This window comes from Pseudomonas sp. MAG733B, from assembly GCF_036884845.1.
Lineage (GTDB): Bacteria > Pseudomonadota > Gammaproteobacteria > Pseudomonadales > Pseudomonadaceae > Aquipseudomonas.
Genome location: NZ_CP145732.1, coordinates 3,138,574 through 3,597,122 on the forward strand (window position 1 = coordinate 3,138,574; position 458,549 = coordinate 3,597,122).

The following is a 458,549-nucleotide window of genomic DNA, read 5'->3' on the forward strand; positions in this document are numbered from 1 at the left end:
AGCTTGATAACAAAATCGTTATTTTTATTGCTTTCATCATCAAATAACAACTGACCATATTGGAATAGGGTTGCCAAGTTAACATCAGAATCTACAGCAACTGCTGCATAGTCGAAATCAATGGCGGTATTGAGTACTCTTTCCATTGTTTTAACCTTGGCCGACCAATCTTTTATCACACCAAAGGTTTTGTCATCCACTAGGCAAGCCAGTAATGAGCGAGAAGCGTTAATCTTTGGTCGGCTTTGCGAGAGACGTATTTTTTTTTGGCCCGCTCCTGCTTCATCGAAGACAGATTGCCACCCGCGTAGCCCAAAGTAGCGGTAGATGTCATGATCTTGTCGTTTTCCAGACTGTTTTACGCTATTTTCGCTATCAATTGGAAAGCGTTCAAACGGGCTGTATGAAACAACAACCACTTGATTGATATTAGGTGAATCGCTGAATCCAACATCCTCATCACTTTCAATGCTCAAGTCCAACCAGTGCTCGACAATCTGCATTAGCGTTTGAGATTTTCCAACGCCATTAGGTCCAATTAATACATGAATATCATGTGGTAGTAGTCTGCCTTCAGAGTCAAAATCCAAGTTCAATTTCTGTTTCCCTCCCAGAGGGTCGAGAAATCGAAATTGCAAATCTCCCACATTTATGCTGGCTGCACTGAGAAGCTTCCAGACACTGTGATAAGCCGTTTGTGCTCCGCGTTCACGTAGCAGCGAATACCGGAAGCCATCGGATTCGATCAATACAAGGCTATCTGGGTCTTCGTCAATCCACCGCTTCAAGCTTGCATCATTTAGAAGACGAGCAACTTCAAAAGTGGAGGCACTATCAAGGCATCCATCAATTTTTTCGTAGAAGGTCGTGTTAGCGGGTACTGAGATGTAGATTATGCCCGGAACTGGGAACTCGCCGTCCCATCCCTCAGCCACCAATTTGTCTAGAAATTGATAGGAGACTTTCTCTTCGCTGAACAGGATCTTGATGGCGCCTAAGTGAACATCTTCGCCTTCAATACGGCACTGCACGGGAAAAGAGGTTTTGTAGTCGTAATCATCCCACCTATCAAAGCCGAGGAGTATTAGATCTCCTTTTCGTTTTAGGAGTGCTTGGCGCTTTTCAGCGTCTTGGCCAACATAAAATATACGCACGAAAACCTCTTTCCCTAGTCCCAAACACACCAGCAAGGCTGGGTCGTTTATGAAACGTATCTTAAGCAAAACGCAACGGATACGGAAACCAATATGATGTCCAAACGCCTACGCAAGCGCTAAAAGCCCCGGAAGTCGGGGGAGTGTCAAAACACGTTTATCCCATCCAAACGAGCAGTTCGGAATCTGCTTTCGGCCCAGAGTATGTAAAAACGCTCCGCCAAAATTGAAGTATGCGCGTCTACGTTAAATCTGAAATTTATCGACACGTCATCAGATGTGGGTTTTGGGTAGAAGAACGATTTCCAGTCCGATTTTGAGTATCTGTCGCGCTCAAAAACGTTTTTACAAAGCCTCGGTCAGTAGTGGCCTTGCGCTGACCGTCTGCTTTTGGCCGTATTCCGCCTGTTTCCAAAGCTTGGCGTGCTCATTAAACATCGCCGAAGAGCCCTTGTTTAAAAGCACTGAAGGAAACTTCATGCAAGCTACAAGACCTTGCGCCATTGCCTACGCGTACGCCAGAATCCGCCGGCTTGTGTGCCTTGAGGGCCATCGGTAACTTGGTTCGCGTCACTGCCCATCAGTGATCGGGTTTAGTAGCCCGGCCAAGGTATAGCGGTCGCATGAGCATCATCAATCAGGTATCTGTCTGCGCTTGATGGTAGCTGTGCGCATGGCGTCCTCGGACGCGCCGGTTTTTGCTTTCCCTTGCCGGTCTACTAACTTGCGCACAGCTGCCACCCTATCGTTTAGTAGCGAGATGGTTGCGGCCCTTCTTAACAAGGGAGCATCTATGTTCAAGGTAACGCCAAACCCGCCGGAAACCGATCCGGCATCCCCGTACGAACCCGATTCAAAAAAGCTCAACGAAGCCGCCGAACGCGCCCTCGACTTTCACTTCCCCTCAACCGCCGATATCAAAGCCACACCGCGCACCGTCAGCACCCTCTTCACCGTCGACCCTGAGGTGACGCTCGAAACCCTGGCCGTTTATTTAGTCGAGACCCTGGCCTCAGTCGATGTGATGGTCCATCAATTGGTCGATCATCTCGACGGTGAATCGCGCAATGCGCTGCTGGGCATTTCCAATAGTGTGATGCTGGCGGAGATCACGGCGAATCGGGTGCTGGATCAGATTGATCCGCCCGAGTAGCCGAGCAGTGAATTGCACAGCGGCCCGACAATGAGGCCGCTGCGCATCGTCATCCACTTCAAATCAGAGCTGCTACGCTTGTAACGACTTCGGTAACCCGTTTGTTTCCGCGTGCCCAGGCGAGTCGGTTTCATTGGGCGAGGGAGTGGACATGACCCCGCGTAAAAGCAAGCCTGCCAAGGCTAAGACCCGCAAATCCGCCGTCGCCATCGAGGAAGCGGTCTTTCGTTCGCGCAAGGAGCGCATGAGTGCGGGTGAGCGATTACGCGAGAGCGTGCCGCACTCGCTGCACGCCACCTGGAAACCGCCACGAAAACACCGCGATCCGATTGATCTGCTGGAAGAGTCCAACCGTTATCGGCTGCCCAATCTGGTTCCCGTGCGTTACGGGCGCATGTTGCGCAGCCCATTCACTTTTTTGCGCGGCTCGGCGGGGTTGATGGCCCACGACCTGGCCAAGACGCCAACCACAGGGATCGAGGTGCAGGCCTGCGGCGACTGTCACCTGTTGAATTTCGGGTTGTTCGCCACGCCCGAGCGCAATCTGATTTTTGACATCAATGACTTCGACGAAACCCTGCCCGCGCCTTGGGAATGGGATGTAAAACGCCTGGCGATCAGTTTTGTGGTGGCGGCGCGGGACAACCGGATCAGCGACAAAGCGGCAGCGGCCACCGCCATGGAATGCGTGCGTGCTTACCGCGAACGCCTGCGCAAGTTGTCCAAGTTGAGCCCGCTGGAGGTCTGGTATGAACGCCTGGATGCCCAGACAATCATCGACATGGCGCCCAACGCCGAAGTCAAAAAATTTCGCGAGCAAGTGATGGCCAAGGCCCGGCTGCGAGTCGGCGATTACCTCTATCCCAAGATCAGCAGCGAAGTGGCGGGGCGTCGCCGATTGATCGACCAGCCACCGATTCTTTATCACGTGGATGAACAGAACTTTGTGCAGCGCGCCCGTGAGGCGCTGCAGGATTATCGACTGTCGTTACCCCATGAACGGCGTGTGCTGTTCGATCGTTATCGTCTTGAGGACATTGCGGTCAAAGCGGTCGGGATCGGCAGTGTCGGGACCTATTGTTTTGTCGGTCTGTTCTTCTCTGCGGAAAACCATCCGTTGCTTCTGCAATTCAAAGAGGCTTGTCCTTCGGTGCTGGCGCCTTACGCGGGCAAGAGCGAATTCGATAATCAGGGACAGCGCGTGGTCACCGGGCAACGGTTGATGCAGTCCTCAAGCGACATTTTTCTGGGCTGGACACGCGGCCAGAATGGCCGGCACTTTTTTGTTCGCCAGTTGCGCGACATGAAAATGTCGGCACCCATCGAAGGCATTACGGCGGCGCGCTTGAAGCGCTACGCCGAATGGTGCGGCCAGACGTTGGCCCGTGCCCATGCCAAGTCCGGGGATGCGGCGCTCATCAGCGGTTATCTGGGGAAAACGGATTCGTTCGACCAGGCCATCGGCAAGTTTGCCGTGGCCTATGCCGATCAGAATGCCAAGGACTATGCAGCGCTGTTGGCCGCGGAACGATCCGGGCGGATCACAGCGCTGATGGAAGAGGAATGAGGAACGCTTAGCGGCCGTGAGCCGCGTCTGCCAGTTGACTGGTATCGACCCGGACAAACACCGAGTCGCCGACCGCCGTCAGCACGTCCCCGGCGAACACCTCGCAGATGACGCGGGTCTTGCGCCCGACTTCGCCTTCGACTTTCGCCCGCAGGACCAACGGAATACCCATGGGCGTCGGTTTGATGAACTTGATGCCAAGGTTGCCGGTGACGCAGTTGATGCGCGGCAGGCTGGCGACTTCGCGATTTTCCGCCCGGTAGTGATAGGCCATCGCCGCCCAGTTGGAATGGCAGTCGACCAGCATCGCGATCAAGCCGCCATAGACCAGATCCGGCCAGCCGCAGTACATGGGATCGGGCACGTGCTCGGCGACGACGTGCACGCCGTCCTCATGCCAATGGCTCTTGATGTGCAGCCCGTGGGGATTGCTGCTGCCGCAGCCGTAGCAAACGCCATCGGGGGCGGCGGTGTCTTGCAGGGAGGTTTGGAGATTGGACATGTCTTGATGATCCGGAAAAATGTAAGTCTGGTGTAATACCTGTAGGAGCGAGCCTGCTCGCGATGTCGGAGTGTCAGTCGCCATCGATGCTGGATGTGCTGGCCTCATCGCTAGCAGGCTAGCTCCCACAAGGGTTTTGTGGTGAGCCTAAATCCGTGCCAATGCCTGCGCCAGATCTGCGCGCAGGTCTTCGACATCCTCCACTCCGACAGACAACCGCACCAACGCATCGCCGATGCCCAGTTCTGCGCGGGTGTCGGCGGGGATGGTGGCGTGGGTCATGATGGCCGGGTGTTCGATCAGGCTTTCCACGCCGCCGAGGCTTTCGGCCAGGGCGAAGATCTGCACGTTTTCAAGGAAGCGTCTGGAGCCGGCCAGGTCGGTGTTGAGGTCGACCGAGATCATCCCGCCGAAGCCGCGCATTTGCTTGCGCGCCAATTCGTGCTGCGGGTGCGAGGGCAGGCCCGGGTAGTAGACGCGCGCCACTTGCGGCTGACGTTCCAGCCATTGCGCGAGGTCCAGCGCGTTGCTGCAATGGCGCTCCATGCGCAGTGCGAGGGTCTTCACGCCGCGCAGGGTGAGGAAGGCGTCGAACGGCCCGGCAATGGCGCCCACCGCGTTTTGAAGGAAGCCCAGGCGCTCGGCCAGTTCCGCGTTCTGGCCGACCACGGCGATGCCGCCGATCACGTCGGAGTGGCCGTTCAGGTACTTGGTGGTCGAGTGCAGCACGATATCGAAACCCAGCTCCAGTGGACGCTGAATCCATGGGCTGGCAAAGGTATTGTCAGCCACACAGATGATGCCGCGGTCGCGGCAAGTGCGGGCGATGGCGGCGAGGTCGGTGAGGCGCAGCAAGGGATTGCTCGGCGTTTCGACCATGACCATGCGGGTGTCGTCCTGCAACGCCGTTTCGAAGGCGGCCGGGTCGGTCAGGTCGACGAAACTGAAACGGTGTCCGGCGCTGCGCTGACGCACCTTGTCGAACAGGCGGAAGGTGCCGCCATATAGATCATTGCCCGAAACGATGTGCGAGCCGGCGTCGAGCAGTTCGAGCACGGTGGAGATCGTCGCCAGTCCCGAGGCGAAGGCAAAGGCCTGGGTGCCGCCTTCGAGATCCGCCACGCAGCGCTCCAGCGCCCAGCGTGTCGGGTTGTGCGAGCGCCCGTAGTCGAGGCCTTTGTGCACGCCGGGGCTCTGTTGCAAATAGGTCGAGTTGGCATAGATCGGCGGCATCAGCGCGCCGGTGGAAGGGTCTGGCGTTTGTCCCGCGTGGATCACCCGGGTTGCGAAGCCGTGTGGCGCGGCATTTTTATCGTGCTGGCTCATGCAAGAGATCTCCGTAAATGGTTGAGCATGTCGACCCGGGTAATCAGGCCGTGGAAGCCGGAGGCGTCTTTGATGATCGCCACCAGCCCGAGGTCGAGCACCGCTTCCAGTTGCGCCAGGCTGGCGTCGGGCGGCAGGGTTTGCAGTTTGTCGGTCATCGCGCTGGTGACCGTCATGCGGAAGTGCGAAGCGCCTTTCTGCACGCCCAGCAGGATGTCGGATTCGTCGATCACACCCACCAGTTGCTGCCCGTTCACCAGTACCGGCAGTTGCGACACGTCCGCCAGGCGCATGCGCTGGAACGCGGTGAGCAGGGTGTCGTCGGGGCCGACGCTGATCACCCGGCCATCCTCGAAACGTCGTGCGATCAGGTCGCGCAAATCGCCATAACGCTTGCTTTGCAGCAGGCCCTGATCGCTCATCCACTGATCGTTGTAGACCTTCGACAGGTAACGGGTGCCGGTGTCGCAGACGAAGCTGACCACCCGTTTCGGCTCGGTTTGTTCGCGGCAATAACGCAGCGCGGCGGCGAGCAGGGTGCCGGTCGACGAGCCGCCGAGAATGCCTTCGGCGCGTAATAACTGGCGGGCGTGATCGAAGCTTTCTTCGTCGCTGATGGAGTAGGCGTGGCGCACGCTCGACAGGTCGGCGATCGACGGAATGAAGTCTTCGCCGATGCCTTCAACCGCCCAGGAACCGGGCGTACCAAGGGCGCCGCTGCGGCTGTATTCAGCCATCATCGAGCCGACCGGGTCGGCCAGCACCATTTCCAGGTTTGGTTGCACGCGTTTGAAGAAACGGGTCAACCCGGTCAGCGTGCCGGCCGAGCCGACGCCGACGACAATAGCGTCCACATCGTGTTGGGTCTGCGCCCAGATCTCCGGCGCGGTGCTGCATTCGTGGGCCAGCGGGTTGGCCGGATTGTTGAACTGGTCGGCGAAGAAGGCGTCGGGAATTTCAGCGGCCAGACGCGCTGCGACGTCCTGGTAATAATCCGGATGGCCCTTGCCGACATCGGAGCGGGTGATGTGCACTTCGGCGCCCATGGCCTTGAGGTGCAGGACTTTTTCCGTGGACATTTTGTCCGGCACCACCAGCACCACACGGTAGCCCTTGGCACGGCCGACCAGCGCCAGGCCCAGGCCGGTGTTGCCGGCAGTGGCTTCGACGATGGTGCCGCCGGGCTTGAGGCGACCATCGCGCTCGGCCTCGTCGATCATCGCCAGGCCGATGCGGTCCTTGATCGAACCGCCGGGGTTCTGTGATTCGAGCTTGAGAAACAGGGTACAGGGGCCGGTATCGAAACGGCTGACACGCACCAGTGGCGTATTGCCGATCAGTTCGAGCACGGCAGGGCGGGAGTCGTTCGGCATGTCGTCACCTCGCTGCGTGGATCCTCGGTGGGTGGCCAGTAACCGGCGATGAGTTGTTGTGCCGGTCGCGGCAATGCATCGTCTGGACCATAGGCCTTGATCGCCGCACTCGCAACCATCCGCGCGAAAGTACCCCCGACATTGGGGAAATTCCCTGTGAATGGTTGGCTTTATGGGGAGTGTTGCGGGTGAAAGATGTGCCTAGAGAGTGGCCATGATCATGGCCAGATTGACCTGTTGCATAAGCTCGGTGATGGTCGACAGGCTCCCGGCTTGCAGGGTGGCCATGAGCATGGCCTGGGGCGGCGTGAGGGCCAGGGCCGCAAGGGGTTGGATATCCGGCATGACCCGTTCTGCAATGCCGATGGCGGTGAGCGTGGCTGCGGTCACCATCGCCGCCGCTACCGCCGCCGATACCGCCACCATGACGATCACGATGGCTGCCAGCGCAGCCATCAAAACTGTCAGCGTTGTTTCCCCCGCCATGACCACCTCCGTCGCCGATTGCGCCACTGGGGATGCGTGTGAACATCCCCGGCGAGTTCAGCCAAAGCAAGGCGCGGGCCAACAGTCGGCAGCGTCGATAACGCGGCTAGCGAAACCGCTCCGGGATGGCCTCGGCATACGGATAGAAAGAAAACCACGGTTTGGCTTCGTCGATGACGCGTTGCACCGACGGACGTTGGGTCAAACGTTCGAAGTACGCGCTCAAGTGCCGGCAATCGTCGGGGAACGGCACGAGGGTACTGGCATAAAACAGCGCCGGAGTGGCGGCACAATCGGCCAGGCTGAAGTCCGGGCTGGCTACCCAGGTTCGCGAGGCTAGCTGGCGGTCGAGCATGCCGTAGGCGGTCAACAGGCTGGCGCGTTGTTTGCTCAGGTCGCCGTTGGTGGCGAATAAGCGATCAGCGACGATCTGTTGCATCGGCGTCTGGACGTGCAGGTCGAAAAACCGGTCCCACAGACGAACCTGCAACGCCGTGTCCCAATCACTGGGCAGCAGGCAATGTTGTCCGGCGTAAAAGCGGTCCAGGTATTCGATGATGATGCTCGACTCTGCCAGGCCCTGCGGGTTTCGCTGGTCACGGATGACCGGGAACTTGCAGAGCGGCCACAGCGCTTGCAGTTCTGCGCGGTCAGCTTCATTGGAGAGATCGATGATCCTGGGTTCGAATTCGATGGCGTATTCGTAAAGCGCGACCAGCACTTTGTGGCAGTACGACGACAGCGGATGGTAGTACAGAGTCAGAGGCATTTTTATCTCCTCGGTACAGGGGGTGGAATGCAGTATCGACCATCATTCGGCCCCCCGCGATGTTCGAGACGAGAGGCAAAATCGATGAAAACCCGCAGGGTGGATTTTCAAATACCGCGCTTGGCCGTACCTCTGTGCGACAACCCTTATCCCTGCACGAAAACTACTTTCACCTCGTTTGATAATCGCGCCTCGAAATGTTTTAAGAGTTTCACGATTCATTCGACGTGACCCTTTCGAGTGGCGCTGGCCGCTCTGATTTTCCACCCGCCGCTTCGACGTTCTGATGCTGATGGTCATCCATCGGGCGGGTGATTTTGCGCGCCTGTGAATGGGCGGCAGTACCTAAAAAAACAAGAATTCACCCAGGAGCACCGTATGTTCAACCGAGCAATCCCCACCGCAATCCTCATGGCCACCAGTTCCTTATGTGCGCAGGCCGCCGACAGCCACGGTTTTCTCGAGGACGGTAAAGCCACACTGTCGATGCGCACCTTGTACTTCAACAGCGACAACCGCGACGGAGCAGCAGACCCTTCGAAAACCGAAGAGACCGCACAGGGTTTCGTGCTGCGCTACGAGTCCGGCTTTACCCAAGGCACGGTCGGTTTCGGGCTCGATGCCCAGGCATTGCTCGGGGTGACGCTGGACAGCGGACGCGGGCGCCACGTCGGCAGCGGCATGATCCCGAGTGACGGCGACGATGCGGCTGATTCCTGGAGCAGTTTCGGCCCGACCGCGAAAATGCGCCTGGGTAAAACCGAGTTGCGCTACGGCACATTGCTGCCAAAACTGCCAATCCTGATCTCCAACGATGCCCGTGTGTTGCCGCAATCTTTTACCGGCACCCAGATCACTTCGAAAGACATCGATGGCCTGACCCTGACCAGCGGTTTGCTCGAGCAGGCCGTGGGGCGCGCCTCGACGGATCGCACCGGATTGTCGGTCGCAGGTGCCACTCGTGACAGCAACAAATTCTATTTCGCCGGGGGCGACTACGAGGTCACTAAAACCCTCAAGGCCCAGTATTACTTCGCGCAGCTGGAGGATTTCTATAACCAGAACTTCTTCGGCCTGACTCACTTGCTGCCGATCGACAGCGCCAGTTCGATCACCACCGACCTGCGTTATTTCCGCACCACATCGACCGGCGCCAACAGCTCCGCCGCTGGCCGTGCGCAGGGCTATCGAGCGTCGGGTTACACCGAAGACAACAACGGTGAAATCGACAACAACACCTGGGCCGCGATGATCACTTATGCCAATGGCGGCCACGCGGTAGCGCTTGGGTATCAACAGGTCGGCGATGGCAGCAACTTCGTCCAACCCAACCAGGGCAGCCTGCCGGATAAAGGCGCCGGTGGCGGCAGCGTCTACCTGCCCACCGACCGCATGATCCAGAGCTTCACCCGCGCCGGAGAGCAGACACGTTTCGGTCAGTACACCTACGACTTCGCCGCACTGGGCGTACCGGGGCTGAAAGCGTCGATCGTGTACCTGAAGGGCACCGACATCAAAGTGCAGAACGCCGGGGATCAGTCCGAATGGGAACGCGACATGACCCTGGACTACGTGATTCAGTCGGGCACGTTCAAGAACGTCGGTTTCTCGCTGCGTAACGGCCAGTCGAACACCGACGCGGGGCGTGATGTGGATCAGAGCCGCTTCATCATCAACTATGCGATTCCGTTGTTGTAATAAACACTGGCGCCCCCACACTGGATTTGTGCCGACCACAAATGCCGTGACCACCGCAAACCCTGTAGGAGCCGAGCTTGCTCGCGATGAGGCCAGCACATCAAGCATCGATGGTGACTGACACACTGCCATCGCTAGCAGGCTAGCTCCCACATTGGATTTGTGCTGACCACAAACACCGCAATCACCACAAACCCCTGTAGGAGCCGAGCTTGCTCGCGATGAGGCCATCACATCCAACATCGATGCATGCTGACACACCGCCATCGCTAGCAGGCTAGCTCCCACACTGGATTTGTGCCAACGACAAAGCTTGCTCGCGATGAGGCCATCACATCCAACATCAATGTCGGCTGACACACCGCCATCGCGAGCAAGCTCGGCTCCTACAGTGGATTTGTGCGGACCACAAATGCCGTGACCACCACAAAACCTGTGGGAGCTAGCCTGCTGGCGATGAGGCCATCACATCCAACATCGCTGGCAATTGATGCACCGCGATCGTCGGAACGCCGCCCGGAGCAGGCTCGCTCCCACAGGTTTACGCTATCAATCCTTGTAAGAAGGCGTATCCGCAGGTGACTTTTTCAGGCGATACGCCAGCGCCGGGCGGGTCATGCCCAGCAGGCGGGCCGCTTCCGAGACGTTCTGTTGGCTGCGCTCCATGGCTGCGTGAATCAGCGCGTCTTCCACCGAATCCAGCGCGATACCGCTGTCGATGATCGTGTCGATCCAGTTCTGGCCGGGCGTGGGCGTCGATTTCACCAACCGTCCGTCACTGGCCAAACCAATGCTTTCGGCCATCTGCGGCGAATGCGGGAAGAGGGCGTCGACGGTGATGCTCTGGTTCTCGTCGGTGATGATCACGCCGCGTTCCATCAGGTTTTCCAGCTCGCGGATGTTGCCGGGCCAGTCATAGTTCAGGCAGATCTGCAAGGCTCGATCAGACAGGCCGAGGGTCTTTTTCCGGTAGCTGGCGTGCAGTTTTTCCAGGAAGTGTTCGATCAGCAACGGGATGTCTTCACGACGCTCACGCAATGCCGGAATACGTACCGGAAACACGTTCAGGCGATAGAACAGGTCGGCGCGAAAACGTCCTTGCTTGACGGCATTTTCCAGGTCTTCATGGGTCGCCGTAATGACCCGCACATCGACTTTGCGGGTCTGCGAATCACCGACGCGTTCCAACTCCTGCTCCTGCAAAACCCGCAGCAGCGAGGCTTGCGCGCGCGGGGTCAATTCGACGATTTCATCGAGAAACAACGAGCCGCCGTTGGCCCGCTCAAAGCGGCCCATGCGCGACTGCTGGGCGCCGGTGTAGGCGCCTTTTTCCACGCCGAACAACTCGGCTTCGATCAGGTCCGGCGGGATGGCGGCGCAGTTCAGCGCGATGAAAGGTCCACCGGCCCGCTCACTGCGCAAATGCAGGCTGCGGGCGATGACTTCCTTGCCCACGCCGGTTTCGCCCAGCAGCAGCACCGAAGCCTTGCCCAGGGCCACTTTGTCGATCAGCGAGCAGGTTCGGCGGTAGATCGCCGACTGGCCGATGCCGTAGAACTTGCCGGCCTCGATCTGCAGGCGCTGGCGCATGTTGGCCACTTGCACTTGTAGCGCTTGCAGTTCATCGATGATCGGGTCGCTCTGGAAGTAACGCATGATCTCTTCGGCATCGTCCCATTGCTCGGCGGGCTTGCCGATGATCCGGCACTGGGCATCGCCGCAACCGCGGCAGCTAACCTCCTTGTAGATGATCTGCCGACCGAGGAAAAACGAGCTGTAGCTGATGGCATAGCCGAGCAGCATCCAGCACACCGGTTGCTCGGAATGCAGGTTTTCGGTCTGGCAGTTTTCCACCTCGAAAGAGTCCTGCCACTCGATGTCCGCGTAGAACTGCCCGTTCGCCAGATCGATGTCGATCGCCTGCGGTCGCACGTTGACCATGCCCTTGAGCGAATGCAGTTGCGGCCCTGTGAAAAACATCTCCAGGTCGCTGCCCTGGGGCCGCAGTTTGCGCGCCAGTTCGGCGTCCTTGAGCCCGGACTGATAACCCAGGCGCATGAAAAACCCTTTGGCGCGTTCGACGCCAAGCATTTCGATCAGCTCGTGTCTGCACGACGCCATCATCGACACCTGGATCAACAACATGCGTTGTTCGTCCAGCCAGATTTTGCCCTCGGTCCCGTGAAAGCGAACCTGGTCGCTCAGGTCCTTGAGCGAGGGCGGGTGCTGGGAAGCCTTGTACGTGGTGATCATTCAGTGCGCCCCGATTGTAGTTATGTTGGGGATGGAGATGCGTTCCGCTCAGGCTATGGCGGTTTGTTTACGCATCCTGGTGACCGGTGTTTTTCAGGCAAGGCAAGGTCGGTTTTCCTTTTTCTAAGCGGCCTGAAACCGAGCGAAATGTCAATCGCCGAATGATTGGTCATTTGCTCAAAGGGCTTGAAGACGATTGAGCAAATGATCAATTGGCCGGTCCCCTGGACGGTCTGCCAACGCTGTCCTGGTCGCTCGGCTGCAACGAATAAAATCAGTTAACTATCTGTTTTTATACGAATAAAAAAATCATTCCGAGCGTTTTTGCAGCGCTGGCACCCTTGTTGCTCCGTACCCCGAACATAACAAGGGAGTACCCGAGCATGAGCCAGCCCGCCAACCCATTCGATCAGATGCCGCGCTACATCCGCGTCCGCAGCGGACCTGACGACACCTTCGTCGAATTCGATTTCGCCATCGGCTTTCCCGACCTGTTTGTCGAGCTGGTTTTGCCGCGTCAGGCATTCAGCCAGTTCTGCGAAAACAACCGGGTGCAGCACATGGACGCGCAGATGTGCGCGGCCCTCGACGCCGATGCGCGCAAGTGGCGCTACGGCGAAACCCGCGACGCCGACCAGGCCGATCAACAGCCGACAGAACAATAACCACAGGAGTCCACTCCATGAGTGTCGAGATCAAGACGACCACCGTCGAGACGATCCGCAATACCTTCAGCCACACCCGTCGCCGGTTTGGCGACAAGGTGGCCAGCCGTTATCAGGAAGCCAGTTTCGACCTGGAGTCGGCGACCAATTTTCATTACCGGCCGCTGTGGCAGCCGGACAAACTGCTCAACGATGCCACCCGCACCGCGGTGGTCATGGCCGACTGGTACGCGGTCAGCGACCCGCGCCAGTACTACTACGGCGCCTACGTCCAGGCCCGGGCCAAGATGCAGGAAAACGCCGAGCATGATTACGCCTTCTGCGAGAAGCGCGACATGCTTGCCGGCCTGTCTGCGGCGAATGTCCAACTGATCAGCAAGTTGTTGTTGCCCCTGCGCCACGCCGAAATGGGCGCCAACATGAACAACAGCAACATCGCCGCCGACGGCTTCGGCACCAGCGTCACGCAGATGCACATGTTCCAGGCCATGGACCGCCTCGGCATCGCCCAGTACCTGTCGCGGATCGGCCTGATGCTCGATGACGGCGACGTGTTGCTGCTGGCCCAGGCCAAACAGCAGTGGCTCAACGATGCGGCGTGGCAAGGCATGCGTCGCTATGTCGAGGACACGCTGGTGGTGCGTGACTGGTTCGAATTGACCGTGGCGCAGAACCTGGTCAGCGATGGCCTGGTGTACCCGTTGCTGTTCCACAAACTCGACGAACAACTGTCGGCCAACGGCGCCGGCCAGGTCGGCATGCTGACCGAATTCATGCGCCTGTGGTTTGCCGAAAGCCAGCGCTGGGTCGATGCGCTGCTCAAAACAGTGGTCAACGAAAGCCCGGCCAACAAGGCACGGGTGCAAGGCTGGGTCGATCACTGGAGTGTCCGTTCCATCGAGGCGCTGCGGCCCTTGGCGGCGATGGGCCTCGAAGCGTCCGCACTGGATGGCGTCTGCACCGAGTTCAGCGCACGCCTGAAGAAACTTGGCTTGGCAGGAGAACGCGCATGACTTCTCTCGTTTACATGAACCTGCAGGACACCGACTACGCGCGTTCGATCGTCGACGCGATTGTCCAGGACAACCCCCACGCCGAGATCCAGCACCAGCCATCGATGATCCGCATCGAGGCCGAGGGCCGTCTCGACATCCGCCGCGAAACGGTCGAGCAACTCACCGGCAGCGTCTGGGACATCCAGGAAATGCTGATGTACGTGATCACCCTGGGCGGCAACGTCGTGGAAGAGGACGACAGCTTTTCCCTGTACTGGAACAGCTGATCGGAACCGACCGCCGTTCGATCCATAACAAGAATTCGGGAGCGCCATCATGGCCGTGAAAAAACGCCTCAATGCCAAAGACAAATACCGCTGCATGACTCGTGACCTCGACTGGGAACCCAGCTACCAGACCCACGAGGACATCTATCCGCACGAGCGCTTCGAAGGGATCAAGATCACCGACTGGGACAAGTGGGAAGACCCGTTCCGCCTGACCATGGACACCTACTGGAAGTACCAGGCCGAGAAAGAGAAAAAACTCTACGCGATCTTCGATGCGTTCTCGCAAAACAACGGCCATACCACGCTGTCGGACGCCCGCTATGTCAACGCGCTGAAGCTGTTCCTGTCCGGTGTCACGCCGCTGGAGTATCAGGCCTACCAAGGTTTCGCCCGGGTTGGCCGGCAGTTCAGCGGCGCCGGTGCGCGCATTGCCTGCCAGATGCAGGCCATCGACGAACTGCGTCACGTGCAGACCCAGATTCACGCGATGAGTCACTACAACAAGCACTTCAACGGCCTGCATGATTTCGCGCATATGCACGACCGCGTGTGGTTCCTCTCGGTGCCCAAGTCGTTCTTCGAGGATGCACGCACGGCGGGACCGTTCGAGTTCCTCACGGCAATCTCGTTCTCGTTCGAGTACGTGCTGACCAACCTGTTGTTCGTGCCGTTCATGTCCGGAGCGGCGTTCAACGGCGACATGGCCACGGTCACCTTTGGCTTCTCGGCACAATCCGACGAAGCGCGACACATGACCCTGGGCCTGGAAGTGATCAAGTTTCTGCTGGAGCAGCACGAAGACAACGTGCCGATCATCCAGCGCTGGATCGACAAGTGGTTCTGGCGCGGCTACCGCCTGCTGACGCTGGTGGGAATGATGATGGACTACATGTTGCCGAACAAAGTCATGTCCTGGTCCGAAGCCTGGGGCGTGTATTTCGAAGAGGCGGGCGGGGCGCTGTTCAAGGATCTGGAGCGCTACGGCATCCGTCCGCCCAAGCACGTCGAAGAGGCGAACATCGCCAAGGATCACGTCAGCCACCAGGCCTGGTCGATCTTCTACCAATACAGCCAGGCGACTAACTTCCATACCTGGATGCCCACCGACGAGGAGCTGGACTGGCTGTCGTCCAAATATCCCGACACCTTCGACAAGATCTACCGCCCGCGCTTCGAGCACTGGCGTGCGCTGCAAGAGAAGGGCGAGCGTTTCTACAACCCGACCCTGCCGATGCTCTGCCAGATCTGCCAGATCCCGCTGTCGTTCGGCGAACCGGACGACCAGACCACCCTCAGCCATCGCAGCGCCGAGCACGAAGGCGAGCGCTATCACTTCTGCTCCCAGGGCTGCTGCGACATTTTCGAGTACGAGCCAACCAAGTACATCCAGGCCTGGCTGCCGGTGCACCAGATCCTGCAGGGCAACTGCGGTGGCGGCGATGTCGAGTCGGTGGTGCGCGACTACTACAACATCAACCCCGGCCAGGACAACTTCGAATACCTCGGCTCCACCGAGCACCGCCGCTGGCAGGACTGGCACCCGAACGATCGCAACAGCGCGCCGGTGGCACCCGTTGATCCTGACCTGCTCAAGGCCGGTTGAGCACTGCTGCCAATGTGGGAGCGGGCTTGCTCGCGAATGCAATGTCACATCCGACATGTGCGGGTCTGACACACCGCTTCGCGAGCAAGCCCGCTCCCACCTCCCAACTGACAATAAGAAGGAAAACCATCATGCCCGTGACCGCCATCGGCGCCTACGACGCCCAACCCCTGGACCGCCAGGAGAATTTCCATGGCCTGCAACTGGTGTACCTGTGCTGGGAAAAACACCTGATGTTCTGCGCGCCGTTCACCTTTCCACTGCCACCGGCCATGCCGTTCGGCGACTTCATCGAACAAGTGGTCAAGCCTTCGATTGCCCGGCACCCGGATGCGCCGCGAGTCGATTTCAGCCAGGCACTGTGGCGCCTTAACGGTCAGCCCTTCACCCCGGACAACACAGCGAGCCTGATCGCCAACGGCATCGATCACAAGAGCATGCTGCACCTCAACACCCCTGGCTTGAACGGCATTGCCGGCAGCTTCAACTGAGGACACGGCGATGAGCTACCAAGTCACCATTGAACCCACTGGCGAGCAGATCGAAGTGGAAGAAGGGCAGACCATTCTTCAGGCCGCATTGCGCCAGGGCGTCTGGTTGCCGTTTGCCTGCGGCCACGGCACTTGCGCCACCTGCAAGGTCCAGGTTTTGGAGGGTGAAGCCGACCTGGGCGCCGCCTCATCCTTCGCGCTGATGGACATGGAGCGCGATGAAGGCAAGGTGTTGGCCTGCTGTGCGATCCCGCAAAGCGACATGGTGATCGAGGCCGATATCGATGCCGACCCGGACTTCCTCGGCCATCCGGTGGAGGACTACCGGGCGGTGGTCAGCGCGTTGGTCGACCTGTCGCCGTCCATCAAGGGCGTGCACCTCAAGCTCGACCGGACGATGGCGTTTCAGGCAGGGCAGTACATCAATCTGCAATTGCCCGGAATTGAAGGCACGCGGGCGTTCTCGCTGGCGAATCCACCGAGCCGTGCCGATGAAGTCGAACTGCACGTGCGGCGGGTCGACGGCGGGCTGGCCACCGGCAAGATTCATGATGATTTGAAGGTCGGCGATACGGTGGAATTGTCTGGGCCGTACGGGCAGTTTTTTGTTCGCGGTTCGCAGAGCGGCGACTTGATTTTTATCGCTGGCGGCTCCGGGTTGTCGAGCCCGCAGTCGATGATTCTCGACTTGCTGGAGGCCGGCGATAACCGGCAGATCGTGCTGTTCCAGGGCGCGCGTAACCGTGGCGAACTGTACAACCGCGAACTGTTCGAAGCGCTGGCCCGGGACCACGCCAACTTCACCTACGTGCCGGCCCTCAGTCAGGCGGTCGAGGACCCTGAATGGACCGGGTTCAAGGGCTATGTGCATGACGCCGCGAAACAGCATTTCGACGGCCGCTTCAGCAACCGCAAGGCCTATTTGTGCGGGCCGCCGGTGATGATCGATTCGGCCATCACCTGCCTGATGCAAGGGCGGTTGTTTGAGCGCGACATCTTCATGGAGCGCTTCTACAGCGCCGCCGACGGTGGTGAAAGCACCCAGCGTTCCGCGTTGTTCAAACGCATCTGATTGACCTGTAAACCCGCCTTCTCGATCTGCCGAGAGGGCGAGGTGTGCCCGACCAATAACAACAATAAAGGTTGAACTGAATGATTCGTCGACTGCAAAACCTGCTCGTGATCGCTACTGCTGTTACCACGTCGTTGTCCGTGCATGCCACCGAAGGCGGCGGCACGTCCTATCCGCTGGGCGCGGAAAACTACATGTCCGGGGCGATGCCGCCGCCGGGGTTTTACGGTCAACTGTTCGTCACCCATTACGAAGCCGACAACCTGCGCGGCAACGACGGCAAGAAACTCCCGGTGGATTTTCGCGTGCGCGCCAACGCCATCACTCCGCGACTGATCTGGGTCAGCGATTACACCTTGTTCGGTGCCAGCGTGGCACTTCACGCGATCGTGCCATTGGTGGACCTCAAGGTTGAACTCAACGGCCAGTCGCAAAACAAACAAGGCCTGGGTGACGTGATCTTCGGCTCGGCGCTGGGCTTCCACCACAGCGAAAAATTCCACAGCATCCTCTCCCTCGACATGATCGCCCCGACCGGTCGTTACGACCGTGGCGACCTGGCCAACACCGGGCGCAATTACTGGGTGATCGAACCGGTCTACGCCATCACCTACGTCGACCCGAACGGGCTCAACGTCGATGCGAAGATCATGTACGACTTCAACCGCGAAAACCCGGCGACCGACTACCGTTCGGGCCAGGAATTTCATGTCGACTATGCCGTCGGCTGGGGGTTGGGAAATGGTTGGGTGTTGGGTGTCGGCGGTTACTACTACCGACAAACCACCGACGACCGCCAGAACGGCGAGACCATCGAAGACAACAAGGGACGGGCGCTGGCCATCGGGCCGTCGATCAAATACACCAGCAAGAACGGCTGGTTCGTCACCGGCAAATGGGAGCAGGAAACCGAAGTGCGCAACCGGGCGCAGGGGAATGCGTACTGGATGAAACTGACCGTGCCGTTCTGACACCCAAAACCGTGTAGGAGCCGAGCTTGCTCGCGATGAGGCCGGCACATCCAGCATCGATGCAGGCTGATACACCGCCTTCGCGAGCAAGCCCGCTCCCACATTGGATTTTTGTCACCCACAAACTCTGTGGGAACTGCAAAAAAACTGTGGGAGCGGGCTTGCTCGCGAAGGGGTCATCATATCCAGCATCAATGTCGGCTGACAGTCACCGCTATTACTTGCCAGCCAACGGCGGAGTACGCAGCGGAATCAATCGCTTGCTCCCCGTCGCCTCGAACGCCGCGGCAAAACGCAGCAGCGCCGAGTCGTCATAGGCGCGGCCGGCGAAGGTCAGGCCGACCGGCATGCCGATGTCCGCCATGATGCCCATGGGTACCGTGACTGTCGGCACGCCCAGGTGGCGGATGGCGAGGTTGCCGTTGGCCACCCAGACCCCATTGCTCCAGGCGATGTCCGCAGACGCCGGATTGACATCGGCATCCGCCGGGCCAACGTCGGCGACGGTCGGGAACAGCACCGCGTTCAGGCCGAGCCGATCCATCCAGTCTTCCAGATCGAGCTTGCGTGTTTGCTCAAGCCCACGCAGACCATCGGGCACCGTGCTGATCTGGTCCCACGGCGTGATGCCGCGTTCGGCCATCTTCACGTACTCGTCCATGCCGGCAGCCAGATCGCCTTCGCGGTTGGGCAGCGTGCCCGGGTCGTGAGGGAAAATCAGCGGGCCGTCGACGTCGACCAGACGGTTCAGTTTCGGATCGCCGTTGGCCTGCAGGAAATCATCGAACGCCCACGCGGTCAGGTCCCACAACTCGTGATGGAGGAATTCCTTGGAGACGATCCCGCGATTGAACACGGTCGGCGCACCGGGACGATCGCCTTCGCAATTGGACACCAGCGGGAAATCCACTTCGATCACTTCGGCGCCGGCAGCTTCGAGAGCCTTGCGCGCTTGTTTCCAAAGGTCGATCACCGAGGGACGCGTGTTGATGCGTTGCCCCGTCGGGCCACCGATACCTGGTGCATCCGACGTGCCCGCCTCGGCGTCGGCGTTGATGTACATGCGAGGCACGCCGAGGCGTTTACCGGCCAGGGCATCGGGTTTTGCCGCCAGCTCTAAATAGGAAGCGGGGCGCACCGAGGCGACGCTCGGAATCGGCACCCAGGGTTGCAGGCGCCACAGATCGCCTCGCGTATCGGAATCTTCAGCGACCACCACATCCAGCACTTCGAGCAGGTCGGCCATGGTCCGGGCAAACGGCACCACCACGTCCATGGTCGGCGTCAGCGGCCAGTTGCCGCGCACCGAGATCACCCCGCGCGAAGGCGTGTAGGCGCACAAACCATTGTTCGACGCCGGGCCGCGACCGCTCGACCAGGTTTCCTCGGCCAGACCGAACGCTGCGAAACTGGCCGCGGTGGCCGTTCCTGCACCGTTGGATGAACCCGAGGCGAACGGCGCGGTGAGGTAACTGGCGTTGTACGGGCTCTCGGCGCGGCCGTAGACCCCGCGCTGCATGCCGCCGTTGGCCATGGGCGGCATGTTGGTCTTGCCCAGGCAAATGGCGCCGGCACCACGCAGCCGTTCGATGGTGAATGCATCGCGGTAGGCAATCAGGTCTTTGAAAGCGGGACTGCCCGAAGCGGCGGTCAGGCCCTTGACCAGGTAACTGTCCTTGGCCGTGTAAGGGATGCCATCGAGCGGCCCCAGCGTCTCGCCCTTGGCCCGACGGGCATCGCAGGCCTGCGCTTCCTTGAGCGCATCCGGGTTGCGCACCACCACTGCATTCAAGGCGGTCGGGGTGTCGGCGCCGTCGTAGGCGTCGATCCGCGCGAGGTAGGCCTGGACCAGCTCTACCGATGTGGTCTGGCCGGATTCGAGCGCGGCGCGCAGTTGGGCAATGGAAACTTCGGTGACTTCAATCATGCGGTTACCACCGGCTCTCTCAAAAATGGATTTCATAACGGTACTCGTTGCACAGCCTTGCGCGACGGAATTCGGATTTCAACCTTGGCTGCGTATTTTGCACTAAGGCGGAGCAGGGCGCCGCCCTTGCCGATACATCCGGACACGGATAATGGCCATATCGATCCCCTTTTGGCCGATCACACGCTGGGAACCGTCTAGCCTGTCAGCAAGAATCGAAACTGGATTGCTGATTTGTCAGCACCGACCGAATCCAAAACCAGATCTTTGCTTCCTTGCCCTGGCCGTTTCCAGGGCCACTGCCGTGTACAGACACTAAAAAAAACCAAAGAGCTGACATTGGGGAACTGATCCATGGACACTATGAAACGCATTCTGGGCGCCACGGTTTGTGGGCTGACGCTGCTGGCCAGCGCGGTGCACGCCGAACAGCGCGAACTGAGGGTCTACAACTGGGCGGACTACATCCTGCCGTCCGTGCCCAAGGACTTCGCCACGCAAACCGGCATCAAAGTGACCTGGGATACCTTCGACACCAATGAATCGCTGGAAGCCAAGCTGCTGACCGGCAACTCGGGTTACGACCTGGTGGTGCCATCGAATCAGTTCATCGAAACCCAGATCAAGGCCGGTGTATTCCAGAAACTCGACAAGTCCAAGCTGCCTAACTGGAAGCATCAGGACCCGGCGCTGCTCAAGTTGCTCGACGCCAACGACCCCGGTAACCAGTACGGCGTGCCTTACATGTACGGCACCGTGCTGATCGGTTTCAACCCGGCGAAGGTCAAGGCAGCGTTAGGCGAGAATGCACCGGTGGACAGTTGGGACCTGGTGTTCAAGCCCGAGAACATGGAAAAGCTCAAATCCTGCGGCGTGGCGATGCTCGACTCGCCTTCGGAAATCCTGCCGCTGGCCCTGCATTACCTGGGGCTGGACCCGAACAGCCAGAACCCGGATGACTACGAAAAAGCCAAGGCATTGATGCTGAAGATTCGGCCTTATGTCACCTACTTCAACTCCGCCAAGTACATGACCGACATCGCCAACGGCGATATCTGCGTGGCCATCGGTTACTCCGGCAGCTTCTACCAGTTCGGCAACCGCGCCAAAGAAGCCGGCAACGGCGTGGTCGTCGACTGGCGTTTGCCAAAGGAGGGTGCGCCGATCTGGTTCGACACGTTCGCCATTCCGAAAAGCGCGAAGAACGTCGAAGAGGCCAACGAGTTCCTCAACAACTTGATGGACCCGAAAGTGATCGCGCCGATCAGCGACTTCCTCGGCTATCCGAATGCCAACAAGGACTCGCTGTCGTTGATCAACAAGGACATCACCGGCAACCCCAACCTGACGCCGACCAGTGAGGCACTGGCCACCCTTTATGTGGTGCAGCCGTTGCCACAGAAGCTTGAACGGGTGCGGACGCGGGTGTGGACGGCGATCAAATCGGATAAATAAATCTCCAACTCCACAAAACCCTTGTGGGAGCGGGCTTGCTCGCGAAGGCGGAGTGTCAGTCACGGTGAAGTCGACTGATACTCCGCCTTCGCGAGCAAGCCCGCTCCCACATTGGATCTGCGTTTAACCTGTCGAGCCCAGTATCAAAACTCCGGCGTGTACTTCACGCTGAACATCAAATTGCGCGGGTCGCCGAAGTTGTTGTTGCCGTCGAGCTGGTTGTATCCCGCCGTGTAGTAATGCTTGTCGAACAGGTTGTTGGCGTTCAGTGCCAGGCCGATTTCCGGCGTGAGCTGGTAGCCGACCCGCGCATTCCACACGGTGTAACCCGGTACCTCGAAGGTGTGCTCGTAACCCAGCGTATGGCTTTGAGTGGTGAAGCCCAAGCCGGTGCTGACGCGACTCCAGTCGCCGCTGAACTGGTAATCGCTCCAGACCCGCAGCATGTGCTTGGGCGTCCAGGTGCTGAAGACTTTGCCTTCGTTGACCGGGTCATCCAGGTACTTGGTGGTGTTGTAGGTGTAGCCGGCGAACAGTTGCAGACCGGTGAGCACTTCGCCGCTGATTTCAGCATCGATCCCCTGGCTGCGAACCTTGCCCGAGGCCGTCGAGCAGTACGAACCGTCGCAGGCAAAACCCGAAGCCAGGTCGTTGACCGCGCGGTTCTCCTGGTCGTAACGGAACACCGCCAGGGACGTGTTGACCCGGCCATCCATCAGCTCACCCTTGAGGCCGATTTCGTAGTTGCTGCCGATCACCGGTTTGAGCACCGAGCCGCTCGAGTCGCGCACTGTTTGTGGTTCGAACACGTCGGTGTAGCTGGCATACACCGCCCACTCACGGTTCAGGTCGTAGACGATCCCGGCGTAGGGCGTGACTTCTCCGGTTTCGTTGGCGGTGCTTTTCGGATTGGCGGTGGCAATGTCGCTGAACGCGGCCTGGGTCCATGACTTGTAACTGTAGTCGTACCAGCTTACCCGCGAGCCGAGCACCAGAGTCAACGGCTCGATCGGCTTGACTCGCCAACTGCCGTACAGGCCTTTTTGGCGGATATCGTATTTACTCGGCGTACCACGACCACCGGCGGTATTGATCAAACTGTCGTAGCTGATTTCCGGGCGGTTGTGGTTGATGCCGAAGATCGTGTCATTGCTGTTGTTGAAGGTCCGGGCGAAGCGGTCGTCCGAGGTGTATTTGGAATAGTTACCGCCCAGCATCACTTCATGCTGCATGGATAAGGCGTCGAAGTGGCCGACGAGGTTCATGTCCAGGCCAAGCTTGGTCGAATCGAAGTCAGTCACGAAGTCGGCGTATTGCACGCCGCTGCCATCGGCTTCCAGGCCATCGCCGGCACTTTGCACGCGCTGGTTTTTTGCCTTGTTGTCTTCGGTCATGCGCACGGCGCCGACCTTGAAAGCCCAGTCGTCGTTGAAGCGGTGTTCGAGATCGGCATAGACCGTGTTGACATCGATGTCCGAATGGTTCCAGCGTGCGCCGGTGTAAGTTGAACGCGACACATCCACTGGCGAACCGTCGGCATAGCGAGGCAGACCGCGGATCATCGGGCGCGATTCGCCGTTGGATTGACTGACCGCCAGGCCCAGGGTGGTGTCTTCACGAAGATCGATGTCCAGTGCTCCGTACAACGAGTGTGTCTTGCTCCATTCGTAGTCGATGAAGGATTGGCTCTGGTCCTCGTCGGCAACGAAGCGGCCACGCACGGTTCCGGTCTGGTTCAGCGGGCCACCGGCATCCACTTGCAGGCCGTAGTGATCCCAGGAACCGGCCTTGCCGGTGACGGTCACGGTCGGGGCGTTCTGGCCGCGCTTGCGTACCAGGTTGATCGCGCCGCCGGGGCTGCCGGTGCCTTGAAGCAGGCCGGACGCACCGCGCAGCACTTCCATGCGATCGAAGAAAATCAGGTCCTGTGTGGCCCAGTTACCCAACGCATAGGTGTTGCGCGGGATCGGCACGCCGTCGTACTGCCAGTCATCGATCTGGAAACCGCGCGAGGTCACGATCAGGCCTTTGCCGACGCCCTGAACGCCGACCAGGCCGGTGGTCTGGTTGACCGCATCTTTGAGATCGACCAGGTTCTGGTCGTCCATCTGTTTGCGCGTCATCACCGTGACCGACTGCGGAATTTCCTTGAGGGTATGGGTGCCCTTGCCGATCGTCACCGCTTTGGCCGCGTAAGAACCCGAGCCTTCGGTGGTGGCGTCGGCGCTGTTTTCGATGATGTTGGTCGCGCCCAGTTGCAGCGCAGCGGTGTTGGTCGTGGCCGGCTCGACGCTGAAGTTGCCCTGTTCGGTCACTCGCAGTTGCAGGCCGCTGCCGCTCAGCGCTTTTTGCATGGCTTCTTCAGGGGACAACTGGCCGATGACCGCCGGTGCCTGTTTGCCCTGTACCAGCGAAGGCTCCAGCGAGACGATGTGCCCGCTCTGGCTGGCGATGGCATTCAGCGTGCTGGCGAGCGGGCCGGCGGGCAGGTTGAAGGGCAGGGTTTGCGCCTGCGCCAGGGTAGGGCCGGCCAGGGCTGCCAGGGCAACGGCGACGGAAAGCGAGTGGGACCACGGGTTGAACACAGCATTCTCCTGAAGGTGTAAGTGTCAGGAGATAGGTGGGATGAGAAATGAAAACCGGACACAAATAAGAGTCATTTTCAAAAAAAATTATTGTTTGGGTGTTTTTGCCCGGATCAACGTCAGCCACGGACTGTAGTGATCGACCCGGATCGGCAGGGTTTCCGCCAGCGCCGCGAAAGTCCGGGCGGGGTCATTGAGGGGAAATACGCCCTGGACCCGCAAGTCGCGGACTTCAGGGGATACGCGCACAAATCCACGGCTGTAGGGACGCAAGGCTTGCACGACATTTTCCAGCGGTTCGTCCAACACGTTGAGACGGCCGCTGAGCCAGTCGGCGCGATGTTGCTGATCGCCGCTGACAGGTTCGATGCGCCGCGCGTAGAGCAGGGCCGATTGGCCTTCCTGCAAGACACGTTGAGTGCCATCAAAGAGCCTGGCCTCGACGGAATGTTCCAGCACCACCACGCGACTGGCGTCTTGCTCCTGGGACACCAGAAAACGCGTACCCAATGCGCGCACTTCGCCCTGGGCGGTGCGCACGCGCAGGGGGCGTCGGGGATCGGGCGCCACCTGAATGACCAACTCGCCCCGACGCAGGATGACCAGCCTTTGCTGGTCGTCGAAATGCAGATCCACCGCGCTGTCGGCATTCAGGCTCAGGCGGCTGCCGTCGGCCAGATTGAAACTTTCGCGTTGCCCGCGCCCGGTGTGCAGATCAGCAAGCAACGAGTCGCCCAGCGGGCTGCGCGCACCAATCCACATACCGCCTCCAAGCAGACCAAGACCGGCGATCACCCGCAGCGCATCACGCCGCGAAGCGTGAGGCTGCAAGAGAATCTGCCGTGCGTGCTCGCTCTGGCCCGGCAAGCGTCGATCGAGGGCACGAACCGTATTGAACGAACCACCGAGGCGTTCCTGCAAACGTGCCCAAGCCTGGACGTGCGCAGGGTCCATGGCCAGCCAGGCATTAAAACGTTCCTGCATCGCGGCGGTGGGCGTACCGGCGCGCAGACGCACCATCCAGTCGATGGCCTGCTCGCTGACAGGGTCCAGGCGCGGCGTGCTCATGGCGCCATCTCGCTCAGATAGCACTGGCGCAACGCTTGTTTCATGTAGCGGCTGACCGTGCGTTCCGACAGGCCCAGTTTGCCGGCGATGGCCACGTAACTCATGCCGTCCAGTTGGCTGTAGAGGAAGGTCGCCTTGACCACCATCGGCAAACCATCCAGCGCCCGGTCAATGGCCACCAGCGCCTCGATCAGTTGCAATTGCTCTTCCGGCGAAGGCGCCACCATTTCGGACAAGGTAGACAGGCGTTCCAGATACGCCAACTCCAGTTTTCGCCGACGATGCCGGTCGAAGATGAGCCGACGGGCGATGGTCGAGAGGTAAGCTCGAGGTTGTTCGATGCTGTCGGGATCGACCCGGGCCATCAGCATCTGGCAGAACGTATCGGCGGCAGTGTCCTCGGCATCCGCATGATTGCGCAGCCGTCGCTGGATATGCTGCAGCAGCCAACGGTGGTGATCGCTGAAAAAGAAACTCAGCTTGCTGGTCGAGGGAGGTTGCACCGGTTGTCTTTCCAGATGTTAGTGAGAGTCGTTCTCAATACTACCTTTGGGATGACGGGTGCTGCAATCTCCGGTTTCGTTTGCTGCTGCGCGAAAGACTTTTCGCCTGTTCCTTGTTTATCAAGGCGTTAGTTTCAGCGGGCAGAAATTCAGCAGGGAAACTGTGATTGATCCGCCATTTTCGACCTGACCGGAGTGGCGGATGCACGGGCCGTCCACTAGCCTCCCCACGCTTTGTTGGAAGAAGTCTGGATCTCGCGCCAAGTGGTCGAGCAACGCAGTTGTGCTCCGTAGTCCATATCGAGCGGGTACTGACGCATGAGCCTCGCCGGCTTGCCCGGCACTATCGGAGATACAACTGTGAACGAATCACTCGATCCAAAAAACCTCGCGCCACTGGCTGCACCTGTGGGCACTGTTTCCCGCCAGGACCAACCTGATCTGAAAAGCACCAGCGCGTGGGGCAACCCTTTCAAGATCAAGATCAGCCTGCCGGGCAAGGACATCGGCGGCCAGTGGTTGTGCCGCAACGGTGGCGACGCAATGGCTTACCAGAACTACTGCGTACCCGGGTCGAGGGCGGCGGTTCTCAAGCCTTACACCCACACCGACGGCAAAATCTATTTACAGGATGAGCAGGGCGACTGGGTGTCCTACGAGAGTCTTTGGAACCTGCTCTACATGTCGTACTGGAATTACGCCGTCGCCTGGAAATTTGAGGGCAATCGCTTGGTTCGCGATTCGGACGGCGCCGTCCTGACCTGGTTTTACAACGCTCGTTGGCCACTGGCTGACCGGAAGAACTGGTTGTCGGCCAGCGCCCCTTCTGTGGATGCCTTGACCGTGGAAAAGGTCGATGCCTGAGTCTTTCACCAGATAAGGTTCGCAACGCAGAGCAGTAAAAAGCCCCGAGCCGTTAAGGCTCGGGGCTTGTTTTTTTACGGTTGGATAACTGTTTTCAACGTCAGGATGACGCTCGGCTCCGGGCGCTGGCGGGACGCGTCACACCTGATGGGGAGGCGGCCTTGCGGTACGTCAGCAGCACGATACCGGTCACCACGATCACACCTCCCATTACCTGACCGGCGCTGAGCATCTGGTCGAGCACGAGCCAGCCCATCAGCAGCGTGGCCAGCGGTTCGATGTTCATCACCGGGGCGTTGCGTGGCATGTCCAGGCGCGGCACGGAAATGAACAGCACGATAAAACCAGTGCCGTACAGGACGACCAGCGTCGCCAGTGCCAGCCAGCCGGTTTGGGTCGCTGGCAGGTTCAAGCCGCCGGGAATGGCGCCGGTCATGCCGGCGAGGTTGATGCTGCTGAACACGATGAAGATCGTCAGCAAGCTGCGGACCGAGCCACGTACCTCAGACAGTTTGTGATCGGTAATCCACAGCGCACAGGCAAACACACTGGCGGCGCAGAAGGCCAGGGTCACGCCCAGCCACCATTGCGGTCCGACGCTGGCGTTGTCTGCGAGGCGGCCCGGAACATCCAGTACAAACACCAGCCCCAGCAGAATCAGGCCCATCAATGCGGCAGTGCGTGCAGTGGGTCGCGCGCCGCCCAGTGCCCAGGTGAGCAACGCCAACAGGATGGGGAACACGTTGGCCACCAGCAGCGCCAGTGCCACCGGCACTCGGGCAACAGCCGAGTACAGGCACAGGCTTTGGGTGGCGATCAGCAAGCCCAACAGCAACTGCCAACGCCAGGCGCCCGACGGCAGGCGCAGAGACTGGCGTTGCCAAAGGACCAACGCGGCCAATACCAATAACGTCCCGCCCGAACGCATCAGAATCGCCAGCAACACGCCGGCGCCGTCATCGAACGCCACTCGCGCCGCCACATGGTTACCGGCGAAGGCGCAGCCCATGCACAACAAAATCAGTACGGCGAGGTGGCGAGGGAAGGGCGCGTGCGCTTCTTGCCGAGAGGTCGGTTGGGTCATGGCAGAGTCTCAAATCCAAGTGCGCCACCCTAAAGCATGGCGGTGAGTTTTTATTATGTTGTCGTACAACTAGGTAGGGTTTTAGCGCATTTGGCGAGGATGGACAAGGTTGAAGGCTTCATTTAAGGGCTTGTCGCAAGCGGTGCTCGATGAAGATACGTTAAGAGATCGTATGACTTAGCGTGGATTGTCCACCCAGGCGATACAACTCCTGCTGCACAAAATCCGCAAACAGTTTGATCCGGATCGGCGTCAATGCGCCAAAGGCATGCAGCGAATGAATCGCCAGCGAAGGCAGCCGATGATCGGCAAGCACTTGCACCAACGCCCCTGAATCCAGGTCTTGTTGCACCGTACATTTCATCAGGTAGGCGACACCCATGTGGCCAAGCGCGGCGGCACGCAGGCCGAATCCCGAGTCGAGGCCGATGCGGCCACGGGGCACCAGGGTTTCACCGTCGGCAAAGACGATGGGCAAGGTTCGACCCTTCAGTTGATAGCGCGCGAAGGGCAGAGCGCGCAGTTCCTCGATTGTGCTTGGGGTGCCCCATTCGCCGAGGAATGCCGGGGACGCGACCAGCGCCATGTCGAGCTGCGCGAGTGTGCGGCTTTTCAAGTCGCTGTCGGTGAGGCTGCCGCCGCGAAAAATCACGTCGTAGCCTTCACGAATCAGGTCCACGTGGTGATCGACCAAGGTCAGGTCCAGCTCCACGTCCGGATGATCGGTGAGGAACACCGAATGGATCCTCGGCATCAGCAATCGTCCGAGGTCGCTGGGCATGCTGACTCGCAGGTGACCGCGCGCGCCACCGGTGTGGCGCAGCGCATCGGCGGAGTCATCGATCGCCTGCAGCAGCGGCGCTACGCGCTCGAAAAATGCCTGACCCTCGGGCGTGAGGCTGAGCATCCGCGTGGAGCGGCGAAACAGCTTGGCGTTCAGCTCCGTTTCCAGTCGGGCGATGCTTTTGGAAATCGCCGAAGGCGTGGTCCCGGCGTTGCGCGCCGCGGCACTGAACGACCCGGCTTCCACCGCGCGGATAAAGGCAATCAGGCTGGCCGACTGGTTCAACAGGCTGGGCATCTTGTGACTCCGAAGCACAACAGATGTGCCTTTTTCTGGACTGGTTGGCGCTGGGACGCGCGACATAATACTGCGCTCCTTCAACAAGCGGAGTCAGCAAATGCAACGTCTTCAAGGAAAGGTCGCGGTGATCACCGGCGGCAACAGCGGCATTGGCCTGGCCGCGGCGTGCCTGTTCGCCAAAGAGGGGGCGCAGGTGATTATCACGGCGCGTCGGCAAGAGGTGCTGGACGAAGCCGTGCGCTACATCGGCCACGGCGCGATTGGCATCAAGGGCGATGTCGCCAGCCTCGAGCATCATGCCGAGGTTGCCGAGCAAGTTCGGGAGCGTTTCGGTGTGTTGGACATCTACATGGCGAATGCCGGGGTCATCACGCTGACGCCCTCACATCAAGTGACGCCAGAGGAGTTCGACGCGCAATTCAACATCAACACCCGTGGTGTGTTCTTCGGTGTGCAGTCGATCGTGCCGTTGCTGCGCGATGGGGCCAGCATCATCCTGACCAGTTCCCTGGCCGCGACCAAAGTGCTCGACGGGCATGCGGTGTACGCCGGCTCAAAAGCGGCCATCGCCGCATTTGCGCGCAATTGGGCGCTGGAACTGCGCGCGCGGCGCATACGCGTCAACGTACTGAGCCCCGGCCCGGTGGATACCGCAATCATCGGCAAACTCGGCGTTTCAGAAGCAGATCGCCCCGGCTTTGAGCAAATGATGGCGGACATGATTCCTGCCGGTCGACTGGGCGAGGCCGATGAACTGGCGCAAGCGGCGCTGTACCTGGCATCCAGCGACAGTTCGTTCGTCAACGGCATCGAAATGCACGTGGACGGCGGCATGTCGCTGGTCTGATCCCAGCCTCAGAACGTGCAGACTGCATCGGTGAACACCACCCGGCCGAACTGCGCATCGGCGTCTAGCGGCGTGATGGCCAGCAGTTGATCCAGACGGATCTCCTGTTCGCCATCAGCCGTTTCAAGGCTGAGGAATTCTTCCTTGTCGGCGGAGGTCCGCGTGGTCAGCGCCTTGGCCTCCAGACGAGCGCCGTCCTTCAGTTCGATATCCAGTCGATAACCGCGCATGCAGGCGATCTCAAGATAGTCGTACAGGTCGCAGTTCATGGGCTGGTAGGTGTTCATGGCGTTACTCCTGGCTTGGGAGGTGTTCGATTAGGCAATATCTTCCTTCTGAGCGTGTTTTGCATCCACGAACCGACGGCGCATTGCTGGTCAATAGTCGTGAATTAGACTAAACACGGGTATCAAATCGAAGGAGTGCACTCCATGGCAGGACTGCGATGGACTCGCTGATCACCGCCGCCGCTCAGGCGCTGGCGGCCGGTGATCCGCTCGGCGCGCTGGACCGGGTCGCCTTGCGCGACGATGCGCCGGCGCTGGCACTGCGCGGTATCGCCATGGCGCAACTGGGTGATCTGGTGCGGGCCAAGGCGTTGGTTCGTCGCGCGGCGCGGGCGTTCGGGCCGAAAGAAACGGTCGCGCGGGCACGCTGCATCGTCGCCGAAGCGGAGATCGCATTGGCTTCACGAGACCTCGGCTGGCCGGTGAAAGCGCTCGACGCGGCGCGGATCACACTGGAGGCTCACGGCGATTGGGCGAACGCGGCCCATGCGCGGTATCTGGATATCCGCCGCCTGTTGCTGATCGGGCACCTCGATCAGGCGCAGGAAAAACTCGCTCAACTTGACCCGGCCACATTACCTGCGCCACTGCGCGCGACCCATGAACTGGTGGCGGCCGGCATCGCCATGCGTCACCTGCAATCGCAAGCGGCGCGGGCCGCCCTCGCCAGAGCCGAACTTGCCGCGCAGCAATCCGGCATTCCCGCGCTGGTAGCGGAAGTGGAAAGCGCAGTGCAGATGCTCAATAGCCCCGCCGCACACTTGATGAGCAATGGAGAATCGCGACCCTTATTGCTCGATGAAGTGGAAGCGTTGCTGGCCTCGACGTCGCTGGTGGTCGATGCCTGTCGATACGTCGTGCGTGGTGCGGGCATGTCGGTCTCCCTGTCGAAGCGTCCGGTTTTATTCACCCTCGCGCGGACCTTGGCCGAAGCCTGGCCAGCCGATGTGCCGAGGGAAACCCTCATCGCCAGGGCCTTTCGTTTGAAGCTCAGCGACGAGTCCCATCGCGCCCGGCTTCGGGTGGAAATCGGCCGATTGCGCGCGGCACTCAAACCCTTGGCCAATGTGATCGCAACCAAGCGCGGGTTTGCGCTGGTCACGCAGGTTTCACCCGAAGTTGTGCTGCTGACGCCACCGGTCGAAGAAAAATTTGCCTCGGTGTTTGCCATGCTCGGCGACGGTGAGTCGTGGTCGAGCTCGGCGCTCGCGCTGGCGCTGGGTAACAGCCAGCGCAGCGTGCAACGGGCGCTCGAAATGCTGGCAGCCAAAGGCAAGGTGCAGTCGTTCGGGCATGGCCGGGCACGGCGCTGGATGACGCCGCCGGTGCCCGGTTTCGCGACGACCTTGTTACTCCCGGTTCCGCTGCCCGGTGGCTAGGATGAACGCCACCAACCCCTTTCGAGGAACACCAAGATGAAACAGTCAGCCGCTGAAATTCTCCGTGAGTATGGGCCTTTTGAAGGTGTCGACACTGTGCACGGCCTGACTTGGGACGGTCAGCAGGTGTGGTTTGCCAGTGGCGAAAAACTCAATGCCCTCGATCCGGAAAGCGGAAAGACATTGCGCTTCATCGATGTCGCCGCCCATGCCGGCACCGCCTTCGATGGCAAGCATCTGTTCCAGATCGCCGAAGACCGCATCCAGAAAATCGACCCGCAGACGGGGCGCGTAATGTCCACGATTCCGGCCCCAGGTGGGGGCAACGACTCGGGGATGACATGGGCGGAAGGCTCGTTGTGGGTGGGGCAGTATCGCGAGCGGAAGATTCACCAGATCGATCCGGAGAACGGCAAGATCCTGCGAACGATTGAATCGAACCGCTTTGTCACGGGCGTGACCTTCGTCGAAGGCTCGCTGTGGCATGGCACGGGGGAGGGCGATGAGAGCGAACTGCGCCGCATCGACGCGCAAACCGGCGAAGTGCTGGAAAGTCTCAAACTGCCAGCCGGTATTGGCGTGTCGGGGCTTGAGTCCGACGGCGGCGAGCGGTTTTTCTGTGGCGGAGGCAGTAGCGGGCGGGTGAGGTCGGTGCGTCGGCCCTGAATGACTCAGTCCGTTTGTGGATGTCGATCTTCAATCGCGTACCAACTCGCTTTCGAGCCGACGCAGCCATGTTTTTGCTTTTTCGGCGAGAACGGTGAGTCCAGCGTAGCGATGGCAATCGACATCCACTGCGAATACGATCCCTTTGCGTCAGACCAGAACAGCGAAGAACCGCAGTTGCAACAGAACTGACGCAAGACACCTTCCGACGACTCATAACCCTTGAGCATCTGCGCACCGGCCACGATGGAAACCGCCGACGCCGGAGCACTCGCATAGGTTGCGAACGCTGCACCATGGCTTTTTCGGCACATGCTGCAATGGCAGTGAGTGACGGCTTTCAGTTCGGTCGATACGCAGTATTTGACCGTGCCGCAAAGGCAACTGCCCTGATGTAACTCATCCATGCTTGGAAATTCCTTGAAGTGTGTCGCTACTGTAGCGGCTAGTGTCAGGTAGAAGAAATACGCACGCTCAGACTTGGGTTGCTACCGGGTACTTCGGTGGTATCTTTCGCAAAGAGCGTGAGAACAGCACCTGAATGAGCCCCATGAACACAAATCGTGATCAATTTCCCTTGCCCGAAGACCTCAAGGTTTTCCTCACCGTCGTGCGTAAAAATGGCTTCGCCAGCGCCGCTGAAGAGCTGGGCTACTCGCCGGCTTACATCAGCAAACGCATTTCGGTGCTGGAAACCACGCTGTCGACCCGGTTGTTGCACCGCACCACACGCCGCATCGCGCTAACCGACGACGGTGAGCGGGTGCGGGTGTGGGCCGAGAAGTTGTTGGGCGATTTCGATGATTTTGTCGGTGAGATTTCCGAAGCACGCCAGCAGCCCATGGGCTCGTTGCACATTTGTAGCAGCTTCGGTTTCGGCCGCAATCATGTGGCGCCGGCGATCTGCAAACTGTCGCAGACCTACCCGAAACTCGAGATTCGTCTGGACGTTTTTGATCGCGTGGTGGATATCGTCGGCGAAGGCTTCGATCTGGAGATTCGGGTGGGCGATGACCTGCCGGGTCAGCATCTGGGTCGCAAACTGGTGAGTAACCGTCGCGTGCTGTGTGCAACGCCGGAGTACCTGGCGCGGCGCGGCACGCCGCGATCGCTGGCTGATTTGAAAGACCATGATTGTTTGGTGCTGAAAGAACGCAACAACGCTTTTGGCGTGTGGAACCTGACCCGTGATGGGCAGGAGGAATCGGTGCGCGTCAGTGGCCCGTTGTCTTCCAACAGCGGCGAGATTGTTCTGGAGTGGGCGTTGAGCGGCGGCGGGATTCTGTTGCGTTCGATGTGGGACGTTCGACCGATGCTGGAGCAAGGGCGACTGGTGCAAGTGCTGCACGACTACACCGAGAGTGCCAATGTCTGGGCGGTCTATCCGACTCGCCTCAGTCAGTCGGCGAAACTGCGGGTGTGCGTCGAGTTTCTGGAAGAGTACTTTCGCGGTCTCTCGGTTGAATGACGAACTCGTGTAGGCGCTGCCGCAGGCTGCGATCTTTTGATCTTGTTTTTAAGAAGCAATATCAAAAGATCGCAGCCTGCGGCAGCTCCTACAGGTAAAGCATTTTACAACCAGGGATTCTCCGCCAGATGCTTTGCTTCAAACTGGCGAATCTGCTCCGCACGTTGCAGCGTGGTGCCGATGGCATCGAGCCCCAGCAACAGCGATTGCTTGCGCAGTTGATCGATTTCGAACGGGATCACGCTGCCGTCCGCCAGTTCGAGGGTTTGCTCCGGTAGATTGACGCTGATCTGTGCCGTCGTTGCGACGCTGACCACATCGGCAATCTGCTTGAGCTGAGCTTCGGACAGCTGAATCGCCAACACCCCGTTACGCTGGCAGTTGTCGTAAAAGATCCCGGCAAAACTGGTGCCGATCAAGGCTCTGATCCCCACTTGCTTGAGACCCCACACCGCATGCTCACGACTTGACCCGCAACCAAAGTTCGGACCGACAACCAGAAAAGCGGCGTCGTTCCAGGCCGGTTGGTTGAGGATGAAATCCGGGTTGGGCTCGCCTGATTGCAGAAACCGCACATCGAAGAACAATCCGCGATCCAGTCCCTTGCGATCAATGCCCTTGAGAAACTGCTTGGGCATGATCACATCGGTGTCGATGTTGCCTGCGAGAAGTGGGGCGGCGCTGCCGCTGACGTTAGTGAAAGGTTGCATGCTCAAGCCTCCAGAGCGAACGAGCGGACGTCAGTCAAATGCCCGGTGATCGCCGCAGCCGCGACCATGGCCGGGCTCATCAGATGGGTGCGCGCACCGGCGCCTTGTCGACCTTCAAAGTTGCGATTGGTACTCGAAGCGCAACGATCGCCGGGGGCGAGCACGTCGTCGTTCATCGCCAGGCACATCGAGCAACCCGATTGCCGCCACTCGAAACCGGCATCCAGGAAAATCTGCGCCAGCCCCTCGCTTTCAGCTTGATTGCGCACCAGCGTCGAACCCGGAACGATCATCGCCCGTACGTGGGATGCAACGCGTTTGCCGCGCACGACGCGGGCAACGTCACGCAAGTCTTCGATGCGCGCATTGGTGCAGGAACCGATGAAGGCATGGCTGATCACCACATCACTCAGCGGCATGCCGGGCGTCAGGCCCATGTAGTCGAGGGCACGCTGCATCCCTTGGCGCAGGATGAGGTCGGGCTGGCTTGCCGGGTCCGGCACGTGACTGCCCACCGGCGCGGCCTGATCGGGACTGGTGCCCCAAGTGACCATGGGTTCCAGGTCCGCGACATCGAGGATGACTTCGCGATCAAACACGGCGCCTTCATCGCTGTGCAGTGCCTGCCATTTAGCGACTGCCCGGGTCCACAACTCACCTTTGGGCGCGCGCGGTTTGTCTTGCAGATAGGCAAAAACCTTGGCATCCGGCGCCATGAACGCGCCCCTGGCGCCAGCCTCCACGGCCATGTTGCAAATGGTCATGCGCGCCTCGACGCTGAGGTCGGTGATCGCCGGGCCGGTGAACTCAATCGCATAACCGGTGGCGCCCGAGGCACCGATTTTCTCGATCAGGGCCATGATGATGTCCTTGGACGTCACGCCGCTGCCGAGCAAACCGTTGACGGTCACGCGCATGGTTTTCAGGCGTTTGTAGACCAGGGTTTGCGAGGCCAGCAGATGCTCGATTTCCGACGTGCCGATGCCGAACCCAAAAGCCCCGAGGGCACCGTAAGTGGTGGTGTGGCTGTCACCGGCGGCCACCACCATGCCGGGCAGGATAAAGCCCTGTTCGGGGGCGACGACGTGTTCGATCCCCTGGCGTTTATCCAGCACATCGAACAGCTCGATGCCGAAATCGCGGCAGTTCTCTTCGAAGTAAGACACCTGACGGGCGCCACCGGCATCCGGCATCGTGGCGATGCGATTGGGAGCGGTTGGATTGACATGGTCGACCACGGCCAGCGTCGCACTCGGACGCCAGACTTTTCGTCCCGATTCGCGCAGGCCGCTGAAGGCTTGCGGGCTGGTGTATTCGTTGGCGACCTGGCGATCGATGTACAGCAGCACATGGCCCTGATCGTCGAGCGCGCAAACGGTGTGGCTGTCGATGTGCTTTTGGTAGAGCGTTCTTGGGCGGGTCATGGAGTGGGCTCTTTATTCGTCTTGTGCGAGATCACGGGTACAACGTACCAACAGCATATTCGTCGCGAATATCGCATCAAGCGTCATTAAGTGAAGGCATTGCCCACGATTTGTGAATAGTCAGAAAGGTCAGCGCCCATCGATAAAGAAATTACCTAGCGCACGGCTGTTCCTCTCAATATCTCGACCCCGAACGCTGGCATAGGCTGTGCCCGAGCTGATAATTGCCGGAGTCTTTATGCGTTTTTTTGAACTGATTACCTTGACGGTGCGTGTGCGAACCGTCGCCGATGCGCTGGTGCGAATCGAGGCTGCGCTGGATAGCCCGGATGTCGGCGGCACGTTGATGGGGTGCTGGGCTTCGGAGCTCGGGCAGTTGAACCAGATTGCCGTGTTGCGCGGCTATGAAGATGAACGTACCAGGCAAGCCGAGCGCGAGCGCTTTCTGTTGAGCGGCGAGGCGTTCGGCATCAACGAGTTCATCACCGATCTGCGCATCGAAAATTACACACTGTTTCCCTTTCTTGAGCCTTTGAGTGCAGGCAAACATGGCCCGTACTACGAGCTGCGCGTCTACGATCTGATCAGCAGCGGCTTGCAACCCACCCTCGACGGCTGGAACAAAGCCATCGGGCCGCGAACCGCCGAGCAGTATTCGCCGGTATATGCCGCGTTCTACGCCACCGACGGTTCACTGCCGCGCTATCTGCATATCTGGCCGTGGGCTTCATTGGAACAGCGCCAACGAGTGCGCGCCGAGGCGGTGACCGATGGCGTCTGGCCGCCGGAAAACTCCGGCCCGCAACTGCGCGACATGCGCTCGACGATCTGCTTGCCCGCGCCGTTTTCGCCTTTGCAATGATTGGGTGCTGAACGCCTTAGCCTACTGTCGATGGAAGACCCACTTGCTCACGGGTTTCAACAGGCGTAAACAGAGCACGCGCGCCCAGCATCCGCAGGCGCGTGTTTTTTTGACGCGTAATAAGGCGTTGAATCACACCCCATCAACACGACCAAGCGAGGCGAGCGTTGGTAGAGCGACGTCAGTTCAGCGGTGCCATGAAGGGTAAAAACCTTCGCTACCTCAATGAACATGAAGGCCAATCAGTAAAGGCCCGGGCAGGGTTCTTGCTGCTGGAGCATTTCTCGTTGCCGGCGTTTACCCAGGCACTCGATACGATTATCACCGCCAATCTGCTGCGGCCTGAGCTGTTTTCCACGAAGACCTTCGGGTTGACTGAAGGGGAAGTGATCAGCGACTTGGGCCTGGTCATTCGTCCCGATGCCTGCCTCAGTCAGGCCGCGATTCAAGACCTGGACTTGTTGGTTGTTTGCGGTGGTTACCGCACGGCCCTCAAGGCCGACGATACGCTGATCAGTCTCTTGATCAGTGCCGCCGAACTGGGTGTCAAGTTGGCTGGCGTGTGGAATGGCGCCTGGTTCCTCGGGCGAGCTGGTTTGCTCGACGGCTATCGTTGCGCGGTTCACCCGGAACACCGTCCCGCGCTGGCGGAAATCGCCAAACTGGCCCAGGTCACCAGTGAAACCTTTGTGGTCGATCGCGACCGCCTGACGGCGTCCAGCCCAAACGGCGCGTTTTATATGGCGCTGGAGTGGATCAAGGGCTTGCACGACAAAGCGCTGACTGACGGCATCGAAGACATTCTGGCGTTTGAAGCTTCGCGTTACCGGCGCATCAAACCCACGCTCAATGTGTCGGTTTGTGGTCCGCTGAGGGAAGTGGTCAACCTGATGGATGCCAATCTGGAGGAGCCGCTGGAGATGGACGCCCTCTGTCTCTACGCCGGTCGGTCGCGCCGGCAGATCGAGCGTCTGTTCAAAGAGCAGCTGGGGACGACACCCCAGCGCTATTACATGGACTTGCGGATCACCGAAGCCCGCCGACTGCTGCAGCACACCACGTTGACCATCGTTGAAGTCTCGGTTGCCTGTGGTTTCGTTTCACCGAGCCATTTCAGCAAGTGCTACAGCGCCTATTTCGGCTATCGGCCGTCCAAGGAAACCCGACTGGTCAAGTAGCCGCCTGATGAGGTGTCGCGAATCAGGCCAATCATTTCGCCCCGAACAACATCGTCCAGTAAACCCCTTCGTCGCTGCGCGCCTCGGTCGCATAACCTGCACCGACCTGGGTGAACATCGGATTCATCAGGTTGGCGCAATGTCCGGGACTAGCGAGCCATCCGGCCATCGCCTTATTCGGTGAACCCTGGCCGGCGGCGATGTTTTCACCGATCTGCCGGCCACGGTAACCAGCCGCTCTTGCCCGGTCGGCCGCGGTGTCGCCATCGGGATCGCGGTGAGCGAAATAGTTGCCGTAGGCCATCGCTTTACTGTGCCCTTGTGCGGCAGCGCCAAGGCTCGCGTTCCAGGCCAAGGGCCGAGCGGCGGCGAAGCGCTGGCGACCGCACATTCGCGGTTTGGCGCGGGCGGCGTTGACCTGTGCCAGCAAGGTTTTGCCGACGCTGCGTGTGTCGCCCATCTGTCGGTCGAGCACCGGCTGCGCCAACACAACTTGCCACTCACCGCGACTGCGACTGACGCCAATGTCGGCGTACTGGCTATCGAGCAACGCGGCACAATGGTCGTCCAGCAGCAGGTCGAAAGCCTCTTCGGCATCCTGCGCACCCACCACGCGGATAGAGCGCACGGCCACCGCCTGATACCCCGAATCTTTCAAACGCTCCCGCAAACCGCCGCCATAACCGATCGGCAGCGCTAAATTGGACTTCAGTGCCAGCGGCGACAGGCGTTGGGCGGGACGCCGCGAACAGTTTTCCGGGTGGGCTCGATAATCGTTGATGGCTTCCACCAGTTCTCGCTCCGCGCCGGCGTGGGCTGGGCTGGCGAAAAGAGGGATCGAGGTCAACAGGCACAGCGAAGTGAAGCGCAAGGCGAGGGCGGTTTGGCGCATGGTGCGGACAGCTCTGATGAGATGACAACGATAGGGGGGAGAAATATTCGCCGCTCTATGACTAACGCCCCGGAACAAGGTTCACGGGGCGCGAGGGCTTATTTGCTCATGAGGCCCGCTGTCCGACGGACGTATCAGTGGCCCATCAGACTTTGCGCATGTCGTTGAACAATATGCGCTGCACATCCTCTTTCAACAGGTAGATGGATACCGCGAGCAGAACGACGTCCTTCATAAGGAACGGAATGTTGCCGACCATCGCAGGAAAGCCGCCAGCCGATTCAGCCCATCCGTCAGGCATGAATGGAATGATCGTCACGGTGCCCAGGAAGGTGATGATCGAACCGAATGCACCAAGTGCTCCGAGCTTCCTGCTCCAGAAACCGGCGAACAGCAACGCGCCGAACGTCCACTCCGCCACGCCGAGAAACCAGCTTGCGCCACGCACACCGAAGGCCGGGTACATCCAGGAAACCAATGGGCCGTTGCTGATATAGGGAATCAGTACATCGGCTTCGTACTGGAACCATTTCTGGTAACCAAAGAACAGGAAGATGATCACCATCGAGGCTCGCACCAGATGAAAGTCCAGGTCTCGTTTGAGCAGGCCGGAATTGGCGAGGGTGTTGAATAAAGCGTTCATGACTGACTGATTCCTTGGTTCACTTAAAAGAATGTTCTTGATGTCAGTGCGTGATTTGGCTGATCGCAATGACCAGCCCACTTTACGATGGGTAATTGAAATTATCGGGATCGTGAATTCTCAAATAGATGCTCTATCGTCTCAAACTGGATTACGCCGATTTGACCGCCGCCACTCACCGGGCGTCATGCCCATGTGCTGGCTGAAGGCGCGCCTGAACGCGGCCACCGATTGGTAACCCACCGTCTCCGCGACGGCTTCGGTCGATGCATTGGGGTTCTTCAATTCGTTGGCGGCCAGCGTCATGCGAATCCCGGTCAAGAGATCGTTGGCCGATCGCCCGACCTTTTCCTGAAAGTGGCGGACCAGCGTTGCGCGCGACATGTTGCAGAGCCCCGCCAGTTCCGGAAGTGTCCAGGGGTGCGCCGGGTCATTGAACATGGCCGTCAGTGCGGGAGCCAGGCGGGGGTGCCCGACCAAAGCCAGTAATCCGATTGGGGCCTCATCCGACTCGCTCGCCATGCGCAACGTCAGGGTAAAGAGCGCTGCCGAAAGCGCATTCAACATTGCATGGCCGCCCAGTTGGCTGGTGTTGGACTCGGCACGCATCAACGCCAGCAAACCCGCCAGTTGAGTGGAGGTTTCACTGCGTCGCGAATCGTCTCTCGAGGTCCTGACGACGAGCCGCGTAGGCAAGTAATCACGAATGAAACGATCATGCGGTGGCGCGAGGATGAAGCGTCCGCAGAGCATGTCCAGACGTTCGCCTGTCCCCGTATTCTCGCTGTATGTCAGATTGAGGTCGCCAAGGTAATGTGCCGGGGCAGGGGATACACCACTGCCGTCATGCAGAACATGCCCCGAGCCATGAGGAAACATCACGATGTCACCCGCACCGAGTTGCTGCGCTCGCCCGGTACCCGGACTCTCCAGTAATGCAGTTCCACTGAGGACGACGTGGTAGGGCATTTCACCTGCATTCGATTCGTCGTAGACCACTTCCCACGGTGCGCCGTAGGAGCAGCGCAGCTCCAGCTGACCCCGGACCGTCATCATGCTTATCAGGCGACTGAGCCAATCTGATTGAGGATTCATATTCGTTCATCATTGAGACGTTAGAGCACTATATTGATAATTATGAGACTGAACAAGCTCAAAAACTTGTCCTAAAGTGGCGACTCCTAACCACTGCTGAAGGATTCCCACCATGAGCCGTATCACTGTTCCAGCTGTTGCCTCCGCTACCGGTGCAACCGCCGTTGCCTATGCCGAAGTCAAGAAAATCGCAGGCGGCACCGTGCCTAATTTGTTCGCAGCAATCGGTCATCTGAACCCGGCTCTTTTGACGGCAGTGCTGAATGCCGAAGCAACACTCGCGTCCGGCAGCCTGAGCAAACAGGACCTGGAAACCATCAAGTTGTTGATCAGCGAGCGGACCGGTTGCGACTACTGTGTGGCGGCGCACGTCATGCTGGGCAAGATGGTGGGTTTGACGACAGACACCCTCAAGAAAATCCGTCTGGGTCAAAGCACCGGCGACGCCAAGCGTGATGCGCTGGTGCACTTCGTGCTGAATCTGCATGAGACTAACGGGACGATCAAGGATCAGGAGTACAACGTTATTCGCGCCGCGGGCTACACCGAGGGGCAACTGCTCGAGATCTCCCTGGCGGTTGCGATGACCATCTTCACCAACACCTTCAACCGTATCAATGACACCGATATCGATTTTCCTTCGGTGAATTGATTCGGGGTTGCAGGCGGATGCACCCTCGCATCCGCCTGACCTTTCACTTACACAACGTCGCCAAGCTCTTCGATGATGCGCTTGGCGATGTAATCGACATGCGTCTCCAGCGCAAAGTGCCCGGTATCCAGCAATTCAACGATGGCGTTGGGGTTATCGCGTTTGAACGCCTCGGCGCCCGGCGGGATGAAAAACGGATCGTGTTTGCCCCAGATCGCCAGCGTCGGAATTTGCCGCTCGCGGAAAAAACGCTGGAATTGCGGGTAGCGTTCGAGGTTGTTCGCGTAATCGAGGAACAGATCGAGTTGAATGTCCTTGTTGCCGGGCCGTTCCAGCAGCAAGGCGTCGAGGGTGTAGGACTCGGGGGCGATAGCTTCCGGCGTGCTGACACCGTGTTCGTACTGCCAGCGAGTACCGGCCAAATGCAGGACCGCATCGGCAATCGCCTGACGATTTTCGGCTGACGGCTCTGCCCAGTAGGCCTTGATCGGCGCCCACGCATCGCCCAGTCCCTCAAGGTAGGCATTGCCATTTTGTGAGACGAGACCGGTCATTCGTTCGGGATGCTTCACCGCCAGCCTCAGGCCGGTCGGTGCGCCGTAGTCGAATACATACATGGCATAGCGCGTCAGGCCCAGGGCGTCGACGAAATGCTCCAGCGTTTGCGCCAGTGCATCGAAGTTGTACACGTACTGACGCTGATCGGGCACTTCGGTGAAACCAAAACCCGGCAGGTCCGGCGCGACGATATGGAAGTGTTCGGACAGCAGGGGAATGAGCTGGCGAAACTGGTGGGATGAACTTGGAAAGCCATGCAACAGCAACAGGGTTGGATTGGCCCGGTCGCCCGCTTCCCGGTAGAAGACGCGGACGCCGTCAACGTCGGCAAATGTGTAGCTGATGGATGCAATGCCTGGAGTCATGTTGGCCATGATGGATTACCTCGTAACCGCTTTGGTGGTGTTTAAGTGGTTTGCAAGGATGACTTTTGCACGCGAATAAATAACCCGTCAAGTGTATTTTGACGGGTTACTATTTTTTGAGGGAGAGGGGATGGATTTGGCGTATCAGGAGCCGGATGCGTTTTTCTGCCGCTCGCGGTGCGCGGCCGCTTTGGCTCTGTTGCCGCAGACAGCCATGCTGCACCAGCGACGTTTTCTACCACGGGTGTGGTCAACGAACATCAGCGTGCAACTGGGGCCTTCGCAGCATTTCACATCGGAAAAGTCTTCGGTGCAGACAAACTCCGCGAGGACTTCGCCTAGGGGCAGCAGCAGGGAGTCCGGGCCACGCCAACGTCGTTGGAACTGCCATGCGAGCTTGGGCGAGTCGCCGTCCTGCAGGGCGATCCGGGTAAATTTCTCGTCCCGTTCGAGCAGGCGATTCAAGGGCTCCAGCTCCGCGAGGGCCGAAGCGTCCAGCGGTTTGCCTTTGTATTTGACGACGAAGCCACGAAACCATTCCCGCAGCGACCGGGCCTGTGTCGCGACCATTTCCAGCTCGCCCGGCATGGCCTGCGCTTGCATCCGCTGGAGAATTTCGGGCTCTACCCAGCCGGCCTGTTTCAGCCATTCCAGCCAGCCGGCGCCATCGTCGATCCAGTCCACCGGCTCATCGATGGGCGTCGCGATCGAGTTCAGGTAGTCCAGGGCGGCGGCATCGGCCAGGAACATCGCCGGGCCACGGGGTGTGCTGCTCATGAGAGTGTCCCTTGAAGGGGTGATTGGATACCGGTCAGCGTAACCACTCTAATGTGTGTTGACAAGTTATTGCCTTGCTCGTAACCTCTAAATCGTGTTCGGTATGGTTACTTATCAGCTCGACTTGGGACAGACATCATGAAAGCAATCGTTCTGGAAAAATTCGGCGGCATTGATAGCCTTGTCTACAAAGACATCCCTGAGCCCGAAGCGATGGCGGGCCATGTGGTGATCGAAATCAAGGCCTTCGGTATCAACCATGCGGAAATGCACATGCGCCGCGGGGAATGGGCTGAAGCTGCACCGGTTTCAGGTATCGAATGCGTTGGACTGGTCAAGTCATGCCCGGGTGGCGAGTTTCCGGTCGGTGCCAAAGTCGCTGCTCTGATGGGTGGTTTGGGCCGGACGATCAACGGCAGCTACGCGCAATACACTCGGGCCCCAGTGTCGAATGTGGCGTTGATCGAGGCCGATTTGCCATGGTCAGAACTGGCCGCCATTCCGGAAACCTATGCGACCGCCTGGACCTGCCTGTTTCGTAATCTTGAGCTGGCGCCAGGGCAAAAATTGCTGATCAGAGGCGCAACCTCTTCTTTCGGTCAGGCAGCGGTGAAACTGGCCGTCAACGCCGGTGCACACGTGGTCGCGACATCGCGTAACGCTGAGCGCTTTGCCATGCTCGAAGCGTTGGGCGCCGTGCGCGTGGAGCTGGAGGGCGCCGGGTTGTCCGGTCGAATTGTCGACTCGGGACAGTTCGACGCGGTACTGGATCTGGTCGGCAACAGCACAGTGATCGATTCATTGTCGATCGTGCGCCGGGGCGGCAAAGTGTGCCTGGCGGGATGGTTGGGTGGGCTGGCACCGATCGCTGAGTTCAATCCACTGCTACAAATGGCGAGCGGGGTCTACCTCACCTTTTTCGGCAGTTTCGTGTTCGGCACCGCCGGGTTCCCACTGGCGGACGTGCCCTTGCAGGCCATCGCCCAGGACGTGGCGGCAGGGCGCCTGGATGTCAAACCATCGCGGGTCTTCCGGTTTGAAGAGATCCATGAGGCGCATCGCGTGATGGAAGCGAACGAGGCGGGCGGGAAAATGGTGGTCGTGCACGCTTGAGCGTCATCCAGCCAATGAAAATCCCTCAGGGTTATTGAACCCTGAGGGATTTTTTGTTTTTTCGGTCGGCCATCGAAGCTGTTCAGAATGTCCCTTTAAGATCTCATGATGTCTGGTATTGATCTTTGAATCCGCCAGATTCTCGCTAGTATCGCCTCGTGAAAAAACAGTCGATGAAGGTTTGGCAGCGTCAATCAACGACGCCTGGCCAACGCGAAGTTGCGCCTGGAAAAAGGCCATCGACGGTCCTGGCAACACCTGCAAGCTCCCAATAAAAATAAAAGAGAGTCCCCCATGCGATATTGCGCCCTGATCAATACGAAGACTGTTTCGACGTCGTTGAAGCTTCTGGCACTCAGTGGTTCGTTAACCAGTCTTCCTGCTTTTGCGGAAGGCATTTTTGAAGATGCCCACGTCAACGCCAACCTGCGCAACTACTACATCAACCGCAACTTTACCGAGAGCGCCTATCCTCAGGCCAAGGCCGAGGAGTGGACGCAAAGTGTGATCCTCGATGCCCGCTCGGGGTTTACCTCGGGCACGGTCGGCTTTGGCCTTGATGCGCTGGGGCTGTATTCGCAAAAACTCGATGGCGGGAAAGGCACCACCAATACGCAACTGCTGCCCGTGCATGATGACGGCCGGCCAGCGGACGATTTCGGGCGCCTGGCGGTGGCGGCGAAAGTACGTTTTGCCAAAACCCAGGCGAAGATTGGTGAGTGGGTCGTTGCATTGCCGGTGATTCGCTCCGATGACGGTCGCTCACTGCCGCAAACGTTTCGCGGTGCGCAAATCACTTCAAAAGACCTGGACAACTTCACGTTCTACGGCGGTCAGTTTCGCGGTAACAGCCCGCGTAACGATGCGAGCATGGAGCGGATGTCGATGTTCAATCGTCCGGGCGTGACATCCGACCGTTTCAACTTTTCCGGTGTGGAATACGCCTTCAATGACAATCAAAGTCAGGTCGGCGCGTGGTATGCGCAACTGGAAGACATCTACCACCAGCGCTATTTCAATTTCACCCATAGCCAGAAAGCAGGCGATTGGGTATTGGGGGCGAACCTGGGGTTTTTCAGCGGCGAGGATGACGGGAAAAAACTTGCCGGCGAACTGGATAACAAAACCTATTCGGCGTTGCTGTCGGCACGTTTTCAGGCCAGCACTTTTTATCTCGGGCTGCAAAAGGTCGATGGCGATAACTGGATGCGCTTGAACGGGACGAGCGGGGCGACGCTGGCCAACGACAGCTTCAGCAACAGCTATGACTTCGCTGACGAGCGCTCCTGGCAATTGCGCCACGACTTCGATTTCGTCGCGCTGGGCGTACCGGGCCTGACCTTGATGAACCGCTACATCAGCGGCTCGAATGTTCACTCCGGTGGCGTTACCGATGGCAAGGAGTGGGGGCGCGAGTCCGAGCTGACCTATGTCTTGCAAAGCGGCGCGCTGAAAAACCTGTCCCTGCGCTGGCGCAACTCGGTGATCAAGCGTGATTTCAGCCTGGCGGACTTCAACGAAAACCGCTTGATCGTCAGTTACCCGGTGTCGATTTTCTAAGCTGCCAAACCCACGTCAGGGATGAAGCATGACTTCAGCCCTGGCGATATTCCTTTGTGGTTTTCCCGGTCCAGCGCTTGAAGGCTCGTCGAAAGTTCGTAGGCTCTGAGAAGCCCAGCAACAGGGCGATATCGTCGGTGCTCATGATCGTTGTCTTGAGATATTCCATGGCCAGCGAGCAACGCACGTCATCGGTAATCGCCACGAACGAGGTGTCTTCTTCCTGGAGTTTGCGGCGCAGGCTGCGGGTGGTCATGTGCAGCTTGTCAGCCACCGCTTCCATGCTCGGGAATTCGCCGGGCGTCTGCATCATCATCTGGTACACCTCGCCGGAAATCCCCGAAGACACCTTCGCCTGACCAATCAACCGGTCGCAGGTCTCTTGCAGCACCGTCGCGGTAAGGCGGTGGGCCAGATGTGGTTTTTGATCGAGGATCGAGCTGTCGTAATGCAGCTCGCACTGATCATGATCGAAAATGCACGGGCATCCCAGGTATTGCGGATAGATGTCTGCGTGGGCCGGCGCGGGATAGGAAAAACAGGCTTTGGTCGGCGGGCAACTCTGGCCGAACACATCCTGCAGATGAGTCACGTGCTGGGTGAACTGCTGCTCGATCAGGAACTGTTTGATCTCCCGCGAAGGGCTCGGGTTGGACGCATCCGGGAACGTCCACACGGCCTCGTCTTCGTACTCGTGCCATTCGATGGTCAGCGTGGGCGTGGCCAGCGAGTGGTACTTCACGCCGAGCCGGAAATAGTCGCGCAGCGACAGGCATGACATCAGCGCATAGCCATACATGCCGTAAGCGGACAGATGCAGGCGCGACCCGGTCTTGAACGGCGTGGCCGGATCTTTGGACAGCGACAGCGCATTGCCGCACACCGTCGCGTATTGGCGCACCGAGGTCAGCGCCGTGGCGTCGTAGATTTTGTCCTCGTCGACACCGCTGCCTCTCAAACTGTCTGCAGGCGCGATGCCCTGTTCGCTGAGCACTTCCACCAGCGCGGCAATCTTGTAAGGGGCGTAGATGCGTTCATTGAACAACGGCATTTTCGGTGGCATGGGGGCTCCTGACGCTGTCCCTTAGGGATCTATAGGTGTCCGATAATGATCTTACCTGAGCGCTGAAAATTCAATAAGCTTCATCCCACAAGCAGTGGCTGCGAATCTCTTCGATCTTCATCGCACTTGCCAAATCCAATAACAAGACAGGTCACCTACATGAGTCAGCCGAGCCGCAAAGTCATCATTTCCTGCGCGATCACAGGTGCGACGCACACACCATCGATGTCCGAATATCTTCCGCTGACGCCGGCCGACATCGAGCAGCAATCCATTGAGGCCGCTGAAGCCGGCGCGGCGATCCTGCACCTGCATGCACGCGATCCTCTGGATGGTCGACCGACCCCGGACCCGGCGGTATTCAGCCAGTTCGTTCCGGCCATCGCCCAGGCCACCGATGCGATCATCAACATCACTACCGGTGGCAGCACGCGCATGACCCTGGCGCAGCGTCTTGCCTATCCGCTGATCGCCAAACCGGAACTGTGTTCGCTGAACATGGGCTCGATGAACTTTTCGATCCACCCGATCGCCCGCAAGATTTCCACCTGGAACCATGATTGGGAGCAGGAGCACATCGAAGGCATGGAAGACGTGGTGTTCAAGAACACCTTCAAGGACATCAAGGCGATCATGCTGGAGCTCGGTGAGTACGGCACCCGATTCGAGTTTGAATGCTACGACGTCGGCCATCTCTACAACCTGGCCTATTTCGTCGAGCAAGGCCTGGTCAAGCCGCCGCTGTTCATCCAGTCATGCTTCGGCATCCTCGGCGGCCTCGGCGCCGACCCGGAAAACCTGGCAATCATGCGCACCACGGCGGACCGCTTGTTCGGTCGCCAGAACTACGAATTTTCGATCCTCGGCGCGGGCCGGCATCAACTGCCGTTCGTGACCATGGGCGCGATCATGGGCGGTAACGTGCGCGTCGGTCTCGAAGACAGCATCTACCTCGCCAAAGGCGTGAAGGCCAAGACCAACGCCGAGCAGGTGCGCAAGATCCGCCACATTCTCGAAGAGCTGTCCTATGAAATCGCCACGCCCGACGAAGCCCGGCAGATGCTCGGCCTGAAGGGCAAACACAACGTTCACCTGTAAGTGTTCTGCCAGAACCCAAAAAAATAACAAAAAGAGGTTTCACCATGACGATCATGCTCAGTACCGCTGAGACCCATTGGCTTGCCACTCGGCGGGCGATGGCTCGACTCATCCCGCTGATGTGCGCCATCTACTTCATGTCGTATCTGGACCGCACCAACGTTGCGCTGGCCAAAGCGGCACTGAACGCCGACCTTGGCATCAGCGCCGCTGCCTACGGGCTGGGCGCGGGGATTTTCTTTCTTGGCTACGCGTTGCTGGAAGTGCCGAGCAACCTGTTGGCCCACCGTATCGGGCCGCGGCGCTGGATCGCACGGATCGCCGTGACCTGGGGAACATTGTCTTCGGCGATGATGTTCGTCCAGGGTGAGTGGTCGTTCTACCTGCTGCGGGTGTTGCTGGGTATCGCCGAGGCCGGTCTGTTTCCTGCGCTGATGTACATGGTCACTTTGTGGTTTGCGCCCAAGGACCGAGCCATCGCCATTGGCTGGATCTACCTCGCGCCAGCGCTGGCACTGGTCATCGGCAATCCCATCGGCGGTGCGCTGATGAAAATGGACGGCATCGGCGGCTTGCACGGTTGGCAATGGATGTTTTTGCTTGAAGGGCTGCCGAGCATCATTGTCGGGGTGATCCTTTGGTTCAAGCTCCCGGAGCGTCCGCGTGATGCCCGCTGGTTGACCAAGGCCGAGGCCGATTCCCTTGAAGCCCATGCGCTGCTGCCGGGCCATGCCAACTCCCATGAATACTCGGGCCATTGGGTCAAGGCGCTGAAGCGCCCGACAACGATCCTGATCGGCTTGATCTATTTCCTCAACCAGGTCGCGTTCGTGGGGCTGGTGTTCTTCACGCCGTCGATCATCCAGCAGATGCAGATTACTTCGCCGCTGACCGTCGGCCTGCTGTCCAGCAGCGTCGGAATCGGTTTCCTGGCCGGGGTGTTGGTGCTGCCGAGGATTCATCGCAAGATCGCCCGCGACTGCTACTGCCTGGGGCTGTTCACCTGCGGTCTGATCGCCAGTTCCGTGGCATTCACCCTGATTGATGACGCCTCGGCGCGCATTGCGCTGTTCACCGCCACCGCGTTCTTCGCCGGTGGAGTTTTGCCGATCTACTGGGCCATTGCCATGAAGCGCCTGCAGGGCATTCAGGCGGCGGCAGGTTTGGCGTTCATCAATACCATCGGTTTGCTCGGTGGCTTTGCCGGACCTTACCTGTTCGGACTGGCGGAAAAGGCTTCGGGCTTGAGTTCATCAGGTTTCTACGTGATCGTGGGCGCCGCGATTCTGGGGCTGCTGCTGGTGCCGTTGCTGGCCAAAGCGATCAATGCCGAACCGGTTCTGGTGGCGCAGCCGGTGACTGAATAAGAGGAGAGCATCATGAAGATTGTTGATTTGCTGACACCGCCGCCGGGTCTGAAGGTGGTGATCACCGGGGGCGCAGCCGGCATCGGTGCGGTCATCGCCAAGGCGTTTCATGAAGTCGGTGCGCGGGTCTACATCTGCGACATCAACGCCAGCGCCGTTGACCGCATGAAGCTTGAATTCCCCGGCATGCACGGTGGTGTGGTGGATGTCGGCATCAAGCAACACGTCGACCGGATCATGGACGAGGCGATATCACTGCTCGGCGGCCTCGACATCCTGGTCAACAACGCCGGAATTGCAGGGCCCACCGGAAACATCGAGGCGCTGGATGCAGAGGCGTGGGAACAGACGATTTCCACCAATCTGAACAGCCAGTATTACTTCCTCAGTAAGGCGGTGCCGTATCTGAAGCAGTCCGGTCAGAACCCGCACATCATTGCCATGTCCTCGGTGGCCGGTCGGTTGGGTTATCCGTTCAGAACGCCCTATGCCTCGACCAAATGGGCGATTGTCGGGTTGATGAAGTCGCTGGCGGGCGAACTGGGGCCGCACAACATTCGGGTCAACGCCATCCTGCCCGGCGTGGTCGCGGGGGAGCGCATGGATCGGGTGATCGATGCGCGGGCCAAGACGCTGGACATCAGTTTCGAGTCCATGCGCGATCAGTACCTGGAAAAAATCTCGCTGCGCCGGATGGTCACGATGGAAGACGTGGCGGCGATGACGCTGTTCCTGTCTTCCCCGGCGGCAGGGAATATCACGGGTCAGGCGATCAGTGTCGACGGGAACGTCGAGTACCTCTGACTCGATACAACCCCTGTAGGAGCGAGCCTGCTCGCGATGGCCTATCAGTCGACACCGATGCGATTGACACACCTTCGCAAGCAGGCCCGCCGCCCCAGGTTTTCAGTAGACATCCCGCAAATAGCGCTTCTGCTCACTCAACTGGCGCCAGTAATCCGCAGCGCCTTCCGTGCACAGCCCACCGTGATCCTGCGCGACCCGGCGCAAGGCCTGATCGACATCCTTGGCCATGCAACTGGCATCGCCGCAGATGTACAACTGCGCACCCTCCTGCAGCCAATGCCACAACTCGGCACCTTGTTCGCGGATGCGGTCCTGCACGTAGATTTTCTGCGCCTGATCGCGGGAGAACGCCAGGCTGAGTTCCGTCAGCAGGCCATCGCGCTGCATGCCTTGCAGTTCGTCGCGATAGTAGAAATCGCTGGCCGCGTGTTGTTCGCCGAAGAACAGCCAGTTCTTGCCCGCGTCACCCCGTGCGCGGCGTTCTTGCAGGAAGGCGCGAAAGGGCGCCACGCCAGTGCCGGGGCCGATCATGATCATCGGCAGGTTGCCATCGGCCGGTGGGCGAAAGTACTTCGACGGCTGGACGAACACCGGCACGTCTGTGCTCTGCGCACGGTCGGCGAGGAAGGTCGAGGACACGCCTTTGCGTTTGCCGTAGCGCACGGCGGCCACGGTGAGATGGACTTCCTGCGGGTGTGCCTTGGGGCTGGAGGCAATCGAATACAGCCGCGGTTGCAGGCGCTTGAGGGTGCCGAGCAATTCACTGGCCGAGCAGTCGACCGGAAACTCCTGCAACACGTCCGCCAGTTGCCGGCCCCAGAGCCAGTCTTTCAGTTCAGCCTTGTGCTCACCGCCCAGCAACTGTTTCAACGCCGGGTTGCGGCTGCGTTCAGCGATGAACGCCAGGGTGTCGCTGTTGGGTCGGGCGATCTCGAAATGCTCGGTCAATGCCTGACGCAAAGGCAGTTCACCGACCTTGTCGACCTTGACCAGCGTGTCGGCGCCAAGGCTCGTCAGCTGCAGCATTTCACCGACCAGTTCCGGGCAGTTGCGAGGCAATACACCCAAGGCATCGCCCGCCTCATAGCTCAACCCGGAGTCGCCTAGCGCCAGGGAAAACATGCGGGTTTCCTTGTTCGCGCTCTGCTGGTTCAGGTGCAGGTTGTTCAGTAATCGAGAGGCAAAAGGTTTGGCCTTGCACGGCGTCGAAACAGGGCTGACGACAACGTTCGGAGTCGGTTCGACCGCGACCGGTTGCAGGGTTTTCTGGAGTTCCGCCAACCACTGGTCCGCACGCGCTTCGAATTCGGTATCGCAATCGACCCGTTCCAGCAGCCGCGTGGCGCCCAACTCCTGGAGACGCTGATCGAGTTTTTTTCCGTGCTGGCAGAACTGGTCGTAGTTGGGATCACCCAGCGCCAGCACTGCATAACGCAGGGACTCCAAGCGGGTTTCTGTGCGGTTCAAGGTCTGCCAGAAACCTTCACCGTTGTCCGGCGCATCGCCGTCGCCGAAGGTGCTGCTGATCAGCGCCAGGGTTTGCGTATTGGCGAGTTTGCTCGCGGGGAAATCGGCCATCGCGCTCAGTTCGACAGCGATTCCACTTTCGCGCAAACGTGCGGCAAAACGCTCGGCCAACGCTTCCGCATTGCCTGTTTGCGAGGCCCACAACAGTGTCAGGGTCGGTTGGCTGTCGATCACTGAGAGTGTCGCGTCAGTGCTATCCATCCGGCTGAACAAGCCACCCAACACACCGTCCAGCCAAAGCCGGGTGTCGGCCGCCAGCGGCGCGTTGGCAGGCAGCACCGGAACGCCCAACGCCTGCCGGCCCGCCGTCGATTGCAGGCCACTGACAAAACCAGCCAGATAAAGACGCTCACGATCATTGAGCGCAGGAGAGGGCAGGCGACTGATGCCGGCGATATCGGCAAAGGCTTCGATACTCGACATGACGGGCTCCTCGGGTAAGGGGGAAAGGTTGTCGGCGACAGGTTCCGGGATTTCGAGAAACTGATGCTCGATCAGCTCGACCCGTTGCAGGGCGACCGCGCAAAACTTGAATTCAGGCTGCAGCGAAATTGGGTCGACCGCGTCATGGGTCACCGCGTTGATCGCCAGGTTTTCCCCGAACACATCGTTCCAGTGGAAAGGCGCAAAGCAGTTGCCCTGGCGCACCCGGTCGGTGACCACGGCCGGCAATACGGCGCGGCCACGTTGAGAGCGCACCTCCACGTGGTCGTTGTCGCGAATGCCGAGGCTGGCGGCGTCTTCCGGATGGATCTCGACGAAGGGGCCGGGGTTGAGCTTGTTCAGGGTCGCGACCTTGCCGGTCTTGGTTAGCGTGTGCCACTGGTGCTGCAAGCGCCCGGTGTTGAGGACAAAGGGGAACGCTTCATCCGGCATTTCCGCAGGCGGCATGTGCGGGCGGGCGAGGAATATGCCCTTGCCGCGCTCGGTGGCGAAAACGATGGCGGAACGGCTGCCATCGGCCTCGACCTTGAGTGACTGACTCACGCCGTTGTTCAGGTAGCGAATTGGATGGCGATCCTCGGCATCGTTTTCCGCGCACGGCCATTGCAGCGGTTTTTCCCGCAGGCGCGTGTAACTCGCGCCACGGATGTCATAGCCGGTCTTGGGATTCCAGGCCTGTTTGATCTCTTCGAACACCTCGGAGGCGCAGCTGTAGGTGAACGCCTCGGCGAAGCCCATTTCACAAGCGACCCGGGCGATGATCTGCCAGTCGGCGAGCGCCTCGCCGGGCGGCTCCACGGCTTTTTGCATCAGCGTCAGGTTGCGCTCGGAGTTGATCATCACCCCTTCTGCTTCGGCCCAGAGGGAGCCGGGCAGGAGGATGTCGGCGTAGCGGTTGGTCTCGGTGTCGAGGTAGGCGTCCTGGGTGATGACCAGTTCGGCAGCCTGCAAGCCTTCGATCACTTTGCGCCGGTTAGGCACCGACGCCACGGGGTTGGTGCAGATGATCCAGCAGGCCTTGATCCGGCCGGCGGCCATTTGCTCGAACATGTCGACGGTGCCAGCGCCCACCGTGCGCGGTAGGCTGTCGGCGGGGATGCTCCACATGTTCTCGATGAACGCCCGATCTCCCTCGACCAGCACCGAACGCTGACCGGGCAGGCCTGGGCCCATATAGCCCATTTCCCGTCCGCCCATGGCGTTCGGTTGCCCGGTCAGGGAGAACGGACCGCTGCCCGGCCGGCAGATCGCGCCGGTAGCCAAGTGCAAGTTGCACAGGGCATTGGTGTTCCAGGTGCCGTGGGTGCTTTGGTTGAGCCCCATCGTCCAGCAACTCATCCACTCGGCCGCTTCACCGATCCATTGCGCCGTTTGGCGAATGTCGGCTTCGGCGAGACCGGTAAGGGCGGCGACCTTGTCCGGTGCGTAGTCTTCGAGGAACTCGGGCATCACCTCCCAGCCTTCGGTGAACGAGGCGATGAAGTCCGGGTCGGTATGGCCGTTTTTCACCAGCAGGTGCAGCAAGCCATTGAGCAGCGCCAGATCGGTGCCGGGGCGGATTTGCAGGAACAGGCCGGCCTTGTCTGCCGTGGCGCTGCGCCGTGGATCGACCACGATCAGTTTTGCCCCGGCCTTGACCCGGTCCATCATGCGCAGGAACAGGATCGGGTGACAGTCGGCCATGTTCGCACCGATCACGAAGAACAGGTCCGCGCGGTCGAAGTCTTCGTAGGAACCGGGTGGCCCGTCGGAACCCAGCGAGAGCTTGTAGCCGCTGCCTGCGCTGGCCATGCACAGGCGCGAGTTGGACTCAATGTTGTTGGTGCGGACGAAACCCTTGGCCAGTTTGTTGATCAGGTATTGCGCTTCCAGCGACATCTGTCCCGACACATAAAAGGCCAACGCATCCGGCCCGTGGAGGTCGAGCATGTCGCGCAGTCTGCTGGCGGTTTCGCTGATGGCCTGGTCCATGGCAACCCGCACCGGGTCGCGGTCACGCGCCTGGCGCAAGTAAGCGTTTTCCATCCGGCCGGAGTCGGCAATCGCTTGCCCGCAGGTCGTACCCTTGGTGCAGAGTCGGCCAAAGTTCGTCGGGTGCGTCTTGTCTCCGGAGACCTTGACCACCCGATTACCTTCGACCTGCATGACAATGCCGCAGCCCACACCACAATAGGGGCACACGCTGCGTACGGTTTTGTCGGCCATCCTCGTCCCTCGAAACTTTGCCAGCTGATCGGCCCGGAAACGCAAAAGGCGCCATGCGGCCCTCCGTCGAAACGGGGGCTACACGGCGCCTTTGTCGTATAGGGTGCAATCTGCGTTGACTGCGTAACGGGTGTTTGCAAGCAGCGGGCCAGAACGGGGGAGGCCTTGCTGTCGGGGCTTTCGAGATGGCGAGTGGTTACGGAACAACCGCGATGTGCACTTTTTTATTGCGAGGTTCAGTCTCGGTGCACCAGCCCAAGGCGAGACTCAAACTACGATCCCCACCCCTCACGCACCGCCCGCCGAATCCCTTCCAGCAACATGGCGAACGCCGGGTTGTCGTTGTTCTCGCGCCAGATCAGGTGCAGTTCGCTTTGCACGCCTTCACCCAGGTCGATATCGCGGAACACCACATTCTTGAACACCACACTGGTCGCGCAGCGCGGCACCAGGGCCAGGCCCATGGCGGCGTTGACCAGCGCGAGGATGGTCAGGGAGGAACCTAGCCACTGCACGTAATCCGGGGCGACGCGGGCCGAGCGCAGCATGCCGGTCAGCAATTCGTTGAACGGCGGGTAGGCGGCGTGGGAATACATCAGGAACGGTTGGCCGTCGAGGTCCTGGACCCACACGCTGGCGGCCGTTGCCAGAGGGTGGGTGCTGGGCACCGCCAACACGAACGGTTCACGCACCAGGCATTCGGTGGAGTATCCGGGCTCCAGCAACGGTGCGCGAGCGATACCCAAATCGATGCGGCGGGCGCGCAGGGCTTCATGTTGCTGGTAGGTGTTCATCTCCGACAGGTCGATCTTGACGTGCGGCTGCGTCAGACGCGCCTCGGCAATCACCTTGGGCAGGAACTCATACACCGCGCTGCCGACAAAACTGATATTGACCGAACCAATGTCGCCCTCGGCGAACCGTCGGGCAGTGACTGCCGCCTGCTGAGCGCGCTCCAGCAGGTTCTGCGCTTCGATGAAGAACGCCCGGCCGGCAGCGGTGAGGGCGACGCTGCGAGTACTGCGGGTTAACAGCGCGACGCCGAGGTGATGTTCGAGCAATTGAATCTGCCGACTGAGCGGCGGCTGGGTCATGTTCAACCGTTCGGCGGCGCGGCGAAAATTCAGTTCAGTGGCGACGGTGGTGAAGCAGCGCAGTTGAGTCAGCTCGAACATTGATCTAATCCAGGTATCAATCGAATGCCAAGTTAGATTAGACGGGATCAATGTCGGCGTCCATGATCGGCCCACGCCTCAAGCAATCCCTATAAAAACAAATGATCGGGAGTCGCCCCTTGAAAACCCTGCAGAGTCCACCCGACCCGAATGTGCTGGCCCGCGCGGCGGCCAAAGTCAAACGCCACGTGTTGCCGCTGTTCGTGGTGATGTTCATCGTCAACTACATCGACCGGGTCAACATCGGTTTCGTCCGTAGCCACATGGAAACCGACCTCGGTATTGGCGCTGCCGCTTATGGCTTGGGTGCCGGGCTGTTCTTCGTCGGTTACGCGATCTTCGAAGTGCCGTCCAACATGCTGCTGCAACGCTACGGCGCACGGGCCTGGCTGACCCGAATCATGTTCACCTGGGGCGCGGCGGCGATGGCGATGGCCTTCGTGCGCGGTGAAACCAGCTTCTATGTACTGCGCTTCATCCTCGGCGCCGCCGAAGCCGGCTTCTTTCCCGGCATCATTTACTACTTCACCCAATGGCTGCCATCGACCGAACGCGGCAAGGCCATGGCGATTTTCCTCAGCGGTTCGGCCATCGCCTCGGTGATCTCCGGCCCGGTGTCCGGCGCGTTGCTGCACATCAACGGCTTGAGCCTGCACGGCTGGCAGTGGATGTTCCTCATCGAAGGCTTTGCGTCGATCGTGCTCTGCGGTTTTGTCTGGTTCTGGCTGCAATCCCATCCCCGTGAAGCGAAATGGTTGAGCGATGAAGAAAAGACTGCGCTGACCACCGCCATCGCGCAGGAGCAACAGGCCCGCGAAGCCACGCAGACGGTCAAACCGTCGATGTTCAAGTTGCTGGCCGACAAGCAGATCGCGCTGTTCTGCTTCATCTATTTCTCCATCGCCCTGACCATCTACGGCGCCACGTTCTGGCTGCCGAGCATGATCAAGAAAATGGGCAACCTCGGTGACTTCCAGGTCGGCCTGTTCAACTCGATCCCGTGGATCATCTCGATCATCGCGATGTACGGCTTCGCTGCGATGGCCAGCAAGTGGAAATACCAGCAGGCGTGGGTCGCGGTGACGCTGGTGATCGCTGCGTTCGGCATGTTCATGTCCACCACCGGCGGGCCGGTGTTCGCCTTCGTCGCCATCTGTTTTGCCGCGATCGGTTTCAAGGCTGCGTCGGCATTGTTCTGGCCGATCCCGCAAGGCTATCTGGATGCACGCATCGCGGCGGCGGTGATCGCCTTGATCAACTCCATCGGCAACCTCGGCGGCTTCGTCGCGCCAACCGCGTTCGGTTTCCTCGAGCAGACCACCGGCTCCATCGAAGGTGGTTTGTATGGCCTGGCCGCGACATCGCTGGTGGCCGCCGTGGTGATCTTCTTCGCCCGAACCGCACCTCGCGGCGACAGCCTCCTTGCGTTGACCGGCGCATCGCCAGAAGGCGTCGCCGCAAAAAAGCCAGTCAGTCATCAAGCCCTGAAATCTGATCCAACGGGAGCAGCCTCTTGAAAATCAAACGAGTCACCGTCACCCCCATCGCCTTCCGTGATCCGCCATTGCTCAACGCCAGCGGCATTCACGAACCCTTTGCGCTGCGCTCGATCATCGAGGTCGAAAGCGACAATGGCTTCATTGGTCTGGGTGAGAGTTACGGCGACGCTCCGGCGCTGGCGATCCAGCAACAGCTGCAAAGCCAGCTGATTGGCCTTGACCCGTTCAACCTCAATCAACTGCGCGCCATCGTTCAGGCGACTGTGGCGGCGAACAAACCGGTGAGCCTTGCCGGCGCGGAACTGGCCCCCGGTTCCCATGCGAGCAAAGCGGTGAGCAACGCTTACTCGGCGTTCGAAGTGGCGTTCCTCGATTTGCAGGCGCATTCGTTGAACGTGCCGTTGGTGGACTTGCTGGGCGGGGCGATTCGCGACGAGATTCCGTTCAGCGCTTACCTGTTTTTCAAATACGCGCAGCACGTCGACTCACCCTACAAACCAGACAGTTGGGGCGAGGCGCTGAACGAAGAGCAGATCGTTGCCCAGGCGCGGCGGATGATCGAGGCCTACGGTTTCAAGAGCATCAAGCTCAAGGCCGGCACGCTGCCGCCGGAGCATGAAGTGTCGTGCATCAAGGCGCTGAAAAAAGCCTTCCCGGGCTACCCGCTGCGCATCGATCCGAACGGCAACTGGTCGCTGGAGACTTCGATCCGCATGGCCGAATTGCTCGGCGATGACCTGCAATATTACGAAGACCCGACGCCAGGCCTGGACGGCATGGCCGAACTGCACAAACGCACCGGGCTGCCATTGGCGACCAACATGGTGGTCACCGACTTCGACGAGTTCCGCCGCAGCGTGGCGCAGAACAGCGTGCAGATCGTGCTCGCAGACCACCACTACTGGGGTGGTCTGCGCGACACCCAGGCGCTGGCGAAAATGTGCCAGACCTTTGGCCTCGGCGTGTCGATGCATTCCAACTCGCACCTGGGCATCAGCCTGATGGCCATGGCCCATGTCGCCGCTTCGGTGCCGAACCTCGATTACGCTTGCGACACCCATTACCCATGGCAGGAACCGGACGAAGAGGTGATCAAGGGCGGCAAACTTCCGATCGTCGATGGCTGCGTGAAGATTACCCGGGCTCCGGGATTGGGCCTGGAATTGGATCACGATCAACTGGGCAAGCTGCATGACCAATACCTGACCTGCGGCATTCGCCAGCGCGATGATGTGAAGCAGATGCAGCGTTACAAGCCGGAATGGAAAGCGGTTAAACCGAGATTCTGATTGCGTGTTGTCCTTTGGTCCGGGAAGCGTGGGCGCGCTTGCCCGGACCGTTTTTTTGTCGCTACAACCCATCCCCCAGCGCCTTGAAATACTCAGGGCTGTCACTGATCGAATTGTGTCCCGTGCCCTTGATCACCTGCATAGATGCCATGCCCTTGGCGAAATGGCCGTACAGCCGCTGCGTGCTTGAACCCGGAATCACCTCGTCATGTTCGGCAGCAATCAGCCGCGTCGGCACCGTGATGTGCGAGGCGTAGCGCCAGGATTCGAATTTGTCTTTCAACAACCATTGCACCGGAAACCAGCGAAACTGGCGGGCGGCGAGTTCTTCGAGGCTGTTGTAAGGCGTGACCAGCAACAGTCGCGTGGCCGGACGGGAACTGGCCAGACGCACGGCAACTCCCGAACCCAGGCTGCGGCCGACCACGGTAATTTGCGGATGATCGGCGTAGACCTTGTCGAACAAGGTCATGGCATCACGGGCAATCGCCTCCTCGGAGGGCGAGCCGCTGCTACCGCCATAGCCTCGGTAATGCATGAAGTACAGCGCATGATCAGGAAAGGCTTCGGCGAACCCCGGCAGGCTCCGCGAGACGTCCTCGGCATTGCCGCCAAAGTAAATCAGCGCCTTGGGGCCATCGTACGGTCTGACTGAAACCAGCACTTGCGCGTCATCGACGGGCAGCGTGAGCAGCGTTTCGGCTGAGCCGATGGCGCGGGGTTGCGGGTAGTAAATGAGCGAACGCTGAAAGACGAACAGCGCAACACAAAGCGCCACGTAAACCGCTGCGGGGATGACGACGAGTAACACCAGGGTTCGAGACATTCGGCTAACGTTAGTGGGCGGCATTGACGGCTCCGGGTGCTGTCAGAGTGTAGCTGCCGCTAGAGGAGGGCGCCGATGCCCATCGGTCTCAAGTGGCTCAATGTATTGCCATCGGAAAGAGCGGCCCTGGCCTTGGGTTTCGCCTTTCATTTCTGTGTGCTCGCCAGCTACTACCTGGTGCGCCCGTTGCGCGATGCCCTGGGTCTTGAAGGTGGCGCCGACAAGTTGCAGTGGCTGTTTACCGCCACCTTCGTGGTGATGCTGCTGATGGTGCCGGTGTTCGGTGCGTTGGCCTCGCGGCTGCCGGCCACGCGATTCGTGCCGTTGATCTACCGCGTGATTGCCGCGTCGATGCTGGTGTTCGGCGTGCTGATCGCCAACCACGTCGCGCCGGTGATGGTCGGTCGGGTGTTCTTCGTCTGGATCAGTATCTACAACCTGTTCATCGTCTCGATTTTCTGGAGTGTGCTGGTCGACCGTTTTTCTAGCGAACAGGGGCGGCGGCTGTTCGGTTGCATCGCGGCGGGTGGCACCCTCGGCACGTTTATCGGGCCGTTGCTGGCGGCGACCATGGCCACCCGGCTAGGCCCGGTGGCATTGACCGTCGCCGCAGCACTGTTGCTGGAAATCGCCGTGCGTTGCTATCGGGCGTTATTGCTGCGTACGCAATCGCAGTCGGGCAATCCACTACTCGACGAACGGCGCCTGGGCGGCGGCATGCTCGCCGGCATCACCCTGATCCTGCGCTCTCCGTACCTGTTGGGGCTGGTGCTGTTCATGCTGCTGCACACCAGCGCCGCGACCTTGTTGTATTTCGAGCAGGGTCGGATCGTCGCTGGCAGCTACGCTGATACGGGCAGCCGGACGCAATTTTTCGCCGTCGTCGATTTGATCGTGTCGGCACTGACCTTGACGCTGCAACTGCTGCTGACGGCGCCGTTGATCCGTTTTGTGGGCATTGGCGGAGCCCTGATTGCGATGCCACTGGCGACCATCGTCGCGTTTGCCGCCATGGCACTGGCGCCGGTGCCGGCCACTGTGGCGCTGGCCCAAGGGCTGCGCCGCGCGGTGGAATTCGCCATCGTGCGCCCGGCGCGGGAAGTGTTGTGGACGGTGGTCAGCCGCGAAGAGAAATACAAGGCCAAGAACGTGATCGAGACCCTGGTCTATCGCGGTGGCGATGCCGCCAGTGGCTGGTTGTCCGCCGGTTTGACGACGATGGGCGCAGGGTTCGGCCTGGTGGCGCTGTTCATCGTGCCGTTTGCCGGGCTATGGGCCGGGTTATGTCTGTGGCTGGCCCGGCGACAGGCGCAACAAGTCGAAACCTGATTGGCGGGCGAGGGACGATTTATGAGCCATCCTGTGGGTTACACCCGTAGAGAAATACTCACGCTGGCTGCCGGTGTTTCGGCGGTCTTCACGTTCGGTCCGACCGGCGCGCAAACCCCGCCGTCGACGGGAACAGGAGGCAAGACCATGCAGACCCGCGTCATTCCTTCCAGCAAAGAGTCGCTGCCCATCGTCGGGCTGGGCACCTATCGCGGTTTTGATGTGGCCCCCGAAGATCCGGCCTACAAACAACTGCCCGCCGTGCTGCACGCGTTGTTCGAGAAGGGCGGGACGGTGATCGACAGCTCACCGATGTACGGCCGTGCCGAACAGACCACCGGTGAACTGCTGTCGATCCACGAGCCGCGCTCGCCGGCGTTCCTGGCGACCAAGGTGTGGACCCGGGGCCGCGAAGAAGGCATCGCGCAGATGGAAGAGTCCTTCAGGCTGTTGCAGACCGACCGCATCGACCTGATGCAGATTCACAACCTGCTGGACTGGCAAATCCATTTGCCGACCTTGCGTCACTGGAAGGAAGAGGGCCGAGTCCGCTACATCGGCATCACTCATTACACCGCGTCGGCGTATGAAGAAGTGGAAGCGGTGCTCAAGGCCGAGCCGCTGGATTTCCTGCAAATCAACTATGCGCTGGATGATCGCGGTGTCGAGAAACGCATCCTGCCGCTGTGCCGCGAGCGCGGCGTGGCGGTGATCTGCAACCGGCCATTCGGCGGCGGTGGCTTGCTCGGTCGATTGAAAGACAAACCGCTGCCGGGCTGGGCCGCGCAAGTCGGGGTCAAGAGCTGGCCGCAACTGGCGCTTAAATTCCTCTTGTCGCATTCGGCGGTGACTTGCGTCATTCCCGGCACTGGCAACCCGCGCTACATGGCGGAAAACGCCGGGGCCGGTTTCGGCCCGATGCTCACCGATGCCCAGCGGCATCAGTTGATCGCATTGGTGGAATAGCCAACGAATCCGGGGCTTTCATGCTGATTTCGCCGTTCGCCGGCGTGTCATGAAAGCTCTCCTATACTGTTTCGCGAAGATCAGTTCCTGACTGTCCGCAGCATGGCGCGGGCGCCCCTGTTCACTACTGCAAGGAGATCGATTATGGCAATTCGTATTGGCGACGAAGCTCCGGATTTCACTGCTGACACCACCGAAGGCACGCTGAATTTTCACCAGTGGATCGGTGACGGCTGGGCCATCCTGTTTTCCCATCCGAAGGATTTCACTCCGGTTTGCACCACTGAACTGGGCTATCTGGCCAAACTCAAGCCAGAGTTCGACAAGCGCAACACCAAGATCCTCGGGCTGAGCATCGACCCGGTCAGCGACCACAACAAGTGGGTCGGTGACATCGAGGAAACCCAGGGCAACGCCGTCAACTATCCGCTGATCGGCGATGAAAACCTGGTGGTGGCCAAGCTCTACGACATGATTCACCCGAACGCCAGCGGCGGCTCGCGCACTGCCGTGGACAATGCCACGGTGCGTTCGGTGTTCCTGGTCGGCCCGGACAAGAAGATCAAGGCGATGCTGATCTACCCGATGAGCGCCGGGCGCAACTTCGATGAAGTGCTGCGTTTGCTTGACTCGCTGCAACTCAATGCCAAGCACACCGTGGCCACGCCGGTGAACTGGCGTCCGGGCGAAGACGTGATTATTCCGACGTCGGTGTCTGACGAGGATGCGAAGAAGAAATATCCGGATGGGTTCAAGACTCACAAACCGTATCTGCGGACTGTGGCGCAACCGAAATAGATTGGTAAATCTTGATGCCGCCATCGCGAGCAAGCTCGCTCCCACAAGGTTCAACTCGATACCTGTGGGAGCGGGCTTGCCCGCGATGAGGCCGGCCCTGCCGACCGATCAAACCAGATACTTGCGAAACCACTCCACCGTCCGATCCCACGCCAGTTTCGCCGCCGCCTCGTCATAACGCGGTGTCGAATCATTATGAAAACCATGATTGGCGCCGGGGTAGATAAAGGCCTCATAGGTCTTGCCTCCAGCTTTCAACGCCTGCTCATAGGCCGGCCAGCCTTCGTTGATGCGCGTGTCCAGTTCGCCGTAGTGCAGCATCACCGGTGCCTTGATTCGCGGCACATCCTTGGCTTCTGGCTGACGCCCATAAAACGACACCGCTGCACCCAGTTCCGGGTAGGCCACGGCGGCCGCATTGGTGACACCGCCGCCGTAGCAGAACCCGGTGATGCCCACTTTGCCGCTGCCAGCGGGGTGTTTCATCATGAATTCGACGGCGGCGAAGAAGTCATTCATGAGCTTTTCCGGGTCGACTTTTTCCTGAAGCGCGCGGCCCTTGTCGTCGTTTCCGGGATAGCCGCCGACCGAACTCAGCCCGTCCGGGGCGAGAGCGATGAAACCAGCCTTGGCCACGCGCCGGGCGACATCTTCGATGTATGGATTGAGCCCGCGATTTTCATGCACGACCACCACCGAGGCGACTTTGCCGGTGGCCTTGGCCGGACGAACCAGATAGGCGCGAACCTCGCCGTGGCCCTTGGGCGAAGGGTAGGTGATGTACTCGGCGATGATGTCCGGGTCGGTGAACTCGACCTGCTCGGCGAGGGCATAGTTCGGGCTCAGGGAGGCCAATAGCGCACTGGCCGTCAACCCGCCGAGGGTGAACAACGCCGCCCGGTCGAGAAACTCGCGCCGGTTGATCAGGCCATGGGCGTAATAGTCGTAGAGCTCCAGCAATTCGGGGGCAAAGTCTTTCGCAGTGAGACGGGGCATCTGTGCGTTTCCTTTTCGGCTGGTTTGACGCGGACCTTGTGGGAGCGGGCTTGCCCGCGATGACGGAGTATCAGACACATGGATGCTGGATGTGCCGCCGCCTTCGCGGGCAAGCCCGCTCCCACAGGGATCTATGGTGGAGGATAGATTTGCATTCTGCTCACTTTAGACACTGCGCCCCGGCTTTCGCCACTTGCGCATCCTGCTCGGCCTTGACTCCGGACACCCCGACCGCGCCAATCACCTGGCCGTCGACGATGATCGGTACGCCGCCTTCAAGCGACGTCAGCAACGGCGCCGAGACAAAAGCAGTGCGCCCGCCGTTGATCATGTCTTCGTAGCCTTTCGACTCGCGTCGTCCGAGGGCTGAGGTGCGGGCCTTTTCGGTGGCGATGTAGGCGCTGATGGGCGCGGCGCCGTCGAGGCGTTCGAGGGCCAGCGGGTGGCCGCCGTCATCGACGATCGCGATGGTCACCGGCCATTGATTGTTTTGCGCTTCGGTCCGCGCCGCAGCGAGGATTCGGGTCACTTCGGTCTGGCTCAGCACGGCTTTGCTTTTCATGGGCGTTCTCCAGGGCGCTATTGCGACAATGCGGCTTCGACCACTTCGATCCAGTGCCGGACCGGCGTGCGGCCCGCGCCGTCGAGGTGGGACTGACAGCCGATATTGGCCGTGACGATGACTTCGGGGTAACCGCTTTCCAGGGCATTCATCTTGTTGTCGCGCAGTTGCCGGGACAGTTCCGGCTGGGTCAGCGAGTAGGTGCCCGCCGAGCCACAGCACAGATGGCCGTCGGGCACGAAGGTCAGGTTGAAGCCCAGACGCTCCAACACCGTCTCCACCGCGCCACCGAGTTTTTGCGCGTGCTGCAAGGTGCAGGGGCAGTGGAAGGCCAGACGCTGGGCACTGTGGATGCCGAGCTGTTCCAGGGGTTCAGCGCGCAACACTTCAACCAGATCCCTGGCCAGCGCACTGACTTTCTTGGCCTTCTCTGCGTAAGCCGGATCGCGCTCCAACAGATGTCCATAATCCTTGATAAACGCCCCACAACCACTGGCCGTCTGCACGATGGCTTCGGCGCCTTGTTCGATGCTCGGCCACCAGACATCGATGTTGTGGCGGGCGCGATCAAGGCCGGCGGCCTGGGCGTCCAGGTGATAATCCACGGCACCGCAGCAACCGGCTTCGCGGGCCGGGGTGACGCTGATCCCGAGGCGATCCAGCACCCGCGCGGCGGCTACGTTGGTATTGGGCGACAGGCCCGGTTGCACGCAGCCTTCAAGCATCAACACGTGCCGCGCATGGCGGGTGGCGGGGCGCGGCTTGGTCTGTGCTGCGCGGCGCGGCAGTTTGCTTTGCAGTGCATCGGGCAGCAGCGCGCGGAATATCTGACCGCTGTTGACCAGGCCTTTGAACAGGTCCGGATGGGGGACTAGCGTACGCAAGCCTTCGCGCAACAAACGCTGGCCGATTGGCCGCGGTACCGCCGCATCGACCACCGCGCGGCCGATATCCAGCAAGTTGTGATAGTCGACGCCGGACGGGCAGGTGGTTTCGCAGTTGCGGCATGACAGGCAGCGGTCCAGATGCTGCTGGGTCTTTTGTGTGACCTCGTTGCCTTCCAGCACTTGCTTGATCAGGTAGATGCGCCCGCGCGGGCCATCCAGCTCATCGCCGAGCAACTGATAGGTCGGGCACGTGGCGTTGCAGAAACCGCAGTGCACGCAGGTGCGCAGGATGCTGTCGGCTTCTTCGGCGCGGGGTAATCGGCGGGCGCTTTCGCTCAAGGTGGTTTGCATGGTTCAAAGCTCCGCGTACAGGCGACCGGGGTTGAAGATGCCCCGGGGATCGAGTTGTTGCTTGAGGCTTTGGTGATAGCGCAGCAACGGGCCGGGCAACGGCTGGAAAGGGCAGTCGATCAGGCCGTGGCTGTAGCAGGTCACGTGGCCGCCGACTTCCTCGACCACCTGGCGAATGAACGTCGCTTCGGCGTCGGATTTGAGCCAGCGCTGGGCGCCGCCCCAGTCGATCAGTTGCAGACCGGGCAGGGACAGTTTAGGTGTGTTGTGCGGCAAGGACAGACGCCATAGAGGCTGATCCTCATCGAAGAAACTCAAGCGCTGCTCGTTGAGGTCGGCCCAGTAGGCGTTGTCCAGCCATTGACCGCCCAAACGATCCTGGGCCGCCGACACCGAACCTCTGCCACCTTCAAGACGCAGGTGCAGGTTCTCTCCGTCGTGACAGGCGGCGCTGATCGGCAAGGGTTGCTGGCCCCACTGCGCCAGATGCTGCAAGGCGCGCTCGCTGTTCATCTCCAGGCTGATGCTCAACGATTGCCGGGGTTTGGGCAGGACCTTGAGCGAGACTTCCGTGATCAGCCCCAGCGTCCCGTAGCTGCCGGCCATCAGGCGCGACACATCGTAGCCGGCGACGTTTTTCATCACCTCGCCGCCGAATCGCAAATGCTTGCCGAGACCGGTGATCACCCGAGTGCCGAGGACAAAGTCGCGCACCGACCCCGACCACGGCCGTCGTGGTCCCGACAGCCCGCAGGCAATCATGCCGCCCACGGTGGCGCCATCGCCGAATGACGGCGGTTCGCAGGGCAGCATCTGTTGCGCGGCGTCCAGCACTTGCATCAGTTCGGCTAGCGGCGTGCCGCAGCGCACGGTGACCACCAGTTCCGTCGGGTCATAGCTGACGATGCCGCGATGCGAACGGGTATCGAGTATTTCCCCCGCAGTCACCCGGCCAAGAAACGCCTTGCTGTTGGAGCCCTGGATGCGCAACGGCGTGGCGTTTTCCAACGCCTGATTGACTTGCTCCAGCAGCGCGCCGCTTTCATCGAAATCGCCTGTGCCGTGCATCAGAAACGCTCCAGGTCAGGGAAGGGCAACTGTCCGGCGTGTACATGCATCGCGCCGAATTCGGCACAGCGGTGCAGGGTCGGAATGTTCTTGCCGGGGTTGAGCAGGCCGCTCGGATCGAATGCCGCTTTGACCGCATGAAACAGGGTCAGCTCGTCACTGTTGAACTGCGCACACATCTGATTGATCTTCTCGCGGCCCACGCCGTGTTCGCCGGTAATGCTGCCACCGACCTTCACGCACAATTCCAGGATCTTGCCGCCCAGGGTTTCGGCGCGCTCAAGTTCGCCCGGCGTATTGGCGTCGAACAGAATCAGCGGGTGCATGTTGCCGTCACCGGCGTGGAACACGTTGGCCACCCGCAGGCCGTATTCGGCCGACAACTCTTTGATGGCGTGCAGTACGCCGGGCAAGGCGCGGCGTGGAATGGTGCCGTCCATGCAGTAATAGTCCGGCGACAAACGGCCAACGGCCGGGAACGCATTCTTGCGCCCGGCCCAGAAACGCACGCGCTCGGCCTCATCTTTGGCCAAGCGTACTTCCGTGGCGCCGGCCTGTTCCAGTACTTGGCGCACACAGTCGCAATCGTCATCAACGTCAGCTTCGACGCCATCGAGTTCGCACAGCAAAATGGCTTCGGCGTCCACCGGGTAACCGGCGTGGATAAAGTCCTCGGCGGCGCGGATCGCCAGGTTGTCCATCATTTCCAGGCCACCGGGGATGATGCCGGCGGCAATGATGTCGCCGACCGCGCGACCGGCCTTTTCCACGGAGTCGAACGCCGCCAGCAGCACTTTGGCGGACTGCGGTTTGGGCAGCAATTTGACCGTGACTTCGGTGATTACCCCGAGCATGCCTTCGGAGCCGGTGAACAAGGCCAGCAGATCGAGGCCGGGTGAATCGAGGGCGTTGGAGCCAAGCGTCAGGTGTTCGCCGTCGACGGTGAGAATGTCCACCTTGAGCACGTTGTGCACGGTCAGGCCGTACTTCAGGCAATGCACGCCGCCGGCGTTTTCCGCGACGTTGCCGCCGATGGAACAGGCGATTTGCGACGACGGGTCGGGCGCGTAGTACAAACCATGCGGCGCGGCGGCCTGGGAAATCGCCAGGTTGCGCACTCCCGGCTGGACCCGTGCGGTGCGGGCGGCGGGGTCGATGTGCAGAATCTGGTTGAAACGCGCCATCACCAGCAGCACGCCTTTTTCCAGAGGCAGGGCGCCACCGGACAATCCGGTGCCGGCACCCCGGGCAACCACCGGCACTTGCCGCTCATGACACAGGCGCAGCACGCCTTGAACCTGCGCGATGTCCCGAGGCAGCACCACCAGCATCGGCGTGGTGCGATACGCCGACAGGCCATCGCATTCGTAAGGCTTGAGTTCTTCCTGCTGATGCAGGATTTCCAGCTCCGGCATCTGCGTTTGCAGGGCTTGCAGCAACGCGTTTTTGTCGACGTCAGGCAGGGCGCCGTCAACGCGTTCATCGTAGAGAATGTTCATTGGCGCTCGACCCTCGCTTTGTTGTTATGTGAGGTCTGTTTTCGCGATCCACTGTCTTAATCATTGGCCCGCCAGGCTCAGCTGTCCATGGGATCTTTGTCTGCTCGATGGACGATTCATTCAATAAAACCATCAGCCATGTATAACGCCACGCCCGGGCAATGAGCCCGGGCGTGGATAAGATTTATGCAAGAAAGCGCTGTGCTGGAATCAATGGCCGCCCACCACCATATGGCTGAAGGGCGCGACATACGCCTGCAACGTCACCAGCCCACCGACCAGGATCGCCAGGATGATCGAGTGGAAGAACACGTAGCGCAGGATTTCCCCTTCGTGGCCGTACCAGCGCGTAGCGGTGGAGGCGACCACGATGGATTGGGCATCGACCATCTTGCCCATGACCCCGCCAGAACTGTTGGCAGCGGCCATCAGCACCGGGCTCAGGCCCAATTGCTCGGCGGTGACCCGTTGCAAGCCGCCGAACAGCACGTTGGACGCGGTGTCGGAGCCGGTCAGCGCTACGCCGAGCCACCCAAGTAACGTGCCGAACATGGGGTAGAAAATCCCCGTCGCGGCAAAGGCCAGCCCCATGGTCGCATCCAGCCCCGAGTAACGCGTGAGGAACCCGAGGGCGAGCATCGCGGTGATGGTAATCAAGGAGTAACGCACCACCCACAATGTCCGCAGATACTGATGGATCAGTTGCGGGATGGAGTAACCCATCAGCAATCCGCCGACAATCGCTGCCAGCAGGATGCCGCTGCCGGTGGCGGTGAACCAGGTGAATTTGTACACCGCTTCTTCGACTTTTGGTGCAGGCACTACCGGCGGCACTTTCTCGATCTGCTGGTGAATGGTGGTGAAGGTCAGCACGGGGGCGAACACCGGGTTGGCTTCGCGCATTGGCTTGCCCTGCGGGTCGAGCTTGGCCGAATTGGTGGCCGGATCAATCGCCGGGCGGGTGTCGAACATGTTTTTGAAGCCCTGGGTGCCCCAGGCGAATACGAACACGGTGAGGATGATCCACGGCATCCACGCGCGCATCACAGCCTTTTTCGAGTCGCCGGAAAAGGCCGCGGTGGGCTCGGTTTTCGATTCATATTCAGCGTCGATTTTCGAATCGTCGACCCGACCGGTCAGGGCCGCGGAGGTATGTATGGTGGCCGGTTTCCACACTTTCAGGAAACCGGTCAGGCAAGCCATGGAAATCAGCGCGGCGATCACGTCCACCAGCATTGGCCCGTGATAGTTGGAAACGAGGAATTGCGGGATGGCAAAACTGACCCCAGCGACGAGGATTGCCGGCCAGATCTCCAGCATCTTGCGCCAACCCGCAAACGCCCAGATCAGCCAGAACGGCACGATTACCGAGAAGAACGGCAGTTGCCGACCGACCATCATCGATAGCTCCATTTCATCCAGCCCGGTGACTTTGGCCAGGGTAATGATCGGCGTGCCCAGCGCGCCAAAAGCCACCGGCGCGGTGTTGGCGATCAGCGCCAGGCCCGAAGCGGCCAGCGGGGAGAAGCCCAGACCGATCAGAATCGCCCCGGTCACTGCCACCGGCGTACCGAAGCCGGCCGCGCCCTCGAAGAAGGCGCCGAAGCAGAAGGCGATCAGCAAAAGTTGCAGGCGCCGGTCGTCGGTGATCCGCGCCAGGGAATCCTGCAGCACTTTGAACGAACCGTTCTCGGTGGTGAGACGGTGCAGAAAAATGATGTTCAACACAATCCAGCCAATCGGCAGCAGGCCGTTGGCGGCGCCATAAAGCGCAGCGGAACCGGCCATGTTGGCGGGCATGCCGAACGCGAAGATGGCGATCACCAGCGCCGAGGCCAGGGCGAGCAGCGCCGCCAGGTGTGCCTTGACATGGAAGAACGCCAGCGCGGCCAGCATCACCACTACCGGCACGGCGGCCATGAGGGTGGATATGACCGGGTTACTGAACGGATCGTAGATTTGCTGCCAAACCATGTTCCACCTCTGCTTTTTATTGTTGGATATGCAGACCCCGGAGGGGCGGTGGCTTCTAGTATAGGTGGCATTTCGCCGCTGTCAGGTTGAGTGGTCAGACCTGCGAACCAGCGCAATTTCGCGGCTGAGCTAGCATTGCCAGTAAGGTCGAAAATCCTGCGACGGAAGGAAAATTGCCATGACTGAGCGCCATCTGGAGCACAAGGAGACGCTGTCGAACGGATGCAGCATTCGGGTCAAAGCCGAAATATTGAAGGACGGTTCGCTGGGGATGTTTATCGGTGTCTACTGGCCGGACGGCACGCCAATCGACGAAAACCACGATCCAAAACCGCACATGCTGGACATGGAGGCGGCGATGGATTGGGGCATTGATATCGCCAAGGGCATCGGCAATAGTCAGCGAACGTTGTAGCGCAAGGCTGGGGATTTGAAGTGACGCCATCGCTGGCAAGCCAGCTCCCACAGGGATTGCGGTGATCATGTGGGAGCTGGCTTGCCAGCGATGCTCTTCTTAGTGTTTGAACATCACATGCCTTACGACGGTGTAATCCTCGAGTCCATACATGGACATGTCCTTGCCATACCCGGACAGTTTCTGACCGCCGTGCGGCATTTCGCTGACGAGCATGAAGTGTGTGTTCACCCAAGTGCAGCCGTATTGCAACCGCGCCGACAGGCGATGGGCGCGGCCGACGTCGGCGGTCCACACGGAAGATGCGAGGCCGTAGTCCGAATCGTTGGCCCAACCCAGCACCTGCGCTTCGTCGCTGAACTTGGTCACTGACACCACCGGCCCGAAGACCTCGCGACGGACGATTTCGTCGTCCTGCTGCGCGTCGGCCAGCACGGTCGGTTCGAAGAAGAAACCATTGCCCTCAACCGCTTTGCCGCCAGTAATCAAGCGGATGTGCGGCTGCGCCACGGCGCGCTCGACGAAACCGGCCACGCGGTCGCGGTGTTGCGCGGTGATCAACGGGCCGAGTTCGGTGGCCGGATCCTCCTGCAAACCGTACTTGATGCTGCTGACCGCCGCGCCGAGCTTCTCGACGAATTTGTCGTAGATACCTTCCTGCGTGTAGATGCGGCAGGCAGCGGTGCAGTCCTGCCCGGCGTTGTAGAAGCCGAAGGTGCGAATACCTTCGACGGCGGCATCAATGTCGGCGTCGTCGAAGATGATCACCGGGGCCTTGCCACCGAGTTCCATGTGCATGCGTTTGACGGTGTCGGCGGTGCTGGAAATGATGTTCGAACCGGTGGCGATCGAACCGGTCAGCGACACCATGCGCACTTTCGGGTGAGTGACCAGCGGACTACCCACGGATGGACCACGACCAAACACCAGATTGAGTACGCCGGCCGGGAAAATCTCCGACGCCAATTGCGCCAGGCGCAGGGCGGTCAGCGGGGTTTGTTCCGACGGCTTGAGCACGACCGTGTTGCCGGCGGCGAGGGCCGGGGCGATTTTCCAGGCGACCATCATCAGCGGGTAGTTCCACGGCGCGATGGAAGCGATCACGCCCACGGGATCGCGGCGGATCATCGAAGTGTGGCCCGGCAGGTATTCGCCACCGGCCGACCCGCTCATGCAACGGCTGGCGCCGGCGAAGAAGCGGAACACATCGGCAATCGCCGGGATCTCGTCGTTCAGCGCGGCGCTGTAGGGTTTGCCGCAGTTGTCTGATTCCAGTTTGGCCAGCTCTTCGCCGTGGGCTTCGATGGCGTCAGCGAGTTTGAGCAGCAACAGCGAACGTTCTTTCGGCGGGGTTTGCGACCAGCCGTCGAACGCGGCATCGGCGGCACGCACAGCGGCATCGACCTGGGCTTCGCTGGCTTCGTTGATTTCCACCAGCACACGGCCCAGCGCCGGGTTGAATACCGGTTGGGCGGGGCCCTCGCCGTCGAGCAGTTGGCCGTTGATCAGGAGCTTGGTTTGCATGGTTCTGTCCTCTTCGGAACTGTTGTTTTTTCTCTGGGGAAACCGGGCCCTGTAGGAGCTGCCGAAGGCTGCGATCTTTTGATCTTTATCTTCAAAAAAAATCAAAAGATCGCAGCCTGCGGCAGCTCCTACAGGGGTAATGAGTTGTCAGTTACCGACCACGACTCTTTGCGACGCTTTGCTCTGCGGCTTGGAAAACTTCCACGCATCACCCGCCGGTGCCGTGCCTTTGTCGTAAGGCTTGCCCAGCAGCATGTAGACCAGGCCTGCACCCATCACCACCAGAGTGGTCAGAATCATTGAGTAGTTGATGTACCACGGCGCATCCGGCGAGCGCGGCCAGACCATGTTGATGATGGCGCACACGCCGTAAATCAGCGCCGCCAGGTTGATCCACAGACCCCAGGCACCTAGGGTGAATTGACCGTTCGGGCGCCAGCCCTTGGCGCGGGCGATCAACGCGGCGACTACGATCAGCTGGAACGCCACGTAAATACCAATGGCCGCAAAGCCGACGATGGTGGCCACCGCGTCGGCCATGAACATGCCGAGGCAGACAATCGCCGCCGGAACCAGACCACTGACCAACAGCGCGAACGATGGCACATGGTTTGCCGATAGACGCTTGAACAGCGAACTGCCGACGATCATTTCGTCCCGGGCATAGGCGAACAGCAACCGGCTGGCGGCCGCTTGCAGGCTCAACACGCAAGAAATGAACGAGACCATCACCACCGCCATTACCAGGCGCGAACCCACGGGGCCAAACGCGTTGGCCAGGATGGTGGCAACCGGGTCGGTGTCTTCGCCGGCCAGGACCTTGGCCATGTCCGGCACCGAAAGGATCAGCGCCAGGCACGCGAACATCGCCGCAGCGCCGCCAATGTAAATGGTCATGCGCATGGCTTTGGGAATGCGCTTGCCCGGGTTCGGGGTTTCTTCGGCGACATCGCCGCACGCCTCGAAGCCGTAGTACTGGAACAGACCGGCCAGGGACGCCGCGAGGAACGCCGGCAAGTACGAGCCATTGACCTCAAGGTTGAAGGTGTCAAACAGTACACTGATCGGCTGATGACGCTCGAAGATCAGCAGATAGCCACCGACGAGGATCGCCCCGACCAGTTCGCAGAGAAAGCCGAACATCGCCACCCGCGCCAGCAACTTGGTGCCCACCAGGTTCAACGCGGTGGACAGCAGGATGATTGCCAGGGCGATGTAGATGTTTGCCTCGGGACCGGGGCTGAAGCCCATCATGATCGCCAGATACGGCCCGGCACCCACCGCGACACCGGCGATGGTGGCGCACAGGGCCCAGGCATACACCCAGCCGACCATCCACGCCCAGCGCTTACCCACCAGGCGACGGGCCCAAGGGTAAACACCACCGGAAATCGGGAACTGCGAAACCACTTCACCAAAAATCAGGCACACCAGCATTTGCCCGGCGCCGATCAACAGGTAAGACCAGAACATCGGCGGGCCGCCGGCAGCCAGGCACAAACCGAACAGGGTGTAGACGCCGACGACCGGCGACAAGTAGGTAAAGCCCAGGGAAAAGTTCTCCCACAGGCTCATGCTGCGATTGAAATCGGAGCTGTAGCCGAGGGCGCGCAGTTGTTCCGCATCCTGGTCGGCGCTGGTGCTTGCACGCGTGTCAGATGAGCCACTCATGTTATTTCCTCATTATCAATGGCAGTGGATTAGTGCTGGCGGGTTGGCCCGCCGATGCCCGGTTTGGGCTTGTTGTTTTTTAGAAAACCGGTTGCGACCTGAAGCCATGTGCCGTCCTGTGGCGAGCGAGCTTGCTCGCGCTTGAGTGCGCAGCACTCACAAAAATGCCGGGGCCGCTTCGCAGCCCAGCGCGAGCAAGCTCGCTCGCCACATAAGCCCGGGCAGGTTCACGCCTGCTTTTTTGCCTCGTTATCTCGCCCATCGTCGTACTGCGAAAGCCACTCCACAGCCGCATCGCGGTAACGGCTGAAACCCTTGTAGTCGACCAGTTGCTGGTTCAAGTCGCGCAACACGCGGTGCATGCGCCGAGCCCACGCCGGGTTGGTGGCGATATCTTCAAGGCTCAACAGGTAGGTGCGAATCGGAAAGACGATGGCGTTGCTGCGTGGCAGGCGATGCAGCGGTTGCAGTTCGATGCGCAGGTACACCAGCTTGCCGGCGTTTTCGGCGGTGACGATGGTCCGGTCCGGTGCCCATTCCGGCAGGCTTTCGGCCGACACTTCGAGGCGCGGGTTGACCGTCAGCGACCAGTTCAGACGCCGCACCGGGTGGCCGATCCGCAGACGCAGCAGGAACTTCAGGGCACGGTCGAGCATGCCGATTTCTTTCACCAGCGGTACCGGGCCGTGGAATTCTTCCCAGCTCATGCCGAGGTTGAAGCGCAGCGAGTAGTCCGCACGCTGAGTGGCGATGCCTGCACCCCAGTACAACGTTCCGTCGCGTTCTTCCTGCAAGACCCAGTCGCCCTGAGCCTGACGGGTCACATATTCCATCGGCTCATAGGGCAGAGTGGTCGGGTCGCCAAAGGTGAAACGGTCGTCGATGCCCAGTAGCCGGTTGGTCCAGTGCCATTGGCGACCGTCCCGCTCCAGGCTGAAGTATTGCGGGTAATCCCGGGCATAGGATTCCATGATCAATTCCAGCAGGTCCCATTGCGCCTCCATCATGTGCGGTGCCGAGACGTAGTGCATGCCCGGGTCTTTCTCCAGGGTGATGGCGCGATCGCGGCACTCGCTGATGTAGTGCTCGTCGATATCGAACGCGGCGCGGAACGCACCGTCGCCCACCGGGACATGAGGTTCGAGGTTCATCGAATACATGTAGTCATCATCGGGAAACGGGAAGGGCGCGCGGGCAATCGTTTCCGGGCTGTTGGCGAAGGTGTAGTCGTCGCGGTAGGTTTCGTCGGGATTGAATTTTATGTTCATTGTTTTTTCTCCGTCGATCAGAGGTCGATGACCAGGCGATTGCATTTGGCGCGGGATACGCAGGGCATGATTTTCTTGCGGCTGGTCTTGTCGTCGTCGGACAGCCAGTCGTCGCTGTGCAGCAGCTCGCCGTCGAGTTCCAGCACTTGGGTTTCGCAATGACCACAGGCACCGCCACGACACAGGTAAGGCATGCTGAAGCCTGCGGCTTCGACCGCTTCGAGCATGGTCTGGTCGGGTGAGACTTCGATGGTTGCGCCGCTGCGGCCGAGGGTGAAGCTGAAGGCTTCGCCGCCGCTGCTTTGCTCCAGAAAGCGTTCGAAGTGCACATGACTGTCGGTCCAGCCAAGGTCGTGAGCGCACGCCAGGGTGGCATCGATCATGCTATCCGGGCCGCACACGTAGACGTGACTCCCCAGCGCGCGGTCGGCCAGAATCTTGCCGATTTCCATGCGCGATTCGACACCCTTGCGGTAGAGATGAACCTGCTGGCCATAGATGGCCTGCAACTCTTCGCCCAATTGCGCATGTTCTTCGCCACGCACTGCGTAATGCAGCTCGAACGGCACCTTGCTCAGGCGCAGTTCTTCCAATTGCGAAATCACCGGCGTAATGCCGACACCGCCGGCGATAAACAAATGCAGGCGCGCCTGTTTGATCAACGGGAAGAGGTTGACCGGCGGTGTAATCTCGATCAGGTCCCCTTCGTTGACCGAGTCGTGCAGCGCAACCGAACCGCCGCGACCGCTTTCTACCCGGCGCACGGCAATCTGGTAGCTGCTGGTGTCGTAGGGCGAGCTCAGGAGCGAGTAGGGGTTGCGCAAGGTGTTGCTTTGATTGGCGATCAACACCACGACGTGACTGCCGCCGGAGAACGCCGGCAAGTGTGCGCCGGTCGGCGAGACCAGGGTGAAGCGCTTGATTTCCGGGGTCACCGCTTCGATCCGGGCCACGCGCAGATTCATCGTCCCATTGTTCTGGCTCATGTATCGAGCTCCTCGGCAGGGGGTAATTCGCCCGGGACTTCGGCGTCGGCCTTGACCGCCTGAAACGCCGCCAGGCGCCGGGAATAGTGATCGCGCACCACGAGCGTCACGCCACAGCCGGGGCAGTCGTAGACGCGTTGGGTGACGTTCTCGGTGTAGGTGTCGCAGTGCACGCACCAGACCCGGCGCACGAGGGTGCCGGAGTGCTCGCGCAGGACTTCGTCGCGGTTCAGGTCGAAATGCGTGGCCACTTGCATGGCGCTGCCGAGGAAACTTTCGGAACCGGCCAGATAGAGGCGGGTGCCCATGCGGGCATCTGCGAGCAGCACCTTGAGCGCGTCGATCAACGCCTGATTCGTCTCAACGACCTGCAATGGCAGGTTGGGGTGTTGCTGCTGCAATGGTGCGAGGAAATCCTGCCCGGAAAAGGATTCGCGGGAATACAGCAAGGTGATGGGGCAATCCAGCCCCTCCATCTCGTCCAGCAAACGCAACATGGCACGACCGCCGCTGCCTTGCCCGGCAACGATGTGTCGCCTGCCTCCCGGCAGTGGTTGCAACCGGTCATAAACCGGTCGGCTTTTGATCCCGGTGATCAACATTCTTATTATTCCTCCTGGCTAGCGAGCCGGCGGATGGAAGCCGGCTCCGATGCAAAGCCCAACGATGGTGGGTTGCAGATAGCAGGAGCATAGGTCGTGCCAAGTATTTAACTTGTTGAATTATAAGAAAATAGTATTTGTGATGGTCTGTGATGCAGGCAAAAGTAAACAAATGTGTAGGCGTTTTTGCAGCGCCTGGTTTGTTTCCGGTTAGCGCACAATCCCCTGTGCAACCGCCTGTCGGCGGTTAATCGCGCTGCAACTTGCGAATCAGCGTGCCGATGTCGATGCCCAGGTGCTGCGCAGCCTTGCGCTTGCTGCCGCACAGGTCCACGGCCTGGAGGATCACTTGGCGTTCGAACTGTTGAACCTGAAGTTTGAGGTTTTGCTCCGGGTTGTCTTGCGGCTCGTCCTCCACGATGGAAGGTCTCGAGTGCGGCGGCGAGCGCTGCGGCTCTAGCAGTTCGGCCGGCAAGTGATGCTCCTGCGCTTCATCGTCGGCAAGCACCGCCAGCCGCTCGAAGATGTTCACCAGTTCCCGAATATTGCCCGGAAAGTCATAGCTCATCAGACGCTTGCGGCAGCCGGTCGACAGGCTCAGCGACGGCTCGCGGTCGCCATTGATGCGGCTCAGGAGAATATCGATCAGAAACGGCAAATCATCCCGGTGCTGGCGCAGCGGCGGAATTTCAACGGGCAGCACGGCGAGGCGATAGTAAAGGTCGGCACGAAACTCGCCGGTGCTCACCAAGTGGCGCAGGTCTTTGTTGGTGGCGGCGATGACCTGCACCTGTACGGTCTTGCTCAGGGGCGAGCCGACTGACTGGATGGTGCTGTCTTCGAGAAACTTCAATAACTTGGCCTGGACATGCAGGGGGATTTCGCCGATTTCGTCGAGAAACAATGTCCCGCCCGAGGCCGCCTCGATATAGCCTTGCTTGCCGCCCTGCAAGGCGCCGGTGAACGCGCCGCGCTCGTAGCCGAACATCTCCGATTCGAAAAGGCTCTCGGGAATGCTCCCGCAATTGACGTGAATGAACGGCCGGTCACCCCAACCGGCCGCCCGATGAATATGCCGGGCGATGGCGGTCTTGCCGACCCCCGGTTCACCCAGCAGCAACAACCGCGCGCGCCGGCGAAAAGCACGCACGCCGGTATCGGCGATGCTCGACAGTTGCGGGGAAAGATGCAGGGCATTGTCCTGAGGATCACGCAGGCCCTGGGGTTCCACCGGTCGGCTGCCAAGGGAGGTTCGACGCTGTGGCTGGCTGCCGTCGAAGTCTTTCTGGGTCAACATGCGGAACGGTTTTTCGTAAGCACCCGTGGGAATCGCATGCGTGCTGCTGAGCAGGACGCGACCTTCCCGCGAGCGGGTCAACGCGCTGTTGCCACCGCGATTCAACGCAGCCAGCAGATCATCGTAATTCAAGGCCGAACGCTGGAAAAAATCACTTTCCGACAGCCCGACGGCTTGCTGTTTGGAGAGCCGGTTGACACGTTCGGCGGCCAGATTGAGAAAGCGCACCTGGCCTTCGCCGTCCGTCACGATCAACGCTTCGCTGAAGCTGTCGAGCAAGGCGTGCAGCGCTGGAGTTTGCAGCAGTGCACCCAGCACTTCAGTGCTGACATTGACCGAAGAACGCATGCCCATCTGCATGGTTGGGGGCAGGTTGGTATCTTTCATGGGTGCAACTCTTCGGTGCGGCGAACGCCCTGGCTTTGGCGGAACACCGCAACCCGCCAGGCCACGCCTTCACGGATCAGGATGCGCGAACAATGCACATTGAACTGCCGTTCGCGCCCGCCAAGGCCCGGCAGGGGCAGGCTTTGCCAGGTGCGTTCGGGCAGTGCGTTGTCCAGCAACAGTCGAGCGATGCCTGCACCTTGGGTGATACCAAAGGTTTCTTCGAAGGCTGCGTTGCGCCATTGCGGTTGCAGGTGTTCATCGATCACCAGCACCGCGTCAGGCACTGCATCGAACACCCGGCGCAGGGCATCGATGCGTTGCTCGGCGTCGTGCTGCATGCGCAGTTCCTGGCTGACGTCGCGAATGCTGCCCCACATCCGCAACAACTGGCCGTTAACGATGGTCGCCCGTACGTCGTTTTCCACGTAGGCGGGCGAACCGTCATGGCGACGGTCCACCGACAGTGCGCAATCGACGCTGAACCCGGCTTCGATCAACCGCCGCACGAACTCTTCGTTGGCCGGGCTGCGCGGCCAGTACAGTCGCACGGGTTGCTGGTTGAAATCGACATCGGACGGCATCTCGTAGACATCGGCCATAGCACGGTTGCACAGGCGCCAGTGGGAGTCGTTTTCGAATACCTGGCGGACGATTTCATCCGGTGAATTGTTGATGTCCACCGCCTCGGCGAACTCGATGCACCAGTAGGCGACCTTGGCGCTCTGCAGCATCTGGCTCATCACCTCATTGGCGTTGTGCATTTCCCGTAGCCGATGACCCAGAACCCCAAGCGGGATTTTCAATAGATGAAGACGTGCCGGTTGCACTGTCCGCCATTCCAGCAAGCCACTGGCAATCACGTGCAACAGCCCGCCGTTGTGGCGAATCAGGGTCAATTCCAGGCTGTGGATCTGTTCATCGGCAGGTGGGTTGGCAAACAGCGATTGCACAGTACGCATCGAGTCGACGCTGAAGATGCGTTCGATCGGCTGGTCGAGCAGTTCGTCGGGTGCATAACCCAATTGATCGCTCAGGCTGGCGGAAAGGTTGAGCAGGTGCCCGTCGGCACTCAGGGTACTGGCCAGAGGCTGGGCTTTTCTGGCCAGCAAATTCAGGATATCCATCGTTGGGTTGGCTCAATCTGGTTTATTGGGTTCCTGGATGAAAACCACAGGCAATAAAAAGCGGGCATTTCGCATGCCAACTCAAAAGCCTGTGAACAGGGAGCAACGCAAGACAGGCGCTTCGTTGAGTGCTGTGATATTGCAGCGAAATGTGCATTTATGCAGCGCATGAGTCGAGCTTAATGCCCGTGAACTGGAGGCGGTTGGCATTCCGATGAGTGACTTGATGCGCATAGCATTTTTCAATCCAGCGGTATTTGCGACAGGATGAAATCGGTCTAAAAACAGCGGCCCACACCCCGGGTGTTTTGCTACTCTGAAGGTGTAGGTGAAAACGCAGACTGATGCGCAAGCGGATAGCGAGGACGCGTGGGGCGCGCTCCGAAGGGTACACGGTTAGAAAGATCTCCGCGCTGAGATCCAGCCCTTATGCCGTGTGAAGCAGGACAGTGCATATAGCTGTTTCTGTGAGAGTCCTGATAAACCTCGTAAGCCAGAGACCAGCGCTGGCCACCTACTAGGCTCTCGAAGCCTGCTTGTGCAGCTGTGCAATTTCAGCTCGCCAAGATCAAATGCCCCGCCTGCCGGGGCATTTGTTTGTCCGCGCTATGCCATCAAACCAGATTGATCGTCACGTCGATGTTGCCACGGGTAGCCTTGGAATACGGGCAGGTCTGGTGAGCGGCGTCCACCAGCGTGCGCGCCAGCACCGGGTCCACGCCCGGCAGGCTGACGTTCAGACGCGCCTGGAGGAAAAACGCATTGTCGGTCTTGCCCAGGTCTATCTCGGTTGCAACGCTGGTATCAGCCGGCAAACTGACTTTCAACGCGACCGCTGCCTTGCCCAGCGCACCGATGAAACAGGCCGACCAACCGGCACCCAGCAGTTGCTCGGGATTGGTGCCGCTGCCGGCAGAACCAGGCGGGGACAGCTTGATTTCCAGACGCCCGTCATCACTGCGCGATTCGCCCTGACGGCCGCCAGTGGTGACGGTCTTGCCGGTGTACAGCACGGTTTCGATTTGATTGATCATGAATGGCTCCTGCAAAGGTTGAACTTCGACCCGCGCACTTTTCCACCTTCATGTACGCCGTATGTGTCTTGAACCGTCGGTTGTGTATCGCCGTGTAAGCGCGCCTGTCGTGAATACACAGCGATACAAATCATCAGCTGTTCACACAACGCCTGAGAGGCTTTTGTTAGGCTGCTGAGCCCGTTATTCAGCAGGCCAAAACCCATGTTCAATATCCGTGTGATGACCCAGGACGACTACGATGCGGTCATCGATCTCATGCGCAGCACGCCGGGCATCTCATTGCGCGATGCCGACTCCCGCGAATCGACTGCGCGATATCTGCAACGCAATCCCGGCATGAGCTTCGTGGCTGAAGTCGACGGCACATTTTGCGGCTGCGTGATGTGCGGGCATGACGGTCGTCGGGGTTATCTCCAGCATTTGCTGGTGCTTCCCGAATTTCGTCGGCAGGGCGTCGCCAACGCACTGGTTGAGCGTTGCCTGTCGAGCCTTGAGCGCGAAGGCATCTTCAAATGTCACCTTGACGTGTTCAAGACCAACGAGGCAGCAGCCCGGTATTGGCAGGGGCAGGGGTGGCAGTTGCGCACGGATATTGATCGGTATTCGTTTATCCGTTCGGGGAATGCAAATGCGTAATGAGTTAGGTGCTCAAGCGCGTCACCAGTATTGCGTCAACGCGCCATCCACACCCTCCACCGGATCCTGTTCGGGAAACGGCAGTTTCGCGATGTTCGCCAGTTGTTCAGCGCTCGGCGCTTCTCGGCAAATATCAGGACGCTGGCCCGGCGGGTAAGCCCCAACCACTAGAAAATCATCGCTCGCGCCCAGGTTGCAGTGACCGGTGCCGGCAGGCAGCAACACCACATCACCCGGACCGACTTCCAGCACGTGTCCCTCCGGGCCACCGAGCATCAACCGTGCATGACCGCTGGCGATGCCCAGCACTTCATGACCCTCGGTGTGATAGTGGTGATAGCTGTAAACCCCGTCCCGCCACTGCGGCGGCCAGCCATTGGCGCTGAAGGTTTTCTCGAACAGCGCCGCCGGGTCGCTGCCTTCAATGACAATGGCCTTCGGGTAAACCAGCACCGGCAGGCGTGGGTTGTTGGGCACCCAGCCGTTGCGTTCAAGCAGCAAGATTTGAGCAGTCATGAGCGACCTCCTGAGCCTGGTGCATGTCTCGGGTTATTGCCGGGCCTGCGCCGACTGCGGGTTGTTCGCGATGTGCTTCGGCCCGGCCAAGGCCCAGGCGATCAACCCCAGCAACGGCACGAACACGATCACCACCATCCAGACGCCTCGGGTGCTCGCCTTGCCGTCGCTCTTGCGCAGCCGATTGATCGCCCACAATTCAATCAGTAGAAGAACAGCCGCGAGCACGATCCACGTTGTTTCAAATTGCATGTGTCACCTCCTGATGGTCATTCAGTTAGGTGAGTGTGGGCGCGCAGGGTTCATTAAATTTGCGGATTGCTGTGGCCGATCATGTCCTTACGACCGGCGTAGCAAACCCTTAGAAATCCACCGTCGCCGACAATTTCAGCGTCCGTGGTTCGCCCTGGGTCAGGTAATTGTTGGACGTAGAGGCCGAAGACCAGTACGCCTTGTTTGCCACGTTTTCGACGTTGGCGCGCAGGGTGATGTATTTGTCGTCGGCCTTGAAGCCGTAGCGGGCGCCGAGGTCGACGCGGGTCCAGGCCGGGATGCTCAGGCTGTTGGCGGCGTTCACGTATTCGCCGCCGGTGCGCAGCATGCGTCCGCTGAGGGCCGCGCCCTGGATGCCCGGCACGTCCCAGTCGGCGCCGAGGTTGTACTGGAAGCGCGGCACGCCTGCGGCGCGGTTGCCGTCGTTGAGGCCGTTGGAGGTTTTCTTCTGTTCGGTGTCCATCCAGGTCGCCCCGGCCAGCACACGCAGACCATCGAGCGGCTCGCCGAACACGTTCAGCTCAACGCCTTTGTTTATTTGCTCGCCGTCGACGCTGAAGGTCGGCAAGCGGTTGCCGGTGACGGTCGAGGTCGAGCTGTTCGGCATCTCGATGCGGTACACACCCAGCGTCGCGCCGAAGCTGTTCCAGTCCAGTTTTACCCCGGCCTCGGTCTGTTTGCTGCGGTTGGGGGCGAACACTTCGTTGGGGTTGGTGATGCCGGTGGACGGCGAGGTCGGGCCTTGTTGCAGGCCTTCGATGCGGTTGGCGTAGAAAGACACATGCTCCCACGGCTTGATCACCAAACCGTAGACCGGTGTGGTGATCGACTCTTCGTAGTTGGCGGTACGTGCACCGCTGGTGGTGTTCCACGCATCGGCTTCGATGGTCTGGCGGCGCACGCCGAGGGTCAGCAGGACGCGGTCGTCGATGAAGCCCAGGGTGTCGGAAACGGCGGCACTCTTGACTCGGGTTTTGCCGACGATGCGCGGGTCATGGATATCGCTGCCGAAATAGGTATTGGTCGGGCGCGGCACCTGGACCGGGTTGTACAAATTTCCGTTGACGCGGTTGGCCACCAGGATCGCTTCGAATGCCGAGCGCTGTTCACCCCAAGTGCCGGACAAACCGAAGTTCATCTGGTGCGTGACCGGGCCGGTATTGAAATGACCGTTCAAACCGGCGATCGCACTTTTGTTGTCTTCGTCGTGGGGCGAGTAGAGGAAGCCGACTTTGCCGCTGCCGTCGTTGGCGACGTACAGCGACGAATACTGGCCGTTTTCCCGGGTGTGCTTGGCGCCACCGCCAGCGTAGGCGGTCCAGTTGTCGTTGAGGTCGTACTCGGCGTTGACCATGCCGTAGGTGTCTTCGAGCTCCGACCAGGTCCAGTCCTGGGCGTAGTTGTCCTTGGCTGACGGTGCGTGCGGGACTTTGGTGCCGGTGGGGTAGACCACTGAGCGACCGTTGTTGATGCGTTGTTTTTGGTAGCCGAGGTCGGTGGAGACGCGCAGGCGCTCACCGCGATAATCCAGGCCGACAGCGATCAGCTGTGAGTGTTCGCTTTCATCATCCACGGCAGTATCGCCACCGTGCTGGGCGAGGTTGACCCGCGCGCCGAAGCGGTTGTCTTCACCGAAGCGCTGGCCGAGATCGATGTGCCCGCCGACCTGACTGTCACTGGCGTAATCGAGGGTCACGCTGCGGGTCGGGATGTCCTGCGCGCGCTTGGGCACCAGGTCGACGCTACCGCCGATACCGCTGCCGCCCGGCGCGACACCGTTGATGAACGCGTTCGGGCCCTTGAACAGCTCGACCCGCTCCAACGCTTCGGTGGTGATGATCTGCCGTGGCAGCACGCCGTACAGGCCATTGAACGAAATGTCGTCGGTGGTCAACGGCAGACCGCGGATGGTGAACACCTGTGAGAAGTTGCCGAAGCCCGCGGACTGGCGCACCGACGAGTCGTTGAGCAACACATCACCGACGGTTCGCGCCTGCTGATCCTCGATGGTCTTGGCGGTGTAGCTGACCACGCTGAACGGCACGTCTTTGATATCGCGATTGCCCAGCACGCCCAGGCGCGCCGAACGGGCCACCTGACCACCGGCGTAGGTATCGGCTTCGGTGGCGATGCCACTGACCGTGGTGGCGCCCAGCTCCAGCGCCGCGCCGCTGTTGACCTGGGGCGCCACGGTGTAGCTGTCGGCGCCGGTGGCGATCAGCGAATAGCCGCTGCCTTGCAGCAACCGGGCGAAACCGGACTGCACGGTGAAATTGCCTTGCAGGCCCTGGCTGTTTTGATCCTTCAGCAAACCTGCATCGAAAGACAACAACACGCCTGACTGCGCCGCGAACTGCGCCAATACGCTGGACAGCGAACCGGCGCCGATGGCGTAAGTGCGCGAAGCAGCGCTTTGGCTGGCTTCGGCGGCCCAGACGCCATGCGCGGGGGCCATAGCGGACAGGGCGATGGCCAGGCTCAGCGCATTCATGGGGATGCGGGCCGGACGGAGTTTGCTGCGGTTCGGGAGCGATCGGGAAGTCATTCGGCAATGCCTGTGGGTACAAAGGAAAAAGGAGAATTTCCCTACACACCGAACGACCGCGAAAAAGGTATCAGCAAAAGTTGAAAATATTATCGAGCGTCGCTCACCGGCCCGTGTATCTGAACGTATCTCCCTTGCCAACCGCTACTTGCGCATACAAAACAGCCCCGGGAGGACACGAACGTGATACACGCCGGCCGCGTAATGGGGCTGCCGCACAACGGCATCCCGCGCATTTTTTTACCCCGCGCTCATTGGAGAATTGCGATGTCCCGAAATAACAAAACCAACGCCGCCAGCCTGCTCGGCGTCGCCATCGTCGCCGCGGCACTCACCGCTTTCGCTGGTTTGTCTCAGGCCCAAGAGACCAAACCAGCCGCCGACGCCGGCCAGGCTCCCGCCAAGAGTTGGCAGACCGGCATCAAGCGTACCGATCTGGTGCGTCATGACCTCGATGTAGAAGGTCGGGAAGTGATTCAGGTGCTGGTCGATTTCGATCCGGGTGTCGCGTCGCCGAAGCACTCGCACCCGGGTGTCGAAGTCGCCCACGTGATTTCCGGGACCTTCGAGTACGAACTTGAAGGTCAGCCGAACGTGACGCTCAAGGCCGGCGACTCGTTGTACATCCCGGCCGGCACCGTGCACAAGGCGAAGAACGTCGGCACCGTCAAGGCTTCGGAGCTGGCCACCTACATCGTCAAGAAAGACACGCCGCTGTTGAAAATCGAGCAGTAAGCGCTCGGGACTGCTTAGCGCTGATCACGCCCCGTGGTCAGCGCATGGCTGCCCACCGCGATCAGGCAGGCAATGCCAATCAACCCCAGCGCGACGGTAAACGTCAGGCGCATGCCACTGGCAATCGCGTCGGGTTGTGCGGTACTCAGGTCGACCGTTGCCGAAGCCATGGCGAACACCGCGCCCAACACCGAAGCTCCGGTAATCAACCCCAGATTGCGTGACAGGTTGAGCAGTCCGGATACCACGCCCCGTTGCTCCGGCTGGACATCGGCCATGACCGCCGTGTTGTTGGCGGTCTGGAACACTGCATAGCCCAACGTGATCACCACTATCGGCGCGATGTAGCCGCCAATGCCGTAGCTGCTCGGTAGCACCGACAACAGGAAACAGCCGAGTGCGATGGCGATCAGGCCAGCGAAGGTCATGCGTCGTGCGCCGAAACGGTCGGCAATGCGTCCGGCAGGTACGCCGGTCAGCGCGGCAACCAATGGCCCGACGGACATCACCAGCCCGACCCCGATGGCGTTCAACCCAAGCGCCTGGGACAAATAGAACGGCCCGACCACCAGGGTCGTCATCAATACCGTTGTCACCAACAGGCTCATGACCAGGCTGCCACTGAGTTGCGGATCGCGGAACATTGCCAGGCGAATCAACGGGGCGGCCACGCGATCTTCAACCCACACAAACACACCGACGCCGACGCAAGCTGCCAACAGCAGGGCGATATTCAGCGCGCCGAAATGACCGCGTCCGAGGGTCATGGCCAGCGCGTAGGCACCGAGCGTCAGGGCCAGCACCAAAGTGCCCAGCGGATCGAAAACGGCGCGTTTTGCTGTCTGCCGATCAACGGGCAAGTAGCGGTGGGCGAGCAGCAGGGTCAGCAGGCCCAAGGGCACGGTGATCAGGAAAATCGCCTGCCAGCCGAATGTGGCAATCAGCACACCTCCGAGCGATGGCCCCATCGCCGTACCGATGGCCGACATGGTGCCGAGCAGGCCCATGGCGCTGCCGGTCTTTTCTTTGCTCACGGTCTCACCGACGAACGCCAGCGTCAGCGCCATCATGATCGCCGCGCCGAGGCCTTGCAGCGCCCGGGCGCCGATCAGTAGATCAAGGGTCGGCGCCAGACCGCACAGGGCTGAAGCGAGCGTGAACAAACCGATCCCGGACAACAGCAGGCGACGCCGTCCGATGAGATCACCGAGGCGACCGACGCTGACGATCAGGGTGGTAATGGCCAGCAAGTAGGCGAGGACGATCCACTGCACCTGCTGAAAAGACGCATCGAACACCTCGGCCAGTGTCGGCAAACCCACGTTGGCGATACTGGTGCCGAGCGATGACAGCAGCATCGACAGTGACAGGCTGAGCAGTGCCCATCTGACTGACAGCGCAGGTGTGACGGCTGTTGTGGATTGCATGCGGACTCTCTTTTGTGGCCACTCCCGATTGGAGCTACCGCAAATCTACGCCCGGGCCTAACATGGCGGAAGGCGCACTGATTGCACTTAATACGTGCGTAAAACGCCACTTCACCCAAGCACGGTGCGATCCATGTCCGCTCCCGATTTCAACTTGTTGATTACCCTGGATGTATTGCTGACCGAAGGCAGCGTGGCGCGGGCCGCCAAGCGCTTGCGCCTCAGTCCGTCAGCGATGAGTCGGGCGCTGGCGCGTCTGCGCGAAACCATGGGCGATCCGCTGCTGGTCCGGGCCGGGCGCGGCCTGGTGCCGACGCCGCGAGCACTGGAGCTGCGTGAGCGTGTCAGTCAACTGGTACAAGAAGCAGAGGCGGTGCTGCGCCCGGCCGAGCAACCCGACCTCATGCACCTGGAACGCACCTTCACCATGCGCACCAGCGAAGGCTTCGTCGAAAACTTCGGTGCTGCGCTGATCGCCCTCGTCGCTGCACAGGCACCAGGCGTGCGCCTGCGTTTCGTGCACAAACCCGACAAGGACAGCACGTCACTGCGCGACGGTACGGTCGATCTGGAAACCGGTGTAGTCGGGAAGGCCGCCAGCCCGGAGCTGCGCACTCAAGGCTTGTTCCGCGACCGTTTCATCGGCGTGGTGCGCCTGGGACATTCGCTGGGTGATGACGCGATCACGCCCGCGCGTTATGCGGCGGGCAGCCATATCAGTGTGTCACGACGGGGATTGGAAAAAGGGCCGATTGATGAGGCACTGGAGCCGCTCGGATTGAAGCGTCAGATCGCGACGATCGTCGGCGGTTTTTCGACGGCGCTGGCATTGGCTCGCGGCAGTGACCTGATCGCCAGCGTGCCCGAACGCCATACCGCCAATCTGCGCACCGGCATGCACAGCTTTGCGCTACCGCTGGACCTGCCGGAATTTACCGTGGCGATGCTCTGGCATCCGCGGCTGGATGCTGACCCGGTGCATCGCTGGTTGCGGGGCTGCTTGCGTGAAGTGTGCGGGCAAGCAGCAAACGGGGCGCTCTAGAAGGTGAACGAACGTGCCGAGCGTGGGGCGTTCTGGGCCATCTCGATTTCCAGCAAATGCTCGGCCAGCACATCATTCAAAAACCGGAACTGATCGTTGAGCCCGACCACTTCGTTGTTGAAGTGATGACCGGCTGACGGAATCAGCAACGCTTCGAATTTTTCGTCGAACATCAGGGTCAACACCTTACGAGACTCGAATTGCTGCGAGTAGTAGTTGTTGCCGAATACCGGGAAGCTCACGGACAGGGTGACTTCAGTGATCATGACGTGCGCTCCTCGGACAGGAGGAACCAGGCAAATGCGCTCAACGTGAAGGCCGTCAGGGCCAGGCAGGTCAGGAGATGGATCAGCATGGTTCGACCCTCCGCTACAGGGTTTCGTGTTGGGTTGAAATTGATCCTACGCTGACGGTTTTGGAGCGGAAGGCATTCGTGGCGATGGTGAATATCGATGGGAGTGATGGTCGGGTTTTGTGCTGTTCTCACGGGCCTCATCGCTCGCAAGCCAGCTCCCACAATGGACCGGGTTGGCCAATAACCTGTGGGAGCGGGCTTGCCCGCGATGGCGGCATCAGGGACACCATCAATTTCCAGCAGGCAAGGACCGCCACCTATACTCAAATCAGGGCCTTTTGAGCGCCGGGCACTCGGTTCGGCGCAGACTTTTGGGAACCGCGATCTTGAACCTGCGTTCGCTGATCGTCGCCGTGCTCTTGGTGTTGGCGGGATGCGTCACGGCACCGCGCGCGCCGGTGGAAGTGCCGCAGGTGATGATATCGCCGAGCACCTGGCAGCAAGTCGATCGGGAAATTGTCTCAGCTTCGCAATCGGCCACCGAGCAGACCAAAATCTACGCCCGCGGCGCCATGGATTACTGGCGCACCCGGGTCTATCAATTGACCGAAGAGAACTTCATCCCATGGTTCAGCAGCTACTGGACCCAGGAATGGCTGTCGATGAAAGTCAGTTGGTACACCATCAGCGCCAAGGGCGAACAGGACACCTCGGAAAAACGCCTGGCTGCTTATCTGCTGGAGCAATATCAGGAGAGGGTGCTGGCACCGGTGGCGGTTGAGATTGATCCGGACGCAATACTCAGCCTGGCGGCCGCGTTCTACGTGGACATTCTCAAAGAAGAACTGCAGAAAATCTCGCAACGCCACGGCGTGCCGATGGCCCAGCTCAACGGCCGCATCCAGAAAGTCCCGGCCATCGCCCTCGGACCACCCTCGGCGCGGAATGCTTCGCTGTACACGGTCGTCCACGCCGAGCCGCTGAACTCGTTACCGGCATACGCCGCGTTGGTCGATAAAGTGCACAAGGCCGGTGGCGAGAAAGGCGTCGACTCCACCGACACCGCGATGGCTCCCGTGGCCAGGCGCGCCAGCCAACGCATGGAAGCCGAAATGGCCCCGCGCGGGGCGGCCAGTGCGGTGGCAGCAGCAGCGGGCAAACTGGCCGGGGGATTGATTACCGTGGGGGTCGCGGGCATTCGTGCATTGATTCAGGCCGCTGATCGCCCGGACAGCGAGGCGTTGATCCGCAGCAGCCTGGGCAATACCTTCGACAAGGCCTGGACGAAGCTGGTGCAGAACCCGACCAGCGGCGTGATGGCCGGTACGTTGTACATGGCGGCGCAGATCGAAGGCAGCCTGGCCGGTAGTGCGCAACCGCCGGTCGGCCAGGATGTCGGCAATGTCGAATGGAGCCCCAGTCAATCGACTAACCAGCAGATCAACCCATGAAAAGGAGAACACTCATGTCTTATGTCGATGGCTTTGTTGCTGCTGTACCCACCGCCAACCGCGAAAAGTTCAAGAAGCACGCCGAGATGGCCGCTGCCATTTTCATCGAGAACGGCGCGCTCAGCCTCGCCGAGTGCTGGGGCGACGATGTCCCCGACGGCAAGGTGACCTCGCTGCCCATGGCGGTGAAACTCAAAGAGGACGAAACCGTGGTGTTTTCCTGGATTGTCTGGCCGGACAAGCCTACCCGTGATGCCGGGATGGCGAAGTTGATGACCGATCCGAGGGTCCAGCCAGACGTCAATCCAATGCCGTTCGATGGTCAAAGGATGATTTTCGGCGGTTTTGAAATGATCGTGAAAGCTTGAACCGAAATCGCAGGATCACTCCGCCGCCGGGGTGATTCTGCAACTCTTGCGGTCGCGGATTTCGTTATCCGTCGGCCGCTCGCGGATGAACTCGAAACGCGGTTCGCCTTCGCTGTAATGCACCAGCCAACCCCATTCCAGCTCGAACTCGTCCTGCCCGGGCTTGGGCGGGGCGGCCCACCACGGCTCTTTGCTGAGGATCTGGCGCATGGTCACCTCCGGTTGATTGGTTTGCTTGAACTATAACGCGCATGCCGCAAGGCGCCAGAAACGCCTTGTCGGTTGTAGACTCAAGTGATCCGGCAAGAGATCCCCCGCATGACTGACGAATCCCGTGAACCGTTCAAACGACTGTTCTTCGCCCTGGACTGCGCCCCGGCGCAACGCAAGGCCATCGCCCAATGGCGCAGCGCGTTGCAGCTGAGGAGTGGGCGCCCGGTGCCGGCGGAGAATTTTCACCTGACCCTGAAGTTTCTGGGGTCGGTCGCCATAGCGCAGATTGCTGATATCTGTGATGCGGCTGCGTCTGTGCGCACATCGGGCGAACGTTTGACCGTGTTGCTCGATCGATTGGATGTCTGGCGCAGGGCCGGGGCGTTGGTCCTGGCGCCGGAGCAGGCACCACCAGCGTTATTGCGGCTGGTGTATGACCTGGAACAGGTGTTGTTGCCGTTTGCACTGGAGGATGCGCCACGGGAGTTTCGACCGCACCTGACGCTGGCCCGCGACTATCGCGCGCCGGTCCCGGAATCCGCCATGCCGCCGGAATTTTTCCTGCGCGCCGATCGCTTCATCCTGTTCGAATCGCACAAGGGCCGTTATCGGGCGCTGGCCGAATGGCCGCTGGGCAACGGATAAAAGCCCAAACAAAAAAAGGCGCCCGAGGGCGCCAAACTTCACCTTAACCGAGGAGCCAGGTGAGTGATGCAGCGGTGGTAAGGCGCTGCATGATTGGAAATCTTGAGTCTTGCACTATCTCCTGTGGGAGCGGGCTTGCTCGCGAAGGCGGTGGGTCAGACGACATCAATGTTGACTGTGCCGCCGCCTTCGCGAGCAAGCCCGCTCCCACATGGGATCTATGTGTTGATTACTTACCCAACTTCACCTTGGTCCAACCCCGAGTCATGATCCGCTGCACGCCAATCGGCTGATCAGGAATGGCATACAACGTTGCCATCACCGCTTCTGGCGGATACGAACCCGGATCGTTGCGAATCGCTTCATCCACCAGTGGCGTCGCCGCCGAGTTGGCGTTGCTGTAGCCGATGTTGTTGGTGATCTCGGCGATGATGTCCGGGCGCATCAGGAAGTTCATGAACAGGTAAGCGTTCTCGACGTTTGCTGCATCACGCGGGATGGCAACCATGTCGTAGAAACTGCCGGCGCCTTCTTTCGGGATGCTGTAGTCGATCTTCACCTTGTCGCCGGCTTCCTCGGCGCGGGCCTTGGCTTGCAGCACGTCGCCGGAATAACCGACGGCCACGCAGATGTTGCCGTTGGCCAGATCGGAGATGTACTTCGACGAATGGAAGTACGACACCGACGGACGAATCTTCATGAACAACGCTTCGGCTTCGGCGATGTGCGCTTTGTCCTGATCGTTCACCGGGTAGCCCAAGTAGTGCAGGGCGGCCGGGATCATTTCAGTCGGCGAATCGAGGAAGCTGATACCGCAGGCTTTGAGTTTTTCCGCGTTTTCCGGTTTGAACAGCAAGTCCTAGGAATTGGTCGGGGCGTTGGCGCCGAGCACTTCCTTGACCTTCTCTGGGTTGAAACCGATGCCGATCGAGCCCCACATGTACGGGAAGGCATGAGCGTTATCCGGGTCGCTGGCAGAGGCGTTTTTCAACAGTACCGGATTGAGGTTTTTCCAGTTCGACAGCTTCGACTTGTCCAGTTCCTGATAGACGCCAGCCTTGACCTGCTTGGCCAGGAAACTGTTGGACGGCACGACGATGTCGTAGCCGGACTTGCCCGCCAGCAGGCGCGCTTCCAGGGTTTCATTACTGTCGAAGACATCGTAGGTCACTTGGATCCCGGTCTCGTCTTCGAACTTCTTGACGGTGTCCGGGGCAATGTAATCCGACCAGTTGTAGACGCGCAGAACCTTGTCATTGGCCTGGGCGCCCGAGGCGATCGCGCCCAATAAGGACAGTGTCAGCAGAGTCCTGCCAAACATTTTCATCGGTACAACTCCATTTCTTTTTTATTCAAATACGCAAAACAGTGAACACAAAACCTGTGGCGAGCGAGCTTGCTCGCGCTGGACTGCGTAGCAGTCCCTTCTTTTGGGGCCGCTCCGCGACCCAGCGGGAGCAAGCTCCCTCGCCACAGTTAACTGAGCAACGACGACTAGGCCGTCGCTTCTACCATTTGCTTTTTAGGTTGTTGCCACGATTCGCTGGCGGTCTGGTCCATCGCTTCCTGGATCGCGCGTTTACGGCTGGCTTCGGCGCGGCGGCTGAAGTACCAGACCATGAAGGTCACGATCGATACGGCCAACAGGATCAGGCTGGCCACGGCGTTGATCTCGGGCTTCACGCCCAGACGTACCGCCGAGAACACTTCCATCGGCAAGGTCGTGGAGCCTGGGCCCGACACGAAGCTCGCCAACACCAGGTCATCCAGCGACAGGGCAAACGACATCATGCCGCCCGCTGCCAGTGACGGCGCGATCATTGGAATGGTGATCAGGAAAAACACCTTGAAGGGCTTCGCACCGAGGTCCATGGCCGCTTCTTCGATGGACAGGTCCAGCTCGCGAAGGCGGGCGGAGACTACCACTGCGACGTAAGCGGCACAAAACGTGGTGTGGGCGATCCAGATCGTGACGATGCCACGCTCCATCGGCCAGCCGATCAGCTGCGCCATGGCCACGAACAGCAGCAACAGCGACAGCCCAGTGATCACCTCAGGCATTACCAACGGCGCGGTCACCAGGCCACCGAACAGCGTGCGACCCTTGAAACGGGTGACGCGGGTCAGGACGAACGCGGCTAACGTCCCTAGTGCGACTGCTGCAATCGCCGTGTAGCAGGCGATTTCCAGCGAGCGCACCACCGAACCCATCAGCTGCGAGTTGTCGAGCAGGCCGGCGTACCACTTGAACGACCAGCCACCCCACACCGTTACCAGCTTCGAGGCGTTGAACGAGTAGATCACCAGAATCAGCATCGGCAGGTAGATGAACGACAGGCCGAAAATCAGCATGAACTTTGAAAATCCGAAGCGTTTCATCCCCGTGCCTCCATCTCTTTGGCCTGGCTGCGGTTGAACAGCAGAATCGGCACAATCAGGATCAACAGCATCACCACCGCCAGGGCGGATGCCACCGGCCAGTCGCGGTTATTGAAGAACTCTTGCCACAGCACGCGACCGATCATCAGGGTCTCCGGGCCGCCCAGCAATTCCGGAATCACGAACTCACCCACCACCGGAATGAACACCAGCATGCAGCCGGCGATGATGCCGTTCTTGGCCAGCGGCACGGTGATTTTCCAGAAGCTGTTGAAGGTGCTCGAACCCAGGTCCGACGCGGCTTCCAGCAGGCTCTGATCGTGCTTAACAAGGTTGGCGTAGAGCGGCAGGATCATGAACGGCAGATAGGCATACACCACACCGATATACACGGCCGTGTTGGTGTTGAGGATCTCGATCGGGTGCGAAGTCAGGCCGGTCCACATCAGGAAACCGTTGAGCAAACCGTTGTTGCTGAGGATGCCCATCCACGCATAAACGCGAATCAGGATCGCGGTCCAGGTCGGCATCATGATCAGCAGCATCAGGACGTTTTGCGCTTCCTTGCTCGCCTTGGTAATGGCGTAGGCCATCGGGAAACCGACCACCAGGCATGCCAGCGTGCTGAACAACGCAACCTTCAACGAACCAAGATAAGCCGAGAGATACAGCTCATCTTCGCCCAACAACGTGTAGTTGCCGATGTTGAGCAGCAGATTGAATTTCTGCTCGGCGAAAGTGTAAATCTCCGAGTAGGGCGGAATGGCCAGCGCGGCTTCCGAAAAGCTGATCTTCATCACCAGGAAGAACGGCAGCATGAAGAACAGGCACAGCCATATGAACGGAATGCCGATGACCAGGTTTCGCCCACTGGGCACCAGGCGCAGGAATTGCTGATTGAAGGTTCTCATGCGCGCAGTACCACGCCGCTGTCATCTTCCCACCACACGTAGACCTGATCGTCCCAGGTCGGACGCGCGCCACGACGTTCGGCGTTGGCCATGAACGACTGCACGACTTTGCCGCCAGGCAGTTCGACATAGAACACCGAATGGCCGCCGAGGTAAGCGATGTCATGCACCTTGCCGCTGGACCAGTTGTAGCGGGCATCCGGCTTGGTGGTGCTGACCAGCAGTTTTTCCGGGCGGATCGCGTAGGTGATCGACTTGTCCTGCACCGAAGTGCTGACACCGTGACCGACGTAGATCTTCTGTTCCAGGTCCGGGCTGTGGATGATCGCGTGACCTTCCAAGTCTTCCACCACGGTGCCGTCGAAGGCGTTCACGTTGCCGATGAATTCGCAGACCATGCGGCTGACCGGTGCTTCATAGATGTCGACCGGGCTGCCGATCTGGGCGATCCAGCCCAGGTGCATGATCGCGATGCGCTCCGCCATGGTCATGGCCTCTTCCTGGTCGTGGGTCACCATGACGCAGGTTACGCCGACGCGCTCGATGATCTCGACCAGCTCCAGTTGCATTTGCGAGCGCAGTTTTTTATCCAGCGCACCCATCGGTTCATCGAGCAACAGCAGCTTCGGCCGCTTGGCCAGGGAGCGGGCCAACGCCACACGCTGACGCTGACCACCGGACAACTGGTGGGGTTTGCGCTTGGCGTATTGGGTCATGTGCACAAGACGCAGCATCTCTTCGACGCGGGCGTCGATTTCGCTGTTGGACAAACGATCCTGCTTGAGGCCGAAGGCGATGTTCTGTGCCACGGTCATGTGCGGGAACAAGGCGTACGACTGGAACATCATGTTGATCGGACGTTCGTACGGCGGCATGTCGGTGATGTCGACACCGTCGAGCAGGATCCGGCCTTCGGTCGGGCGTTCGAAGCCGGCGAGCATGCGCAGCAGCGTCGATTTACCGGAACCGGAACCACCGAGCAGGGCAAAGATTTCGCCCTGATGGATTTCCAGGGACACATCGTCCACAGCGGTGGTTTCGTCGAATTTCTTGGTGACGCGGTCGACTTTCACCAACACCTTTTTCGGTGCCTGGTGACCTTCAAGAGCCTTCCTGTAGATGCTGGAGGCGTTTGCCATGTGAAACTCCCAACAGGTTTCAGTCGTCGGGCCAACGCGGCCTAACTTAATAGTTGATTACAAACCCGGTATGGCTCTTGTGGGAGCAAAGCTTGCTCGCGATGGCGTCAAATCAATCAACATTGATGTCGTCTGATACACCGCCATCGCGAGCAAGCTTTGCTCCTACAGGGTTATCCATACATTTCAGGTTTATTCGGCGCCGCCATCCTGGCTGCCTGGTAGTACTTGTTGTTATTGCAGTGTGTTGTTGTCGTGAACGGCGGGCGCGCAAAGACACGCCCGTCTTGTTCACGGGGGCAGTAAATCGAGTGCTAGTGGTTTGAGTCAGCGCAAATTACGCAACGCCGCCCGTTGCCGGCACGCTTCGCCGAACGCCTGGAAAATCCCCAGGTAAGGAGGGTTGTCCAGCACTTGCCATTCCGGGTGCCATTGCACGCCGAGGGCGAAGGCTTTGCTGTGTTCGACCGAGATCGCTTCGATCAAGCCATCGGGTGCGACGGCTTCGGCACGCAGGCCCGGAGCGAGGCGGTCGATGCCCTGGCTGTGAATCGAGTTGACCTGGAACACCGCAGGCAGATCCAGCGCTTCGAACATACCGCCGGGTTGCACATTCACCGCATGGGCCGGGGCGTATTGCACCGCCAGGTCCGGATGATTGGCTTCGCGATGATCAAGGAAGCCGGGGAGCTCATGGACTTTCTGATGCAGGCTGCCACCGAACGCCACGTTCATCTCCTGAAAGCCGCGGCAGATGCCAAGCACCGGCACGCCAGCGGCAATCGCCGCGCGAATCAGGGGAAGGGTGGTGCGATCCCGCTGGGGATCATGTTCTGTGCCGGGGGCGCTGTCGGGGCCTTGATAGTGGAAGGGTTCCACGTTCGATGGCGAGCCGGTCAGCAACAGACCGTCGAGCTGCGGCAGCAGGTCCTCGATTTCGGTCAGTTCAGCCAGGGAAGGAATGACGACGGGCAGCCCCAGCGCCGCAACGCTGACAGCACGCAAGTACTTGTCGCCGCTGACATGGTAGGGGTGCAGGCCAATCTGTTTGACGCATGCAGTAACGCCGATCAATGGCTTGAATGCCATTTTTATCACCTCGAAGTTTCACACTTGAACGAGCTTTTCTGGAGCTTAGCCTTGTTGATTTTAATTAACAACTCCCATGTAAAAAATTCTAAACGCCGCACGTCCGATCCTCAGGATTTACGTGTGTTTCAAGGCTGATCTGGCACTCTCGTCCCTCTGAGAGGCCCGAAAATAAACGTTCAAAGGCTGAGTGTTCGCTATTGACTTCACTTTGCCTTTCGGATTGACTGGGCTCGTGAAAGGGCAGTGAACATAATAATTAACAGCTAAATAGGTGCAACATGTCGGTCCCTCTGCGTACCGTTCAACTCAACGAAGCAAACGCATTCCTTAAGAAATATCCTGAGGTTTTGTACGTCGACCTTCTGATTGCGGATATGAACGGTGTGGTGCGCGGCAAGCGCATCGAGCGCACCAGTCTTCATAAGGTTTACGAGAAAGGCATTAACCTGCCGGCGTCACTCTTTGCTCTGGACATCAATGGCTCCACGGTGGAAAGCACCGGCCTGGGTCTGGACATCGGCGACTCCGACCGGATCTGCTACCCGATCCCCGGAACCCTGAGCATCGAGCCATGGCAAAAGCGCCCGACCGCGCAACTGCTGATGACCATGCACGAACTCGAAGGCCAGCCATTCTTCGCCGACCCGCGTGAAGTGCTGGCCAATGTCGTGCGCAAGTTCGACGACATGGGCCTGACCATCTGCGCCGCGTTCGAGCTGGAGTTCTACCTGATCGACCAGGACAACGTGAACGGTCGTCCGCAATCGCCACGTTCGCCGGTATCCGGCAAGCGTCCGATGTCGACCCAGGTTTACCTGATCGACGACCTCGACGAATACGTCGACTGCCTGCAAGACATCCTCGAAGGCGCGAAAGAGCAGGGCATCCCGGCTGACGCCATCGTCAAGGAAAGCGCCCCGGCGCAATTCGAAGTCAACCTGCATCACGTGGCCGACCCTATAAAGGCTTGCGACTACGCGGTCCTGCTCAAGCGTCTGGTGAAGAACATCGCCTACGACCACGAGATGGACACCACCTTCATGGCCAAGCCGTATCCGGGCCAGGCGGGCAACGGTCTGCACGTGCACATTTCGATTCTCGACAAAGAAGGCAACAACATCTTTGCCAGCGAGGATCCCGAGCAGAACGCCGCGCTGCGTCACGCGATCGGCGGTGTGCTCGAGACCCTGCCGGCGCAGATGGCTTTCCTCTGCCCGAACGTCAACTCGTACCGTCGTTTCGGCGCACAGTTCTACGTGCCGAACTCGCCGAGCTGGGGCATCGACAACCGTACCGTAGCGGTACGCGTGCCGACCGGTTCGCCAGACTCGGTGCGCATCGAACACCGCGTAGCGGGTGCCGATGCCAACCCGTACCTGCTGATGGCGTCGGTACTGGCCGGTGTTCACCACGGCCTGACCAACCAGATCGAGCCGGGCGCCCCGGTGGAAGGCAACAGCTACGAGCAGAACGAGCAAAGCCTGCCGAACAACCTGCGCGATGCACTGCGCGAGCTGGACGACAGCGAAGTCATGGCCAAGTACATCGACCCGCTGTACATCGACGTATTCGTGGCGTGCAAGGAAAGCGAGCTGGCCGAGTTCGAGAACTCCATCTCGGACCTTGAGTACAACTGGTACTTGCATACCGTCTAACGGAGCCGACACCCGACTTGTGGCGAGGGAGCTTGCTCCCGCTGGGGCGCGTAGCGGCCCCCAAAAGATGGGACTGCTGCGCAGTCCAGCGGGAGCAAGCTCCCTCGCCACAAGTTACTCACAACGCGCTCCGTCTGTTCACACGATCACTCATTCCCCTGCGTCGAGTCACAACCATGACAATCACCCGCAGCGATTGGGAGCAACGCTTCCAGTCCCTAATCATCGAAAGCCGTGCGTTCATCGACGGTCAATACTGCGCAGCCGCCAGCGGCGCGACGTTTGAATGCATCAGCCCGGTAGATGGCCGTTTCCTCGCGAACGTCGCCAGTACCGATGAAGCCGATGCCAACGCCGCCGTCGCCGTCGCACGCCGCGCTTTCGAATCCGGCGTCTGGGCCAATCTGGCCCCGGCTGAGCGCAAGCGCATCCTGATTCGCTTCGCCGATCTGATCCTGGCCAACCAGGAAGAACTGGCGCTGCTCGAAACCCTCGACATGGGCAAGCCGATCAGCGACGCCATGAGCATCGACATTCCGGCGGCCGCCAACGCGATCCGCTGGACCGCTGAAGCCATCGACAAGATCTACGACGAAGTCGCCGCCACGCCGCACGATCAACTGGGCCTGGTGACGCGCGAAGCGGCCGGCGTGGTGGCGGCCATCGTGCCGTGGAACTTCCCGCTGATCATGGCCAGCTGGAAATTCGCCCCTGCGCTGGCGATGGGCAACTCGTTCATTCTCAAGCCTTCGGAAAAATCGCCGTTGACCGCGATCCGCGTCGCACAACTGGCGCTGGACGCGGGCATTCCGAAAGGCGTGTTCAACGTTCTGCCGGGCTTCGGTCACACCGTCGGCAAGGCGCTGGCGCTGCACATGGACGTAGACGTGCTGGCCTTCACCGGCTCCACGGCGATTGCCAAGCAACTGATGATCTACGCCGGGCAAAGCAACATGAAACGCGTGTGGGCTGAGGCGGGCGGCAAGAGCGCCAACGTGGTGTTCGCCGATGCGCCGGACTTGCGTGCCGCTGCACAAGCCGCGGCCGGTGCCATTGCCTTCAACCAGGGCGAAGTATGCACCGCCGGCTCGCGTCTGCTGGTGGAGCGCTCGATCCGCGAGCAGTTCATTCCGCTGTTGGTGGAAGCGTTGCAAGCGTGGAAACCAGGTCATGCGCTCGATCCTGCGACCACGGTCGGCGCGGTCGTCGACCAGCGTCAACTGGACAACGTGCTGCGCTATATCGGGATCGGCAAAGAGCAGGGCGCTCAGTTGATCGCCGGTGGCAGCCGCACCCTCGAAAACACCGGTGGCCAGTACGTGGAACCGACGATTTTCGATGGCGTGACCAATGCCATGACCATCGCCCAGGAAGAAATTTTCGGCCCGGTGCTTTCGGTCATTACCTTCGATAGCGCTGAAGAAGCCTTGGCGATTGCCAACGACAGCATCTACGGCCTGGCCGCCGGTGTATGGACCGGCAACCTGAGCAAGGCCCACACCTTCGCCCGCGGCCTGCGTGCCGGCAGCGTCTGGGTCAACCAGTACGACGGCGGCGACATGACTGCGCCGTTCGGCGGGTTCAAGCAGTCGGGTAACGGTCGCGACAAATCGCTGCACGCGTTCGACAAGTACACCGAACTCAAAGCGACCTGGATCAAGCTCTAACAACAATAAAGCGGCGGTCGCTTGCGTTCTGCGGCGGCCATCGGAGAAACGTATGAAACAGAACTCTTCAACCCAACAGCATGTAAACAGCTACTACGCCGCCACTCGCAACTTCACCGGCGACTTTCCGGTACTGGAAGGCGCAGTGGACTGCGACGTCTGCGTGATCGGTGCCGGTTACACCGGCCTGTCTTCGGCGCTGTTCCTCGCCGAGGCGGGCTACAGCGTGACCGTGCTCGAAGCGGCCAGAGTCGGCTTCGGCGCCAGCGGTCGCAACGGCGGCCAACTGGTCAACTCCTATAGCCGCGACGTCGACGTGATCGAAGAGCGCTATGGCGACAAGACTGCCGAAGTGCTCGGCAGCATGATTTTCGAAGGCGCCGACATCATCCGTCAGCGCATACAGCACTACGACATCCAGTGCGACTACCGCCCGGGCGGTATTTTCGCGGCGATGAACAAGAAGCAACTCAAAGGCCTGGCCGAGCAGAAGAAGAGCTGGGAACGCTACGGCAACAAAAACCTGACGCTGCTCGGCGAAGCCGAGATCAAGCGTGAAGTCGGTTCCGATGCCTACGTCGGCGGCTTGCTGGACATGCAGGGCGGCCACATTCACCCGCTGAACCTGGCCCTCGGCGAAGCCTCGGCGATCATCGGCCTGGGCGGCAAGATCTACGAACAATCGGCGGCGGTGGAAATCACTTACGGCGAACCGATCACCGTGCGCACCGCAAAAGGCGTGGTGAAGGCCAAGTACCTGCTCATCGCCGGTAACGCCTACCTGCCGCAAGGTCTCGACAACCGCGTGACCAGCAAGAGCATGCCGTGCGGTTCGCAAATCGTCGTCACCGAGCCATTGTCGGAGCAGCAAGCGCGCAGCCTGATCAAGAACAACTACTGCGTCGAAGACTGCAACTACCTGCTCGACTATTATCGCCTGACTGCCGACAACCGTTTGCTGTACGGAGGCGGCGTGGTCTACGGCGCCCGTGAACCGGACGACATCGAGCAACTGATCAAGCCGAAAATCCTCAAGACCTTCCCGCAACTGAAGGACGTGAACATCGACTACCGCTGGACCGGCAACTTCCTGCTGACCATGTCACGCATGCCGCAATTCGGTCGCATCGAGAAAAACGCCTACTACATGCAGGGCTACAGTGGCCACGGCGTGACCTGTTCGCACCTGGCCGGCAAATTGATCTCGGAAATGATCCGCGGCGACGCCGAGCGTTTCGACGCGTTTGCATCGTTGCCGCACATGCCGATGATCGGCGGGCGCACCTTCTCGGCGCCGCTCACCGCCATGGGCGCCGTGTACTACTCGCTGCGCGACCGTTTCGGCATCTAAGCGTTACCTCACCGGTGGTGGCCTTTAAAAGGTACCGCCGGTCTTTTATTTTTCGGCTCGCCGCAGCCCAATTGTAGGAGCGAGGCTTGCCCGCGATAGCGTCAGATCAGGTAGCATCAGGTCGCCTGATACACCCCCATCGCGAGCAAGCTTTGCTCCTACAGCAACACCCACAAACGTGATTTAATACCCGCCTTTCACGTTTCCGGGACCGGAAAACGGCGTGATCCGCGCCTGCTCTCCACCCCCATTACCCTTAAGTACCAAACACATAAGGCTGTCATGGACACGGGCTCACGACTCAAATTAGTACGCGAAAGCTACAAAATGTCCCAGCGCGAGCTGGCCCGGCGTAGCGGCGTCACCAATGCCACCATTTCCCTGATCGAACAGAATCGCGTCAGTCCTTCCGTCAGCTCCCTGAAAAAGCTGCTCGAAGGCATCCCCATGTCCCTGGCCGACTTCTTCACTTTCGACCAGCCTCCGCGCGAACACCAATACGTTTTCCGCGCCAGTGAACAACCGGACCTCGGCCGCCACGGTCTGCGCCTCTTGCTGATCGGCGCCTCCGTACCGAGCCGGCAGATGCGTTTGCTGCGCGAGCAATACGCACCGGGCGCCAGCTCCGGGGAAGAGCCGATCGTGCATTCCGAAGGCGAGGAGTGCGGGTTGGTGACGCGGGGTACGGTTGAGCTGACTGTCGATGGGCAGATCAGTGTGTTGAATGCCGGGGATGGCTATTACTTCCCGACGACACTGCCACACCGGTTTCGCAATATCGGCGCGGATGAGGCGGAAATCATCAGTGCGAATACGCCGGCGAATTTCTGATTTCGCTTGCTGACGGACACTGTAATTACCATGGTTGATAAGAAATCCGATGCCCTTTCAGGCATCGGATTTTTTATGCGTCTCGTTCTGAAGAGTGCAACACAACGACCTGTGTCGTTGTGGCTCGAACCGGTCCCGGAACTTTTTCAAAGGTTGATGTCAATTTGATAGCGTGTCGCGACGCTCATTAAAACCGGATCAAGCAGTGCCAGGCTGTTTCCTGGTAAGCCCAAGGAAGTGTGTGATGAGACTAGTGCTTGCGATGTTGTTGATGTTTGGTATTGGCGGACATGCCTTTGCCAATGGTTGCGGCGCCATAGACGATCAAGATCAGCGCAGGTATTGCGAAGCCAAGTCCGGCAGTGGCAGTTGCGGCGGCATCGACAATCAGGATCTGCGCAGAATGTGCGAGGCAGAGACGGGAAGCGGAAGTTGCGGGGGGATCGATAATCAGGATCAGCGCAGGTACTGCGAAGCCAAGACCGGTAGTGGCAGCTGTGGCGGTATCGACAATCAGGATCTGCGCAGAATGTGCGAGGCGGAAACAGGCAGCGGAAGTTGCGGTGGCATCGATAATCAGGACCAGCGCAGGTTCTGCGAAGCCAAGACCGGCAGTGGCAGTTGCGGGGGAATCGATAACCAGGACCTGCGAAATCAGTGTGAAGCCATGAAGCATTGATTGAACTGTTTAGCGCTGACGACAAATGGGGACGCCAATCGGTGTCCCTTTTTTTGGGTGTAAAAAAGTGAGTTTGCGGTACTCACGACATCACTTCTCAATAAATCCGCGAATCGCAGCAATGGTCTGCGTCGGCGCTTCCTCCATCAACCAATGCCCGGCCCCGGGAATCACTACTTCCGTGACCTTGTCTGCAGCATTGCGCATCACGATCGCTTCATTGGCGCCGAAGGATTTTTCCCCGCCGATGGCCAGCACCGGCATGTTCAGTTTCTTTGCCATCGACGCTTCGTTATCCACGGCATCCTGACGAATGCTGCGGAACTGCGCGAAGGCGGCGCGCATGTTGCCGGGGCGGGCGTAGAGTTTGGCGTAGTGCTGGCGGATCTCTTCATCGACCTTGGCGGGGTTGCCGGCGAATTCGTTCCAGAAGCGATCCAGGTAGATGCGCTCACGCCCGGCCACCAGGCGCTCCATGTCCGGCCCGCCGAAGTCGAAGTGCCACAGCATTGGCGAACGAACGATGTCGTTCCACGGTGGAATGCCCGGCACCGGCGCGTCCATCACCACCAGGCGGTCGGTCAGTTGCGGATAGCGCGAGGCATAAGCGAAAGCGACCATGGTGCCGATGTCGTGGCCGATCACCACTGAATGCTCGATGCCCAACGCGGCCAATACCCCGCGAATGTCACCGGCCTGGGTTTTCTTGTCATAACCGCCCTCGGGAATCGACGACAAACCCATGCCGCGCAAGTCCGGCACCACGACCGTGTGATCGCGCGCCAAGTCCGCAGCCAGCGGCGCCCACATGTCGCCGGTATCACCAAAACCATGCAACAGCACCACGGCCGGGCCTTTGCCACCCACACGAACGTGCATCGTGACGCCATCGACGGCGATGTCCTGAATGCGGAAGGCTTCGGGGAACGGCATGACGGCGGCATGTGCCGGCAGGTTCAGGGCAAGCAACGTGAAAGCGGTGAGCAGGGTGCGAATCATGGCACTGTCTCCAGACAGGGTCGTGGAAATGCTGAGCGTAGCCGCTTTCGCAGCGGATGATCGAATGGAACCAACTTCCTCAACAGCGTCTAAATTTCAGGGAATACTCCCGGCGCGAAGGAACGACTCATGATCAGGTCTCGATCGTTGATTGCGGCGGTTACAAGCGTGGCGTTGGTTTACGGTTCGGTGACTGCTCTGGCCGACCCCGGTAACGGTAAGGGGCAGGGCAACGGCAAGGGCAATTCGCAAAATGCCCAGGACCATGGCAACCAGGGCGGGCAAGGCAACAAAGGTAAAAAATCCGGCGGCAGCGATTGGGACAATGGCCCGAGCATCAATCGCTCAAGCGTCATCGGTATTGTTGATGGCTACCGCGATTACTGGAGCCCCGGACCTTCATTGCCACCGGGTATCCAAAAAAACCTTGCTCGCGGCAAGCCGCTTCCGCCCGGCATTGCGAAGAAACTCGATGGCCGGTTGATTGGTAGACTGCCGCATTACGACGGGTATGAGTGGCAGCAAGTCGGCACGGATTTGATCCTGGTTGCGTTGGCCACCGGGCTTATCTATGAGGTGCTAAATGGGGTGTTTGATTAACGTTTGCGCGAAAACCCGCAGTGATGCGGGTTTTTTTCGTCTTGAGTTTGGTCACTGGCCCTTCGGCACCTCAAACCCCCGTTGCTCAATCACCGCAAACACATCGCGCACATCCTGAAGCAGAATCCGCGAAATGTTGGTGACGGTGTTGATGTCGTTTTCGGCGTAGTCGGGGAGGCTGGTGCAGGCCATGAGGTTGAGGTATTGGAGGACGGCGTTGAGGCGTTCGCTGACGCAGTTGTGGAGTTCGCGGATGGGGGCCTGGTTGTCGATCAGGAGGACGGGGAAGTCGGTGGCGAATTGTTTCAAGGGGATGAAGCGGCGGGGTGGAGTGTTCATTGTCATTTAGATAGTTCTCTCTAAAAGATATGGAAGAGCCACCTTTTCGCTGCGAATCAATTGGGTGGCAGCTGCACGTGGGTTCGCAGACCGGAGCCACACCCAAACCCGGCAGACCCGAAGGTCTCCCACGCACAACCGCCATAAAACGTAACGCTGGCGAATTCTGCCAGAATTGTTATTTGACGGTGTCAGGTTGTTTGCTCTTGGGCTGCGAAACCCAATCGCTAACTGCGGTCAGCGACGAGGCTCACAATAAGCGGCGATTTTGATGCCTTCAACCGGGTCACCACCGGGCTGTAGGACCGCACCAGGGTATTGTGGCGAGGGAGCTTGCTCCCGCTCGGCGGCGTAGCCGTCGTAAAACCGGGCACTCCGACAAGTCTTAGGAAATGAGCTAGTAGGGACTAGGGCCGCTTCGCATCCCAGCGGGAGCAAGCTCCCTCGCCACAAAAGGAAGTTTCCTACAGCTTTTACAGACCTAAAATCTAACGTTCGTCGGATGTCACGTTGCTATCACCGCATTCGCCAGCCCATTTCAGTACGGCTGCTAAGCTTCGTCGTTGCAACGCCCGAGGCCGTTTTGGCTCACGTTGCGCGTGTACCCACGGAGTACGACTTCTATTCCTGTCGACAACCTGCACGGAGGCAGGCGATGGTGATCAAACGCATGGAATCAAGTGCGGACGGGGTTCCCGAGCCGCTTGATCGAGAAGAAATGGAGCGGGTGCTGGTGTCGTTGCTGGCCAGTCCGTTGTTTGCCAAGTCGCGGCGCATGGGCAGTTTGTTGCGCTTTCTGGTCGAGCACGACCTGCAATCCTCGAACACACCCCTTACCGAGCACGCCATTGGCATCGCGGTGTTTCGTCGCGACCCGGCGGTGTATTGCACGGGCGATGATCCGGTGGTGCGGGTGCAGGTGGGCCGGTTGCGCCGCAAGCTTGCCGCGCATTACGCCAGCAATGGCCAACAGGATCCGGTGCGGCTGTGCATTCCGCCGGGTAGTTATCGACTGGTTTATCAGCGCCAGCGACATAAAAGCATCGGCGCGCGCCATCCGGTGTTGCAGATCCAGCCGTTCACCTGCATCACCCGTGACGGCGATGACTTTGCCCGGGGGTTGTGCGAAGAGTTGAGCTGTCGCTTGTTCGAGTCATTTGAACAGGCGCAGACCGGGGCCAATCATGTGTTGATGAAGGTGCCGCGCAGCAGTGTCAAAGCCCCGGAAATCGGGCGCGGCGGGCGCTATTGTTATTGCCTGGAGGGCAGCGTGCGGGTCGAACCGGCGCGGGTGCGGGCGTCGTTGCGACTGGTGGATGTGGCGCAGGGGCGGATTCGCTGGTCGGCGCAGTTTGATCGCAACCAGCCTTATGGCATCGCCACCCAGGAGGATTTGGCGGAGTCGATCTGTCTGTCGCTGACGGGGTATTTTGCCAACGGCGCCATGGACGAATAAAAGGGGCAACCGCGAGGTTGCCCCGGTACGACGGTTAAACGGTTTTCCATTCACCGCCTTCGTAAAGGCGACCGGCGGTGTTATCGAACGTCAGGTCGATTTCGATCGCCTTGGAGCGTGAAGTACTGAACATGGTACTCGTCTGCACGTTTTGTTCGAACCACACGAGGATGGTTTCGACGGGGGTCAATACAGTGTTGCCGGTGACCACCTGGTTAACGGCCACGTAGATCGGCGTGCTGACCTGGTTGCCGTCGATGCCGGTGGACAACTGGTTGATACCCGGATGGATGGGTGCATAACTGTTCACAAAGGTCATGGAAACAGCCGGACCACCTGTTACCGCAGGGCTCAGCAGACCGTTTACATCGAGTGTCGAGGTTTGCCCCAAACCAATATTGACGATGTTGGTCGAGACTTTGACTTGCACGTTTTCCTTGAACACGTTGGAGGCGAACAGTTGGTATTGCGGCGTCCAGCTGAATTCGTTGTTGCTCAGGTAAGCGTCATAGGACTGCCAGACCACGTTGTAGTCTTCGTCACCCACTTTTTTGGCAAAGCACAGCTTGTAGCCGGACTTCTTGAGCAGAGTCAGGTCGCCGGGGGCGATTTCGATGGTGACGACTTTTTGTGAAGCCGCCAGGGCCGACCTCAATACCCTGCCGTAGTCCTCAGTCTTCAGTTGCGTTGCACCCATGATCGATTTGACGGCTTCTTGCACATCATTGTGAAGCTGCTGGCTTTGTTGGCTGACAGCAATTGATTTGCTCATGGTTTCCCTCTTCCTTGGTGGTGTGTTGGGCAATCAATGGGCGGCGGGCAGTGATCCCGGTCAGTCCATTGAGGGCTTCACTCTAGGTTCGTGGGGCTGGGCGGCTAAGTGTCTTGGCGTTACAGGCGGGTAACGGGGTTGTATCAAAAACAGCGGGGCGACCGTCCGGCCGCCCCACCGTATCTTCAGGCGGCCTGCGCGTCGGCCCAGACGAAGTTCCAGCTGGTGCGTTTGCCCTTGGCCACCTCGATCAGCTTGTTCTCATACACCGTGTGGTTGACCACGCCGGTGTAGGTCAGGGTCCGGGCAGCGTTGGTACCGGAGCACTCACCGGGGGTGCCGCCAGCCTCGGTCATGGCTTTTTTCATGTCGGCTTCCGACGGGGCGCTGCTCTGGTTTTTTTCGACTTTTACGAAACTCATGATTTCACCTCTTCCGTGATGGGGGATCGGTGCGGGGCAGGGCCGACAGGCTGCTAACCCCGAATACTCACCGAAGGCCATACTCTATTGGCCCGCCCTGCGGTGCAGAAGTGACAACTGCGGCGCTAAGGTAACAACCGGGAAACAGTGGAACAGGGTGATGTATCCGAGACGTATCAACTCAGGGAGAACGAGATGACTCAAACACTGGAACGCGCCATCGCCATCGCAGCCGGCGCTCATGAGGGGCAAGTGGATAAGGGCGGGGCGCCGTACATCCTGCATGCGCTGAGGGTGATGCTTAAAGTCAGCACGCTGGAGGAACGGATCGTCGCGGTGCTGCACGATGTGGTCGAGGACTGTGACATCAGCCTTGATGAGTTACGTGCCGAAGGCTTCAGTGAAACGGTATTGGCCGCCATCAAATCGGTGACCAAGGTGCCGGGTGAAGCCTATGAAGATTTCATCGCCCGCGCGGCGCAGAACCCGATTGGCCGCGTGGTGAAGCTGGCGGATCTGGAAGAAAACAGCGACCTGTCGCGCATCGCCCAGCCGAGTTGGGACGATCTTGAGCGGATTGAAAAGTATCGGCGGGCGATTGGGGCGTTGCGCTAGCTGCGCAGCTGCCGGACCTTCTGCGTCAACTGTTCCCGAGCTGCATCCAGTGAGGCGGCGTTGGTCTTGACGGACAATGCGGCCTTCTCCTTGCGCCCCAGGAAGTAGCTGATGCGCTCGGCATTGGCGCCGGAGGGGTGTGGCAAACCGTTCAATACCTGCTCTGGACGCAATAGACCACGGCCCAACAAGTAATCGAACACTTCACCGACTTTCGGGCCAAGCGGTACGTACACGCAATGCGGCGGCAGCTGGCGAATCTCTTCGCTCAGGTGATTTTCGATCTGATGCCGCAGGCTGTCGCGACTCAACAATCCGGGGTTGCCGCTGTAATTTTCGCCATTGAGGAACACCGGATAACGCAACGCCGAGGTGTAATGCGCCCAGTGCCGGTGTGAGTTGAACAGTTGCTCGCAGCTATCGATGCCCAGATAACCCTGCACACCGATGTGATCAAGCATGGCAATCAGGTTCGGTCGCATCGGTCCCGAGAAGCTCGCGGTTTCCTTGGCGGCCTGCTTGGCTTCGGCCACCGAAGCGCCTTTGATCAACTGACGACGGGCTTCATTGAGTGCATTCATGGCTTGCTGCAAGCCGGGGGTAATGCCGCAGATGACAATACGTGCCTGCGCATTGATATGGTCGAAAGGCGCATAGAAGGTTTGCAGACTGCCTTCGCAGGATAGAAGCAGGTCTTCATGCAGCGGCTTGCCGGCCAGGTTGAACGCCGCGTCGGCCATCAGGTGTTGGTAGTTTTCGAACAGGCTCAAATTGCGCTCTCCCAGTGGATGCTTCGCTACTGGCATTAAAAGTAGCGGATTTATCCAGGAACGATGGCCACGATCGCTTCATAGCTATCATTCATTTGCTCGATACCCATCATTAAAGAATGCAAGTTCTGTTTTTCTGTCATCAGAGGAGGATAGCGTTATACCGATCTCGCCTTTGAAGGAATCAGCGCGATGAGAATCTCGACCTTGCTGGCTTTTGTTGCCGTGTTCAGCGGCAGCGTCGCTGTTGCTGTTCCGGCCGTTGCCGCCGATCCGTCCTGCCGTTTCCTGCCGATTGCCGACAGCGCTGCCAGTTTGCAGCAGGCGAAAACCGTGGCGGTGCTGTACAGCGAAAACACCCTCAATACCCAGGAATACCTCGAGCGCTATCACGCCGTGGCGGTGAACGGGGCGAAGAATCCCGAGCTGGACTCGCGGATCAGCAAGGCGTTCGTCGACAGCTCCGATCCGCAACGGGCCATCAACTGGTTAATGGGTTCGTTGCAGAAAGAGTTTGCTTCGGTAACGGTCTACGACAACCTCGATGCGGCGGTGCAGGCGCATCCGGATGTGGTGGTGATGCTCGACACCTACAGCCGTCTGGTCTCCAAGCGCAACAGCCAGGTCGAAGCGCGGTTCGTGGCCAAGTTCTACGATGCGAACCTGCAATACATCGGCCAAGCCGAAGGCTCCCGTGCCCAGCAAATGCCATCGGTGTGGGTGCACGGCAAAGCCGCGCCACAGATTGCCGCGCAGATCGATAAGCAGACCGATCTCCAGGTGAATGCGCTGAAGCAATTCGATGCCTCGTTGAAGGCGCTGGTGACGTCCGGCACTGCGGGTCACGTCGCCAGTAACTGATCTGTAAAAAAGCCACCCGACCTTGCAGGCGGGTGGCTTTTTTTCGCCTTAAAAACGGCCTGGGTTGGCCGATTCAAACGTGAACTACACTCACTCTTCTGAGCACACGAGGCTGCGCAAGGAAGAAATCATGCTCGATTACATCGCGTTGGGTCTGTTGATCTTTGTCGGATTGGTCTTGTTCTACGGCATCATCGTGTTGCACGACATTCCCTATGAAATTGCCGTGCACCGCAATCACCCACACCAGGACGCGATCCACGCCACCGGTTGGGTGAGCCTGTTCACGCTGCATGCGCTGTGGCCATTTTTGTGGATCTGGGCGATGTCCTATCGCGAGGATCGGGGCTGGGGCTTTGGCGATGGCAAGTCGGCGACCAGCCATATCGTTCATCTTGAAGAGCAGGTGCGCGAACTTCAGCTGCGTATCGCACGCATTGAAGGGGCCAACGGGATTCCCGATGCGCCTGTGCCCACCGAACCGGGCAAAGGTCATTGAGCCATGGATCTCCTGCTCGTTCTGACCTATGCCGCCTTCTGCATTGCCCTGTTCAAGATCTTCCGGATACCGCTGAATAAATGGACGGTGCCCACGGCGGTGCTCGGCGGGATTGTGTTGATCGGCTCGCTGATCTTCACCATGAACTACAACCACCCATACTCGGAGGTTGCGCGCTCATATTTCGTCTCGGTTCCGATTATCCCCATCGTCAGCGGTCAAGTGATCGACGTGCCGGTCAAGTCCAACCAGCTACTGGAGAAGGGTGATGTGCTCTTCCGGATCGACCCCACGCCGTTCGAGAACCGGATCAAGTCGCTCAAGGCGCAGCTGGTGTCGGCCAAAGGCGATCTTTTTCGAATCACCGAGCTGATGAAACGTAATTTCGGCACCCAGCGTGAACTGGATATCGCCGTTGCGCGAAGCGACGATTTGCAGGCGCAGTTGGCCAACGCCCAGTACGAACTCGACAACACGACCATCCGTGCGCCGAGCAAAGGCTTCGTGACTCACGTTTCCTTGCGCCCGGGCATGATGGCAACCAAGTTACCGTTGCGCCCGTCCATGGTGTTCATTCCCGATGAGGGCAAATACTTCGCGGCGTGGATGCGGCAGAACAGCCTGTTGCGCTTGTCCGAGGGCGATGAAGCCGAGGTGGCTTTCGACGGTATTCCGGGCAAGGTTTTCCAAGGCAAGGTCAAGAGTGTCTACGGCGTGATTGGAGAAGGGCAGGTCCAGCCTTCCGGTACGCTGATCAGCTTCACCGGCTCGCCGCCGGCCGGTCGCGTGCCGGTCATCATCGAAATCACCGACCCGGCGTTCGCTCCGTACAAAGACAAGATGCCGGGCGGCGCTTACGGTCAGGCCGCGCTGTACAGCCATCACTTTCATCACATCGCAGCCATGCGCAAGATTCTGCTGCGCATGGCCGCCTGGATGAACTACATCTTCCCGTTCCATTGAGGCACGGTTATCACGCCTTGATCGCATAGCCGTAAGCGCGAATGCGTCCGGCGTCTTCTTTCAGGTACACGCCCTGCAATTCCGGAGTAAACCCGGGCAGGGCGTTGATACCTTCTTCCAGCGCGAGGAAGTACTTCAGCACCGCGCCACCCCAGATTTCACCCGGCACCACGCAGAGGACGCCGGGCGGATACGGCAGCGCGCCTTCGGCGGCGATGCGTCCGTCGGCGTCGGCCAGCGCCACCAGTTCGACGTTGCCGCGGATGTACTCGAATTGCGCTTGCTGCGGGTTCATGGCTTTTTTCGGGAAGTGCTCTTTGCGGAACATCGCCTTCTGCAACTGCTGGACGTTGTGATTGCGGTAGAGGTCGTGCATCTCCTGACAGAGCTGGCGAATGGTGTAGTTGCGATAGCGTTCCTGATGCTGCGCGTAGATCGCCGGCAACACCCGGCTCATCGGCGCGTCATCGCTGATGAAGCGTTCGAAGCGGGCGATCTGTGAGGCGAGGTGGGTCATCTTCGCCCAGTCTTCGGCCGGGGTGAGCAGGAACAGGATCGAATTGAGGTCGCATTTCTCCGGCACGATGCCGTTCTCGCGCAGGAAGTTGGCGAGGATGCCCGCGTGAATGCCGAAGTCGGTGTAACTGCCGTCCACCGGGTCGATGCCCGGCGTGGTGAACAGCAATTTGCACGGGTCGATGAAGTATTGCTTGTCGGCGTAACCACTGAAGGCGTGCCAGCGATCCTTGGGGTGGAATTCGAAGAAGCGCACGTCGGCGGCAATTTCTTCGGTGGGGTAGTCCTCCCACTGGCGTCCGTCGATGGTGTCCGGCACGAACGGACGAATCATGGTGCAGGCTTCGAGGATCAACTTGCGCGCATCGATGCCGAATTTCACGCAGTCTTCCCACAGGCGCAGGCCGCTGCGCCCGGAGTGTATCCGCGCGTTGACGTCCAGTGAGGCGAAGAGCGGATAAAACGGGCTGGTCGAGGCTTGGGCCATGAACGCGTTATTCAGCCGGTGATGGTTGCAGTAACGGGCCTGGCCCTTGATGTGCCGATCCTTTTTGTGGACCTGCGAGGCCTGGGAAAACCCTGCCTGCTGTTTGTGCACTGATTGGGTGACAAAGATGCCGGGGTCGTTTTCGTTGAGGTCCAGCAACAGCGGCGAGCAGTCTTTCATCATCGGGATGAACTGCTCGTAACCGACCCACGCCGAGTCGAACAGGATGTAGTCGCACAGCTTGCCGATGCGATCGACTACTTGCCGGGCGTTGTACACGGTGCCGTCGTAAGTACCCAGTTGAATGATCGCCAGACGGAAAGGCCGGGGCAGCTCGGCCTTGTCCGGCGCGACTTCGCTGATCAGTTCGCGCAGGTATTTTTCTTCGAAGCAATGAGCGTCGATCCCGCCGATAAAGCCGTAAGGGTTGCGTGCGGTCTCCAGGTACACCGGCGTGGCGCCAGCCTGGATCAACGCGCCCTGATGGTTGGATTTATGGTTGTTGCGGTCGAACAGCACCAGGTCGCCGGGGGTGAGCAGGGCGTTGGTGACGACTTTGTTCGAGGCCGAGGTGCCGTTGAGCACGAAGTAGGTCTTGTCGGCGTTGAACACCTTGGCCGCGTGTTTTTGCGCCAAAAGCGCCGGGCCTTCGTGGATCAGCAGGTCGCCGAGTTTGACGTCGGCGTTGCACATGTCGGCGCGAAACAGCGTCTCGCCGAAGAAGTCGAAAAACTGCCGGCCCGCCGGATGCTTGCGGAAGAACTGCCCGCCCTGGTGACCGGGGCAGGCGAAGGTGGCGTTGGCCGATTCGGTGTAGTGCTTGAGCGAGTCGAAGAAGGGCGGCAGCAGGCTTTCTTCATAGGCCTTGGCTGCGGTTTCCAGCTGATGACCATGGTATTGGGCGTTGTTGCTGGACGGGTCGAAAATGCCGTTGACCTGCAGCAGCACATCTTCCAGATGCTTGTACACATCGCGGGCGCGAGTGCCGGTGCCAGGGGCGGTGACCAGGAAAATCGGGATGTCGAAGCCGGTGCGTTGCAAGGCTTCCAGGGCGCCGGCCATCACATCCTCGACTGAGAACACGGCAACGGCGACGTCGGTGTAGTCGGTCCGGGTGATCGGGATGACTTCGCGGGTGGTCTGGAAACTGTCGTGTACGGTGTCGCTCGCGGCTATTTTCAATGCGTTCATGCGGGTGAATCTCCAGGCAGACATCCATGGGTCCACCGCTGTTCAAGAGATCAACTGCCTTGGAGGCGCCTTCCAGCGCCTTGGCCCAAAACATGCCAGCATTAGTTATAGATCATGTACCGCAAGTTTTTATTGGCGCAGGTCAAGCATGGACCAGCGCGATGGTAAAAGAGACGACGATCATGCACGCAAAAGCAAAATTGATATTCATGAAGTTTCCATCCAGAACATGAGTGACGGCGCCATTCTGAACAGGCGGGGGGAAAATAAAAAATTCGGCTTCGTGATTTGAAAGATCGAAACAATTGATACCTGGCGCTTTTGCCTGACTCGGCGGTTTGTGTTTGTTCTGCGGTTTGGCTAATCTCGCACAAACACGCAGAAACAGGCATAACCATGCACGATCATTCCGCAGCCGAACTCCCTCATCTACGCCGACAAAAAATCCTGCTGATCCTCGAGCGGGACGGCAAGGTCATGGCCTCGGAGTTAAGCCAGCATTTCGCCGTGTCCGAAGACACCATTCGCCGCGATCTGTCGGAGCTGGCCACGGCCGGCCTGGTGCAGCGGGTGCACGGCGGAGCGCTGCCGCGACCCAAGGACACCGGCAAGGATTACTTCACCCGCATCAGCGAAACCGACGAGGTGAAAACCGAATTGGCGCAGATGGCGGCCAGTCGGGTCGAGAACAGGCAGATCGTGATGTTCGACTCCGGCACCACCACGTTGCAGATCGCGCGTTCGTTGCCGGCGGATATCTGCATAACGGCGGTCACTGCGTCGCCGATGACAGCGATCACCTTGTCCGAGTACAAGGGCATCAAGGTGATTCTGGCGGGCGGTCAGCTCAACCCGGCGACGATGTCGGCCAGCGGGCATGAAACCCTCCGCTTGCTGGGAGGCATCAAGGCTGATTTGTTGTTCACCGGAGTGTGTGCGATTCACCCGGAAGTCGGCATCAGCTCGCTGCATTTTGATGAAGTGCCGGTGAAGCAGGCGATGCTCGATGGGGCGTCTCATGTGATTGCGGTGACTACGGCGGACAAGCTCGGTGCGGTGGAGCCGTTTGTGGTGGCGCCGTGTTCGCGGTTGCACACGTTGTTTACCGAACGGCATGTGGCGTCTGGGAGTGTTGAGGATTACCGGGCACTGGGGATTGAGGTGGTGCAGGCTGATTGATTGTTTTGCCGGCAGGTTTGTTGACTGCACCGGCCTCATCGCCAGCAGGCTGGCTCCCACAATTGATTTTCAGTGAACGCCAAACCTGTGGGAGCCAGCCTGCTGGCGATGGGGCCATCACAAACAACATCAATCTATCAGCGCAACCGCTCCAGCATCTGGTAATACCACATCCCCGCCGCCAGCATCGGGTTGCCGAGCAGATCACCCATCGGTACACGGATGTGCTGGCACGCCGCAAAGGTGTCGTACTGCTCAAGCTGCCCAGTGATCGCACGACCCATGATTTCGCCCATGATGTGGGTAGTCGCGATGCCGTGGCCGGAGTAGCCCTGGCAATACCAGACGTTGTCCGAAAGCTTGCCCAGTTGCGGAATGCGGTTGATCACGATGCCCATCGCGCAGCTCCACTGATAATCAATGGCCACGCCTTTGAGCGCCGGGAACGTCTGCTCGATGCACGGACGCAGTTCAGCAGCGATGTCGCGTGAATCCTTGCCACTGTAGTTGGCGCCGCCACCGAACAGCAGGCGTCCATCGGCCGTCAGGCGGTAGTAATCGAGCACGAAACGGCAGTCGTACACGGCGAGGTCTTCGGGGTTGATTTGCTTCGCCAGTTCACCCAGCGGCGCGGTGGTAACGATGCCGCCCATGGCCGGGAAGATCTTGCCCTTGAGCTTGCCCGGTTCCAGTTTGTGATAGACGTCGCCGGCCAGCAGCACCTGATTGGCGTCGATGCGGCCATGGGCGGTGCGCACCCCAGGCGTGTCGCCATGGATGATCTCCAGCACTTCGCTGTTTTCGAAGATCAACGCACCGAGACTTTCCGCCGCCCGCGCTTCGCCGATGCACAGGTTGAGCGGGTGCAGGTGTATGTTGCGGGTGTTCTTGATCGCACCGTGATAGAGGTCGCTTTGCAGCAGGTCGCGCACCTGGCTGCGGTCGAGCAGGCTGACCTCATCGCCCATGCCGCGCCGCACGGCTTCGTCGTAATCCTTGCGCAAGCCCTCCATGTGGCTCGGCTTGTACGCAGCATGCAGGTGACCGTGCTTGAGGTCGCAGGCAATGCCGTATTTCTCGACCCGCTGCTTGATGATCTGGTGCCCGCGCCAGCGCAGGTGCCAGATGAAATCGTCGACTTCCTCGCCAATGGTGCGGCGCATCTGTTTGCGCATCGCTTCATCGCCAGAGAGACTACCGGTGACCTGGCCACCGTTGCGCCCGGTGGCGCCCCAGCCGATTTTATTGCTTTCGACGATGGCGACTTTCAGGCCTTTTTCCGCCAGCTCGACGGCGGTGGCGACGCCGGTGAAACCGCCGCCGATTATCACCACGTCAACCCGATGCTGGCCTTGCAGTGTCGGGTAATCGGTGTCGTGGTTGAGGGTGGCGGTGTAGTAGGAATTGCAGCGTTGTTGGGTCATGGTTTTGTCCAGGCGAAAATTGGGAGAAACTCAGTGCCAGTCAGCCGAACGCAGTACGTGTGGGAGCGGGCTTGCTCGCGAATGCGGTGTATCAGTCACTACAAGTGCTGATTGTGCCGACGCCTTCGCGAGCAAGCCCGCTCCCACAGGGATTGTGTTCAGCCAACGGGAGTGGGACTGGCTCACGCCTCAGTCAAATACCAACGCCAATCCTGCTCACCCACTTCCGCCATGAACTGCCGATACTCGGCACGCTTGACCGCCAGATACACCCCAAGAAAATCCTGCCCCAACGCATCCCGCGCCCACACCGAGTTTTCCAGTGCCGTCAGCGACGTCAGCCAGTCAGTCGGCAGCAATTGCGTTGCTTGTGCGTAGCCGTTGCCTTCCACCGGTTCGCCCGGATCGAGGTTTTCGCTGATGCCGCGATGAATGCCCGCGAGGATCGCCGCCGCCGCCAGATACGGGTTGGCGTCGGCACCGCAGATGCGATGTTCGATGTGGCGACTGTTGGCCGGGCCGCCCGGAACACGTAGGCTGACGGTACGGTTGTCGACACCCCAGGTCGGGGCCAACGGCGCGTAGCTGTTGGCCTGGAAACGCCGGTAGGAGTTGGCGTTGGGGCAGAACAACAACAGCGAATCGAGCAGGGAAGCGAGCATGCCACCGATGGCCGTGCGCAGCAGCGGCGTGCCCGCCGGGTCTTCGGACGCAAACAGGTTGCGACCTTCGGCATCGGCGATGCTGACGTGCATGTGCATGCCGGTGCCCGCCAGATGATCGAAGGGTTTGGCCATGAATGTCGCCTGCATGCCGTGCTTGTGGGCGACGGCTTTCACCAGGCGTTTGTAGCGTACAGCCTGGTCCATCGCCTGCAACGCATCGCCGTGTTCCAACGTGATTTCCACCTGGCCGGGCGCGTATTCGGAGATCGCCGTGCGTGCGGGAATGTTGTGGAGTTTGCACGCCGCATACAGGTCGGCGAGGAACGGTTCGATCTGCTCCAGTTCACGCAGGCCATAGACCTGCGTGTGTCGCGGTCGGCCGCCGTCAGCGTCCAGCGCCGGTTGCGGACGACCGTGGTGATCGCGCTTGGCGTCGAGCAAATAGAACTCCAGCTCGCAGGCCATTACCGGGTGGAAACCCTCGGCTTTCAGGCGGTCGATCACGCTGATCAGCAGGTGACGCGGGTCGGCGATGCTGGCGGGCATGCCTTCTTGCGGGTGCATGCTGACTTGCACCGCGGCGGTCGGAATCTGCCGCCACGGCAAACGCACCAGACTGCCTTCGAGCGGGTAGGCGCGGCAGTCGATATCGCCCACATCCCAGACTAGCCCGGAGTTCTCGACGTCATCGCCCTGCAAGGTCAGGCCGAGGATGGTGCTGGGCAGCGGGCGACCGCTTTCATACACCGCCAACAGTTCTTCGCGATGCAGCAGCTTGCCGCGCGGCACGCCGTTGGCATCGAGGATGAACAGCTCGATCATGTCGATATCAGGGTTGTTTGCCAGAAAAGTCTGGGCGTCTTCAAGGGCTGCGAATTTCATGGTTCGTCACTCACGTTGGCGTCCTGCGGACGCACGGATTCAGGCCTCGGCACGACGACGGATACAAAGACCCGGGGCATGCAGGCAAAGGATTAGCGAGGGAGGGGGCTCTACGCGTTTGGGGCGCGATCAGGCGAGCAGGGTGCTATCCGGCGGACGTGCGGAGTGACGGAGTTTGGAACGGCTCAAGGCCATGGGCAGGTTGACAATGCGGTTCATAACGGATGTTTCCGGCATTGGAAATCGTCGGTGGCAGGCGTGACCTGCCATCCGGGCGTGACTGGATACTAGGGGTGAATTCAGCGCGTGTAAATGTTTCATTCAGCGCATCAGGTGCACACCCAGGCCGATCAGCCCACAACCGATCAACACTTCGATCACGCCACGCTTGAAGCGAAACAGGGCAACGGCCGCCGCGATCGCGATCAGCAGCGAGGGCCAGTCGAGAGGGTTGTCGAAGCCTTTGGGCCAGAGTACGTGGTAGCCGAAGAAGCACGCCAGATTGAGAATTACCCCGACCACTGCTGCGGTAATCGCCGTTAGCGGCGCGGTGAACTTGAGTTCGTTGTGCGTCGATTCCACCAGCGGCCCGCCGGCGAGGATGAACAGGAACGAAGGCAGGAAGGTGAACCAGGTGACCAGTGTCGCGGCAACGGCGCCGGCGACAAAAGCCTGATCCGGGCCGAACACCTGAAGCACATAACCACCGATAAACCCGACGAACGCCACCACCATGATCAATGGGCCGGGGGTGGTTTCACCGAGCGCTAAGCCGTCGATCATCTGCGTCGGGGTCAACCAGCCGTAATGACCGACCGCGCCCTGATACACATACGGCAGCACGGCGTAGGCGCCGCCGAACGTGAGCAGCGCAGCCTTGGTGAAGAACCAGGCCATTTGCGTCAGCGTGCCGTCCCAGCCAAACAGCGCGGTGAGTATGGCCATGGGCAGTGCCCACAAAATTGCCCCGATAGCGGCCAGACGCGCCAGTTTCCATCCGCTGAAACGGGCGTGTTCAGGCGTCGGTGTGTCATCGTCGATCACGGCCGGGCCGAAGGAATTTTTCGCAGCGCCATGGCCGCCGGTCCTGAATTTTTCCTGTGCCAGTCGTCCGCCGAAATAACCGATCACCGCCGCGCCCAGCACGATCAACGGAAACGGCACGTTCAGCGCAAAGATCGCCACGAATGACGCCGCCGCAATCGCCCACATCCAGCCATTCTTCAACGCCCGCGAGCCGATCCGGTGAGCGGCCTGCACCACGATGGCCGTCACCGCAGGCTTGATCCCGTAGAACAAACCGGCCACCACCGGCACATCACCGAAGGCGATATACATCCAGGACAACGCGATCAGGATGAACAGCGACGGCAGCACAAACAGCACGCCGGCAATCACGCCGCCCCAGGTGCGGTGCATCAGCCAGCCGATGTAGGTCGCCAGTTGTTGCGCCTCGGGGCCGGGCAGCAACATGCAGTAGTTCAGCGCGTGCAGGAAACGTCGCTCGGAGATCCAGCGTCGGCGCTCGACCAGCTCCTGGTGCATGATCGAAATCTGTCCCGCCGGCCCGCCGAAACTGATGAAGCCGAGCTTGAGCCAGAAAGCAAAGGCTTCGCGCAGGCTGACGGCTTCAGGCTTGGTTTGTTCCGGTTCCGGTGAGACGCTCAAGCCTGTGCTCCTTGTGCAGATGCCTTGAGCCGATGACAGTAGCCATGCCCGATTGATTTGGATAGCCGGCGTCGCGTTTTACCCCCCGGTCACCGGAGGAAAAAAGGCGATTTCGTCGAAGTCTTCGATCGGTTGATCCGTTTGGCTTACACAGTTTTGATCTTCAGTGAATGCGAATTCTGTGGCCGGTCACAACACCCTGTAGGAGCGAGCCTGCTCGCGATGGCGTCGGCAAATCCAGCATAGAAGCTGGCTGACAGACCGCTATCGCGAGCAAGACCGCTCCCACAGGTTTTTAATTCAGGACAAAATCCACCGGCTCAAGCTGTGGCGGCAGTTCTGTCACGCCCAGTGCATCCAGAATGTCGCGCTCGATGTTGCGCACGATGGCGTCGGTGGGCAGGTCGTTTTCGTCGCGGCCGAACGGGTCTTCCAGTTCATCGGCAATCGCGTCCAGGCCAAAAAAGGTGTAGCTGACAATGGCGGTGAAAACCGGTGTCAGCCAGCCCAGCGGTTCGGCCATGGCGAAAGGCAGCAGGATGCAGAACAGGTAGATGGTCCGGTGCAGCAACAGGGTGTAGGGGAAGGGCAGCGGGGTATTTTTGATCCTTTCACAAACGGCTTGCGAGCGGGTCAGGTTGGCCAGATGGTTGGCCATGATCGTGTAGCGCCAGTCGCTGATGGTTGCGGATTCGTTGAGTGTCGAGCACTGTTGACCGACGTTCAGCAGGATTTGCCCGGTGACGTCCGAGGTGCTGCCCTTGGGCATCGGTTGCAGCCAGTCGCCGCTGGCGGCCAATTCGTTTTCCTTGCGCAACCGCGCGTTGAGCGCGTGGGCGAATCCGCACAGGTTGCTGAGGATCTGATGCCGCACACTGGCGTCCTGGATGATGAGCGTTTCGCGAATCATCGAACGGGTCTCAACGATCACATCGCCCCACGCCTTGCGCGCTTCATACCAGCGGTCATAGCAGGCGTTGTTGCGAAAGCTCATGAAGATCGACAACGACAGACCGAGCAGGGTGAAGGGCGTGGCACTGACCTTGGAAAAATAGCTCGGGTGCAACGTCTCGATCAGCACGATCGCCGAGGCGAGCAGCGTCACCATCAGGCTGCGCCGGGCAATACGCTTGGCGATCGAACCCTTGAGGGAAGTCAGTACGCCGATCAGGTTGGGTTTGGGTCTGACGATCATGGTGTTCAGCCACCGGTCATGTTCATGAAGCGAACAACCTGGACATCGTCGTTCACTTCGAAATTGTGTCGATAAGGCTTGAGCTTCATGGCCTCGATGATGGCTTTCTCCAGGCGTTCGGGCTGCCCCGGATGGCCGCGCAATACGGCCTTCAGATCCACGGAATGCTCATTGCCCAGGCACAGCAGCAGGCGACCTTCCACGGTCAGCCGCACCCGGTTGCAGGTGCCGCAGAAGTTGTGGCTGTGGGGCGAAATGAACCCCAGGCGAATTTGCGGCGCTTCGGCCAGGCGCCAGTAGCGCGACGGACCCTGGGTCGACTCGGCGGAATCAATCAAAGTGTAGCGTTCGGCGATCCTTTCACGGACCTCGGCGCTGGAATAAAACGATTCGGCGCGGCTGTGTTCGTGAATCGTGCCCAAGGGCATTTCTTCGATGAAGGAAATGTCGAGGTTGCGGTCGATGGCAAAGCTCACCAGATCGTTGATCTCGTGATCGTTGCGGCCCTTCATCACTACGCAATTGAGCTTGGTATTGCGGAAACCGGCCTGGTTGGCAGCGTCGATGCCCTTGATGACCTGCGCCAGATCACCGGTGCGGGTCAGCTCGCGAAAGCGTTGTGGGTCGAGGCAGTCGAGGCTGATGTTGAGGCGCTTGACCCCGGCGTCGAACAAGGGCTGCGCCAGTTTGGCCAACTGCGAGCCGTTGGTGGTCATGCACAGTTCCCGCAGGCCGGGCAGGGAGGCGACCTTTTCGCACAACTGCACCACGCCGGGACGGATCAGCGGTTCGCCGCCGGTCAGGCGAATCTTGCGCGTGCCCAGGGCGACGAAGCTTTGTGCGACTTGGTAAATCTCTTCCAGGGTCAGTACCCGTTGACGCGGCAGAAACTGCATGTCTTCAGCCATGCAATACACGCAGCGGAAATCGCAGCGGTCGGTGACCGACATCCGCAGATAGTCCACGCGCCGGGAGAATCCATCGATCAAGACTCGTTCTGACATGACACCCTCGCTTGGCGCTTTTTGTATGAATATTCCGTCTTTAACGGACTTGTTGAGCGCAGGCTAAGAGCAACTTGTCGGGGCGTCCAATCACTATTAATAACCGGCTGATCGACCGGGTCTATGAGGTCATTAATAGCGTTTACACAATATTTATTCGCCGTTCATATTCTTTCTCCGTCATCGAACAAACACCTGAATCAGGTCAACGCCTGTGTGCATTGTCACGAAGAAGTATTGCGCCTTGGGTGGCTGGTGATGATCTGGCTGGGCAGTGTGGTTACGTTGGGTGTGGTGGCGGGGGCATTGCGGATGTTGATGCGGGCGGCCGGGATGAGTTCGCACTGACAACGGTGAACCTGTAGGAGCACGGCTTGCCGGCGATAGCGACTTCAAGTGCCCCATCGCCGGCAAGCCGTGCTCCTACGAAAAGCAATCAACCCGGAGCCCCATGACAGGGCTCCGGGTTTTTGTGTTTTTACTGAGCGCCAAACATCGCCGTCCAGTAAATCCCCGCATCACTCTTCGGGTCAACCGCATACGCCGCACCCAAATCGCGGAACTGCGGGTTCATCAGATTCGCGCAGTGGCCGGGGCTGGCCAGCCAGCCGTCGACCACTTTGCGTACGCTGTCCTGGCCGGCGGCGATGTTTTCGCCGATCTGCTGGAAGTCGTAGCCTGCCAGCTCCGCGCGGTCGCCCGGCGTGCGGCCATCACGGTCCTTGTGATCGAAATAGTTGTTGTTGGCCATGCTGCGCGACTGGGTTTCGGCGGCGGTCGCCAGCGTGGCGTTCCAGGTCAGCGGTGTGGTCGCGTTGAAGGCTTGAGTGCCGCACTGGCGTGGTTTGCTTCGTGCGGCGTTCAGCTCGATCAATAGCTTCTGGCCTTCAGCCTGCCAATCGCCCAGGCGTGCGCTCAGCAGTGGCCGGGCCACCACGATGCGCCATTGGTTGTCCTGACGGCTGACGCCGACATCGACGAATTGCGGGTCGAGCACGATCTGGCAAAAACTCTCCTGAATCGCTTTCATCGCCGACGGCGCATCGCGCGGTCCGGCCAGGCTGATCGCTTGCACGTTCTTCATCGGATAACCGGCGGTGGCCATGGCCTGCTGCAGATTGCCGATGCTGGCGGCGGACAGAACCAGTCGTGGGTCGGCCGCCAGCGGTGGCAGCTCCGACGAGACCTGGCCGGCGCAGCGTTGCAACTGGCTGCGGTAGACGTTGATCGATTCGATCAGTTGCGACTCGTCGCTGGCCAGTGCGGTGGCGGCGAACGACAAACCCAATGACAACCCGGCAAGGCGCAGAGTGGATGACAGGAAATGCATGGAAATCCTCCTTGAGCTGACTGCGCCCATGATGCTTGAAATTACCCCCTCGAAGGCAATGCATTTTTACGGGACGCGGCACCGTGTGTGCAATCATTTCACTACTACACTGAAGCAACACTGCCCATTGAGTTATCCGACCATGCGCTGCAACTGGATAGCAACCTGCCTCGCCCTGACACTCCTCGCCGTTCCGGCATTCGCCACCGACCAGGAACAAAAACAGAAAGTCGCTGAAGACAAAGCCGAGGTGCTGGAGCAAAAGGCTGCGCAAAACAGCAGCCCCGCACCGGCGCTCAAGTCTGAGGCCATCACCCAACCTGAAGTCCAGGCCGTGGACCCGGCGGGCAAAGCGCCGCTGGATGACGCCATCACTTGCCTCGCCCGTTCGATTTACTGGGAAGCCAAAGGCAAGGATTCGGCCGACATGGAAGCGGTGGCCAACGTGGTCATGAACCGTCTCGGTCACGAGGGTTTTCCCGACACCGTCTGCGGTGTGGTCAAGCAAGGTTCGGAAACCAAGAGTTGCCAGTTTTCCTGGTGGTGCGATGGTCGTCCCGACTCAGTGCAGGAAGAAGTGCAGTATTCAATGGCCAAGGAAATTGCCCGCAAGGCGCTGAACAAGCAATTGCCGGATCGTACGAAAGGTGCGCTGTATTTCCATGATCGTACGGTGAAACCGGATTGGGCCAAGGAGTACACCAATACGGCAAACATCGGCTTGTTCAAGTTCTACAAGCCGATAGGCGGGGATGCGAAGTAGTCGCTGTTATGCGAGAAAATCCTGGGTGATTTATCCAGACCACCGAAACTGCAATATTTCTGTTCTACAAGCTTCATGACGCAGCAAGGGTCAGCAACGTCATGAGCGGAAACAGAACATGAAGCAGGCGTGGTTTTTCAACAGCAACACGGCACCTCTTGGTGCGTCCTCCAGGCTGAACGCCCCGTGACGGTTCTCGTCACCGGCGCCGCCGGTTTCATCGGCTTTCATACGGCCAAGCGCTTGTGCCTGGACGGTCATGATGTGGTCGGGATCGACAATCTCAACGATTACTACGACGTCGTGCTCAAGCAGGCACGGCTCAAGGAGCTTGCGTCCTTGCCGGGTTTTCGCTTCCTGAAAATGGACATCGTCGATAAACCGGCATTGCTGGAATTGTTCCGCGAACAGCGCTTTACCGAGGTAGTTCATCTGGCGGCCCAGGCGGGCGTGCGTTACTCGCTGGACCACCCGGATGTCTATGGCCAATCGAACCTGGTGGGTTTCCTCAATGTGCTGGAAGCCTGTCGGCATCATCGTCCCGAGCATTTGATCTACGCCTCCAGCAGTTCGGTGTACGGCAGCAACAGCAAAATGCCGTTCAGCGTCGAAGACCCTGTCGATCACCCGGTTTCGCTGTACGCGGCCACCAAGCGCGCCAATGAATTGCTGGCCCACAGTTATTGCCATCTGTACGGCCTCAAGGCCAGTGGCCTGCGTTTTTTTACCGTTTACGGGCCGTGGGGGCGACCGGACATGGCGCCGTTCAAATTCACCGAGGCCATCCTCAAAGGCCTGCCGATTGATGTCTACAACCAGGGCGAAATGGCGCGGGACTTCACCTACATCGACGACATCGTCGAAAGCATCGCTCGCCTGCGCGCACGTGCGCCTGGCGCGGGCGTCAACCAACTATTCAACATCGGTCGCGGTGAGCCCATAGCGCTGCTGGATTTTATCGAGTGCCTCGAATCGGCATTGGGCAGACAAGCCCTGCGTAACTTCATGCCGTTGCAGGACGGCGATGTGGTCAAGACCTGGGCCGATATTTCGGCACTGCAAGCGTGGGTCGGTTTCCGCCCGCAGGTATCGGTGGAAACCGGCGTCGGGGAGTTTGTGAAGTGGTATCGGCAGTTTTATCAGGCATGAAGCGTTCGCCTCTGAAAACGCAACAACCAAAAGGCGAGGGGGACTCCATGCGCCAGGACATTTTTGTATCGGTACTGATTCCAGCAAAAAACGAAGCGAACAACCTCAAGCCATTGCTTGAGGAAATCCGCGTGGCATTGGCCGACGAGGCCTACGAGATCATCGTCGTCGACGACGGCAGCACCGATGCGACCTTGCATGAGTTGCGGCAGATCAGAAACAACGGCCTGACTGCCTTGCGCATCCTGCATCACGAGCGTTCGCTGGGGCAGAGCACCTCGCTCTATCACGCGGCACGCGAAGCCCGCGGACAATGGTTGGCCACGCTCGACGGCGACGGACAAAACGATCCGGCGGACATTCCCGGCATGCTGGCGCTGGTGCGCAGCGAACGCGCAAGCGCCGATGTGCAATTGGTGGCCGGCCACCGCACCAACCGCCGCGATACCGCGAGCAAGCGCTGGGCCTCGCGTTTCGCCAACGGTCTGCGCAGCCGCTTGCTCAAGGACGCCACGCCGGATACCGGCTGCGGCTTGAAACTGATCGAGCGCGCCGCCTTCTTGCGCCTGCCGTACTTCGACCACATGCACCGCTACATTCCGGCATTGATCCAGCGCCACAACGGCCGAATGATCGTCCACCCGGTCAACCATCGACCACGCACGGCGGGGGTGTCCAAGTACGGCAACCTCGACCGGGCGTTGGTGGGCATTCTCGACCTGGTCGGCGTCTGGTGGCTGATCAAGCGCACGCGCCTGAACACCCACGCCCAGGAGCTCGAAGGATGATCATGACCCGCGAAGCCTTGTGGCTGGTGATCGGTTTTGCCGGACAGATCGCGTTCACCGGTCGATTCGTCTTGCAGTGGCTGTACAGCGAATACAAAAAACGCAGCGTGATTCCGGTGAGCTTCTGGTACTTGAGCATTGTCGGCAGCACGTTGCTGTTCGCCTACGCCATTTACCGCCAGGACCCGGTGTTCATTGCCGGGCAGGCGTTTGGCTCCATCGTCTATTTGCGCAACCTGCAGTTGATCAAAAAAAGCAAAGACCTCAAGGAATAAGTCATGCGCAGATCGCTGTCGCCCAAGGTCGAATGCCTGGGCCTGATGCTGCTTGCTTTACTGTTGATCGGCGCAGGGCTGGGCTTGCGTTCGGCGCAGAACGTCGATGAAGAACGCTTCCTCGGCGTGGCGCTGGAAATGCTGCACAACGGTTCGTGGCTGATTCCGCATCGCGCCGGGGAAATCTACGGCGACAAGCCGCCGATCTTCATGTGGACCGTGGCGTTTTTCGTCTGGCTGACCGGCAGGCCCAACATCGCGCTCTACATTCCGGGGCTGTTTTCGGCGGTGACGGTCACGGCGATGGTCTACGACCTGGGTCGCAGGTTATGGAATCAACGCATCGGCCGCATTGCAGCGCTGCTGTACCTGGCGACTTACCATACCTACAGCATCCTGCGCACCGGGCAGATCGACAGCTTTTTGATTCTGTTCACCACGCTGGGCCTTTACGGATTGGCGCGTCATCTGCTGGTCGGACCGGCCTGGCGCTGGTTCTATGTGGGATGCGCGGCGATGGGCATCGGCGTGATCACCAAAGGCGTGGGTTTTCTTCCGGCGTTGATGCTGATTCCGTATGCCTACGCGGTGCGCAAGGGCTGGCCCGGTGTGGTCGCGATGCCGGGCGAGACACGCAAGTGGCTGCTCGGATTTGTGGTCATGCTGGCCGCCATTGCGATCTGGCTGTTGCCCCTGGCCTTGTCCATCGCCTTGAATGGCACGGCAGATGAAATCGCCTATGCCCGGGAAATCCTCCTGCGTCAGACGGCCGGACGCTATGCCGCCGCATGGCACCATCGCGAGCCGTTCTGGTACTTCTTCACCAATGTCATTCCGCAATATTGGCTGCCGTTGGTGCTGGTGCTGCCGTGGCTGGTGCCGGCCTGGCGCCGACAGCTGCAAAAACGCGACGGCCGTGTGCTGGTACTGCTCGGTTGGGTGGCGTTGGTGGTGCTGTTTTTCTGCATCAGCAGCGGCAAGCGCAAGTTGTACATCTACCCGGCGCTGCCAGGATTAGTGCTGGTGGCCGCACCGCTGGTGCCGTGGTTGCTGCAACGCTGGTTTCATCAGCGACCGCGTTTTCGGCGCGTGTTTCCTGCACTGGTCATCACTTGGTTCGTGCTGTGGTTTGCCCGGGGTTTTGTCGAACCGGTCAGAGACGGTATCAACCCCAATCAAACGCTTATGGCGCAAGCCAAAACCATGACTCACGGCGCTGATCTGGTGCTGGTCAACTGGAGCGAAGGGCATTGGTTATTTGCTCGGCAGCCGATCGTGCATTTCGGCATGCTTGATTCCACCGTTGAGCGGGCGGCGCAATGGTTGCGGGAGCATCCGAAGGATTACGCGTTGGTGCCGGATGAGGTGATGAGTCGGTGTTTCAAGCCAGAGGCGGCGCGCGAACTCGGGGAGAACTCGCGGGCGCAGTGGTCGATTGTTGGGGGGGATGCGGATAATGGGCTGTGTCATCCGGCATCGACATCGATGGTTTACCGGTTTGCATGGAGCTTTTAGCGCTTTAGCCGCCTGTAGGAGCAAAGCTTGCTCGCGATGGCGTAAAGTCAGCCGACAGCAATGTTGAATATGCCTGCCTCATCGCGGGCAAGCCTTGCTCCTACGGGATTTGCAACCATCATGCACCACATCGGCCTCATCGTTTACCCCGGTTTCCAGGTCCTGGGCCTGGCCATGTGCGCCACGTTTGAACTGGCCAACACTGCCGCTGACGAGCCGGTGTACACGATTGAATTGCTCTCCGAAACCGGCGGCATGGTGCAAACTTCCGCCGGTTTTGCCGTGCAAACCACCGCGTTCGACCAGCGTCCGTTCGATACGCTGCTGGTCATGGGCGACAACCTGATCCGCCCGGTCTCGGCGGGCATGGTGGAGTTTTTGCGTGGTGCCAGTCAGGGCACCCGGCGCCTGGGATCGATCTGCACCGGCGCTATTGCCCTGGCTGAAGCCGGGTTACTCGATGGCCGACGGGCGACCACTCACTGGTGTCATGCCGCGTCGTTGCAGCGGGATTATCCAAAGGTGAAGGTCGAGGAGGATCGGATTTTCATCAACGATGGCAATATCTGGACGGCCGCCGGTATGAGCGCCTGTGTCGACCTTGCGCTGGCGCTGGTGGAAATGGATCTGGGCGCCGAGGTCGCGCGGCGGGTGGCGCGACAGTTGGTGGTGTATCACCGTCGGGCGGGAGGGCAGTCGCAGTTTTCGGTGATGCTGGAGCTGGAACCCAAGACCGACCGCATTCAGGCGGCACTGACCTACGCCAAGCAAAACCTCAAGTCGGCGTTGTCGGTGGAGGAGTTGGCCAACGCGGCGAATCTCAGTCCGCGCCAGTTCAGTCGGGTGTTCCATGCCGAAACCGGTCAATCGCCGGCCAAGGCCATTGAAAGCCTGCGGGTAGAGTCCGCGAGGTTGATGATGGAAACCGGTCGTCACTCCATCGATGTGGTGGCAACCGACACCGGTTTTGGTGATCGGGAACGTATGCGCCGGGCGTTTATCCGCGCATTCGGGCAGCCGCCGCAGGTGATCCAGCGCGCCAATCGAGGGTGATGTCCTAAAAGGTGGTGTATACGACATTTAAGCCTAAATATTATTGCCGTAATCTTGATTTCGTTGAAGCCCATTTCCTCAATGAGATCGCCGCCATGACCTTCGTAAAAGCCGCCGCCGTCCAAATCAGCCCCGTGCTCTACAGCCGTGAAGGCACCGTCAATAAAGTCGTGGAAAAGATCCTCGAACTCGGCGAACAAGGTGTGCAGTTCGCCGTGTTTCCGGAAACCATCGTGCCGTACTACCCGTATTTCTCGTTCGTGCAGTCGCCGTTCGAAATGGGCGCCGAGCACTACAAGTTGCTGGATCAGGCGGTGACCGTGCCGTCGGACGCCACTGATGCCATCGGTGCCGCCGCCAAACAGGCCGGCATGGTCGTGTCCATCGGCGTCAACGAACGCGATGGCGGCACGCTGTACAACGCGCAGTTGTTGTTCGATGCCGACGGCACCCTGATCCAGCATCGCCGCAAGATTTCCCCGACTTACCACGAACGCATGATCTGGGGCATGGGCGACGGTTCGGGCCTGCGCGCCACCGACAGCGCGGTAGGGCGCATCGGGCAACTGGCGTGCTGGGAGCATTACAACCCGCTGGCCCGTTACGCGTTAATGGCCGATGGCGAACAGATCCACGCCTCGATGTATCCGGGTTCGTTCGCCGGTCCGCTGTTCACCTCGCAAATGGAAGTCAGCATTCGCCAACACGCGCTGGAAGCCGCGTGCTTCGTGGTCAACTCCACCGCCTGGCTCAACCCTGAGCAACAGGCGCAGATCATGGCCGACACCGGTTGCCCGATCGGCCCGATCTCCGGCGGTTGCTATACCGCGATCATCAGCCCCGATGGCGTGGTACTGGGCGCGTTAACCGAAGGTGAAGGCGAGGTGGTCGTCGACCTCGACATGGGCCTGATCGACAAGCGCAAGCGCATGATGGATTCGCGCGGTCACTACAGCCGTCCAGAATTGCTGAGCCTGCTGATCGATCGCACGCCGCATTCTCATGTGCATGAACGTGGTGCGCATCCGAAGTTGAAGGCAGTCGAGTCGATGGACGAAGTTAACGGCTGATACGGAAGAGGCGGGGCCCGGTGTCAGATCGGGCCCCCATTTCAGAGGCGTAATTGTCAGTTAATATTTCCACAGCTAGACTCTCGCTTCATGAAACGCTACCTGCGGTTTTGCCTCATTTTCCTGATCAGTCTCGCGCTTCCCCTCAGCGGAATGGCGGGCGTTCAGGCACCTGCGCAACCGTGCCCGATGAAAACCATGGGCATGTCGATGATGGGTGATATGGGCGAGGACTGCTGCCAGGACATGAGCACACCGTCCGACCACGGCAAACCGTGCAAACCCGGTCAGGAGTGCAAGACCGGTGGCATGTTGCAAGTCTCCATCGCCAAACCTCCCGTGACCTTGTTCAGCCCGATCGTCGCCACCTTCTTTGTCGATGTAATGCCTGTCCCGACCCCGTCCGGGGTATGGCGACCCCCTCGCACCTGATTCCTGTCCCTCTTTGAGCCCCGTTCCGCCTTCGCGGAATGGCGTTGCTGCGCGCTTGTAAAAGCGCGCGGTGGATCATTACAGGAATTTCAGAGATGAACTCCACGTGCTTTCGCACGGGGTGGCCGCTGATGGCTGCCCTGGCGGCGAGCGTATTGGCCTTGCCGTGCGTTGCTGCCCCGTTGACCCTTGATGAAGCCTTGCGCCTGGCGGATGACAGTGCGCCGTCATTGACCGCCCAGGCGGAAAAACTCGAGGCGGCCAGAAGCGCCGCGATACCTGCCGGTGAGTTGCCCGATCCGAAACTGTTGTTGGGCGTGCAGAACTTTCCGGTGGGAGGTCCTGATCGAGGAACGCTGGATCACGATTTCATGACCATGCAGATGGTCGGCGTGATGCAGGAAATGCCCAATGGCGACAAGCGTCGGGCGCGTACCGAAGTGGCCGACGCCGCCGTCGATCTGGCTGCCGCGCAAGGCCGCGTCGAACGCTTGAATGTACGGCAATCCACGGCGCTGGCCTGGATCGGCAGCTATTCAGTGGCGCTGAAACAGGCGCTGTTCCAGGAGTTTTACCGCGAGAACAGCTTGCTGGCCGCGACCGTTCGCGCGCAGATCGCCAGCGGTCGTGCGCAGCCCGCCGACGCAGTCACGCCGAAACAGGAAGCGGCGCAACTGGACGAGCAACAGGACCAATTGATCCTTCAGCGCACCCAGGCCCGAGCCGCGCTCAAGCGCTGGATCGGTCCTGTCGCCAACGAGCAACCCACCGGTAACTGGCCACAATGGCCGATCGATACATCGGGTTATGCGCACAAACTTGAGCACCATCCGCAGTTGGCGGCGTTTGCGCCGATGACCCGCGAAGCGCAGGCCAGGATCCGTGAAGCCGAAGCCGATAAAAAATCCGATTGGAGTTGGGAACTCGATTATCAAAAACGCGGGCGTGAGTTTGGCGACATGGTCAGCGTGCAATTCACCTTTGACCTGCCGTTGTTCCCCGAGACCCGGCAAAACCCGAAGATCGCCGCCAGGCGCTCCGAGCTCAATCAATTAGAGGCCGAGCGCGAGGCGTTGGTGCGCGAGCACACCGAGCAACTGGAAGCGCAATTGGCCGACTACCAGCGGCTGGAACGGGCAGTGATTCGCACCCAAGAGAGCCTGTTGCCGCTCGCCAAGGAAAAGGCCGAGTTGACCCTGGCCAGCTACCGCGCGGGCAAAAGTGAAGTGTCGGCGGTCATCGCCGCCCGGCGCGAATGGATCGAAGCGCGCCTGAAACAGATAGACGTCAACGAACAGAAAGCACTGACCGGCGCCCGGTTGTATTTCGCCTATGGGGAGGCTGGCCAATGAGTATTTTCAAGCGTGTGCTTACGGTCGTGTGCTTGCTGGCAGTGGGCGGCTTTGGCGGTTACTGGGTCGCCCGCGCGCCGGCATCTGTCGATCAAAGCGTCAAGGCCAGCGACGAACGCAAAGTGTTGTACTGGTACGACCCGATGGTCCCGCAACAGAAGTTCGACAAACCCGGCAAATCGCCTTTCATGGAGATGGAACTGGTGCCGCGCTACGCCGATGGGGGCGCGGAAACTGCCTCGGTTCAGATCGATCCGGGCATGACGCAGAACATTGGGCTCAGGCTGGCGACGGTCACTCGGGGATCACTGGCTTCGAGCCTCGATGCGGTGGGCCTGCTGGCCTACAACGAGCGGGATATTGCGCTCGTTCAGACGCGCACGGCGGGTTTCGTCGAACGGGTCTATGACCGTGCACCGGACGATGTGCTCAAGGCCGGTTCACCCTTGGCGGACATATTGGTGCCTGAATGGGCGGCGGCTCAGGAGGAGTTCCTGGCGCTCAAACGCATCGGCGATGCGGGTTTGCTGGACGCGGCACGCCAACGCCTGCGTTTGACCGGCATGCCCGAGGCCATCATCGGCCGGGTCGAACGCACGGGCAAAGTACAGCTCAATCAGATCATCACCACCCCCATTGCCGGTGCCTTGCAGGTGTTGAATGTGCGGGCCGGCATGACCCTGGCCGCCGGTGAAACCCTGGCGCGGGTCAATGGGCTCGACAGTGTCTGGCTGAGTGTCGCGGTGCCGGAAGCGGTGGCCGGTTCGATCCGGCTCGGGCAAACCGTCGAGGCCCGGCTCGTGACGACGCCGGACGCAGTCCTTCACGGCACGATCAGTGCGATTCTGCCGCAGACCAATCCCGACAGCCGTACGGTCAGCGTGCGGGTTGAATTGCTTAATCCTGATGGACGCTTGCGCCCTGGCCTTACGGCGCAGGTGCGGCTGGAGAGTCGTGCTGAGCAAAGCGTGTTGCAGGTGCCGAGCGAGGCGTTGATTCGCACCGGCAAACGGGTGTTGGTGATGTTGGCCGAAGAGGGTGGGCGCTACCGTCCGGTCGAGGTGCAGGCCGGGGCGGAAAACTCTGGCCGGACCGCTGTGTTGAAGGGACTGGAGGAGGGGCAGCAGGTCGTCACGTCCGGGCAGTTCTTGCTCGACTCTGAAGCCAGCCTCAAAGGTATCGTCGCCCAGCCTCTGGAAATCTCCGGAGGCCGGCCATGATTGCCGCATTGATTCGCTGGTCCGTGGGCAATCGCTTTCTGGTGCTGCTGGCGACGCTGTTCGTCACGGCATGGGGCATTTGGTCGGTGCAGGGCACGCCGGTCGATGCGCTGCCGGATCTTTCGGATGTGCAGGTGATCATTCGCACACCCTATGCCGGCCAGGCACCGCAGATTGTCGAAAACCAGGTGACCTATCCATTGGCGACCACCATGTTGTCGGTGCCAGGCGCGAAAACCGTGCGCGGTTATTCCTTCTTTGGCGACAGCTTTGTGTACGTGCTGTTCGAGGATGGCACCGATGTGTATTGGGCGCGCTCGCGGGTGCTGGAATACCTGAGCCAGGTCCAGAGTCGCTTGCCCGCCAGTGCCAAACCGGCGCTGGGGCCGGATGCCACGGGAGTGGGCTGGATCTTCCAGTACGCGCTGGTGGATCGCAGCGGAAGGCATGACCTGGCGCAACTGCGAGCCTTGCAGGACTGGTTTCTCAAATTCGAACTCAAGACCCTGCCCAACGTCGCGGAAGTGGCCACCGTCGGCGGCATGGTCAAGCAGTATCAGGTCCAGCCTGACCCGCTGAAACTGGCCAGTCTGGGAATCACTCAGGCTCAGATCACTGAAGCGATCAGCAAGGCCAATCAGGAAACCGGCGGCGCGGTGCTGGAAATGGCCGAGACAGAGTACATCGTGCGCGCTTCCGGCTACTTGAAGACCCTTGATGATTTCCGCGCCATTCCTCTGAAGCTGGGTGTTGGCAATGTGCCCGTGACCCTCGGTGATGTGGCGACCATTCAGCAGGGACCGGAAATGCGCCGCGGCCTCGCTGAACTCGACGGTGAGGGCGAGGCTGTTGGCGGTGTGGTGATCCTGCGCAGTGGCAAGAATGCCCGGCAAACCATTGCAGCGGTGAAGGCCCGGCTCGATGAGATCAAAAGCAGCCTGCCGGCCGGGGTCGAGATCGTCACCACGTACGATCGCAGCAAACTGATCGATCGCGCCGTGGAAAACCTCAGCCATAAACTGATCGAAGAGTTCATCGTCGTTGCGCTGGTCTGCGGGATCTTTCTCTGGCACCTGCGTTCGGCGCTGGTGGCGATTATTTCGCTGCCGATCGGCGTTTTGATCGCATTTATTGTGATGCGCCATCAGGGGATCAACGCCAACATCATGTCTCTGGGCGGGATCGCGATTGCGATTGGCGCGATGGTCGATGCCGCTGTAGTGATGATCGAGAACGCGCACAAAAAAATCGAAGCCTGGCACGCCACGCATCCTGGCGAAGTGCTAAAGGGTGAGAAGCACTGGCAAGTCATGATCGATGCCGCAATCGAGGTGGGGCCTGCGCTGTTTTTCTGCCTGTTGATCATCACCCTGTCGTTCATCCCGGTGTTCACCCTGGAGGCACAGGAGGGACGGCTGTTCGGTCCGCTGGCGTTCACCAAGACCTATGCCATGGCGGCTGCGGCGGGGTTGTCGGTGACGTTGGTGCCGGTGCTGATGGGCTACTGGATTCGCGGCCGGATTCCCGATGAACAACGCAATCCGTTGAATCGCGGTTTGATCAGGCTGTATCGCCCGGCGCTGGATGCGGTATTGCGTCGGCCGAAAATCACCTTGTTAGCAGCATTGCTGGTGTTTCTCAGCGCGGGTTTTCCGATGTCGCGGCTGGGGGGTGAGTTTCTGCCGCCGCTGGACGAAGGCGATCTGCTCTACATGCCCTCGGCGCTGCCGGGGCTGTCGGTACAGAAAGCTGCGCAGTTGCTGCAACAGACCGACCGGCTGATCAAAACGGTGCCGGAAGTCGAGCACGTGTTCGGCAAGGCCGGCCGCGCCGAAACCGCGACCGACCCGGCACCGCTGGAGATGTTTGAAACCACCATCCAATTCAAACCCCACGACCTGTGGCGCCCGGGAATGACCCCGGAAAAACTCGTGGAAGAACTGGATCGGGTGGTCCGCGTGCCGGGCTTGACCAACATCTGGATTCCGCCAATCCGCAATCGCATCGACATGCTCGCCACGGGCATCAAAAGCCCGATTGGGGTGAAGGTCGCAGGAAGTGATCTGGCGCAGATCGACGCTGTTACTCAAGGCGTCGAACGCGTCGCCAAAGGTGTACCGGGCGTGAGTTCGGCACTGGCCGAACGCTTGACGGGCGGGCGCTACATCGATGTGGACATCGACCGTCAGGCCGCTGCCCGCTATGGGCTGAACATCGCCGATGTGCAGTCGATCGTGGCCGGTGCGATCGGCGGTGAAACCGTGGGTGAAACCATCGAAGGCCGCGCACGATTCCCTATCAATGTGCGTTATCCGCGGGAGTGGCGTGACTCGCTCGGCGGGCTGGAACAACTGCCGATCTACACCCCGCGAGGAAGTCAGATCACCCTGGGTACGGTGGCGAAAGTCAGGGTTGCGGATGGCCCGCCGATGCTCAAGAGCGAAAATGCACGTCCGTCCGGCTGGGTGTACATCGACGTGCGGGGGCGGGACATCGCGTCGGTGGTCGCGGACTTGCGTCAGGCCGTGAGCGAGCAGGTCCAGTTGCAACCCGGCATGAGCCTGAGTTACTCCGGCCAGTTCGAGTTTCTGGAACGGGCCAATGCGCGCCTCAAGCTGGTAGTGCCTGCCACGCTGCTGATTATTTTTGTGCTGCTGTACCTGACGTTCGCCCGTTTTGATGAAGCCTTGCTGATCATGGCGACGCTGCCGTTCGCCCTCGCTGGAGGCGCGTGGTTTCTTTACTGGCTCGGGTACAACCTGTCGGTGGCTACCGGCGTCGGCTTCATTGCGCTGGCGGGGGTGTCCGCCGAGTTTGGCGTGATCATGCTGTTGTATCTGAAAAACGCCTGGACCGAGCGCATCGAGGCTGGCGACTCCACCGAGTCCGACCTGATGGCGGCGATTAGTGAAGGCGCAGTGCAGCGTGTTCGCCCCAAAGCCATGACCGTGGCGGTGATCATTGCCGGCCTGTTGCCCATTCTGCTGGGCAGCGGCACCGGTAGCGAAGTCATGAGCCGCATCGCCGCGCCCATGGTCGGCGGCATGATCACCGCGCCGTTGCTCTCGCTGTTTGTCATTCCGGCGGCGTATCGCTTGATGCGCCGCCGCCAATTCTCTACACCCACCTCAAACACCCAAGGAATCGCCCAATGAAACTGACTCTGATCGCACTCACCAGCAGCCTGATTGCACTGTCTTTCGTCGCTCAGGCTGAAGAGATGCCCGGCATGAAAATGGACGCAATGACCATGGACGCCAAACCGATAGAACAGCCATCGGCAACGGCGCTTGTGGCCGATGCTTCGGGAACCATCAAGGCCATCGACAGCAGCCGGCAAAAGGTCACCATCGCCCACGGCGCCGTGCCTGCGCTGCAGTGGCCGCCGATGACCATGGGGTTCAGGGCAACAGAGGCTCAGTTGGCCGCGTTGAAGGTGGGGGATAAGGTGAACTTCAAGTTTCAGCAGGAGGGAGCGGCGTCGACGATCGTATCGATTGATGTAGCGAAGTAGAAAAAACGGCGGTGCGAATTGACTTCGCACCGCCGTTGTCTTGCCATCTCGGTCAGGTGTTTCAGCTGTGACTGCGACGCCAGAAGAACCGCGCCAGCAACGCATCAAGACTAAATTTGCCAGGTCCCGCGAACACCAGTGGAACCAGCGCGGCAAGGTAAATCAGCGGCAGCTTGAAGTTGCCGTAGCCCTTGTTGGTGATCGAGTAGCCCTGGGCCAGTTCGCTCAAGCTCGACCAGTCGGCCGGCCAGTGCACGGCGGCGGTGGCGACGATGGTGACCACGATCAGGCTGATCGCCGAAAACCGCGTGGCCAGGCCCACCAAAATGAAGAGGGCGCAGATCAGCTCCACCCACATCGACAGTTCCCAGTTCAACGTGGCCGGCAGGTGGTTGAACGGAAACAGGAAGCGATCCTGAATGTCGGCGAACCAGTTTTCGCCGTTGAATTTCTCCAGGCCTGACTCGAAGAATTCCCAAGCGAGAAAGATCCGCAAGGTCAGTGGCGCGATCCAGTTGCCGGCGCGGTCAAGGTTCAGGTGCAGGCCTTTGACGGCCGTTGAAATGGAAGTGCTCATGGACGTTGGTCTCCTTCAAGTCAGGGATGTCGGGCAGCGGGGTGCCCGTTTAGCGACAAGTGAATTTCATCAGGCGGGTGTATCTGCGATGTGTCGCCAATGGCGGGGATTGAAGGCCGGTTGTGTCAGGGGCAGGGCTGTACACACTTTGATACGTAGCGATCTGAGGCCACCGCAGTTGCCCTGTAGGTTGTTTGGTGTGTGGTTAATTCGTCGAATTGGATCTTTTACCCGGGCTCGCTCATTCGTATCTTCCGCGCTTTGGCGCATTTGCGTCTGGGGCTGGGGAACGGGAATGAATTTCACATGGCGCAGGAAAACCGTCGAACACACCATCGAGCAGCCAGCGCCGGCGCCGGTGATCGTCAACAGCGTGAATGACGCCCAACTGGCCGCACGCAAGACCGAGCTGCGCGACCGTGATTTTTTCCGCGGCCTGGCCCAGCACCTTCTCACTTGCGGTAACTCGCTGGCGCCGGTCAGTGAGTCGTTCTCGATGCTCAACCAGCGCCTCAAGCTCAACCATCAGCGGGCGGAAACCGTGGCCAGCTCGGCCATCAGCAATCGCGAGCAGGTCAGTCATTTGCAGGAGCAATCGCGGGTCATGGCCGCCGGGCTGGAGGCGCTGGAAGAGGTGATCACGCACCTGGTAGGCCGCGCCAGTGAGATCGACCGCATCGTCGACCTGATCAGCGACATCGCACGCAAGACCAACTTGCTGGCGCTCAACGCCGCCATCGAAGCGGCGCGTGCCGGTGACACCGGGCGCGGCTTCGCAGTGGTGGCCGGTGAAGTGCGGCTGCTGGCGGAAAAAACCGCTGAGGCTACCCGGGAAATCGTCAAGGAAACCTCGGCCATCCAGCAGGAAATCAGCCAGGCCAAACAGGCGATTTCGCAACAGAGCCAGGTCTCCAATGCTTTTGGCGCGGTGATCGACAAAACCGCCGAGGCCATGGCCGGCATGTACGGCGAGGCACAGCAGATGCAGCGGGAAATCGATCAGTCGCACCTGCTGTCCAACGTTGAGCTGGCCAACCTGCAAGAGCTGACGCTCAAGGTGGCGGTCTATGATCGCTTACTCAACCCCAAGCCGCATTCACCGCTGATCCTGCCGGATGAAACCGAGTGCCTGTTCGGCCAGTGGTACTACGGCGAGCAGAACCAGACCCAACAACGCGACGCGGATTTCCGGCGCATGGAAGTGCCTCATCAAATGGTTCACAGCAGCGGTCAGGCCGCGCTGGAGGCCCATGCGCGGGGTGAGTTGGAAGAAGCATTGAAGCAGGTCGGGCAGATGGAGGAGGCGAATGCCGCCGTGATGCGCACGGTCAAGGGGCTGCTGCATTCGCGCCTGCAATCGGCGGTTTGAACCGGGGATGCCTTGGAGGCGGATGACGCTCGCGGACTTTTGCTATACATTTTCTGCCCGCCCATTGCATGGTGAAACCGCTTCATGTCTCTCGCGCTCGAACGTCTAGTCGCTGGCACGCCGATCCCTTTCGCCGGTAATCGTGTCACTGTGGTCAGCCCCGAACTGGCGGCACGCTTCCAGCCCGGAGACCACCTGCTGGTGGCACAGGTCAGCGGCGAATTGTTGCTGATTCCGGTGGCCGACCAGCAGGCGGCCGCAGTGGCCATCGAGCGGGCGGAAGCTGCGTTTACGGCAATGTCGTCGGTGTCGGATCAGGCGATCAGCCATTTCTTCGATCTGTTCGCCCAACGCCTGGAAACTGCGGACTGCTGGGCCTTGATCGAAGCGGCCAACCAGGCCGACATCGAACGAGCCAAGGCCCGAGGCCGTTCGACCACGCGGTTGCTGGCCGATGAGCGCATGCGCCGTGACATGATCGCCGGCCTGCGCGCCTGGCGCGACGCGTCTGCCTCGCGTGGCAAGGTGATCAGTTGCGTCGAGCACGACGGCTGGAAAGTCGAGCAAGTGGTGTCGCCACTGGGAATTGTCGCGTTTGTCTTTGAAGGCCGGCCGAATGTCTTCGCCGATGCCGCTGGCGTGTTGCGCACCGGTAATACGGCCGTGCTGCGTATCGGCAGCGATGCGTTGGGCACCGCCCAAGCCATTGTCAGCCATGCACTGAACCCGGCGCTCGCCGCTGCCGGATTGCCGAATGGCGCGGTGTCGCTGGTGGAAAGCGTCAACCATGCCGCCGGTTGGGCGATGTTCGCTGATCGGCGTCTGTCGCTGGCCGTGGCCCGTGGTTCGGGTCGCGCCGTCAGCCAGTTGGGCAGCATCGCGCAACAGGCCGGCACCGCGGTCAGCCTGCATGGCACCGGTGGCGCCTGGCTGGTCGCTGATACCGACGCCGATGCCACGCGCTTCGCCAACGTGGTGCGCAACTCCCTCGACCGCAAAGTCTGCAACACCCTGAACGTCTGCCTGATCCACCGTGATCGCGCAGCGGAATTGGTGCCGCTGTTTCTCGATGCACTGCAACAGGCCGGCAAGGCGCGCGACCAGGGCTGCAAGTTGCACATCGTTGAAGGCAGCGAGTCGTTCCTGCCCGCCGATTGGCAAAACGCAACCGTCGAGGTGTACCGCGCCGAAGGCTGCCAGACCGAAGCTCTGGCCGAACCGCTGCCAGAAGATCAACTGGGTCGCGAGTGGGAATGGGAAGAAACCCCGGAAGTCAGCCTGAATATCGTCGACGACCTGGACAGCGCCATCACCTTGTTCAATCGCTACAGTCCGCAGTTCACCGTGTCGCTGATCAGCGAAGACGCGGCGACCCAGGAGCGCTTCTATAACGCAGTCAACGCACCTTTTGTCGGCAACGGCATTACCCGTTGGGTCGACGGCCAGTACGCACTCAACAAGCCGGAACTGGGCCTGTCGAACTGGGAGAGCGGGCGCCTGTTCGCGCGTAGCGCAATTCTCTCGGGTGATGGCGTGTTCACCATCCGCAGCCGCATGACCCAGATCGATCTGGGAATCAAACGCTAGGCCTTCCTCACGCGGCATCGACCGCTTGGCCGAACACGGCGCAAGTGGTCGGATGCTCGACCAGCGATACGAAACTGCGGCTGCTGCCATCAAGAGCATCGATCGAACCGGTTTCGATGTCGTACACCCAGCCATGCAAATTCAGTAGGCCTTTTTCCTGGGCCAGGCGCACGCTCGGGTGAGTCTGGATGTTCGCCAGTTGCGCGATCACATTCTCACGCACCATCGAGCTGACTTTCGCTGCTTCATTGGCATGGGACCGCGACTCGTTGATGACTTTTGCCGACTCGGCGTGTTGCAGCCAGCCGCTGACGGCGGGCAGGTGATCCATGCAGGTGCACTTGGCGACAGCGGTCATGGCGCCGCAATCCGAATGGCCGCAGATCACGATATCGGTGACGCCGAGCACGGCGACGGCATACTCGACGGTGGCCGATACGCCACCAGGATGGGGGCTGTAGGAGGGCACGATGTTGCCAGCGTTACGGACCACGAACAGCTCGCCGGGTTCTTGTTGGGTCAGCAGTTCCGGCACTACACGGCTGTCGGAGCAGGTGATGAACAAGGTGCCTGGATGTTGCGTGGTGGCCAGGTGTTTGAACAGATCGGTGCGTTGCGGAAAGGCTTCTTTCTGGAATTTCAGAAAGCCTTCGATGAGCGTTTTCATGGATGCGTCCTCATGGATGATCGGGATTGGCCTGGATCGTTCTAGGCGTGGGACTGTTGCATGGTGGTTCTCCTGTTGCAGTGGGGATGTGCTTGGGTGTGACGCCATCTTCTGCCGATCAACAAATAGCGTCCAAGACCGATATGCAATGCAACGCATAAGCACTGCCTATAGATGGTGAGCCCCATGTTCCTGCCTCATCTGCGTTACTTGCCGCGCAGCCGCACTGCTTCGGCGCAAGAACAACTACCACAGTGCGGCGTCGTTGGCGTTTATGGATCTGGTGTTGGGGACCGATTTTTCATGACCACCACAGTCCCCTGTAGGAGCTGAGCTTGCTCGCGATAGCGGCGTCACATTCAACATTGATGCCGGCTGATATACCGCCATCGCGAGCAAGCTCAGCTCCTACAGTTCAGGGTTACCCACAATATTTCAGGCATAAAAAAAGGCCTGCTCTTATTAGGAGCAGGCCCTTTGATCAATAAGTCATTAACGACTCATTTCAATTAGTAGAACCGATCAATCACCCGAACTTCGTTGTTGTTCTGCATCGAGCCCCACGCCTGTTTCAGCGTTTGCAGAACATTACCGATGAAGTCCTTGTCGGCCGCGGCTTTCTTGCCGACGTAGCCGTGGCCGCGACGGTACATCTTCAGTCGGGCCAGCAGGTTCTGGTGGTTCTGGTCGAACTCCGCTTCATGGGCATGCGGCGACAGGCAGTCGATATGAACCTGGCCCGACTTGCTGATCCACAGGATATGGCTGTCGTGGCTGTCTTTTTGCGCCGCGAACATACGAGCCAGTTCTTCGATAGTAGGTTGATTGTTCAGATTCATGATAAAGCCCCCTTGACCATTTGGTGATCTTTCAAAGTTGATTCGCTAATACAAGTAGCCCATCGGTTAGTTGATCCCTGGCACCGAAACCAGGACGTCAGCAGTCGTCCGTCGAAATCGACGAGTCCCGCGTCTGTTGCATGTAGTCGTGTTGAATAACTGCTACGCAATAGCGTCACAACGAAGAGAAGCGGCGATAACCTGTTGGCCCCTGCCGACGTTTTCAGGGTCGGCCACAAGCTTCATGAGGATGGATCGCCAGCGCTTCTCGCCCTTGTACTGGACGTTCAGGCCAGGTCAGCTTCTTCAATCTGCCTTGTGGGCAGCGTGTATCCGGAAAAAACAGCTCGGCGGTCAGACGAGCTTGCTCAAGCGTGTTGCGTGTACTCCCGATCGGGGAGACATCTGCATCATGCAAGGGCAAATCGAAGGCGTCAACGGTTTTGTAGTGATTATTTTCAGGCACTACATATTGTCTGACAAAGCTGTCTGGAATTAAGAAAAGGGGCGGAAAGCGCCGGTCAGGACGACAGTGGCGAAACCTCAAAGCGGTAGAGCGTGCAGGGATAACCCTTGATTTTCTGCTGATGCAAGGTGAATCCGCTCGGGTTGAGCCCCGGCATCACGGTGGCCCAGAACAGCCGCGCTGGCGTGTTCGCATCAAGATGGAAAATCTGCCATTGACCGGGGAATTGGCTCAAGAGGGTGGAAACGACAAATTTTGCGACACCTTGGCCACGAAAGCATCGACTCACAAACAAGTAGCCCATGTTGAATTGGGCACCGGGCAGATGAGTGTCGTCATCCACAGTCACGAAACCGGCCAATTCGCCGTCGACCCGGATCAAAAAAGCCTGGGTCGAGGGATTTCGCCAATAGTCGGTCAGAGGCTGAATGTTGAAAAAACCATGTTCGCCCAGTTTCAGTGGCAACCACTCACTAAAGTCATAGGTATAGAACTGCATCAGGCTTTCGATGGTTTCCAGTTCATCGCGCTGGGCGGCGTGCAGCTCAATCAAGGCCATGCTGGCTGGCTCCTGTTTTGGTGCACGGTCAGTATGGTCGATCAGCCCTTGCTCGCGGGTTTTGCGCTGCGCTTGGCGCCGGTGGGTGCTTTGCGTTTGGCGGGCTTGCGTTTGTTTTTCCACGGCGTGGCACCACGTCCGGCGGGGCTCGCCGGGCCGCTGATGGTCAGGTTCAGCCCGGCGCAGCGGCTGACCTGCTTGCTCATCCAGGCAGCCTGTTTGGTGACGAATTCGTCGAGGCTCATTTCCCCGCTCTGCACCATGTCCAGCGCCTGCTCCCAGATTGCCGTGGTGCCTGGATCGGCAATCGCCCGGGGCACGGCATCGATCAGGCTGAAGGCGGCCGGGGTGGCAGAAAGTGCCTTGCCGTTCTTGATCAGATAACCACGGTCGAGCAGCCCCTGGATGATCGAGGCGCGGGTCGCTTCGGTGCCGATGCCGGTGGTGTCCTTGAGCTTCTGCTTGAGCAGTGGGTCTTCCACCAGTTTGGCGACGTTCTTCATCGCCTTGATCAAATCGCCTTCGGTGAAGGGTTTGGGCGGTTGAGTCCAGAGGTCCTTGAGTTGCACGTTGGCTACCGCACAATCAATCCCCTCTTTGAGGTTGGGTAGGGTTTGCGGCGCCGGAGCTTCGCGACCCTTGGCTGGAGCGAGCGCTTCGGGCAGGGCGCGCTTCCAGCCAGGTTCGATGATCTGCTTACCGACTGCGCGCAAGCTTTCACCGGCGCAATCAAAGTCAGCCTGGGTGCGATCGTATTCATGATTGGGCAGGAACTGCGCCAGATACCGTGCGCGGATCAGGGTGTAGACCGCACGGTGTTTGCCGGTCAGGCGCTCGAGGTTCTTCGCCGCAGCGGTGGGGATGATGCCGTGGTGGGCGCTGACTTTGGCATCGTTCCAGGCCCGTGAGCGTCGTTGGGGTTCAAGGTGATCGTGCAAGGCGTTCAGCGCCGGATCGGCCTGGCGCAACGCCGCCAGAATGCCCGGCGCTTCGCTGTGCTGGCTGACAGGCAGATAGCCGCAGTCGCTGCGCGGGTAGGTGATGACCTTGTAGGTTTCGTACAGTGCCTGCGCAACGTCGAGGGTTTCCTGGGCGCCGAGCCCGAGCTTCTTCGAGCAGACTTCCTGCAACGTGCCCAAATCGAACGGCAGCGGTGCAACTTCGCGCATCCGTTCGGTACGGAGCTTGATCACCCGGGCACTCGCTGCGCCCATCATCGCCGCGGCTGCCTGCTGGGCCAGCGCCTGATTCAGGCAGCGATCCTGGTCGTCGCAAACTTCGGAAGCCGCACGCCATTGCGCGGTGAACGCGGTGCCTTCATGCAGCAGTTGCACGTCGATGGCCCAGTAAGCGACCGGTACGAAATCGGCAATGAGGCGGTCACGATCCACCACCAGGCGTAGCGTTGGAGTTTGCACCCGACCCACCGGCAACACACCTTGATATCCAGATTGACGCCCGAGCAGTGTGAACAGCCGGCTCATGTTCATCCCGATCAACCAATCGGCGCGGCTGCGGCCTAGCGCGGAATGGTAAAGGCTGAAGGTTTCCGCCCCCGGTTTGAGTGCCGCGAGGGCCTTGCGGATCGAAGCGTCGTCCAGTGCCGACAGCCACAAACGCTGGATCGGCCCGCGATAGCGGCAATGCTCCACCAGTTCCCGAGCGATCATCTCGCCCTCACGGTCGGCGTCCGTGGCGATGATCAGTTCCGATGCCTCGCCGAGCAGGCGTTTGACGGCTTTGTACTGACTGGCCGTGCGCGGCTTGACCGTCATCTTCCATTTGTCCGGAATGATCGGCAGGTCTGCCAGTACCCAGCGCTTGTAGCGCGCGTCGTACGCGTCCGGCGGTGCGGTTTCCAGCAGATGGCCGATGCACCAGGTGACCGTGACGTCTGTTCCCAGCCAGCAGCCGTCACCGCGGCGTTTTGCGCCGAGCACGGCCGCAATGTCTTTGGCCTGGGAGGGTTTTTCACAGAGGTACAGCCGCATAACCACCATCGTCGATCAGTGTCCGGGAGGTGCACAGAATGGCGGGTGATGAACGCCGGAGCAATCTTTATCTGTATGGATGTACAGTTTCAGCGTTGCATATGATTTCAGGGATTTGGGAATCCGTTCGGCTGCAAGGCCGTCATGATCAGCAAACTTGCGTTATACCTGATGAATCGTGGTCTCAGGTTTTGGGGCTGCTGCGCAGCCCATCGCGGGCAAGCCTTGCTCCTACTGGTTCATCACCGTCATGAGGAACGTATTCCATGAAAAGCTCAGGTCCCAGCCCTGTCATCACCATCGCCGAGCAGCCTGGCTGCCTGTTGGTGAAATTTCACGGTATCCAGGTGGCCGCATCCTCCCGCGCGCTGGTGTTGCTGGAGGCCAATTACCCGCCGGTGTACTACGTGCCGCGCGAGGACATCGACGAGAAGTACTACGCCCGCACCGATCACACCAGTTATTGCCCGTACAAGGGCGATGCCAGCTATTTCAGCCTGCAAGTGCCGGGGCATGAAGGCGCCAATGCGGTATGGAGTTACGAGGACCCCAAGGTGTCGGTGGACCAGATTCGCGGATACCTGGCGTTTTATCCGGATCAGGTGAAGTTCGAGGTCGTTGAACTCGACGAGTGATTGACCTCCACAGCAGCAGGGAAGCATCGCAGGCTGCGCCAGCTCCTACTCGTTGGAGTTGGCGCATCAAAGTTAGTGCGAACTGAGATCGACCAGCGTTGATTCATCAATCTGACCAATCGACGTCACCCCGGTCAACGTCATCGCCACGCGCATTTCCTTGGCAAAGATATCCAGCATGTTCTCCACCCCGCGTTGGCCGTCGGCGGCCAACGCGTACGCCATCGAACGCCCCAGCAACACGCCTTTGGCCCCGAGCGCCAGCATACGCACAACGTCCAGCCCCGAGCGGATGCCTGAGTCGACCAGCACTGTCAGGTCATCACCGATGGCTTGTTTGATCGGCGGCAAGGCCTTGGTGGTGGAAAGCACGCCGTCCAGCTGCCGGCCGCCATGGTTCGACACGACAATGCCATCGGCGCCGAAACTCACTGCGTCCTTGGCATCCTGCGGATCGAGAATGCCTTTGATGATCATCGGGCCTTTCCAGAAATCACGAATCCATTCCAGGTCGCTCCAGCTGATCGACGGATCAAAGTTGTTGGCCAGCCAGCCCATGTAGTCTTCGAGCGTCACAGCTTTGCCGAGGTATTTGGAGATGTTCCCCAGGTCATGCGGGCGGCCCATGAGGCCGACGTTGAACGCCCAGTCGGGCCGGGTCATGGCCTGAAGCATGCGCCGCGAAGACGCAAACGGCCCGGACATGCCCGAGTGCGCGTCGCGATAGCGGGCGCCGGGCGTGGGCATGTCGACGGTGAACACCAGATTCTTCACCCCGGCAGCCTTCGCCCGCTCCAGGGCATTGCGCATGAAGCCCCGGTCTTTCAATACGTACAGCTGAAACCAGATGGCTTGTTCGCTTTGCGCCACGACTTCTTCGATCGAACACACCGAAACGGTGGACAGGCACAGAGGGATGCCTTTGTTTTGCGCCGCTCTGACGGCCTGCACCTCACCACGGCGAGCGAACATGCCCGTCAGGCCCACAGGCGCGAGGATGATCGGCATTGCAAGCGGTTGATCGAAGAGGGTGGTTTCAAGGCTCAGGCTTTCGACGTTTTTCAGAATGCGCTGGCGCAGACTGATGCCCGTGAGGTCGGCACTGTTGGCTCGCAGCGTATGTTCTGCGTAGGCGCCGCCATCAATGTAATCGAACAAAAAACGCGGGAGTTTGCGACGAGCTGCCTCGCGATAGTCGGATGCAGAAGAAATGATCATGCCGGTGCCTCGGTCGGGTGAGTGCCGTTGAGCCTTTGGATCAGATTAACCAAAACGCCCCGCTTATGCGGGGCGTTTTTTTCGGCTGGCTGTCAGTTCTTGTCCAGATCCACATTGCGCGTCTCAGGCAAACAGATCATCCCCACCACCAGGCTGACCCCGGTGATCAGCACCGGATACCACAGCCCGTAGAAGATGTCCCCGGTGTATACCACCAAAGCGAACGACACGGTCGGAAGGAAACCGCCAAACCAGCCGTTGCCGATGTGGTACGGCAGCGACATCGAGGTGTAGCGGATGCGGGTCGGGAACAGTTCGACCATCAGCGCCGCCAGCGGGCCGTAGCACATGGCGGAGATGATGATCAGCGCGACGATCAGCGCCACGATCATCGGCTTGTTGATCTGCTGCATGTCAGCCTGTTGCGGGTAACCGCCGAGGGTCACCGCGCCGCGCAGGGCGGCTTCGTCGAAACCGTCGATCTTCACGTCGCCAACGCTGACCTGCACGCCGCTGCCGGCCGGGGCTGCCGCGCTCTGATATGGCAGGCCCTGCTTGACCAGGAAGGTCTTGACCTTGTCGCACGGGCTATCAAATTTCGCCTTGCCCACCGGGTCGAACTGGAAAGTGCAAGTGGCCGGGTCGGCCAGTACCGTGATCGGTGCCTGTCGGCTGGCCAGGTCGATGGCCGGGTTGGCGTAGTGGGCCAGGGTCTTGAAGATCGGGAAGTACAGAACCGTGGCCAGCAACAGGCCGAGCATCAGCACCGGTTTGCGCCCGACCTTGTCCGACAGCCAGCCGAAGAAAATGAAGAACGGCGCGCCAATGGTCACGCTGACGATCAGCAGGCCGTTGGCCACGGCCGGGTCCATTTTCAGGAACTGGGTAAGGAAAAACAGCACGTAGAACTGCGCCGCATAGAAGGTTACGGCTTGGCCGGCGTTGATGCTGAACAGGGCGATCAGCACGACCTTGAGGTTTTCCCATTTGCCGAAGGAATCGCGGATCGGCGATTTGCAGAGCTTGCCTTCCTCTTTCATTTTCACGAAGGCGGGGGACTCATGCAGGCTCAGGCGAATCCAGGTCGAGATGCCCAGCAGAATGATGGAAAACAGGAACGGAATGCGCCAGCCCCAGACTTCGAACTGATCGCCAGTGAAGTAGCGGCAGCCGAGTACCACCAGCAACGACAGCAACAGGCCGAGGGTGGCGGTGGACTGAATCCAGCTGGTGTGGAAGCCGCGTTTGCCAATCGGCGCGTGTTCTGCCACGTAAGTCGCAGCACCGCCGTACTCGCCGCCCAGGGCCAGGCCCTGAAGCATGCGCAGCACCACGAGGATGATCGGCGCGGCGATGCCGATGCTGGCGTAGGTCGGCAACAAGCCGACGCAGAAGGTCGCCAGGCCCATGAGGACAATGGTCGCGAGGAAGGTGTATTTACGCCCGATCATGTCCCCCAACCGACCGAACACCAGCGCACCAAACGGCCTCACGATGAAACCGGCGGCGAAGGCCATCAGGGCAAAGATGAACGCCGTGGTGTCGTTGACCCCGGCGAAAAACTGCTTGCTGATCACCGCCGCGAGGGCGCCATAAAGGAAAAAGTCATACCACTCGAACACCGTGCCGAGTGATGAAGCGAAGATGACTTTCTGCGTTTCCTGGCTGGTGCCCGCGCTGCGCACGGCTTCCAGGGGCTGAACATGTTCTGACATATCGGTATCCCTCACAGTGATTGTTTTTGTTGTTCCACTGATGTTGCGTATTCCTTGCAGGGGTGATGCTCGATGTCCGTGGATCTAAGGCCAACTCTGTGGGAGCGAGCCTGCTCGCGATAGCGGTGGATCAGGCAACATTGATGTTGAATGTCATTCCGTCATCGCGAGCAGGCTCGCTCCCACATCTATGGATACCCCCATTTCTGCAATACTGTTTTTGATGTGTGTTTGGCTTGCTTTCATCTATCCGGCGTCTGGGGGACGACCCTGCGCCTCGATGAGAATCGCGCCTGACGGCCCTTCATAGGGAGAAGGCTTTTTCAGCCTTGTGGGAGCCCAGGGTAGTCGTCAGGCCGGTTGGCCGTTCACGTCATCTGTTATCCAGCATCGCAAAACCAGGTGGGTGGTGCTCGGGTGGCAGCGGGGTCAAGCGTTCATCGCGCTTGACCCCGCCTTGAATTCATCATGGTGAGCGGCGATCGACCAGGCGATTCTTGCCAGTTTGTTGGCCAGGGCGCAGACCACACGGTTGGAATGATGGCGAGCCAGTAGCTGGCGAACCCAATCGGCTAGCGCTCCTGTCTGTCGTTCCAGCCCCATCAGATACACACGGGCGCATTGAATGAGCAGTCGCCTTTGATTTCGGTCACCGCGTTTGCTGATACCCAAAAGTACGGTCTTGCCACCGGTGGAATGTTGTTTGGGCACCAGCCCAATCGAGGCTGAATAGTCTCGACCGCACTTGAACTGCTGGCCGTTGCCCAACTCCGCAGCCAGGACGCTGGAGGTGATCGGGCCTACGCAAGGTATCGTCATCAGGCGAGAAGCCAGATCATCTTCAGCGGCTTGGCGTTCAACCTGCTTGTCCAGCGCCTTGACCTGCCCGTCCAGGTAGTTGAAGTGCGCATGCAGTCCCAGCAGGATTTGTTTGATCAGCGCAGAAAATGAGCATTCCTCCAGCAGCGCTGGCAGTTCTTTGATGGAGTGAAAGCCTGGGGACAGGCTGATACCGACCTCCAACAGGCCGGCGTGAATCCGATTGACCGTAGCGGTGCGCTCCTTGATGTAGGACTCGCGCACTGAGTTGAGCATGGCCAGCGCTTGTTGCGCTTCGGTTTTCGGGGACACAAAACGCATGGTCGGGCGGCTCGCCGCCTCGCAAATCGCCATGGCATCGGCGAAGTCGTTCTTGTTGCTTTTTACATAAGGACGCACGAGATGAGGCGCTATGAGCCTGGGCATATGCCCCCATTTTGCTGCTTCTCGTGCCATATAGTGGGCGCCGCCACAGGCTTCCATCACCACCGTGCACGGTTCAAGGTTGGCCAAGTGCCTGGCCAGTCCCGCGCGATTGAATTTCTTGTGGTAGAGCTCATGACCGCGATCATCTTGAGCATGCAGATGGAAGGTATGTTTCCCTAGATCGATAGCGACAATAGTTACGTTGTTCATGGCAATGGCCTCCGAAAGACACCCTGTGAAAGCTTAGAGAGCAATCACAGGGTGTGAGGGGGTAGCCATTTCATTAGGGATTGTGTTTGCAACTGAACTCAGAATGAGCTGCGCCGCCTTTTCGGCGATCATCAGCGTAGGTGAACAGGTGTTGCCCGAGGTGATGCGCGGCATGATCGAGGCGTCGGCGATGCGCAGGCCGGGAATGCCGTGCACGCGCAGTTCGGCGTCGACCACGGCATCGGCGTCGTTACCCATCCGGCAGGTGCCGACCGGATGGAAAATCGTCGTGCCGATACGTGCGGCGGCTTCGTGCAAGTCTTCTTCGCTTTGCAGGCTGTCACCGGGCAGGTACTCGACCGGTTTGAACGCCTTCAGGGCGGGCGCGGCGACAATGCGCCGGGTCAGGCGGATCGCATCGGCGGCGACGCGCAAGTCCTCCGGATGACTCAGGTAATTGGGTTGAATCAACGGCGCTTCCTGCGGATTGGCCGAGCGGATTTCCACCCGGCCACGGCTTTGCGGACGCAAGTCGCAGACCGACGCAGTGAACGCCGGAAACGCGTGCAACGGTTCGCCGAAGCGCTCCAGCGACAGGGGTTGCACGTGGTATTCGAGATTGGCTGAGGTCTGCTCCGGCCCGGAGCGGGCGAACGCACCGAGCTGACTCGGCGCCATCGACAGCGGGCCGCTGCGGTCGTACAGATAACGCAAGCCCATGCCCATCTTGCCCCACACGCTGCCAGCGATCTGATTGAGCGTGCGTGCGTTTTCCAGTTTGTAGATCAGGCGCAGTTGCAGGTGATCCTGCAAGTTAGCGCCGACGCCGGACAATTCATGGACGACGCCGATGCCCAGGCGTTGCAGCAGTGGGCGAGGGCCGATGCCGGAGCGTTGCAGAATGCTCGGTGAACCCACGGAACCGGCGCAGAGGACGATTTCCTTGCGTGCCTTGAAGGTCTTCGCCTGATTTTGCCAGCGGGCGCTGACCGCTGACGCGCGGCCGTTTTCCAGCAATACGCGGTCGACTTCGACGCCGGTCAACACAGTCAGATTGGGGCGATTGCGCACAGGTTTGAGAAACGCTTTCGCCGCGTTCCAGCGAATGCCGGCCTTCTGGTTGACCTGGAAGTAACCGCAACCCTCGTTGTCGCCCTGATTGAAGTCGTCGATGCTGGCAATGCCGCTTTGCTCGGCGGCGCTGCGGAAGGCATCGAGAATCGGCCAGGACAGGCGCTGGCGTTCGACCCGCCAGTCGCCGCTGGCGCCGTGGAACTCCGAGTCGCCGGCAAAGTGGTTTTCGCTTTTCTTGAACAGCGGCAGCACATCCTGCCAGCGCCAGCCGGGATTGCCGTCGGCGGCCCAGCCGTCGTAATCGCCAGCCTGGCCGCGCATGTAGATCATGCCGTTGATCGACGAGCAGCCGCCCAGTACTTTGCCGCGCGGGTAACTTAGGGTGCGGCCTTGCAGGCCGGGTTGCGCTTCGGTCTTGAAGCACCAGTCGGTGCGCGGGTTGCCGATGCAGAACAGGTAACCGACGGGGATGTGAATCCACGCGTAGTTATCGCGGCCACCGGCTTCGAGCAGCAGCACCCGGTGTTGCGGGTTGGCCGACAGTCGATTGGCCAGCAAACAACCGGCCGGCCCGGCGCCGACCACGATGTAGTCGTATTCATCAAGGGAAGACTGCATCCCTGACCTCGTCTTGTTGTTCTTGTTGTCGGTCATCTTAGTTGTTAGCTTTCGTCAAAAGAATGTTAGTTTTTGCGCAGCTGCTGTGCGTTTTTAAACAACGACGACCTAAGGATGGACGATGTTCGACTGGAATGACCTGCGGTTTTTTCTCGAACTACAGCGTAGCGGGCGTTTGCTGACCGCTGCTCGCCGTTTGAACACCACTCACGCCACCGTGGCGCGGCATATCGAGGCCGTTGAAAAGAGCCTCGGCACCGCGCTGTTCGTGCAGCATGCCCAAGGTTATGAACTGACCCCGGCCGGCGAAGCGCTGCTCAAACACGCCGAGGCTATGGAAAACGTCGCGTTGCTGGCCCAGGAAGAAATCACCCAGTCCACGGCGCCACTCGGCAAGATTCGCGTTGGTGTCACGGAAGGGTTGGGCATCATGTTTCTTGCCAGTCGCATGAACGGTTTGTTCGAGCGCTATCCGGGACTGGAGGTGGAACTGGTCGCGGTGCCGCGCTTTGTCAGCATTCTCAATCGCGAAGCGGAAATCAGCATTCACCTCGAACGCCCGTCCGCCGACATGCTGGTGACGCGCAAACTCACTGACTATCGCCTGGCGCTATACGCCAGCCAGGACTACCTCGACCGCGCGCCAGCGCTGGGCAGTCGCGAGGACCTGGGGCGACACGCGTGGATCGGCTACGTCGACGACTTGCTGTTCAGTCAGGAATTGATGTTCCTCAACAGTTTCTGCCGCAACCCACAAGTGGTCTTTCACAGCACCAGTGTGATTGCCCAGCAGCAGGCTGCGCGCGCGGGTTTGGGGATTGCGGTGTTGCCGTGCTACATGGCCAGCGCCGATCCCGGTCTGGTGCCGTTGTTTCCCGATGAAAGCATTCTGCGCAGTTACTGGATCAGCACCCGGCGTGAGTTGCACAAGTCAGTGCGGTTGCGGGTGATGTGGGATTACGTGGTGGAGTTGTGTGAGCGCGAGCAAGGCCTACTGCTAGGTCCCAATCCCTCGTAGGAGCACAGCTTGCTCGCGATGAACGATAACTCGGTGGGCCAGATTTGACGCCATCGCGAGCAAGCTTTGCTCCTACATGTGCGGTGGTCTAGTCACGGATTTCAAACGCCGTACTGGCCAGCCGCTCGCCATTGACCATCACATGCACCACATGCTTTCCCGCATAGTGCTTGCGAGTGGTCAGCTCCTTGATGTGCTGCCCACGGCTCAGACGTTCAGTGCCATTGCCCGGCAGCGTCAGGCCCTTGAGCTTGAACACCTTCGCCGAAGTGCTGCCGTTGGCTTTCACGTAATCGATGGCGTAATCAATCACCAGCCGCTGGCTGTCTGCGACCGTGGATTTGACGGCAAAGGACAGGGTGATTTTTTCTCCGAGGCCAATCACCGGCGGGTGGACCCGCACATCGATGATCTCGACTTCAGGCTTGCCCCCCGCACCAATGATCGCCAACGCCCGCTGGTTGCCCTGTTTGATCAGGCTGCGCAGCGCATGTTTGGCGATCCACGTGGTGTGTTTGTTGTCCAGCGACCAGCCCTCGATCAAGTCCAAGACCCACTCGGGATGATCCTTGGTGATGTCGTTGAGGTGGTTGGCTACGGATTTGCGTACATAAAGGCTGGGGTCGGCCTTGAGGTTGTCGAGGATGCTCGCGGCCAGATTCGGGTCGGCCTGGACCTGTTCCAGGCGAAACGACCACGGCAGGCGCGGGCGGCAACCTTCGCTGGCCAGGCGCCGGACGTGTTCGTTGTCGTCCAGCGACCAGTCGTGCATCAGCTTCAATGAGCGCTCGATGTCGCTGCGCAGGAAATGGCGAATGGCGAATTCCGAAGAACCGAACGCGGTGAAGTACTTGAGCGCGTCCATCGACACGTCGAAGCGATCGGCCCCGTAAGCCGCCACGTATTGCGGCAGGCACATACTGACAAAGCCGCTGTTGAGACGCGGGGCGAGGGCGCGCAATACCTCAAGCGATGCTTCAAAATCCAGCGGCAGTACCGCGTGCAGGCATTCGCTGACGCGGGCCATGCGCTGCATCACCGAGAGATCCGCCAGGCCGGTCTTGGCCAGTTTCAGAAAAGCCTTGGCGTCGAATGCGGGATAGACCGCCGTCACCTCGGTGGCGATGTGCTGGAGGCGCTCGGCGTTGAAGATTTCCTTGAGGGCGGGGGCGGATTGGTCGTCGGACATTGTGGGTTCCTTGAGATTTGTTATTGATCCGGTACACCGCGTTATCGTTCATCGCGGGCAAGCCTTGCTCCTACAGATTGATGTGTTTTTAGTAATGGACACATAACCTGTAGGAGCAAGGCTTGCCCGCGATGGGGGCCGCATGGCCGCCTCATTTATTGGCGGTTTGCTCTTCCAACTGATCCGACTCAAACAACCTCGCCAGTTCCGCCCGCGCTTCCTGCGCCGTCTGCTTGACCTTCACCGCGTCGTCATAAATCGCATGCTGGGCTTCGAGCACCTGTTCGTCGTGATGCTTGAAGCGCTTGATCCGCGCATCGGCCTGGGCCTGGGTCAATCCCAGGCCGATCAGCGTCTGCCGGCTCATTTCCAGGCTGGAATAAAAGGTCTCGCGCACCGCGTGGGCGCCCACGTCCATCAGCCGATGCACATGCTGGCGGTTACGCGCGCGGGCGATGATCTTGATGTGCGGGTAGAGCTTGTGCACCAGTTCGGCGGTCTTGATGTTGGTGTCCGGATCGTCGGTGGCGATGACGAAGAATTCGGCTTCGCCAACCTTGGCCGCGCTGAGGATTTCCGGGCGCATCGGGTCGCCGTAGAACACCGGCACGCCGCCGAAGCTGCGGGACAGTTCGATGGTTTCCACCGAGGTGTCGAGGGCGACGAACTTGATGTTCTGCGCCCGCAGGATACGGGCGACGATCTGGCCCATGCGACCCATGCCAGCGATCACCACGCGAGGTTCGTCGGTATCGATGTCGCGGAATTTCTCCGGTACGACCACCGGTTGCACCTTGGGGCTGACCAGGCGCGCGCAGACCAGCAGCAACAAGGGTGTGAGGGCCATGGACAAGGTGATTGCCAGGACCAGCAAGTCATACAGGCGCGGCTCGAACAGGCTGTGATCACGGCCGATCTTGAACACCACGAAGGCAAACTCACCGCCGGCCGCCAGCACGATGCCGAGGCGAATAGCACTGACCTTGCTCAAGCCGCCGGCCAGGCGTCCGACGATAAACAGCAGCGGCAACTTGACGGCGATCAGCAGCACCGTCAGCCCCAATACCACGATGGGCTCGCGCAGCAGCAGACTGAGGTTCGCGCCCATGCCGACGCTCATGAAAAACAGTCCCAGCAGCAGCCCCTTGAACGGTTCGATCTGCGCTTCCAGTTCGTGCCGGTATTCGGAGTCCGCCAGCAGCAGACCGGCAAGGAATGCGCCGAGGGCCATGGAAATGCCGGCCAGATCCATCAACCATGCGGTGCCCATGACCACCAGCAACGCGGTCGCGGTGGACACTTCCGGCAAACCGCTTTTGGTGACGATGCGGAACACCGGGCGCAGCAGATAGCGTCCGCCGACCACCACAATCGCAATGCTGACCAGCACCCGCAGACCCTGGTTCACATCGTCAGCCGCACTTAGGTTTTGATCGCTGCCTGCCAGCAGCGGCACCATGGCGATCAACGGGATCGCGGCGATGTCCTGGAACAACAGGATCGCGAACGCCAGACGCCCGTGGGGGCTGGTCAGTTCCTTGCGTTCGGCCAGGCTTTGCAGGCCAAACGCGGTGGACGACAGGGCCAGACCTAGACCCAGCACGATCGCACTGTTCAACGGTTGTCCGAATACAAACAACGCCAGCACGCCGAGCACTGTTCCCGTCAGCAGCACCTGCGCCAGGCCCACGCCGAACACCGCCTTGCGCATCACCCACAACCGTCGTGGCGACAACTCTAGACCAATGATGAACAGCAGCAACACCACGCCGAGTTCCGAGATGTGCGCGACGCTTTCCGGGTTGCCGATCAGGCCGAGTACCGACGGGCCAATGATCACCCCGGCAAACAGATAACCGAGCACCGCCCCCAGTTGCAGACGCTTGGCCAGGGGAACGGTGAGCACGGCCGCGAGCAGAAAAACGACTGCGGCTTGCAACAGACTGCCTTCATGGGGCATGGCGAAAACTCCATCAACTCGGTACGGCGGGGGCGACAAGGATAAAGGCTCGATCCGGTCGCGTCAGCATAGCGCTGGAACTTAGTTGTTACATTTTGCATTAATTGGTTACATTCATAGAATAAGCGGATCAATCTGATCCGAGCGCTGAGTTCACCCCATGGCCATCAATTTCGACCTCAACGATCTGCAAGCTTTTCGCGCCGTGGTGGAGCAGGGCAGCTTTCGCAAGGCTGCCGACACGGTACGCATCTCCCAGCCAGCCCTGAGCCGGCGCATCGAAAAGCTCGAAGACGCGCTCGGTGTCAGGTTGTTCGAACGCACCACCCGCAAGGTCAGCCTGACCCAGGCCGGGCGCGGTTTCATGCCCAGCGTAGAACGCTTGCTAGACGATCTGGACGTGGCGCTGCTGGGCATCAGCGAAGTCGCTTCGACCCGACTTGGCCACGTCACTGTCGCCTGCGTGCCGTCGGCGGCGTACTACTTCATGCCGCGAGTCGTCGCGCACTATCACCGGCAATTTCCGCGGATCAAGGTCAAGGTGCTGGATTCCAGCGCCCATGAAGTGTTGAGCGCGGTGGTCAATGGCGAAGCCGATTTCGGCCTGAGCTTCATGGGCACGCTGGAGGCCGAAGTCGATTCCGAGCCGCTGGTGCAGGAAAGCTACGTGGTGGCCTGTCGGCGCGATCACCCATTGGCCGGACGCAGCAGCGTGACCTGGGACGAGTTTTATCAGCAGGATTACATCTCGCTGGACAAGACCTCGGGCAACCGGTTTTTGCTCGATCAGGCTTTGACCGGTGTGGTGCCGCAGCGGCCAAGCATCTGCGAAACCCGGCATGTGACGACGATGATCGGACTGGTGGAGGCGGGGTTGGGCGTCGCGGCGGTGCCATTGATGGCGATGCCGGCAGCGGATCACCCGATTCTGACGCGGGTGCCACTGACTGATCCGCAAGTGATGCGCAGCGTCGGTCTGATCAAGCGCCGGGGGCGAACCCTGACCCCGGCAGCCCTTGAACTGGAACGGTTGGTGGTGGAAATGAAAGTCCGTGAGCCTGCGGTCAGCGGCTGACTGAATCCAGGCCGGTGGCTTTTACGTCCGGTTGCGCCTGGGCCGATGCCATGTACTCAAGCAATGCCTTGGCCTCGGCGGGGTGTTGTGCGCCCACCGGAATACCGGCGGCAAACCGGGTGACCGACTGCACCGACTCCGGAATCTTCGCCACAAAACTCACGCCCGGCACCGGCAGCAATTCGCTGACCTGCTGGAAGCCCAATTGATAGTCGCCCGTGGCAACCACTGAGCCCACGGGGATTTTCGGCACCATGGTCGACTTGGCTTTGAGCTGATCCTCGATACCCAGGCGTTTGAACAACTGCTGCTCGATGTACACGCCACTGGCGCTGTCGGAATAGGCCACGGATTTGGCGTCCAGCAGCGTCTTTTTCAGGCTGTCAACCGAGCTGATGTCCGGTTTCGGTGCACCTTCGCGCACCACCAGACCAATCCGCGAATCGGCCAGTTCAACCCGAGAGGCCGGGTCGACTTTGCCTTGCTTGATCAGATCGTCCAGCGCGTAGCCGACCATGATCACCACGTCGGCTTTCTCTCCGCGCGCCAGGCGATTGGGGATCGCTTCCGGGGCCTTGCCCATCGATGGGCCGAGTGCGGTGTCGAGGCTGTTGCCGGTGGACGCCGCGAATTTCGGGCCGAGGATTTTGTAAGCCGCGGTGAAGCCGCCGGAGGTCATCACACGGATTTCTTCGGCCTGCGCCGCAGCACTGAAGGCCAGGCTGACGAGCAAGCCAAGGGCCGCAACATTGAATAGCTTTTTCATTGGCGATTTCTCTGAGAGGGCTGATTCACGAAAGGGCGGGTTGCAGGCGCCCGCCGGTGCGGCGATAGAGGTACAGCGTTGCGCACAACGCACAGAGCGCAGCGATACTCATCCAGTAACCGGGTGCCGCCTTGTCGCCGGTGTACTGGATCAGGAAGGTCGACATCGCCGGGGTGAACCCGCCAAACACTGCGGTGGCCAGGCTGTAAGCCAGAGAGAAACCGGCCACTCGGACTTGCACCGGCATGATTTCCGTCAGCGCCGGAATCATCGCGCCGTTGTACAAGCCATAAATGAACGACAGCCACAGCAGCACCAACAGCATGTTGATGAAGCTCGGTGCCTGCACCAGGTACGACAGCGCCGGATAGGTCGAGGCCAGCGCCAGCAGAGCCATGGCGATCAACACCGGGCGACGGCCGATACGGTCGGAGAGTGCGCCACCAATCGGCAACCAGAAGAAATTCGACACACCCACCAGCAAGGTCACCAGTAGCGCATCGGAGGTGCTCAGGTGCAGCACGGTTTTGCCGAAAGTCGGCGCATACACGGTGATCAGGTAAAACGCGGTGGTGGTCAGGGCGACCATCATCATCCCGGCGAACACGATCACCCAGTTCTGCGCCAGCGTGCGGAACACCTCGCCCATGCTCGGGCGATGCTTGCGGGCGGCGAACTCTTCGGACTCTTCCAGGTTACGGCGCAGGAAGAAAATGAACGGCACGATCATGCAGCCAATGAAGAACGGAATCCGCCAACCCCAGTCGGCAATCATCGCCGGCGCCATCCATTGGTTCAGGCCATAGCCCAACGCTGCGGCGACGATGATCGCCACTTGCTGGCTGCCCGACTGCCAACTGGTGAAAAAGCCTTTATTGCCTGGCGTGGCGATCTCCGAGAGATACACCGAGACACCACCCAATTCCGCGCCTGCCGAGAAGCCTTGCAGCAATCGGCCAATCAACACGAGGGCCGGGGCGAACAGGCCGATGGTTTCATAACCGGGGACCAGCACAATCAAAATCGTGCCGCTGGCCATGATCGAGAGCGTAACGATCAGCCCTTTGCGCCGACCGACATCATCGATGTAGGCACCCAACACCACGGCCCCGAGCGGGCGCATCAAGAACCCTGCGCCGAACACGGCAAAGGTCATCATCAGCGAGGCGAATTCGCTGCTGGCGGGGAAGAACACTGCAGCGATCTGCGTGGCGTAGAAGCCGAAAAGGAAGAAGTCGAACTGTTCGAGGAAGTTGCCCGAGGTGACCCGGAAAATGGCGCTGGCGCGAGAGCGTCCGCGCGGGATTGAGGCTGTCATCGATAAATACTCCACCGCTTTTATGACGTGCGCTGCCTGGACGCGGCGCACGGTTCTTATTGGGGCGGATAGTGGAGCAGGGGGATCGATATGTTAATTGCATAGTTGGCATGTATTGATGTGTGAAGTGGATCAATGCTGTGGGCGGCGCAGATCCAGCCATTCACTCAGCCCGGCTGACCACCTGCTCTCCCAACCGATACTGATTGTTCCCACTACGCTTGGCCTCATACATCGCCAGGTCGGCAATATGGATCAGCCGGTCCATGCTCGGCGCATGATCCGGGAACACGGCGACCCCGAGGCTGGTGCCGATGTGGCGCTGGTCGTTGCCGATACTCATGGGCGGGGAGAGTTCGACAAAGATTTTCTGGCAGATACTGCGGGCTTCGTCTTGCAGGCTGCCTCCTTGGGGCAGGTTCTGGAAGATGACCACGAACTCGTCGCCGCCGATGCGGGCGACGGTGTCGGTGGCGCGGAGGATTTTTTTCAGTCGTGTGGCGGTGGTGATCAGGACTCGATCGCCGGCCGCGTGTCCGTAATGGTCGTTGATCGCCTTGAAGCCATTGAGGTCGACGAACACCAGCGCCACCCGGGTTGCGCTGACCCGCGCCTGTTCCAGTGCCTCGGATAATCGCTCTTCGAGAACCAGCCTGTTGGGTAACCCGGTCAGCGGGTCAAAATGGGCCAGGTGTCGCAGGTAAGTGGCGGAAGCTTTTTCCTCGGTGATATCGCGCACCACGCCCATCATCTTGATCGTTTCATCGTGGTTGTTCTTCACCACGTTGCCGGTTTCCCGCAACCAGCGGATGGTGCCGTCGGGCCAGACCACGCGGTATTCCTCGTCGTGATTTTCGCCGGTGGCCAGGCAGCGCAATTCGCCGGCGCGAACCCTGGCCCGATCGTCCGGGTGCACGCAGGAACAGAACAGTGCGTAGGAGGGCGTCACTTCGCCGATCTTGAAACCGAACATGCCGTAGATCGCCTCGGACCAGTAGAGTTTGTCGGTGTCGACATCCCAGTCCCAAGTGCCGATGCGGGCAAAGTATTGGCTGCGTTTAAAGCGCTCGACGTCGCCGTCCTGACGAATGTTCTGGCCTTCGGCGAGGCTGTTGATGATGTCGCGATACTCGGCCAATTGCCTGCGCAACTTGCGCTCGCGGCAGATCAGCACGACGATCAGAACAAGCATTACCGAGCCGACGGCGGCGCTGGTCCAGAGCAGGGTCATTCAGGGATGGCCATCATGGCGTCATAAACCCCAGGTGTTGGTGATGGTTAGCTTAGTTCAGGGTAACTTCGGCAAACAGCCGCAAACGGTGGTCAAGCGAGGGCAAAGGTTGCCAATCGACAGCAAATCTGGGAAAACGGCGCCCATCGGCCCTTGGGCGAACGAGCATACGAGTGAAATTAATGAATGACGAGCTTCAGGTAATCGATCTACAGGTGGGTGACGGTAAAGCCGCCATCAAAGGCGCATTGATCACCACCCAATACCGTGGCTGGCTGGAAGACGGGACTGAATTCGATTCTTCCTACAGCCGGGGCAAGCCTTTCCAGTGTGTGATTGGCACCGGTCGGGTGATTAAAGGTTGGGATCAAGGCCTGATGGGCATGCAAGTCGGTGGCAAGCGCAAGTTGCTGGTGCCGGCGCATCTGGCCTATGGCGAGCGCACGATGGGCAAGATCACGCCGAATTCGAATCTGGTTTTTGAGATTGAGTTGCTGGAAGTGCTGACGCGGGATGATTGAGGGTGATAGCTGAGCTGTTGTGGTGGGCGGTAAGTCCCACCACAGTGTCCTGTATTTGAACGCTCGCCGGGTCAGGTAAATGCGTCCATATCATCGAGCGTATCCGCGATGATTCCTTCCAGCGAAGGATATTTTTGCTTTACGGTTTCGAGTGCCGGAAGGACCACTTCCTTGTCCAGTTTTCCGTGCCTGCGAGCTATATGACCAAGCGCGGTGACGGCGGATGCTGCAACCGATTCAGTTCCATTCTCGAGATGCTTCAGGCAAACGATCTGAGCCCAAACTCTGTCTTGTTCATTCAAACCTATTGAAATCAAAGCGGTGACAATGTCCGTTTCTAAGTCGCTATCAAGAAGACTGACCGCTTCGTCGTGACTAATTGATGGATCCTGATAGAGAAAACTCACTTTTTAGCTCCCCGGAATTTTTGCGCTAGCCCTAGGCGCAGTGTTTTCTACTCTCGTAGCCCATGAAAAGATCCAGTTCAACAGGCATCTGCTCTTTGAGAATTGAAGAGATTTGCCGGACCTGCTCGTCGGATAGCAGCCATTCTCCATCCGCGCTTTCGCTTGGACTTTTCCAGCCGAGAACAGTCATGACAAGGGCATCAAGCTCTGGTTGAACGGTCAGCTCGTTTTTTAATGAGTCATCCTCGGCATCACCTTTTAAGAAGCCGCTAATCCATAAAACCATAACTGTCCTATCAATCTATTCTGCAATGCTCGGTTCTGCGGGCCATGAGCGTCCTTGTTTCATTTTCTGATAGCGATGCGGACGCTAAATCAGGCTGCACTTTATAGATGTAAGGTGTTTCTGAAGCATCTGTGGGAGAGAGCCTGCTCGCGATGAGCGATGACGCTGACCGTCCTTGGTCGCAAGGAGATCAGCGCGCGGTTTGGGTTGCAGGTGCCGATGTCAGAAGCGCGCTCGGCAATAGCCTTTAAAAAACATCATGTTTGTGCTTCTATATATTGATATTTATAGAGTTATTAGCGAATCGTATATCCGCTATCGACCACCCAATCCTGCCCGATGACATTGCGGGCGCCGTTGCCAAGCTGGAACAGAATCACGTCGGCGACGGCTCCGGCTTCCAGGAACTGGCCGTCCAACAGCCGCAGGTTGACTGCATTGGCCACGTCGCTCAGCTCTTCGCTCTTCAAGCCCAGGGTGGACCAGATCGGCGTGGCGGTAGGGCCGGGCGACACGGTGTTGATGCGGATGCCGTGCGGCGCCAATTCAACCGCCAAGGTGCGGGCATGATGGATCAACGCAGCTTTGGAGGCGATGTAGGCGGCCAACCCAGGGAAGGTTACTTGCGCCAGGAAGGTGCCGATGAACACCACCGAGGCGGATGCCGCCAGTTGCCCGCGCAGGCAGGCCAGGGTGTTCAGCGCGCCGGCGCCATTGACCGCCCATTGCCGGTCGAACGCGGTCAGGTCCAGGCCATCGGCCAACTCTGCAATGCCAGCGTTCGGCACCAGATAACTCACCGGGCCCATGGTTGCAGCCTGTTTCGCCAGCCGCGTCAGATCATCGGGTTGCGTGACATCGCCGGCGACCCATGACAGCTGAGTCGTGAAGCGCTCCGCCAATTCACCGAGTCCGCCGATCTGGCGGGACATTGCCAACACGCGGGCACCTTGAGCCAGTAGCCGCTCGGCGACGGCCAGACCGATTCCCGAACTGGCACCGGTGACGACGGCGAGGCGATCCTGAAATGTATTGTTCATAAACGATGTTCCTTTGGTCAGTGAGCGTTCACAGGTCACGTACCAAAAATCAGGCCAATGTGAAGAGGCTTGAAGCGCGGGCGTTTGTGGCGGGTGAGGGTTATTTTGACTCGATGTGCATGTTGTCATTAAGACCGCTTCTGGTCTTTTTGACTGAGTAAAAAACTCAGGATTTACAGCGGCTTACAGCGAGCTTCAAATCCGTGATCTGACTAAAAAAATCGAAACTGGGTCTGTTTTTTATCGTGATCTTTCAGTAGCGTCGGTGCGATTCAACTCTCATCAGCAGGAAACCCATGTCGTCATTCAATGAATTCCGGGAGATGGTTCAACAGCTGGATGCTGCTTACCGACACTGGACCGGCGAACGCCTGCCGGCACCGGATTCGCTGAGCGAAGACGAGCGCCTGGCCTGGTTGCATGCCCGGGCACCCTACGCCTTGCTGGCCCATGGCACTGAAGCCGATCCGCTGTTCTATTACGCCAACGAGCAGGCGCTCGCCAGTTTCCAATATCCGCGCGAGCAGTTCATCGGTATGCCTTCGCGTTTCAGCGCATCACCGCTGGACCGGGAAATGCGCCAGACCCTACTTGAGCAAGTCACGGCCAAGGGCATTGCCCACGGCTACAGCGGCTATCGGGTGGACCGCATGGGGCAAGCCTTCATGATTCATGAAGGCAGTGTCTGGACGCTGCTGGACGAGCAGGGCGTTCGCTGTGGCCAGGCCGCGTTGTTCTGGCCGGACCCGGAGCGCGTGGGGCAACTCGGCTAGATCGGCCGTGCGATCGGGCAAAAAAATCGCCGCCTTCGAGTACCGAGGGCGGCGATTTTTTATTGCGGATGGGCGTCAGGTCAAACCTTGACGATCCAGCCCGCTGGCGCTTCGATGTCGCCGGTCTGCACGCCGGTCAGCTCTTTGTAGAGCTTCTGGGTGATCGGGCCGACTTCGGTTTCGCTGTGGAACACGTGCAGGTGATCGTTGTAGTCGATGCCGCCAATCGGCGTGATCACGGCAGCAGTGCCGCAAGCACCGGCTTCCTTGAAGTCCGACAGCTTGTCGATCAGCACGTCACCTTCAACCACTTCCAGGCCCAGACGGGACTTGGCCAGCTCGATCAGCGACAGGCGGGTGATGCCCGGCAGTACCGACGGCGAGTTCGGGGTCACGAACTTGTTGTCGTGGGTGATCCCGAAGAAGTTGGCCGAACCGACTTCCTCGATCTTGGTGTGGGTCATCGGATCCAGGTAGATGGCGTCGGCGAAGTTGGCTTTCTTGGCCTTGGAGCCCGGCATCAGGCTGGCGGCGTAGTTGCCACCGACCTTGGCGGCGCCGGTGCCTTGTGGTGCGGCACGGTCGTAGCTGGAGATCTGGAAGTTGTGCGGGGTCAGGCCGCCCTTGAAGTAGGCGCCGACCGGGATGCAGAAGATCGAGAAGATGAACTCGGGTGCGGTGCGCACGCCGATGTTGTCACCCACGCCGATCACGAACGGACGCAGGTACAGCGCGCCGCCGGTGCCGTAAGGCGGGATGAAGCGCTCGTTTGCGCGAACCACTTCTTTACAGGCTTCGATGAACTGCTCGGTGTCGACTGTCGGCATCAACAGGCGCGCGCAGCTGCGTTGCATGCGCAGGGCGTTCTGGTCCGGGCGGAACAGGTTGATCGAGCCGTCTTTGCAACGATAGGCCTTCATGCCTTCGAAGCACTGCTGGCCATAGTGAAGAGCAGTCGAGCCTTCGCTGATGTGCAGCACGTTATCTTCGGTCAGGGTGCCTTTGTCCCACTCGCCATTGCGAAAGTACGACAGATAGCGCTTGTCGGTCTTGATGTAGTCAAAACCCAGCTTGTCCCAATTGATGCTTTCGTTACCCATGACACCCTCTATCACTGAACAACCGTCGAAACGGTTCAAGGCTTCTGACGTTTTTTTGGATGGGGACAACAATACTTCATTCCGGGCCTGTTTCGCAGCCCGGACTATCGGATGACAGACAGATAAATCACGCAGGCCTCAAGAAATCGCTAGCAGGCTAGCTCCCACAGGGGAACGCATTCCAAATGTGGGAGCCAGCCTGCTGGCGATGGGGCCATCCCTGCCAACCTCAGTTACAGGTGCAGCGCATGACCTAGTGCCCGCAACGCCGCTTCCTGCACCGCTTCACCCAGCGTCGGATGCGCATGAACGGTGCCGCCGATGTCTTCCAGCCGTGCGCCCATTTCCAGGCTTTGCGCGAACGCCGTGGACAGTTCGGACACCCCGACACCCACCGCCTGCCAGCCGACAATCAGATGATTGTCCCGACGGGCGACCACACGCACGAAGCCGCTTTTCGATTCCAGTGTCATCGCCCGGCCATTGGCGGCGAACGGGAAACTGGAAACGATGCAATCCAGGCCGGCAGCCTTGGCTTCATCCGGGGTCTTGCCGACCACCACCAGTTCCGGGTCGGTGAAGCACACGGCGGCGATGGCGGTAGGGTTGAACTCGCGGGACTTCCCGCTGATCAGCTCGGCAACCATCTCGCCTTGGGCCATGGCCCGGTGGGCGAGCATCGGTTCGCCGCTGAGGTCGCCGATGGCGTAGACGTTGCGCATGCTGGTCTGGCAGCGGTTGTCGATCTTGATCGACGAACCGTTCATGTCCAGGTTCAGCGCTTCGAGGTTCCAGCCCTGAGTGTTCGGTTTACGGCCCACGGCCACCAGCACCTGATCGGTTTCCAGGTTCAGGGTGTCGCCGCTCGGTTCCAGAACTTGCAAGGTATTACTAGAAGAATCAAATCCTTGCACGCTGTGTTTCAAGTAAAGCTTCACGCCGAGTTTTTTCAGTTCGTCTTGCACCGGTTGGGTCAGCTCAGCATCGTAGGCCGGCAGGATGCGATCCTGCGCTTCCACCACGCTAACGTCCGCACCGAGCTTGCGATAGGCAATGCCCAGTTCCAGACCGATGTAGCCGCCACCGACCACGATCAGCCGCTTGGGAACCGAACTCGGTGCCAACGCTTCGGTGGAGGAGATGATCGGACCACCAATCGGCAGCATCGGCAGGTTCACGCTCTTGGAACCGGTGGCCAGCACCAGGTGTTCGCATTGAATGCGCGTGTCGCCGACGTCGACGGTTTTACCGTCAACCACCTTGGCCCAACCTTGCACTACCTGGACCTTGTTCTTTTTCAGCAATGCCGCAACGCCGGTGGTCAGGCGATCAACGATGCCGTCCTTCCACTCGACGCTCTTGGTGATGTCGAGGGTTGGTGCCGAAACGCTGATACCCAGAGCCGAATGCTGGCTGTGGTATTGCGTCTGGTGAAACTGCTCGGCGACGTGAATCAACGCCTTGGACGGAATGCAGCCGATGTTCAGGCAAGTGCCGCCCAGGGATCCGCCTTCCACCAGAATGGTCGGGATGCCCAACTGACCAGCACGGATCGCCGTTACATAACCGCCAGGGCCGCCGCCGATGATCAGCAGCTTGGTGTTCAAAGTTTGCATTCGTTACTCCACAAACAAGGTGGCGGGTTGTTCGAGCAAGCCACGGATGGCCTGGATGAAGAGCGCCGCGTCCATGCCGTCGACCACGCGGTGATCGAAGGAGCTGGAGAGGTTCATCATCTTGCGGATCACGATCTGGCCCTTGATGACCATTGGCCGTTCGACGATTTTGTTCACGCCAATGATTGCCACTTCCGGCAGGTTCAGCACCGGTGTGCTGACGATGCCGCCCAACGCGCCGAGGCTGGTCAGGGTGATGGTCGAGCCGGACAATTCATCGCGGCTGGCCTTGCCGTTGCGCGCAGCGGTGGCCAAGCGAGAGATTTCTGTCGCGCTGTCCCACAGGCTGCGGGCTTCGGCGTGACGTACCACCGGCACCATCAAACCGATGTCGGCCTGGGTGGCGATACCCACATGCACCGCGCCGAGGCGGGTGATGACCTGGGCTTCGTCGTCGTAACGGGCGTTGATCTGCGGGAAATCGCGCAGCGCGACGACCATTGCGCGGACCAGGAACGGCAGCAAAGTCAGCTTGCCGCGAGTGGCACCGTGTTTTTCGTTGAGGTGTGCGCGCAGCTCTTCCACGGCGGTGACGTCGATTTCTTCGACATAACTGAAATGGGCGGCACGCTGGGTGGCGTCCTGCATGCGCTGGGCGATCTTGCGGCGCATGCCGATCACCGGGATTTGTTCTTCGTCAGTGCGCTGGGTGTAGGCACTGTTGACCGTCGATGCATTGGACTGCCCCTGCGCCAGGTAGGCGTCGAGGTCTTCATGCAACACGCGACCGGCCGGGCCGGTGCCGCGCACCAGGCGCAGTTGAATGCCCAAGTCCAGCGCATGCTTGCGCACGGCTGGGGAGGCCAGCGGACGTTCATCCGCTTCACGAGCGACCATCGGACCCTGGCAAACGGCAGCTTTCGGCGCTGCGGCAGCCACCGGTTTGCGTTCCACTACGGCTTCGACTTTCGGTGCTGCGACCGGCGCTTCTTTTACAGGTGCCGGTTGCGCCGACTCCTTAACGTTGCCCGCGCCTTCGACTTCAATGCTGATCAGCACACTGCCGACCGCCATGACTTCGCCCGGCTGACCGCCGAGGGCGATGACCTTGCCATGCACCGGCGAAGGAATATCCACCATCGCTTTATCGGTCATGACATCGGCCAGCACCTGATCTTCGACGACCATGTCGCCGACCTTGACGTGCCACACCGACAATTCAACTTCTGCAATGCCTTCACCAATGTCCGGCATCTTAATAACGTGCGTGCCCATTCAGACCTCCATGACCCGTTTCAGAGCCGCGCCCACACGGGACGGGCCAGGGAAATACGCCCACTCTTGCGCGTGCGGGTAGGGAGTGTCCCAACCAGTGACGCGTTCGATCGGCGCTTCCAGGTGGTGGAAGCAGTGCTCTTGCACCAACGACACCAGTTCAGCGCCGAAACCGCAGGTGCGGGTGGCTTCATGGACTACCACGCAGCGGCCGGTTTTCTTCACCGACTTGACGATGGTTTCCAGGTCCAGCGGCCACAGGCTGCGCAGGTCGATGACTTCGGCGTCGATGCCGGTTTCTTCAGCGGCGACCTGCGACACGTACACGGTGGTGCCGTAAGTCAGGATGGTCACGTCCTTACCCGGACGGGTAATGGCGGCGACGTCCAGCGGCACGGTGTAGTAGCCGTCCGGCACTTGCGCGGCAGGGTGTTTCGACCACGGGGTTACCGGGCGGTCGTGATGGCCGTCGAACGGGCCGTTGTACAGGCGCTTTGGCTCCAGGAAGATCACCGGGTCATCGTTTTCGATGGAAGCGATCAGCAGGCCCTTGGCGTCATACGGGTTGGATGGCATGACGGTGCGCAGACCGCACACCTGCGTGAACATCGCCTCGATGCTCTGGCTGTGAGTCTGGCCACCATAGATGCCGCCGCCGCAGGGCATGCGCAGGGTCATCGGTGCGGTGAACTCACCGGCCGAGCGATAACGCAGGCGGGCGGCTTCGGAGATGATCTGGTCGGACGCCGGGTACACATAGTCGGCGAACTGGATCTCGGCCACCGGGCGCAGACCGTAGGCGCCCATGCCAACGGCGACGCCAACGATGCCGCTCTCGGAGATCGGCGCGTCGAACACGCGGGAGGTGCCGTATTTGTTCTGCAGGCCTTCGGTGCAGCGGAACACGCCGCCGAAGTAGCCGACGTCCTGGCCGAACACCACGACGTTGTCGTCACGCTCAAGCATCACATCCATGGCCGAGCGCAGGGCCTGGATCATGGTCATGGTGGTCGTGGTCATGGCGGTGTCCAACTGGATATTGTTGTTGTGATCGTTCATGTCAGATCCCCAGCTCTTGACGCTGGCGCTTCAAGTGCTCCGGCATCTCTTTGTAGACGTCTTCGAACATGGTCGCGGCGCTTGGAATCTGGCCACCGGCCAAGGTGCCGAATTTCTCGGCTTCTTTCTGCGCGGCGATGACTTCGGCTTCCAGTTCGGCGCTGACGGCGGTGTGTTCCTCTTCGGACCACTGGCCGACCTTGATCAGGTGCTGCTTGAGGCGCGCGATCGGATCGCCCAACGGGAAGTGGCTCCAGTCATCGGCCGGACGGTATTTCGATGGATCATCGGAAGTGGAGTGCGGGCCGGCGCGGTAGGTGACCCATTCGATCATGGTCGGGCCGAGGTTGCGGCGGGCGCGTTCGGCAGCCCAGGCCGAGGCGGCGTAGACCGCGTAGAAATCGTTGCCGTCGACCCGCAGCGAGGCGATGCCGCAACCGACGCCACGACCGGCGAACGTGGTGGCTTCCCCACCGGCAATCGCCTGGAAGGTGGAGATCGCCCACTGGTTGTTGACCACGTTGAGGATCACCGGCGCACGGTATACGTGGGCGAAAGTCAGGGCGGTGTGGAAGTCAGATTCAGCAGTGGCGCCGTCGCCGATCCAGGCCGAAGCGATTTTGGTGTCGCCCTTGATCGCCGAGGCCATGCCCCAGCCCACAGCCTGGATGAATTGGGTCGCGAGGTTGCCGGAAATGGTGAAGAAGCCGGACTCTTTCACCGAATACATGATCGGCAACTGACGTCCCTTGAGCGGATCGCGCTCGTTGGACAGCAGTTGGCAGATCAGGTCCACCAGCGGTACGTCGCGGGCCATCAGGATGCTTTGCTGACGGTAGGTCGGGAAGCACATGTCGTCGATGTTCAAGGCCAAGGCCTGAGCGCTGCCGATGGCTTCTTCGCCAAGGCTCTGCATGTAGAACGACATTTTCTTCTGACGCTGGGCGACCACCATGCGGTTGTCGTAGATCCGCGTCTTGAGCATGGCGCGCATGCCTTTGCGCAGGATCTCGGTGGGTACGCCTTCGGCCCACGGACCCAAGGCGTTGCCCTTATCGTCGAGCACGCGAATCAGGCCGCGGGCCAGATCGGCCGTTTCGGCGGGTTCAACGTCGATTGGGGGTTTGCGCACCGTGCCGGCATCGGTCAGATGCAGGTAGGAGAAGTCGGTTTTGCAGCCGGGACGGCCCGAAGGTTCAGGGACGTGCAGGCGCAGCGGTTCGTACGCTTGGGTCATGGCTTCTACGCTCGATCTTGTGAATTTCTTGTAGTGAGCTGACAGATTTCGTTCGTTGGAAGAAATCTTGTCCTACAACAATCATAGGCCCGGCCAAGAAGAATATTTCTCTCTGTTTCATTGCGCTAATGATCATTTGCAGATAAAAAATCTGCATAAACATAAAAAGCAGGTGGTTTTGTCTCATGCGCAAACTGGACCGTACCGATATCGGCATTCTCAACAGCCTTCAGGAGAACGCCCGGATCACCAACGCCGACCTTGCACGCTCGGTCAACCTGTCGCCGACACCGTGCTTCAATCGGGTCAAGGCGATGGAAGAACTGGGCCTGATTCGCGAGCAGGTAACGCTGCTGGACGCCGACCTGCTGGGGCTGCACGTGAACGTGTTCATCCACGTCAGCCTGGAGAAGCAGGTGGAGGAAGCGTTGCAGCATTTCGAGGAAGCGATTTCCGATCGCCCGGAAGTGATGGAGTGCTACCTGATGGCCGGCGACCCGGATTACTTGATCCGCGTGCTGGTGCCGACCATTCAGTCGCTGGAGCGCTTCATGATGGATTTTCTGACCAAGGTGCCGGGGGTGGCGAACATTCGGTCGAGTTTTGCGCTGAAGCAGGTGCGCTATAAGACGGCGCTGCCGTTGCCGGCGAATGGCCTGACGTTGGGCGCGTGAAGCGACCTCAAATCCGTAGGAGCAAAGCTTGCTCGCGATGGCGATCTCAAGGGCGCTATCGCGAGCAAGCTTTGCTCCTACAGGTCAGAATTTATTGATCGGGATTTTCAGGTAGGTCACGCCATTGTCTTCCGCCGGCGGCAGATTCCCCGCCCGCACATTCACCTGAATCGCCGGCAACAACAGCGTCGGCATGCCCAAACCCTCATCGCGCTGGGTGCGCATGGCAACGAAGGCCGCTTCGTCGATGCCGTCGCGCACGTGGATGTTGCTTTTGCGCTGCTCCCCGACGGTGGTCATGCACTGCGGTTCGCGGCCCTCGGGCGGGTAATCGTGGCAGACGTAAAGGCGCACGTTGGCGGGGAAGGCCAGCAATTTGTGGATCGAGGCGAACATCTGGTTGGCATTGCCGCCGGGAAAGTCGCAGCGTGCGGTGCCGACGTCCGGCATGAACATTGTGTCGCCGACCAGAATCACTTCGTTGCCGATCAGGTACGCCATGTCCGCCGGGGTATGGCCGGGCACATGCAGCGCCGTGGCTTGGATGTTGCCAATGTGGAAAGTTTCGTCGGGGGCGAACAGGTGATCGAACTGCGAGCCATCGATGCAAAATTCCGGTTCAAGGTTGAACAGGGTCTTGAACACGTTCTGCACCTTGCAGATCGACTGGCCGATGGCGATCCGGCCGCCCAGTTCCCGGCGCAGGTACGGCGCGGCGGACAGGTGATCGGCATGGGCGTGGGTTTCCAGCAGCCATTGCACCTGCAAGCGGTGCTCGCGCACGAACGCGCTGATGCGGTCCGCCTGCACGGTGGTGGTTCGACCGGCAGCAGGGTTGTAGTCGAGCACCGGGTCGACGATCGCACACTGCCCGCCATCCGCTTCGTAGATCACGTAGCTGTAGGTGGACGAGGCATCGTCGAAAAAGGCTTCAATCAGGGCAGGCATGAGGGTTGTTTCTTCGTGGACAAGTCATGAGGTTAGTTTCATTTTCCCTGCGCTGACCAGCCCCCGCGTCAATTCTGTTAACGAAAAATCCGGGTGGGCTCTATCCTGTCACTCTATCGATACCGGGCGTTCCCGGCCTTTGTCATGGATTACGAGCGTTTTATGTTGCTGGCGAGTTTTTTTGGTGTGGTCATGGGATTGGTGCTGGGTTTGACCGGGGCCGGCGGCGGCATTCTGGCCGTACCGGCGTTGGTGCTGGGCCTGGGATGGAGCATGACCACGGCGGCGCCCGTTGCGCTGTTCGCGGTGGGCAGCGCGGCGGCGGTGGGGGCCATCGATGGTTTGCGGCATGGCCTTGTGCGCTATCGCGCGGCATTGTTGATCGCGGCGCTCGGCGCGGTGTTTTCGCCGGTGGGCATCTACTTCGCCCATCAGTTGCCGGAAAAAATCCTGATGATCCTGTTCAGCCTGCTGATGGTCATGGTCGCTGCGCGGATGCTGCGCCGTGAGCGCAAGGACGAGGGGCCGAGCGATCACGGGCATGCCAACTGGGGCCAGAAGAACTGCATGCTCGATCAGCACACCGGGCGCTTTTCCTGGACCGCCAAATGTACCGCGACCCTCGCCGCGCTGGGGGCGGTGACCGGTGTCGTGTCAGGGTTGCTGGGGGTTGGCGGCGGGTTTTTGATTGTGCCTGCGTTCAAGCAACTGACCGATGTGCAGATGCGTGGAATCATCGCCACCTCGCTGATGGTGATCAGCCTGATCTCGGCCATCGGCGTGATCGGTGCATTGCATGCCGGGGTGCGCATCGATGGGCTGGGTGTTGCCTTCATCGTCTCCAGCATTGTCGGCATGGTCATTGGCCGAAAGCTTTGTGCCCAGGTGCCGGCGCGGGCGTTGCAGGTGGGGTTTGCCAGCATCTGTCTGGTGGTCGCCGTCTACATGCTGGTGCGCGCCTTATAAGGCTCGGTATTGCAGGCTGAAACCCAGTTCAGCGGTTTGTCCCTGTTCCAGCAAACGTAACCCCGGGCGACCGGGCAGGTGATGGGCGTTGACCGGATGACTTACCGGTTCGATGCAGAAAAACTCCAGGCCAACCGGGCAGTAGAGCAGGTAGTAATCGCTGCCGGTGGCTTGGCATTCCAGTTCATAACCTAGATCCGGTTGCTGGATCAGGCACCGGCCGTTCCATTCGCAGAAGCCGTTGTCGACCAGTGATTCGGGGAGCGGCTTGAGTGACTGGAAATTCCAGTCGGCGGGCAGGCTGTCGAGCTGTGTCGGCAGTTTGGTGCTGTCGCACAACCAGACCTGGCGGGCTGGTGCGTGCAAGCGGGTGTTGGCGGTGCGCGGCAGATACGGATGCAGTCCCAGACCATGCCAGGCGGCTTGCTCGGCTTGATGGGTCACACTCAATTCGATGCTCAGTTTGCCTTCGCTCAGATGGAAGCGTTGGCGGGCGCAGTAAGCGAAAGGACAGGGGCTATCGAGTTGCAGCACCACTTCATGCGCGGTGGATGACACCACTTGCCACGCTTGCTGCCAGGCGCTGCCGTGAATCGGTAGTGGATCGGTGAGGCTGTTAGGCGTCAGTGCCAGCCAGCCATCGGGGCAGTCGAAGCCGCCTTCTGCGATGCGGTTGGACCAAGGCACCAAGGGAAAGCAGCCAAGCTTGCCGGGCAAACCGGTGTTGAGGGCGTGGGCATCGGCGTGGCGCAACAAGGGTTGGCCAGTGCTGCGCACGGTCCAGTTGACGATGCTGCCGCCGAGTTCCGGGGCGAGGGTGAGGCGGGTGAATTCGTCTTCGAGTTCGAGCAGTGTTGGCGACATATTGACCAGCAATAGAAACGTTGAGTGGGATATGAATGAAATCCCCTGTAGGAGCACGGCTTGCCGGCGATGGCGTACGTGAGATCGCTATCGCCGGCAAGCCGTGCTCCTACAGGACAAGGATTACAACACCAAATGCGGCAACCACAGCGAAATTGCCGGAATGTAGGTCACGGCCATCAGCACCAGGAACAGCACGGCATAGAACGGCAGCAGGGCCTTCACGGTTTTTTCGATACTGACTTTACCCACGGCCGACCCCACAAAGAGTACCGCGCCCACCGGCGGCGTTATCAAACCAATCCCCAGGTTCACCAGCATGATCATGCCGAACTGCACCGGGTCCACGCCAATGCCCAGAATCACCGGCATCAGGATCGGCGTCAGGATCAGGATCAGCGGCGCCATGTCCATCACGGTGCCGAGCAACAGCAGCATGACGTTGATGCACATCAGGATCACGTAACGGTTGTCCGACAGCGTCAGGAACATCGTGGTGATCTTCGCCGGGATCTGCATCAGCGTCATGATGTAGCCGAAGCTTGCAGCGAAACCGATCAGGATCATCACAATCGAAATCGTCCGCACCGTACGGTGCATCAGTTTCGGCAGTTCGCTCCACTTGTAGTCGCGGTAGATGAACATGGTCACGAAGAACGACCACAGCACGGCAATGGCCGCCGATTCGGTCGCAGTGAAAATCCCCGAAAGAATACCGCCGAGGATGATGACCATCGCCATCAGGCCCCACAACGCTTCACCGCAAATCTTCAGCGCTTCGCGCATCGGAATGACTTCGCCTTTCGGATAGTCGCGCTTCTTGGCGAAGATCAGGCACAGCACCATCAGGCACGCGCTCATCATCAGGCCCGGCACCACGCCGGCCATGAACAGCGAGGCAATCGACACCGTGCCGCCCGCCGCCAGCGAGTACAGTACCGAGTTGTGGCTTGGAGGGGTCAGCAGGGCTTGCACCGAACCGCTGACCGTCACCGCAGTGGCGAACTCCCGCGGATAGCCGCGACGTTCCATCTCAGGAATCAGTACCGAACCCACCGAAGCGGTATCCGCCACCGAAGAACCGGAGATCGCACCGAAGAAGGTCGAGGCCATGATGTTGACCAGCGACAAGCCGCCGCGCACGAAACCCACCAGCACCCCGGCAAATGCCACCAGGCGCCGGGACATCCCGCCCTCGGCCATGATCGCGCCGGCCAGGACGAAGAACGGAATCGCCAGCAGGGAGAATTTGTTCACGCCGCCAGCGACCTGAATCATCAGCGCCTGGAACGGAATGTCGATCCAGAACGCACCGATCAGCGCGGAAAGCCCCAGCGCGTAAGCGACAGGCATGCCGATCAGGATCAACGCGATAAAACTGCCCAACAGAATAAAAGCGTCCATTCAGGCAGCCCCTTCGTTTTCTTCAACGATGTCGAAACGCACGACCCGACGGTTGCTCTGGTCACCGAGCAAGAGTTTTTCCAAAACAAAAATCAGCGTCAGCACGCCGCCCACCGGAATCGGCATGTAGGTGATGCCTACGCGGAGGGTCGGCAGGGCGCTCATGAACTGGTTCCACGTCGACAGGCACAGCTTGGTGCCCCAGATCGCCATGAACAGGCTGATAGTCGCCATCAGCAATTGTGCGAACACACTCATGGCTTTGCGCAGATTCGGTTGCATGCGGTCGGTGAGCATTGCCACCGCCATGTGCGAGCCGGAACGATAGCTGGCGGCGGCGCCGATGAAGGTGAACACCATCATCAGCAGGATTGCAGTGGGCTCGGGCCAGCTGGAGCCGGTACCGAGTACATAACGGGCAAATACGCCCCAAGGGATGATCAGCGCAATGGCCAATACGGAGAGCCCGGCGACCCAGATACAGGTCATGTAGAGCTTGTCATTGAAACGTAGCAGCAGATTCTTCATCGGGTTCCACCGTAACCGGGCGCGCACGGACATACAGCTGCGTCAGTGGCGCCGGGCCTTTCTTGAATGCAGGGAGAGTTACTGAACGGCTTCGATGCGCTTGATCAGATCGGCGTAAGGTGCGCCGTACTTCTCGCGGATCGAGGCGGTCGCTTCATAGAAAGGTTTTTTGTCGACGGTGATGAACTCGACGCCCGCAGCCTTGAGCTTCTCTTCGCTGCTGGCCGATTTCGCATCCCACAAGGTGCGTTCCTGGGCCTGTGCGGCTTTGGCGGTTTTCTTCACGAGCGCCTGCTGCTCAGGGGTGAGTTTGTTCCAGGTGATCTTCGACATCACGATCGGCTCAGGCAGGATCAGGTGGCCGGTCAGGCTGTAGAACTTGGCGTTCTGGTAGTGGTTGTGTTCAAGCATGGTCGGCGGATTGTTTTCCGCACCGTCGATCACGCCGGTCTGCAAGGCACTGAAGATTTCGCCGGTGTCCATCGCAATGCCGTTGCCGCCCATGGCGTTGATGGTTTCGATGAACATCGGGTTGCCTTGTACGCGGATCTTCATGCCCTTGAGGTCTTCGAGGGTGCGTACCGGTTTCTTGGTGTAGAGGTTGCGCGTGCCGCCGTCCATCCAGGCCAGGGCGACCAGGTTGAATTCGGAATTGGTGATCTTGTCGAGGATCTCGTCGCCGACTTCACCGTCAATGACTTTGCGCATGTGCGCCTGGTCACGGAACACGAACGGCATGTTGAACACGTTCACGTCCGGCACTACCGGGCCGACGATGCCGAGGCTGACGCGGGCCATCTGAATGGCGCCGACCTGAGCCTGTTCGACTACTTCCTTTTCCGAACCGAGCACGCCACCGGCGAACATCTTGAAGGTCAGTTTGCCGTCGCTGTCGGCCACCAGGGTTTTACCCAGTTGCTCTTCAGCCACCACCGTCGGATAACCGGCGGGATGGATGTCGGCGAATTTGATTTCCAGCGCATGGGCGGCGCTGCTGAGCGAGAAGGCGAGCGGGAGTGCTGCGGCGAGCAAGGTGCGTTTGAAGTCCATGTTTGTGTCTCCGGTTTTATTGTTTTTTTGTTCAAGGCACAGCGGTGTAGCAGAGGGGGTTAAGGCAAATCGTTGAATAGCGGTTCCGGCAAGCCATTGACGCCGGGTTTGAGGGCGAACACGCCACCGGCCAGCGACTGTTCGTCGTGGTCGTCACCGGGACGAATCGAGGTCACGAACAACGTGTCCAGTCGACTGCCGCCGAAGGCGCACATGGTTGGTTTTTTCACCGGTACGGCGAGTGAGCGATCCAGTCGGCCGTCGGGGGTAAAGCGGTGAATCAATCCGGCGTCGTTGGCGCAGATCCAGTAGCAGCCTTCGGCATCCACCGCCGCACCGTCGGGGCGACCGCAGTAGTCATTCATGTCGACAAATACGCGGCGATTGGAGGGGGTGCCGCTGTCGATGTCGTAGTCGAAGGCCCAGATCAGTTGCACGTTGGGGTGCGAGTCCGACAGGTACATGGTCTTGCCGTCCGGGCTGAAACCCAGGCCATTGGGCACGATGAAGCCGCCCAGTTGCGCAGCGAGCGGCCCGCGTTGCCCGGCGCTGTAGCGATAAAGCGTACCGTCAGCAGCATTGGCGCCCATGTTCAGCACCATGCTGCCGGCCCAGAAACGCCCTTGGCGGTCGCAGCGACCATCGTTGAGGCGCATGTCGGTGCGGGCGTGATCAACGTGTGCGAGCAAGTCGCTGTCGAGGCTGCCATCGCTATGCGCGTGCAGATGAAAGAACCCGCTTTCCATTCCCGCGACCCAGCCACCGTCACGGTGCCGGGTGATGCACGCGAGCATTTCCGGCGTCTTCCAGGCGTGGACATGCCCGGTTTCGGCGCTCCAGCGCTGCAGGCCCCCGGCGGGAATATCGACCCAGTACAGGGCGTTTTCCTCAGGGACCCAGACCGGGCTCTCACCGACGGCGTTACGGGCATCGACAATCAATTCAGCTTGCATGGCAACTCATTCCCTTGGGTTTTTGTTGTGGGATCAAGTGGGAAGCGTTGGATGTTTCAGTCGCCGAACGGGCCGGCCGCGCAGAACCCGCCACCCTGGTAGACCCGCGCCGGGTCATCGGCAGCCGGCATCGGCTGCGCTTCAACCTTTTCGCGGAACACTTCGGAAGTGTCGTTCGGTGAATAGCCCAGGTTCGTGGCGTAGCGGTTGTCCCACCAGATGTCCTTGTTGTCGGACATGCCGTAGACCACGGTGTGGCCGACGTTCGGGGTGTACAACGCGCGTTCGAGCAATTGGGTCAGGTCGCCAAAGCTCAGCCAGGTGCTCATCATCCGGCGGTTCTGAGGTTCCGGGAACGACGAGCCGATGCGCACGCTGACGGTCTCGATGCCGTAGCGGTCGAAGTAGAACGTGGCCATGTCTTCGCCGTAGGCTTTGGACAGACCGTAATAGCTGTCAGGACGGTGAGGGGAGTGGGCGTCGATCACTTCGTCCTGCTTATAGAAGCCGATGACGTGGTTGGAGCTGGCGAAGATCACGCGCTTGACGCCATGTCGGCGCGCCGCTTCGTAAATGTGGAACACACCGCAGATGTTGGCGCCGAGGATCTGTTCGAACGAATGCTCGGTCGACACGCCACCGAAGTGCAGGATCGCGTCCACGCCTTCGACCAATTGATGTACGGCTTGCTTGTCGGCGAGGTCGCAGGGCACGACTTCTTCGCGGTCATCGATGGCCGGGGCGATATCGGCGATGTCCGACAGGCGAATGACGTTGGCATACGGGCGCAGGCTTTCGCGCAAGACTTTGCCCAGGCCACCGGCGGCGCCGGTCAGCAGCAGGCGATTGAAGGGAGTGCGGGCGGTTGCAGTGGTCGTCATGGGAATCCCTGGACAAGCGGTTGTTGTTATTGGTTCGTTGTAGGTTGTCGTACGACTATGGCGAAGTATCGTTAGGCTATCCGGTTCTTGTCAACGCGACTTTGGTGGAAATGGACGGAGGGTCGTGTCCTGAAAGCCTGCGGTAATTCTTCAAGGCCTCGCGCACCTTGTAGGAGTGAGCCTGCTCGCGATTGGCGGCCTGACATTCAACATCAAAGTCGACTGAAATGCCGCCATCGCGAGCAGGCTCGCTCCTACATTGGTTTTGTGTTTACAGCAGGCTGATCGGGTAGCTGATAAACAACCGGTTCTCATCGAACTCGTTGGTGCTGAAGTTCTTGCGGATGCTCGCGTTACGCCATTTGACGTTGAGATTTTTCAGCGGACCGCTCTGCACGGTGTAGGCCAGTTCCGATTCGCGGCCCCATTCCTTGCCGTCGGTGATGGTCCCGGTGTGCACGTTGTCGCCGCTGATGTAGCGGTTCATCAGGGTCAGGCCAGGAACGCCGAGAGCGACGAAGTTGTAGTCATGACGCACCTGCCAGGATTTTTCCTTGGCGTTGTCATAGCTGGAGTTGTAGCTGTCGTTGGCCAGGGTGCCGCCGCTGGTGCCGTTGACGCGCATCCAGACATCGTCGCCGCTGAGTTTCTGCAAGCCGACGTAGAAGGTGTTGCCGCCGTACTTGGCAGAGAGGAGGGCGAACGCGGTTTTGTTGTCGAGGTCGCCGGCCAGGGCGCTGCCGTCTTCCTTGCCGATGAAGTAGCCGAGGTTGGCGCCGAGGGTCCAGTCGCCGATCGGCTGGCTGTGGCTCAGGTTGAAGTACTGCTGCTGATAGATGTCGCTGAGTTCGGCGTACCACACGCCAACCTGAGTGCGTTTTTCGTTGAAGGCGTATTCGCCGCCGCCGAAGTTGAAACGGTCGGAGCTGAAGGCCGCCGATTTGCCGTTCATGAACATGTCTTCCATGCTCGCATCGTTGCGCGGGCTGTTCTGACGGAACTGACCGCCGTAGAGCGTCAGACCACTGATTTCGGTGGAAGTCACCTGGCCGCCCTGGAAGGTTTGCGGCAGCGAACGGCCGTCATCGGAGCGCAGGATCGGCAGCACCGGCATCCATTCGCCGACCTTTAATTCAGTCTTGGAAATCTTGCCTTTGAGCGCGACACCCAGGCGCCCGAAGTTGTCGGCCGGGCGACCATCACCATGGATCGGCAGCAGTTGCGTGCCGCCAGTGCCTTTACCGCCATCGAGTTTTTGCGAGTACAACCCCAGCACATCCACACCGAAGCCGACCGGGCCTTGGGTGAAGCCGGACTTGGCGTCGAGGATGAAGTTCTGTGTCCACTCTTCCGCCTTGCCCTGCGGGTAAGCCGGGTTGGTGTAGTTGCGGTTGAAGTAGGCGTTGCGCAGGTTCAGCGTGGCTTTGGCGTCATCGGTGAAACCTTCGGCCTGGCTGGTCATAGGCAGGGCGAGGGCCAAGGTGCTGCAACCGATCAGGCTCAGGGTGTGGCGACGGGCGAAGGTGGGACGTGGACTACGGACGGAAAAATTGCGGGCGAATTTGCTCACTGTAACGCTCCCTTTTCTTTTTTGTTTTTATTGTTTGTCATACGTCGTCGTACAACATTGGGGCGAATATTTGCGGGATTTTTGCGGGTTGTCAATCGGAAGTTATACGATGACTTGCGAGGTGTTTAGGATTTTGTGGGAGCGGGCTTGCTCGCGAATGCAATGGGTCAGGCAATACAGGTGTTGAATGTAAGGCTGTTTTCGCGAGCAAGCCCGCTCCCACATGAGGATGTGTATTCAGCTAGAAATCATCGGCGCCAGGGTTCCGAGCAGCGAAACCGCCGCTACCGCGCCAAGCCCCAACAACCACTCCAGCATCACGCTGTTGCGCAACGTCGCCAGACGCCGTTCGCAATCATTGATCCGCAGCCGATTGAATAACGCCAACCCCAGCATCGCGGCAACCAGCGACACCTTGATCAATAGAATCAGGGCAAAACCCGACAGCAACGGCGTCGGCCACCAGGCTCCGGTGAGCGCCCGCACGTTGATCAATCCGCTGACTGTCAGCCCAGCCACCAAGACATAACCAACGCCGCTGAATCGCTGCAACAGCGTGCGGATGGCATGTTCGTCAGGGCGGCGCAGGATCATGACCAGCAGCATCAAGCCGCCGAGCCAGGTACCGACGCAGGTCAGGTGAATGAGTTGATTGAGGATCAGTAATTGCCCTGCGGCGCCATCGAGCATGGCGCCGTGGCCGATGGGGGCGAGGGTCGCCAATGCCAGGCCGCTGAGGATGACTTGCAAGGGCAGATTGTTACGCAGGGGCGTCAGCAGCAACGCCACCAGCAAGCCATTGAGCAGCAGGTGCCACGTCCAGATTCGACCGAAAAAGGTATGTGTCAGCACTCGCTGCAAGGTCGACGATTCAAACGCCGCCTGCCACGTGCCAGCCATGCTCGCGGTGACCAGCAGCAACCAGCCAATGCCGCTGAGCAGTGCCAGTGTTGCGAGCCAACGACAGACGCGCGCCAGCGACTGATCCAGCGTTGTCTCGCTGCGCAAAAGCAGCGGTTTGAATACCCACGCTCCGAACAGCATCAGCACCACGGTGAAATGCAGGAAACGGCACAGCACCATCGCGTTGGTCATGTGTTATTGGTCGACCTCGAACGCGTACGCGCCTTCGCTCTTGTGAGTATCGACCGACACGACATGCCACTCGACCTTGTAGTCACCCGCAGTCAACGGCACAGCCGGGGTGACGATCAGGGTCTTCTTATCTGGGCCTTGGGTGACCAGGCTTTTCACCAGCACATCGGCACCGTCGTGGGTGATCGTGACTTTGCAGAAGTCGGCTTCGACGCCTTCGGAAAACACCAGGCTCAGTTCCGCCGGGGCTTTCACGGTGCTGTCGGCGGCGGGTGTCTGGCTTTGCAAATGGGCGTGGGCAAACGCAGTTGAAGCGGCAAACAGCGAGCCGAGCAGGGCGACGGCGGTCAGGGTTTTCTTCAAACGCATGGTGAGTCCCTCAGCGGTGGGTTCGGGGCAGTTTAGTCGGGCGATGCGGGTTGTACGAAGTTTGCTTTTCCCCTGTCGCCGCAAGCTAGAGCGGATGCTAGTCTTGTTTAACGCTGTTGTCAGGGAGCCCTCATGGGCAATCACAAGATCGAGATTCGCCGCAGTAACGTCGAGAAAATTCTGCTGGGGGCCGAGAAGGTCTTCGCTGAAAAAGGTTTCGGCAGCACCGCCATGGCCGACATCGCCGCCGAAGTGCAACTGCCGCGCTCCAACCTGCATTACTACTTCAGCACCAAGACCGAACTGTACAGCGCCGTGCTGTTCGACCTGCTGGAAGTGTGGAAACAGGACGCGCTGTGCTTCGAAATGTTCGACGACCCGCGCGTGGTGCTCAGCAGCTACATCCGCGCCAAAATGAACCACTCCCGCAGCCGGCCACATGGTTCGAAAGTCTGGGCCAACGAAATCATCCACGGCGCGCCGACCCTGGGCACGGCGCTGGACGCGAGCCTGTACGACTGGGCCAAGATGAAAGAAGCGAAGATCCGCCAGTGGGTGGAAGATGGACGCATCCTGCCGGTGGAACCGTCGAGCCTGCTGTACATGATCTGGGCCTCGACCCAGCACTACGCTGACTTCGATCATCAGGTGAACATTCTCAATGACCATCAACCCCTGTCGGACATGCAGTTCGAGCGGGCGGTGCAGACGGTGACGAGTGTGATTTTGCGGGGGATTGGGTTGGAGCCCTGAGATATACGGCGAAGCTGCCGACGCCATCGCGGGCAAGCCTTGCTCCTACAGGTTTTGCGTCAGATTACGATCCAATGATCGACGCTTAATCTGTAGGAGCAAGGCTTGCCCGCGATGAGGCCAGCTCAGACGCCGTACATCTCAAGGACTAACATGAAACGGATTCCTCGAATCATGATTCCAGTCCAGAAACGGCTTGCCGTTCTCCATCGGCACCATCTCGATGCAGTCCTCGACCGGGCAGGTGATCTGGCACAGGTTGCAGCCCACGCATTCCTCGTCGATCACTTCATAGCTGTGCGTACCGTCGGCTTTTTTCAGGCTGGCCACGGCCTGGTGCGAAGTGTCCTCGCAAGCGATATGACAGCGACCACAACCGATGCACGCCTCCTGGTCGATTTTCGCGATCACCTGATAGTTGATGTCCAGGTACTTCCAGTCCGTGGTGTTGGTCACTGCGCGCCCGGAAAACTCGGCGATGCTGGCGTAGCCTTGGCTGTCCATCCAGCGTGAGAGGCCGTCCTTCATCTCCTCGACGATCCGGAAACCGTGGAGCATCGCCGCCGTGCACACCTGCACCGAGCCGCTGCCCAGCGCGATGAATTCCGCCGCGTCGCGCCAGTTGCCGATACCGCCAATACCGCTGATGGGCAGGCCTTGGGTCTGCGGATCGCGGGCGATTTCGGCGACCATGTTCAAGGCAATCGGCTTGACCGCCGAACCGCAATAACCGCCGTGGGTGCTTTGGCTGCCGACCATGGGATTGGCAACCATGCGCTCCAGGTTGACGCTGGTGATCGAGTTGATCGTGTTGATCAGCGACACCGCATCCGCACCCCCACGATGAGCCGCGCGAGCCGCCACGCGGATGTCGGTGATGTTCGGCGTGAGCTTGACGATCACCGGCAGCGAGCAATACGTCTTGCACCAGCGCGTGACCTGTTCGACATACTCCGGCACCTGACCCACCGCCGCGCCCATGCCACGTTCCGGCATGCCGTGAGGGCAACCGAAGTTCAGTTCGATACCGTCGGCACCGGTGGCTTCCACCAGCGGCAGGATGTGTTTCCAGGATTCCTCGACGCAAGGCACCATCAACGAAACGATCAGCGCGCGGTCCGGCCAGTCCTTTTTCACCTGGGTGATTTCCCGCAGGTTGATCTCCAGCGAGCGGTCGGTGATCAGTTCGATGTTGTTAAATCCGAGAACCTCTCTGTTGGCCCCGAAGTGCGCCGAATAACGCGAAGACACGTTCACCGCCGCCGGGTCTTCACCCAGGGTTTTCCAGACCACGCCACCCCAGCCCGCTTCAAAGGCGCGGACCACGTTGTAGGCCTTGTCGGTCGGCGGCGCGGAGGCCAGCCAGAACGGATTCGGAGATTTGATGCCGGCGAAGACAATCGACAGATCGGCCATTTACGCAGCCTCCACGTTGAGCATCAGTTGAGCGTTGATCGCCTCGGCGGCGCGCTTGCCGTGTTGCACCGCTTGCACGGTGAGGTCCTGATCGAGGCTGGTGCAGTCGCCACCGGCATACACGCCGGGAATGCTGGTACGCAGGTTTTCGTCCACTTCAATGCGCTCGCCCTGACGCTTGAGTTCGCGGGCCAGCGGATCGGCGAGGGCGCTGCCGTCGAAGGCCTGGCCGATGGCCTTGAAGATCGCGTCAGCCGCCAGTTCGAAAGTTTCACCCGTGGTTTGCAGGCGCCCCTCAACCAGATGCGTACGAGCGAAACGCATGCCGCGCACTTGCCCTTGGTCATCGAGCAACACTTCCTCGGGTTGCGCCCAGGTCAACAGGCGCACTTGATTGGCTTTGGCGATGTCTTGTTCGTGATGCGTGGCGCCCATGTCCTCGACGCCACGGCGGTACACCAGATTCACGTCGTGAGCACCGAGGCGGGCCATTTGCACGGCCATGTCGATGGCGGTGTTGCCGGCGCCGAGCACGATGCAGTGGTCGGCCAGCGGTAACTCGGTCAGGTCATCGGCCTGGCGCAATTCGCGGATGTAGTCGGTGGCAGCGAGCAGGCCGGGCGCGTCTTCGTGGGGCAGCCCCAATTGTTTGCTGGCGGCCAGGCCGAGGCCGAGGAACACCGCGTCGAACTGTTGATGCAGGTCGCTGAGGCTCAGGTTCTCTCCGAGTTTTTGTCCGTGACGGATTTCGATACCGCCAATGTCCAACAGGAAATCGAGTTCCTTTTGTGCGTAGTCGTCCACCAGTTTGTACTTGGCGATGCCGTATTCATTCAGGCCACCGGCCTTTTCCCTGGCTTCAAAAATCACCACGTCATGCCCGTGCATGGCGCTGCGGTGGGCGCAGGACAACCCGGCCGGGCCGGCACCGACTACGGCGATGCGTTTGCCGGTGGCGGCGGCGCGGCGGAAGGGGTGTTCGCTGAAATGCGCATTGTCTACGGCGTAGCGCTGCAAAAGGCCGATCAGCACCGGCGCGCATTCGTGGCTGTTGTTGCGCACACAGGCTTGCTGGCAAAGGATTTCCGTCGGACAGACCCGGGCGCAACTGCCGCCGAGGATGTTGGCCGAGAGGATTTTCTGCGCGGCGCCTTGCACGTTGTCCTGATGAATATTGCGGATGAACGAGGGAATATCGATCTCGCTCGGGCAGGCGTTCACGCACGGCGCGTCGTAGCAATACAGGCAGCGCGAGGCTTCCAGATGCGCCTGACGCTCATTGAGCGGCGGCGCCAGATCGGTGAAATGGCCAGCGAGGACGGCCGCGTTCTCGTAAGGATGCGGGAGGTGGGTCAGGGTCTTGATCACGGTTTTGGCCTCACGGTAAATTGAGGTGCTGCCTCTGATGGGCATTGTTTTTTTTCTTCACCCTGTGGCGAGGGAGCTTGCTCCCGTTGGACTGCGCAGCGGGCCCAAAACCAGTCGACTCGGAGTGTCATAAGCACCGGGTTGACAGAGTTTGGGGCGGCTTCGCCACCCAGCGGGAGCAAGCTCCCTCGCCACAGGGTTTGTCAGCGTTTCACAGCCGTCGGCTTGTGCTGCTCAGCCCGCTTGCTCAGCAAATCAAACACCGCCGGATACGCCGGCCGTTCGATGTACCGTCCGGCACCACGTTCGGCGCGCAAGTCGCCATCGGCCCAGACCACGCGGCCCTGGCTGATGGTATGGCTCGGCACGCCGCGCACGGTCTTGCCTTCGAAGATGTTGAAGTCGACTTGCTGGTGATGGGTCTTGGCGGAAATCGTCCGCGTGCCCTGCGGGTCCCACAGCACCAGATCGGCATCGGAACCAACGCGGATCGCACCTTTGCGCGGGTAGAGGTTGAAGATTTTCGCGGTATTGGTGGAGGTAAGAGCAACGAATTGCTGCATCGAAAAACGCCCGGTGTTCACCCCTTCTTCCCAGAGCACGGCCATGCGGTCTTCAATACCGGCGGTGCCATTGGGGATTTTGCTGAAGTCGTCCTTGCCGGCGGCTTTTTGCTCGGCGCAGAAGCAGCAGTGGTCGGTGGCGGTGGTGTGCAGGTTGCCCGCTTGCAGGCCATGCCACAGTGCTTCCTGATGACCGCGCGGACGGAACGGCGGGCTCATCACGTAACCGGCAGCGGTCTGCCAGTCCGGGTGCTGGTAGACGCTGTCGTCCAGCAGCAGATGCCCGGCCAGCACTTCTCCGTAGACCGGTTGGCCTTTGCTGCGGGCATAGGTGATTTCGTCCAGCGCTTCTTTGGTCGACACGTGTACCAGATACAGCGGCGTGCCCAGGGTTTCGGCAATCCGGATCGCCCGGCTCGCGGCTTCGCCTTCAACCTGCGACGGACGTGACAGCGGATGCGCTTCCGGCCCGGTCATGCCCTGGGCCATCAGCTTGCGTTGCAGGTGATAGACCAGTTCACCGTTTTCCGCGTGGACAGTGGGAACAGCACCCAATTCCAGGCAGCGTTCGAAGCTCGCCACCAACGTGTCGTCGGCGGCCATGATCGCGTTTTTGTACGCCATGAAATGCTTGAAGCTGTTCACCCCGTGCTGGCTGACCAGCTCGGCCATGTCTTCGCGAACCTGCTCGCTCCACCAGGTGATGGCGACGTGGAAGCCGTAATCGGACGCCGATTTCTCGGCCCAGCCGCGCCACTGATGAAAGGCTTCCATCAACGATTGCTGCGGGTTGGGAATCACGAAGTCGATGATCGAAGTCGTGCCACCGGCAAGACCCGCCGCCGTGCCGCTGAAAAAGTCTTCGCTGGCCACGGTGCCCATGAAGGGCAGTTGCATGTGAGTGTGTGGATCAATGCCGCCCGGCATCAGGTATTGGCCGCTGCCGTCGAGTATTTCGGCACCTGCGGGAATATCGAGGTTTTCGCCAATGGCCTTGATCACGCCGTCTGCGCAATACACATCGGCGCGATAACTTTCATCATGGGTAACAACGGTAGCGCCACGGATCAACAGAGACATTCCGGATTCCTCGCAGGCAATGACCGACTGATGCCGGTTCTAAATGTTTTATATGAAGCAAGTGCAAACAGGGTTATTCCTGTCAATGCTGTCAGGATTAAACGCTAGCCGCAGTTTATGGAATCAGCAAGAATATTTTTTATAAGCTTATTTCTGTTTTAACTGTTTGATAAATAACGATTAAAAACAGAAATCCCCAAAATGGTGAGGCCTCTCACCATTTTGACGCACTTGACAGGATCGAAAAATGGTCAAGATTTCTTATGTGAAATCAGCTGTTTGAGTATGGTCTATGGTTGATGCGCGACTTTGAAAAAAAGATCAACGCACCAGATTGAGTCCTGACTGTTCGGACAACTTGCCTGGCATTCGGCCTGAGTGGCGCGGCAAATAGTCGGGTCGGTGAATAAAACTGATAAACATCAGTTAGTTGCAAAGTGTTTATGGAACTGCCCGATGCGCAATCGGGGTGTCCGGCACGGTTATTGATGGCGCCAGCCCCTGATGAGCAAAAATAATCAAAAGAACAGTGGAGCGGCCATGCAACAGATCAGATCGCAAGTGACCGAGCGCGACGGCTTGTTTGAGCTTGAAGCCGGCAGCGATGTCCTCGACAGTCCCCGGTATAACCACGACATCGCACCAACCAAAGTGCGCGAACGTACCTGGAATAAATGGCACATCACGGCGTTGTGGGTCGGCATGGCGATTTGCGTACCGACCTATACCCTCGGCGGCGTGTTGACCGCGTATTTCGGCCTGAGCGTTGGCGAAGCGCTGCTGGCGATTCTGTTTGCCAACATCATCGTGCTGATTCCCCTGACCCTGAACGCCTTCCCCGGCACCAAGTACGGGATTCCGTTTCCGGTGTTGCTGCGCTCGTCTTTCGGCGTCCTCGGTTCGAACATCCCGTGTCTGATCCGGGCGTTGGTGGCATGCGGCTGGTTCGGCATTCAAACCATGTTCGGCGGCCTGGCGATTCACCTGTTTCTGGGCTCGGTGTTCGAGGGCTGGAAATCCCTCGGCGGCACGGGTGAGGTGATTGGCTTCATGGTGTTCTGGGCGCTGAACCTGTGGGTGGTGATTCGCGGCGCCGAGTCGATCAAATGGCTGGAAACCCTGTCCGCACCGCTGTTGGTGCTGGTGGGCGCAGGGCTGCTGGTCTGGGCCATGCCGAATGTGTCGATGACCGAATTGCTGGCGATCCCGGCCAAGCGTCCCGAAGGCGCCGGCGTGGCCAGTTACTTCGCTGCCGGCCTGACGGCGATGGTCGGGTTCTGGGCCACGTTGTCACTGAACATTCCGGACTTCAGCCGCTACGCAAAAAGCCAGAAGGATCAGATTGTCGGGCAGATCATCGGCTTGCCGCTGACCATGTTCCTGTTTGCCTCCCTCGGCGTGGTGATGACCGCTGCCTCGGTGAAACTGGTGGGCGTGACAGTGTCCGATCCGGTGACGCTGATCGGTCATATCCAGAGTCCGGTGTGGGTTGCCATTGCCATGGCGCTGATCATCATCGCCACGCTGTCGACCAACACGGCGGCCAACATCGTGTCGCCGACCAACGACTTCCAGAACCTTGCGCCCAAGGTGATCAACCGGACTAAAGCGGTGATCCTCACCGGGTTGGTGGGGCTGGGGTTGATGGCCCATGAGTTGCTGAAAAAGCTTGGCCTGATCGTTTCGGACGTCAGCCTGGAGTCGGTCTATTCCAACTGGCTGCTCGGCTATTCCAGTTTGCTCGGACCCATTGCCGGGATCATGGTGGTGGACTATTTCCTGATCAAGAAACAGCAACTTGACCTTGCCGGGCTCTATCGCGATGACGTGTACCCGGCGTGGAACTGGAACGGGTTTATCGCATTTGGCGTGCCGGTGGTGCTGACGTTGTTGTCGTTGGGCAGCGATGCGTTCAGCTGGTTCTACAGCTATGGCTGGTTTACCGGTTCGGCGCTGGGCGGGGTGATTTATTACGGGTTGTGTGCGATGCGGCCCAGTCACTCTGTTGCGAAATCTGCGGTGTGAGATGGGGCCTCATCGCTGGCAAGCCAGCTCCCACAGGTGTCTCGGGTGTCCATAAAACCTGTGGGAGCGAGCCTGCTCGCGATAGCGGTGGCACAAGCACCAACAAATTGCCTGAAGAAATCCATAAGAACAGCCTGAGGAGATCATCATGAACGCGGCCGTAGACGTTCTGCAGTCCACCCATCAGCACATCAATCGCGATCGCTTGTGGCAGTCGCTCATGGAACTGGCCAAGCTCGGCGCCACGGTCAAGGGCGGCGTCTGTCGCCTGGCCCTGACCGATCTCGACCGCCAGGCGCGGGACATCTTCGTCAACTGGTGTGAGGAGGCCGGATGCACCGTCAGCATCGACGCCGTGGGCAACATTTTCGCCCGCCGTCCTGGCCGCAATCCGAACCTGCCACCGGTCATGACCGGCAGCCACATCGACACCCAACCCACGGGCGGCAAGTTCGATGGCTGTTTCGGCGTGCTCGCTGGCGTCGAAGTGCTGCGCACGCTCAATGACCTGAACATCGAAACCGAAGCACCGCTGGAAGTGGTGGTGTGGACAAACGAAGAAGGCTCGCGATTCGCTCCGTGCATGATGGGTTCCGGCGTGTTCGCGGAAAAATTCACCCTTGAAGAAACCCTGGCCAAGGTCGACGCCGAGGGTGTGACCGTCGGTGAAGCGCTCAACGCCATCGGTTACGCCGGGCCACGCAAAGTCAGCGGCCACGCCGTGGGCGCCTACTTCGAAGCCCACATCGAACAAGGCCCGATCCTCGAAGACGAACGCAAAACCATCGGCGTGGTGATGGGCGCACTCGGGCAGAAATGGTTCGACCTGAAACTGCGCGGCGTCGAAGCCCATGCCGGCCCGACGCCGATGCACCTGCGCAAAGATGCATTGGTCGGCGCCGCCGTGATCGTCGGCGCGGTCAATCGCGCCGCTCTCGGTCATCAACCGCACGCCTGCGGCACCGTCGGTTGCCTGCAAGCGTACCCTGGCTCACGCAACGTCATACCCGGCGAAGTGCGCATGACCCTCGATTTCCGTCACCTGGAACCGGCGCGCCTGGATTCGATGATCGCCGAAGTGCGCGAAGTCATCGAAACCACCTGCGAAGAACACGGCCTGACCTTCGAACTCACGCCAACCGCCGACTTCCCGCCGTTGTACTTCGACAAAGGCTGCGTCGAAGCGGTACGCGGTGCCGCGCAGGGACTGGGTCTATCGCATATGGACATCGTCAGCGGAGCGGGGCACGACGCAATCTTCCTCGCCGAACTCGGGCCGGCCGGGATGATCTTCGTCCCCTGCGAAGGCGGCATCAGCCACAACGAAATCGAAAACGCCGCGCCGGATGATCTGGCGGCGGGGTGTGCGGTGTTGTTGCGGGCGATGCTCGCCGCATCAGCCGCTGTCGCAAAAGGAGAACTGGCTGCCTGAGGCGCTCAACAACGGATCACCGTGGCGAGGGAGCTTGCTCCCGCTGGCCTGCGCAGCAGGCCCAAAACCCGCCAACTCAGAGTGTCAGGAACACTTGGTTGGCCGGGATTGGGGTGGCTTCGCCACCCAGCGGGAGCAAGCTCCCTCGCCACAGGCTCGCTCCTACAGAGTTCTTCGCACGAACGCAAAGCCGGGCGGTCGTAACTTCACAAGCCCTTCGCCCGTGTGGAGTTGTAATGAGCCAGGACGTCCTGACCACCGAAACCAATCGCCGCCAGTTGCAGCAGATCATCGCCGGTCTGTCCGACGGGGTGATTGTGCTCGACCCCGACCAGAGCATTCTCTGGGCCAATGACGCGGCGCTGGCCATGCACGGCGTCGAGCAGGTCAGCGATCTGGGCGCAGATGCCAAGGCCTATGCCAAGCGCTTTGCCCTGCGCTATCGCAATAATCATGTGGTGCCAGCCGATAGCTATCCCGTCAATCGAGTCGCGCGGGGCGAGACCTTCAGTGACGTGTTGGTGCAGGTCACCTCCTTGGCAGGTGAAGACGAGCGCACCTGGTTCCATCGGGTGCGCAGCCTGGTGTTGGCCGACAGCCGAGATGAGCCGGAATCCCTGGTGCTGATCATGGACGACGTCACCGATTGGGCCAGCGCCGAGCAGCGTTTCGAGAAAACCTTCGCCGCCAATCCGGCGCCGGCGGTGATCTGTCGCCTCAGTGATTTGCGCTACATCAAGGTCAATCCCGGCTTCCTGGAAATGACCGGTTATGCCCGCGATCAGGTGATCGGCACGTCCACCTATGAACTGGACGTGCTGGAACAGGCCGAAAACAAGGACCTGGCCAAGCAACGCTTGCGCGAGGGCGCGACCATCCCGCAGATGCAGGCCGAGTTACGCATGGCCGACGGTGGTAGCAAGCAGGTGATCGTTGCCGGTCAGCCGCTGGAACTCAACGACGAGGCTTGCATGCTGTTTTCCTTCGTCGACATGGAACCCCGGCACAAGGCCGAAATGGCTTTGCGCCAAAGCGAGGAACGCTTTGCCAAGGCGTTCCGCCTGTCGCCTGTGCCGATTCTGGTTTGCGGGGCGGGCGATCAGTTGGTGCTGGATGTCAATGAAGCGTTCCTCGATACCCTCGGTTATCCCAGCGAAGAGGTCCTCGGCGAAAGCATCGCGCAGATCGATTTTATCGATGACAAAGGTGCCAGAACCCGGCTGTTCGCGGCGCTCGAGAAGACCGGAAGCCTGGATCGCATCGATGTGCGGGTGCGCAAAAAGGACGCAGGGTTGATCGATTGCGCCGTGTCGGCGGACACGGTGAATATTCAGGATAATCCCTGCTACCTACTGGTGTTGATGGACATCACCGAGCGCAAGCGAACCGAGCTGGAACTGGTGTCGGCAATTGAAGAGGTGATGAAAGACGCCTCGTGGTTCAGTCGCACGCTGATCGAAAAGCTCGCCAACGTGAAAAACGTCAATTCACCGCAATTGCCCAGCGTGTCTTTCACCGATTTGACGGCCCGGGAGCGCGATGTACTGGGCCTGATCTGCGAAGGCCTGGCCGACAAGGAAATCGCCGCACGGCTCAAACTGGCTCCGAACACAGTTCGCAATCACGTGGCGACGGTGTATTCCAAGCTCGATGTGCACAGCCGCAGCGAGGCGATTGTCTGGGCGCGGGAGCGCGGTCTGTTTTCCGGCACAGGGCGATCCAAGGGCCAGCGGTAAGGTGCAAATGCACTAATGATCGGGGTGCAATTTAGTGTGTTGCTCTGGTGGGGCGGTTCTTAGGCTGGAACGGTGCGACAGGTATCTGCGGATCGCCTGAATGCCCTACGAAACCGCTGAAGGAACTGCCTGATGAATGTGCAATACGGTGTTTCACGCCGCCGGGGTCAATCGCAATGATGACGCTGGCACAGCTGCGAATGCTGATCGAAAGCAGTTTTTCACCTCGAGCCTGTGACTGCAGCATCACCGGCGATCATTCGTTGACCGTGAAGCTCTACCACCCGGTGTCGGGGCAGGTGGATCTGGTGGTCAGTGGCTTGAACATGGCGAAGCTGCAGTCAGCGGACGCGGCGGCTGCGCTGATTGAAGAACTGCGCTATGAGCTGGAGAGCAATACTTTGCATCGCCCTGATCCGGTGATGTAAGAACTGCCAGATTTTCAGGGCGTTGCTCAATGATTTCGCTATAAGTGATCCTTCAATATTTTTTTTATGACAGGTGTGAGGATTTTGCACGCCGGTTCTGTTGTCACAAAAAATGTGTCGTTCACTTATCGCGGGTCAACCTATGAAAACTCTTGGGAAACGCGTTTGTACACCTTTGTCGCTGGCATTCTGCGTGGCGATTCTCGGTGGCTGTGCCAGTCCGCCGCCGCCACCTCCCGCCGCGCCGCCGCCACCTCCCGTGCGCACCTGCCAGGACCCTATGGATAAAACCGATGTGATGGGGGATGTGCGTGGCGAAAACGGCGAGGTGACGCGAGTCACTACCACTACGCGCTGTGTGACGCAGTAACGCGGGAAACTGGACAATATCCCTGTAGGAGCTGCCGCAGGCTGCGATCTTTTGAATTTGTTTTCAAGATCAAAAGATCGCAGCCTGCGGTAGCTCCTACAAGGGAGGGATCAGGAAAGGAAGCCGCCATCCACGTTCAGCGAAACGCCGGTGGTGTAGCTGGAGGCATCGCTGGCCAGGTACAACACGGCGCCGGCCATTTCGCTTGGGTCCGCTACACGCTTGAGCGGGATCTGTTGCAGCGCGGTGTTCAGGATGGCTTCGTTTTTCACCAGTGCCGAAGCGAACTTGGTGTCGGTCAGGCCCGGCAGCAGGGCGTTGCAGCGGATGCCGAACTGCGCGCATTCCTTGGCGAAGACCTTGGTCATGTTGATCACGGCGGCCTTGGTCACCGAATAGATGCCCTGGAAAATCCCCGGCGAAACGCCGTTGATCGAAGCGACGTTGATGATGCTGCCGCCCCCGTTTTCGCGCATCAGCTTGCCGGCTTCCACCGACATGAAGAAGTAGCCGCGAATGTTCACGTCGACGGTTTTCTGGAAGGCGCTGAGGTCGGTGTCCAGCACGTTGCAGAACTGTGGGTTGGTCGCGGCGTTGTTGACCAGGATGTCCAGGCGCCCGAACTGTTCCTTGATGCCGGCGAAGACCTGGCTGATCTGTTCCATTTCACCGATGTGGCATGCGATGGCAGTGGCTTTGCCGCCGGCGGCGATGATCGCGTCGGCCACGTGCTGGCAGCCATCGAGCTTGCGGCTCGACACGATCACATGGGCGCCTTGCTGGGCCAGCAGTTTGGCGATGGCTTCACCGATGCCGCGGCTGGCGCCGGAAACGAAAGCGATCTTGCCGTCGAGGTCGAACAACTGAGTCTTGGACATGGGTTTTCCTTGTTATCGAGTCGGTAGGGGCGCGGTGTCAGGTCAGTGGCTGCGCATTATCGTTTGCGACCTTCGCGAGCAGGCTCGCTCCTACAGGGAGCCGCATTTCAATCAGAGGCTGGATTTCTGGATGACCTGCAGGCTCATCTGCTCCAGCAGTTTGTTCATGTGAATGAACTGCGCGAAGCGTTTGTCCTGGGTCTGACCATGGTAGAAGCGGTAGTAGATCTGCTGCACGATGCCGGCCAGACGGAACAGGCCGTAGGTGTAGTAGAAATCGAAGTTGTCGATCTGGATGCCGGAACGTTGAGCGTAGTAATCGACGAACTCGCGGCGGGTGAGCATGCCCGGTGCGTGGCTCGGCTGGCGGCGCATCAGTTGCACTGGCGCCGGGTCGCCGGCTTCGATCCAGTAGGCGAGGGTGTTGCCCAGGTCCATCAGCGGATCGCCGAGGGTCGTGAGTTCCCAGTCGAGCACGCCGATGATCTGCATTGGGTTGTTCGGGTCGAGGATCACGTTGTCGAAGCGATAGTCGTTATGCACGATGCTGGAGGTCGGGTGATCAGCCGGCATCTTGTCGTTGAGCCAGGCTTTGACCACGTCCCACTGCGGCGCGTCGGGTGTCAGGGCTTTCTCGTAGCGATCGCTCCAGCCTTTGATCTGCCGCGCCACATAACCTTCCGGTTTGCCAAGGTCGCCCAGGCCATAGGCGTTGTAGTCGACCCGGTGCAGTTCGACGAACTTGTCGATGAAGCTCTTGCACAGGGCTTCGGTTTTCGCTGAATCCAGGCCCAGTTCCGCTGGCAATTCCGAACGCAGGATGATGCCGTTGACCCGCTCCATCACATAGAACTCGGCACCGATCACCGATTCGTCGGTGCAGTGCACGTAGGCTTTCGGGCAATACGGAAAGCCGTCGCGCAATTGATTGAGGATGCGGAATTCGCGCCCCATGTCATGGGCGGACTTGGCCTTGTGACCGAAGGGCGGCCGACGCAGGACGAACTCCTGTTCGGGGTACTCGAGCAAATAGGTAAGGTTGGAGGCGCCGCCCGGGAATTGGCTGATCTGCGGCATTCCGCTGAGCCCTGGAATGTGCGCCTTGAGGTAAGGATCGATCAGGCTGGCATCGAGTTCTTCGCCGGAGCGGATATGGGTGGACTGGTCAGTAAGCGCCATGCTTATCCCTTCTGCTTATTCTGGAGGCCTGAAACTATTGGCTAATCTAATGCGCACACCCGGCACCCACAACCACGAACGGCCCTTATAGGTGATCGTGTTGCCGGGCAATCATTGCTTTTGATACAGCTGTTTGAATTGTCCTACACAACCGCGCTGCTGACGCCCTTCGGCAACTCGATGGGGGTCAGTACGGGTTGGCCGGAAAAGAACGCCACGAGGTTGCGGCCCACCAACTCGACGGTGCCTTGGGTGGCTTCCGGTGACAATCCGGCGACATGCGGGGTCAGGACCGCGTTGGGCAGGGATTTCAGCGCGTCCGGCACCTGAGGTTCGTCATCGAATACATCGAGTGCGGCACCGGCGATACGCCGTTGCTCAAGCGCGGTGATCAGGTCGGCGGTGACCACCACACTGGCGCGGGCGATGTTGACGAGAAAACCCTTGGGGCCGAGCGCGTCGAGTACCTGGCGGTTGATCAGGTGTTTGGTGCCGAGGCCGCCGGGAGTGGCGATGACCAGGAAGTCCGAGGCGCGCGCCAGTTCGGTGGGGGTCGAGCAGAACTCGTAGGGCACGTCGCTGCGATGCTGGCGATTGTGGTAGCACACGCTCATGTCGAAACCTGCGGCCGCGCGCTTGGCGATGGCCATGCCGACGGCACCGAGGCCGAGAATGCCCAGGCGTTTTCCCGCGAGGGACGGGCGCATGATTTTCGGCCACTCGCCCCGGCGCACAGCGGCGTCGCAGCGAGGAATATCCCGCACCAGCGACAGCAGCAAGGCCATGGCGTGGTCGGCGACGGACGAGGCATTGACCCCGGCGCCATTGGTGACGGTAATGCCCCGGTCGGCGGCGGTTTGCAGGTCGACCATTTCGTAGCCGGCGCCGATCACGCAGATGATCTTCAGGTTGGGCAGGGCGGCAATTTCATTGCCATACAGGCCCAGCGGGCCGCGGGTCAGGACTGCGTCGATCTGGCCGCTGTGGCGGCTGATGGCTTCGGCACGCTCGGCGGGCGTCGGGGCCAGAATCAGATGGAACCCCTGATGTTCGAGGATAGGCAGGTAATCATTGATGGTTTCAACCAGTACCAGAACGGTCGCGGGCATGCGTGGCTCCTGTGGGCATCGAATATCGGGCTCGAACGTCGCTTGAGATTGCTGGCTCCGCGACGTTTTGGCAATGATCAAAGCCAAGCGTTTCTGGAACCGCGCTACACAGTGTAGGAGCTGGCGAAGCCTGCGATATGTTCTCTCGATACCGAATATTCAGCAGGAAGCAGGGGATTCAGGCTTTTCGTCTGTCAGAAAACGGCGGGTGGCCTCGAGGATTTCATCCGACAGGGCTTCGCCGCGAGTGGCCCGGGCCAGCGTCAGCGCGCCGACCATCATTGAGTACTGCACCAGCGCTTGCTGGCGGTTTTCCTCTGGATCGTCCGAGTCCATCAGTTTGCCGAAGGAGTCGAGCAGCCGGTTGAGTCCCGCCATGAACGGTTCACGCAAGCCGCTATCGGCACTTTCGTGGCACATGTCGCCAGCGAAGGCCACCACCGGGCAGCTCTCACCGGGATTGTCGCGGCTGTGGGTGGACAAGTAAGGATCGATCAATGCCTTGCGTGCATCTGCTTTATCTTCACCTGTGGCAGCCCGTTCCCGCCAGCGCTCGCCCACCTGCTTGAACGCCCGCTCGCTGGCCTCCCTGGCCAGTGCTTCCTTGGACTCGAAATGACCATAGAAGCCGCCATGGGTCAGGCCGGCCGCAGCCATCACATCGACGACGCTGATGCCGTGCAGGCCGCGCTCTCGGAACAGCCGTGTGGCGGCGTCGACGATGATTTCGCGGTTGAGGTCGGCTTGCTTGCGGGAAACTCGGGGCATTGGCGGCTCACAGGTATCAAAGTTGAAAATCAGAGGGCGTACTGGGCAATGCCATTGCCGAACGACCAATTCTCTTTCTTCACTTCCACCAGATTAATGAAAACATCCTCCGGACGCACTGCCAGTTGCTCATTAAGGCCATCGACGATGGTTTTGTAGAGCAGTTTCTTCTTCTCCAGGGTCCGGCCTTCGCTCAGGGTGATCTGGATGATCACCAGGTTGTCGGTGCGCTGGATGCCCAGGTACTGCGGGTCAAAGATGAAATGCTGCTCATCGTGCTCGTTGAGAATCTGGAAATTATCGTTTTCCGGCACATCAATGGCGCTGCGCAGGGCGGCGTAGATCAACTGCCCGACGCGTTTGGCGTAGGTGGGGTCCTGCTGTTTCTTGAGATCGACGCGAACCAGTGGCATGTGAAGACTCCAGAAGGGTGTGGGTGTATTCAAAATACATGACGGGAAACCTTTATCAAGCATCAATTACGGTTTGGCGATGAAACGCAGGGGTGATATTGCGAATCAACCTGTAGGAGCCGAGCTTGCTCGCGATAGCGGAATCACATTCAACATTGATGTCAGCAAATACATCGCCATCGCGAGCAAGCTCGGCTCCTACAAGGGATTGTGTCGATCAATCCCCTCAACTTGGCACCACCGTTCCTCACCTAAGTCTTTGCTTCTGTTCACTAATACTCCAGAATCGCGCCCCTGTTTCGGCCAGGGCGCTGCCTGTCGGGTACTCCGACGTGTTCTGGCCGGGTGGCAAGTGACCGGAATGTGGAGATCCCACCGGATGAATGATCAGGCCAATAGCGTTAACGAACGCTATGTAGACGCGACACCAGCGACCCTTTCGAGCTGGAATCGCCAAGACACCACCTGGATGCTGGGCCTGTTTGGCACGGCGATTGGTGCGGGCACCCTGTTTTTGCCGATCAACGCGGGTCTGGGCGGTTTCTGGCCGCTGCTGATCCTGGCATTGCTGGCATTCCCGATGACCTTCTACGCACACCGCGGCCTGACCCGCTTCGTGTTGTCCGGCCGTGAAGGCGCGGACATCACCGAAGTGGTGGAAGAGCATTTCGGCATCAGGGCCGGCGCGCTGATCACCTTGCTGTACTTCTTTGCGATCTTCCCGATCCTGCTGATCTACAGCGTGGCGCTGACCAACACTGTCGGCAGCTTCCTCGAACATCAACTGCACATCATGCCGCCACCGCGCGCCGTGCTGTCGCTGGTGCTGATTCTCGGCCTGCTGGCCGTGGTGCGTTGCGGTGAGCAACTGATCGTCAAGGCCATGAGCCTGATGGTGTATCCGTTTATTGTCGCGCTGCTGTTCCTGGCGGTGTTTCTGATTCCGCACTGGAACGGCGGCATCCTGACCACCGCCACCACGCTGCCTGAGCCGTCGGCGTTGCTGCATACCCTGTGGCTGGCGATTCCGGTGATGGTGTTCTCGTTCAACCACTCGCCGATCATCTCGGCATTTGCGGTGGACCAGAAGCGTCGTTATGGCGAACACGCCGAACAGCGCAGCTCGCAGATCCTGTCCCGCGCCCACGCCTTGATGGTGGTGATGGTGTTGTTCTTCGTCTTCAGTTGCGTGCTGACCCTGTCGCCGGCGCAACTGGCTGAAGCGAAAGCGCAGAACCTGTCGATCCTGTCGTACCTGGCCAACCACTTCAGCAACCCGACCATCGCCTTCGCGGCGCCGTTGATTGCCTTCGTGGCCATTTCCAAGTCGTTCCTGGGACACTACATCGGTGCCAGCGAAGGTCTCAAGGGGCTGATCGTCAAGAGCGGCAAGCGTCCGTCGGCCAAAACCCTGGACCGTATCGTGGCGGCGTTCATGCTGGTGGTGTGCTGGATCGTCGCCACGCTGAACCCGAGCATCCTGCGCATGATCGAAGCCTTCGGTGGCCCGGTGATCGCAGCGATCCTGTTCCTGATGCCGATGTACGCGATCCGCAAGGTGCCGGCCATGGCCCGTTATCGTGGTCAGGCGTCGAACGTGTTTGTGGTGGCGGTTGGTTTGGTGGCGATTTCGGCGTTGATCTATTCGCTGAGTGCCTGAGTAGGGAGGTTTCAGAAACGCTGAAACCCTGTGGGAGCGGGCTTGCTCGCGAAGGCGTCGTGTCAGGCGGAACCAATGGCGACTGACATGACGCCTTCGCGAGCAAGCCCGCTCCCACATTTGATCCGAATCAGGCATTTAATAATGTTCAGGGCATAAAAAAACGCCGCTCATCTCACGATGGGCGGCGTTTTTTATTGCTGTGTAACGTTAGGCTTGAACGACCGGGATATTGGCGTTCGCTGCAGCTTCACGGAACTCGGCGATCTGGTCGAAGGACAGATAGCGGTAAACATCGGCCGCCATGCTGTCGATCTTGCCAGCGTATTCCATGTATTCCTCAACGGTCGGCAGGCGACCCATGATGGAAGCCACGGACGCCAGCTCAGCCGAAGCCAGGTAGACGTTTGCGCCGTCACCCAGACGGTTCGGGAAGTTACGGGTCGAAGTCGACACAACAGTCGAGTTCGGCTCTACACGTGCCTGGTTACCCATGCACAGCGAGCAGCCCGGCATTTCCATGCGCGCGCCAGCCTTGCCGTAGATGCCGTAGTAGCCTTCTTCGGTCAGTTGGTGAGCGTCCATCTTGGTCGGCGGCGACAGCCACAGACGGGTTGGCAGCTGACCCTTGACCTGTTCCAGCAGTTTACCGGCAGCGCGGAAGTGACCGATGTTGGTCATGCACGAACCGATGAACACTTCGTCGATCTTCTCGCCAGCAACGCTGGAGAGCAGGCGAGCGTCGTCCGGATCGTTCGGCGCGCAGAGCACAGGCTCGTTGATGTCGGCCAGATCGATTTCGATGATTTCAGCGTATTCGGCGTCGGCATCGGCTTCCATCAGTTCAGGGTTGGCAACCCAGGCTTCCATCGCTTGTGCACGGCGTTCCAGGGTGCGCGCATCGCCGTAGCCTTCGCCGATCATCCAGCGCAGCAGGGTGATGTTGGAGTTCAGGTACTCGGTGATCGACTCTTTCGACAGCTTGATGGTGCAACCGGCAGCCGAACGTTCGGCCGAGGCGTCGGACAGCTCGAAAGCTTGCTCCAGCGTCAGACCTTCCAGGCCTTCGATTTCCAGGATGCGGCCGGAGAAGGCGTTTTTCTTGCCTTTCTTCTCGACAGTCAGCAGACCGTTCTGGATGGCGAAGTAAGGAATGGCATGAACCAGGTCACGCAGGGTGATGCCAGGTTTCATTTTGCCTTTGAAGCGCACCAGGATCGATTCCGGCATGTCCAGCGGCATAACCCCGGTGGCAGCGGCGAACGCGACCAGACCGGAACCGGCCGGGAACGAAATGCCCATCGGGAAACGGGTGTGCGAGTCACCACCGGTGCCGACAGTGTCTGGCAGCAGCATACGGTTCAGCCACGAGTGGATGATGCCGTCGCCCGGACGCAGGGAAACACCGCCGCGGGTCATGATGAAGTCAGGCAGGGTGTGGTGGGTGGTCACGTCGATCGGCTTTGGATAAGCCGCGGTGTGGCAGAACGACTGCATCACCAGATCAGCGGAGAAGCCCAGGCACGCCAGGTCTTTCAGTTCGTCACGGGTCATTGGACCGGTGGTGTCCTGAGAACCTACGGTGGTCATCTTCGGTTCGCAGTAGGTGCCAGGACGAACGCCTTGGCCTTCTGCCAGACCGCAAGCCTTGCCGACCATTTTCTGCGCCAGGGTGAAACCCTTGGTGCTTTCAGCTGGAGCTTCAGGCTTCTTGAACAGGTCGAACGCTGGCAGACCCAGTTCGGCGCGAGCCTTCTCGGTCAGGCCACGGCCGATGATCAGCGGGATACGGCCGCCGGCGCGAACTTCGTCCAACAGGACCGGAGTCTTCATTTCGAAGGTGGTCAGGACTTCGTCGGTGCCGTGCTTGCAGACTTTGCCAGCATGCGGGTACAGGTCGATCACGTCGCCCATGTGCATGTTGGAAACGTCGAATTCGATTGGCAGTGCGCCGGCATCTTCCATGGTGTTGTAGAAGATCGGAGCGATTTTGCTGCCGAAGCAGAAACCGCCGGCACGCTTGTTCGGTACATAAGGAACGTCGTCGCCGAAGAACCACAGTACGGAGTTGGTTGCCGATTTACGCGAAGAACCGGTACCGACCACGTCACCGACGTAGGCGATTGGGAAACCGGCGTTGCGCATTTCTTCGATCTGCTTCATCGGACCGGTGACGCCTTGTGCGTCAGGCACGATGCCGTCGCGAGCCATTTTCAGCATGGCCAGGGCGTGCAGCGGGATGTCCGGGCGGGACCAGGCATCAGGAGCAGGGGACAGGTCGTCGGTGTTGGTTTCGCCAGTCACCTTGAACACGCGCAGGCTGATCTTGTCGGCCAGGGTAGGGCGGTTCTTGAACCACTCGCCGTCAGCCCAGGATTGCAGCACGCCTTGAGCGTGAGCATTGCCTTTCTTGGCGCGTTCAGCGACGTCGTGGAACGCATCGAACATCAGCAGGGTGTGCTTGAGTTCTTTGGCCGCTACTGGAGCCAGTTCGGCGTCGTCCAGCAGGTTAACCAGAGTCACGATGTTATAGCCGCCCTGCATGGTGCCGAGCAGTTCAACAGCGCGCTTCTTGTCGATCAGGGGGGATTTGGCTTCGCCTTTGGCGATGGCGGACAGGAAGCCGGCCTTGACATAGGCTGCTTCGTCCACTCCAGGCGGAACGCGATTGGTGATCAGGTCAACGAGGAATGCTTCTTCGCCAGCCGGGGGATTTTTCAGCAGCTCGACCAGGCCTGCAGTTTGTTCGGCGTTAAGCGGCTGGGGAACGATACCCAGTGCTGCACGCTCTTCGATATGTTTGCGGTAGGCTTCAAGCACAGTTATTACCCTCATCAGTGGTCCCAAATGGGTGTCCGGGACGCTCATCCCGAAATTGCCGTACTCATGCGCTGCATGGCGTTGTGAGCCACTTAGCCAGAATTACCGACAATTCCTTACAGAAGCTGCTTTCAAAGTTTTACGCCTGCAGAACGGGAGCTGATGAGGGTTGGCGTTGGGCTTTTCCCCGCTGGAAAAACCCCTCGCCAACACCGCTCTGAAGGAACGACTGTGCTCGTGACGCTTTGAAAACAGCTTCTAACGGACATTGGCGCCTAAAAAGGCAGGCTGATTCTACGGCAAAAAAAAATTAAAGGTAAGTCAGTGTTTATTGGACTTTGGTGGTGGCGCTCAGCACGGGTCCATTGACCATAACCCCTTAACTTTGAGGGGTGATGAATATCGGACAAAGGGCTAACATGCCGGCCTGTTTTGCTTTTTCGCGTTCTGCCTACCTATGCCCAATCAGACCATCAAGACCCCCTGCGTCGGCCTTTGCTCCACTGTTTACGGTGACCTGGTGTGCCGTGGCTGCAAGCGTTTCCACCATGAAGTGATTCACTGGAACGGCTACAACGAGGAAGAAAAACGCGCGGTGTGGCTGCGTCTTGAGCAACTGTTGTCCCAGGTAATGGCGGCCAAGGTGGAGATTTTCGACCCGGCCCTGCTCAGAACGCAGCTCGAACAACGCAAGATTCGCTTTGTGCCGCATCAGTCCGAGTATTGCTGGGCCTACCAGTTGATCGCGCGGGGCGCGCGGGTGATCAACAATCTGGAAGCCTACGGGATGGTGCTGCTACCGGAGTTCCGCGACTGGAACCTGCCGGAGTTGCGTGATGCCATTGATCGGGAGTTTTTCCTGCTCTCCGAGGCGCATTACCAGCGCTATATTGCGCCGGGGTTTCTGAAAGACGTCTTCGGCGGCTGACCTCCGATTTCTGTGGCGAGGGAGCTTGCTCCCGCTCGGCGGCGCAGCCGTCGCAAATCGAGCTGGCATTGTGCATCTGACAGAACGCAGGGGGTCGCTTCGCAACCCAACGGGAGCAAGCTCCCTCGCCACAAAGGTTGGCACTCTTCAATGCTTACCCGCAATCTCCTCCAGATGATCCTCGATCTCCTGCGGCTTAAGCACCAGCACATCGCTCTCCACCGCATCGAGCACCACTTCCGCCGTATTGCCGATCAACGTCCCTGAAAACCCGCTGCGCGCCACGGTGCCGATCACCGTCACCGCCGCCTGCAGCTTGTGCACCATGAACGGAATCAGCACATCGGCCGGGCCTTCCTCGATATGCAGGTGCTCATCGTCGATATCAAATTCCGCCTGGAACGCCTTGCACTGTTCGCGATAGCGCGCCGCGATGGTGTCGCTGAGCTGAAACGTCGGGTCGGCCGACGACAGCATCGGTGAAGGATGGGCGCTGATCACGTGCAAGTGAGCCTTGGCCAGGGTGGCGATGTCATAGCCGTGATCGATGATGGTGTTGTGCAGGTGGCGGTGTTCGGGGTCAGAGTTGCCGACATCGACAGCCGCCAGTATCACTTTGTCCTTCCACGAACCTGCGGTTTTCACCAGCAGCACCGGAGTCGGGCAATGGCGCAGCAACTTCCAGTCTGCGGGAGTCAACAGGGCTCTTTTCAGCGCACTGTCGGGGAAGTGCTGCTTGACCACCAGTCCGCAGCCTTCGGCCTGCTGCACATCGACGATGGTTTCATGCAGGCTCTCGTTCCAGGCCTGTTCGGTGGTCACACTGTAACCGTCCTCCAGCAATGCGGCCTTGAGCACACCGAGCATGCCGCTGTGATCATGTTTCGGATCGCACACCAGCAGGTGCAAATGCGCCTGGGTCACACCGGCAATCAACTTGGCCCGTTTGAGCGCCAGGCTTTCCGCGTGTTCGGGCTCGATGACCACCAGAATGCTGCGTATGGCTTGCATGATCGGGATCTCCTGAAAATGAAAAAGCACGGCGTTGCACAACTATAGTTGCTGCCCACAGGCCTGGGTGTTGATACATATCAACGGTCGGCGACTGGTGGTCTGCCCGCAGGCCGGTATAATCGGCGCCCTTCGTTTTGAACCTTTTATCCCGTGGGCCCCATGATCCTTCCCGAAATTCACGAATTCCTTGGCTGTCGCACCCCCGACGGCTGGGTCCAGGCTGCGCTGGCCGATCAGGAAACCCTGCTGATCGACCACAAGAATTGCGAATTCAAGGCTGCCAGCACCGCGCTGAGCCTCATTGCTAAATATCACTCCCACGTCGACCTGATCAACATGATGTCGCGCCTGGCCCGGGAAGAGCTGGTGCACCATGAACAAGTCATGCGCCTGATGAAAAAGCGCAAGATCGAGCTGCGCCAGTTGTCTGCCGGGCGTTACGCCTCGGGTTTGCGCAAAGTGGTGCGCAGTCACGAACCGGTGAAACTGGTGGATACGCTGGTGGTCGGCGCGTTCATCGAAGCCCGCAGCTGCGAGCGTTTCGAGGCTCTGGTGCCGCACCTGGACGAAGAACTGGGCAAGTTTTATTTCGGCCTGCTCAAAAGCGAAGCGCGGCATTTCCAGGGTTATCTGAAACTGGCTTACCAGTACGGCGACGTGAAGGACATTGCCCAGGTGATCGACAAGGTCCGTGCCGCCGAGCAGGAACTGATCGAGACGCCGGATGTGGAGTTCCGTTTTCACAGCGGTATACCTGCTGCGGCGTAAGCGGCGAAAAGTACCCGGGAAAAAATCGGCCATCCAGGCCGATTTTTTTTGCCATCAAAGAGGGGATCAGGTCACCGAGTGAGACACCTTTCTTTCAAGGATACTTACGATGAACGTTATTTTTGAGCGTTCATGGGTGTTGGCAAGATAAATATAAGGTGAGCCTTTTACAGTAAGTCCGCCTACATACTTTTTGTCTTCAGTCATTAGAGAGATGGGAGTATGAACAGTGCGCAAGTCTTTCAAGGTGACGGACTTGTTGTGCTGATCCATAAGTGTGAAAACTGTCGGCTCGTCATCTTCTGAGTCCACCGTGCCGAGCACTTCCAGCCAACGTTCGCTGACTTTCTTGTTGTAGTGTTCTCCTTCGTTCCTTATGGAAAGCACGTAGCCTGCGGTGGTGTGGAGAAAGTGCAGCTTCAACGGTTGCACCGGTCCGGACTGGGCATTTGGGCGGATGCCTAACAGACTCGAGTGATCACGTGTCTGGGGTTTTCCGGTAAAGAACCCGCCGCTGAACAAATTGACGGTGGCCAGTGCGGGCTTGCCATGAAGTTGTTCAAGTAAATTAACTTTGTGATCGAACATATTAAGTGTCGCGACAAACGATTGTTCAATGTCGATGTTCATTTTGCTATCCATGCTTATGATTTGATTTAGGGTTGTGCTGAACTCCTAGATTAAGCAGTTTTGTTTTTTGGCGTTAAGTAACGTGTATTGCAAAAGGTTTTGGAAGCTGATGCCCGGTGTTATTTACTCAATCCCAGTCGTTCATGCCATTGCGCAATCGACTCTTCGGGATAAACATCAAATTGTTTATCTCCCGGCCGCACCTTGGCCTCGACCCAAGGCGCCCTGGAGCTGAGCATCAAATGCGTATGCTCCGGCGGCACCGGCAACGGGGTATCGATGGCCGATGCGAAGGGGTGGATCAACTCCGGCCATTCCGGGCTGAACAGCCATAACCCCGAACCGCAAACCGAGCAGAAATGTCGCTCGGCACTGCTGCGGTGGGCACGTTGCTCACCTTCGCCCTTGAGCAGCGCATGGTATATCGCGATGTTTTTGCGCCCGCGTACTTTCAGGCTGTTGGCGTCGCCGGCAATGTTGATTGCATAACCGCCACCTCCCTGGGTCTTGCGGCAGATCGAGCAATAGCAGCGTTGATAGGGGTAGGGGTGGGCGCTGGCCAGACTGAACGACACTGCGCCGCAATGGCAGGAGCCTTCGAGTTGCATGGCGACCTCCGGCAGGTCTTGGGATTTATCCCATCAGCCTAGACCGGTACCAGAATCGCATCGCCGGTTGCGACCAATTTCAGTTGATCTCCCGTTTGCGCGAACAGCTCGGCGCGGGCAAAGACCTGCTTTTTTCCGGCCTTGACGACCTTGCCCCGAGCGATGAAAACCTCACCGACAGCGGGCGCCAGGCAGTTGACCGTGAAGTGTGAAGCCAGGACATTGCCGGCGACCGTTCCAGCGGCGAAACCGCACGCCGTGTCGAGCATTGCTCCGATCAGGCCGGCATGCAGGAACCCGGCATATTGCGCCATGTCCTCTTCACGAAACGCCAGGCTGAGTTCGGCTTCACCGCTCTCCGCGCGGGTGACTTCGAAGCCAGCCCAGCGGTTGAAGGCTGAGGTTGAGTTGATTTGCTTGAGTGTGTTGAGCATGTCGAATCCCTCCGGTTGAGAGAGCAACATGCGCCGGGATGGTGGCGGTGTCATCGTTGATCAGGAACGGTGATAGTCAGCCGGGATTGTGGTGAATGGGCCGGCCTCATCGCCAGCAGGGCTAGCTCCCACATTGGATCTGTGGCCTTCACAAATTCCCTGTGGGAGCTAGCCCTGCTGGCGATGAACGATAACGCGGACCCACTGGACGACCATGGTCCATCAGGTCAGCATGAACACCCCCGAATCCCGGACCTGACCCGATGCGACGCTTACCCTCCCTGGCAGCCCTCAGAACCTTCGAATGCGCCGCCCGTCATGCCCATTTCGGCCGGGCGGCGGCGGAGTTGTGTGTCACCGACAGCGCGGTCAGCCATCAGATCCGCCAACTGGAAGAACAGCTCGGCGTGTCGCTGTTTGTCCGCGAAGGCCGGCAGATTCGCCCGACCATGGCCGCCGGGCGCCTCATGCAAAGCCTGCAGCAAGCCTTCGAACTGATCGGCGAGGCCTGCGACGAATTGCGCGATCCGTCATCCCTCGCCGTGTTGCGCCTGGCCGTGACCGCCGAGCTGGCGCAGAAGTGGCTGATGAGCCGCCTCACGGATTTCTACGCGCGTTATCCGCACATCACCCTGCATCTCTACGAACAACCGATCGACGCCACGGCGCCGGGGGAGGACATCGACCTGGCGATCACCTACGGCACCGGGCCGGTAGACAGCAGCGCGTATTTCGTCCGGCCATTGCCTGCGTTGCAGTTCTTCCCGGTGTGCAGCCCCGGCCTGTTCAACCAGGGCACGCTGAAAACCCCAAAGGATCTCGCGCGCCATTGCCTGCTGCACGACGACCAGGACGGCAAGACCTGGACCGCGTGGCTCACCAGCCATGCCGGCGACCAACGCCCCGAACGACAACTGTATTTCGCCCACGCCGGGTTGGCACTGGAAGCGGCGGCGCAGGGGCAGGGTGTGGCCATGGGCGACAACCTGACGGCGCAGGAAGACTTGCTCAGCGGTCGACTGGTGCGGCCATTCACGTCAAGCATGACCGCGTTGGGCCAATATGCGCTGGTGTGCGAACGCGTACGGCTGGAGCGGCCGGCAGTGGCGCAGATGCTGGAATGGTTCAACGATCAGCTGATCGATTGATGAGTTTAATTCAAGTGTTCCGAAATAATCATCGTTGGCGAGGAGGGCGCCGGCGACTTTAGCCTGTGGTCATTCCAATCCCCGCTGATGAGGTTTGCCCATGGCACGTTTGCTCGATTCCACTCCCAAACTCGACGGTTTCCGCCTGCCCGGTGAATTCGAAACCAAGTCCGGTTGCTGGCTCGGCTGGCCGGAGCGCACCGACGTGTGGCGCAACGGCGCCAAGCCTGCGCAGAAAGTCTGGGTGCAGATCGTCACGGCGATTTCCATGAGCGAACCGGTGACCGTGTGTGCCTCCGCCGCGCAATTCGCCACTGCGCGTCGACAGCTGCCTCCGCAAGTGCGAGTGGTGGAAATGACCTGCAACGACACCTGGTTCCGCGACAGCGGCCCGTGCTTCGTAGTCAACGACCAAAGCGGCGAAGTACGCGGTGTCGACTTCGAATTCAACGCTTATGGCGGTCTCGACGGGGGCTTGTACTACCCGTGGGACAAGGACGATCAGATCGCCAGCAAGATCCTTGAAATCGAACGCTTCGACCGTTATCGCGCACCGTTGATTGCCGAGCTCGGCGGCATTCAGAGCGACGGCCAGGGCAGCATCCTCACCACCGAGCAATGCCTGCTCAACCGCAATCGCAACCAGCATCTGGGCAAGGATGAAGTCACTCGCCGGCTGACCGATTACCTCGGCGCCGAGCAAGTGATCTGGCTGCCTCGCGGCTGCAAGTTCGACGAAACCGATGGCCACGTCGACGACCTCGCCTGTTTCGTTCGTCCCGGTGAAGTGGTGCTGCAATGGACTGACAATCGCGATGACCCACAGTGGGAAATCTATCAGGAGGCCTACGACATCCTGCGCAGCACCCGCGACAGCCGTGGCCGCGAGTTGACCGTGCACAAACTGCCGCAACCGGATGTGCTGGAGTGGACCGCCGAAGAGGCCGAAGGCCTGGATCAGCAGGACAGCACCCATACCCGTCAGGCGGGAACGAAAATCTGCGCGTCGTACATCAACTATTACGCCGGCAACAGCTCGATCGTGGTACCGCTGTTCGGTGATCGTAACGACAAAGTGGCAATGGCGACCCTCGCCGAACTGTTCCCGCAGCACAACATCGTCGGCATCGAGAACTCTCGGGAAATTCTCCTCGGCGGCGGCAACGTCGCGTGCATCACCATGCCGCAATACGCCGGCACCGCCAGCAACAAAAAGGGAGCGTAAATCATGGGCCTGCACAAACTGACTCAAGCGTTAATGCTGGTGCTTGCACCCCTGTGTGTGCAGGCCGCTGACACCGCCAAACCGGTGGTCAATCTTTACATCTGGGGCGAGTACCTGGCCCCGGACACCCTGAAGAATTTCGAGGCGAAAACCGGCATCCATGTGGTGGTCGATCACTTCGATTCCCTGGAAACCGTCGAGACCAAACTGCTCACCGGTCGCAGCGGCTATGACCTGGTACTGACGGCGGGGCAGCATCTGTCCCGAGCGATTCAGAGCGGCGCGATCCAGACCGTGGACAAGCAGCAACTGCCGCACTTTGCCGGGGTCGGCGAGGAGTTTCGCCAACACATGGCGGTGTTCGATCCGGGCAATCGCTACGCCGGGATCTACGCTTGGGGCACCACCGGCGTGGGCTTCCAGCAGGAAGCCGTCAAGCAGCGTCTGCCCGATGCGCCCACGGACAGTTGGGCGATGCTGTTCGACCCGGCCGTGGTATCGAAATTCGCCGATTGCGGGGTCAGCCTGCTCAACGATCCCAACGAAGTATTCGCCGCCGTCATGAAGTACATGGGCCTGGACATCAATCGCCAGAGTCTCGACGACCTGAAACTGGCCGAGCAGCAACTGGCGAAGTTCCGCCCGTACATCCGCTATTTCGACAACGACCTGAATATCAGCGATCTGGCCAACGGCAACACCTGTGTGGCGATGTCGTGGAACGGCAACGTGGCTATCGCCGCGGGTCAGGCGCAAGCGGCGAACAAGCCGTACGCATTGAAATACCGGATTCCGAAGGAGGGCACGTTGATCTGGTTCGACGCCATGGTCATTCCCAAGGACGCGCCGCACCCTCAGGCTGGACTGGCATTGATGGACTACCTGATGACCCCTGAAGTGATCGCACCGATCACCGACACCATCCACTACGCCAATGCGATCACGGCGGCGGATGGCTTGATCGACCCGGCGATTCGCGCCGATCCGGGGACCTATCCGGCGCAGGCGGTGCGTGCGTCGTTGTACAGCAAGAATGACAATGGCAAGGCGTTCAACCGGGCACTGATCCGGGCGTTCAGCCGTTTGAAATCGGGGTTGTGATTGGCTTTGATTGATGTATTGACTGGACTGTCGCCTTCGCGAGCAAGCCCGCTCCCACATTCGACCGCATTCCTATAGGAGTACTCGGTCAAATGTGGGAGCGGGCTTGCTCGCGAAGAACGATGATGCGGTCTACTTGCCCGCCACCCGCCACAAATACCACGCAGCCACAGTCCGATAAGGGCTCCACGCCAACCCGATCTCAATCATCTGCTTGCGCGTCGGCTGCACGTCCAGCCCCTTCAGCCGTCGATACCCCTCACGCACGCCAAAGTCATCGGCCGGCAGAATGTCCGGCCGTTCCAGGCTGTAGATCAACAGCATCTCGACGGTCCAGCGACCCACACCGCGCAACGTGTTCAGGCGCTCGATCAGCGCTTCATCGTCCATGGCCAGCGCCGTGGCGTAATCCGGCACCACGCCATCCAGCGCCGCCTGGGCGATGCCCTGGATGGTCGCGATCTTGCTGGCGGAAAAGCCGCAACTGCGCAGTCGGTCGAAATCAGTGGCGACGATTTGCTCCGGTCGCGGGAACGCGCTCGATGGAAACAACGCCAGCAGCCGACCGACAATCGCATTCCCGGCCTTGGCGTGCAGTTGTTGATAGGCAATCGCCCGCACCAGCGACTCATAGGGATCACGAGCCGCGTGGGGTTGATGCAGGCACGGGCCTACGGTGGCGATATGCCGACGCCAATCGTCATCGATAGACGCCAGGAATTTCGTCGCGGGCAAATAAAGGTCGGACATCAAGCATCCTTGAGTGCTGACGAGGATCAGAGTGCGAGTTGTTCAGTGATCTGCACCGCCGCGTTTTCCAGCCTGAGCAGAAACGCCTTGCGCGGCTGGCCTCCAGCGTAGCCCGTCAACGAGCCGTCGGCACCGATCACCCGATGGCAGGGCACGACAATCGAGAGGCGGTTGTGTCCGTTGGCCAGCCCCACGGCGCGACTGGCACCAGGCTTGCCGAGCGTCGCTGCGATAGCGCCGTAGGTGGTGGTTCGGCCGTATGGGATTTTTGCCAGCTCGGCCCAGACCTGGCGGGAGAACTCGCTGCCGGGCATGTGCAGGGCCACGCTGAATTCAGTGCGGTGACCGGCAAAGTACGCGGCCAGTTGCTCTTCGATTTGCTGCAAATGCCCGTTGTGCCCCGGTGCCACGGCGTAGCCATAGCGATTCTGTAGTGCATCCACTTCGCGGGTCAGCGAAGGCTGGTCGAGAAACTCCAGCAGCACCAGTCCACGACGCTCGGCCATGGCGATCATCGGCCCCAGCGGCGTGGTCAGCCGGGTGAACAGCAAGGGCTCACTGTTGGCGGCGCGGCCCGGTGTTATGTGGAAAGACTTTTGGAAGGCATCGCGAAACCCGCTCAGGGATTCGTAGCCTGAGTCGAACGCCGCGCTGTCGATCGAATCGCCCTGTTTGATCCCACCCAACGCCATGCCCAGCCGTCGGGTGCGCAGCCAGGCATGAAAGGTCATGCCGAAATGCTGCTTGAACCAGCGGCGCAATTTCAGCGGTTCGATACCTTCGGCCTGCAACTGCGCATCGGTCCAGCGCAGCTCGGGATCAATGTCTACCGATCTGAGCAGCTTCTGCACCCAGTCCGGCGCGATCGCAGCAGCGTCCATGGGTTTGCAACGCAGGCACGCGCGGTAGCCCGCCGCCAGGCATTCATCGGCGTGGGCGAAGAACTCGACATTCTCCGGTTTCGGGCTGCGTGCGGTGCAGCCTGGTCGGCAGAAGATCCCGGTGGTCTTGACCGCCGTGAAGAACACCCCCTCGTAGGCGGTGTCTCGTTCGAGCATGGCGCGAACCATCTCGGCGTGGGGCGGCAACAGCGTGTTTTGTAGGTTCATGGGCGCAGCATAGAACGCGTCATGGCCGGCTTCCACCGGAAAATCGACAGGGAATTCAGGCCCGCCGCGCCATCAGCAACACCGAGGCCGCGGCCGACAACAACCCCGCGCAGCAACGGTTGAATATCCGCTTGCCCGACGGCTTGGCGAACCAGCGACGCATGTGCAAACCCATGTAGGCGTAGGCTGCGATGGCGATCCATTCCAGTACCAGGAACATTGCGCCCAACACCGCAAATTGCGGGGTGATGGCGCGGGTCGGGTCGACGAATTGCGGCAGGAACGCGGTGAAGATCAGGATCGCCTTGGGATTGCCCGCCGCCACCAGAAACTCCTGTCGGGCCAGCGCCAGCAATCCGGCTTTTGCGCCGGTCGATACGTTTTCTACACCGGGGTCAGCCCGCCACAGTTGCCAGGCGAGGTAGAACAGGTACGCGGCACCCAGAATCTTGATTCCGTAGAACAACAGCTCAGAGGTTTGCAGCACCACCGCCAGGCCCGCCGAGGCGAGGGCGATCATCCCGGCGAACGCCAGCAAGCGGCCGACGCCGGCCACACACGCGGTGCGGTAGCCGTAGCGGGTCGAGTTGCTGACCGACAGCAGGTTGTTCGGCCCCGGCGCCATGTTCAGGGCGAAGCAGGCCGGCAGAAAGAGTGTGAGGGTGGCGAGGTCCATGGGGGGGCGGCTCCTGTAGCGAGAACCGTATTTTTATCACGACTTTCGGGGTGCCCGACCCATACAGTCACGGGAAGAAATCGCCGTACAAGGGGCTGTTTCCCAGCGCCTGTGCTGTCCTTGTGAGGCCGGCGGTCTCGTACTATCGTCAATCAGCCGACGTCGGTTCGCGCGGCCCAGTCCTAAGACGAGGGTAGTGCACATGAAACAGGTTCTCGCGTATTTCACCAAACGGGTGATCGCTGGTCTGCTGGTGATCATCCCGATCTACCTGGCCATTCTGGTGTTGCTCAAGGGCATGAAATCCCTCGGGCAACTGGTGCGGCCCTTCACCAAAATCCTTCCGGAGTGGCTGCCTGCCGAACAATTCTTGTCGTTGATCCTGGTGTTGTTGATCTGCTTCCTGATCGGCGCAGGCCTGCGTACGCGATTGGGTAGAGCGGCCCGGGAACGAGCGGAAAAGGGTTTGTTCGAACGCATTCCCGGCTACGGACTGTTCCGCAGCCTGACGCAGCAGGTGGCGGGAGACAGCCACCAAACGGTGTGGAGACCCGCGCTGGTCGAGATCGAAGAGGCGCTGGTCCCGGCCTTCATCATCGAGGTGTTCGAGGATGGTCGCTACACCATTTTCGTGCCGTCGGTGCCGACGCCATTGGCTGGAGCGATCTACATCCTCGAAGCCAGCCGCGTGCATCCGCTGGACGTCTCCTTCACCGACGCCTTCAAGGTCATTTCGAAATGGGGCTCGGGCGCCAAGGATCTGGTGGCGGCCATGGAAAACGCCCGGCGGGACCCTGCAGTGACGACGCACAAGGTCGACACGTTGCCTTGAATGTCATTTGGCGAATCGCTTCGCTCCGGCGACGCAGAGGATCACTGCGAGCGTGACGCCAAGCATGCCAATGCTGACGTGTTCGTGCAGCAAGGTGGCCGCCAGTGCCAAGCCAAAAAACGGTTGCAGCAGTTGCAGTTGGCCGACGGCGGCAATCCCGCCTTGGGCGAGCCCGCGATACCAGAACACGAAACCGATCAGCATGCTGAACAGCGACACGTACGCCAGGCTGAACCACGCTGGCGTGCTGATCCCGTTGAACGACGCCGGCATCCGCCACCACGTCAGCACCGCCATCACCGGCAACGCCAGCACCAGCGCCCAGGAAATCACCTGCCAACCGCCGAGCGTGCGCGACAACTTCGCGCCTTCGGCATAACCGAGGCCGCAGGCCAGGATCGCCAACAGCATCAGGATGTCGCCCTGCGGTGAGGCGGTCAGGCCTTGGGAGGCGGCGAACCCGACCACCAGCAGACTGCCCAGGACCGAGAAAATCCAGAACACCGGCCGTGGGCGCTCGCCGCCGCGCAGTACACCGAACACCGCCGTCGCGAGTGGCAGCAGGCCGACGAAGACGATGGAGTGCGCCGAGGTCACGTACTGCAAGGCCAGCGCGGTCAGCAGGGGAAAGCCGACCACCACGCCCATAGCCACGATGATCAGCGGCACGATTTGGCTGCGCGCAGGGCGTTTTTCCTTGAACAACAGCAGCAGGCACAGCGCCAGAGTCGCCGCGATGGTGGCGCGGGCCACGGTCAGGAATACCGGGTCAAATTCGAGCACCGCCAGCCGGGTCGCCGGCAGCGAACCGCTGAAGATCACCACACCGATCAGGCCATTGATCCAGCCACTGGCATTGCTGTCCAGCGTCCGGTTTTGCAGGTTCGAAGTCCGTTCCATCTGGCTTACGCTCACTTATTGATTGCACGAAAGCCATCGTATGGCTGAGTATCAATACAATCAAAAAATTGTCATGGATACATCTCGACATGCCTCGTTCCCGCTACAAAACCCTGGTTGACGCCTTTGCCGCCGACATTCGCTCGGGGCAACTGCCGCCCGGTACGCGCCTGCCGACGCACCGGCAACTAGCCACCGAGCACGGCCTGGCGCTGGTCACCGCCAGCCGGGTGTATGCCGAGCTTGAAAGCATGGGCCTGGTCAGCGGCGAAACCGGGCGCGGGACGTTTGTCAGGGAAACTTCGCTGCCGCCGGGGCAGGGCATTTCGCAGTCCGTGGTGGCCGCGGGAATGATCGATCTGAACTTCAACTATCCGTCATTGCCCGGACAAGCTGACCTGTTGCGCAACGCGCTGCGTCAGCTCGCGTTGTCCGGCGATCTCGAAGCCCTTCTGCGCTACCAGCCCCACGCCGGACGCCTGCACGAACGCGCTTCAGTCGCGCGGCATTTGGGCGAGCGGGGTTTGAGTGTGCCGGCTGAACAGGTGTTGATCGTCAGCGGCGCCCAGCATGGCCTGGCGGTGGTGATGATGACGCTGCTCAAGCCCGGCGACGTGATCGCCGCTGACGCGTTGACCTATCCGGGTTTCAAGACGCTGGCCGAGACACTGCACCTTGAAGTCTTGCCCATTCCCGTGACGGAAAACGGGCCTGATTTGGCCGCGCTGGAGAAACTCTGTCGCAGCCGTCCGGTACGCGCCGTGTACTCGATGCCGACTTTGCACAATCCGCTGGGCTGGGTGATGGATGTCGAGCAGCGCGAACGGTTGGTGGCGATTGCGCGCCAGCATGACCTGACGATCATCGAGGACGCGGCCTACGCGTTTCTTGCCGAAAACGTTCCGCCACCGCTGGCTGAAATGGCGCCCGAGCGAACCGTGTACGTCAGCGGTTTATCCAAGAACATCGCCACCGGTTTGCGCGTCGGCTTTATCGCCGCGCCAGCGCAATGGATCGCCGGGTTTGAACGCACGATCATGGCGACCACCTGGAATACGCCGGGCGTGATGACGGCGATTGCCACGGCCTGGCTCGACGACGGCACCGTGCTCAAACTGGAAGCGCAAAAACGTGCGGACGCTCAGGCCCGGCAAGCGCTGGCGCGCGAGGTGCTGGCGGGGCTCAGGACCATCAGCCATCCGTCGTCGTATTTCATCTGGCTGCCGTTGGCCGAAGACGCCCGTGCCGACCAGATCGCCATGGCGTTGATGCGCGAGCAGGTGTCGGTGTCGCCCGCCGAACCCTTTGCCATCACCACCCATGTGCCGCACGCGATTCGCCTGGCGCTGGGCTCGGTGGACATGGACTCGCTGCGCCAGGCGTTGGTGAAAGTGAAGAGGGTGGTTGGCTATTACTCATAGCGGATGCTCTCAGGGTAGTTTTCTTCAATACGTGCACTAGTGGGCTCTTTACCTTGGGGCCTGGTTCAATTGACTGAGAGTAGGTGTGCGATGAGTTTGATCATGTCCATGGCCGCGTTTGCGCTGGCCGCTTCAATCACGCCGGGGCCGGTGAACATCGTGGCATTGAGTTCGGGGGCGCGTTTCGGCTTCAAGGCCAGTCAGCGGCATGTGGCCGGGGCGACCCTGGGATTTGTGTTGCTGCTGGTGCTGATGGGGCTCGGCTTGCATGAGTTGTTGCAGATTTGGCCGGCCATGACCCAGGTTGTGCAATGGGCCGGTGTGGCGTTCCTGTTGTACATGGCGTTCAAACTGGCGGCCGACAACGGGCAACTGGAGGCGAAGGACTCGGGCCGCGCGCCGTCGATGCTGTATGGCGCGGTCATGCAATGGCTCAATCCGAAGGCGTGGCTGGCCTGCGTGGCCGGCATGGGCGCATTCGTTGCCGATGGCGAGGCGCGTTTAGTCTGGCAATTCGCGGCGGTGTATCTGGTGATTTGCTATGTGTCGGTCGGGTGCTGGGCCTATGCAGGGACGTTCTTGCGCGGCTATCTGAACAACCCGGCGGGCATGCGCTGGTTCAACCGGGTCATGGCGTTGTTGCTGGCGGTGAGTGCGGTGTATCTGCTGTTGCCTTGATCAGCCGCGATACTGTCCCGGCGTCGCCGCCAGATGCTGTTTGAACGCCCGTTGAAAATGCGCCTGATCGGCAAATCCTGCTTCGAGTGCAACATCGGCGATCAGCTTGCCGCTGCGCAATTGATCCCGGGCGAACTGGATGCGCCGGTTGACCAGGAAGGCGTGGGGCGTCATGCCGTAATGCTGCTTGAACGCGCGGATCAGGTACGACGGCGACAACTGCGCCGCCTCGCAAATGTCTTCGAGCTTGAGCATCTGCGTGCAGTGTTCGCGGATGAAATCGGCGGCGCGTTCCAGTTTGAAATTCGGCTCGCGCAACGGCTGATCGATCGGGTTCAGCCGTAGCTGCACTTCGCTGAAAAACTCCACCGCCGCGCTGTGTTTGCGCAGCACATCCTGCTGCGGATCGACCAGCACTTCATACAAAGCTTCAAGACCCGCAAGCAGATCAACGTCAGCAGTATGAGTGATCGCAAATCGGCGAAACGCCAGGTCATCGCTGAATCCAAGTTGATGCTGCAAGTCAGTGAGCCACGCGGTATCGACGTACAGCATCAGGTACGACCAGGGCTGGTCGTCGATCGGATTGCAGGCATGCACATCACCGGGATTCATCAGCACCACGGTGCCGGCGCTGACCTCGAACTGTGATTGCTCGTGGACATAAGTGCTGCGCCCGGCGGTGATCGCACCGATGGAAAAGTGCTCGTGGGCGTGCCGGGTGTAGCAGACCTCGCGCCCATCGGCGATGGCGCGCGCCTCGATGAAGGGCAGGGCGTCATCGCGCCAGAAACGCGGGGCCTTGTCGGTGTCCTTGGGCTTGGAGAGCTTCATGGTCAGTCCTTGGCAGATCAGCGGCGGAGTGTATTAGCTCTCGCCGTTAAAGGCTCGTTGCAGCTCGGCGATATTCAGTTTTTTCATTTGCATCATCGCCGCCATGGCGCGCTGGGATTTGGTTGTGTCAGGGTCTTTGAGCATCTCCATCATCGCCACCGGCACGATCTGCCACGACACGCCGTATTTATCCTTGAGCCAGCCGCACTGCTGCGCCTCAACCGGCCCGCCAGCGGACAACCGTCCCCAGAAGTGGTCAACTTCTTCCTGGGTCTGGCAGTTGACCTGGAACGAGATCGCTTCGTTGAACTTGAAGTTCGGACCACCGTTGAGGCCGGTGAACGTCTGTCCATCGAGTTCGAAACTGACCGTCAGTACCGAACCCTCGGCGTGACCGTGAACCTCTTGTCCAGCCTTGCCGTAATGCGTGATGGCGGTGATTTTTGCGTGATCGAAGATCGCACAATAGAAATTCGCAGCCTCTTCGGCCTGGCCATCGAACCACAGGCAGGGCGTGAGTTTTTGAGCGTGGAGCATGGCGGGTCTCCTTGGCAGGTTTTTGCATGCTGGACTATCAGCGTAGCCAGCCTCGGCTTGTCTGGTTGTGCCGTAGATCGCCAAGTGTGTTGGGAGATGTGTAAAAAGGAGTCAAATTGACCTCTTTAATTGTCGATAAGACTATTTATGGGTGGAGTCGATATGACTCATGTTTTATCAAGTAACTGATTTATAAGGCTTCAAAATCTGGCACGAGACTTGATACACCGTACGTACAACTGAACTGCGACAGGAGTACGGAAAATGTTCCATTTCTTCAGCAATCCTCAGAATGTTCTGCAACTCTCAAGCCGTGTACTCGGCGTTGGCCTGGCGATGCTGCTGGCCGGGATCTACGGCGCTTACCTTTACGAAGGTCACCTGTCGATCATCGCGCTGGTGTCGTTGCACGCAATGACCATCGTCGGTCCGACCTTGCTGAAAATCGGTTATGTGATGCGCCTGCTGTCCCAGCACCGGTTGAGCAAGCCTCTGAAAGTGGCGCTGGCCTGATGCGCAAACTGGCCGGCGCCCCAGTCTTCAGTCTCGGCTTTCGTCCGTTCTTCCTGGCGGGCGCCGCGTTCGCCGCACTGGCGGTAGCGATCTGGGCGCTGTGGCTGTACGGCCGATTACCCGGCGCGCAACCGGTGGGCGGCATGCTTGCGTGGCACCGGCATGAAATGCCGTTCGGGTTCGCCGTGGCGATCATCGCCGGGTTCCTGCTGACGGCGGTGCCGAACTGGACGGGTCGACCAGGGCTCAAGGGCTGGCCGTTGATCGGGCTGGTGCTGGTTTGGCTGCTGGCACGGATCGTCTGGTTGTTGCCGGTTTCCCCTGCGGTGTTGCTGTTGCTGCAAGTACCTTTCCTGCCGCTGTTGGCCGGGGTGCTGGGCCGCGATCTGGTGGCTGCACGCAAGCGTGACAATTATCCGATTCTGTTGATGGTCGCGTTGCTGGCCGGGTGTCAGGCCATGACGCTGTGGGGCCTCTGGATCGACGACGTCGGCCTGCAACGGCGTGGTGCGTTGGCCGCGCTGTGGCTGGTGGCTGCGCTGATGAGTGTGATTGGCGGGCGGGTGATTCCGTTCTTTATCCAGCGTGGTTTGAATCGTCCGGCTTCACCGATTGCCAATCCATGGCCGACGCGGGTCCTGATGGTGAGTGGTTTTTTTGTTGCGCTGACATTTGCCCTTGGCTTGCACGACGTGCCCAGGCTTTGGCTGGCGGCGGTATTTTTGTTGATGGGTGTTTTGCACGTGTTTCGTCTGTGGCGATGGCATGACCGCGGCATGTGGGGTGTGCCGTTGTTGTGGTCGTTGTATCTGTCTTATGTGTGGCTGGTGGTGGCGGTTTTTGCCATGGCGTTGTGGCACCTGGGCGTGATGCCGCAGCAGAGTCTGGCGACTCACTCGCTGGCGGTGGGTGGCGTGGGTGGGTTGATTCTGGCGATGATTGCTCGGGTTAGTCTGGGGCATACGGGGCGCGCTTTGGTGCCTTCGAAAGCGATTGTTGCGGGGTTTGTTCTGGTGTTGTTTGCGGGGGTTTTGCGGGTGGTGTTGGTGCCGTTTTCCGGGTTGGGGCTGGGGTTGTCGGCGTTGCTTTGGTGTTTGGGGTTTGGGGTGTTTTTGGTGCGTTATAGCGGGGTTTTGTTTGGGCCTAGGGTTTGATTTTTTTGATTTGAGTACATATCCGTTGCTGCGGTAACGGCGGCTTATGGTTTCGCCCTTACGGCGACTCCCTTTGGCAAACGCCGGAGTGCCGGCCCAGCCCAAAGGAAGCAAAGGTCTCGCCCCTTACGTACGGCTCCTCGCTAAGGCTCGGTGTTCCTTCGCTCCGGCATTCATCCGGGGGCATCGCCTCCGGTCTGCTTCGCGACGACCTCCTCTCGATGTGTGCGGCTTCGCCGCACGGCGCTACGCGCCCACCCCCGGATGAACGCCTCCACTCAGCCTCCCGATGGGGCGGGTGGATCAAAAGCGGCAGGCGAGCTAACGCTCGGCCTGTTGAGTGGTGAAGAGCTTGGGTGTACGCCGATCCACTGTGGGAGCCAGCCTGCTGGCGATGGCGGCCTGACAGCCGACCTGATTTTGTGCTGTATCACGCCCAATGTAGGAGCAGCCTCGTTGCACTCGACAGCTCCTACAGGGAAATGTGCACGAACTAATGACCAGGCCGGCCGGTAGGCCGCCTCGCGGTGCCGTAAGGGCGGAACCCTAAGTCGCCGTTACAAAAACAACGGATATGTACACCCGAACCAACACAACTTGCGTGACCGGTGGTCGATACACCCCAGCCACCGGATCAATTTGCGCTTAGCTGTAGAGATAACCCGAGGCGCGCGTAGGTTCCAGATCACCACAGCGACGCCCCCCTTCAGAACACCGTGAGTCTGAGGACCTTCGCAATGTTGACCCTGAACATCAATGGTCAGGACCAGGAGCTGGATGTCCCTGCGGACATGCCGTTGCTCTGGGTCTTGCGCGATGTCGCGCACCTGACCGGGACCAAATTCGGCTGCGGCATGGCCCAATGCGGCGCCTGCACCGTGCACGTCGATGGCGCTCCACTACGCTCCTGCATCACCCCCGCCACGGCCGTGGCCCACGGGCAAAAAATCCTCACCATCGAAGGCCTGTCCACCGACGGCTCGCACCCGGTGCAACAAGCCTGGGCTGAGCTCGACGTGGTGCAGTGCGGTTACTGCCAGTCCGGGCAGATCATGTCGGCGGCGGCGTTGCTGGCGAAGATTCCGCAACCGACCGACAGCGACATCGATCAGGCGCTGTCGGGCAACATCTGCCGTTGCGGCACCTATCCAAGAATCCGCGCCGCGGTCAAACGCGCCGCCGAGTTGGGTTGAGGTGGCCATGAACAGTCTCAACCCGTTATCACGTCGCGGTTTTCTCAAGGGTTCTGCCGTGCTGGGCGGTGGGCTGGTGGTGGCGTTTGTCATTCCCGGTGCCCATCGTTTTGCCGCGGCGGCCGAGAATCAGGGCAATGTGTTCGCACCCAACGCCTTTCTGCGCATCGGCAACGACAACAGCGTCACGGTATTGCTCGGCCATTCGGAAATGGGCCAGGGCATCTGGACCGGCCTGACCATGCTGATCGCCGAAGAGCTGGACGCCGACTGGTCGAAAATAAAGGTCGAACATTCACCAGCCTCAGCCGCCGATTATGGTCTGGCCGGTTTCGGCGGGATGCAGATTACCGGTGGCTCGACCTCGACCTGGATGGAGTTCGATCGCTATCGCCAGGCGGGTGCGGCAGCGCGATTGATGTTGATCGAGGCGGCGGCGAAGCGCTTCAACGTGGCGCCTTCGCAGATTCGCACCGAATCGGGCGTGGTGATTGCCAGCGACCAGCGCGCTACTTACGGCGAACTGGCTGATGACGCCGGCAAGCTCCCGGTGCCGGACCCTGCGTCGATCAAACTCAAAGATGCCAAGGACTGGAAACTCATCGGCAAACCCACCAAGCGCCTGGACACGCCGGAGAAAATCACCGGGCGTGCAAAATTCGGCATGGATGTGCAGTTCGATGGCCTGATGACTGCCATGGTCGCCCGTTCGCCGGTGTTTGGCGGCAGCGTAAAATCCTTCGAAGGCGCGGAAGCGCTGGCGGTGCCCGGCGTGCACAAAGTGGTGCAGGTGCCGACCGGCGTGGCAGTGATCGCCGATCACTATTGGGCGGCGAAGCTGGGGCGCGATGCGCTGCACGTCGAGTGGGACCTGGGGCCGAACACCGGTCTCGACAGTCAGAAACTGCTGGAGGACTTTCGCAAACTCGCCGCCACTCCCGGTCTGCCGGCCAGTCAGGCGGGAGATACCAAGGCTGCGCTGGCAACAGCGGCAAAGAAAATCGATGTCGAGTACAGCGTGCCGTACCTGGCCCACGCACCGATGGAGCCGCTCAACTGCACCGTGAAAATCAGCAAAGACAAATGCGAAATCTGGACTGGCACGCAGTTCCAGACTCTGGACCAAATGGTCGCCGGGAAAATCACCGGGCTCAAACCCGAGCAGGTCGAGATCCACACCGAGTTTCTTGGCGGCGGTTTCGGTCGGCGAGCCAATCCGACGTCGGACTTTGTCGCCGAAGCGGTGTACGTCGCCAAAGCGGCTGGTGGACCGGTAAAAACCGTTTGGGCGCGCGAGGACGATATCCGCGGCGGCTACTACCGCTCGGCTTTCCTGCATCAGGCGCAGGTCGGTTTGGGAGCCGATGGCATGCCGGTGGCGTGGAAGCATGTGATGGTCGGGCAGTCGATCATGGCCGGCACCATGCTAGAAGCGGCCATGGTCAAGGATGGTATCGACAAGACCTCGGTCGAAGGTGTGGCGGACAGTCCCTACCTTGAGGGGATGGCCAACCATCAGGTTGAACTGCACTCACCGAAAACCGGCATCAGTGTGCTGTGGTTGCGGTCGGTGGGGCACAGTCATACGGCGTTTGTCATGGAATCGTTGATCGATGAACTGGCCAGCGCGGCGGGCAAAGACCCGGTGGAGTACCGGCGGACACTGCTCAAGGAACATCCGCGACACCTGGGCGTGTTGAACCTTGCGGTGGAAAAAGCCAATCGGAAAGCGCCGCTGCCGGACGGCCATGCCTTGGGCGTGGCGGTGCATGAGTCGTTTGGTAGTTATGTGGCGCAGGTCGCCGAGGTGTCCCAGGACAACCTGGCGATCCGCGTGCATCGGGTGGTGTGTGCGGTGGATTGCGGGATTGCGGTGAATCCGCAGAGCATCGCGGCGCAAATGGAATCGTGTATCGCCTTTGGCCTGGGTTTTACCTTGCACAGTCACCTGACGTTCAAGGGCGGCCAAGTGGTGCAATCCAACTACCACGACTATCAAGTGCTGCGGCTCAACGAGATGCCGGTGGTTGAAGTGCACATCGTGCCCAGCAGCGATAAACCCGGTGGCATCGGCGAGGCCGGCGTGCCGCCGACGGCGCCGGCGGTGGCCAACGCGGTGTTCGCCCTGACCGGACAACGCCTGCGTGAGCTGCCGTTGCAGCTGTCGGGGGTGTGAGATGAAACGACATCATTGGTTGCTCGGTTCGGTGCTGCTGCTTTGCCTTTTTATCTATGCAACGGAGCTGTTCGCAGATGACAAGGAGGCGCTGAAAGCCTTCGACACCGTGCAACAGGTCTTCCAGAACCCGCGCTGCCAGAACTGCCACATTCCCGGCGACTCGCCGTTGCAATTCGATGCCGGAACGCCCCATGCGATGAACGTCGTGCGCGGCATGGACGGCAAAGGCGCGGCCGGTTTGCCCTGCGCCAGTTGCCACGCCGAAGCCAATCCACCGGCCAGTTACGGACCCAAGGCGCCGCCAGGTGCGCCACATTGGAGCCTGCCGCCAGCGGCGCACAAAATGGCCTGGATCGGCCTGCCAGCGGACAAACTGTGCAGCATGATCAAGGATCGCAAGGCCAACGGTGACCGGGATGTCGCCGCGCTGATCAAGCATGTCAGCGAAGACAAACTGGTGCTGTGGGGCTGGAATCCGGGCGGTAAACGCGCGCCGGTGCCGGTGCCGCACGATATTTTCGTCACGCAATTCAAGCTCTGGGCGGATGCCGGTGGGCCGTGTCCGGTGGTGGGTAGCTGACCAACGGCCCGTAAACAGGGAGTCAAACCCGGTATCGAGGGCTCTAAAGAACATACCCACACTGGAGTATGTGATGCTGATTTCAGGCAAGCCGCACAAAAAAGGCGTAGTTGCAGACCCATTGCGCACGCCGTTACAGGAGCGCGAACTGCTACGCGACCTGGCCCGCAAGGCTGAAAAAGAGCTGACGGGCGTGCAGATGGCAAGCATGGATGAGCTGACGCTGTTACCCAATCGCCACGGCTTCATTGCACTGGCCCATATGGGGCTGGAGGCCTGCGCACACTTGGAGCGGCCGGCGACGCTGCTGTTTTTCAACCTCGATGAGTTCAAGCGCATCAACTACCTGTTTGGCCGCGCCGAGGGTGACGACGCCCTGAAAACTTTCGCCGATGTGCTGCGCATTGGTTTCAGGGAAAGCGATGTGATCGGCCGCCTGGAAGGCGCGACCTTTGTCGCGTTGCTGACCGGCTCCGGCAGTATGGATCTCACGGCGATCAAGGCTCGGCTTGAAGAGATGCTCGATGAACGCAATGCCACCGTGCATCGCGGGTTTGATATTCGTTTCAGCATTGGGCAGATCGAGTTTGATCCGACGTTGCATGGTTCGATGGAAGAGCTTTTGGCTGAGGCTGAAAGGGTGATGGGCCGGTAGCCCACATTTGGAATGCATCCCCCTGTGGGAGCCAGCGCATCCTCCTGCTATTTGGCAAACAACTGCCCAATATCCTTGAACGCCTTGAACTCCAGCGCATTCCCGCAAGGATCGAACAAAAACATCGTCGCCTGTTCGCCCACCAACCCCTGAAAACGAATCCCCGGCTCAATCACGAAGTGCGTCCCCAGCGACTGCAAGCGCTCGGCCAGTGCTTCCCATTCCGCCATCCCCAACACCACACCAAAGTGCGGCACCGGCACGTCATGGCCGTCGACGGCGTTGGTGTGCGCGGCTTCCTGTGACGCGTTTTTCGGCGCCAGGTGAATCACCAGTTGATGACCGAAAAAGTTGAAATCGACCCAATGATCGCTGGAGCGACCTTCTTCCAGGCCAAAAATCGAACCATAAAAGTGCCGCGCGGCAGCCAGGTCGTAGACAGGAATGGCCAGGTGAAAAGGAGAGAGTTGCATCAGGCGAGCCTCGATCATGGGAAGTTGAGTCGAGTTTAGCCCTGTGCATTTTGATTGAAAGACGATAGTTTTTGCGCCGAGCTCAAATTATTTCGATCAATCGAGGTAGCGCCATGCTGCGCGAGTTGAAGACCTTTATCGCCGTGGCACGCTACGGCACGTTTGCGGCGGCGGGTATGCACATCGGATTGACGCAGTCGGCGGTCAGCGCGCAGATCCGCAATCTGGAACAGGCCCTCGGCATTCGTCTATTCGATCGAACCGGGCGTCAGGCGCTGCTCAATGCGGCGGGGCAGCGCGCGTTGCCGATGGCCAGGGAAATGCTCGAGACCTTCAGCCGCATGGCAGTCAGCGATGACGTCAGCGAGTACCGTGGCGAACTGAAAATCGGCGCAGTCGCGACGGTGCAAACCGGGTTGCTGCCCCAGACTCTGCTGCGATTGCGCCAGCAAGCACCATTGCTGGAACCGAAACTTGTGCCCGGTGTGTCGCTCAATTTGTTGAGTCAGGTGGACACGGGCGAAGTGGACCTGGCGATCATGATCAAACCGCCATTCGAATTGCCCAAGGAATTGTCGGCGCAAGTGATCCGCCGCGAGCCCTTCGTGCTGATCGTGCCCGCGGACCTCGAAGGCGACGACCCGTTGCAGTTACTCGCCGAACACCCCCATGTACGCTACGACCGCAACTCGTTCGGCGGACGGCTGGTTACGCGGTTTCTGCGTGAACAACAGATTGATGTGCACGTTGCCCTGGAACTGGATGAGCTGGAAGCCATTGTGAAAATGGTTGAGTGCGGTTTGGGTATTTCGCTGCTACCCGAGGCCGGGTTGTGGCTTGAACATGGGGCAAAGGTGAGGGTAATTCGCTTGGGCGAATTGACCTTTTATCGGGAGATCGTCTTGTTGCAGCGCTACAGCCAGCGACAACAGCCGATTCAGCAGTTGTTTGCGCGGTGCCTGACGCAACACTAAACCTGTGGGAGCGGGCTTGCTCGCGAAAGCGTCGTGTCAGTCAACATCGACGTTTAATGACCCACCGCTTTCGCGAGCAAGCCCGCTCCCACATTTTATCGTGTTGAACGTGAAATCCCAGGCAAAAAAACCCGCCAAAACAGGCGGGTTTTTTATTGGCTAACCGAAGATCACTCTTCGATGTTGCCCATGGCCGTGGTGTTGAAACCACCGTCCACGTACATGATTTCGCCGCTGATGCCGGAAGCCAGGTCCGAGCACAGGAAGGCGCCGGCGTTGCCGACTTCGTCGATGGTGACGTTGCGACGCAGCGGGGTTTGCGCTTCGTTGGCGGCCAGCATCTTGCGGAAGTTCTTGATGCCGGAAGCGGCGAGGGTGCGGATCGGGCCGGCCGATACGCAGTTTACGCGGGTGCCGTCCGGGCCCAGGGAGCCGGCCAGGTAACGGACGCCGGCTTCCAGGGAAGCCTTGGCCATGCCCATTACGTTGTAGTTCGGCATGGTGCGCTCGGCGCCCAGGTACGACAGGGTCAGCAGGCTGCCGTTGCGGCCTTTCATCATTTCGCGGCCAGCCTTGGCCAAGGCCACGAAGCTGTAGGCGCTGATGTCGTGAGCGATGCGGAAACCTTCACGGGTGGTGGCTTCGGTGAAGTCGCCGTCCAGTTGGTCGCCCGGGGCGAAGCCGACGGAGTGCACGATGCAGTCCAGGCCGTCCCACTTCTTGCTCAGTTCCTCGAAGACCTTGGCGATTTCTGCATCGCTGGCCACGTCGCACGGGAAGCACAGCTCAGGGCTCGAACCCCAGCCTTGTGCGAACTCTTCGACACGACCCTTGAGTTTGTCGTTCTGATAAGTGAAGGCAAGCTCAGCGCCCTCGCGATGCATGGCGGCAGCGATGCCGGATGCGATGGACAGCTTGCTGGCGACACCGACGATCAGTACGCGCTTACCGGCGAGAAAACCCATGTGTTGCTCCTCTTTTCAGGTTATTGCGCAGTGGCTGGTGCCAAAAAAGCGGCTTCCAGCAACTGCTGTGTATACGGATGTTGGGGGGCGGCAAAAATGCTTTGCGCGTCTCCCTGTTCGACCACTTGGCCATGCTTGACCACCATCAGCTGGTGGCTCAGCGCTTTCACCACAGCCAGGTCATGGCTGATAAACAGATACGTCAGGTTGTACTTGCTTTGCAGTGAACGCAAAAGCTCCACCACTTGGCGTTGCACGGTGCGGTCGAGGGCCGAAGTCGGCTCGTCCAGCAGAATCAACGCCGGTTTTAGCACTAATGCCCGGGCAATGGCGATTCTCTGCCGTTGCCCGCCGGAAAATTCGTGGGGGTAGCGGTTCCGGGTTTCCGGGTCCAGACCTACCTCCTTGAGTGCCGCAATGATTGCTTGCTCCTGTTCCGCCTCGGTGCCGATCTTGTGGATCCGCAGGCCTTCGCCAACGATCTGGCTCACGCACATCCGCGGGCTCAGGCTGCCAAACGGGTCCTGAAACACCACCTGCATCTCTCGACGCAGCGGCCTGACCTGTTGCTGCGTCAGGCAGTCTAGCTGTTTGCCTTCAAAACGGATCGCGCCTTTGCTGCCGATCAACCGCAAGATCGCCAGCCCCAGCGTCGACTTGCCGGAACCGCTTTCACCCACAATCCCCAACGTCTGGCCCTGGGGCAGGCTGAAATTGATGCCGTCCACCGCTTTGACGTAATCCACCGTGCGCTTGAGCAGGCCTTTCTTGATCGGGAACCAGACTTTCAGGTCCTCGACTGCCAGCAGTGGCGGGCCGATTTCATTGGTCGCCGGCGTCCCGCTGGGCTCCGCTGCCAGCAGGATCCGAGTGTACGGATGCTGCGGCGCGCGGAACAACTCTTCGCACGATGCCTGTTCGACGATGCAACCGCGCTGCATGACACATACGCGATGCGCAATTCTTTTCACCAGGTTCAAATCGTGACTGATCAGTAGCAGCGCCATGCCCAGGCGGGCCTGCAATTCCTTGAGCAATTCGAGGATTTTCAGCTGAACGGTCACGTCCAGCGCGGTGGTCGGCTCGTCGGCGATCAGCAGCTCCGGCTCGTTGGCCAGGGCCATGGCGATCATCACGCGTTGGCGCTGACCGCCGGACAACTCATGAGGCAGGGCCTTCAGGCGTTTTTCCGGCTCGGGGATGCCGACCATCTCCAGCAGCTCCAAAGTACGCTTGGTCGCGACTTTGCCGACCAGGCCTTTGTGGATGCCCAGCACCTCGTTGATCTGCTTCTCGATCGAGTGCAGCGGGTTGAGCGAGGTCATCGGCTCCTGAAAGATCATCGCAATCCGGTTACCGCGGATGTGGCGGATGGTTTTTTCTTTCAGGTTCAGCAGGTTTTGTCCGGCGTACTCAATGGTGCCGGACGGATGCCGGGCGAGCGGGTAGGGCAGTAAACGCAGGATCGAGTGCGCAGTCACCGATTTGCCGGAACCGCTTTCGCCCACCAGCGCCAGGGTTTCACCGCGCTTGATGTCGAAACTGACGCCTTCAACCACGCGCTGACTGTGATCACCGACGACAAATTCGACGGCGAGGTCGCGCACTTCGATCAGATTGTCCTGATTCATTTCACTTCCTCGGGTCGAAGGCATCGCGAGCGGACTCGCCGATGAACACCAGCAAACTCAACATCAATGCCAGCACGGCAAACGCGCTCATGCCGAGCCACGGCGCCTGCAGGTTGGATTTGCCCTGGGCCACCAGTTCGCCCAGCGACGGGCTGCCGGCCGGCAAGCCGAAGCCGAGGAAGTCCAGGGCGGTCAGCGTACCGATGGCGCCGGTCAGGATGAACGGCATGAAGGTCATGGTCGAGACCATGGCGTTGGGCAGGATGTGGCGGAACATAATCGCGCCATTCTGCATGCCCAGCGCCCGGGCGGCACGCACGTATTCCAGGTTACGCCCGCGCAGGAACTCGGCGCGCACCACGTCCACCAGGCTCATCCAGGAAAACAGCAGCATGATCCCCAGCAGCCACCAGAAATTCGGCTGGACGAAACTGGCGAGGATGATCAGCAGGTACAGCACCGGCAACCCGGACCAGATCTCCAGGAAACGCTGCCCGGCCAGATCGACCCAGCCGCCGTAGAAGCCCTGCAACGCACCGGCAATCACGCCGATGATCGAGCTGAGTACGGTCAGCGTCAGGGCGAACAGCACCGAAACGCGGAAACCGTAGATCACTCGGGCCAGCACGTCGCGGCCCTGGTCGTCGGTGCCCAGCAGGTTGTCCGCCGAGGGCGGCGCGGGCGCCGGGACTTTCAGGTCATAGTTGATGCTCTGGTAGCTGAACGGAATCGGCGCCCACAACACCCAGGCATCCTTGGCCTTGAGCAGTTCGCGGATGTACGGGCTCTTGTAGTTGGCTTCCAGCGGAAACTCGCCGCCGAAGGTGGTTTCCGGGTAACGCTTGAGTGCCGGGAAGTACCAGCCGTTGTCGTAATGCACCACCAGCGGCTTGTCGTTGGCGATCAGCTCGGCGCCGAGGCTGGCGCCGAACAGGACCAAAAACAGCCACAGCGACCACCAGCCGCGCTTGTTGGCCTTGAACAGTTCGAAGCGGCGGCGATTGAGAGGGGACAGGTTCATCTCAATGCTCCCGGCTTTCAAAGTCGATGCGCGGATCGACAAAGGTGTAGGTGAGGTCGCCGATCAATTTCACCACCAGCCCCAGCAAGGTGAAGATGAAAAGCGTGCCGAACACTACCGGGTAATCACGGTTTATCGCGGCTTCAAAGCTCATCAGGCCGAGACCGTCGAGGGAGAAGATCACTTCCACCAGTAGCGAACCGGTGAAGAAAATCCCGATGAACGCCGACGGGAAACCGGCGATCACCAGCAGCATCGCGTTGCGGAATACGTGGCCGTAGAGCACGCGGTGATTGGTCAGGCCCTTGGCCTTGGCGGTGACCACGTACTGCTTGTTGATTTCATCGAGGAAGCTGTTTTTGGTCAGCAGGGTCATGGTCGCGAAGTTGCCGATCACCAACGCGGTCACCGGCAATGCCAAGTGCCAGAAGTAATCGAGGATCTTGCCGCCCATGCTCAGTTCATCGAAGTTGTTCGAGGTCAGCCCGCGCAACGGGAACCAGTCCAGATAACTGCCGCCGGCGAACACCACGATCAGCAGGATCGCGAACAGAAACGCCGGGATCGCATAGCCGACGATGATCGCCGAACTGGTCCAGACGTCGAAGTGGCTGCCGTGTCGCGTGGCCTTGGCGATCCCCAGCGGGATCGACACCAGGTACATGATCAGCGTGCTCCACAACCCGAGCGAGATCGACACCGGCATCTTTTCCTTGATCAGGTCGATGACTTTTGCGTCGCGGAAGAAACTGTCGCCGAAATCCAGCGAGGCATAGTTCTTGACCATGATCCACAAACGTTCCGGCGCCGATTTGTCGAAGCCGTACATGTGCTCGATTTCCTTGATCAGCGCCGGGTCCAGGCCTTGGGCGCCGCGATAGGCGGAACCGGCCACCGACACTTCGGCACCGCCGCCGGCAATGCGGCTGGTGGCGCCTTCAAAGCCTTCGAGCTTGGCGATCATCTGCTCCACCGGCCCCCCGGGGGCGGCCTGGATGATCACGAAGTTGATCAGCAAAATGCCGAACAAGGTCGGAATGATCAGCAGCAGTCGCCGAAAAATATACGCCAGCATCTGATTACTCCGTGCCCGCAGGGTCGGCTTGCAATTTGGTTTCGATCTCTATCGCCGGTTTGGCATCGGGCTTGACCCACCAAGTGGCCGTGCCGATGTCATATTTAGGCGAGACCTTCGGGTGGCCGATGTGGTTCCAGTACGCCACGCGCCAGGTCTTGATGTGCCAGTTGGGGATCACGTAATAACCCCATTGCAGCACGCGGTCCAGTGCACGGGCGTGGGCCACCAGGCTTTTACGCGAATCGGCGTTGATCAGTTGCTCGACCAGTTGGTCCACCACCGGGTCTTTCAGGCCCATGGAATTACGGCTGCCGGGTTTGTCGGCGGCTGCCGTCATCCAGAATTCACGCTGTTCGTTGCCCGGCGAGTTGGACTGCGGGAAGCTGCCGACAATCATATCGAAGTCCCGCGAGCGCACGCGGTTGACGTACTGCGAGACGTCGACCCGGCGGATCACCAGTTCGATGCCCAGGTCGCTCAGGTTGCGCTTGAACGGCAGCAGCACCCGTTCGAACTCAGTCTGGGCCAGCAGGAATTCGATGCTCACCGGTTTGCCGGTGGCGTCGACCATCTTGTCGTCGACGATGCGCCAGCCGGCCTCTTGCAGCAACTGATAGGCCTTGCGTTGCTGGGTGCGGATCATGCCGCTGCCGTCGGTGACCGGGTTCTGGAACGCCTCGGTGAACACCTGCTCGGGGATCTTGCCGCGGAACGGGTCAAGAATCGCCAGCTGATCGGCGTCCGGCAATCCGGTGGCGGCCATTTCCGAGTTCTCGAAATAACTGCGGGTGCGCGCGTAGGCGCCGTTGAACAACTGTTTGTTGGTCCATTCGAAGTCCAGCAGCAAGGTCAGGGCCTGGCGCACGCGCACGTCCTGGAACACCGGGCGGCGCAAGTTGAAGACGAAGCCTTGCATGCCGGTGGGGTTGCCGTTGGGGATCTGTTCCTTGATCAGCCGGCCCTCGGTGACCGCCGGAATGTTGTAGGCGTTGGCCCAGTTCTTCGCGGTCATCTCCAGCCAGTAATCGAACTGCCCGGCCTTGAGGCCTTCGAGCGCCACGGTGTTGTCGCGGTAATAGTCGGTGGTCATCACATCGAAGTTGTAGAAACCGCGATTGATCGGCAGGTCCTTGCCCCAATAGTCCTTGACCCGCTCATAGCGCACCGAGCGCCCGGCCTTCACTTCGGCGACCTTGTAGGGTCCGCTGCCCAGTGGCATCTCCAGGTTGCCCTTGTTGAAATCACGGGTCGCCCACCAGTGTTTGGGCAGCACCGGCAACTGGCCGAGGATCAACGGCAACTCGCGGTTGTTTTTATGCTTGAACCTGAACAGCACGGTCAGCGGATCTTCGGCAACCACATCCTCGACATCGTTGTAGTAGCCGCGGTACATCGGCGCGCCATCCTTGATCAGCGTCTGGAAGCTGAACACCACGTCTTCGGCGCGCACCGGATGGCCGTCATGGAAACGCGCTTCGGGCCGCAGATAGAAACGCACCCAGTCGTTGTCCGGGGCCTTTTCGATCTTGCCGGCGATCAGGCCGTATTCGGTGAAGGGTTCGTCCAGGCTCTGCCTGGCCAGGGTGTCGTAGATCAGGTCGATGTCGTTGGCCGACACGCCTTTGCTGATGAACGGATTGAGGCTGTCGAAGCCGCCGAAACCGGCCTGGCGGAAGATGCCGCCCTTGGGCGCGTCCGGGTTGACGTAATCGAAGTGCTTGAAGTTGGCCGGATACTTCGGCGGTTCGTTGTACAGGGTCAACGCATGTTGCGGGGCGGCACTGGCCAGCCCGGCGAACAACAGGGCGCTGGCCTGCAAGAGCAGGGCGCTGATGGGTTTCATCGATCTTTCTCCGAAGACTTCAACCACCACGCGCTCAGGCCCAGGGTGTAGGGCGGCGTGGTGACGAAGGCGAACCGGTTGCGGTACGCCAGGCGGTGATAATTGAGATACCAGTTGGGAATGATGTAGTGCTGCCACAGCAGCACCCGGTCGAGGGCCTTGCCGGCGGCGACTTGCTCATCGCGGGTCTTGGCCGCGAGCAGTTGTTCGAGCAGGTGATCGACCACCGGATTGGCAATGCCCGCGTAGTTCTTGCTGCCCTTGACCCCGACCTGGCTGGAGTGAAAGTACTGCCACTGTTCCAGGCCGGGGCTGAGCGTCTGGTTGAGGGTCATCAGGATCATGTCGAAGTCGAACTGGTCGAGGCGCTGTTTGTACTGGGCGCGATCGACCGTGCGCAACCGGGCGTCGATACCGATGCTGGCGAGGTTCTCGACGTAAGGCTGAAGGATGCGTTCCAGGTTCGGATTGACCAGCAAGATCTCCAGGCGCAACGGCTGCCCGGCCGCGTTCTGCAAGCGCTGGCCGTTGAGCTTCCAGCCCGCCTCGGCGAGCAGGCTCAAGGCCTTGCGCATGGTTTCGCGAGGAATGCCCTGGCCTTGGGTTTGCGGCAGGCTGAACGGTTCGGTGAGCAATCGGGCGGGGAGCTGATCGCGGTACGGCTTGAGCAATAGCCATTCATGGCCGACCGGCAGGCCGGTGGCGGAGAACTCGCTGTTGGGGTAGTAACTCATGGCGCGTTTGTAGGCGCCGCTGAACAGCGTGCGGTTGGTCCACTCGAAGTCGAACATCAACCCCAACGCTTCGCGAACGCTCGCCCCGGCAAACGTCGCGCGGCGGCTGTTCATGAACAGGCCTTGCGTCTGAGTCGGGATCTGGTGCGGGATTTGCGCCTTGATCACCTCGCCACGGCGTATCGCCGGGAAGCCATAACCGTTGGCCCAGTTCTTCGCCTGATGTTCGATGTAGATGTCGAACTCGCCGGCCTTGAACGCTTCGAACGCGACGTCGCTGTCTCGGTAGAACTCGACTTCCATGCGGTCGACGTTGTACTTGCCACGGTTGACCGAAAGATCCTTGCCCCAGTAATCCTTGACCCGCTCGAAGACGATCTGCCGGCCCGGCGTCACCGAGGTAATGCGATATGGCCCGCTGCCCAGCGGCGGTTCAAAGGTAGTCGCCTTGAAGTCGCGACCTTTCCAGTAGTGCTGCGACAGCACCGGCAACTCGCCTAGACGCAGGATCAGCAAAGGATTGCCGGCGCGCTTGAATACGAACCGAATGCGCTGCGGGTTGAGAATGTCGACCCGCAATACTTCCTGAAGATTGGTGCGGTACTGCGGATGGCCTTCCTTGAGCAGCAAACGGTAGGAGAACGCCACGTCGTACGCGGTGATCGGCGTGCCATCGTGGAAGCGCGCTTCGGGGCGCAGGTTGAACACCACCCAGCTGCGATCCTCGCTGTACTCCACCGATTGGGCAATCAGGCCATAACTGGAGGTGGGCTCGTCGCCCGACGGTGCGTACTGGCCGGTGCCGACCATCAACGGTTCGTTGAGCTCGTTGATGCCGTATTGCAGGAAGTTCGGTGTGGCAACCGGGCTGGTGCCCTTGAAAGTGTACGGGTTGAGTGTGTCGAACGTGCCAAACGCCATTACCCGCAACGTACCGCCCTTGGGCGCTTGCGGGTTGACCCAGTCGAAGTGGGTGAATCTGGCCGGATACTTGAGCGTGCCGAACTGCGCATAACCATGGCTTTCGCTGATCGTCGCGCTTGCGGTGGAACTCAAGGCCAGGCTGATCAGGAGCAGGAGCAGGGGACGCTTCAAATAAGAAATCCGATCCGGGCGGCTTGGGCTTGGTGGCCCGTACAGTAACAGCTTGTATGGACAGGAAAAAGACAAGAACTTTATTGAGCGCCGCAGTCCGTGTAGGAGCCGAGCTTGCTCGCGATGGCGGCATCACATTCAACATTGATGTTGACCGAAACACCGCTATCGCGAGCAAGCTCGGCTCCTACAGGAGCAAAAAAAAGCCCCTGAAGTCAGGGGCTCATTTTTTAGTGCGGATTGGACACCGTCAACATCTGACCCGGCTTCAGCGCCTGGCCGACACGAGGATTCCAGCGCTTGAGATGCTGCATTTCAACGTTGAAGCGCTTGGCCACGATGTACAGCGAATCGCCTTGCTGAACCTTGTACTGCGATTGCGACTTCTTGGCTTTGGTCTTGGAATTGGCCGCGACCACGGTATTGACGCGGCCCGGGCTGCGCTTGCTGGTGTCCTGCAAGACCAGGGTCTGACCGGGCTTGAGGTTCTTGCCCGACAGCTTGTTCCAGCGCTGAATATCCTTGACGTCGACATTGTTGGCCTTGGCGATGGAGCCAAGGTTGTCGCCGCGTTTGACCCGGTAATTGCGTTTGGCACTGGCCACTGCCGTGTTGTCTGCACCATCGAACACAGGCTTGAGCGGCTTCTTGCTGATCAGCTCTTCCGGACGCATGGTTTGCAGGCTGGTGGTCAGCAACTGCGCCTTGGACGTCGGCACCAGCAAATGCTGGGGGCCGTCGATGGTGGTGCGCTGCTTGAAGGCCGGGTTGAGCTGGAACAGTTCGTCTTCGTCGATGTTGGCCACCGCGGCAACCTTGGACAGGTCCATGCGCTGGTTGATTTCGACGACCTGGAAATACGGTTCGTTGGCGATCGGGTTGAGGTTCACCCCGTAGGCTTCCGGCGCCAGTACCACTTGCGAGAGGGCCAGCAGCTTCGGCACATAGGCCTGGGTTTCGGCTGGCAGCGGCAGGTTCCAGTAGTCGGTCGGCAAGCCAAGCTTTTCGTTACGCTCGATGGCGCGGCTGACCGTGCCTTCACCGGCGTTGTAGGCAGCCAGGGCCAACAGCCAGTCGCCGTTGAACATGTCGTGCAGACGGGTCAGGTAATCCATCGCCGCGGTGGTCGACGCGGTAATGTCGCGACGGCCGTCATAAAAGCGGGTTTGACGCAGGTTGAAGTAACGCCCGGTGGACGGAATGAACTGCCACAAACCCACCGCATCGGCCCGGGAATAGGCCATCGGGTTGTAGGCGCTTTCAATCACCGGCAGCAGCGCCAGTTCCAGCGGCATGTTGCGTTCTTCAAGGCGTTCGACAATGTAGTGAATGTAGAGGCTGCCGCGTTCCCCGGCGTTCTCGAGGAATGACGGATTGCTGGCGAACCACAGGCGCTGTTGCTCGATGCGCGGGTTGACGCCCACGTTGTCCTGCAACTGGAAGCCTTGGCGCATGCGCTCCCAGACGTCCTGCGGGATCTGCGGGCTCGGCTTTTCGCTGAGCCAGACAGGCTTCTGCTTGGCGCGGGCAGCAATGTTCGGCGTATGTGTCGCTTCAGTCTGCGGAGCATGGCTGGAACAACCCGCCAGAGTGGCGGACACAGCCACCGCTATGGCTTGAGCCAAGCGGGTCAATGCGTCTGAATTGATGGACTTACGTATGGATGACGACATTGGCTGGAAGTAAGTTCCGGGCAAAAATGTCGGGCGATTCTAGAAAGCGCACCCTCTGCGGTCAACCTTTCAGCGTTTTAGGACCATCGTGCAAGCTGTTTAGAACGTGTCTTTCCAAGCCCGTAAAGCAGCAAATACCATATCGGGCGCGGAGTTATCGGTGCCGGTCCGTTCATCCGCTTTTTCTTTAACGGATGTTTCACCGGTGCGCAAAAACGGATTTGTGCGCTTTTCCAGGGCCACCGTGGAAGGCAGCGTGATGATGCCGGCTTCCCGTTGTCGGGTGACGGTGGCCAGGCGTTCGAGGGTGTCTGGATTACCCGGCTCGACAGCAGCGGCGAAGCGCAGATTGCTCAGGGTGTATTCATGGGTGCAGTACACCCGCGTATCCTCGGGAAGGGCCGCGAGACGGGACAACGATGTGTACATTTGCTGGGGCGTGCCCTCGAACAAACGGCCGCAACCGGCGGCGAACAAGGTGTCACCACAGAACAGCAGGCCGGGGTGATGATAGGCAATGTGTCCCAGGGTGTGACCGGGGACGGCGATGACATCGAAGTCATGGCCGAGCACGTTGATGCGATCGTTGTCCTTGAGGGCCACGTCCCGCGCCGGGATGTTTTCGCTGGCCGGGCCATAGACTTTTGCGTCCGTCGCTTTCTTCAGTTCCTGGACGCCGCCGACATGGTCATGATGGTGGTGAGTGATCAGAATATCACTGAGTACCCACGTCGGATTTGCCGCGAGCCAGGCGCGTACGGGCGCGGCATCGCCCGGATCGACCACCGCGCAGCGCCGGGTGTCGGGGTCTTGTAACAACCAGATGTAGTTGTCGGTGAAGGCGGGCAGGGCAGTGATCTGTATCATCGTCGGATTCGCCAAGCTGAAAACAATGGCGCATCTTAGAACTTCCTGGCGCGTTGGAGAATGCAATGACCGATAAAGCGTTCGCTCAGGCCGATCCTGACTGGCTGGAATTGATCAGCGAGGCCCGCGAGTGGCTGTCCGGTCCGATCGGGCAATTTTTGCTGGATGAAGAACGGCGCATGCTTGAAGAAGAGCTCGGACGCTTTTTCGGCGGCTATCTGGTGCATTACGGCCCGTCGGCGCAAACCCCGCCGTCGGCACCGCAAGTCCAGCGCAATGTACGCCTCGGCGCACCGTTGCCGGGGGTCGAGATTGTCTGCGAAGAGCAGGCCTGGCCATTGAGCGAGCATGCCGCCGATGTGGTGGTGTTGCAGCACGGTCTGGATTTCTGCCTGTCGCCCCACGGTTTGCTGCGTGAAGCCGCGAGCAGCGTACGGCCCGGCGGGCATCTGTTGATTATCGGCATCAATCCCTGGAGCACTTGGGGCCTGCGTCATGTGTTTGCTCATGACGGGTTGGGCAAGGCGCGCTGTATTTCTCCGTCACGGGTGGCTGACTGGCTGAACCTGCTGGGCTTCGCGCTGGAGAAACGCCGCTTCGGGTGCTATCGTCCGCCGCTTGCTTCGCCTGCCTGGCAGACCCGTCTGGCCGGCTGGGAACGCAAGGCCGGTGACTGGCAATTGTCCGGCGGCGGCTTCTATTTGTTGGTCGCGCGCAAGATTGTCGTAGGGCTGCGACCGGTCCGCCAGGAACGCCGCGAACCGATGGGCAAGCTGATTCCGTTGCCGATGGCCAAGGTCAACCGGCGCAATATCGAACCGTAATACCCAATTTCAATTTCCGACCGGGGTTGCCCCGGTCTCGGGCGTTGTCGATCAGCGATCGGCGAGCCACCGCATTTTCTGGATAGATTGGCATGAGCGATAGCGTAGAACTGTTCACTGATGGCGCCTGCAAAGGCAATCCCGGTCCTGGTGGCTGGGGCGCGTTGCTGGTGTGCAAGGGCGTTGAAAAAGAACTCTGGGGCGGCGAAGCCAATACCACCAACAACCGCATGGAGTTGATGGGCGCGATTCGTGGCCTGGAAGAGCTCAAGCGTTCGTGCGATGTGTTGCTGGTGACCGACTCCCAATACGTCATGAAAGGCATCAACGAGTGGATGGACAACTGGAAAAAACGCGGCTGGAAAACTGCTGCGAAAGAGCCGGTGAAAAACGCTGACCTGTGGAAGCTGCTCGACGAACAGGTCAACCGCCACAACGTCACCTGGAAATGGGTGCGCGGGCACATTGGCCATCATGGCAACGAACGGGCCGACCAATTGGCCAACCGTGGCGTGGATGAAGTGCGCGGTTTCAAGCAAGTCTGATTTTTGATCCTGTAGGAGCATGTTAATATCCGCGTTTTTTGCACGATTGACCCGTTGAGAGCTGAGCACTGATGGCCACCAGATCCGTTGTACTCGATACCGAAACCACCGGCATGCCGGTGACCGACGGCCACCGGATTATCGAGATCGGTTGTGTCGAGTTGATCGGTCGGCGCCTGACCGGCCGGCATTTTCACGTTTACCTGCAACCGGACCGCGAAAGTGATGAAGGCGCCATCGGCGTCCACGGCATCACCAACGAATTCCTGGTGGGCAAGCCGCGTTTCGCCGAGGTGGCCGAAGAGTTCTTCGAGTTCATCAAGGGCGCGCAGCTGATCATCCATAACGCGGCGTTCGACGTTGGCTTCATCAACAACGAATTTGCCCTGATGGGCCAGCACGAACGTGCGGACATCACGCAACACTGCTCGATCCTCGATACCTTGATGATGGCCCGGGAACGTCACCCGGGGCAGCGCAACAGCCTCGATGCGTTGTGCAAACGTTATGGCGTCGACAACTCGGGCCGTGAACTCCACGGCGCCTTGCTCGACTCCGAGATTCTCGCCGACGTCTACCTGACCATGACCGGCGGCCAGACCAGCTTGTCCCTGGCCGGTAACGCGTCCGACGGCAATGGCTCCGGTGAAGGCGCGGACAACTCCGCCACTGAAATCCGTCGTCTGCCGGCCGATCGCAAGCCGGCCCTCATCATTCGCGCCAGTGAAGACGATCTGGCGCAACACGCGACGCGTCTGGAAATCATCAGCAAATCCGCCGGCGCCCCGGCCTTGTGGTTGCAACTGGCCGAGGCGGAAGCGCAGGCCTGATGTGCGCTTATCTGTAGGAGCAAAGCTTGCTCGCGATGGCGTTTGAGAGATCGCTATCGCGGGCAAGCCTTGCTCCTACAAAAGAAATTTCCGCTACAAAATAGTGCAGCACCGGTACCGCTTTAGGGCATCACGCTCGCCACATCCGCTTCAACCCTCTACCCTGAGGTGATTGGCAGGCTCTGGTCTGCCGCCTCGGGACACTGAGCCTCATGTACAAAGACCTGAAATTCCCGGTGCTGATCGTCCATCGCGACATCAAGGCCGACACTGTCGCCGGCGACCGCGTGCGAGGTATCGCCCGGGAGCTGGAACAGGAAGGTTTCAGCATCGTCTCGGCGATGGATTACACCGAAGGGCGGCTGGTCGCGTCGACGCACCACGGTCTCTCGTGCATGCTGATCGCGGCGGAAGACGCCAGCGCCCATTCTCATTTATTACACAATATGGCCGAGTTGATCGGACTGGCGCGTGTGCGTGCGCCGGATTTGCCGATCTTCGCCCTGGGCGAACAAGTGACCCTGGAAAACGCGCCCGCCGACGCCATGGCCGAGCTCAATCAGCTGCGCGGGATTCTCTACCTGTTCGAAGACACCGTGCCTTTTCTCGCCCGGCAAGTGGCGCGGGCAGCGCGCAAGTACCTGGACGGGCTGCTGCCACCGTTCTTCAAGGCGCTGGTGCAGCACACCGCCGATTCCAATTATTCCTGGCATACCCCCGGCCATGGCGGCGGCGTGGCCTATCACAAGAGCCCCGTGGGGCAGGCGTTTCACCAGTTTTTCGGGGAAAACACCCTGCGTTCGGATCTGTCGGTCTCGGTGCCGGAGCTCGGCTCGTTGCTGGATCACACCGGGCCACTGGCGGAAGCCGAGGCCCGGGCGGCACGCAACTTCGGCGCCGACCATACCTTCTTCGTCATCAACGGCACCTCGACCGCCAACAAGATCGTCTGGCATTCCATGGTGGCGCGCGATGACCTGGTGCTGGTGGATCGCAACTGCCATAAATCGGTGCTGCACTCGATCATCATGACCGGCGCCATTCCGTTGTACCTGTGCCCGGAGCGTAACGAGTTGGGCATCATCGGCCCGATTCCCCTGAGCGAATTCAGTCCGCAGGCGATCAAGGCCAAGATCGATGCCAGCCCGCTGACCAAGGGCCGAGCACCCAAGGTCAAGCTCGCGGTAGTGACCAATTCGACCTATGACGGCCTCTGTTACAACGCCGAGCTGATCAAGCAGCAACTGGGCAACAGCGTCGAGGTGCTGCATTTCGATGAGGCCTGGTACGCCTACGCGGCGTTCCATGAGTTTTTCGCCGGGCGTTACGGCATGGGCACGTCCCGCAGTGACGATGGCCCGTTGGTGTTCACCACCCATTCCACCCACAAATTGCTCGCGGCGTTCAGCCAGGCGTCGATGATTCACGTGCAGGACGGTGGCGCTCGGCAACTGGATCGTGACCGTTTCAACGAAGCATTCATGATGCATATCTCCACCTCGCCGCAGTACGGCATCATCGCTTCGCTGGACGTTGCGTCGGCGATGATGGAGGGCGGGGCCGGGCGTTCGCTGTTGCAGGAAATGTTCGACGAAGCGCTGAGCTTTCGCCGGGCGCTGGCCAATCTGCGTCAGCACATCGCGGCGGATGACTGGTGGTTTTCGATCTGGCAGCCGCCGTCGGTGGAAGGCATCGACCGAGTGGTGACCGAAGACTGGCTGCTGCAGCCGGAGGATGACTGGCACGGCTTCGGCGACGTGACCGACGATTACGTGTTGCTTGATCCGATCAAAGTCACCCTGGTGATGCCGGGCCTGACCGCGGGCGGCGCACTGAGTGAACGCGGGATTCCGGCGGCGGTGGTCAGCAAGTTCCTTTGGGAGCGCGGGTTGGTGGTGGAGAAGACCGGGCTGTATTCGTTCCTGGTGCTGTTCTCGATGGGCATCACCAAGGGCAAATGGAGCACGCTGCTCACCGAGTTGCTGGAGTTCAAGCGCAGTTATGACGCCAACGTCAGCCTCGCGAACTGCCTGCCGTGTGTGGCGCAACAGAATGTCGCGCGCTATCAGGGCATGGGGCTGCGCGATCTGTGCGATCAACTGCACGCCTGCTATCGCAGCAATGCCACGGCCAAACACCTCAAGCGCATGTACACGGTACTGCCGGAAATCGCCATGAAGCCGGCGGACGCCTATGATTACCTGGTGCGCGGCGAAGTCGAAGCGGTGTCGATCGATGCTCTGGAAGGGCGGATCGCTGCCGTAATGCTGGTGCCGTATCCCCCGGGAATTCCGTTGATCATGCCGGGTGAGCGTTTTACCGAGTCAGCCCGCTCGATCATCGACTACCTGGCGTTTGCTCGCACATTCGATAGCAGTTTCCCGGGGTTCGTCGCCGATGTGCACGGATTGCAACATGAAGACGAGGGCAATGGGCGGCACTATACCGTCGATTGCATCAAGGAATGAGGACCTTTCCCAGTATGCAACCGGTCATGAATCCAAATCATCCAGGGCTGTCGGTGCGGGTTGCCGACGAAGGTTTTGCCGCTTACATCTGGGGCAGTGATTTCAGTTTTGAAGTCGCTGTCTACGGTGCGCCTGAAATAGGCCAGCCAGTGGAGCAATGGACAGTCACGCCGATTACGCCGTACCGCAAATGCTATGGCATCGATCCTGAAGAGTTCAGCAGTTTCCGCGACGCCGCCGACAGTGCGATTTTCATGGCCTATCTGGACGACGAGCCCGTCGGCCATCTGGTGATCAGCACTAACTGGAATGGTTTTGCCCACATCGACGAACTGGCCGTGCATGCCCCGGCACGACGCCATGGCGTGGCCAAGGCATTGCTGGATGTGGCGCAGTTCTGGAGTCGCAAGAAAAAACTGCCGGGCATCATGCTCGAAACCCAGAACAACAATCTCGGCGCGTGCCGGTTGTATGAGCGGTGCGGCTATGTGATCGGCGGCATTGACCACATGCGCTATCGCGGCATCGACCCCAATACCGCCGAGGTGGCGCTGTTCTGGTATCGCGTGTTCGATAACCCGCTGGAAAACCCGATCAGTTCCCCAGCATCGCCGCGGCTTGTTCCGTGATGATCGCCAGCAAGGTCTGGACGGCGGGCGAAGGCTCGCCATTCTTCAAGGTCAAGGCGTAGAGGCTGATCGGAACGGCGGGGGCCAGCGGGCAGGCATCGAGCCCGGCGGATTTGGCGCCGAGGGCGGTGAAGGGGTCGACGATGGCCAGGCCTTCACCGGCCTCGACCATGCTGCGCATCATTTGATGGGTCTGGACCCGGGTCTGAATCACCGGCGCCGGGCGCAGCGCGTGCAGTTTGTGCTCAAGGGCCGGGCTGAGCGGGTCATGACCTTCCAGCCCCACCATCGCCTGACCGGCGAGATCCTGCAGCGAGATGTATTTCTGTTTCTGTTGCAGCCATCCGTGCGGCGCGAGCAATTGCAATTTGCCTTGGGCAATCACCTGACAATCAATCTCGACACGGTCCGGGTCATGCAGGCTCAGGCCCAGATCGCTTTCGCGCAGCAATAAGCTTTTGACGATGTCGCGGGTGGGTTGGCTGAGAAGGGTGCAAGGCGCATCGGGCACGCGTCGACGCAGCGCTGCAATGCTTTGCGGGAGCAATTGCTGGGCCAGCGGCGGGGTGCAGATGATACGTAGTGGGGGGGCGAGGTATTGCTTGAGGCTATTGGCCAGACGCTGCACCGGTTCGAGCGCCTCGTAGACATGGGCGATTTCAACCTGCAACTCCCGCGCCTCGCGCGTCGCCTGCAAGCGACCGCGCACGCTGGAGAACAGCATGAAGCCCAACTGATCCTCGGCGTCGCGCAAAATGCGCTCGACCTCGGTCACCGGCAACTGCAGCCATTCGGCGGCGGTGCCCAGGTGACCGGTCTGCAGGAGCGCCTGGATCACTTCGATATGGCGTAAGCGCATGCGTGAAGTCCATGTTCAGCAGGTGAAGGAGTCAGTGGCTGAATCCTAACCCAAGTCCGCGCATATGACTTCTGCTCATAACATCGAGTTATGAAACGGCATTCGTTTCCGGTTCACGGGTCAGGGTGACGCCGGTTTGCACCAGTTGAAACTCGTTTTCATCGAGTTTGTTTACGCGATCGCCAATGGCCAGCTTGTAGGTGGTAACAGGCGTCGAACCTGTCGCCGGGGTGGAGTCCTGGAACTCATGCACGGAATAAATGCGGCCTTCCGCGTCTCTTGCATGGAACTGACCGACGAGTACTGCTGCCATCTGCTTAGAACCTCTGGAGATAAAACGCTTGATTTGCGGCTTTGTAGACCGCCATCGAGCACGGTAAGTTTTCCTACATAAAAAAAATAATCAGGACGCAGATATACCTGTGTTCACTGGTTGAACTGTCGTCCGATCATCTATAACTACAGGCTCCCCCCACGGACAATCGAGAGTCTTCCATGAGCAATGTCTATAACGTCGCCGTAGTGGTCGGCAGCCTGCGCAAAGCATCGATCAACCGCAAGATTGCGCTGGCCCTGGCTGATCTGGCGCCGGCCAACCTCAAACTCACTATCGTCGAAATCGGCGATTTGCCGCTCTACAACGAAGACATCGATGGTGATTCACCGCCGGCAGCCTACAGCACTTTCCGACAACAAGTGAGTTCATCCGACGCGGTGCTGTTCGTGACCCCGGAATACAACCGTTCGGTGCCGGCGCCGATGAAGAATGCTATTGACGTGGGCTCGCGCCCTTATGGCAAGAGCGCCTGGAATGGCAAGCCGGGTGCGGTGATCAGTGTATCGCCGGGTGCGATTGGCGGATTTGGCGCCAACCACAACTTGCGCCAGTCCATGGTGTTTCTCAACGTGCCGTTGATGCAGCAGCCGGAAGCCTATCTGGGCGGTGCCGGTTCGGCGTTCGATGAGGCAGGCAAACTGTCGGAATCGGTCAAGCCGTTCCTGCAAAGTTTCATTAATGCCTTCGGGCAGTGGGTCGAGCAACACAAAAAGATGTGACAAATACCCTGAACCTGTAGGAGCAAATCTTGCTCGCGAAGAATGTCTGGGCGCCGCGATCATTCAGGCAGCCTGCGTCATCGTTGACGTCCATCGCGAGCAAGATTTGCTCCTACGGAGGCTCAGGCGAGGTCTGGAGTCTTGCGCAGATCATCGTTTCCATTTCCGACAGCCAGGCGGTGGTTTGTGCCGCCGCCGGTTGTGCGGTAACGCAATAACGTCGGCCACCCCAGGCCATGATCACCCAGGCATCGATGGTCGCTGGCGAGGGTTGCGCTGGCAGGTCGTCGCAGGCCGCGAAGGCCTCACGCCATTTCTGTGCCAGCTCATCGAACACTCTTCGGTGATGTTTAGGTTCGGCGATCTGGTGTTCGATGAGCAGCACGGCGTGATTGAAAAGGGGTTGGCCCTCATCGTCGGGGTCGCAGGTCAGGCGAATCAGGCGCTTGATTCGGGTTGGCCAGTCCTGGTCGTTGGCTTGTACGACAGATTCATCCAGTTCCTGTAGCAGGATATCCAGACGATGACGGATGTAACCGGATAGCAAGGCCTCCTTGCTCGGGAAGTAGTCGTAGAGCGTGCCGATTGCAACACCTGCTTCCAGTGCCACCTCGCGGGTGGTCAGGCCTGACCAGCCGTCTCGCTGCCAAATCCGAACAAATGCCTCATAAATCGCATCGACGGTGAAAATCGCCCGGGCCTGAGTCGGTCGTTTCAGCGGTTTTGCGCGGGGATTGACGGTGGGCAACCGGCCCTTGCTGTTTCCGAACCCGTTCTTCATTGGCGGCCACTACGCTGGTGCTACCCGCCACTGTGTCGCAGCAGGAGATTGAAGGATGCAAATCACAAGCACGGTAACACGACTGATTACCCGTAAAGATGCCCTCGATCAAAGCCGCATCGAGCAGGTTTCGCGCAGTTTCGTTCCCGCCGCGGGGGAAGTCATTCTGAAGATTGACCGTTGCGCGCTGACCACCAACAACATTACCTACGCCGCTTATGGCAACTCGATGAACTACTGGGGCTTCTTTCCTACCGGATTGGCGGAATGGGGCCACGTACCGGCCTGGGGTTTTGCTGATGTCATCGCGTCGGATGTCGCAGGCATCAAGGTCGGAGAGCGCTTCTACGGGTATTTCCCGATTGCCAGCCACCTGTGGATGCGCCCGGAACGGGTTACCGAGCGCGGTTTCTACGACGGCGCCGAACACCGGCAAGGTTTGACTTCGGCCTATAACCAGTACACCCGCTGTAGTTGGGACGCTTACTACAGCCCCGATACCGAAAACCTGCAGATTTTGCTCAAGCCGCTGTTCTTGACGTCTTCGATGCTCGCCGACTTCCTGCAAGACAAGCAGTTTTTCGGTTCGACTCGCCTGGTGTTCTCCAGCGCATCAAGCAAAACCGCCTATGGCACTGCCGTCTGCCTGGGAAATCATCCTGGTCTGGAAAGAGTGGGGTTGACCTCGGCCGGCAACAAAGCCTTTGTCGAGCGTCTGGATTGTTACGAACGTACGGGTTCGTACGAGGAACTGGCAAACCTGCCCAACGACCGTCCAACGGTGTACGTGGATTTTTCCGGCGACCTTGATTTACGCGATCGTGTGCATCAGCATTTTGCCGGGCAGTTGATTTACAGTTGCTTCGCCGGTTCTGCGCAAAGCACTCATGAGGCTCGGCTGACTGCAATCGAGGGGCCGCAGCCCGTATTCTTTTTTGCACCGGTCCAGATTCGCAAGCGCAATGCCGATTGGGGGCCGGAAGGGGTCAGTCAGCATATCGGTGAGGGCTTGCTGCAGTTTTTCAAGAAGGTGACGGCCAATGAACATCCGTTGCTTGAGGTGAAAGAGAGCCACGGTTATGAAGCGGCGCAAGCCGTTGTTTCGCGCTTGTTTCATGGGCAGGTCCCGCCAATCGAGGGGCATGTGATTCGGTTGTGACCGGTCAATGCTGCGAGGTCCAGGGGCGGCCCGTTTTCCGGTTTTTTCAAGGTTGCCCTGAATGTTCGTTGCGTCACTGATTTTCCTGCTGACAATTACCCTGGTGATCTGGCAACCCAAAGGGCTGGGCGTCGGCTGGAGTGCGGTGTTCGGCGCAGTGCTTGCGCTGATTTTCGGTGTGGTGCACCTGACTGACATCCCGTTGGTGTGGCAGATCATCTGGAACGCCACCGGCACCTTTGTCGCGTTGATCATCATCAGCCTGTTGCTGGACGAGGCCGGTTTTTTTGCCTGGGCCGCGCTGCACGTAGCCCGGTGGGGGCGAGGCAACGGGCGCAAGTTGTTTGCCTACATGGTGCTGCTCGGTGCGCTGGTCTCGGCGTTGTTCGCCAACGACGGCGCGGCACTGATTCTCACGCCCATCGTGATCTCCATGCTGTTGGCGTTGCGTTTCTCCAAGGCGACAACCCTGGCGTTCGTCATGGGCGCCGGTTTCATCGCCGACACCGCGAGCCTGCCGCTGGTGGTGTCGAACCTGGTGAACATCGTGTCCGCAGACTTCTTCAACATCGGCTTCAACCGTTATGCGGCGGTGATGATCCCGGTCAACCTGGTGAGCGTGGCCGCGACCCTGGCGATGCTGATGTGGTTTTTCCGGCGCGACATTCCCAAGGCTTACGATCCCGAACAACTGGAGCACCCGGAAACCGCGATCCACGACAAGGCGACGTTCTATGCCGGTTGGGCGGTGCTGGTGATCCTGCTGCTCGGTTGTTTCGCGCTGGAACCGTTGGGCATTCCCATCAGCGCGATTTCAGCGGTGTGCGCTGCCTTGCTGCTGGCCATCGCGGCCCGTGGCCACAAGATTTCCACGCGCAAAGTGATGAAAGAAGCGCCGTGGCATATCGTGATTTTCTCGTTGGGCATGTACCTGGTGGTCTACGGCCTGCGCAATGCCGGGCTTACCGGGTATCTGGCGGGTTGGCTCAATGGCCTTGCCGAGTACGGCGTCTGGGGCGCGGCGATGGGCACTGGCGTATTGACCGCGTTGCTGTCCTCGATCATGAACAACTTGCCGACGGTGCTGATCGGGTTGTTGTCCATTGATGCCAGCCAGGCGAGCGGTGTAGTGAAAGAGGCGATGATCTACGCCAACGTCATCGGCAGTGACCTGGGGCCGAAAATCACCCCGATCGGCAGCCTGGCGACATTGCTGTGGCTGCATGTGCTGGAGCGCAAGAATATTCAGATTGGCTGGGGGTATTACTTCAAGGTGGGGATCGTGTTGACGGTGCCGGTGTTGCTGGTGACGTTGGCGGCGTTGGCTGTGCGGTTGTCCCTCTAGATTGTTGAAGAGCAAGATCAAAAGATCGCAGCCTTCGGCAGCTCCTACATTGGAATGCTTACACCTGTAGGAGCTGCCGCAGGCTGCGATCTTTTCGCTACACCTACAAAGTCCGGATCAACCTTGCCCCGGCACATTCGGCCAAAGATCCGCCACCAGAAACAACCGCTCGGCCTCTTCCCAATCGCCCTTGGCGTTTTCCGTCAGTCGAACCAGCAATTGCGCCGGCGCCAGCGGGTCGAGGTCAGTCATCCATGCCTTCAGTTGTTCGGCGCCCCAGGTGTGCTCCGCCGTGTAATGCGCCGGCGCCAGCCAGGCGTGGCGGGGCAGGGGTTGCCAGCGACCGGGCGGGCTTTGCGCGACAAATTCCGGCCAGTCCTTTTGATGCAGCCAGCGACCGCGCAAATGCTGCGGATGTGCGCCACGCGGAGACGCCGCCGGCCCCGGCCATGGATAAAGCAAGTAACCACCCAGCCACAAATGCGCGCTGAACTGGCGGATATCCAGTGCCGCCAGCACTTCGCGGCTCTCCGGGCGCGCCGAAATCGGCAATTGATGCTCGCTCAGATGGGCCAGTTTGCGGTCCAGCCGATCATGGCAGCCGGGACCGAGCCATTGCTCGGCGTCGTGGCCGTCGCCCTGTTGCGGGCCGAGATACAGCTTGATCGCCAGTTCCAGGTGATGCACGCCGTCGCGATCGCGCAGCAGCATGTCCAGTTCGCCCAGCGTGTGGCCTTCGCGGCGGATCGGCATGTTGGCGGCGATCAGTTCGATGCCGGGCGCGTGCTGCACGGCAAACTGCCAAAGGCGTTCGTAATACAGGCCAAGTCGCCGGGTGCGGGCCTGGGCCAGCCAGTGCAGCAGGCCGTAGCTGTCCTGATCCAGTCGACGCAGCCAGTGTTCCAGGTGCTCCGGTGCCTGCACCCAGTCGCTACCGGCCAGCGGATGGCGTTGCGGCCACGGCGTGTCGGCGAGCATCGGCGGCGCGAGGATGACCCACGCCAGGTCGCGCACCTCGGGGTGGCGCAACTGGTGGGGCAACTGCAGCAAATCTGGAAATAGGATCATCTTGCGAGCATAGCCTCAAACAGGAGTACATCCTTGGCGCTGAAAGGATTTTGTCTATCCGCCGCTTTCACCCATAATCGTGTTTTTCGTCGTCGCACAGATTCCCAGCAGGAGCCCCATGGAGCAATTTCGCAATATCGGCATCATCGGACGCCTCGGCAGTTCTCAAGTGCTGGATACCGTCCGCCGACTGAAACGCTTTCTGCTCGATCGTCACCTGCACGTGATCCTCGAAGACACCATCGCCGAAGTCCTGCCGGGCCACGGCCTGCAAACGTCTTCGCGCAAGATGCTCGGCGAAGTCTGTGACATGGTGATTGTGGTCGGCGGGGACGGCAGCCTGCTGGGCGCCGCCCGGGCCTTGGCCAAACACAATATTCCGGTGCTGGGCATCAACCGTGGCAGCCTCGGGTTCCTGACCGATATTCGCCCCGACGAGCTGGAAATCAAAGTCGCCGAAGTGCTCGACGGCCATTATCTGGTGGAAAACCGCTTCCTGCTGCAGGCTGAAGTCCGTCGCCACGCCGAGGCCATCGGTCAGGGCGATGCGCTGAACGATGTGGTGCTGCACCCCGGCAAATCGACGCGGATGATCGAGTTCGAGCTGTATATCGACGGCCAGTTCGTCTGCAGCCAGAAGGCCGACGGCCTGATCGTTGCCACACCGACCGGTTCGACTGCGTATGCACTGTCCGCCGGTGGCCCGATCATGCATCCCAAGCTCGACGCCATTGTAATTGTGCCGATGTACCCCCATACCTTGTCGGGCAGGCCGATTGTGGTCGATGGCAACAGTGAGCTGAAAATCGTCGTGTCCAAGGATATGCAGATTTACCCGCAAGTCTCGTGTGACGGGCAGAACCACTTTACCTGTGCGCCCGGCGACACCATCACCGTCAGCAAAAAAGCGCAGAAATTGCGGCTGATCCATCCGCTCGACCACAACTACTACGAAGTCTGCCGGACCAAACTCGGCTGGGGCAGCAAGTTGGGTGGTGGAGGCGACTGATGCTCGATCCCGCGCGTAGCTACGACCTGATCGGTGACGTGCACGGTTGCGCTCTGACCCTTGAGCATTTGCTCGACCGGCTCGGTTATCACAAACAAGGTGGCGTCTGGCGTCATGCCTCGCGCATGGCGGTGTTCGTCGGCGACATCATCGACCGCGGCCCGCGGATTCGCGAGGCGCTGCACATCGTCCACGACATGGTCGAGGCCGGTCAGGCGCTGTGCATCATGGGCAACCATGAATTCAACGCACTGGGCTGGGGCACGCCGGCGCTGCCTGGCAGCGGCAAGCAGTTCGTGCGCGAACACACGCCGCGTCATGCCCGCTTGCTGCATGAAACCCTGACCCAGTTCGAACATCATCCTGGCGATTGGCATGACTTTCAGCAGTGGTTCTATGAACTGCCACTGTTCCTCGATGCCGGGCGTTTCCGCGTGGTGCATGCCTGCTGGGATGCCGGCCTGATCGAACCGCTGCGGGCGTTGTTCCCCAACGGTTGCATCGACGAGCATTTCCTCCAGACCTCGGCCGAGTCAGGCTCCTTTGCCTGTACCGTGTTCGACCGTCTGCTGCGCGGCACCGACATGCGCCTGCCCCATGGCTTGACCATGACCAGCGGCGATGGCCTGGTGCGTTCGTTCTTCCGCACCAAGTTCTGGGAAGACGACCCGAAAACCTACGGGGATATCGTGTTTCAGCCAGACGCCTTGCCTGAACCCGTGGCCCAGACGCCACTGACATCCACTGAAAAAAACAACCTGTTGCGCTACGGCGTCGACGAACCGTTGCTGTTCGTTGGCCATTATTGGCGCAGCGGCAAACCGGCGCCGATCCGGCCGAACCTTGCCTGCCTGGACTACAGCGCCGTGCTCTACGGCAAACTGGTCGCCTATCGCCTGGATCAGGAAACGCGGCTCGATCCGCATAAATTTGTCTGGGTCGATGTTGAGCGACCGGAGGTTTTGCAATGAGTTCTGTGGCGGTATTGCGTCTGCCGCTGGCGGTGGACCTGAGCGGCTTCGTCAAATTGCTGCAACGCATGCAGGTGCCGCATCGGGTCAGCGAAGAGGCGGGCGAACAGGTGTTGTGGGTGCCGGACAACATCAGCGAGGACGTTCGCGCCTTGTACGAACGTTTTCCGGCGGGCGATCCCGACCAGCAACTGGACATTCCGGTGGCGCAAACCAGGAAGCGCCCGGGTTTCGTCGAGCAGGTGCGTTATGCCAAGGCAACCGCCGCGATACTGCTGCTGAGCGTGCTGGTCGGTGCGCTGACGATGCTCGGCGACAACCTCAACACCATGCGCTGGCTGACCTTCCTCGATTTTCGCATCGTCGGCGAATACATCCACTTCACGCCACTGGCCGACAGCCTGGCGGCGGGGCAGTGGTGGCGACTGGTCACACCGATGCTGATCCACTTCGGCATCCTGCACCTGGCCATGAACGGCATGTGGTACTGGGAGCTGGGGCGGCGCATCGAATCGCGCCAGGGCAGCATCAACCTGGTCGGCTTGACCTTGCTGTTCAGCCTGGTTTCGAACTACACCCAATACGTTTTCAGTGGCCCGAGCCTGTTCGGCGGGTTGTCCGGCGTGCTGTACGGCTTGCTCGGACACTGCTGGATCTTCCAGCTGCTGGCGCCGAACCCCGCCTATCGCCTGCCCCGTGGGGTGCTGGTGATGATGCTGGTGTGGCTGTTGCTGTGCCTGTCCGGGCTGGTCTCGATGATCGGCTTCGGCGAAATCGCCAACGCGGCCCATGTCAGCGGGTTACTCATCGGATGCTTCACCGGTTTGTTGGGTGGTTTGTACAACCGCCGTAAACTGGCCGCCTAATTTCAGAACATGCAACAAAGAGACGGAGACCCAATGTCCTCTTTTAACGAAATGATCAAGAACATCACCCCGGACATCTACCAGAACCTGAAACTGGCGGTGGAAATCGGTAAATGGGCCGACGGTGGCAAACTCACCGCCGAGCAACGCGAACTGTCGTTGCAAGCGATGATCGCCTGGGAAATCCAGAACCTGCCCGAGGAAGAGCGTACTGGCTACATGGGCCCACAGGAATGCAGCTCCAAATCGATCCAGGTGCCAAATATCCTGTTCAAGTCGGATGCCATCCATTGATCGAGATTGGCCGCGGTGCAATCAGCAAAATGTCGGCGCGCCTGGACGGGCCGAACGTGCAGTACGCATTTCGTCTGGGCGAAACCGAGGTTCCGGTCAATCCGTTGATCGGCACCACGGTGGGCCTGGAATACCTGGGTGCGATCCACTGCACCCATTGCGGGCGCAAGACCAAAACCAGTTTCAGCCAGGGTTACTGCTACCCGTGCATGACCAAACTGGCCCAGTGTGACGTGTGCATCATGAGCCCGGAACGCTGCCATTTCGACGCCGGCACCTGCCGAGAACCGGAGTGGGGCGAGAAGTTCTGCATGACCGATCACATCGTCTACCTGTCGAATTCATCCGGGGTGAAAGTCGGGATCACCCGTGCCACCCAGCTGCCGACGCGCTGGATCGATCAGGGCGCCAGTCAGGCGTTGCCGATCATGCGCGTCTCCACCCGCCAGCAGTCGGGCTTCGTCGAGGACCTGTTCCGCAGTCAGGTGGCCGACAAGACCAACTGGCGCGCCCTGCTCAAGGGCGATGCGGTGTCGGTGGATCTGCCGCAGGTGCGCGACCAGTTGTTCGACAGCTGCGCCGAAGGCCTGCAAGGTTTGCAGGAACGATTCGGCCTACAGGCGATTCAGACTATTGCTGACGTCGAACCGCTCGAAATCCGCTTTCCGGTCGAACAGTATCCGGCGAAAATTGTCAGCTTCAACCTGGACAAGAATCCGATTGCCGAAGGCACGCTGATGGGGATCAAAGGCCAATACCTGATCTTCGACACCGGCGTGATCAATATTCGTAAGTACACGGCCTACCAGCTCGCCGTGCATAGTTAAGGACTCCAGCATGCGCACCGAACAACCGAAGATGATCTACCTCAAGGACTATCAGGCCCCCGAGTACCTGATTGATGAAACACACCTGACCTTCGAGTTGTTCGAGGACCACAGCCTGGTCCACGCGCAACTGGTGATGCGCCGCAATCCCGAGCGTGGCCCGGGCCTGCCGCCGCTGGTACTGGATGGACAGCAACTCGACCTGCTGTCGGTGACCCTGGCCGACCGCGAGCTGAGCGAAGCTGACTACCAACTGACCGAAAACCACCTGACGCTGCACCCGACCAGCACCACGTTCACGGTCGACACCAGCGTGCGCATCCACCCGGAAACCAACACGGCGCTGGAAGGCCTGTACAAGTCCGGCACGATGTTCTGCACCCAGTGCGAGGCCGAAGGTTTCCGCAAGATCACTTATTACCTCGACCGCCCGGACGTGATGAGCAAGTTCACCACCACCGTGGTGGCCGAGCAGCATAGCTACCCGGTGTTGCTGTCGAACGGCAATCCGATTGCCAGCGGTCCCGGTGAAGATGGCCGGCACTGGGCGACCTGGGAAGACCCGTTCATGAAGCCGGCGTACCTGTTCGCGCTGGTGGCCGGTGATTTGTGGTGCGTTGAAGACACCTTCACCACCATGACCGATCGCACTGTAGCGCTGCGCATTTATGTCGAGCCGGAAAACATCGACAAGTGCCAGCACGCCATGAACAGCCTGAAGAAATCCATGCGTTGGGACGAAGAGGTCTACGGTCGCGAGTACGATCTGGACATCTTCATGATCGTCGCCGTGAACGACTTCAACATGGGCGCCATGGAGAACAAGGGCCTCAACATCTTCAACTCCAGCGCCGTGCTGGCCCGCGCCGAAACCGCCACCGACGCCGCGCACCAGCGGGTCGAGGCAATCGTCGCCCACGAGTACTTCCACAACTGGTCGGGCAACCGCGTGACCTGCCGCGACTGGTTCCAGCTGTCGCTCAAGGAAGGCTTTACCGTATTCCGCGATTCGCATTTCTCCGCCGACATGAACTCGGCCACGGTCAAGCGCATCCAGGACGTGGCCTACCTGCGCACCCACCAGTTCGCCGAAGACGCCGGCCCCATGGCCCATGCCGTGCGCCCGGACAGCTTCATCGAGATTTCCAACTTCTACACCCTGACCGTGTACGAAAAGGGCTCGGAAGTGGTCGGCATGATCCACACCTTGCTCGGCGCCGAAGGCTTCCGTAAGGGCAGCGATCTGTACTTCGAACGCCACGACGGCCAGGCCGTGACCTGCGATGACTTCATCAAGGCTATGGAAGATGCCAACGGTGTCGACCTGACCCAGTTCAAGCGCTGGTATAGCCAGGCCGGTACGCCACGTTTGGCAGTCAGCGAGTCCTACGACGCGGCGGCAAAAACCTACAGCCTGACCTTCCGTCAAAGCTGCCCGCAAACCCCGGACAAGGTAGAAAAACTGCCATTCGTGATTCCGGTTGAACTGGGCCTGCTCGACAGCAAGGGTAACGAGATTGCCCTGCGTCTGGCCGGTGAAGCTGCGGCTCAAGGCACGACCCGGGTGATTTCGGTGACCGAAGCCGAGCAGACATTCACGTTCGTCGACATCGCCGAACAACCACTGCCGTCGTTGCTGCGTGGCTTCTCCGCGCCGGTGAAACTGAGCTTCCCGTACAACCGCGACCAGTTGATGTTCCTGATGCAGCACGACAGCGATGGTTTCAATCGCTGGGATGCCGGTCAGCAATTGTCGGTGCAGGTCCTGCAAGAGTTGATCGCCCAGCAGCAGAAGGGCGAAGCGCTGGTGCTGGATCAGCGTCTGGTTTCGGCCTTGCGCACCGTGCTGTCCGATGAGTCGCTGGACCAGGCGATGGTCGCCGAAATGCTCTCGCTGCCAAGCGAAGCGTACCTGACCGAGATCAGCGAAGTGGCGGATGTCGACGCCATCCACACCGCCCGCGAGTTTGCCCGCAAACAACTGGCGGATGCGCTGTTCGAAGGTTTGTGGCTGCGTTATCAGGCCAACCGCGACTTGTCCAAGCAAACCCCGTACGTGGCCGAGGCCGAGCATTTTGCCCGCCGCGCCTTGCAGAACATTGCGCTGTCGTACCTGATGCTTAGCGGCAAACCGGAAGTTTTGGCCGCGACGCTGGAACAGTTCGACGCGTGCGACAACATGACCGAACGCCTGACCGCGCTGGCCGTGTTGATCAACTCGCCGTTCGAAGAGCAGAAGGCCACGGCACTGGCCAGTTTTGCCGAGCACTTCAAGGACAACCCGCTGGTCATGGACCAGTGGTTCAGCGTCCAGGCCGGCAGCGTGTTGCCGGGTGGACTTGAACGGGTCAAGGCGTTGATGCAGCATCCGGCGTTCAACATCAAGAACCCGAACAAGGTGCGTGCGCTGGTCGGTGCATTTGCCGGGCAGAACCTGATCAACTTCCATGCGGCGGATGGCTCCGGGTATCGCTTCCTGGCGGATCTGGTGATCGAGCTGAACGGGTTCAATCCGCAGATTGCTTCTCGTCAGTTGGCGCCTTTGACTCGCTGGCGCAAGTATGACGCTGCGCGTCAGGCGTTGATGAAAGGGGAGCTGGAGCGGATTCGGGCTTCGGGGCAGTTGTCCAGTGATGTGTTTGAGGTGGTTAGCAAGAGTTTGGCTTGAGTCTGCTTGCTGTTGACCTTGGCGGCCTTTGGGCCGACCAGGGCCTTGGCTGGTTGAGTACATATCCGTTGCTGCGGTAACGGCGGCTTATGGTTTCGCCCTTACGGCGACTCACTTTTTTGACAAACGCCTCAAAAAAGTAAGCAAAAAAAACGCTCGCCCCGAGCGTCCGGCCCCTCGCTAGGGCTCGGCGTTCCTTCGCTCCGGCATCCATCCGGGGGCATCGCCTCCGGTTGGCTTCGCTTCAACCTCCTCTCGATGTATGCGGCTTCGCCGCACGGCGCTGCGCGCCTCCCCCCGGATGAACGCCTCCACTCAGCCTCCCGAAGGGGCGGGTGGATCAAGGTCAAAAGCGGTAGGCGAGCTAACGCTCGGCCTGTTGAGTGGTGAAGAGCTTGGGTGTACGCCGATCCCCTAATGAAATGGCTACCCCCTCACACCCTGTGATTGCTCTCTAAGCTTTCACAGGGTGTCTTTCGGAGGCCATTGCCATGAACAACGTAACTATTGTCGCTATCGATCTAGGGAAACATACCTTCCATCTGCATGCTCAAGATGATCGCGGTCATGAGCTCTACCACAAGAAATTCAATCGCGCGGGACTGGCCAGGCACTTGGCCAACCTTGAACCGTGCACGGTGGTGATGGAAGCCTGTGGCGGCGCCCACTATATGGCGCGAGAAGCAGCAAAATGGGGGCATATGCCCAGGCTCATAGCGCCTCATCTCGTGCGTCCTTATGTAAAAAGCAACAAGAACGACTTCGCCGATGCCATGGCGATTTGCGAGGCGGCGAGCCGCCCGACCATGCGTTTTGTGTCCCCGAAAACCGAAGCGCAACAAGCGCTGGCCATGCTCAACTCAGTGCGCGAGTCCTACATCAAGGAGCGCACCGCTACGGTCAATCGGATTCACGCCGGCCTGTTGGAGGTCGGTATCAGCCTGTCCCCAGGCTTTCACTCCATCAAAGAACTGCCAGCGCTGCTGGAGGAATGCTCATTTTCTGCGCTGATCAAACAAATCCTGCTGGGACTGCATGCGCACTTCAACTACCTGGACGGGCAGGTCAAGGCGCTGGACAAGCAGGTTGAACGCCAAGCCGCTGAAGATGATCTGGCTTCTCGCCTGATGACGATACCTTGCGTAGGCCCGATCACCTCCAGCGTCCTGGCTGCGGAGTTGGGCAACGGCCAGCAGTTCAAGTGCGGTCGAGACTATTCAGCCTCGATTGGGCTGGTGCCCAAACAACATTCCACCGGTGGCAAGACCGTACTTTTGGGTATCAGCAAACGCGGTGACCGAAATCAAAGGCGACTGCTCATTCAATGCGCCCGTGTGTATCTGATGGGGCTGGAACGACAGACAGGAGCGCTAGCCGATTGGGTTCGCCAGCTACTGGCTCGCCATCATTCCAACCGTGTGGTCTGCGCCCTGGCCAACAAACTGGCAAGAATCGCCTGGTCGATCGCCGCTCACCATGATGAATTCAAGGCGGGGTCAAGCGCGATGAACGCTTGACCCCGCTGCCACCCGAGCACCACCCACCTGGTTTTGCGATGCTGGATAACAGATGACGTGAACGGCCAACCGGCCTGACGACTACCCTGGGCTCCCACAAGGCTGAAAAAGCCTTCTCCCTATGAAGGGCCGTCAGGCGCGATTCTCATCGAGGCGCAGGGTCGTCCCCCAGACGCCGGATAGATGAAAGCAAGCCAAACACACATCAAAAACAGTATTGCAGAAATGGGGGTATCCATAGATGTGGGAGCCAGCCTGCTGGCGATGGCGGCCTGACAGCCGACCCGATTTTGTGCTGTATCACGTCAAACGTAGGAGCTGCCGCAGGCTGCGATCTTTTGATCTCGCTTGTAAAAAACAAAATCAAAAGATCGCAGCCTCGTTGCACTCGACAGCTCCTACAGAGAAACGCGCACGAACTAACGATCAGGCCGGCCGGTAGGCCGCCTCGCTTTTGCTTTGGCTTTGGCTTTTGATCTTTTGCCCCTTCGGCAGGCCGAGTGGAGGTGTTCATCAGGGGGTTAGGCGCGCAGCGCCGTGCGGCGAAGCCGCACACATCGAGAGGAGGTCGTCGCGCAGCAGACCGTAGGCGATGCCCCCTGATGGACACCGTAGCGAGGGAACACCGAGCCCCAGCGAGGTGCCGTACGCCGGGGCAAAGCCTTTTGCTTACTTTTTGGCGTTTGAAAAAGTGAGTCGCTGTAAGAGCGAAACCGCCAGCGGCCGTTACCGAAGAAACGGATATGTACCCCGACCAAACCAAAACCCAAAACCTCAAATCACCCAACCTAATACCCAACCATTCAGAAAAACCAAACATCCCCCCGGTTAACAAAACATAACGTGCCATCGATTGTCAGCCCTTCAAAAACACCGATAGGATAAGCCAGCTTCCGAAGGGGCTCTGGATTGCGGGTTTCAGGACTATGCTCTGAAACAGGTGATCCCGGTCAGCACCCTAGCGGCGCCCAGAAAGGTTGAACGACCTAACAATAATAATGGGGGAAGGTCTATGAGTGAGCCTGTCATGGGTGTGGGTATCTGCCGCCCGCCGGCATTACGCAAATTCGCGTTGCTGGCTACAGCGCTCTCGCTGTTGGGCTCTGCCATGCTGTCAGCACCTGCGCTGGCCGCGGCTGCGCCGGCATCCGACGTTGTTTATTCGATTGAATCGGCCAAGGCCAGCAAAAGCCTGATGCTCGATGTCGTCCACGCAGGCAAGCGCCTGGTGGCGGTCGGGGATCGTGGGCACATTCTGTATTCCGATGACCAGGGCACAACCTGGACTCAAGCCAAGGTGCCGACCCGGGCACTGCTGACCTCAGTGTTTTTTGTCGATGACAAACACGGCTGGGCCGTCGGTCATGACGCACAGATCCTCGCCAGCGAGGACGGCGGCGTCACCTGGACCAAGCAATTCGAAGATCTGAAACGCGAATCGCCGCTGCTCGATGTCTGGTTCCAGGACGTCAACAGCGGCTTTGCCGTGGGCGCTTACGGTGCTTTGATGACCACCACCGATGGTGGGAAAAACTGGGAAGATGTCAGCGACCGGCTGGACAACGAAGACCAGTTCCACCTCAACGCCATCGCGGCGGTCAAGGACTCCGGTCTGTTCATCGTTGGCGAGCAGGGCAGCATGTTCCGCTCCGCCGATTGGGGCCAGACCTGGGAAAAACTCGAAGGCCCGTACGAAGGTTCGCTGTTTGGCGTGATCGGCACCGCACAACCTTCTACGCTGTTGGCTTATGGCCTGCGCGGCAATCTGTATCGCTCCACCGATTTCGGTAGCAACTGGGAACAAGTCGAACTCAAGGCCGAACGCGGTGACCTGGAGTTTGGCCTGTCCGGTGGCACGCTGCTCGAAGATGGTTCCATCGTGATCGTCGGTAATGGCGGTTCGGTGATTCGCAGCAGCGACGACGGCGCTACCTTCGAAGTGGTCAACCGTAAGGATCGCATTTCCGTCTCGGCGGTCACGGCGGCAGGCAATGGCAATCTGGTTCTGGCAGGACAGGGCGGCGTTCGCGTCACTTCGCCGAACGGCACCGAGTCGGGCAAATGAGCCGGGTTAATAATAAGAAGGCGCAGCTATGACTTCCTTGAGTACTCATCACCAGGAAAAGGCGACACTCCTAGAGCGCCTGATCTTCAACAACCGCCCGGCAGTGATTGTCATCTGCCTGTTGGTCAGTATTTTCCTGTTTTGGCAGGCGACGCTGATCCGGCCGTCCACCAGTTTCGAAAAAATGATCCCGCTGGAGCATCCCTTCATCCAGAAGATGATGGAGCACCGCAACGATCTGGCGAACCTGGGCAACACCGTGCGGATTTCGGTGGAAGCCACCGACGGCGACATCTTCTCCAAGGAATACATGGAGACCCTGCGCCAGATCAACGACGAGGTGTTCTACATCTCCGGCGTCGACCGTTCCGGCCTCAAGTCGCTGTGGAGTCCGAGCGTTCGCTGGACCGAAGTGACCGAGGAGGGCTTCGCCGGTGGTGAAGTGATCCCGCAGAGTTACAACGGCTCCCAGGCCAGCCTCGACCTGCTGCGCAACAACGTACTCAAATCCGGTCAGGTCGGGCGTCTGGTGGCCAACGACTTCAAGTCGAGCATTGTCGATATCCCGCTGCTGGAGTCCTATCCGGACCCGCAGGACCAGGGCAAGTTGCTCGCGCTGGACTACCGCAAGTTCTCCCATGAACTCGAAGACAAGATCCGCAACAAGTTCGAAGCGCAGAACCCCAACGTCAAGATCCACATCGTCGGTTTCGCCAAGAAGGTCGGCGACCTGATCGATGGCCTGGTGATGGTGGTGATGTTCTTCGGCATCGCCTTCGTCATTACCCTGATCCTGTTGCTGTGGTTCACCAACTGCCTGCGCAGCACCGTGGCGGTGTTGAGCACGACGCTGGTCGCGGTGATCTGGCAGCTCGGGTTGATGCACTTCTTCGGTTTCGGACTTGATCCGTATTCGATGCTGGTGCCGTTCCTGATTTTCGCCATCGGTATTTCCCACGGTGTGCAAAAGATCAACGGTATTGCCCTGCAATCCAGTGAGGCCGACAACGCCCTGACCGCGGCGCGCCGCACCTTCCGCCAGTTGTTCCTGCCGGGGATGATCGCGATCCTCGCCGATGCCGTGGGCTTCATCACGCTGCTGATCATCGACATCGGCGTGATTCGTGAACTGGCCATCGGCGCGTCCATCGGCGTGGCGGTGATCGTGTTCACCAACCTGATCCTGCTGCCGGTAGCGATTTCCTACGTCGGCATCAGCAAACGTGCCGTGGCCCGCAGCAAGAAAGACGCGACCCGCGAACATCCTTTCTGGCGCCTGCTGTCGAATTTCGCCAGCGCGAAAGTCGCACCGGTCTCGATCCTGCTGGCGCTGATCGCCTTCGGTGGCGGCCTCTGGTACAGCCAGAACCTGAAGATCGGCGACCTTGACCAAGGCGCACCGGAACTGCGTCCGGACTCGCGCTACAACAAGGACAACAACTTCATCATCAGCAATTACTCCACCAGCTCCGATGTATTGGTGGTGATGGTCAAGACCAAGTCTGAAGGTTGCTCGCGCTACGAAGCGATGGCGCCGATCGACGAGCTGATGTGGAAGATGCAGAACACCGAGGGCGTGCAGTCGGCGATTTCCCTGGTGACCGTGTCCAAGCAAATGATCAAGGGCATGAACGAGGGCAACCTGAAATGGGAAACCCTGTCGCGCAACCCGGACGTGCTGAACAACTCGATTGCCCGTGCCGATGGCCTGTACAACAACAGTTGCTCGCTGGCACCGGTGCTGGTGTTCCTCAACGATCACAAGGCTGAAACACTGGATCGCGCGGTGCATGCCGTGCAGGCCTTCGCCAAGGAACACAACACCGAAAACCTGGAGTTCATCCTGGCGGCCGGTAACGCAGGGATCGAAGCGGCCACCAACGAAGTGATCAAGAAGTCCGAGCTGACCATCCTGATCCTGGTGTACATCTGCGTGGCGGTCATGTGCATGATCACCTTCCGCTCCTGGGCGGCGACCTTGTGCATCGTGTTGCCGCTGGTGCTGACCTCGGTACTCGGCAACGCCCTGATGGCCTTCATGGGCATCGGCGTGAAAGTCGCGACCTTGCCGGTCGTGGCGCTCGGGGTCGGGATTGGCGTGGACTACGGCATCTACATCTACAGCCGTCTGGAAAGCTTCCTGCGTGCCGGCCTGCCGTTGCAAGAGGCGTATTACCAGACCCTGAAGTCCACCGGTAAAGCGGTATTGTTCACCGGTCTGTGCCTGGCCATCGGCGTGTGCACCTGGATCTTCTCGGCTATCAAGTTCCAGGCTGACATGGGCCTGATGCTGACCTTCATGCTGCTGTGGAACATGTTCGGTGCGCTGTGGCTGTTGCCGGCACTGGCACGGTTCCTGATCAAGCCGGAGAAACTGGCAGGGCAGAAGGGCAACTCGCTGTTCGCTCACTGATCCCGGCGTAAAACAGAAAAGCCGCAACCCAGGTTGCGGCTTTTTTATGGGTCGCATGGCTGGTCCGGGCTTACTTGCTCATGGCCTGGCGGTATTGCCGGGTGCGCCGGGCGATGTGCAAACGATCGAGAATCAACGCCCAAACCGCTGACACCTGCGGCCGTGTCGTACGTCCGCGACTCAGCCGAGCCAGCTGGAATTTCACCACTGCCATGTTCGCCAGTGATGCCAGTGCTTTGCGTTTCCAGCGAATCGGCGGTAGCTGCGGATGGCTGTTCTGGCCTTCGCGCCAGTGTTTGACCAGCAGCGGTTCAACGGCCAGCGCGGTGCCAATACCGGCCATCGCGATGCCGCTGTCGAGCACCTGTTCAACGATTGCCAAGCGGCGGATTCCACCCGTGACCATCACCGGCATCCGCGCCACGCTGGCCAGTTCGCCAGCCATTTCCAGAAAGTAGGCTTCCCGCGCCAACGTGCGGCCGTCGCGAGCTTCGCCTTGCATCGCCGGTGCTTCGTAGCTGCCGCCAGAGAGTTCCAGCAGGTCGATCTGCTGTTCGTTGAGCCACTGGATCACTTGCCGGGCGTCGTCGGCGTCGAAGCCGCCGCGCTGGAAATCTGCCGAGTTGAGTTTCACCGAAACACAAAACTGCGGCGATACGGCTTTACGCACCGCGCTGACCACGGCCAACAGCAATCGAGCACGATTCTCCAGCGATCCGCCCCAGTGATCGGTCCGGCGATTGGTCAGCGGCGAAAGGAACTGGCTGATCAGGTAACCGTGCGCGGCATGGATCTGCACACCGGTAAAACCGGCCTTTTCCGCCAATGTGGCGCTGGTGGCGAAGCGCTGGATCACCTCTTCAATGTCGGCTTCGTCCATCGGTTTCGGTTCGGCGAACATCTTCGAAAACGACCCGAGATCCAGCGCCACCGCCGACGGTGCCAAGGCTTGTTGACCGAGGTTCGCCATGGTCTGGCGGCCGGGATGATTGAGTTGCACCCAGAACTGCGCACCACCGGCCCGGCCAATGTCTGCCCATTGCCGAAAGCGCTCAAGGTGCCGCTCATCCTCCAGCACCACGCCGCCGGGGCCGGTCATGGCGCGGCGGTCGATCATTATGTTGCCGGTCAACAACAGACCGGTCCTGCCCTCGGCCCAGGCCTGGTACAAGCGAAACAACGCGTGGTCGGGCGCCTGATCAAGGTCGGCCAGGTTTTCCTCCATCGCGGCTTTGGCGATGCGATTGCCGATGGTCTGGCCGTTGGGCAAATTCAACGCTTGGAAGGGCGACATGCTTGACTCCTCATCAGTGATGAGTAGAGGCTAAGCTTAAAGTTAACTTTAATGTCAAGCAGACAAACGAGGGCACGATGAAGATTGGTGAACTGGCGCAGGTGAGCGGACTAACCGCTTCGCGCATCCGCTTTTATGAGGCCCAGGGCTTGATCCAACAGGTGCAGCGCTCGGCCAACGGCTATCGGCGCTATCCGCAGCAGGTTCTGCAAACCTTGCAGATCATCCAGTGCGCCCAGCAGGCCGGGTTCAGCCTGGAAGAACTCAAGAATCTGTTACCGGACAATGTAACGGGCGCGTTCAAGCACGATGAACTGATGGTCAGCCTGCAACGCAAGATCGAGCAGATCGAAGCGATGCAACTGCACCTTGCTCAGAGCAAAGCGCAGTTGCTGGGCTTGATCGAGAACATCCAGGCACGCCCCGAAGGCATGGCCTGCGATGCCAACGCCGAGCGGGTGCTGGCGTCATTCAAGCACTAGGGACCGTTGGGGCGCAGGAATCGGATTGCGCATCAGCGTGCCCACCACCAACGCACCCAGCAATGCCGCGAGCCCGGCGACCCACAGCAACAGACTGAAACCTGCGACAAAAGCCTGCCGGGCCAAAGGTTCGACCAGCGTTCGCGCGGCTTCGGGCAGCAGGCTCATTGCCGCGCTCATGTCACCGGCCACCACCCGCGAGGCGACATCCTTGGATTGTTCGAGCAGCGCCGGAGCCTGACTCGACAGGCCAGTGTGCAACTGTTGTTCGGTGTGGCCGGCGAGCAGGGCGCCATACACGCCGATGGCCAGCATCACCGCACTGAAGCGCATGGTGGTGCTCATGCCCGAAGCCATCCCGGTGCGCTCCCGCGGCACGCAGGCCATGATGTTTTTCTGCGTGTCACCGTTGAGCAGACCGGCACCGGCGCCGGTCACGGCAATTGCCAGGGCGAAGAGCGGGTAACCACCGCTGTTGACCGCCCAGGCGCTGAGCAGGTTACCGCTGCCCACCAGCATCAAGCCGATCGCCATCATGTTTGCCGGGGTTACGCGGCCTGTCAGGCGTGCGCCAATGCGCGGGAAGATCAGCATGGTCACCGCAAACGGCAACATGCCCAGCCCCGCCGAAATCGCGGTAAAACCCAAACCGTTCTGCAGATAAAACGGCAGCATCGTCATCATCACCTGGGCGCACGCGGCGTAGGAGAACATCCCGAGCAAGGCGCCGATAAAGCGTGGGTGGCGGAACAATTGCAGGTCGATCATCGGCCGCTGCTGCATCCGCTCGATTACCACGAACAGTCCCAACAGTACTGCGCCGCCGATCAGGCGCGCATATGTCGCCGGGTTGTTCCAGCCGATGCGGTTGGCTTCGATCAGGCCCCAGATCAGGCATAACAGACTGGCGCTGAACGCGAGACTACCCCAAGGGTCGAGGCGTGCGGCCTGGGCGTCGCGGGATTCCGGCACCGCGCGCCAGACCATGTACATCAGGAACAGGCCGACCGGCAGGTTGAGGTAGAAAATCCAGCGCCAACCCACGTATTCGGTGATCAATCCGCCCAAGGTCGGCGCCGCTGTCATCGCCACACCCATGCAGCCGCCCCAGAACGCCCAGGCCTTGGCCCGTTCCACTTCATCGTGAAAGGTGTGGCCAATGGACGCGAGCGCAGAGGTCAGCAGCAGTGCGGCGCCGACGCCCTTGATGGCGCGGGCGATATCGAGAAACAGTGCATTCGGCGCGGCACCGCAACCCAGCGACGCGAGAATGAAAATGCCGAGCCCCCACATCAGGGTTTTCTGTCGGCCAAAACGGTCGGCCAGGCTGCCGGCAGGCAACAGCAACGCGGCGAAGGCCAGCATGTAAGCACTGACCACCCATTCGATGTCCGCGAAATTCGCCCCCAGATCCCGAGCGATGCTGGGCAAGGTAACGGCGACGATGTTGGTGTCGAGCACGATCAACGAGCACACGGCGGATGCGGTGAGCAAGGTCAGGCGTGGGCTTACCTTGGGTTTGACGGACATGGCAGGGGTTCTCTACTGTGGCGGTTCGTGCAGCTTATCGCTCGCTGAAGATGTCTTTGTTAGGCGCGCTTCATCACTTCATTACCTTTGAGCTAATGTAAAAATGGACATCCGCCACTTCCGCTACTTCCTGGCCGTCGCCCGGCAGCGCAATTTCACCCGTGCCGCCGAGCAACTGGGCATTGCACCGCCAACGCTGACCCGGCAGATCCAGGACATGGAAACAGAACTGGGCACGCGGCTGTTTTTGCGTCAGGTGCGGGACGTCAGCCTGACCGAGGCTGGCGCAGCGCTGCTGATCGAGGCCGAAGCCACGGTGCGGCAATTCGAATCGGCGCAGCGCAATGCCCAACGTGCCGGTCGCGGTGATATCGGCCATATCGAACTGGGTTACGTCGCCTCGGCGGTGTACTCGGGGATATTGCAAAAACAGGTGCAGGGTTTTGCCAGCGAGTACCCGGATGTCAGCCTCAACGTGCGGGAAAGCCCCATGGCCAGCCTGCCGAACATGATCCTCGAAGGGCGCTTCGACCTGGGTTACATCCGCTGCCCGATGGCCTTGCCCGAGGGCGTCGAAGGCGTGCGCCTCAATGATGAGGGCTTTGTCCTGGCGCTACCGGTCGACTCGTGGCTGACTCGCTTGCCGGTGATCACTTCGGCACATCTGCAAAATGAGAACTTCATTCTTCCGGAGCAAGTGATTGGCACTTTGCAAGTGGCCGCGCAGGGTGAGTTCGTCCCGAAGCTGGGCGCGCAACCGGGTGGGTTGGTGGCGGTGATTGCGCTGGTGTCGCTGGGGCAGGGCGTTGCGGTGGTGCCGGAGTCGGTGGTCGGGCATGTCAGTTTGCCGAATGTGGTGTATCGGCAGGTTTCGGACTGCAATACGTCATCGTGGCTGGCGTTGGTTCATCGGCGGTTTGAGAAATCGCCCGCTGTGGTGCGTTACATCGAGCGTGTCAGGAAGAGTTGAAAGGCAAAAGCTTCGCGAGCAAGCCCGCTCCCACATTAGACGGCGTTTATCCAGATGACGTCGATCAGTTGTGGGAGCGGGCTTGCTCGCGAAAGCGGCCTTCAGAACACCTCGATTACAATGGCTACAGATCTTGAAATGATTTCCGGCTGTAGGATTTGTCGCTATCACCTGTACGATTCAAGTCCTTTTTTCCTTTCAGGACTTGCATGAACACCCTCACGGAGCCTCCCAGTTATCCTTCCTTCTCGCGCCAACGCGCGGTCTTGACGCACGCGAAACATCCGGTCTTTCGGCTTCTGAACACCCATGACATTGCAGCTCCACGGCCTCTGCGCCGCGCCTTGCCGTGCCCGGCATTCTGAATTCACTGAAGAGATCGAGACGTTTTTATGGAATGGTTAGCTGACCCCACCGCATGGCTGGGCTTGTTGACGCTGATTGTGCTGGAACTGGTGCTGGGCATCGACAACCTGGTGTTTATCGCGATCCTGGCGGACAAGTTGCCGCAGCATCAGCGCGACCGTGCGCGGATCATTGGTTTGTCCCTGGCGTTGTTGATGCGTTTGGGCCTGCTGGCAAGTATTTCCTGGCTGGTAACCCTGACCCAGCCGCTGTTCGAGGTGTTCGACAAGAGCTTCTCCGGGCGAGACCTGATCATGCTGTTCGGCGGTGTGTTCCTGTTGTTCAAGGCCACCATGGAATTGCACGAACGGCTCGAAGGCCATGTCGGCGAACGTTCGTCCAATTCGGCCTACGCGCTGTTCTGGCCCATCGTGGCGCAGATCGTGGTGCTGGATGCGGTGTTCTCCCTCGATGCGGTGATTACCGCCGTGGGCATGGTCGATGAACTGGCGGTGATGATGATCGCGGTGATCATTTCCATCGGCCTGATGATCGTCGCCAGCAAGCCGCTGACCCGTTTCGTCAACGCGCACCCGACGGTGATCATGCTGTGTCTGGGCTTCTTGATGATGATCGGCTTTGCGCTGACCGCCGAAGGCCTGGGCTTCCACATTCCCAAGGGCTATCTATATGCGGCTATCGGGTTCTCGATCCTGATCGAGGTGTTCAACCAGATCGCCCGGGCCCGGCGCAAGCGTTCGATGCAGGGCCTGCGACCGATGCGCGAACGGACCGCCCACGCGGTGATGCGCTTGCTCGGCGGGCGCAAGATGGCGGTTGAAGAGGTGGGTGAAGAAATCGCCGACATGCTCGACAACGGCGAGGCACCGAACGAAGAACTGTTCGATCGCCGTGAGCGGGTGATGATCAGCGGCGTCCTGCAATTGGCGGAACGGCCGATCCGCACGTTGATGACCGTACGCGCCGATGTCGATCACATTGACCTGGCCGATGACGCCGAGGCGATTCGTACGCGGCTGATGCATTCGTCCTACTCACGCTTGCCGCTGATTCGCGACGGCGCGGTGGATGAGCCGTTGGGCTTCGTGCACAAGAAGGAACTGCTCAAGGAGTTCCTGGCCGGCAACGAACCCGATCTGGCGCATCTGGCGCGCCAGACGATCAATTTGCTGGAGAGCTATTCGATCCTCAATGCCCTGGAGCAGATGCGCAAGGCGTCGACGCACATTGCGTTCGTGGTCAACGAGTTCGGTGATTTCGTCGGTGTGTTGACCATGACCGACATCCTTGAGTCGATTGCCGGTGAGCTACCCGATGCCAGCGAAATCGAAGGCCCGGACGTGATCGAAGAGAAGGGCGGCTTCGTGGTCAGCGGCGCATTGAACCTGGCGCGGGTTCGACAGCACACCGGATTTGCCGCAGAACCAACCGATGACTATCAAACTTTGGCCGGGTTGGTCGTGAGTCTGCTGGATCGGTTGCCAATGATCGGTGACAGCCATGAGTGGGAAGGCTGGCGCTTGACGGTCACGTCGGTGGAAGAGCGACGGGTGAAGAGGGTGCTACTGGTGCGCATCGGCAGTTAACGGATTGCGCCGTGCGCTGTGGACATGTCAAGGATGGGAGGACTGACGTGATGTCAGCCTCCCACGTTCATTCAGTGCAACTTACGGACGAACAACGAACGTCGCCGTTTGTGCCCAATCAGACACCGCATCGTTGAGCGTTTGGTTGGCCGTCATGGGAAACTGGCCCGAGCGCAGTTTTTCAGTCACCTGGACACGCCATTCACCATTGTTGTCTACCACGCCACTGCCGTGGACGACTCCGCCGTAGCCCGCTTCATAGAGTTTTATCGTGGCACCGGGATAACCGCGGCCAAAAACCAGCGGCTTGTCTGTGGAGACCTGCGAGGGCGGATGAATAATCGGCTTCTCAAGGCCCATGACTTTATCGCCCGACCAGGCCCAGGCACTTCTGGTTTGCCACTCGGCATAGTCGATACGGAAGTAGAATTTGGTACCGGGTGCAATGAGGTTGCTCGGGACTTGATAACTGAATGGGCCACGCGCTTGATTGTAACTGTGGATCAACGTCGGGCCGGTGTAGATCTCCAATCGCCACGCCGCCGCCTCGCGAGCCCGTGCCTCGATCAAAAAGCCTGGCGTGAGATAAGCCCCTGGCAAGGGCTGCGTGATGGACGGGCCACCAAATACACCCGCCATCGCCGCTTCGGCCTCATCTTTACGGATTTCCATATCCATTTGTTTACTGCTCCATTGGGGGGACAAATGTTGTCCCGCTGGAGCAAATTTTTAGCAGCTTTGCGCCGGAAAAACTCCTTGGGATAGTTAACCGTTTGTAACCTCCGCAGCAGTTTTCATGTGGGTGATTGATTCAATTCGACAGATGAAAGGTATACCGATCCTTCCCCGTATGTTTTGACTCATACAGCGCCGCATCGGCCTTGATCAGCGCCTGATTCAAGGTGTCGTCATCCAGCACCCGGGCCAGGCCGATACTGATGGTCACCGGATGTTGTGTCGGTTGCTCGCGCACCACCCGGCAAAGCTCCCCGGCCAACGCCTCGACCTCTTCCCGGCGTACCCCGGCCAGATAAATCGCAAACTCCTCACCGCCCAGGCGCGCGTATTCGTGGTGGCTCATTACCGCTTTGATGTCCTGCGCGATGCGCTTGAGCACTTCATCGCCGATGTCGTGGCCGTAGACATCGTTGACCTTCTTGAAGTTGTCGATATCGATCATTGCCAGGTAGTGATCGTGTTCACGTGGCGTGGCGTGCAATTGCTTGTCGGCGCGGGTCATGAACGAACGCCGATTGGGGATTTCGGTCAGCGTGTCGATATACGCTTGATCCAGCAGCAACTTGGACATGATGAAGTTGTAGAGTTTGGCCTTGCGCAAGGTTAGGAAGCTGTAGATGGTCAGTGCGCAAATGAACGTCGTGTAACTGAGCGCCATCACACCCCTGAGTTCTTGCGTTTCGATACCGGTGTCGTAGAAGGGATTGAGAAACGCCCACGTGATGATTTGGGCGGCAAAGAATGCCCAGCGACTCAGGGGCAGCACCGACGCGGTGAACAACGTGGTCGATGCCGCCAACAGCAGCCAGGCCGGTTGGTGGTCTTCGGGTACCCCTTCGATCAACAAGCGCGTGCCCAAAGCGATGGTGAAGATGAACAACAGGTTCAGCTTCTGGAAATGCCGAGCGTCGCGGGTGAACAGCAGAATGATCACCAGGATCGTGAAGACGCCGACAAACACCACTGAGCGCCACGTGAAGCTCTGGTCGCCGACAAAGCTGAGAACCAGGTCATAGGTAATCCACACCGCGATACTGGCGATGTAAATCAATACGCAGAATTTGTGCAGGCGGTCGAACTCATGCTGGAGAAACTCGGCTTTCATCGCTGCTGGCGCGGTTTTTTTCAGCACTTCATCTTCAATGGTTTTGTACATCGCTGCCCTTGGTCTTGTGTTGGTTGTCGAGAATCACCTTGCCCCATGGCCGGTAACGCAGCGAAAAAACCGCTGTGGGGTGGCAACCTGGCGATGTTTGCAAATTGGCTGGCTCGGCGCGGAAGGGTTGCCCGGCAGCGCTGATCTGGCGGAACGCTTCCTGGACGATGCCGATGGAGCAGGGCAAGGCATTGGCGTAGCCGTTGCGCACCAGTGCCGGCAAACGCCCGGTGCCAACCCCGTCCTGCCACCAGACTTGAATCCTTGCACTCGCCAATTCCCCCAGCCACTGGCCATTCACCTGCGGCGCCAGTTTGCCGGCGCTGAAGACGCTGACATGCAGCGGCGCATCGAGTTTGCCGGCGAAGTCCTTGAGTTGGCGCTGCAGGGTCTGCCTGCGATCAGGCGCCAGAAAGTGCAGGTCATCCAGCTCCATCGGCAGATACCAGCCGTTGACCGGCAGCTTCCAGTCTTTGCGCAACTTCTGCTGCTGGGCCAGCGATTGCCCCAATTGTGCCTGCCAGTAACTCGCCAATCCGGCGCTGTCGAGTTCATTGATGCGTTGGTAATAGGCTGGGTCCATACTCAAGCCCAGTACCAGGTTCAGGCCTTGCTCGCGGGCGAGTTTCAGGCTGTTGGCCAACCAGCCTGTGGCGCTGCCGAAGTCTGAATCGCCATAAGCGGTCCATTGCACGATCAGCGTGTGGGCACCTTGTTTGGCGGTGTCTCGCCAGATCGTGCGCCATTGGTTTTCGCTGAGGCTCGCGTCGACGTTTAGCGGTTGATAGAAAATCCGCTCGTCAGCTTGGGCCGCGGCTCCGCCCAGCAACAGGCACATGATCAGTAAAAATCGCCTCATCAGAAATTCAACTCCACGCCCAGCAGCACGCCGTTGCCGCCTTCATACAAATTGCCGCCCAACGACTGTTGATACTCGGTGCGAACCGACAGGTGAGCGCGGTAGGCATTGTAGATATCGTCGTCGAACCACCATTGCCAACGCAGGCCGATACCGGTGCGCAGGTCTTGGCGCCAGTCGTTGCTCGGGTCCTGACTGGCGAACTCGACAAACCCGTAGGGCATGAGGGTTTGCGCACCGTTGAACGGCAGCTTCCAGGCATGACCTTGCTGGAAGCGCGAAAGCCATTGATGGTCGCCAGCCTTGGTCCACCACGCCGCATCGAGGTAGAGGAAACGCTCCTCCCAATCGCTTTCGTCGACCCGCCAATCGTTGCGGAATCGCCCCTGATCAAGAAACGAAGCGGTGGCGCGCAGCAGGTAATCGGTAGTGGTGTGGCCGTCCTTGCGGTGATCTTCGACCTGATCCCCGAGTTTTTCCGGAACCAGCATTTGGCCCAGGCTCAAGCCGTGGTTGTCCTGATCATCGAACTGACTCTGCTTGTAGATTTCGCCATAGAAGTTGATGTTCGCCGTGCCCCAAGGCTTGTAGCGCAGGCCCACGCCGGTGCCGAGGGATTCGGCGTAGCTTGAGCGGCCGACGCCACCGAGCAACACGCGCCCGTAGACTGACAGCGTGCTGCCGGCGCGACTGGGTTCCTCGCCGAGTGCGTGGTCCCACATGGCCAGTTGCACGTTTTGCGAGGTCGAACGGCGTCTGGAACCGGTGGTGTCGTCCGGCAGCAGGAAGTCGTTGGTCGAGACGCCGGCCGGTGACCAAGTGCTGGCGATGGTGCGCGTGTCACGACGGGACAGGGTTTCGTGGGCACGGCGCTGGCGGTAGCGGCGGGCCTCCATGCTGCCGTCCTCGTCGTCGGCGGCTACCGGGTGCTGTTCCAGATCGATTACGCGGCGCAATTCCTTGCGGGCCGAGGCGCTGTCTTCGGCTTCGTCGTAGCGCCAGGCCAGGGTTTCGCCGAGGCGATAGTCTTCCGGAAAGTCTTTGGTCGCGCTTTGCAGATAGGGGATGGCGCGGGCGCGTTCTTCCCGGGTGTCTGCACCGGCCAGGCGCATGCCGTAATCGGCGCGATAACGCGGGTTATCCGGTTCAAGGCGCACGGCTTCGGCCAGCCACGCGGTGCTCTGGTGCAGGTCGCCGGCCTTTTGCGCGGTGACCGATGCGGCGTAGAAGTGTCCGGCGTCCGCTGACTGTTGCAGAGCGGAGCGCTGGCGCTGCAAGGCGAGGGCGTGATCGCCCCGGGCATCGGCAATCGCCGCGCCCAAAGCCCATTCATTGGCGCCACGGCTGCGGCTTTGCTGCCAGTAGCGTTCGGCGGTCTGCGCGTCGCCGGCATTGAGTGCGCTGCGGCTGGCGGTGAGTCGTGCGTTGTCGCTCAGTTCGGACGCCGGGATGCTTCGCCAAATAGCCAAGGCACCGGGTGAATCCCCGGCGGCTTCCAGCGCGTAGGCCAACGGCAGGCGACTGCCACGGTCGCCGAGTTTTTCTGCGCTTTGGTAATACACCACCGCTTCGCCGGGACGCTCCGGCATCGCACAACGACCCAGGGCACGGTAGTCGCCCGCGCTTTGCGGATGATCGCCGATCGCCTGTCGCACCGCCGTGCACTGGCCATTTTCCGCGAGTTGCGCCAGCAGTTGGCCGCGAGTCGAGGGGTCGACGCGATTGAGCAGCGACACCATGCGTTGCTTTTGCGCCGGGGTCGGTGTCGACGAGGCATACAATCCGGCCAGGCGTTGCAGCAGGGTGGCTGGCAGCTTGCCGTTGTGGCGGTCGTACGCGTTTTCGAGCAGTTGTTGTGCATGCTCACGCTGCCCGGCATTCAGTGCCAGATAGGTCGCCTGATCGAGAGACCTCAGGTTGCCGGTTTGCTGGTAATGCCGCTCCCAGAGTTGTTGCGCCTCTGCATTGCGACCCAATGCCTGCACCAGCTCGGCCCGGCGCTTGACCACGTCGGCGGTCTGCGGTTGACCGGCGAGCCAGGCCATGACCTTGTCGCTGCGGCCCTGTTGTTGCCAGACGTTGAGCAATTGCGCTTGTCGACGGCTATCCCACGGCTCCGGCAAGCGCGTGCTTTGCAACAGATCGGTGGCTTGCAGGCGCTGAGCGAGGACCAGCCAGGCCTGCGGGTCTTCGTCGGGCCGGCATTTGCGCAGTTGCGTCAGCGCGGCTGGCGGATCACGCCGGGATAGCCATTCGGCCGTCTCCAGGCATGGCCGCTGCAATTCGTCACTCAGGCGCTGGACCCTTGCGCTGTCACCGGTTTCCCGCGCCAGTTCCCACAAGCGCTGGCGCTGGGCTGGATCGGCAAGGTCTTCGGGCGGTAGCGACTGCATCCAGCGCTGTGCCTGCTGGGTATGCCCCATGGCAATCGCCCGGTCGACCATGGCCAATCGAGCCTTGCGTGCAGCTTCCGGGCTGGGCGCTTGTTGCAGCAATTGTTCCAAGGGTCGATCGTCGAGGCGTTGCACGTAGGCGTTGGCCAGCCGTTGCCAGCCTTGGGCGTCCAGTTGATTGCTCGCGGCCAGGGGCGCCAGTTCCTTGATGGTGCCGTCCCAGTCGCGCAACTGTTCGGACCAATTGGCGCGGGCCATTTGCAGGATTCGTTGATCACCCTTGGGCGCCAGTTGTGCCAGCCAGTCGTGGGCTCGCGCCGCGCCGCCGAACTTGGCCAGGCTCAAGCTATAGGCCTGCCAAAGGCGAATGCGCTGGGTCATGTTGCTGGTGGCGATCCACTGTTCGACCTGTTCACTGCCAGGCGGGTCCTGTTCGATCCAAGTCAGGCGCAGGTTGAGCAGGGCATCGCTGTTTTGCGGGTTGTCCGGCAGCGCTTGCACGGCGTCCTTGTAGCGCCGCTGTTTGGCCAGCGCTTCCACCAGCAAGGCGCGCGCTTCATCGTTTTTCGGCACGATGCCGAGCAGGTGACGCATCAACCGTTCGACTTCGGCCCAGTTGCCTTTTTTCGCTTCGCGATAGCTGCGGTCCATGTAAGGGAAACTGCGGAACTGATCAAAGTCGGTCAACGGTTCGGCCTGCACCCACGTTGCGGTGCAAAGGCTCAGCAGCAGGCTGCCGACAAGCAGGGCGTGACGCTTGCCTGGCTTCATTCGACCTCCCGGGCAATGCCGAAGGCGGCTTGCTGTTCGGCGGCCTGATCCTCTAGCGCCTGTTCCAGCACTTGTTGGGTAATGATGCCGCGCGAGATCAGGTGTTCGCCCAGCGACATGCGCTCGGCATCAAAGTCGATCAAGGCCTGATTGAACAGCGACGGCGGGACCATTCCTCGCACTTGCAGCAAATTCCCCAGCAACACTTGATGGTGGCTGACACGCTCAAGCAAGGCTTCGTCGTCCTGATGACGTTCAAGCACTTCGAGCATGTGATGCACGTCTGCGCTTTGCCGGGCGCTCGGGTACCAGAATCGGATCCCCAATGTCACCCGGCCCTGAGGCGCGAGACGGCAGCGAACCGGGCGTTTCAGCTGACGGCTGATGGCGCCCAGCGATACCTGGCTGACCGGGCCTTCGGAGGCCAGCACCAAGGTATCGCCCTCTTCGGCGGCGGGCAGCACGCCGTAGTGCGTGGCGACCTTGCGCGGAACGGCGTCGATCAGGCGTTTGTCGAGTTTGAACGGATTGAGCGGCGCCCATTCCATGTCGAGTTGTTCGGCCAGGGTCTGCACCAGTTGCGTGGTGTCGATGTGGCCGCGCAGCAGCAGTTCGTGGCCGAGGCGCCGACGCACCGGGTTGGTGATCGCCGCGTCCAGTTGTTCTTCGCTGAGCAAGCCTTTTTCAACCAGTCGATGGCCCAGCGGGGTGCGTTGCGCCTGGGCCAGGGCCGGGAATTCGTGGGTGGTCTTGTCCCACGCAACGCGGCGCGAATCGCCCATTTCCATGACTTGCCGCAAGGCCCGCAGGTTGGCGAAGAAATTGACGAAATTACTCCACATCATCCGCGGCGCCGACAGCAGGCCTTCAACGATTCCGTAATAACGGGTGACGAACCAGCCGCGCTGGAACAACCGGTTGAGCAGCATCAGACCGTTGAGCCAAAGCAGCGTCGTGAGCAGAGTGCTGTCGGTGAGGATCGACGGGTAACGCCAGGCTTCGGGGAAAATAACCGTCACCAGCCACATCGCCAGCAAGACCAGCAACAGCAGGTTGACCAGGAAGCTCAGCAGGTACGCGATCAGTCCGCGACGATCGCGCCACAGGAAATAATTGAGCAGGCCGGTGGGGCTCCAGCCGAGGTTCTTGGTGCCCTGGAACACGATGCCGACGATCCAGCGGGATTTCTGCCGGATCGCGTGCTGCAAGTCGCGGGGGAAGTGTTCGCGTACGCAGATCACCTGGGAAAAGGCGCGGTTCATGCCGAACACCCAAGGCTGTTGGAGTGCCAGTTTCGGGTCGCTCACTGAGTAGCGGGCGAAGATGCACTTCATGCCTTTCTGCTTGAGACGAAAGCCGATGTCGTAGTCCTCGGTGAGGCTCTGCACATCGAAGGCAATGCCATCGCCATCCTCGAGCAAGGCGCTGATGGCCTTGCGGCTGAAGCAGGTGCCAACCCCGGCACTGGGGACCTGGCCGGTCAGCGCCTCGCGGACAATGACATCCTTGCCGTGATTTTCGGCGAACTCGTCGACGTAATGACCTGCGGTGAAACCTCTCCATTCGGGGGCGTAGGGATAGACCGGAATCTGGATCAGGTCCTTGTTCGGCAGCAGGTAGTTGAAGAGGCGTAGCTCCATCGGCGAGATCACATCTTCGGCATCGTGCAGGATGAAACCGGCAAACTGGATTTTCGCATCGCTTTCAAAACGCAGGATGGCGTCGATGATGTTGTTCAGGCAGTCAGCCTTGCTGGTGGGGCCGGGACGGGCGCAGATCACCTTGTGCACATTCGGGTAGTGCTGGCAGACCGCGTCGACGTCGGCCTGGGTCTCGGCATCGTTGGGGTAGGTGCCGACGAAAATCTGATAGTTCTCGTAATCGATGGTCGAGGCCGCCAGGCGCGCCATTTCACCGACTACACCGACTTCATTCCACGCCGGGACCATGATCGCCAGCGGCTTTTCGCTGATGGTGTAGAGCCGCTGTTCATCGGCGCGCTTGAATTTCTCATAGTAGCGCCAGCGGCGGATCAGCTTGCGGGTCCAGTAGACGACGTCGATGAACAAGTCATCGAGGCCCAGCACGAACATCAACAGCGCCAAGGCAATTGCGAGGTATTTGAGGCCGAAGAGCACATAGGCGAAGAAATCGACCAGGCCCAGACTCATGCTCCTTTACCCGCTACGGCGCGGTGTTTGAGCCACACACCTAGCCGATTGGCGATCCGTTCGCTGGCATGGCCGTCGCCGTAGGGGCTGTGGATGCGGCTCATGCGCTGGAAGGTTGCGTCGTCATCGAGCAACAGGCTGGCTTCCTTGACGATACGGTCGGTGTCGGTGCCCACCAGCAACACCGTGCCGCCTTCGAGCACCGACGGCCGTTCGGTGACATCGCGCAGCACCAGCAACGGTTTGCCGATGGCCGGAGCTTCTTCCTGGATGCCGCCGGAGTCGGTGAGGATGAAATGCGCGCGGTCCATCAACCAGACGAAGTGCTGGTAATCCTGCGGCGCCACCAGATAGATGTTGGGTTTGTTGGACAGCACGCTGTACACGGCATTTTGCACCTGCGGGTTGAGGTGCACCGGATAGACGAATTGCACATCCGGGTAACGCTCGGCGAGGGTGGCCAAGGCCAGACAGATGTTGCGAAAGCCGCCGCCGAAGTTCTCGCGGCGATGGCCCGTGATCAGCACCATGCGCCGCTTGTCGTCGAGCACCGCCAGTGGAGAATCGGCCGCCGGATGCCACTGGATCTGCTGTTGATGGGTGCGCATCCACACCAGTGCATCGATCACCGTGTTGCCGGTGACTTCGATGTTGGCCTTGGGTACGCCTTCGCGCAGCAGGTTGTCTTCGCTCTTGGTGGTCGGCGCGAAATGCAGGTCGGCGATGACCCCGGTCAGGTGCCGATTGGCTTCCTCCGGCCACGGCGCGCGCAAGTTGCCGGTACGCAATCCGGCCTCGACATGGCCGATGGGCAATTGGCGATTGAAGGCGGCGAGGGCGGCAATGAAGCTGGTGGTGGTGTCACCATGGACCAGCACGATATCCGGCTTCACCCGCTCGTAGGCTTTGTCCAGATGTTCCAGCAACTGCTCGGACAGACCATTGAGGGTCTGGCCCTGCGTCATCACTTGCAGGTCTTCGTCGACCACCAACTCGAAGGAGTCGAGCACCTGCTTGAGCATCTCCCGGTGCTGGCCGGTCGAGCAGATGTTCAGTTCGATACCGGGCCAGTTACGCAAGACCCGCGCAAGGGGTGCCATCTTGATGGCTTCCGGCCGTGTTCCGAACACCATCATGACTTTGAAGGACATGAACCCTCCCTGGACAACACACGCCAACACGCGTCGCCACTGTTAAGACTGTTTATCACTTGTAGATTGAATAAAGCAGTCGGATGGGGGGTTGTCCAACTCGGATATTTCTGACGGTTTTTGACGGCGAGCCTCACAACAAGCTCGGAAATGTGGAATGCCATGACGTGATAATTTTTGTGCAGACGTCATGAGCTACCGCAAACGAGGGGTTTCAACCATGAGTAAAACTAGAAATTTTGCCCTTGGAGATCTCACCAAGGTGCCTTTTGGAGTGCTATTTTGAGTGTCTCTAAAAGCATCCCAAGGAATTGTTTCATGACACATATCGTGCTTTCTCAGGTCGTGGCGAGCATCTCGGAACTGAAAAGAAACCCGATGGGTACAGTTGCTGCGGGAGGCGGTTCGTCTGTTGCGATTCTCAACCGTAACGAACCTGCTTTTTATTGTGTCCCTGCAAAAGCGTATGAAGCCATGATGAACCGTTTGGAGGACCTGGAACTGATTGCCTTATGCAAGGAGCGGGAAAACGATCCAACCATAAAGGTTTCAATTGATGACCTATGAGCTGGAGTTTTCCGAAAAAGCCTGGAAAGAATGGAAGAAGCTGGGAGAAACCCTGAAGGCCCAATTCAAGAAAAAACTTCAGGAACGATTGATCAATCCGCACGTTCCCGCAGATCGACTCAGCGGTCTTGGCAACGCCTACAAGATCAAGTTACGCAGCGCGGGATATCGAATGGTTTACCGCGTGAAAGACGAAGTACTCATCGTGACCGTGATAGCTGTTGGGAAAAGAGAGCGCGACGATGTCTACAAGGATGCAAAAGCGCGCTGACGATCGCGCTGATTTGATGCACCTAACTGGGTCATCCAAACCCTGTTGTGAACCAGATACCCGCTCTCTGTAGCCATCGGTAGCGGTTACTTTCCCCGAGCGTTTCGTAACGTTTTTCCACGTGCGTACGCATCCCCCTGATTCAAAACACTTTTCAATCCCCTGTACATTCCCCCCACAACCTGTGGCACACTTTCTGCTGTCTATTCCGTTGTTACATACCTAGTTCCGGTATAGCGGAATAAACATCACCCTGGAGTGCTTGCCATGCATCGCCGACCTTCCTTGTTCAAAGCATGTGTTTTTCTATTCGCAGCGTCTGCTGCTGCCATGGGCGTGGCCCAGGCGGCGGACAGCAAGCTCGATAGCGTTCTGGCCCGTGGCAAATTGATTGTAGGCACCGGCAGCACCAATGCGCCGTGGCACTTCCAGGGCGCCGATGGCAAGTTGCAGGGTTTTGATATCGATATTGCGCGCATCGTGGCCAAAGGCTTGTTCAACGATCCGAGCAAGGTCGAGTTCGTGGTGCAGTCCTCCGATGCGCGGATTCCCAACCTGCTGACCGACAAGGTCGACATGAGTTGCCAGTTCATTACCGTGACCGCCAGCCGTGCCCAGCAAGTGGCGTTCACCCTGCCGTACTACCGCGAAGGCGTCGGCCTGCTGTTGCCGGCCAACAGCAAGTACAAGGAAATCGAGGACATGAAAGCCGCCGGCGATGGCTTGACCGTGGCGGTGCTGCAAAACGTCTATGCCGAAGAGCTGGTGCATCAGGCACTGCCCAAGGCCAAGGTCGATCAGTACGACAGCGTTGACCTGATGTATCAGGCCGTGAACTCCGGACGCGCCGATGCGGCAGCCACCGATCAGTCGTCGGTGAAATACCTGATGGTGCAGAACGCCGGCCGCTATCGCAGCCCGGCCTACGCCTGGAGCCCGCAGACCTATGCGTGCGCAGTCAAGCGTGGCGATCAGGACTGGCTGAACTTCGTCAACACCGCCCTGCATGAAGCCATGACCGGCGTTGAGTTCCCGACTTACGCGGCGTCGTTCAAGCAGTGGTTCGGCGTAGACCTGCCGTCCCCAGCCATCGGTTTCCCAGTCGAATTCAAATGATCCCGTGAGAGCGGGGCGGTGTGAATCGCCCCGCTCAAGGTACTGCCGACCATGAACTATCAGTTGAACTTTGCCGCCGTGTGGCGCGATTTCGACACCTTGCTGGCGGGGCTCGGTCTGGGTCTTGAACTGGCGCTGGTATCGATCGCCATCGGCTGCGTGATCGGCCTGCTGATGGCGTTTGCTTTGTTGTCGAAGCACCGCGCGTTGCGGGTGCTGGCATCGGTGTATGTGACGGTGATCCGTAACACGCCGATTCTGGTGTTGATTCTGTTGATTTACTTTGCGTTGCCGAGCCTGGGGATTCGTCTGGACAAGATCCCGTCGTTCATCATCACCCTGTCGCTGTATGCCGGGGCGTACCTGACCGAAGTGTTCCGTGGTGGGTTGTTGAGCATTCCCAAGGGGCAGCGTGAAGCCGGGTTGGCCATTGGCTTGGGCGAGTGGCAGGTCAAGGCCTACGTCACCGTGCCGGTGATGCTGCGCAATGTGCTGCCGGCGCTGTCGAACAACTTCATTTCGCTGTTCAAGGACACCTCGCTGGCGGCGGCGATTGCCGTGCCGGAGCTGACCTATTACGCGCGCAAGATCAACGTCGAGAGCTACCGGGTGATTGAAACCTGGCTGGTGACCACGGCGTTGTATGTCGCGGCCTGCTACCTCATTGCCATGATGCTGCGTTACCTCGAGCAGCGTCTGGCGATCCGCCGATAGGAGGCCCCATGTACGAATCCCCCAGTTGGTTGCACGAGTTGTGGGTCGCGCGCGAGCCGTTGATGCAAGGTTTTTTGACCAGTGTGCAGGCGTCGGCACTGGCGATTTTGTTCGGCACGGTGATCGGTGTTTTCGCCGGGCTGGTGCTGACCTACGGCAAGTTCTGGATGCGCGCGCCGTTTCGTTTTTACGTCGATGTGATTCGGGGTACGCCGGTGTTTGTGCTGGTGCTGGCCTGCTTCTACATGGCGCCGGCGCTGGGCTGGCAGATCAGCGCGTTCCAGGCCGGCGCCTTGGGCCTGACGCTGTTTTGCGGCTCCCACGTCGCCGAGATCGTGCGCGGTGCCTTGCAGGCATTGCCGCGCGGACAGATGGAAGCGAGCAAGGCCATCGGCCTGACGTTCTGCCAGTCGCTCGGCTACGTGTTGTTGCCTCAGGCATTGCGGCAGATTCTGCCGACCTGGGTCAACTCGTCCACCGAGATCGTCAAGGCCTCGACGCTGTTGTCGGTGATCGGCGTGGCCGAGCTGCTGCTCAGCACCCAGCAGATCATCGCCCGGACGTTCATGACCCTGGAGTTTTACCTGTTCGCCGGTTTTCTGTTCTTCGTCATCAACTACGGCATCGAATTACTCGGCCGGCACATTGAAAAGCGGGTGGCCTTGCCATGACTCAGACTCAAACCAATCCCCAGAACGGCCAACCGCTGCTGGACATTCGCGGCCTGCACAAACGCTACGACCAGCTTGAAGTGCTCAAGGGCGTCGACCTGACCATGCAGCGCGGCAACGTGGTGACGTTGATCGGTTCCAGCGGCTCGGGCAAGACCACGCTGCTGCGCTGCGTGAACATGCTCGAAGAATTCCAGGGCGGGCAGATCCTGCTCGACGGCGAATCCATCGGCTACGACGAGGTCAACGGCAAGCGCATCCGCCACCCGGAAAAAGTCATCGCCCGCCATCGCGCCATGACCGGCATGGCGTTCCAGCAGTTCAACCTGTTCCCGCACCTGACGGCGTTGCAAAACGTGACCCTCGGTTTGCTCAAGGTGAAAAAGCTGCACAAGGACGAGGCCGTGGCCCTCGCGGAGAAATGGCTGGAGCGTGTCGGTCTGCTGGAGCGCCGCGATCACTTTCCCGGCCAACTGTCCGGCGGTCAGCAACAGCGCGTGGCGATTGCCCGGGCGATCGCAATGAACCCGAGCCTGATGCTGTTCGACGAAGTCACTTCGGCCCTGGACCCAGAGCTGGTCAGCGAGGTGCTGAATGTGATCAAGGGCCTGGCGGATGACGGCATGACCATGTTGCTGGTGACCCACGAAATGCGCTTTGCCTTCGAGGTCTCGGACAAGATCGTTTTCATGAATCAGGGTCGCATCGAAGAGCAGGGTCCGCCCAAGGACCTGTTCGAGCGTCCGCAATCGCCGCGTCTGGCTGAGTTTCTTAAAAGCACGCGGTTTTAAACACTCGATTTTCAATCAGGAGAAACACTCATGAGCATTACGCGTTACGGCACCGGCAGCGCCGCTGCAGGCGGCACGCCTCGTCCTTTCGCCCGCGCCGTTGAGGCTGATGGCTGGCTGCACGTTTCCGGGCAGGTGCCGGCGGTGGACGGCGAGATCATCACGGGTGGCATCGTCGAGCAGACGCACCAGACCATGAAGAACCTGGTCGCCATTCTCCAAGAGGCCGGTTATGGCCTGGAAGACGTGGTACGTGTTGGTGTGTGGCTGGAAGATCCGCGGGATTTCACCAGTTTCAACAAGGTTTTCTCCGAGTACTTCAAACCCGAACACGCCCCGGCGCGGGCCTGTGTGCAGGCGAACATGATGGTCGACTGCAAGGTTGAGATCGACTGCATTGCGTACAGGAAAAAGGCCTGAACCGAGGTGGCTTCATCGCCAGCAGGCTGGCTCCCACAGGGAAATGCATTCCAAATGTGGGAGCTAGCCTGCTAGCGATGGCGACCTAACGGTCGCCGCCGCACTCTCGGTAAACTCCCGGCATTATGAATGGGAACCACTGAAATGACCGAAGACACCATCAAGCGCCGGGCACGCGGTCTGGACCGGGCGTTCGATATCCTCGATTTCCTCAAGGAAGTCGGCCAGCCCCTGCGCCCGAACGACATCGCCAACGGCATCGGCAGCCCGAAATCCACGGTCTACGAGCTGGTGGCTTCGCTGCTGGAACGACGCATTCTGGAGCCGGTCGGCAAGGACGGTCACGTTTATCTCGGCCGCCAGCTGTACTTCCTCGGGCAGGCGCATTTGCGTCATTTCGACCTGACCCGCGAGGCCGATCAGGCCTTGCAGGAAATCGTCAGCCAGACCCATGAAACCGCGCAGATGTGCCTGCTCAACGGGCGCAAATACACCGTGGCGCTGATGAAAGAGGGCGAGCGGCATTTCCGCATTTCCTCGGACATCGGCGAGAATGCACCGATCCCGTGGACCGCTTCCGGGCGCCTGCTGCTGGCGCACCTCAGCGACCAGGAAATCGTCGACCTGATCGACCACGACGACTTCATCCTGCCCGACGGCGAGCGTTTGCCGCTGGAGCAGTTCCTGAAGGAAATCCGTCAGGCCGGTATCGACGGATTCTTCTCGTTCGATAGCGTTGCCGACACCTTTACCCATTGCTTCGCCGCCCCGGTCAAAGACCCCAACGGCGTGGCCATTGCGACCCTGTGCATCGTCGCCCCCCGGGCCGATGCCAAGAACAATTACAACGACTACCGCCGGGTGCTGATCGATAGTGCGAACAGCCTGGCCCGTCGCATCAACGAATAACCGCGGCCGTTTGCGGCCGCGAAAGTGAGGAATTCGACCATGTCTACTGCCCCCAATACTGCCAACGTGGATAAAGGCGCAGCCCGGATTGGCGCAAGCCTGGTGCGTGACGTCAGCCTGCCGGCGCTGGTGCTGCACCGTGAAGCGCTGGAACACAACATTCGCTGGATGCAGGCATTCGTCAGCAACAGCGGCGCGGAACTGGCGCCCCATGGCAAAACCAGCATGACCCCCGCGCTGTTTCGTCGGCAACTGGACGCCGGCGCCTGGGGCATCACCCTGGCCAGCGCCACGCAAACCCGTGCGGCCTATGCCCACGGCGTGCGCCGGGTGTTGATGGCCAACCAACTGGTGGGCACGCCGAACATGGCGTTGATTGCCGATTTGTTAGCCGACCCGACGTTCGACTTCTATTGCATGGTCGATCACCCGGACAACGTCGCCGATCTCGGTGCCTATTTCGCCTCGCGCGGTGTGCGCCTGAACGTGATGATCGAGTACGGCGTGGTCGGCGGGCGTTGCGGTTGCCGCAGCGAACAGGAAGTGCTGGACCTGGCCAAGGCCATCGCTGCGCAACCGGCGCTGGCATTGACCGGGATCGAAGGCTACGAGGGTGTGATTCATGGTGATCACGCTGTCAGCGGGATCCGTGCGTTCGCCGGCTCTTTGGTGCGATTGGCGGTGCAGTTGCAGGACAGCGGCGCGTTCGCCATCGCCAAACCGGTCATTACCGCTTCCGGCTCGGCCTGGTATGACCTGATTGCCGAGGAGTTCGAAGCGCAAAACGCTGCCGGGCGTTTCCTCAGCGTGTTGCGTCCAGGCAGTTATGTGGCCCACGATCACGGCATTTACAAAGAGGCGCAATGCTGCGTCCTTGATCGCCGCAGCGATTTGCAAGAAGGCCTGCGTCCGGCGCTGGAAGTCTGGGCGCACGTGCAGTCGTTGCCGGAGCCGGGCTTCGCGGTGATTGCCCTGGGTAAGCGCGACGTGGCCTATGACGCCGGTCTGCCGGTGCCGTTGCAGCGTTACAAGGCTGGCGTGGTACCGGCCAAGGGCGACGATGTCGGCGCCTGCAAGGTGACGGCGGTGATGGACCAGCATGCATTCATGACCGTGGCGCCGGGGGTTGAGTTGCGCGTGGGCGACATCATTTCGTTCGGCACTTCGCACCCGTGCCTGACGTTCGACAAATGGCGCACGGGGTGTCTGGTGGATGAGCAGTTGAACGTCATCGAGAACATGGAAACCTGTTTCTAAGGCTCAGGACCGAGGCGCGGCCTTCGCGAGCAAGCCCGCTCCCACATTGGAATGCATTCCCCTGTGGGAGCGGGCTTGCTCGCGAAGACGGCCTGTCAGACACCGCAGATGCATCGGACAGATCGAGAACTACCCATGAACACCATCAACACCCTCGGCCCCAACACCCCGCGCATCGCCCTGATCGGCGAATGCATGATCGAGCTACAGCATCGCGCCGACGGCAGCCTGCAACAAAGCTTCGGCGGCGATACCTTGAACACGGCGGTCTATCTGTCCCGGGAACTGGGCGCGGCCGGCTCGGTGGACTACGTTACCGCCCTGGGTGATGACAGTTTCAGCGATGCCATGTGCCAGAGCTGGGCTGAAGAGAATATCGGCCTGGGCATGGTCCAGCGCTTGCCCGGACGTTTGCCGGGTTTGTATTGCATCCAGACCGACGCGGCCGGCGAGCGGCGTTTCCTGTATTGGCGCAACGAAGCAGCGGTGCGTGATTGCCTCACCACCCCGGCCGCCGAGCCGATCCTGGCGGCGTTGCCGGATTATGACGTGCTGTATTTCAGTGGCATCACCCTGGCGGTGCTGGGCGTGCAAGGCCGGGAAAAACTACTGCTCACCCTGATCGAAGCCCGGCAGCGTGATGCGCGGATCGTCTTCGACAACAACTACCGGCCACGGCTCTGGGCTTCGGTGGAAGAAGCGCGGGCAGCTTATCGCAGTGTCTTGCCGTACATCGACCTCGCATTGCTGACTGTCGATGACGAGCAGGCGCTGTTCCATTTTGCCGATGATGCAGCGGTGTTTGCCGCGTACGAGCAGATCGGCACGCCGGAAGTGGTGCTCAAGCGCGGTGCCGAGGCGTGTTTGATTCGTTGTGCTGGCGAGTCATTCGAGGTGCCGGCGCAGAAGGTCGAGCGAGTGGTGGACACCACGGCGGCGGGGGATTCGTTCAGCGCGGCGTATCTGGCCTCGCGGCTCAAGGGCGGAAGTCCGGCGGAGGCTGCCGAGGCGGGGCATCGGTTGGCGAGTCGGGTGATTCAGGTGTCGGGGGCTTTGATTCCCAGGTAATCGGAGGATGGCCGATGGCTGCGCCATCGGATCGCTAGCAGGCTAGCTCCCACAGGGATTTGCAGGTTGGCATAAATTTCAGCCACACCACTGTGGGAGCTAGCCTGCTAGCGATGAGGCCCGAAAGCCAACCACTCAATCCCGGTAAAACACCTGCACCAGGTGATAGCCAAATTTGCTCTTGATCGGCCCATGCACCACCCGCAGTGGTTTCTTGAAGATCACCGCATCGATCGCACCGACCATCTGCCCCGGCCGCACTTCACCCAAATCACCGCCGCGCTTGCCGGACGGGCAGGTCGAGTACTTCTTGGCCAGCACATCAAAGGCTTCGCCCTTGGCGATGCGTTGCTTGAGTTGCTCGGCTTCTTCCGAGGTTTTCACCAGGATATGGCGGGCTTGAGCTTTCATGGGGCGAATACCTTGTAACGGTGGTGACAATGCTGGTGAGAAAGAGGGCGCGCGCGATTATGCCTTAACTCACTCGGAACGGCCGATCATCGTGCGAATCTTGTTGGCCAGCAGATCAATGGAAAACGGTTTGGCCACCATGTCCATGCCTTCCTCAAGGAAACCCTGGCGCTCGGCAGCCATCTGCGCATAACCGGTCATGAACAGCACTTTCAGTTGCGGGCGATGCTGGCGCGCGATCTCCGCCAGTTGCCGGCCGTTCATTCCCGGCAGGCCGACATCGGTGACCAGCAGATCGACCCGCAGATCGGATTCGAGCAAGGGCAGGGCGGCCTTCGCATCTTCGGCTTCGTGGGCGTGATAACCCAGTTCCTTGAGCAGGTCGAGCACCAGCATGCGCACCGCCGGGTCGTCTTCCACCAACACCACAGTTTCCCCGGCAATCGCCGGCGGCGCCTGGCTGATGACCGGTGACAGCACGTCTTCCTGTTCAACCGCATGCAGGCGTGGCAGATACAAACGCACGCTGGTGCCCTGGCCCGGCAGGCTGAACAGGCTGACGTGGCCGCCCGACTGTTGGGCAAAGCCATAAATCATCGACAAGCCGAGCCCGGTGCCCTGGCCGATCGGCTTGGTGGTGAAGAATGGGTCGAACGCCTTGGCCAGGACTTTGGCTGTCATGCCGGTGCCGTTGTCGCTGACGGCGATCATCAGGTAGTCGCCGGCCTTGACCGGCTCCAGGGTGTTGATGTCGCTGCTGTCGAGGTAGACGTTGGCCGTTTCGATGCGCAATTCACCGCCATCGGGCATGGCGTCCCGGGCGTTGATGACCAGGTTGAGCAGGGCGTTTTCCAGTTGACTGACATCGGTGCTGACCGGCCAGACGTCTTCGGCCAGTTGCAGCTTGAGTTCGATATGGTCGCCCTTGGTCCGGCGCAGCAGGTCTTCCAGGGAATGGATAAGGTCGTTGGCATTCAGCGGCCTGCGATCCAGCGACTGACGCCGGGAGAACGCCAGCAGGCGATGGGTCAGCGCGGCAGCGCGGTTGGCCGAGGACACGGCGGCCTCGGTGAAACGGCCGATTTCTTCGGTGCGCCCATCGGCGATGTAGCGCTGCATCAGGTCGAGGCTGCCGATGATCCCGGTGAGCATGTTGTTGAAGTCATGGGCGATGCCGCCGGTGAGTTGCCCCACGGCTTCCATTTTCTGCGCATGGCGCAAGGCGTCTTCCGCACGCTCGCGCTCGAACATCTCGTTTTGCAGGCGCTGGTTGGTCTCGGCCAGTTGCTGGGTGCGGGCGGCGACCCGTTCTTCAAGGGTTTCGTTGAGATTGCGCAACGCTTCTTCGGTCTGTTTGCGCTCGGTTTCGTCGATCACGAAGATGTAGAAACCGTTCACCGCGCCGTCCGCACCGTGGCGCGGCAAGTAGTTCATCAGCGCATGCCGGATGCTGCCGTCGCGGTGCGGCGTGTTGATGCTGAAGCAGCACGATTTGCCGGTCAGCGCCTGGGCGATGTGCTCGGCGCGCAAGGCATAGGCCTCATCCCCCAGCACCTCGCGAACTGTCCGGCCGAAGAGTTCCTGAGGCGTGAGGCCGTACCAGTCCAGATACGCCGCGTTGTTCAGCCGAAAGCGTTCTTCGCGATCCACATAACTGATCAGGATTGGCATGGCATTGATGATCAGCTGCAATTCGGTCTGGCTCTGGCGCAGGGCCTGTTCGGTGTTTTTGCGATCGGTCAGGTCCAGCGCGGCGCCGAGGAAGCGGATTGGCCGGCCGTGATGGTCCTTGTAGCAACGCCCGCGGGCAAATACCCAGCGCAGCTGACCGTCGGCTTGCAACAAGCGATATTCCTCGGCGTATTCGGTGCCGTGGGTGATGCAATGCTTGATGCTGCGGGCGATCAAGGCGCGGTCTTCGGGGTGAACGCCGTGCAAGTAGGCGCTGATCGGCAATTGGCCGGCCATGACCGGATCGATGCCGTGCAACTGGGCGAAATGCGCGTCGGCGATGAAACGGTCCTCGCTGATGTCCCAATCCCAGGTGCCCACCGCGTCGGTGGCGGCGAGGGCCAGTTGCAAGCGTTCCTCGGTTTCCTGCTGTGCCTTGAGGCTCGCGGCCGAGCGCTGTTCCAGTTCCAGGGCGATGCGTCGACGCTCGTTGGTTTCGATGGCGGTGACCAGAATTCCCGCGACTTCCGCATTTTCGTCACGGATCGGGCTGTAAGTCAGGTCGAGCCAGAAGTCGGAATCCTTACCTTCACGTTGCAGGGTAAAACGCTGCTCGCTGTAGGTCCGTACCTGGCCTTGTAGGACGGCGCTGTAAATCGGGTCGGTAAAGTCTTTGAGTTCTGGCCAGATCTGGTGGGTCGGCTGTCCGAAAGCGTGCGGATGCTTGCTGCCGGCCAGCAGGGCGAAGCCGTCGTTGTAGATCTGCGTCAGCTGCGGGCCCCAGAGCAACAGCATCGGCATCGGTGAATGGATCACGATGTCCACGGCGGTGCGCAGGCTCTGCGGCCAGGTACTGGCGGCGCCCAACGGACTGTTCGCCCAGTCCAGTCGGGCAATCAAGGCCTGGGCATCGCTGCCGGTGGGTGATGCGTTCATCAAGGTGTCCTGCACATGAGTCGGTGAGGCGGCATCTACTATTCTTGGTTGACGCTGAATGCCCCGATTCGGGTCATTTTTTTTCATTGAATGCTTCGCAGGTGCTTTTTGCCATGGAAATCGATGCGTTGTTAAAACGTCTGGCCAGCCAGGATGGCTCCGACCTTTACCTGTCCACCGGCGCGCCGCCCTGTGCGCGTTTCGACGGGGTTCTTGCGCCCCTGACCGATCAGCCGTTCAAACCGGGGGACATCGCGGCGATTGCCGGGTCCATCATGGACGCCGAACAGCGTCTGGAGTTCGATCGTGAACTGGAGATGAACCTGGCAATCTCTTTGATCGGTATCGGGCGCTTTCGGGTCAATATTTTCAAGCAGCGTAACGATGTGTCGATGGTCGTGCGCAACGTCAAACTCGACATTCCGCGCTTCGAAGACCTCAAATTGCCGCTGGTGTTGCTGGAAACGGTAATGCTCAAGCAAGGCTTGATACTGTTCGTCGGCGCCACCGACTCGGGCAAGTCTACCTCGCTGGCGGCGCTCATCGACCACCGCAATCGCCATACTCGCGGGCATATCGTCACCATCGAAGACCCGATCGAGTACATCCACCGGCATAAAAAATCGATCATCAATCAGCGCGAGGTCGGCGTCGATACGCGCAGTTTCCATGCTGCGTTGAAAAACACCCTGCGTCAGGCGCCGGACGTGGTGCTGATCGGCGAGATCCGCGATCGCGAAACCATGGAACATGCCCTGGCCTTCGCCGACACCGGGCATCTGGTGATCTCCACGCTGCATGCTCACAACGCCCATCAGGCGCTGGACCGCATCATCAACTTCTTCCCCGAAGAGCGCCGGAGTCAACTGCTCAATGATCTGGGGAATAACCTCAAGGCCTGCGTTTCCCAACGGCTGGTGCGTAGCCGCGATGGGCAACGGCGGGTGGCGGTGGAGGTGATGCTGGGGACGCCAACGGTTGGCGATCTGATTCGGCTCAATCAGTTTTCCGAGCTCAAGGGTGTGATGGAGAAGTCAGCGGCGCAGGGGATGCAGACGTTTGACGGCGCGCTTTATGCTTTGGTCGTAGAGGGCGTGATTGATGAGGAAGAAGCGTTGAAGCATGCCGATTCGGTGAACAATCTGCGGTTGCGGTTGAAGTTGCACACGGAGTCCACTCCTGGCGATTGGGGGCTCATGGACTGACGCAAATCCCCGTAGAAGCTGCCGCAGGCTGCGATTTTTTGACTTTAAAGATCAAAAGATCGCAGCCTGCGGCAGCTCCTACATAGGGCGCATTTTAACTCTGCAGCTCTGGCCGGTCGCGAAACTGCTCTAATGCCTCGGGATTGGCCAGCGCATCGGTGTTCTTCACCTTCTGCCCATGCACCACATTGCGCACCGCCAACTCGACGATTTTGCCGCTGATGGTCCGGGGAATATCCGTCACCGCGACAATCTTCGCCGGCACATGGCGCGGTGTGGTGTTGGCGCGGATGACGTGGCGAATCTCTCGCTCCAGCGTTTCATCCAGCTTGACGCCATCGCGCAAACGCACGAACAGCACAACCCGCACGTCGTCCTGCCATTGCTGACCGATGGCCACGCTGTCCAGCACCTGCGGGACTTTCTCCACCTGTCGGTAGATTTCCGCCGTGCCGATGCGCACGCCGCCGGGGTTGAGCACCGCGTCGGAACGGCCGTGGATCATCATCCCGCCGTTCGGCAATTGCTCGGCGTAATCGCCTTGGGCCCAGACACCGGGAAACTGGCTGAAATACGACGCCTTGAGCTTTTCGCCGTCCGGGTCGTGCCACAGACCGATGGGCATCGCCGGAAAGTGCCGGGTGCAGACCAGTTCACCCTTTTCACCAATCACCGGTTGACCGTCGTCGTTCCATACCTCGACGGCCATGCCCAGGCTTTTGCCCTGCATTTCGCCACGACGCACCGGTTGCAACGGATTGCCGTTGGCAAAGCAAGAAACGATATCGGTGCCACCCGACATCGAAGCCAGGCACACATCAGCCTTGAGGTCTCGATAAACGTAATCGTAGCTTTGTGGTGATAGCGCCGAACCGGTGCAAAGCAGGGTTTTCAGACTGCCCAGATCATGGCTGTGCATGGGCTTCACGCCGCTGCTTTCCAGGGTTGCGAGGAATTTCGGGCTGGTGCCGAAGACACTGATGCGCTCGTCGTCGATCAGATCAATCAGGCGCTCGGGGTCAGGCTGAAACGGCGAGCCGTCGTACAGCACAACGGCGCTGCCCACGGCGAGGGCCGAGACCAGCCAGTTCCACATCATCCAGCCGCAAGTGGTGTAGTAGAACAGGCGTTCGCCGGGGCCGAGGTCGCAATGCAGGCCATGTTCCTTGACGTGTTGCAGCAACACGCCGCCGGTGCTGTGGATGATGCATTTCGGCACGCCGGTGGTGCCGCTCGAATAGAGAATGTACAGCGGATGGGCGAAGGGCACGGGGATGAAATCCGGCTCGCCGCCGGGGAAGTAGAAGTCGTCCCACAGCGTCACGTTCGCCGCTGTGTGGAAGTCTTCGATGCGCGCTTCTGGCCGTGCGTAAGGGACGATGACCAATTGCTGCAACGACGGCAGGCGTTCGAGGATTTCGTTGACCTTGACGGTCTGGTCGATCTCTTTGCCGGCGTAGCGATAGCCGGCGCAGGTCACCAGCACTTTCGGTTCGATCTGGCCGAAGCGGTCGATCACTCCCTGCGTGCCGAAGTCCGGCGAAGAGCAGGACCAGATCGCGCCGAGGCTGGTGGTGGCGAGCATGGCCACCAGCGTCTGCCAGGTGTTGGGCATACACGCCGCCACCCGATCGCCCAAGCCGACGCCGGCGGCGATCAAACCGCTTTGAAAGCCGGCGACATGCTCCGCCAGTTCGGCCCAGGTCAACTGTTCGCGCTGGCCGTTTTCCGCCACAGCCACCACCGCTACGGCGTCGTCGCGACGGCGCAACAAGTGTTCGGCGAAGTTCAGCGTGGCGCCGGGAAACCACTGGGCGCTGGGCATTTGCGCGCCTTCGAGCAGTACCGCGTCGGGTTGCTCATGGAAGCGGATATCGAAGAAGTCGACGATGGCTTGCCAGAAATCCTGACGCTGATCGATGGACCACTGGTGCAGGGCAGGGTAGTCGTCGATGTGCAGGTGATGCCGCTGATTGATGAAACGCCGAAAGGCTTCCATGCGGGTCTTGCCGATGCGCTCGGCGCTGGGTTGCCACAGGATCTCGGACATGGTTTGCCTCGCATTCATTCGTTTTTTGTGGCGAGGGAGCTTGCTCCCGGTGGGTAGCGAAGCCGCCCCAAAAAGAGTGCGACCGCTGCGCAGCCGAGCGGGAGCAAGCTCCCTTGCCACAGGGTCCAGCGGCTGCTTACTGCGCCAACCACCCACCATCAATATTCCAAGCCGCACCCCGCACCTGAGCCCCGGCCTCGCTGCACAAAAACAGCACCAGCTCGCCCAGTTGCGGCGGGGTCACGAATTCCAGCGACGGCTGTTTCTCAGCCAGCAAATCATGTTGCGCCTGCTGCGGGTCAATCCCGGTCGCGGCGCGATCATCGATCTGTTTCTGCACCAGCGGTGTCAGCACCCAACCCGGGCAAATCGCGTTGCAGGTGACGTTGCTGGTCGCGGTTTCCAGGGCGACCACTTTGGTCAGCCCGATCACGCCGTGTTTGGCTGCAACATACGCGGCCTTGCCCGTCGAACCGACCAGGCCATGCACCGAAGCAATGTTGATCACTCGGCCCCAACCCTTGGCGCGCATGCCCGGCAAACTCAGGCGAGTGCTGTGAAACACCGACGACAGGTTGATCGCGATGATCGAATCCCAGCGCTCCACCGGGAACTCGTCCACCGGCGCCACGTGCTGGATGCCGGCGTTGTTGACCAGGATATCGACGCCGCCAAACTCACGCTCGGCGTAGGCAATCATGTCGGCGATCTGCGCCGGGTCGCTGACGTCGGCCGGGTGATGGCCGACTTTGCCGCCGAACTGCTCGACCTCGGCGATCACTTTGGTTGCATCGCCAAAACCGTTGAGGATCAGGTTGGCGCCGGCCTTGGCCAGGCTCAGGGCAATGCCCAGGCCGATGCCGCTGGTGGAACCGGTGACCAGTGCGGTCTTGCCCGAAAGAGTCGTCATGAATACCTCACACAATGCCAGTGGCGTAGAAAGTACCGATCACCACGAAAACCGCCAGGGTCTTGATCAGCGTAATACAGAAAATGTCTTTGTAAGCCTCGCGGTGGGTCAGGCCGGTGACCGCGAGCAAGGTAATCACTGCGCCGTTATGCGGCAGGGTATCCATGCCGCCACTGGCCATTGCCGCTACGCGGTGCATGACTTCCAGCGGGATGTTCGCGGCGTGGGCGGCGGCGATGAACTGCTCGGACATGGCTGCCAGGGCGATGCTCATACCGCCCGACGCGGAACCGGTGATACCGGCCAGCAAGGTCACGGTAATTGCTTCATTGACCAGCGGATTGGGAATGCCCTTGAGCCAGTCGGCCAGCACCAGGAAGCCCGGCAGGGAAGCGATCACCGCACCGAAACCGTATTCCGAGGCAGTGTTCATCGCCGCGAGCAACGCACCGCTGACTGCGCTTTTGCTGCCTTCGGCGAGCTTGCTGCTGATCGCTTTGTAGCCGAACGCCAACACCATGAGGATGCCCACCAGCAACGCGGCCTGTACGGCCCAAATTGCGGTGAGCTTGGCGATTTCGGTGGTCACCGGTGCGGCCATGCCCGGCAGCGCCAGGCTGTGGGTCTTGCCGTACCACTGCGGAATCCACTGGGTGAACAGCAGGTTCATGATGCCCACCGCCAACAGCGGCGACAGGGCGATCCACGGGTTGGGCAGTTTGATGTCGGCGGCGGTTTCCGGCTCGTTGCGCAGGTCTGTGCCATAGCCTTCACCGGAACGCTGGGCCTTGTTGCGTTGGCGCTGGAGGAACAGCATGCCGGCGCAGAAGACGAAAATCGTCCCGATCACACCCAGCCACGGTGCCGCCCAGGCAGTGGTGTTGAAGAAGGTGCTGGGGATGATGTTCTGGATCTGCGGGGTGCCGGGCAGGGCGTCCATGGTGAACGAGAAGGCGCCGAGGGCGATGGTCGCCGGGATCAGACGCTTGGGGATGTTGCTCTGGCGGAACATTTCAGCGGCAAACGGATAGACCGCGAACACCACCACAAACAGCGACACGCCGCCGTAAGTGAGCAAGGCGCAAACCAGCACGATCACCAACATCGCCTGACGGGTGCCGAGTAAGCGGATGGCGGCGGCGACGATGGAGCGCGAAAAGCCGGACAGTTCGATCAGCTTGCCGAACACCGCGCCGAGCAGGAACACCGGGAAATACAGTTTGATGAAGCCGACCATTTTCTCCATGAACACGCCGGTGAAGGCGGGTGCAACGGCGGAAGGGTCAGTCAAAAGGACAGCGCCGAGGGCGGCAATCGGGGCAAAAAGGATAACGCTGTAGCCACGGTAAGCAGCCAGCATCAGCAGCGCGAGGGCTGCCAAGGCAATGATCACACTCATGGTGTGTCTCCTGGGATTGTTATTTTTGTAGATGAAGCATTGGGTAGGAGAGAGCGTTAGCGAGTTTCGTGCCAGATGATTAAGTTATTGAAATATAAGGATATATTTTAGATTTTTATGTTGTGCTTGAGTGATTCGTCTCTCATTGGAGACTTTTGTCCGTTGGGGTGGCCTCATCGCGAGCAGGCTCGCTCCCACAGTGGACCGCGTTCTCATGAAGAAAACCGTCTCCCTGTGGGAGCGAGCCTGCTCGCGATGGTCTTTCTAACAATGGAGATTCATGTCTCGTTAAAGAGATTCTGCAATTCCCAACGCCACCATCTTCTTGTACAACGTCGACCGCCCAAGCCCCAGCCGCGCCGCCGCGTCGATCACCTTGCCCCCGCATTGCGCCAGGGTCGCTTCGATCAATTGTCGGTCGAAACGCTCCCGCGCCGCACTGAACGTCTCGTGTTCCAGCGGTTCGATGGTCAACGGCGCCACGCGCTCAACCGGGGTGAACGTGCCGATCGCCGCGCGGATGTCCGTTGCTGAAAGGCGCAGGTCATCACTGAGCAGTGCGGCCCGTTCCAGCACATTGCGCAGTTCGCGGATGTTCCCCGGCCAGGCATGTTGACCCAGAAGCGCCAGTGCTTCGCTGTGGAGCTCGTGCTGGCTGCGCAGCTCTTCAAGGATGGCTTCGCTGAGGGCGGGCAGGTCGTCGAGTCGGTCGCGCAACGGCGGAACGTGGATCGGCAGGACGTTGAGGCGGTAATACAAATCGGCACGAAACTCGCCGCGTTTGATCGCCGCTTCCAGATCGGTCGAAGTGGCGGCGATGACCCGCACATCGCTCTGGATCACGTCGTTGGAGCCGACCGGTTCGAATTCCTTTTCCTGCAATACCCGCAGCAGTTTGCTTTGCAGCGGCAGCGGCATGTCACCGATTTCATCGAGGAACAGCGTACCGCCCTGAGCGATCTGCAATTTACCGGCGCGACCCTTGCGATCGGCGCCGGTAAAGGCGCCGGGCGCGGTGCCGAAAAATTCGGCTTCCAGCAATGATTCCGGGATCGCCGCGCTGTTGATGCTGACAAATGCCTTGTGCGCGCGCGGCGAGGCATTGTGGATCGCCTGCGCCAGCAACTCCTTGCCGGTGCCGGTTTCACCGAGTAGCAACACCGGCGATTCGGTGCTGGCGCTGCGCCGGGCGCGACGTTTGACTTCCAGGCTGGCGGCGCTGGTGCCGATGAAGTGGGCGAAGTTGTACTTGGTCTGCCTTGCCCGCAACAGTGAGCGGGTCGACGCCAGTTCTTCCTGCATGCTCATGTAGCGCTTGAGCATCGGCGACAGGCTGCGCAACTCATCGAACAGGGCAAAACCGATGGCGCCAATCACTTCGCCGGCGTCGTCATGAATCGGCAGGCGCATGACCACCAGCGGCTCTTTGGGGGTGTCTTGCATGTCGAGCAGAATCGGTCTTCCGGTGCGCACCACTTCACGCAACAGACTGCCGGGGATCACGCTTTCGCAGGCCTTGCCGATAGCCCCCTCGGCCGATTGCAGGCCGAAACGCCGGGCATAACGCTCGTTCATCCAGACGATGTTGGCGTCGCGGTCGACGATCACCGTGCCTTCGCTCGACTGCTCGATGATCTCGAACAACGAACGGATCGCCAGCAGGCGAACGCGCTGGTAGTCCTTGAGGCTTTCGGTGGTGTTCATGGGTGCTGATCCTGATTTTTTATTGCCTGGCCCGGCCTCTTCGCGAGCAAGCCCGCTCCCACATTGGATCTGTGTTGTTCACAATTCCCCTGTGGGAGCGGGCTTGCTCGCGAAGGCCGCGCCGCGGTCTGACTTCATGACACCGATTATGCCTGCCCCACATGCGCCGCCGCCAACAGCTCCTTGGTATACGGATGCTGCGGCGAATCGAACACGTCGTGGCTGGCGCCGCTTTCCACGACTTTGCCGTCCTTGACCACGATCATGTCGTGGGCCAGGGCGCGCACCACCGCCAGGTCGTGGCTGATGAACAGATAGGTCAAACCGTGTTTTTCCTGAAGCTGGCGGAGCAGGGCGACCACCTGTTTTTGCACGGTGCGGTCCAGCGCCGAGGTCGGTTCGTCCAGCAGGATCAGCGCCGGTTTCAACACCAGAGCGCGGGCGATCGCGATGCGCTGGCGTTGGCCACCGGAAAATTCGTGGGGATAGCGATGGCGGCTTTGCGGGTCCAGACCGACCTCTTTCAATGCACGAATCACTTCGGCGTTGCATTCCTCGGTGCTCAACTCGCTGTGCACCTCCAGGCCTTCGCAGATGATCTGTTCAACCGACATCCGTGGGCTGAGGCTGCCGAAGGGGTCCTGGAACACCACCTGCATTTTCTTGCGCCACGGCCGCAATTGTTTCTGCGTCAAACCGTCCAGTGATTCGCCCTGAAAGCGAATGCCTCCCTCGGAGTCGAGCAGGCGCAGGATCGCTTGGCCGAGGGTGGATTTGCCGGAACCGGACTCGCCGACAATGCCCAGTGTCTTGCCGCGCTGGATGCTCAAACTGATGCCGTCCACGGCTTTCAGATACGTCTTGCGCTGGAACAGTCCGCCGCCCACGGCAAACTGCACGCGCAGATTGTCCACTTCCAGCACGTTTTCGCGCTCGTCTCGAGGCAGCGCTTCGCCTTCCGGTTCGGCGTTGAGCAGTACGCAGCTGTACGGGTGTTTCGGCTCGGTAAACAGGGTTTCGCAGGTGGCCTGTTCGACAATTTCGCCGGCCTTCATCACGCAGACGCGTTGGGCGATGCTGCGCACCAGATTGAGGTCATGGCTGATCAGCAGCAGCGACATGCCGAGACGCCGTTGCAGCGACTTGAGCAGCAACAGAATCTTGCGCTGCACGGTGACGTCGAGTGCGGTGGTGGGTTCGTCGGCGATCAACAGTTCCGGCTCGCAGGCCAGGGCCATCGCGATCATCACCCGCTGACGCTGGCCACCGGACAATTGATGCGGGTAGGCCTTGAGTCGTTCCTTGGGTTTCTGGATGCCCACCAGGTGCAGCAACTCAAGAATCCGCGCCTGCGCCGCTTTGCCGGCCATGCCTCTGTGCACCAGCAAGGTTTCGCCGATCTGCTTTTCGATGCTGTGCAGCGGATTGAGCGAGGTCATCGGCTCCTGGAAAATCATCGCGATGCGGTTACCGCGCAATTCACGCAATTTGCGGGCATCGGCGCCGACCAGTTCCTTGCCGCGATAGCGGATGCTGCCGGTGGTTTCAGTGCCACATTCGGGCAGCAATTGCAGGATCGAATGGGCGGTCACCGATTTGCCTGAACCCGATTCGCCCACCAGTGCCAGGCATTCGCCGCGGCGGATATCCAGGCACAGATTGCGCACCACGGTCTGGCCACTGAAGGCCACGCTGAGGTCACGGATTTCGATCAGGTTGTCACTCATATCAACAGTCCGCGTCAGGCTCTTGGATCAAGAGCGGGGGTCAAAGGCATCGCGCAACGCTTCGCCGATGAACACCAGTAAAGAAAGAATCAACGCCAGGGTGAAAAACGCCGTCAGGCCCAGCCACGGCGCTTGCAGGTTCTGCTTACCCTGACCGATCAACTCGCCCAGGGAAGCACTGCCGGCGGGCATGCCGAAACCCAAAAAATCCAGCGCGGTGAGCGTCGAAATGGCCCCGGTCAGAATGAACGGCAGGTAACTCAAGGTCGCGTTCATGGCGTTGGGCAGAATGTGCCGCACGATGACTTTGCGATCGGTCAGGCCCAATGCGCGGGCGGCTTTCACGTATTCCAGATTGCGTCCGCGCAGGAACTCGGCACGCACCACGTCCACCAGCGCCAGCCAGGAAAACAGCGCCATGATCCCCAGCAACCACCAGAAATTCGGCTCGACGAAGCCCGAGAGAATGATCAGCAGGTACAACACCGGCAACCCGGACCAGACCTCCAGCAGCCGCTGACCGAGCAAGTCGACCCAGCCACCGTAATAGCCTTGCAGCGCACCTGCGGCAATGCCGATCAACGCACTGACGAAGGTCAGCATCAAGGCAAACAGAATCGACACCCGCGCGCCGAAAATCACTCGGGCCAACACATCCCGCGCCTGATCGTCGGTGCCCAGCCAGTTCACATTCGTCGGCGGGCTCGGGGCGGGTTTATTGAGGTCGTAGTTCGGCGTGTCATCGCTGAATGGAATCGGCGGGAACAGCAGCCAGCCGCCGTCCTTCTTGATCAGATTCTGCACGTAGTCGCTGCGGTAATCGGCCTGGAACGGCAGTTGTCCGCCGAACTCCTGCTCGGTGTAGCGTTTGAGCGCAGGGAAGTACAGCGAACCTTGATAGCTGACCATCAGCGGCTTGTCGTTGGCGATCAACTCGCCGCCGAGGGTCAACAGGAACAGGCCGACAAACAGCCACAACGACCACCAGCCACGGCGGTTTTTCTTGAAGCGTTCAAAACGACGACGGCCCAGCGGCGAAAGCTTGAACATCAGGCGTTCCTCGCGGCGAAGTCGATACGCGGGTCGACCAGGGTGTAGCACAGGTCGCCGACCAGTTTTATCAGGAGGCCGAACAGGGTGAAGATGAACAGCGAGCCGAACACCACCGGATAATCCCGAGAAACCGCCGCTTCATAGCTCATGCGGCCCAGGCCATCGAGGGAGAAGATCACCTCGATCAACAGTGAGCCGGCGAAGAACACGCTGATGAACGCCTGCGGAATCCCCGATACCACCAGCAACATGGCATTACGGAACACGTGGCCGTACAGCACGCGACGCTCGCTCAAACCCTTGGCGCGAGCGGTGACCACATACTGCCGGGTGATTTCATTGAGGAACGAGTTTTTGGTGAGGATGGTCAGGGTCGCGAAACCGCCGATCACCAGCGCCGTCACCGGCAGCACCAAGTGCCAGAAGTAATCGGTGATTTTGCCCAGGGTCGACAGCGACTCGAAATTGTCCGACACCAGGCCGCGCACCGGGAACCAGTTCAGCGAAGTGCCACCGGCGAAGACGACGATCAGGAACATCGCAAACAGGAACGCCGGCATGGCGTAGCCGATGATGATCGCGGTGCTGGTCCAGATATCGAAATGACTGCCGTGGTGTACTGCCTTGCGGATGCCCAGTGGAATCGACACAAGGTAAGTGATCAGCGTCGCCCAGAGCCCGAGGGAAATGGTCACCGGCATTTTTTGCAGGATCAGGTCGGTGACGGTGGCGCCACGGAAGAAGCTCTTGCCGAAATCCAGCTGAGCGTAACTGGTCAGCATCAGCCAGAGACGCTCATGTGCCGGCTTATCGAAACCGTACTGCTTTTCGATGTCCTTGATCAGCTGCGGATCGAGGCCACGGCTGGCGCGGGAGGTCGGCATTGCCTCGCTCGAACTGCCGCCGACACTGGCACCGCCAATACCTTGCAGGTGCGCGATCGCCTGTTCCACCGGCCCGCCCGGCGCGGCCTGCACGATGACGAAGTTGACCAGCAGGATGATCACCAGCGTCGGAATGATCAGCAGCAGACGCCGCAGTATGTAAGCCCACATCAATGCGGCCCTCCGGGTCTGCCACGGCGAATGCGCTCGGCGGTCATTTCCTGGTTGGTCAGTGGCGTGGTGCTCACTTCCCACCAGCTCTCGATGGCTTCGTCATTGCTGGCTTGCACGTCGGGAATGCCGAAGCGGTTCCACCACACGGTGGATGTTCCCGGCGGGTAATAGTTGGGGATCCAGTAGTAGTTCCATTGCAGCACCCGGTCCAGCGCACGGGCGTAGCGCAGCATGTCCTGTTGGGTGTTGGCGCGCACCAGACCGTTGATCAAGGTGTCCACCGCTGGATTTTTCAGCACCATGTAATTGTTGGAGCCAGGATCGTTGGCTGCGGCCGAGCCGAAGTAGTTGAACAGCTCGCCGCCCGGAGAGGTGGTGACCGGGTAACCAGTGACGATCATGTCGTAGTCGCGGCTCATCAGGCGGTTAACGTACTGGGACGAGTCGATGCGACGGATGTTCAGGTCGATGCCGATCTGTTTCAGGGTGCGTTTGTACGGCAGCAATAAGCGGTCCATGCCGTTCTGACTGACCAGGAAAGTGAAGCTCAGCGGCTCACCGTCGGCGTTGACCAGTTGATCACCCTTGGGTTTCCAGCCGGCCTGTTCGAGCAGCTCCAGGGCTTGGAGCTGCTTGTCGCGAATCAAGCCGCTGCCATCGGTTTTCGGCGCTTCGAACACCTTGGTGAAGACTTCGTCGGGGATCTGCCCGCGCAAAGGTTCGAGAATCGCCAGCTCACCGGCATCCGGCAGTTTCCGGGCGGCGAGGTCGGTGTTGGAAAAGAAGCTCTGCTGGCGGATGTACATGTTGCGCATCATCTGCCGGTTACTCCATTCGAAATCCCAAAGCATGACCAGTGCCTGGCGTACCCGGCGGTCCTGGAACATCGGATTCTGCAGGTTGAACACAAAGCCCTGGCTTGGTTGCGGGGCTTCTGTGGCCAGGTGGGATTTTTGCAGGCGACCATCGCTCAGGGCCGGGCTTTCGTAACCGATGGAATAACCGGTGGCGGAAAACTCGCGGTTGTAATCGTAGGCGCCACCGCGCAGGACCTGGCGGGCCACGTCGGTATCGCCGAAGTACTCGATGCTGAAATGATCGAAGTTGTACAAGCCGCGACTGACCGGCAAGTCCTTGCCCCACCAGTCGGCGTTGCGCTCAAAGGTGATGCTGCGCCCGGAGTCGACCTTGCCTACTTTATAAGGACCACTGCCAAGCGGCGGCTCGTAACCGCCGCCACCGGCGAAATCGCGGCTCTTCCACCAATGCTCGGGAAACACCGGCAGGGTAGCGATGTCCAGCGGCAAGGTACGGTTTTCGTTGGTCTTGAAGTCGAAGCGCACGATCAGCGGTGACTCGACTTCGACGCCTTTGACGTCGGCGAATTGCGTGCGATAACGCAGGCTGCCCTGGGTCATCAACAGATCGAAGGTGTAGCGCACGTCTTCGGCGGTGATGGGCTTGCCATCGGCAAAGCGTGCCTTGGGATTGATATAGAAGCGCAGGGACAGTCCGTCATCGGAGCGTTCCATCTGCTGAGCCACCAGGCCATAAACGGTGTAAGGCTCGTCGAGTGAACGCTGGGCCAGAGGCGAGTAGAGCAAGCCATCAATCTGCGTGACGCCAATGCCTTTGTCGATGTATGGCAACACATGGTCAAAGTGGCCGATCTCGATCGCCGAGCGACGCATCGTGCCGCCCTTGGGGGCCTGCGCGTTGGTGTAGGCGAAATGACTGAAGCCGGCAGGATATTTGGCCGGTTCACCGTATACGGTCAGCGCGTGTTGCGGTGCAGCATTCACACCGGTGGCGTCCAACAGCAGGGCCACGGCAGTGAAGAACACAGTAGGGAAAGCCAGTCGCATTGTCAGCCTTAGAGCCGGGTGTCGTTATCAACAATTTGTACGCTAGCGGCGCGTCCCTCGCCAGCCGAATTACGTATATGAAATACAACGGCCCACCAGAAGGCGGGCCGTTGTGGAGCAAAGTCAGGCGTCGATCAGTCCTGACGGCTGGTCACTTCCAGCAGGTGATAGCCGAACTGGGTCTTGACCGGGCCTTGCACGACGTTGATCGGTGCGCTGAAGACCACGGTGTCGAATTCCTTGACCATCTGGCCCGGACCGAACGAACCCAGGTCGCCGCCCTGACGGCTGGAAGGGCAAGTGGAGTTGGCCTTGGCGACTTCGGCGAAGTCTGCGCCAGCCTCGATTTGGGCCTTGAGTTCGTTGCACTTGGCTTCGCTGGCTACGAGGATGTGGCGGGCAGTGGCTTTAGCCATGGGAAAATACTCCTTTCAATGTTCGGTAAAATGTCGAGCCTACCGGATTCAGGGCGCTATTTCTTCTCAAAATTCCGTGCACTGCGCCCTGGGCTGCCGCCTTTCGTTAAAGACCGGCTTTTTTCAGGCGTTCGGCGTGCTCCACGTACAGGGTAATCGGGTCGATGCTGTTCGCGTTCGCAATGCCTGTCTGGCGGAGGGTGCCCAGATGGTCGAGGGGATAGTCGGAGCGGATGACGGTTCCCAGATGAGAGCTGCAGCGACCGACCATGCCATCGTTCTGATCGGCTTCGGTGATGAAGTAACGGGAAAAGGCCCGTAAAAATCCGTGCAGCGGGTCAAGGGCATAGACGCCTTCATCCAGTGGGTTTGCCGACAGGATGCCGCTCCAGGAGTAATAACGGACGCCGTTGACTCGCTCGCAACCATTGCCGCCCCAGGTTTTTGGCAGTCCTTGCGGGTACTTGTCGTTGAATGCGCCCACACCCTCTGTGGTCAATGCGTTCAGTGCCGCGACAGCGTCTTGCGGCAGGCGACGGTTGCCACTGAGTAACGACAGAAAGTCTGCAAACAGGGTCGCGACCGCCTCGGCGATCTGCTCCGGCAGGCGTCCGGGCGTCAGGGCCTTGCGCAGGAAGTCGGCCAGCTCCGAGCCATGATTTGGGCCACTGACTGAAGTGACCGAAGCTATCGACGTTGGCGCAACCGCGGCCGCATAGCGAGCAGCGAGTGCGCCCTGGCTGTGACCTATGAGGTTGACTTTTTTTGCGCCGGTGCCTTCCAGAACCCGCTCGATCTGCCAAAGCAACTGCTCGCCGCGAGCTTCGTTGCTGTGGGTTGCCGACAGATGCGGCACGAACACTCTTGCCCCAGCGCTTCTAAGCGCCTGTTTGACGTCATGAAACAGCTCGAAGGAGCCGATCCGGTCGAAGCCGAAAAGTCCGTGAACCAGCAGCACTGGATGAAGCGTGCTTGCATTCCTTTGCATGTTTTTTTCCTTTTTCAGCGGTCAGGGAGTTGCCTTGGGCCTCACTCTAAAGCACTCGGACATGCGCGCGATGTATGAAAAAGCCGCTGTAACCTGAGGAAAACGGAATAGAAAAGTGGCGAAAAGTCAGATGTGCCTGAGGGCTTAGTCGGAATGTGTCGCCATCTTTTCAGCGAGTCGGAGACGCTTTTGATCTTTGACCTACCTCGTTGACGTCATTTATCCGTGCTGCGTGAAGCGTTCTCCCGACATCGTCTTTGACGCTGATGGAGTTCAATAGGCTTCGCTTTGATGCCCACTCGCACAGGGCATCTATTCCAAGGACTGGAGCCTCTAAATGAACACGTATGAAACCGATTTGAACTTGCCAATACCGGTGTTGGAGCAGGCTGAAAATGCCATGCTCGATCCCTCCGATAGAAAAGCCGTCATCAAGGTGGGGCCTTATCTCGGCATGGCCTGTGGAGACAAGCTGGTGTTGTTCTGGACTGGACTGGATTTCGAAGGACTGGTCTACAAACATGAAGTGACGCGTTTTGTCAGCGATGGACAGGCAGGCATGGACATTGTCTTTGTCGTATCTGCTACGCATATCGCGGCACTCGATGGCGGTTCGGTCGAGGTTTACTACACACTTGAAAGCGCACAACGGCCTCAACCTGTGCAATCCCGGCGCTTGCAGTTGAGTGTCGGCGATGCCCGGCAAGACCTGCTGCCAGTAATCGCGAATGATTCAGTGGGTAGCACCCTTGACCCCGATCGAGTCGTGGAGGGGACACTGGTGACCATCAAGCCTTATGCACGGATGACCATGGGAGACCAGGTTTTGCTGACTTGGGCAGGAGTCTCGGCCCAAGCCAGCTCCAATGACATGCTGAGAGTCGAGTCGTTTGCGGTGGGCGGTGAACTGTCGTTCTGGATCAACCCGGAGTACATCGGCCCCAACCTGGGCACCAGCGTGACGCTCAGTTACTGCGTCCTGCAAGAGGGACAGGTCGCTCGTTACTCGGAAACGACTCAATTGCTGATCGGACCGCTGACGCGTCAGCCACTTTCCGCACCTGAAGTACTGGAGGCCGACGAAGGTTTGCTGGACCTGCAAGATGCGATGGATGGCATTACTGTCGTGATCAATGACGCGCGGACAGAAGAGGGCGAACTGGTCTACCTGAGATGTGATGGTGACTATTTCAATCACCGGGATGATCGCGAGATATCGAAGGAAACGGCCGGGCAGCCATTGGTGTTTATCGTTCCCTACCGGTTTTGGCGGGAGCATCGAGATTCGACCATCCGTGTCTCCTATTCGGTCGAGCGCCTTGATGATGTCAGCCAGTTGTCAGATGTGACCTTGGTGAAGGTGCAGTCCTAGGGTAACGGTCGCCAACCAGTCTTTTCTGAAGACTGGTTGGCTAACGAGGTCATGCCGGTTGTTGAATGTCGCGTTGAGCGCGCAGTAGGTTCGCCGCCTGCCGCAACAGGTGCTCGGTGCCATTCCAGCCCAGGCAGCCATCGGTGACCGACATGCCGTATTTCAGGGAGGGAGTCAGTGGCTGACAACCTTCGAATAGATGACTCTCGATCATCATGCCGATCAGCGAGCGATCGCCTTGCAGGCGTTGCTCAAGAACATCATTGAACACCGCTGGCTGACGCAGCGGATCTTTCCCGCTGTTGGCGTGGCTGCAGTCGACCATGATCCGGGCCGGAATCTTCAGCTTGGTCAAGTCGCTGTGCACCTTGGCAACGCTGGCGCGATCGTAGTTCGGTCCGTTATGACCGCCGCGCAGCACCAGGTGGGTGTCTTCATTGCCCGGGGTCTGGATGATCGCCGGGTGTCCCTGGCTGTCGACGCCGAAGTGGCGATGCGGATGGGCCGCCGAACGCATGGCATCGCTGGCGACGGCGACACCACCATCGGTGCCGTTCTTGAAGCCGACCGGCATGCTGAGACCACTGGCCATCTCACGGTGGATTTGTGATTCGGTAGTACGGGCACCAATAGCCACCCAACTAAGCAGATCGTCGAAGTAGCCGGCGGCCATGGGTTGCAGCAATTCGGTCGCGACCGGCAAGCCCATCAGCAACATTTCGCGCATCAGTTCGCGAGACAGCGTCAGGCCAGCGGACATGTCGTCGCTGCCATCAAGATGCGGATCGTAGGCCAGGCCTTTCCAGCCGACGGTGGTGCGGGGTTTTTCGACGTAGGCGCGCATCACCAGGAGCATTTCATCGCTGACGTCAGCGGCCAGGCGGGCCAGATTGCTTGCGTATTCGAGCGCGGATTTCGGGTCATGAATCGAGCAGGGGCCGACGATGACCAGCATACGGGAGTCTTCACCGTTGAGGATCGCGCGGACCGCTTGGCGGTGGGCGGCGACTTGCTGGGTCAGAACATTGGTGAGCGGCAGTTGCTGTTTGAGTTGCAATGAGCTTGGCAGACGCAGGGTCAGCGCTTCATTGGCAGGGCTCAGGGTGGATAGTGGCAGAGCAGAGACGGACGAGTTCATGTTCAGGCTTCCTGGGCTGGCGGCGGGTTCGTTCCCGCGCGCTCGGCCCTAGTGGGGTGTTCGACAATTGGCCGGATTGGCTGCGTGTGTGTGCTTGCCACCTGCGGGTGACCGATCGGAGGCGGCAGGCTGTCCCGAGCGGAGGGTGGTAAATCGCCAGGCGGTAAAACTGTCGTAACGGTAATAAGTGGCGTAGTTCATTTTCTTGATCCTCTGAATGTCTGGTGTGTCGCTAAAAAATATTTGGGGCTGAAAAAACAAAACCCCCGGTCGGGAGGCCGACCGGGGGTTGAGAATTCTCTGGTGGCGACCCGTTTAAAGTGGGCGCCGTGTGGGTATCAGGCGCGCCAGTGGCTAAACCAATACCCAAAATAAAAGCTTGCCGGAGCGCAAACGTCGTTCACCCGGGCAGCCGCAACCGAGCGCAGGGCGCTGGCGGAAGAAAGCTGTGAGAGGGCGTTGAACATGGTCTGTCTCCGATGGATGCACCGAGCTTACTAGAGGCCGGTGCGTGGATTCAATCAGAAAATGCTATCGGACACAGAAGGCGCTTTCTATTACGTGAGTGCCCCGGAGGTTGTGACACACTTCGTGATCCCGCAATAACACGACATCATCAACGGCCCTGGAGTCCAGATGGAATTTGAATGGCGTCCGGCGACGGATCACGACCTCGGTTTTGCCCGCGAATTGACCTGCCGGAACATGCTGCGTTATTACATTCAGCACGATCTGTTGTGGCAGGACGAAGCCTTTGATGTGGCCTGGGCGGGACGCGATAACCGATTGATCGTGTGCGGCGAAAGTCCGGTGGGGTACGTCAGCCTGAGCCGGGACGCCAGGGCTCTCTATATTCGTGAATTACAAGTCGTCGAAGCGTCTCGAGGGCAGGGCGCAGGTTCCTGGGCAATCGATCAGGTGTTTGCCTTGGCATGCAGCGAGCATCGCCCGGCATTGCGCTTGACGGTGTTTGAAAACAACCCGGCGCGGGCGTTGTATGAAAGAAAAGGACTACAGGTGGTCGGTACGGACGAGTGTTTCCTGAGAATGCAACGCGACGTTGAAGGCACGCATGGCTGAAACACGCTTGGCACAGGGCTTTCAAGATAAGTTGAAACTTTTTATATGACGCTTTCCGCTAGGTCTGCCAGTTGCTTTTTTGCTAAGGTGTCGGCAACCCAATAAGACCATATCGCGAGGTGTCTGCTTGATTAGGGTGCTAGTAGTCGATGACCATGATCTCGTTCGTACAGGCATTACACGAATGCTGGCTGACATCGATGGCCTGCAAGTGGTCGGCCAGGCTGAATCGGGGGAAGAATCCCTGCTCAAGGCGCGTGAACTCAAGCCCGACGTGGTATTGATGGACGTCAAGATGCCAGGAATTGGTGGTCTTGAAGCCACTCGCAAATTGTTGCGCAGTCATCCGGACATCAAGGTCGTCGCGGTGACCGTGTGCGAGGAAGATCCGTTTCCTACACGACTGTTGCAAGCGGGTGCCGCAGGCTACCTGACCAAGGGCGCCGGTTTGCCGGAAATGGTCCAGGCAATCCGCCTCGTCTTCGCCGGGCAGCGCTACATCAGTCCGCAAATCGCCCAACAACTGGCGATCAAATCTTTCCAGCCAACCAACGATTCGCCGTTCGACGCTTTGTCCGAACGGGAAATCCAGATCGCATTGATGATCGTCGGTTGCCAGAAGGTCCAGATCATTTCCGACAAGTTGTGCCTCTCGCCGAAAACCGTGAACACCTACCGTTACCGCATATTCGAAAAGCTTTCGATCAGCAGTGATGTCGAGTTGACGCTGTTGGCGGTTCGTCACGGCATGGTTGATGCCAGCCTCTGAAAATGACTGAGACCTTTGATCCAAGCGCCTTCCTGTCGACCGTCAGTGGGCGTCCCGGTGTGTACCGCATGTTCGACAGCGAGGCGCGCCTGCTCTATGTCGGCAAGGCCAAGAACCTCAAGAATCGCCTGTCCAGCTATTTTCGGAAAACCGGCCTTGCACCGAAAACTGCCGCGCTCGTTGCACGAATCGCGCAGGTCGAGACGACCATCACGGCCAACGAAACCGAAGCCTTGTTGCTTGAGCAGACGCTGATCAAGGAATGGCGTCCGCCGTACAACATCCTGTTGCGCGACGACAAATCCTATCCGTATGTTTTTCTATCCGACGGTGCGTTCCCGCGTCTGAGCATCCATCGCGGTGCGAAAAAGGCCAAGGGCAAATACTTCGGTCCGTATCCCAGCGCCGGTGCTATTCGCGAAAGCCTGAGCTTGCTGCAAAAGGCATTTTTCGTTCGCCAGTGTGAAGACAGCTATTACAAGAACCGTACGCGTCCTTGCCTGCAATACCAGATCAAGCGCTGCAAGGCACCTTGTGTCGGGCTGGTTGAGCCCGAGGTGTATGCCGAAGATGTACGGCACTCGGTGATGTTCCTTGAAGGTCGCAGCAATGCGCTGGCAGACGAGTTGTCCGCCGGCATGGAAGAGGCGGCGATCAACCTGGAGTTCGAGCGTGCCGCCGAGTTGCGCGACCAGATCTCGCTGCTGCGCCGGGTTCAGGACCAGCAGAGCATGGAAGGCGGGACGGGTGATGTCGATGTAATCGCTGCGTTCGTCAACCCTGGTGGTGCCTGTGTGCACCTGATCAGCGTGCGCGGCGGGCGAGTGTTGGGCAGCAAGAACTTCTTCCCGCAAGTCGGTATTGAAGAAGATGTTTCCGAAGTCATGGCGGCGTTTCTTGGCCAGTACTTCGTCAGCAGTCCTGAGCGCGACTTGCCGAGTGAGTTGATCGTCAACGTGGTTCATGAGGATTTTCCGACACTGATCGCGGCCATCGACGAGCTGCGTGGTCGCGAACTGACCATCAGTCACCGGGTGCGCGGTACGCGAGCGCGCTGGCAGCAACTGGCGGTGACCAACGCCGAACAGGCCTTGAGCGCGCGCCTGGCGAATCGTCAGCACATCACGGCACGCTTCGATGCACTGGCGGAAGTGCTGAAGCTGGACGAGCCGCCGCAGCGTCTCGAGTGCTACGACATCAGTCACTCCAGCGGCGAAGCGACCGTGGCGTCCTGTGTGGTGTTCGGCCCTGAAGGCCCGATCAAGTCTGACTACCGTCGCTATAACATCGAAGGCGTTACGGCCGGGGATGACTACGCCGCAATGCACCAGGCGCTGACCCGACGCTTCAGCAAACTGAAGGACGGGGAGGGCAAGCTGCCGGACATTCTGCTGGTGGATGGCGGCAAGGGGCAGCTCTCCATGGCCCGTGACGTGCTCAATGAGCTGGCGGTGCCCGACCTGATTCTCCTCGGTGTGGCCAAGGGCGCGACGCGAAAGGCCGGTTTCGAAACCTTGTACCTCAATGATGCCGCCCATGAATTCACATTGCGCGGTGATTCCCCCGCGCTGCATTTGATCCAGCAGATTCGTGACGAGGCTCACCGCTTTGCCATTACCGGGCACCGCGCCCGTCGTGGCAAAACCCGCCGGACGTCTACACTCGAAGGCGTCGCCGGTGTCGGACCGACCCGTCGGCGCGATTTGTTGAAACATTTTGGTGGATTGCAGGAGCTGTCTCGTGCCAGCATCGACGAGATTGCCAAAGCCCCCGGGATCAGTAAAAAGCTCGCAGAGTTGATTTATGCAAATCTGCACAGCGAGTAGAATGCCCCCTCACCTCGTAGCCAGTTGTGCCGATGAATATCCCTAATCTGATTACCGTTCTACGCGTCCTGCTCATACCGATTTTCATTTTGCTGTTCTATCTGCCTTACCAATGGAGTTTCGTGGCCTCCGCCTCGGTCTTCGCATTTGCTGCCGCTACAGACTGGCTGGACGGGTATCTGGCCCGCCGTCTGGAGCAAAGCACGCCGTTCGGGGCTTTCCTCGATCCCGTTGCCGACAAGCTGATGGTTGCGGTTGCATTGGTGTTGCTCGTACAAGAACACGGCAACCTGTGGCTCACGCTGCCGGCCGCCGTGATCATCGGTCGCGAGATCGTCGTCTCGGCACTTCGTGAGTGGATGGCCGAACTCGGCGCTCGTGCTCACGTCGCCGTATCGAACCTGGGCAAATGGAAAACCGCCGCACAGATGTTGGCGCTGGTGATCCTGCTGGCGAATCCGTCCGACTTCAGCTTCTGGGTCTTGCTGGGTTATGCCTTGCTGATGGTGTCTGCCGGCCTGACATTGTGGTCGATGGTCCAATACTTGCGAGCTGCCTGGCCGCATCTGAAGACCGACGTTGAAAAGAAATAAAACTTTTTTGAATCAAGGGGTTGACGGGGCTTCTGGATTCTATAGAATGCGCCACACCAAGACGCGGGAATAGCTCAGTTGGTAGAGCACGACCTTGCCAAGGTCGGGGTCGCGAGTTCGAGTCTCGTTTCCCGCTCCAATTTGTACGCATTTGATGTCGCGCTACTGACACCAAATGTTTTGAGGCCGAGTAGCAAAATGGTTATGCAGCGGATTGCAAATCCGCCTACGCCGGTTCGATTCCGACCTCGGCCTCCACTAATAAACAACCCCGTAGATTAACGTCTACGGGGTTTTTTATTGCCCTCGGGAAAGTGATGTGTTCCGCAATTGTTTGGCTATGCTCCGCAACCCATCGTTTGTTCAAGCTTGAGCGGGGGCATATCCGACTGATAGCATCTGGCTATCAATCTCGATGCTCATTTAGGAAGGGAATCCATGTCAAAGAACATTTTTGCTGCAGCGCTGGCCGCCATGGGTTTTTTTACCGGCGTGCAGAATGCGATGGCGGAAGACAACCTGTTCAAAAATTATGCTTATGACGCGCCGATTGCGAAATACACCGAAGCTGCAGGCTACTACGACTGTTCGGCCGACGTAGGTGCTACCGCAAGATGCATAGATGATGTGGATTTTCTCGATCAGAAATTCACAGCGGGCCTGGTGTTCAGTGGTGACAAACTGATGTTGGTTTCGCTATTTGCACCCTATGATCGCGATCTGTTTGGCCGCGCCATAGGCGCTCTTGCGAAGACATTTACGCTTGTAGCGCTCACTGACGGGAAATCCGTGCTGGATCTCGTTGAGCTCGCGGGTAAGGCAAAAAACAAGGATGAATACACAGCCAAACTCACGAACTACGAGAGCCTTGCTCTGAGCGCCAACGATTTGACCTACTCCTTTGTTGAAGGGCTCACCCCGCTCAAAGGGGCGTCCAACGTCCATAGCTTGATGGCCTCCGCGCCTGCCAACATTCGGGGCGCTGATTTGATCGTCTCTGGCGAGGGCGACGAGTCCAGTATCATCATTAAGTTTTCTTTCCCGAGACTCGACGAAAACAAGATTGCTCAGCAAGCCAAAAAGCCTGTCGAGTCGTTCTGATCTCGTTCTTCTATGCAGGTCCGATTCCGACCTCGGCCTCCACTAATAAACAACTTCGTAGATTGACGTCTGCGGGGTTTTTCGTTGCCCATAGGAAAGTGTCGGGAGCAGCACTTGTCCGCTTTTGGCGACACCTTCAAGAAAAAGCGCCCATAAACGGCAGTCATTCGTAGATCCATGATTTACGGAGCTTTTTTTATTTCGACGTTAGTAAGATTTAGTCTCGAAAATCGCACATGCAACCTTGCTTCACCGGAGCTGGGTGTATATATTTCCCCCCTCTGATTCACCGCGCTACCGCCCGAATGGCGAAACTGGTAGACGCATGGGACTTAAAATCCCCCGCTCGTAAGGGCGTGCCGGTTCGATTCCGGCTTCGGGCACCATGAATATCAAGGGCTTGCGTGAGATACCTCATGCAAGCCCTTATTTTTTGCCCCGCAGAAACCAACGGCTGCTTCGCAATCGTATTGTCGGGACTGTCATTCACACGCAGTGCTGACTGCCTTTTCCGCACGCTGGATTTCCTGTTTGACGTCGGTGGTTATCCGCTGCTCTTTGAGCTGTTGTCCGAGGAATGGTTGATCGCCGCGCGATTTCACTTCTGCGTCTGTTGCGGCCACCTGTGCTTCGACCGTGGCGGAGTGCTCCGTTATGACGGCTTCCGCTTCTTCTTTGTTCTTGGCGTTATCCAGGGCGTGGATGAGTTTGCCCACTTCGGCCTTTTCCGCCTCGGCGTAGCCTTCGACAGACAGCCCGACCGCCATGGCCCGAGCCTGGATTTCAATCGTCTTCAGATGTTCCTGCGCGACCTTGCACAGTTCATCCTGTCGCTGGTTTTTGCTGGCTTCCCAGGTGCTTAGCCCGTAGGCCAGGACGCCCACTACGACCACGACCACAGTTGCGCCAATCAATCTGCCTTTCACTTTTTACGTACCCACAAAAGACCAGGGAAAGTGGAGTGATCGTTCGATTCCATTTTAGAGTTGAAAGACTAGCCCAGTATGCGCGGGGACGATTGCCGATTGAGTCGGTTGCAAAGAAAAGCCCGCGACGGGAGGCGCGGGCTGGGTGTAGCAGCCTGGTTTTCAGCCGCCGGAATCGACACCACCCTGTTTTTTCTCGACGTCCTTCGGCTTGCTCGAAGAAGCTGCTTCTTTCTCTAGAGTTTTCGAGTCAGCCCCGGAGTTTGAGCCCGACGCTTCTTCGCCTTTCTTGTCGGCCTTGTCCTCATTGGATTCAGCGCCTTGAGCCTGATTGATTCCGGGCAGGGCGGTCGGCGGAAGGGCGGATCCTTGCTTGGTCGTCTCCGCGGCCAATGCGTAGAGCGATCCGCTCGACAACAGGCCGGCGAGCGTGAGAACAGCCAGATTTCTGTTCATCATTTTTAGTCTTCCGCACAAAGGGGTGTACAGCGTTGGAAGATCGATACAGGGGAAGGTGCGGAGCGCCTGACGAATGGCAAAAATCAACAAGCCCGGCATGGGGCCGGGCTTGTGAGTGTCTGCCGTTTACTGCGGTCGACTCAACCGCCAGTGCGCGGTTCAGCCTTGCGTCGATCACTGCCGTCAGGGTTGCCGCTGTTGATCAGCCTTCTTTCCAGCAGAATGTTTTGCAGCGCCTGACGATCTGACGGGTCTAGCTGATGCTCTCGCTCCTTGAGTTCGAGCAGGATCGGGCTGGACCACTGGCGATAGGTGTGTTCGGCACTACGAATGGATGACATCGTTTCCTCCTTGATCAGGCTCCTGCCAATTAAGGCACCGCAGTTCGATACGAAAGACACCCTAGTCGAGGAAGCCGATTGCCGCCAATGCAGCACGTCGGCGCTTAACCCTCATGGGTCCAGATACCGGTTGCCGCCGTGCGCCGAACGTAGTCGGAAAAGTCTCGCGCCGGTCGCCCCAGTGCACGCTGTACGCCATCAGTAACCGGCGTGTTGCGGCCATCGAGGACGGTGGTGAACAGGTACAAGACCAGGTCGATCAGCTCGGCCGGCAATTGCGCCTGCTCCAGCGCATGGCGATAGGCGTCCGGCGGCACCGCGACAAAACTTATATCGCGATGTGTCGCCCGGGCGATCTCGGCAACGGCCTCGGCAAAGGTCAGCGCCAGAGGGCCGGTGAGTTCGTAGAGTTGTCCCGCATGGCCGGGTTGGGTCAGTGCGGCGACGGCGACTTCGGCGATGTCTTCCACGTCGATAAAAGGCTCGGCGATGTTGCCGACAGGAAGCGCCAAGTCGCCTTGCTGGAGCGGTTCGAGAAAGTGCGCTTCGCTGAAATTCTGGCAGAACCAGCTGGCACGCAGGATGGTCCAGTCAGCGCCACTGTTCTGCACCACGCGTTCGGCTTGTTCTGCTTCAACCTCGCCGCGCCCCGACAGCAGCACCAGTTTGCTGACCCCGCTTTTGACGGCCAGGTCGGTGAACGCCTGAATGCTCTCCAGTGCGCCAGGCACCGCGAGGTCCGGTTGAAAGGAGATATAGGCTGCGTGAACACCATCAAGGGTGGCGCCCCAAGTCGATCGATCTTCCCAGTCGAAGGGCGGAGTTTCTCTGCGTGAACCACGGCGCACGGACTGGCCGCCGGCTTCGAGCTGTTTTGCAATTCGCCGTCCGGTCTTGCCCGTGGCGCCGAGAATCAGGATGGTCTGTTGGCGGGTGTTCATCGCGTTCATCTCCCTCGATAATGTGAGTGATACTCACGTTTAAAAGATGATAAACCCTCATGTTCCATCGTCAACAAAGCTAGATCTGAAACCGACGTATGGTCGCGACTCTTTGGGTGCATCGCAGGGCGGTGCTAAGGTGAGTCAATGTCATGTTTATCGATGGGGAAGTGCGGCCGTGCGCAAGAAGACCAGCGAAGTGCTCGAACAACCTGCTTCAGAGCCGGTTCGACGCAATCCCACGCAGCAACGCAGCCGCGAACGTCAGGAACGCATTCTTGCTGTGGCAACGCAATTGATCGCGTCCAAGGGCAGCGATCAGTTGAAAATGAGTGAGATTGCCGAGCGTTCCGAGATTTCCATCGGCTCGCTTTATCAATATTTCCCCGATAAAAGCTCAATCATTCGCACGCTCGCCGAGCGCTACAACGCCGAAAGCCGTCGCTGTATCGATGAGGCGCTAAAGGCTGTCGAAGATGGACCTGGGCTGCAAGCGGCGTATTCGGGGTTGCTCGATCTGTATTACGAGATCGTATTGGCGACGCCGGCGATGCGCGACATCTGGTCCGGCATGCAGGCCGACAAGCACCTGCTGGCATTGGAACTGGAGGAGAGTCGCGTTGCCGGCGAGTTGTTGGCTGAGGCAATACTGCGGGTGTATCCGGACAGTGATGCGCGGCAGGTACGGGAGTCGGCATTTCTGATCTGGCATCTGGGCGAATCGACCATGCGCCTGGCCATCGATTGCGCGCCGCAAGAAGGGCGCGCACTGGTCGAGGCGTTCAAGCGCATGTCGTTGCGCGAAATCATGCAGCCAGCGATTGAGTGATTCGTTGCGCTACTTGGCTTTCCAGCTGCCACCACCGGTTTCGCAATCGATTTTGGCCTGGGCCAGGTTTTCCGCGTTGTAGTAATACGTCGAAATCTGCGCGTTGGCCGGAATGTTGAGTGCCTTGCTGTCCTTGTTCTTGCTCGTGGATTGAGGATTGGCTAATGACTCCGGCGTCACGGTGCCCAGGCATGTGGCCTGATAGTGGTCGCTGCATTGGGCGATCTTTTTCTTGGTGCTGCTGAGCATTTCCTTGCTCTCGTTGCTGCATGACCAATCGATCGCGCCCACCGGCATATTTTCGTATTCGTAGCAGCTGTGGGATTCGATCACCGGGACAGAAGGGCTCTGTGAGCGCGTGATCACATCACAGCCTTCAGCGATTGCCAGGGCGGGGCTCAGGCTGGCGATCAGAAGCAGAATTCTACCGTTCATGCCGATTTCCTCTCCTATAGCGCCCGGTGGATTGATGTTCGGGCCTACAAGGTTGGAAAAACAATCGCCTGTCTCGTTCAATCGATTTTCGGATTAACAAGTATCAGATGGCCGCGCCGAATCCGGTCGGCCCGGCCGCCGAAGCTGTCGATTAAACGAAAGGCTGGTCGGTGAAGCCGCGGGGCAGTCTTTGCAGCCCGGGCAGGGCGGTCAGGCGTTCGGTCCAATCCTGGCGCCAGTCAGTCGCTGTAGGGGTAACGTTGGCTTTGCGAGATGCGCGCCGGGCAGCGTTACGCTGGTCTTTGCGCGCTTCTTTATACGCGTCGGTATTTCGACAGCTTCTGCATTTGACCCGGTTGAGTTCGCGGGTGGAAGTGAGGTTGTTGCCTTTGTGACCGCAGGCCAGATGCCCGCTGACTTTGAAGTGAGTAACCATCAGAACGTCTCCTCGTGACGTGTGATCGTTGGACCACCCGTGCGCGGTGACGTTCGCTGCTTTAACGGCACAAAAAAATCCCAGCGCCTGGCTGGGTTGGGGGAGGGCAAGCACAGAACTGACAGACAAGGACACACGCGGTGACGAAACTGTCGCCGATCATCTGTCTCGCGTCAGGCGGTAGAGCGCATTGCTTGCCCGGATCAAATCATCTGAACCGTGGCAGCGGTGGCTCGACAGGTTTGAGCGCAGACAAGGTATTGCGGATCAGCGGCGTGTCCTTTTCGATGTCGTTCAGACGATCGCGAATTCTAAGGGCAGTCGGATGTCCGCCTTGATGATCGACCCAATCGGCGATTTCCTTGCACGCGGCAGCCAAGCGAACCTGGCGGGAGTCAAGCAGGGTGAGCAGGGTGGTGATGGACTCTTTTTCGGACATGGGAAACACCTCCGTTGAAGACACCTGGCAGGGCAGTAAAAAGCCCGCTGGGAGCGAGCTATCTACCGATGGGACACTGATCCTTCAGCTCTCATCAGTATAGACCCGTTAAAGGCGCGTGCAGGCTCATCAGCCTTGGCGGGCCGTGACTTGTGATCTGGCATTCAACTGCCGGCAAACATGCCGTGCGTCGTCTTCAAGATCGTAGCCGTCACCGATGAAACCGTTGGTGCGAGTATCGGCGATGCGATACCAGACGGCGGCGTCAGGCGGTTGATGAGCAGATTCTCCGGCCCGGCGACCATGAATGATGATCTTGTTGCAGCGCTTCACGACGAATATGTCTTCCATGGCTTCACCGCAGCTGATTCGTGTACAGATCAACTATAGAAGTCATTTGTAATCGTGCAAAAAATAGGCAGGTCAATTCGTCGGTTCAGACGCCAGTTTCTCCAGCAACATGGCCAGGCCGACTTCTTCGGCGCGCAGGCCTTTGCGCGTTCTCGGCCTGGGTAGTTCGGCCAGTGCGCCCAGCAGAAACCCTTCGAGCACACCCGGATGGATGTAGCACTTGCGGCATACCGCGGGGGTGTTGCCCAGTTGCTTGGCGACGTTTTTCACCATCTCCACCACGTGCCGTTTGGCTTCCGACTCCGGTTGCCATTGCAACTTGCGCAACACCGCCAGCGCCAGGGCGCTGCCGGCCCAGGTGCGGTAGTCCTTGGCGGTGAAGTCGGCACCGGTCAAGGTTTGCAGGTAGGCGTTTACGTCGGCGGAGGTGATGGTGTGTCGCTCGCCGTTTTCATCGAAGTATTGAAAGAGGTTTTGCCCGGGGATTTCCTGGCAGCGTTTGATGATCCTCGCCAGTCGCCGGTCTTTCACGGTGATTTGATGTTCGATGCCGCTTTTGCCGCGAAACTGAAACAGGATCGCACTGCCGTTGATCTCCACGTGGCGGCTGCGCAAAGTGGTCAGGCCATAGGAGCGGTTGTCCCGGGCGTACTGAGTGTTGCCGACCCGGATCAACGTTGCATCGAGCAAGGTGATGACGGTGGCCATGACCTTTTCGCGGCTGAAGCCTGGCGCGGCCAACAACGCTTCCAGTTGCTTGCGCAGTTTCGGCAGGGCCAGGCCGAAATCCCGCAGGCGCGAGTACTTGTCGCTGTCACGCACTTCGCGCCAACGCGGGTGATAGCGGTATTGCTTGCGACCGCGAGCGTCACGGCCGGTGGCTTGCAAATGTCCACGCGGATCCGTACAGATCCACACGTCGGTGTAGGCCGGCGGCACGGCGAGGGCGTTGATGCGCTGGATTTCGTCCGGCTCGGTAATGCGTTGACCTGCCGGATCGAAATAGCAGAATTTGCCGCGCAGTTTTTTGCGGGTGATGCCCGGCTGGGTGTCATCGACGTAGTGCAGGTCGGAAGGCAGCGCATCGGGCATGGCGATAGTCCTTGGCGTGGGATCAGGGGCCGTTACAGCCATTGACCCCACGCCGCGGCAGTCGTGCCAGCAAAGTTAGGCGAGTACGGCCACGGCTTTGATCTGCGCCCAGAGTTGCTGGCCCGGATGCACGTTCAACTGATCGCGGGAGAATCGCGTGATCCGCGCCAGCAGTGGCGTGCCCGCCGCATCCAGGCGCACCAGCACATGGGCGGCGTTGTCGGCGCCCATCTCACTGACCACGGTGACGGGCAAGCGGTTGAGGATGCTGCTGTGTTCGGCGCTATTCAGGCTCAGGCTGACATCCCGTGCCTGAATCTTGCAGCGCAACGTTTGGCCGGGCGCCATCGGCGTGTGAGTCACGCGAATATTCAGGGCCGTGTCTGGCACTTGCAGGGTGAGCAATTGGTAGTCGGCGTCATAGGCGCTAACGCGACCTTCGATCACTACGCCGGCGTCATCGCCCAGCGCCAGGGGCAAGTCGAGACGCGCCAGTGTCTGGCCGATCGGGCCGCTGGCCAGCGCTTTGCCCTCGCTGAGCAATACGATGTGGTCGGCCAGTTGCGCCACTTCATCCTGGGAATGGCTGACGTACAGCACCGGAATATCCAGCTCATCGTGCAGCCGTTGCAGGTAAGGCAGGATTTCGCTTTTGCGCTTGGAGTCCAGTGCCGCCAGCGGTTCATCCAACAGCAACAGTTTGGGACTGGTGAGCAGGGCGCGAGCGATACCGACACGTTGTCGCTCTCCGCCTGAAAGATGTTGCGGATGGCGATCCAGTAGATGGCCGATTCCCAGCAGTTCAGTGGCGTGGGCCATGTCGACCCGGCGCTGTTGTTTCGGGATGCGCTTGAGGCCGAACTGCAGGTTGGCCAACACTGAAAGATGTGGAAACAGACTGGCTTCCTGAAACACGTAACCCAGGGCACGTTTGTGCGGCGCGACGAAAATCTTCTTGTCGCTGTCCTGCCAGACTTCATCGTTGACCTGGATAAATCCCTGATCGGCCCGCTCCAGCCCCGCGATGCAACGCAGGCATGTGGTCTTGCCCGAGCCGGAGTGACCGTACAGCGCCGTGACGCCGCGACCGGGCAACTCAAGGTCGACATCAAGGGCGAATCCCGAGTAACTCAACTTCAAACGCGCATGAATCATCGATCAGCTCCAGCCCGCTTTGGTTTTACGGCTGGAGTACAGCGCCAGCAATACCGCAAAAGAGAACACCAGCATCACCCCGGCCAGCCAGTGAGCCTGGGCGTATTCCATGGCTTCGACATGATCGTAGATCTGCACCGAGACCACGCGGGTCTTGTCGGGAATGTTGCCGCCAATCATCAGCACCACGCCGAACTCACCGACGGTATGGGCGAAACCGAGGATGGCGGCGGTGATGAAACCGGGGCGCGCCAGCGGTAGCGTTACGCTGAAAAAAGTGTCCCAGGGATTGGCGCGTAAAGTCGCGGCCACTTCCAGCGGCCGAGTGCCAATGGCGGAAAAAGCGTTTTGCAGAGGCTGGACCACGAACGGCATCGAGTACAGCACCGAGCCGATCACCAACCCCGCAAAACTGAAAGTGAGGGTGCCGAGCCCCAGTGATTGGGTGAATTGGCCGACAAACCCGTGAGGGCCGAGCGCCAGCAACAGATAAAAACCGATCACTGTGGGCGGCAGCACCAGGGGCAGGGCGACAATCGCCCCGACCGGGCCGCGCAACCAGGATTGGGTGCGCGAGAGCCATAACGCCAGCGGAGTGCCCACTATCAACAGGATGACGGTCGTCAGGGACGCCAGTTTCAGGGTCAGCCAGATGGCAGAAAAATCGGCACTCGATAGCGACATTTAGATTTGGTAACCGTAGGACTTGATGACAGCCGCCGCTTTTGGCCCCTTGAGGTAGTCAACCAGTGCCTTGGCGGCCGGGTTGTCCTTGCCCTTGTTGAGGATGACCGCGTCTTGTTTGATTGGGTCGTGCAGCTCAGCCGGAACGATCCAAGCCGAACCGCTGGTGATTTTGCCATCTTTGTAGATTTGCGACAGGGCAACGAAGCCCAATTCGGCATTACCGGTGGACACGAATTGGAAGGCCTGGGTGATGTTCTGGCCTTCAACGATCTTGTCCTTGACCTTGTCGGTCAAGCCTTGTTTGGCCAGGACTTGAGTCGCCGCCAGGCCATAAGGCGCGGCTTTCGGGTTGGCGATGGACAGATGCTGATACTGGTTGTCGGCCAGCACTTTGCCCTTGGCATCGACGTAGCCTTCTTTGGCCGACCACAGCGCCAGGGTGCCGACGGCGTAGGTGAAGCGCGAGCCCTTGACGGTGTCGCCTTCTTTTTCCAGTTTCTCCGGGGTGGTGTCGTCCGCCGAGAGGAACACTTCGAACGGCGCGCCGTTCTTGATCTGGGTGTAGAACTGACCGGTCGCACCAAACGAGGTCACCAGTTTGTGGCCGGTGTCTTTTTCGAAGTCGGCGGCGATTGCCTGGATCGGCGCGGTGAAGTTGGCTGCTACCGCCACCTGGACTTCATCCGCGTGGGCTGCGCCGAAAGCGAAAGTAGCGATCAGGGCTGCCAGGCAAGTGGGGGCAAAACGTGAGGCACGAATGGTCATGTAACGGCTCCGTGGTAGGCAAGTACAGCAAGGGGGTAAGCGCTATGTATAGAAATATATAGCGAAATGCCTGCAAACGGAATGCGGGAGTTTTTGTAGCAGCTGCCGAAGGCGGCGTTCGGCAGCTGCTACACGAGGTTAGCGGCGGAGCAGTTTTGCCAAGCCTTCCTCAGCCAGGCGCCGGGTCAGTTCTGCGGTGGTCAAGTCGACCCCCAACGTAAAGGCCTGCCCGGCCCAGAGATTGCTGAAGTCGGCTTCATCCTTGGCGCGCAACGGCATCAGCGCGCCACCCGCGAGCGGGAAAGTGGGTGCCCTGGAACTCATCGGTCCGAGCTCGCGCATCACCCGATTGAGGATCCCCCGCGCCGGGCGACCGGTGAAAATGTTGGTGACGGCCGTCTCGCTTTCCTTGGCGGTACGCAACGCCTTGTGATGCGAAGCGCTGACCTTGGCCTCCGGGGTGAACAGATACGCCGTACCCACTTGCACCGCCGAAGCTCCCAGCATGAACGCCGCCGCGACTCCCCGCGCATCGGCGATACCACCCGCGGCAATCACCGGCACTTTCACCGCATCGACAACCTGCGGCACCAGCGCGAACGTCCCGACCTGACTGCTCAGGTCATCACTGAGAAACATCCCGCGATGACCGCCCGCTTCGTAGCCCATGGCGATGATCGCGTCGCAGCCATGCTGTTCGAGCCAGATGGCTTCTTCAACCGTGGTGGCCGAGGACAACACTTTGGCCCCGGTCGCTTTCACCCGATCGAGCAGGGATTTTTCCGGCAGGCCAAAGTGGAAACTCACGACTTGCGGGCGAAACTCTTCGATCACTTCGCAACCCGCGACGTCGAATGGCGCGCGATTGGACACCGGCGTCGGCGCATCGAAGTCGACGCCCAGTTCTCGATAGTAGGGTTCCAGCAGGTTTTTCCAGTCTTGCGCGCGTTGCTCGTCAACTGGCGGCGGTTGATGGCAGAAGAAATTGACGTTGATCGGCCGCTGGCACTGTTGGCGAATGGTCTTCAGTTCTTCGCGCAACTGCTCGATGCTCAGCATGGCCGCCGGCATGGAACCGAGGCCACCGGCGTTGCTCGCCGCGATGACCATCGAAGAGTTGGTGGCACCGGCCATGGGGCCCTGGATGATCGGCAGTTCGATCCCGAGCAGGTCAAGAATGCGGGTGTCTGGCCATTGGCTCATTTTAGGTGTTCTCCGACGTTGAAACCGGGCAGGGCGGCAGGAGCGGATTTGTAGCAGCAATGACTGACCAAAGGCCAGTCATGTTTGCCCCGATGTTGCCCGTCAGCGTCGATGCAATCCACCGCCGCCGAACGAGCGATTCATCACCTGGGAAGAGTTGTGGTAGTTGTTGAATCGGTCATTGCCGAACGAACGCGCCGCTGATTCCCGGTCGAGATTCTGCACCTGTGCAGTATTCGCCGGATTGCTCCGATTCGCACCACCGACCATCGATTGCCAGCCGTCGTCGGTCTTCTTGTAAACGTTGCCATCGTGCCCGGCATAAACGTTGTCGCCGATTTGCGCGGCGCTACCGTCCCGACCGCGTACGCTCCTGTAGCCAGTCGTGTTACCGGTGTTGGGGTTGTAGACGGCTCCCCGATTGGCAGTGACTTGCGCGCCGCTGCGCGCGTTGCCCGCTGTTACATGTTGACCGGCAATCGCCGCGCCACCGGGGCCGACCGCCACGCCACTGCGCCCGGCCGCATAGTTGCCGCTATAGACGTTATGGACGGCGCCGCGCTGGCCTGCTGCCGCAACGCCGGTGCGCGAGTTGTAGGAGGCGCCGACCTGGCCGGCCCAGCGGTTGCCGGTCCAGGCGTTGTAACCGGCGCCGTAGCGGCTGACCGATGCACGATCACCCCACTGGCGGTAGATGTTGCCGGTGGTGCCGGCCCAGCCGCCCGGCCCCCAGGCAACCGCGCCACCGTGATAGCCGTAGGCGGCGCCACCCCAAGGCATCGGCGCCGGATACAGACGCGGCCCCCAGGCGTAGCCCCAACCATAATTGCCCCACCACGGGTATGCGCCCCAGCCCCAGCCGATCGCTACCGTACTGCCGCCCCAACTCCAGCCGAAACCGAAGCCGAACGTCCAGCCTGTCCACGGCGTATAGCGGATCGCCACGCCGAAACCATAGGTCACTGGCGGCCCGTACCAGACGCTACCGACCCACGGCGTGTAGGGATAACCGGTGCCGTAAACCACCACGCCGCTGTCGGGGTCCAGCGTGGAGCCCTGATACCCCGGCGTATAGCCCACAACGACCGTGTCGCCGGTAGATTCATAGACTTTGACGTAGGTGATGTAGTGCATCGGCGAACTGGGTGGAATCGAATAGATCACTGCCGGCACTGAAGTGGCGACCAGCCAAGGGCCTTGCACCGACGTGGCCACGAACCACACACCATTCTCTACCGCGTACCAGTTCTGGGCGTCGACCATGATGATGGGCGTCGGGCTGTTCACCACATACTGCAATGGCGTGCTCTTGATGGCCTTGAGTTGCGGTTCGCCGTCGAATTGCGGCGCGGTCATTTTCAGTTGGCTTTTCTTGACGGCCGACGTCTGCGGAATGCTGGCCGCAATCGCCGCTTCTTTGGCTTGCGGCGTTCCCGCAACCGAAGCCTTGACGTTCTCTTTGGCGCTGTCGTCGGGAATGTTGGCAAAGTCCGCCGGCAGTTTGTCTGCCTGGGTAAACGTCCACGGCCCCTGCATGTCGCTGGCGCGGAACCAGCGTCCGGAGATCAGCACATAGCTGTTCTGGTCGCCAATTTCCTTGAAGATATGCCCGGTGGTGTTGGTCACGTAGAGCAGTTGGGTGCCCTGGATCGGCTGCCATTGCGCGGCGCCGTCGGTGACGATCAACTCGGTAGGCGTCGTGGCGATGTGGATCTGCGGGATCGGTGGTTTGGCCAGGGTCGGGATTTTGTCTTTCGGATCGCTCTGGCCGGTCAGCAGATCGACCTGGCGGCTCTGGATCGCGTCCTTTTTGGCTTTCTCCAACTCCGCCGTGGGTGAGGGCAGAGGTGCATACGGTCCGTTCAGTTCATTCGCCACCATCCAACCGTCAAACACATGCAGATAGTGCTTGCCTTGCGCGTCCTTGAGCAGCAGCGGCCGCGTGTTGATGACCCGTTGCAGCGCGGTGCCATCGACCGGGCGATATACCGGTTCGCCATCGATGTACACCAACAATGCCGGGACCTCAGAGCTGATGATGGTCGGCGGGGTGTTTTCTATCGGCTCGCTGCTGGATTTTTGCTCGGCGGCCATCACGCCCATAGCCGCCTCCAGTTGATCGAGGGAAATGGTTTTCTTGCGTTTCGCCGCATCCTCTTTCAGCGTGGCGATCCAGCTGTCGGCCTTGGTCGCCGTTGAAGGGAAGTCTGCTTTTGTCACGGTGTACTGATCGAGCGCGACCCAGCGCGTGGCTTTGTCGACCAGTGTGTGCGCGCTGAACTGCACGATGCCGTAAGTGGATTTGCCATCGGCTCCCGTGGCCTCGACCGCTGCGCGACCGAGCAGGGTGTAACCGTCCCAGTTGTCGAGTTGCGGTTGATAGATTGTCAGCTTCGTATCGCCGCTGGTCAGCACCTGCGGCCAGCTCGGGGCCGCAGGCGCCTGCTCGGCTGGCGTCTTCGCAGGTTGTGCCGGTGCGGCCGCGACCTGGACATTGGGCAAAGCCAGCAGACAGAGCATCAGCAAAGGGGCAAATACGCGCAGGTAATACATCGTCAACTCCATCGACAGGACCGTTCTGGCGGCATTTCAGGGCCGCGAAAAAAAGCATAGCCGCAGGTCATGGAAAAACCCGGCGGATCGGCGAATTGGCTTAAAGTCGAGTACGGTAATTTTTTGCGATGTGGTATTTAATTCAAACCACAACGGGTGATCCCACCAGGAGGCAGCAATGTTCCAAGGTATTTTGATCGACAAAGACGAAAGCGGTTACCGGGCCACACTGCAACAGATCAATGAAGATCAATTGCCCGAGGGCGATGTGACGGTGCGAGTGGCGTACAGCACGTTGAACTTCAAGGATGGCCTGGCAATCACTGGCAGCAGCCCGGTGGTGCGAAAATTCCCGATGGTGCCGGGGATCGATCTGGCAGGGACTGTGGAAGTCAGCGGGCATCCGGACTACAAGGTCGGTGACAAAGTCCTGCTCAATGGTTGGGGTGTCGGTGAAGGGCATTGGGGTGGTTTGGCGCAGAAAGCCCGCCTCAATGGCGATTGGCTGATTCCATTGCCCGATGCATTCACCGCTGCGCAAGCCATGGCCATCGGCACCGCAGGTTACACGGCGATGCTGTGCATTCTGGCGCTGGAGCACAACGGCGTGACGCCCGAGCAAGGCGAAATCCTGGTCACCGGCGCCAATGGTGGCGTCGGCAGTTTTGCCATCGCGCTGTTGAGCCGGTTGGGTTACCGAGTGGTTGCGTCCACCGGCCGCACCTCGGAGCACGACTACCTCAAGCAATTGGGCGCCAGCGAAATCATCGATCGCGCCACGCTTTCCGAACCGGGCAAGCCGCTGGCGAAGGAGCGTTGGGCGGCGGTCATCGATTCTGTTGGCAGCCACACCTTGGCCAATGCCTGTGCCAGCACCAAGGCCAACGGCACTGTCGCTGCTTGCGGTCTGGCCCAGGGCATGGACTTTCCGGCGTCCGTTGCACCGTTCATTCTGCGCGGCGTGACTCTGGCCGGCATTAACAGCGTGACCCAACCGAAGGCCAAACGCGTAGAAGCGTGGAGTCGTTTGGCTCAGGATCTGGATTTCAATCTGCTGCCGTTGATCAGCCACGAAATCGGTTTGAGCGAAGCGATCGAAGCCGCTCCGCGCTTGCTGGCCGGGCAATTGCGCGGGCGGGTTGTGGTGGATGTGAATCGCTGATTATTGGGACTCGCGCTCCAGCAACTGCCGTTTGCGCTCCACTCCCCAGCGATACCCCGAAAGATTGCCATCGCTGCGCACCACGCGATGGCAAGGGATCGCCACCGCCAGACTGTTCGCGCCACAGGCTTGTGCCACGGCGCGAACGGCTTTCGGCGAACCGATGCGCTGGGCGATATCGGCGTAGCTGGCGGTGCTGCCCACAGGAATCTCTTTTAGCGCTTGCCAGACCCGCTCTTGAAACGCCGTGCCGCGCACATCCAGCGGCAAGTCCAGGCCGAGGGCCGGGGCTTCGATGAAGCCGACAACCTGTGCGATCAGTTGCTCAAAGTCTTGATCGGCGCCAATCAGATTCGCTCGGCGAAACTTGTCCTGAAGGTCGCAGACCAGTTGCTGCGGATCATCACCCAACAGGATCGCGCACACCCCGCGTTCGCTTTGCGCCACCAGAATCGCCCCAAGGGAACACTGACCGACGGCGAATCGAATGTCGTTGTTCTGCCCGGCAGCACGGTAATCAGCGGGTTTCATGCCCAGCACCTGATCCGCTGCTTCGTAGAAACGACTGTTGGAGTTGAAACCCGCATCGTACAACGCGTCCGTCACCGAACTGCCGTCCGCCAGCCGCTCGCGCACCCGGCGTGAGCGATGGGCGGCGGCGTAGCCTTTGGGCGTCAGGCCGGTGACAGCCTTGAACACCCGATGAAAGTGAAAGCTGCTCAGGCCTGCGACTTCAGCGAGTTCGTTCAGCGCGGGCAACGCCTCGGCGGTTTCGATCTGGCGGCACGCGGCGGCCACGGTGGCCGCATGTTGCGCGGCGATGTCGCTTTGATCTTTTGCCGTGCGTTTGCTTGGCCGATAACCCGCCGCTTGGGCAAGCTCGGCGCTGTCGAAGAATTCGACATTCTGCGGTTTCGGCAAGCGCGACAGGCTGCTGGGGTTGCAGTAGACCCCGGTGGTTTTCACCGCATACACAAACTGCCCGTCCGCCTGCGGATCGCGGGCGACGACGGCGGCCCAGCGTGGATCGTTTTCGGTGGTGATTTTTGTCGATTGGCTTGTCATGGCTTTACATCCGTTGACCCGTTTGCCGCAGATTAACCATCGCCAAGTACTCCCACACTCCGGCGCTTGCGGTCAAACTCCTGGGCTTCATCGCGCAGTACGAAAGGTGAAGTTGATCCGCTGTTCGCCCAGCTTCGGGTGCTGGCCATCCTTGATTGGCAAAACGCCGTGATAGCGCAGGCGATCCACGCCGCCCCAGACCACGATGTCGCCATGCAGCAACGACACTCGCTGGCTTTTATCACTGCGTTCAAAGCCGCCGAACAAGAACATCGCCGGCAAGCCCAGCGACACCGAAACGATCGGCGCTGCGTAGGATTTTTCGTCTTTGTCCTGATGCAAAGACATTTTCGCGCCCGGGACATAGCGGTTGATCAGGCAGGAATCCGGAACGAAATCGCTGAATCCGGCCTCTCGCGCTGCCGCTTGGGCCAACTCGAAGAAGACGTTGGGCATTGGCGGCCAGGGCAGGCCGGTCTGCGGATCGTTGCCGCTGTAGCGATAACCGCTGCGGTCGGTGGTCCAGCCCCAGGTGCCGCAACTGCTCAGGGCCACCGACATGGTGAAACCGCCGGGCGTGATCATCTGCCGAAACGGTGCGGCGGCCAGTACCGCCTCCAGCGCGGGCAGCAAGCGCTCCAGCCACGGCAGGGCAAAGCCTCGCAAAACGTAGGATTGTTCGCCGATTTGCTCGCGCCGGGGCTGTTGCTCAGGCTCTGCATCGGCAAAAAGGTCGAAGGTTGTCGGATTCATGGTGCTCATGACGCGTCGTGAAAGATGATGCCAAGGGTATGCCGTTTTCCGCTGTGCAGGCGACTGACGCCGTGGCGCAGGGTCACACGATAGTAGCCGCGCACTCCTTTGACCGGGCGCTGGTTGACCGCGAAGATCAAGCCGTCACCTTTCTTCAGACCGATGACCTGCGGGCGCGACTGCATTCGCGGGCGTTGCTCGGTCAACACGAACTCGCCACCGGTGAAATCTTCACCCGGCTCTGACAGAAGAATCGCCACTTGCAGCGGGAATACGTGTTCGCCGTACAGATCCTGATGCAGGCAGTTGTAGTCCTGCGGGCCATATTGCAGCAGCAACGGTGTCGGGCGCTGTTGGCCGGCAGCATGGCAGCGTTCGAGGAAATCTTGATGGCTTTCAGGGAAACGGACTGGCAGGTCCATCTGCTCTTGCCAGCGATTGGCAATTGGCACCAGTCGCGGGTAGAGCGCGCTGCGCAGGCGGTCGACGAGACTCGGCAAGGGGTACTTGAAGTACTTGTACTCGCCGCGACCAAAACCGTGGCGGGCCATGATCACTTGCGATCGAAAGGGCTCTGATTGGGCATACAAGGCGCTGATTTCATCGCAGGCCTTGTGGCTCAACAGTGACGGGATGATCGCGCAGCCGTCCTGATCGAGTTGCTGTTCCAGCAGGGGCCAGTCCAGTCTGTCCAGATATTGCTCACTCATTGCCGGGCCTCACGTTGTTGAGGTGGCGAGTCTAGGAGGCCTTGAGAGGGCGAACACTCCGACACTTGCGGTCGAATTTTCCCTGGGAGCAGACGTCCATGTTGTCGCTCCGGGCGGATGTTACAGCGCTTTGCTGACGCTGATTTCGCTGATCACGTCGTCCTGCCCATGAATGGCGTCGAGTGCTGCCTTGGCTTCTTCGGCAGTGCCGTTTTCGAGCCGGGCGAACTCGAAACGGCGTTCGCCGTTGAGTTTGTATTTGATGACGTACTTGGTCGTTTGAGCCACGGTCATACCTGTCTGTCTGCGTGTGGGGGCGTTACTCAGCTGAGTTTCGTGCTGGAGCGACGGATAATCTTGATCGAGTGGGTCAGGGTTGGCTTGCGGGTCACGCTGATCGCACGGCGGTTGACCGTGTCGATGGTGATGTTCCAGAAACCGGTGCTCGGCGCGGTAATGCGGGCCGGGAACGTGTCGAACGCGCCGCCGTGGTAAGTGTGGCGGCCGCCATTTTTGAAGCTGCGGAAGTTGGCGTCGTTCATCAAACGGATGTTGCACATTTGCGAGCATTGAATGACGACGATGTCGTCTTCGTTGAGGTGCTCGCGCTGGTGAATAAATTTCATGGGCGCCTCCAGAAGGGCTTTTTCTACAAAATCAAAACGATAGCAATGGGCGATGGGGCGCAGTTTATCAGCCTCGGCACGTTATTATCCGGCTGCGGTGAGGCGGTTTGACAATAAAAACCAATTATTCGGCATTCGAAGCGCGATAAATGTGCTCGTCTTTGGAGAAAAACCGCAATGGCGCTGTCGGAGGGTCTTTATCGGAGGTTTCGTATGAAGTGGGGTGTGTGGGTCCTGCCAGTGGCGTTGGCGACAAGTGGTTGCGCAAGTGTCTCGGAGATCAACCAGTCGTTGCCGACCATGAACGTGATTTCCGGCAAGAAACCCCTTGAGTACGCGCAATGCCTGAGCGATAAACTCGCCGACAGTCGCGGCGCCCTGCAAATCGAGTCGCAGAAAGATGGCGTTCGGGTGATCGTGCCGCAGAAGCTGTCATCAGGGCCGGCCGCCGTGTTCGATATCGAAGAGCGCTCCGGCGGCAGCGCCATCAAGCTCCATGAACGCATCTCCAATGTGCCGCTGCGCCCTTGGGATGTACGCAATGCCGCGACTGCGTGCATTTCCGGCTGATAGACTAGCGATATTCAACACACATGCCGTCAAAGCGCTGCTTTGGCGGCATTGTCATTTCTGGAGTCGGGCATGAAGCGAGAGCGGGTACGGGAGTGCCATGCAGAGGGTCAAATCTGCACCACCCATGTGATTCAGAATCCGGCGAGTCCCGGGGAATGGATCGTGTTTTTCAAGAAAAGCGCCGGTCGAAGTTTTTTCCTGGTGGATGACAACGACGAGGTCGAATCCTTCACGAGCGTCGACGAATTGATCGAAACCGTGCGCGGCCTTGGGATCAAATTCGCCGAAATCCACATGTAGGGCAGGGCGCCTTACTTGCAGACCACCACCACGCTGCGGTTCTTGTAGTTGCCGACATCGACCCCCAAGGTCTTGTCGCTTTCCGCGGGCGCCGGGCTGCCATCGGTACCTACGATGCGATAACCGGTGCCGGCACACGAGGCATCGGCTTTTTCGTAGCAGGTCGCCCAGGAGTTGGCTTCTCCGGAGCAATCGATGGCCAGGCCTTGCTCGCCGTTGTTCAAGTACGTGGTTTCGGACGTCGCGCAGCCACTCAGGGCCAGAACCGCAATCAGTGGCAAAAATCTAGTCATGTGTTTGTCGTCGTCATAGTGGTGGGCAAAGCCTGTGACAGCGCCGCGGGCAAAAGGTTATAGCCAAAGGCCACTTCCTGCACGTATTCGCAAAAAAAGCCCTGCGCAATGGCAGGGCTGTGGGCGCGTCGGCTGACGATCAGTTCTTGTCCTTGCCGCGGCGCTTGGGCTCCGGGTGTTCAAGTTGCAACACCGATGCCACTTCGACCGCCATGGCTTCAGAAGGGAAAGGCCCGGCGATATTCTCGCCGCCGACGCTGTCTACCCACCATTGGCCGTCTTTCGCCTTGTTGATCAGGTACCCGTTGACGCTTTTTGCTGCCGACATCTATCTGCCTCGTTGGCTGGTTCAAGTGCGCCATGATAGCGCCAAACGCACATGTCCGGTGCCGATGGGTGTAGGGTGGTGCGATTGTTGACAATTGATAACCGTGCAAGTCTGCCGGTCTCTGCTATCAATAAGGTGCCGCGCAGCGATCTGCGCTGGCCCGTGCGGAACTATCCGCGAGAATATTTCTCTATGTTGACATCGGTTAGCCAGCGCGGGGCATTGTAAGGTGCACGCCGCCTGATTAGACTGCGCCGAAACTCGTACACACAGCCCTTTCAAGGACTTATATGATCAAGAAATGCTTGTTCCCAGCAGCCGGTTACGGTACTCGCTTCCTGCCAGCGACTAAAGCCATGCCCAAAGAAATGCTGCCGGTGGTAAACAAGCCACTGATCCAGTACGGCGTCGAAGAAGCACTGGATGCCGGTTTGACCGAAATCTCCATCGTCACCGGTCGCGGCAAGCGCGCCCTGGAAGACCACTTCGACATCAGCTACGAGCTGGAAAACCAGATCAAAGGCACCGACAAGGAAAAATACCTGGTCGGCATCCGCAAGCTGCTGGACGAGTGCTCGTTCTCCTACACCCGCCAGACCGAAATGAAAGGCCTGGGCCACGCAATCCTGACCGGCCGTCCGCTGATCGGCGACGAACCTTTCGCCGTAGTGCTGGCGGACGACTTGTGCGTCAACCTCGAAGGCGACGGCGTACTGACCCAGATGGTCAAGCTGTACAAGCAGTTCCGCTGCTCGATCGTTGCCATCCAGGAAGTCGATCCGCAAGAGACTCACAAGTACGGTGTAATCGCCGGCGAGATGATCCGCGACGACATCTACCGCGTACACAGCATGGTTGAAAAGCCAAAGCCGGAAGATGCACCGTCGAACCTGGCCATCATCGGCCGCTACATCCTGACCCCGGACATCTTCGACCTGATCGAACAGACCGAGCCAGGCAAGGGCGGCGAAATCCAGATCACCGACGCCCTGATGAAACAAGCCCAGAACGGCTGCGTAATGGCCTACAAGTTCAAAGGCAAGCGTTTCGACTGCGGCGGCGCCGAAGGCTACATCGACGCAACCAACTTCTGCTTTGAGAACTTCTACAAGACGGGTAAGGCTTACTGATAGCCTGAGTTGCTCGTGTTGGAAATCAAACTTCGCTCTGTGTAAAAAACACAGGCGAGAGATCAAGAAAACGCCCCGACTTTGTTCGGGGCGTTTTCTTTTGTGCGGGTTCAGTTACGCAGAGGAATGAAGGGTGGGAATCGTCTGACATCCATTTGGCAGGACTTGCGAATGAAAATCCTGATTTGTTAATTGTCAGCACAAATGATGATTGTTGCGGCTAGAAACCTCTGTGTTAAATGAAATATGTAAGGGCCGGTTTGTTCGGCGTGACTAATGTCGCGTCAAGGGCGCGTAAGTCGCTGAGGTTTACGAGGACATGGAGTTTCGCGAATGGCGTTAACAGGGAGCGTGACCGTAAAACGGTGGTTGGCTCTGAGCGTGCTGATGCTACCGGTACTGCTGGTAACAATTGACAATACGGTACTTGGATTCGCGTTGCCAAAGATCGCTGAGGCCCTACGTCCGAGCGCCAGCCAGCAGTTGTGGATGATCGATGCGTATTCGTTGGTCTTGGCGGGGTTGCTGGTGTCGATGGGTAGTCTGGGAGATCGAGTCGGTCATCGTAAGTTGTTGCTGGCCGGGTCCTTGGGTTTTGCGATGGTGTCGGTGCTAACCGCGTTTTCCGATACCGCCACACAACTGATTGCCGGGCGAGCTTGTATGGGCGTTTTCGGTGCAATGCTGATGCCCTCAACGTTGGCATTGATACGTTCGGTGTTCGAGGACCGAGAAGAACGCAGGTTGGCAGTCGCGATCTGGGCAACGACATTGACAGTAGGTTCGGCACTCGGTCCTTTGGTGGGCGGTGTATTGCTGGAGTTTTTCAGTTGGGGGGCGATTTTCCTGCTGGCGGTGCCCGTGTTGGTGCCACTGCTGATATTGGGCCCAATGTTGTTGCCCGAATCCGAGCGAGATGCTTCAGGGCCGCTGGATCCACTTAGCATCCTGCAATCGATGGTTGCCCTTGGTGCCATCGTCTATGGCATTAAACACAGCGCAAGTAATGGTCTCGACTGGATGACGCTGACAGCGTCTGTAGTAGGCGCAGTTGCGGGCTGGATGTTTGTGCGTCGACAGTTACGTCTGCCAGTGCCGCTGATGGACCTGACTCTGTTCCGCAGTGGCACCTTTAGCGGCTCTGTCGCGATCAATTTGATGAGTCTCGCGTTTCTCGTCGGCTTCGTATTCTTTACCACTCAGTTCCTGCAGATCGTTCTTCAGATGTCGCCCTTGAGTGCTAGCCTCGCGTTGATTCCTGGTCAGGTCATGGCGATTGTAGTGGGGATGGCGGTGGTGCCTGTCGCGCAGCGATTACAGGTGCATGTGCTGATACCGATTTTGATGGCGTTTGCTGGTGCTGCTTTTTTGCTGGTCGCCAGCATGGGCAGTAGCCTGACCGTTCTAGTGGTGGCTTTTGCCTTGCTGAACATTGGCGTGGGTGCGATCGCGACGGTGTCCAATGATGTGATTTTGTCGGCCGCACCGCCGGCAAAGGCGGGTGCCGCGTCTGCGATTAGCGAAACGGCCTATGAAGTGGGTGTGGTTTTGGGGACGACAGTGCTCGGCGGTGTCGTCACTGCCTATTATCGCGGTGCATTGCAGCTACCGGGGTTCCTGAGCGATGTGCAGATGATGCTGGCGAGTGAGACGCTGTCTGGCGCCTATCAGGTGGCGGCAGACTTATCTGGTGATCAAGCAAGGGAATTGATGGCGCAGGCGGGAAGGGCGTTCGAAGGTGGAATCGGTTTGGTTTCGTGGGTGACGTTCGGTTTGGCACTCATGGCGATTTTGATTGCTTGGCGCACTCTGCGGACATCGAAAACGCAATTTGCAGAGGGGCATTGATCGAAAACGAAGATTGGGCAACGCATTTCAGCACAATGCTTGCTCAGCGGCCGTCCGCAGGTATGCTGTTGGCCTGCCGAGGAGATTGAAAATGGCCTACGATTTTGACCTTTATGTGATTGGTGCCGGTTCTGGTGGTGTGCGGGCTGCGCGGTTTGCGGCGGGGTTCGGGGCGAAAGTGGCCGTGGCCGAGAGTCGCTATCTGGGCGGGACCTGTGTGAACGTCGGCTGTGTGCCGAAAAAACTGCTGGTCTACGGTGCGCACTTTGCCGAGGATTTCGAGCAGGCTTCGGGTTTCGGCTGGACTCTGGACGAGGCGCAGTTTGATTGGCCGACGCTGATCGCCAACAAGGATCGCGAGATCAATCGCCTGAATGGCATCTACCGCAACCTGCTGGTCAACAGCGGCGTGACCTTGCATGAAGGCCACGCCAAGATCGTCGACCCGCATACGGTCGAGATCAATGGCGAGCGTTTCACTGCGGAAAACATCCTGATTGCTACTGGCGGCTGGCCGCAGATTCCGGAGATTCCGGGGCATGAACACGCGATCAGTTCCAACCAGGCATTCTTCCTCAAAGAGCTGCCCAAGCGTGTGCTGGTAGTGGGCGGTGGTTACATCGCCGTCGAGTTCGCCGGGATTTTCCATGGCCTGGGCGCGCAGACCACGCTGCTGTATCGCGGTGAGTTGTTCCTGCGCGGTTTCGACGGCGCGGTGCGCAAGCATTTGCAGGAAGAGCTGACGAAGCGCGGTATGGACCTGCAATTCAATGCCGACATTGAACGCATCGACAAGCAGGCCGACGGCAGTCTGAAAGTCACGCTCAAGGATGGTCGTCAGCTCGAGGCCGATTGCGTGTTCTACGCCACCGGTCGCCGTCCGATGCTGGACAACCTTGGGCTGGAAAACACCGGGGTCAAGCTCGACAAGAAAGGCTTTGTCGAAGTGGATGAGTTGTACCAGACCGCCGAACCGTCGATCCTCGCCCTCGGTGATGTGATCGGTCGCGTGCAGCTGACGCCGGTGGCGCTGGCCGAAGGCATGGCAGTGGCACGACGTTTGTTCAAGCCTGAGCAATATCGTCCGGTGGATTACAAGATGATTCCGACGGCGGTGTTCAGCTTGCCGAACATCGGCACCGTTGGCTTGACTGAAGAAGAGGCGCGCGAAGCCGGCCATGAAGTGCAGGTCTACGAAAGCCGCTTCCGGCCGATGAAGCTGACCTTGACTGAATGCCAGGAACGCACGCTGATGAAGCTGGTGGTGGATGCCAAGACCGACAAGGTGTTGGGTTGCCACATGGTCGGTCCGGATGCCGGTGAAATTGTTCAGGGCCTGGCGATCGCCTTGAAGGCTGGCGCTACCAAGCGCCACTTCGACGAAACCATCGGCGTGCACCCGACGGCCGCCGAAGAGTTCGTCACCATGCGCACGCCTGTCGCCGGTTAATCGTCACTCGTTGCGTCTGGCTGTGACAGCAGACGCAACGCCTGCCTTACTGTAGGAGCGAGCTTGCTCGCGAGAAAACCACAGGCGCCGCTGGGTATCAGGTTTTACGTGTCATCGTTCACGTCTTTCGCGAGCAGGCTCGCTCCTACAAGGGCCTCCCGGGTCTTGGTCAATTCGATTTCCAAAGACTTGTTGATCTGCACCTGCTCGTCGATGTTCTGTTTCAGCGCCTGACTTTCCAGCAACGCAACGCGCAGGCGTTCCTGGAGGAGGGTGCGTTCGCCATCGACTCGGGTGGCTTGTTCCAGCAGCTGATCCTGGCGGCTGTTGCTCTGCTTGAGTTGTTCTTGCATCAGGCTCAACTCGCGCAGCGTGCCACGGTTTTCGGTCAGCAGGCGCTCGTTGTCGCGGTGCAGTTGGGTGACTTCATCCTGGCGCACCAATGCGCTTTGTTGCGCCTGACGCAACTCCATCTGCAACTGCTGCACCTGACCTTCATGGCGACTGTGTTCCTGCTCGCGCTGCTCCTTGACGGCGTTGCGATAGTGCTCAAGTGCATCGCGGGCATGCAGGTGTTTCTCTTCCAGCGAGCGGATCTGCTCGTCCTTGTCTTGCAAGCGTAATTCGAAATCGGCCAGTGCCTGATTCAGCCCGGCGTTACGGGTTTGTTCGGTTTGCAGACTGGCGCGGGTTTCGTGCAGTGCCTCCGATTCCTGGGTCAGCGCCAGGCTCTGAATCTCGTATTGCTGGTGCAGTTCGGTGTTGGCTTCCTCGGCTTGCGCCAACTGCGTTTCCAGTGCTTTGCGTTGCTGCTCGAACTGTTCGCGGGCCTGATCGATCGGCTCCTGCGCTTGTTCCTTCAAGCGTTGCGCCAGTCGTGAAACCAGCGCAGTCAGTTCGTCATCGATAGGTTCTGCGGGCTCTGCTTCAGTGCGCGGAGTGCTGTCATCCAACTCTTTCAGGTAACGATGAATCGTGGTTTTCGAGCCGGTATTGCCCATTTCGATCCGTACTGCATCGATGGTCGGGTTTTCGCCGCGGGCGAGGATTGCCATTCGTGCAGCTTGAACCACTGCTTTGTTTACACCGCCACGGGCCATGATTACTCCTACGATTTCGTGATGTGGTACGTATTACGCGAATACACATTGTACCATTCAAATTTAAAAGATAAATACGACACCGTATTAACACGGGATATACTGGTATTACCCCGTGTGATACGCCAAAAATCCACTTCTACCGGTAAAAGCAGTACGCATTCGAGAGTTGGACCCATGACTGAGCTGGATCGTTACCTGCAGGCCGCGACGCGCGACAACACCCGTCGCAGCTATCGCGCGGCCATCGAGCATTTCGAGGTGACGTGGGGTGGTTTTCTGCCGGCCACCAGTGACAGCGTTGCGCGCTATCTGGTCGCGCACGCGGGCGTGCTGTCGATCAATACCTTGAAGCTGCGCTTGTCCGCGTTGGCGCAATGGCACAACAGCCAGGGTTTTGCCGACCCGACCAAGGCACCGGTGGTGCGCAAAGTGTTCAAGGGCATTCGTGCGCTGCATCCGGCTCAAGAGAAGCAGGCTCAGCCGTTGCAGCTTCAACAACTGGAGAAAGTCATTGCCTGGCTGGAACAGGAAGCGCAAACCGCCAGGGCTCAAGGCGATCGGCCCGGTTTGCTTAGAGCGACGCGTGACACTGCGCTGATTCTGCTGGGCTTCTGGCGCGGTTTTCGTAGCGACGAGCTGTGTCGATTGCAGGTCGACCATGTGCAAGCCCACGCCGGCTCCGGCATCACCTTGTACCTGCCTCGCAGCAAGAGCGATCGCGAAAATCTCGGCAAGACTTACCAAACGCCGGCCTTGCAGCGCTTGTGCCCGGTGCAGGCCTACATCGACTGGATCAGCGAAGCTGCTTTGGTGCGCGGGCCGGTTTTTCGCGGCATCGATCGCTGGGGGCATTTGAGTGAAGAGGGCCTGCACGCCAACAGCGTGATTCCACTGTTGCGCCAGGCGCTCGGGCGCGCGGGCATCGCCGCGGAGCACTACACCAGCCATTCCTTGCGCCGGGGGTTTGCCTCGTGGGCGCATCAGGCTGGCTGGGATTTGAAGTCGTTGATGAGCTACGTCGGCTGGAAGGACATGAAGTCCGCCATGCGCTACATCGAAGCCAGCCCGTTTCTGGGTATGACTCGCGTCGAGGAAAAACCGCTGGCAAGCTAAATTCGGTTTTCTTCTATTAATACAGTTGGCTAATAGCGAAAGCCAATCAGCAGCATCAGGTTTGCCAATGAGCTATCGAGCGTTTGGATAGGTAAAGTTCTTTCCATCAACTTCTTAACCCCTGACGGAGAGTCAACGATGCCTATCATCAACAGCCAAGTAAAACCGTTCAAAGCTGACGCATTCAAAAACGGCGACTTCGTAAAAGTCTCGGACGCTGACCTGAAAGGCAAATGGTCTGTCGTTTTCTTCTACCCAGCAGACTTCACCTTCGTATGCCCAACCGAGCTGGAAGACCTGGCTGACAACTACGACGCATTCCAGAAACTGGGCGTCGAGATCTACAGCGTTTCCACCGACACTCACTTTGCCCACGCTGCCTGGCACAACACTTCGCCAGCCATCGGCAAGATCCAGTACACCATGATCGGCGACCCAACCCACGCCATCTCCCGCAACTTCGACGTGCTGATCGAAGAAGCTGGTCTGGCTGACCGCGGCACCTTCGTGATCAACCCTGAAGGCCAGATCAAAATCGTTGAACTGAACGATGGCGGTGTAGGCCGTGACGCTTCCGAGCTGCTGCGCAAAATCAAGGCTGCTCAATACGTCGCTGCTCACCCAGGCCAGGTTTGCCCAGCCAAGTGGAAAGAAGGCGAGGCCACTCTGGCTCCGTCCCTGGACCTGGTCGGCAAGATCTAAGTCTGTGACGCGCTTCATCAGGGCGGACTTCCGCACCTTCTAAGCAAGCTGCACCGCCCAATAAAAACGCCCGGGCGAGATTCGCTCGGGCGTTTTTTTGTCTCAAAAATTCAAGGAAATCGCCCGTATGTTGGACACCAATCTTAAAGCCCAGTTGAAATCGTACCTGGAACGGGTCACCCAGCCGATCGAGATCGTTGCTTCTCTCGACGACGGTGCGAAATCCCAGGAAATGCTTGAACTGCTGAAAGACGTTGCCAGTCTTTCCAGCCAAATTACCTTGATCGACAACGGTGACGATGCACGCAAGCCGTCGTTCTCGATCAATCGCCCGGGTGCCGATATCAGCCTGCGTTTCGCCGGCATCCCGATGGGCCACGAATTCACGTCCTTGGTGCTGGCCCTGCTGCAAGTCGGCGGCCACCCTTCGAAGGCCAGTGCCGAAGTCATTGAACAGATCCGTTCGCTCAAAGGCGAGTTCAACTTCGAGACTTACTTCTCGCTGTCCTGCCAGAACTGCCCGGACGTGGTCCAGGCGCTGAACCTGATGGCGGTGCTGAACCCGAACGTCCGCCACGTCGCTATCGACGGCGCGCTGTTCCAGGCCGAAGTAGATGAGCGTCAGGTCATGGCGGTGCCGAGCATCTACCTTAACGGCGTGAACTTCGGCCAGGGTCGCATGGGCCTGGAAGAAATCCTCGCCAAGCTCGACACCAGTGGTATCGAACGCCAGGCCGAGAAGATCAGCGCCAAAGAAGCCTTTGACGTGCTGGTGGTTGGCGGTGGCCCGGCGGGTGCAGCGGCGGCAATCTACGCCGCTCGTAAAGGTATTCGTACCGGTGTCGCGGCTGAGCGTTTTGGTGGCCAGGTGCTGGATACCATGGCGATCGAAAACTTCATTTCGGTTCAGGAAACCGAAGGGCCGAAACTGGCCAGCGCTCTCGAAGAACACGTCAAGCAATACGACGTCGACATCATGAACCTGCAACGTGCCACCGCGCTGATTCCGGCGAAGAATCCTGGCGAGTTGCACGAAGTCCGCTTCGAAAGCGGCGCCACCCTGAAAACCAAGGCGCTGATCCTCGCCACCGGCGCACGCTGGCGCGAAATGGGTGTGCCGGGCGAGCAGGAATACAAAGCAAAAGGCGTGTGTTTCTGCCCGCACTGTGACGGCCCGCTGTTCAAGGGCAAGCGTGTAGCGGTCATCGGCGGCGGTAACTCCGGCGTTGAAGCGGCAATCGATCTGGCGGGCATTGTCAGCCACGTCACGCTGCTGGAGTTCGACAGCAAGCTGCGCGCCGATGCGGTGCTGCAACGCAAACTGTTCAGCCTGCCGAACGTCGATGTCATCACCAGCGCACTGACCAGTGAAGTGAAGGGTGATGGGCAGAAGGTCAACGGTCTGGTCTATAAGGATCGCGATTCAGGTGAGTTCAGCACGATCAACCTCGAAGGCATCTTCGTGCAGATCGGTTTGCTGCCGAATACCGACTGGCTCAAGGGCACCGTCGAGTTGTCGCCGCGCGGCGAGATCATCGTCGATGCGCGTGGCGAGACATCGCTGCCGGGCGTGTTCGCCGCTGGCGACGTGACCACCGTGCCGTACAAGCAGATCGTGATTGCGGTGGGCGAGGGCGCGAAGGCTTCGCTCAGTGCATTCGATCACCTGATCCGGACGTCAGCCCCGGCGTAAACCGGGACGCTGAAAACACAAAACCCCATGAGTGATCATGGGGTTTTTTTGTAGATCAAAAGATCGCAGCCTGCGGCAGCTCCTACACCAATCTATGTAGGAGCTGCCGTAGGCTGCGATCTTTTGATTTTGTTTTACAGCGGCGCTGGCTGAATGATCTCAACCCAGTAGGCGTCCGGGTCCTTGATGAACGCCAGGCTCTTCATGCGGCCATCGGTCAAGCGCTTCTGGAAGTCGCAACCCAGTGCTTCAAAACGCTCGCACGCAGCAACAATGTCCGGCACCGAAATGCAGATGTGACCGAAGCCACGCGGGTCGGTGTTGCCGTTGTGATAAGCGAAGTCCGGGTCGTTCTCGGTGCCGTGGTTGTGGGTCAGTTCGAGAATGCCGGGGATCGATTTCATCCATTCGGTGCGCGCGGCGGGATCGGCAGGGATCTGGTTTTTATCGACCAGCGCGAGGAAGTACAGGCTGAACTCGGCATCCGGGAAGTCGCGTTTTTCCACCAGCGAGAAACCCAGGATGCGCGTGTAGAAGTCCAGGGACTTGGTGATGTCCTTGACCCGCAGCATGGTGTGGTTGAAGACAAACTTCTGGGTCGCGGTGTCAGGTTGTGCGGTAACGCCGGGGAAGGTGTTCAATTCTTGCAGGCTCATGGGCCCTCCGGAAAATAAGTGGGGCTGACGAATGGTGACAATGATACGCAAGGGTTCCGACATCGCCAAACCCAAAGCGTCGGCTATTGCCTGACAGCCGGTCGAGGCTCAGACTTCACGGCTCAAATCGTGAGTGTTCATTGCAATGATTCGATTCGGTAAATCGCTGTTCATCCTGCTCGGCGTGCTGTTTGTGGTTGCCGGCGCGCATGCCGAAGCGCCGGTCATGACCTGGCCCGCCGGTTGGCAGGTCGAAGAGATCGAAGGTGATGCGGCCTCTAACGTGTCTCGCCAGCGTGCGGTGAAAAACGATCAGGGTGGCACGCCGGTCATGGTGATGGAGCTGACCATGACGCAGGTGGAAAGCGGTCACCAGGTGAATCTGGAAGGCGTTTTACTGGAGATGCGCAAGTCGGTGCAGAAAGACTTCTTTCAGGGCGGATATCAAAGTGTCTGCAACCGGATTCATCCGACTACCTTAAGCCGTTTATCGGCGCTGGAAACCACCTGCACCATCACGCAAAACGGGCGTCATGTGCTCTCTCAAACATTGGTCGCCGCAGTGGATGCCGATAAAGCCTACGTACTTTCCTACGCGGGGCAGGCGGAGGCTTATAAGGCGAGTCAGGAAGAAATAGAGGCAGCTCGTAACGCCTTGAAACTTTAATCGAAGACTTTAGTGACTGCAGGCTTTGCGCCATTTCTGAAATTTTTAGATACCTGAACGGATTAAGCACAAAGTTAATCGGCAAGTAGCGAGTTGGTCGGCCAATATCGTTGCATTTAGATGGTATTCATGAAAAAGCCCTGCATCGGCAGGGCTTTTGTTCACAGCGCGAGAGCTTAGCCACGCAGCCAGGAATCAACGGTGGCGGCACCGTATTGTTCCTTCCAGGCTTTCAGGCCGCGATGGTTGCCGCCCTTGGTTTCAATCAGTTCACCGGTGTGCGGGTTCTGATAAACCTTGACCACGCGAGCGCGGCGGGTTTTCGGCGCTGCGGCCTGTTGCAGGCCGGATTTTGCCGGGTTCGGATCGAGAATGGCGATGATGTCGCGCAAGCTCTTGCCGTAAGTTTTCATCAGCCCCTGGAGCTTTTCTTCGAATTCGATTTCTTTCTTGAGCCCGGCATCGTTCTTCAGGGATTCAAGCTGCTTGAGCTGTTCTTGAAGGGCCTTTTCAGCTGCACGAAATTCAGCGAGTCTGGACAATATCTTTACTCCAATAGTGTGTTTGGCTGATACCAACCGCAAACAAAGCTATAAGCCAAGAGCCTTGAAGCGACTCGGTGATAAATGGCTCACCTGCCAGATTTCTGCAGGCATGAAAAATTGTAGTAGTTAATTGACCAAGAGTAAATCATGTCTTTTTCTTCATGTAACGAGAGTAGTGTTTTGATTCAAATTGGTGCGGTAAATCGTTGTCTCGTCGCTTAAAGCCGCTAGTTAATGGTCACTTAATGCACTAATGAACTCCGCGCCAGGCAACGGCCGGCCGAACAGATAGCCTTGCTGGAAGTTCACGTGGTGGGCGGTCAGGTAATCACTTTGCGCCTGGGTTTCCACACCTTCTGCAACCATTGCCAGATCGAGCTTGGTCGCAAGTTCGATGATGCTGTCCAGAATGTGGCTCGACAGTGTGTCGATGCCGATCATGGCGACGAAACTCTGGTCGATTTTCAGAAAGTCGACATTGAACTGGCGCAGATAGCCGAGGCTGGAATGACCGGTTCCGAAATCGTCGATGGCGATCTTCACGCCAAGCTCGTGCAGTTGCTCGAACAGTTGGTGGGTAATGGCCGTGGGTTCGATCAGCTCGCGTTCGGTCAACTCCAGCACCAAGTGGATGGAGCCGGGAGCGAAAGCGGTGAGGAATTCGCGGCAATCTTCGACCAGTTCCAGGTCCTGGCAGTGGCTAGCGGTGATGTTGATGCCGATATGAAACGGCTCTTTGAACGACGCCGACAGTGGCCCGAGCAAGGTGGCAGTCTGTTGCATCAGTGACCGCGTCATCGGCACGATCAAACCGGAATATTCGGCAAACGGAATGAACAAATCAGGCCGCACCAGTCCCTCTTTCGGGTGATTCCAGCGCATCAGTACTTCGATGCCCGAGACTTGTTTACTGTCGCCGTGCACAACGGCCTGGAAGTACGGAACGAACTCCGCAGCGTCCAGCGCCCGCTTCATTTCATGAGTCGGTGACGATGAGCGCTTCTGCAGAACATGCCCGATAAGGCCCGATACAACACCGAAAAAGATCAGCAGGCTGAACAGTGGCGGATACTGACTGCTCATGTAGCGCCAGGTTTCGCCTTCGGGGAAACCGGCTGCCACACTGAACTCATAACGAGATGAGGTCAGCATGCTTTGCGCGACGGGAAAGTCGGGCAGGGCGCCGTCGTGAAACCGGCCGTCGGCGGTCAACCAGTTGGGACCTACTTGCAGTACCAGTATCGTCTGACGGCCGATCAAGCGCAGCACGTTACTCAAGTGGTAGCCGTCCAGCGTGCTCATCGCGCCGCGTTTACCGTCGCTGAGTCGATACACCAACAATGCCGTGTCAGGCGTGACCGGGTTGCCCTTCATCAATAACAAGCGGCCACCGCTGTAGTCTCCGGACGAAATTTTTTCGTGATAGTCACCAAACAGAGAGCTGCAATAAATGGTGTCGTCCCACACCAGATTGGTCGAACGCACAAACGGGCGCCGGGTAACTTGTTCGCGCAAGGCGAGGTTGACGTCGAGGCAACTTTGTCCGGCCAGCGGCAACAAATCGCGTGCAGCCTGGGCCGTATTGTCGAGCATCAGTTCGAACTGGCGAATGGCTTCTTCAGCGGTTTGTTGGGCGCTTTGTTGCAGTGCTCGCTCAGCCTGCATATAGAGGATGCCAAAACCCAATACTACCGGGAGCAATCCACTGGCGAGGGTGATCGCAATCTTGGTGCTTCGTTTGCGGCTCTTGGCGTTTAGTGGCATTCGCGAAACCTGTGACGATGTAATAGGGCTCTCAAATGCTGGTCGGACGTAAAGCCCTCCAAAAAGAGTTCAGGTAGAAGCCATGATAGTTGGCGCTTGGCAAATATTCCGCTCATCGGTAGTTCAAAGACTGGGCGAGTTTGATAAAGGCAAATGCAGCAGGTGATGCCTGGCGTTGATCGAGTACGGCCAGGCCGACTTGTCGTGTCACCACTGGCGACAGTGGTTTTTTTACATAGCGGCTGTCGTTGTGTTCGGGCAGCGAACCTTCGGCGACCACGGTCAATGCATCACCACGGCCCACCGTATTCAGCGTACTGAGCAGCTGCGAGCAGCGAAAGCGGATATTGGGTGTCAGTCGGGCGGCACTGAACAGTCGTGAAACCAGTTCTGATGAGCCCGCCTCGGTCAAGACGAAAGGGTCGTTGCACAAGTCCTTCAAGCTCACGCTGTCGCGAGCCGCCAATGGGTGATCGACTGGCAGCAGCGCGACCATTTGGTCTTCCATCAGCGCCACCGTGTCGAAGCGTTCGTCGGGCAGCACCACAAAACCGATATCGATGCGCCGTTCCTCCAGCCACTGCACCACCTGGCGGTCCGGCCCTTCATCGATGTGGACTTCGATGCCCGGATGGGCCGCGCGGTAGTGCTGCAGAATCAGCGGCAGCAGCCTGATCGACGACGTCGGCCCGAACGAGCCGATGCGAAGGGTACCGCGCTTCATGCCGCGGGCATCCGCTGCTTCCTGGCGCAAAGTGTTGGCCAACCCCAGCATGGCCCGCGCGCGCAATAGAAGCAGCTGACCAATATCGCTCAGTTCTACCTGCGATTGATGGCGCCGCAGTAACTCGACGCCTAATTCTCGCTCCAGCGATTTCAAGGCATGGGAGATCGCGGACTGACTGACCCCCAAGCGATTGGCAGCCGCCGTGAAGCCTTGGAGTTCGGCGACGAGGGAGAAGATTTCCAATTGGGTGAGGGTCATGAGTGTTTACTCATTTTACGATGACTGGGTATTAGTTGAATGATACGTCATCCAAGCAATCTTCAGTTCGGAAGACTTATGACCACGTGTGAGCAAAGCCTGACCCAAACCTCCGATGTGCCGGTTTATCTGAAGCTGGCGGCGGTCACCATGATTTGGGGCGGTACTTTTGTCGCAGGGCGGTTTTTGGCCGATAGCCTCAGCCCGTTGTTTGCCGCCAGCCTGCGGTTTCTGTTGGCCAGCGCAGCGTTGTTGCTGTTTTTACTGTTGACCCGCGTGCCGCTGGCGCGGCCCAGCTTCAGGCAATGGCTGCAACTGGCGCTGTTGGGATTTTTCGGAATCTTCTTCTACAACATCTGTTTCTTTTATGGCCTGCATTACATCAACGCCTCGCGAGCGTCGTTGATCGTGGCGCTCAATCCCGCCGTGATCGGCCTGGCATCGTGGTGGCTGTTCAAGGAGCGATTGAGTCGGGCCAAAGTCGTCGGTATCGCGATTTGCATTGCCGGGGCGAGCCTGGTGATCGTCAGCCGGAACCCGCAGTTGTTGGCCGGCAATGCCGATGCCTGGATTGGCGACCTGCTGATTCTCGGCTGTGTGCTCGGCTGGGGCGTTTATTCGTTGTGCTCCAGGGAACTGAATCACAGCCTCGGGCCGGTGCAGACCGTTACCTATTCGATTTTGCTGGGAACACTGATGCTGTGGCTGACCAGCGCCGTGCGCGGGGAACTGAGTTTCACCGCGCTCATGAGCCTTGGCCCGCAGCAGTGGCTGAGCCTGATGTACCTCGGCGTGTTGGGCTCGGCGCTGGCCTACATCGGCTATTACGACGGCATCCGCAAAATCGGTGCGACGCGCTCGGGCGTGTTTATCGCCCTGAACCCGCTGACCGCGGTGATCCTCGGCGCGTTGCTGCTGGGCGAACAATTGACGCTGGCGATGTATCTGGGGGGAGGGCTGATTCTGCTGGGGATCTTCCTCTGCAACAAACCCCTTGCACGCAGGTGAAAAAGGGGGATTTTATACAGAGGGCGGACAAACTGATTTACGCTGTGTAGAATCAGGTTACGCATACAAGAATAATCGTCTTCTGGCAGCAGAAGCCTCGCCCGCAATAGCCTTGGGTCGACAATGAAGATATTTGGGTTTCAATTGATCTACGGTGATTTCCTTGCACGCAGCGTGCGGGGCATCTCCTGCGCGCCACCCGCCGGTCTCAGCATTGCTAGCAACTAACTTTTGTTAATTCTAAAAAGCATGATGAGGCGCCAACCATGGCAGATTTATACGAAAACCCAATGGGCCTGATGGGCTTTGAGTTCATCGAATTCGCATCGCCAACCCCGAACACCCTGGAGCCGATCTTCCAGATCATGGGCTTCACCAAAGTCGCGACCCACCGTTCCAAAGACGTGCACCTGTATCGCCAGGGCGCGATCAACCTGATCCTCAACAACGAACCCAACAGCGTCGCTTCGTACTTCGCGGCCGAGCATGGCCCGTCGGTGTGCGGCATGGCGTTCCGCGTCAAGGATTCGCAAAAAGCCTACAAGCGCGCCCTGGAACTCGGCGCCCAGCCGATCCACATCGAAACTGGCCCGATGGAACTGCACTTGCCAGCGATCAAAGGCATCGGCGGCGCGCCGCTGTACCTGATCGACCGTTTTGGTGAAGGCAGCTCGATCTACGACATCGACTTCGTGTACCTCGAAGGCGTCGAACGCAACCCGGTCGGTGCCGGCCTGAAGATCATCGACCACCTGACCCACAACGTGTATCGCGGTCGCATGGCTTACTGGGCGAACTTCTACGAGAAGCTGTTCAACTTCCGCGAAATCCGCTATTTCGACATCAAGGGCGAATACACCGGCCTGACCTCGAAGGCCATGACCGCGCCGGACGGCATGATCCGCATCCCGTTGAACGAAGAATCGTCCAAGGGCGCCGGGCAGATCGAAGAGTTCCTGATGCAGTTCAACGGCGAAGGCATCCAGCACGTTGCGTTCCTGGCCGACGACCTGATCAAGACCTGGGATCACCTGAAAAGCATCGGCATGCGCTTCATGACCGCGCCGCCGGACACCTACTACGAAATGCTCGAAGGTCGCTTGCCAAACCACGGCGAGCCAGTCGGCGAACTGCAAGCGCGGGGCATTTTGCTGGACGGTTCGTCCGAGTCGGGTGACAAGCGTCTGCTGTTGCAGATCTTCTCGGAAACCCTGATGGGCCCGGTGTTCTTCGAGTTTATCCAGCGCAAGGGCGATGACGGCTTCGGCGAAGGCAACTTCAAGGCGCTGTTCGAATCGATCGAGCGTGACCAGGTGCGTCGTGGCGTTCTCTCCACCGACTAAACCATTACACCGATAAAAACTGTGGGAGCTAGCCTGCTAGCGATAGCGGAGTGTCAGCCAGCATTGTTGTTGCTGGTACACCGCCATCGCTAGCAGGCTAGCTCCCACATTTGTTTTGTGTTGGGTTTAAGGCCTGCGCTGTCGCATCAAATGCTTGAACCCTTCAAACACCAGCACCAGCACCGCCATCCAGATCGGAATGTACGTCAGCCATTCAGTCGGCTTGATGCTTTCCCCCAGCAATAACGCCACACCGAGCAACAGCACCGGCTCCACATAACTCAACAAGCCAAACAGGCTGAACGGCAGCAAGCGACTGGCGATGATGTAGACGACCAGTGCCGACGCACTGATCAGACCGAGCAGCGGGATCAGCCAGGACAGCGCCGGGTACTGATCGAATACGCCGAAGCCTTGCTCGCCACCGTGCACGAACCAGTAGGCAATCGGCAGCATCAGGGTCATGTCCAGCCAGAGCCCGCCGAGGTTGTCGGTCATCAGCCATTTGCGCAGCACGAAGTACAGCGGATAACCGATGACCACCACCAGCGTGGCCCAGGAAAAACCGCCGACCTGATACAACTCATTGATCACGCCAAGGCTGGCGAAAAACACCGCGACTTTTTGCAGGTACGACAGGCGTTCGCCGTAGGCGATGCGCCCGGTCAGCACCATGGCCAGCGGCAACAGGAAATAGCCCAGCGACACATCGAGGCTGTAGCCGTTGAGCGGCGCCCACATGAACAGCCAGAGTTGCACGCCCAGCAGCGCCGACGAGAGCAATAAACCAGCGATCAACTTTGGTTGCGCGCCGATCCGGCGCAGCAGGTCGAGCACACGCCGCCATTCCCCGGACACCAACATGAACACGGTCATGCACGGCACCGTCAGCAGCATGCGCCAGCCAAAAATTTCCACGCCGCTCAAAGGGGTGAGCAGCGAGGTGTAGTAATACATGACGGCAAACAGCACTGAGGCTGAAACCGATAGAGCGATACCTTTAGACAAGCTGTCCTCGCGAGGTTGAAGGTGAAACAAGGGGGGCGGAGGATACGTGGTTTTCGAGCCGAATATTGACCAATCAATCAACACCGTCCAACTGTGGGGGCTAGCCTGCTAGCGATAGCGATCTTCCGGTCAACATCTCTGTTGAATGCAGTACCGCTATCGCTAGCAGGCTAGCTCCCACAGGGGCAGGAGTGATCAGTTAGAGCGCGGTTTACGGCCCGACACAAAATGGCTCACATCATTGAACCCCGGTGTCGACGCATGCCCCGGTGTCACCAGCGAATCAATGAACGCCTCGTCTTCAGCCGTGATCTTCACCACCTGCGCCTTAGTGTAGGCATCCCACTGCGCTTCGGTGCGCGGGCCAACGATGGCCGAGGTGACGGCGCTGTTGTTCAGCACCCAGGCAATGGCGAATTCGACAATGCCCACGCCGCGTTGCTCGGTGTATTGCTGGATTTGCTGGGCGATGCGCAGCGACTCGACGCGCCATTCGGTTTCGAGGATGCGTTTGTCCTGGCGCCCGGCGCGGCTGTTGGCGTCCGGTTTCGCGTCTGGTGCGTACTTGCCGCTCAGCACACCACGGGCCAAAGGACTATATGGCACGACACCGAGGCCGTAGTTTTGCGCGGCGGTGATCTGCTCGGTTTCCGCCTGGCGGTTGACGATGTTGTACAACGGCTGGCTGATCACCGGCCGATCGACCCCGAGATTGTCGGCGATACGAATCACTTCGGCGATGCGCCAGCCACGGTAATTCGACAGCCCCCAATAGCGAATCTTGCCCTGGCGAATCAAATCGCCGATGGCCGATACCGTCACCTCAAGCGGGGTGTTGTGGTCTTCGCGGTGCAGGTAATAGATGTCGAGGTAGTCGGTGCCCAAGCGCGTCAGGCTGGCTTCGAGACCGTTGAAAATGTGCTTGCGACTCAAGCCGCTGCGGTTCGGCACGCCGTCCACCGGGCCGAAGCCGACCTTGGTGGCGAGCACCCATTCATGGCGGCGACTGGCGATGGCCTCGCCGACGATTTCTTCGGAGCGGCCATTGGTGTAGACGTCGGCGGTGTCGATGAAATTGATGCCCTGGTCCCAAGCCTTGTCGATGATTCGCAGGGAATCTTCGGTGCTGGTCTGTTCGCCGAACATCATCGTGCCCAGGGTCAGGGTAGAAACTTGCAGGCCCGAATGACCCAGTGTGCGGTAGCTCATGAGGAAATCCTTTTGCCGGAGGGAAAGGCTCAATCAAATACCAGAACTGTGACCGGGAGCAAACGCAAATCTCAAACACACGCACGAAACAACTGTGGGAGCTAGCCTGCTAGCGATGGCGGTGTGTCAGCAACATCAATGCCGACTGACAATCAGCCATCGCTAGCAGGCTAGCTCCCACAGGGGATTTGCGGTGTTTAGGCGCGCAGCGTGCGGGTCATACGCAACGCCAGCAAACTACCGCAGACAATCACGCCCGCCAGCAGATACAACGCCGCATCGGTCGAGCCGGTGCTGTCCTTGACCCAACCCACCAGGTACGGGCTGAGGAAACCGGCCATCTGGCCCATGGAGTTGATCAGCGCCAAGCCACCCGCCGCAGCACCCGCGCTGAGCAGGGCGGTCGGCACTGGCCAGAACATCGGTAGGCCGGTGAGGGCGCCCATGGTGGCGATGGTCAGGCCGAGGATGGCGATGGCCGGATTGGCGGCGAAGTTCACCGCGATCAGCAAACCCAGCGCGCCCATCAGCATCGGCACCACCAAGTGCCAGCGGCGTTCTTTGCGCAGGTCAGCCGAGCGGCCGACCATCAACATGAAAACGGCGGCTAGCAGATACGGAATCGCGCTCAACCAACCAATCACCAGGTTATCGCTGAAGCCCAGGTTCTTGATGATCGACGGCAGCCAGAAGTTGATCGCGTACACGCCGCTCTGGATGCAGAAGTAGATCAGGCCGAACGCCCAGATCGCCGGGTTCTTGAACACCGCCAGCAACGAATCAGTGGTGGTTTTAGGTTTGTTGGCCAGGTCTTCGGCGTGGTCGGCTTCCAGCACCGAACGCTCGAATGGGGTCAGCCATTTGGCATTGGCGTAGCTGTCGCTGAGCAGGAAGTAAGCCAGTGCGCCAAGCACAACAGTCGGCACGCCTTGCAGCAGAAACATCCACTGCCAACCGGCCAAACCGCCTTGCCCGGCCGCGAAGTGGTTGAGAATCCAGCCAGAGAACGGGCTGCCAAGCAGGCCCGACACCGGGATCGCCGACATGAACAGCGCCATGATGCGGCCACGGCGGAAGGTCGGGAACCATTGCGAGAGGTACAACACCACGCCCGGGAAGAACCCGGCTTCGGCGGCGCCGGTGAACAGGCGCAAGGTGTAGAACTCGGTCGGCGTGGTGACGAACAGCAGGCAGGTCGACAGCGTGCCCCAGGTGATCATCATCAGCGCGATCCAGCGTCGCGGGCCGAATTTGGTCAACGCCAGGTTGCTCGGCACGCCGCACAGCACGTAGCCGATGAAGAAGATCCCGGCGCCGAGGCCGTACACGGTTTCGCTGAATTTCAGTGCGTCGAGCATCTGCAGTTTGGCAAATCCAACGTTCACCCGGTCGAGGTAGTTGAACAGGTAGCAGATGAAAATGAAGGGGATCAAACGCAGGGTAATGCGTTTGTAGACGGCGTTTTTCTCGTCAACGATGGCCTGGGTAGCGGCGGCGCTCTGTGACATGGCGGCTCTCTCTTTATTATGATTTTTTGCGATGCAAAGGGTAACGTTGATCGCCCAGAGAGTCTCGACCACCCTCGGGGCTGCTGTCTTTGTGCCTGAGCACAGGGTTTGTCACCAAGCCCTGTGCGGGTGAACAACCACGCTTTCAAGGATCCCCGTTATGTTCGAACTCGATCACGACCTGGCCCAGGACATCGTCGACCGCGCGATGGCGATCCTCCCGTACAACGTCAACGTCATGGACAGTCAGGGTTTGATCCTCGGCAGCGGCGAACCGGAGCGGGTCAACACCCGGCATGAAGGCGCGCAACTGGTGTTGGCCAACGGTCGCGTGGTGGAGATCGATGCGCAAACCGCGGTCCACCTCAAAGGCGTGCAGCCGGGGATCAACCTGCCGCTGATGCTCGATCAGCGCTTGATCGGCGTGCTGGGCATCACCGGCGAACCCGAACAACTGCGCACCTACGCCGAGCTTGTGCGGATGACTGCCGAGATGCTGGTGGGCCAGCGCAACCAGCAAGCTGAGCAACAATGGCGGCGTCAGCGTTGCGATGATCTGCTGGCATTGCTGCTCAGCGACGCCGGCAGTTCGCCGCGCTTGATTGACGAAGCACAACAACTGGGACTCAAGCCGCAGATGACGCGGGTGCCGTACCTGTTCGAACTGGGCATGGAACACGGGCCGGGGCAAACCGTCGAGGCGCTCAGTGCGTGGCTGACCTCGCGCTATCCCGATAGCTGGTGCGTCAGTTCGGCGAAGTCCTCGTTGCTGTGGTGTCGGCCGGCCAACCAGACTGTCGAGAATGATCGCTTGCTGGAAAAACTCGACGGCCTGGGCTGGAACATTCTGCGCCTGGCCGTGGGCGGGCAGGCCGATGGGTTGACCGGGTTGCGCCGCTGCTATCGTCGGGTCGGTGACTTACTGGCGTACGGACGTGATGTGTTGCCCGGTTCCCGTTTGCTGACGCTCAACCGCTATCGATTGCCGGTGATGCTCTGGCGGCATCGCAACGACGATGCGCTGGACGAATTGCTTAACCCGCTGCGCAAGGTCATCGCCAAGGACAACAACGGTCAGCTGCTGGCAACCCTGCGCAGTTGGTGCGAACACGACGGCCAAAGCCAGGCGTGCGCCGAGGCGTTGGGGATTCATCGCAACAGTTTGCGTTATCGGATGGAGCGGATTGCTGAACTAAGCGGCGTTGATCCGTTGAAGCTCGATGGCATGCTGGCGCTATACCTTGGCGTGCAACTGCTTCCCCAAACCGATACCAACCTGTAATCCACACAATTCCCCCTGTGGGAGCTAGCCTGCTAGCGATAGCTGAGTGTCAGCGACATCAATGCTGGCTGACACACCGCCATCGCTAGCAGGCTAGCTCCCACAGGGTTTTTTGTGGAAATGAACAATAATCCACATCACCGCTTGTGCAGCGGACCGGCGTTATTGTTCATGGCGGCTGGCAGCATGTGGGCATTGGAACTGGAGAATTCCCATGAAAATCGTGATCGCCCCCGATTCGTTCAAAGACAGCCTCAGCGCGCAAGGCGTGGCCGATGCCATTGCTCTTGGGCTGGCCGAAGTCTGGCCTGATGCGCAGTTGATCAAATGCCCGATGGCCGACGGCGGGGAAGGGACCGTCGAGTCGATTCTGGCGGCGTGCGATGGCGAATTGCGCCGCAACGAAGTGCGCGGGCCGTTGGGCGCCACGGTGCATGCCGCGTGGGGCTGGTTGCCCGACAGCCACACCGCGATCATCGAAATGGCCGAAGCCAGTGGTTTGCAGTTGGTGCCGCTGGCTCAGCGGGATGCTTGCGTCAGCAGCACCTTCGGCACCGGCGAGTTGATTCGCGCAGCGCTGGATGCCGGCGCGCAACGGGTGATTCTGGCCATCGGCGGCAGTGCGACCAACGATGGTGGCGCCGGGGCCATGCAAGCCTTGGGTGTGAAGCTGCTCGACGCTCAGGGCCAGTCGCTCGCGCCGGGTGGTTTGGCACTGGAGCAATTAGCGCACATCGACCTCAGCGACATCGACCCGCGTTTGGACGATGTGCGTTTCGACATCGCCGCCGACGTCAACAATCCCCTGTGCGGTCCCCACGGTGCCTCGGCGATTTTTGGTCCGCAAAAAGGTGCGTCGCCTGAGCAGGTCGAGCAACTGGATCGCGCCCTCGGACACTTTGCCGAGCACTGCGCCAACGTTCTGGAAAATGACGTGCGCGACGAGCCGGGCAGTGGCGCGGCGGGTGGTTTGGGGTTTGCGGCCAAGGCGTTTTTGGGCGCGCAATTCAAGGCCGGTGTCGAGGTGGTGGCCGAACTGGTGGGCCTGGCTGATGCGGTTAAAAATGCCGATCTGGTGATCACCGGCGAAGGGCGTTTCGACGCGCAAACCCTGCGCGGCAAGACACCGTTTGGCGTGGCACGCATTGCCCGGCAGCACGGCGTGCCGGTCATCGTTATCGCCGGTACGCTGGGCGAGGGTTATCAGGCGCTGTACGAACATGGCATCGACGCCGCGTTCGCTTTGGCGAGCGGGCCGATGACGCTGGAGCAGGCCTGTGCCCAGGCGCCGCGTTTGTTGCAGGAGCGGGCGAGCGATGTGGCACGGGTTTGGCGGGTGGCCAGGCGCTAATCTAAAACACGCCAAAATCCCTGTGGGAGCTAGCCTGCTAGCGATTGCGAAGTGTCAGCGACATTAATGCTGGCTGACACACCGCTATCGCTAGCAGGCTAGCTCCCACAGGGGGAAATGTGTTTGACCGACTACTCCGGTGGATCAATCTGATCCAGCACCCGGTTCGCCGTGATCTCGGCCAGCATCACGCTGTTGGAAATGCCCAGCAACGCATTGCGCGATTCACCGTCCAGGTGATCCACCAACTGATGGACCATCACATCCACCGAGGCCAGTGTCTCGACTAAATAAACGGCCAGGGTTTCGAGCGTCACCTCAGGGTCGACGGTGAAGAGGGTGCTGACGGTGCGCGGTGTGGCTTTGATATCGGCGGTCGAGGGGAAGTGAAAGTCGAGGGCGCGTTCAGCGGCTTCGTTGAGTTTTTTGGAATCGGGTTCGTACGGGGAGGCTGGATCGGTGTCCGGCGGATTGGGCGAATGCTTTTTCATGGTCAGAGTTTCCTAATGGTTGCCAACCCTCCTTGCTGCTAAACGAAGAGGGGAGGCAGCTGCACGCAGGTTAGCAGACCGGCAAACCCAGAAATCCGGCGCACCCGAGGGCGCCCTACGTACAGCTACCATCGAGTGCAGGCAACGAATTACCTGCATGACAGATGCATGCACAACCGGAGTTTTTTGCCAGGCTGCTAAACCCGATCACTGATGAGCAGTGACACGAATCAAGTTACCGATGGCCTCCAAAGCGCACAAGCCGGCGGATTCTGGCGTACCCGTAGGCAACGGCGCAAGGTCTTGTAGCTTGCAGGAAGTATCCTTAAACGCTATTAAACAAGGGCTTGCGGGGTGGCGCGTTTGGCGATTTGAGATAGGGTTGAGGCATGGAACACGCGCGACAGGAGAACCGCATGCGCTACTCAGCCTTGACCCAACGAATCGCCGGTGACGGAGCGGCGGCCTGGCAGATTCACGATCGAGCGCTTGAGTTGCGCGAGCAGGGTGTCGATGTCCTGCTGCTGTCGATTGGCGACCCGGATTTCGACACGCCCATACCCATCGTCCACGCGGCCATCGATAGCCTGTTGGCCGGCGACACGCACTACCCGGCGGTGCGTGGCAGCCAAGGCTTGCGCGGCAGCATCGCCCGACGCCATCACCAACGCAGCGGTCAAGCAGTGGACGCCGAGCATGTGATCGTCTTCCCCGGCGCGCAGTGCGCGGTGTATTCGGTGGTGCAATGCCTGCTCGACCCCGGCGACGAAGTACTGGTCGCCGAACCGATGTACGTCACCTACGAAGGCGTGTTCGGCGCCTGCGGGGCGAAAGTGGTGCCGGTGCCAGTGCGTTCGCAGAATGGTTTTCGCGTCGACCCGGCGGATGTCGCGGCACTGATCACACCGAAGACCCGCGCCCTGTTGCTCAATAGTCCAAACAACCCATCCGGCGCCAGCCTGCCATTGATGACCTGGAAATCCTTGGCCGCATTGTGCATTCGTCATGACCTGTGGCTGATCAGCGACGAGGTCTACAGCGAGCTGCTGTTCGAGGGCGAGCACATCAGCCCGGCGAGTTTGCCGGGCATGGCTGAGCGCACCGCGACCATCAACAGCCTGTCCAAATCCCACGCCATGAGCGGCTGGCGGGTGGGCTGGGTGATCGGGCCAAAACCCTTGTGTGAACACTTGGTGAATCTGTCGCTGTGCATGCTGTTCGGCATTCCGGATTTCATCCAGAACGCCGCGCAACTGGCCCTCGATGAAAACCTGCCGGAAGTGGCGCTGATGCGAGAGGAATATCGCCTGCGTCGCGACCTGGTGTGCGCCAGCCTGAATCATTGCCCGGGCATCCGCGCGATTCGCCCCGACGGCGGCATGTTCGTGATGGTCGACGTGCGCCCCACTGGGCTTTCGGCCCAGCATTTTGCCGAGCGGCTGCTGGAAGGTTATGGCGTGTCAGTGCTCGCCGGCGAAGCATTCGGACCAAGTGCGGCGGGGCATATTCGCATCGGTCTGGTGGTGGATCGGCCGAAACTGGCGGACGCCTGCCGGCGGATTGCGCTGTGTGCGACGGATTTGCTGGAAGCTCGCCGGGCCTGAAGTCATAGGTCGTCTGTGCTGGCCCCATCGCGAGCAAGCTCGCTCCCACAAGTTACGTGGTCTACACAAATGTTGTGTTCAACACCGATCACTGTGGGAGCGGGCTTGCCCGCGATGGCTGCCTGACAGGCGCAGAAATTCTCAGGCCTTCCACGCCTGCCCATTGACCAGATTCCCCGGCCGCTCACCCGCCAGCGCAGCCAACAGATTATCCACCGCACACTTGGCCATGGCTTCCCGCGTTTCATGGGTCGCTGACCCTATGTGCGGCGTCGCCACCACGTTGTCCAACTGCAACAACGGCGAATCAAGATTCAAAGGCTCACGCTCGAACACATCCAGCCCCGCCGCGCGAATCTGCCCCGTACGCAAGGCTTCGATCAGCGCCGCTTCATCCACCACTTTGCCCCGTGAAATGTTGATGAAGATGCTGTCCGGGCGCATCAATGCAAATTCCTCAGCACCGATCAGCCCTTCGGTTTCGGCAGTCAGCGGCAACGTCAGGCAAATGAAATCCGCCTGCTGCAACAGCTCGGTGAGGCCACGGTATTGCGCGTTGAACCGTTGCTCAACCGCCGGTTTCGGCGAGTGACTGTGATAGATCACCGGCATGCCGAAACCGAAGTGCCCGCGTTGGGCCAAGGCTTCGCCGATGCGGCCCATGCCGATGATGCCCAGGGTTTTACCGTGTACGTCGCTGCCGAAATGCGCGGGGCCGATGTTGCGGGTCCACTTGCCTTCGCGAATCATGTTCGCCAGTTCCACCACGCGGCGGGCAGTGGCCAGGATCAGCGCGAAGCCAGTGTCGGCGGTGGTTTCAGTGAGCACATCCGGCGTGTTGCTCAGCAGGATGCGCCGCTCGGTCAGGTAGTCGATGTCGTAGTTGTCGACGCCCACCGAGACGCTGGCGATGGCTTCAAGGTTTGGCGCCAGATCGAGCAGTTCGGCATCGAGTTTCAGGCTTGCGCCGAGCAAGCCGTGGGCACGGGGCAGGGCGTCGCGCAGTTTGCCGAGGCCTTCGGCATCGAGGCTGTCGATCAGTGTCACGTCGGTCTGCTCATGCAGACGAGCCATGAGCTGCAGCGAGAGTTTCTTGTACAGGACGACCTGTTTTTTCATCTTCATGATCTCAACTTCAATTCAGGAATGGGCTGTGAGGGGACGCGCTACCGTGGGCCGCTCACGGTCGCTGGCACCGGGCTTGAGGAATACCGTGAGCACCACCGAAAGCATCAGCGCGCCGCTCATCAACAGGTACGACGCGCCGGGCGAACCGGTGGAACTGTTCAGGTAGCCGACCAGATAGGAGCCGCCAAACGAACCAAGCGCACCCATGCTGTTGATCAACGCCATGGCGCCGCCCGCAACGTTGGCCGGAAGGATTTCCGGGATGATCGCGAAGAACGGGCCGTACGGCGCGTACATGCAGGCACCGGCAATCACCAGCAAGGTGTAGGACCACCAGAAATGTTCGGCACCCAACGCGTAGGAACCGTAGAAGGCGAAGGAAGCGATCAGCAGCGGCGGCCAGACGAAACGCTTACGTTTTTGCAGTTTGTCGGAGCCCCAGGACACCAACAGCATGCCGATCACCGCCGCGAGATAAGGCAGCGCCGACAACCAACCGGCCTCGACCATGTCCATTTGCGCACCGGCCTTGAGGATCGACGGCAGCCACAGCACGAAGCCGTAGACACCGATGCTCCAGCAGAAAAACTGCAAGGCCAGGATGATCACTTTCGGTGAGCGGAACGCTTCGGCGTAGTTTTTTACCGCTTTGATTCCCACCTGTTCTGCGGCCAAGGCGCTTTCCAGATCCTGCTTTTCCTGGTCGCTGAGCCACTTGGCCTGGGACGGACGATCATCGGCCAGACGCCACCAGATGAATGCCCAGAGTACTGCCGGCAAACCTTCGATGATGAACATCCAGCGCCAGCTGTAGTGCTGCACCAGATAGCCCGAGACCACCGACATCCACAGCATGGTCACCGGGTTGCCGAGGATCAGGAAGGTGTTTGCCCGCGAGCGTTCGGCACGGGTGAACCAGTGGCACAGGTAGATCAGCATCGCCGGCATCACCGCGGCTTCGACCACGCCGAGCATGAAGCGGATGACGATCAGCCAGTAGGCGTTGGAGACAATCCCGGTCAACGTCGCGAGGCTGCCCCAGAGGATGAGGCTGACGAAAATCAGCTTCTTCACGCTGTGTTTCTGCGCGTAAATCGCCCCCGGCACCTGGAAGAAAAAGTAGCCGAGGAAGAACAGCGCACCGAGCATCGACGACAGGCCCGGCGTGATCATCAGGTCGGCGGCCATCCCGGAAGCGGCGGCGAACCCGTAGTTGGCGCGATCCAGATACGCCAGGCTGTAGGTGATGAACACGATGGGCATGATGTACCACCAGCGGCGGGTGGCGAGCGTTGCGGTTTTCATGGGTGGTGCTCCTGAGCTTGTTGTTTTTGTTGCAGCAGGTGTTTGGATCTTCATTGACGGTGCTGGCCTCATCGCGGGCAAGCCAATGCTCCTACAGGAGCATCGCGTTTCCTTGTAGGAGCAAAGCTTGCTCGCGATTGGCGGCCTCAAACTCAACGGACATTTCGGACCGGGTAGGCAACCCCTCCATGTCCCCGCGACTCTGCACCGCCCGGCTGCCAATCCAGTTGGCCCGCTTCACGGCGTCGGCAAAGCTGTGGTTTTCCAGCAGCGCGCTGATCATGCCGACGGCAAATCCATCACCGGCACCGACCGTATCCACCACTGTTTCCACCGGCACGCCAGCGACAAAACCGGCATCCAGATGCGTGCGGTAGTAGGCACCGTGCGGCCCAAGCTTGATCGCCACGGCTTCAGCGCCCTGATCGAGGTAGAACGCGGCGATGTCGGCCGGGTCTTCGAAACCGGTCAGCAAGCGACCTTCACTCAACCCCGGCAGCACCCAATGGGCGAGGGCGGCGAGGCGGTTGATCTCGGTGATCATCTGTTGCTCGCTGGCCCACAGGCTCGGGCGCAGATTGGGGTCAAAGGACACGCTGCGCCCGGCTTCGCGCATGCGCGTCATCAATTCGAACGACATCTGCCGCGCCGTTTCCGACAACGCCGGTGGAATGCCGGTTGCGTGCAGGTGCCGAGCCTTGAGCAAGTCGGGAACGATCGAATGCGGCGACAAGTGACTGGCCGCTGAGCCGCGACGGAAGTATTCGACGACAGGATCGCTGCCATCGTCAGTGCGCGACTTGAGCTGAAAGCCCGTGGGGTGCGCGGGGTCGATGTCGACGTGTCGGCAATCCAGACCTTCCTTCTCCAGCGTGTCGATCACGAAGCGGCCCAGAGAGTCGGCACCGACGCGGCTTAGCCACGCCACCTTGAAACCCAGTCGGGACAAGCCAATGGCGACATTGCTGTCAGCGCCGGCAATGCGTTTGTGGAAAGCGCCGACGCTGGCCAGTTCGCCAGGCTGCTCGGCAACGAACATCGCCATGGTCTCGCCGAACGACAGGATATCGATCTCAGACATGAGCGCTCTCCAATTGCGATTGGCCGAGGTGGGCGAGGGCGGCGACGTGTTCTGTGGTCAGTTGCACCAGGTCATCACCTTGCAGCGGATATTCCGCTGCCCGCATAACGCCTTGGGCCATGTGCCGCAGCAGGTGTTCCCATTCCTGCAAATCACTGGCGGCGGGCGGGATGGCGACGAGTTTGCCGTCGGTGCGGCGCGTGACCGCTTTGCAGTGCACGTAACCGACGTGACGACCGAGTAACCGCGCGGCGCTGGCGGCGGACTGATCCTGCCAATGCCAGTTGCCGATATCGAAGGTCATTTTGATCGGCAGATTGTGTTGCTCGACTTCTGCGAAGAAACGCTGGAAGGGTTCGATGCGGCCACCGTGCAAAGTCTGGTCGTTTTCCACCAGCAACTGCACCGCGCTATCGCCAAGCATTCGGGCAAGGGTTTGCAGGTCGCTGTTGTCGGTGAAGTAACCCAATGAGACTTTCAGCCACTTGGCGCCGAACGCCTGGGCGCGTTGCAGCGCGGTGGTCAGTTCGGGATTGGGTTTGGATTGACCGGCAAGCCACAATTCCATCGGCGAGGAATACACGCTTTCCAGACCTTCGGCCTGAGTCGCGTCAGCCAGGTGTGCGGGGTTTTCAAAGGTCAGCAGCTCTTCACGCCATTCGATGCGCGTGGCGCCGGCGGCGGCCAGTACTGCGATGAAACTGCCCTGACCGCGTTGGCGTACCAGGTCGGCGCCGTAGCTGGACAGGCTGATGGAGACGGCGGGTTTGTTCATGGTTTTTCTACCTCTGAAACCGGTTTCATTTTTGTTCAAAAAATTTTCGTGGTGTTGCTTAGGGCCCCATCGCGAGCAGGCTCGCTCCTACAGTGGATTTTTGAACACAGGTCCATTGTGGGAGCGAGCCTGCTCGCGATGGGGCCATAACATTCAACGCAAATTCCCAAGGGTCGAACCCCGAGCCACCAGCCGCGCCGAAAAATCCACCGTCCGCGTCGGACTGTCATCCCCCCGCAACCGCTTCAGCAAACACTCAAACGCACTCGCGCCAATCTCGGTGGTCGGCTGTGCGAGGGCAGTGATTCCGCTACCCACCAACGGATACCAATCCAGATCATCAAGGGCGATCAAACCCACGTCTTCAAACAGATTGCACTCAAGCTCACGCAACGCATGAGTACCGGCCAGCGCCGCAATCCCGTTCGCGCAGAACAGTGCTTTCGGGCCGGGGCCGGGTGTGTCGAGAAAGATCTTCAACTGCGCGGTGAGTTCAGTTCCTGTTTCGATCAACGTGCCGCGAAGCTCCGGACGCCGTTCAATTTGTGCCTTGAAACTGCTGACCCGTTCGATCCGCGAACTGGTGCCGTCAAATGGTTCGGTCACCAACAGCACATCTCGATAGCCGCGCTCTTCAATATGCGCCAAGGCCATTTCCACGGCCGTTGGGTTATCCAGCCCAACCATGTCACTTTCGAGATGTTCGACTTTGCGATCCACCAGCACCAGGGGCATTTCCCGATGCAGTTCATGCAACTCATCACGGTGATGGCCGAGGGTGTTCACGATCAGGCCTTCGATGTTGTACGAGCGCAGCAGGGCCAGGTGCTGGCGTTCCTGCTCGTCGTCGCGGTCGGTGTTGCACACCACCAGGCTGTAACCGTGCTGACGGCAAGCGGTTTCCACCCCGTGCATCACGGCGATTGAATAAGGGTTGCGGATATCGGCCACCAGCATGCCGATCAGGCGAGTGCGGCCGCGTTTGAGACCGCGGGCCATCTGGTTCGGGCGATAACCCAGTTCGGCAATCGACTGCTCGATGCGTTGGGCAATCGCATCGGAGAGCAATGCTCGGTCGTCGCCGATGAACCGCGAAACGCTGGCCTTGGACACCTTGGCGTGTTCGGCCACGTCGAGCATGGTCACGCGGCTGCGTTGGGCGGCGGAGAAATCGTTCACGGTCTGAAACCTTCTTATTGGATTTATAAGGCTGAGCGCATGGCGCTGAAACCGGTTTCAGAAGACACCAGAAATGAATCTGCCGTCAAGTGTTCGATGAATCGGCGTGCAACAAAAACCGACCAATGGAGATCAGGCCAACACGCTCAACCACGCCGAACCCAACAGCAGCAGGCCCATGCAGCGATTGAAACGCTGCATCGCGCGGGGCGAGCGCAACCAGCGACTGGAGCCGGCGCCGAGCAACGCCCACACCCCGAGACATGGCAGCGAGATCAGGAAAAACGCCAGCGACAAATACATCACATGCGCAAACCGGTCTTCGCCCACCCCGGCAAACACACTGACCACCGCCAGCGCCATCATCCAGGTTTTCGGATTGATCCATTGCAGGCTGGCGGCACCGAGCAAACCGAGGCGCTCTTCGGCTTTCTGAGTGTTCACGGCCACGGCGGGGGCACGAAAGATTTGCCAGGCGAGATAAGTCAGCCATGCCACACCAACCCATTGCATGAGCGTTTGCAGCAGCGGCCATTGAGTCAAAGAAGAACCGGCGCCCGTGCCCACCAGCAACACGAGCAACGCAGCGCTGGCGCAAGCGCCGACAATGATCGGAACGGCAGCGGGCAAGCCGAATCGGGCACTGTTGCTCAACACCAGAATGTTGGTCGGGCCGGGGGTAATCGAGGCGACAAAGGCAAACAGCAGGAAGGGCAACAACGTCGGAAATGAGGACAGCATCGCAGGCAAACTCCAGTGAAGATCATTGAAGTCGATCTTCACAAACCGGGCGTTTATCTGTCTGGAAGATTTGAGCAGCGCTTGCGGTACAGCGCCGGTGTCATGCCGTAGGCGCGCACGAACCAGCGGCCCAGATGGCTCTGATCGGCGAAGCCCAACGTCATCGCCACCGCTGCTGGTTGTTCGCCACGGGCCAGCATTCGCCGCGCCGTAGCCAGCCGCAGTTGCACCAGATACGCGTGGGGCGCCATGCCGTAAGCGGCCTTGAACGCGCGAGTCAGGCGGAAGCGGTCGACGCCAGTGACGGCGGCGAGTTGATCGAGACCGATATCGTACTGCGCGTTGGCGTGCAGGTATTCCCGGGCCTTTTGCGCGACCAAGGGCAGGCGCGGGTCTTCGCCATAGCGAGTGCGCCAGTGCAGGTGGCTGGTCAGGCGTTCGAGCAGTGCGTCGAGGGCCGTCTGGCGGACGATTTTCAGTTCACCGCGATGCAGGGTCTCAAACGCCAGGCTGGTGGCGTGTGCCAGACGCGAATCGCTGGCCAGGGTGTTGGCGAAACTCAAATCGCTGTTGTCCGGCGCGTTGTCGAACACTGCGCCTAACTCGCGCTGCAACCACTGCGGGTCGAGGTACAACATGCGATAGGTGAAACCGTCCTCGGTCGGCGCTTCGCCGTCGTGGATGTCGCCCGGTTCCAGCAAAAATACCTTGCCCGGCGTGCTCTGGTGTCTCGCCCGTCGACAATTGAACTGTTGAACGCCTTGCTCGGTGACGCCCACCAGGTAGCTGTCATGCCAGTGCGGGTCGTAGGCGTGACCTTCGAAATGCGCGCGCAGGGTCTCGATGCCGGTGTCGGCGTCCTGGGCCAGATCGAGCCAGTTGTTCGGGGGCATACGACACCTGTGTACGGTTGATTACCGGTTTATTTAACGCCCACGCCGGGTTCAATGGCTAGAACGTTTGTGCAAAGGCAATGGGCTACCTGTCAACTTTGACAGTATCGCGTTTCTAAAAACCAGCGCTTAATTCGCTCAGGTCTGATGACCGGGCAGAACGACAGATTGCTTTGCAGTGATTGGGCCATGCGTTGGGCTGCCAGAAAAGTTTTGAAGACCATGAGTGCGTTCATGGCCAAATTAAAACGGTTTTGGAGAGAAAGGCATGGCCAGTTCTTATGAAAAAAAACTTACGCCTGAGCAAGTTCGGGCTAGTTATCGTGAGCGGTTCTTTGTCGTGGACCTATTACCCCCAATCCTCGTAGATCGCCTTAACGCCCAAGGTTTGATCCACAGCGAAAAGGCTAAAGTTGCAATAAGAGTCGATATTCCGTTGTGGGATGAACGTCCTCCTTTTGCGGGGCCGGTCAACGTGTTGACTTTGGAATGGCTGCCTTCCAGTTCAAGCGAATGGCAGCGTGTTGCTCCTTCGGAAGACATTCCCGACGACTCAACGCTTCCTGGTTCCGATTTCCCTCTGGAAAGATCTATCCCTCTTGATATTTTCAGTACGTATGAAGGGCTTTTTAAATTTCGTTACACCGTCAGCAACTGGAATGGCGGGGGTGAAAGAATATCTCCGACGATCAACGTGATCATCGACAGGACCGGGCCGAAATGGGTGGACCCGGAGAGCGCGATGATCAGCGTTGCTGAACCTGTCATCACCGATGCTGTTTTAGCTCGCGATGGCGGTGTCAAATGCGTGATACCGGAGTTTCTTGAAGAAAATGATAAGGACGAGACGATGGTTGCCGTCGCCTGGTTGGACAGGATGCCGGCGGAGGGGGAGGACATCAATAAGTTTATCGTGCTCTATCGGGCGCTTCCTACGAACCGAGAGGTGTTGGTGCCTGCTGACAAGGTCACGATTTACGGTTCGAAAACCCATTACGCTATTGCTCTCTTGATCGACAAGGCAGGTAACCGTGGTGAACTGTCACTACCGGCAACGGTTCAGGTAGCACTCGGTACGCTGCCCAGCGGCTTGAAAGACTGCACGGTGCCGTTGGCTGACGATGGTTTGATTGATCGGCCCGACGCCGCGTTTCCGACAAAGGTGCATATCGAGTCATACACCGGATACGACAGCAATGACGGCATCGTGGTGAAGTGGGGCAAAACGACACTCGCCCGGACGTCCGTCGGTGCGCATCTGCCATTTCCGCTGAAGATCACAGTGCCCTGGCTGCTTATGGTGCAAGAGTACGATTTTGCCTCGGCCACACATGTGCAACCTGTCGATGTGGACTACCAGGTACTCAGGGGCGATTACCCCTTCTCGCCGCCAGGCGGTATTACCGTCGATACAGACTTGTCTATCCCGAAACCTGGGCATCCGGACCCTGATCCGATTGATCCGACGCTGAATCTGATTGAGTTCTTGAGTTCGGAAGGCAGCGACAGCGAATTGACGGAGGACGATATCGGCGAGGATGCGACAGCGTCTGTCGAACTGTTTGATAACCCCAATGACGGCGATACGCTCACGCTTTACTACAACGGCGTTATCGTCGATTCGCCGGATAACCCTTATGTCGTGGACGGCAGTGAAACGCCCAAACAGGTCATCGACTTCGTCATACCGTGGAAAGTTATCGAGCTCACGCCGGTAATGGATGACTTACCGCTGTACTACACCCTGACGCACGCGGATTTCGGCAACCCGCTGGAGTCAAATCGTACAACCATTGATGTTCTCGTTGAAAAGGTCGACCTGCCTGAGCCGGAATTTCCGGGTGATGATGTGATTAATTGCGATGACCTGAGGGAGAAAGCTGCGGGTAGCGGAGAGTGGGGGATCTTCATTCATATACCAACATCAACTCACCTGAAAGAAGGTGCCGAAGTAACACCGGAATGGCAGACCTACGAACTTGACGGCACTACGCTATTACCCGGCACCGAGCATTCTGAAGACCTGATTGTTTCTCTCGAGCAAGAGCAAAACGGCATTGACTGGTTTGTACCCTATACCAAATGTTTGAAGCCCACTTACAGGCCACCTATTTCTGCCGGTATGGGCAAGATGGAGTACTCCATCACTGTCCGTGGTAATCCGGTGCCGTCTGGCACTATCGAACTTTATGTCGCTGTATTCGAAACCGACGGCGGCTCGGGCAACGACCACTGCGTAATCCCCAGACCTTGATCATTCGACGCCTGGCAGCAGGAGGCGTGTGCCTTCCTGCTGCCTGCCAGTGAAAGTTTGGAGCTTAGGATTAGTCCTACAGACGCATCCTTGTGATCTGAGTAATTTTGCCGCCCCGAGTGCTACTTCGACGGTGTGCTGAAGCTCAACCGTTTCGAGAACGAGTCCGATGTACGGCTCAGCGACGGCAGCAAAACCAAGGGCAGTTACAACAATAACGGTGTCGGTGGGTCCCTGGAGTTCGGGCGGCATATCAAGTTGGCCGATGACTACTTCGTCGAGCCGTACACGCAATTGTCGGGCGTGGTGATCCAGGGCCAGAGTTATGACCTGGACAATGGCCTGGCTGCTGACGGTGACCGTACTCGCTCTTTGCTCGGCAAGTTGGGCGTAACCGCCGGACGCAATTTCAATCTGGGCGTGGGCAAGGTTGTACAGCCTTATGTCCGTGCCGCTTATGTGCATGAGTTCGCCAAGAACAACGAAGTCGAAGTCAATAACAATGTATTCAACAACGACCTGTCGGGCTCCCGTGGCGAGTTGGGTGCCGGGATCGCGATGACCCTCACGGACAAGGTTTCGCTGCACGCTGATGCTGATTACAGCAATGGCCACAGAATCAAGCAGCCGTGGGGCTTTAACTTCGGCGCTCGTTATAACTGGTAATCACTACGAAAGATAATTGCGGGGGAAGTGACAACTTTCCCCGGTTTTATGGCTTCAACGCCTGGCTTTTTGTGGCGTGTGTACAGGTAAGAACATGATGCTGCTTTTTTAAAAACCTGCCGGAACTCCTCCAGGGTAATCGTTTCGGCGTGCACTGAATGAGGGAATTATCATGCCCACGTATTTTGCATCTTCCAATGAGCCGAAAATCAACTTGCCTCCTCCTGATGTTATCGGGGTTCTTCCAGCAGCTCCGGGCGGCGAAGAGAATCTGTTGCCCAAAGACGGGTGGCTTCGTCCATTACGTGTTGAATTCAGGTGGTGGAGCGATCCAGCGCCAGAATCAAGGTTCATCGATACAGTGCAACTTATCTGGGATGGCGACGAAAATAATCCCGTTGCCGAAAGACAATATGATGGCAGCAACTTTCCAAATCCCCCTCCAGATCTGTGGCTGGAAGTACCGACTACCAAGCTGGAAGAAGGGATTCATACCTTGCGTTACCGGCTTTTACCCTGGAATGGCTCAACCGCACAGGACTCGCAAACGGTAAACATCACCATCGATAAAACGCCGCCCATACTCGCAACGCCCAGTACGTTGAATTTCCCCGCCGAAGTCCTTCGGTGACTGGTCAGTTGGGGTACAACGGGGAGCGGCGTGAGGAAGCAACCGGTTGTTATGTTTTGGGCAATGGTTATCGGGTGTTTAGTCCCGGATTGATGCGGTTCTTTAGTCCGGATAGTGAGAGTCCGTTTGCGAAGGGAGGTCTCAATCCGTATGCGTATTGTGAGTGGAGCCCGGCTAATTATGTGGACCCGACGGGGAAGTGGCGTTTTTTCCCGATGACGTGGCTGACAAGGATGATCGGCGGTCTTTTCGGAAAAACGGCGAGCGCGAGTACAAAAGGGGCTAGCACTGGGGCGAAGTCAGCCAAAGCAGCAAGCTCTAATATGACCGCCGCGAAAGGCACAAGCGCGACTGCCAAAACAGTTAAATCAGTGGCCAAAGAAACTTTTGACGGTGGAAAAATTTCGCGAAAAGGAGCTGTTTCGAATGGGAGAGTCAAAGGCGGTTTTTGGGACAGCCTGGAGAATGGAGAAATCGAGCTGAATTTAAATCGCGGCTCGACGAATGTGCCCGAGCTCGCCGACGTTACAGGACCAAAAATGATAGATGGCCTGGGAAATCCTAGCACTGGGTATCAGCAATTAATGACCAAAGTTAAATCACCGGACTCTATGTTTCAGAGCATGGTGAATGGTGTGAATAAAAATTGGAGTCAAGCAGCAGAGGCTATGGAATCAGTCCGCAAATAGTTAGCTTACCAATTGGACCTGTCCATGTTCGATACAATCGGGCATGGACCAGGTTCCTGGATAAATGGTTGCTCTTCAATCTCTCCGTACTGGTGAAGCTGGGCGTAAAAAACTTACCTCAATGCAACTGAATCAACCCCAACTCCAACGCCATCATCACCGCCGCCCACCTCGAGCTGACACCAAATTTGCGTCGGATATTACTGAAGTGATAATTCACCCCGGCCTCGGTGCAATTGAAAATCCGGCTGATTTCCCACGACGATTTGCCTTTGGCACTCCACAACAGCGCTTCTTTTTCCCTGGTGGTAAGGGCGATGCGGGGTTGCTGTTCGGTGTTTGGCACTGAAAATCCAGACTGGACGGTAGGGGCACGAGCGGGGATCGGGGTCTGATGGTTCATGGCAGGCATTTCCCATGTTCATTCATTGAGGCGGGCGCGGCGGTTCCTTCCTGAGGCGGGCATGGTCCCTGCGTCCAGCGTGAAGCTTCAGCCCCGTTATAGCGTGCTTGCGGCGTCTTGAAACCTGTAAAAAGTACCAGGTCTGCCTGGCGAAAGAGACGTTCTGAATCACACTGAAAGCCTGGAATCTTCAGTGGTTACAGGCAGTTGGAAGGGGTGGAAGCGATGCAACCGTTTTGAAGCGGGGAATTGTTCCGTTTGTCGTTTTTTTTAACTCGCCTGTCATTTCTGTCAGGTTGACATTGCCCGTATCAACCGAAGAGCCCCGCCGCAATGTTGATCGAGAAACCGAGAATGGCGGTGTTGAACAGGAACCCGATCAAAGATTGCGCCAGCACAATCTTGCGCAACTCCCGCGTGGCGACACCCACATCAGAGGTTTGCACGGCCACGCCAATGGTGAAAGAGAAGTACAGAAAATCCCAGTAATTGGGCGTCGTCAAACCTTCGGCAAATCGCAGCGCCGGCTCCTTGCCTTCCCAGGTGTAGAACAACCGTGCGTAGTGCACGCTGAAAATCACCCCGATCAGCAGCCATGAACCAATCACCGTCAGTGCGGTGAAGCCGTAATGCATCAGTTTGCGGGTGGCTTCCAGGTCTTTGCTGCCGGCCAGTTCAACGGTGATGGTGGCCAGGCTCGCCAGTGCCGCTATGCAAACCAGCATCAACACCAGCCCGGCGTTTTCGTCTTCCATCTCGGCGATGCGTTTCACGTCCGTAGCTTTTGCGCGTGCGGTGAGCCAGAGCATCAGCACCAGATAGGTCCAGACCCCGGTGTTCCAGCCGATGAGGATTTTGTTGACGATCGAGTCGGCCGGCGCCAGCAGACCTACCGCGATGCCGAACAGGATGGCCGCAGATAGACGAGGGTGGGTGTGAGTGACAAAGGACATGGAGGCTCGATGGGCTGGGGCTTTGCAGACACCTTAGCTCAGGTGCCTGCGATCTTGAAACCACCGAGGTCCCCTTGTGGGAGCGGGCTTGCTCGCGAAGACGGAGTGTCAGTCGACAAGATTGATATCTGACACACCGCCTTCGCGAGCAAGCCCGCTCCCACAGGGTTACGTAGTGTTGGCTAGTGTGGTTTGTGGCGCTTGCTGACCAGTTTCATCACCACCACAAAAAACACCGGCACAAACACCACCGCCAACGTCGCCGTGATCATCCCGCCAATCACTCCGGTACCGATGGCTTGCTGGCTTGCCGAGCTGGCGCCGGTGGCAATCGCCAAGGGCACTACACCAAGGATGAACGCCAGCGAGGTCATGACAATCGGCCGCAACCGCAGGCGCGCGGCTTGCAGGGTGGCGTCGATCAGGTCGTGGCCTTCGTCGTACAGGCTCTTGGCGAACTCGATGATCAGGATCGCGTTCTTCGCCGACAGGCCGATGATGGTGATCAGCCCGACCTTGAAGAACACATCGTTGGGCATCCCGCGCAAGGTCACGGCCAGCACCGCGCCGAGTACACCCAGCGGCACCACCAGCAGCACCGAGGTCGGGATCGACCAGCTCTCGTACAACGCCGCCAGGCACAGGAACACGATCAGCAACGACAACCCGAGCAGGATCGGCGCCTGACTGCCGGACAAGCGTTCCTGCAATGACAGGCCAGTCCATTCCTGGCCCAATCCCGCTGGCCCCATCGCCACCAGCCGTTCGATTTCCGCGATGGCTTCGCCGGTGCTGTGGCCGGGTGTCGGTTCGCCGGAAATACTGATCGCCGGATAGCCGTTGTAGCGAGTCAGTTGCGCCGGGCCTTGAATCCATTTGGCCTGGACGAACGCCGACAGCGGCACCATTTTCCCGTTGTTGTTGCGTACGTGCATTTTCAGCAGATCATCAACCTGACTGCGCTGATCGCCTTCAGCCTGCACCACAACGCGCTGCATCCGCCCCTGATTGGGGAAGTCGTTGATGTAGGCCGAACCGACGGCGGTGGACAGCACGCTGCCGATGTCGGCAAAGGACACGCCCAAGGCATTGGCCTGTTTGCGGTCGACGATCAATTGCACCTGCGGTGCTTCGGCCAGGGCGCTTTCGCGCACGTTCATCAGGATCGGACTTTTTTCGGCGGCCGCCAGCAACTCGGTGCGCGCCTGCATCAACGTGGCATGGCCGAGGCCACCGCGGTCCTGCAAGCGGAACTCGAAACCGCTGGACGTGCCGAGACCATCCACTGGTGGCGGCAGCACGGCGAAGGCCATGGCGTCCTTGATCTGACTCAAGGCGATGTTGGCGCGGTCGGCAATCGAACTCGCAGAGTCATCGCTGCCACGCTTCGACCAGTCGGTGAGCGTCGAGAACGCCAGCGCCGCATTCTGCCCGCTGCCGGAGAAGCTGAAGCCGAGAATCACCACGCTGTCACCGACACCCGGTTCGCCGGCGTTGTGCGCCTCGATCAGTTCGGCCACTTGCACCGTACGATTTTTAGTCGCGCCCGGCGGCAACTGAATGTCGGTGATGGTGTAGCCCTGATCTTCCGTCGGCAAAAACGAAGAGGGCAGGCGTGCGAAGCACAGCCCCAAGCCAACCAGCAGCACGCCGTAGATCAGCAGATAACGGCCAGTGCGCTTGAGCGCGTAGGCAACCCAGCCCTGATAGCGCTCGGTCAGTTGCTCGAAGCGACGGTTGAACCAGCCAAAGAAACCGGTTTTTTCATGATGCTCGCCCTTGGCAATCGGCTTGAGCAAGGTCGCGCACAGCGCCGGGGTCAAGGTCAGGGCGAGGAATGCAGAGAACAGGATCGAGGTGGCCATCGACAGCGAAAACTGTCGGTAAATCACTCCGACCGAACCTTGCATGAACGCCATCGGGATGAACACCGCCACCAGCACCAGGGTGATGCCGATGATCGCCCCGGTGATCTGCTTCATCGCCTTGCGCGTGGCTTCCTTGGGCGACAGGCCTTCGGTGGCCATGATCCGTTCGACGTTTTCAACCACCACAATCGCGTCATCCACCAGGATGCCGATGGCCAGCACCATGCCGAACATGGTCAGCACGTTGATCGAAAAACCCAGGGCCAGCATGGTCGCGAAAGTGCCCATCAGCGCCACCGGCACTACCAGCGTCGGGATCAGCGTGTAGCGGATGTTTTGCAGGAACAAAAACATCACCGCAAACACCAGCAACATGGCTTCGCCGAGGGTGTAGACCACTTTGGTGATCGAGACTTTGACGAAGGGCGAGGTGTCGTACGGGATCTTGTACTCGACGTTCGCCGGGAAGTAGCGCGACAGTTCATCCATCTTCGCTCGCACCAATGTTGCGGTGTTCAGCGCATTGGCTCCCGGCGACAGTTGCACGCCGACGGCAGTCGACGGCTTGCCGTTCAGGCGTGTGGAAAACTGATATTCCTGGCTGCCGATTTCGACCCTTGCGACATCGCCGATGCGCACGGTGGAACCGTCAGGGTTGGCCTTGAGCACGATGTCGGCGAACTCTTCAGGGGTCGACAGCTGACCTTTCACCAGAATGGTCGCGGTGATTTCCTGAGTGGTGCGACTTGGCAAGTCGCCGATGCTGCCAGCCGAGACCTGGGCGTTTTGCGCGACGATGGCGGCGTTGACGTCAGCGGGCGTGAGGTTGAAACCGATCAGCTTCTGCGGGTCGATCCAGATGCGCATCGCCCGTTCGGCGCCGTACAGCTGCGCTTTGCCGACACCGTCCAGACGCTTGATCTCGTTCATCACGTTGCGCGCCAGATAGTCGCTGAGCGCCACGTCGTCGAGCTTGCCGTCGCTGGAGGTCAGGGTGATCAGCAGCAGGAAACCGGCGGAGACTTTCTCCACCTGCAAGCCTTGTTGGTTCACTGCTTGCGGCAGGCGCGACTCCACGACTTTCAGGCGGTTTTGAACATCGACCTGAGCCATTTCCGGATCGGTGCCCGGCTGAAAAGTCGCCTTGATCGTGGCGCTGCCGAGGCTGCTTTGCGATTCGAAATACAGCAGGTGATCAGCGCCGTTGAGCTCTTCCTCGATCAGGCTGACCACGCTCTCGTCCACGGTCTGCGCCGAAGCGCCGGGGTACACGGCGTAGATTTCGATTTGCGGCGGCGCGACGTCGGGGTACTGCGCCACCGGCAACTGCGGAATGGCCAGGGCACCGGCCAGCAGGATGAACAGGGCGACTACCCAGGCAAACACCGGGCGGTCGATAAAGAACTGCGGCATAAACAAGCGTCCTGCTTACTGGCCAGAAACCTGGGCAAGTGGGAGAGGGGAGTCATCGATCTGCACTTTCTCGCCGGGGCGAGCGTGCTGCAGGCCTTCGGTGACGATGCGGTCGCCGGGTTTGAGGCCGCTGGTCACGACCCAGCGGTCGTTCTGCACCGGGCCCAGGTCGACCGGTTGCTGACGGATGCGCTGCTCGGCATCCAGCAGTAGCACTTGCGCAATGCCGGCGCTGTCACGCTGGATCGCCCGCTGCGGCACGCTGATGCCTTGCTGATTGACCGCTTGCTCCAGGCGCACACGCACGAAACTGCCGGGCAGCAAGTCGAGGTCCGGGTTGGGAAATTCGCTACGCAGAATGATCTGGCCAGTGCCCGGATCGACAGTGATGTCGGTGAACAGCAGCTTGCCGGGCAGCGGGTAGAGGCTGCCATCGTCCTGAATCAGCGTGGCTTTGGCCTGTCCTTGACCGACTTCTTTCAGCTGACCGGAACGGAACGCCCGGCGCAGGTCGTTGAGTTCGCGGGTCGATTGGGTCAGGTCGGCGTGAATCGGGTTCAGTTGCTGGATCAGCGCCAATGGCGTGGTCTCGTTCTGCCCGACCAATGCGCCCTCGGTGACCAGCGCACGACCGATGCGCCCGGAAATCGGTGCGGTGACGGTGGCGTAGCCGAGGTTGAGTTTCGCTCGTTCCACCGCAGCTTTGTTGGCGGCAACATCGGCGGCAGTCTGGCGCACCATGGCCCGGGCGTTGTCGTAGTCCTGGGCGCTGATGGCTTTGTCATCGATCAACTGGGCGTAGCGCTGCTCTTGCAGTTTTGCCTGGAACGCATTGGCCTCGGCCTTGCGCAACGCTGCTTCGGCGCTGTCGAGGTCAGCCTTGAATGGCGCCGGGTCGATGCGGAATAAAACGTCGCCCTTTTTCACGTCAGTGCCTTCGCGGAAGGTGCGCTGCAAGACCACACCAGCGACACGGGCGCGCACTTCGGCGATGCGTGGCGCGGCGATGCGCCCGCTCAATTCGCTGCTGATCGACAGCGGTCGGGCTTCGATGGTTTCGACGCGAACGCTGGCCAATGGAGGCTGTTCTTCGGCGATCGAGGACTTGTCGCACGCGCTGAGCGTCAACGCCAGTGCCACAAGGCTGAGCCTGGCAAGCAGATTCTTTGACATGAATTACCCCAATAATGACCCCCAGCATCCTACCGGGCGTCGGCGAGGGTAGCGGTGAAGCTTTGTAGGTGCTGTGTGAAATTGTGTAAGGGTTTTGCTCAGGTGTGTGCGTGGGCGTATATCCTTGAATTTTTTAGGCCAATACACCGCCATCGCGGGCAAGCCTTGCTCCTACGGATTTGCGTCGTTCGCGGATGATGCGGTCAACTAAAACCTGTAGGAGCAAGGCTTGCCCGCGATAGCAATCGAATGGTCACCAACGCATTATCTGGAAACACCCCATGCCCAACATCCTCCTGGTCGAAGACGACACCGCCCTCGCCGAACTGATCGCCAGCTATCTTGAGCGCAACGGCTACTCCGTCAGCGTGATCGGTCGTGGCGATCATGTGCGCGAGCGGGCGCGGCTCAATCCTCCGGACCTGGTGATCCTCGACCTGATGCTGCCCGGCCTCGATGGCCTGCAAGTCTGCCGCTTGCTGCGAGCCGATTCGGCGACGCTGCCGATCCTGATGCTCACCGCCCGCGACGACAGCCACGATCAAGTGCTCGGCCTGGAAATGGGCGCCGACGATTACGTCACCAAACCCTGTGAGCCGCGCGTCTTGCTGGCGCGGGTGCGTACTTTGTTGCGGCGCAGCAGCCTCAGCGAACCGCAAACCGCCAATGACCGCATTCTGATGGGCAACCTCTGTATCGATCTGTCGGAGCGCACCGTGACCTGGCGCGGTCAACTGGTTGAACTATCCAGCGGCGAATACAACCTGCTGGTGGTGCTCGCCCGGCATGCCGGCGAAGTATTGAGCCGCGACCAGATCCTGCAACGCCTGCGCGGCATCGAGTTCAACGGCACCGACCGCTCGGTGGACGTGGCGATTTCCAAGCTGCGGCGCAAATTCGACGACCATGCCGGCGAGGCGCGCAAGATCAAGACCGTGTGGGGCAAGGGTTACCTGTTCAGCCGTTCCGAGTGGGAATGCTGAGCCGATGTTCAGAATCCTCTTTCGCCTGTACCTGGTGACCATCGTCTCGTTCAGCGCAGCGATTTATTTAGTGCCGGACCTGGTGATCAAGGTCTTCCACGAGCGCTTTATCACCTACAACCTCGATTATTCCCGGGGCCTGCAAACGCTCATCGTCAAGCAGTTCAAAGCCGTGCCGAGCGAGCAATGGCCGGCGCTGGCGGCGGACATGGACAAGGAGTTTGATCCGCTGCACATCGTGCTCAGCGACAATGACGATCCCGGTCTGTCGCCTGATGAGCAGCAGCGATTGCAGCGCGGTGAGAATGTGGTCCGCGTCGGTGATTGGGGCTGGCGCACGTTGGCGGTGGCGCCGCTGAACGAGCAGACCGTGGTGCAAATGGTGGTGCCGCCGGACCCGATGGATGTCAGCCTGTTGTACTGGAGCATCAACGTGCTGATCGGCGCGACGATGCTCGCATGCCTGTTGCTGTGGCTGCGTCCGCACTGGCGTGATCTGGAACGCCTGAAAAGCGCGGCCGAGCGCTTCGGCAAGGGCCACTTGGGCGAACGCACACAGATCGCGCCGAGTTCAAACATCGGCAGCCTGGCCAACGTTTTCGACACGATGGCCGGCGATATCGAAAACCTGCTGAACCAGCAGCGGGATCTGCTGAACGCGGTTTCCCATGAGCTGCGCACGCCGCTGACCCGCTTGGACTTCGGCCTGGCGCTGGCCCTGTCCGACGACTTGCCGGCCACCAGCCGCGAGCGTCTGCAAGGCTTGGTCGATCACATTCGCGAACTCGATGAGCTGGTGCTGGAGCTGTTGTCCTACAGTCGCCTGCAAAACCCGGCGCGGGTGCCGGAACAGGTCGAAGTGTCGCTGGACGAATTCATCGACAGCATTCTGGGCAGCGTCGATGACGAGCAATCGCCGGACATCGTCATCGACGTGCTGCTCCACGGCCAGCTCGAACGCTTCACCCTCGACCCACGGTTGACCGCTCGCGCCCTGCAAAACCTGCTGCGCAACGCCATGCGCTACTGCGAAAAGCGCATCCAGATCGGCGTGCAGGTGTGCCCCAAAGGCTGTGAAATCTGGGTCGACGATGACGGCATCGGCATTCCGGACGACGAGCGTGAGCGGATTTTCGAACCGTTCTATCGGCTGGACCGCAGTCGTGATCGGGCGACGGGCGGGTTTGGTTTGGGGCTGGCGATCAGTCGCCGGGCGCTGGAGGCTCAGGGCGGTACGTTGACGGTGGAAGCGTCGCCGTTGGGTGGCGCACGCTTCAGGTTGTGGTTGCCGACGCCATCCTGACGTGCGCTTACACGTTCAATCGACCACGCAACACCTTGGCCATGCCTTCCAGATCCGGCATTGAGTTATGCCCGATCAACATCCACGCATGCTCCATGTCTGCCCAATAGACAATGTTCATCCCGCGCCGCCGTTCCTGGGCGAAATGCCGGGTGCCGCTGTCGGAGCGGGTGATGCACAGGGCCATGGGGCCATGGACCGGATCGAGGTAGCTGATCTGGGCGATGGGGACGCCGTCGTATTCAAGGATTTGCGCGCGCCTGAGTTCGGCACGTGGCAGAGTCAGTTGTGCGGGGGTGAGGTTCACGCCAAGCAACGTATCGATCGTGCGCAGTTGGCTGCGCTGGGCGGCTTCGTCGCCGGGTAAATGGTCGAGGGTTTGCGGCACGTAAAGCACCATGTAGTCGGCCACCAATTGCCGCCAGTTTTCTTTCTCCTGGCTCGCTTGCCAACCGAGGAACAGACGATCCGACAGCACACCGCCCATGACCAGTCCGGCAGCCGCAGCGAGAAACCAGCGACGACTGAGCGGCGGGCGGGCCGGCGAGGGCAGGGCGTCGAGCATGCCTTGCAGGCGATCCATCGGAGCTTGTCGACTCACTTCGTCGTAGGCGGCCTTGAACGGCAGGCTGCTGCGGTTCAGCCATTGCAGGCGCAGGCCGAGCATCGGGTCTTCGGCAATGGCGGCGTCGATGCGCTGGCGCTGTTCGGTGTCGAGCTGGTCATCGAGGTACGCCACCAGTTGCTCGTCCGAGAGTTTCGCGTTCATCGATGTTCTCCGCTGGAAGGGTTCGGCACGGACTGCAACGGCGGGTGCTCGGCCAGTTTGCTCCGGGCGGCGGCCAGGCGACTCATCACGGTGCCGATGGGCACCTGCAGCACTTCGGCGACTTCGCGATAACTCAAGCCTTCGACATAGGCCAGAAACACCGTTTCCCTCTGGGTTTCAGGCAGCGCATCGACGCGGCGGATGACTTGCGCCGCCATGACATGGGTTTGCGCTACGTACTCACCGTCGAACGACAACACGTCTTCACCCTCTATCGTGCCCTGCCCGTGACGCACCCGACGCGCTCGCACTTCGTTGAGCCAGATCGAATGCAGAATACTCATCAGCCAATGGTCCATTCGCGTACCGGGCGCAAATTGCGCGGCCCGTTCCAGCGCCCGCACGCAGGTGGCCTGCACGAGGTCTTCCGCGACATGCCGTTGCCGGGACAACAGCAGGCCGTAGCGCCACAAACGCGCCAAGTGCTGGCCCAGTTCTGTTCGTATTGCCTGATCGCTGGCGATAACGACCTCCGTCTGTTCGCGGTGTCAGGTTTTCGATGAATCGTTGATGGCTTCGGCCAGGTCCTGGTACTCCTCGCAGGTGGTGTTGCCGCAAATCGATTTGATCTTCTGCAACTGTTCCTGGGCGAGATCCAGCTGACCCTTTATCACATAAGCTTCGCCAAGATACTCGCGAACCTGCGCGTACTGCGGATCCAGTTTGACCGATTGCAGGTAAAAACCGATGCCTTCATCGGTGCGCCCCAGTTTACGCGTAGCGTAGCCGCGATAGTTCAAGGCTTTGGCGGTGTTGGGCTCGTTGAGCGTATCGAGCAGCGCCAGGGCTTCTTCGTAGCGACCGTCCTTGGCCAACTGATAGGCGTAATCGGTGCGATCGGCGTCCGATACGTGCTTGCTGGTCTGCTTGACGCATTTCTGCGCCTTGGTGTCGAACACCTGATCCCTGGGGCACTGCGGCTTGGCGGGCGTGTCTTCCTCACCGTTGGCCCATGCCTGCGAGCCGGACAGTACGACAGCAAGCATCAAGGGTGCCGTGAAAATCGAGAAGCGGTTGTTCATGGGTAAAGCTCCACGGATATCAGGGTTGGGACGTCAAACAGGTCGTAAAATTTGAGTGCTGGTGACTGTCGAAACATGAACACCACAGCGTGAACAATTATTCATTTTTTTGTGACGTTCTCTGCAAGGAAAGCTCAATTTGACGGGTTATGCTCGTTGATACCCTTCATCGACCTGGAGTTCTGCCATGAAAGATCAGGTTCACCATACGGCGGCCGCCGGTTACAAGGTTGGCGCTGATACTTATGTGCGCGGGCGCCCGGATTATCCGCCGCAAATAGCTGACTGGCTAACGGACACTCTCGGGCTGAACGCGGATAAAACGGTGATCGATCTTGGCGCCGGCACCGGCAAGTTCACCGGCCGACTCGTGGCGACCGGGGCGCAGGTAATTGCCGTGGAACCGGTGGTGCAGATGCTGGAAAAACTGTCCGAAGCCTATCCTGAAGTATTGGCTGTGAACGCCATTGCCACAGACTTGCCGTTGCCGGATGCCTCGGTGGATGTGGTGGTCTGCGCCCAGGCGTTCCACTGGTTTGCCAGCAAAGAGGCGCTCGACGAAATCGCCCGTGTACTCAAGCCCGGCGGCCGGTTGGGGCTGGTGTGGAATCTGCGTGACATCCGTGTCAGCTGGATGCCGAAGCTGGAAGCAATCGTCAGTGCGCGGGAGGGCGATACGCCGCGCTACTACACCGGGGCCTGGCGCCGGGTGTTTCCGCATCCGGCATTCGGGATGCTGCAAGCGCGGCATTTCAGCCATGGGCATACCGGATCGCCGGAAGATGTGATTTTCAATCGGGTGCGCTCAACCAGTTTCATTTCTGCGCTGCCGGAAGCTGAGCGGGCGAAAGTCGATGAGCAGATCAGGGCGATGATCGCGGGCGAGCCTGAGTTGCGGGGGCGGGATGTGGTGACGGTGCCTTATGAAACGGCGGTGTTTGTGGCGGTGAAGGGGCGGTAGATTGGTGGTGGGCCTATCGCCAGCAGGCTGGCTCCCACATTGGACTTGCGGTGCATACAAAACTCCTGTGGGAGCAGCTAGCCTGCTAGCGATAAGGCCCGTCCAGACTCCGACAATCAAAAGCAGTCCCGCATTTGGCCGAACCACTGCCTTACTGCCTGCCTCGATGCCTTGTTATAGTTCGGGCCTCTTTTTTGCCCGGTAAAGGATCACTAGCATGTCTCAATACACCGCGTTCAGCGTCGAACTGGTCGATAAAATCGCTCATGTGCAGATCAATCGTCCGGAAAAGATCAACTCGATGAACGCCGCGTTCTGGAGCGAGATCGTCGAGATTTTCCAGTGGATCGACGACACCGACGAAGTGCGCGTGGTGGTGCTGAGCGGTGCCGGCAAGCATTTCTCTTCGGGCATCGACCTGATGATGCTGGCCGGCGTAGCCAATGAAATGGGCAAGGACGTCGGGCGCAACGCGCGCCTGCTGCGACGCAAGATCCTGACCCTGCAAGCGTCGTTCAACGCCGTCGACAACTGCCGCAAACCGGTGCTCGCGGCCATTCAGGGTTATTGCCTGGGCGGTGCCATCGATCTGATCGCCGCGTGCGACATGCGTTACGCCGCCGAAGACGCGCAATTCTCGATCAAGGAAATCGACATCGGCATGGCCGCCGACGTCGGCACGCTGCAACGCTTGCCGCGGATCATCGGTGACGGCATGCTGCGTGAACTGGCTTACACTGGTCGCACCTTCGGCGCCGAAGAAGCGCGTGGCATGGGCCTGGTCAATCGCGTCTACAGCGACACCGCCAGCCTGCTCGACGGCGTCATGGGTATTGCCCGGGAGATCGCGAGCAAGTCGCCGATTGCCGTCACCGGCACCAAGGAGATGATCAGCTACATGCGTGATCACCGCATTGATGACGGCCTCGAATACGTCGCCACCTGGAACGCCGCCATGTTGCAATCCACTGATTTGCGCGTGGCCATGGCCGCCCATATGAGCAAACAGAAACCCGAATTTCTGGATTGATTGAAAAATGACTTCACGCTGGACCACTGCAGTACTGGACACTGACCAACCCGGCGGCTGGGCCGTGGCGCGTAGCCCGGAAGGCTTCTTGTTCGATGACAATGGCGCGCTGTTTCCCCGCGAATGGCTCAAGCGCCAGGACCTGTCGGTTCTCGCCGAACATGGCATCGGCCACCTCGACGGTGAGCCGGTGTACCTGCTGGAGTTGCGCAGTCACAGCGAAGTGCCGGGCTGCAACTGGAAAGGCCTGCGGGCGTTCATGCTCGAAGGCGATCACACGCTGTACAAGGTCCTTGGTTACGCCGCGCAAATCGGCACCTGGGCCCGTGAACACCGTTTTTGCGGTAACTGCGGTCAGGCCATGACTCAGGTGCCGCGCGAACGGGCGATGTATTGCCAGCCGTGCGATATGCGAAGCTATCCGCGGATTTCACCGAGCATGATCGTGCTGGTGACCCGTGGCGATGAAGTGCTGCTGGCGCGCTCGCCGCGCTTCGTCACCGGTGTCTACAGCACGTTGGCGGGGTTCGCCGAACCGGGTGAGTCGGCTGAGGATTGCCTGATTCGCGAGGTGCGCGAAGAAGTGCGAATCGAGGTCAAGAACATCCAGTACCTGGGCAGCCAGTGCTGGCCGTTCCCGCATTCGATGATGCTCGGCTTCCATGCCGAATACGCCGGTGGCGAGATTGTCTGTCAGGAAGACGAGATCGAAGACGCCCAGTGGTTCAACGTGCACGAGCTGCCGCCGTTGCCAGCGTCTCGCTCGATTGCCCGTTACCTGATCGACGTCTACGTGGCCCGGCGTTTAGGCCACGCTGAACCAGTGTTGCCAGGCTAGCCGCACGGTCAGCCCCAGCACGACGGTGATGAACACCGGACGAATGAATTTCGCGCCGCCGCTGATGGCGGTGCGAGCACCGAAGAAAGCCCCGACCATCACCGACAGGCCCATGCACAGGCCGATGATCCAGTCCACTTGCCCGGAAAACACGAACACCGACAGCGCTGCAATGTTGCTGACGAAGTTCATGCTGCGCGCCACACCGCTGGCCTTGACCAGATCGATGGGATAGAGCAACAGGCTGCTGACGGTCCAGAACGCGCCAGTGCCGGGCCCGGCCACACCATCGTAGAAACCCAGGCTGAAACCTTGGGTCGATTGCCACTTTTTCTTGATCGGTGCATCGCTGTCCAGCGGCGCTTTCGGCGTACCGCCAAACAGCAGGTAGAGACCGCAGCCAAACACGATCACTGGCAACATCTTGTTCAGCCATTCCGCCGGCAGGTAGTGCGCGACCACCGCACCGGTCAGTGCGCCGATCAGCGTGCCGACAATGGCGTTCATCCACTGCTTGGGATGGAACAGCTTGCGTCGGTAGAAGGTGAAACTGGCCGTGGCCGAGCCGAAAGTCGAACTGAGCTTGTTGGTGCCCAGCACCAGATGCGGCGGCAGGCCGGCGGTGAGCAGGGCCGGGGTGGTCAACAGACCGCCACCGCCGGCAATGGCATCGATGAAACCGGCAATGAAAGCGACAATGGCCAGGATGGCCAGGGTGGTGAGGTCAACGCTGAGTTCGAAAGGCATGGAATCGGCTTAATCGGCGGGTGCAGCAAAGGGCTGCGGGGAAGGGGCGCTATCTTACCCATATCCGACCTTTGCGGCGACCGATCCGACATGATCCCCAACGGGATCGGGTGAACTCTTAAATTTTGGACTGCGGTCCATTGCCGATCTGCCACACAAACGGAGGTTCCGTGCCGTTGACCACCCAATCCCCGACAATCCGCGCCTTGTAGATCACCGGGTTGTGCGAGGACACGGTGCGCGCATTGCGCCAATGCCGGTCCAGCGCCTTGCCCTGGCGAATGTCCGAAGCACCCAGCGCATTGAACAAGTGCGTGGTCGCGCGCTGGATCAGCTCCGTGACCACCACTTGCGCTTTCGCCGATTCGATTTCCGCTGAAACGTTGGCTGCGCGTTCCCATGCTTCGTCGCCCGAGAAGCGCGCCACATAGGCCTGCTGCGCCGGATGCGCCGCCCTCAAGGCACTGGCCTCGGCGGCATACACCCAGGCGGCAATGTCACCGACCACATGCTGAACTTGAGCGTCGTCGCTGACTCGCTGGGCATTGCCATGGCTGTAGATGCGTTGGCGTTCGCGTACGTGACGGGCGACATCGCGCAACGCTGCGCGGCCAATCCCGGCCAGAGTCGCAAGCAGCACCAATTGATAGAAGGCGGTCTGGTATTTGAAGCGGGTGGCGAAGTCGAGGACGTTCTCGGCTTCAACTTCCGCGTCGACAAAGCGAGACGTGCCGCTGCCTGTGGTGCGTTGGCCGAACCCATCCCAATCATCGCTCTGCACGATCCCGGGCTGATGGGTGCGCACCGCAGCAATCACGTCGCCGCCAGTGTCGCTGCGTTGGGCGTAGACATCGATCCAGTCGGAAAACAGGCTGCCGGTGCTGTAGAACTTCTCGCCGTTGAGCCGCCACCTATCGCCATCAGGTGAGACTTTGGTGACCACGTCGCCGATGGCCACGTTACCGATTTCGGTCCAGGCGCAGCCGACGATGTCACCGTCGACGAAGCGTTTGAACCAGACATCCCGTGCCGTACCCGCTGGCGAATTCAGGCGATCCTCGGCAAAGGCAAAGTGGCCGCGCAGCGCTTGGGGAACATTCGAGTCGGCCTCGGCCAGTTCGATCAGCAGTTCAAACAGCTGCGGCACCGAAGCGCCGCCACCGCCATATTCAACCGGCACCCGCACGGCGCCAAACCCGGCTTCTTTCAGCCATTGGATTGGCTCATGCGGCAGCGTGCGCGACTGTTCACGCTCCACGGCCCCGGCGGCGATGCGCTGGAAAATCGGCCGGAATCGCGTTGCCAGTGTTTCGTAGTCAGTACCCACGGACAGCGGATTGATTATCTGGTGTTCGGTCATGGAACAGTTCCTTGAGTTGGCAGTGGATGCCAGGGGTATTGCACGGTCCATGCCGAATGAATGCAGCCAGGCTTTGCGGGGGGATTCGGGTTTCGAGGCGGTCCGAACTGTTGCTGCATCAACAGCGCAACAGCAATTTGCCCCTGACACACCCGAATCATTGTGGGAGCGGGCTTGCTCGCGAAGGCGGTTGGACATTCAACATCCATGTTGCCTGACAGGTCGCATTCGCGAGCAAGCCCGCTCCCACAGGGTTTGTCGCATGGCTTAGGTTAGCGAGGTCGCAAGCCCTGTTTCCGCACTGGCACGCTTGCTGCTCTGGTCCAGAAACTCCCTAACGTCCCGAGGACATGCCAATGAGTCAGCAAGCCGTCAAATTTGCCTACTGGGTGCCGAACGTCAGCGGTGGGCTGGTGGTCAGCAAGATCGAGCAACGGACCGATTGGGGCATCGACTACAACCGCAAGCTGGCGCAACTGGCTGAAGCGGCCGGGTTTGAATATGCCCTGACGCAGATTCGTTTTACTGCGGGTTACGGCGCGGAGTTTCAGCACGAGTCGGTGGCTTTCAGTCATGCGCTGCTGGCGGCGACGACGAACCTGAAAGTCATTGCCGCGATCCTGCCGGGCCCGTGGCAACCAGCGCTGGCAGCCAAGCAACTGGCGACCATCGATCAACTCACCAACGGCCGCATCGCCGTGAACATCGTTAGTGGCTGGTTCAAGGGCGAGTTTCAGGCGATCGGCGAACATTGGCTGGAACACGACGAGCGCTATCGCCGTTCCGAGGAGTTCATCCGTTCGCTCAAAGGTATCTGGACCCAGGACAACTTCACCTTCCGCGGCGACTTCTACCGTTTCGACAATTACAGCCTCAAACCCAAACCGTTCGGTCAGCCGGAAATCTTCCAGGGTGGCAGTTCCCGTGCGGCGCGGGACATGGCGGCGCGGGTGTCGGATTGGTATTTCACCAACGGCAATACCCCGGAAGGCATCAAGGCTCAGGTCGATGACATTCGCACCAAGGCTGCAGCGAACGGTCATTCGGTGAAGGTCGGCGTGAATGCGTTTGTGATCGCCCGTGATACCGAAGAGGAAGCCCGTGCGGTGCTGGCGCAAATCATCGATCAGGCCGACCCGGAAGCGGTGAATGCCTTCGGCGATGCGGCAAAACAGGCGGGCAGGGCGTCACCGGAAGGTGAGGGTAACTGGGCGAAATCGACCTTCGAGGATCTGGTGCAATACAACGACGGCTTCAAGACCAACCTGATCGGCACGCCGCAGCAAATCGCCGAGCGCATCGTGGCACTCAAAGCGGTGGGTGTGGATTTGGTGCTGGCGGGGTTCCTGCACTTTCAGGAGGAAGTAGAGTATTTCGGCAAGCGGGTGTTGCCGTTGGTGCGCGAGTTAGAAGCTGAAGCGCAGCTCAAAGTCGCCTGACCAAACCGGTACCCTGTAGGAGCAGCCTGCGGCAGCTCCTACAGGGGGATTAGTGGTTACAGGCCAAGATCCGACAAACCCGGATGATCATCCGGACGACGACCCAGCGGCCAGTGAAACTTGCGCTCGCTTTCCTTGATCGGCATGTCGTTGATGCAGGCAAACCGATTGGCCATCAAACCGTTCTCGTCGAACTCCCAGTTCTCGTTGCCGTAGGAGCGGAACCAGTTGCCCGAATCGTCGTGCCATTCATAGGCGTATCGCACGGCTATGCGGTTGCCGGTAAATGCCCAGATCTCCTTGATCAGGCGATAGTCCAGTTCCTTGGCCCACTTGCGCGTCAGGAAGCCCTTGGCTTCTTCGCGGTTGTAGGCGAACTCGGCGCGGTTACGCCACTTGGTGTCCAGGGTGTAGGCCAGCGACACACGTTCCGGGTCGCGGGAGTTCCAGCCATCTTCGGCCAGGCGAATTTTTTCGATGGCCGATTCACGGGTGAACGGCGGCAATGGCGGACGAACTTCGGCATTGGACATTTCAGATCTCCGAATCAATTTAAAGTTGTAGACACGTTGTCGAGCTTGATTAAGTTGCTACAGGTCCAATAACTTCCGCGCCATGCATTGCGCATTATCGGCGGCACTGTGATCACCCATTACAAGCGCCACGGTAATGGCACCATCGATCAGGATCAGCAGCTGTTTGGCCAGCAACTGCGGATCCTCGGCACCATGTTCGGTACACAGCTCGCACACGTAGTCGAGCAGCTTCTGTTTGTGGTCCTTGGCGACCAGGCGAACGGGGTCTTGCGGGTCACCGGTTTCGCCGCTGGTGTTGATGAACGCGCAGCCGCGAAAGCCTTCGGAGGCGAACCAGGACTTGAGCACGGTAAACAGGTTGAGCAGGCGATCGGCCGGGGTTTCGGCCTGTCCGACTTCGCTTCTGTACCAGAGCATCCAGCGTTGGTCGCGGCGTTGCAGGGCGGCGACGGTCAGCTCCTCCTTGTTGGCGAAGTAGCGGTAGATGCTTTTTCGGGAGACGCCGGCGGTCTTCACCAGAAGATCCATGCCCGTGGCGGCGATGCCACTTTTGTAGATCAACTTTTCGGTGACATCCAGAATTATGTCGCGTGTGTCGTAGCTAGTGATTTCGTTCATGCTGCAAACAGTAGAACGATCGTTCTTCTTGGTCAAGCGGTAATTTATATCGCCTGTGCTGCCCCATCGCCGGCAGCTGGCTCCCATATGTGAAATGCATTCCAATGTGGGAGCTGGCTGCTCCCACAGAGGTTCGTATGTCAGTGAGAGTGGCGCGGCACTTCAGCGCCGCGGCAGCCGACCAGGAAGTCGAAGTCGCAGCCTTGGTCCGCTTGCAGCACATGGTCGATGTACAGCTGACGATAACCGCCCACCAGCAATTGCTGCGGTGGTTGCAGGTCAGCCATGCGTGCCGCCAGTTCAGCGTCCGGAATGTCCAGGTGCAAACGGCCAGTGGCGCAATCGAGTTCGATCCAGTCGCCTTCCTTCACTGTCGCCAATGGCCCGCCAGCCGCCGCTTCCGGAGCCACGTGCAGCACAACGGTGCCGTACGCGGTGCCGCTCATGCGCGCATCGGAAATGCGCACCATGTCGGTCACGCCCTGGGCCAGCAGTTTGGCCGGCAGGCCCATGTTGCCGACTTCGGCCATGCCCGGATAACCCTTTGGCCCGCAGTTTTTCATCACCAGGATCGAGTTTGCATCCACATCCAGTTCCGGATCGTTGATCCGCGCCTTGTACATGTCGAAGTTCTCGAACACCACCGCACGGCCGCGATGCTGCATCAGTTCAGGCGTGGCGGCGGACGGCTTGAGCACGGCACCGAGTGGCGCCAGGTTACCGCGCAACACGCAGATCCCGCCGTCAGCACGAATCGGATTGTCGAGGGTGCGGATCACTTCGTCTTCGCCATAGATCGGCGCGTCTTTGGTGTTCTCGCCGATGGACTTGCCATTGACGGTCAAGGCGTTCGGGTTCGGAATCAGATTGGCTTCGCCGAGGCGACGCAACACCGCTGGCAAACCACCGGCGTAGTAAAACTCTTCCATCAGGAAACGCCCGGAAGGTTGAAGGTCGACGATGGTCGGCATGCCACGACCGATGCGGGTCCAGTCGTCCAGATCCAGCTCCACGCCGATGCGCCCGGCGATGGCTTTCAAGTGGATCACGGCGTTGGTCGAACCGCCGATGGCAGCGTTGACGCGAATGGCGTTTTCGAAGGCTTCCTTGGTCAGGATCTTCGACAGCTTCAGGTCTTCGCGGACCATCTCCACGGCACGCATGCCAGACATGTGCGCCAACACATAACGCCGTGCATCGACCGCTGGAATCGCCGCGTTGTGGGGCAGGGAAGTGCCGAGTGCTTCAGCCATGCAGGCCATGGTCGACGCCGTGCCCATGGTGTTGCAGGTGCCCGCCGAACGCGACATGCCGCCTTCGGCTGCGAGGAAATCATCGATGGTGATGGTGCCGGCCTTGACCTGCTCGCTGAGCTGCCAGACCACGGTGCCGGAGCCGATGTCCTTGCCTTTGTGCTTGCCGTTGAGCATCGGCCCGCCGGTGACGACGATGGCCGGCACGTCGCAACTGGCCGCACCCATCAACAAGGCCGGGGTGGTTTTGTCGCAGCCGGTCAGCAGCACAACACCGTCAATCGGGTTGCCGCGAATGGCTTCTTCCACGTCCATGCTTGCCAGGTTACGGGTGAGCATGGCGGTCGGGCGCAGGTTCGATTCGCCGTTGGAGAACACCGGGAATTCCACCGGAAAACCACCGGCCTCGATCACGCCGCGTTTGACGTGTTCCGCGATCTGGCGGAAATGCGCGTTGCACGGGGTCAGTTCCGACCAAGTGTTGCAAATGCCGATGATCGGCTTGCCGTGGAACTGGTGGTCGGCGATGCCCTGATTCTTCATCCAGCTGCGATACATGAAGCCGTTCTTGTCGGCGGTGCCAAACCATTGGGCGGAGCGCAGGGTGGGTTTTTTATCAGACATGATCGATTCTCTTATTGTATGACTATATTGTTCGAGCTGAGGCGTAACATAAGCTCAAATTCGGCGGTTTGGAAGTGTTGTTGGATAATTAGTATTACTATATAGTCGTTTTCAGCGGAGAGATGGCCCTAACGGTTTACCGTGAGAGGCGTCTCCCGAGGTTCTATAAAAACAACAATCGGAGACCGATCTCATGAGCCAGGAACTGCGGCTTATTCGTCGCATCACGTTGAAACTGATTCCCTTCCTGATCCTGCTGTACCTGATCGCCTACGTGGATCGCTCCGCAGTGGGCTTCGCCAAATTGCACATGGGCGCCGACATCGGCCTCGGCGATGCGGCGTACGGTCTCGGCGCCGGGTTGTTCTTCATTGGCTACTTCCTGCTGGAAATCCCCAGCAACCTGATGCTCGACCGCTTCGGTGCGCGACGCTGGTTCGCGCGGATCATGGTCACCTGGGGCGCCATCACCATCGGCATGGCCTTCGTCCAGGGTCCGAACAGCTTCTATCTGATGCGCTTTCTGCTCGGCGCGGCGGAAGCCGGGTTCTTCCCGGGCGTTCTGTACTACATCACCCAATGGTTCCCGGTTCGCCATCGCGGCAAGATCCTCGGCCTATTCATCCTGTCTCAACCGATCGCCATGATGATCACCGGCCCGGTGTCCGGTGGCTTGTTGGGCATGGACGGCGTGCTCGGGCTGCACGGTTGGCAGTGGCTGTTCATCGTCATCGGCACCCCGGCGATCCTGCTGACCTGGCCGACGTTGCGTTACCTGCCGGACGGACCGCAACAAGTGAAATGGATGGATCAGACGGAGAAGGACTGGCTTGCCGGCGAGCTGAAAAAAGACCTGGAACAGTACGGCCAGACCCGTCACGGCAACCCGCTGCACGCCCTCAAGGACAAGCGCGTTTTGCTGCTGGCGTTGTTCTACCTGCCGGTGACCCTGAGCATCTATGGCCTGGGCCTGTGGTTGCCGACGCTGATCAAGCAGTTCGGCGGCAGCGACCTGGTAACCGGGTTCGTGTCATCGGTGCCGTACATCTTCGGGATCATCGGCCTGCTGATCATCCCGCGTAGTTCCGACCGTTTGAATGATCGCTACGGCCATCTGGCGGTGCTTTATGTACTGGGCGCCATCGGCCTGTTCCTCAGCGCCTGGCTGACCGTGCCGGTGTTGCAACTGGCGGCGTTGTGCCTGGTGGCGTTCTCGCTGTTCTCCTGCACGGCGGTGTTCTGGACCTTGCCCGGTCGCTTCTTTGCCGGTGCCAGTGCGGCGGCGGGGATTGCCCTGATCAACTCGGTCGGCAACCTCGGCGGCTACATCGGCCCGTTCGTGATCGGCGCGCTCAAGGAATACACCGGCAATCTGGCTTCGGGGCTGTATTTCCTGTCTTGCGTGATGTTGTTCGGGCTGATTTTGACTGGCGTGGTTTACCGGCTGCTGGAGCGCAAGCATGTGTTGCCGGCGGATGAATTTGCGGCGAGTGCGCGTGGGGCGACTCGTACTCAGGCTGAGGGTTAACCCCAATCAACTGTGGGAGCGAGCCTGCTCGCGATTGCAATCGGACATTCAACATTGATGTTGGCTGACACGCCGCTATCGCGAGCAGGCTCGCTCCCACAGGGGACCTGCGGTGATTTCAAATTTTGCTTAAAGGAGAAAATCCATGCGTTTGGTTCAATTCGAATTGAGTAACGGCGAACGCCGCGTTGGCGTCGTCGAAGAGGGTCTGGTGCGTGAAGTGCAGGACGCACGCACCGTGCGCGATCTGGCCCTGGCGGCAATCGAAGCGGGCGTCGGTCTTGACCAGCAAGTCAAAGCCCTGGGCCTGGGCATCAGCCACGACTACGCTGATCTGCTGGCGCAATTGCGCATCCTGCCACCGCTGGATCATCCGGACCCGGCGCACATGCTGGTCAGCGGCACCGGTTTGACCCACTTGGGCAGCGCCTCGGCCCGGGACAAAATGCATCAGCAGGCCGGCGACGAAGCGGCCATGACCGACACCATGCGCATCTTCAAATGGGGCGTGGAGGGCGGCAAACCGGCAGCGGGTCAGGCGGGTGTGCAACCGGAGTGGTTCTACAAGGGCGACGGCAGCATCGTCGTGCGTCCCGGCCAGCCGTTCCCGTTGCCGCCGTTTGCTGAGGACGCAGGGGAGGAGCCAGAGCTCAGCGGACTGTACGTGATTGGCCATGACGGCAAACCGTATCGCCTCGGTTTTGCCGTGGGCAACGAGTTTTCCGACCACGTCATGGAGCGCAAGAACTACCTGTATCTGGCCCACTCGAAACTGCGCAGTTGCAGCTACGGTCCGGAACTGCGCGTTGGTGAATTGCCGCAGCACCTGGCCGGCACCAGCCGCATTCTTCGCGACGGTGAAGTGCTGTGGCAGAACGAATTCCTCAGCGGCGAGGCCAACATGTGCCACAGCCTGGCGAATCTGGAATTCCACCACTTCAAATACAGCCAGTTCCTGCGTCCGGGGGATGTGCACATTCACTTCTTCGGCACCGCGACCCTGTCGTTTGCCGATGGTATCCGCACGCAACCAGGCGATGTATTCGAGATCAGTCAGGCCGAATTCGGCGCGCCGTTGATCAATGGCATCAAGCCTGTGGAAGCCGCGTTCGAGCCTGGCACCGTCGGTACACTTTGAGGAGAAATGCATGACCCTGATTCTTGGCCACAACTACATCGGCGGCCAGCGCAGTGCGTTGGGCAGCGTCAAGCTCCAAAGCGTTGATGCTGAAACCGGCGAGGCATTGCCCCATGATTTCATCCAGGCCACCCCGGAGGAGGTGGACGCCGCCGCCAAGGCTGCCGCTGCAGCATTTCCGGCTTATCGCAGCCTGAGCGCTGAACGTCGGGCGCAGTTTCTCGACGCGATTGCCGCTGAGCTGGATGCGTTGGGTGATGATTTCGTTTCGTTGGTCTGCCGCGAAACCGCGCTGCCAGCGGCGCGGATCATTGGTGAGCGCGGGCGCACCAGTGGCCAGATGCGTTTGTTCGCCAACGTACTGCGTCGCGGCGATTTCTACGGTGCGCGCATCGATCAGGCATTGCCCGACCGCCAGCCGTTGCCGCGTCCTGATCTGCGCCAATACCGCATCGGTCTCGGGCCGGTAGCCGTGTTCGGTGCCAGCAATTTTCCCCTGGCATTTTCTACCGCGGGTGGCGACACCGCTGCGGCCCTGGCCGCCGGTTGCCCGGTGGTGTTCAAGGCCCACAGCGGCCACATGGCGACCGCCGAACAAGTGGCCGATGCGATCATCCGCGCTGCGGAAAAAACCGCGATGCCGGCCGGTGTGTTCAACATGATCTACGGCGGCGGTGTCGGCGAAGCGCTGGTCAAGCACCCGGCGATTCAAGCGGTCGGGTTCACCGGTTCGCTCAAAGGTGGCAGGGCGCTGTGCGACATGGCTGCCGCACGTCCGCAACCGATTCCGGTGTTCGCCGAGATGTCGAGCATCAACCCGGTGATCGTGCTGCCGCAGGCGCTGCAAGACCGCACGGAAACCATTGCCCGTGGCCTGTCGGCTTCGGTGGTTCAAGGCTGCGGTCAGTTCTGCACCAACCCCGGTTTGGTGATTGGCATCCGTTCGCCGCAGTTCAGCGCGTTCCTCACGCTGCTGGCCGACATGATGGCTGATCAACCGGCGCAAACCATGCTCAATACCGGGACTTTGAGCAGCTACGGCAAAGGTCTGCAAAAGCTCATCGATCATCCGGGCATCGAGCATCTGGCGGGCAATGCGCAGCAAGGTCGTCAGGCGCAGCCGCAATTGTTCAAGGCTGATGTCAGCCTGTTGATCAATGGCGATGAAGTGCTGCAAGAGGAAGTGTTCGGGCCGACCACCGTCGTCGTTGAAGTGGCGGATCAGGCGCAACTGAGCGCTGCGTTGAACGGTCTGCACGGTCAATTGACGGCGACGATCATCGGCGAGCAGGCGGACTTCCAACAGTTCAGCGAACTGACGGCGTTGCTGGAACAGAAGGTCGGGCGAATCCTGCTCAATGGTTATCCGACCGGTGTCGAAGTGTGTGATTCGATGGTGCATGGCGGGCCGTATCCGGCGACGTCGGATGCGCGCGGCACGTCGGTGGGCACCTTGGCCATCGACCGCTTCCTGCGCCCGGTGTGCTTCCAGAACTACCCGGACAGCCTGCTGCCGGAAGCGTTGAAGAACGGTAATCCGTTGCGCATTCAGCGGCTGGTGGATGGCAAGCCGACGCGCGAGGCCCTCTAGCAGTTGCACACAACCCCCTGTGGGAGCGGGCTTGCTCGCGAATGCGGTTTTTCAGTCAGCACATGCGTCGACTGATCCACCGCCTTCGCGAGCAAGCCCGCTCCCACATTTTGTTCCGCATCCTTCTTGAGTGTTGTGAGCGGCAATGATGCGCTGTCACATTGAGCTATCATTGCGTCTTTCCCATTCAAAGATTGACTGCCATGACTGCCCCAACCGACACCTTGCTCAACGCCCTCGAACACTGCGGAATGGTGGAAATCGACGGGCTGCATGCCTTCGAATTCGCCCTCGATGAGTTCGATAACCTGCACATTGAATGCATGGATGGCCGTGCGGCAAAACACTGGGAATTCACCCCGGCGCAGATCCAGGCCGCTACCTTCGACACAACTCTACAAAGCTGGTTGATCACCGGTGATTCAGGCGAACACCGACTGGTGTGCCTGGCCGACGTGATCAGCGGCGACAACGAAGATGATGACCAGGACGATGCGTAATCTCTGGCCGCTGCTAATGGCCAGCAGCATCGGTGCAATGGGCGTCCAAAGCGCTTATGCCGAAGACTTTCAATTGCTCGTTGGCTCTTACACCGCCGGGCAAAGCCAAGGCATCTATCGGCTGAACTTCGACAGCGCCGCCGGGCAGATCAACGCCAAGCCCCTGCAAGTGATCAAAAGCGAAAACCCGTCCTGGCTGACCCTTTCCAAAGATCAGCGACAGCTGTTCGTGGTCAACGAAAACGGCCCGGGCCAGACCGATCCGGTAGGGCGCGTCAGCAGCTACGCCATCGACCCCAAGACCCATGAACTGACCCTGATCAATCAAGTGCAGAGCCTGGGCAACGAGCCGACGCATTCAAGCCTCAGCCTCGACGCCAGCTATTTGTTCGTCAGCAATTACTCGGTGGCCGAAGATCCGGGAGGCACCCTGGCGGTGCTGCCGATCGGCGCCGATGGCGCGCTCAAACCGGTGGTGCAGATGAGCAGCCATCCGGCCAGCCGGGTCAATCCCGAGCGGCAGATGTCGGCGCATGTGCATTCGACGGTCCCTTCGCCGGATGGCAAGTTCGTATTCTCCAACGACCTGGGGGCGGACAAGGTGTTTGTCTACCGTTTCGACCCCAAGGCCAACCCCGATCTGCCGCTGACTCCCGCCACATCGGCATTTGTCCAGTTGCCACCCGGCAGCGGTCCGCGCCATCTGCTGTTCAGCGCCGATGGCAAGCACGCCTGGCTGACCATGGAAATGAGCGCCCAGGTGGCCGTTTTCGATTACCGCGACGGCAAGCTTGAGCAAACGCAAATGGTCGAATTGGCTGCCGGCCAGCCCGTGTCCGACAAAGCGGCTGCCGCGTTGCACACGTCAGCTGACGGCAAATTCCTGTACGTGAGCAACCGTGGCACCGCCAATCAGCTGCTGGTATTCGCCATCGATCCGGCGACGGGTCATCTCAAGGAGCTGCAACGCAGAGCGGTGGAGGGCGATCATCCGCGTGAGTTCAGCCTCGATCCGAGTGGCAAGTTCGTGTTGATCGCCAACCAGAAAAGCAACCAGATTGTCGTCGTCGAGCGCGATGCCAAGGCGGGTCTGCTGGGCAAAACCGTGCAAAAACTGACGATGGATGCGCCGAGCGACTTGAAGTTTCTGCTGCGACAATAGACCGCAGGCCCCGGTTTGCGGGGCCTGCGCCTTTCTATCAATGAGGCTGATATTTGGTAATGCTACAAAGCATTTCAAGGCTTCGTTCCTCGAAGGTTAAGTTTGCTTCACGGCCCCACCGGGCAAGCAAGCCAACTGACTTCGAGGAATACCCGCATGAACTTCAATCTCTTCTCCGTAATCGCCGCTTCCGCCATCTCGGCCACTGTTGCATTGCCAGCCAGTGCCAACGTTGAAATCAGCGACAAAAAATCCCACACCCAGAGCTACACCCAGAAATACTTGCAACAAAGCGCCAACTTCTACGCTGCGCTGGATCACAAAGCCCAACACTGAAAGTTACTCCCTGCACCCTTTATGCAGGAGCGAAGTCACTTGCCGATCGAGTCTTGATGTCTCGCAAAGCGTTGAAGTGATGTCGCTCCTGCATAACGTGTTTGCGACACCATCAAATTGCCATCAAGGTATTGCTTGATATCACATGGCCACCGGTTTAAATTTGACGCGGATTTATTGACTCCTTCTCAAGAAAAGGATCGACAATATGGCGATGCGTCTGGCCGTGGTGCTGCTGTTCCTCTATTCCACTCCAATCCTGTCGGCTGCAGAGCCAATTTCCGGCGAACCTGACGCTGCCCGCGAGCGCATGATTAGTTTTATTGAAGACTGAAATAGTCTCGCTCAATGATCAACGAAGTTGATATTCGCTATAGATGAGACTCGTTGGTTCTCGGGGCTGTTTTGAATGATTCTGTGGACTCTGAAACATGTCCACGGAGTTCATCATGGCCCATGCAATCATCACTTCTGCCAAACGCGGCGCCTATGTGGCTATCGGTCTTTACCTGGTCATGGTGCTGGTCATCAGTCTTTCGCCGCAGTCGCAACAAACCTTCGAAGCGCCGATTCAAGTCGCCCATCCTGGCATTCAGTTTGAACACCGCGCCCAACAGGCGATGGTCGATCAGGCTGATCTCGCAGGAGTTGGCGGAGCATGAACAGATGCAAACTTTTGGTGATCGCCTTCCTGGCATTCATCACCAATGGATTTTCCTTGCTGGGGATCGGTCAGGGTTCGATAGGTGGGGTGGCACGAGCCATCGAGGCCAACCACAACATTGCGCGCAGCATCGAGACCGGCAAGGCCATGGGGATGCTGGCCGGTAACCCGCCGGTCGAACCTGAAAGCGGGTTTTTCGGGCCGTTCGAAGTGGACTGCTCGGTGATTGGAATGTGTGAAGTGTTGGCGTGAGAATCAGCGAAGTAAATTGTGGCGAGGGAGCTTGCTCCCGTCCGGCTGCGAAGCAGTCGTAAATGGGGCTGCTCCGCAGCCCAGCGGGAGCAAGCTCCCTCGCCACAATGCCAGTGCTGTCATTTTTTCATGATGGCGGTAAATAACTCTGAATCCAGAAACCGCTGCAACCATGCCTGTAAACGCCGATGGGGCGTCTGCGCGAACCACTCGCGATCGACATGGGCGAACTGGCGTATGAACGGCATCAGCGCCACATCGGCCAGGCTTGGATGGTCGGCCAGCAAGTAGTCACGTCCTTGCAGTAACTCATCGAGCTTGCGCAAGAACACTTCGCCCTCGGCGCGATAAGCCTCCATGGGTTGCTCCGGATAGCGTTCGGCGTACTTGTAGCGGTTCAAATGCACCTTGAAGGCCTGATCGTTCTCTCCGATCAGCGCGGTGATTTGTGCTTGTCCTTGCGGATCATCCTTGAGCAACCAGTCCTGCGGATCGTTCTGCGCCACGGCCCAGCGCATGATTTCCAGGCTTTCATCGATGACCTGATCACCAGTATTCAGCACCGGCACCGTGCCCTTGCTCGACAACGCGAGCATCTCGGCGGGCTTGGCCTTCAGACTGACTTCAACAATGTCCACGCCAACCTCCGCGTAACGCAGGGCCATGCGCGCCCGCATGGCGTACGGGCAGCGGCGAAACGAGTACAGCGTGATCATTTCACCTCCAGCGTGCTCAGGCCGTTGCCCTGGCGACGAACCTGAATCTGCACCGGAATCCGCTCGTGCATTTCCTGTACGTGGGAAATCACCGCGACCTTGCGCCCCTGCGCCTGCAAGCCGTCGAGGGCGTCCATCGCCAGTTGCAGCGATTCCGGGTCGAGGCTGCCGAAGCCTTCGTCGATGAACAGCGATTCGATTTTCAGCGTGCTCGACGCCATCGACGCCAGGCCCAGCGCCAGCGCCAGCGACACCAGGAAGGTTTCGCCACCGGACAGCGAATGCACTGAACGCAGTTCGTCACCCATCTCGGTGTCCATTACCAGCAATCCGAGCATGCTGCCGCCACGCTTGAGGCGATAGCGCCGCACCAGTTGCCGCAACTGGACGTTGGCGTGGTGCACCAACAGGTCGAGGTTGTAGGCCTGGGCGATCTTGCGGAAGGTGTCGCCGGTGGCGGAACCGATCAACGCATTCAGGCGCGCCCAGCGCTGGAACTCGGCGTAGGCGTCGGCAATTTGTTGCGCCAGGGCCTGATTGGCATTCTGTCGACGCTGGTCTTCGGCCTGTTCAGCGCGCAGTTCGGCACAAAGATGTTCACTGACGGCGTACTGGTTTTGCAATTCGGCGAGAGCGCTGTCGAGTTGTTCGGCGTCGAGATTGCCGTTGTGCTGCGCTTGATGATCGAGCAAAACCTTGTCGCGCTCCTGCACCAGGACGCTGGTCTGTTCGACGGCTTTTTCGGCGTGCTGCAAGCGTTGGCGCAGCTCGCTGACGTGAGCATCGTCGACCCGCAGCAGGTCTTCGAGGCCACCGTCATCCAGTTCCGGATGGCGGGCGCGCCAGTCAGCGATTTTGCCGACAAGATCACGTTCCTCGTTTTGCAGTGCTTGCAACCGTTCTTGCTGCGCCTTGAGTTCGGCGGCGATTTGCACCTGTTGCGTGAGGACGCTTTGCAGCGTCTGGGCGGTCGTGGCTTCTGTGCCGCGTGAGGTTTCCACGGCTTGTTCCAGTTGCTGCTGCCAATGCTCGGCGCTGCTGTGTGAACCGAGTAACTGCGCAAGTGTTTGCTGGCTCGCCTGCTGTTGTTCAGCGAGTGCGTTGAACTGTTGCTCGGCGACTTGCAGTTGCTGCACGCGGGTTTGTTGCCGGTCCTGTTCCTTCTCGAGGATTTGCTGGCGCTGTTGCTGTTCGGCCAGCTCTTCCTTCTGCTGATCGAGTTGTGCCAGACGCTCGGCGATCTGGCGGTCGAGCTGCATGAAGGTCGCAGCCGGCTCGATGCGCAATGCCTCCAGCGTCTCGGCGGGCAGCAGGCTGGCGAATGCGTTGAGTTCGTCGTCCAGACGCGCACGGTCGCTAGCGAGTTCGCGCTGCTGATTGTCCAGGTGCCGGGCCGCTTGCTGGTGCGCGGTTTCGGCGTGGCGCAGTTGCTGAGTCAGGCGCGCCGCATCCTGTTGCAGGGTGAGCAGGGCGGTTTGTCGTTGCTCATCCTGGCTGATGCTTTGGTTCAGCTGGCTGTTTTGCTGGGCGAGCCAGGCGTCACGTTTGGAGGCGTCCTGATTCAGCAGTGCGGCGGACAACGGGTGCGCTTCAAGGCTTGGCGCCAGGGCTTGTTGCTGGGTCGCCAGTTGCTCCTGCTGTTGCAGCAACTCCTTTTGCTGGGCGATCAAACCACCGACTTCAGCACGCAGGTCCGTGAGCTTTTCCTTGAGCAGGTCGACGGCTTTCTGCGCGTTGGCCTGTTCGCTTTCATCATGGCGGCCAAGGCTTTGCAACAGCGCCTCGGGCTGATGATACGGATGCTCGTTGCTGCCGCAGACCGGGCACGGCTGATCATCCTGCAACTGCGCGCGCAACTCCTCGACACTGGCACTGCGCGCCAGCCGTTGGCGTTCCAGCAGTTCGCGGGTGACGCTGAGGGTTTGCTCGGCGACGCTCAGTTCAGACTTGGTTTTTACCCCGTCCTGAGTCAGCCGCTCGCGTTCCTGTTGCGCGTTGAGTTGACGCTGTTGCAACTCGGCGCCGCGCTTGTCCAGTTCCTGCTGGCTGGCCCACAACCGCGTCAGGTCTTCGATGGCGCGCAGTTGCTTGCGGTTGTCCTGCAACAGGCTGCCGAGAATGCCGATCTGCTCGGCGACGGCATCCGGTTCGGCGCCGGCTTCCTTGAACAACACTTCCAGCTGCTGTTTCTGCGCAGAGAGTTCCTGTGCCGTGCGCGTGGCGTTTTGTTCGAGGCTGGCCAGTTCGGCCTGGCCTTTATTCAGTCGGTTGCCGATCAACATCAGCTGTTGCAGGCGATCGCGGTAGGCGTTCCAGGCATCGCTCAACGGTGCCAGATGGACACTTTGCTCCAGTTCGGTGGCGATGCGCTGCAAGTGCCCGGCGACCTGGGTTTGCTGATTGAGCAGGTTTTGAATCGTGCTCTGGCCTTGGGCGCAGGCCTGCTCAGCACTTTGCTTTGCCTCGGCGCTGAGGGCGGTGTCTTTGGCCAGACGGGCGAGGGTGCTTTGTGCTTCGAAGGCCTGACGCAACAGCGGTGCACTGTCGGTCTGCTGCTGTTGCGCTTCATTCAAGGCGATGCGCGCAGCGCCGATCTGTTGCTCCAGTTCGGTCTGACGCTGGCCAAGTTCGCCCTGTTGCCGGGATTGCTCGGAAATCAGTATCGCCAACGGTGCGAGCAGCGCATCGACCTCGGCCTTGCGGGCGAACTGATGCCGTTGCGGCGCCAGTTGCTCCAGACGGGTCAGCTTCAAGCGCTCGCCGTCGAGGCTTTGCCAATGGGTCTGTGCCGATTGCAATTGCTCGGTGGCGCTGTGTTGCGCGTCCTGTAGCTGGCGCAATTCCTTGAGCCAGGTGTGCTGCAATTCCAGCTGCTTGAGTTGCGCCTGCTGGAGTTTCAGCTGTTGTTGCGCCGCATTGAAGCGCTCATCCAGTTCCGCCCGGGCTTCGGGCGCCAACGGCGTGACACCGCTGGCCTGATCCTGCAACAGCTTGTGGGCTTCGCGAGCTTCTTTGGTCTTGTCGAAGGCGCGACGGCCGAGACGGGTGTAGAGCGCGGTGTCGGTGAGTTTTTCCAGCAGTTCGCTGCGGTCGTTGTCATCGGCCTTGAGGAACGCGCTGAACTCGCTTTGCGCCAGCAGCACGGCACGGGTGAATTGTTCGAAGTTCAGTCCCAGCGCGGCTTCGAGCTGAGCCTTGTATTCACCTTTCTGGCTGGCCAGCAGTTGATCCTGATCGATATCGCGCAAGCTCTGGCGACTGGCTTGCAGCTTGCCGCCGGCCTTTTCCCGGGCGCGATTGGCTTCCCAGCGCGCGCGATAACGGCGACCGTCGACGCCGACGAAATCGACTTCGGCATAGCCTTCGCCGGTGCCGCGACGCAGCAGGGTGCGCGGGTCGCCGGTGCCGATTTCGCCATCGGCGTCCGGCACCTTGGCGTCGCGCCCGGTGTTGTTCAGTCGCGGTACGGCGCCGAACAACGCCAGGCACAAGGCGTCGAGCAGGGTGCTTTTACCGGCGCCCGTGGGGCCGGTGATGGCGAACAGTCCGGCGCTGGCCAGCGGTTCGGCGGTGAAGTCGATTTCAAAAGGCCCGGCCAGCGAGGCGAGGTTTTTAAGGCGGATCGCGAGAATTTTCATGGCTGTTCGCTCTCCAGCTGTACGTCTTGCAGCAGCTCGGCAAAGTCCTTGAGGGTTTGCTCATCGACCTCGCTGCCGTAATTGTCCTGCCAGGCGCGGCTAAACAGTTCCTGGGGCGTGAGCTGGTCCAGTTCGATCAACGCGACACCGTCCTCGGCACCTTCACGACTGCCGTTGCCGGCGTATTCGGCGGCGATACGCACCAGGCGCACGGCCTTGCCTTGCAGGGCGGTTTCCACTTGATTGCGCAGGTCGGGTTGCGGTTCGTCGAGGCGTACCCGCACTTCCAGCCAGGGCTGGCGCTGGTAGTCGGCCAACAGGTCGATGTTTGGCAAGTCGGCCAGTTGCAGCAGGATCTCAGCCAAAGGTGCCGGGCCGATGCGTTGCAGATTGACTGCGCGCGGGATCAGTTTTGGCTCGACGCTGACCAGGGTTTCGCCATCGAGCTTGATGTCGAGAATCTGGTGTTGATAGCCGATCTCGGAGAACGACAGCGGAATGGGCGAGCCGCTGTAGCGGATGCGCTCTTCGCCGTTGACCTTCTGCGGTTTGTGCAAGTGGCCGAGGGCGACGTAGCTGATGCTCGGCCCGAACAGGCTGGCGGGCAGGGCTTCGGCGTTACCGATGATCAGGCTGCGTTCCGAGTCTTCCGACACCGAACCGCCGGCCATGTGCGCATGGCTGATGGCGATCAGCGCCTGGCCCTTCTTGCGTTTGGCGTTGGCCGCCTCGATCAGCCACTCGTGAACCTGGCCAATGCCGCGCAGGTAGTTGTCGCCCAAGTGCGCACCCGTGACTTCGGCCGGGCGCAGGAATGGCAACGCCAGGCACCAGGCGACGGTTTTACCTTTTGCGTTTGGCAGCGGTAACAGCAAGCGTTCGGCGTCGAGTTGCCCGTCGTCCAGCCACAACACCCGGCCCAACGCATGGGTGCGCAAGCGGCGCATCAACGGCGCGGGCAGTTCAATCCGCGAGCCGGAATCGTGGTTGCCGGCAATCATCACGATGGTGAGCAACGGTTGCTGCTCGTGGGCGCTGACGATGAAGTCGTACAGGCGTTCCTGGGCTTTGACCGGCGGGTTGACCGTGTCGAAGATATCGCCGGCGATCAGCAGCACATCGGGCTGATCCAGCTTGAGCTGACGCAGCAGCCAGTCGAGAAAACAACCGTGCTCGAAATCGCGATCCTGGCCGTGCAGGTTCTGCCCGAGGTGCCAGTCGGAGGTGTGAAACAGACGCAAGGCGAACTCCGTAGGAAAAAGGTAATGGCCGTAAGGAAATGGCGGCGGCGAAAGGTGGGAGAGTTTACTGGCAAATGCTTTGGGTTGCTGAAGGGCTTATTGCAAATCGCGGTGGAGCAAAACCGACGAACGACGCACCGAACTGTTATTTCTGACAGTGTGCATGGCGCCGGGCTGAGCGTTTACTGGTTGTCGAGGGCACGGATCCCTTGCAGCGAGTAAACAACCTTGGAGAAGCACCATGTCACAGCGTAATTCGAACGTAATCAGTCAACGCAACACACCGCGTCACGGTCATGTCTTTTCTCCCGCCTCACGAGCCTATTTTGCCTGGCAGGATGGCGACCTGGATGAAGGGGCGTTGAACCAGCGAGAGGCTGGTAAATTTTTCCCGGCAATCACTGGCGGCTTGAATGATCCTTTTGCTCCGGATGATGAGGTCAGCGCCGAGCCACCACCGGACGGGAAGATTGCCAGCGCGGGTCAACTGGTCGGCGCATTTCTCGATCAGCCCGGAGACCATTGGAGAAAACACGAAGTGCTGAGTGGCGAATCATTGCTCGTCTCATGGAACTTTACTGCAAACCACCCCGCCAGACGCTGGGACTATTTCATAACCGAAGAAAATTGGGACTCCAGCAAGCCCCTGGCGCGCAATCAGTTCGGCGCAACGCCGTTCCATACGGTGCAAAACCATTGGCAACCATACTGACAGTATCGAAATGAATTGGAGCCACCGTCCCCCACCACACATCAAGTGCCGCTACCCAAGCGCGAGGGTTACCACGTGATGTTGGCGGCGTACGTCGTTGCCGATACCGGGATGGCGTTCTATCAAGTCATTGATCTGGATTTCGGTCCGCCCGACGGGGGAGGCGAGCGCCCCGAGACGCCAACAGGGCTGACAGCCAGCGATGTTACAGACAGGCAGGTGGTGCTGACCTGGAACGAGGCGACCGGTGCAAATCCCATAGCCTTTTACCGAATTACGCGTAACGGGATCTCCTCGGTCGATGTTGAGGCACCGCTGCTGACCTGGACCGACCATGGCGTGGCCCCTGGTACCCTTTACAACTATTTTGTTTGCGCAATCGACACGCTCGGGAGCATTTCTCGACCAAGTCCTTCCATTGAAGTGCGCACGTTGTCGGAGGATGGGGCGCCCAGTGCCCCATTGAATCTGCACAGCATGAGCCAGACAGAGGCCAGCATCAGTCTCATGTGGGGAGCATCCTCTGGTCCGAAGCCGATCAAGAACTATCTGGTTTTTCGCAACGATCGAGAGGTGAAACGCGTAGGTGCGGATGAGACTTCGTTTGAAGACGCGGGCCTGAAGCCAGGTACTGAATACAGTTACTTTGTAAAAGCCCTCGATTCGGACTGCAAACTGTCGGCGTCCAGTAATGTCCTGAGTGTCAGGACCCAAGGTGGTGGTGAGTATCCGGCGTGGAAGCTGAATACTCAGTACGCAAAAAATGACGTTGTGAGCCACGCCGGACTGAACTGGTCCTGCACTCAGGCACATACGTCATATGTACCGGATTGGGCGCCTGGGGTAGGCGACAATGTGCTTTGGACAGAACACGCCTGAGCTGCTGACGGGCTCATCTTGAAGGGCTGACAGATGTTAAAGATCGCAGCTTTCGGCAGCTCAGAGGTATGCCGAAGGCTGCGATCTTTTGACTTATTTGGGATAAAGCGGCGGCAAGCCACTGTCGCCGACCGGGTCCTGGACGCGTTCGGCGATCGGGATCGTGCGGATCGCCCGCCACAGCTCTTCACCTTGCCAGTGCTGGCCGGTTTCGCTGTACAGCGCGCCGTTCAAGCCATCGAGGGCGTCGGACAGCGGGACGAAGCGGGCGGCCATGTCGGCCAGGGTTTCCGGTTGTTGCCGGGCCCAGGCGTCGAGGGCCTGGCGCGTGGCGTGGGAGTCGTTGGCCTGGCAGGCGCGTTTGAGTTCGTCGAGCACGGTGCGCGGGCTCGGGCCGGTTTGCGCGGCGCGCAGGATTGCCGGTTGCCAGCGTGCTCGCCACCACAGGCCGAAGCCCAGCAGGGTGGTGCACGCCAGGATCAGCGTGCTGAGCTTCCAGCGCCAAAGCGTTTCGCTGTCGGCGGCGGCGTTGAGTTGTGAGGTCCCGGCCGGTGTATCGACCATCAGGCTCGGATTGGCCGCCACTTGCAGGGTTCTGGCGGGCAGGCTGCTGTGTTCCAGATGGTCTTCGAAAGTGTTCCACCAGACCACTTCGACCGACGGCAATTCGATTGAGCCGCTTCGGGAAGGCACCAACGCTTCGCGATCTTCGCGGCTGCCGACCAGGCCACGTTCGCTGTTCTGATTACCCAGCACCGGTTGATCCGGATAGCGGCGCAAGCCACTGGCTTCGGTGCCGGGCAGCGGCGGCAGTTGCGTACTGGCTAGGCCCTCGGCCTGCACCGTCAGGCTGCGGGTCAGTGAATCACCGACCTGAACGTGCTCCGGTTCCGGATTCCAGGTCTCGCTGAGCGTCAGGCTGCGCGCCGGTAGCCAAGGCAGGTCAGCGGGGTAAGTGATGGGTTTGGGCTTGACCGTCAGCAGCAGTTCGCCGGAGCTGACACGCATCAGCTTGCCGGACTTCGGCGCCTGCGATGCGCTGTCCTGCGCGGGTTGTGCGTCCACCAGCGCGGCATTGAAGATCTGCCCCGGAATGATAAGTTCACCGCTGTGTTGCGGGTAGATGGCGTAGCGCATTTCGATTACGCCATGCCGCACGCCATTGATGTCTTTTTCGTAGGTGCGTGAGTCGCCCAGTTGTTCGATGCGTGCGTCGGGGATTTGCAGCGGTGGCAGGCTGCTGTCGTCGTACAGCGACACCGAATGGTAGATGCGCAGGGTCAGGATGGCCTGGGCCTGTACGTACACGCTGGTTTGATCGAGGCTGGCGTCGATGAACACCGCGGCCTGTTTGTTGGGGTTTTCCTGGGTTTCGCTCTCCACCACTTGCACGGTGATCGGCTGGCTCTGGATATCGCCCAGTTTCAGCGACGGGATCACCACGCTGCCGTTGTGCAGCGGCAGCAGGGTGACGATCCAGCGGGTGGTGGCGCGGTTGTCGCCGTTCAGCGTGTTCAACTGGTTGACCTGGCGGGTGCCACGGACTTCGAACAGTGGCTCCAGCGGCGCCAGGTCAGGCTTGCCGAACTGCGTCACGTCGTTGGATTCCAGGGTCAGTTCGATCGTCTCGCCGGAGTTCAGGCGCGTGCGGTCGACACTGGCGACCAGCTCCGCAGCGTGGACCTGGAAGGTGCACAGCAATGTGGCGAACATGAAGGCGGTGAAGCGGGTCATCGAGTTTTTCCCTGATCCTGATGTTGTTGCTGTTCGTACCAGAATTTGCGTCGGAGCAATTCTCCCGGATCATCCGGAATCTGCCGCAGCCATTGCTCCAGTGCCTGCTGCTGCTCGCCCTCGATGCTGTCGCCGACCGGGCGCATGGGGGGCGTGGTGTGTTGTTCGTCGCCCAGTTCGCTGCCCGGGACTTCATTGGCGCCGGGGCGCGGCGGGGTTGTCGACGGTTCGCCAACTTCGTGGCTGGCCTGTTGGTCGGCGGCTTTCGGTTCACCGGCAGTCGACGGTTGCGCCGCATCGCCCGGCGGTGGTTCCTGTTCTGAGGGCTTGGTGGTTTCGTCGGCGGTCTTGTCCGGTTCGGTGGCGGGTGGCGCAGTTTTCTGCTTGAGCAGATTTTCCACCAGTGCCTTGTTGGTCAACGCCGGGCGCAAGTCCGGTTGACGTTCAAGTGCCTGTTCGTACGCATCCAGCGCGGCCTCCAGCTCACCACTTTTGGCCAGGGCGTTGCCACGATTGTAGTGGGCGTGGGCATCGTTGCCTTCGGCGAACCGCTGGGCGGCAGCGCTGTAATCGCCGGCCTCGTACAGGGCCACGCCTTGCCACTGATGATCCTCGAAGTGCTGCGCGGCTTCGGCCGGGCGGTCCTGTTTGAGCAGGTGCAAGCCTTGTTGGTCGGGGCGCAGCCACAGGTCCTGGAATTCGAAGGCATAGCTCGGTTGCGGCAGCGCCAGCAGCAGCGGCAGGCACAGTAACCAGCCGCGACGACCGGCGCAGGCCGCCAGCAACAACAGCGGCAATAGCAGCCAATAACCCTGGTCGGCCCAGGTGTCGAGGCGCAGGGTCTGACCGTCGTTGCGCAGATGGCGCGGGCCGTCGAGCAGGCCGAGGCCGCGCAGATCGCTGTCGGTCAGGCGCGCGTGGCGATAGCGTCCATCCAGATCATTGGCGAAGGCTTTGAGGCCGGGCTCGTCCAGATGCGGCACCAGAATCGCGCCCTGTTCATCCTTGAGGAAGCTGCCGTCCTCCTGAGTGATCGGCGAGCCTTCGGCGGTGCCGATGCCGAGCATCAGGAACTGGGTGGATGTGCTGCTCAGCGCGCGACGAATGCCCTGGCGTTCCTGGTCCGTCAGCGACGATCCGATCAGCAGGATCCGCCCGTCGCCCAGTGCCGCTTGCTCCAGCAAGGCCAGGGCCTTGATCACCGCCAGATCGGCGCGATGACCGGCTTCGGGCATCAGCGACGGCTTGAGTGCATCGAGCAGATTGCGGCTGGTGGCCAAGTCGTCCGACAGTGGCACCAAGGTGTGGGCGCTGCCGGCATAGACCACGATCGCGGTCTGCGCATCGCTGCGAATTTGCAGCAAGTCGAAGAGTTTGCGTCGGGCCTGTTCCAGTCGATTGGGCTGAACGTCGGTGGCGAGCATTTCCGGGGTCAGCTCCAGAATGACCACCAAAGGGTCGGCTGGCTTCTGGCTGATTTGCTCGACACGCTCCCAACTCGGCCCCAGCAACGCAAATATGGTCAGCAGCCACGCCACACCCAGCGCCACCCAAGGCAGTTTGCTGTCACGACCGCTGCCACCGCGCAGCAGCGTCGCATGAAAGGCCGGCGGCAGAATCATCTGCCAGCGCCCGGCGCGTTTCTGCCGATGCCAGAGTTGCCACAGCAACCAGCCCAGCAACGGCAACAACAGCAGCCAAAAAGGGCGGAACCAGAAGGGCCAGAGCTCGCTCATCGGCGTCTCCGCAGACGCAGGCGCTTGAGGCGCTCGCGCCAGTCAGGCATTTGCGATTGCAAAAACAGATCCTTGGTAAACAGACGCTGCAATGGGTTGTCCGGCCAGAGCACGCGGGCGACCAGCAACATGCTCAGTAATAGCGCCATCGCCAGTGGCCAGTGATACAACGCCTGGGCCGGACGGGCCTGGGTCGGTTGCTGAGTCACGGGTTCCAGCTGGTCAAGGGTGTCCTTGATCGCTTGCAGTTCCTTGCCGTCGCGCGCGCGGAAATACTGGCCGCCAGTGGCGTCAGCGATTGCCTGCAAGGCCGGTTCCTCGAGGTCCAGGCTTGGATTGATGCCAAGAAAACCCAGAGAGCCGGTTTGCTCCGGATCGGCACCAATGCCGATCGGGTAGATTTTCACGCCTTCCTTGGCCGCCAGGCGCGCGGCGGTCAGCGGGTCGATTTCGCCACCGTTGTTGGCCCCGTCGGTCACCAGAATCAGCACGCGACTCTGCGCCGGGCGCTGTCGCAGGCGTTTGAGGCCCAGGCCAATAGCGTCGCCAATCGCGGTGTTCTTGCCGGCGATGCCGATGCGCGCTTCATCGAGCCAGACGCGCACGGTGTGCCGGTCGAAGGTCAGCGGCGCTTGAAGGTAGGCCTGGCTGCCGAACAGGATCAAGCCGACCCGATCACCCTCGCGGCTTTCGAGGAAATCACCGAGCAGATTCTGCACCAGCGCCAGGCGGCTGACGTCTTCGCCTTGCCACTGCATGTCGGGGAAATCCATCGAACCGGACACGTCCACTGCCACCAGCAGATCGCGGCCACTGGCGGCAATCGGCAACGGTTCGCCGAGCCATTGCGGGCGTGCGGCGGCAGTCAGCAGCATCAGCCACAGCAGCAGGTACGGAGCCTGTTGGCGCCAGGCCGGGAGGTTGGCCCGAGCGCGGCGTCGGGCCAGGCCTTCGAGGTCGCTGAGGAAACTGACCTTGAGCGCCGGTTCGCCACTGTCGGCCACCGGCAGCACGAGGCGCATCAGCCACGGCAACGGCAACAAGACGAAGATCCACGGCCAGGCGAACTCAAACATGTTTGCGAATCCAGGTATCGACTGCCTGGGTCAGGCCGGCAATCGCCTTGTCGTCGAGTTTGCATTCGGGTTTGTAGGCGCCTTCCACCAGCACCATCCAGCGCGTCAGGCCGGCTGCCGGGCAGCGGTTGTCGAGGAAGGCCAGCCATTTGCGTCCGTTGAGGGTGTGGCTCTGGCTGTACGGGTAATGGTTGCGGCACAGGCGCTTGAGCAGGCCGTTGAGTTGCTGCAGCCAGGCGCCGGCGGGGGCGCCGTCGTAGGGCTTGGGCATCAGCGCCAGCTCCGCCAGCGCAGCGACGCGCGCCGGGTCCAGCGGTTGTTCGGCGCGCACGATACGGTGTTTCTGCGGGATGAAACGCCGCAATTTCCACAGGCCGAAGCCAATGACAGGCAGTAGCAACAGCAGCAACCACCAGCCCGGCGCCGGTGGCCAGAAGGCGATCGGAGGCGGGGAGATCAGCGGTTGCAATTGCTCGAGGCCGCTCATCGAGCTTTCCCCGGTTTCTGCGGGTTCAGGTAGTCGCGCAATTGCTCGACCATCTCGCTCTGGGTGCTCAAGGGAATCAGCAACACCCGCAGCTTCTGTGCGAGCAATTCCCAACGGGCGACCCGAGCTTCAGCCTGGGCGCGATAAGTCTGGCGCAGGTCGTAATTGAGCGTGTCGAGTTCCAGTTGCGCACCGCGCTCGGCGAAGCGCAGCAAACCGGCAGCGGGCAGGGCGTGATCGAGCGGGTCGGACACCGGCAACAGCAGCAGGTCGCAATGCCGTGACAGCAGGCTCAACTGTTGCTCGGCACTTTCCGTGAGGGCGCGTTCGTCGCAGATCACAAACACCAGGCTGCCCGGTCGCGACACTTCCCGGGCGCGACGCAGGGCGATACCGAAGGCGTCGCGGTCCGGCTCGCTTTCGCTGTGCAGCGACTGATTGACCCGCACCAGACGGTTGAGCAATTGCAACAGGCTCTGTTTGCTGCGCCGGGGTTTGATTTCGTAGTGCTCGTTGTCGCCGAACACCAGCCCGCCGACCCGATCGTTATGCCCGAGCGCAGCCCAACCGATCAGGCTCGCGGCCTGGGCGGCCAGCACCGATTTGAACATCAGCCCCGAACCGAAAAACAGCCGACGGCTTTGCTCGACCATGATGAAAATCGGTCGTTCGCGTTCTTCATGGAACAGCTTGGTGTGCGGCTCCTGGGTCCGCGCGGTGACGCGCCAGTCAATGGTGCGCACGTCGTCGCCAGCCTGATAGACCCGCACCTGATCGAAATCCACACCCCGGCCACGCAGTTTGGAGTGGTGCAGGCCGATCAGCGGGCTGCGCTGGCTCGGTGTGGAAAACAGCTGCACTTCACGCACGCGGTGGCGCATCTCGATCAGCTCGGCGAGCGTGATACGGATACCCGGTTCGGGCGGCAGATTGGCGTTCATCGGACTCAAGCGACGGCTACGACGTCGAGAATCCGCTGGACCACCCGGTCCTGATCGATGCCGGCGGCTTCGGCTTCAAAGGAAAGAATGATGCGATGGCGCAACACGTCGAACAGCACGGCTTGAATGTCTTCCGGGCTGACGAAGTCGCGCCCGGCGAGCCAGGCGTGGGCACGGGCGCAGCGGTCGAGGGCAATGGAGCCGCGAGGGCTGGCGCCGTAGGCGATCCACTCGGCCATTTCCGGGTCGAACTTGGCCGGCGTGCGCGTGGCCATGACCAGTTGCACCAGGTATTCCTCCACGGCATCGGCCATGTACAAACCGAGGATTTCCTTGCGTGCGGCAAAAATCGCCTGTTGGCTGACCCGGCGCTCGGGCTTGGTTTCGCCATTCAGCGCTTCGCCACGGGCCTGTTGCAGGATGCGGCGTTCGACAGCGGCGTCGGGGAAACCAATTTTTACGTGCATCAAAAAGCGGTCGAGCTGCGCTTCTGGCAGCGGATAGGTGCCTTCCTGCTCGATGGGGTTTTGCGTGGCCATCACCAGAAACAGCGGCGACAACTCGTAGGTGCTACGACCGACGCTGACCTGACGCTCGGCCATGGCTTCAAGCAGTGCTGACTGAACCTTGGCCGGGGCGCGGTTGATTTCGTCCGCCAGCACCAGGTTGTGGAAGATCGGACCTTGCTGGAACACGAAACTGCCGGTTTCCGGACGATAGATTTCCGTACCGGTGATGTCGGCAGGCAAAAGGTCGGGGGTGAACTGGATGCGATGGAACTGGGCTTCGATGCCTTCGGCGAGTTCTTTGATGGCCTTGGTCTTGGCCAGACCAGGAGCGCCCTCGACCAGCATGTGGCCGTCGGCAAGCAGGGCGATGAGCAAGCGCTCGATGAGTTTTTCCTGGCCGAGAATCTGCGTTGAAAGAAAGGTTCGCAGCGCTAGCAGCGCTTCACGATGTTCCATCGATGACTGTTCCTGCAAAAGGGTGGCCAAGGGCGTGCGTAATACGCCAGGGCTGGGGGCGTTACTTTAATCCATCGCGGGGGGCGGCGACTAACGGCATTTTGTGCAAAGTGCGGGAAAGGGTCGGGAGATTGGTCGGATTTTTTGTTGAGCAACAGTCTTGAAGTGACCGCCAGGGCCCCATCGCTGGCAGGCCAGCTCCCACAGGTATTGGCGGTGTACATGATATCTGTGCGACACATCGGTCACTGTGGGAGCTGGCCTGCCAGCGATGAGGCCAATTCAGACACCTTCAAATCTGGCTGATGAAGGTCCCGGTACCTTTAAGAATGTTCTGCAAGGTTTCCTCAACTTCCGCCATATCCACCATGTCCGGGTTGAAGGTGATCTCCAGCACATCATCCCCATTCAGCGCATCGGCATCCGCCGCTGCAATTTCAATCTTCAACAGGGTAGGGCTCAACGTGACCTTCACGCCGTCCAGCGTCGAAGGCTCGCCATCCAGGGTGATCTCCAGCTCGTCTTCGTCCGGATAGCGGCTCATCAGGAACATCTCGCCCTTTTCGCTATGGCAGCAGAGCATGGCCATGTTGTCTTCCTCGTCGTCGCACGGGTTGACGATCAAGAGGGCGGTGGTCATTTGCATGGGAAATTCCTGGCTCGACGAGCATTGTGAAGACGAACAAAGGGCGATTCTGCCAGCCCACGCACATTTATGCTCGTCCGAGTGTCAGAGGATGTGTCGTGAACGGCAGAAGTGTTGCTGGTCATTTCTGGTACGGATGTGCCGGAAATTCGGGCATAAATCGGCCAAAACTGCATACGGCTGCTAGTGTTATCCGATGCGCCGCCGCCACGCTGCGTACCGTTGACCGAATATGTCGCAGCACCGCAAGCACGGGCCTTGCCGCACTCGTTAAGCTGCGCAACGGATGAGCACCCGTAAAGACATTGCGCTGCACGCAGCCCAGTCGTTTTTGCAGATGCCCATTCACGGAAGGTGAATGTGACCCGAGTGTCTCGTCCAGCTTCACCCACCTGTCACCCTGTTTCCTCTGCCCGAGAATCAGGAACCGGGTGACGGGTAGCTTTGAAACATAGCCCCGAAAGGGGTGTTTCGCGCGACGCTTCCATCAATAACAAGCCCAAGCGGAGTACCACAGATGGCGTTCTTCACCGCAGCCAGCAAAGCCGACTTCCAGCACCAACTGCAAGCGGCACTGGCGCAGCACATCAGTGAACAGGCACTGCCACAAGTGGCGCTGTTCGCTGAACAATTCTTCGGCATCATTTCCCTGGATGAACTGACCCAACGTCGGTTGTCCGACCTCGCTGGCTGTACCCTTTCTGCGTGGCGCCTGCTTGAGCGCTTCGATCACGCGCAACCGCAAGTGCGCGTCTACAACCCCGATTACGAACGCCACGGCTGGCAGTCGACCCACACCGCGGTCGAAGTGCTGCACCACGATCTGCCATTCCTGGTGGACTCGGTGCGCACCGAGCTGAACCGTCGCGGCTACAGCATCCACACCCTGCAAACCACTGTGCTGAGCGTTCGTCGCGGCAGCAAGGGCGAGTTGCTGGAAATCCTGCCCAAAGGCACCCAGGCCGACGACGTGCTGCAAGAGTCGTTGATGTACCTGGAAATCGACCGTTGCGCCAACACCGCTGAACTGAACGTACTGACCAAAGAGCTGGAGCAAGTGCTCGCCGAAGTACGCGTCGCGGTTGGCGATTTCGAACCGATGAAAGCCAAGGTCCAGGAAATCCTGACCAACCTGGACAACAGTCGTTTCGCCGTCGATGCCGACGAGAAGAACGAAATCAAGAGCTTCCTGGAATGGCTGGTGGGTAACCACTTCACCTTTCTCGGCTACGAAGAGTTCGTGGTCAGCGATGAAGCCGATGGTGGCCACATCGCCTACGACAAGGATTCCTTCCTTGGCCTGACCAAACTGCTGCGCGCCGGCCTGACCTACGATGACCTGCGCATCGAAGACTACGCCGTGAACTACCTGCGCGAACCGACCCTGCTGTCGTTCGCCAAGGCCGCGCACCCAAGCCGTGTACACCGTCCGGCTTACCCGGATTACGTGTCGATCCGTGAAATCGATGCCGACGGCAAGGTCATCAAGGAATGCCGTTTCATGGGCCTGTACACCTCGTCGGTGTATGGCGAGAGCGTGCGGGTCATCCCGTACATCCGCCGCAAGGTCGCGGAAATCGAGCGGCGCTCCGGCTTCCAGGCCAAGGCTCACCTGGGCAAGGAACTGGCACAGGTACTGGAAGTGCTGCCGCGCGACGATCTGTTCCAGACTCCGGTGGACGAGCTGTTCAGCACCGTGATGTCGATCGTGCAGATCCAGGAACGCAACAAGATCCGCGTGTTCCTGCGCAAAGACCCGTACGGCCGTTTCTGCTACTGCCTGGCCTACGTGCCGCGTGACATCTACTCCACCGAAGTGCGCCAGAAGATCCAGCAAGTGCTGATGGATCGCCTGAAAGCCTCGGACTGCGAGTTCTGGACCTTCTTCTCCGAGTCCGTGCTGGCCCGCGTGCAGTTGATCCTGCGTGTAGACCCGAAAAACCGCCTCGACATCGACCCGCAGCAGCTGGAAAAAGAAGTGGTGCAGGCTTGCCGCAGCTGGCAGGACGACTACTCGGCCCTGACCGTCGAAAGCTTCGGCGAAGCCAACGGCACCAACGTGCTGGCCGACTTCCCGAAAGGCTTCCCGGCCGGTTACCGCGAGCGTTTTGCAGCGCATTCGGCCGTGGTCGACATGCAGCACCTGCTGAGCCTCAACGAAAAAAATCCGCTGGTGATGAGCTTCTATCAGCCGCTGGGCCAGGTGTCCGGTCAGCGCGAGTTGCATTGCAAGCTGTACCACGCCGATACCCCGCTGGCACTGTCCGACGTGCTGCCGATCCTGGAAAACCTCGGCCTGCGCGTGCTGGGTGAGTTCCCGTATCGCCTGCGTCACACCAATGGCCGCGAGTTCTGGATTCACGACTTCGCGTTCACGGCTGCCGAAGGCCTGGACCTGGACATCCAGCAACTCAACGACACTTTGCAGGACGCGTTCGTCCATATCGTTCGTGGCGATGCCGAGAACGATGCGTTCAACCGCCTTGTACTGACTGCCGGCCTGCCGTGGCGTGACGTTGCGCTGCTGCGTGCCTACGCCCGTTACCTGAAGCAGATCCGTCTGGGCTTCGACCTGGGTTACATCGCCAGCACCCTGAACAACCACACCGACATCGCTCGCGAGCTGACCCGGTTGTTCAAGACCCGTTTCTACCTGGCGCGCAAGCTGAGCAGCGACGACCTTGAGCAGCGTCTGGAACACGCGATCCTGACCGCTCTGGACGACGTTCAGGTGCTCAACGAAGACCGCATCCTGCGTCGCTACCTTGATCTGATCAAAGCGACCTTGCGGACCAACTTCTACCAGACCGACGCCAACGGCCAGAACAAGTCGTACTTCAGCTTCAAGTTCAATCCGCACTTGATCCCTGAGCTGCCGAAGCCTGTGCCGAAGTTCGAAATCTTCGTGTACTCGCCACGCGTTGAAGGCGTGCATCTGCGCTTCGGTAACGTTGCTCGTGGCGGCCTGCGCTGGTCCGACCGTGAAGAAGACTTCCGTACCGAAGTCCTGGGCCTGGTAAAAGCCCAGCAAGTGAAGAACTCGGTCATCGTGCCGGTGGGCGCGAAGGGCGGCTTCCTGCCGCGTCGCCTGCCACTGGGTGGTAGCCGTGACGAGATCGCGGCCGAGGGCATCGCCTGCTACCGCATCTTCATTTCGGGCCTGTTGGACATCACCGACAACCTGAAGGACGGCGCCCTGGTGCCACCGACCAACGTCGTGCGTCATGACGACGATGACCCATACCTGGTGGTGGCGGCGGACAAGGGCACTGCAACCTTCTCCGACATCGCCAACGGCATCGCCATCGACTACGGCTTCTGGCTGGGTGACGCGTTTGCATCCGGTGGTTCGGCCGGTTACGACCACAAGAAAATGGGCATCACCGCCAAGGGCGCGTGGGTCGGCGTACAACGCCACTTCCGCGAGCGCGGCATCAATGTCCAGGAAGACAGCATCACCGTAGTGGGCGTCGGCGACATGGCCGGTGACGTGTTTGGTAACGGCTTGCTGATGTCCGACAAACTGCAACTGGTTGCTGCGTTCAACCACCTGCACATCTTCATCGACCCGAATCCGAACCCGGCGACCAGTTTCGTCGAGCGTCAGCGCATGTTCGACCTGCCACGTTCGGCGTGGTCGGATTACGACACCAGCATCATGTCCGAAGGCGGCGGTATCTTCTCGCGCAGCGCGAAGAGCATCGCGATTTCCCCGCAGATGCAGGAACGCTTCGACATCAAGGCCGACAAACTGACCCCGACCGAACTGCTCAACGCCTTGCTCAAGGCGCCGGTGGATCTGTTGTGGAACGGCGGTATCGGTACTTACGTCAAGGCCAGCAGCGAAAGCCACGCCGATGTCGGCGACAAGGCCAACGATGCACTGCGCGTGAACGGCAACGAACTGCGCTGCAAAGTCGTGGGCGAGGGCGGTAACCTCGGCATGACCCAACTGGGTCGTGTGGAATTCGGCCTCAATGGCGGCGGTTCCAACACCGACTTCATCGACAATGCCGGTGGTGTGGACTGCTCCGACCACGAAGTGAACATCAAGATCCTGCTGAACGAAGTGGTTCAGGCCGGTGACATGACCGACAAGCAACGCAACCAGTTGCTGGCGAGCATGACCGACGAAGTCGGCAACCTGGTGCTGGGCAACAACTACAAGCAGACTCAGGCCCTGTCCCTGGCAGCCCGTCGCGCCTTGGCGCGGATTGCCGAATACAAGCGCCTGATGAACGATCTGGAAGGTCGCGGCAAGCTGGATCGCGCCATCGAGTTCCTGCCTGCCGAAGACGCACTCAACGAGCGCATCGCCGACGGCCATGGCCTGACCCGTGCCGAGTTGTCGGTGCTGATCTCCTACAGCAAGATCGACCTTAAGGAGCAGCTGCTGGGCTCCCTGGTGCCGGATGACGACTACCTGACCCGCGACATGGAAACCGCTTTCCCGCCGACCCTGGTGAGCAAGTTCTCCGAAGCCATGCGCCGTCACCGTCTGAAGCGCGAAATCGTCAGCACCCAGATCGCCAACGACCTGGTCAACCACATGGGCATCACCTTCGTTCAACGACTCAAAGAGTCGACCGGCATGAGCCCGGCGAATGTTGCGGGTGCATATGTAATTGTTCGGGATATCTTCCACCTCCCGCACTGGTTCCGTCAGATTGAAGCCCTGGACTATCAGGTTTCCGCCGACGTGCAACTGGAGCTGATGGACGAGCTGATGCGTCTGGGCCGTCGCGCCACGCGCTGGTTCCTGCGTGCCCGTCGCAACGAGCAGAACGCTGCCCGTGACGTCGCGCACTTCGGCCCGCATCTGAAAGAGTTGGGTCTCAAACTCGACGAGTTGCTCAGTGGCGAGATCCGCGAAACCTGGCAGACCCGTTATCAGGCGTATGTCGAAGCCGGTGTGCCGGAGTTGCTGGCGCGCATGGTGGCTGGTACTTCGCACCTGTACACCCTGTTGCCGATCATCGAGGCTTCCGACGTGACTGGCCAGGATCCGGCCGAGGTAGCCAAGGCTTACTTCGCCGTGGGCAGCGCGCTGGACATCACCTGGTACATGCAACAGATCAGCGCTCTGCCGGTTGAAAACAACTGGCAGGCCCTGGCCCGTGAAGCGTTCCGTGATGATGTGGACTGGCAGCAACGTGCGATCACCATCTCGGTCCTGCAACAGGGCGACGGCACTCAGGACGTGGAAACACGCTTGGCGCTGTGGATCGCGCAGCACGGCAGCATGATCGAACGCTGGCGTGCCATGCTGGTGGAAATCCGTGCCGCCAGCGGCACTGACTACGCCATGTATGCAGTGGCCAACCGTGAGCTGCTGGACCTGGCGTTGAGCGGGCAAGCGGTAGTGCCTGCCGCTGTCGCCGTCGAGCTGGAACCGGCGGCCTGATCAGGCGTTGAATGAAAAAGCCCCGCATTGAGAGATGCGGGGCTTTTTTTGTCTGTGGGATTTGTGGTGTTTGTGCTGGCCCGCGATGGGGCCATTGATTTCAATACAACTTCTGACCCGTTGCAGTATCAATCATCGATACATTACTTGTCGGACTAGTCAGTAAATTACTGAGCGACTGGTCAAACTTCTGCAATGCCCTTACTTGCACATTTTGTTGTTCGTTAATGTCGGCAACAATCTCTTCGCTACGTTTGAAGTCTGCCCATACCGGGCTGAGCGCTTTGGCGTCATAACCTTGGGCAGTGGCGATGTAGTTGAAGTTGCTGTCATAAAAATCCGCGCTGACTTTGGATTCAACGTCCGAACTGCGTGAGGTGATCAACTGGCTGCGGCTGTCGATGATGGCGACGACATCCGGTTTCGCGGCTTTCAGGCTTTGCATGTCCGGATACACCGTGACCGAACCGAACTGCCGTTGCAGCGAAGCCTTGACCCAGTCTACTGCAAGGTCGGGTTTGGAGGTGGCGACGTAGGCGTCGTGGATGTCCTGCACCAGCAGGCTCTGACCGAAACCGGTGCCGGCATTGGCCTGGTAATCCTGCAGGTAGGCGCGGTTGGCCTGGGTGTTTTGGCTGTACACCACGCCCAGGGAAACATTGCTGCCGTTGGAAATGCGGGTCGCGTTGCTGCGGCCTACCGGTTCGGTGAAGATTCCGTCCAGCGAGGAAACCGCCGAAGGCGCCGTGGGCACCGAGCAGCCAGCCATGAGAGCAGCCAACGATAACGTACTGACAAGTGCAAGTTTCATTGTGTTTCTCCAGTGAAACAACATCAGTAGGGAAGTTGAAGTTGCCGGAAGCGGCCGGCAGTGACTTCAGACTAAACCGTGAAGAACGAAATGAAATAGCCAATATCGGTAGTTATCAGGTGGCCAATAGTTTTGTTTGGTTTAAAGACGTCCGGGTAATTGCCCGGAGAAATAAAAACGCCCGATTCATCGATTCGGGCGTATTTATTTATGGCTACCGCTTCAGCGATCAGTTTTTCAAGGGGACCAACACTTTCTCGTCCGGAGACAACACCATGAACACCAGCAATTTGGCCGGCTCGGTGGCGCTGGCGTTTTTCGACACCAGATGTTCGGAACCGGCCGCTTCGTACCAGTATTCGCCCGTCTTGTAGGTCACTTCTTTTTCGCCTTTGACCTGGGAAGTAATGGATCCCGAGAGGACGTATGCCATGGCCGTGCCGTCGTGTTTATGGGCAATGGATGATTGGCCAGGCTTGTAGTCGACCTCGATCATCAGCGCCTTTTTCCCCGGTACGTTTTTCAGCATTTGGTCCTGCAAGACCGTGACTTTCTCCGAAGGGCCTCCGGCTTCATGGGCGAATGCCGAGGCGGAGATAGATAAGGACAGGGCAACAAGGGGAGCGGCACAGAAGCGCAAAACGTTCATGGTTCATCACCTGCGGTGGGTTAGTGGTGTAGAACCAATCTAGTGCGCGGCGAGTGGCAATCAAACAGCCAATATTCGGGAAGGTCAGGTGACCAATGCGACAGGGGCGGAAAACGAAAAAGATCGCAGCCTCCGGTCATTTCCGCAGGGGTACCCATACCCTGCGGAAACGGCCAAAAGGCTGCGATCTTTAACTGGTTTTCTAACGGATCGGAAAGCTGTTGAAGTCGACGGCATTCGCCAGTTGGCAGTCGATCAGGTCGATGAAGCCTTGCACCTGGGGACTGTTGAAATGCGACTGCATCGCCGATTCCGATTGCCAGTGGGCGCTGACGGTCCAGCGATTACTGTCCTCAGGGCAGCGGTCGACCATATAGGAGTCACAGCCCGGTAGTTCGCGCAGGGTGTCGACAATCTTTTGCAGTTGCTTACCCAGTTCTTCCGAGCGGCCGGCGACGGCCTGCACCTTTACGGTATTGATCACTTTGTAGGACATTGCTAACACTCCTGAATCAGGCCGGACGAATCCTGCTCATTGAGAGATAACGCCTTTGCAGGATAGGCCTGCACCCCCGGACCACCAATAGCCAATCGCCGGATAAAGACGCAGTCCAATTACGCAAGCTGTTGCAAAATATCTCTCAAACGGTCAAGTGCGGTGTCGATGTCCAGGGTTTCGATGGCGCCAAACCCCAGGAAAAACCCGGCTTGCGGCGGTTGCTGATAGAAAAAGCTGTCGATCGCGTAGAGCCCGACTTCCACCTTTTTCGCCAGTTCGATCACCAGCGCAACATCGATCGGTACCTTGCACAGCACCACCATGTGAAAACCGGCCGTGGTCGGCACCGCCTCAAGCCAAGGTGCGAGATCACCCGACATGCGCGCGAGGATCCGGTCACGCCGGCCCGCATAGATCGTATGGCAGCGGCGAATGTGCTTGAGCAGGCAGCCTTCAGCGATGAATTTGGCCAGCGCCCACTGGGGCAGGGTGGAAGTGTGTAGGTCGGTGAGTTGCTTGGCGCGCACCACCGCTTCAAGGATCGCCGGCGGCAGGATCGCGTAACCCAGGCGCAACTCCGGCAGCAGGGTTTTCGAGAAAGTGCCGACGTAGGCAACGATGCCGCGCTCATCCATGCTTTGCAGCGAGTCCGTGGGGCGGCCTTCGTAGCGGAATTCGCTGTCGTAGTCGTCCTCGATGATGATCGCGCCCAGTTCATGGGCCCTGGCCAATAGCGCCACCCGTCGTGCCTGGCTCATCGGCATGCCAAGCGGGAACTGGTGTGAAGGCGTGACGTAGATCAGCCGTGTGCCGAGGGGAATCTTGTCCACCTGGATACCTTCGGCATCCACCGGTACGCCAATCACCGTGGCGCCGTGGGTGCCAAACAATAGGCGCGCCGGCGGATAACCGGGGTCTTCCATGGCGACGATGCTGCCGGGGCGGATCAGTACGCGGGAGATCAGGTCCAGCGCCTGCTGGGCGCCGTTGCACACCACCACGTCTTCATCCTGGCAATTGACCCCACGGGAAAACGCGATATGCCGCGCGATGGCATTGCGCAGCGCCGGCAGGCCTTCGGGCAGGCTGTAGAAGCCTTTGGATGCAGCGATCTGGCGCAAGGCGTGGGACGTACAGCGCCGCCAGTCGTCCTGGGGAAACTGGCCTTTGCTGGTGGCGCCGCCAATGAAGTCATAACGCAGTGAGCCTTCCAGCGTCGGGTGGCGCAAAAACACCGGCAGGTTGCGCCAGGACTCGATCACCTCGAAACCGGCCAACTCCGAATGGCTTTGTTTGCGCTCGATTTTCGAAGCGCGGGCATTGACGTAAGTGCCCTTGCCGATTACCCCGGTGAGGTAATTTTCGTAGGTCAGTTGCGCGTAGGTATCGGAAATGGTCTTGCGCGAAATGCCCAGTTGCTCGGCGAGCAAGCGGCTCGGTGGAAGCTGCGTCCCTGCTGTCAGACGACCCGATTCGATGGCGCTGCGCAGTTGGTTGTACAACTGGCCCGACAGATCCTTGCGGCCGTTAATGACAACATGTAGTTCCATACCGGCGTAGCTCCGATGCAATTGGGGCGCGTGTGCGTCGCGCCAGATTACCCGCAACCAGTCGTTGTCAGAAGTTGAGTAGCAGAAAAACCGTCAATTGGTCTGCTTTCGGGTGGTACAGGGTTTTTTCGCAGAATTGGATCTGTATCACGGGTGTATCAATGGTTACCTTGAACGACACATCACCGCTGCATGAGGTCACTCCATGAACCCCCGACTGGATTACTACAGCGCTTCGCCCAAAGCGATGAAAGCGATGATCGCCATGGAGGCCCTGACCAGCAGTCTGAGCATCGAGCCGGCGTTGCTGCATCTGATCAAGATCCGCGCATCGCAGCTCAACGGCTGTGCGTTCTGCACCGACATGCACTCGGTGGACGCCCGGCGCCTCGGTGAGACCGACCGACGCCTGTATTCCATCGTGGTCTGGCGCGACAGCAACTTCTTCAACCCCCGCGAGCGCGCGGCCCTGGCCTGGACTGAAGCGGTGACGCTGCTGTCGCAAAATAATGTGCCGGACGATGTCTATGAGCAGGCCCGGGCGCAATTCAACGAAGCCGAACTGGTGGACCTGACCATTGCGGTCACCACCATCAACAGCTGGAATCGCCTTGCCGTGAGTTTTCGGCAAACGCCGAGCACCTGAAGCCCCGTAGGAGCTGCCGGAGGCTGCGATCTTTTGATCTGGCTTTTATCAGATCAAAAGATCGCAGCCTCGTTTCACTCGACAGCTCCTACAGGAACCTTCAGGGCGCCGGAGCGGGGCGCTGCGGTTTCACCGAGTTGCCGAAGGTATTGCCCATGCGCGTGCTGGTGGCTGCCGGAGTCGCCAAACCCACCTGGTTTGGCGGGCGTTTGTTGACCGGCACATTCATCGCTTCCAGATTCTTTTGCGCGGCAGCGGCCCCCTCGGGGTTATTGCCCATCTGCTGGCTCAGGCAGTCGTAGTCCGGCGCCTTGTACCCGGCAACCGACACCTCTACGCAACCCGACGGCTCCACTGCGTGCGCCAGTGACAAAGCACTCATCAGCAATACGCCCGATGCGATCCTCGATAACGTACTCATTCAAGACCTCCTGTCCAGCCCGAACGGGCCATGGATGGGCTTGAGTCTAATCCATAGCGATTTGATATCTCGTGATGGTTTTTTTGCACGGCCCGTCACACCAGAGTCATAAACAGTCATCAGGATGACGGTTTTCAGGGATAGGTCAGCCGTGCAGCGAGGCAGAGTCAAGGATGCGCGCCAGAGATCGTCGACTCCTGTTCGTCAGGGTTGCCTGGCGTTGCTGCTTTGGCTGATCACATCGGTGGCCAACGCCGGGCCGCTCGATACGGCTGCGCCTCAAATACTGGATATTCCCGCACAGGAACTGGCCGGCGCACTTGAGCAGTTCAGTCGTTCGACCGGCATGGCCGTTTTGGTGGATCGCCAACTGACCCGTGGCAGACGCTCACTCGCCGTCAAGGGCAGCATGAGCGCCAGCGATGCCCTGAGTCAGATGCTCAGCGGCAGTGGGCTGATGGCCCGATATGCCAGGGCGGATGCCTTTACCTTGCAGAAAGCAACGGTTGCGCCGGTGCCAGCCGTTTCGGGGCCTGTGGCGCAGGGTTCGCCCCTCGCAGGCAGTAGTTATGCGACATCGATTCAAGCGGCGATCGAACGCAGCCTGTGCCGCTCGCCATTGGTCCGGCCTGGCAGTTTTCGCGCCTTGCTCCAGTTGTGGATCGGCCGCGACGGTGTGGTTCAGCACAGCAGGCTGGTCAGTTCCACGGGAGATGTGCAGCGCGATGCCGCGCTGGTGGAAAGTTTACGCAACCTGAACATCGAACGGCCGGCGCCAAGCTCTTTGAGCCAGCCGGTCACGCTGCTTTTGTTACCGGAGTCGTCAGGAAAACGCATGGAATGCCCACAGTGGAAAGGAGTTTCCGGGGGATGAAAGACACCGGGGAAAAATCGATGGTCAGGCTGTTCCTGACATCCTATGACGACTTCAAGGTGCGCTTGCGTCGTCGTCTGGGATCCGAGGATCTGGCCAATGATGTATTGCATGAAACCTACCTGCGGGTCGACCGCATGGAGGAAGTGCCGGATATCGCCCAGCCCAATGCCTATCTGTATCGCATGGCGCTGAACATCGCCGCCGACCGTCGCCAGTCGGACGCCCGCTTGTTGACGGGCAGTGAAGTGGAAGAGCTGTTGCAGGTATCCGATGAGGCGCTGGATCCGGCCCGTGTAGTAGGCGGGCAGAAAGAAATCCAGTTGTTGCTAAAAGCTCTGTACGAATTGCCCGCGCGTCGCCGCAAAATCTTTATCGCCGCACGCCTGGAAGAGGCGCCGCACCTGGAAATCTCACAACGTTTCGGCATTTCGACACGGATGGTCGAGAAGGAAATCAAAGCCGCTTTGGGCCATTGCGCAGGACGGCTGGAAAGAAAAGTCATTCAGCGGTTCGGTCCCGGCGCGGGAAAACCGTCTTGATAGTAGAGTCCCGAATAATCCGTGAGTACCCCCGCGCTTTGAACATCTTTCGAATTTCGCCACCTGAGGCCGAGCCTCAGGACCGGCTCACTCGCGAAGCCCAGGGTTGGTTGGTCCTGTTGACCTCCGGCCGGGCGACCGTTGCCGATGCCCGTGCCTTGCGCGAGTGGTGTGCGCAAAGCCCTGAACATGCCCTAGCGTTTGAGCAGGCCAAGGTGTTGTGGCAGCAGTTGCGCCCGGCGGTCGAACAAATGCAGGCACCGCGGCATCTGGGGCGGCGGGCGTTTCTTGGTGGAGCCATCGCGGCGTCCGTGGCGTTCTTCCTCATTCGCGGGACAGTGCCGGGCGGATTTTCCGGGCTGGGCGCGGACTACATCACCGAAGTCGGGGAGCAGCGTCGGTTTGATCTGGCCGATGGTGTGAGCCTGGAACTCAATACACAGACGCGTATCAATCGCCAGCAAAGCGCCGATGGCAGTCAGGCCCTCGAATTGCTCAGCGGTGAAGTCGAAGTCCTGGCACACGCCGATACGCCCCTCAAAGTACAGGCTGGAGGCGGTTGGCTGAGCGCCAGTCAAGCCCGGTTCAATCTGCGCAATCTCAATCAGAGTGTATGTGTCACTTGCCTGGAAGGGGCGCTGCAAGTGGACGCGCTGGGCCACAGCATTCGCCTGGAATCCGGCCAGCAACTGACCTATGACGTCCGTCAGGTCGGCACGCCGCAAACAATCGATACGTCGACGGTCATTGCCTGGCGTCAGCAAGTATTGGTGTTCAACGACGCCACGCTGGCGTCGGTGATCGATGAGATCAACCGCTACCGTCCGGGCATGCTGCTGTTACTCAATAGTGAGCTGGGCAAGCGCAAGGTACAGGCGCGATTCAGCCTGGATCAATTGGCGGGGGTGGCGTTGTTGATTCGCGATGCGTATGGGGTCAAGTGCACTGAGTTGCCGGGTGGGGTGGTGGTGCTTAGTTAATGCCTGGCTTCAGTTGTGGGTTGAATGTTCTGACGCTATCGCTAGCAGGCTAGCTTCCACATTTGAAATGCGCCCCCCTGTGGGAGCTAGCCTGCTAGCGATGAACGATGACGCGGTGACTTTGAATGGCAGCCCTTTGAGGCTGCCATTTTTTTGCGGCTACTCCCCAATCATGAAGTTTGTGTGACATCCGTTCGGTCCTGCGCCTCGCCAACCGCCTATGTCGTAACAGCAGGTTCTACTCGGCCTGCGGCCTCTTGCGCCAATTGAAAAGGACTTAGTAGTGATGCTCGTTCGCCAAGCCCGTCGCAATACCCATTCCTTGTCTGCACGCCGTGATGCCGCGCGTTCCGTGGACCCGGCGCTGTGGTTGCTCAAGCCGCTGGCGCAGGCGATTGCGCTGTGCCTGGTGGCCGGCAGTGCCGAGGCGGCGACGGCGTTCAGTTCCAGCTGGTTTGCCGCCAAGGGCGCGGCGCAGCAGGCGGCGGCATCGCGGCCGGGCGGTGGTTTGCCAGGCATGACACCGCCCTTGGCGCAACAGCAGCGGGCCAGGCAACAACTGCAACGTTCGGTGCAAACGCTGAACAACACCGTGGCCGCCATTGCCGCCCAACAGGCGGCGCAGGCCGCCGGGCGGGCAGCGGCGTTCGCCACCGTACAGTTCGTGCCAGACGGCCTGGGCGAGGGTGGCTTGAAAGTCGATACCGGCCTGGCCCAAGGTTGGCAGAACGCCAAGGGGCCGCAGCAGACCCAGGCCAATGGCAAGACCACGGTGAAGATCGAGCAGACCGCCGACAAGGCAATTCTCAACTGGGAAACCTTTAACGTCGGGCGCAATACCACCGTCGAGTTCGCTCAGCAGTCGAACTGGGCGGTGCTCAACCGCGTCAACGACCCGAGTGCGCGGGCCAGCCAGATCCAGGGCCAGATCAAAGGTGACGGCACGGTGATGCTGATCAACCGCAACGGCATCGTGTTCAGCGGCACCAGCCAGGTGAATGTACGCAACCTGGTGGCGGCGGCGACGAACATCAGCGATGCCCAGTTCCGCGATCGCGGCCTGTACTACGACAGCACCGGCAGCCAGCCGACCTTTACCGATGCCGCCGGCAAAGTGCTGGTGGAGCGCGGGGCGCGGATTGAAACCCACAAGCCGACGCGGTCCACCGACTCCGGTGGTTACGTTTTGCTGCTGGGCAACGAAGTCGAGAACGCCGGTTCCATCAGCACCGCCAAGGGCCAGACCGTGCTCGGCGCCGGTGACCGCTTTTACATTCGCAAAGGCTCGGGCACCGAAGGCAATGGCTTTTCCACCACGTTTGGCAGTGAGGTCATTCCGGGATTTAAGGCCGGTGGTTCGGGCAAGGTCAGCAACACCGGGCTGATCCAGGCCTCGACCGGCGACATCACCATGACCGGTCATGAAGTAGCGCAAAACGGCGTGTTGCTGGCGAGTACCTCGGTGAATACCCGTGGCACGATTCATTTGCTCAACCCCGCTACCGACGCCAGCGGCAGCGTGACCCTCGGCCAGGGCAGTGTCAGCGCGATCATGCTCGACAGCAGCGACCTCACTGCCTTGGATAGTCAGCACGATGCGGCATTGATCGGGGTGACGCTCAACAACCGTATTCGCAGTGACCAGTCGCGCATCGACATCGGCAGCGGCGGAACCGTCGAGTTTCAGAACGGTTCGGTGACGCTCGCCACCGGTGGCCAGGTCGCGGTGGCGGCGGGGCAACGCAGCCTGGTGCGCAACGGCGCGCTGATCGATGTGTCCGGGGCGCTGGGCGTCAAAGTGGCGATGGAAAGCAACAACATCAAGATCAACGTGCAAGGCAACGAGCAGCGCGACTCATCGATCAACCGCGAAAGCGGCGCACTCAACAGCAATGATGTATGGGTCGATGTGCGCGAGCTGATCTTCGTGCCGGCCGGCACCAACGGCTATGCCACTGACCGTTGGTACACGGCCGGTGGTCTGCTGGAAGTCGGTGGTTACCTCGGCACGCAGGGGCACAGCATCGGCGAGTGGATGGCCCAGGGTGGCACGGTAAGTTTCACCGGCAATGACGTGGTGACCGAGAAGGGCTCGGTGATCAATCTGTCCGGCGGCACCCTCGATGTACAGAGCGGTTTCATTCGCCAGAGCTGGTTGCGCGGCGCCGATGGCCGTTTGTACGAAGTCTCGCGGGCACCGGGCGACATCCTCTACACCGGCCTCTACAAAGGTTATGAAGACCATAGCGAACGCTGGGGCCAGACCCGTTATTTCTTCAACCCGCTGATCGCGCCGAGACAACGTTTCGAGTCCGGTTACTCGGTTGGACGCGACGCCGGGCAACTGGTGATCGCCACCAACAACGCGGTGCTCGATGGCCAGTTGGTGGGCGAAGTGTTCCAGGGCGAACGTCAGAACCAGGCGCCTCGTGCCGGGCTCGACGGCTATGACCAGGCGCAGACTGCCAGGGCGCGCCGGGCGCAGTTGATCGTCGGTACTTATGATCCAAGTTGGTCGGCCACCACCAACGGCCTGGTGTATCAGCACCTCGCCATGCTCGATCAGGTGCAGATCGGCGGTGAGCGTCCCGCCGATGGCAGCGACCTGGGGTTGACCGGCGCGGTGTCCGATGACCGCAAAGGCAAGCTGTTCCTTGATACCGACATGCTCAATGGTTTCCGTCTGGGCGCGTTGAAAGTCGCGGCCAAGGACAAGGTTGAAGTCAATGAAGCCGTGACCGTGGACAGTGGCGGTGACATCACCTTGTACGGTCAGGATGTGCGGGTGAACGCGGATCTGACCGCCCGCGCCGGTAGTCTGCGTTTGGGGACCGGTCTGGCGCAAACCAGCAAACCCACGACGGTGACGGTGGCCGAAGGCGTGCACCTGGACACCCGTGGTCTGTGGGTCAATTCGCGTATCGATCCGACCGATGCCAACAACCTGGCCTATTTGAATGGTGGCCTGGTGTCGATCCGCAGCACCGGCGATATCACTGTGGCCAGCGGCAGCGTTATCGACGTTTCGTCCGGCGGCGCGGTGTTGAGCAATGGCAAGACCCGGGGCGGCAAGGGCGGCGACGTCTCCCTTGAATCCAGTGCAGACACCCTGCCGGGCCAATCGCAATTGATCATGGACGGCGAAGTGCGCGGTTACGGCGTCACGGGCGGTGGCACACTGAAGATCCAGGCCAACAAAGTGTTGATCGGCGAGTCTGACGACCCACTGGCCGATCACACCTTGCGACTGGCGGCGGATACGTTCAACAAGGGGTTCTCGGCCTACAACATCATCGGCCTGACGACCCTGCAAGTGGCGGACGATGCGGTGGTCGATGTGTCCATGCCGGTCTACCGTTTTTCCGATTCGGCAGCGAACCAAGCCGGTGGTGCCGATCCGCTGACGGCATTGGAGCTGTGGACACCAACCCTGTTCCAGGAGAACCCGGCCAAAGGCGTGCTGACCCAACGCGGTGGCGCGAGTCTGTCACTGCAAGCGGGCGGCAGCCAGATCAATCAGATAGACCCGCTGAACAGTATCTTGACCATCGGCCAAGGCGCGCGCATCAGCGTCGACCCAGGCCAGCGTATCAACTTGCGCAGTGCCGGCCAGCTGACCGTTGACGGTGAACTCAACGCCTGGGGCGGCATCCTCGACATTCGTCAGCAGCAGTTCGGGTCGATCGATGTTGAAACCTCGCAGCAGGAGGCGGATCCGACGGCCCATACTCGTTCGATCTGGATCGGTGACCATGCGGTGCTGGACGTGGCGGGGCGCGCAACTACGGCGGTCGATGCGCTGGGCCGTGTCTACGGTCAGGTGGGCAAGGGCGGCAGCATCATCATTGGCGGCGAGATCGACGCTAAAAAGGCCACCGCGACATCGGCGGATGCCTATGTGATCGTTCGGCCGGGCGCTCGTCTGGAGGCGTCCGGTGCCGAGGCCGTGCTGGATATTGCCGGCACTGGCCCGACCCGGATCGCCACCGACGGCGGGCGAATTGCCTTGAGTTCCTACAACGGGTTGTTCATCGACGGCACCCTGCGTGCCGCCGCTGGCGGGGCTGGTGCAGCCGGGGGACGTCTGGAGATCGCCCTCGATTCGCCGTTGTATCGCGATACCCAGGGAAGCAACGCTGTTCGGGTTCCAAGGGAGCTGATCATTGGCCAAGGGCCGGACGACGTGCGGCTACCCGCCGATTTGCGGCCTGGAGAGGTCGCTGCACCGCTGCGTTATGGCTATACCCGACTGAGCGCCGATCAATTGATGAGCGGCGGCTTCGATAGCCTCAGCCTGTTGAGCAACGGCCTGCTGACGTTCGACGGTGATGTCGATCTGCACATGAACCAGAGTCTGAGTCTGTACGCAGGATCACTCTCCCTGGCCGAAAGCTCCAAGGATACGGCGCGCATTAATCTGGCTGCGCCTTACGTGCGTCTGTCGGGGTTGGGTGAGTATTACACCCCTCCCAGCGCGTTAACCCGCCCCCGGGTACTGAACACTCCCACCAACCGGTTATCGGCCGCGCAGTTGAGCGCCACCGCGAATTTGCTTGATCTGGGCAATGCCTTCTCGTTCGGTAGCGACGGGCTGATCAAATTGCTCAACGGGGCGACCATGGCGGTCAGTCGCCGCAGTTTTGACCTGGTCACCCTCGACAGCAGTGGCGACATACGTTTGCTCGCAAAACCGGATTTCCAGACGGGTTCCAGGGTGTGGACAGCGGGCGATATGCACTTGCGCGCGGCACAGATCTATCCGGGCACCCGGGTCTGGTCCGATATACGCGCCGGGTATCAGAGCGAGAGCAGGATAGATCCCGACCGTACGCTGAGCATCAGCGGCAATGGTGCGGCACCGGCCGTGCCACCTTATTCGGTGTTTGGCAGGCTGAAACTGTACGGGGGGAGTATCGAGCAAGGCGGGGTCATTCGCGCCCCCTTGGGTTTGATCACGTTGGGCAACGATGCGTTTGGCGATACCCGGACCATTCACTTATTGCCGGGCAGCGTGACCTCGGTCAGTGGCGCCGGATTGGTCATGCCGTATGGCGGCACAACCGATGGCACCGACTACCGATACAACGGCCAGTCCGTGGTGCTGCAAGGGATTGCCAACGAGAATACCGGTGTGGTCCTGAGTGGCCAGTACGTCGACGCGCAAACCGGCTCGCTGATCGACCTGTCCGGGGGCGGGGATTTGCGCGGTGCCGGATTTGTCTCCGGGCGTGGCGGTTCTACCGATGCGCGTTTCAGCCCCTTGGTTCGCAACGCGGCTGACGGCACATTCAGCCTGCCGGGCCTGAGCAGTAACCCGGTGTATGCCATCGTGCCGGGCAATCAGAACGCCTATGCACCGATGCTTGGCGAGGCGGGCGCCAGTGATCCACGCATTGGCCAGCAGATCAGCATCGGTGCCGGTGTTCCAGGCCTGGCAGCGGGTACTTACACCCTGTTGCCATCGACCTTTGCCTTGCTGCCCGGCGCCTTCCGGGTCGAAGTCAACGGTCAGGCTACGCCGGGCGCAATCAACGGCGCGCTGAAAATGCGCAATGGTTCCTGGGCCAGTTCCGGACAAATGTCGATTGCCAATACCGGGCTGCGTGACAGTCTTTCCAGCCAGGTCATCCTGACGTCGGCGGAGGTGCTGCGCCGCTATTCCCAATACAACGAAACCAGCTACAACCAATTCGTTAACAGCGACGCTGCACGTCGTGGGGTGCCGCGCGGGCAAACGACCCTGGACGGCAAATCACTGACGTTTTTGTTCAAATCAAGTGATCGTGACACAGCCCTGGATTTCAACGGCAAGGCATTGTTCGCTGCCGCCGAGGGCGGTGTGCTTGGCACCGCAGCGGTAAGGGGATCATGGGCTTTTGAAATTCTTGGCGCTGGTGCCGTCAGCACTCAGGGCTTCGACGGTGTTTCGTTGCATGCCGACGCCCTGAACAATCTTGGGGCCGGGCGTTTGGCCATCGGTGCAACGCCGTTTGTGCAATACGACACTGCGGGCAACTTCATTCAATTCAGAGGTGATACCAGGAGCATTGCCCTGCGCGAGGGCGCGATGCTCTCGGCACCTGAAGTCGTCCTGTGGACGACGGGCCTCACTGGCGGCATTACCCTTGAAGCGGGGGCGGGCATTAATACGCTGGGGCGTGGGAACGTACCCTATGACTCCACGGCGGGCTTCATCTATCAACCAGGGCAAGCCAGCCTGTTGATGGTGTCCAACGGTTGGACCAATGTGCTGGCGCCGGACGCGGGCACTAACGGAGGGGGCGCCGGCAGTATCCGGATCGGTACCTGCCCGGCGCAGGGTTGCCTCAATCCTTCGTTGCTCTATTCCAACGGCAGCATCACCGCCGCCACCGACAATCAATTTGAGTTGGGCGAAGCGGTGCGTTTCGGCACGCGTCACCTGGCGCTGGCCGTCGGCGCGGTGAACGCCGGCAGCGCCGAAGCGCTTGCGGCGGCGAGCGGTCGCTTGCCGGCCGGCCTGACCCTGAACCAGAACGTCCTCGATCGACTGCTGCGCGGCGACACGCAATTCGGTGCGCCAGCTCTGGAAACCCTGAGCCTGACCACCCGCGATTCATTCAACTTCATCGGCAACGTGACCCTCGACACCCTGGACCCACAAACGGGCAAGAGCCGCCTGGAAAACCTGATACTGGTGACACCGGCCATTTACGGCCTGGGCGATGCCAGTGATGTGGCGACCATTCGCACCGCCAATCTGATCTGGAACGGCGCGACCCAGGCCCCCGGCACCGTGGCCAACGGCGGCGCAGGCACTGGCCATGGCACGCTGAATATCGAGGCGCAACGCATCGAGTTCGGCTATGGCCCGAATCCGCAGCCCAATGGCCTGGACCAGAACAATCGCCTGGCGCTGGGTTTTGCCAACGTCAACCTCAATGCCAGCGAACGCATCACCGCCAATCACAAGGGCAGCCTGGCCGTTTACGAACAACAGGGCGCTTACGACCCGGTCAAGGGTTATGCCTACAGCGGCGGCAACCTCAACCTGCGCACGCCGCTGCTCACCGGTGAAGCCGGCTCGGTCAACCTGCTCAAGGCGGGCAACAGCCTGACCCTGACGTCGCCAACCGGCGACCGCACTGCCGTCGCCGATGCCTTGGGCGCGGAGCTGAATCTCGAAGCACGCAACGTGTTGCTGGACGGCCGCATCGTGTTGGCCAGCGGCAAACTGGTGGTCAAGGCTGAAGATGATCTGACCCTGGGCAGTGGCACTTATCTGGACGTGGCCGGACGCACGCTGCCGTTCAACGACGTGAAGAAATACAGCTGGGGCGGCGACGTGGCGCTGTACAGCAGCAACGGCAATATTCGCCAGGCTGCTGGTTCACGCATCGACCTGTCAGCGGTCAACAATCAGGGTGGCAACCTGAGCGCCGTGGCATTGGCGGCGGGCGCCGGGGTGGTGGATCTACAGGGGGAAATCCTCGGCAGCAGCAGCGGCTATTACGACGCGGGCGGCACCTGGGTGCCGTACAAAGCAGGCGGTGTGGATATTCGCGCGCAGCGACTGGGCAGCAGCGCTGACCTCAACGGCGAATTCGCCGCCCTCAACCAGCGTTTGAATGTCGGACAGGTGTTCGGCAGTCGCAGCTTCCAGCTCAAGCAGGGCAATCTGGTGATTGGCGACGGGCTCAAGGCCGGTGAGGTCAATGTCTCGGTGGACAACGGCAGTCTTACCGTCGTGGGTCTGATTGACGCCAGTGGCGAACGCGTCGGCAGCATTCGCCTGTCGGGCAAAAATGGCCTGACCGTGGCTGGCAGCGCAGTGCTTGATGCCCATGGCCAGATGTTGCGGGTCGATAGCTACGGCAAGATCATCGACGCACCGAACCGGGCCATGATCGAGCTGAACTCCGGCGATGGGCTGTTGACGCTGGCCTCCGGTGCGCGGATCGATTTGCGTCACGGCACTGACGTCGCCATCGGCAATTTGCCGGGACAGCTTGACGGTCGCGCGCGGGGCACTCTGGAACTCAACGCACCGCGCTTGGGTACCGGCGATATCTCCATCGATGCCGGCGGTGCGCTGAACATTCAGGGCGCACGCTCCATTGGGCTCAACGCCACACGGCGCTATATCGATGCCGCCGACGGCACCGACCCGGCCGCCAGCGGTCGTCCGTACCAGGTCATCGATCAGGCTTATCTGGACGGCATTCACGTCGACAGCACCGCGTTCATCAACGCAGCCCTGGCCAATACGGATTTGCTGCAACGCAAACTGGCCGGCCTGAATAACGCCGCCTACGCCGATGCATTCCACCTGCGCCCCGGCGTGGAAATCGCCAGCAAGACCACTGACGGCGATCTGGTGGTGCAAGGCGATCTGGACTTGTCCGGCTACCGTTACGCCAGCCTCAACCCGCACACGCAGAAGAAGTCGGTCTACGGTTCCGGCGAGTCCGGCAGCCTGGTGATTCGCGCCGGTGGCAATCTGGACATCTACGGCAGCATCAACGATGGCTTCGCCCCACCTCCGGAAACCGTGGACGACGCCGGCTGGAAACTGCTGTCGGGTGTGCAACCATTCGGCGGTGATCTGATCGTGCCGGGTGCGGGTGTGACTCTTGCTGACGGCACTCAGTATACGGTCGGCGCAACCTTGAACTATGACTTGCCTATTCAGGCAGCGACGATGGTCAGTGGAACGCTGTTGCCAACTCAGGGCGTACTGGCCGAAACGTACACGTTCAGCGCCGGCACGGTGTTGGCGGGTGCGGTGCATGACGCGGCGGGCAATCTGTTGTATGCCGCCGGCACCTTGCTGGGGGCCGACGTCACCCTACCGGCGGGCAGTCGTCTCGGCGCGGGTACACGGCTGAACAAAACCACCGCGATGCAAGCCATGCTCTGGCCAAAGGGCGTGCCGCTGCCGGGTACTATTTTCGACAACGCGACGGTTGGCGTAAAACTCAGTGGTTCGCTGGCGTTGTTGCGCGGTTCGCTGATTCCGTCGATGACGGATGTGAAACTCGCTGATGGCACCGCTTTTATCGAGTTGCGCCCGCTGATTGGTACTCAACAAGGCCGTAATTGGGCGGTGGCGAGCATGCTGCCATCAGGTAGCGCGTCCTGGTCGATACGCACGGTGGCGGGGGCGGATCTGGAGGCGGCCGACAGTCGAACGGTGAACCCCCTGACTGTCGAAGGCAACTTGAGGCTCGCAGATACTCACTATGGTTTGAACGTGACAAGTGGCGCAGCAAGACTGGTGTGGGCTGAAGGTAATGGTTGGGGCATGCCTGCGTTCGAACCTGTTTCTGATGAGTACATGTTGATTTGTGCCGAGTGGGACCCTGGCGCCTGTGCACCGATGGCGCGATGGACCTGGGCTCCTGGCAACTGGGTAGGTATGCCTGATTACGCACCGGTAAAAGACAATGAGCTTTCGCTTTGCCAGAGCTATCCGGAGGTTTGTGTCGAGACCGTCGTGGGGCAAACAGCCAAGGCACATACGCAAATGTTCAGCGTGTTGCGCACAGGCACCGGTGATCTTGACTTGATCGCCAGCGGCAATCTGAGCATGGATTCACCGTTCGGCGTGTACACCGCCGGCACCCAATCCGACAATGTCGACCCACGTTACAACCTGCCTCGCGGTCGGCTGTCTGACGATGGTTCGGTATTGGGCAGCGCTGGCAGTGACTATGAAAAATGGATCAATGGTGGCAGCGATAGCCTGTATCAGGCCTGGTTTCCACAGATGGGCGGGAACCTGACAATCAATGCGGGCGGTTCTGTGTCCGGTGATGTGGTTGGACGCAGGCTGGCGGCTCCTACGCGGGTTCAAAACCCAAGCGTTGCCGTGGGTAACTGGCTGTGGCGCCAAGGCTCCGGCACCAGCGATGTGCCTGCTGCCTGGTGGATCAATTTCGGTAGCTATGCGACCCAGCCGCTTCTTACATCGGATGCAGACCCCGCACCCTATCTCGTGGGCTTTACCGGTTTCGGCACGCTCGGTGGTGGCAACATCAGCCTGCGGGCGGGTACTGACAGTGGGATGCTTAGACCGCTGGGGGCATCTACGGGTACGAATCAGGCCGCACGCAGCCAAGGACTGATTGTGGCTGTAGGCAGCACCGGGCGCGTAGGTAGCGACGGCAGCCTGCAACTGACCGGTGGCGGTGACATGGATATCCGCATCGGCGGCACGCTCAACCCGTCACTGCAAGCCAGGGCGGGAGCGACCGGGGTAGGTACACCCAATCATGATCTGCAGGGTGCGCTGATCAACCTGCGGGGAGCTGCACAACTGAGCGCTTCGGCGGTGGGTGGAATCCAATTGCAGTACGGTTCATTTTCCGGCAACCAGGACCAGCGCGAGGCTCGCGGCTACGATCCGTTTACGGCCACCACCAGCAGCGCAACCGGCGGCCTGGTGTTGATTCCGGGGGACTCGGGCATGCAGCTCAATACCCGAGGTGATTTGGTGTTGGGAGGCGCGGCGGACCCTGGTCGGGTAGTCCTGCAGAACTCCACACAGTTCACTACGCCTGATGGGGTGGTGCATGCGGGCGGTGGTTTGACAGGCTTCTCGTTATGGACCGATCACACAGCCATCGATCTTTTCTCGGCGGGAGGCAATCTCACGCCAAGTACATTGATGGCAGAAGCGATCAACAATTCAACGATCCCTGGCGGTAGCAATACTTCACCCACCGATAATCGATTCGTTATGCCCTCGATCCTGCGTGCAGTCGCCGGGCAAGGTTCAATCTATGCCGGGCCGTCCGCTGGTTTCTATGGTGGGGGGAGTAACTATCCGGGCATTTCGTACTCCTTGTTGTTGGCACCCTCACAATCCGGGCAGCTTGAATTGTTGGCAGGGGATTCCATCTATGCCGGTGGCTACGCAATCAATCAATCGGGTGCCAGCCCGCTGTCCATCGCGACGCCATTTACGCCTGCGTTCAATGGTTATGCCAAGGATCGTCAGCGAGTGATAACGCTGATGTCCAATAGCGGCGCTGATGGCGTCTCGCCCGGACTCAACAGCCGTTATCCATTGTTCGCCTTCGGTGCCGAGAGCTATTCAGGCTTGAGTGGGGTTCAGGCCCCTGCGCGGTTCTACGCGCTAACCGGCGATCTGGTTGGCGTTCGCAGTGGCGAAACCTTGAGTTTCAGCAACTCCAAACGCACCTGGTACGAAGCGGCCGGGCCGGTCTGGATGTTGGCCGGACGCGATATCGTCGCGTCGGGTACAACCGTCGGACAGCCACAGGCCGTGAACCGCGATGGTATGGGCAACAGCAGTGACACCATCACCGCCACGGGCAACCTGTTCATCCACAACAACGCAAACGACGTCTCCCGCGTCTCCGCCGGGCGCGACATTCTTTACAGCAGTTTCGACATTGCCGGCCCCGGCACGCTGGAAATCAATGCCGGGCGCAATATCCTGATGGAAGATCGCGCGAGCATCACCAGTATCGGGCCAGTAATGGCGGGTGATAAACGTCCGGGCGCCAGCCTGGTGTTGCAGGCGGGTGCAGGGGCCGATGGCCCGGATTACGGTCGCTTCATCGCCCGTTACCTGGACCCGAAAAACGAGGCCGTTAGCGGCACGCCGCTCAACGGTCAGCCTGGCAAAGTGGTCAAGACTTACGATGAAGAACTGCTGTCCTGGCTGACCCTGGGCTACGGATTCAACGGCAACGCAGATCAGGCACGGGCGTTCTACGCCGCACTGCCGAGCACCGAGCAAGCCGTGTTCGCACGTCAGGTGTACTTCGCCGAGTTGCGTGCTGGTGGCCTGGAATACGCCGATGAAAACGGTCCGCGCCAGGGCAGTTACCTGCGCGGTCGCAACGCGATTGCGGCGTTGTTCCCGACTACCGATGTGGCGGGCAATACCATTCGCTACGACGGCGACATCACGTTGTACGGCGGCGCGGGCGTGAAGACGCTGTTCGGCGGTGACATTCAGATGCTCACCCCCGGCGGTGGCCAGGTGTTCGGTGTCGAAGGTGCGGCGCCGCCGTCCACGGCGGGGATCGTCACCCAGGGCGAGGGCAACATTCAGCTGTATTCCCAAGGCAGCATCCTGCTTGGGCAGAGCCGGGTCATGACCACGTTCGGCGGCGGCATTCTCGGCTGGTCGGCCGAAGGCGACATCAACGCCGGCCGGGGTTCGAAAACCACCGTGGTGTTCACGCCGCCCAAACGTATCTACGACACCTGGGGCAACGTGACACTGTCGCCGACCGTGCCGAGCACCGGTGCCGGTATCGCCACGCTCAACCCGATTGCCGAAGTGCCGCCGGGCGACATCGACCTGATCGCACCGCTGGGCACCATCGATGCGGGCGAGGCGGGGATTCGGGTGTCGGGCAACATCAACATCATCGCTTTGCGGGTAGTCAACGCGGCGAACATCCAGGTGCAGGGCAAGTCGTCGGGCATCCCGGTGACGGCCTCGGTGAACACCGGCGCAATCACGTCGGCCAGCTCCGCGGCAACATCCGCCACGCAAGCGGCCGAGGACATGTCGCGTCAACAGCAGGCGGCGGCACGCAAAAACCTGCCGTCGATTGTGACCGTACAGGTGCTGAGCCTGGGTACCGAGCCGCTGACACCGAGCAGTGACGGCGCCAGCAGTGTGCCGACGCCGTCGTACAACCCCAACAGCCCGGTGCAAGTGCTGGGCGCCGGTGTGCTGGACGAGCGCGCGCGGGGGCAGTTGACGGAGGAGGAGCGGGGCAATCTGACGTTGTAGCGCGCCATCCAGCAGGATCAGAGGCGACCTTCGGGTCGCCTTTTTTATGCCTCCAATTTCACACGTCTTTCCTGTGGGAGCGGGCTTGCTCGCGAAGAGGCCATCAGCTTCAACATCAATGTCTACTCACACACCGCTTTCGCGAGCGAGCCCGCTCCCACAGGTTTTTTTGTAGTGATCCCAAATCTTTGAAATGAAGCTTTCATGACAAAAGTTCGGTAGCACATCGCCCGTCCGGTCATGCCTATGTGACGTGCTTGAGGCGGCCGAGAGGCCACTTTTCCAGCCGATGGCGGGACGCCGGGAGCAGGGCAATCAAGCCAGCCTGCCGCAGTGCAGACGGTTACCGGTATTTCGAATTCAGGGGGTGATGTGGATCATTTTTTCAAGTCACGGCTGGCGCTGTGGGGCTGGCTGCTGGTGACGGCGGGCGTGCAGCCGGCGTGGGCGGAGCAGAGCGCTGAACTGCTGGAACCCAAACCGGTGGACGTCAACGAATACTTCGTGCGTGGCAACACCGTGCTCGATGCCCGGACGATCGAGGAAGCGGTGTATCCGTTCCTTGGTCCGCAGAAATATCTGGCCGACATCGAAGGCGCCCGCGATGCGTTGCAGAAGGCTTACCAAGCCAAAGGATATCAATCGGTATTCGTCGAGTTGCCGGAGCAGAAAGTCGAGGACGGCATCGTCTATCTGCAAGTCAGCGAAACCAGGATCGGTCGGGTGCGTGTGGTCGGCGCCAAGCACTATTCGCCAGTGGAAATTCGCGACGACGTACCGGCGCTGAAAGAAGGCCAGGTGCCGGACTTCGCCCAGGTGCAGACAGAACTTGCGCAGCTCAACAAGAACCCTGGGCGCCAGGTGATGCCGCTGGTACGCGAAGGCCAGCGCCCCGGAACCATGGATGTCGACCTGGAAGTTGAGGACCAGGACCCATGGCAGGCCAGTCTCGGTTTGAACAACGACTACAGCGCCGACACCGAAAAACTGCGCAGCGTTGCGAGCCTTGGCTACAACAACCTGTGGCAGTTGGGGCACAGTGTATCGCTGACGTTCTTTACCGCCCCTGAAGATACCTCCAACGCCAAGGTCTGGTCGGGCTCCTACTCCGCGCCGCTCAGCGAGCGCTGGAGCGTGCAGTTTGCCGGTTACCAGTCCGACAGCAACGTCGCGACCATCGGCGGCAGCAACGTGTTGGGCAAGGGCCATTCCTACGGCGTGTCGGCGATCTACACGCTGCCGTCCAGTGGCAACTGGTCCAATTCGCTGTCGGCCGGCATCGATTTCAAAGACTTCGACGAGCAACTGGACTTCGCCGGCGACAGCGACAAGGTGCCGCTCAAGTACGCGCCGTTCACTTTCGCCTACAACGGCTTTCGCTACACCGAAAGTTCGCAGCTGGGCCTTGGCCTGAGTCTGGTGGCCGGTACTCGCAGCTTCCTGGGTTACGGCAGTTCCGACGAAGACTTCGACTACAAACGCTATCGCGCCAGCCCGAGTTTCGCCGTGCTCAAGGGCGATACCAATTACACCTACACCTTCGGCAACGACTGGCAGACCGCGAGCAAGGCTGCGTTCCAACTCGCCTCTGGGCCGCTGGTATCCAACGAGCAATTTTCCGCCGGTGGCGCCACGTCGGTACGCGGTTATCTCGCGGCCGAGCGCACTGGTGACGACGGCTACCTGCTGAGCCAGGAACTGCGCACGCCATCGCTCGCCAAGTACCTCGGCACCTATGTCCAGGAGTGGCGCTTCTACGCCTTCGCCGAAGGCGCCCAGTTGTACCTGCGCGACGAACTTCCCGATCAAGACGCCGATTACGCCTTGGCCAGTGTTGGCCTGGGCACCCGCGCGAGCTTGAGCAAATGGCTGTCCGGCAGCCTCGATTGGGGCTACCCGCTGCTCGAAGGGCCGAATACCTCGAAACAGGAATCGCGCCTGCATTTCAACCTGCAAGCGACATTCTGAACCTACGGAGACATTTTCATGCAGCGCATATTTCTGGCTTTCCTGATGTGCCTGAGCTTCGTGCTCCCGGCCACCGCCCAAGCGTGGTGGCAGGACGATTGGCATTACCGCAAACAGGTTTCGGTGGACACCACGCCCCAAGGCGCGGCGATCAACGAAGCGCTGGGCCGCACTGCGTTGCTGGTGCGCCTGCACACTGGCAACTTCACCTTCGACGGCGTCAAGGAGGACGGCTCCGACCTGCGCTTCGTCGCCGCCGATGACAAGACCGTGCTCAACCATCAGATCGAAAGCTTCGATGCGCTGATGGGTATGGCGCTGGTGTGGGTCGATGTACCGAAAGTGGAGGGCGGTCAGCGTCAAGACATCTGGATGTACTACGGCAACCCGAAAGCTCCAGCCACCGGCAACGGCCAACTGACGTTCGATCCGAACTACACCGCGCTCTACCATTTCGACGGCGCCACCGGCACCCCGGCCAAAGACACCACCGCCTATGGCAACACCGCGCAAAGCGCCACGGGCGCGAGCATCGACGGCGTGATCGGTCGTGCCTTGCAGTTCAGCGGCCAGCCGCTGTTGTTGCCGGCCAGTCCATCATTGCAGCACAACGCAGGCAGCGCGTTCACCTTCAGCGCCTGGTTGAAACTGGAACAGGCCAATGGCGAGCAACTGATTCTGGCCCGTCGTGAGGGCGAACAAAGCCTGCTGGTTGGTTTGAACCAGGGCATGCCGTTCGTGGAAATCGACGGTCAGCGTGCGATGTCGACCCTGCCATTGAACCCCGGTCAATGGCAGCACCTGGCGCTGACTGCTGAAGGCAGCAAAGTCTCGCTGTACATCAACGGCCGCGAAACCGCGAGCCTGGCGCTGGCAATGCCGGCGTTCAATTCGGTCATGGCGATTGGCGCTGATTTGTCCGCCAGCGCTTACCTGCCGTTTGCGGGTGCGATTGACGAGCTGCGTCTGTCGAAGGTCGCCCGTCCCGCCGCGCAGTTGCTGGCCGATGCCAATTCCCAGGGCGCTGAATCGAAACTGGTGGCTTACGGTGTCGATGAAGAGCAATCGGGTTACGGTTTCGGCAGTCTCGGTTTCCTGCTCAACGCCGTGCCGATGGACGCCTGGGTGATCATCGCGGTACTGGTGCTGATGATGTTCCAGTCGTGGATCATCATGGTTCGCAAGAACCGCATGGTCAGCCGTGTCACGGCGGCCAACGAAGCGTTCCGCGAGCAATTCGCCAAGGTCGGCACACGCCTGGAAATGTTCGCCGACGACCAGGACCTCGCCCAGCGTTTGCGGGACTCTTCGCTGTGGCGCCTGTATCAGGTGGCGGTCAAGGAAATCCGTACCCGCCGTGAGCAGGGCGCTGATACGTCTTCCGTCTCGGCGGCCACCATCGAAGCGATCCGCTGCTCCATGGACGGCGTGCGCACTCGGGAAAACCAGGCGCTCAGCTCGAAACTCTCGACCCTGTCCAACGCCATCGCCGGCGGCCCTTACATCGGCCTGCTCGGCACGGTGCTGGGGATCATGGTGGTGTTCCTCGGCACGGCCATGGCCGGCGACGTCAACATCAACGCCATCGCACCGGGTATGGCCGCCGCGTTGCTGGCCACCGCCATGGGCCTGTTCGTCGCGATCCCGGCACTGTTTGGCTACAACCGCCTGATCACCCGCAACAAGGAAGTCAGTGCCGACATGCGCGTATTCGTCGACGAGTTCATCACTCGCCTGGCGGAGATGCACGGCGAGAGCCAGTTCAGTGAATCGGCCCATCGCCGTGGCAATCACACCATCGCCCAACACACCAATGCCCAAGCACCGGCCTGAGGAGCACAGACATGGCTTCCGTAAATGCCTCTCACGACGATGACGATGACGCAGCGGTGGACAGCATCAACATCACGCCACTGGTGGACGTGCTGATGGTGGTGCTGGTGATGTTCATCCTCACCGCCACCGCGCAGGTCTCGGGTATCCAGATCAACCTGCCCAAGGCCAGTGCCTCGGCGTCGTTGTCCGAAGCCAAGACCAAGGCGATTTCGGTCAACGACGGCGGCCAGGTGTTCCTCGATGCCTATCCGGTGACGTTGGCCGAACTCGAAGACCGACTGCGTATCGAGAAAGCCCAGAACCCGGACTTCCCGGTGATCGTGCGCGGCGACGCCACGGTGCAGTACCAGAAAGTCATCGAGGTGCTGGACCTGCTGCGCCGTCTGGAATTGTCACAAGTCGGTCTGGTGACCGGCAAACCGACACAGGGCTGACCATGACTGCTCAACTTCCCATCAGCCCGTCGCCCGTCAAGAAGTCACCCGTGCGCTTCGTGAAGTGGGGCGCCGGGTTGCTGATCGCCAGCGTGGCCGCGTGGTTCCTGTGGCAATGGGCCAACGACATGAGCGGTATTCGCCGTGAAGCGCCGAAGGTGCCGACCATCATTCCGTTGCCACCACCACCGCCTCCACCACCGGAAAAACCGCCGGAGCCGGAGCCTCCTGTGGAAGAGAAAGTCGTCGAGCCGGAACCGACCCCCGAACCAGAAGAGATTCAGCCGGAGGAAGAGGCGCCGCCATCGCCGGCCGACGACTTGGCGAAACCGATGGACATGGACGCCAACGCGCAGACCGCCGTAGGCGGCATTCCGGTTGGCAAGGGCGGCGGCATGGCCGGTTCCGGCGGCGGACGCCTGGGCAACGGTACCTTTAGCCAGTTCATGGCCGTCAGCTTCCAGCGCTTGTTGCGCGACAACCCGGACCTGCGCAACCAGGCCTACAAGGCGCAGGTCGACGTGTGGTTGAGCAGTTCGGGCGAGATTTCGCGGGTCGAGTTGGCCCAGTCCAGCGGCAACGCCGAGGTCGACGCGCAAATACTCGCGGCCCTTCGTAGCGCGCCGCGCATGAACCAGCGGCCACCGGCTTCTTTCACTGTGCCCATGCGCGTGGCCCTGCAAGGGCGGCGTCCGGGTTAACCCAATTATCAAAGTTTTGCCATAAGGAGTTGTGTGCAGATGATTTCCAATGTGAATCGATTGTCCCTGGCGGTCGGCATGGTCATTGCGACCCTGGTCGGTCAGGCCGTGGCAGCGCCTGCGCCCTCGGAGAACGCCACGATCAATCTGATCCGCTTGCTGGTGGAGCAAGGCGTGTTGAAACAGGACAAGGCCGACAAGCTGATTGCCCAGGCCCAGAGTGAAGCGGATCAGGCCCGCAAAGCCGCTTCCGCACCGACCGCCGTTGCCGCCACCGGCCCGACCGCCGCACCGGGCGATGTGCGTGTGCAGTACGTGCCGGCCGCCGTGCGCGACCAGATCCGCGATCAGGTCAAGGCCGAAGTCATGGCCACCGCCAAGCAGGAAAACTGGGCACAGCCCAACACGTTTCCGGACTGGGTGTCGCGGGTCAGTTTCGATGGCGATATTCGCCTTCGGGACGAATCGCGCTACTACTCGGGGACAAACAGCAACGAAATCGTCGACTTCGCCAAGCTCAACAACAACGGCCCGTATGACGTGAACCCCAACAGCAGCACCAGCCTGCCGCCGTTGCTCAACACCCGCGAAGACCGCGAAAACCTGCTGCGCTTGCGTGCGCGTCTGGGCATGAAAGCAGTGATCGCGCCGGACTGGACCGCGGGTATTCGCATCGGCACCGGTTCCGACAACAGCCCTGTATCGACCACCCAAACCCTCGGTGGTGGCTTTGGCAAGAAAGACATCTGGCTCGATCAGGGCTACCTTACCTGGAAAGCCACCAACGAGCTGACCCTCACCGGTGGCCGCTTCACCAACCCGTTCTTCTCCACCGACATGCTCTATTCCAACGAGTTGAACTTCGACGGTATTGCGGCGATGTTCGATCACAAGCTCAACCGCGATTGGGGCATGTTCGGCACCGTCGGTGCGTTCCCGATCGAGTACACCAACGACACCAGTTCCAGCAACGGCTTCGACAAGGAAGAAAGCGACAACAAATGGCTGTTCGGCGCACAAATCGGCGCCAACTGGGCGATCAACTCCAGCAACCGGCTCAAAGGTGCGTTGGCCTACTACCGCTTCGATGACATCGAAGGCCAGCGTTCCAGCCCTTGCGAACCCTGGGCCGGAGCGCCGGGCTGCGACAGCGATGGCACCCGTTCGGCCTTCATGCAGAAGGGCAACACTGTGTTCCTGCTGCGTGACATCACGCCGAACCCGCTCAACCCGGCAACCACGCCGCAACCGCAATTCGTCGGCCTGGCCTCGGAGTTCAACCTGCTGGACCTGAACTTTGTCTGGGACAGCGACCTGCCGGAAGACTTCAAGCTGCGCAGCCAGGCCAACTACGTACACAACCTGGGCTACGACGAAGGCGACATGCGCAAGCGTGCGGCGGGGCAGATCGTCAACAACCTCGACAGCGATGGCGACATCGAAAGCGGCGCCAACGCGTGGATGGTGCAGTTCACCCTCGGCAATGCATTGGATATGCGCAAGCAGGGCGACTGGAACCTGTTCGCCGGCTACAAGTACATCCAGCCGGATGCCTTGCCGGACGGTTTCAACGATTCCTCGTTCCACCTGGGCGGTACCAACGCCAAGGGTTATTTCCTGGGCGGCAATTACGGTCTGGCCAAGAACGTCTATGCCACCGGTCGCTGGTTGAGCTCAGAAGCGGTGTACGGCGCGCCGTTTGATATCGACGTCTTGCAGCTTGAGATCAACACGCGCTTCTAAGGCGCAGGGAGAACGTGATGAACAGAAAAATCCTGTTGTTTGCCCTGGGAGCGCTGGTGGCTCAAGGGGCGAGCGCCGAGGGCATGGAGGAACGCCTGCGTACGCAACTGCGCAGCACCACCCAACAGTTGCAAGCCTTGCAAAGCCAGCAGGCCCAGGCCAGTGCCGCACAGGTTGCCGCGCAAACCGAAGCCAAAGCCGCCCAGGCGCAGATCAAGCAATTGACCGCCGAGTTGGCCAGGTACAAGGGCGCGGCCGAGCAACTGGCGAGCCAGCAAGACAGTTTGCAAAGCCAGGCCCAGGCACAGGTGGCGGCCAGTAATGAGCAGATTGGCAAGTTCAAGAAGGCTTACGACGAACTGCTGGTCATGGCTCGCGGTAAAGAAGCCGAACGGGCGCGACTGGAAGCGCAACTGGCCGAACGTGACACACAAATGCAGCAATGTTCGGTCAAGAATCAACAGATGTATGGCGTGGCCAAGGAGATCCTCGCGGCCTACGAAAAAATCGACGTCGCTGAGGTGATGAAGATTCGCCAACCATTCGCCGGCACAGCGCGGGTCAAGTTCGAAGAACTGGCCCAGGGCTTTGGCGACGAACTCTACAAGACTCAATTCGACGCGCCTCAGGCTGCTGTCACTCACTGAAAACAGGGAAGAACTTCACATGACTCAATTGATCGCTCACGTATCGCCTCTATCGCTGACCGAAGTGCTGCAAGCCGCCGGTTATCGCGTCAACCAGACTGACCAGAACGGCATCGTGCAATTGCTCAGCGCCAGTCAGGGCATCGGCTACGCCGTACGCTTCGGCAACCTGGCGGCGGAGCAGGGCACATACGTGGACTTCACTTTCAGTTGCGCCTTGCGCGTGCAGGGCGAATTGCCGGCCGGGCTGGCGGAACTGTGGAATGCCTCGCGACGTTTTGCCCGGTTGTCGGTGCAGGGTGAATTCCTGGTGATGGAAATGGACGTGGTGGTGGCTGCCGGTGTCAGCGCCGATTACCTGCGCGGCAATCTGGAACTGTGGGATCGCCTGCTGCAAGAGTTCATCGTTTACCTGCGCGACTACAGCCAGAACGCGGCGCAGTTGCAGACCCAGGCTGAAACTACAGAGCAAGAGGTCGCAGCCCTGTGAAAAAACGTACGGTAGTGGCAAGCGCCGGAGCGCTGGCCGTATTGGTGGTTGCGGTGGTTTCGGGTTTGCGACCGGGGAACGACCCGGTTGCGGCGCCGCAGCCAGCGAAGTCGTTGGCAGTAGCGTCGACAGAGCCAGCCGTGGCGCGATTGGGCAATCAGCAGGTCGCCAGCGAAGAGCTCACGGCATTGCTGGCGTCCTTGCCAGCGGAGACTCGGGATCAACTACGCGGTAATCGCGCGACGCTGGAAAGCTGGATTCGCTCACGCCTGGCCGAGAAAGCGGTTCTCGAGCAGGCCGACGCCCAAGGCTGGCGTCAGCGCCCTGATGTCGAGCAGCAAACCCGCGCCGCCACCGAGCAGATCGTCTTTCGAAACTACTTGCAGTCCGTCAGCCAAGTGCCGACGGATTACCCGAGCGCCGCTGAATTGCAGCAAGCCTATGATTCAGGCAAATCAGAGTGGGTGACCCCGGCACTGTACCGTGTCAGTCAGATCTTCCTCGGGGCGAGCGATCCGCAGACCCTTGAAAGCGTGCGCAAACAAGCGCAGGAACTGAGTCGAAAAGCTCAGGCCACCCCGGCAGAATTCGCTGCGTTGGCCGGCCAGTATTCCCAGGATCGCGCCAGCGCCGAGCGCGGTGGTGACACCGGGTTGCAACCGTTGGCGCAACTGGTGCCGGAAGTACGCGGTGCGGTTTCGCGGCTGAAGGTCGGAGCGGTATCTGAGCCTGTGCAGAGTTCGGCGGGTTTCCATGTGATCAAGCTGACCGAACTGCAACCGGCGCGGGTGGCCACTCTTGACGAACTGCGTGAGCGCTTGACCCAGGCCTTGCGCGCCCACCGTCAGGAACAGATCGCCAAAGCCTACCTGGAAGGCATGCTCAACACGGCTACGCTGAGCATCGACGGTGCCGAACTCAACAAAATACTGGAGGCAAAACCCCAGTAACTGTAGGAGCGAGCCTGCTCGCACACAGGGATGGAGCAGTTAAATCAACAAAGATCGACAGGGAGTCATCGATGTCATTGACCGAATCAACAGGGCCTCAGAGCTTCGCCGATTACCGATCCCGGGATGCCAAATCCGAGTCCTGGCTGGCGCCGGCAGCCGGGATCGATGTCGAGGTGGTGCAGTATTTTCTGGTCAGCGCCCGCTGTGGCTGTTTCATGCAGGCTGCCCGCAGCCTCAATGTCCGGCCGACCATCCTGCGCAAGTTCCTCGCTCAACTGGAGGAACAACTGCAACGCACGTTGTTCAAGTTCAAGGACAGTTCACTGACGCTCACTCGTGATGGGCAGCAGTTGCACGCCCGGTTGATTGCCCTGGCTCACGAACGCACGCTGCCGGCGGTCGAGCAACCCCTGATTCGACTGGCCGTGGCGGAAACCATCCTGCACGACATCCTGGGCCGTGATCTGGTTTCGCTGTTGCGCCGCAACGCCAGCGTGCGCCTGGACATCATCTCGATCGACAGCGATTTGTCCCTGCAATCCATCAGCGCCGATGTGGTGGTGTGGCTGGCCGGGACCGATTCGCCAGTGCCTGGCCCGAGCTTTTCCATCAGCAAGCCCCAACCGTTGGCGCGGCTGGACTACAAGCCGCATATCGCCAAACGCTACTCACGGGTGACATCCCGCCCCGAAACCCTCGATGACCTCGCCGATTTCCTGCTGGTTCAATGGCAGCATGATCGGCAGGTCGAGAGTTTTCGGCCGTGGAATGCACTGGTGGATCAGCGCCTTGCCGGGGTTGTGCAGTTGCACTCTTATGAGTTGATGCTGGAGATGATCCGTTGCAGTGCCTGCATCGGTCTGCTGCCACAGTACATGGGTCGCTTCGATCGCGGCTTGATTGAACTGCCGGGGTTGTTCAGCCAGCCGATGCAGCGTCAGGTGTGGTTGGCGGTGAATGCCGAGTCTAGGGACGAGGCGCAGGTGCAGATGATTGTGGAGTTGATCCAGAACACCTTCAACGAACGCCGCGAGTGGTTTGAAGGCTGACCGGTTCCAAAATGTGGGAGCGGGCTTGCTCGCGAAGGCGGCGTGTCAACCTGCTCAAATGTAGCCTGACTCTCCCTCTTCGCGAGCAAGCCCGCTCCCACATTGGTTCTCGTCAAGGCATCAGAAAGCGATATACAGTGATTGGCCATGTCTGCATCAAGGATGAATCACCCATGACGACCACTGATTGCGTCATCACCCTCGAACGCTTCAACGAATCCCACATCGAAGGCATCACCGCGCTCTATAACGACCCGCTGATCGGCCGGCAAACCCTGCAAATGCCGTTTCAGTCCACCGAACTGTGGCGCAAGCGACTGGCGGTAGACGGCGAACGTCTGGTGAAAGTGGTAGCCCTGCATCAAGGCACGGTCATTGGCAATATCGGCCTGGAGCAGTACTCGCGTATCCGCCGCAGTCACGCCGGTAGTTTCGGCATGGGCGTCGCGGTCGAGTGGCAGGGCAAGGGAGTGGGTTCGAAACTGTTGTCGGCAGCGCTGGATATCGCCGACAACTGGATGAACCTGCGCCGGGTCGAGCTTTCGGTGTTTGCCGACAACGAAGCCGCCATCGCGCTGTACCGCAAATTCGGCTTCGAGACCGAGGGCCTGTTTCGCGACTACGCGGTGCGCGACGGCGTGCTGGTGGACACCTTGAGCATGGCGCGCCTGCGTCACAGGGCCTGACCCGGTTGAATACGGGCGACCTCCCGGCGTTTAGTCGTACGCGACCTGCGGACATCTGCCATGCTCGATGTCCGCAGCACTGGTTTCAGGCAAAGGAACACCGCAATGGACGACGTACAGCAACTGGGCGAGATGCTTCGTCACTACGCAGAAAGCGAAGCGCACAAAAAACAGCTGTTCGAGTCGCAATCGGCCGAATGGGCGACGCGCATTGGCGACCTGTTCAATCAGATCCAGCAGTGGCTGGAGCCGGTACTGGCACCGCATCTGCTGGAGGTCAGCCGCGAGGCGTATGTCGCGTCGGGGCCAAGTGTTCCGGTCGAGACCTCGACGTTCAAGACCGAAAAGCTGAGCATCCTGATCGCCGGCAAACCGGTGGATTTCGTGCCGGATGTGATGGGCGTCGGCGGGCAGATTTCCGTGGCGGTGACAGGGTTCACCGGCGCGCGTGTTGGCAGTGTGTCGCTGGTGTGCCTGCCGCCGGCCACTAGCTGGCAGTGGCGCAAAACCAATGGCTTGAAAGACCCGGATACCTTTGCGTTTGACGCGAATTTCCTGGCGCAGCAACTGCAGAGCCTGATTCCCCGCGAGCGCAGCTAAGACTCGGCCCCTGTGGGAGCGGGCTTGCTCGCGAAGGAGCCATGACAGCCAATATTCTTTTGGCTGACACACCGCTTTCGCGAGCAAGCCCGCTCCCACATTGGATCGGTGGCGCCTCAGATTTCGAGGTTACCCCAACCCGGTTTCGGCACTTCAGGCGCAACCGCCTTCACCGTCTTGCCCGTCGCCAACTCCACGCGCTTAGCGACTTCCGGGTCATCGGCAAACGGGATCAGACTCGCGTCGTCCAGGCTTTCGACGGTCTGGTGGCGCAAGCAGTACTCGATGGCGACCCACAAAAATGCCACCCCCAGAATGTTCAATATGACTTCAGTCATCAGGCTATCTGCGCCTCACGTTCGGCCATCGACACATCCGCAACCCGCACCGTTCGCCACACGTTATACGCCATCAGCAACATGCCGCTGAGGAAGAAAACGCCACCGGTAAAACGCACCACGAACCCAGGATGGCTGGCCTGCAAGGCTTCGACGAACGAATAAGTCAGCGTGCCGTCGTCGTTGATCGCGCGCCACATCAGGCCCTGGGTGATGCCGTTGACCCACATCGAGGCGATGTACAGCACCGTGCCGATGGTCGCCAGCCAGAAGTGCGCGTTGATCAGCGGCGTGCTGTACATCTGCTCGCGGCCAAAGACTTTCGGCACCATGTGGTACGTCGCGCCGAAGGTGATCATTGCCACCCAACCCAAAGCACCGGCGTGCACGTGGCCGATGGTCCAGTCGGTGTAGTGGGAGAGGGCGTTGACGGTCTTGATCGCCATCATCGGCCCTTCGAAGGTCGACATGCCGTAGAACGCCAGCGACAGCACCAGAAAGCGCAGGATCGGATCGGTGCGCAACTTATGCCAGGCACCCGAGAGGGTCATCATGCCGTTGATCATCCCGCCCCAGCTCGGCGCCAGCAGGATCAGCGACATGGCCATGCCCAGCGACTGCGCCCAGTCCGGAAGCGCGGTGTAATGCAGATGGTGCGGACCGGCCCAGATGTACAGGGTGATCAACGCCCAGAAGTGCACGATCGACAGACGATAGGAATACACCGGCCGACCCACCTGTTTCGGCACGAAGTAATACATCATCCCGAGGAACCCGGTGGTGAGGAAAAAGCCCACGGCGTTGTGCCCGTACCACCACTGCACCATGGCGTCGGTGGCCCCGGAATACACCGGGTAGGACTTGAACCAGTCCACCGGGATCGACAGGTGATTGACCACGTGCAGCATGGCGATCACCACGATGAACGCGCCGAAGAACCAGTTGCCGACGTAGATGTGCTTGGTCTTGCGCTGTACCACGGTGGTGAAGAACACGATGGCGTAGGCGACCCAGACCACGGTCATCCACACCGCGCCGGTGAACTCGATCTCGGCGTATTCCTTGGTGGTGGTGTAACCCAGCGGCAGGCTGATCAGCATGATCACGATGACTGACTGCCAGCCCCAGAAGGTGAACGCGGCCAGCGTGTCCGAGAACAGCCGCACCTGGCAGGTACGTTGCACCGCGTAGTAACTGGCGGCGAACTGCGCGCTGCCGGCAAAACCGAAAATCACCAGGCTGGTGTGCAGCGGCCGCAAGCGGCCGAAGGTGGTCCACGGCAGGTCCAGGTTCATCTCGGGCCACACCAGTTGCGAGGCGATCCACACGCCCATCGCCATCCCTACGACGCCCCAGAACACGGTCGCCACGATGAATTGGCGGACGACCTTGTAGTTGTAGGCCTGTCCGATAGTTGTTGTGCTCATGGTCAATGCTTCCACGGTTGCATAGTCGTGCTGCACTGTAAAAACCTGACCGGAAACAAAACAGACTCAGGAATATTTCATTTATGCGGATCAGATTCTGCGCATCGCTGCGGCAATCTGACGCGATCTGATACGGTTTTTATCGATTCAGGTGAATCTGTAACGCGCTGCACCGCTGGCGCATAGTCGCTGAAAAATCCTTGTGGGAGCGAGCTTGCTCGCGATGACGGACTTGCAGTCAATGCAGATGTTGACGGGACTGACGCCATCGCGAGCAAGCTCGCTCCCACAGGTATTGCGATCAACCCTGATGAGGTAGCGACATGTATCAATACGATGATTACGACCGGGCGCTGGTGTTCGAGCGTGTTGCGCAGTTTCGCGATCAGGTCGAGCGCTTCATGGCCGGTGAGCTGAGCGAAGAAGAGTTCCTGCCGCTGCGCCTGCAAAATGGCCTGTACATGCAAAAGCACGCCTACATGCTGCGGGTGGCAATTCCCTACGGCACCTTGAGTGCCCGGCAGATGCGCACGCTGGCGAGCATCGCCCGGGACTACGATCGCGGTTACGGCCACTTCACCACCCGGCAGAACATGCAGTTCAACTGGATCGAACTGGCCCAGGTGCCGGACATCCTCGAACGCCTTGCCCAAGTGGAAATGCACGCGATTCAGACCTCTGGCAACTGCGTGCGCAACATCACCACCGAAGCCTTTGCCGGGGTGGCGGCGGATGAAATGATCGACCCGCGACCGCTGGCGGAAATCCTGCGGCAGTGGTCGACCATCAACCCGGAATTCCTGTACCTGCCGCGCAAGTTCAAGATCGCCATCTGCTCGGCCGAGCAGGATCGCGCGGCGATCATGATGCATGACATCGGCCTCTATCTTTACCCAGGCGACGACGGGCAAATGCTGCTGCGGGTGATCGTCGGTGGTGGTCTCGGGCGCACGCCGATCCTGGGCCTGCAAATCCGCGAAGGTTTGCCGTGGCAGCATCTGCTGTCCTACGTCGAGGCGGTGCTGCGGGTGTACAACCGTCATGGCCGGCGGGACAACAAATACAAGGCGCGGATCAAGATTCTGGTCAAGGCGCTCGGTATCGAGGCCTTCGCCCGTGAAGTGGAGGAGGAGTGGCAGTACCTCAGGGACGGTCCGGCGCAACTGACTGAAGACGAATATGAGCGCGTGGCCAGTGCCTTCGTCGCACCGCCATACCGCGAGCTGTCAGACACCAACCTTGATTTCGGCACGCACCTGGCCGAGAGCCCGGCGTTCGCCCGCTGGGTGCGGCGCAACGTGCAGCAGCACAAAGTGTCGGGTTATGTCAGCGTGGTGTTGTCGACCAAACCGGGCGAATCTGCGCCGCCAGGCGATGTCACCGACGCGCAAATGGACGCGGTGGCGCAGTGGTCCGAGCGCTTTGGCTTCGGTGAAATCCGCATTGCCCATGAACAGAATATCGTCCTGCCGGACGTGCCCAAGGCCGACCTGTTCGCGCTATGGCGCCTGGCCTGCGAACACAACCTGGGCAGCGCCAACGTCGGCTTGCTCACCGACATCATCGCCTGCCCCGGTGGTGATTTCTGTGCGCTGGCCAACGCCAAGTCGATCCCAATCGCGCAGGCCATTGCCGCACGCTTCGAAGATCTCGACTACCTGCATGACCTGGGTGACATCAGCCTGAACATATCCGGCTGCATGAATGCCTGCGGACACCATCACATCGGCAACATCGGCATTCTGGGGGTCGATAAGAACGGCAGCGAGTGGTACCAGATCACCCTCGGTGGCGCCCAGGGCAAGAACAGCGCGTTGGGCAAGGTTATCGGCCCGTCCTTCAGCGCCGCCGAAGTACCGGATGTGATCGAGCAGATCGTCGATACGTTTGTGCGCTATCGCGAGAGCGAAGAGCTATTCGTCGATGCCTTCCAGCGAATCGGGCTGGAGCCGTTCAAGGAAGCGGTCTACCCGAAAGTGCTTGAGGTGTCGGCATGAACAATCTGTTGCGGCTGGAAGAGGGCGTGGCGGGGATTGTCGCGGATGATCCGTGGACGCTCGTGCGTGACCCGCAAGCACCGTTGCCCGAAGGTGCAGTAATACTGCCGCTGAGCCGTTGGCTGGAAAATCCGCAGCAACAGGCTGTGTGGCTGGGGCCGGATGATGAAGTGGAAAGCCTCAAACCGTGGTTTGCCCAACTGTCCTTGATCGCCCTGGACTTTCCGAGTTTTCGCGATGGTCGCGGCTATAGCCAGGCGTATCTGCTGCGCACGCGATTGGGCTGGACCGGCGAATTGCGCGCCATCGGCGATGTACTGCGCGATCAGCTCAGCCACATGCGCCAATGCGGCTTCGACAGTTTCGCGGTGCGTGAGGACAAATCCGCGGAAGATGCGTTGAAGGGACTGGCGGGGATGAGCGTGTTGTACGGGCGCTCGGTGATTGAGCCGCGGCCGTTGTTTCGACGGCGGTGACAGTCACCTCGGAACTTGAGGCGGGCGAATTCTTCAGTGGCGAGGGAGCTTGCTCCCGTTCGGCTGCGTAGCGGCCGTAAACCCCGCCAGCCTGATCTGCCTGAAAGAACGCGGCAGCATGGATTGGGGTCGCTGTGCGACCCAGCGGGAGCAAGCTCCCTCGCCACAGGTTCCATCCTGCCTGCCCGATTATTTCAACGCCGGATCCCCCATGTTCATTTTCTTCCAGCCCTGCAACAGCACCTGAGCCTTGGGCTCCTGTCCGTTATCCAGGTAGTACTGGATCAGCGACAACCGCGCGTTGCGGTTGGCAGGCTGTACTTTCAACAGCCTTTCCAGCTCTTCACAGGCCTGATCAATCTTGCCGCTGTCATGCAGCGCCACCGCCAGAACGTAACCATACTGCGGGCTCTGCGGTTCCAGTTGTGCGGCTTTGCGCAGGTATGGCATGGCCTGATCCGCTTTGCCGGCACGTACCAGCGACAAGCCCTGAGTGTGTTGCAGCAGGGATGCGTCCGGATGTTCCTTCAGGCTTTGTGCGAGTAGCGCCTGAGCCTCCGCGCTACGGCCATTGGCTTCCAGCCACTGCACCAGCGTCACCAGCGCCGGGTAGAAATCCGGGTCCCGCTGGAGCGAGGTGTGGAGCAGACCTTCGACCTCGCCGCTGCGACCGCTGGCCTGATACAACATTGCGAGGTTGAGATTGGCTTCGGCACGTTCAGCCAGACTCTTTTGCACCGCTTCGTACTCTCCGATGGCGGCATTCCAGCTGTCTTGCGCAGTGCCCAAGCCGTTGCGCGCCACGCTGAGCAAGTCCCGGGCCGCCGCAATGCGCACGGCTTTCACCGGGTCGCTTAACAACGGCGTCAACAGTGGAGCGCGCTCCGGTGGCGGCAGGAACGCGCTGATTGCGCGAATGGCGCTTTCGCGCACTTGCGGCGCGGAGTTGCTCAAGTCCTTGGTGGCCAGTTTCAGCGCTTGTTCACTTGGGTACATCGGCAACTCGGTCAGCAGGGTCGCCCGTTGAATCGCCGGCAGGTTGCTGCGTTGCAGTTGTTCATACAAGGCTTGCGCCGCGCCGGGCTGGCCGTTGCGAATCAGCCACAGGCTTTCGTCGTAACGCGGGGCTTGCGCCGTACCTGCGCTGTTCCACAACTTGAACTGCTCGGTGACCTTGTCGCCGGCCTTGCCTTGGTGGCAAGTCAGGCAGGCGTCCGGCGTACCGAGTTTCTTCGCCCGTTCGGGGTTGGGAATGCTGAAGCTGTGGTCGTGGCGGAAATCATTGCCCATGTAAAACTTGCCGGGCATGTGGCAATCGATGCACTGCGAACCCGGTTGGCCCATGGTGTGGCGGGTGTGTTCAACGGAGTCGTAGTTTTTCGCTAGCAGGCCTTTGCCGTCTACGCCTTCCACCGAAGTCTTGCCCGCCGTGTTGTGGCATTGCAGGCAAACGCCGTTGCCCGGCGCCTTGAGTTGAGTGCTGTGGGGGTTGTGGCAATTGCTGCAGCGCACACCCTTGTCGAACATTTTGCTTTGGGCGAAGGAGCCGTGTTCGAACACTTCATCCTTGATTTTGCCGTCCAGCGCATACAGTTCGCGGGTCAGGGTGCTTGGCAGGTAATCATCCATCAGCCGGTTGCCGACGGTGAAACCATCGCCCAGCGGCGCGCGACGGGAATGGCAGCGCGCACAGGTTTCGATCTCGACGGTGGCGTTCTTGTCCTTGAGGTCGACGGCGAAACCGGCGTGGATCAGGTCGGTTTTCTTCGCCGTCCATTCCAGGTGGTTGGAAGCAGGACCATGGCAGGCCTGACAGCCGACGCCGAGGCTGTTCCACTGGCTGTCGAAGGTATTTTTGACCGCATCGAAATTGCGCTTGTAACCGGTGGTGTGGCACTCGACGCACATGAAGTTGGCGTTCTGGCTCGGTTTGCTCCAGTGCAGCGGGTCCTTGAAGGTCACGCCCTGGCCCGGATAGAGATGAAACCAGCGATTCTTTTCTGTATCCCAGGCCACACCGAGGGCTTGCAAGCGGCCCTCGCCAACCTCGATCAGATATTGCTGCAACGGTGCGATGCCAAAGGTATAGGCGACCTTGAAGTCGGCGTTCTTGCCATCGATGCCGGGCGTATTGACCCAGAAACCGTCGTCCTTGCGCGAGAAACGGGTGGTTTCGTTTTCCGCCTTGAAGGTGACGTTGTTGAAATCGCCGAGCATGGTTTCGGCGTTGGCTTCCTGCATTGCCAACTGGTGATGAGAACCTTGCCAGTCCTTGACCTGGGCGCTGTGACAGCCCTGGCATTGTTGCTCGTCGACCATTTTTGCCGGCGCCAGGGCAACCGGTTGGGGTTGCGGTTTGGCCGGTTGAACGGCGGGCGCAATGGTCGGCGCATAGGTCACGGGAGCCGGTGTGCTGCTGAGCAGGAACCAGCCGATACCGGCGACAGCCAGGAGCAGGGCGCCAATGGTGACAGGGAACAGGTAGCGACTAATCAGGTTGGGACGCGAATCAGGGTTTGGGTTTGCTGCTTTATTTTTATGTTTCGGCATTGCGACTTCCGTAGTCCAGGTGCGTTTGCCGTCAGGCGCGCGTTCATGCTCGTTGCAGCTTTGCCGGATGGGCGACGTGTGTCAAATGATGGCGATCTCTCATTCGCCGACAAACCACCGGTAATACGGATTCCCGCCATCGCCGCGCATCACTTCGCGAATATCCCGCGCCCAGGCATCACGATCGCCGTCATAGGCATGCAGGCTTGCCCGATAAAACTGCATCAGGCGTTGCCGATGCACGTTAATGCGCTCGTTGAAGCCAGCATCGGCATTCACCAGTGGTGGTTCGATGTGCAAGTCCAGCAGCGCCGGCAGCACACGAGTGATTTCCTTGGCCCGGACCCATGGCGCGTACTCGATACGCGGTTGATCGTCGGTTACCGGTTGCGCGTCAGCGGCGAAGCGTTCCAGGCCAGCGCGGTCAGTCACCCAGGTCGCGAGCAATGCGGCGGCCGAACCGATGCCGACATCCTGCAAGGTGCTGCGTACGCTGTCTTGCTGGAAGCGTTGATTGATTTTCGCGGCATCCAGTTCAATCGGCTCCATCGAACCCACCAGCAGCATCTCGTGGAACTCGCTGGTCCACAGATTGGCGTACGGGAATACGTCGAGGAAACTGCGCACCAACGCGCGCGAGTCGTCGATGTTCTGTGTCGGCAGCGGTAGCCACTGAGCCACCAGACCCTCTTTTTGTAGACGGCTGGCGGCCAGTTGATAGAAATCGCGGCTGTACAGATTCACCACGCCGGCAGCAGAGGGCGGCGGCGGTTCGAGAGTGATCAGGTCATAGCGTTGTGGATTGCGCAGCAGTTCCTGGCGACCGTCACGCAAGCGCACATCGACACCGGGATTGGCGGCGGCGTTGAAGTTGCCCTTGAACAGCGGCGCGGCCTTGACCACCGAGGGCAGCAGTTCGGCGACGACACGATGTTCAAGGCCTGGGTACTGCGTCAGCGCGCCGGCGGTGATGCCTGTACCAAAGCCGATCACCAGCGCCGAGCGCGGTTCAGCGTTGTGGATCAGCAGCGGCAACAGCGCCTGAATGCGCATGTAGCGCAGGGATGGCATGGCGTCACCGGTGTTGGATACGCCCTGGATATACAGGCGCTCGAATGTTTTTTGCCCCTTGCCCTGGGTGACCACGGCGACGGTTCCGCCGCGTCCTTCTTCATAGAACGTCAACGTGCCGTTGCGTGCGCCGGGCAGCAGGCTGGCCAGTTTGTTGACCGGGGTAAAGACGGCCAATGCGACGGCCAACAAACCGATTGCGATCACTGCCTGCCGCCGACCTTTCTTGACCCCATGCCCCTTGCGCACTGCAAAGTAACCGATTCCGGCGGCAATGATCGCCAACAGGCCCAAGGTACGAACCAGTCCCAGCAAAGGGATCAGCACGAACCCGCAGAGCATCACCCCGACAATTCCGCCGAGGGTATTGAAAGCCACGACCTCACCGACATTGCGGCCCACATGGTCACGGCCGACGCTCAAGCGCAGGGCCACGGGAAAGGCCGCGCCGAGCAGCAAGGTCGGTACAAAAACGATGCTCAACGCCGCCACCGCAAAGCGCGCGCTCATGCCCAGCAATTCACTGGCGCCGAACGACAGCACCCACGCTTCGACGACGCTTTGGGCAACTATCAGCCATCGTCCGAGCAGAGCGATTTCCAGCAACGCGATCAGCCCGGCACCGGCAATCAGCAAACCGAATACGCCCCAGGGATCGCGCAGGCGATCGACCCGGCGGGCAAGCAGGGCGCTGCCGAGGAACAGTCCGGCGAGATAAGTCGCCAAGACCACGGCAAACGCATAAGTGCGCGTGCTCATGAACTGCACGATTGATTGCGACCAGACCACTTCGTAGCCCAGCGCCACGCCCCCGGCAATCGAATACAGCCACAGGGCCAGGCGATCCGGTGCCTTGTCGGCGTGGTGCTTCACCGTTGTTTCGTCAGGTATGGAGCGGTGACGTTGAAACCACAACGCGCCAGCGGCGGCCAGCAGGTTGAGCATCGCGGCGGCCAGGGCACTGCCGCGCACACCGAGGGTGGCAATCAGCACAAACGCGGCGAGCAAGGTGCCGGCAATGGCGCCGGCGGTATTCGCGGCATACAGGTGCCCACCGGCCTTGCCCAGTTGTTGCGGGTCAGTCGCAAGAGAACGAACCAGTACGGGCAGGGTGCCGCCCATCAGCAGTGCCGGGACGCCCACCAGCAAAAACGGCAACACCCACGCCATGAGGCCGATATGTTGTTCCAGCCAGGCAAACGGGCTGGCCGCCAGACTCAGGGCGAACGTCGCGCCAACACCGAGTATCGCCACCAACACTTCCAGCCCGGCGTACAACAGAACCGGTTGCTGCAACTTGTCCGCCCAGCGTCCGAACAGCAAGCCACCCAACGCCAGGCCGGCAAAAAACGCGCTGATCCCGGTGGTGATGGCGTACACCTCCACACCGACCACCAATGACAGCTGCTTGATCCACAGCACCTGATACACCAGCGCCGCGGCACCGGAGACGAACAGCAACAGGGCGGGGATCAACAGCGCCGGGGAGGCGACGTGGGGGGCAGGTATGGCCGACGACTTGCTGGCGACACGTGAGGACATGGATTTGTTGCCTTGTGCAATGAGCAAAGTAAACATCAATCAATGCAGGAGCTGCCGGGGAATGTGTTTGCACTCCCTGGAATTGGGCTGCTCGCCGGTTAAGGCGAGCAGCGGTCAAGCGGTCTTACTGTGCAGGTTGATTCTTCATTTTTTCAGCGATTTTGGCATCTACCGCGGCACGCACCTGGTCAATACTGAAGCTGGCCGGTTTTTGGCTCGGTGGGTACTCGACGAATGTTTCGAGGAACGCGGCGGATTTCATTACCGCGATCTCGGTCAGGTAAACGTTCTTGGTGGTCCAGTCGTAGTACTGATCGGAAACCACGTCGGCACGCTCATACGGGTCCATGCGCAGGTTGAAGATTTTCGGCACCCGCAGACACACGAAAGGCTCGCTCCAGACCTTGAAGCCACCCGGAGCCCGCTGTTCGCAGAACACCGCTTTCCAGTTGCCGTAACGCATCGATACCAGCATGCCGTCGTCGTTGAAGTAGTAGAACTCCTTGCGTTCGCCTTTCGGCGCCTGGCCGGTCAGGTAAGGCAGTTGGTTGTAACCATCCAGATGCACCTTGAAGTTGTTGCCTCCCGATACCGGGGCCCAACCCTTGAGCAGTTTGTCCTTCACGCCAGTGTCGCCCGCAGCGGCGAGCAAGGTCGGGAACCAGTCAAGCCCCGAGAACATTTCGTTGGAGACCTCCCCCGGTTTGATCTTGCCCGGCCAACGGATCATCGCCGGTACGCGATAAGCACCTTCCCAGTTGGAGTTTTTCTCGTTTCGGAACGGCGTGGTCGCAGCGTCCGGCCAGGAGAACTGGTTCGGGCCATTGTCGGTGGTGTAGACGACGATGGTGTTGTCGGTGACCTTGAGGTCATCGAGGGTTTTCAGCAGTTTACCGACGTCGCCGTCATGCTCAAGCATGCCATCGGCGTAATCGTTGCCGGGCATGCCGCTCTGGCCCTTCATCGATTCACGCACATGGGTGAACAAGTGCATGCGCGTAGTGTTCATCCAGACGAAGAACGGTTTGTCCGCCTTGACCTGCTTCTCGATGAACGCCTGCGCTGCCGCCGTGGTTTCGTCGTCGATGGTTTCCATGCGCTTGGTGTTCAAGGCACCGGTGTCCTCAATCTTGCCGTCGGCAAAACTGTGGATCACACCGCGTGGTGAGGCCGCCTTGACGAATTCCGGGTCATCCTTGGGCCAGTACGGACGCTCGGGTTCTTCCTCGGCGTTGAGGTGGTAAAGGTTGCCGAAGAACTCGTCGAAGCCGTGATTGGTCGGCAGGTATTCATCCCGGTCGCCCAGATGGTTCTTGCCGAACTGGCCGGTCGCATAACCCTGGGACTTGAGCGCCTGGGCAATGGTGATGTCGCGTTTCTGCAAGCCCACTGGCGCGCCCGGAATACCGACTTTCGACAAGCCGGTACGCAATGGTGTCTGCCCGGTGATGAACGACGACCGCCCAGCGGTGCAACTGTTCTCCGCGTAATAGTCGGTGAACATCATGCCTTCCTTGGCGATGCGGTCGATGTTCGGCGTCTTGTAGCCGACCACACCCATGGAATAGGCGCTGATATTGGTCTGGCCGATGTCATCGCCGAAGATCACCAGAATGTTGGGTTTTTCGGCGGCCCCGGCAGTCGCCGAAATCGCCATGACCGAGGTCGCCACCAAGGCGAGCTTCGGTAGCCACTTGCGTATGCGAGTCATCTGACTTGCTCCTTTTGCTCACTTGCGTCGCCTGATGCGACAAACGTTTATTGCAGTCCTGCGTTACGGTTTTTTATTGCACTTGCTCGGTAGCGGGGGCGTCGAACGGGTAGATCCGCCGCCATTCGGCAGCCATGTCGACGACGGTCCAGCCGCGGGATTTCGCTTCGTCCAGGGCTTTGTCCAGACGACCGATTTTCGATTCACGGTCATAGGCCCATTCGCGCTTGGCGTCGGTGTGATGCACCAGGCCCATGAAGCGCTTGCCCGTTCCGGCGGCGGTCCACTGCAGCATTTGCAGGTCGCCGTCGGAGTTGCCGAAGGCGAGAATTGGTCGACGCCCGATCACCGCATCGATGCTGACCGGTTTGCCCGGGCCGTCGTCGTTGTGCGCCAGTTTCGGCGTGCGCATGATCGACGCCTTGCCATCCTTGTAATCAAACGTCGTGACGAAAGTCGTGCCGATGACTTGCTCGGGCGGAATGCCGTAGACCTTTTCGGCGAAGGCGCGCATGAACCCAGTGTCGCCGCCGGAAACGATGTAGGTCTTGAAGTCCTGGCTGCGCAGGTAGTCGAGCATTTCCAGCATCGGCTGGAAGATCATTTCGGTGTAAGGCTTGCCGGTTTTCGGGTGGCGGGCCTGGGAAAGCCAGGTCTTGGCGTAGTCGTCGAAGGCTTCGGTGGTCATGCCGGTGTGAGTCGCGCCGAAGATCTTCATCAAGCCTTCCATGCCGGTGGCTGCGAGGGCCTGGTGATCGTTTTCCAGCACTGCCTTGAACGGTTGGGTGGTTTTCCATTCCGGGTGTTGCGGCGCGGTGCGCTTGACCTCTTCGAGGGCGAACAGAAACTCGAAGTACATCGGTTGCTCGCTCCACAAGGTGCCGTCGTTGTCGAACACAGCGATGCGGTCCTCGGGTTTGACGAAGTCCTTGCTGCTTTGATCGGTCACGGCCTGGACGAACTCGATGATGTTCTTTTTTGACGGGCCGTCGTTCCAGGACGGCAATGGCTCGGCGGCCTGAACCAGCAAGGGCAGGCTCAGGGCGAGTGTCAGTAGAAACTTAAACCCGTGAAGTTGGCGTAGCGATATCGGGTTCATCATCGAAATTCCTTCTCGTGAACGGGGTTGAGTGGTCGCAGTGCGGGAGCGACTGATTCTTTGTTGTGTTCGGCCTGACTATGCAGCGTAGTCAAGGATTCCTTGAGTTGATGCATTGCCTGATCTTTGGTCGGCTCGCGGCCGTAACAGGCCCGTAACAGTGCTTGCAGACGCGGGCCGAGGCCGGTGAGCTTCAGGCCTTTGCGTCTGCGGCGGGTCCACAGGTACAAGGCGCTCAACTGCGGCGGATTGCCGTCGAGTTGTGCCGGGATCTGGCGCCAGGCGTATTCGCTGGACTCCAGCCAGGCCGCGTGCCGTGCACGACGTCGGGCCTGCCAGCGAGAGCGGGCGCGCTGCCACAGCGGGCGGGCAAACCAGTAGAGCCCGGCGATGGCCAACAGCAGCACGAACAGCCCCAAGCCATAACCGGAAAGATGCAGGCTGTTTTGCCGGCCGAGTTTTTTCAGGTCTTCGGTGATCGAGAACACCGGTTTGTAGGCACTGTTGGCCGCTGCGTCGAAATCGATCTCAGGCACTCGCGCGGTACGGGTTTGCCCGGTGCTGGCATCCCACCATTTCACCTCGATCGGCGGGAGTGTGTAATGACCTTCGGTGTCGACCCGGTAAGTCGCGGTGTCGATGCGCTGCCCGCCGTTGAAGTGGCCGCGGCCGTCATCCAGATTGCTGATCTGCGGGGATTTCGCGTAACGACTCAGGCCACGGACATCACCCAGCGGTGGCGTCGGCAATGACATGGCCAGGGCGCCATCTGCCTGGAGTGTCAGTTCACGAGTGATGCTGTCGCCGACCTTCAACGGCGTGGCCGAATGGATGGTTTTCTGCGTGAATCGCAGCCCTTGAGCCACCAGCACCGGCTCACCGACCCGGAACCCTGGCGGTTGTGTCGCGGTGAAATGCAAGGGTTGGCTCTGGGCGCTCAGCTCGGTAGTGGCCTGACCGGGAGTGGCGCGCACCGTCAGCGCCGGAATGTCGAAACCCTGTGCCAGATTCGGGGTGATCAGGTAGCTGTAGCGCATGCCGCTGAAGGATTTGCCGTCGAGATTCTGATTGACGTGTTCGGCGTGGCCGTCGGGCGGCATGACCAGTGCGCCAATCAACTTAAGGTCGGGCAGGGTGGGGGCGCTGGTGAACCAGGTGTCGGTGAGGACTTCGAGTTGCAATTCGATGAGGCTGCCGACCATGGCCGGTTTGTTGGGTTGCAGGGTGGCCTGGACGCGCAGTTCGGGTTCGGCGGCGAAGGTGTTGAGGCTGGCCAGGGTGATGAGCAAGGCGCCAAATATTCTGGTGACCATGCGGACGCTTTCGCGAGCAAGCCCGCTCCCACACTGGAACTCAGCGCACCACAAATCCCCTGTGGGAGCGGGCTTGCTCGCGAACGGAGCGACGCGGTCTCTACGCTCAGTCATGGCTTCGCCCCCGCCTGATCCTGCAAGCTGAACTTCTGTTTCAGGAACTTCGCCGGCGATGTGCTGAGGTTCTGCAACCACTGTTCATCCGATGCTGCCTGTTCGGTCTCTACGGCTTTGCTCTGGCCTTTGCCCGGTGCCTTGTCCATTTTGATTTCGTCGGGTTTGACCTCCGGCGCATTCTGCTCGGCGCTTTCGGTGTCTTTCTGCAAGGCGATGGCCAAGGCCAGGTTGGCGGTGGCCTCGGGGAATTGCGGCTGCAATTTCAGCGCCTGGGTGTAGGCCGCAATGGCCTGATCGAATTTGAAGCGGCGCACGTAAATGTTGCCCAGATAGAAATACGCCTGCGGCGTTTGCAGGCGCGCGAAACTGGCCAGCGCCAGATCGAAATCGGCGGCGTTGTAGGCGGCGATACCTTTCCAATAGGGGTCGACAAAAAGTGCGGCGGCCTGCGGGAGGTGCTCGTGCTCAAAGGCCCAGCGACCTTGCTGGTTCCGAGTGAAAAAAGCATCGGTGAGTGCATTGGCCTGCGCTGGAGCCGGTTGCCATCCGAGCCCGACAACCAGCACAAAGCCCGCCATCCAGTTCAGGCTCCAGCCCTTGCGCACACTGAAGAACGCAATCAGCAACAGCGGCCAGGACAACCAGTAGCCGGCATCTTTCCAGTGCAGTTCGCGCTGTTCATCACTGGCAGCCTGAAAGTGTTGCTGGGCGTGCAGTTCGACCCAGTCGAGGTCGTCGTTGTTGAGGGTCAGGCTGCCCAGCGGCGCACCTACCGCAGAGGCTAATTGCTTGAGTGCACCCTGATCGAAACTGCCCAGTTCAGGCCGTCCATTGCTGTCGGTGCGTGGCTGGCCACTGGCATCGCGGATGATGCCGCCGTCCTCGCTACCGACGGCCAGGATCAGCACTTGCAGGGCGCTGCCATCGAGTTTCTTGTCCAGGTCGGACAGCGCTGAAGTGTCTGCGCCGTCGGTGATCAGCAGAAGGGTGCCGGGTGATTTTTCAGCGGCCAGCAGACGTTTGGTCTGGTCGATAGCGGCGCCGACATCTTTGCCCGGTTTGCCGATCAGATCGGTGCTCAGCGCCTGGATGAACGTGTCGAGCAAGGCCGGGTCATCGGTCGGTGGCAGCACCAGATGGGCACTGCCCGCGTACGCGATCAGCGCGTTGCGGGCGCCGGCGCGACGCTGGATCAAGTCGTGCAGCTTGTGTTTTACCGCTTCCAGTCGCGACGGTTGTACATCGCTGGCGTCCATGGAAGGCGACAGGTCAATGGCGAAGATCAGCGGCGCGCGGTTTTCCAGAAAGTCCGGTCGATCCTGTTCCCAAGTGGGGCCGGCAGCCGCAATCGCACCCAACACCAGCAGTGCGCAGACCAGATGCACCGGACGCAGCCAGTGCTGATCCTTCGGCGTGATCAGCAGGTGCGGCAGCAGGTGTTCGGCGATGTTGCTGCGCAAGCGCCGCTGCAGATCCTGGCTACGTCGCCAGAGCAGCGGCAGCACGGCGGCGAAGGGCAGCAGCAACAGCCAGAGTGGACGCAGGAAGTGGAAATCGCTGAGGTTGATCTCCATCTCAGGCCTCCTGCCGTTGACGGGCGAGGGTCAGGCGCGGACGCAGCAGCGCGCACAGGTGATAGAACGCGAGCAGTGCGATTGCAACGCCAAGCGGCCACCAGAACAGATCCCGTTTGGGCTGATGGCTGAGGGTTTTCACTTGATGCGGGGTGAGTTGGTCGAGGGTGCTGTAGACCTGATTCAGCGCATTACGGTCTTCGGCGCGGAAGAAGCGCCCACCGGTGGTCTTGGCAATGTCCTGCAAGCCTTGCAGATTCACTTTGGCTTCCCCTTCGGCATTCGGGTCGCCAATGCCGATGGTGTGAATCACCACGCCCTTGGCCGCCGCCATGGCCGCTGCATGATCCGGCGTGATGGCGCTGCTGGTGTCGTTGCCATCGGTGAGCAGAATCAGGACCTTTTCCTGTTCATGGGCCTGGTCCAGCAGCTTCAGGCTCAACCCGATCGCATCGCCGATGGCCGTGTTGGGGCCGGCCATGCCGATCCCCGTGTCGTCCAGCAGCAACGACAGGCTGGCGTGGTCAAGGGTCAGCGGCGCCTGCGGATACGCGCCGCTGCCGAACACGATCAGCCCGAGGCGATCCTCTTTGCGCTTGTCGATAAAGCCGTGGACCACTTCCTTTACGGCGGCCAGACGATTGATCTTCTGGCCATTGGCGTCGGTGAAGTCGGTGGTCTCCATGGACTGGGAAAGGTCGATGGCGAGCATCAGGTCGCGCACCGGTTGCTGGCGTTCGATGGGCTTTTCCACGAGCACTGGCCGGGCCGCGGCCAGCAGCAAGAGCCCACACACCAACAGGTTCAACAGCAACTGCCAGCGATTGCTGCGGGTGCCGGCCTGGCTCGGTGCCTCACCCACCGCCCGGCTCATGGCATTGAAAAACGGCACGCGCACGGCACTGCGCGCTTCACGGTAATCGGGCAGGTAGCGATAACCCAGCCACGGCAATGGCAGTAGCAGTAACAGCCAGGGGTAATCAAGCTGCCACATGATGACGCTCCACCCAGGTTTTGCAGGTGTCGAACAATTGTTGACGTTGTTCAGTGGGCAGGGCGCGCAGGGTTGCTTCCGGCGCGTATGCCAGCAGGGACAGTTGCTGGCCGAAATCCGCGGGGAGCGGCTGCTTGATGTGCTGCTGGAGAAAGGCTTGCCAATCCTCTTTTCCAAGCACAGCAGGACCCTGTGGGAGCGAGCTTGCTCGCGATGAGGACGGCACATTCAGAGCAGATTTCGACTGACCGGACGCCATCGCGAGCAAGCTCGCTCCCACAGGTTTTGTGGTGTGTCTGGAGGGCATGGAAAGGGCGACGCGCTTGAGCAATTCCGGCAACTCGCGCAAGGCATTCAGATCACCACTGCGCTGCTGCAACTGCGCCAGCCGCAGCAACGCCTCGCGCCGATAACGGTCTCGCCGCCATTGCCTATGACGCCGTGCACCCAGCAGCAGCGCCGTTACCACGAGTAATGCCAGCAATACCCACCAACCCCAGGTCTGCGGCGCATAGCTGACCGGTGCCGGCAGGGCGATTTCATTCAGTTGCTCGATGCTCGGGATATTGGGGTTCATCGTCGCCCCCCGACAAGTTTGCCCAGTTCGGCGCGCAGTTGTTCCTGTGCTTCGCTGGCGGTGCTGAACATCATCAATGGCACTTGGCTGCGGCGCAGCAGCGTGGCCACATCCTTGAGCCGTCCGCTGAGGAAATCGCCCAAAGGCTGGTGCACCTGGCGCCGTTCCACCGCCAGTTCCACCTGCAACTGGCCTTGAGTGATCAGCAGCCGGCCGTTCTTTGGCAGGTTCAGCGCCAACGGGTCGTAGACCTGCATGGCGATCACATCGTTGTGCGCCGCCAATTGGCGCATCAGCTGCAACGTACGCTCGCCTGCGCCGGCAAAGTCGCTGACGATGCAGATCAGGTGATCGTGCCCGGCCACGGCCAGGCATTGCTGCAACACCTTGTCGAGCTGGTCTTCGCCTTCGGCGTCCGGATTGGCCGCGTTCAGTTCCTGGTTCTGCTGGACGATGCGGCTGCACAGCGCTTCGATCCGCTTGCGGCTGCGCAGCGGCGCGACGCTGTCGATGCGTCGGTCGTTGAACACCATTCCGCCGACGCGGTCACCGGCGCTGAACACCATCCACGCCGCCAGGGCGCCGAGCTCGGCGGCGAGGGCGGATTTGAAGCTGCGTTGCGAGCCGAAAAACATGCTCATGCGCTGATCGACGAGTACCAACGCCGGGCGATCGCGTTCTTCGGTGAAGGTGCGCACCACCGGTTTACCGGTGCGCAGCGACGCGCGCCAGTCGAGATGACGCAAATCATCGCCGGGTTGATAGCGGCGCAACTCGTCGAAGTTCAAACCACGGCCGCGCAAGCGCGAAGCGTGGTTGCCGGCAAGAATGCTGCCTTGCGGCTGACGGGCAACAAAACTCAGGTCACGGGCCTTGAACTCCAGGGCCATCAACTGCGCCAGAGAGACATAGACCAACCCGTCGGCGTTCATGCAGGAATCGCCACTTTGTCGAGCAAGCGGTCGAGCACCTGATCGGCACTCACACCATCGGCCACGGCGTCATAGCTCAGTTGCAGGCGATGGCGCAGCACCGGGTGCACCACGGTGCGCACATTGTCCGGCGAAACGAAATCCTGACCCTGCAACCACGCATCGGCGCGGGCGCAACGGTCCAGGCCGATGCCGCCGCGCGGGCTGGCGCCGATGTTGATCCAGCGGCCGAGGTCGGCGTCGTAATCGGCGGGATGGCGGGTGGCGTTGATCAGGTCGATCAGATAGCGGTCGATGGCAGGGGAAACATGCACCGCGCTGACTTCCCGGCGAGCGGCGAAGATCACGTCCTGAGCCAGCGCAAAACCTTGCACCGCCGCGGTCTTCGCACCGAGGGCCTGTTCTTCTTCGCGCAACAGGCGCAGCACCTGGCTTTCGTTTTCCGCACTCGGGTAATCCAGCAGCACTTTCATCAGGAAGCGGTCCATCTGCGCTTCCGGCAGTGGGTAGGTGCCTTCCTGCTCAATCGGGTTTTGCGTGGCGACAACGATGAATAGCTCCGGCAACGCATGGCTGTTGCCGGCCACGGTGATCTGCCGTTCTTCCATGGCTTCAAGCAGTGCAGCCTGGACCTTGGCCGGGGCGCGGTTGATTTCGTCGGCCAGGATCAGGTTGCCGAACAATGGCCCTGGCTGAAAACGGATCTCGTTTTTGCCTTCAACCTGATGCAGCACCTCGGCGCCGGTAATGTCCGAGGGCAGCAAATCCGGGGTGAACTGGATGCGGCTCATCTTTGCGTCCAAGTGTTTGGCCAGCGCCTTGACCGTGCGGGTCTTGGCCAGGCCGGGCAGGCTTTCCAGCAGCAGATGGCCGTTGGCCAACAAGCCCACAAGAATTTGGCGGATCACCTGATCCTGGCCGAGTACTGCTTCGGTAATACTCGCTTGCAAGGCGTTGAGGTCGTTGAGTGCGCTCATGTCAGCTCCTAGAAAAACGCCAGGGTCATGTTGACCGCGATGCCGTTGCCTTCCGGACGGTTTTTGGTGTCGAACTCCGGCACCCAGCGCAGACTCAGGTTGGCCTGGGCGTCGGCGAACTTGCCGGTCCAGCCCACCACCGGGCCGGCGCCCACCGAGCGCCCGCGAAAACCGCTGGTGGAGCCTGACCCGGAGTCATCGTTGATCTGCTGGATGTAGCCCGCCGCAAGACCCGCGGCCCAGCCATTGCCGAAGCCGTGGGTCCAGAGTGCGTCGAGGGTGAAGAGGTCGCCGTTCTGATAATCCGTGGCGTCGTTTTCGGTGTAGAACTCCAGCCCGCTGGACAGCGTGAGTTCGCCGCCTTTGCCGTCAAGGTGAGTGAAGGCCACGGTGGGCATGAAGGTGTAGGTGTTCTGTCCGGGGTTGGCCAGGCGATTATCGTTATAGGCACCTGTCGGCACGTAGATCGGCAGGGAAAACGAGATGTGATTGACTTCGTCGAAGTGATATCCCGCAGCGATCGGCGTCACCAGCATGTCGGCGAATTGAGTGCCGGTATCTTCCGTGCCCAGGGTCCTGCCTCGGGGGCCAGTGATGTTGGCGGTAACGTCGGTGTACTGCACCGGCACGCCGACCGCCGACGCGTAGTTCCAGCGACCTTTGCCGGTGTCCCAGACGTGGGTGAAGTTGGCCATGGTGTAGGAAACCTTCATGTCCAGCCCGGTACTCAAGGCACCCACGATCGGTACTTGTGAATTGCCTTTCAGATCGCCGTCATACCAGATACTGGTCAGGGACATCACCCAACCGGGTTCCGGCGGCACGATCCCGGCATTGGAGAACACTTGCTGGCCGGTGATCGGCCGGCCGACCCCGCCTTCAACCGCCAGCGCCAGCGGGCTGCCGCCGACCATGCACAGCGCCAGCAACGGGCGCACTACGTAGGGCTTGATCATGACTGACTCCGCTTACTGATTTGTTGGGTGACCGGCGTCAGCAACGGCATTTTCCATTGGCCATTGGTGACTTCCGGTTTGGGCAGGTACAGGCGCAAGATGCCGTAGAACGGGCCGCTCGGCGCAGGCAGCCAGTTGCTTTGCAAGTCCTTGGCCGGCGCTTTCTTTTGTAAGTAGAGGGTCAGCCCACCGTCAGCGTCGAGCTTGAGGTCGGGCAACATGCGCGAGTTGATCAGGTAGCGATTGAGCGGGTTGGCCACCAACAGCTTGTTCTTGCCGTCGTACATGGTCAGCGACCAGAAGGCGTCGGCCGGGGGCAGGGCGCCCTTGTCGAAATGCAGGGTGTAGTCGTGTTTCGAGGCATCGACCGGTTGGCCGTCCTTGTCGACGAAGTAGCCAATGTAATTGGCCTCTTCGGCGGAGTTGCCGAAGATCCCCATGTTGGCACCGGCGTAGCGGTACAGGTAATTGCCCTTGAGGTGATCGCGGGTGCCAAAAAAATCGCCGCTGGTGACTTCGTGGGTATCCACCCTGGTTTTCTTGAACCCGGCGAATTCTGCCTTGGCGTCGCTGATACCGTCCTCCAGCGCCTTGCGTTGATCGGCGCTCAGTTTGGTCAGGTTGAATGGCTTGCCGGCTTCGATACCGATGGTCTTGAAGCGCGCGAGCAGGTCTTTTTCCACGTCCTGGGCCGGGGCGAAAGTCAGCATGAAATTCAGGTAGCGGAACAAGTCCGGGGTGTCGCTCATGGTTGGCGAGGGCTTCGGCCAGTCAATTTTCGGTGCGGCGGGCGGCGCCTTGTGTTTGTCGTACTGGCTGAGGGTTTCCACCTGGTAACCCTTCTGGATCTGCTTGACCTTGGCCAGGTCCTGTTCATCGAACAGCTGCGTGCGGTACAGCGCATAGGCAATGTTGCTTTCACTGCGCAGCAGCCGGTCGATGTTCTGCGGTTGCCGACCCTTCCAGTTGGGGCCGGCAATCATGAAATGGCCTCCATTGTTGCCGGTGCTGCGGGTGCCCAGGTAAGCGAAGTTCTGTGTGTAGGCGTCGATCAACTGCACTGAGTAGTAACGGTGTTCTTCGATGGGCGGCAGGGTCAGCACCAGCGGTTCGGCGCGCAGGTCCATCCAGACGAAAGAGTAGGGCGTGTCGGCATTCGGCGTGACGAACGCGGTGTCCTTGGCGGTGAAGGCTGTGGCGGTATTGCCGATCTGGTTGAACGGCGCCTTGAAGTTCGAGCTCTTCTTGTCCACGGCCTGGGTGTAGAGGGTCTTGTACATTTCGACCACCGGGAAGCCATACAAATAGGCTTCCTTGGCAATGCCCCGGGCTTGCTCCGGGGTAGCGGTGAAATCGGCCCACGCACTGGTGCTCAGGGAAAGCGCGAGTGTAGTGAGCAGCAGGCGGTTACGCATAAAACTTCCTTATTCAACCTTTGGCGTCATTGCCCGGCCGTAATGCTGACAAGCGTCGAGTGCTGTTCGGTGTGTTGCGGGTGGGTATCCAGGTCATGGGCGCCAACACCGCAACTGACGAACGTGGTCATCAGGCTGAAGATGGCTGCGCGAATGGCAATCTGCATGGCAATGTCCTCACTTTCCAAACGTGACGTTGAGTCCGGCGTACAGCGTGAACTTCGGCAAGTCATCGCCTTTGTGGTCCACGGTCCACTGTGGTTCGATAAAGACGTTGAGGACATTGGGCCCGGATTTCCACACCTTGCCGCCACCCAGACCGAGGGGGATGTAATGGGTGTCGTTCTTCAGGTCGAAGGTCCAGATCCCGGTGGAGCGCAGGTACCAGCCTTTTTCCAGGTTATGGATGATGAAAGGCTGCATGGTTGCGCTTTCGACGTGGGGCCGGTCATGGTCGCCGGCAAAGGAACTCTGGTACTGCACCAGCGCGCCCAACAGGCCGCGAGGCGAGGAATCGATCGCTACGGCAGCCAGTCCCGCCTGCCATTTGCCGGTGCCGAGTTCGT

Annotated in this window: 413 protein-coding genes, 3 tRNA genes and 3 pseudogenes (2 of these 419 only partly in view); 188 read left to right on the forward strand and 231 right to left on the reverse strand. The window is 59.9% G+C overall.

Annotated elements, in window-relative coordinates:
- Nucleotides 1-1,154: the 5' portion of an ATP-binding protein gene (locus tag V6Z53_RS14590; RefSeq protein ID WP_338586228.1), read on the reverse strand. It extends 625 nt beyond the left edge of the window; 1,154 of the gene's 1,779 nt are visible here — the first part of the coding sequence; it begins with the start codon at nt 1,152-1,154; the stop codon falls past the left edge of the window.
- Between the two features lie 793 nt (nt 1,155-1,947).
- Here V6Z53_RS14590 and V6Z53_RS14595 point away from each other — a divergent pair.
- Both V6Z53_RS14595 and V6Z53_RS14600 read left to right on the forward strand, forming a co-directional pair.
- Nucleotides 1,948-2,307: a hypothetical protein gene (locus tag V6Z53_RS14595; protein WP_338586229.1), complete on the forward strand. Its 360-nt coding sequence runs from the start codon at nt 1,948-1,950 to the stop codon at nt 2,305-2,307.
- 394 nt (nt 2,308-2,701) lie between these two features.
- Complete coding sequence (locus V6Z53_RS14600) at nt 2,702-3,874, forward strand: DUF2252 domain-containing protein (protein ID WP_338586494.1); 1,173 nt, start codon at nt 2,702-2,704, stop codon at nt 3,872-3,874.
- Nucleotides 3,875-3,881: 7 nt separating this feature from the next.
- Here V6Z53_RS14600 and V6Z53_RS14605 read toward each other — a convergent pair whose 3' ends face one another.
- The 5 genes from V6Z53_RS14605 to V6Z53_RS14625 form a co-directional block, all read right to left on the reverse strand.
- Nucleotides 3,882-4,376, reverse strand: coding sequence for a PaaI family thioesterase (locus V6Z53_RS14605; RefSeq protein WP_338586230.1), 495 nt, complete (start codon nt 4,374-4,376; stop codon nt 3,882-3,884).
- 147 nt (nt 4,377-4,523) lie between these two features.
- Nucleotides 4,524-5,702: a PLP-dependent aspartate aminotransferase family protein gene (locus V6Z53_RS14610; RefSeq protein WP_338586231.1), complete on the reverse strand. Its 1,179-nt coding sequence runs from the start codon at nt 5,700-5,702 to the stop codon at nt 4,524-4,526.
- Nucleotides 5,699-7,075 carry a pyridoxal-phosphate dependent enzyme gene (locus tag V6Z53_RS14615; RefSeq protein WP_338586232.1) on the reverse strand — a complete coding sequence of 459 codons (1,377 nt, stop codon included), beginning with the start codon at nt 7,073-7,075 and terminating at the stop codon, nt 5,699-5,701. The genes V6Z53_RS14610 and V6Z53_RS14615 overlap by 4 nt, the downstream gene beginning before the upstream one ends.
- Before the next feature lie 201 nt (nt 7,076-7,276).
- Nucleotides 7,277-7,561, reverse strand: a complete 285-nt coding sequence (locus tag V6Z53_RS14620) for a hypothetical protein (protein WP_338586233.1) — start codon at nt 7,559-7,561, stop codon at nt 7,277-7,279.
- 106 nt (nt 7,562-7,667) lie between these two features.
- The gene (locus V6Z53_RS14625) at nt 7,668-8,330 is read right to left on the reverse strand and encodes a glutathione S-transferase family protein (RefSeq protein WP_338586234.1); all 663 of its coding nucleotides are present in this window, start codon (nt 8,328-8,330) and stop codon (nt 7,668-7,670) included.
- A gap of 378 nt (nt 8,331-8,708) precedes the next feature.
- Here V6Z53_RS14625 and V6Z53_RS14630 point away from each other — a divergent pair, with 378 nt between their 5' ends.
- Nucleotides 8,709-10,028, forward strand: coding sequence for an OprD family porin (locus tag V6Z53_RS14630; protein WP_338586235.1), 1,320 nt, complete (start codon nt 8,709-8,711; stop codon nt 10,026-10,028).
- A gap of 549 nt (nt 10,029-10,577) precedes the next feature.
- Here the strand turns inward: V6Z53_RS14630 and V6Z53_RS14635 are convergent.
- Nucleotides 10,578-12,281 (reverse strand): sigma-54-dependent Fis family transcriptional regulator, encoded by a 1,704-nt coding sequence (locus V6Z53_RS14635; RefSeq protein ID WP_338586236.1) that lies wholly within the window; start codon nt 12,279-12,281, stop codon nt 10,578-10,580.
- A gap of 383 nt (nt 12,282-12,664) precedes the next feature.
- Between V6Z53_RS14635 and V6Z53_RS14640 the strand changes: the two genes are divergently transcribed.
- From V6Z53_RS14640 to V6Z53_RS14670, 7 genes are all read left to right on the forward strand, one after another.
- Complete coding sequence (locus V6Z53_RS14640; protein ID WP_338586238.1) at nt 12,665-12,946, forward strand: phenol hydroxylase subunit; 282 nt, start codon at nt 12,665-12,667, stop codon at nt 12,944-12,946.
- 17 nt (nt 12,947-12,963) lie between these two features.
- Nucleotides 12,964-13,959: an aromatic/alkene monooxygenase hydroxylase subunit beta gene (locus V6Z53_RS14645; protein WP_338586239.1), complete on the forward strand. Its 996-nt coding sequence runs from the start codon at nt 12,964-12,966 to the stop codon at nt 13,957-13,959.
- Complete coding sequence (locus V6Z53_RS14650; RefSeq protein ID WP_338586240.1) at nt 13,956-14,228, forward strand: MmoB/DmpM family protein; 273 nt, start codon at nt 13,956-13,958, stop codon at nt 14,226-14,228. The genes V6Z53_RS14645 and V6Z53_RS14650 overlap by 4 nt, the downstream gene beginning before the upstream one ends.
- A 49-nt stretch (nt 14,229-14,277) precedes the next feature.
- Nucleotides 14,278-15,834: an aromatic/alkene/methane monooxygenase hydroxylase/oxygenase subunit alpha gene (locus V6Z53_RS14655; RefSeq protein ID WP_338586241.1), complete on the forward strand. Its 1,557-nt coding sequence runs from the start codon at nt 14,278-14,280 to the stop codon at nt 15,832-15,834.
- Nucleotides 15,835-15,965: 131 nt separating this feature from the next.
- Nucleotides 15,966-16,325, forward strand: coding sequence for a phenol hydroxylase subunit P4 (locus V6Z53_RS14660; protein WP_338586242.1), 360 nt, complete (start codon nt 15,966-15,968; stop codon nt 16,323-16,325).
- Between the two features lie 10 nt (nt 16,326-16,335).
- Nucleotides 16,336-17,397, forward strand: coding sequence for a phenol 2-monooxygenase domain-containing protein (locus V6Z53_RS14665; RefSeq protein ID WP_338586243.1), 1,062 nt, complete (start codon nt 16,336-16,338; stop codon nt 17,395-17,397).
- Nucleotides 17,398-17,477: 80 nt separating this feature from the next.
- Nucleotides 17,478-18,368, forward strand: coding sequence for a transporter (locus tag V6Z53_RS14670; protein ID WP_338586244.1), 891 nt, complete (start codon nt 17,478-17,480; stop codon nt 18,366-18,368).
- Between the two features lie 217 nt (nt 18,369-18,585).
- Here V6Z53_RS14670 and V6Z53_RS14675 read toward each other — a convergent pair whose 3' ends face one another.
- A complete protein-coding gene (locus V6Z53_RS14675) occupies nt 18,586-20,295 on the reverse strand; it encodes an amidase (protein WP_338586495.1) in 1,710 nt (569 codons plus the stop codon).
- Between the two features lie 354 nt (nt 20,296-20,649).
- Here V6Z53_RS14675 and V6Z53_RS14680 point away from each other — a divergent pair, with 354 nt between their 5' ends.
- Entirely contained in the window at nt 20,650-21,750 is a 1,101-nt protein-coding gene (locus V6Z53_RS14680) for a polyamine ABC transporter substrate-binding protein (RefSeq protein WP_338586245.1), read from the forward strand.
- 143 nt (nt 21,751-21,893) lie between these two features.
- On the opposite strand, the gene V6Z53_RS14685 is transcribed toward V6Z53_RS14680, so the two are convergent.
- The 3 genes from V6Z53_RS14685 to V6Z53_RS14695 form a co-directional block, all read right to left on the reverse strand.
- A complete protein-coding gene (locus tag V6Z53_RS14685) occupies nt 21,894-24,335 on the reverse strand; it encodes a TonB-dependent siderophore receptor (RefSeq protein ID WP_338586246.1) in 2,442 nt (813 codons plus the stop codon).
- An 87-nt stretch (nt 24,336-24,422) separates the two neighbouring features.
- Entirely contained in the window at nt 24,423-25,403 is a 981-nt protein-coding gene (locus V6Z53_RS14690; RefSeq protein WP_338586247.1) for a FecR family protein, read from the reverse strand.
- Nucleotides 25,400-25,906, reverse strand: a complete 507-nt coding sequence (locus V6Z53_RS14695; protein ID WP_338586248.1) for a sigma-70 family RNA polymerase sigma factor — start codon at nt 25,904-25,906, stop codon at nt 25,400-25,402. Before V6Z53_RS14695 ends, V6Z53_RS14690 begins: the two co-directional genes overlap by 4 nt.
- A gap of 360 nt (nt 25,907-26,266) precedes the next feature.
- On the opposite strand from V6Z53_RS14695, the gene V6Z53_RS14700 reads away from it, so the two are divergent.
- Complete coding sequence (locus V6Z53_RS14700) at nt 26,267-26,770, forward strand: hypothetical protein (RefSeq protein WP_338586249.1); 504 nt, start codon at nt 26,267-26,269, stop codon at nt 26,768-26,770.
- 100 nt (nt 26,771-26,870) lie between these two features.
- On the opposite strand, the gene V6Z53_RS14705 is transcribed toward V6Z53_RS14700, so the two are convergent.
- Entirely contained in the window at nt 26,871-27,854 is a 984-nt protein-coding gene (locus V6Z53_RS14705) for a DMT family transporter (protein WP_338586250.1), read from the reverse strand.
- A 160-nt stretch (nt 27,855-28,014) separates the two neighbouring features.
- The gene (locus tag V6Z53_RS14710; protein WP_338586251.1) at nt 28,015-28,935 is read right to left on the reverse strand and encodes a LysR family transcriptional regulator; all 921 of its coding nucleotides are present in this window, start codon (nt 28,933-28,935) and stop codon (nt 28,015-28,017) included.
- A 100-nt stretch (nt 28,936-29,035) separates the two neighbouring features.
- Between V6Z53_RS14710 and V6Z53_RS14715 the strand changes: the two genes are divergently transcribed.
- Entirely contained in the window at nt 29,036-29,785 is a 750-nt protein-coding gene (locus V6Z53_RS14715) for an SDR family oxidoreductase (RefSeq protein ID WP_338586252.1), read from the forward strand.
- Between the two features lie 8 nt (nt 29,786-29,793).
- Here V6Z53_RS14715 and V6Z53_RS14720 read toward each other — a convergent pair whose 3' ends face one another.
- Nucleotides 29,794-30,072 (reverse strand): Rho-binding antiterminator, encoded by a 279-nt coding sequence (locus tag V6Z53_RS14720; RefSeq protein ID WP_338586253.1) that lies wholly within the window; start codon nt 30,070-30,072, stop codon nt 29,794-29,796.
- A gap of 158 nt (nt 30,073-30,230) precedes the next feature.
- On the opposite strand from V6Z53_RS14720, the gene V6Z53_RS14725 reads away from it, so the two are divergent.
- Both V6Z53_RS14725 and V6Z53_RS14730 read left to right on the forward strand, forming a co-directional pair.
- Entirely contained in the window at nt 30,231-31,451 is a 1,221-nt protein-coding gene (locus tag V6Z53_RS14725) for a helix-turn-helix domain-containing protein (protein WP_338586255.1), read from the forward strand.
- A gap of 36 nt (nt 31,452-31,487) precedes the next feature.
- Complete coding sequence (locus V6Z53_RS14730; protein WP_338586256.1) at nt 31,488-32,117, forward strand: glutaminyl-peptide cyclotransferase; 630 nt, start codon at nt 31,488-31,490, stop codon at nt 32,115-32,117.
- Between the two features lie 5 nt (nt 32,118-32,122).
- On the opposite strand, the gene V6Z53_RS14735 is transcribed toward V6Z53_RS14730, so the two are convergent.
- Complete coding sequence (locus tag V6Z53_RS14735; protein ID WP_338586257.1) at nt 32,123-32,524, reverse strand: GFA family protein; 402 nt, start codon at nt 32,522-32,524, stop codon at nt 32,123-32,125.
- 143 nt (nt 32,525-32,667) lie between these two features.
- Between V6Z53_RS14735 and V6Z53_RS14740 the strand changes: the two genes are divergently transcribed.
- A complete protein-coding gene (locus V6Z53_RS14740; protein WP_338586258.1) occupies nt 32,668-33,585 on the forward strand; it encodes a LysR substrate-binding domain-containing protein in 918 nt (305 codons plus the stop codon).
- Between the two features lie 104 nt (nt 33,586-33,689).
- Here the strand turns inward: V6Z53_RS14740 and leuD are convergent, their stop codons facing one another.
- Together leuD and leuC are read right to left on the reverse strand one after the other, a co-directional pair.
- The gene (leuD, locus tag V6Z53_RS14745) at nt 33,690-34,295 is read right to left on the reverse strand and encodes a 3-isopropylmalate dehydratase small subunit (protein WP_338586260.1); all 606 of its coding nucleotides are present in this window, start codon (nt 34,293-34,295) and stop codon (nt 33,690-33,692) included.
- A 2-nt stretch (nt 34,296-34,297) separates the two neighbouring features.
- Nucleotides 34,298-35,719 (reverse strand): 3-isopropylmalate dehydratase large subunit, encoded by a 1,422-nt coding sequence (leuC, locus tag V6Z53_RS14750; RefSeq protein WP_338586261.1) that lies wholly within the window; start codon nt 35,717-35,719, stop codon nt 34,298-34,300.
- A 238-nt stretch (nt 35,720-35,957) separates the two neighbouring features.
- Here leuC and V6Z53_RS14755 point away from each other — a divergent pair, with 238 nt between their 5' ends.
- Both V6Z53_RS14755 and V6Z53_RS14760 read left to right on the forward strand, forming a co-directional pair.
- Nucleotides 35,958-36,581 (forward strand): NIPSNAP family protein, encoded by a 624-nt coding sequence (locus tag V6Z53_RS14755; RefSeq protein WP_338586263.1) that lies wholly within the window; start codon nt 35,958-35,960, stop codon nt 36,579-36,581.
- 167 nt (nt 36,582-36,748) lie between these two features.
- The gene (locus tag V6Z53_RS14760) at nt 36,749-37,759 is read left to right on the forward strand and encodes a GlxA family transcriptional regulator (protein ID WP_338586264.1); all 1,011 of its coding nucleotides are present in this window, start codon (nt 36,749-36,751) and stop codon (nt 37,757-37,759) included.
- A 31-nt stretch (nt 37,760-37,790) separates the two neighbouring features.
- On the opposite strand, the gene V6Z53_RS14765 is transcribed toward V6Z53_RS14760, so the two are convergent.
- The 3 genes from V6Z53_RS14765 to V6Z53_RS14775 all read right to left on the reverse strand — a co-directional run bounded on the left by V6Z53_RS14765 (nt 37,791) and on the right by V6Z53_RS14775 (nt 40,389).
- Complete coding sequence (locus V6Z53_RS14765; protein WP_338586265.1) at nt 37,791-38,651, reverse strand: CAP domain-containing protein; 861 nt, start codon at nt 38,649-38,651, stop codon at nt 37,791-37,793.
- Nucleotides 38,652-38,796: 145 nt separating this feature from the next.
- Nucleotides 38,797-39,294 carry a DUF417 family protein gene (locus V6Z53_RS14770; RefSeq protein ID WP_338586266.1) on the reverse strand — a complete coding sequence of 166 codons (498 nt, stop codon included), beginning with the start codon at nt 39,292-39,294 and terminating at the stop codon, nt 38,797-38,799.
- A 141-nt stretch (nt 39,295-39,435) separates the two neighbouring features.
- Complete coding sequence (locus V6Z53_RS14775; protein ID WP_338586267.1) at nt 39,436-40,389, reverse strand: cupin domain-containing protein; 954 nt, start codon at nt 40,387-40,389, stop codon at nt 39,436-39,438.
- Nucleotides 40,390-40,501: 112 nt separating this feature from the next.
- Between V6Z53_RS14775 and V6Z53_RS14780 the strand changes: the two genes are divergently transcribed.
- Entirely contained in the window at nt 40,502-41,041 is a 540-nt protein-coding gene (locus V6Z53_RS14780; protein WP_338586268.1) for a carboxymuconolactone decarboxylase family protein, read from the forward strand.
- A 47-nt stretch (nt 41,042-41,088) separates the two neighbouring features.
- Here the strand turns inward: V6Z53_RS14780 and V6Z53_RS14785 are convergent, their stop codons facing one another.
- Complete coding sequence (locus tag V6Z53_RS14785) at nt 41,089-41,973, reverse strand: alpha/beta hydrolase (protein WP_338586269.1); 885 nt, start codon at nt 41,971-41,973, stop codon at nt 41,089-41,091.
- Nucleotides 41,974-42,108: 135 nt separating this feature from the next.
- The gene (locus V6Z53_RS14790) at nt 42,109-42,741 is read right to left on the reverse strand and encodes a CGNR zinc finger domain-containing protein (RefSeq protein ID WP_338586270.1); all 633 of its coding nucleotides are present in this window, start codon (nt 42,739-42,741) and stop codon (nt 42,109-42,111) included.
- 138 nt (nt 42,742-42,879) lie between these two features.
- On the opposite strand from V6Z53_RS14790, the gene V6Z53_RS14795 reads away from it, so the two are divergent.
- Nucleotides 42,880-43,854: a zinc-binding alcohol dehydrogenase family protein gene (locus V6Z53_RS14795; protein ID WP_338586271.1), complete on the forward strand. Its 975-nt coding sequence runs from the start codon at nt 42,880-42,882 to the stop codon at nt 43,852-43,854.
- A gap of 3 nt (nt 43,855-43,857) precedes the next feature.
- On the opposite strand, the gene V6Z53_RS14800 is transcribed toward V6Z53_RS14795, so the two are convergent.
- A complete protein-coding gene (locus V6Z53_RS14800; protein ID WP_338586272.1) occupies nt 43,858-44,094 on the reverse strand; it encodes a hypothetical protein in 237 nt (78 codons plus the stop codon).
- 54 nt (nt 44,095-44,148) lie between these two features.
- Here V6Z53_RS14800 and V6Z53_RS14805 point away from each other — a divergent pair, with 54 nt between their 5' ends.
- On the forward strand, nt 44,149-45,414 hold the full coding sequence (locus V6Z53_RS14805; protein ID WP_338586273.1) for an OprD family porin: 1,266 nt from the start codon (nt 44,149-44,151) through the stop codon (nt 45,412-45,414).
- Between the two features lie 34 nt (nt 45,415-45,448).
- Here the strand turns inward: V6Z53_RS14805 and V6Z53_RS14810 are convergent, their stop codons facing one another.
- On the reverse strand, nt 45,449-46,477 hold the full coding sequence (locus V6Z53_RS14810; RefSeq protein WP_338586274.1) for an AraC family transcriptional regulator: 1,029 nt from the start codon (nt 46,475-46,477) through the stop codon (nt 45,449-45,451).
- Nucleotides 46,478-46,636: 159 nt separating this feature from the next.
- Here V6Z53_RS14810 and V6Z53_RS14815 point away from each other — a divergent pair, with 159 nt between their 5' ends.
- From V6Z53_RS14815 to V6Z53_RS14825, 3 genes are read left to right on the forward strand one after another with little or no spacing between them, the layout of a single operon-like run.
- Nucleotides 46,637-47,575 (forward strand): 3-keto-5-aminohexanoate cleavage protein, encoded by a 939-nt coding sequence (locus tag V6Z53_RS14815; RefSeq protein WP_338586275.1) that lies wholly within the window; start codon nt 46,637-46,639, stop codon nt 47,573-47,575.
- A gap of 44 nt (nt 47,576-47,619) precedes the next feature.
- Nucleotides 47,620-48,942, forward strand: coding sequence for an MFS transporter (locus V6Z53_RS14820; protein ID WP_338586276.1), 1,323 nt, complete (start codon nt 47,620-47,622; stop codon nt 48,940-48,942).
- A gap of 12 nt (nt 48,943-48,954) precedes the next feature.
- The gene (locus V6Z53_RS14825) at nt 48,955-49,746 is read left to right on the forward strand and encodes an SDR family oxidoreductase (protein WP_338586277.1); all 792 of its coding nucleotides are present in this window, start codon (nt 48,955-48,957) and stop codon (nt 49,744-49,746) included.
- A gap of 102 nt (nt 49,747-49,848) precedes the next feature.
- Here V6Z53_RS14825 and V6Z53_RS14830 read toward each other — a convergent pair whose 3' ends face one another.
- Nucleotides 49,849-53,925 carry a bifunctional nitrate reductase/sulfite reductase flavoprotein subunit alpha gene (locus tag V6Z53_RS14830; RefSeq protein WP_338586278.1) on the reverse strand — a complete coding sequence of 1,359 codons (4,077 nt, stop codon included), beginning with the start codon at nt 53,923-53,925 and terminating at the stop codon, nt 49,849-49,851.
- A 272-nt stretch (nt 53,926-54,197) separates the two neighbouring features.
- Complete coding sequence (locus V6Z53_RS14835) at nt 54,198-55,100, reverse strand: LysR family transcriptional regulator (protein WP_338586279.1); 903 nt, start codon at nt 55,098-55,100, stop codon at nt 54,198-54,200.
- A 119-nt stretch (nt 55,101-55,219) separates the two neighbouring features.
- Between V6Z53_RS14835 and V6Z53_RS14840 the strand changes: the two genes are divergently transcribed.
- A complete protein-coding gene (locus tag V6Z53_RS14840) occupies nt 55,220-56,617 on the forward strand; it encodes an MFS transporter (RefSeq protein ID WP_338586280.1) in 1,398 nt (465 codons plus the stop codon).
- Nucleotides 56,614-57,888: a glucarate dehydratase family protein gene (locus V6Z53_RS14845; protein WP_338586281.1), complete on the forward strand. Its 1,275-nt coding sequence runs from the start codon at nt 56,614-56,616 to the stop codon at nt 57,886-57,888. Before V6Z53_RS14840 ends, V6Z53_RS14845 begins: the two co-directional genes overlap by 4 nt.
- Before the next feature lie 61 nt (nt 57,889-57,949).
- Here the strand turns inward: V6Z53_RS14845 and V6Z53_RS14850 are convergent, their stop codons facing one another.
- The gene (locus tag V6Z53_RS14850) at nt 57,950-58,738 is read right to left on the reverse strand and encodes an alpha/beta hydrolase (protein WP_338586282.1); all 789 of its coding nucleotides are present in this window, start codon (nt 58,736-58,738) and stop codon (nt 57,950-57,952) included.
- Nucleotides 58,739-58,789: 51 nt separating this feature from the next.
- On the opposite strand from V6Z53_RS14850, the gene V6Z53_RS14855 reads away from it, so the two are divergent.
- The 3 genes from V6Z53_RS14855 (at nt 58,790) to V6Z53_RS14865 (ending at nt 61,807) form a co-directional block, all read left to right on the forward strand.
- A complete protein-coding gene (locus V6Z53_RS14855) occupies nt 58,790-60,043 on the forward strand; it encodes an MFS transporter (RefSeq protein ID WP_338586283.1) in 1,254 nt (417 codons plus the stop codon).
- Between the two features lie 21 nt (nt 60,044-60,064).
- Nucleotides 60,065-61,009, forward strand: a complete 945-nt coding sequence (locus tag V6Z53_RS14860; RefSeq protein ID WP_338586284.1) for an aldo/keto reductase — start codon at nt 60,065-60,067, stop codon at nt 61,007-61,009.
- A gap of 144 nt (nt 61,010-61,153) precedes the next feature.
- Nucleotides 61,154-61,807 (forward strand): peroxiredoxin, encoded by a 654-nt coding sequence (locus V6Z53_RS14865; protein ID WP_338586285.1) that lies wholly within the window; start codon nt 61,154-61,156, stop codon nt 61,805-61,807.
- Nucleotides 61,808-61,915: 108 nt separating this feature from the next.
- On the opposite strand, the gene yghX is transcribed toward V6Z53_RS14865, so the two are convergent.
- The 6 genes from yghX to V6Z53_RS14895 all read right to left on the reverse strand — a co-directional run bounded on the left by yghX (nt 61,916) and on the right by V6Z53_RS14895 (nt 69,144).
- Nucleotides 61,916-62,803 carry a YghX family hydrolase gene (gene yghX, locus V6Z53_RS14870; RefSeq protein ID WP_338586287.1) on the reverse strand — a complete coding sequence of 296 codons (888 nt, stop codon included), beginning with the start codon at nt 62,801-62,803 and terminating at the stop codon, nt 61,916-61,918.
- A 160-nt stretch (nt 62,804-62,963) separates the two neighbouring features.
- On the reverse strand, nt 62,964-63,365 hold the full coding sequence (locus tag V6Z53_RS14875; protein ID WP_338586289.1) for a heme-binding protein: 402 nt from the start codon (nt 63,363-63,365) through the stop codon (nt 62,964-62,966).
- A 17-nt stretch (nt 63,366-63,382) separates the two neighbouring features.
- On the reverse strand, nt 63,383-64,603 hold the full coding sequence (glcF, locus tag V6Z53_RS14880; protein ID WP_338586290.1) for a glycolate oxidase subunit GlcF: 1,221 nt from the start codon (nt 64,601-64,603) through the stop codon (nt 63,383-63,385).
- 3 nt (nt 64,604-64,606) lie between these two features.
- A complete protein-coding gene (glcE, locus tag V6Z53_RS14885) occupies nt 64,607-65,671 on the reverse strand; it encodes a glycolate oxidase subunit GlcE (RefSeq protein ID WP_338586291.1) in 1,065 nt (354 codons plus the stop codon).
- The gene (gene glcD, locus V6Z53_RS14890) at nt 65,671-67,170 is read right to left on the reverse strand and encodes a glycolate oxidase subunit GlcD (protein ID WP_338586292.1); all 1,500 of its coding nucleotides are present in this window, start codon (nt 67,168-67,170) and stop codon (nt 65,671-65,673) included. The genes glcE and glcD overlap by 1 nt, the downstream gene beginning before the upstream one ends.
- A 210-nt stretch (nt 67,171-67,380) precedes the next feature.
- Complete coding sequence (locus tag V6Z53_RS14895) at nt 67,381-69,144, reverse strand: L-lactate permease (protein ID WP_338586293.1); 1,764 nt, start codon at nt 69,142-69,144, stop codon at nt 67,381-67,383.
- Nucleotides 69,145-69,322: 178 nt separating this feature from the next.
- Here V6Z53_RS14895 and V6Z53_RS14900 point away from each other — a divergent pair, with 178 nt between their 5' ends.
- Nucleotides 69,323-69,559: a hypothetical protein gene (locus V6Z53_RS14900; protein ID WP_338586294.1), complete on the forward strand. Its 237-nt coding sequence runs from the start codon at nt 69,323-69,325 to the stop codon at nt 69,557-69,559.
- 99 nt (nt 69,560-69,658) lie between these two features.
- Here the strand turns inward: V6Z53_RS14900 and V6Z53_RS14905 are convergent, their stop codons facing one another.
- From V6Z53_RS14905 to V6Z53_RS14940, 8 genes are all read right to left on the reverse strand, one after another.
- Nucleotides 69,659-71,083, reverse strand: a complete 1,425-nt coding sequence (locus V6Z53_RS14905; RefSeq protein WP_338586295.1) for a gamma-aminobutyraldehyde dehydrogenase — start codon at nt 71,081-71,083, stop codon at nt 69,659-69,661.
- A 147-nt stretch (nt 71,084-71,230) separates the two neighbouring features.
- On the reverse strand, nt 71,231-72,754 hold the full coding sequence (locus V6Z53_RS14910; RefSeq protein ID WP_338586296.1) for an amino acid permease: 1,524 nt from the start codon (nt 72,752-72,754) through the stop codon (nt 71,231-71,233).
- 227 nt (nt 72,755-72,981) lie between these two features.
- Nucleotides 72,982-74,022 carry a DUF3445 domain-containing protein gene (locus V6Z53_RS14915; protein ID WP_338586297.1) on the reverse strand — a complete coding sequence of 347 codons (1,041 nt, stop codon included), beginning with the start codon at nt 74,020-74,022 and terminating at the stop codon, nt 72,982-72,984.
- Between the two features lie 17 nt (nt 74,023-74,039).
- Entirely contained in the window at nt 74,040-75,008 is a 969-nt protein-coding gene (locus V6Z53_RS14920; protein ID WP_338586298.1) for a PDR/VanB family oxidoreductase, read from the reverse strand.
- On the reverse strand, nt 75,005-75,610 hold the full coding sequence (locus V6Z53_RS14925; RefSeq protein WP_338586299.1) for a dimethylamine monooxygenase subunit DmmA family protein: 606 nt from the start codon (nt 75,608-75,610) through the stop codon (nt 75,005-75,007). The genes V6Z53_RS14920 and V6Z53_RS14925 overlap by 4 nt, the downstream gene beginning before the upstream one ends.
- A gap of 247 nt (nt 75,611-75,857) precedes the next feature.
- Nucleotides 75,858-77,294 (reverse strand): sigma 54-interacting transcriptional regulator, encoded by a 1,437-nt coding sequence (locus tag V6Z53_RS14930; RefSeq protein WP_338586300.1) that lies wholly within the window; start codon nt 77,292-77,294, stop codon nt 75,858-75,860.
- Entirely contained in the window at nt 77,291-78,421 is a 1,131-nt protein-coding gene (locus tag V6Z53_RS14935) for a PAS domain-containing protein (RefSeq protein WP_338586301.1), read from the reverse strand. Before V6Z53_RS14935 ends, V6Z53_RS14930 begins: the two co-directional genes overlap by 4 nt.
- Nucleotides 78,422-79,035: 614 nt before the next feature.
- A complete protein-coding gene (locus V6Z53_RS14940) occupies nt 79,036-79,455 on the reverse strand; it encodes an organic hydroperoxide resistance protein (protein ID WP_338586302.1) in 420 nt (139 codons plus the stop codon).
- Between the two features lie 204 nt (nt 79,456-79,659).
- On the opposite strand from V6Z53_RS14940, the gene V6Z53_RS14945 reads away from it, so the two are divergent.
- Entirely contained in the window at nt 79,660-80,094 is a 435-nt protein-coding gene (locus tag V6Z53_RS14945; RefSeq protein ID WP_338586303.1) for a GNAT family N-acetyltransferase, read from the forward strand.
- A gap of 21 nt (nt 80,095-80,115) precedes the next feature.
- Here V6Z53_RS14945 and V6Z53_RS14950 read toward each other — a convergent pair whose 3' ends face one another.
- The 3 genes from V6Z53_RS14950 to V6Z53_RS14960 all read right to left on the reverse strand — a co-directional run bounded on the left by V6Z53_RS14950 (nt 80,116) and on the right by V6Z53_RS14960 (nt 83,428).
- Nucleotides 80,116-80,610 carry a cupin gene (locus tag V6Z53_RS14950; protein ID WP_338586304.1) on the reverse strand — a complete coding sequence of 165 codons (495 nt, stop codon included), beginning with the start codon at nt 80,608-80,610 and terminating at the stop codon, nt 80,116-80,118.
- 33 nt (nt 80,611-80,643) lie between these two features.
- On the reverse strand, nt 80,644-80,862 hold the full coding sequence (locus V6Z53_RS14955; protein ID WP_338586305.1) for a PLD nuclease N-terminal domain-containing protein: 219 nt from the start codon (nt 80,860-80,862) through the stop codon (nt 80,644-80,646).
- A gap of 109 nt (nt 80,863-80,971) precedes the next feature.
- Nucleotides 80,972-83,428 (reverse strand): TonB-dependent receptor, encoded by a 2,457-nt coding sequence (locus V6Z53_RS14960; RefSeq protein ID WP_338586306.1) that lies wholly within the window; start codon nt 83,426-83,428, stop codon nt 80,972-80,974.
- Nucleotides 83,429-83,695: 267 nt separating this feature from the next.
- Here V6Z53_RS14960 and V6Z53_RS14965 point away from each other — a divergent pair, with 267 nt between their 5' ends.
- Nucleotides 83,696-84,163, forward strand: a complete 468-nt coding sequence (locus tag V6Z53_RS14965; protein WP_338586307.1) for a cupin domain-containing protein — start codon at nt 83,696-83,698, stop codon at nt 84,161-84,163.
- Nucleotides 84,164-84,177: 14 nt separating this feature from the next.
- On the opposite strand, the gene V6Z53_RS14970 is transcribed toward V6Z53_RS14965, so the two are convergent.
- On the reverse strand, nt 84,178-85,590 hold the full coding sequence (locus V6Z53_RS14970; protein ID WP_338586308.1) for an MFS transporter: 1,413 nt from the start codon (nt 85,588-85,590) through the stop codon (nt 84,178-84,180).
- 133 nt (nt 85,591-85,723) lie between these two features.
- On the opposite strand from V6Z53_RS14970, the gene V6Z53_RS14975 reads away from it, so the two are divergent.
- A complete protein-coding gene (locus tag V6Z53_RS14975) occupies nt 85,724-86,632 on the forward strand; it encodes a LysR family transcriptional regulator (protein WP_338586309.1) in 909 nt (302 codons plus the stop codon).
- On the opposite strand, the gene V6Z53_RS14980 is transcribed toward V6Z53_RS14975, so the two are convergent.
- Nucleotides 86,629-86,898 (reverse strand): hypothetical protein, encoded by a 270-nt coding sequence (locus tag V6Z53_RS14980; RefSeq protein WP_338586310.1) that lies wholly within the window; start codon nt 86,896-86,898, stop codon nt 86,629-86,631. The two genes, V6Z53_RS14975 and V6Z53_RS14980, sit on opposite strands and share 4 nt — an antisense overlap.
- Before the next feature lie 415 nt (nt 86,899-87,313).
- On the opposite strand from V6Z53_RS14980, the gene V6Z53_RS14985 reads away from it, so the two are divergent.
- Both V6Z53_RS14985 and V6Z53_RS14990 read left to right on the forward strand, forming a co-directional pair.
- Nucleotides 87,314-88,378: a hypothetical protein gene (locus tag V6Z53_RS14985; RefSeq protein ID WP_338586311.1), complete on the forward strand. Its 1,065-nt coding sequence runs from the start codon at nt 87,314-87,316 to the stop codon at nt 88,376-88,378.
- A 14-nt stretch (nt 88,379-88,392) separates the two neighbouring features.
- Nucleotides 88,393-88,746 (forward strand): DUF1428 domain-containing protein, encoded by a 354-nt coding sequence (locus tag V6Z53_RS14990; RefSeq protein ID WP_338586312.1) that lies wholly within the window; start codon nt 88,393-88,395, stop codon nt 88,744-88,746.
- Between the two features lie 15 nt (nt 88,747-88,761).
- Here the strand turns inward: V6Z53_RS14990 and V6Z53_RS14995 are convergent, their stop codons facing one another.
- Nucleotides 88,762-88,956 (reverse strand): hypothetical protein, encoded by a 195-nt coding sequence (locus tag V6Z53_RS14995; protein ID WP_338586313.1) that lies wholly within the window; start codon nt 88,954-88,956, stop codon nt 88,762-88,764.
- A 108-nt stretch (nt 88,957-89,064) separates the two neighbouring features.
- On the opposite strand from V6Z53_RS14995, the gene thpR reads away from it, so the two are divergent.
- Nucleotides 89,065-89,604, forward strand: a complete 540-nt coding sequence (thpR, locus tag V6Z53_RS15000) for an RNA 2',3'-cyclic phosphodiesterase (protein ID WP_338586315.1) — start codon at nt 89,065-89,067, stop codon at nt 89,602-89,604.
- A gap of 229 nt (nt 89,605-89,833) precedes the next feature.
- Here the strand turns inward: thpR and V6Z53_RS15005 are convergent.
- The 5 genes and pseudogenes from V6Z53_RS15005 to V6Z53_RS15025 all read right to left on the reverse strand — a co-directional run bounded on the left by V6Z53_RS15005 (nt 89,834) and on the right by V6Z53_RS15025 (nt 95,122).
- Nucleotides 89,834-90,931: pseudogene (locus V6Z53_RS15005) on the reverse strand (polyamine ABC transporter substrate-binding protein).
- A 167-nt stretch (nt 90,932-91,098) separates the two neighbouring features.
- A complete protein-coding gene (locus V6Z53_RS15010; protein WP_338586316.1) occupies nt 91,099-91,983 on the reverse strand; it encodes an ABC transporter permease subunit in 885 nt (294 codons plus the stop codon).
- Nucleotides 91,980-92,861 carry an ABC transporter permease subunit gene (locus V6Z53_RS15015; RefSeq protein WP_338586496.1) on the reverse strand — a complete coding sequence of 294 codons (882 nt, stop codon included), beginning with the start codon at nt 92,859-92,861 and terminating at the stop codon, nt 91,980-91,982. The genes V6Z53_RS15010 and V6Z53_RS15015 overlap by 4 nt, the downstream gene beginning before the upstream one ends.
- 29 nt (nt 92,862-92,890) lie before the next feature.
- The gene (potA, locus tag V6Z53_RS15020; protein ID WP_338586317.1) at nt 92,891-94,033 is read right to left on the reverse strand and encodes a polyamine ABC transporter ATP-binding protein; all 1,143 of its coding nucleotides are present in this window, start codon (nt 94,031-94,033) and stop codon (nt 92,891-92,893) included.
- Between the two features lie 327 nt (nt 94,034-94,360).
- The gene (locus V6Z53_RS15025; RefSeq protein ID WP_338586318.1) at nt 94,361-95,122 is read right to left on the reverse strand and encodes a gamma-glutamyl-gamma-aminobutyrate hydrolase family protein; all 762 of its coding nucleotides are present in this window, start codon (nt 95,120-95,122) and stop codon (nt 94,361-94,363) included.
- A 281-nt stretch (nt 95,123-95,403) separates the two neighbouring features.
- Between V6Z53_RS15025 and V6Z53_RS15030 the strand changes: the two genes are divergently transcribed.
- From V6Z53_RS15030 to V6Z53_RS15050, 5 genes are all read left to right on the forward strand, one after another.
- Nucleotides 95,404-96,780, forward strand: a complete 1,377-nt coding sequence (locus tag V6Z53_RS15030) for a glutamine synthetase family protein (RefSeq protein ID WP_046042407.1) — start codon at nt 95,404-95,406, stop codon at nt 96,778-96,780.
- Between the two features lie 176 nt (nt 96,781-96,956).
- Nucleotides 96,957-98,447 carry an aldehyde dehydrogenase gene (locus tag V6Z53_RS15035; protein WP_338586319.1) on the forward strand — a complete coding sequence of 497 codons (1,491 nt, stop codon included), beginning with the start codon at nt 96,957-96,959 and terminating at the stop codon, nt 98,445-98,447.
- A gap of 52 nt (nt 98,448-98,499) precedes the next feature.
- Nucleotides 98,500-99,798 carry an FAD-binding oxidoreductase gene (locus V6Z53_RS15040; RefSeq protein ID WP_338586320.1) on the forward strand — a complete coding sequence of 433 codons (1,299 nt, stop codon included), beginning with the start codon at nt 98,500-98,502 and terminating at the stop codon, nt 99,796-99,798.
- 282 nt (nt 99,799-100,080) lie between these two features.
- A complete protein-coding gene (locus V6Z53_RS15045) occupies nt 100,081-100,629 on the forward strand; it encodes a cupin domain-containing protein (protein ID WP_338586321.1) in 549 nt (182 codons plus the stop codon).
- Nucleotides 100,630-100,873: 244 nt separating this feature from the next.
- Entirely contained in the window at nt 100,874-101,308 is a 435-nt protein-coding gene (locus tag V6Z53_RS15050; RefSeq protein ID WP_338586322.1) for a hypothetical protein, read from the forward strand.
- A 90-nt stretch (nt 101,309-101,398) separates the two neighbouring features.
- Here V6Z53_RS15050 and V6Z53_RS15055 read toward each other — a convergent pair whose 3' ends face one another.
- Nucleotides 101,399-102,307 carry an alpha/beta hydrolase gene (locus tag V6Z53_RS15055; RefSeq protein ID WP_338586324.1) on the reverse strand — a complete coding sequence of 303 codons (909 nt, stop codon included), beginning with the start codon at nt 102,305-102,307 and terminating at the stop codon, nt 101,399-101,401.
- 129 nt (nt 102,308-102,436) lie between these two features.
- Here V6Z53_RS15055 and V6Z53_RS15060 point away from each other — a divergent pair, with 129 nt between their 5' ends.
- Nucleotides 102,437-102,907, forward strand: coding sequence for an anti-virulence regulator CigR family protein (locus tag V6Z53_RS15060; protein ID WP_338586325.1), 471 nt, complete (start codon nt 102,437-102,439; stop codon nt 102,905-102,907).
- A 51-nt stretch (nt 102,908-102,958) separates the two neighbouring features.
- Here the strand turns inward: V6Z53_RS15060 and V6Z53_RS15065 are convergent, their stop codons facing one another.
- Nucleotides 102,959-103,252, reverse strand: a complete 294-nt coding sequence (locus V6Z53_RS15065) for a fructose-bisphosphate aldolase (RefSeq protein ID WP_338586326.1) — start codon at nt 103,250-103,252, stop codon at nt 102,959-102,961.
- A gap of 649 nt (nt 103,253-103,901) precedes the next feature.
- Here V6Z53_RS15065 and V6Z53_RS15070 point away from each other — a divergent pair.
- Nucleotides 103,902-104,702 (forward strand): hypothetical protein, encoded by an 801-nt coding sequence (locus V6Z53_RS15070; RefSeq protein WP_338586327.1) that lies wholly within the window; start codon nt 103,902-103,904, stop codon nt 104,700-104,702.
- A 34-nt stretch (nt 104,703-104,736) separates the two neighbouring features.
- On the opposite strand, the gene V6Z53_RS15075 is transcribed toward V6Z53_RS15070, so the two are convergent.
- Together V6Z53_RS15075 and V6Z53_RS15080 are read right to left on the reverse strand one after the other, a co-directional pair.
- On the reverse strand, nt 104,737-105,474 hold the full coding sequence (locus V6Z53_RS15075) for a hypothetical protein (RefSeq protein WP_338586329.1): 738 nt from the start codon (nt 105,472-105,474) through the stop codon (nt 104,737-104,739).
- Nucleotides 105,475-105,659: 185 nt separating this feature from the next.
- Complete coding sequence (locus V6Z53_RS15080; RefSeq protein WP_338586330.1) at nt 105,660-105,896, reverse strand: hypothetical protein; 237 nt, start codon at nt 105,894-105,896, stop codon at nt 105,660-105,662.
- Between the two features lie 195 nt (nt 105,897-106,091).
- Between V6Z53_RS15080 and V6Z53_RS15085 the strand changes: the two genes are divergently transcribed.
- Nucleotides 106,092-106,511, forward strand: coding sequence for an HD domain-containing protein (locus V6Z53_RS15085; RefSeq protein ID WP_338586332.1), 420 nt, complete (start codon nt 106,092-106,094; stop codon nt 106,509-106,511).
- On the opposite strand, the gene V6Z53_RS15090 is transcribed toward V6Z53_RS15085, so the two are convergent.
- Entirely contained in the window at nt 106,508-107,281 is a 774-nt protein-coding gene (locus V6Z53_RS15090; protein WP_338586334.1) for a hypothetical protein, read from the reverse strand. The two genes, V6Z53_RS15085 and V6Z53_RS15090, sit on opposite strands and share 4 nt — an antisense overlap.
- 192 nt (nt 107,282-107,473) lie before the next feature.
- Between V6Z53_RS15090 and V6Z53_RS15095 the strand changes: the two genes are divergently transcribed.
- The 3 genes from V6Z53_RS15095 (at nt 107,474) to V6Z53_RS15105 (ending at nt 109,604) form a co-directional block, all read left to right on the forward strand.
- Nucleotides 107,474-108,142, forward strand: a complete 669-nt coding sequence (locus V6Z53_RS15095; protein WP_338586335.1) for an ATPase — start codon at nt 107,474-107,476, stop codon at nt 108,140-108,142.
- A 130-nt stretch (nt 108,143-108,272) separates the two neighbouring features.
- Nucleotides 108,273-108,641 carry a DUF3302 domain-containing protein gene (locus V6Z53_RS15100; protein WP_338586336.1) on the forward strand — a complete coding sequence of 123 codons (369 nt, stop codon included), beginning with the start codon at nt 108,273-108,275 and terminating at the stop codon, nt 108,639-108,641.
- A gap of 3 nt (nt 108,642-108,644) precedes the next feature.
- Nucleotides 108,645-109,604, forward strand: a complete 960-nt coding sequence (locus V6Z53_RS15105; RefSeq protein ID WP_338586337.1) for an HlyD family secretion protein — start codon at nt 108,645-108,647, stop codon at nt 109,602-109,604.
- Nucleotides 109,605-109,614: 10 nt separating this feature from the next.
- On the opposite strand, the gene speF is transcribed toward V6Z53_RS15105, so the two are convergent.
- Nucleotides 109,615-111,798, reverse strand: a complete 2,184-nt coding sequence (gene speF / locus V6Z53_RS15110; protein WP_338586338.1) for an ornithine decarboxylase SpeF — start codon at nt 111,796-111,798, stop codon at nt 109,615-109,617.
- Between the two features lie 148 nt (nt 111,799-111,946).
- On the opposite strand from speF, the gene V6Z53_RS15115 reads away from it, so the two are divergent.
- A complete protein-coding gene (locus V6Z53_RS15115; protein WP_338586340.1) occupies nt 111,947-112,090 on the forward strand; it encodes a hypothetical protein in 144 nt (47 codons plus the stop codon).
- 104 nt (nt 112,091-112,194) lie between these two features.
- Nucleotides 112,195-112,977 (forward strand): DeoR/GlpR family DNA-binding transcription regulator, encoded by a 783-nt coding sequence (locus tag V6Z53_RS15120; protein WP_338586342.1) that lies wholly within the window; start codon nt 112,195-112,197, stop codon nt 112,975-112,977.
- A gap of 137 nt (nt 112,978-113,114) precedes the next feature.
- Here the strand turns inward: V6Z53_RS15120 and V6Z53_RS15125 are convergent, their stop codons facing one another.
- From V6Z53_RS15125 to moaA, 7 genes and pseudogenes are all read right to left on the reverse strand, one after another.
- Nucleotides 113,115-114,401, reverse strand: a complete 1,287-nt coding sequence (locus V6Z53_RS15125) for an FAD-binding oxidoreductase (RefSeq protein WP_338586343.1) — start codon at nt 114,399-114,401, stop codon at nt 113,115-113,117.
- A gap of 54 nt (nt 114,402-114,455) precedes the next feature.
- Nucleotides 114,456-114,587: pseudogene (locus V6Z53_RS15130) on the reverse strand (DUF4381 domain-containing protein); the annotation flags it as partial.
- A complete protein-coding gene (locus V6Z53_RS15135) occupies nt 114,584-115,948 on the reverse strand; it encodes a glutamine synthetase family protein (protein WP_338586344.1) in 1,365 nt (454 codons plus the stop codon). The gene V6Z53_RS15135 and the pseudogene V6Z53_RS15130, both read right to left, overlap by 4 nt.
- Nucleotides 115,949-116,269: 321 nt before the next feature.
- Nucleotides 116,270-117,616 carry a chromate efflux transporter gene (chrA, locus tag V6Z53_RS15140; protein WP_338586345.1) on the reverse strand — a complete coding sequence of 449 codons (1,347 nt, stop codon included), beginning with the start codon at nt 117,614-117,616 and terminating at the stop codon, nt 116,270-116,272.
- 78 nt (nt 117,617-117,694) lie between these two features.
- The gene (locus tag V6Z53_RS15145; RefSeq protein WP_338586497.1) at nt 117,695-117,745 is read right to left on the reverse strand and encodes a hypothetical protein; all 51 of its coding nucleotides are present in this window, start codon (nt 117,743-117,745) and stop codon (nt 117,695-117,697) included.
- Between the two features lie 166 nt (nt 117,746-117,911).
- Nucleotides 117,912-118,811, reverse strand: coding sequence for a bestrophin family protein (locus tag V6Z53_RS15150; protein WP_338586347.1), 900 nt, complete (start codon nt 118,809-118,811; stop codon nt 117,912-117,914).
- A gap of 5 nt (nt 118,812-118,816) precedes the next feature.
- On the reverse strand, nt 118,817-119,815 hold the full coding sequence (gene moaA / locus V6Z53_RS15155; RefSeq protein ID WP_338586349.1) for a GTP 3',8-cyclase MoaA: 999 nt from the start codon (nt 119,813-119,815) through the stop codon (nt 118,817-118,819).
- Nucleotides 119,816-120,031: 216 nt separating this feature from the next.
- Between moaA and V6Z53_RS15160 the strand changes: the two genes are divergently transcribed.
- Nucleotides 120,032-120,163 carry a DUF2474 domain-containing protein gene (locus V6Z53_RS15160; RefSeq protein WP_338586350.1) on the forward strand — a complete coding sequence of 44 codons (132 nt, stop codon included), beginning with the start codon at nt 120,032-120,034 and terminating at the stop codon, nt 120,161-120,163.
- Nucleotides 120,164-120,293: 130 nt separating this feature from the next.
- Here V6Z53_RS15160 and V6Z53_RS15165 read toward each other — a convergent pair whose 3' ends face one another.
- Nucleotides 120,294-121,145 (reverse strand): CAP domain-containing protein, encoded by an 852-nt coding sequence (locus tag V6Z53_RS15165; RefSeq protein ID WP_338586352.1) that lies wholly within the window; start codon nt 121,143-121,145, stop codon nt 120,294-120,296.
- Nucleotides 121,146-121,287: 142 nt separating this feature from the next.
- Here V6Z53_RS15165 and V6Z53_RS15170 point away from each other — a divergent pair, with 142 nt between their 5' ends.
- The 12 genes from V6Z53_RS15170 (at nt 121,288) to V6Z53_RS15225 (ending at nt 134,276) form a co-directional block, all read left to right on the forward strand.
- Entirely contained in the window at nt 121,288-121,908 is a 621-nt protein-coding gene (locus V6Z53_RS15170; protein WP_338586353.1) for a cell wall hydrolase, read from the forward strand.
- Between the two features lie 186 nt (nt 121,909-122,094).
- A complete protein-coding gene (locus V6Z53_RS15175; protein ID WP_338586354.1) occupies nt 122,095-123,057 on the forward strand; it encodes an NAD-dependent epimerase/dehydratase family protein in 963 nt (320 codons plus the stop codon).
- Between the two features lie 47 nt (nt 123,058-123,104).
- A complete protein-coding gene (locus V6Z53_RS15180; protein ID WP_338586355.1) occupies nt 123,105-123,845 on the forward strand; it encodes a glycosyltransferase family 2 protein in 741 nt (246 codons plus the stop codon).
- Nucleotides 123,842-124,120: a lipid-A-disaccharide synthase N-terminal domain-containing protein gene (locus V6Z53_RS15185; protein ID WP_338586357.1), complete on the forward strand. Its 279-nt coding sequence runs from the start codon at nt 123,842-123,844 to the stop codon at nt 124,118-124,120. Before V6Z53_RS15180 ends, V6Z53_RS15185 begins: the two co-directional genes overlap by 4 nt.
- A gap of 3 nt (nt 124,121-124,123) precedes the next feature.
- Nucleotides 124,124-125,635 carry a glycosyltransferase family 39 protein gene (locus tag V6Z53_RS15190; RefSeq protein ID WP_338586358.1) on the forward strand — a complete coding sequence of 504 codons (1,512 nt, stop codon included), beginning with the start codon at nt 124,124-124,126 and terminating at the stop codon, nt 125,633-125,635.
- A 120-nt stretch (nt 125,636-125,755) separates the two neighbouring features.
- A complete protein-coding gene (locus V6Z53_RS15195) occupies nt 125,756-126,688 on the forward strand; it encodes a GlxA family transcriptional regulator (protein WP_338586360.1) in 933 nt (310 codons plus the stop codon).
- A gap of 95 nt (nt 126,689-126,783) precedes the next feature.
- Nucleotides 126,784-127,758, forward strand: coding sequence for a nitrilase-related carbon-nitrogen hydrolase (locus V6Z53_RS15200; protein ID WP_338586362.1), 975 nt, complete (start codon nt 126,784-126,786; stop codon nt 127,756-127,758).
- A 90-nt stretch (nt 127,759-127,848) separates the two neighbouring features.
- Complete coding sequence (locus tag V6Z53_RS15205) at nt 127,849-128,190, forward strand: hypothetical protein (protein WP_338586364.1); 342 nt, start codon at nt 127,849-127,851, stop codon at nt 128,188-128,190.
- Between the two features lie 95 nt (nt 128,191-128,285).
- Nucleotides 128,286-129,542: a TolC family protein gene (locus V6Z53_RS15210; RefSeq protein WP_338586366.1), complete on the forward strand. Its 1,257-nt coding sequence runs from the start codon at nt 128,286-128,288 to the stop codon at nt 129,540-129,542.
- Nucleotides 129,539-130,762 (forward strand): efflux RND transporter periplasmic adaptor subunit, encoded by a 1,224-nt coding sequence (locus V6Z53_RS15215; protein ID WP_338586368.1) that lies wholly within the window; start codon nt 129,539-129,541, stop codon nt 130,760-130,762. The genes V6Z53_RS15210 and V6Z53_RS15215 overlap by 4 nt, the downstream gene beginning before the upstream one ends.
- Complete coding sequence (locus V6Z53_RS15220; RefSeq protein ID WP_338586370.1) at nt 130,759-133,917, forward strand: efflux RND transporter permease subunit; 3,159 nt, start codon at nt 130,759-130,761, stop codon at nt 133,915-133,917. The genes V6Z53_RS15215 and V6Z53_RS15220 overlap by 4 nt, the downstream gene beginning before the upstream one ends.
- Nucleotides 133,914-134,276 (forward strand): copper-binding protein, encoded by a 363-nt coding sequence (locus V6Z53_RS15225; RefSeq protein WP_338586372.1) that lies wholly within the window; start codon nt 133,914-133,916, stop codon nt 134,274-134,276. Before V6Z53_RS15220 ends, V6Z53_RS15225 begins: the two co-directional genes overlap by 4 nt.
- A 61-nt stretch (nt 134,277-134,337) precedes the next feature.
- Here the strand turns inward: V6Z53_RS15225 and V6Z53_RS15230 are convergent, their stop codons facing one another.
- Entirely contained in the window at nt 134,338-134,853 is a 516-nt protein-coding gene (locus V6Z53_RS15230; protein WP_338586373.1) for a DoxX family protein, read from the reverse strand.
- Nucleotides 134,854-135,148: 295 nt separating this feature from the next.
- Between V6Z53_RS15230 and V6Z53_RS15235 the strand changes: the two genes are divergently transcribed.
- Together V6Z53_RS15235 and V6Z53_RS15240 are read left to right on the forward strand one after the other, a co-directional pair.
- On the forward strand, nt 135,149-136,222 hold the full coding sequence (locus tag V6Z53_RS15235; RefSeq protein WP_338586374.1) for a methyl-accepting chemotaxis protein: 1,074 nt from the start codon (nt 135,149-135,151) through the stop codon (nt 136,220-136,222).
- A gap of 84 nt (nt 136,223-136,306) precedes the next feature.
- Nucleotides 136,307-137,809 (forward strand): aldehyde dehydrogenase family protein, encoded by a 1,503-nt coding sequence (locus V6Z53_RS15240; protein WP_338586375.1) that lies wholly within the window; start codon nt 136,307-136,309, stop codon nt 137,807-137,809.
- Between the two features lie 7 nt (nt 137,810-137,816).
- Here V6Z53_RS15240 and V6Z53_RS15245 read toward each other — a convergent pair whose 3' ends face one another.
- The 4 genes from V6Z53_RS15245 to V6Z53_RS15260 all read right to left on the reverse strand — a co-directional run bounded on the left by V6Z53_RS15245 (nt 137,817) and on the right by V6Z53_RS15260 (nt 142,331).
- Nucleotides 137,817-138,476, reverse strand: a complete 660-nt coding sequence (locus V6Z53_RS15245; RefSeq protein ID WP_338586376.1) for a carbonic anhydrase — start codon at nt 138,474-138,476, stop codon at nt 137,817-137,819.
- Nucleotides 138,477-138,985: 509 nt separating this feature from the next.
- A complete protein-coding gene (locus V6Z53_RS15250; protein ID WP_338586378.1) occupies nt 138,986-139,315 on the reverse strand; it encodes a hypothetical protein in 330 nt (109 codons plus the stop codon).
- Between the two features lie 521 nt (nt 139,316-139,836).
- Nucleotides 139,837-140,340 (reverse strand): GNAT family N-acetyltransferase, encoded by a 504-nt coding sequence (locus tag V6Z53_RS15255; protein WP_338586380.1) that lies wholly within the window; start codon nt 140,338-140,340, stop codon nt 139,837-139,839.
- Between the two features lie 41 nt (nt 140,341-140,381).
- Nucleotides 140,382-142,331, reverse strand: coding sequence for a DNA topoisomerase III (locus V6Z53_RS15260; RefSeq protein ID WP_338586381.1), 1,950 nt, complete (start codon nt 142,329-142,331; stop codon nt 140,382-140,384).
- Between the two features lie 266 nt (nt 142,332-142,597).
- Here V6Z53_RS15260 and V6Z53_RS15265 point away from each other — a divergent pair, with 266 nt between their 5' ends.
- A complete protein-coding gene (locus tag V6Z53_RS15265) occupies nt 142,598-142,966 on the forward strand; it encodes a DUF427 domain-containing protein (protein ID WP_217870396.1) in 369 nt (122 codons plus the stop codon).
- 72 nt (nt 142,967-143,038) lie between these two features.
- Here the strand turns inward: V6Z53_RS15265 and lldD are convergent, their stop codons facing one another.
- The 4 genes from lldD to V6Z53_RS15285 form a co-directional block, all read right to left on the reverse strand.
- Nucleotides 143,039-144,184, reverse strand: a complete 1,146-nt coding sequence (gene lldD, locus V6Z53_RS15270) for an FMN-dependent L-lactate dehydrogenase LldD (RefSeq protein ID WP_338586383.1) — start codon at nt 144,182-144,184, stop codon at nt 143,039-143,041.
- A gap of 92 nt (nt 144,185-144,276) precedes the next feature.
- On the reverse strand, nt 144,277-145,899 hold the full coding sequence (locus V6Z53_RS15275) for an MFS transporter (RefSeq protein WP_338586385.1): 1,623 nt from the start codon (nt 145,897-145,899) through the stop codon (nt 144,277-144,279).
- A gap of 429 nt (nt 145,900-146,328) precedes the next feature.
- Nucleotides 146,329-147,354, reverse strand: coding sequence for an IS110 family transposase (locus V6Z53_RS15280; protein WP_338580500.1), 1,026 nt, complete (start codon nt 147,352-147,354; stop codon nt 146,329-146,331).
- Between the two features lie 33 nt (nt 147,355-147,387).
- Nucleotides 147,388-149,046: a GMC family oxidoreductase N-terminal domain-containing protein gene (locus V6Z53_RS15285; RefSeq protein WP_338586387.1), complete on the reverse strand. Its 1,659-nt coding sequence runs from the start codon at nt 149,044-149,046 to the stop codon at nt 147,388-147,390.
- 121 nt (nt 149,047-149,167) lie between these two features.
- On the opposite strand from V6Z53_RS15285, the gene V6Z53_RS15290 reads away from it, so the two are divergent.
- Entirely contained in the window at nt 149,168-150,064 is an 897-nt protein-coding gene (locus tag V6Z53_RS15290) for a LysR family transcriptional regulator (RefSeq protein ID WP_338586388.1), read from the forward strand.
- 88 nt (nt 150,065-150,152) lie between these two features.
- Here V6Z53_RS15290 and V6Z53_RS15295 read toward each other — a convergent pair whose 3' ends face one another.
- Both V6Z53_RS15295 and V6Z53_RS15300 read right to left on the reverse strand, forming a co-directional pair.
- Nucleotides 150,153-151,253, reverse strand: a complete 1,101-nt coding sequence (locus tag V6Z53_RS15295) for a DNA alkylation repair protein (protein WP_338586389.1) — start codon at nt 151,251-151,253, stop codon at nt 150,153-150,155.
- 151 nt (nt 151,254-151,404) lie between these two features.
- Entirely contained in the window at nt 151,405-153,213 is a 1,809-nt protein-coding gene (locus V6Z53_RS15300; protein ID WP_338586390.1) for a monovalent cation:proton antiporter-2 (CPA2) family protein, read from the reverse strand.
- A 160-nt stretch (nt 153,214-153,373) separates the two neighbouring features.
- On the opposite strand from V6Z53_RS15300, the gene V6Z53_RS15305 reads away from it, so the two are divergent.
- Entirely contained in the window at nt 153,374-154,288 is a 915-nt protein-coding gene (locus V6Z53_RS15305) for a LysR family transcriptional regulator (protein ID WP_338586391.1), read from the forward strand.
- On the opposite strand, the gene V6Z53_RS15310 is transcribed toward V6Z53_RS15305, so the two are convergent.
- The 3 genes from V6Z53_RS15310 to V6Z53_RS15320 form a co-directional block, all read right to left on the reverse strand.
- Nucleotides 154,278-155,054 (reverse strand): substrate-binding domain-containing protein, encoded by a 777-nt coding sequence (locus V6Z53_RS15310; protein WP_338586392.1) that lies wholly within the window; start codon nt 155,052-155,054, stop codon nt 154,278-154,280. The two genes, V6Z53_RS15305 and V6Z53_RS15310, sit on opposite strands and share 11 nt — an antisense overlap.
- 25 nt (nt 155,055-155,079) lie before the next feature.
- The gene (locus V6Z53_RS15315) at nt 155,080-156,372 is read right to left on the reverse strand and encodes an MFS transporter (RefSeq protein WP_338586393.1); all 1,293 of its coding nucleotides are present in this window, start codon (nt 156,370-156,372) and stop codon (nt 155,080-155,082) included.
- Nucleotides 156,373-156,535: 163 nt separating this feature from the next.
- Complete coding sequence (locus V6Z53_RS15320) at nt 156,536-157,603, reverse strand: diguanylate cyclase (RefSeq protein ID WP_338586394.1); 1,068 nt, start codon at nt 157,601-157,603, stop codon at nt 156,536-156,538.
- Nucleotides 157,604-157,785: 182 nt separating this feature from the next.
- Here V6Z53_RS15320 and V6Z53_RS15325 point away from each other — a divergent pair, with 182 nt between their 5' ends.
- Nucleotides 157,786-158,124, forward strand: coding sequence for an FKBP-type peptidyl-prolyl cis-trans isomerase (locus V6Z53_RS15325; protein WP_338586498.1), 339 nt, complete (start codon nt 157,786-157,788; stop codon nt 158,122-158,124).
- Between the two features lie 71 nt (nt 158,125-158,195).
- Here the strand turns inward: V6Z53_RS15325 and V6Z53_RS15330 are convergent, their stop codons facing one another.
- From V6Z53_RS15330 to V6Z53_RS15340, 3 genes are all read right to left on the reverse strand, one after another.
- On the reverse strand, nt 158,196-158,531 hold the full coding sequence (locus V6Z53_RS15330; RefSeq protein ID WP_338586395.1) for a hypothetical protein: 336 nt from the start codon (nt 158,529-158,531) through the stop codon (nt 158,196-158,198).
- Nucleotides 158,532-158,562: 31 nt separating this feature from the next.
- Nucleotides 158,563-158,817 carry a pyocin S6 family toxin immunity protein gene (locus V6Z53_RS15335; protein WP_338586396.1) on the reverse strand — a complete coding sequence of 85 codons (255 nt, stop codon included), beginning with the start codon at nt 158,815-158,817 and terminating at the stop codon, nt 158,563-158,565.
- A 296-nt stretch (nt 158,818-159,113) separates the two neighbouring features.
- Nucleotides 159,114-159,857 (reverse strand): SDR family oxidoreductase, encoded by a 744-nt coding sequence (locus V6Z53_RS15340; RefSeq protein WP_338586397.1) that lies wholly within the window; start codon nt 159,855-159,857, stop codon nt 159,114-159,116.
- A 296-nt stretch (nt 159,858-160,153) separates the two neighbouring features.
- On the opposite strand from V6Z53_RS15340, the gene V6Z53_RS15345 reads away from it, so the two are divergent.
- A complete protein-coding gene (locus V6Z53_RS15345) occupies nt 160,154-160,630 on the forward strand; it encodes an MEKHLA domain-containing protein (RefSeq protein ID WP_338586398.1) in 477 nt (158 codons plus the stop codon).
- An 80-nt stretch (nt 160,631-160,710) separates the two neighbouring features.
- Here V6Z53_RS15345 and V6Z53_RS15350 read toward each other — a convergent pair whose 3' ends face one another.
- From V6Z53_RS15350 to V6Z53_RS15370, 5 genes are all read right to left on the reverse strand, one after another.
- Complete coding sequence (locus V6Z53_RS15350) at nt 160,711-161,730, reverse strand: branched-chain amino acid aminotransferase (RefSeq protein WP_338586399.1); 1,020 nt, start codon at nt 161,728-161,730, stop codon at nt 160,711-160,713.
- 233 nt (nt 161,731-161,963) lie between these two features.
- On the reverse strand, nt 161,964-163,346 hold the full coding sequence (gene lpdA / locus V6Z53_RS15355; protein WP_338586400.1) for a dihydrolipoyl dehydrogenase: 1,383 nt from the start codon (nt 163,344-163,346) through the stop codon (nt 161,964-161,966).
- Nucleotides 163,347-163,349: 3 nt separating this feature from the next.
- On the reverse strand, nt 163,350-164,621 hold the full coding sequence (locus tag V6Z53_RS15360) for a dihydrolipoamide acetyltransferase family protein (RefSeq protein WP_338586401.1): 1,272 nt from the start codon (nt 164,619-164,621) through the stop codon (nt 163,350-163,352).
- Entirely contained in the window at nt 164,622-165,680 is a 1,059-nt protein-coding gene (locus V6Z53_RS15365; RefSeq protein WP_338586402.1) for an alpha-ketoacid dehydrogenase subunit beta, read from the reverse strand.
- Between the two features lies 1 nt (nt 165,681).
- Nucleotides 165,682-166,917 carry a 3-methyl-2-oxobutanoate dehydrogenase (2-methylpropanoyl-transferring) subunit alpha gene (locus V6Z53_RS15370; RefSeq protein ID WP_338586403.1) on the reverse strand — a complete coding sequence of 412 codons (1,236 nt, stop codon included), beginning with the start codon at nt 166,915-166,917 and terminating at the stop codon, nt 165,682-165,684.
- A gap of 185 nt (nt 166,918-167,102) precedes the next feature.
- On the opposite strand from V6Z53_RS15370, the gene bkdR reads away from it, so the two are divergent.
- On the forward strand, nt 167,103-167,591 hold the full coding sequence (gene bkdR / locus V6Z53_RS15375; protein ID WP_025111414.1) for a Bkd operon transcriptional regulator BkdR: 489 nt from the start codon (nt 167,103-167,105) through the stop codon (nt 167,589-167,591).
- Nucleotides 167,592-167,675: 84 nt separating this feature from the next.
- Here the strand turns inward: bkdR and V6Z53_RS15380 are convergent, their stop codons facing one another.
- Nucleotides 167,676-168,539, reverse strand: coding sequence for an MBL fold metallo-hydrolase (locus tag V6Z53_RS15380; protein ID WP_338586407.1), 864 nt, complete (start codon nt 168,537-168,539; stop codon nt 167,676-167,678).
- 162 nt (nt 168,540-168,701) lie between these two features.
- On the opposite strand from V6Z53_RS15380, the gene V6Z53_RS15385 reads away from it, so the two are divergent.
- Nucleotides 168,702-169,505 carry a sulfite exporter TauE/SafE family protein gene (locus V6Z53_RS15385; protein WP_338586408.1) on the forward strand — a complete coding sequence of 268 codons (804 nt, stop codon included), beginning with the start codon at nt 168,702-168,704 and terminating at the stop codon, nt 169,503-169,505.
- Here the strand turns inward: V6Z53_RS15385 and V6Z53_RS15390 are convergent.
- The 9 genes from V6Z53_RS15390 to copC form a co-directional block, all read right to left on the reverse strand.
- Nucleotides 169,500-170,369, reverse strand: coding sequence for an aldose 1-epimerase (locus tag V6Z53_RS15390; RefSeq protein WP_338586409.1), 870 nt, complete (start codon nt 170,367-170,369; stop codon nt 169,500-169,502). The genes V6Z53_RS15385 and V6Z53_RS15390 overlap by 6 nt on opposite strands.
- Before the next feature lie 123 nt (nt 170,370-170,492).
- Nucleotides 170,493-171,773, reverse strand: a complete 1,281-nt coding sequence (locus V6Z53_RS15395) for a TRAP transporter large permease (protein WP_338586410.1) — start codon at nt 171,771-171,773, stop codon at nt 170,493-170,495.
- Entirely contained in the window at nt 171,774-172,301 is a 528-nt protein-coding gene (locus V6Z53_RS15400) for a TRAP transporter small permease (RefSeq protein WP_338586411.1), read from the reverse strand.
- A gap of 78 nt (nt 172,302-172,379) precedes the next feature.
- The gene (locus V6Z53_RS15405) at nt 172,380-173,351 is read right to left on the reverse strand and encodes a TRAP transporter substrate-binding protein (protein WP_338586412.1); all 972 of its coding nucleotides are present in this window, start codon (nt 173,349-173,351) and stop codon (nt 172,380-172,382) included.
- A 59-nt stretch (nt 173,352-173,410) separates the two neighbouring features.
- A complete protein-coding gene (locus V6Z53_RS15410; protein ID WP_338586413.1) occupies nt 173,411-174,304 on the reverse strand; it encodes an SMP-30/gluconolactonase/LRE family protein in 894 nt (297 codons plus the stop codon).
- A gap of 56 nt (nt 174,305-174,360) precedes the next feature.
- Nucleotides 174,361-175,185: an NAD(P)-dependent oxidoreductase gene (locus V6Z53_RS15415; protein WP_338586414.1), complete on the reverse strand. Its 825-nt coding sequence runs from the start codon at nt 175,183-175,185 to the stop codon at nt 174,361-174,363.
- Between the two features lie 271 nt (nt 175,186-175,456).
- Nucleotides 175,457-176,755: an OprD family porin gene (locus V6Z53_RS15420; protein WP_338586415.1), complete on the reverse strand. Its 1,299-nt coding sequence runs from the start codon at nt 176,753-176,755 to the stop codon at nt 175,457-175,459.
- Nucleotides 176,756-176,992: 237 nt separating this feature from the next.
- Complete coding sequence (copD, locus tag V6Z53_RS15425; protein WP_338586416.1) at nt 176,993-177,850, reverse strand: copper homeostasis membrane protein CopD; 858 nt, start codon at nt 177,848-177,850, stop codon at nt 176,993-176,995.
- A gap of 3 nt (nt 177,851-177,853) precedes the next feature.
- A complete protein-coding gene (gene copC / locus V6Z53_RS15430) occupies nt 177,854-178,219 on the reverse strand; it encodes a copper homeostasis periplasmic binding protein CopC (RefSeq protein WP_338586417.1) in 366 nt (121 codons plus the stop codon).
- A 132-nt stretch (nt 178,220-178,351) separates the two neighbouring features.
- Between copC and V6Z53_RS15435 the strand changes: the two genes are divergently transcribed.
- Nucleotides 178,352-178,972: a TetR/AcrR family transcriptional regulator gene (locus V6Z53_RS15435; protein ID WP_338586419.1), complete on the forward strand. Its 621-nt coding sequence runs from the start codon at nt 178,352-178,354 to the stop codon at nt 178,970-178,972.
- Nucleotides 178,973-179,113: 141 nt separating this feature from the next.
- Here V6Z53_RS15435 and preA read toward each other — a convergent pair whose 3' ends face one another.
- The 3 genes from preA to hydA all read right to left on the reverse strand — a co-directional run bounded on the left by preA (nt 179,114) and on the right by hydA (nt 183,399).
- Nucleotides 179,114-180,388 carry an NAD-dependent dihydropyrimidine dehydrogenase subunit PreA gene (gene preA / locus V6Z53_RS15440; protein ID WP_338586420.1) on the reverse strand — a complete coding sequence of 425 codons (1,275 nt, stop codon included), beginning with the start codon at nt 180,386-180,388 and terminating at the stop codon, nt 179,114-179,116.
- On the reverse strand, nt 180,389-181,756 hold the full coding sequence (locus tag V6Z53_RS15445) for an NAD(P)-dependent oxidoreductase (protein ID WP_338586499.1): 1,368 nt from the start codon (nt 181,754-181,756) through the stop codon (nt 180,389-180,391). It lies immediately after the preceding gene.
- A 203-nt stretch (nt 181,757-181,959) separates the two neighbouring features.
- Entirely contained in the window at nt 181,960-183,399 is a 1,440-nt protein-coding gene (gene hydA, locus V6Z53_RS15450; protein ID WP_338586421.1) for a dihydropyrimidinase, read from the reverse strand.
- A 540-nt stretch (nt 183,400-183,939) separates the two neighbouring features.
- On the opposite strand from hydA, the gene V6Z53_RS15455 reads away from it, so the two are divergent.
- The 4 genes from V6Z53_RS15455 (at nt 183,940) to V6Z53_RS15470 (ending at nt 189,020) form a co-directional block, all read left to right on the forward strand.
- The gene (locus V6Z53_RS15455) at nt 183,940-185,424 is read left to right on the forward strand and encodes an NCS1 family nucleobase:cation symporter-1 (RefSeq protein WP_338586422.1); all 1,485 of its coding nucleotides are present in this window, start codon (nt 183,940-183,942) and stop codon (nt 185,422-185,424) included.
- A 148-nt stretch (nt 185,425-185,572) separates the two neighbouring features.
- Nucleotides 185,573-186,856: a Zn-dependent hydrolase gene (locus tag V6Z53_RS15460; protein WP_338586423.1), complete on the forward strand. Its 1,284-nt coding sequence runs from the start codon at nt 185,573-185,575 to the stop codon at nt 186,854-186,856.
- 236 nt (nt 186,857-187,092) lie between these two features.
- Nucleotides 187,093-188,592 carry a helix-turn-helix transcriptional regulator gene (locus V6Z53_RS15465; protein WP_338586425.1) on the forward strand — a complete coding sequence of 500 codons (1,500 nt, stop codon included), beginning with the start codon at nt 187,093-187,095 and terminating at the stop codon, nt 188,590-188,592.
- Nucleotides 188,593-188,768: 176 nt separating this feature from the next.
- Nucleotides 188,769-189,020, forward strand: a complete 252-nt coding sequence (locus V6Z53_RS15470) for a DUF1652 domain-containing protein (RefSeq protein WP_338580438.1) — start codon at nt 188,769-188,771, stop codon at nt 189,018-189,020.
- Nucleotides 189,021-189,500: 480 nt separating this feature from the next.
- On the opposite strand, the gene V6Z53_RS15475 is transcribed toward V6Z53_RS15470, so the two are convergent.
- From V6Z53_RS15475 to V6Z53_RS15495, 5 genes are all read right to left on the reverse strand, one after another.
- Nucleotides 189,501-190,268, reverse strand: a complete 768-nt coding sequence (locus V6Z53_RS15475; protein WP_103393686.1) for an SDR family oxidoreductase — start codon at nt 190,266-190,268, stop codon at nt 189,501-189,503.
- Between the two features lie 111 nt (nt 190,269-190,379).
- On the reverse strand, nt 190,380-191,447 hold the full coding sequence (locus tag V6Z53_RS15480; RefSeq protein ID WP_338580439.1) for a phosphotransferase family protein: 1,068 nt from the start codon (nt 191,445-191,447) through the stop codon (nt 190,380-190,382).
- A 143-nt stretch (nt 191,448-191,590) separates the two neighbouring features.
- On the reverse strand, nt 191,591-192,556 hold the full coding sequence (locus V6Z53_RS15485; RefSeq protein ID WP_338580441.1) for a 2-hydroxyacid dehydrogenase: 966 nt from the start codon (nt 192,554-192,556) through the stop codon (nt 191,591-191,593).
- Between the two features lie 159 nt (nt 192,557-192,715).
- The gene (locus V6Z53_RS15490) at nt 192,716-193,324 is read right to left on the reverse strand and encodes a TetR/AcrR family transcriptional regulator (protein WP_338580442.1); all 609 of its coding nucleotides are present in this window, start codon (nt 193,322-193,324) and stop codon (nt 192,716-192,718) included.
- A 29-nt stretch (nt 193,325-193,353) separates the two neighbouring features.
- Nucleotides 193,354-193,737: a tautomerase family protein gene (locus V6Z53_RS15495; RefSeq protein ID WP_338580443.1), complete on the reverse strand. Its 384-nt coding sequence runs from the start codon at nt 193,735-193,737 to the stop codon at nt 193,354-193,356.
- Between the two features lie 379 nt (nt 193,738-194,116).
- Between V6Z53_RS15495 and V6Z53_RS15500 the strand changes: the two genes are divergently transcribed.
- The gene (locus V6Z53_RS15500; protein WP_338580444.1) at nt 194,117-195,397 is read left to right on the forward strand and encodes a serine/threonine transporter; all 1,281 of its coding nucleotides are present in this window, start codon (nt 194,117-194,119) and stop codon (nt 195,395-195,397) included.
- Between the two features lie 210 nt (nt 195,398-195,607).
- Here V6Z53_RS15500 and acnB read toward each other — a convergent pair whose 3' ends face one another.
- Entirely contained in the window at nt 195,608-198,217 is a 2,610-nt protein-coding gene (gene acnB, locus V6Z53_RS15505) for a bifunctional aconitate hydratase 2/2-methylisocitrate dehydratase (protein ID WP_338586500.1), read from the reverse strand.
- A 457-nt stretch (nt 198,218-198,674) separates the two neighbouring features.
- Between acnB and V6Z53_RS15510 the strand changes: the two genes are divergently transcribed.
- Nucleotides 198,675-199,145 (forward strand): DUF1289 domain-containing protein, encoded by a 471-nt coding sequence (locus V6Z53_RS15510; RefSeq protein WP_338580445.1) that lies wholly within the window; start codon nt 198,675-198,677, stop codon nt 199,143-199,145.
- Nucleotides 199,146-199,292: 147 nt separating this feature from the next.
- On the opposite strand, the gene V6Z53_RS15515 is transcribed toward V6Z53_RS15510, so the two are convergent.
- Nucleotides 199,293-200,156 carry a universal stress protein gene (locus tag V6Z53_RS15515; RefSeq protein WP_338580446.1) on the reverse strand — a complete coding sequence of 288 codons (864 nt, stop codon included), beginning with the start codon at nt 200,154-200,156 and terminating at the stop codon, nt 199,293-199,295.
- A 162-nt stretch (nt 200,157-200,318) separates the two neighbouring features.
- Between V6Z53_RS15515 and miaE the strand changes: the two genes are divergently transcribed.
- Nucleotides 200,319-200,927 (forward strand): tRNA isopentenyl-2-thiomethyl-A-37 hydroxylase MiaE, encoded by a 609-nt coding sequence (miaE, locus tag V6Z53_RS15520; protein ID WP_338580447.1) that lies wholly within the window; start codon nt 200,319-200,321, stop codon nt 200,925-200,927.
- A gap of 66 nt (nt 200,928-200,993) precedes the next feature.
- On the opposite strand, the gene V6Z53_RS15525 is transcribed toward miaE, so the two are convergent.
- The 3 genes from V6Z53_RS15525 to V6Z53_RS15535 all read right to left on the reverse strand — a co-directional run bounded on the left by V6Z53_RS15525 (nt 200,994) and on the right by V6Z53_RS15535 (nt 202,599).
- On the reverse strand, nt 200,994-201,557 hold the full coding sequence (locus tag V6Z53_RS15525; RefSeq protein WP_338580448.1) for a hypothetical protein: 564 nt from the start codon (nt 201,555-201,557) through the stop codon (nt 200,994-200,996).
- A 119-nt stretch (nt 201,558-201,676) separates the two neighbouring features.
- Nucleotides 201,677-202,165 (reverse strand): GFA family protein, encoded by a 489-nt coding sequence (locus tag V6Z53_RS15530; protein ID WP_338580449.1) that lies wholly within the window; start codon nt 202,163-202,165, stop codon nt 201,677-201,679.
- A 38-nt stretch (nt 202,166-202,203) separates the two neighbouring features.
- Nucleotides 202,204-202,599: a PaaI family thioesterase gene (locus V6Z53_RS15535; protein WP_338580450.1), complete on the reverse strand. Its 396-nt coding sequence runs from the start codon at nt 202,597-202,599 to the stop codon at nt 202,204-202,206.
- Between the two features lie 263 nt (nt 202,600-202,862).
- Between V6Z53_RS15535 and V6Z53_RS15540 the strand changes: the two genes are divergently transcribed.
- The 3 genes from V6Z53_RS15540 (at nt 202,863) to V6Z53_RS15550 (ending at nt 206,073) form a co-directional block, all read left to right on the forward strand.
- A complete protein-coding gene (locus tag V6Z53_RS15540) occupies nt 202,863-203,747 on the forward strand; it encodes a LysR substrate-binding domain-containing protein (protein WP_338580451.1) in 885 nt (294 codons plus the stop codon).
- A 100-nt stretch (nt 203,748-203,847) separates the two neighbouring features.
- The gene (gene aguA, locus V6Z53_RS15545; protein ID WP_338580452.1) at nt 203,848-204,972 is read left to right on the forward strand and encodes an agmatine deiminase; all 1,125 of its coding nucleotides are present in this window, start codon (nt 203,848-203,850) and stop codon (nt 204,970-204,972) included.
- Between the two features lie 3 nt (nt 204,973-204,975).
- Nucleotides 204,976-206,073: an extracellular solute-binding protein gene (locus V6Z53_RS15550; protein WP_338580453.1), complete on the forward strand. Its 1,098-nt coding sequence runs from the start codon at nt 204,976-204,978 to the stop codon at nt 206,071-206,073.
- 132 nt (nt 206,074-206,205) lie between these two features.
- Here the strand turns inward: V6Z53_RS15550 and V6Z53_RS15555 are convergent, their stop codons facing one another.
- The 3 genes from V6Z53_RS15555 to V6Z53_RS15565 are packed head-to-tail and all read right to left on the reverse strand — an operon-like array spanning nt 206,206 to nt 208,608.
- Nucleotides 206,206-206,823: a DNA-3-methyladenine glycosylase gene (locus V6Z53_RS15555; RefSeq protein WP_338580454.1), complete on the reverse strand. Its 618-nt coding sequence runs from the start codon at nt 206,821-206,823 to the stop codon at nt 206,206-206,208.
- 26 nt (nt 206,824-206,849) lie between these two features.
- Entirely contained in the window at nt 206,850-207,932 is a 1,083-nt protein-coding gene (locus tag V6Z53_RS15560) for a trifunctional transcriptional activator/DNA repair protein Ada/methylated-DNA--[protein]-cysteine S-methyltransferase (RefSeq protein WP_338580455.1), read from the reverse strand.
- A gap of 55 nt (nt 207,933-207,987) precedes the next feature.
- Entirely contained in the window at nt 207,988-208,608 is a 621-nt protein-coding gene (locus V6Z53_RS15565; protein ID WP_338580456.1) for a LysE family translocator, read from the reverse strand.
- A 202-nt stretch (nt 208,609-208,810) separates the two neighbouring features.
- Between V6Z53_RS15565 and V6Z53_RS15570 the strand changes: the two genes are divergently transcribed.
- Nucleotides 208,811-209,440 (forward strand): hypothetical protein, encoded by a 630-nt coding sequence (locus V6Z53_RS15570; RefSeq protein ID WP_338580458.1) that lies wholly within the window; start codon nt 208,811-208,813, stop codon nt 209,438-209,440.
- A gap of 3 nt (nt 209,441-209,443) precedes the next feature.
- Here the strand turns inward: V6Z53_RS15570 and V6Z53_RS15575 are convergent, their stop codons facing one another.
- On the reverse strand, nt 209,444-210,340 hold the full coding sequence (locus tag V6Z53_RS15575; RefSeq protein WP_338580459.1) for a DMT family transporter: 897 nt from the start codon (nt 210,338-210,340) through the stop codon (nt 209,444-209,446).
- Between the two features lie 89 nt (nt 210,341-210,429).
- Between V6Z53_RS15575 and V6Z53_RS15580 the strand changes: the two genes are divergently transcribed.
- Nucleotides 210,430-211,761: a PLP-dependent aminotransferase family protein gene (locus tag V6Z53_RS15580; RefSeq protein WP_338580460.1), complete on the forward strand. Its 1,332-nt coding sequence runs from the start codon at nt 210,430-210,432 to the stop codon at nt 211,759-211,761.
- Nucleotides 211,762-211,851: 90 nt separating this feature from the next.
- On the forward strand, nt 211,852-212,439 hold the full coding sequence (locus tag V6Z53_RS15585; RefSeq protein WP_338580461.1) for a LysE family translocator: 588 nt from the start codon (nt 211,852-211,854) through the stop codon (nt 212,437-212,439).
- On the opposite strand, the gene V6Z53_RS15590 is transcribed toward V6Z53_RS15585, so the two are convergent.
- Nucleotides 212,440-213,273, reverse strand: coding sequence for an AraC family transcriptional regulator (locus tag V6Z53_RS15590; RefSeq protein WP_338580462.1), 834 nt, complete (start codon nt 213,271-213,273; stop codon nt 212,440-212,442). It lies immediately after the preceding gene.
- 33 nt (nt 213,274-213,306) lie between these two features.
- Complete coding sequence (locus V6Z53_RS15595) at nt 213,307-213,810, reverse strand: VOC family protein (RefSeq protein WP_338580464.1); 504 nt, start codon at nt 213,808-213,810, stop codon at nt 213,307-213,309.
- A 264-nt stretch (nt 213,811-214,074) separates the two neighbouring features.
- Between V6Z53_RS15595 and V6Z53_RS15600 the strand changes: the two genes are divergently transcribed.
- From V6Z53_RS15600 to V6Z53_RS15625, 6 genes are all read left to right on the forward strand, one after another.
- Nucleotides 214,075-214,323 carry a transmembrane sensor/regulator PpyR gene (locus tag V6Z53_RS15600; RefSeq protein ID WP_338580465.1) on the forward strand — a complete coding sequence of 83 codons (249 nt, stop codon included), beginning with the start codon at nt 214,075-214,077 and terminating at the stop codon, nt 214,321-214,323.
- Nucleotides 214,323-215,477 (forward strand): NnrS family protein, encoded by a 1,155-nt coding sequence (locus tag V6Z53_RS15605; protein ID WP_338580466.1) that lies wholly within the window; start codon nt 214,323-214,325, stop codon nt 215,475-215,477. Before V6Z53_RS15600 ends, V6Z53_RS15605 begins: the two co-directional genes overlap by 1 nt.
- Before the next feature lie 737 nt (nt 215,478-216,214).
- Nucleotides 216,215-216,670, forward strand: a complete 456-nt coding sequence (locus V6Z53_RS15610; RefSeq protein WP_160389805.1) for a (2Fe-2S)-binding protein — start codon at nt 216,215-216,217, stop codon at nt 216,668-216,670.
- Nucleotides 216,671-216,677: 7 nt separating this feature from the next.
- Nucleotides 216,678-218,846 (forward strand): xanthine dehydrogenase family protein molybdopterin-binding subunit, encoded by a 2,169-nt coding sequence (locus V6Z53_RS15615; protein ID WP_338580467.1) that lies wholly within the window; start codon nt 216,678-216,680, stop codon nt 218,844-218,846.
- 1 nt (nt 218,847) lies between these two features.
- Nucleotides 218,848-219,429 (forward strand): hypothetical protein, encoded by a 582-nt coding sequence (locus V6Z53_RS15620; RefSeq protein ID WP_338580468.1) that lies wholly within the window; start codon nt 218,848-218,850, stop codon nt 219,427-219,429.
- Nucleotides 219,430-219,502: 73 nt separating this feature from the next.
- A complete protein-coding gene (locus tag V6Z53_RS15625; RefSeq protein ID WP_338580469.1) occupies nt 219,503-220,084 on the forward strand; it encodes a GGDEF domain-containing protein in 582 nt (193 codons plus the stop codon).
- Nucleotides 220,085-220,131: 47 nt separating this feature from the next.
- Here the strand turns inward: V6Z53_RS15625 and V6Z53_RS15630 are convergent, their stop codons facing one another.
- Nucleotides 220,132-220,557: a VOC family protein gene (locus V6Z53_RS15630; protein WP_338580470.1), complete on the reverse strand. Its 426-nt coding sequence runs from the start codon at nt 220,555-220,557 to the stop codon at nt 220,132-220,134.
- A gap of 113 nt (nt 220,558-220,670) precedes the next feature.
- Here V6Z53_RS15630 and V6Z53_RS15635 point away from each other — a divergent pair, with 113 nt between their 5' ends.
- Nucleotides 220,671-221,531: a LysR family transcriptional regulator gene (locus V6Z53_RS15635; RefSeq protein WP_338580472.1), complete on the forward strand. Its 861-nt coding sequence runs from the start codon at nt 220,671-220,673 to the stop codon at nt 221,529-221,531.
- Between the two features lie 170 nt (nt 221,532-221,701).
- Here the strand turns inward: V6Z53_RS15635 and fabI are convergent, their stop codons facing one another.
- From fabI to gloB, 8 genes are all read right to left on the reverse strand, one after another.
- Nucleotides 221,702-222,496, reverse strand: coding sequence for an enoyl-ACP reductase FabI (gene fabI / locus V6Z53_RS15640; RefSeq protein WP_034146538.1), 795 nt, complete (start codon nt 222,494-222,496; stop codon nt 221,702-221,704).
- A gap of 20 nt (nt 222,497-222,516) precedes the next feature.
- A complete protein-coding gene (locus V6Z53_RS15645; protein ID WP_338580474.1) occupies nt 222,517-224,127 on the reverse strand; it encodes an ABC transporter ATP-binding protein in 1,611 nt (536 codons plus the stop codon).
- Nucleotide 224,128: 1 nt separating this feature from the next.
- Complete coding sequence (locus V6Z53_RS15650; RefSeq protein WP_338580476.1) at nt 224,129-225,148, reverse strand: ABC transporter permease; 1,020 nt, start codon at nt 225,146-225,148, stop codon at nt 224,129-224,131.
- A 1-nt stretch (nt 225,149) separates the two neighbouring features.
- The gene (locus V6Z53_RS15655) at nt 225,150-226,223 is read right to left on the reverse strand and encodes a microcin C ABC transporter permease YejB (protein ID WP_034146535.1); all 1,074 of its coding nucleotides are present in this window, start codon (nt 226,221-226,223) and stop codon (nt 225,150-225,152) included.
- A gap of 4 nt (nt 226,224-226,227) precedes the next feature.
- Nucleotides 226,228-228,069, reverse strand: a complete 1,842-nt coding sequence (locus V6Z53_RS15660; protein ID WP_338580477.1) for an extracellular solute-binding protein — start codon at nt 228,067-228,069, stop codon at nt 226,228-226,230.
- Nucleotides 228,066-229,898 (reverse strand): extracellular solute-binding protein, encoded by a 1,833-nt coding sequence (locus V6Z53_RS15665; RefSeq protein WP_338580478.1) that lies wholly within the window; start codon nt 229,896-229,898, stop codon nt 228,066-228,068. Before V6Z53_RS15665 ends, V6Z53_RS15660 begins: the two co-directional genes overlap by 4 nt.
- A gap of 230 nt (nt 229,899-230,128) precedes the next feature.
- Nucleotides 230,129-231,571 (reverse strand): transglycosylase SLT domain-containing protein, encoded by a 1,443-nt coding sequence (locus tag V6Z53_RS15670; RefSeq protein ID WP_338580480.1) that lies wholly within the window; start codon nt 231,569-231,571, stop codon nt 230,129-230,131.
- A gap of 99 nt (nt 231,572-231,670) precedes the next feature.
- Entirely contained in the window at nt 231,671-232,438 is a 768-nt protein-coding gene (gloB, locus tag V6Z53_RS15675; protein WP_338580481.1) for a hydroxyacylglutathione hydrolase, read from the reverse strand.
- Nucleotides 232,439-232,503: 65 nt separating this feature from the next.
- Between gloB and V6Z53_RS15680 the strand changes: the two genes are divergently transcribed.
- The 5 genes from V6Z53_RS15680 (at nt 232,504) to V6Z53_RS15700 (ending at nt 237,734) form a co-directional block, all read left to right on the forward strand.
- Nucleotides 232,504-233,262 carry a methyltransferase domain-containing protein gene (locus V6Z53_RS15680; RefSeq protein WP_338580482.1) on the forward strand — a complete coding sequence of 253 codons (759 nt, stop codon included), beginning with the start codon at nt 232,504-232,506 and terminating at the stop codon, nt 233,260-233,262.
- Nucleotides 233,263-233,354: 92 nt separating this feature from the next.
- Complete coding sequence (gene rnhA, locus V6Z53_RS15685) at nt 233,355-233,807, forward strand: ribonuclease HI (RefSeq protein ID WP_338580483.1); 453 nt, start codon at nt 233,355-233,357, stop codon at nt 233,805-233,807.
- Between the two features lie 71 nt (nt 233,808-233,878).
- Nucleotides 233,879-234,637, forward strand: coding sequence for a DNA polymerase III subunit epsilon (gene dnaQ / locus V6Z53_RS15690; protein WP_338580484.1), 759 nt, complete (start codon nt 233,879-233,881; stop codon nt 234,635-234,637).
- A 212-nt stretch (nt 234,638-234,849) separates the two neighbouring features.
- Nucleotides 234,850-237,105: an Orn/Lys/Arg decarboxylase N-terminal domain-containing protein gene (locus V6Z53_RS15695; RefSeq protein ID WP_338580485.1), complete on the forward strand. Its 2,256-nt coding sequence runs from the start codon at nt 234,850-234,852 to the stop codon at nt 237,103-237,105.
- Nucleotides 237,106-237,119: 14 nt separating this feature from the next.
- Nucleotides 237,120-237,734 carry a GNAT family N-acetyltransferase gene (locus V6Z53_RS15700; RefSeq protein WP_338580486.1) on the forward strand — a complete coding sequence of 205 codons (615 nt, stop codon included), beginning with the start codon at nt 237,120-237,122 and terminating at the stop codon, nt 237,732-237,734.
- On the opposite strand, the gene V6Z53_RS15705 is transcribed toward V6Z53_RS15700, so the two are convergent.
- Nucleotides 237,700-238,593 (reverse strand): LysR family transcriptional regulator, encoded by an 894-nt coding sequence (locus V6Z53_RS15705; protein ID WP_338580487.1) that lies wholly within the window; start codon nt 238,591-238,593, stop codon nt 237,700-237,702. The genes V6Z53_RS15700 and V6Z53_RS15705 overlap by 35 nt on opposite strands.
- An 88-nt stretch (nt 238,594-238,681) precedes the next feature.
- Entirely contained in the window at nt 238,682-238,906 is a 225-nt protein-coding gene (locus V6Z53_RS15710; protein WP_338580488.1) for a hypothetical protein, read from the reverse strand.
- A gap of 182 nt (nt 238,907-239,088) precedes the next feature.
- On the opposite strand from V6Z53_RS15710, the gene V6Z53_RS15715 reads away from it, so the two are divergent.
- On the forward strand, nt 239,089-239,649 hold the full coding sequence (locus V6Z53_RS15715) for an NADPH-dependent FMN reductase (RefSeq protein ID WP_338580489.1): 561 nt from the start codon (nt 239,089-239,091) through the stop codon (nt 239,647-239,649).
- A 112-nt stretch (nt 239,650-239,761) separates the two neighbouring features.
- Here the strand turns inward: V6Z53_RS15715 and V6Z53_RS15720 are convergent, their stop codons facing one another.
- On the reverse strand, nt 239,762-240,430 hold the full coding sequence (locus V6Z53_RS15720) for a TetR/AcrR family transcriptional regulator (RefSeq protein ID WP_338580490.1): 669 nt from the start codon (nt 240,428-240,430) through the stop codon (nt 239,762-239,764).
- A 55-nt stretch (nt 240,431-240,485) separates the two neighbouring features.
- On the opposite strand from V6Z53_RS15720, the gene V6Z53_RS15725 reads away from it, so the two are divergent.
- Together V6Z53_RS15725 and V6Z53_RS15730 are read left to right on the forward strand one after the other, a co-directional pair.
- Nucleotides 240,486-241,589, forward strand: a complete 1,104-nt coding sequence (locus tag V6Z53_RS15725) for a DUF2855 family protein (protein ID WP_338580491.1) — start codon at nt 240,486-240,488, stop codon at nt 241,587-241,589.
- A 61-nt stretch (nt 241,590-241,650) separates the two neighbouring features.
- The gene (locus V6Z53_RS15730) at nt 241,651-242,934 is read left to right on the forward strand and encodes an arsenic transporter (RefSeq protein ID WP_338580492.1); all 1,284 of its coding nucleotides are present in this window, start codon (nt 241,651-241,653) and stop codon (nt 242,932-242,934) included.
- Between the two features lie 117 nt (nt 242,935-243,051).
- Here the strand turns inward: V6Z53_RS15730 and V6Z53_RS15735 are convergent, their stop codons facing one another.
- Nucleotides 243,052-244,002, reverse strand: a complete 951-nt coding sequence (locus tag V6Z53_RS15735; protein ID WP_338580493.1) for a DUF1853 family protein — start codon at nt 244,000-244,002, stop codon at nt 243,052-243,054.
- A 118-nt stretch (nt 244,003-244,120) separates the two neighbouring features.
- On the opposite strand from V6Z53_RS15735, the gene V6Z53_RS15740 reads away from it, so the two are divergent.
- The 9 genes from V6Z53_RS15740 (at nt 244,121) to V6Z53_RS15780 (ending at nt 256,632) form a co-directional block, all read left to right on the forward strand.
- On the forward strand, nt 244,121-245,011 hold the full coding sequence (locus V6Z53_RS15740; RefSeq protein ID WP_011333623.1) for an NAD(+) kinase: 891 nt from the start codon (nt 244,121-244,123) through the stop codon (nt 245,009-245,011).
- Nucleotides 245,011-245,982 (forward strand): metallophosphoesterase, encoded by a 972-nt coding sequence (locus V6Z53_RS15745; RefSeq protein WP_338580494.1) that lies wholly within the window; start codon nt 245,011-245,013, stop codon nt 245,980-245,982. The genes V6Z53_RS15740 and V6Z53_RS15745 overlap by 1 nt, the downstream gene beginning before the upstream one ends.
- Nucleotides 245,979-246,848 (forward strand): rhomboid family intramembrane serine protease, encoded by an 870-nt coding sequence (locus tag V6Z53_RS15750; RefSeq protein WP_338580495.1) that lies wholly within the window; start codon nt 245,979-245,981, stop codon nt 246,846-246,848. The genes V6Z53_RS15745 and V6Z53_RS15750 overlap by 4 nt, the downstream gene beginning before the upstream one ends.
- Nucleotides 246,849-246,881: 33 nt before the next feature.
- Nucleotides 246,882-247,142: a DUF1315 family protein gene (locus tag V6Z53_RS15755; RefSeq protein WP_338580496.1), complete on the forward strand. Its 261-nt coding sequence runs from the start codon at nt 246,882-246,884 to the stop codon at nt 247,140-247,142.
- Nucleotides 247,139-247,969 (forward strand): DUF2797 domain-containing protein, encoded by an 831-nt coding sequence (locus tag V6Z53_RS15760; protein WP_338580497.1) that lies wholly within the window; start codon nt 247,139-247,141, stop codon nt 247,967-247,969. Before V6Z53_RS15755 ends, V6Z53_RS15760 begins: the two co-directional genes overlap by 4 nt.
- 10 nt (nt 247,970-247,979) lie before the next feature.
- Nucleotides 247,980-250,637 (forward strand): aminopeptidase N, encoded by a 2,658-nt coding sequence (gene pepN / locus V6Z53_RS15765; RefSeq protein WP_338580499.1) that lies wholly within the window; start codon nt 247,980-247,982, stop codon nt 250,635-250,637.
- A gap of 491 nt (nt 250,638-251,128) precedes the next feature.
- Nucleotides 251,129-252,154 carry an IS110 family transposase gene (locus tag V6Z53_RS15770; protein WP_338580500.1) on the forward strand — a complete coding sequence of 342 codons (1,026 nt, stop codon included), beginning with the start codon at nt 251,129-251,131 and terminating at the stop codon, nt 252,152-252,154.
- A 1,012-nt stretch (nt 252,155-253,166) separates the two neighbouring features.
- Nucleotides 253,167-254,219, forward strand: coding sequence for a YCF48-related protein (locus V6Z53_RS15775; RefSeq protein ID WP_338580501.1), 1,053 nt, complete (start codon nt 253,167-253,169; stop codon nt 254,217-254,219).
- A 28-nt stretch (nt 254,220-254,247) separates the two neighbouring features.
- Nucleotides 254,248-256,632 carry an RND family transporter gene (locus V6Z53_RS15780; RefSeq protein ID WP_338580502.1) on the forward strand — a complete coding sequence of 795 codons (2,385 nt, stop codon included), beginning with the start codon at nt 254,248-254,250 and terminating at the stop codon, nt 256,630-256,632.
- A 70-nt stretch (nt 256,633-256,702) separates the two neighbouring features.
- On the opposite strand, the gene V6Z53_RS15785 is transcribed toward V6Z53_RS15780, so the two are convergent.
- Nucleotides 256,703-257,926, reverse strand: a complete 1,224-nt coding sequence (locus V6Z53_RS15785; RefSeq protein ID WP_338580503.1) for an NADH:flavin oxidoreductase/NADH oxidase family protein — start codon at nt 257,924-257,926, stop codon at nt 256,703-256,705.
- A gap of 77 nt (nt 257,927-258,003) precedes the next feature.
- Here V6Z53_RS15785 and V6Z53_RS15790 point away from each other — a divergent pair, with 77 nt between their 5' ends.
- Nucleotides 258,004-258,408 carry a MerR family transcriptional regulator gene (locus V6Z53_RS15790; RefSeq protein WP_338580504.1) on the forward strand — a complete coding sequence of 135 codons (405 nt, stop codon included), beginning with the start codon at nt 258,004-258,006 and terminating at the stop codon, nt 258,406-258,408.
- Here V6Z53_RS15790 and V6Z53_RS15795 read toward each other — a convergent pair.
- Nucleotides 258,394-259,938 carry an MFS transporter gene (locus V6Z53_RS15795; RefSeq protein WP_338580505.1) on the reverse strand — a complete coding sequence of 515 codons (1,545 nt, stop codon included), beginning with the start codon at nt 259,936-259,938 and terminating at the stop codon, nt 258,394-258,396. The two genes, V6Z53_RS15790 and V6Z53_RS15795, sit on opposite strands and share 15 nt — an antisense overlap.
- Nucleotides 259,939-260,041: 103 nt before the next feature.
- Here V6Z53_RS15795 and V6Z53_RS15800 point away from each other — a divergent pair, with 103 nt between their 5' ends.
- Nucleotides 260,042-260,908, forward strand: a complete 867-nt coding sequence (locus tag V6Z53_RS15800) for a LysR substrate-binding domain-containing protein (protein WP_338580506.1) — start codon at nt 260,042-260,044, stop codon at nt 260,906-260,908.
- Between the two features lie 392 nt (nt 260,909-261,300).
- A complete protein-coding gene (locus V6Z53_RS15805) occupies nt 261,301-262,860 on the forward strand; it encodes a TerC family protein (protein ID WP_338580507.1) in 1,560 nt (519 codons plus the stop codon).
- An 81-nt stretch (nt 262,861-262,941) separates the two neighbouring features.
- Here the strand turns inward: V6Z53_RS15805 and V6Z53_RS15810 are convergent, their stop codons facing one another.
- From V6Z53_RS15810 to wecB, 6 genes are all read right to left on the reverse strand, one after another.
- A complete protein-coding gene (locus V6Z53_RS15810; RefSeq protein WP_338580508.1) occupies nt 262,942-263,538 on the reverse strand; it encodes an Ig-like domain-containing protein in 597 nt (198 codons plus the stop codon).
- A gap of 133 nt (nt 263,539-263,671) precedes the next feature.
- The gene (locus V6Z53_RS15815) at nt 263,672-264,754 is read right to left on the reverse strand and encodes a GGDEF domain-containing protein (protein WP_338580509.1); all 1,083 of its coding nucleotides are present in this window, start codon (nt 264,752-264,754) and stop codon (nt 263,672-263,674) included.
- Nucleotides 264,738-265,613, reverse strand: coding sequence for a DUF4434 family protein (locus V6Z53_RS15820; RefSeq protein ID WP_338580510.1), 876 nt, complete (start codon nt 265,611-265,613; stop codon nt 264,738-264,740). Before V6Z53_RS15820 ends, V6Z53_RS15815 begins: the two co-directional genes overlap by 17 nt.
- The gene (locus V6Z53_RS15825) at nt 265,613-268,777 is read right to left on the reverse strand and encodes a phage receptor (RefSeq protein WP_338580511.1); all 3,165 of its coding nucleotides are present in this window, start codon (nt 268,775-268,777) and stop codon (nt 265,613-265,615) included. The genes V6Z53_RS15820 and V6Z53_RS15825 overlap by 1 nt, the downstream gene beginning before the upstream one ends.
- On the reverse strand, nt 268,774-270,948 hold the full coding sequence (gene nrfB / locus V6Z53_RS15830; protein ID WP_338580513.1) for a cyclic di-3',5'-guanylate-activated glycosyltransferase NrfB: 2,175 nt from the start codon (nt 270,946-270,948) through the stop codon (nt 268,774-268,776). Before nrfB ends, V6Z53_RS15825 begins: the two co-directional genes overlap by 4 nt.
- Nucleotides 270,945-272,099, reverse strand: coding sequence for a UDP-N-acetylglucosamine 2-epimerase (non-hydrolyzing) (wecB, locus tag V6Z53_RS15835; protein ID WP_338580515.1), 1,155 nt, complete (start codon nt 272,097-272,099; stop codon nt 270,945-270,947). The genes nrfB and wecB overlap by 4 nt, the downstream gene beginning before the upstream one ends.
- A 318-nt stretch (nt 272,100-272,417) precedes the next feature.
- Between wecB and V6Z53_RS15840 the strand changes: the two genes are divergently transcribed.
- The 10 genes from V6Z53_RS15840 to V6Z53_RS15885 all read left to right on the forward strand — a co-directional run bounded on the left by V6Z53_RS15840 (nt 272,418) and on the right by V6Z53_RS15885 (nt 279,883).
- The gene (locus V6Z53_RS15840) at nt 272,418-272,666 is read left to right on the forward strand and encodes a type II toxin-antitoxin system Phd/YefM family antitoxin (RefSeq protein ID WP_338580517.1); all 249 of its coding nucleotides are present in this window, start codon (nt 272,418-272,420) and stop codon (nt 272,664-272,666) included.
- A complete protein-coding gene (locus tag V6Z53_RS15845; RefSeq protein WP_338580518.1) occupies nt 272,656-272,937 on the forward strand; it encodes a type II toxin-antitoxin system RelE/ParE family toxin in 282 nt (93 codons plus the stop codon). Before V6Z53_RS15840 ends, V6Z53_RS15845 begins: the two co-directional genes overlap by 11 nt.
- A 267-nt stretch (nt 272,938-273,204) precedes the next feature.
- Entirely contained in the window at nt 273,205-274,053 is an 849-nt protein-coding gene (locus tag V6Z53_RS15850; RefSeq protein WP_338580519.1) for a transporter substrate-binding domain-containing protein, read from the forward strand.
- Nucleotides 274,054-274,104: 51 nt separating this feature from the next.
- Entirely contained in the window at nt 274,105-274,767 is a 663-nt protein-coding gene (locus V6Z53_RS15855; protein WP_007941741.1) for an amino acid ABC transporter permease, read from the forward strand.
- Nucleotides 274,768-274,775: 8 nt separating this feature from the next.
- Nucleotides 274,776-275,438 carry an amino acid ABC transporter permease gene (locus V6Z53_RS15860; protein WP_338580520.1) on the forward strand — a complete coding sequence of 221 codons (663 nt, stop codon included), beginning with the start codon at nt 274,776-274,778 and terminating at the stop codon, nt 275,436-275,438.
- The gene (locus V6Z53_RS15865; RefSeq protein WP_338580521.1) at nt 275,435-276,229 is read left to right on the forward strand and encodes an amino acid ABC transporter ATP-binding protein; all 795 of its coding nucleotides are present in this window, start codon (nt 275,435-275,437) and stop codon (nt 276,227-276,229) included. The genes V6Z53_RS15860 and V6Z53_RS15865 overlap by 4 nt, the downstream gene beginning before the upstream one ends.
- Nucleotides 276,230-276,259: 30 nt before the next feature.
- A complete protein-coding gene (locus tag V6Z53_RS15870; protein WP_338580522.1) occupies nt 276,260-276,649 on the forward strand; it encodes a RidA family protein in 390 nt (129 codons plus the stop codon).
- 144 nt (nt 276,650-276,793) lie between these two features.
- Entirely contained in the window at nt 276,794-277,558 is a 765-nt protein-coding gene (locus tag V6Z53_RS15875) for an IclR family transcriptional regulator (RefSeq protein ID WP_338580523.1), read from the forward strand.
- Nucleotides 277,559-277,597: 39 nt separating this feature from the next.
- Entirely contained in the window at nt 277,598-278,815 is a 1,218-nt protein-coding gene (locus V6Z53_RS15880) for an amino acid deaminase (RefSeq protein ID WP_338580524.1), read from the forward strand.
- A gap of 135 nt (nt 278,816-278,950) precedes the next feature.
- A complete protein-coding gene (locus tag V6Z53_RS15885) occupies nt 278,951-279,883 on the forward strand; it encodes a sugar kinase (protein WP_338580525.1) in 933 nt (310 codons plus the stop codon).
- Between the two features lie 135 nt (nt 279,884-280,018).
- Here the strand turns inward: V6Z53_RS15885 and V6Z53_RS15890 are convergent, their stop codons facing one another.
- Entirely contained in the window at nt 280,019-280,294 is a 276-nt protein-coding gene (locus V6Z53_RS15890) for a peptidylprolyl isomerase (protein WP_007933743.1), read from the reverse strand.
- A gap of 69 nt (nt 280,295-280,363) precedes the next feature.
- Nucleotides 280,364-282,901, reverse strand: coding sequence for a PAS domain S-box protein (locus V6Z53_RS15895; RefSeq protein ID WP_338580527.1), 2,538 nt, complete (start codon nt 282,899-282,901; stop codon nt 280,364-280,366).
- A gap of 113 nt (nt 282,902-283,014) precedes the next feature.
- On the opposite strand from V6Z53_RS15895, the gene V6Z53_RS15900 reads away from it, so the two are divergent.
- Entirely contained in the window at nt 283,015-284,106 is a 1,092-nt protein-coding gene (locus V6Z53_RS15900; protein WP_338580528.1) for a PilT/PilU family type 4a pilus ATPase, read from the forward strand.
- Between the two features lie 94 nt (nt 284,107-284,200).
- Here V6Z53_RS15900 and V6Z53_RS15905 read toward each other — a convergent pair whose 3' ends face one another.
- The 10 genes from V6Z53_RS15905 to V6Z53_RS15950 form a co-directional block, all read right to left on the reverse strand.
- Nucleotides 284,201-286,156 (reverse strand): acetoacetate--CoA ligase, encoded by a 1,956-nt coding sequence (locus V6Z53_RS15905; protein ID WP_338580529.1) that lies wholly within the window; start codon nt 286,154-286,156, stop codon nt 284,201-284,203.
- A gap of 136 nt (nt 286,157-286,292) precedes the next feature.
- Complete coding sequence (gene hbdH, locus V6Z53_RS15910) at nt 286,293-287,066, reverse strand: 3-hydroxybutyrate dehydrogenase (protein ID WP_338580530.1); 774 nt, start codon at nt 287,064-287,066, stop codon at nt 286,293-286,295.
- A 7-nt stretch (nt 287,067-287,073) separates the two neighbouring features.
- Nucleotides 287,074-288,465 carry a GntP family permease gene (locus V6Z53_RS15915; protein WP_338580532.1) on the reverse strand — a complete coding sequence of 464 codons (1,392 nt, stop codon included), beginning with the start codon at nt 288,463-288,465 and terminating at the stop codon, nt 287,074-287,076.
- A 288-nt stretch (nt 288,466-288,753) separates the two neighbouring features.
- Nucleotides 288,754-290,169 carry a sigma 54-interacting transcriptional regulator gene (locus tag V6Z53_RS15920; protein ID WP_338580533.1) on the reverse strand — a complete coding sequence of 472 codons (1,416 nt, stop codon included), beginning with the start codon at nt 290,167-290,169 and terminating at the stop codon, nt 288,754-288,756.
- Between the two features lie 146 nt (nt 290,170-290,315).
- On the reverse strand, nt 290,316-291,896 hold the full coding sequence (locus V6Z53_RS15925) for an ABC transporter ATP-binding protein (protein WP_338580534.1): 1,581 nt from the start codon (nt 291,894-291,896) through the stop codon (nt 290,316-290,318).
- A 27-nt stretch (nt 291,897-291,923) separates the two neighbouring features.
- Nucleotides 291,924-292,946: an ABC transporter permease gene (locus tag V6Z53_RS15930; protein WP_338580535.1), complete on the reverse strand. Its 1,023-nt coding sequence runs from the start codon at nt 292,944-292,946 to the stop codon at nt 291,924-291,926.
- Nucleotides 292,946-294,004 carry a microcin C ABC transporter permease YejB gene (locus V6Z53_RS15935; RefSeq protein WP_338580536.1) on the reverse strand — a complete coding sequence of 353 codons (1,059 nt, stop codon included), beginning with the start codon at nt 294,002-294,004 and terminating at the stop codon, nt 292,946-292,948. Before V6Z53_RS15935 ends, V6Z53_RS15930 begins: the two co-directional genes overlap by 1 nt.
- Entirely contained in the window at nt 294,004-295,872 is a 1,869-nt protein-coding gene (locus V6Z53_RS15940) for an extracellular solute-binding protein (RefSeq protein ID WP_338580537.1), read from the reverse strand. Before V6Z53_RS15940 ends, V6Z53_RS15935 begins: the two co-directional genes overlap by 1 nt.
- 134 nt (nt 295,873-296,006) lie before the next feature.
- The gene (locus V6Z53_RS15945; RefSeq protein WP_007984657.1) at nt 296,007-296,288 is read right to left on the reverse strand and encodes a peptidylprolyl isomerase; all 282 of its coding nucleotides are present in this window, start codon (nt 296,286-296,288) and stop codon (nt 296,007-296,009) included.
- 106 nt (nt 296,289-296,394) lie between these two features.
- Nucleotides 296,395-297,276, reverse strand: coding sequence for a triacylglycerol lipase (locus tag V6Z53_RS15950; RefSeq protein WP_338580539.1), 882 nt, complete (start codon nt 297,274-297,276; stop codon nt 296,395-296,397).
- A gap of 337 nt (nt 297,277-297,613) precedes the next feature.
- On the opposite strand from V6Z53_RS15950, the gene V6Z53_RS15955 reads away from it, so the two are divergent.
- Complete coding sequence (locus V6Z53_RS15955; RefSeq protein ID WP_338580540.1) at nt 297,614-298,648, forward strand: hypothetical protein; 1,035 nt, start codon at nt 297,614-297,616, stop codon at nt 298,646-298,648.
- Nucleotides 298,649-298,697: 49 nt separating this feature from the next.
- Here V6Z53_RS15955 and V6Z53_RS15960 read toward each other — a convergent pair whose 3' ends face one another.
- Nucleotides 298,698-299,786, reverse strand: coding sequence for a 3-deoxy-7-phosphoheptulonate synthase (locus V6Z53_RS15960; RefSeq protein WP_338580542.1), 1,089 nt, complete (start codon nt 299,784-299,786; stop codon nt 298,698-298,700).
- A gap of 636 nt (nt 299,787-300,422) precedes the next feature.
- Here V6Z53_RS15960 and V6Z53_RS15965 point away from each other — a divergent pair.
- The 8 genes from V6Z53_RS15965 to V6Z53_RS16000 all read left to right on the forward strand — a co-directional run bounded on the left by V6Z53_RS15965 (nt 300,423) and on the right by V6Z53_RS16000 (nt 305,541).
- Nucleotides 300,423-300,866 carry a GNAT family N-acetyltransferase gene (locus V6Z53_RS15965; RefSeq protein WP_338580543.1) on the forward strand — a complete coding sequence of 148 codons (444 nt, stop codon included), beginning with the start codon at nt 300,423-300,425 and terminating at the stop codon, nt 300,864-300,866.
- Nucleotides 300,867-300,993: 127 nt separating this feature from the next.
- Entirely contained in the window at nt 300,994-301,635 is a 642-nt protein-coding gene (uvrY, locus tag V6Z53_RS15970) for a UvrY/SirA/GacA family response regulator transcription factor (RefSeq protein ID WP_008015884.1), read from the forward strand.
- A gap of 2 nt (nt 301,636-301,637) precedes the next feature.
- Nucleotides 301,638-303,461, forward strand: coding sequence for an excinuclease ABC subunit UvrC (uvrC, locus tag V6Z53_RS15975; RefSeq protein WP_338580546.1), 1,824 nt, complete (start codon nt 301,638-301,640; stop codon nt 303,459-303,461).
- A 32-nt stretch (nt 303,462-303,493) separates the two neighbouring features.
- Nucleotides 303,494-304,054, forward strand: a complete 561-nt coding sequence (gene pgsA, locus V6Z53_RS15980; protein WP_338580547.1) for a CDP-diacylglycerol--glycerol-3-phosphate 3-phosphatidyltransferase — start codon at nt 303,494-303,496, stop codon at nt 304,052-304,054.
- Nucleotides 304,055-304,117: 63 nt separating this feature from the next.
- Nucleotides 304,118-304,193, forward strand: a tRNA-Gly gene (locus tag V6Z53_RS15985).
- Between the two features lie 45 nt (nt 304,194-304,238).
- Nucleotides 304,239-304,312 (forward strand) — tRNA-Cys (locus V6Z53_RS15990).
- A gap of 180 nt (nt 304,313-304,492) precedes the next feature.
- Nucleotides 304,493-305,155, forward strand: coding sequence for a hypothetical protein (locus V6Z53_RS15995; protein ID WP_338580548.1), 663 nt, complete (start codon nt 304,493-304,495; stop codon nt 305,153-305,155).
- Nucleotides 305,156-305,454: 299 nt separating this feature from the next.
- Nucleotides 305,455-305,541, forward strand: a tRNA-Leu gene (locus tag V6Z53_RS16000).
- A 96-nt stretch (nt 305,542-305,637) separates the two neighbouring features.
- On the opposite strand, the gene V6Z53_RS16005 is transcribed toward V6Z53_RS16000, so the two are convergent.
- The 4 genes from V6Z53_RS16005 to V6Z53_RS16020 all read right to left on the reverse strand — a co-directional run bounded on the left by V6Z53_RS16005 (nt 305,638) and on the right by V6Z53_RS16020 (nt 307,822).
- Nucleotides 305,638-306,081, reverse strand: a complete 444-nt coding sequence (locus tag V6Z53_RS16005) for a hypothetical protein (RefSeq protein ID WP_338580549.1) — start codon at nt 306,079-306,081, stop codon at nt 305,638-305,640.
- 162 nt (nt 306,082-306,243) lie between these two features.
- Nucleotides 306,244-306,537 (reverse strand): hypothetical protein, encoded by a 294-nt coding sequence (locus V6Z53_RS16010; RefSeq protein ID WP_338586501.1) that lies wholly within the window; start codon nt 306,535-306,537, stop codon nt 306,244-306,246.
- Between the two features lie 143 nt (nt 306,538-306,680).
- Nucleotides 306,681-306,881, reverse strand: a complete 201-nt coding sequence (locus V6Z53_RS16015; protein WP_338580550.1) for a hypothetical protein — start codon at nt 306,879-306,881, stop codon at nt 306,681-306,683.
- Between the two features lie 104 nt (nt 306,882-306,985).
- Nucleotides 306,986-307,822, reverse strand: coding sequence for an NAD(P)H-binding protein (locus tag V6Z53_RS16020; RefSeq protein WP_338580551.1), 837 nt, complete (start codon nt 307,820-307,822; stop codon nt 306,986-306,988).
- 178 nt (nt 307,823-308,000) lie between these two features.
- Between V6Z53_RS16020 and V6Z53_RS16025 the strand changes: the two genes are divergently transcribed.
- The gene (locus V6Z53_RS16025; protein WP_338580552.1) at nt 308,001-308,651 is read left to right on the forward strand and encodes a TetR/AcrR family transcriptional regulator; all 651 of its coding nucleotides are present in this window, start codon (nt 308,001-308,003) and stop codon (nt 308,649-308,651) included.
- Nucleotides 308,652-308,660: 9 nt separating this feature from the next.
- Here the strand turns inward: V6Z53_RS16025 and V6Z53_RS16030 are convergent, their stop codons facing one another.
- The 10 genes from V6Z53_RS16030 to V6Z53_RS16075 all read right to left on the reverse strand — a co-directional run bounded on the left by V6Z53_RS16030 (nt 308,661) and on the right by V6Z53_RS16075 (nt 317,767).
- Nucleotides 308,661-309,086, reverse strand: coding sequence for a hypothetical protein (locus V6Z53_RS16030; RefSeq protein ID WP_338580553.1), 426 nt, complete (start codon nt 309,084-309,086; stop codon nt 308,661-308,663).
- 151 nt (nt 309,087-309,237) lie between these two features.
- A complete protein-coding gene (locus tag V6Z53_RS16035) occupies nt 309,238-309,522 on the reverse strand; it encodes a hypothetical protein (RefSeq protein WP_338580554.1) in 285 nt (94 codons plus the stop codon).
- A 208-nt stretch (nt 309,523-309,730) separates the two neighbouring features.
- Nucleotides 309,731-309,961: a hypothetical protein gene (locus V6Z53_RS16040; protein WP_338580556.1), complete on the reverse strand. Its 231-nt coding sequence runs from the start codon at nt 309,959-309,961 to the stop codon at nt 309,731-309,733.
- A 129-nt stretch (nt 309,962-310,090) separates the two neighbouring features.
- On the reverse strand, nt 310,091-310,312 hold the full coding sequence (locus V6Z53_RS16045; RefSeq protein ID WP_338580557.1) for a hypothetical protein: 222 nt from the start codon (nt 310,310-310,312) through the stop codon (nt 310,091-310,093).
- A 72-nt stretch (nt 310,313-310,384) separates the two neighbouring features.
- Nucleotides 310,385-311,404: a DNA topoisomerase IB gene (locus tag V6Z53_RS16050; RefSeq protein ID WP_338580558.1), complete on the reverse strand. Its 1,020-nt coding sequence runs from the start codon at nt 311,402-311,404 to the stop codon at nt 310,385-310,387.
- A gap of 75 nt (nt 311,405-311,479) precedes the next feature.
- The gene (gene modC, locus V6Z53_RS16055; protein WP_338580559.1) at nt 311,480-312,559 is read right to left on the reverse strand and encodes a molybdenum ABC transporter ATP-binding protein; all 1,080 of its coding nucleotides are present in this window, start codon (nt 312,557-312,559) and stop codon (nt 311,480-311,482) included.
- 3 nt (nt 312,560-312,562) lie between these two features.
- Complete coding sequence (gene modB / locus V6Z53_RS16060) at nt 312,563-313,243, reverse strand: molybdate ABC transporter permease subunit (RefSeq protein WP_338580560.1); 681 nt, start codon at nt 313,241-313,243, stop codon at nt 312,563-312,565.
- Nucleotides 313,244-314,011, reverse strand: coding sequence for a molybdate ABC transporter substrate-binding protein (gene modA / locus V6Z53_RS16065; RefSeq protein WP_338580561.1), 768 nt, complete (start codon nt 314,009-314,011; stop codon nt 313,244-313,246).
- A 138-nt stretch (nt 314,012-314,149) separates the two neighbouring features.
- Nucleotides 314,150-315,214, reverse strand: coding sequence for a nitronate monooxygenase family protein (locus V6Z53_RS16070; RefSeq protein ID WP_338580562.1), 1,065 nt, complete (start codon nt 315,212-315,214; stop codon nt 314,150-314,152).
- 102 nt (nt 315,215-315,316) lie between these two features.
- Nucleotides 315,317-317,767 (reverse strand): autotransporter, encoded by a 2,451-nt coding sequence (locus tag V6Z53_RS16075; protein WP_338580563.1) that lies wholly within the window; start codon nt 317,765-317,767, stop codon nt 315,317-315,319.
- Between the two features lie 178 nt (nt 317,768-317,945).
- On the opposite strand from V6Z53_RS16075, the gene V6Z53_RS16080 reads away from it, so the two are divergent.
- The gene (locus tag V6Z53_RS16080; RefSeq protein WP_338580564.1) at nt 317,946-318,929 is read left to right on the forward strand and encodes an MDR family oxidoreductase; all 984 of its coding nucleotides are present in this window, start codon (nt 317,946-317,948) and stop codon (nt 318,927-318,929) included.
- Here V6Z53_RS16080 and ada read toward each other — a convergent pair whose 3' ends face one another.
- From ada to V6Z53_RS16105, 5 genes are all read right to left on the reverse strand, one after another.
- On the reverse strand, nt 318,930-319,994 hold the full coding sequence (gene ada, locus V6Z53_RS16085; protein WP_338580565.1) for a bifunctional DNA-binding transcriptional regulator/O6-methylguanine-DNA methyltransferase Ada: 1,065 nt from the start codon (nt 319,992-319,994) through the stop codon (nt 318,930-318,932). It abuts the gene before it with no gap.
- A gap of 87 nt (nt 319,995-320,081) precedes the next feature.
- Nucleotides 320,082-320,747, reverse strand: a complete 666-nt coding sequence (gene alkB / locus V6Z53_RS16090) for a DNA oxidative demethylase AlkB (RefSeq protein ID WP_338586502.1) — start codon at nt 320,745-320,747, stop codon at nt 320,082-320,084.
- 5 nt (nt 320,748-320,752) lie between these two features.
- Nucleotides 320,753-321,457: a 2OG-Fe(II) oxygenase gene (locus V6Z53_RS16095; RefSeq protein WP_338580566.1), complete on the reverse strand. Its 705-nt coding sequence runs from the start codon at nt 321,455-321,457 to the stop codon at nt 320,753-320,755.
- A 120-nt stretch (nt 321,458-321,577) separates the two neighbouring features.
- Nucleotides 321,578-321,751 (reverse strand): hypothetical protein, encoded by a 174-nt coding sequence (locus tag V6Z53_RS16100; RefSeq protein WP_338580568.1) that lies wholly within the window; start codon nt 321,749-321,751, stop codon nt 321,578-321,580.
- A gap of 29 nt (nt 321,752-321,780) precedes the next feature.
- Nucleotides 321,781-322,083, reverse strand: coding sequence for a DUF1883 domain-containing protein (locus tag V6Z53_RS16105; RefSeq protein ID WP_007912251.1), 303 nt, complete (start codon nt 322,081-322,083; stop codon nt 321,781-321,783).
- A gap of 213 nt (nt 322,084-322,296) precedes the next feature.
- Between V6Z53_RS16105 and V6Z53_RS16110 the strand changes: the two genes are divergently transcribed.
- Nucleotides 322,297-322,653 (forward strand): hypothetical protein, encoded by a 357-nt coding sequence (locus V6Z53_RS16110; RefSeq protein ID WP_338580571.1) that lies wholly within the window; start codon nt 322,297-322,299, stop codon nt 322,651-322,653.
- A 72-nt stretch (nt 322,654-322,725) separates the two neighbouring features.
- Entirely contained in the window at nt 322,726-322,956 is a 231-nt protein-coding gene (locus V6Z53_RS16115) for a hypothetical protein (RefSeq protein WP_338580573.1), read from the forward strand.
- 11 nt (nt 322,957-322,967) lie between these two features.
- On the opposite strand, the gene V6Z53_RS16120 is transcribed toward V6Z53_RS16115, so the two are convergent.
- Nucleotides 322,968-323,249, reverse strand: a complete 282-nt coding sequence (locus V6Z53_RS16120) for a hypothetical protein (RefSeq protein WP_338580574.1) — start codon at nt 323,247-323,249, stop codon at nt 322,968-322,970.
- Between the two features lie 139 nt (nt 323,250-323,388).
- The gene (locus V6Z53_RS16125) at nt 323,389-323,577 is read right to left on the reverse strand and encodes a hypothetical protein (RefSeq protein WP_338580575.1); all 189 of its coding nucleotides are present in this window, start codon (nt 323,575-323,577) and stop codon (nt 323,389-323,391) included.
- Nucleotides 323,578-323,867: 290 nt separating this feature from the next.
- On the opposite strand from V6Z53_RS16125, the gene galU reads away from it, so the two are divergent.
- The 3 genes from galU to gorA all read left to right on the forward strand — a co-directional run bounded on the left by galU (nt 323,868) and on the right by gorA (nt 328,005).
- Nucleotides 323,868-324,707 (forward strand): UTP--glucose-1-phosphate uridylyltransferase GalU, encoded by an 840-nt coding sequence (gene galU / locus V6Z53_RS16130; RefSeq protein ID WP_007900040.1) that lies wholly within the window; start codon nt 323,868-323,870, stop codon nt 324,705-324,707.
- Nucleotides 324,708-325,040: 333 nt separating this feature from the next.
- Nucleotides 325,041-326,555, forward strand: coding sequence for an MFS transporter (locus tag V6Z53_RS16135; RefSeq protein ID WP_338580576.1), 1,515 nt, complete (start codon nt 325,041-325,043; stop codon nt 326,553-326,555).
- A gap of 91 nt (nt 326,556-326,646) precedes the next feature.
- Nucleotides 326,647-328,005 carry a glutathione-disulfide reductase gene (gene gorA, locus V6Z53_RS16140; protein WP_338580577.1) on the forward strand — a complete coding sequence of 453 codons (1,359 nt, stop codon included), beginning with the start codon at nt 326,647-326,649 and terminating at the stop codon, nt 328,003-328,005.
- A gap of 104 nt (nt 328,006-328,109) precedes the next feature.
- On the opposite strand, the gene V6Z53_RS16145 is transcribed toward gorA, so the two are convergent.
- Nucleotides 328,110-329,105 (reverse strand): DNA-binding protein, encoded by a 996-nt coding sequence (locus V6Z53_RS16145; protein ID WP_338580578.1) that lies wholly within the window; start codon nt 329,103-329,105, stop codon nt 328,110-328,112.
- Between the two features lie 177 nt (nt 329,106-329,282).
- Here V6Z53_RS16145 and V6Z53_RS16150 point away from each other — a divergent pair, with 177 nt between their 5' ends.
- The 3 genes from V6Z53_RS16150 (at nt 329,283) to ahpF (ending at nt 332,616) form a co-directional block, all read left to right on the forward strand.
- Entirely contained in the window at nt 329,283-330,221 is a 939-nt protein-coding gene (locus V6Z53_RS16150; protein ID WP_338580579.1) for a site-specific integrase, read from the forward strand.
- A gap of 138 nt (nt 330,222-330,359) precedes the next feature.
- Entirely contained in the window at nt 330,360-330,923 is a 564-nt protein-coding gene (ahpC, locus tag V6Z53_RS16155) for an alkyl hydroperoxide reductase subunit C (protein ID WP_007975937.1), read from the forward strand.
- Nucleotides 330,924-331,050: 127 nt separating this feature from the next.
- A complete protein-coding gene (ahpF, locus tag V6Z53_RS16160) occupies nt 331,051-332,616 on the forward strand; it encodes an alkyl hydroperoxide reductase subunit F (protein WP_338580580.1) in 1,566 nt (521 codons plus the stop codon).
- Nucleotides 332,617-332,750: 134 nt separating this feature from the next.
- On the opposite strand, the gene gloA is transcribed toward ahpF, so the two are convergent.
- Entirely contained in the window at nt 332,751-333,272 is a 522-nt protein-coding gene (gene gloA, locus V6Z53_RS16165) for a lactoylglutathione lyase (protein WP_338580581.1), read from the reverse strand.
- 145 nt (nt 333,273-333,417) lie between these two features.
- Here gloA and V6Z53_RS16170 point away from each other — a divergent pair, with 145 nt between their 5' ends.
- Complete coding sequence (locus V6Z53_RS16170; RefSeq protein ID WP_338580582.1) at nt 333,418-333,939, forward strand: DUF4946 domain-containing protein; 522 nt, start codon at nt 333,418-333,420, stop codon at nt 333,937-333,939.
- Between the two features lie 176 nt (nt 333,940-334,115).
- Here the strand turns inward: V6Z53_RS16170 and V6Z53_RS16175 are convergent, their stop codons facing one another.
- The 3 genes from V6Z53_RS16175 to V6Z53_RS16185 all read right to left on the reverse strand — a co-directional run bounded on the left by V6Z53_RS16175 (nt 334,116) and on the right by V6Z53_RS16185 (nt 337,233).
- Nucleotides 334,116-334,481, reverse strand: coding sequence for a histone-like nucleoid-structuring protein, MvaT/MvaU family (locus V6Z53_RS16175; RefSeq protein ID WP_008075430.1), 366 nt, complete (start codon nt 334,479-334,481; stop codon nt 334,116-334,118).
- Nucleotides 334,482-334,715: 234 nt separating this feature from the next.
- Entirely contained in the window at nt 334,716-336,248 is a 1,533-nt protein-coding gene (locus V6Z53_RS16180) for an EAL domain-containing protein (protein ID WP_338580583.1), read from the reverse strand.
- 112 nt (nt 336,249-336,360) lie between these two features.
- Nucleotides 336,361-337,233, reverse strand: coding sequence for a LysR family transcriptional regulator (locus V6Z53_RS16185; protein ID WP_338580584.1), 873 nt, complete (start codon nt 337,231-337,233; stop codon nt 336,361-336,363).
- A gap of 78 nt (nt 337,234-337,311) precedes the next feature.
- Here V6Z53_RS16185 and V6Z53_RS16190 point away from each other — a divergent pair, with 78 nt between their 5' ends.
- On the forward strand, nt 337,312-338,241 hold the full coding sequence (locus V6Z53_RS16190) for a DMT family transporter (RefSeq protein ID WP_338580585.1): 930 nt from the start codon (nt 337,312-337,314) through the stop codon (nt 338,239-338,241).
- A gap of 266 nt (nt 338,242-338,507) precedes the next feature.
- Complete coding sequence (gene hppD / locus V6Z53_RS16195; RefSeq protein WP_338580586.1) at nt 338,508-339,584, forward strand: 4-hydroxyphenylpyruvate dioxygenase; 1,077 nt, start codon at nt 338,508-338,510, stop codon at nt 339,582-339,584.
- A gap of 126 nt (nt 339,585-339,710) precedes the next feature.
- On the opposite strand, the gene rarD is transcribed toward hppD, so the two are convergent.
- The 3 genes from rarD to V6Z53_RS16210 all read right to left on the reverse strand — a co-directional run bounded on the left by rarD (nt 339,711) and on the right by V6Z53_RS16210 (nt 343,309).
- Nucleotides 339,711-340,592, reverse strand: a complete 882-nt coding sequence (gene rarD, locus V6Z53_RS16200) for an EamA family transporter RarD (RefSeq protein WP_338580587.1) — start codon at nt 340,590-340,592, stop codon at nt 339,711-339,713.
- Nucleotides 340,593-340,787: 195 nt separating this feature from the next.
- Nucleotides 340,788-341,801, reverse strand: coding sequence for an aldo/keto reductase (locus tag V6Z53_RS16205; RefSeq protein WP_338580588.1), 1,014 nt, complete (start codon nt 341,799-341,801; stop codon nt 340,788-340,790).
- Nucleotides 341,802-341,998: 197 nt separating this feature from the next.
- A complete protein-coding gene (locus tag V6Z53_RS16210) occupies nt 341,999-343,309 on the reverse strand; it encodes an MFS transporter (RefSeq protein ID WP_338580589.1) in 1,311 nt (436 codons plus the stop codon).
- Nucleotides 343,310-343,469: 160 nt separating this feature from the next.
- Here V6Z53_RS16210 and V6Z53_RS16215 point away from each other — a divergent pair, with 160 nt between their 5' ends.
- Both V6Z53_RS16215 and V6Z53_RS16220 read left to right on the forward strand, forming a co-directional pair.
- The gene (locus tag V6Z53_RS16215) at nt 343,470-344,591 is read left to right on the forward strand and encodes a sugar diacid recognition domain-containing protein (RefSeq protein ID WP_338580590.1); all 1,122 of its coding nucleotides are present in this window, start codon (nt 343,470-343,472) and stop codon (nt 344,589-344,591) included.
- A gap of 214 nt (nt 344,592-344,805) precedes the next feature.
- Complete coding sequence (locus V6Z53_RS16220; protein WP_338580591.1) at nt 344,806-345,942, forward strand: glycerate kinase; 1,137 nt, start codon at nt 344,806-344,808, stop codon at nt 345,940-345,942.
- Between the two features lie 131 nt (nt 345,943-346,073).
- Here V6Z53_RS16220 and V6Z53_RS16225 read toward each other — a convergent pair whose 3' ends face one another.
- A complete protein-coding gene (locus tag V6Z53_RS16225) occupies nt 346,074-346,433 on the reverse strand; it encodes a hypothetical protein (protein WP_338580592.1) in 360 nt (119 codons plus the stop codon).
- Between the two features lie 416 nt (nt 346,434-346,849).
- On the opposite strand from V6Z53_RS16225, the gene V6Z53_RS16230 reads away from it, so the two are divergent.
- Nucleotides 346,850-348,037: an aminotransferase class I/II-fold pyridoxal phosphate-dependent enzyme gene (locus tag V6Z53_RS16230; RefSeq protein WP_338580594.1), complete on the forward strand. Its 1,188-nt coding sequence runs from the start codon at nt 346,850-346,852 to the stop codon at nt 348,035-348,037.
- 141 nt (nt 348,038-348,178) lie between these two features.
- Here V6Z53_RS16230 and V6Z53_RS16235 read toward each other — a convergent pair whose 3' ends face one another.
- From V6Z53_RS16235 to V6Z53_RS16265, 7 genes are all read right to left on the reverse strand, one after another.
- Nucleotides 348,179-349,156, reverse strand: coding sequence for a D-glycerate dehydrogenase (locus V6Z53_RS16235; RefSeq protein ID WP_338586503.1), 978 nt, complete (start codon nt 349,154-349,156; stop codon nt 348,179-348,181).
- A 21-nt stretch (nt 349,157-349,177) separates the two neighbouring features.
- On the reverse strand, nt 349,178-350,470 hold the full coding sequence (locus V6Z53_RS16240) for an MFS transporter (protein ID WP_338580595.1): 1,293 nt from the start codon (nt 350,468-350,470) through the stop codon (nt 349,178-349,180).
- Nucleotides 350,471-350,561: 91 nt separating this feature from the next.
- Nucleotides 350,562-351,551 carry a sugar kinase gene (locus V6Z53_RS16245; protein WP_338580596.1) on the reverse strand — a complete coding sequence of 330 codons (990 nt, stop codon included), beginning with the start codon at nt 351,549-351,551 and terminating at the stop codon, nt 350,562-350,564.
- Nucleotides 351,544-352,326, reverse strand: coding sequence for a TIM barrel protein (locus V6Z53_RS16250; protein WP_338580597.1), 783 nt, complete (start codon nt 352,324-352,326; stop codon nt 351,544-351,546). The genes V6Z53_RS16245 and V6Z53_RS16250 overlap by 8 nt, the downstream gene beginning before the upstream one ends.
- Nucleotides 352,327-352,479: 153 nt before the next feature.
- On the reverse strand, nt 352,480-353,505 hold the full coding sequence (locus V6Z53_RS16255) for a LacI family DNA-binding transcriptional regulator (RefSeq protein WP_338580598.1): 1,026 nt from the start codon (nt 353,503-353,505) through the stop codon (nt 352,480-352,482).
- Between the two features lie 132 nt (nt 353,506-353,637).
- Nucleotides 353,638-354,246 (reverse strand): LysE family translocator, encoded by a 609-nt coding sequence (locus tag V6Z53_RS16260; protein WP_338580599.1) that lies wholly within the window; start codon nt 354,244-354,246, stop codon nt 353,638-353,640.
- Between the two features lie 53 nt (nt 354,247-354,299).
- The gene (locus tag V6Z53_RS16265; RefSeq protein WP_338580600.1) at nt 354,300-355,139 is read right to left on the reverse strand and encodes an AraC family transcriptional regulator; all 840 of its coding nucleotides are present in this window, start codon (nt 355,137-355,139) and stop codon (nt 354,300-354,302) included.
- A 268-nt stretch (nt 355,140-355,407) separates the two neighbouring features.
- Between V6Z53_RS16265 and V6Z53_RS16270 the strand changes: the two genes are divergently transcribed.
- The 4 genes and pseudogenes from V6Z53_RS16270 to V6Z53_RS16285 all read left to right on the forward strand — a co-directional run bounded on the left by V6Z53_RS16270 (nt 355,408) and on the right by V6Z53_RS16285 (nt 359,379).
- Nucleotides 355,408-357,393, forward strand: a complete 1,986-nt coding sequence (locus V6Z53_RS16270) for a hypothetical protein (protein ID WP_338580601.1) — start codon at nt 355,408-355,410, stop codon at nt 357,391-357,393.
- Between the two features lie 123 nt (nt 357,394-357,516).
- A pseudogene (locus V6Z53_RS16275) lies at nt 357,517-358,059 on the forward strand (autotransporter outer membrane beta-barrel domain-containing protein); the annotation flags it as partial.
- A 172-nt stretch (nt 358,060-358,231) separates the two neighbouring features.
- On the forward strand, nt 358,232-358,690 hold the full coding sequence (locus V6Z53_RS16280; protein ID WP_338580603.1) for a hypothetical protein: 459 nt from the start codon (nt 358,232-358,234) through the stop codon (nt 358,688-358,690).
- Nucleotides 358,687-359,379: an RHS repeat-associated core domain-containing protein gene (locus V6Z53_RS16285; protein ID WP_338580604.1), complete on the forward strand. Its 693-nt coding sequence runs from the start codon at nt 358,687-358,689 to the stop codon at nt 359,377-359,379. Before V6Z53_RS16280 ends, V6Z53_RS16285 begins: the two co-directional genes overlap by 4 nt.
- Nucleotides 359,380-359,497: 118 nt before the next feature.
- On the opposite strand, the gene V6Z53_RS16290 is transcribed toward V6Z53_RS16285, so the two are convergent.
- From V6Z53_RS16290 to V6Z53_RS16305, 4 genes are all read right to left on the reverse strand, one after another.
- A complete protein-coding gene (locus tag V6Z53_RS16290) occupies nt 359,498-359,791 on the reverse strand; it encodes a LuxR family transcriptional regulator (RefSeq protein ID WP_338580606.1) in 294 nt (97 codons plus the stop codon).
- 302 nt (nt 359,792-360,093) lie between these two features.
- A complete protein-coding gene (locus V6Z53_RS16295) occupies nt 360,094-360,735 on the reverse strand; it encodes a DUF1345 domain-containing protein (RefSeq protein ID WP_338580607.1) in 642 nt (213 codons plus the stop codon).
- Nucleotides 360,736-360,917: 182 nt separating this feature from the next.
- Nucleotides 360,918-364,016, reverse strand: coding sequence for an efflux RND transporter permease subunit (locus V6Z53_RS16300; protein ID WP_338580608.1), 3,099 nt, complete (start codon nt 364,014-364,016; stop codon nt 360,918-360,920).
- Between the two features lie 15 nt (nt 364,017-364,031).
- The gene (locus V6Z53_RS16305; protein ID WP_338580609.1) at nt 364,032-365,189 is read right to left on the reverse strand and encodes an efflux RND transporter periplasmic adaptor subunit; all 1,158 of its coding nucleotides are present in this window, start codon (nt 365,187-365,189) and stop codon (nt 364,032-364,034) included.
- Nucleotides 365,190-365,470: 281 nt separating this feature from the next.
- Here V6Z53_RS16305 and V6Z53_RS16310 point away from each other — a divergent pair, with 281 nt between their 5' ends.
- The gene (locus tag V6Z53_RS16310) at nt 365,471-366,172 is read left to right on the forward strand and encodes a response regulator transcription factor (RefSeq protein WP_057714693.1); all 702 of its coding nucleotides are present in this window, start codon (nt 365,471-365,473) and stop codon (nt 366,170-366,172) included.
- Between the two features lie 4 nt (nt 366,173-366,176).
- On the forward strand, nt 366,177-367,475 hold the full coding sequence (locus V6Z53_RS16315; protein ID WP_338580610.1) for an ATP-binding protein: 1,299 nt from the start codon (nt 366,177-366,179) through the stop codon (nt 367,473-367,475).
- A 7-nt stretch (nt 367,476-367,482) separates the two neighbouring features.
- Here V6Z53_RS16315 and V6Z53_RS16320 read toward each other — a convergent pair whose 3' ends face one another.
- The 3 genes from V6Z53_RS16320 to V6Z53_RS16330 form a co-directional block, all read right to left on the reverse strand.
- The gene (locus tag V6Z53_RS16320; RefSeq protein WP_338580612.1) at nt 367,483-368,244 is read right to left on the reverse strand and encodes a transcriptional regulator; all 762 of its coding nucleotides are present in this window, start codon (nt 368,242-368,244) and stop codon (nt 367,483-367,485) included.
- On the reverse strand, nt 368,241-368,726 hold the full coding sequence (locus tag V6Z53_RS16325) for a sigma-70 family RNA polymerase sigma factor (protein WP_338580613.1): 486 nt from the start codon (nt 368,724-368,726) through the stop codon (nt 368,241-368,243). The genes V6Z53_RS16320 and V6Z53_RS16325 overlap by 4 nt, the downstream gene beginning before the upstream one ends.
- 66 nt (nt 368,727-368,792) lie before the next feature.
- Nucleotides 368,793-369,326 carry a tetratricopeptide repeat protein gene (locus V6Z53_RS16330; RefSeq protein WP_338580614.1) on the reverse strand — a complete coding sequence of 178 codons (534 nt, stop codon included), beginning with the start codon at nt 369,324-369,326 and terminating at the stop codon, nt 368,793-368,795.
- 187 nt (nt 369,327-369,513) lie between these two features.
- On the opposite strand from V6Z53_RS16330, the gene V6Z53_RS16335 reads away from it, so the two are divergent.
- From V6Z53_RS16335 to nudC, 3 genes are all read left to right on the forward strand, one after another.
- Nucleotides 369,514-370,287: a methyltransferase domain-containing protein gene (locus tag V6Z53_RS16335; protein ID WP_338580615.1), complete on the forward strand. Its 774-nt coding sequence runs from the start codon at nt 369,514-369,516 to the stop codon at nt 370,285-370,287.
- 217 nt (nt 370,288-370,504) lie between these two features.
- Entirely contained in the window at nt 370,505-371,317 is an 813-nt protein-coding gene (locus V6Z53_RS16340; protein WP_338580616.1) for a crotonase/enoyl-CoA hydratase family protein, read from the forward strand.
- Between the two features lie 7 nt (nt 371,318-371,324).
- Nucleotides 371,325-372,155, forward strand: a complete 831-nt coding sequence (nudC, locus tag V6Z53_RS16345; RefSeq protein ID WP_338580617.1) for an NAD(+) diphosphatase — start codon at nt 371,325-371,327, stop codon at nt 372,153-372,155.
- On the opposite strand, the gene V6Z53_RS16350 is transcribed toward nudC, so the two are convergent.
- Together V6Z53_RS16350 and V6Z53_RS16355 are read right to left on the reverse strand one after the other, a co-directional pair.
- On the reverse strand, nt 372,123-372,902 hold the full coding sequence (locus tag V6Z53_RS16350) for a TSUP family transporter (protein WP_338580618.1): 780 nt from the start codon (nt 372,900-372,902) through the stop codon (nt 372,123-372,125). The genes nudC and V6Z53_RS16350 overlap by 33 nt on opposite strands.
- Nucleotides 372,903-373,020: 118 nt before the next feature.
- On the reverse strand, nt 373,021-374,262 hold the full coding sequence (locus V6Z53_RS16355) for an acyl-CoA dehydrogenase family protein (RefSeq protein WP_338580619.1): 1,242 nt from the start codon (nt 374,260-374,262) through the stop codon (nt 373,021-373,023).
- A gap of 350 nt (nt 374,263-374,612) precedes the next feature.
- Here V6Z53_RS16355 and sfnG point away from each other — a divergent pair, with 350 nt between their 5' ends.
- A complete protein-coding gene (gene sfnG, locus V6Z53_RS16360; protein WP_338580620.1) occupies nt 374,613-375,701 on the forward strand; it encodes a dimethylsulfone monooxygenase SfnG in 1,089 nt (362 codons plus the stop codon).
- 56 nt (nt 375,702-375,757) lie between these two features.
- On the opposite strand, the gene V6Z53_RS16365 is transcribed toward sfnG, so the two are convergent.
- The 3 genes from V6Z53_RS16365 to V6Z53_RS16375 form a co-directional block, all read right to left on the reverse strand.
- A complete protein-coding gene (locus V6Z53_RS16365; protein WP_338580621.1) occupies nt 375,758-376,234 on the reverse strand; it encodes a nuclear transport factor 2 family protein in 477 nt (158 codons plus the stop codon).
- A 57-nt stretch (nt 376,235-376,291) separates the two neighbouring features.
- Entirely contained in the window at nt 376,292-376,855 is a 564-nt protein-coding gene (locus V6Z53_RS16370) for a TetR family transcriptional regulator (RefSeq protein ID WP_338580622.1), read from the reverse strand.
- Nucleotides 376,856-376,995: 140 nt separating this feature from the next.
- Nucleotides 376,996-378,732, reverse strand: a complete 1,737-nt coding sequence (locus tag V6Z53_RS16375) for an IlvD/Edd family dehydratase (protein ID WP_217870003.1) — start codon at nt 378,730-378,732, stop codon at nt 376,996-376,998.
- Nucleotides 378,733-378,925: 193 nt separating this feature from the next.
- Here V6Z53_RS16375 and V6Z53_RS16380 point away from each other — a divergent pair, with 193 nt between their 5' ends.
- The 9 genes from V6Z53_RS16380 to V6Z53_RS16420 all read left to right on the forward strand — a co-directional run bounded on the left by V6Z53_RS16380 (nt 378,926) and on the right by V6Z53_RS16420 (nt 385,903).
- Nucleotides 378,926-380,260 (forward strand): MFS transporter, encoded by a 1,335-nt coding sequence (locus V6Z53_RS16380; RefSeq protein ID WP_338580624.1) that lies wholly within the window; start codon nt 378,926-378,928, stop codon nt 380,258-380,260.
- 145 nt (nt 380,261-380,405) lie between these two features.
- Nucleotides 380,406-381,398, forward strand: coding sequence for an AraD1 family protein (gene araD1 / locus V6Z53_RS16385; protein WP_338580625.1), 993 nt, complete (start codon nt 380,406-380,408; stop codon nt 381,396-381,398).
- A gap of 10 nt (nt 381,399-381,408) precedes the next feature.
- The gene (locus tag V6Z53_RS16390) at nt 381,409-382,989 is read left to right on the forward strand and encodes an aldehyde dehydrogenase (NADP(+)) (protein WP_338580626.1); all 1,581 of its coding nucleotides are present in this window, start codon (nt 381,409-381,411) and stop codon (nt 382,987-382,989) included.
- A 203-nt stretch (nt 382,990-383,192) separates the two neighbouring features.
- A complete protein-coding gene (locus V6Z53_RS16395) occupies nt 383,193-383,489 on the forward strand; it encodes a DUF5629 family protein (RefSeq protein WP_338580627.1) in 297 nt (98 codons plus the stop codon).
- Nucleotides 383,482-384,651 (forward strand): lactonase family protein, encoded by a 1,170-nt coding sequence (locus tag V6Z53_RS16400; RefSeq protein ID WP_338580628.1) that lies wholly within the window; start codon nt 383,482-383,484, stop codon nt 384,649-384,651. Before V6Z53_RS16395 ends, V6Z53_RS16400 begins: the two co-directional genes overlap by 8 nt.
- A gap of 156 nt (nt 384,652-384,807) precedes the next feature.
- The gene (locus tag V6Z53_RS16405) at nt 384,808-384,987 is read left to right on the forward strand and encodes a hypothetical protein (protein WP_007941320.1); all 180 of its coding nucleotides are present in this window, start codon (nt 384,808-384,810) and stop codon (nt 384,985-384,987) included.
- A gap of 208 nt (nt 384,988-385,195) precedes the next feature.
- Entirely contained in the window at nt 385,196-385,321 is a 126-nt protein-coding gene (locus V6Z53_RS16410) for a hypothetical protein (RefSeq protein WP_256590244.1), read from the forward strand.
- Nucleotides 385,322-385,436: 115 nt separating this feature from the next.
- Nucleotides 385,437-385,649: a hypothetical protein gene (locus V6Z53_RS16415; RefSeq protein ID WP_338586505.1), complete on the forward strand. Its 213-nt coding sequence runs from the start codon at nt 385,437-385,439 to the stop codon at nt 385,647-385,649.
- On the forward strand, nt 385,646-385,903 hold the full coding sequence (locus tag V6Z53_RS16420; protein ID WP_338580630.1) for a hypothetical protein: 258 nt from the start codon (nt 385,646-385,648) through the stop codon (nt 385,901-385,903). The genes V6Z53_RS16415 and V6Z53_RS16420 overlap by 4 nt, the downstream gene beginning before the upstream one ends.
- A 119-nt stretch (nt 385,904-386,022) precedes the next feature.
- Here the strand turns inward: V6Z53_RS16420 and V6Z53_RS16425 are convergent, their stop codons facing one another.
- Genes V6Z53_RS16425 through V6Z53_RS16435 form a run of 3 tightly spaced genes read right to left on the reverse strand, consistent with a single transcriptional unit; the run spans nt 386,023 to nt 391,498 of the window.
- Nucleotides 386,023-386,619: a glutathione S-transferase gene (locus V6Z53_RS16425; protein ID WP_338580632.1), complete on the reverse strand. Its 597-nt coding sequence runs from the start codon at nt 386,617-386,619 to the stop codon at nt 386,023-386,025.
- Nucleotides 386,616-390,257, reverse strand: a complete 3,642-nt coding sequence (locus V6Z53_RS16430; RefSeq protein ID WP_338580634.1) for an AAA family ATPase — start codon at nt 390,255-390,257, stop codon at nt 386,616-386,618. The genes V6Z53_RS16425 and V6Z53_RS16430 overlap by 4 nt, the downstream gene beginning before the upstream one ends.
- On the reverse strand, nt 390,254-391,498 hold the full coding sequence (locus V6Z53_RS16435; protein ID WP_338580636.1) for an exonuclease SbcCD subunit D C-terminal domain-containing protein: 1,245 nt from the start codon (nt 391,496-391,498) through the stop codon (nt 390,254-390,256). Before V6Z53_RS16435 ends, V6Z53_RS16430 begins: the two co-directional genes overlap by 4 nt.
- A gap of 241 nt (nt 391,499-391,739) precedes the next feature.
- On the opposite strand from V6Z53_RS16435, the gene V6Z53_RS16440 reads away from it, so the two are divergent.
- Together V6Z53_RS16440 and V6Z53_RS16445 are read left to right on the forward strand one after the other, a co-directional pair.
- On the forward strand, nt 391,740-392,210 hold the full coding sequence (locus V6Z53_RS16440) for a lytic polysaccharide monooxygenase auxiliary activity family 9 protein (protein WP_338580638.1): 471 nt from the start codon (nt 391,740-391,742) through the stop codon (nt 392,208-392,210).
- A gap of 78 nt (nt 392,211-392,288) precedes the next feature.
- Nucleotides 392,289-393,089 carry a fibronectin type III domain-containing protein gene (locus tag V6Z53_RS16445; protein ID WP_338580640.1) on the forward strand — a complete coding sequence of 267 codons (801 nt, stop codon included), beginning with the start codon at nt 392,289-392,291 and terminating at the stop codon, nt 393,087-393,089.
- Between the two features lie 93 nt (nt 393,090-393,182).
- Here V6Z53_RS16445 and V6Z53_RS16450 read toward each other — a convergent pair whose 3' ends face one another.
- The 7 genes from V6Z53_RS16450 to V6Z53_RS16480 form a co-directional block, all read right to left on the reverse strand.
- Nucleotides 393,183-394,823 (reverse strand): BatD family protein, encoded by a 1,641-nt coding sequence (locus V6Z53_RS16450; protein ID WP_338580641.1) that lies wholly within the window; start codon nt 394,821-394,823, stop codon nt 393,183-393,185.
- Complete coding sequence (locus tag V6Z53_RS16455; RefSeq protein ID WP_338580643.1) at nt 394,820-396,559, reverse strand: VWA domain-containing protein; 1,740 nt, start codon at nt 396,557-396,559, stop codon at nt 394,820-394,822. Before V6Z53_RS16455 ends, V6Z53_RS16450 begins: the two co-directional genes overlap by 4 nt.
- Nucleotides 396,556-397,635, reverse strand: coding sequence for a VWA domain-containing protein (locus tag V6Z53_RS16460; RefSeq protein WP_338580644.1), 1,080 nt, complete (start codon nt 397,633-397,635; stop codon nt 396,556-396,558). Before V6Z53_RS16460 ends, V6Z53_RS16455 begins: the two co-directional genes overlap by 4 nt.
- Nucleotides 397,628-398,122 (reverse strand): DUF4381 domain-containing protein, encoded by a 495-nt coding sequence (locus tag V6Z53_RS16465; RefSeq protein ID WP_338580646.1) that lies wholly within the window; start codon nt 398,120-398,122, stop codon nt 397,628-397,630. The genes V6Z53_RS16460 and V6Z53_RS16465 overlap by 8 nt, the downstream gene beginning before the upstream one ends.
- On the reverse strand, nt 398,119-399,063 hold the full coding sequence (locus V6Z53_RS16470) for a DUF58 domain-containing protein (protein ID WP_338580647.1): 945 nt from the start codon (nt 399,061-399,063) through the stop codon (nt 398,119-398,121). The genes V6Z53_RS16465 and V6Z53_RS16470 overlap by 4 nt, the downstream gene beginning before the upstream one ends.
- A gap of 5 nt (nt 399,064-399,068) precedes the next feature.
- Nucleotides 399,069-400,028, reverse strand: a complete 960-nt coding sequence (locus V6Z53_RS16475; RefSeq protein ID WP_003218556.1) for a MoxR family ATPase — start codon at nt 400,026-400,028, stop codon at nt 399,069-399,071.
- 292 nt (nt 400,029-400,320) lie between these two features.
- Nucleotides 400,321-400,674 carry a hypothetical protein gene (locus V6Z53_RS16480; protein ID WP_338580649.1) on the reverse strand — a complete coding sequence of 118 codons (354 nt, stop codon included), beginning with the start codon at nt 400,672-400,674 and terminating at the stop codon, nt 400,321-400,323.
- Between the two features lie 517 nt (nt 400,675-401,191).
- Here V6Z53_RS16480 and V6Z53_RS16485 point away from each other — a divergent pair.
- Nucleotides 401,192-406,078, forward strand: coding sequence for an NAD-glutamate dehydrogenase (locus tag V6Z53_RS16485; protein WP_338580651.1), 4,887 nt, complete (start codon nt 401,192-401,194; stop codon nt 406,076-406,078).
- A gap of 100 nt (nt 406,079-406,178) precedes the next feature.
- Here the strand turns inward: V6Z53_RS16485 and V6Z53_RS16490 are convergent, their stop codons facing one another.
- The 4 genes from V6Z53_RS16490 to V6Z53_RS16505 all read right to left on the reverse strand — a co-directional run bounded on the left by V6Z53_RS16490 (nt 406,179) and on the right by V6Z53_RS16505 (nt 409,587).
- The gene (locus V6Z53_RS16490; RefSeq protein WP_338580653.1) at nt 406,179-406,889 is read right to left on the reverse strand and encodes an ATPase; all 711 of its coding nucleotides are present in this window, start codon (nt 406,887-406,889) and stop codon (nt 406,179-406,181) included.
- Nucleotides 406,890-407,118: 229 nt separating this feature from the next.
- A complete protein-coding gene (locus V6Z53_RS16495) occupies nt 407,119-407,538 on the reverse strand; it encodes a cupin domain-containing protein (protein ID WP_338580655.1) in 420 nt (139 codons plus the stop codon).
- Between the two features lie 202 nt (nt 407,539-407,740).
- Nucleotides 407,741-408,034: an antibiotic biosynthesis monooxygenase family protein gene (locus V6Z53_RS16500; RefSeq protein WP_150734329.1), complete on the reverse strand. Its 294-nt coding sequence runs from the start codon at nt 408,032-408,034 to the stop codon at nt 407,741-407,743.
- Nucleotides 408,035-408,153: 119 nt separating this feature from the next.
- Nucleotides 408,154-409,587, reverse strand: coding sequence for a PLP-dependent aminotransferase family protein (locus V6Z53_RS16505; protein ID WP_338580656.1), 1,434 nt, complete (start codon nt 409,585-409,587; stop codon nt 408,154-408,156).
- Nucleotides 409,588-409,792: 205 nt separating this feature from the next.
- Here V6Z53_RS16505 and V6Z53_RS16510 point away from each other — a divergent pair, with 205 nt between their 5' ends.
- Entirely contained in the window at nt 409,793-410,233 is a 441-nt protein-coding gene (locus tag V6Z53_RS16510; RefSeq protein WP_338580657.1) for a carboxymuconolactone decarboxylase family protein, read from the forward strand.
- Nucleotides 410,234-410,333: 100 nt separating this feature from the next.
- Here the strand turns inward: V6Z53_RS16510 and V6Z53_RS16515 are convergent, their stop codons facing one another.
- Nucleotides 410,334-410,654 carry a hypothetical protein gene (locus V6Z53_RS16515; RefSeq protein ID WP_338580659.1) on the reverse strand — a complete coding sequence of 107 codons (321 nt, stop codon included), beginning with the start codon at nt 410,652-410,654 and terminating at the stop codon, nt 410,334-410,336.
- A 151-nt stretch (nt 410,655-410,805) separates the two neighbouring features.
- Between V6Z53_RS16515 and V6Z53_RS16520 the strand changes: the two genes are divergently transcribed.
- The 15 genes from V6Z53_RS16520 (at nt 410,806) to V6Z53_RS16590 (ending at nt 436,917) form a co-directional block, all read left to right on the forward strand.
- Nucleotides 410,806-411,528, forward strand: coding sequence for a secretin and TonB N-terminal domain-containing protein (locus tag V6Z53_RS16520; RefSeq protein WP_338580661.1), 723 nt, complete (start codon nt 410,806-410,808; stop codon nt 411,526-411,528).
- Entirely contained in the window at nt 411,525-412,070 is a 546-nt protein-coding gene (locus V6Z53_RS16525) for a sigma-70 family RNA polymerase sigma factor (RefSeq protein WP_338580662.1), read from the forward strand. The genes V6Z53_RS16520 and V6Z53_RS16525 overlap by 4 nt, the downstream gene beginning before the upstream one ends.
- Before the next feature lie 38 nt (nt 412,071-412,108).
- Nucleotides 412,109-413,050 carry a FecR family protein gene (locus V6Z53_RS16530; RefSeq protein WP_338580663.1) on the forward strand — a complete coding sequence of 314 codons (942 nt, stop codon included), beginning with the start codon at nt 412,109-412,111 and terminating at the stop codon, nt 413,048-413,050.
- A 286-nt stretch (nt 413,051-413,336) separates the two neighbouring features.
- A complete protein-coding gene (locus tag V6Z53_RS16535; RefSeq protein ID WP_338580665.1) occupies nt 413,337-425,810 on the forward strand; it encodes a filamentous haemagglutinin family protein in 12,474 nt (4,157 codons plus the stop codon).
- Nucleotides 425,811-426,182: 372 nt separating this feature from the next.
- On the forward strand, nt 426,183-427,778 hold the full coding sequence (locus tag V6Z53_RS16540) for a ShlB/FhaC/HecB family hemolysin secretion/activation protein (protein ID WP_338580667.1): 1,596 nt from the start codon (nt 426,183-426,185) through the stop codon (nt 427,776-427,778).
- An 18-nt stretch (nt 427,779-427,796) separates the two neighbouring features.
- Nucleotides 427,797-429,611 carry a DUF2341 domain-containing protein gene (locus V6Z53_RS16545; RefSeq protein WP_338580669.1) on the forward strand — a complete coding sequence of 605 codons (1,815 nt, stop codon included), beginning with the start codon at nt 427,797-427,799 and terminating at the stop codon, nt 429,609-429,611.
- A gap of 11 nt (nt 429,612-429,622) precedes the next feature.
- A complete protein-coding gene (locus V6Z53_RS16550) occupies nt 429,623-430,048 on the forward strand; it encodes a biopolymer transporter ExbD (RefSeq protein WP_338580670.1) in 426 nt (141 codons plus the stop codon).
- A gap of 2 nt (nt 430,049-430,050) precedes the next feature.
- On the forward strand, nt 430,051-430,749 hold the full coding sequence (locus V6Z53_RS16555) for an energy transducer TonB (RefSeq protein WP_338580671.1): 699 nt from the start codon (nt 430,051-430,053) through the stop codon (nt 430,747-430,749).
- A 39-nt stretch (nt 430,750-430,788) separates the two neighbouring features.
- Nucleotides 430,789-432,492 carry a putative porin gene (locus V6Z53_RS16560; protein WP_338580672.1) on the forward strand — a complete coding sequence of 568 codons (1,704 nt, stop codon included), beginning with the start codon at nt 430,789-430,791 and terminating at the stop codon, nt 432,490-432,492.
- A 17-nt stretch (nt 432,493-432,509) separates the two neighbouring features.
- Nucleotides 432,510-433,139: a DNA repair protein gene (locus V6Z53_RS16565; protein WP_338580673.1), complete on the forward strand. Its 630-nt coding sequence runs from the start codon at nt 432,510-432,512 to the stop codon at nt 433,137-433,139.
- Nucleotides 433,140-433,158: 19 nt separating this feature from the next.
- Nucleotides 433,159-433,629 (forward strand): YbjN domain-containing protein, encoded by a 471-nt coding sequence (locus V6Z53_RS16570; protein WP_338580675.1) that lies wholly within the window; start codon nt 433,159-433,161, stop codon nt 433,627-433,629.
- A complete protein-coding gene (locus V6Z53_RS16575) occupies nt 433,626-434,579 on the forward strand; it encodes a peptidylprolyl isomerase (RefSeq protein ID WP_338580677.1) in 954 nt (317 codons plus the stop codon). The genes V6Z53_RS16570 and V6Z53_RS16575 overlap by 4 nt, the downstream gene beginning before the upstream one ends.
- Before the next feature lie 71 nt (nt 434,580-434,650).
- Nucleotides 434,651-435,631 (forward strand): LysR family transcriptional regulator, encoded by a 981-nt coding sequence (locus V6Z53_RS16580; protein WP_338580679.1) that lies wholly within the window; start codon nt 434,651-434,653, stop codon nt 435,629-435,631.
- A gap of 173 nt (nt 435,632-435,804) precedes the next feature.
- Nucleotides 435,805-436,317, forward strand: a complete 513-nt coding sequence (locus tag V6Z53_RS16585; protein WP_338580680.1) for a GNAT family N-acetyltransferase — start codon at nt 435,805-435,807, stop codon at nt 436,315-436,317.
- Nucleotides 436,318-436,422: 105 nt separating this feature from the next.
- Nucleotides 436,423-436,917, forward strand: coding sequence for a hypothetical protein (locus V6Z53_RS16590; RefSeq protein WP_338580681.1), 495 nt, complete (start codon nt 436,423-436,425; stop codon nt 436,915-436,917).
- A 116-nt stretch (nt 436,918-437,033) separates the two neighbouring features.
- Here the strand turns inward: V6Z53_RS16590 and V6Z53_RS16595 are convergent, their stop codons facing one another.
- Together V6Z53_RS16595 and ccoN are read right to left on the reverse strand one after the other, a co-directional pair.
- Entirely contained in the window at nt 437,034-437,255 is a 222-nt protein-coding gene (locus V6Z53_RS16595; protein ID WP_338580682.1) for a cbb3-type cytochrome c oxidase subunit 3, read from the reverse strand.
- Nucleotides 437,255-438,682 (reverse strand): cytochrome-c oxidase, cbb3-type subunit I, encoded by a 1,428-nt coding sequence (ccoN, locus tag V6Z53_RS16600; RefSeq protein WP_338580683.1) that lies wholly within the window; start codon nt 438,680-438,682, stop codon nt 437,255-437,257. Before ccoN ends, V6Z53_RS16595 begins: the two co-directional genes overlap by 1 nt.
- 323 nt (nt 438,683-439,005) lie before the next feature.
- Here ccoN and V6Z53_RS16605 point away from each other — a divergent pair, with 323 nt between their 5' ends.
- Nucleotides 439,006-440,679, forward strand: coding sequence for a nitrite/sulfite reductase (locus V6Z53_RS16605; RefSeq protein WP_338580684.1), 1,674 nt, complete (start codon nt 439,006-439,008; stop codon nt 440,677-440,679).
- Nucleotides 440,676-441,155, forward strand: coding sequence for a DUF934 domain-containing protein (locus V6Z53_RS16610; protein WP_338580685.1), 480 nt, complete (start codon nt 440,676-440,678; stop codon nt 441,153-441,155). The genes V6Z53_RS16605 and V6Z53_RS16610 overlap by 4 nt, the downstream gene beginning before the upstream one ends.
- 189 nt (nt 441,156-441,344) lie before the next feature.
- On the opposite strand, the gene V6Z53_RS16615 is transcribed toward V6Z53_RS16610, so the two are convergent.
- The 14 genes from V6Z53_RS16615 to V6Z53_RS16680 form a co-directional block, all read right to left on the reverse strand.
- Entirely contained in the window at nt 441,345-443,705 is a 2,361-nt protein-coding gene (locus tag V6Z53_RS16615; protein WP_338580686.1) for a tetratricopeptide repeat protein, read from the reverse strand.
- Nucleotides 443,706-443,804: 99 nt separating this feature from the next.
- Nucleotides 443,805-446,318, reverse strand: a complete 2,514-nt coding sequence (locus tag V6Z53_RS16620; RefSeq protein ID WP_338580687.1) for a fused MFS/spermidine synthase — start codon at nt 446,316-446,318, stop codon at nt 443,805-443,807.
- Between the two features lie 124 nt (nt 446,319-446,442).
- The gene (locus tag V6Z53_RS16625) at nt 446,443-448,029 is read right to left on the reverse strand and encodes an arylsulfatase (protein ID WP_338580688.1); all 1,587 of its coding nucleotides are present in this window, start codon (nt 448,027-448,029) and stop codon (nt 446,443-446,445) included.
- A 73-nt stretch (nt 448,030-448,102) separates the two neighbouring features.
- Entirely contained in the window at nt 448,103-449,131 is a 1,029-nt protein-coding gene (locus V6Z53_RS16630; protein ID WP_338580689.1) for an HAD family hydrolase, read from the reverse strand.
- Nucleotides 449,128-450,555, reverse strand: a complete 1,428-nt coding sequence (locus V6Z53_RS16635; protein WP_338580690.1) for a hypothetical protein — start codon at nt 450,553-450,555, stop codon at nt 449,128-449,130. The genes V6Z53_RS16630 and V6Z53_RS16635 overlap by 4 nt, the downstream gene beginning before the upstream one ends.
- On the reverse strand, nt 450,552-452,132 hold the full coding sequence (locus V6Z53_RS16640; RefSeq protein WP_338580691.1) for a VWA domain-containing protein: 1,581 nt from the start codon (nt 452,130-452,132) through the stop codon (nt 450,552-450,554). The genes V6Z53_RS16635 and V6Z53_RS16640 overlap by 4 nt, the downstream gene beginning before the upstream one ends.
- A gap of 1 nt (nt 452,133) precedes the next feature.
- Nucleotides 452,134-453,126 (reverse strand): VWA domain-containing protein, encoded by a 993-nt coding sequence (locus V6Z53_RS16645; RefSeq protein WP_338580692.1) that lies wholly within the window; start codon nt 453,124-453,126, stop codon nt 452,134-452,136.
- Nucleotides 453,113-453,703, reverse strand: coding sequence for a DUF4381 domain-containing protein (locus V6Z53_RS16650; RefSeq protein ID WP_338580693.1), 591 nt, complete (start codon nt 453,701-453,703; stop codon nt 453,113-453,115). Before V6Z53_RS16650 ends, V6Z53_RS16645 begins: the two co-directional genes overlap by 14 nt.
- Complete coding sequence (locus V6Z53_RS16655; RefSeq protein ID WP_338580694.1) at nt 453,700-454,635, reverse strand: DUF58 domain-containing protein; 936 nt, start codon at nt 454,633-454,635, stop codon at nt 453,700-453,702. Before V6Z53_RS16655 ends, V6Z53_RS16650 begins: the two co-directional genes overlap by 4 nt.
- Nucleotides 454,632-455,612 carry a MoxR family ATPase gene (locus V6Z53_RS16660; RefSeq protein ID WP_338580695.1) on the reverse strand — a complete coding sequence of 327 codons (981 nt, stop codon included), beginning with the start codon at nt 455,610-455,612 and terminating at the stop codon, nt 454,632-454,634. The genes V6Z53_RS16655 and V6Z53_RS16660 overlap by 4 nt, the downstream gene beginning before the upstream one ends.
- An 8-nt stretch (nt 455,613-455,620) precedes the next feature.
- Entirely contained in the window at nt 455,621-456,568 is a 948-nt protein-coding gene (locus V6Z53_RS16665; protein WP_338580696.1) for a transporter, read from the reverse strand.
- Nucleotides 456,565-457,983, reverse strand: coding sequence for a DUF1254 domain-containing protein (locus tag V6Z53_RS16670; RefSeq protein ID WP_338580697.1), 1,419 nt, complete (start codon nt 457,981-457,983; stop codon nt 456,565-456,567). Before V6Z53_RS16670 ends, V6Z53_RS16665 begins: the two co-directional genes overlap by 4 nt.
- A gap of 26 nt (nt 457,984-458,009) precedes the next feature.
- Nucleotides 458,010-458,150 (reverse strand): hypothetical protein, encoded by a 141-nt coding sequence (locus V6Z53_RS16675; RefSeq protein WP_338580698.1) that lies wholly within the window; start codon nt 458,148-458,150, stop codon nt 458,010-458,012.
- A gap of 10 nt (nt 458,151-458,160) precedes the next feature.
- A protein-coding gene (locus V6Z53_RS16680) for a hypothetical protein (RefSeq protein ID WP_338580699.1) crosses the window boundary here: on the reverse strand, nt 458,161-458,549 show its 3' portion. It continues 403 nt past the right edge of the window; only the last 389 of its 792 coding nucleotides appear in the window; its start codon lies off the right edge, out of view; its stop codon occupies nt 458,161-458,163.

Bases quoted from the DNA above. Each gene is read 5' to 3' on its own strand.
- V6Z53_RS14595 (WP_338586229.1), top strand. From the start codon at position 1,948: ATGTTCAAGGTAACGCCAAACCCGCCGGAAACCGATCCGGCATCCCCG.
- V6Z53_RS14600 (WP_338586494.1), top strand. From the start codon at position 2,702: ATGTTGCGCAGCCCATTCACTTTTTTGCGCGGCTCGGCGGGGTTGATG.
- V6Z53_RS14605 (WP_338586230.1), bottom strand. From the start codon at position 4,376: ATGTCCAATCTCCAAACCTCCCTGCAAGACACCGCCGCCCCCGATGGC.
- V6Z53_RS14610 (WP_338586231.1), bottom strand. From the start codon at position 5,702: ATGAGCCAGCACGATAAAAATGCCGCGCCACACGGCTTCGCAACCCGG.
- V6Z53_RS14615 (WP_338586232.1), bottom strand. From the start codon at position 7,075: ATGCCGAACGACTCCCGCCCTGCCGTGCTCGAACTGATCGGCAATACG.
- V6Z53_RS14620 (WP_338586233.1), bottom strand. From the start codon at position 7,561: ATGGCGGGGGAAACAACGCTGACAGTTTTGATGGCTGCGCTGGCAGCC.
- V6Z53_RS14625 (WP_338586234.1), bottom strand. From the start codon at position 8,330: ATGCCTCTGACTCTGTACTACCATCCGCTGTCGTCGTACTGCCACAAA.
- V6Z53_RS14630 (WP_338586235.1), top strand. From the start codon at position 8,709: ATGTTCAACCGAGCAATCCCCACCGCAATCCTCATGGCCACCAGTTCC.
- V6Z53_RS14635 (WP_338586236.1), bottom strand. From the start codon at position 12,281: ATGATCACCACGTACAAGGCTTCCCAGCACCCGCCCTCGCTCAAGGAC.
- V6Z53_RS14640 (WP_338586238.1), top strand. From the start codon at position 12,665: ATGAGCCAGCCCGCCAACCCATTCGATCAGATGCCGCGCTACATCCGC.
- V6Z53_RS14645 (WP_338586239.1), top strand. From the start codon at position 12,964: ATGAGTGTCGAGATCAAGACGACCACCGTCGAGACGATCCGCAATACC.
- V6Z53_RS14650 (WP_338586240.1), top strand. From the start codon at position 13,956: ATGACTTCTCTCGTTTACATGAACCTGCAGGACACCGACTACGCGCGT.
- V6Z53_RS14655 (WP_338586241.1), top strand. From the start codon at position 14,278: ATGGCCGTGAAAAAACGCCTCAATGCCAAAGACAAATACCGCTGCATG.
- V6Z53_RS14660 (WP_338586242.1), top strand. From the start codon at position 15,966: ATGCCCGTGACCGCCATCGGCGCCTACGACGCCCAACCCCTGGACCGC.
- V6Z53_RS14665 (WP_338586243.1), top strand. From the start codon at position 16,336: ATGAGCTACCAAGTCACCATTGAACCCACTGGCGAGCAGATCGAAGTG.
- V6Z53_RS14670 (WP_338586244.1), top strand. From the start codon at position 17,478: ATGATTCGTCGACTGCAAAACCTGCTCGTGATCGCTACTGCTGTTACC.
- V6Z53_RS14675 (WP_338586495.1), bottom strand. From the start codon at position 20,295: ATGATTGAAGTCACCGAAGTTTCCATTGCCCAACTGCGCGCCGCGCTC.
- V6Z53_RS14680 (WP_338586245.1), top strand. From the start codon at position 20,650: ATGGACACTATGAAACGCATTCTGGGCGCCACGGTTTGTGGGCTGACG.
- V6Z53_RS14690 (WP_338586247.1), bottom strand. From the start codon at position 25,403: ATGAGCACGCCGCGCCTGGACCCTGTCAGCGAGCAGGCCATCGACTGG.
- V6Z53_RS14705 (WP_338586250.1), bottom strand. From the start codon at position 27,854: ATGACCCAACCGACCTCTCGGCAAGAAGCGCACGCGCCCTTCCCTCGC.
- V6Z53_RS14710 (WP_338586251.1), bottom strand. From the start codon at position 28,935: ATGCCCAGCCTGTTGAACCAGTCGGCCAGCCTGATTGCCTTTATCCGC.
- V6Z53_RS14715 (WP_338586252.1), top strand. From the start codon at position 29,036: ATGCAACGTCTTCAAGGAAAGGTCGCGGTGATCACCGGCGGCAACAGC.
- V6Z53_RS14720 (WP_338586253.1), bottom strand. From the start codon at position 30,072: ATGAACACCTACCAGCCCATGAACTGCGACCTGTACGACTATCTTGAG.
- V6Z53_RS14725 (WP_338586255.1), top strand. From the start codon at position 30,231: ATGGACTCGCTGATCACCGCCGCCGCTCAGGCGCTGGCGGCCGGTGAT.
- V6Z53_RS14730 (WP_338586256.1), top strand. From the start codon at position 31,488: ATGAAACAGTCAGCCGCTGAAATTCTCCGTGAGTATGGGCCTTTTGAA.
- V6Z53_RS14735 (WP_338586257.1), bottom strand. From the start codon at position 32,524: ATGGATGAGTTACATCAGGGCAGTTGCCTTTGCGGCACGGTCAAATAC.
- V6Z53_RS14740 (WP_338586258.1), top strand. From the start codon at position 32,668: ATGAACACAAATCGTGATCAATTTCCCTTGCCCGAAGACCTCAAGGTT.
- leuD (WP_338586260.1), bottom strand. From the start codon at position 34,295: ATGCAACCTTTCACTAACGTCAGCGGCAGCGCCGCCCCACTTCTCGCA.
- leuC (WP_338586261.1), bottom strand. From the start codon at position 35,719: ATGACCCGCCCAAGAACGCTCTACCAAAAGCACATCGACAGCCACACC.
- V6Z53_RS14755 (WP_338586263.1), top strand. From the start codon at position 35,958: ATGCGTTTTTTTGAACTGATTACCTTGACGGTGCGTGTGCGAACCGTC.
- V6Z53_RS14765 (WP_338586265.1), bottom strand. From the start codon at position 38,651: ATGCGCCAAACCGCCCTCGCCTTGCGCTTCACTTCGCTGTGCCTGTTG.
- V6Z53_RS14770 (WP_338586266.1), bottom strand. From the start codon at position 39,294: ATGAACGCTTTATTCAACACCCTCGCCAATTCCGGCCTGCTCAAACGA.
- V6Z53_RS14775 (WP_338586267.1), bottom strand. From the start codon at position 40,389: ATGAATCCTCAATCAGATTGGCTCAGTCGCCTGATAAGCATGATGACG.
- V6Z53_RS14780 (WP_338586268.1), top strand. From the start codon at position 40,502: ATGAGCCGTATCACTGTTCCAGCTGTTGCCTCCGCTACCGGTGCAACC.
- V6Z53_RS14785 (WP_338586269.1), bottom strand. From the start codon at position 41,973: ATGGCCAACATGACTCCAGGCATTGCATCCATCAGCTACACATTTGCC.
- V6Z53_RS14790 (WP_338586270.1), bottom strand. From the start codon at position 42,741: ATGAGCAGCACACCCCGTGGCCCGGCGATGTTCCTGGCCGATGCCGCC.
- V6Z53_RS14795 (WP_338586271.1), top strand. From the start codon at position 42,880: ATGAAAGCAATCGTTCTGGAAAAATTCGGCGGCATTGATAGCCTTGTC.
- V6Z53_RS14800 (WP_338586272.1), bottom strand. From the start codon at position 44,094: ATGGCCTTTTTCCAGGCGCAACTTCGCGTTGGCCAGGCGTCGTTGATT.
- V6Z53_RS14805 (WP_338586273.1), top strand. From the start codon at position 44,149: ATGCGATATTGCGCCCTGATCAATACGAAGACTGTTTCGACGTCGTTG.
- V6Z53_RS14810 (WP_338586274.1), bottom strand. From the start codon at position 46,477: ATGCCACCGAAAATGCCGTTGTTCAATGAACGCATCTACGCCCCTTAC.
- V6Z53_RS14815 (WP_338586275.1), top strand. From the start codon at position 46,637: ATGAGTCAGCCGAGCCGCAAAGTCATCATTTCCTGCGCGATCACAGGT.
- V6Z53_RS14820 (WP_338586276.1), top strand. From the start codon at position 47,620: ATGACGATCATGCTCAGTACCGCTGAGACCCATTGGCTTGCCACTCGG.
- V6Z53_RS14825 (WP_338586277.1), top strand. From the start codon at position 48,955: ATGAAGATTGTTGATTTGCTGACACCGCCGCCGGGTCTGAAGGTGGTG.
- V6Z53_RS14830 (WP_338586278.1), bottom strand. From the start codon at position 53,925: ATGGCCGACAAAACCGTACGCAGCGTGTGCCCCTATTGTGGTGTGGGC.
- V6Z53_RS14835 (WP_338586279.1), bottom strand. From the start codon at position 55,100: ATGTTCGAGCTGACTCAACTGCGCTGCTTCACCACCGTCGCCACTGAA.
- V6Z53_RS14850 (WP_338586282.1), bottom strand. From the start codon at position 58,738: ATGCCGCCCACTAACGTTAGCCGAATGTCTCGAACCCTGGTGTTACTC.
- V6Z53_RS14855 (WP_338586283.1), top strand. From the start codon at position 58,790: ATGCCCATCGGTCTCAAGTGGCTCAATGTATTGCCATCGGAAAGAGCG.
- V6Z53_RS14860 (WP_338586284.1), top strand. From the start codon at position 60,065: ATGAGCCATCCTGTGGGTTACACCCGTAGAGAAATACTCACGCTGGCT.
- V6Z53_RS14865 (WP_338586285.1), top strand. From the start codon at position 61,154: ATGGCAATTCGTATTGGCGACGAAGCTCCGGATTTCACTGCTGACACC.
- yghX (WP_338586287.1), bottom strand. From the start codon at position 62,803: ATGCCCCGTCTCACTGCGAAAGACTTTGCCCCCGAATTGCTGGAGCTC.
- V6Z53_RS14875 (WP_338586289.1), bottom strand. From the start codon at position 63,365: ATGAAAAGCAAAGCCGTGCTGAGCCAGACCGAAGTGACCCGAATCCTC.
- glcF (WP_338586290.1), bottom strand. From the start codon at position 64,603: ATGCAAACCACCTTGAGCGAAAGCGCCCGCCGATTACCCCGCGCCGAA.
- glcE (WP_338586291.1), bottom strand. From the start codon at position 65,671: ATGCACGGCACAGGCGATTTCGATGAAAGCGGCGCGCTGCTGGAGCAA.
- glcD (WP_338586292.1), bottom strand. From the start codon at position 67,170: ATGAACATTCTCTACGATGAACGCGTTGACGGCGCCCTGCCTGACGTC.
- V6Z53_RS14895 (WP_338586293.1), bottom strand. From the start codon at position 69,144: ATGGTTTGGCAGCAAATCTACGATCCGTTCAGTAACCCGGTCATATCC.
- V6Z53_RS14900 (WP_338586294.1), top strand. From the start codon at position 69,323: ATGACTGAGCGCCATCTGGAGCACAAGGAGACGCTGTCGAACGGATGC.
- V6Z53_RS14905 (WP_338586295.1), bottom strand. From the start codon at position 71,083: ATGCAAACCAAGCTCCTGATCAACGGCCAACTGCTCGACGGCGAGGGC.
- V6Z53_RS14910 (WP_338586296.1), bottom strand. From the start codon at position 72,754: ATGAGTGGCTCATCTGACACGCGTGCAAGCACCAGCGCCGACCAGGAT.
- V6Z53_RS14915 (WP_338586297.1), bottom strand. From the start codon at position 74,022: ATGAACATAAAATTCAATCCCGACGAAACCTACCGCGACGACTACACC.
- V6Z53_RS14920 (WP_338586298.1), bottom strand. From the start codon at position 75,008: ATGAGCCAGAACAATGGGACGATGAATCTGCGCGTGGCCCGGATCGAA.
- V6Z53_RS14925 (WP_338586299.1), bottom strand. From the start codon at position 75,610: ATGTTGATCACCGGGATCAAAAGCCGACCGGTTTATGACCGGTTGCAA.
- V6Z53_RS14930 (WP_338586300.1), bottom strand. From the start codon at position 77,294: ATGAAAGATACCAACCTGCCCCCAACCATGCAGATGGGCATGCGTTCT.
- V6Z53_RS14935 (WP_338586301.1), bottom strand. From the start codon at position 78,421: ATGGATATCCTGAATTTGCTGGCCAGAAAAGCCCAGCCTCTGGCCAGT.
- V6Z53_RS14940 (WP_338586302.1), bottom strand. From the start codon at position 79,455: ATGATCAATCAAATCGAAACCGTGCTGTACACCGGCAAGACCGTCACC.
- V6Z53_RS14945 (WP_338586303.1), top strand. From the start codon at position 79,660: ATGTTCAATATCCGTGTGATGACCCAGGACGACTACGATGCGGTCATC.
- V6Z53_RS14950 (WP_338586304.1), bottom strand. From the start codon at position 80,610: ATGACTGCTCAAATCTTGCTGCTTGAACGCAACGGCTGGGTGCCCAAC.
- V6Z53_RS14955 (WP_338586305.1), bottom strand. From the start codon at position 80,862: ATGCAATTTGAAACAACGTGGATCGTGCTCGCGGCTGTTCTTCTACTG.
- V6Z53_RS14960 (WP_338586306.1), bottom strand. From the start codon at position 83,428: ATGACTTCCCGATCGCTCCCGAACCGCAGCAAACTCCGTCCGGCCCGC.
- V6Z53_RS14965 (WP_338586307.1), top strand. From the start codon at position 83,696: ATGTCCCGAAATAACAAAACCAACGCCGCCAGCCTGCTCGGCGTCGCC.
- V6Z53_RS14970 (WP_338586308.1), bottom strand. From the start codon at position 85,590: ATGCAATCCACAACAGCCGTCACACCTGCGCTGTCAGTCAGATGGGCA.
- V6Z53_RS14975 (WP_338586309.1), top strand. From the start codon at position 85,724: ATGTCCGCTCCCGATTTCAACTTGTTGATTACCCTGGATGTATTGCTG.
- V6Z53_RS14980 (WP_338586310.1), bottom strand. From the start codon at position 86,898: ATGATCACTGAAGTCACCCTGTCCGTGAGCTTCCCGGTATTCGGCAAC.
- V6Z53_RS14990 (WP_338586312.1), top strand. From the start codon at position 88,393: ATGTCTTATGTCGATGGCTTTGTTGCTGCTGTACCCACCGCCAACCGC.
- V6Z53_RS14995 (WP_338586313.1), bottom strand. From the start codon at position 88,956: ATGCGCCAGATCCTCAGCAAAGAGCCGTGGTGGGCCGCCCCGCCCAAG.
- thpR (WP_338586315.1), top strand. From the start codon at position 89,065: ATGACTGACGAATCCCGTGAACCGTTCAAACGACTGTTCTTCGCCCTG.
- V6Z53_RS15010 (WP_338586316.1), bottom strand. From the start codon at position 91,983: ATGAAACGCTTCGGATTTTCAAAGTTCATGCTGATTTTCGGCCTGTCG.
- potA (WP_338586317.1), bottom strand. From the start codon at position 94,033: ATGGCAAACGCCTCCAGCATCTACAGGAAGGCTCTTGAAGGTCACCAG.
- V6Z53_RS15025 (WP_338586318.1), bottom strand. From the start codon at position 95,122: ATGGCATTCAAGCCATTGATCGGCGTTACTGCATGCGTCAAACAGATT.
- V6Z53_RS15030 (WP_046042407.1), top strand. From the start codon at position 95,404: ATGTCGGTCCCTCTGCGTACCGTTCAACTCAACGAAGCAAACGCATTC.
- V6Z53_RS15035 (WP_338586319.1), top strand. From the start codon at position 96,957: ATGACAATCACCCGCAGCGATTGGGAGCAACGCTTCCAGTCCCTAATC.
- V6Z53_RS15040 (WP_338586320.1), top strand. From the start codon at position 98,500: ATGAAACAGAACTCTTCAACCCAACAGCATGTAAACAGCTACTACGCC.
- V6Z53_RS15045 (WP_338586321.1), top strand. From the start codon at position 100,081: ATGGACACGGGCTCACGACTCAAATTAGTACGCGAAAGCTACAAAATG.
- V6Z53_RS15050 (WP_338586322.1), top strand. From the start codon at position 100,874: ATGAGACTAGTGCTTGCGATGTTGTTGATGTTTGGTATTGGCGGACAT.
- V6Z53_RS15055 (WP_338586324.1), bottom strand. From the start codon at position 102,307: ATGATTCGCACCCTGCTCACCGCTTTCACGTTGCTTGCCCTGAACCTG.
- V6Z53_RS15060 (WP_338586325.1), top strand. From the start codon at position 102,437: ATGATCAGGTCTCGATCGTTGATTGCGGCGGTTACAAGCGTGGCGTTG.
- V6Z53_RS15065 (WP_338586326.1), bottom strand. From the start codon at position 103,252: ATGACAATGAACACTCCACCCCGCCGCTTCATCCCCTTGAAACAATTC.
- V6Z53_RS15070 (WP_338586327.1), top strand. From the start codon at position 103,902: ATGGTGATCAAACGCATGGAATCAAGTGCGGACGGGGTTCCCGAGCCG.
- V6Z53_RS15075 (WP_338586329.1), bottom strand. From the start codon at position 105,474: ATGAGCAAATCAATTGCTGTCAGCCAACAAAGCCAGCAGCTTCACAAT.
- V6Z53_RS15080 (WP_338586330.1), bottom strand. From the start codon at position 105,896: ATGAGTTTCGTAAAAGTCGAAAAAAACCAGAGCAGCGCCCCGTCGGAA.
- V6Z53_RS15085 (WP_338586332.1), top strand. From the start codon at position 106,092: ATGACTCAAACACTGGAACGCGCCATCGCCATCGCAGCCGGCGCTCAT.
- V6Z53_RS15095 (WP_338586335.1), top strand. From the start codon at position 107,474: ATGAGAATCTCGACCTTGCTGGCTTTTGTTGCCGTGTTCAGCGGCAGC.
- V6Z53_RS15100 (WP_338586336.1), top strand. From the start codon at position 108,273: ATGCTCGATTACATCGCGTTGGGTCTGTTGATCTTTGTCGGATTGGTC.
- V6Z53_RS15105 (WP_338586337.1), top strand. From the start codon at position 108,645: ATGGATCTCCTGCTCGTTCTGACCTATGCCGCCTTCTGCATTGCCCTG.
- speF (WP_338586338.1), bottom strand. From the start codon at position 111,798: ATGAACGCATTGAAAATAGCCGCGAGCGACACCGTACACGACAGTTTC.
- V6Z53_RS15115 (WP_338586340.1), top strand. From the start codon at position 111,947: ATGGACCAGCGCGATGGTAAAAGAGACGACGATCATGCACGCAAAAGC.
- V6Z53_RS15120 (WP_338586342.1), top strand. From the start codon at position 112,195: ATGCACGATCATTCCGCAGCCGAACTCCCTCATCTACGCCGACAAAAA.
- V6Z53_RS15125 (WP_338586343.1), bottom strand. From the start codon at position 114,401: ATGACCCAACAACGCTGCAATTCCTACTACACCGCCACCCTCAACCAC.
- V6Z53_RS15135 (WP_338586344.1), bottom strand. From the start codon at position 115,948: ATGAAATTCGCAGCCCTTGAAGACGCCCAGACTTTTCTGGCAAACAAC.
- V6Z53_RS15150 (WP_338586347.1), bottom strand. From the start codon at position 118,811: ATGATCGTCAGACCCAAACCCAACCTGATCGGCGTACTGACTTCCCTC.
- moaA (WP_338586349.1), bottom strand. From the start codon at position 119,815: ATGTCAGAACGAGTCTTGATCGATGGATTCTCCCGGCGCGTGGACTAT.
- V6Z53_RS15165 (WP_338586352.1), bottom strand. From the start codon at position 121,145: ATGCATTTCCTGTCATCCACTCTGCGCCTTGCCGGGTTGTCATTGGGT.
- V6Z53_RS15170 (WP_338586353.1), top strand. From the start codon at position 121,288: ATGCGCTGCAACTGGATAGCAACCTGCCTCGCCCTGACACTCCTCGCC.
- V6Z53_RS15180 (WP_338586355.1), top strand. From the start codon at position 123,105: ATGCGCCAGGACATTTTTGTATCGGTACTGATTCCAGCAAAAAACGAA.
- V6Z53_RS15185 (WP_338586357.1), top strand. From the start codon at position 123,842: ATGATCATGACCCGCGAAGCCTTGTGGCTGGTGATCGGTTTTGCCGGA.
- V6Z53_RS15190 (WP_338586358.1), top strand. From the start codon at position 124,124: ATGCGCAGATCGCTGTCGCCCAAGGTCGAATGCCTGGGCCTGATGCTG.
- V6Z53_RS15195 (WP_338586360.1), top strand. From the start codon at position 125,756: ATGCACCACATCGGCCTCATCGTTTACCCCGGTTTCCAGGTCCTGGGC.
- V6Z53_RS15200 (WP_338586362.1), top strand. From the start codon at position 126,784: ATGACCTTCGTAAAAGCCGCCGCCGTCCAAATCAGCCCCGTGCTCTAC.
- V6Z53_RS15205 (WP_338586364.1), top strand. From the start codon at position 127,849: ATGAAACGCTACCTGCGGTTTTGCCTCATTTTCCTGATCAGTCTCGCG.
- V6Z53_RS15210 (WP_338586366.1), top strand. From the start codon at position 128,286: ATGAACTCCACGTGCTTTCGCACGGGGTGGCCGCTGATGGCTGCCCTG.
- V6Z53_RS15215 (WP_338586368.1), top strand. From the start codon at position 129,539: ATGAGTATTTTCAAGCGTGTGCTTACGGTCGTGTGCTTGCTGGCAGTG.
- V6Z53_RS15220 (WP_338586370.1), top strand. From the start codon at position 130,759: ATGATTGCCGCATTGATTCGCTGGTCCGTGGGCAATCGCTTTCTGGTG.
- V6Z53_RS15225 (WP_338586372.1), top strand. From the start codon at position 133,914: ATGAAACTGACTCTGATCGCACTCACCAGCAGCCTGATTGCACTGTCT.
- V6Z53_RS15230 (WP_338586373.1), bottom strand. From the start codon at position 134,853: ATGAGCACTTCCATTTCAACGGCCGTCAAAGGCCTGCACCTGAACCTT.
- V6Z53_RS15235 (WP_338586374.1), top strand. From the start codon at position 135,149: ATGAATTTCACATGGCGCAGGAAAACCGTCGAACACACCATCGAGCAG.
- V6Z53_RS15240 (WP_338586375.1), top strand. From the start codon at position 136,307: ATGTCTCTCGCGCTCGAACGTCTAGTCGCTGGCACGCCGATCCCTTTC.
- V6Z53_RS15245 (WP_338586376.1), bottom strand. From the start codon at position 138,476: ATGAAAACGCTCATCGAAGGCTTTCTGAAATTCCAGAAAGAAGCCTTT.
- V6Z53_RS15250 (WP_338586378.1), bottom strand. From the start codon at position 139,315: ATGAATCTGAACAATCAACCTACTATCGAAGAACTGGCTCGTATGTTC.
- V6Z53_RS15255 (WP_338586380.1), bottom strand. From the start codon at position 140,340: ATGGCCTTGATTGAGCTGCACGCCGCCCAGCGCGATGAACTGGAAACC.
- V6Z53_RS15260 (WP_338586381.1), bottom strand. From the start codon at position 142,331: ATGCGGCTGTACCTCTGTGAAAAACCCTCCCAGGCCAAAGACATTGCG.
- V6Z53_RS15265 (WP_217870396.1), top strand. From the start codon at position 142,598: ATGAAAAGCTCAGGTCCCAGCCCTGTCATCACCATCGCCGAGCAGCCT.
- lldD (WP_338586383.1), bottom strand. From the start codon at position 144,184: ATGATCATTTCTTCTGCATCCGACTATCGCGAGGCAGCTCGTCGCAAA.
- V6Z53_RS15275 (WP_338586385.1), bottom strand. From the start codon at position 145,899: ATGTCAGAACATGTTCAGCCCCTGGAAGCCGTGCGCAGCGCGGGCACC.
- V6Z53_RS15280 (WP_338580500.1), bottom strand. From the start codon at position 147,354: ATGAACAACGTAACTATTGTCGCTATCGATCTAGGGAAACATACCTTC.
- V6Z53_RS15285 (WP_338586387.1), bottom strand. From the start codon at position 149,046: ATGCAGTCTTCCCTTGATGAATACGACTACATCGTGGTCGGCGCCGGG.
- V6Z53_RS15290 (WP_338586388.1), top strand. From the start codon at position 149,168: ATGTTCGACTGGAATGACCTGCGGTTTTTTCTCGAACTACAGCGTAGC.
- V6Z53_RS15295 (WP_338586389.1), bottom strand. From the start codon at position 151,253: ATGTCCGACGACCAATCCGCCCCCGCCCTCAAGGAAATCTTCAACGCC.
- V6Z53_RS15300 (WP_338586390.1), bottom strand. From the start codon at position 153,213: ATGCCCCATGAAGGCAGTCTGTTGCAAGCCGCAGTCGTTTTTCTGCTC.
- V6Z53_RS15305 (WP_338586391.1), top strand. From the start codon at position 153,374: ATGGCCATCAATTTCGACCTCAACGATCTGCAAGCTTTTCGCGCCGTG.
- V6Z53_RS15310 (WP_338586392.1), bottom strand. From the start codon at position 155,054: ATGAAAAAGCTATTCAATGTTGCGGCCCTTGGCTTGCTCGTCAGCCTG.
- V6Z53_RS15315 (WP_338586393.1), bottom strand. From the start codon at position 156,372: ATGACAGCCTCAATCCCGCGCGGACGCTCTCGCGCCAGCGCCATTTTC.
- V6Z53_RS15320 (WP_338586394.1), bottom strand. From the start codon at position 157,603: ATGACCCTGCTCTGGACCAGCGCCGCCGTCGGCTCGGTAATGCTTGTT.
- V6Z53_RS15325 (WP_338586498.1), top strand. From the start codon at position 157,786: ATGAATGACGAGCTTCAGGTAATCGATCTACAGGTGGGTGACGGTAAA.
- V6Z53_RS15335 (WP_338586396.1), bottom strand. From the start codon at position 158,817: ATGGTTTTATGGATTAGCGGCTTCTTAAAAGGTGATGCCGAGGATGAC.
- V6Z53_RS15340 (WP_338586397.1), bottom strand. From the start codon at position 159,857: ATGAACAATACATTTCAGGATCGCCTCGCCGTCGTCACCGGTGCCAGT.
- V6Z53_RS15345 (WP_338586398.1), top strand. From the start codon at position 160,154: ATGTCGTCATTCAATGAATTCCGGGAGATGGTTCAACAGCTGGATGCT.
- V6Z53_RS15350 (WP_338586399.1), bottom strand. From the start codon at position 161,730: ATGGGTAACGAAAGCATCAATTGGGACAAGCTGGGTTTTGACTACATC.
- lpdA (WP_338586400.1), bottom strand. From the start codon at position 163,346: ATGCAAACTTTGAACACCAAGCTGCTGATCATCGGCGGCGGCCCTGGC.
- V6Z53_RS15360 (WP_338586401.1), bottom strand. From the start codon at position 164,621: ATGGGCACGCACGTTATTAAGATGCCGGACATTGGTGAAGGCATTGCA.
- V6Z53_RS15365 (WP_338586402.1), bottom strand. From the start codon at position 165,680: ATGAACGATCACAACAACAATATCCAGTTGGACACCGCCATGACCACG.
- V6Z53_RS15370 (WP_338586403.1), bottom strand. From the start codon at position 166,917: ATGACCCAAGCGTACGAACCGCTGCGCCTGCACGTCCCTGAACCTTCG.
- bkdR (WP_025111414.1), top strand. From the start codon at position 167,103: ATGCGCAAACTGGACCGTACCGATATCGGCATTCTCAACAGCCTTCAG.
- V6Z53_RS15380 (WP_338586407.1), bottom strand. From the start codon at position 168,539: ATGCCTGCCCTGATTGAAGCCTTTTTCGACGATGCCTCGTCCACCTAC.
- V6Z53_RS15385 (WP_338586408.1), top strand. From the start codon at position 168,702: ATGTTGCTGGCGAGTTTTTTTGGTGTGGTCATGGGATTGGTGCTGGGT.
- V6Z53_RS15390 (WP_338586409.1), bottom strand. From the start codon at position 170,369: ATGTCGCCAACACTGCTCGAACTCGAAGACGAATTCACCCGCCTCACC.
- V6Z53_RS15395 (WP_338586410.1), bottom strand. From the start codon at position 171,773: ATGGACGCTTTTATTCTGTTGGGCAGTTTTATCGCGTTGATCCTGATC.
- V6Z53_RS15400 (WP_338586411.1), bottom strand. From the start codon at position 172,301: ATGAAGAATCTGCTGCTACGTTTCAATGACAAGCTCTACATGACCTGT.
- V6Z53_RS15405 (WP_338586412.1), bottom strand. From the start codon at position 173,351: ATGGACTTCAAACGCACCTTGCTCGCCGCAGCACTCCCGCTCGCCTTC.
- V6Z53_RS15410 (WP_338586413.1), bottom strand. From the start codon at position 174,304: ATGCAAGCTGAATTGATTGTCGATGCCCGTAACGCCGTCGGTGAGAGC.
- V6Z53_RS15415 (WP_338586414.1), bottom strand. From the start codon at position 175,185: ATGACGACCACTGCAACCGCCCGCACTCCCTTCAATCGCCTGCTGCTG.
- copD (WP_338586416.1), bottom strand. From the start codon at position 177,850: ATGACCAACGCGATGGTGCTGTGCCGTTTCCTGCATTTCACCGTGGTG.
- copC (WP_338586417.1), bottom strand. From the start codon at position 178,219: ATGCGTTTGAAGAAAACCCTGACCGCCGTCGCCCTGCTCGGCTCGCTG.
- V6Z53_RS15435 (WP_338586419.1), top strand. From the start codon at position 178,352: ATGGGCAATCACAAGATCGAGATTCGCCGCAGTAACGTCGAGAAAATT.
- preA (WP_338586420.1), bottom strand. From the start codon at position 180,388: ATGGCCGATCTGTCGATTGTCTTCGCCGGCATCAAATCTCCGAATCCG.
- hydA (WP_338586421.1), bottom strand. From the start codon at position 183,399: ATGTCTCTGTTGATCCGTGGCGCTACCGTTGTTACCCATGATGAAAGT.
- V6Z53_RS15455 (WP_338586422.1), top strand. From the start codon at position 183,940: ATGCAACAGATCAGATCGCAAGTGACCGAGCGCGACGGCTTGTTTGAG.
- V6Z53_RS15460 (WP_338586423.1), top strand. From the start codon at position 185,573: ATGAACGCGGCCGTAGACGTTCTGCAGTCCACCCATCAGCACATCAAT.
- V6Z53_RS15465 (WP_338586425.1), top strand. From the start codon at position 187,093: ATGAGCCAGGACGTCCTGACCACCGAAACCAATCGCCGCCAGTTGCAG.
- V6Z53_RS15470 (WP_338580438.1), top strand. From the start codon at position 188,769: ATGATGACGCTGGCACAGCTGCGAATGCTGATCGAAAGCAGTTTTTCA.
- V6Z53_RS15475 (WP_103393686.1), bottom strand. From the start codon at position 190,268: ATGTCCAAGACTCAGTTGTTCGACCTCGACGGCAAGATCGCTTTCGTT.
- V6Z53_RS15480 (WP_338580439.1), bottom strand. From the start codon at position 191,447: ATGGCGCTTACTGACCAGTCCACCCATATCCGCTCCGGCGAAGAACTC.
- V6Z53_RS15485 (WP_338580441.1), bottom strand. From the start codon at position 192,556: ATGCCCGCGACCGTTCTGGTACTGGTTGAAACCATCAATGATTACCTG.
- V6Z53_RS15490 (WP_338580442.1), bottom strand. From the start codon at position 193,324: ATGCCCCGAGTTTCCCGCAAGCAAGCCGACCTCAACCGCGAAATCATC.
- V6Z53_RS15495 (WP_338580443.1), bottom strand. From the start codon at position 193,737: ATGCCACTGGTTCGCGTCGATCTCAAGAAACAGCAGGACCCCACCTAC.
- V6Z53_RS15500 (WP_338580444.1), top strand. From the start codon at position 194,117: ATGAATGATCAGGCCAATAGCGTTAACGAACGCTATGTAGACGCGACA.
- V6Z53_RS15510 (WP_338580445.1), top strand. From the start codon at position 198,675: ATGCCCAATCAGACCATCAAGACCCCCTGCGTCGGCCTTTGCTCCACT.
- V6Z53_RS15515 (WP_338580446.1), bottom strand. From the start codon at position 200,156: ATGCAAGCCATACGCAGCATTCTGGTGGTCATCGAGCCCGAACACGCG.
- miaE (WP_338580447.1), top strand. From the start codon at position 200,319: ATGATCCTTCCCGAAATTCACGAATTCCTTGGCTGTCGCACCCCCGAC.
- V6Z53_RS15525 (WP_338580448.1), bottom strand. From the start codon at position 201,557: ATGAACATCGACATTGAACAATCGTTTGTCGCGACACTTAATATGTTC.
- V6Z53_RS15530 (WP_338580449.1), bottom strand. From the start codon at position 202,165: ATGCAACTCGAAGGCTCCTGCCATTGCGGCGCAGTGTCGTTCAGTCTG.
- V6Z53_RS15535 (WP_338580450.1), bottom strand. From the start codon at position 202,599: ATGCTCAACACACTCAAGCAAATCAACTCAACCTCAGCCTTCAACCGC.
- V6Z53_RS15540 (WP_338580451.1), top strand. From the start codon at position 202,863: ATGCGACGCTTACCCTCCCTGGCAGCCCTCAGAACCTTCGAATGCGCC.
- aguA (WP_338580452.1), top strand. From the start codon at position 203,848: ATGGCACGTTTGCTCGATTCCACTCCCAAACTCGACGGTTTCCGCCTG.
- V6Z53_RS15550 (WP_338580453.1), top strand. From the start codon at position 204,976: ATGGGCCTGCACAAACTGACTCAAGCGTTAATGCTGGTGCTTGCACCC.
- V6Z53_RS15555 (WP_338580454.1), bottom strand. From the start codon at position 206,823: ATGTCCGACCTTTATTTGCCCGCGACGAAATTCCTGGCGTCTATCGAT.
- V6Z53_RS15560 (WP_338580455.1), bottom strand. From the start codon at position 207,932: ATGAACCTACAAAACACGCTGTTGCCGCCCCACGCCGAGATGGTTCGC.
- V6Z53_RS15565 (WP_338580456.1), bottom strand. From the start codon at position 208,608: ATGGACCTCGCCACCCTCACACTCTTTCTGCCGGCCTGCTTCGCCCTG.
- V6Z53_RS15570 (WP_338580458.1), top strand. From the start codon at position 208,811: ATGAAACAGGTTCTCGCGTATTTCACCAAACGGGTGATCGCTGGTCTG.
- V6Z53_RS15575 (WP_338580459.1), bottom strand. From the start codon at position 210,340: ATGGAACGGACTTCGAACCTGCAAAACCGGACGCTGGACAGCAATGCC.
- V6Z53_RS15580 (WP_338580460.1), top strand. From the start codon at position 210,430: ATGCCTCGTTCCCGCTACAAAACCCTGGTTGACGCCTTTGCCGCCGAC.
- V6Z53_RS15585 (WP_338580461.1), top strand. From the start codon at position 211,852: ATGAGTTTGATCATGTCCATGGCCGCGTTTGCGCTGGCCGCTTCAATC.
- V6Z53_RS15590 (WP_338580462.1), bottom strand. From the start codon at position 213,273: ATGAAGCTCTCCAAGCCCAAGGACACCGACAAGGCCCCGCGTTTCTGG.
- V6Z53_RS15595 (WP_338580464.1), bottom strand. From the start codon at position 213,810: ATGCTCCACGCTCAAAAACTCACGCCCTGCCTGTGGTTCGATGGCCAG.
- V6Z53_RS15600 (WP_338580465.1), top strand. From the start codon at position 214,075: ATGTTCCATTTCTTCAGCAATCCTCAGAATGTTCTGCAACTCTCAAGC.
- V6Z53_RS15605 (WP_338580466.1), top strand. From the start codon at position 214,323: ATGCGCAAACTGGCCGGCGCCCCAGTCTTCAGTCTCGGCTTTCGTCCG.
- V6Z53_RS15610 (WP_160389805.1), top strand. From the start codon at position 216,215: ATGTTGACCCTGAACATCAATGGTCAGGACCAGGAGCTGGATGTCCCT.
- V6Z53_RS15615 (WP_338580467.1), top strand. From the start codon at position 216,678: ATGAACAGTCTCAACCCGTTATCACGTCGCGGTTTTCTCAAGGGTTCT.
- V6Z53_RS15620 (WP_338580468.1), top strand. From the start codon at position 218,848: ATGAAACGACATCATTGGTTGCTCGGTTCGGTGCTGCTGCTTTGCCTT.
- V6Z53_RS15625 (WP_338580469.1), top strand. From the start codon at position 219,503: ATGCTGATTTCAGGCAAGCCGCACAAAAAAGGCGTAGTTGCAGACCCA.
- V6Z53_RS15630 (WP_338580470.1), bottom strand. From the start codon at position 220,557: ATGCAACTCTCTCCTTTTCACCTGGCCATTCCTGTCTACGACCTGGCT.
- V6Z53_RS15635 (WP_338580472.1), top strand. From the start codon at position 220,671: ATGCTGCGCGAGTTGAAGACCTTTATCGCCGTGGCACGCTACGGCACG.
- fabI (WP_034146538.1), bottom strand. From the start codon at position 222,496: ATGGGTTTTCTCGCCGGTAAGCGCGTACTGATCGTCGGTGTCGCCAGC.
- V6Z53_RS15645 (WP_338580474.1), bottom strand. From the start codon at position 224,127: ATGAATCAGGACAATCTGATCGAAGTGCGCGACCTCGCCGTCGAATTT.
- V6Z53_RS15650 (WP_338580476.1), bottom strand. From the start codon at position 225,148: ATGAACCTGTCCCCTCTCAATCGCCGCCGCTTCGAACTGTTCAAGGCC.
- V6Z53_RS15655 (WP_034146535.1), bottom strand. From the start codon at position 226,223: ATGCTGGCGTATATTTTTCGGCGACTGCTGCTGATCATTCCGACCTTG.
- V6Z53_RS15660 (WP_338580477.1), bottom strand. From the start codon at position 228,069: ATGAAACCCATCAGCGCCCTGCTCTTGCAGGCCAGCGCCCTGTTGTTC.
- V6Z53_RS15670 (WP_338580480.1), bottom strand. From the start codon at position 231,571: ATGTCGTCATCCATACGTAAGTCCATCAATTCAGACGCATTGACCCGC.
- gloB (WP_338580481.1), bottom strand. From the start codon at position 232,438: ATGATACAGATCACTGCCCTGCCCGCCTTCACCGACAACTACATCTGG.
- V6Z53_RS15680 (WP_338580482.1), top strand. From the start codon at position 232,504: ATGACCGATAAAGCGTTCGCTCAGGCCGATCCTGACTGGCTGGAATTG.
- rnhA (WP_338580483.1), top strand. From the start codon at position 233,355: ATGAGCGATAGCGTAGAACTGTTCACTGATGGCGCCTGCAAAGGCAAT.
- dnaQ (WP_338580484.1), top strand. From the start codon at position 233,879: ATGGCCACCAGATCCGTTGTACTCGATACCGAAACCACCGGCATGCCG.
- V6Z53_RS15695 (WP_338580485.1), top strand. From the start codon at position 234,850: ATGTACAAAGACCTGAAATTCCCGGTGCTGATCGTCCATCGCGACATC.
- V6Z53_RS15700 (WP_338580486.1), top strand. From the start codon at position 237,120: ATGCAACCGGTCATGAATCCAAATCATCCAGGGCTGTCGGTGCGGGTT.
- V6Z53_RS15705 (WP_338580487.1), bottom strand. From the start codon at position 238,593: ATGCGCTTACGCCATATCGAAGTGATCCAGGCGCTCCTGCAGACCGGT.
- V6Z53_RS15710 (WP_338580488.1), bottom strand. From the start codon at position 238,906: ATGGCAGCAGTACTCGTCGGTCAGTTCCATGCAAGAGACGCGGAAGGC.
- V6Z53_RS15715 (WP_338580489.1), top strand. From the start codon at position 239,089: ATGAGCAATGTCTATAACGTCGCCGTAGTGGTCGGCAGCCTGCGCAAA.
- V6Z53_RS15720 (WP_338580490.1), bottom strand. From the start codon at position 240,430: ATGAAGAACGGGTTCGGAAACAGCAAGGGCCGGTTGCCCACCGTCAAT.
- V6Z53_RS15725 (WP_338580491.1), top strand. From the start codon at position 240,486: ATGCAAATCACAAGCACGGTAACACGACTGATTACCCGTAAAGATGCC.
- V6Z53_RS15730 (WP_338580492.1), top strand. From the start codon at position 241,651: ATGTTCGTTGCGTCACTGATTTTCCTGCTGACAATTACCCTGGTGATC.
- V6Z53_RS15735 (WP_338580493.1), bottom strand. From the start codon at position 244,002: ATGATCCTATTTCCAGATTTGCTGCAGTTGCCCCACCAGTTGCGCCAC.
- V6Z53_RS15740 (WP_011333623.1), top strand. From the start codon at position 244,121: ATGGAGCAATTTCGCAATATCGGCATCATCGGACGCCTCGGCAGTTCT.
- V6Z53_RS15745 (WP_338580494.1), top strand. From the start codon at position 245,011: ATGCTCGATCCCGCGCGTAGCTACGACCTGATCGGTGACGTGCACGGT.
- V6Z53_RS15750 (WP_338580495.1), top strand. From the start codon at position 245,979: ATGAGTTCTGTGGCGGTATTGCGTCTGCCGCTGGCGGTGGACCTGAGC.
- V6Z53_RS15755 (WP_338580496.1), top strand. From the start codon at position 246,882: ATGTCCTCTTTTAACGAAATGATCAAGAACATCACCCCGGACATCTAC.
- pepN (WP_338580499.1), top strand. From the start codon at position 247,980: ATGCGCACCGAACAACCGAAGATGATCTACCTCAAGGACTATCAGGCC.
- V6Z53_RS15770 (WP_338580500.1), top strand. From the start codon at position 251,129: ATGAACAACGTAACTATTGTCGCTATCGATCTAGGGAAACATACCTTC.
- V6Z53_RS15775 (WP_338580501.1), top strand. From the start codon at position 253,167: ATGAGTGAGCCTGTCATGGGTGTGGGTATCTGCCGCCCGCCGGCATTA.
- V6Z53_RS15780 (WP_338580502.1), top strand. From the start codon at position 254,248: ATGACTTCCTTGAGTACTCATCACCAGGAAAAGGCGACACTCCTAGAG.
- V6Z53_RS15785 (WP_338580503.1), bottom strand. From the start codon at position 257,926: ATGTCGCCCTTCCAAGCGTTGAATTTGCCCAACGGCCAGACCATCGGC.
- V6Z53_RS15790 (WP_338580504.1), top strand. From the start codon at position 258,004: ATGAAGATTGGTGAACTGGCGCAGGTGAGCGGACTAACCGCTTCGCGC.
- V6Z53_RS15795 (WP_338580505.1), bottom strand. From the start codon at position 259,938: ATGTCCGTCAAACCCAAGGTAAGCCCACGCCTGACCTTGCTCACCGCA.
- V6Z53_RS15800 (WP_338580506.1), top strand. From the start codon at position 260,042: ATGGACATCCGCCACTTCCGCTACTTCCTGGCCGTCGCCCGGCAGCGC.
- V6Z53_RS15805 (WP_338580507.1), top strand. From the start codon at position 261,301: ATGGAATGGTTAGCTGACCCCACCGCATGGCTGGGCTTGTTGACGCTG.
- V6Z53_RS15810 (WP_338580508.1), bottom strand. From the start codon at position 263,538: ATGGATATGGAAATCCGTAAAGATGAGGCCGAAGCGGCGATGGCGGGT.
- V6Z53_RS15815 (WP_338580509.1), bottom strand. From the start codon at position 264,754: ATGTACAAAACCATTGAAGATGAAGTGCTGAAAAAAACCGCGCCAGCA.
- V6Z53_RS15820 (WP_338580510.1), bottom strand. From the start codon at position 265,613: ATGAGGCGATTTTTACTGATCATGTGCCTGTTGCTGGGCGGAGCCGCG.
- V6Z53_RS15825 (WP_338580511.1), bottom strand. From the start codon at position 268,777: ATGAAGCCAGGCAAGCGTCACGCCCTGCTTGTCGGCAGCCTGCTGCTG.
- nrfB (WP_338580513.1), bottom strand. From the start codon at position 270,948: ATGAGTCTGGGCCTGGTCGATTTCTTCGCCTATGTGCTCTTCGGCCTC.
- wecB (WP_338580515.1), bottom strand. From the start codon at position 272,099: ATGTCCTTCAAAGTCATGATGGTGTTCGGAACACGGCCGGAAGCCATC.
- V6Z53_RS15840 (WP_338580517.1), top strand. From the start codon at position 272,418: ATGACACATATCGTGCTTTCTCAGGTCGTGGCGAGCATCTCGGAACTG.
- V6Z53_RS15845 (WP_338580518.1), top strand. From the start codon at position 272,656: ATGACCTATGAGCTGGAGTTTTCCGAAAAAGCCTGGAAAGAATGGAAG.
- V6Z53_RS15850 (WP_338580519.1), top strand. From the start codon at position 273,205: ATGCATCGCCGACCTTCCTTGTTCAAAGCATGTGTTTTTCTATTCGCA.
- V6Z53_RS15855 (WP_007941741.1), top strand. From the start codon at position 274,105: ATGAACTATCAGTTGAACTTTGCCGCCGTGTGGCGCGATTTCGACACC.
- V6Z53_RS15860 (WP_338580520.1), top strand. From the start codon at position 274,776: ATGTACGAATCCCCCAGTTGGTTGCACGAGTTGTGGGTCGCGCGCGAG.
- V6Z53_RS15865 (WP_338580521.1), top strand. From the start codon at position 275,435: ATGACTCAGACTCAAACCAATCCCCAGAACGGCCAACCGCTGCTGGAC.
- V6Z53_RS15870 (WP_338580522.1), top strand. From the start codon at position 276,260: ATGAGCATTACGCGTTACGGCACCGGCAGCGCCGCTGCAGGCGGCACG.
- V6Z53_RS15875 (WP_338580523.1), top strand. From the start codon at position 276,794: ATGACCGAAGACACCATCAAGCGCCGGGCACGCGGTCTGGACCGGGCG.
- V6Z53_RS15880 (WP_338580524.1), top strand. From the start codon at position 277,598: ATGTCTACTGCCCCCAATACTGCCAACGTGGATAAAGGCGCAGCCCGG.
- V6Z53_RS15885 (WP_338580525.1), top strand. From the start codon at position 278,951: ATGAACACCATCAACACCCTCGGCCCCAACACCCCGCGCATCGCCCTG.
- V6Z53_RS15890 (WP_007933743.1), bottom strand. From the start codon at position 280,294: ATGAAAGCTCAAGCCCGCCATATCCTGGTGAAAACCTCGGAAGAAGCC.
- V6Z53_RS15895 (WP_338580527.1), bottom strand. From the start codon at position 282,901: ATGAACGCATCACCCACCGGCAGCGATGCCCAGGCCTTGATTGCCCGA.
- V6Z53_RS15900 (WP_338580528.1), top strand. From the start codon at position 283,015: ATGGAAATCGATGCGTTGTTAAAACGTCTGGCCAGCCAGGATGGCTCC.
- V6Z53_RS15905 (WP_338580529.1), bottom strand. From the start codon at position 286,156: ATGTCCGAGATCCTGTGGCAACCCAGCGCCGAGCGCATCGGCAAGACC.
- hbdH (WP_338580530.1), bottom strand. From the start codon at position 287,066: ATGACGACTCTTTCGGGCAAGACCGCACTGGTCACCGGTTCCACCAGC.
- V6Z53_RS15915 (WP_338580532.1), bottom strand. From the start codon at position 288,465: ATGAGTGTGATCATTGCCTTGGCAGCCCTCGCGCTGCTGATGCTGGCT.
- V6Z53_RS15920 (WP_338580533.1), bottom strand. From the start codon at position 290,169: ATGAACACCACCGAAAGCCTCAAGGACTACCAGCGCGTTCGCCTGCTG.
- V6Z53_RS15925 (WP_338580534.1), bottom strand. From the start codon at position 291,896: ATGAGTGACAACCTGATCGAAATCCGTGACCTCAGCGTGGCCTTCAGT.
- V6Z53_RS15930 (WP_338580535.1), bottom strand. From the start codon at position 292,946: ATGTTCAAGCTTTCGCCGCTGGGCCGTCGTCGTTTTGAACGCTTCAAG.
- V6Z53_RS15935 (WP_338580536.1), bottom strand. From the start codon at position 294,004: ATGTGGGCTTACATACTGCGGCGTCTGCTGCTGATCATTCCGACGCTG.
- V6Z53_RS15940 (WP_338580537.1), bottom strand. From the start codon at position 295,872: ATGCGACTGGCTTTCCCTACTGTGTTCTTCACTGCCGTGGCCCTGCTG.
- V6Z53_RS15945 (WP_007984657.1), bottom strand. From the start codon at position 296,288: ATGGCTAAAGCCACTGCCCGCCACATCCTCGTAGCCAGCGAAGCCAAG.
- V6Z53_RS15950 (WP_338580539.1), bottom strand. From the start codon at position 297,276: ATGCAAAGGAATGCAAGCACGCTTCATCCAGTGCTGCTGGTTCACGGA.
- V6Z53_RS15955 (WP_338580540.1), top strand. From the start codon at position 297,614: ATGAACACGTATGAAACCGATTTGAACTTGCCAATACCGGTGTTGGAG.
- V6Z53_RS15960 (WP_338580542.1), bottom strand. From the start codon at position 299,786: ATGAACTCGTCCGTCTCTGCTCTGCCACTATCCACCCTGAGCCCTGCC.
- V6Z53_RS15965 (WP_338580543.1), top strand. From the start codon at position 300,423: ATGGAATTTGAATGGCGTCCGGCGACGGATCACGACCTCGGTTTTGCC.
- uvrC (WP_338580546.1), top strand. From the start codon at position 301,638: ATGACTGAGACCTTTGATCCAAGCGCCTTCCTGTCGACCGTCAGTGGG.
- pgsA (WP_338580547.1), top strand. From the start codon at position 303,494: ATGAATATCCCTAATCTGATTACCGTTCTACGCGTCCTGCTCATACCG.
- V6Z53_RS15995 (WP_338580548.1), top strand. From the start codon at position 304,493: ATGTCAAAGAACATTTTTGCTGCAGCGCTGGCCGCCATGGGTTTTTTT.
- V6Z53_RS16010 (WP_338586501.1), bottom strand. From the start codon at position 306,537: ATGAACAGAAATCTGGCTGTTCTCACGCTCGCCGGCCTGTTGTCGAGC.
- V6Z53_RS16015 (WP_338580550.1), bottom strand. From the start codon at position 306,881: ATGTCATCCATTCGTAGTGCCGAACACACCTATCGCCAGTGGTCCAGC.
- V6Z53_RS16020 (WP_338580551.1), bottom strand. From the start codon at position 307,822: ATGAACACCCGCCAACAGACCATCCTGATTCTCGGCGCCACGGGCAAG.
- V6Z53_RS16030 (WP_338580553.1), bottom strand. From the start codon at position 309,086: ATGAACGGTAGAATTCTGCTTCTGATCGCCAGCCTGAGCCCCGCCCTG.
- V6Z53_RS16035 (WP_338580554.1), bottom strand. From the start codon at position 309,522: ATGGTTACTCACTTCAAAGTCAGCGGGCATCTGGCCTGCGGTCACAAA.
- V6Z53_RS16040 (WP_338580556.1), bottom strand. From the start codon at position 309,961: ATGTCCGAAAAAGAGTCCATCACCACCCTGCTCACCCTGCTTGACTCC.
- V6Z53_RS16045 (WP_338580557.1), bottom strand. From the start codon at position 310,312: ATGGAAGACATATTCGTCGTGAAGCGCTGCAACAAGATCATCATTCAT.
- V6Z53_RS16050 (WP_338580558.1), bottom strand. From the start codon at position 311,404: ATGCCCGATGCGCTGCCTTCCGACCTGCACTACGTCGATGACACCCAG.
- modC (WP_338580559.1), bottom strand. From the start codon at position 312,559: ATGATTCATGCGCGTTTGAAGTTGAGTTACTCGGGATTCGCCCTTGAT.
- modB (WP_338580560.1), bottom strand. From the start codon at position 313,243: ATGTCGCTATCGAGTGCCGATTTTTCTGCCATCTGGCTGACCCTGAAA.
- modA (WP_338580561.1), bottom strand. From the start codon at position 314,011: ATGACCATTCGTGCCTCACGTTTTGCCCCCACTTGCCTGGCAGCCCTG.
- V6Z53_RS16070 (WP_338580562.1), bottom strand. From the start codon at position 315,214: ATGAGCCAATGGCCAGACACCCGCATTCTTGACCTGCTCGGGATCGAA.
- V6Z53_RS16075 (WP_338580563.1), bottom strand. From the start codon at position 317,767: ATGTATTACCTGCGCGTATTTGCCCCTTTGCTGATGCTCTGTCTGCTG.
- V6Z53_RS16080 (WP_338580564.1), top strand. From the start codon at position 317,946: ATGTTCCAAGGTATTTTGATCGACAAAGACGAAAGCGGTTACCGGGCC.
- ada (WP_338580565.1), bottom strand. From the start codon at position 319,994: ATGACAAGCCAATCGACAAAAATCACCACCGAAAACGATCCACGCTGG.
- alkB (WP_338586502.1), bottom strand. From the start codon at position 320,747: ATGAATCCGACAACCTTCGACCTTTTTGCCGATGCAGAGCCTGAGCAA.
- V6Z53_RS16095 (WP_338580566.1), bottom strand. From the start codon at position 321,457: ATGAGTGAGCAATATCTGGACAGACTGGACTGGCCCCTGCTGGAACAG.
- V6Z53_RS16100 (WP_338580568.1), bottom strand. From the start codon at position 321,751: ATGACCGTGGCTCAAACGACCAAGTACGTCATCAAATACAAACTCAAC.
- V6Z53_RS16105 (WP_007912251.1), bottom strand. From the start codon at position 322,083: ATGAAATTTATTCACCAGCGCGAGCACCTCAACGAAGACGACATCGTC.
- V6Z53_RS16110 (WP_338580571.1), top strand. From the start codon at position 322,297: ATGAAGTGGGGTGTGTGGGTCCTGCCAGTGGCGTTGGCGACAAGTGGT.
- V6Z53_RS16115 (WP_338580573.1), top strand. From the start codon at position 322,726: ATGAAGCGAGAGCGGGTACGGGAGTGCCATGCAGAGGGTCAAATCTGC.
- V6Z53_RS16120 (WP_338580574.1), bottom strand. From the start codon at position 323,249: ATGACTAGATTTTTGCCACTGATTGCGGTTCTGGCCCTGAGTGGCTGC.
- V6Z53_RS16125 (WP_338580575.1), bottom strand. From the start codon at position 323,577: ATGTCGGCAGCAAAAAGCGTCAACGGGTACCTGATCAACAAGGCGAAA.
- galU (WP_007900040.1), top strand. From the start codon at position 323,868: ATGATCAAGAAATGCTTGTTCCCAGCAGCCGGTTACGGTACTCGCTTC.
- V6Z53_RS16135 (WP_338580576.1), top strand. From the start codon at position 325,041: ATGGCGTTAACAGGGAGCGTGACCGTAAAACGGTGGTTGGCTCTGAGC.
- gorA (WP_338580577.1), top strand. From the start codon at position 326,647: ATGGCCTACGATTTTGACCTTTATGTGATTGGTGCCGGTTCTGGTGGT.
- V6Z53_RS16145 (WP_338580578.1), bottom strand. From the start codon at position 329,105: ATGGCCCGTGGCGGTGTAAACAAAGCAGTGGTTCAAGCTGCACGAATG.
- V6Z53_RS16150 (WP_338580579.1), top strand. From the start codon at position 329,283: ATGACTGAGCTGGATCGTTACCTGCAGGCCGCGACGCGCGACAACACC.
- ahpC (WP_007975937.1), top strand. From the start codon at position 330,360: ATGCCTATCATCAACAGCCAAGTAAAACCGTTCAAAGCTGACGCATTC.
- ahpF (WP_338580580.1), top strand. From the start codon at position 331,051: ATGTTGGACACCAATCTTAAAGCCCAGTTGAAATCGTACCTGGAACGG.
- gloA (WP_338580581.1), bottom strand. From the start codon at position 333,272: ATGAGCCTGCAAGAATTGAACACCTTCCCCGGCGTTACCGCACAACCT.
- V6Z53_RS16170 (WP_338580582.1), top strand. From the start codon at position 333,418: ATGATTCGATTCGGTAAATCGCTGTTCATCCTGCTCGGCGTGCTGTTT.
- V6Z53_RS16180 (WP_338580583.1), bottom strand. From the start codon at position 336,248: ATGCCACTAAACGCCAAGAGCCGCAAACGAAGCACCAAGATTGCGATC.
- V6Z53_RS16185 (WP_338580584.1), bottom strand. From the start codon at position 337,233: ATGACCCTCACCCAATTGGAAATCTTCTCCCTCGTCGCCGAACTCCAA.
- V6Z53_RS16190 (WP_338580585.1), top strand. From the start codon at position 337,312: ATGACCACGTGTGAGCAAAGCCTGACCCAAACCTCCGATGTGCCGGTT.
- hppD (WP_338580586.1), top strand. From the start codon at position 338,508: ATGGCAGATTTATACGAAAACCCAATGGGCCTGATGGGCTTTGAGTTC.
- V6Z53_RS16205 (WP_338580588.1), bottom strand. From the start codon at position 341,801: ATGAGCTACCGCACACTGGGTCATTCGGGCCTGCAAGTTTCTACCCTG.
- V6Z53_RS16210 (WP_338580589.1), bottom strand. From the start codon at position 343,309: ATGTCACAGAGCGCCGCCGCTACCCAGGCCATCGTTGACGAGAAAAAC.
- V6Z53_RS16215 (WP_338580590.1), top strand. From the start codon at position 343,470: ATGTTCGAACTCGATCACGACCTGGCCCAGGACATCGTCGACCGCGCG.
- V6Z53_RS16220 (WP_338580591.1), top strand. From the start codon at position 344,806: ATGAAAATCGTGATCGCCCCCGATTCGTTCAAAGACAGCCTCAGCGCG.
- V6Z53_RS16225 (WP_338580592.1), bottom strand. From the start codon at position 346,433: ATGAAAAAGCATTCGCCCAATCCGCCGGACACCGATCCAGCCTCCCCG.
- V6Z53_RS16230 (WP_338580594.1), top strand. From the start codon at position 346,850: ATGCGCTACTCAGCCTTGACCCAACGAATCGCCGGTGACGGAGCGGCG.
- V6Z53_RS16235 (WP_338586503.1), bottom strand. From the start codon at position 349,156: ATGAAAAAACAGGTCGTCCTGTACAAGAAACTCTCGCTGCAGCTCATG.
- V6Z53_RS16240 (WP_338580595.1), bottom strand. From the start codon at position 350,470: ATGAAAACCGCAACGCTCGCCACCCGCCGCTGGTGGTACATCATGCCC.
- V6Z53_RS16245 (WP_338580596.1), bottom strand. From the start codon at position 351,551: ATGTCTGAGATCGATATCCTGTCGTTCGGCGAGACCATGGCGATGTTC.
- V6Z53_RS16250 (WP_338580597.1), bottom strand. From the start codon at position 352,326: ATGAACAAACCCGCCGTCTCCATCAGCCTGTCCAGCTACGGCGCCGAC.
- V6Z53_RS16260 (WP_338580599.1), bottom strand. From the start codon at position 354,246: ATGCTGTCCTCATTTCCGACGTTGTTGCCCTTCCTGCTGTTTGCCTTT.
- V6Z53_RS16265 (WP_338580600.1), bottom strand. From the start codon at position 355,139: ATGCCCCCGAACAACTGGCTCGATCTGGCCCAGGACGCCGACACCGGC.
- V6Z53_RS16270 (WP_338580601.1), top strand. From the start codon at position 355,408: ATGGCCAGTTCTTATGAAAAAAAACTTACGCCTGAGCAAGTTCGGGCT.
- V6Z53_RS16280 (WP_338580603.1), top strand. From the start codon at position 358,232: ATGCCCACGTATTTTGCATCTTCCAATGAGCCGAAAATCAACTTGCCT.
- V6Z53_RS16290 (WP_338580606.1), bottom strand. From the start codon at position 359,791: ATGCCTGCCATGAACCATCAGACCCCGATCCCCGCTCGTGCCCCTACC.
- V6Z53_RS16295 (WP_338580607.1), bottom strand. From the start codon at position 360,735: ATGTCCTTTGTCACTCACACCCACCCTCGTCTATCTGCGGCCATCCTG.
- V6Z53_RS16300 (WP_338580608.1), bottom strand. From the start codon at position 364,016: ATGCCGCAGTTCTTTATCGACCGCCCGGTGTTTGCCTGGGTAGTCGCC.
- V6Z53_RS16305 (WP_338580609.1), bottom strand. From the start codon at position 365,189: ATGTCAAAGAATCTGCTTGCCAGGCTCAGCCTTGTGGCACTGGCGTTG.
- V6Z53_RS16310 (WP_057714693.1), top strand. From the start codon at position 365,471: ATGCCCAACATCCTCCTGGTCGAAGACGACACCGCCCTCGCCGAACTG.
- V6Z53_RS16315 (WP_338580610.1), top strand. From the start codon at position 366,177: ATGTTCAGAATCCTCTTTCGCCTGTACCTGGTGACCATCGTCTCGTTC.
- V6Z53_RS16320 (WP_338580612.1), bottom strand. From the start codon at position 368,244: ATGAACGCGAAACTCTCGGACGAGCAACTGGTGGCGTACCTCGATGAC.
- V6Z53_RS16330 (WP_338580614.1), bottom strand. From the start codon at position 369,326: ATGAACAACCGCTTCTCGATTTTCACGGCACCCTTGATGCTTGCTGTC.
- V6Z53_RS16335 (WP_338580615.1), top strand. From the start codon at position 369,514: ATGAAAGATCAGGTTCACCATACGGCGGCCGCCGGTTACAAGGTTGGC.
- V6Z53_RS16340 (WP_338580616.1), top strand. From the start codon at position 370,505: ATGTCTCAATACACCGCGTTCAGCGTCGAACTGGTCGATAAAATCGCT.
- nudC (WP_338580617.1), top strand. From the start codon at position 371,325: ATGACTTCACGCTGGACCACTGCAGTACTGGACACTGACCAACCCGGC.
- V6Z53_RS16350 (WP_338580618.1), bottom strand. From the start codon at position 372,902: ATGCCTTTCGAACTCAGCGTTGACCTCACCACCCTGGCCATCCTGGCC.
- V6Z53_RS16355 (WP_338580619.1), bottom strand. From the start codon at position 374,262: ATGACCGAACACCAGATAATCAATCCGCTGTCCGTGGGTACTGACTAC.
- sfnG (WP_338580620.1), top strand. From the start codon at position 374,613: ATGCCAATGAGTCAGCAAGCCGTCAAATTTGCCTACTGGGTGCCGAAC.
- V6Z53_RS16365 (WP_338580621.1), bottom strand. From the start codon at position 376,234: ATGTCCAATGCCGAAGTTCGTCCGCCATTGCCGCCGTTCACCCGTGAA.
- V6Z53_RS16370 (WP_338580622.1), bottom strand. From the start codon at position 376,855: ATGAACGAAATCACTAGCTACGACACACGCGACATAATTCTGGATGTC.
- V6Z53_RS16375 (WP_217870003.1), bottom strand. From the start codon at position 378,732: ATGTCTGATAAAAAACCCACCCTGCGCTCCGCCCAATGGTTTGGCACC.
- V6Z53_RS16380 (WP_338580624.1), top strand. From the start codon at position 378,926: ATGAGCCAGGAACTGCGGCTTATTCGTCGCATCACGTTGAAACTGATT.
- araD1 (WP_338580625.1), top strand. From the start codon at position 380,406: ATGCGTTTGGTTCAATTCGAATTGAGTAACGGCGAACGCCGCGTTGGC.
- V6Z53_RS16390 (WP_338580626.1), top strand. From the start codon at position 381,409: ATGACCCTGATTCTTGGCCACAACTACATCGGCGGCCAGCGCAGTGCG.
- V6Z53_RS16395 (WP_338580627.1), top strand. From the start codon at position 383,193: ATGACTGCCCCAACCGACACCTTGCTCAACGCCCTCGAACACTGCGGA.
- V6Z53_RS16400 (WP_338580628.1), top strand. From the start codon at position 383,482: ATGCGTAATCTCTGGCCGCTGCTAATGGCCAGCAGCATCGGTGCAATG.
- V6Z53_RS16405 (WP_007941320.1), top strand. From the start codon at position 384,808: ATGAACTTCAATCTCTTCTCCGTAATCGCCGCTTCCGCCATCTCGGCC.
- V6Z53_RS16410 (WP_256590244.1), top strand. From the start codon at position 385,196: ATGGCGATGCGTCTGGCCGTGGTGCTGCTGTTCCTCTATTCCACTCCA.
- V6Z53_RS16415 (WP_338586505.1), top strand. From the start codon at position 385,437: ATGGCCCATGCAATCATCACTTCTGCCAAACGCGGCGCCTATGTGGCT.
- V6Z53_RS16420 (WP_338580630.1), top strand. From the start codon at position 385,646: ATGAACAGATGCAAACTTTTGGTGATCGCCTTCCTGGCATTCATCACC.
- V6Z53_RS16425 (WP_338580632.1), bottom strand. From the start codon at position 386,619: ATGATCACGCTGTACTCGTTTCGCCGCTGCCCGTACGCCATGCGGGCG.
- V6Z53_RS16430 (WP_338580634.1), bottom strand. From the start codon at position 390,257: ATGAAAATTCTCGCGATCCGCCTTAAAAACCTCGCCTCGCTGGCCGGG.
- V6Z53_RS16440 (WP_338580638.1), top strand. From the start codon at position 391,740: ATGTCACAGCGTAATTCGAACGTAATCAGTCAACGCAACACACCGCGT.
- V6Z53_RS16445 (WP_338580640.1), top strand. From the start codon at position 392,289: ATGTTGGCGGCGTACGTCGTTGCCGATACCGGGATGGCGTTCTATCAA.
- V6Z53_RS16450 (WP_338580641.1), bottom strand. From the start codon at position 394,823: ATGACCCGCTTCACCGCCTTCATGTTCGCCACATTGCTGTGCACCTTC.
- V6Z53_RS16455 (WP_338580643.1), bottom strand. From the start codon at position 396,559: ATGAGCGAGCTCTGGCCCTTCTGGTTCCGCCCTTTTTGGCTGCTGTTG.
- V6Z53_RS16460 (WP_338580644.1), bottom strand. From the start codon at position 397,635: ATGTTTGAGTTCGCCTGGCCGTGGATCTTCGTCTTGTTGCCGTTGCCG.
- V6Z53_RS16465 (WP_338580646.1), bottom strand. From the start codon at position 398,122: ATGAGCGGCCTCGAGCAATTGCAACCGCTGATCTCCCCGCCTCCGATC.
- V6Z53_RS16470 (WP_338580647.1), bottom strand. From the start codon at position 399,063: ATGAACGCCAATCTGCCGCCCGAACCGGGTATCCGTATCACGCTCGCC.
- V6Z53_RS16475 (WP_003218556.1), bottom strand. From the start codon at position 400,028: ATGGAACATCGTGAAGCGCTGCTAGCGCTGCGAACCTTTCTTTCAACG.
- V6Z53_RS16480 (WP_338580649.1), bottom strand. From the start codon at position 400,674: ATGCAAATGACCACCGCCCTCTTGATCGTCAACCCGTGCGACGACGAG.
- V6Z53_RS16485 (WP_338580651.1), top strand. From the start codon at position 401,192: ATGGCGTTCTTCACCGCAGCCAGCAAAGCCGACTTCCAGCACCAACTG.
- V6Z53_RS16490 (WP_338580653.1), bottom strand. From the start codon at position 406,889: ATGAAACTTGCACTTGTCAGTACGTTATCGTTGGCTGCTCTCATGGCT.
- V6Z53_RS16495 (WP_338580655.1), bottom strand. From the start codon at position 407,538: ATGAACGTTTTGCGCTTCTGTGCCGCTCCCCTTGTTGCCCTGTCCTTA.
- V6Z53_RS16500 (WP_150734329.1), bottom strand. From the start codon at position 408,034: ATGTCCTACAAAGTGATCAATACCGTAAAGGTGCAGGCCGTCGCCGGC.
- V6Z53_RS16505 (WP_338580656.1), bottom strand. From the start codon at position 409,587: ATGGAACTACATGTTGTCATTAACGGCCGCAAGGATCTGTCGGGCCAG.
- V6Z53_RS16510 (WP_338580657.1), top strand. From the start codon at position 409,793: ATGAACCCCCGACTGGATTACTACAGCGCTTCGCCCAAAGCGATGAAA.
- V6Z53_RS16515 (WP_338580659.1), bottom strand. From the start codon at position 410,654: ATGAGTACGTTATCGAGGATCGCATCGGGCGTATTGCTGATGAGTGCT.
- V6Z53_RS16525 (WP_338580662.1), top strand. From the start codon at position 411,525: ATGAAAGACACCGGGGAAAAATCGATGGTCAGGCTGTTCCTGACATCC.
- V6Z53_RS16535 (WP_338580665.1), top strand. From the start codon at position 413,337: ATGCTCGTTCGCCAAGCCCGTCGCAATACCCATTCCTTGTCTGCACGC.
- V6Z53_RS16545 (WP_338580669.1), top strand. From the start codon at position 427,797: ATGCAGCGCATATTTCTGGCTTTCCTGATGTGCCTGAGCTTCGTGCTC.
- V6Z53_RS16550 (WP_338580670.1), top strand. From the start codon at position 429,623: ATGGCTTCCGTAAATGCCTCTCACGACGATGACGATGACGCAGCGGTG.
- V6Z53_RS16555 (WP_338580671.1), top strand. From the start codon at position 430,051: ATGACTGCTCAACTTCCCATCAGCCCGTCGCCCGTCAAGAAGTCACCC.
- V6Z53_RS16560 (WP_338580672.1), top strand. From the start codon at position 430,789: ATGATTTCCAATGTGAATCGATTGTCCCTGGCGGTCGGCATGGTCATT.
- V6Z53_RS16565 (WP_338580673.1), top strand. From the start codon at position 432,510: ATGAACAGAAAAATCCTGTTGTTTGCCCTGGGAGCGCTGGTGGCTCAA.
- V6Z53_RS16570 (WP_338580675.1), top strand. From the start codon at position 433,159: ATGACTCAATTGATCGCTCACGTATCGCCTCTATCGCTGACCGAAGTG.
- V6Z53_RS16580 (WP_338580679.1), top strand. From the start codon at position 434,651: ATGTCATTGACCGAATCAACAGGGCCTCAGAGCTTCGCCGATTACCGA.
- V6Z53_RS16585 (WP_338580680.1), top strand. From the start codon at position 435,805: ATGACGACCACTGATTGCGTCATCACCCTCGAACGCTTCAACGAATCC.
- V6Z53_RS16590 (WP_338580681.1), top strand. From the start codon at position 436,423: ATGGACGACGTACAGCAACTGGGCGAGATGCTTCGTCACTACGCAGAA.
- V6Z53_RS16595 (WP_338580682.1), bottom strand. From the start codon at position 437,255: ATGACTGAAGTCATATTGAACATTCTGGGGGTGGCATTTTTGTGGGTC.
- ccoN (WP_338580683.1), bottom strand. From the start codon at position 438,682: ATGAGCACAACAACTATCGGACAGGCCTACAACTACAAGGTCGTCCGC.
- V6Z53_RS16605 (WP_338580684.1), top strand. From the start codon at position 439,006: ATGTATCAATACGATGATTACGACCGGGCGCTGGTGTTCGAGCGTGTT.
- V6Z53_RS16610 (WP_338580685.1), top strand. From the start codon at position 440,676: ATGAACAATCTGTTGCGGCTGGAAGAGGGCGTGGCGGGGATTGTCGCG.
- V6Z53_RS16615 (WP_338580686.1), bottom strand. From the start codon at position 443,705: ATGCCGAAACATAAAAATAAAGCAGCAAACCCAAACCCTGATTCGCGT.
- V6Z53_RS16620 (WP_338580687.1), bottom strand. From the start codon at position 446,318: ATGTCCTCACGTGTCGCCAGCAAGTCGTCGGCCATACCTGCCCCCCAC.
- V6Z53_RS16625 (WP_338580688.1), bottom strand. From the start codon at position 448,029: ATGACTCGCATACGCAAGTGGCTACCGAAGCTCGCCTTGGTGGCGACC.
- V6Z53_RS16630 (WP_338580689.1), bottom strand. From the start codon at position 449,131: ATGATGAACCCGATATCGCTACGCCAACTTCACGGGTTTAAGTTTCTA.
- V6Z53_RS16635 (WP_338580690.1), bottom strand. From the start codon at position 450,555: ATGACTGAGCGTAGAGACCGCGTCGCTCCGTTCGCGAGCAAGCCCGCT.
- V6Z53_RS16640 (WP_338580691.1), bottom strand. From the start codon at position 452,132: ATGGAGATCAACCTCAGCGATTTCCACTTCCTGCGTCCACTCTGGCTG.
- V6Z53_RS16645 (WP_338580692.1), bottom strand. From the start codon at position 453,126: ATGTGGCAGCTTGATTACCCCTGGCTGTTACTGCTACTGCCATTGCCG.
- V6Z53_RS16650 (WP_338580693.1), bottom strand. From the start codon at position 453,703: ATGAACCCCAATATCCCGAGCATCGAGCAACTGAATGAAATCGCCCTG.
- V6Z53_RS16655 (WP_338580694.1), bottom strand. From the start codon at position 454,635: ATGAACGCCGACGGGTTGGTCTATGTCTCTCTGGCGCAGTTGATGGCC.
- V6Z53_RS16660 (WP_338580695.1), bottom strand. From the start codon at position 455,612: ATGAGCGCACTCAACGACCTCAACGCCTTGCAAGCGAGTATTACCGAA.
- V6Z53_RS16665 (WP_338580696.1), bottom strand. From the start codon at position 456,568: ATGATCAAGCCCTACGTAGTGCGCCCGTTGCTGGCGCTGTGCATGGTC.
- V6Z53_RS16670 (WP_338580697.1), bottom strand. From the start codon at position 457,983: ATGCGTAACCGCCTGCTGCTCACTACACTCGCGCTTTCCCTGAGCACC.
- V6Z53_RS16675 (WP_338580698.1), bottom strand. From the start codon at position 458,150: ATGCAGATTGCCATTCGCGCAGCCATCTTCAGCCTGATGACCACGTTC.